Origin of the sequence: Bacteroides nordii (assembly GCF_019930665.1) — a bacterium.
Taxonomy (GTDB): Bacteria; Bacteroidota; Bacteroidia; order Bacteroidales; family Bacteroidaceae; genus Bacteroides; species Bacteroides nordii.
Genome location: NZ_CP082886.1, coordinates 692,058 through 1,153,430, shown reverse-complemented (window position 1 = coordinate 1,153,430; position 461,373 = coordinate 692,058). Strand labels below are relative to the sequence as shown.

The 461,373-nt window shown below is 40.0% G+C and carries 331 protein-coding genes, 4 tRNA genes and 7 pseudogenes (1 of these 342 cut by a window edge); 154 read left to right on the top strand and 188 right to left on the bottom strand.

All coding sequences use genetic code 11. The annotated features are described in order from the left end of the window. A protein-coding gene (locus tag K8P02_RS04345; protein WP_025868129.1) for a T9SS type A sorting domain-containing protein crosses the window boundary here: on the top strand, window positions 1-82 show its 3' end. It extends 1,241 nt beyond the left edge of the window; only the last 82 of its 1,323 coding nucleotides appear in the window; its start codon lies beyond the left edge, outside the window; its stop codon occupies window positions 80-82. Window positions 83-170: 88 nt separating this feature from the next. Next, window positions 171-2,297 (top strand): S8 family peptidase, encoded by a 2,127-nt coding sequence (locus K8P02_RS04340; RefSeq protein WP_025868128.1) that lies wholly within the window; start codon window positions 171-173, stop codon window positions 2,295-2,297. 118 nt (window positions 2,298-2,415) lie between these two features. Here K8P02_RS04340 and K8P02_RS04335 read toward each other — a convergent pair whose 3' ends face one another. The 23 genes from K8P02_RS04335 to K8P02_RS04225 form a co-directional block, all read right to left on the bottom strand. After that, window positions 2,416-4,170 (bottom strand): DUF4886 domain-containing protein, encoded by a 1,755-nt coding sequence (locus tag K8P02_RS04335; protein WP_025868127.1) that lies wholly within the window; start codon window positions 4,168-4,170, stop codon window positions 2,416-2,418. 43 nt (window positions 4,171-4,213) lie between these two features. Next, window positions 4,214-6,037, bottom strand: coding sequence for an FAD-dependent oxidoreductase (locus tag K8P02_RS04330; protein ID WP_223382055.1), 1,824 nt, complete (start codon window positions 6,035-6,037; stop codon window positions 4,214-4,216). Further along, window positions 6,024-7,223 carry an alginate lyase family protein gene (locus K8P02_RS04325; RefSeq protein ID WP_025868126.1) on the bottom strand — a complete coding sequence of 400 codons (1,200 nt, stop codon included), beginning with the start codon at window positions 7,221-7,223 and terminating at the stop codon, window positions 6,024-6,026. Before K8P02_RS04325 ends, K8P02_RS04330 begins: the two co-directional genes overlap by 14 nt. A gap of 31 nt (window positions 7,224-7,254) precedes the next feature. Continuing rightward, window positions 7,255-8,442 carry a glycoside hydrolase family 88 protein gene (locus K8P02_RS04320; protein WP_025868125.1) on the bottom strand — a complete coding sequence of 396 codons (1,188 nt, stop codon included), beginning with the start codon at window positions 8,440-8,442 and terminating at the stop codon, window positions 7,255-7,257. A 3-nt stretch (window positions 8,443-8,445) separates the two neighbouring features. Beyond that, window positions 8,446-10,602, bottom strand: a complete 2,157-nt coding sequence (locus tag K8P02_RS04315; RefSeq protein WP_025868124.1) for a cellulase family glycosylhydrolase — start codon at window positions 10,600-10,602, stop codon at window positions 8,446-8,448. Between the two features lie 110 nt (window positions 10,603-10,712). Next, window positions 10,713-11,894 carry a leucine-rich repeat domain-containing protein gene (locus K8P02_RS04310; protein ID WP_223382053.1) on the bottom strand — a complete coding sequence of 394 codons (1,182 nt, stop codon included), beginning with the start codon at window positions 11,892-11,894 and terminating at the stop codon, window positions 10,713-10,715. 449 nt (window positions 11,895-12,343) lie between these two features. Continuing rightward, complete coding sequence (locus K8P02_RS04305) at window positions 12,344-13,519, bottom strand: glycoside hydrolase family 5 protein (protein WP_223382051.1); 1,176 nt, start codon at window positions 13,517-13,519, stop codon at window positions 12,344-12,346. A 31-nt stretch (window positions 13,520-13,550) separates the two neighbouring features. Next, window positions 13,551-16,358: a glycosyl hydrolase 115 family protein gene (locus K8P02_RS04300; RefSeq protein WP_223382049.1), complete on the bottom strand. Its 2,808-nt coding sequence runs from the start codon at window positions 16,356-16,358 to the stop codon at window positions 13,551-13,553. 30 nt (window positions 16,359-16,388) lie between these two features. Beyond that, window positions 16,389-17,078 carry a polysaccharide lyase family 7 protein gene (locus tag K8P02_RS04295; protein WP_002561802.1) on the bottom strand — a complete coding sequence of 230 codons (690 nt, stop codon included), beginning with the start codon at window positions 17,076-17,078 and terminating at the stop codon, window positions 16,389-16,391. A gap of 69 nt (window positions 17,079-17,147) precedes the next feature. After that, on the bottom strand, window positions 17,148-18,260 hold the full coding sequence (locus tag K8P02_RS04290) for a glycoside hydrolase family 88/105 protein (protein ID WP_025867989.1): 1,113 nt from the start codon (window positions 18,258-18,260) through the stop codon (window positions 17,148-17,150). Between the two features lie 22 nt (window positions 18,261-18,282). Then, a complete protein-coding gene (locus tag K8P02_RS04285) occupies window positions 18,283-20,577 on the bottom strand; it encodes a glycoside hydrolase family 3 N-terminal domain-containing protein (protein WP_025867990.1) in 2,295 nt (764 codons plus the stop codon). 92 nt (window positions 20,578-20,669) lie between these two features. Continuing rightward, a complete protein-coding gene (locus K8P02_RS04280) occupies window positions 20,670-21,998 on the bottom strand; it encodes a trehalase family glycosidase (protein WP_223382048.1) in 1,329 nt (442 codons plus the stop codon). Continuing rightward, window positions 21,995-24,202, bottom strand: a complete 2,208-nt coding sequence (locus K8P02_RS04275) for a glycoside hydrolase family 3 C-terminal domain-containing protein (RefSeq protein ID WP_002561806.1) — start codon at window positions 24,200-24,202, stop codon at window positions 21,995-21,997. The genes K8P02_RS04280 and K8P02_RS04275 overlap by 4 nt, the downstream gene beginning before the upstream one ends. A gap of 5 nt (window positions 24,203-24,207) precedes the next feature. After that, on the bottom strand, window positions 24,208-25,029 hold the full coding sequence (locus tag K8P02_RS04270; protein WP_002561807.1) for a LamG-like jellyroll fold domain-containing protein: 822 nt from the start codon (window positions 25,027-25,029) through the stop codon (window positions 24,208-24,210). Window positions 25,030-25,037: 8 nt separating this feature from the next. Further along, complete coding sequence (locus K8P02_RS04265) at window positions 25,038-27,050, bottom strand: glycoside hydrolase family 97 protein (RefSeq protein ID WP_122201921.1); 2,013 nt, start codon at window positions 27,048-27,050, stop codon at window positions 25,038-25,040. A 20-nt stretch (window positions 27,051-27,070) separates the two neighbouring features. Further along, complete coding sequence (locus tag K8P02_RS04260) at window positions 27,071-30,169, bottom strand: FAD-dependent oxidoreductase (protein ID WP_122201920.1); 3,099 nt, start codon at window positions 30,167-30,169, stop codon at window positions 27,071-27,073. Window positions 30,170-30,229: 60 nt separating this feature from the next. Next, a complete protein-coding gene (locus K8P02_RS04255; RefSeq protein WP_122201919.1) occupies window positions 30,230-31,492 on the bottom strand; it encodes a polysaccharide pyruvyl transferase family protein in 1,263 nt (420 codons plus the stop codon). 109 nt (window positions 31,493-31,601) lie between these two features. After that, window positions 31,602-33,608, bottom strand: coding sequence for a RagB/SusD family nutrient uptake outer membrane protein (locus K8P02_RS04250; protein WP_025867993.1), 2,007 nt, complete (start codon window positions 33,606-33,608; stop codon window positions 31,602-31,604). 28 nt (window positions 33,609-33,636) lie between these two features. After that, a complete protein-coding gene (locus tag K8P02_RS04245; RefSeq protein ID WP_025867994.1) occupies window positions 33,637-37,149 on the bottom strand; it encodes a SusC/RagA family TonB-linked outer membrane protein in 3,513 nt (1,170 codons plus the stop codon). A 132-nt stretch (window positions 37,150-37,281) separates the two neighbouring features. Further along, a complete protein-coding gene (locus K8P02_RS04240) occupies window positions 37,282-38,454 on the bottom strand; it encodes a FecR family protein (RefSeq protein ID WP_002561813.1) in 1,173 nt (390 codons plus the stop codon). A 189-nt stretch (window positions 38,455-38,643) separates the two neighbouring features. Continuing rightward, complete coding sequence (locus tag K8P02_RS04235; RefSeq protein WP_122201918.1) at window positions 38,644-39,246, bottom strand: RNA polymerase sigma factor; 603 nt, start codon at window positions 39,244-39,246, stop codon at window positions 38,644-38,646. A gap of 294 nt (window positions 39,247-39,540) precedes the next feature. Further along, window positions 39,541-41,553 carry a protein-disulfide reductase DsbD family protein gene (locus K8P02_RS04230; protein WP_025867996.1) on the bottom strand — a complete coding sequence of 671 codons (2,013 nt, stop codon included), beginning with the start codon at window positions 41,551-41,553 and terminating at the stop codon, window positions 39,541-39,543. A 55-nt stretch (window positions 41,554-41,608) separates the two neighbouring features. Continuing rightward, a complete protein-coding gene (locus K8P02_RS04225; RefSeq protein ID WP_002561816.1) occupies window positions 41,609-41,905 on the bottom strand; it encodes a Dabb family protein in 297 nt (98 codons plus the stop codon). A gap of 104 nt (window positions 41,906-42,009) precedes the next feature. Between K8P02_RS04225 and udk the strand changes: the two genes are divergently transcribed. After that, window positions 42,010-42,618, top strand: a complete 609-nt coding sequence (gene udk, locus K8P02_RS04220; protein WP_007484842.1) for a uridine kinase — start codon at window positions 42,010-42,012, stop codon at window positions 42,616-42,618. 2 nt (window positions 42,619-42,620) lie between these two features. Continuing rightward, a complete protein-coding gene (locus K8P02_RS04215) occupies window positions 42,621-44,012 on the top strand; it encodes an MltF family protein (RefSeq protein WP_025867997.1) in 1,392 nt (463 codons plus the stop codon). A gap of 11 nt (window positions 44,013-44,023) precedes the next feature. Here K8P02_RS04215 and K8P02_RS04210 read toward each other — a convergent pair whose 3' ends face one another. From K8P02_RS04210 to K8P02_RS04165, 10 genes are all read right to left on the bottom strand, one after another. Next, complete coding sequence (locus K8P02_RS04210) at window positions 44,024-44,890, bottom strand: helix-turn-helix domain-containing protein (protein ID WP_025867998.1); 867 nt, start codon at window positions 44,888-44,890, stop codon at window positions 44,024-44,026. 34 nt (window positions 44,891-44,924) lie between these two features. Further along, entirely contained in the window at window positions 44,925-46,565 is a 1,641-nt protein-coding gene (locus K8P02_RS04205) for an efflux MFS transporter permease (protein WP_025867999.1), read from the bottom strand. Between the two features lie 4 nt (window positions 46,566-46,569). Further along, window positions 46,570-47,661: an HlyD family secretion protein gene (locus K8P02_RS04200; RefSeq protein WP_223382046.1), complete on the bottom strand. Its 1,092-nt coding sequence runs from the start codon at window positions 47,659-47,661 to the stop codon at window positions 46,570-46,572. Window positions 47,662-47,693: 32 nt separating this feature from the next. Next, window positions 47,694-49,022 (bottom strand): TolC family protein, encoded by a 1,329-nt coding sequence (locus K8P02_RS04195; protein WP_044166203.1) that lies wholly within the window; start codon window positions 49,020-49,022, stop codon window positions 47,694-47,696. 262 nt (window positions 49,023-49,284) lie between these two features. After that, window positions 49,285-49,884 carry a nitroreductase family protein gene (locus tag K8P02_RS04190; RefSeq protein WP_025868000.1) on the bottom strand — a complete coding sequence of 200 codons (600 nt, stop codon included), beginning with the start codon at window positions 49,882-49,884 and terminating at the stop codon, window positions 49,285-49,287. Between the two features lie 5 nt (window positions 49,885-49,889). Then, window positions 49,890-52,649 carry a methionine synthase gene (metH, locus tag K8P02_RS04185; RefSeq protein WP_025868001.1) on the bottom strand — a complete coding sequence of 920 codons (2,760 nt, stop codon included), beginning with the start codon at window positions 52,647-52,649 and terminating at the stop codon, window positions 49,890-49,892. A gap of 65 nt (window positions 52,650-52,714) precedes the next feature. Then, window positions 52,715-53,167, bottom strand: coding sequence for an SsrA-binding protein (gene smpB, locus K8P02_RS04180; protein WP_002561821.1), 453 nt, complete (start codon window positions 53,165-53,167; stop codon window positions 52,715-52,717). A gap of 7 nt (window positions 53,168-53,174) precedes the next feature. After that, window positions 53,175-53,720, bottom strand: coding sequence for a Yip1 family protein (locus K8P02_RS04175; RefSeq protein ID WP_002561822.1), 546 nt, complete (start codon window positions 53,718-53,720; stop codon window positions 53,175-53,177). Window positions 53,721-53,752: 32 nt separating this feature from the next. Beyond that, window positions 53,753-54,565 carry a hypothetical protein gene (locus K8P02_RS04170; protein ID WP_025868002.1) on the bottom strand — a complete coding sequence of 271 codons (813 nt, stop codon included), beginning with the start codon at window positions 54,563-54,565 and terminating at the stop codon, window positions 53,753-53,755. 81 nt (window positions 54,566-54,646) lie between these two features. Then, window positions 54,647-55,147: a DMP19 family protein gene (locus K8P02_RS04165; protein WP_025868003.1), complete on the bottom strand. Its 501-nt coding sequence runs from the start codon at window positions 55,145-55,147 to the stop codon at window positions 54,647-54,649. A gap of 336 nt (window positions 55,148-55,483) precedes the next feature. Between K8P02_RS04165 and K8P02_RS04160 the strand changes: the two genes are divergently transcribed. Continuing rightward, complete coding sequence (locus K8P02_RS04160; protein ID WP_025868357.1) at window positions 55,484-56,704, top strand: IS4 family transposase; 1,221 nt, start codon at window positions 55,484-55,486, stop codon at window positions 56,702-56,704. A 273-nt stretch (window positions 56,705-56,977) separates the two neighbouring features. Beyond that, the gene (locus K8P02_RS04155; protein ID WP_025866877.1) at window positions 56,978-58,708 is read left to right on the top strand and encodes a pectate lyase; all 1,731 of its coding nucleotides are present in this window, start codon (window positions 56,978-56,980) and stop codon (window positions 58,706-58,708) included. 396 nt (window positions 58,709-59,104) lie between these two features. Here the strand turns inward: K8P02_RS04155 and K8P02_RS04150 are convergent, their stop codons facing one another. Further along, on the bottom strand, window positions 59,105-59,509 hold the full coding sequence (locus tag K8P02_RS04150) for an HsmA family protein (RefSeq protein WP_007484827.1): 405 nt from the start codon (window positions 59,507-59,509) through the stop codon (window positions 59,105-59,107). 223 nt (window positions 59,510-59,732) lie between these two features. Here K8P02_RS04150 and K8P02_RS04145 point away from each other — a divergent pair, with 223 nt between their 5' ends. From K8P02_RS04145 to K8P02_RS04085, 12 genes and pseudogenes are all read left to right on the top strand, one after another. Then, a complete protein-coding gene (locus K8P02_RS04145; RefSeq protein ID WP_002561828.1) occupies window positions 59,733-60,434 on the top strand; it encodes an iron-sulfur cluster assembly scaffold protein in 702 nt (233 codons plus the stop codon). 20 nt (window positions 60,435-60,454) lie between these two features. Further along, window positions 60,455-61,465 carry a GGGtGRT protein gene (locus K8P02_RS04140; RefSeq protein WP_002561829.1) on the top strand — a complete coding sequence of 337 codons (1,011 nt, stop codon included), beginning with the start codon at window positions 60,455-60,457 and terminating at the stop codon, window positions 61,463-61,465. Between the two features lie 273 nt (window positions 61,466-61,738). Then, window positions 61,739-62,256: pseudogene (locus tag K8P02_RS04135) on the top strand (putative polyvalent protein kinase domain-containing protein); the annotation flags it as partial. 274 nt (window positions 62,257-62,530) lie between these two features. Then, window positions 62,531-62,830: a nucleotidyltransferase family protein gene (locus K8P02_RS04130; RefSeq protein WP_007484824.1), complete on the top strand. Its 300-nt coding sequence runs from the start codon at window positions 62,531-62,533 to the stop codon at window positions 62,828-62,830. Continuing rightward, window positions 62,823-63,161: pseudogene (locus K8P02_RS21875) on the top strand (HepT-like ribonuclease domain-containing protein). The gene K8P02_RS04130 and the pseudogene K8P02_RS21875 overlap by 8 nt, the downstream one beginning before the upstream one ends. Before the next feature lie 139 nt (window positions 63,162-63,300). Then, window positions 63,301-63,477, top strand: a pseudogene (locus K8P02_RS04115) (GGGtGRT protein); the annotation flags it as partial. Between the two features lie 165 nt (window positions 63,478-63,642). Continuing rightward, on the top strand, window positions 63,643-64,338 hold the full coding sequence (locus K8P02_RS04110) for a class I SAM-dependent methyltransferase (protein WP_007484823.1): 696 nt from the start codon (window positions 63,643-63,645) through the stop codon (window positions 64,336-64,338). A 425-nt stretch (window positions 64,339-64,763) separates the two neighbouring features. Further along, window positions 64,764-66,512, top strand: a complete 1,749-nt coding sequence (locus tag K8P02_RS04105; protein ID WP_025866879.1) for a glycosyltransferase family 39 protein — start codon at window positions 64,764-64,766, stop codon at window positions 66,510-66,512. Between the two features lie 210 nt (window positions 66,513-66,722). Then, window positions 66,723-72,329 (top strand): alpha-2-macroglobulin family protein, encoded by a 5,607-nt coding sequence (locus tag K8P02_RS04100; protein ID WP_025866880.1) that lies wholly within the window; start codon window positions 66,723-66,725, stop codon window positions 72,327-72,329. 59 nt (window positions 72,330-72,388) lie between these two features. Further along, window positions 72,389-74,671, top strand: coding sequence for a penicillin-binding protein 1C (pbpC, locus tag K8P02_RS04095; RefSeq protein WP_223382383.1), 2,283 nt, complete (start codon window positions 72,389-72,391; stop codon window positions 74,669-74,671). Between the two features lie 24 nt (window positions 74,672-74,695). Beyond that, window positions 74,696-75,871 carry an MFS transporter gene (locus K8P02_RS04090; RefSeq protein ID WP_002561856.1) on the top strand — a complete coding sequence of 392 codons (1,176 nt, stop codon included), beginning with the start codon at window positions 74,696-74,698 and terminating at the stop codon, window positions 75,869-75,871. Between the two features lie 54 nt (window positions 75,872-75,925). Continuing rightward, a complete protein-coding gene (locus tag K8P02_RS04085; RefSeq protein WP_002561857.1) occupies window positions 75,926-76,360 on the top strand; it encodes a hypothetical protein in 435 nt (144 codons plus the stop codon). Here the strand turns inward: K8P02_RS04085 and K8P02_RS04080 are convergent. Then, window positions 76,357-77,397 (bottom strand): sugar kinase, encoded by a 1,041-nt coding sequence (locus K8P02_RS04080; RefSeq protein WP_044158061.1) that lies wholly within the window; start codon window positions 77,395-77,397, stop codon window positions 76,357-76,359. The two genes, K8P02_RS04085 and K8P02_RS04080, sit on opposite strands and share 4 nt — an antisense overlap. Before the next feature lie 157 nt (window positions 77,398-77,554). Here K8P02_RS04080 and K8P02_RS04075 point away from each other — a divergent pair, with 157 nt between their 5' ends. The 4 genes from K8P02_RS04075 (at window position 77,555) to K8P02_RS04060 (ending at window position 81,841) form a co-directional block, all read left to right on the top strand. Continuing rightward, window positions 77,555-78,427 (top strand): VIT1/CCC1 transporter family protein, encoded by an 873-nt coding sequence (locus tag K8P02_RS04075; protein WP_002561859.1) that lies wholly within the window; start codon window positions 77,555-77,557, stop codon window positions 78,425-78,427. Window positions 78,428-78,617: 190 nt separating this feature from the next. Beyond that, on the top strand, window positions 78,618-79,208 hold the full coding sequence (locus K8P02_RS04070; RefSeq protein WP_002561860.1) for a DUF4251 domain-containing protein: 591 nt from the start codon (window positions 78,618-78,620) through the stop codon (window positions 79,206-79,208). Between the two features lie 394 nt (window positions 79,209-79,602). After that, window positions 79,603-81,162 (top strand): ATP-binding protein, encoded by a 1,560-nt coding sequence (locus K8P02_RS04065; RefSeq protein WP_025866882.1) that lies wholly within the window; start codon window positions 79,603-79,605, stop codon window positions 81,160-81,162. 13 nt (window positions 81,163-81,175) lie between these two features. Next, window positions 81,176-81,841: a response regulator transcription factor gene (locus K8P02_RS04060; RefSeq protein ID WP_025866883.1), complete on the top strand. Its 666-nt coding sequence runs from the start codon at window positions 81,176-81,178 to the stop codon at window positions 81,839-81,841. A 63-nt stretch (window positions 81,842-81,904) separates the two neighbouring features. Here the strand turns inward: K8P02_RS04060 and mnmA are convergent, their stop codons facing one another. Then, window positions 81,905-82,972, bottom strand: a complete 1,068-nt coding sequence (gene mnmA, locus K8P02_RS04055; protein WP_025866884.1) for a tRNA 2-thiouridine(34) synthase MnmA — start codon at window positions 82,970-82,972, stop codon at window positions 81,905-81,907. A gap of 123 nt (window positions 82,973-83,095) precedes the next feature. Here mnmA and K8P02_RS04050 point away from each other — a divergent pair, with 123 nt between their 5' ends. Both K8P02_RS04050 and K8P02_RS04045 read left to right on the top strand, forming a co-directional pair. After that, window positions 83,096-84,511 (top strand): S41 family peptidase, encoded by a 1,416-nt coding sequence (locus tag K8P02_RS04050; RefSeq protein WP_025866885.1) that lies wholly within the window; start codon window positions 83,096-83,098, stop codon window positions 84,509-84,511. Window positions 84,512-84,530: 19 nt separating this feature from the next. After that, a complete protein-coding gene (locus tag K8P02_RS04045) occupies window positions 84,531-85,364 on the top strand; it encodes a DUF4595 domain-containing protein (protein ID WP_025866886.1) in 834 nt (277 codons plus the stop codon). 339 nt (window positions 85,365-85,703) lie between these two features. Here the strand turns inward: K8P02_RS04045 and K8P02_RS04040 are convergent, their stop codons facing one another. After that, window positions 85,704-86,540 carry an alpha/beta hydrolase gene (locus tag K8P02_RS04040; protein WP_025866888.1) on the bottom strand — a complete coding sequence of 279 codons (837 nt, stop codon included), beginning with the start codon at window positions 86,538-86,540 and terminating at the stop codon, window positions 85,704-85,706. A 30-nt stretch (window positions 86,541-86,570) separates the two neighbouring features. Then, window positions 86,571-87,002 (bottom strand): putative signal transducing protein, encoded by a 432-nt coding sequence (locus K8P02_RS04035; RefSeq protein ID WP_025866889.1) that lies wholly within the window; start codon window positions 87,000-87,002, stop codon window positions 86,571-86,573. Between the two features lie 109 nt (window positions 87,003-87,111). Here K8P02_RS04035 and K8P02_RS04030 point away from each other — a divergent pair, with 109 nt between their 5' ends. From K8P02_RS04030 to K8P02_RS03990, 9 genes are all read left to right on the top strand, one after another. Then, window positions 87,112-89,487, top strand: a complete 2,376-nt coding sequence (locus K8P02_RS04030; RefSeq protein WP_223382042.1) for a TonB-dependent receptor — start codon at window positions 87,112-87,114, stop codon at window positions 89,485-89,487. A 43-nt stretch (window positions 89,488-89,530) separates the two neighbouring features. Continuing rightward, a complete protein-coding gene (locus K8P02_RS04025) occupies window positions 89,531-90,325 on the top strand; it encodes a M48 family metallopeptidase (RefSeq protein ID WP_025866890.1) in 795 nt (264 codons plus the stop codon). A 323-nt stretch (window positions 90,326-90,648) separates the two neighbouring features. Then, window positions 90,649-91,935: a hemolysin family protein gene (locus tag K8P02_RS04020; RefSeq protein WP_025866891.1), complete on the top strand. Its 1,287-nt coding sequence runs from the start codon at window positions 90,649-90,651 to the stop codon at window positions 91,933-91,935. A gap of 41 nt (window positions 91,936-91,976) precedes the next feature. Beyond that, window positions 91,977-92,453: a copper resistance protein NlpE N-terminal domain-containing protein gene (locus K8P02_RS04015; protein ID WP_025866892.1), complete on the top strand. Its 477-nt coding sequence runs from the start codon at window positions 91,977-91,979 to the stop codon at window positions 92,451-92,453. Between the two features lie 166 nt (window positions 92,454-92,619). Next, the gene (locus K8P02_RS04010; protein WP_025866893.1) at window positions 92,620-93,306 is read left to right on the top strand and encodes a response regulator transcription factor; all 687 of its coding nucleotides are present in this window, start codon (window positions 92,620-92,622) and stop codon (window positions 93,304-93,306) included. After that, entirely contained in the window at window positions 93,303-94,670 is a 1,368-nt protein-coding gene (locus tag K8P02_RS04005) for a sensor histidine kinase (protein WP_223382040.1), read from the top strand. Before K8P02_RS04010 ends, K8P02_RS04005 begins: the two co-directional genes overlap by 4 nt. A 124-nt stretch (window positions 94,671-94,794) precedes the next feature. Then, window positions 94,795-97,449 carry a magnesium-translocating P-type ATPase gene (mgtA, locus tag K8P02_RS04000; protein ID WP_223382037.1) on the top strand — a complete coding sequence of 885 codons (2,655 nt, stop codon included), beginning with the start codon at window positions 94,795-94,797 and terminating at the stop codon, window positions 97,447-97,449. 15 nt (window positions 97,450-97,464) lie between these two features. After that, the gene (locus tag K8P02_RS03995; RefSeq protein ID WP_007484789.1) at window positions 97,465-97,653 is read left to right on the top strand and encodes a hypothetical protein; all 189 of its coding nucleotides are present in this window, start codon (window positions 97,465-97,467) and stop codon (window positions 97,651-97,653) included. Window positions 97,654-98,047: 394 nt separating this feature from the next. Next, on the top strand, window positions 98,048-98,371 hold the full coding sequence (locus K8P02_RS03990; protein WP_007484787.1) for a thioredoxin family protein: 324 nt from the start codon (window positions 98,048-98,050) through the stop codon (window positions 98,369-98,371). An 812-nt stretch (window positions 98,372-99,183) separates the two neighbouring features. Here K8P02_RS03990 and K8P02_RS03985 read toward each other — a convergent pair. From K8P02_RS03985 to K8P02_RS03965, 5 genes are all read right to left on the bottom strand, one after another. Next, window positions 99,184-100,509 (bottom strand): sulfatase, encoded by a 1,326-nt coding sequence (locus K8P02_RS03985; protein ID WP_007484786.1) that lies wholly within the window; start codon window positions 100,507-100,509, stop codon window positions 99,184-99,186. Between the two features lie 10 nt (window positions 100,510-100,519). Further along, entirely contained in the window at window positions 100,520-100,816 is a 297-nt protein-coding gene (locus K8P02_RS03980) for a hypothetical protein (protein WP_007484785.1), read from the bottom strand. Between the two features lie 3 nt (window positions 100,817-100,819). Next, entirely contained in the window at window positions 100,820-101,158 is a 339-nt protein-coding gene (locus tag K8P02_RS03975) for a hypothetical protein (protein ID WP_007484784.1), read from the bottom strand. A 449-nt stretch (window positions 101,159-101,607) separates the two neighbouring features. Further along, window positions 101,608-101,790, bottom strand: coding sequence for a serine dehydratase beta chain (locus K8P02_RS03970; RefSeq protein WP_025866895.1), 183 nt, complete (start codon window positions 101,788-101,790; stop codon window positions 101,608-101,610). Window positions 101,791-101,938: 148 nt separating this feature from the next. Next, a complete protein-coding gene (locus K8P02_RS03965) occupies window positions 101,939-103,258 on the bottom strand; it encodes a T9SS type A sorting domain-containing protein (RefSeq protein WP_007484782.1) in 1,320 nt (439 codons plus the stop codon). A gap of 497 nt (window positions 103,259-103,755) precedes the next feature. On the opposite strand from K8P02_RS03965, the gene K8P02_RS03955 reads away from it, so the two are divergent. Continuing rightward, a complete protein-coding gene (locus tag K8P02_RS03955; RefSeq protein WP_223382035.1) occupies window positions 103,756-103,899 on the top strand; it encodes a hypothetical protein in 144 nt (47 codons plus the stop codon). Window positions 103,900-103,954: 55 nt separating this feature from the next. Here the strand turns inward: K8P02_RS03955 and K8P02_RS03950 are convergent, their stop codons facing one another. From K8P02_RS03950 to K8P02_RS03920, 7 genes are all read right to left on the bottom strand, one after another. Then, window positions 103,955-106,126 (bottom strand): GDSL-type esterase/lipase family protein, encoded by a 2,172-nt coding sequence (locus K8P02_RS03950; protein WP_025866898.1) that lies wholly within the window; start codon window positions 106,124-106,126, stop codon window positions 103,955-103,957. Between the two features lie 24 nt (window positions 106,127-106,150). Continuing rightward, window positions 106,151-109,021 carry a glycoside hydrolase family 2 protein gene (locus K8P02_RS03945; protein ID WP_007484779.1) on the bottom strand — a complete coding sequence of 957 codons (2,871 nt, stop codon included), beginning with the start codon at window positions 109,019-109,021 and terminating at the stop codon, window positions 106,151-106,153. A gap of 12 nt (window positions 109,022-109,033) precedes the next feature. Continuing rightward, window positions 109,034-110,188, bottom strand: coding sequence for a glycoside hydrolase family 130 protein (locus tag K8P02_RS03940; RefSeq protein ID WP_007484778.1), 1,155 nt, complete (start codon window positions 110,186-110,188; stop codon window positions 109,034-109,036). A 59-nt stretch (window positions 110,189-110,247) separates the two neighbouring features. Beyond that, complete coding sequence (locus K8P02_RS03935) at window positions 110,248-111,855, bottom strand: RagB/SusD family nutrient uptake outer membrane protein (protein ID WP_223382033.1); 1,608 nt, start codon at window positions 111,853-111,855, stop codon at window positions 110,248-110,250. An 18-nt stretch (window positions 111,856-111,873) separates the two neighbouring features. Then, complete coding sequence (locus tag K8P02_RS03930) at window positions 111,874-114,999, bottom strand: SusC/RagA family TonB-linked outer membrane protein (protein ID WP_007484776.1); 3,126 nt, start codon at window positions 114,997-114,999, stop codon at window positions 111,874-111,876. 80 nt (window positions 115,000-115,079) lie between these two features. Continuing rightward, window positions 115,080-116,468, bottom strand: coding sequence for a DUF6383 domain-containing protein (locus tag K8P02_RS03925; RefSeq protein ID WP_007484775.1), 1,389 nt, complete (start codon window positions 116,466-116,468; stop codon window positions 115,080-115,082). Between the two features lie 59 nt (window positions 116,469-116,527). Then, window positions 116,528-119,254, bottom strand: a complete 2,727-nt coding sequence (locus tag K8P02_RS03920) for a DUF6383 domain-containing protein (RefSeq protein ID WP_157457822.1) — start codon at window positions 119,252-119,254, stop codon at window positions 116,528-116,530. A 199-nt stretch (window positions 119,255-119,453) separates the two neighbouring features. Here K8P02_RS03920 and K8P02_RS03915 point away from each other — a divergent pair, with 199 nt between their 5' ends. Both K8P02_RS03915 and K8P02_RS03910 read left to right on the top strand, forming a co-directional pair. Continuing rightward, window positions 119,454-123,587 (top strand): hybrid sensor histidine kinase/response regulator transcription factor, encoded by a 4,134-nt coding sequence (locus K8P02_RS03915; protein ID WP_223382031.1) that lies wholly within the window; start codon window positions 119,454-119,456, stop codon window positions 123,585-123,587. 77 nt (window positions 123,588-123,664) lie between these two features. After that, window positions 123,665-125,608 (top strand): glycoside hydrolase, encoded by a 1,944-nt coding sequence (locus tag K8P02_RS03910; protein ID WP_007484772.1) that lies wholly within the window; start codon window positions 123,665-123,667, stop codon window positions 125,606-125,608. Window positions 125,609-125,766: 158 nt separating this feature from the next. Here the strand turns inward: K8P02_RS03910 and K8P02_RS03905 are convergent. After that, a tRNA-Ser gene (locus K8P02_RS03905) sits at window positions 125,767-125,851 on the bottom strand. A 288-nt stretch (window positions 125,852-126,139) separates the two neighbouring features. On the opposite strand from K8P02_RS03905, the gene pflB reads away from it, so the two are divergent. Genes pflB through pflA form a run of 3 tightly spaced genes read left to right on the top strand, consistent with a single transcriptional unit; the run spans window position 126,140 to window position 129,519 of the window. After that, the gene (pflB, locus tag K8P02_RS03900; protein WP_025866904.1) at window positions 126,140-128,368 is read left to right on the top strand and encodes a formate C-acetyltransferase; all 2,229 of its coding nucleotides are present in this window, start codon (window positions 126,140-126,142) and stop codon (window positions 128,366-128,368) included. A gap of 30 nt (window positions 128,369-128,398) precedes the next feature. Further along, window positions 128,399-128,758 carry a four helix bundle protein gene (locus K8P02_RS03895; RefSeq protein WP_025866905.1) on the top strand — a complete coding sequence of 120 codons (360 nt, stop codon included), beginning with the start codon at window positions 128,399-128,401 and terminating at the stop codon, window positions 128,756-128,758. Between the two features lie 2 nt (window positions 128,759-128,760). After that, the gene (pflA, locus tag K8P02_RS03890; RefSeq protein WP_044158064.1) at window positions 128,761-129,519 is read left to right on the top strand and encodes a pyruvate formate-lyase-activating protein; all 759 of its coding nucleotides are present in this window, start codon (window positions 128,761-128,763) and stop codon (window positions 129,517-129,519) included. Window positions 129,520-129,615: 96 nt separating this feature from the next. On the opposite strand, the gene K8P02_RS03885 is transcribed toward pflA, so the two are convergent. Next, window positions 129,616-130,863 carry a porin family protein gene (locus tag K8P02_RS03885; protein WP_223382381.1) on the bottom strand — a complete coding sequence of 416 codons (1,248 nt, stop codon included), beginning with the start codon at window positions 130,861-130,863 and terminating at the stop codon, window positions 129,616-129,618. Window positions 130,864-130,874: 11 nt separating this feature from the next. Continuing rightward, window positions 130,875-131,426, bottom strand: coding sequence for an RNA polymerase sigma factor (locus K8P02_RS03880; RefSeq protein ID WP_002561884.1), 552 nt, complete (start codon window positions 131,424-131,426; stop codon window positions 130,875-130,877). Between the two features lie 218 nt (window positions 131,427-131,644). Here K8P02_RS03880 and K8P02_RS03875 point away from each other — a divergent pair, with 218 nt between their 5' ends. After that, window positions 131,645-132,400 (top strand): NigD1/NigD2 family lipoprotein, encoded by a 756-nt coding sequence (locus tag K8P02_RS03875; RefSeq protein WP_025866907.1) that lies wholly within the window; start codon window positions 131,645-131,647, stop codon window positions 132,398-132,400. Between the two features lie 419 nt (window positions 132,401-132,819). Here the strand turns inward: K8P02_RS03875 and K8P02_RS03870 are convergent, their stop codons facing one another. Further along, window positions 132,820-133,746 (bottom strand): hydrogen peroxide-inducible genes activator, encoded by a 927-nt coding sequence (locus tag K8P02_RS03870; RefSeq protein ID WP_223382029.1) that lies wholly within the window; start codon window positions 133,744-133,746, stop codon window positions 132,820-132,822. Window positions 133,747-133,880: 134 nt separating this feature from the next. Here K8P02_RS03870 and K8P02_RS03865 point away from each other — a divergent pair, with 134 nt between their 5' ends. Then, entirely contained in the window at window positions 133,881-134,357 is a 477-nt protein-coding gene (locus K8P02_RS03865) for a Dps family protein (protein WP_025866908.1), read from the top strand. 159 nt (window positions 134,358-134,516) lie between these two features. Here the strand turns inward: K8P02_RS03865 and K8P02_RS03860 are convergent, their stop codons facing one another. The 5 genes from K8P02_RS03860 to galB all read right to left on the bottom strand — a co-directional run bounded on the left by K8P02_RS03860 (window position 134,517) and on the right by galB (window position 144,368). Then, entirely contained in the window at window positions 134,517-136,583 is a 2,067-nt protein-coding gene (locus K8P02_RS03860; protein ID WP_223382027.1) for a glycoside hydrolase family 20 protein, read from the bottom strand. Between the two features lie 315 nt (window positions 136,584-136,898). Next, window positions 136,899-139,148, bottom strand: coding sequence for a GH92 family glycosyl hydrolase (locus tag K8P02_RS03855; protein WP_002561889.1), 2,250 nt, complete (start codon window positions 139,146-139,148; stop codon window positions 136,899-136,901). A 135-nt stretch (window positions 139,149-139,283) separates the two neighbouring features. Then, window positions 139,284-140,255 carry a glycoside hydrolase family 130 protein gene (locus K8P02_RS03850; RefSeq protein ID WP_025866909.1) on the bottom strand — a complete coding sequence of 324 codons (972 nt, stop codon included), beginning with the start codon at window positions 140,253-140,255 and terminating at the stop codon, window positions 139,284-139,286. Window positions 140,256-140,456: 201 nt separating this feature from the next. Continuing rightward, a complete protein-coding gene (locus K8P02_RS03845) occupies window positions 140,457-141,761 on the bottom strand; it encodes an MFS transporter (RefSeq protein ID WP_025866910.1) in 1,305 nt (434 codons plus the stop codon). Window positions 141,762-141,869: 108 nt separating this feature from the next. After that, window positions 141,870-144,368, bottom strand: a complete 2,499-nt coding sequence (galB, locus tag K8P02_RS03840; protein WP_044158072.1) for a beta-galactosidase GalB — start codon at window positions 144,366-144,368, stop codon at window positions 141,870-141,872. Window positions 144,369-144,607: 239 nt separating this feature from the next. Between galB and K8P02_RS03835 the strand changes: the two genes are divergently transcribed. Next, entirely contained in the window at window positions 144,608-146,983 is a 2,376-nt protein-coding gene (locus K8P02_RS03835) for a beta-N-acetylhexosaminidase (RefSeq protein WP_025866912.1), read from the top strand. Between the two features lie 215 nt (window positions 146,984-147,198). On the opposite strand, the gene K8P02_RS03830 is transcribed toward K8P02_RS03835, so the two are convergent. The 5 genes from K8P02_RS03830 to K8P02_RS03810 all read right to left on the bottom strand — a co-directional run bounded on the left by K8P02_RS03830 (window position 147,199) and on the right by K8P02_RS03810 (window position 158,319). Continuing rightward, on the bottom strand, window positions 147,199-148,380 hold the full coding sequence (locus tag K8P02_RS03830; RefSeq protein WP_195448982.1) for a sialidase family protein: 1,182 nt from the start codon (window positions 148,378-148,380) through the stop codon (window positions 147,199-147,201). Between the two features lie 131 nt (window positions 148,381-148,511). Continuing rightward, window positions 148,512-151,577, bottom strand: a complete 3,066-nt coding sequence (locus tag K8P02_RS03825) for a T9SS type A sorting domain-containing protein (protein ID WP_007484749.1) — start codon at window positions 151,575-151,577, stop codon at window positions 148,512-148,514. 82 nt (window positions 151,578-151,659) lie between these two features. After that, complete coding sequence (locus K8P02_RS03820) at window positions 151,660-153,426, bottom strand: SusD/RagB family nutrient-binding outer membrane lipoprotein (protein WP_195660737.1); 1,767 nt, start codon at window positions 153,424-153,426, stop codon at window positions 151,660-151,662. A gap of 28 nt (window positions 153,427-153,454) precedes the next feature. Beyond that, the gene (locus tag K8P02_RS03815) at window positions 153,455-156,961 is read right to left on the bottom strand and encodes a SusC/RagA family TonB-linked outer membrane protein (RefSeq protein WP_025866913.1); all 3,507 of its coding nucleotides are present in this window, start codon (window positions 156,959-156,961) and stop codon (window positions 153,455-153,457) included. A gap of 368 nt (window positions 156,962-157,329) precedes the next feature. Then, entirely contained in the window at window positions 157,330-158,319 is a 990-nt protein-coding gene (locus tag K8P02_RS03810) for a FecR family protein (protein WP_025866914.1), read from the bottom strand. A 158-nt stretch (window positions 158,320-158,477) separates the two neighbouring features. On the opposite strand from K8P02_RS03810, the gene K8P02_RS03805 reads away from it, so the two are divergent. Then, entirely contained in the window at window positions 158,478-159,074 is a 597-nt protein-coding gene (locus tag K8P02_RS03805) for an RNA polymerase sigma-70 factor (RefSeq protein WP_025866915.1), read from the top strand. Between the two features lie 20 nt (window positions 159,075-159,094). Here the strand turns inward: K8P02_RS03805 and K8P02_RS03800 are convergent, their stop codons facing one another. From K8P02_RS03800 to K8P02_RS03735, 14 genes are all read right to left on the bottom strand, one after another. Continuing rightward, window positions 159,095-160,186, bottom strand: coding sequence for an AMP-binding protein (locus K8P02_RS03800; protein WP_025866916.1), 1,092 nt, complete (start codon window positions 160,184-160,186; stop codon window positions 159,095-159,097). Window positions 160,187-160,199: 13 nt separating this feature from the next. Further along, a complete protein-coding gene (locus tag K8P02_RS03795; protein WP_025866917.1) occupies window positions 160,200-161,225 on the bottom strand; it encodes an o-succinylbenzoate synthase in 1,026 nt (341 codons plus the stop codon). 34 nt (window positions 161,226-161,259) lie between these two features. Then, on the bottom strand, window positions 161,260-162,081 hold the full coding sequence (gene menB / locus K8P02_RS03790; protein WP_025866918.1) for a 1,4-dihydroxy-2-naphthoyl-CoA synthase: 822 nt from the start codon (window positions 162,079-162,081) through the stop codon (window positions 161,260-161,262). Between the two features lie 190 nt (window positions 162,082-162,271). Beyond that, window positions 162,272-163,966: a 2-succinyl-5-enolpyruvyl-6-hydroxy-3-cyclohexene-1-carboxylic-acid synthase gene (gene menD, locus K8P02_RS03785; protein ID WP_223382024.1), complete on the bottom strand. Its 1,695-nt coding sequence runs from the start codon at window positions 163,964-163,966 to the stop codon at window positions 162,272-162,274. A gap of 89 nt (window positions 163,967-164,055) precedes the next feature. Beyond that, window positions 164,056-165,177 (bottom strand): isochorismate synthase, encoded by a 1,122-nt coding sequence (locus K8P02_RS03780; RefSeq protein ID WP_044158066.1) that lies wholly within the window; start codon window positions 165,175-165,177, stop codon window positions 164,056-164,058. Further along, a complete protein-coding gene (locus K8P02_RS03775) occupies window positions 165,174-166,406 on the bottom strand; it encodes a Cof-type HAD-IIB family hydrolase (RefSeq protein WP_223382023.1) in 1,233 nt (410 codons plus the stop codon). The genes K8P02_RS03780 and K8P02_RS03775 overlap by 4 nt, the downstream gene beginning before the upstream one ends. A gap of 169 nt (window positions 166,407-166,575) precedes the next feature. Beyond that, window positions 166,576-168,837, bottom strand: coding sequence for a GH92 family glycosyl hydrolase (locus K8P02_RS03770; protein ID WP_025866920.1), 2,262 nt, complete (start codon window positions 168,835-168,837; stop codon window positions 166,576-166,578). A 148-nt stretch (window positions 168,838-168,985) separates the two neighbouring features. Next, a complete protein-coding gene (locus tag K8P02_RS03765; protein ID WP_223382021.1) occupies window positions 168,986-169,345 on the bottom strand; it encodes a DUF488 domain-containing protein in 360 nt (119 codons plus the stop codon). Between the two features lie 277 nt (window positions 169,346-169,622). Next, the gene (locus K8P02_RS03760) at window positions 169,623-170,168 is read right to left on the bottom strand and encodes a hypothetical protein (RefSeq protein WP_223382019.1); all 546 of its coding nucleotides are present in this window, start codon (window positions 170,166-170,168) and stop codon (window positions 169,623-169,625) included. Between the two features lie 26 nt (window positions 170,169-170,194). Further along, complete coding sequence (locus K8P02_RS03755; protein ID WP_025866921.1) at window positions 170,195-170,560, bottom strand: hypothetical protein; 366 nt, start codon at window positions 170,558-170,560, stop codon at window positions 170,195-170,197. 4 nt (window positions 170,561-170,564) lie between these two features. Beyond that, window positions 170,565-171,101, bottom strand: coding sequence for an RNA polymerase sigma factor (locus K8P02_RS03750; RefSeq protein WP_025866922.1), 537 nt, complete (start codon window positions 171,099-171,101; stop codon window positions 170,565-170,567). A gap of 241 nt (window positions 171,102-171,342) precedes the next feature. Beyond that, a complete protein-coding gene (locus tag K8P02_RS03745; RefSeq protein WP_223382016.1) occupies window positions 171,343-173,640 on the bottom strand; it encodes a family 20 glycosylhydrolase in 2,298 nt (765 codons plus the stop codon). Between the two features lie 256 nt (window positions 173,641-173,896). After that, window positions 173,897-173,984: transfer RNA gene (locus K8P02_RS03740), tRNA-Ser, on the bottom strand. A 602-nt stretch (window positions 173,985-174,586) separates the two neighbouring features. Then, complete coding sequence (locus tag K8P02_RS03735; RefSeq protein WP_007484733.1) at window positions 174,587-175,057, bottom strand: hypothetical protein; 471 nt, start codon at window positions 175,055-175,057, stop codon at window positions 174,587-174,589. A gap of 1,237 nt (window positions 175,058-176,294) precedes the next feature. On the opposite strand from K8P02_RS03735, the gene K8P02_RS03730 reads away from it, so the two are divergent. The 17 genes from K8P02_RS03730 to K8P02_RS03650 all read left to right on the top strand — a co-directional run bounded on the left by K8P02_RS03730 (window position 176,295) and on the right by K8P02_RS03650 (window position 195,026). Then, window positions 176,295-180,293 (top strand): hybrid sensor histidine kinase/response regulator transcription factor, encoded by a 3,999-nt coding sequence (locus tag K8P02_RS03730; RefSeq protein ID WP_025866923.1) that lies wholly within the window; start codon window positions 176,295-176,297, stop codon window positions 180,291-180,293. A 535-nt stretch (window positions 180,294-180,828) separates the two neighbouring features. Next, window positions 180,829-181,155, top strand: a complete 327-nt coding sequence (locus K8P02_RS03725) for an ArsR/SmtB family transcription factor (RefSeq protein ID WP_002561918.1) — start codon at window positions 180,829-180,831, stop codon at window positions 181,153-181,155. A gap of 76 nt (window positions 181,156-181,231) precedes the next feature. Beyond that, window positions 181,232-181,465, top strand: coding sequence for a thioredoxin family protein (locus K8P02_RS03720; protein WP_002561919.1), 234 nt, complete (start codon window positions 181,232-181,234; stop codon window positions 181,463-181,465). 11 nt (window positions 181,466-181,476) lie between these two features. Next, window positions 181,477-181,920 (top strand): nitrophenyl compound nitroreductase subunit ArsF family protein, encoded by a 444-nt coding sequence (locus K8P02_RS03715; protein ID WP_002561920.1) that lies wholly within the window; start codon window positions 181,477-181,479, stop codon window positions 181,918-181,920. A 1-nt stretch (window position 181,921) separates the two neighbouring features. Continuing rightward, complete coding sequence (locus K8P02_RS03710) at window positions 181,922-182,629, top strand: aromatic aminobenezylarsenical efflux permease ArsG family transporter (protein ID WP_025866924.1); 708 nt, start codon at window positions 181,922-181,924, stop codon at window positions 182,627-182,629. 35 nt (window positions 182,630-182,664) lie between these two features. Continuing rightward, a complete protein-coding gene (gene arsD, locus K8P02_RS03705; RefSeq protein ID WP_002561922.1) occupies window positions 182,665-182,991 on the top strand; it encodes an arsenite efflux transporter metallochaperone ArsD in 327 nt (108 codons plus the stop codon). Between the two features lie 25 nt (window positions 182,992-183,016). Then, window positions 183,017-184,729 (top strand): arsenical pump-driving ATPase, encoded by a 1,713-nt coding sequence (arsA, locus tag K8P02_RS03700; RefSeq protein ID WP_002561923.1) that lies wholly within the window; start codon window positions 183,017-183,019, stop codon window positions 184,727-184,729. Between the two features lie 4 nt (window positions 184,730-184,733). Next, window positions 184,734-185,162 carry an arsenate reductase ArsC gene (locus K8P02_RS03695; RefSeq protein ID WP_002561924.1) on the top strand — a complete coding sequence of 143 codons (429 nt, stop codon included), beginning with the start codon at window positions 184,734-184,736 and terminating at the stop codon, window positions 185,160-185,162. Window positions 185,163-185,174: 12 nt separating this feature from the next. Beyond that, entirely contained in the window at window positions 185,175-186,221 is a 1,047-nt protein-coding gene (gene arsB / locus K8P02_RS03690) for an ACR3 family arsenite efflux transporter (RefSeq protein ID WP_025866925.1), read from the top strand. Between the two features lie 279 nt (window positions 186,222-186,500). Then, complete coding sequence (locus K8P02_RS03685; protein WP_005795594.1) at window positions 186,501-187,781, top strand: site-specific integrase; 1,281 nt, start codon at window positions 186,501-186,503, stop codon at window positions 187,779-187,781. A 66-nt stretch (window positions 187,782-187,847) separates the two neighbouring features. After that, entirely contained in the window at window positions 187,848-189,140 is a 1,293-nt protein-coding gene (locus tag K8P02_RS03680; RefSeq protein WP_005795596.1) for a PDDEXK nuclease domain-containing protein, read from the top strand. A gap of 10 nt (window positions 189,141-189,150) precedes the next feature. Beyond that, window positions 189,151-190,170 carry a hypothetical protein gene (locus K8P02_RS03675; RefSeq protein ID WP_005795598.1) on the top strand — a complete coding sequence of 340 codons (1,020 nt, stop codon included), beginning with the start codon at window positions 189,151-189,153 and terminating at the stop codon, window positions 190,168-190,170. A 223-nt stretch (window positions 190,171-190,393) separates the two neighbouring features. Further along, window positions 190,394-190,702, top strand: a complete 309-nt coding sequence (locus tag K8P02_RS03670) for a DUF3853 family protein (RefSeq protein ID WP_007842330.1) — start codon at window positions 190,394-190,396, stop codon at window positions 190,700-190,702. Between the two features lie 14 nt (window positions 190,703-190,716). Next, the gene (locus K8P02_RS03665; RefSeq protein ID WP_009319341.1) at window positions 190,717-191,793 is read left to right on the top strand and encodes an AAA family ATPase; all 1,077 of its coding nucleotides are present in this window, start codon (window positions 190,717-190,719) and stop codon (window positions 191,791-191,793) included. Window positions 191,794-192,009: 216 nt separating this feature from the next. Further along, on the top strand, window positions 192,010-192,969 hold the full coding sequence (locus K8P02_RS03660) for a toprim domain-containing protein (RefSeq protein WP_005795604.1): 960 nt from the start codon (window positions 192,010-192,012) through the stop codon (window positions 192,967-192,969). Window positions 192,970-193,180: 211 nt separating this feature from the next. Beyond that, entirely contained in the window at window positions 193,181-194,584 is a 1,404-nt protein-coding gene (locus K8P02_RS03655) for a hypothetical protein (RefSeq protein ID WP_004308779.1), read from the top strand. Window positions 194,585-194,672: 88 nt separating this feature from the next. After that, window positions 194,673-195,026, top strand: a complete 354-nt coding sequence (locus K8P02_RS03650) for a nuclear transport factor 2 family protein (RefSeq protein ID WP_004308780.1) — start codon at window positions 194,673-194,675, stop codon at window positions 195,024-195,026. A gap of 292 nt (window positions 195,027-195,318) precedes the next feature. Here the strand turns inward: K8P02_RS03650 and K8P02_RS03645 are convergent, their stop codons facing one another. From K8P02_RS03645 to K8P02_RS03630, 4 genes are all read right to left on the bottom strand, one after another. Continuing rightward, window positions 195,319-195,462 (bottom strand): hypothetical protein, encoded by a 144-nt coding sequence (locus K8P02_RS03645; RefSeq protein ID WP_004308782.1) that lies wholly within the window; start codon window positions 195,460-195,462, stop codon window positions 195,319-195,321. Window positions 195,463-195,472: 10 nt separating this feature from the next. After that, a complete protein-coding gene (gene lnu(AN2) / locus K8P02_RS03640; protein ID WP_004308783.1) occupies window positions 195,473-195,985 on the bottom strand; it encodes a lincosamide nucleotidyltransferase Lnu(AN2) in 513 nt (170 codons plus the stop codon). A gap of 24 nt (window positions 195,986-196,009) precedes the next feature. Continuing rightward, complete coding sequence (mef(En2), locus tag K8P02_RS03635; RefSeq protein ID WP_005786079.1) at window positions 196,010-197,215, bottom strand: macrolide efflux MFS transporter Mef(En2); 1,206 nt, start codon at window positions 197,213-197,215, stop codon at window positions 196,010-196,012. A 327-nt stretch (window positions 197,216-197,542) separates the two neighbouring features. Next, a tRNA-Ser gene (locus K8P02_RS03630) sits at window positions 197,543-197,627 on the bottom strand. A 176-nt stretch (window positions 197,628-197,803) separates the two neighbouring features. Between K8P02_RS03630 and K8P02_RS03625 the strand changes: the two genes are divergently transcribed. The 3 genes from K8P02_RS03625 to K8P02_RS03615 all read left to right on the top strand — a co-directional run bounded on the left by K8P02_RS03625 (window position 197,804) and on the right by K8P02_RS03615 (window position 202,684). Then, window positions 197,804-200,305, top strand: coding sequence for an endonuclease MutS2 (locus K8P02_RS03625; RefSeq protein WP_025866926.1), 2,502 nt, complete (start codon window positions 197,804-197,806; stop codon window positions 200,303-200,305). Window positions 200,306-200,392: 87 nt separating this feature from the next. Continuing rightward, window positions 200,393-201,445 (top strand): magnesium/cobalt transporter CorA, encoded by a 1,053-nt coding sequence (gene corA, locus K8P02_RS03620; protein WP_025866927.1) that lies wholly within the window; start codon window positions 200,393-200,395, stop codon window positions 201,443-201,445. A gap of 30 nt (window positions 201,446-201,475) precedes the next feature. Then, a complete protein-coding gene (locus K8P02_RS03615) occupies window positions 201,476-202,684 on the top strand; it encodes an L-serine ammonia-lyase (RefSeq protein WP_025866928.1) in 1,209 nt (402 codons plus the stop codon). 108 nt (window positions 202,685-202,792) lie between these two features. Here the strand turns inward: K8P02_RS03615 and K8P02_RS03610 are convergent, their stop codons facing one another. The 6 genes from K8P02_RS03610 to K8P02_RS03585 all read right to left on the bottom strand — a co-directional run bounded on the left by K8P02_RS03610 (window position 202,793) and on the right by K8P02_RS03585 (window position 208,372). Further along, a complete protein-coding gene (locus tag K8P02_RS03610; protein ID WP_025866929.1) occupies window positions 202,793-203,290 on the bottom strand; it encodes a PepSY-like domain-containing protein in 498 nt (165 codons plus the stop codon). Between the two features lie 36 nt (window positions 203,291-203,326). After that, window positions 203,327-203,767: a PepSY-like domain-containing protein gene (locus tag K8P02_RS03605; protein ID WP_025866930.1), complete on the bottom strand. Its 441-nt coding sequence runs from the start codon at window positions 203,765-203,767 to the stop codon at window positions 203,327-203,329. Window positions 203,768-204,035: 268 nt separating this feature from the next. Continuing rightward, window positions 204,036-205,205 carry a heparin lyase I family protein gene (locus K8P02_RS03600; protein WP_025866931.1) on the bottom strand — a complete coding sequence of 390 codons (1,170 nt, stop codon included), beginning with the start codon at window positions 205,203-205,205 and terminating at the stop codon, window positions 204,036-204,038. A gap of 33 nt (window positions 205,206-205,238) precedes the next feature. Next, window positions 205,239-207,203, bottom strand: a complete 1,965-nt coding sequence (locus K8P02_RS03595; protein WP_122202173.1) for a sulfatase family protein — start codon at window positions 207,201-207,203, stop codon at window positions 205,239-205,241. A 116-nt stretch (window positions 207,204-207,319) separates the two neighbouring features. Further along, window positions 207,320-207,868, bottom strand: coding sequence for a DUF4738 domain-containing protein (locus K8P02_RS03590; protein ID WP_025866932.1), 549 nt, complete (start codon window positions 207,866-207,868; stop codon window positions 207,320-207,322). 81 nt (window positions 207,869-207,949) lie between these two features. Beyond that, window positions 207,950-208,372: a DUF4890 domain-containing protein gene (locus K8P02_RS03585; RefSeq protein WP_002561935.1), complete on the bottom strand. Its 423-nt coding sequence runs from the start codon at window positions 208,370-208,372 to the stop codon at window positions 207,950-207,952. 243 nt (window positions 208,373-208,615) lie between these two features. On the opposite strand from K8P02_RS03585, the gene K8P02_RS03580 reads away from it, so the two are divergent. Then, entirely contained in the window at window positions 208,616-210,082 is a 1,467-nt protein-coding gene (locus K8P02_RS03580) for a catalase (RefSeq protein WP_025866933.1), read from the top strand. A gap of 160 nt (window positions 210,083-210,242) precedes the next feature. Here the strand turns inward: K8P02_RS03580 and K8P02_RS03575 are convergent, their stop codons facing one another. Further along, window positions 210,243-210,929 carry a potassium channel family protein gene (locus K8P02_RS03575; protein ID WP_002561937.1) on the bottom strand — a complete coding sequence of 229 codons (687 nt, stop codon included), beginning with the start codon at window positions 210,927-210,929 and terminating at the stop codon, window positions 210,243-210,245. Window positions 210,930-210,981: 52 nt separating this feature from the next. Further along, complete coding sequence (locus tag K8P02_RS03570; RefSeq protein ID WP_025866934.1) at window positions 210,982-212,817, bottom strand: TrkH family potassium uptake protein; 1,836 nt, start codon at window positions 212,815-212,817, stop codon at window positions 210,982-210,984. A 137-nt stretch (window positions 212,818-212,954) separates the two neighbouring features. Here K8P02_RS03570 and K8P02_RS03565 point away from each other — a divergent pair, with 137 nt between their 5' ends. The 15 genes and pseudogenes from K8P02_RS03565 to nfo all read left to right on the top strand — a co-directional run bounded on the left by K8P02_RS03565 (window position 212,955) and on the right by nfo (window position 245,450). Continuing rightward, window positions 212,955-214,322: a TrpB-like pyridoxal phosphate-dependent enzyme gene (locus K8P02_RS03565; protein WP_002561939.1), complete on the top strand. Its 1,368-nt coding sequence runs from the start codon at window positions 212,955-212,957 to the stop codon at window positions 214,320-214,322. Between the two features lie 768 nt (window positions 214,323-215,090). Then, complete coding sequence (locus tag K8P02_RS03560) at window positions 215,091-218,339, top strand: SusC/RagA family TonB-linked outer membrane protein (protein ID WP_025866935.1); 3,249 nt, start codon at window positions 215,091-215,093, stop codon at window positions 218,337-218,339. Window positions 218,340-218,359: 20 nt separating this feature from the next. Beyond that, the gene (locus tag K8P02_RS03555) at window positions 218,360-220,045 is read left to right on the top strand and encodes a RagB/SusD family nutrient uptake outer membrane protein (RefSeq protein ID WP_002561941.1); all 1,686 of its coding nucleotides are present in this window, start codon (window positions 218,360-218,362) and stop codon (window positions 220,043-220,045) included. A 316-nt stretch (window positions 220,046-220,361) separates the two neighbouring features. Beyond that, window positions 220,362-224,330 (top strand): annotated as a pseudogene (locus K8P02_RS03550) (hybrid sensor histidine kinase/response regulator transcription factor); the annotation flags it as partial. A 389-nt stretch (window positions 224,331-224,719) separates the two neighbouring features. Then, complete coding sequence (locus K8P02_RS03545; RefSeq protein ID WP_025866936.1) at window positions 224,720-226,855, top strand: surface glycan-binding family protein; 2,136 nt, start codon at window positions 224,720-224,722, stop codon at window positions 226,853-226,855. A gap of 34 nt (window positions 226,856-226,889) precedes the next feature. Continuing rightward, the gene (locus K8P02_RS03540) at window positions 226,890-230,027 is read left to right on the top strand and encodes a SusC/RagA family TonB-linked outer membrane protein (protein WP_370787990.1); all 3,138 of its coding nucleotides are present in this window, start codon (window positions 226,890-226,892) and stop codon (window positions 230,025-230,027) included. A 13-nt stretch (window positions 230,028-230,040) separates the two neighbouring features. Next, a complete protein-coding gene (locus K8P02_RS03535; protein WP_025866937.1) occupies window positions 230,041-231,693 on the top strand; it encodes a RagB/SusD family nutrient uptake outer membrane protein in 1,653 nt (550 codons plus the stop codon). Window positions 231,694-231,890: 197 nt separating this feature from the next. Beyond that, a complete protein-coding gene (locus K8P02_RS03530; RefSeq protein WP_025866938.1) occupies window positions 231,891-233,180 on the top strand; it encodes a DUF4995 domain-containing protein in 1,290 nt (429 codons plus the stop codon). 176 nt (window positions 233,181-233,356) lie between these two features. Beyond that, window positions 233,357-235,366 (top strand): heparin-sulfate lyase HepC, encoded by a 2,010-nt coding sequence (gene hepC / locus K8P02_RS03525; RefSeq protein ID WP_044158070.1) that lies wholly within the window; start codon window positions 233,357-233,359, stop codon window positions 235,364-235,366. Window positions 235,367-235,486: 120 nt separating this feature from the next. Beyond that, window positions 235,487-237,094, top strand: a complete 1,608-nt coding sequence (locus tag K8P02_RS03520) for a sulfatase family protein (protein WP_025866940.1) — start codon at window positions 235,487-235,489, stop codon at window positions 237,092-237,094. A gap of 164 nt (window positions 237,095-237,258) precedes the next feature. Beyond that, entirely contained in the window at window positions 237,259-238,887 is a 1,629-nt protein-coding gene (locus K8P02_RS03515) for a Tat pathway signal sequence (RefSeq protein ID WP_195349860.1), read from the top strand. Window positions 238,888-239,429: 542 nt separating this feature from the next. Next, on the top strand, window positions 239,430-240,380 hold the full coding sequence (locus K8P02_RS03510) for an ROK family protein (RefSeq protein WP_195349861.1): 951 nt from the start codon (window positions 239,430-239,432) through the stop codon (window positions 240,378-240,380). 28 nt (window positions 240,381-240,408) lie between these two features. Beyond that, entirely contained in the window at window positions 240,409-241,671 is a 1,263-nt protein-coding gene (locus K8P02_RS03505) for a sugar MFS transporter (protein WP_182416618.1), read from the top strand. An 86-nt stretch (window positions 241,672-241,757) separates the two neighbouring features. Continuing rightward, on the top strand, window positions 241,758-244,400 hold the full coding sequence (locus tag K8P02_RS03500; RefSeq protein WP_025867732.1) for a DUF4962 domain-containing protein: 2,643 nt from the start codon (window positions 241,758-241,760) through the stop codon (window positions 244,398-244,400). A gap of 207 nt (window positions 244,401-244,607) precedes the next feature. Further along, window positions 244,608-245,450 (top strand): deoxyribonuclease IV, encoded by an 843-nt coding sequence (nfo, locus tag K8P02_RS03495; protein WP_025867731.1) that lies wholly within the window; start codon window positions 244,608-244,610, stop codon window positions 245,448-245,450. 421 nt (window positions 245,451-245,871) lie between these two features. Here the strand turns inward: nfo and K8P02_RS03490 are convergent, their stop codons facing one another. Continuing rightward, window positions 245,872-246,555, bottom strand: a complete 684-nt coding sequence (locus K8P02_RS03490) for a hypothetical protein (RefSeq protein ID WP_025867730.1) — start codon at window positions 246,553-246,555, stop codon at window positions 245,872-245,874. A gap of 125 nt (window positions 246,556-246,680) precedes the next feature. Then, entirely contained in the window at window positions 246,681-248,252 is a 1,572-nt protein-coding gene (locus K8P02_RS03485) for a ClC family H(+)/Cl(-) exchange transporter (protein WP_025867729.1), read from the bottom strand. Window positions 248,253-248,525: 273 nt separating this feature from the next. On the opposite strand from K8P02_RS03485, the gene K8P02_RS03480 reads away from it, so the two are divergent. Beyond that, window positions 248,526-249,557: an aldo/keto reductase gene (locus K8P02_RS03480; RefSeq protein ID WP_025867728.1), complete on the top strand. Its 1,032-nt coding sequence runs from the start codon at window positions 248,526-248,528 to the stop codon at window positions 249,555-249,557. Window positions 249,558-249,687: 130 nt separating this feature from the next. Here the strand turns inward: K8P02_RS03480 and K8P02_RS03475 are convergent, their stop codons facing one another. The 6 genes from K8P02_RS03475 to K8P02_RS03450 all read right to left on the bottom strand — a co-directional run bounded on the left by K8P02_RS03475 (window position 249,688) and on the right by K8P02_RS03450 (window position 254,732). Next, entirely contained in the window at window positions 249,688-249,864 is a 177-nt protein-coding gene (locus K8P02_RS03475; protein WP_002561958.1) for a DUF4250 domain-containing protein, read from the bottom strand. A 118-nt stretch (window positions 249,865-249,982) separates the two neighbouring features. Continuing rightward, on the bottom strand, window positions 249,983-250,378 hold the full coding sequence (locus K8P02_RS03470) for a hypothetical protein (protein ID WP_007484679.1): 396 nt from the start codon (window positions 250,376-250,378) through the stop codon (window positions 249,983-249,985). Between the two features lie 64 nt (window positions 250,379-250,442). Beyond that, window positions 250,443-251,999 carry a carboxypeptidase-like regulatory domain-containing protein gene (locus K8P02_RS03465; protein WP_195349097.1) on the bottom strand — a complete coding sequence of 519 codons (1,557 nt, stop codon included), beginning with the start codon at window positions 251,997-251,999 and terminating at the stop codon, window positions 250,443-250,445. A gap of 18 nt (window positions 252,000-252,017) precedes the next feature. Next, complete coding sequence (locus tag K8P02_RS03460; RefSeq protein ID WP_025867727.1) at window positions 252,018-252,875, bottom strand: FecR family protein; 858 nt, start codon at window positions 252,873-252,875, stop codon at window positions 252,018-252,020. Beyond that, window positions 252,872-253,423 (bottom strand): RNA polymerase sigma-70 factor, encoded by a 552-nt coding sequence (locus tag K8P02_RS03455; protein WP_002561962.1) that lies wholly within the window; start codon window positions 253,421-253,423, stop codon window positions 252,872-252,874. The genes K8P02_RS03460 and K8P02_RS03455 overlap by 4 nt, the downstream gene beginning before the upstream one ends. A 46-nt stretch (window positions 253,424-253,469) precedes the next feature. Continuing rightward, entirely contained in the window at window positions 253,470-254,732 is a 1,263-nt protein-coding gene (locus K8P02_RS03450) for a carboxypeptidase-like regulatory domain-containing protein (RefSeq protein WP_025867726.1), read from the bottom strand. Between the two features lie 731 nt (window positions 254,733-255,463). Here K8P02_RS03450 and K8P02_RS03445 point away from each other — a divergent pair. Further along, entirely contained in the window at window positions 255,464-260,338 is a 4,875-nt protein-coding gene (locus K8P02_RS03445) for a RecQ family ATP-dependent DNA helicase (protein WP_223382012.1), read from the top strand. Window positions 260,339-260,416: 78 nt separating this feature from the next. Next, window positions 260,417-262,006: an RNA-binding domain-containing protein gene (locus tag K8P02_RS03440; protein WP_223382010.1), complete on the top strand. Its 1,590-nt coding sequence runs from the start codon at window positions 260,417-260,419 to the stop codon at window positions 262,004-262,006. A 27-nt stretch (window positions 262,007-262,033) separates the two neighbouring features. Here the strand turns inward: K8P02_RS03440 and K8P02_RS03435 are convergent. From K8P02_RS03435 to dnaK, 3 genes and pseudogenes are all read right to left on the bottom strand, one after another. Further along, a pseudogene (locus tag K8P02_RS03435) lies at window positions 262,034-262,222 on the bottom strand (site-specific integrase); the annotation flags it as partial. Beyond that, window positions 262,219-262,782: a helix-turn-helix domain-containing protein gene (locus K8P02_RS03430; RefSeq protein WP_025867725.1), complete on the bottom strand. Its 564-nt coding sequence runs from the start codon at window positions 262,780-262,782 to the stop codon at window positions 262,219-262,221. The pseudogene K8P02_RS03435 and the gene K8P02_RS03430, both read right to left, overlap by 4 nt. A 214-nt stretch (window positions 262,783-262,996) precedes the next feature. Beyond that, entirely contained in the window at window positions 262,997-264,916 is a 1,920-nt protein-coding gene (dnaK, locus tag K8P02_RS03425) for a molecular chaperone DnaK (protein ID WP_007484672.1), read from the bottom strand. Between the two features lie 399 nt (window positions 264,917-265,315). On the opposite strand from dnaK, the gene K8P02_RS03420 reads away from it, so the two are divergent. Together K8P02_RS03420 and K8P02_RS03415 are read left to right on the top strand one after the other, a co-directional pair. Beyond that, a complete protein-coding gene (locus tag K8P02_RS03420; protein WP_007484670.1) occupies window positions 265,316-266,440 on the top strand; it encodes an ABC transporter substrate-binding protein in 1,125 nt (374 codons plus the stop codon). After that, complete coding sequence (locus K8P02_RS03415; RefSeq protein WP_002561978.1) at window positions 266,440-267,435, top strand: FecCD family ABC transporter permease; 996 nt, start codon at window positions 266,440-266,442, stop codon at window positions 267,433-267,435. The genes K8P02_RS03420 and K8P02_RS03415 overlap by 1 nt, the downstream gene beginning before the upstream one ends. A 304-nt stretch (window positions 267,436-267,739) precedes the next feature. Here the strand turns inward: K8P02_RS03415 and K8P02_RS03410 are convergent, their stop codons facing one another. Further along, window positions 267,740-268,531, bottom strand: a complete 792-nt coding sequence (locus K8P02_RS03410; RefSeq protein ID WP_025867723.1) for an META domain-containing protein — start codon at window positions 268,529-268,531, stop codon at window positions 267,740-267,742. A 124-nt stretch (window positions 268,532-268,655) separates the two neighbouring features. Between K8P02_RS03410 and K8P02_RS03405 the strand changes: the two genes are divergently transcribed. From K8P02_RS03405 to recA, 4 genes are all read left to right on the top strand, one after another. Beyond that, window positions 268,656-269,939, top strand: a complete 1,284-nt coding sequence (locus K8P02_RS03405; protein ID WP_025867722.1) for a hypothetical protein — start codon at window positions 268,656-268,658, stop codon at window positions 269,937-269,939. A 97-nt stretch (window positions 269,940-270,036) separates the two neighbouring features. Beyond that, the gene (locus K8P02_RS03400; protein WP_025867721.1) at window positions 270,037-271,230 is read left to right on the top strand and encodes a saccharopine dehydrogenase family protein; all 1,194 of its coding nucleotides are present in this window, start codon (window positions 270,037-270,039) and stop codon (window positions 271,228-271,230) included. Between the two features lie 6 nt (window positions 271,231-271,236). Then, complete coding sequence (gene bcp / locus K8P02_RS03395; RefSeq protein WP_007484663.1) at window positions 271,237-271,701, top strand: thioredoxin-dependent thiol peroxidase; 465 nt, start codon at window positions 271,237-271,239, stop codon at window positions 271,699-271,701. A gap of 50 nt (window positions 271,702-271,751) precedes the next feature. Then, a complete protein-coding gene (gene recA, locus K8P02_RS03390) occupies window positions 271,752-272,789 on the top strand; it encodes a recombinase RecA (protein ID WP_002561983.1) in 1,038 nt (345 codons plus the stop codon). A gap of 101 nt (window positions 272,790-272,890) precedes the next feature. On the opposite strand, the gene K8P02_RS03385 is transcribed toward recA, so the two are convergent. The 17 genes from K8P02_RS03385 to K8P02_RS03305 all read right to left on the bottom strand — a co-directional run bounded on the left by K8P02_RS03385 (window position 272,891) and on the right by K8P02_RS03305 (window position 306,799). Beyond that, window positions 272,891-273,883, bottom strand: coding sequence for a YeiH family protein (locus K8P02_RS03385; RefSeq protein WP_002561984.1), 993 nt, complete (start codon window positions 273,881-273,883; stop codon window positions 272,891-272,893). Window positions 273,884-274,077: 194 nt separating this feature from the next. Next, window positions 274,078-275,238, bottom strand: coding sequence for an alpha/beta hydrolase family protein (locus K8P02_RS03380; protein ID WP_223382008.1), 1,161 nt, complete (start codon window positions 275,236-275,238; stop codon window positions 274,078-274,080). A gap of 63 nt (window positions 275,239-275,301) precedes the next feature. Then, on the bottom strand, window positions 275,302-278,091 hold the full coding sequence (locus K8P02_RS03375) for a glycosyl hydrolase (protein WP_223382006.1): 2,790 nt from the start codon (window positions 278,089-278,091) through the stop codon (window positions 275,302-275,304). A gap of 95 nt (window positions 278,092-278,186) precedes the next feature. Next, the gene (locus K8P02_RS03370; RefSeq protein ID WP_025867719.1) at window positions 278,187-279,518 is read right to left on the bottom strand and encodes a DUF5013 domain-containing protein; all 1,332 of its coding nucleotides are present in this window, start codon (window positions 279,516-279,518) and stop codon (window positions 278,187-278,189) included. Window positions 279,519-279,547: 29 nt separating this feature from the next. Then, complete coding sequence (locus K8P02_RS03365; RefSeq protein WP_025867718.1) at window positions 279,548-281,287, bottom strand: RagB/SusD family nutrient uptake outer membrane protein; 1,740 nt, start codon at window positions 281,285-281,287, stop codon at window positions 279,548-279,550. 15 nt (window positions 281,288-281,302) lie between these two features. Then, on the bottom strand, window positions 281,303-284,113 hold the full coding sequence (locus K8P02_RS03360) for a SusC/RagA family TonB-linked outer membrane protein (RefSeq protein WP_223382004.1): 2,811 nt from the start codon (window positions 284,111-284,113) through the stop codon (window positions 281,303-281,305). 44 nt (window positions 284,114-284,157) lie between these two features. Continuing rightward, on the bottom strand, window positions 284,158-285,894 hold the full coding sequence (locus K8P02_RS03355; RefSeq protein ID WP_025867716.1) for a RagB/SusD family nutrient uptake outer membrane protein: 1,737 nt from the start codon (window positions 285,892-285,894) through the stop codon (window positions 284,158-284,160). A gap of 12 nt (window positions 285,895-285,906) precedes the next feature. Next, on the bottom strand, window positions 285,907-289,113 hold the full coding sequence (locus tag K8P02_RS03350; RefSeq protein ID WP_025867715.1) for a SusC/RagA family TonB-linked outer membrane protein: 3,207 nt from the start codon (window positions 289,111-289,113) through the stop codon (window positions 285,907-285,909). A gap of 4 nt (window positions 289,114-289,117) precedes the next feature. Beyond that, window positions 289,118-290,659, bottom strand: coding sequence for a glycoside hydrolase family 28 protein (locus tag K8P02_RS03345; RefSeq protein WP_025867714.1), 1,542 nt, complete (start codon window positions 290,657-290,659; stop codon window positions 289,118-289,120). A gap of 20 nt (window positions 290,660-290,679) precedes the next feature. Beyond that, complete coding sequence (locus tag K8P02_RS03340) at window positions 290,680-292,632, bottom strand: sialate O-acetylesterase (protein WP_223382002.1); 1,953 nt, start codon at window positions 292,630-292,632, stop codon at window positions 290,680-290,682. A gap of 20 nt (window positions 292,633-292,652) precedes the next feature. Then, complete coding sequence (locus K8P02_RS03335; protein WP_025867713.1) at window positions 292,653-294,860, bottom strand: alpha-galactosidase; 2,208 nt, start codon at window positions 294,858-294,860, stop codon at window positions 292,653-292,655. 24 nt (window positions 294,861-294,884) lie between these two features. After that, entirely contained in the window at window positions 294,885-296,408 is a 1,524-nt protein-coding gene (locus tag K8P02_RS03330) for a sialate O-acetylesterase (protein ID WP_025867712.1), read from the bottom strand. 56 nt (window positions 296,409-296,464) lie between these two features. Next, window positions 296,465-298,438 carry a T9SS type A sorting domain-containing protein gene (locus K8P02_RS03325; protein ID WP_223381998.1) on the bottom strand — a complete coding sequence of 658 codons (1,974 nt, stop codon included), beginning with the start codon at window positions 298,436-298,438 and terminating at the stop codon, window positions 296,465-296,467. A 40-nt stretch (window positions 298,439-298,478) separates the two neighbouring features. Then, window positions 298,479-299,840: an MGH1-like glycoside hydrolase domain-containing protein gene (locus K8P02_RS03320; RefSeq protein WP_025867711.1), complete on the bottom strand. Its 1,362-nt coding sequence runs from the start codon at window positions 299,838-299,840 to the stop codon at window positions 298,479-298,481. Between the two features lie 89 nt (window positions 299,841-299,929). Further along, entirely contained in the window at window positions 299,930-301,795 is a 1,866-nt protein-coding gene (locus K8P02_RS03315; RefSeq protein ID WP_223381984.1) for a T9SS type A sorting domain-containing protein, read from the bottom strand. A gap of 80 nt (window positions 301,796-301,875) precedes the next feature. Further along, a complete protein-coding gene (locus K8P02_RS03310) occupies window positions 301,876-304,053 on the bottom strand; it encodes a GH92 family glycosyl hydrolase (RefSeq protein WP_002561999.1) in 2,178 nt (725 codons plus the stop codon). 325 nt (window positions 304,054-304,378) lie between these two features. Further along, window positions 304,379-306,799 (bottom strand): hypothetical protein, encoded by a 2,421-nt coding sequence (locus tag K8P02_RS03305; protein ID WP_223381982.1) that lies wholly within the window; start codon window positions 306,797-306,799, stop codon window positions 304,379-304,381. 970 nt (window positions 306,800-307,769) lie between these two features. Between K8P02_RS03305 and K8P02_RS03300 the strand changes: the two genes are divergently transcribed. Then, on the top strand, window positions 307,770-308,405 hold the full coding sequence (locus K8P02_RS03300) for an HU family DNA-binding protein (RefSeq protein WP_007484630.1): 636 nt from the start codon (window positions 307,770-307,772) through the stop codon (window positions 308,403-308,405). On the opposite strand, the gene K8P02_RS03295 is transcribed toward K8P02_RS03300, so the two are convergent. Beyond that, window positions 308,406-309,302 (bottom strand): LysR family transcriptional regulator, encoded by an 897-nt coding sequence (locus K8P02_RS03295; RefSeq protein ID WP_002562002.1) that lies wholly within the window; start codon window positions 309,300-309,302, stop codon window positions 308,406-308,408. A 45-nt stretch (window positions 309,303-309,347) separates the two neighbouring features. Continuing rightward, window positions 309,348-309,926, bottom strand: a complete 579-nt coding sequence (locus tag K8P02_RS03290; RefSeq protein WP_002562003.1) for a DUF6621 family protein — start codon at window positions 309,924-309,926, stop codon at window positions 309,348-309,350. A 372-nt stretch (window positions 309,927-310,298) separates the two neighbouring features. On the opposite strand from K8P02_RS03290, the gene clpB reads away from it, so the two are divergent. Further along, window positions 310,299-312,887, top strand: a complete 2,589-nt coding sequence (gene clpB / locus K8P02_RS03285; protein ID WP_007484628.1) for an ATP-dependent chaperone ClpB — start codon at window positions 310,299-310,301, stop codon at window positions 312,885-312,887. 92 nt (window positions 312,888-312,979) lie between these two features. Here clpB and K8P02_RS03280 read toward each other — a convergent pair whose 3' ends face one another. The 7 genes from K8P02_RS03280 to nusB all read right to left on the bottom strand — a co-directional run bounded on the left by K8P02_RS03280 (window position 312,980) and on the right by nusB (window position 318,969). Beyond that, window positions 312,980-314,635, bottom strand: coding sequence for an IS1182 family transposase (locus tag K8P02_RS03280; RefSeq protein WP_004312012.1), 1,656 nt, complete (start codon window positions 314,633-314,635; stop codon window positions 312,980-312,982). A gap of 133 nt (window positions 314,636-314,768) precedes the next feature. Continuing rightward, complete coding sequence (locus K8P02_RS03275; RefSeq protein ID WP_002562005.1) at window positions 314,769-315,008, bottom strand: hypothetical protein; 240 nt, start codon at window positions 315,006-315,008, stop codon at window positions 314,769-314,771. Window positions 315,009-315,503: 495 nt separating this feature from the next. Next, on the bottom strand, window positions 315,504-315,938 hold the full coding sequence (locus K8P02_RS03270) for a DUF5606 family protein (RefSeq protein ID WP_025868212.1): 435 nt from the start codon (window positions 315,936-315,938) through the stop codon (window positions 315,504-315,506). A 104-nt stretch (window positions 315,939-316,042) separates the two neighbouring features. Next, on the bottom strand, window positions 316,043-316,651 hold the full coding sequence (gene coaE, locus K8P02_RS03265) for a dephospho-CoA kinase (RefSeq protein ID WP_002562007.1): 609 nt from the start codon (window positions 316,649-316,651) through the stop codon (window positions 316,043-316,045). Further along, on the bottom strand, window positions 316,641-317,654 hold the full coding sequence (locus K8P02_RS03260) for a CdaR family protein (RefSeq protein WP_002562008.1): 1,014 nt from the start codon (window positions 317,652-317,654) through the stop codon (window positions 316,641-316,643). Before K8P02_RS03260 ends, coaE begins: the two co-directional genes overlap by 11 nt. Before the next feature lie 22 nt (window positions 317,655-317,676). Then, window positions 317,677-318,000: a preprotein translocase subunit YajC gene (yajC, locus tag K8P02_RS03255; RefSeq protein WP_002562009.1), complete on the bottom strand. Its 324-nt coding sequence runs from the start codon at window positions 317,998-318,000 to the stop codon at window positions 317,677-317,679. A 42-nt stretch (window positions 318,001-318,042) separates the two neighbouring features. After that, window positions 318,043-318,969 carry a transcription antitermination factor NusB gene (gene nusB / locus K8P02_RS03250; RefSeq protein WP_044095482.1) on the bottom strand — a complete coding sequence of 309 codons (927 nt, stop codon included), beginning with the start codon at window positions 318,967-318,969 and terminating at the stop codon, window positions 318,043-318,045. A gap of 168 nt (window positions 318,970-319,137) precedes the next feature. On the opposite strand from nusB, the gene K8P02_RS03245 reads away from it, so the two are divergent. From K8P02_RS03245 to K8P02_RS03230, 4 genes are all read left to right on the top strand, one after another. Continuing rightward, window positions 319,138-319,500 (top strand): DUF3276 family protein, encoded by a 363-nt coding sequence (locus tag K8P02_RS03245; RefSeq protein WP_002562011.1) that lies wholly within the window; start codon window positions 319,138-319,140, stop codon window positions 319,498-319,500. A 136-nt stretch (window positions 319,501-319,636) separates the two neighbouring features. Beyond that, window positions 319,637-320,227 carry a 50S ribosomal protein L25/general stress protein Ctc gene (locus tag K8P02_RS03240; protein WP_002562012.1) on the top strand — a complete coding sequence of 197 codons (591 nt, stop codon included), beginning with the start codon at window positions 319,637-319,639 and terminating at the stop codon, window positions 320,225-320,227. A 101-nt stretch (window positions 320,228-320,328) separates the two neighbouring features. Further along, window positions 320,329-320,892 (top strand): aminoacyl-tRNA hydrolase, encoded by a 564-nt coding sequence (gene pth, locus K8P02_RS03235; protein ID WP_007484626.1) that lies wholly within the window; start codon window positions 320,329-320,331, stop codon window positions 320,890-320,892. A 102-nt stretch (window positions 320,893-320,994) separates the two neighbouring features. Then, entirely contained in the window at window positions 320,995-321,423 is a 429-nt protein-coding gene (locus tag K8P02_RS03230) for an RNA-binding S4 domain-containing protein (RefSeq protein WP_002562014.1), read from the top strand. An 82-nt stretch (window positions 321,424-321,505) separates the two neighbouring features. On the opposite strand, the gene K8P02_RS03225 is transcribed toward K8P02_RS03230, so the two are convergent. The 7 genes from K8P02_RS03225 to K8P02_RS03195 all read right to left on the bottom strand — a co-directional run bounded on the left by K8P02_RS03225 (window position 321,506) and on the right by K8P02_RS03195 (window position 332,454). Then, window positions 321,506-321,931 carry an HIT family protein gene (locus K8P02_RS03225; protein ID WP_002562015.1) on the bottom strand — a complete coding sequence of 142 codons (426 nt, stop codon included), beginning with the start codon at window positions 321,929-321,931 and terminating at the stop codon, window positions 321,506-321,508. A 152-nt stretch (window positions 321,932-322,083) separates the two neighbouring features. Continuing rightward, window positions 322,084-324,336 (bottom strand): cation:proton antiporter, encoded by a 2,253-nt coding sequence (locus tag K8P02_RS03220; protein ID WP_007484623.1) that lies wholly within the window; start codon window positions 324,334-324,336, stop codon window positions 322,084-322,086. A gap of 138 nt (window positions 324,337-324,474) precedes the next feature. Further along, complete coding sequence (gene gcvT / locus K8P02_RS03215; protein ID WP_002562017.1) at window positions 324,475-325,560, bottom strand: glycine cleavage system aminomethyltransferase GcvT; 1,086 nt, start codon at window positions 325,558-325,560, stop codon at window positions 324,475-324,477. Window positions 325,561-325,609: 49 nt separating this feature from the next. Next, window positions 325,610-326,836 carry a peptidase T gene (gene pepT, locus K8P02_RS03210; RefSeq protein WP_025868211.1) on the bottom strand — a complete coding sequence of 409 codons (1,227 nt, stop codon included), beginning with the start codon at window positions 326,834-326,836 and terminating at the stop codon, window positions 325,610-325,612. A 136-nt stretch (window positions 326,837-326,972) separates the two neighbouring features. Then, window positions 326,973-328,379, bottom strand: a complete 1,407-nt coding sequence (locus tag K8P02_RS03205) for an amidophosphoribosyltransferase (protein WP_025868210.1) — start codon at window positions 328,377-328,379, stop codon at window positions 326,973-326,975. A gap of 185 nt (window positions 328,380-328,564) precedes the next feature. Further along, a complete protein-coding gene (locus tag K8P02_RS03200) occupies window positions 328,565-330,721 on the bottom strand; it encodes a glycoside hydrolase family 97 protein (protein WP_223381980.1) in 2,157 nt (718 codons plus the stop codon). A 167-nt stretch (window positions 330,722-330,888) separates the two neighbouring features. Beyond that, window positions 330,889-332,454, bottom strand: a complete 1,566-nt coding sequence (locus K8P02_RS03195) for a DUF6377 domain-containing protein (protein ID WP_025868209.1) — start codon at window positions 332,452-332,454, stop codon at window positions 330,889-330,891. A 159-nt stretch (window positions 332,455-332,613) separates the two neighbouring features. On the opposite strand from K8P02_RS03195, the gene crcB reads away from it, so the two are divergent. Continuing rightward, window positions 332,614-332,997 (top strand): fluoride efflux transporter CrcB, encoded by a 384-nt coding sequence (gene crcB / locus K8P02_RS03190; RefSeq protein WP_025868208.1) that lies wholly within the window; start codon window positions 332,614-332,616, stop codon window positions 332,995-332,997. Between the two features lie 51 nt (window positions 332,998-333,048). Then, entirely contained in the window at window positions 333,049-333,717 is a 669-nt protein-coding gene (locus tag K8P02_RS03185) for a pentapeptide repeat-containing protein (protein WP_025868207.1), read from the top strand. A gap of 344 nt (window positions 333,718-334,061) precedes the next feature. Here K8P02_RS03185 and K8P02_RS03180 read toward each other — a convergent pair whose 3' ends face one another. After that, a complete protein-coding gene (locus tag K8P02_RS03180; RefSeq protein WP_025868361.1) occupies window positions 334,062-335,213 on the bottom strand; it encodes an ISAs1 family transposase in 1,152 nt (383 codons plus the stop codon). Window positions 335,214-335,840: 627 nt separating this feature from the next. Between K8P02_RS03180 and eno the strand changes: the two genes are divergently transcribed. Next, on the top strand, window positions 335,841-337,121 hold the full coding sequence (gene eno, locus K8P02_RS03175) for a phosphopyruvate hydratase (protein ID WP_195571125.1): 1,281 nt from the start codon (window positions 335,841-335,843) through the stop codon (window positions 337,119-337,121). Window positions 337,122-337,205: 84 nt separating this feature from the next. Here the strand turns inward: eno and K8P02_RS03170 are convergent, their stop codons facing one another. The 7 genes from K8P02_RS03170 to K8P02_RS03140 form a co-directional block, all read right to left on the bottom strand. Continuing rightward, window positions 337,206-339,455, bottom strand: a complete 2,250-nt coding sequence (locus K8P02_RS03170; RefSeq protein WP_025867775.1) for a glycoside hydrolase family 3 N-terminal domain-containing protein — start codon at window positions 339,453-339,455, stop codon at window positions 337,206-337,208. 2 nt (window positions 339,456-339,457) lie between these two features. Beyond that, window positions 339,458-340,744, bottom strand: a complete 1,287-nt coding sequence (locus K8P02_RS03165) for a glycoside hydrolase family 5 protein (RefSeq protein WP_025867776.1) — start codon at window positions 340,742-340,744, stop codon at window positions 339,458-339,460. An 82-nt stretch (window positions 340,745-340,826) separates the two neighbouring features. After that, on the bottom strand, window positions 340,827-341,669 hold the full coding sequence (locus tag K8P02_RS03160; RefSeq protein WP_025867777.1) for a glycoside hydrolase family 16 protein: 843 nt from the start codon (window positions 341,667-341,669) through the stop codon (window positions 340,827-340,829). 3 nt (window positions 341,670-341,672) lie between these two features. Further along, window positions 341,673-343,349 (bottom strand): RagB/SusD family nutrient uptake outer membrane protein, encoded by a 1,677-nt coding sequence (locus K8P02_RS03155; protein WP_025867778.1) that lies wholly within the window; start codon window positions 343,347-343,349, stop codon window positions 341,673-341,675. 20 nt (window positions 343,350-343,369) lie between these two features. Beyond that, window positions 343,370-346,501 (bottom strand): SusC/RagA family TonB-linked outer membrane protein, encoded by a 3,132-nt coding sequence (locus K8P02_RS03150; RefSeq protein WP_025867779.1) that lies wholly within the window; start codon window positions 346,499-346,501, stop codon window positions 343,370-343,372. Window positions 346,502-346,718: 217 nt separating this feature from the next. Then, window positions 346,719-349,610, bottom strand: a complete 2,892-nt coding sequence (locus tag K8P02_RS03145; protein WP_223381976.1) for a triple tyrosine motif-containing protein — start codon at window positions 349,608-349,610, stop codon at window positions 346,719-346,721. 127 nt (window positions 349,611-349,737) lie between these two features. Continuing rightward, window positions 349,738-349,811, bottom strand: a tRNA-Thr gene (locus tag K8P02_RS03140). A 316-nt stretch (window positions 349,812-350,127) separates the two neighbouring features. Here K8P02_RS03140 and K8P02_RS03135 point away from each other — a divergent pair. Genes K8P02_RS03135 through K8P02_RS03110 form a run of 6 tightly spaced genes read left to right on the top strand, consistent with a single transcriptional unit; the run spans window position 350,128 to window position 354,554 of the window. After that, window positions 350,128-350,688, top strand: coding sequence for a DUF4199 domain-containing protein (locus K8P02_RS03135; RefSeq protein WP_002562032.1), 561 nt, complete (start codon window positions 350,128-350,130; stop codon window positions 350,686-350,688). A gap of 28 nt (window positions 350,689-350,716) precedes the next feature. Then, window positions 350,717-351,670 (top strand): glycosyltransferase family 2 protein, encoded by a 954-nt coding sequence (locus tag K8P02_RS03130; RefSeq protein WP_002562033.1) that lies wholly within the window; start codon window positions 350,717-350,719, stop codon window positions 351,668-351,670. 34 nt (window positions 351,671-351,704) lie between these two features. Then, complete coding sequence (locus K8P02_RS03125; protein WP_002562034.1) at window positions 351,705-352,211, top strand: DUF6452 family protein; 507 nt, start codon at window positions 351,705-351,707, stop codon at window positions 352,209-352,211. Further along, window positions 352,168-352,947, top strand: coding sequence for a DUF6048 family protein (locus K8P02_RS03120; protein WP_002562035.1), 780 nt, complete (start codon window positions 352,168-352,170; stop codon window positions 352,945-352,947). The genes K8P02_RS03125 and K8P02_RS03120 overlap by 44 nt, the downstream gene beginning before the upstream one ends. Before the next feature lie 5 nt (window positions 352,948-352,952). After that, on the top strand, window positions 352,953-353,534 hold the full coding sequence (locus K8P02_RS03115; RefSeq protein WP_025867780.1) for a manganese efflux pump MntP: 582 nt from the start codon (window positions 352,953-352,955) through the stop codon (window positions 353,532-353,534). Window positions 353,535-353,546: 12 nt separating this feature from the next. Next, window positions 353,547-354,554 (top strand): FAD:protein FMN transferase, encoded by a 1,008-nt coding sequence (locus K8P02_RS03110; protein WP_002562037.1) that lies wholly within the window; start codon window positions 353,547-353,549, stop codon window positions 354,552-354,554. 247 nt (window positions 354,555-354,801) lie between these two features. Here K8P02_RS03110 and K8P02_RS03105 read toward each other — a convergent pair whose 3' ends face one another. Both K8P02_RS03105 and K8P02_RS03100 read right to left on the bottom strand, forming a co-directional pair. Continuing rightward, window positions 354,802-355,173 carry a DMT family protein gene (locus tag K8P02_RS03105; RefSeq protein WP_002562057.1) on the bottom strand — a complete coding sequence of 124 codons (372 nt, stop codon included), beginning with the start codon at window positions 355,171-355,173 and terminating at the stop codon, window positions 354,802-354,804. 21 nt (window positions 355,174-355,194) lie between these two features. Then, on the bottom strand, window positions 355,195-355,941 hold the full coding sequence (locus K8P02_RS03100) for an ATP-binding protein (protein WP_007484592.1): 747 nt from the start codon (window positions 355,939-355,941) through the stop codon (window positions 355,195-355,197). Window positions 355,942-356,077: 136 nt separating this feature from the next. Between K8P02_RS03100 and K8P02_RS03095 the strand changes: the two genes are divergently transcribed. The 5 genes from K8P02_RS03095 (at window position 356,078) to K8P02_RS03075 (ending at window position 360,531) form a co-directional block, all read left to right on the top strand. Further along, complete coding sequence (locus tag K8P02_RS03095) at window positions 356,078-357,508, top strand: tetratricopeptide repeat protein (protein WP_025867781.1); 1,431 nt, start codon at window positions 356,078-356,080, stop codon at window positions 357,506-357,508. A gap of 7 nt (window positions 357,509-357,515) precedes the next feature. Continuing rightward, complete coding sequence (locus tag K8P02_RS03090; protein WP_002562060.1) at window positions 357,516-357,986, top strand: NfeD family protein; 471 nt, start codon at window positions 357,516-357,518, stop codon at window positions 357,984-357,986. Between the two features lie 24 nt (window positions 357,987-358,010). Beyond that, window positions 358,011-359,012 carry a flotillin-like protein FloA gene (gene floA, locus K8P02_RS03085; RefSeq protein WP_002562061.1) on the top strand — a complete coding sequence of 334 codons (1,002 nt, stop codon included), beginning with the start codon at window positions 358,011-358,013 and terminating at the stop codon, window positions 359,010-359,012. 113 nt (window positions 359,013-359,125) lie between these two features. Further along, window positions 359,126-360,004 (top strand): nucleoside phosphorylase, encoded by an 879-nt coding sequence (locus K8P02_RS03080; RefSeq protein ID WP_002562062.1) that lies wholly within the window; start codon window positions 359,126-359,128, stop codon window positions 360,002-360,004. Further along, a complete protein-coding gene (locus K8P02_RS03075; protein ID WP_002562063.1) occupies window positions 360,004-360,531 on the top strand; it encodes a 3'-5' exonuclease in 528 nt (175 codons plus the stop codon). The genes K8P02_RS03080 and K8P02_RS03075 overlap by 1 nt, the downstream gene beginning before the upstream one ends. On the opposite strand, the gene K8P02_RS03070 is transcribed toward K8P02_RS03075, so the two are convergent. Both K8P02_RS03070 and K8P02_RS03065 read right to left on the bottom strand, forming a co-directional pair. Continuing rightward, entirely contained in the window at window positions 360,515-361,165 is a 651-nt protein-coding gene (locus K8P02_RS03070) for an NAD(P)-dependent oxidoreductase (protein WP_195660905.1), read from the bottom strand. The two genes, K8P02_RS03075 and K8P02_RS03070, sit on opposite strands and share 17 nt — an antisense overlap. An 86-nt stretch (window positions 361,166-361,251) precedes the next feature. After that, window positions 361,252-363,135, bottom strand: coding sequence for a PAS domain-containing hybrid sensor histidine kinase/response regulator (locus tag K8P02_RS03065; protein WP_025867782.1), 1,884 nt, complete (start codon window positions 363,133-363,135; stop codon window positions 361,252-361,254). Window positions 363,136-363,258: 123 nt separating this feature from the next. On the opposite strand from K8P02_RS03065, the gene mnmE reads away from it, so the two are divergent. The 9 genes and pseudogenes from mnmE (at window position 363,259) to K8P02_RS03020 (ending at window position 372,000) form a co-directional block, all read left to right on the top strand. Further along, entirely contained in the window at window positions 363,259-364,656 is a 1,398-nt protein-coding gene (gene mnmE / locus K8P02_RS03060; protein ID WP_007484588.1) for a tRNA uridine-5-carboxymethylaminomethyl(34) synthesis GTPase MnmE, read from the top strand. Between the two features lie 271 nt (window positions 364,657-364,927). Further along, window positions 364,928-365,806 carry a helix-turn-helix domain-containing protein gene (locus K8P02_RS03055; protein WP_025867783.1) on the top strand — a complete coding sequence of 293 codons (879 nt, stop codon included), beginning with the start codon at window positions 364,928-364,930 and terminating at the stop codon, window positions 365,804-365,806. Between the two features lie 117 nt (window positions 365,807-365,923). Then, a pseudogene (locus tag K8P02_RS03050) lies at window positions 365,924-367,039 on the top strand (tyrosine-type recombinase/integrase). Window positions 367,040-367,205: 166 nt separating this feature from the next. Then, window positions 367,206-367,979: a hypothetical protein gene (locus K8P02_RS03045; protein ID WP_025867784.1), complete on the top strand. Its 774-nt coding sequence runs from the start codon at window positions 367,206-367,208 to the stop codon at window positions 367,977-367,979. A gap of 99 nt (window positions 367,980-368,078) precedes the next feature. Further along, window positions 368,079-368,453: a helix-turn-helix domain-containing protein gene (locus K8P02_RS03040; protein ID WP_025867785.1), complete on the top strand. Its 375-nt coding sequence runs from the start codon at window positions 368,079-368,081 to the stop codon at window positions 368,451-368,453. Between the two features lie 2 nt (window positions 368,454-368,455). Further along, the gene (locus K8P02_RS03035; protein ID WP_025867786.1) at window positions 368,456-369,526 is read left to right on the top strand and encodes an AAA family ATPase; all 1,071 of its coding nucleotides are present in this window, start codon (window positions 368,456-368,458) and stop codon (window positions 369,524-369,526) included. 314 nt (window positions 369,527-369,840) lie between these two features. Continuing rightward, window positions 369,841-370,260, top strand: a complete 420-nt coding sequence (locus K8P02_RS03030; protein WP_025867787.1) for a plasmid mobilization protein — start codon at window positions 369,841-369,843, stop codon at window positions 370,258-370,260. Then, entirely contained in the window at window positions 370,257-371,468 is a 1,212-nt protein-coding gene (locus K8P02_RS03025) for a relaxase/mobilization nuclease domain-containing protein (protein WP_025867788.1), read from the top strand. The genes K8P02_RS03030 and K8P02_RS03025 overlap by 4 nt, the downstream gene beginning before the upstream one ends. A 4-nt stretch (window positions 371,469-371,472) precedes the next feature. After that, window positions 371,473-372,000 (top strand): membrane protein, encoded by a 528-nt coding sequence (locus K8P02_RS03020; protein ID WP_025867789.1) that lies wholly within the window; start codon window positions 371,473-371,475, stop codon window positions 371,998-372,000. Window positions 372,001-372,097: 97 nt separating this feature from the next. On the opposite strand, the gene K8P02_RS03015 is transcribed toward K8P02_RS03020, so the two are convergent. Next, window positions 372,098-373,339, bottom strand: coding sequence for a hypothetical protein (locus K8P02_RS03015; protein WP_025867790.1), 1,242 nt, complete (start codon window positions 373,337-373,339; stop codon window positions 372,098-372,100). 193 nt (window positions 373,340-373,532) lie between these two features. Here K8P02_RS03015 and K8P02_RS03010 point away from each other — a divergent pair, with 193 nt between their 5' ends. From K8P02_RS03010 to K8P02_RS02970, 9 genes are all read left to right on the top strand, one after another. Further along, complete coding sequence (locus K8P02_RS03010) at window positions 373,533-373,775, top strand: helix-turn-helix transcriptional regulator (protein WP_025867791.1); 243 nt, start codon at window positions 373,533-373,535, stop codon at window positions 373,773-373,775. 27 nt (window positions 373,776-373,802) lie between these two features. After that, window positions 373,803-375,671, top strand: coding sequence for a site-specific DNA-methyltransferase (locus K8P02_RS03005; RefSeq protein ID WP_025867792.1), 1,869 nt, complete (start codon window positions 373,803-373,805; stop codon window positions 375,669-375,671). Beyond that, window positions 375,671-376,753 carry a virulence RhuM family protein gene (locus K8P02_RS03000; RefSeq protein WP_025867793.1) on the top strand — a complete coding sequence of 361 codons (1,083 nt, stop codon included), beginning with the start codon at window positions 375,671-375,673 and terminating at the stop codon, window positions 376,751-376,753. The genes K8P02_RS03005 and K8P02_RS03000 overlap by 1 nt, the downstream gene beginning before the upstream one ends. Next, window positions 376,750-379,113 carry a DEAD/DEAH box helicase gene (locus K8P02_RS02995; RefSeq protein ID WP_025867794.1) on the top strand — a complete coding sequence of 788 codons (2,364 nt, stop codon included), beginning with the start codon at window positions 376,750-376,752 and terminating at the stop codon, window positions 379,111-379,113. Before K8P02_RS03000 ends, K8P02_RS02995 begins: the two co-directional genes overlap by 4 nt. Before the next feature lie 5 nt (window positions 379,114-379,118). After that, window positions 379,119-379,337 carry a DNA modification system-associated small protein gene (locus tag K8P02_RS02990; RefSeq protein ID WP_025867795.1) on the top strand — a complete coding sequence of 73 codons (219 nt, stop codon included), beginning with the start codon at window positions 379,119-379,121 and terminating at the stop codon, window positions 379,335-379,337. Window positions 379,338-379,350: 13 nt separating this feature from the next. After that, window positions 379,351-381,351 (top strand): AAA family ATPase, encoded by a 2,001-nt coding sequence (locus tag K8P02_RS02985; protein ID WP_223381974.1) that lies wholly within the window; start codon window positions 379,351-379,353, stop codon window positions 381,349-381,351. 6 nt (window positions 381,352-381,357) lie between these two features. Then, window positions 381,358-382,944: an ATP-binding protein gene (locus tag K8P02_RS02980; protein ID WP_025867796.1), complete on the top strand. Its 1,587-nt coding sequence runs from the start codon at window positions 381,358-381,360 to the stop codon at window positions 382,942-382,944. A 14-nt stretch (window positions 382,945-382,958) separates the two neighbouring features. Continuing rightward, complete coding sequence (locus tag K8P02_RS02975; RefSeq protein WP_223381972.1) at window positions 382,959-386,207, top strand: DEAD/DEAH box helicase; 3,249 nt, start codon at window positions 382,959-382,961, stop codon at window positions 386,205-386,207. Window positions 386,208-386,411: 204 nt separating this feature from the next. After that, on the top strand, window positions 386,412-387,143 hold the full coding sequence (locus K8P02_RS02970) for a hypothetical protein (RefSeq protein WP_025867797.1): 732 nt from the start codon (window positions 386,412-386,414) through the stop codon (window positions 387,141-387,143). 193 nt (window positions 387,144-387,336) lie between these two features. On the opposite strand, the gene K8P02_RS02965 is transcribed toward K8P02_RS02970, so the two are convergent. The 7 genes from K8P02_RS02965 to K8P02_RS02935 form a co-directional block, all read right to left on the bottom strand. After that, a complete protein-coding gene (locus K8P02_RS02965; protein WP_025867798.1) occupies window positions 387,337-387,936 on the bottom strand; it encodes a hypothetical protein in 600 nt (199 codons plus the stop codon). Between the two features lie 22 nt (window positions 387,937-387,958). Continuing rightward, window positions 387,959-389,221 carry a type II toxin-antitoxin system HipA family toxin gene (locus K8P02_RS02960; protein WP_025867799.1) on the bottom strand — a complete coding sequence of 421 codons (1,263 nt, stop codon included), beginning with the start codon at window positions 389,219-389,221 and terminating at the stop codon, window positions 387,959-387,961. 3 nt (window positions 389,222-389,224) lie between these two features. Then, entirely contained in the window at window positions 389,225-389,545 is a 321-nt protein-coding gene (locus K8P02_RS02955; RefSeq protein ID WP_025867800.1) for a helix-turn-helix domain-containing protein, read from the bottom strand. A gap of 145 nt (window positions 389,546-389,690) precedes the next feature. Continuing rightward, complete coding sequence (locus K8P02_RS02950) at window positions 389,691-389,966, bottom strand: hypothetical protein (protein WP_081768148.1); 276 nt, start codon at window positions 389,964-389,966, stop codon at window positions 389,691-389,693. Window positions 389,967-390,053: 87 nt separating this feature from the next. Further along, window positions 390,054-390,944, bottom strand: coding sequence for a HipA domain-containing protein (locus tag K8P02_RS02945; protein WP_044158396.1), 891 nt, complete (start codon window positions 390,942-390,944; stop codon window positions 390,054-390,056). Window positions 390,945-390,990: 46 nt separating this feature from the next. Then, window positions 390,991-391,329, bottom strand: a complete 339-nt coding sequence (locus tag K8P02_RS02940) for a HipA N-terminal domain-containing protein (protein WP_127074735.1) — start codon at window positions 391,327-391,329, stop codon at window positions 390,991-390,993. An 87-nt stretch (window positions 391,330-391,416) separates the two neighbouring features. Then, a complete protein-coding gene (locus K8P02_RS02935) occupies window positions 391,417-391,620 on the bottom strand; it encodes a helix-turn-helix transcriptional regulator (RefSeq protein WP_025867804.1) in 204 nt (67 codons plus the stop codon). Window positions 391,621-392,468: 848 nt separating this feature from the next. On the opposite strand from K8P02_RS02935, the gene K8P02_RS02930 reads away from it, so the two are divergent. Continuing rightward, window positions 392,469-393,038, top strand: a complete 570-nt coding sequence (locus K8P02_RS02930) for a YdeI/OmpD-associated family protein (protein WP_223381964.1) — start codon at window positions 392,469-392,471, stop codon at window positions 393,036-393,038. Window positions 393,039-393,327: 289 nt separating this feature from the next. On the opposite strand, the gene K8P02_RS02925 is transcribed toward K8P02_RS02930, so the two are convergent. Together K8P02_RS02925 and K8P02_RS02920 are read right to left on the bottom strand one after the other, a co-directional pair. Further along, window positions 393,328-394,134: a TrmH family RNA methyltransferase gene (locus tag K8P02_RS02925; protein WP_002562108.1), complete on the bottom strand. Its 807-nt coding sequence runs from the start codon at window positions 394,132-394,134 to the stop codon at window positions 393,328-393,330. Between the two features lie 54 nt (window positions 394,135-394,188). Next, complete coding sequence (locus K8P02_RS02920; protein ID WP_025867806.1) at window positions 394,189-395,223, bottom strand: alcohol dehydrogenase; 1,035 nt, start codon at window positions 395,221-395,223, stop codon at window positions 394,189-394,191. 440 nt (window positions 395,224-395,663) lie between these two features. Here K8P02_RS02920 and K8P02_RS02915 point away from each other — a divergent pair, with 440 nt between their 5' ends. Beyond that, entirely contained in the window at window positions 395,664-396,668 is a 1,005-nt protein-coding gene (locus K8P02_RS02915; protein ID WP_002562111.1) for a beta-ketoacyl-ACP synthase III, read from the top strand. Between the two features lie 233 nt (window positions 396,669-396,901). On the opposite strand, the gene K8P02_RS02910 is transcribed toward K8P02_RS02915, so the two are convergent. Together K8P02_RS02910 and K8P02_RS02905 are read right to left on the bottom strand one after the other, a co-directional pair. Then, window positions 396,902-398,941 (bottom strand): toxin-antitoxin system YwqK family antitoxin, encoded by a 2,040-nt coding sequence (locus tag K8P02_RS02910; protein WP_025867807.1) that lies wholly within the window; start codon window positions 398,939-398,941, stop codon window positions 396,902-396,904. A gap of 182 nt (window positions 398,942-399,123) precedes the next feature. Further along, window positions 399,124-399,360, bottom strand: a complete 237-nt coding sequence (locus K8P02_RS02905) for a YecH family metal-binding protein (RefSeq protein WP_002562113.1) — start codon at window positions 399,358-399,360, stop codon at window positions 399,124-399,126. Between the two features lie 232 nt (window positions 399,361-399,592). On the opposite strand from K8P02_RS02905, the gene K8P02_RS02900 reads away from it, so the two are divergent. Next, window positions 399,593-400,543, top strand: a complete 951-nt coding sequence (locus tag K8P02_RS02900; protein WP_002562114.1) for a Dyp-type peroxidase — start codon at window positions 399,593-399,595, stop codon at window positions 400,541-400,543. A gap of 192 nt (window positions 400,544-400,735) precedes the next feature. Then, window positions 400,736-401,173, top strand: a complete 438-nt coding sequence (locus K8P02_RS02895; RefSeq protein WP_002562115.1) for a DUF6078 family protein — start codon at window positions 400,736-400,738, stop codon at window positions 401,171-401,173. A gap of 450 nt (window positions 401,174-401,623) precedes the next feature. Here K8P02_RS02895 and K8P02_RS02890 read toward each other — a convergent pair. After that, window positions 401,624-404,771: pseudogene (locus tag K8P02_RS02890) on the bottom strand (ATP-binding protein). Between the two features lie 136 nt (window positions 404,772-404,907). Beyond that, window positions 404,908-405,777 carry a transposase gene (locus tag K8P02_RS02885; RefSeq protein WP_007484362.1) on the bottom strand — a complete coding sequence of 290 codons (870 nt, stop codon included), beginning with the start codon at window positions 405,775-405,777 and terminating at the stop codon, window positions 404,908-404,910. A gap of 308 nt (window positions 405,778-406,085) precedes the next feature. On the opposite strand from K8P02_RS02885, the gene K8P02_RS02880 reads away from it, so the two are divergent. From K8P02_RS02880 to K8P02_RS02865, 4 genes are all read left to right on the top strand, one after another. Next, complete coding sequence (locus tag K8P02_RS02880; protein WP_002562118.1) at window positions 406,086-407,705, top strand: RluA family pseudouridine synthase; 1,620 nt, start codon at window positions 406,086-406,088, stop codon at window positions 407,703-407,705. A 62-nt stretch (window positions 407,706-407,767) separates the two neighbouring features. Beyond that, a complete protein-coding gene (locus K8P02_RS02875) occupies window positions 407,768-408,667 on the top strand; it encodes a GNAT family N-acetyltransferase (protein ID WP_007484560.1) in 900 nt (299 codons plus the stop codon). A gap of 325 nt (window positions 408,668-408,992) precedes the next feature. After that, complete coding sequence (locus K8P02_RS02870; protein ID WP_223381960.1) at window positions 408,993-411,851, top strand: hypothetical protein; 2,859 nt, start codon at window positions 408,993-408,995, stop codon at window positions 411,849-411,851. Window positions 411,852-411,961: 110 nt separating this feature from the next. Next, complete coding sequence (locus tag K8P02_RS02865; RefSeq protein WP_025867890.1) at window positions 411,962-412,168, top strand: hypothetical protein; 207 nt, start codon at window positions 411,962-411,964, stop codon at window positions 412,166-412,168. On the opposite strand, the gene K8P02_RS02860 is transcribed toward K8P02_RS02865, so the two are convergent. Next, window positions 412,169-413,323: an HD domain-containing protein gene (locus K8P02_RS02860; RefSeq protein WP_223381958.1), complete on the bottom strand. Its 1,155-nt coding sequence runs from the start codon at window positions 413,321-413,323 to the stop codon at window positions 412,169-412,171. A gap of 600 nt (window positions 413,324-413,923) precedes the next feature. Between K8P02_RS02860 and K8P02_RS02855 the strand changes: the two genes are divergently transcribed. From K8P02_RS02855 to K8P02_RS02845, 3 genes are all read left to right on the top strand, one after another. Continuing rightward, entirely contained in the window at window positions 413,924-416,503 is a 2,580-nt protein-coding gene (locus tag K8P02_RS02855) for an McrB family protein (protein ID WP_025867889.1), read from the top strand. Window positions 416,504-416,506: 3 nt separating this feature from the next. Then, on the top strand, window positions 416,507-417,790 hold the full coding sequence (locus K8P02_RS02850; protein WP_025867888.1) for an McrC family protein: 1,284 nt from the start codon (window positions 416,507-416,509) through the stop codon (window positions 417,788-417,790). A gap of 137 nt (window positions 417,791-417,927) precedes the next feature. After that, window positions 417,928-419,673, top strand: coding sequence for an SWIM zinc finger family protein (locus K8P02_RS02845; RefSeq protein WP_007484552.1), 1,746 nt, complete (start codon window positions 417,928-417,930; stop codon window positions 419,671-419,673). Window positions 419,674-419,707: 34 nt separating this feature from the next. On the opposite strand, the gene K8P02_RS02840 is transcribed toward K8P02_RS02845, so the two are convergent. After that, complete coding sequence (locus K8P02_RS02840) at window positions 419,708-420,490, bottom strand: GNAT family N-acetyltransferase (protein ID WP_007484551.1); 783 nt, start codon at window positions 420,488-420,490, stop codon at window positions 419,708-419,710. Between the two features lie 124 nt (window positions 420,491-420,614). Here K8P02_RS02840 and rlmF point away from each other — a divergent pair, with 124 nt between their 5' ends. Next, window positions 420,615-421,505, top strand: a complete 891-nt coding sequence (gene rlmF, locus K8P02_RS02835; RefSeq protein WP_025867887.1) for a 23S rRNA (adenine(1618)-N(6))-methyltransferase RlmF — start codon at window positions 420,615-420,617, stop codon at window positions 421,503-421,505. A gap of 313 nt (window positions 421,506-421,818) precedes the next feature. Here rlmF and K8P02_RS02830 read toward each other — a convergent pair whose 3' ends face one another. Beyond that, window positions 421,819-422,742 (bottom strand): DMT family transporter, encoded by a 924-nt coding sequence (locus K8P02_RS02830; protein ID WP_044158450.1) that lies wholly within the window; start codon window positions 422,740-422,742, stop codon window positions 421,819-421,821. Window positions 422,743-422,872: 130 nt separating this feature from the next. Here K8P02_RS02830 and K8P02_RS02825 point away from each other — a divergent pair, with 130 nt between their 5' ends. From K8P02_RS02825 to K8P02_RS02795, 7 genes are all read left to right on the top strand, one after another. Next, complete coding sequence (locus K8P02_RS02825; protein ID WP_394373210.1) at window positions 422,873-423,124, top strand: nitrous oxide-stimulated promoter family protein; 252 nt, start codon at window positions 422,873-422,875, stop codon at window positions 423,122-423,124. A gap of 65 nt (window positions 423,125-423,189) precedes the next feature. After that, window positions 423,190-424,320: an AAA family ATPase gene (locus tag K8P02_RS02820; RefSeq protein WP_007484548.1), complete on the top strand. Its 1,131-nt coding sequence runs from the start codon at window positions 423,190-423,192 to the stop codon at window positions 424,318-424,320. A 40-nt stretch (window positions 424,321-424,360) separates the two neighbouring features. Continuing rightward, a complete protein-coding gene (locus tag K8P02_RS02815; protein WP_007484547.1) occupies window positions 424,361-424,765 on the top strand; it encodes an FKBP-type peptidyl-prolyl cis-trans isomerase in 405 nt (134 codons plus the stop codon). A gap of 417 nt (window positions 424,766-425,182) precedes the next feature. Beyond that, the gene (locus K8P02_RS02810; protein ID WP_007484546.1) at window positions 425,183-425,914 is read left to right on the top strand and encodes an SDR family NAD(P)-dependent oxidoreductase; all 732 of its coding nucleotides are present in this window, start codon (window positions 425,183-425,185) and stop codon (window positions 425,912-425,914) included. A 20-nt stretch (window positions 425,915-425,934) separates the two neighbouring features. Beyond that, window positions 425,935-426,213, top strand: a complete 279-nt coding sequence (locus K8P02_RS02805) for a zinc ribbon domain-containing protein (protein WP_002562135.1) — start codon at window positions 425,935-425,937, stop codon at window positions 426,211-426,213. Between the two features lie 43 nt (window positions 426,214-426,256). Beyond that, window positions 426,257-426,586, top strand: a complete 330-nt coding sequence (locus K8P02_RS02800; RefSeq protein ID WP_007484543.1) for a hypothetical protein — start codon at window positions 426,257-426,259, stop codon at window positions 426,584-426,586. After that, entirely contained in the window at window positions 426,583-427,068 is a 486-nt protein-coding gene (locus K8P02_RS02795) for a hypothetical protein (protein WP_007484541.1), read from the top strand. The genes K8P02_RS02800 and K8P02_RS02795 overlap by 4 nt, the downstream gene beginning before the upstream one ends. Before the next feature lie 191 nt (window positions 427,069-427,259). Here K8P02_RS02795 and K8P02_RS02790 read toward each other — a convergent pair whose 3' ends face one another. Together K8P02_RS02790 and K8P02_RS02785 are read right to left on the bottom strand one after the other, a co-directional pair. Further along, entirely contained in the window at window positions 427,260-427,535 is a 276-nt protein-coding gene (locus K8P02_RS02790; RefSeq protein WP_007484540.1) for a GNAT family N-acetyltransferase, read from the bottom strand. A 3-nt stretch (window positions 427,536-427,538) separates the two neighbouring features. Beyond that, window positions 427,539-428,864 carry a TIGR01777 family oxidoreductase gene (locus tag K8P02_RS02785; protein WP_007484539.1) on the bottom strand — a complete coding sequence of 442 codons (1,326 nt, stop codon included), beginning with the start codon at window positions 428,862-428,864 and terminating at the stop codon, window positions 427,539-427,541. Between the two features lie 120 nt (window positions 428,865-428,984). Between K8P02_RS02785 and K8P02_RS02780 the strand changes: the two genes are divergently transcribed. The 3 genes from K8P02_RS02780 to K8P02_RS02770 all read left to right on the top strand — a co-directional run bounded on the left by K8P02_RS02780 (window position 428,985) and on the right by K8P02_RS02770 (window position 431,882). Then, window positions 428,985-429,830: a formamidopyrimidine-DNA glycosylase gene (locus K8P02_RS02780; protein ID WP_007484538.1), complete on the top strand. Its 846-nt coding sequence runs from the start codon at window positions 428,985-428,987 to the stop codon at window positions 429,828-429,830. A 121-nt stretch (window positions 429,831-429,951) separates the two neighbouring features. Then, window positions 429,952-430,929 (top strand): lytic transglycosylase domain-containing protein, encoded by a 978-nt coding sequence (locus K8P02_RS02775; protein WP_007484537.1) that lies wholly within the window; start codon window positions 429,952-429,954, stop codon window positions 430,927-430,929. Window positions 430,930-430,988: 59 nt separating this feature from the next. After that, complete coding sequence (locus K8P02_RS02770; RefSeq protein ID WP_007484536.1) at window positions 430,989-431,882, top strand: ion transporter; 894 nt, start codon at window positions 430,989-430,991, stop codon at window positions 431,880-431,882. On the opposite strand, the gene K8P02_RS02765 is transcribed toward K8P02_RS02770, so the two are convergent. After that, the gene (locus K8P02_RS02765) at window positions 431,845-432,276 is read right to left on the bottom strand and encodes a ribosomal maturation YjgA family protein (protein WP_007484535.1); all 432 of its coding nucleotides are present in this window, start codon (window positions 432,274-432,276) and stop codon (window positions 431,845-431,847) included. The genes K8P02_RS02770 and K8P02_RS02765 overlap by 38 nt on opposite strands. A 44-nt stretch (window positions 432,277-432,320) precedes the next feature. Beyond that, window positions 432,321-433,133: a DUF4261 domain-containing protein gene (locus K8P02_RS02760; protein ID WP_007484532.1), complete on the bottom strand. Its 813-nt coding sequence runs from the start codon at window positions 433,131-433,133 to the stop codon at window positions 432,321-432,323. Window positions 433,134-433,410: 277 nt separating this feature from the next. Here K8P02_RS02760 and K8P02_RS02755 point away from each other — a divergent pair, with 277 nt between their 5' ends. Next, window positions 433,411-434,079: an MgtC/SapB family protein gene (locus K8P02_RS02755; RefSeq protein ID WP_007484531.1), complete on the top strand. Its 669-nt coding sequence runs from the start codon at window positions 433,411-433,413 to the stop codon at window positions 434,077-434,079. A gap of 2 nt (window positions 434,080-434,081) precedes the next feature. Here the strand turns inward: K8P02_RS02755 and K8P02_RS02750 are convergent, their stop codons facing one another. Genes K8P02_RS02750 through K8P02_RS02740 form a run of 3 tightly spaced genes read right to left on the bottom strand, consistent with a single transcriptional unit; the run spans window position 434,082 to window position 437,034 of the window. Next, a complete protein-coding gene (locus K8P02_RS02750) occupies window positions 434,082-434,855 on the bottom strand; it encodes a TIGR03915 family putative DNA repair protein (protein WP_007484529.1) in 774 nt (257 codons plus the stop codon). A gap of 20 nt (window positions 434,856-434,875) precedes the next feature. Further along, window positions 434,876-436,138 (bottom strand): putative DNA modification/repair radical SAM protein, encoded by a 1,263-nt coding sequence (locus K8P02_RS02745; protein WP_007484528.1) that lies wholly within the window; start codon window positions 436,136-436,138, stop codon window positions 434,876-434,878. Window positions 436,139-436,140: 2 nt separating this feature from the next. Then, on the bottom strand, window positions 436,141-437,034 hold the full coding sequence (locus tag K8P02_RS02740; RefSeq protein WP_007484527.1) for a helix-turn-helix transcriptional regulator: 894 nt from the start codon (window positions 437,032-437,034) through the stop codon (window positions 436,141-436,143). A 149-nt stretch (window positions 437,035-437,183) separates the two neighbouring features. Between K8P02_RS02740 and msrB the strand changes: the two genes are divergently transcribed. Further along, window positions 437,184-438,287, top strand: coding sequence for a peptide-methionine (R)-S-oxide reductase MsrB (msrB, locus tag K8P02_RS02735; protein ID WP_025867885.1), 1,104 nt, complete (start codon window positions 437,184-437,186; stop codon window positions 438,285-438,287). 211 nt (window positions 438,288-438,498) lie between these two features. On the opposite strand, the gene K8P02_RS02730 is transcribed toward msrB, so the two are convergent. Continuing rightward, window positions 438,499-438,675: a histone H1 gene (locus tag K8P02_RS02730; protein ID WP_002562150.1), complete on the bottom strand. Its 177-nt coding sequence runs from the start codon at window positions 438,673-438,675 to the stop codon at window positions 438,499-438,501. Between the two features lie 150 nt (window positions 438,676-438,825). Here K8P02_RS02730 and K8P02_RS02725 point away from each other — a divergent pair, with 150 nt between their 5' ends. From K8P02_RS02725 to K8P02_RS02710, 4 genes are all read left to right on the top strand, one after another. Next, on the top strand, window positions 438,826-439,467 hold the full coding sequence (locus tag K8P02_RS02725) for an AlbA family DNA-binding domain-containing protein (protein ID WP_007484525.1): 642 nt from the start codon (window positions 438,826-438,828) through the stop codon (window positions 439,465-439,467). 25 nt (window positions 439,468-439,492) lie between these two features. Beyond that, window positions 439,493-440,872 carry an alanine/glycine:cation symporter family protein gene (locus tag K8P02_RS02720; RefSeq protein WP_025867884.1) on the top strand — a complete coding sequence of 460 codons (1,380 nt, stop codon included), beginning with the start codon at window positions 439,493-439,495 and terminating at the stop codon, window positions 440,870-440,872. Between the two features lie 118 nt (window positions 440,873-440,990). Continuing rightward, window positions 440,991-441,626, top strand: coding sequence for a hypothetical protein (locus K8P02_RS02715; RefSeq protein ID WP_002562153.1), 636 nt, complete (start codon window positions 440,991-440,993; stop codon window positions 441,624-441,626). Between the two features lie 210 nt (window positions 441,627-441,836). Next, entirely contained in the window at window positions 441,837-443,936 is a 2,100-nt protein-coding gene (locus tag K8P02_RS02710; protein ID WP_223381956.1) for a KamA family radical SAM protein, read from the top strand. Window positions 443,937-444,023: 87 nt separating this feature from the next. Here the strand turns inward: K8P02_RS02710 and K8P02_RS02705 are convergent, their stop codons facing one another. From K8P02_RS02705 to K8P02_RS02630, 16 genes are all read right to left on the bottom strand, one after another. Next, a complete protein-coding gene (locus K8P02_RS02705) occupies window positions 444,024-445,571 on the bottom strand; it encodes an ATP-binding protein (protein ID WP_025867883.1) in 1,548 nt (515 codons plus the stop codon). A gap of 364 nt (window positions 445,572-445,935) precedes the next feature. After that, window positions 445,936-446,847 carry an NAD(P)-dependent oxidoreductase gene (locus tag K8P02_RS02700; protein ID WP_025867882.1) on the bottom strand — a complete coding sequence of 304 codons (912 nt, stop codon included), beginning with the start codon at window positions 446,845-446,847 and terminating at the stop codon, window positions 445,936-445,938. Between the two features lie 80 nt (window positions 446,848-446,927). Continuing rightward, the gene (locus K8P02_RS02695) at window positions 446,928-447,797 is read right to left on the bottom strand and encodes an acyltransferase family protein (protein ID WP_025867881.1); all 870 of its coding nucleotides are present in this window, start codon (window positions 447,795-447,797) and stop codon (window positions 446,928-446,930) included. A 3-nt stretch (window positions 447,798-447,800) separates the two neighbouring features. Beyond that, window positions 447,801-448,610 carry an aldolase/citrate lyase family protein gene (locus K8P02_RS02690; RefSeq protein WP_025867880.1) on the bottom strand — a complete coding sequence of 270 codons (810 nt, stop codon included), beginning with the start codon at window positions 448,608-448,610 and terminating at the stop codon, window positions 447,801-447,803. A 52-nt stretch (window positions 448,611-448,662) separates the two neighbouring features. Further along, window positions 448,663-449,778 carry a glycosyltransferase family 4 protein gene (locus K8P02_RS02685; protein WP_025867879.1) on the bottom strand — a complete coding sequence of 372 codons (1,116 nt, stop codon included), beginning with the start codon at window positions 449,776-449,778 and terminating at the stop codon, window positions 448,663-448,665. An 18-nt stretch (window positions 449,779-449,796) separates the two neighbouring features. Then, the gene (locus K8P02_RS02680) at window positions 449,797-450,366 is read right to left on the bottom strand and encodes a sugar transferase (RefSeq protein ID WP_262903080.1); all 570 of its coding nucleotides are present in this window, start codon (window positions 450,364-450,366) and stop codon (window positions 449,797-449,799) included. Window positions 450,367-450,398: 32 nt separating this feature from the next. Beyond that, window positions 450,399-451,664 (bottom strand): nucleotide sugar dehydrogenase, encoded by a 1,266-nt coding sequence (locus K8P02_RS02675; RefSeq protein ID WP_025867877.1) that lies wholly within the window; start codon window positions 451,662-451,664, stop codon window positions 450,399-450,401. A gap of 49 nt (window positions 451,665-451,713) precedes the next feature. Then, the gene (locus K8P02_RS02670) at window positions 451,714-452,682 is read right to left on the bottom strand and encodes an SDR family oxidoreductase (protein ID WP_025867876.1); all 969 of its coding nucleotides are present in this window, start codon (window positions 452,680-452,682) and stop codon (window positions 451,714-451,716) included. A 3-nt stretch (window positions 452,683-452,685) separates the two neighbouring features. Next, complete coding sequence (asnB, locus tag K8P02_RS02665) at window positions 452,686-454,563, bottom strand: asparagine synthase (glutamine-hydrolyzing) (protein WP_223381954.1); 1,878 nt, start codon at window positions 454,561-454,563, stop codon at window positions 452,686-452,688. Further along, on the bottom strand, window positions 454,563-455,657 hold the full coding sequence (locus K8P02_RS02660) for a glycosyltransferase (RefSeq protein ID WP_025867875.1): 1,095 nt from the start codon (window positions 455,655-455,657) through the stop codon (window positions 454,563-454,565). Before K8P02_RS02660 ends, asnB begins: the two co-directional genes overlap by 1 nt. 138 nt (window positions 455,658-455,795) lie before the next feature. Continuing rightward, the gene (locus K8P02_RS02655; RefSeq protein WP_223381952.1) at window positions 455,796-456,677 is read right to left on the bottom strand and encodes a glycosyltransferase family 2 protein; all 882 of its coding nucleotides are present in this window, start codon (window positions 456,675-456,677) and stop codon (window positions 455,796-455,798) included. A gap of 2 nt (window positions 456,678-456,679) precedes the next feature. Beyond that, window positions 456,680-457,747, bottom strand: coding sequence for an EpsG family protein (locus tag K8P02_RS02650; RefSeq protein ID WP_223381950.1), 1,068 nt, complete (start codon window positions 457,745-457,747; stop codon window positions 456,680-456,682). Window positions 457,748-457,775: 28 nt separating this feature from the next. After that, entirely contained in the window at window positions 457,776-458,747 is a 972-nt protein-coding gene (locus K8P02_RS02645) for a glycosyltransferase family 2 protein (RefSeq protein WP_025867872.1), read from the bottom strand. Window positions 458,748-458,790: 43 nt separating this feature from the next. Further along, window positions 458,791-459,324 (bottom strand): glycosyltransferase family 10 domain-containing protein, encoded by a 534-nt coding sequence (locus K8P02_RS02640; protein ID WP_223381948.1) that lies wholly within the window; start codon window positions 459,322-459,324, stop codon window positions 458,791-458,793. Beyond that, window positions 459,284-459,766: a hypothetical protein gene (locus tag K8P02_RS02635; RefSeq protein ID WP_223381946.1), complete on the bottom strand. Its 483-nt coding sequence runs from the start codon at window positions 459,764-459,766 to the stop codon at window positions 459,284-459,286. The genes K8P02_RS02640 and K8P02_RS02635 overlap by 41 nt, the downstream gene beginning before the upstream one ends. After that, entirely contained in the window at window positions 459,763-461,280 is a 1,518-nt protein-coding gene (locus K8P02_RS02630) for a lipid II flippase MurJ (RefSeq protein ID WP_025867871.1), read from the bottom strand. The genes K8P02_RS02635 and K8P02_RS02630 overlap by 4 nt, the downstream gene beginning before the upstream one ends. Between the last annotated feature and the right edge of the window lie 93 nt (window positions 461,281-461,373).

The following is a 461,373-nucleotide window of genomic DNA, read 5'->3' as shown; positions in this document are numbered from 1 at the left end:
CAATATAACTGACAGTGGTATTTATATTGTAACCGTTAATATTAACAGTCAACAATATACATCCAAAGTGGTTATTAAATAATTAACTTTACAGAATGAGGATGAGGCTGTCTCAAAATATTTTTTTGATTTCAGCCTCATCCTGTATTCTATTAAAATCTTCTGTCTTCATGAAATTTATAATCACCGGAATTATTTTCTCTTTTTTATTTTCAGTACATTGCTTTTCCCAAACAATATGTACTGACTATTCACCTAAACTATCAGCTATAACAGTAAGTCAACTTCAACAATACGAATCGATAACGACACGTGGAGTTAACAAGAATGAATTTCTATTTGCGTATGTCCGCCTTATCCCCCAAACAGATACGAATGTCCTAAATGAAAAATACGGAGTGCGACTTAATACCGGAGCTGGTGGAATCTATACGGCTATTATCCCAATGGAACAGCTCAGAACTTTCGCTCGGGACAGTACAGTAATGAATATCGATGCGAGCACAGAAGTCAGAATGATGATGGATTCTGTGAGAATATATACAAATATAGACCCGGCATTTGTCGGAAACGGACTTTCCCACTCTTATCAAGGGGAAGGAACTATTATAGGAATAATAGATAGCGGATTTGATTTCACACATCCTAATTTTAAAGATGCTGACGGAAAAAATCGCATTACTTGTGTATGGGATCAAAACAATCTGTTTACCATCTCTAACTCTCCGTATGGCTATGGAGTTATTTATTCTACTCCAGAACAGATTGCAACTGTAAAACACGATATGTCCGGCGATACACATGGTACACATGTAGCAGGAATAGCAGCCGGAAGTTATAACAATATATACAGAGGTGTAGCACCAAAAGCAGAAATAGTTCTTGTCTCTGTTAACAAAACGGAACAAGGAATATTGGATGGAATTGATTTTCTATTACAGTATTCCGACAAAGCCAATCGCCCCCTTGCCATCAATTTAAGCATGGGAACAATCTTGGGATTTAAAGACGGCACTGATAACTTCTCTATATTGGCAGATCACCTTATGAAAGATAGAAAAGGGAAAATATTAGCTATTGCTGCCGGAAATGAAGGACATCGCAAATCTACCCTTACAGGTAAATTCAATTCGACAATGCACAATGTAAAAAGCCTACTTATCCCTCCCTCTTATGGCAGAGACAACCTTTTCATACAAGGTACGGCAGATCACATTTACCATCTAACCATATCTTTAAAAGATACACTAACAAATACATACCGATTTTCTGAAACTTTCACATCTGGCGAACAATGGAGTAAAAGTTTTCAAAATTTTGGCTTAAATAAGTCCGACAATTCCAAATTAAATATTTCTGCTTCTTTAAATCCCATTAATCAAAATCCTTACTTTAACATCAACCTTATATACACCAAACCGGAAAGTGAAGTTTGGGAAATATCATTCTCATCAGACGGAGGTAAATATATGATTAGCAGTGATTACGGAAGTTTTACATCTGCCGGTAGAAATGACTATGCCAATGGTTCCACAGATTATACAATAGCATGTACAGCTACAGGACATGAAGCTATATCTGTAGGAGCATATGTTTCTAAAAAGACTTATAAAGACATCTCAGGTACACTTCACCAATCGGATTGGGAAAAAGAAATCCTCTATCCTCTTTCAGGAAAAGGTCCGACTTATGACGAACGCATCAAACCGGATATCGTAGCTCCCGGTGCAACTGTGATATCCTCCTTCAACTCATACGCTGCATCTTACAGCGTAGGGCCTTCCGATAAAACTTTAGAAGTAACAGATTCTTTTTCTAATAGAAAATACTCATGGGGGATAGCAAACGGAACTTCTATGGCTACTCCCGTAGTTACAGGTACACTCGCTCTATGGCTGGAAGCATGTCCGGAACTGACTTTAAAAGAAGTAAAAAAGATTATCGAAAAAACTGCATATCATGATTCAAATACAGGCAATACTATTAATGCAAAGTATGGTATGGGAAAACTTGATGCCATTGCCGGACTTTATGATATCTTACAAATGACCTCACTCCAACAAGAAACACATCCGGCATTCAACTATATTTATGATAGAAATAGTGGAGAAATAGAAATCACCTCTCCTGATCCTGTAGAGAAAGTACACATATATTCTATATCAGGAAATATCCTATCAGTAATCAATCACCCCATTAATAATAAATTCCATATAGAATTAAATACAAAAGGAGTTTATTTTATGCAGGTACAAAGTTCGAAGTATTCAAAAACAATCAAACTGGTGTTTCATTAAAACTGTACATTAAAAGAGGTATGCCAATTAGCCATACTATAAATTCGTTGACTAATTGGCACATTCTTTTAATCAAGTCTAAGGCGATGTTCATCTCCTTCCAATAGTATCTGAACAATTATCTTCCCCATAGTTTCAAGTCATCCCAATATATTAGTAAAGATTTATTCTTCGACTTCATATAATTGGCGATCTCTTTTGAAGTATAAAGTTTTAATGGATTAAAATCCGTAATTCCGTCAGGTGATGGATCCTGACTATTATGTGTATAATTGGTTATATCAAAAACAGTTTGTTTATCTCCCCCTTTTGTCTCAATAGTCATGTAAAAACGTCCATTCTCTCTATCTCCTTCTTTACAATAATACTCCAAAGTAAACCATTCGCCAATAGGTACTTTTACTTCAGTATTCTTCTCTAACCAAAGGGTTTTAAATCGCTTATCAGCAGGTAATCTACGATCAATATCCTGTGCATCCACTTTAAAATAAAGTTCCCCTTTACCCACAACAGGTTTAGTTATTCCCAAAGTAACACGCCCGCCAAAAGGAACCGTTGGCCGCCAGGCAACATTATTCCATAATTCAACAATTGTAAACCAATTGATAACATCCGGATAATTGCAAAGCTCTCTTAGATCCTCATGCAAATAAACTCTCATTGATTGCGTAAACTCCCTCAATCCTTTTTTAATTCCATAAAAATCACATTGTATTCTTGCTTTCTCCGTCGTATCGGTCATCCAGGGTTCTTTTATAAGAAATTGTAAAACCCTGTTATGTGAGTTAACCGGGTCAGATACTATACTCGCCAGACGTTGAGTGGAATCACCTTTCGTATAAGTGACAGAAACCCGATCCATAATTGATTCGATATCTATTTCCCAATCGCTTTTTATCAACATATTTTCCTTCCCTACGATATGATGGTTATATTGTCCGGCAGGTATTATGGTTACATTATCTTCAAAACCGGACTGAAATAACAGAAGTTCACTTCGCTTTAAATGTTGATTAGGTGCATCCGGACATTTAAAAGCTAACATGGGAGATATTTGTTTAGGATTTTGTAATGCCAGATGTGCTGCATTTTGAGCAATAGTTATCTGACAGGTATTAAAATAACCCGGTATAAAACGATTTCCAACCGGAGAGGCACCAGTAAGAGCTTCATACCAAGTACAAGCCGCTGTATATTTTCCAATCTTATTCAAATGAGAACCATCCCTATTAAAAGTATCTCCCAAAACACTTGTACGTGCATTCTGAATAGCCGTTCCCGAAGGAATTATCATGTCAATCCCAACAGAATCCGCAGCTGACCATACAGATTTGACAATAGCCCCATACATATCTATCTGTTTTCTATTATAGGTATCAAAAGCCGGTTTTGAGGAACTTTGAGAATATGCCCAGGTTTGATGCATGGCAAATCGGACCTGCGGATTAGTAGCATGTTGTTTAACGTAATCTACAAGATATGTCAGATATGGAAAATAGCTGGATAACACTCCCGATAGAGTGCTTACCTGTTGGAACGTAATATAATCCCACTTTTCATCCTGAATACATTGTAATAATGTTCTCTTAGAAATAGTCTTTTTACTTCCTGCTATTTTTCGATAAGAATACACCGGCAGATCTTTTTCTATATTTTCCCAATGTTTTTCTAAAGAACAGCCACCGATAAAAGCATTTGCAACTGTTATTTCAGTACCTCCTTCCGTACTCAAACCATCCAGGAATTCCTCAACAGCATCCGCTGAAAAACTATTTCCGATAGCAAGAACTTTCACCGACTGTTGGGCAAAAAGTGAAAAGCTGACAGCAGAAAATAATAAATATAAGTTCAGTAGTATAATTTTATTTTTCATTCTAACACCTTTTAAAATTAAACATCTTATCTGTAAGGCTCAATCATAATACACTATCAAGCAATTCTTTCAGATGATTTATATATAACTGACGGGGAGAACAATGATTCTTTGAGCACAAAAAGGCTGCCAATCCTATTACTTCCCCCATCATTCCGGTAGTACGTTGTACACGTACTGTACCCAATGCAATATGAGTGACACTAATGTTACGTCCCGCCATAAACAAGTTTTCTATATTACGTGAATACAAACAACGATAAGGGAAAGTATACACATCCTTCCGCTTATCCGGATGGACTGCATATGCTATAAATTCTTCTCCGGGAAAATACTTCGAATTTCGTTTGTCCGGATAATGTAAATCAATTCCCCAGGTAGCAGTAACAATCGCATCCGGATAATCCACTTTATTCTTAACATCTATACCTGTCAATAAAACATCCCCAATTAAACGGTATGATTCGCGTTTACCTGCATTATAAGATAAATACGCTAGTTTGTACTTCCCATATTTATCCTTCATATAAGTTTTGAGGTATGCCCAATTGCCATAAATAGCTCTGAAATTATGATCCCGAATCCGTTCGGCATCTTCTACCGTATGAAAATTCCCGAATCCGGTTTCCCAGTTCCAGACCGACTTTGTCAGTTCAAAATGATAATCTGAAGTAAATTTCAACATCCATTCTTCTATCGGAAATTCAGAAGCCTCATCTGTTAACGTAGCATACCACTGATTGGAGGTTCCCATAGTCAGTCCATCCGGCTGTTCCGGAGCCTCCGGTTCACCTGTCTGCGCTCTACTTTCACGGCCGTAAAGATGATCAGCACCGGCTAATAAACCTAAAGAAGCATCTCCTGTACAATCTGCAAACAATTGACCTCTAAAATGGTGTATCTCCAATGTATTTGTATTTATAGCCTTTACTCCGCTTATTACAGCCCCATCCATATCGGCCGCATATACATGCATATTTTCAAATAAGGAAATATTCTTTTCATTTTTAACAATCTTCCACCTCCAGTCATCTCTATATGTAGAAGCATCTTTATTACCTACCCCGGCAAAGCCATTATCTATCTCTCTCATAATAGCACCAATCTTTGAATATCGGTTTTTAAAGAGATCTCCATCTGTAGGAACTCTTATCTCCGAGCTGCTGTTGCCACCTAATACGGGACGGTTATTAATCAATGCTACTTTTAATCCTAATCTCGCAGCCTGTACAGCAGCACATATCCCGGCAACTCCCCCTCCAACGACAATAAAATCATATTCACCCTCATCATACGGAGTCGGTAACCGAAGCATTTCCTGTCTGAATAGTCGCAATCTTTCCGGATCATCGGGCAATTCAATATCTTTGGATTTTGAGAAAAACAGAGCATCACACCTTCCGTCAAAACCTGTCAAATCTTTCAAACGAACTTCCGTTAGTTGTTTATTTATACACACAGTTCCACAGTGATACCATTTCCATTCAGCGTCTCCTGACGCTCCAAGTGTTTGTTCCAACTCTTCTCCATCAATTGTTATCCTGAATTTACCAGGTCCTTTCGGATAGGGTGCCCAATCTTTTGTCCGTACCCAAACATAGTAAATGCCTGTTTGTTGAAAAAACACCTCGGTTACAGCATCCTCTACCGCCTCCCCCAAACCATGGGCCAACAAATAAGGTGAGCCCATCTGATCGATAAACTGAGTATCTACCGACCAGCCCCCTTTATTCTTAAAAAGTTCGGCCTCTACCAAAACAGATTGGCAATGGGCTGTCATTATCATCCCCCACAAAAGAGATATGCATACAAACATAAACCTTTTAATACGGATACCCGTTTCAAGATATTTTTTAGATCCAATCATACTTCAAACTTTTTCCATACAAAGTCTGTAAATGCCTGACGGCTTGCATCAGAACAGTTGAGTCATATTTTTTTGCCGCCCTTTTCATCATTGGCAAAGCGATCTGTTCCGTTTGCTCATTTTCACGCACACTTCCCCACTCCCACTCTTTCTGCCCGGAAAGATAAGGAGCCAAAAACAAATAAGCAGATTGCAAATTGTGTCCATCAGGCGTTTTATAATTCCAAAGATCTTCCCCAATACGTTCTCCGCATTCTGCCAATACAGTAAAAGCTCTCAAGCCGTATACCGAATAAGAAAAAGCCCAATCACGTTTCATTTCATGTGGCAGACTACCATTAAGCGCAATCTGTTCCCGTATCTGCTGCTTTCCAAATTCAACCATTTCTCTTACATACTCCAGCTCGCCCGTATACAGAGAATAAGCGGCTATTTGTGCAGAGTACCAAGTGCCATGGTTATTTTGCGCTTTCTTTTCCTGTATCCCGAATTTACTGGTACGCAACCACTGTACATAGTCAGAGAACCATTGTTTCAAAGCTGTATCATCTTTACCAGTCCAGCTTTCAGACAATGAAAGTAACTTCACACAATCTGTCATTTCAACCAATGTCACTCCAAAAATAATACCGATTGCCATTCCTTTATAAACTCCGGGAAGAGCAGATGCACACTCAAAATGTGGATTCATCCGGGTATCTTCATTAATAAACCACACCCGCAGCAACTGAGTTGCTTTCTTCGCATACCTTTCATCCTGAGAGTAAAACCAGGCAAGACTCAGTAACTTAATTCTATCAACCGTATTATTATACCTGGCAAGATCAAATTTCGGACCGTTCGCTTCCGGATTAATACTACAGTCCTTTCGAATATAAGGCATACCGTCGACACTTTTCGGATTAGGCCATGCATATTTTCCAATCGCATAAAAATCGTGTTTATCTCCCGAAGGGGGAAGCATACCATCCGTCACTGTCTCCGGTTTCAATGTAAGACAGGCATCCGCTTCTTTTATCAAATCATTGTAGGACTTAATAAGTGAACTTTCTCCTTTTTTTATACCATCCCTCGTCTCTGTAAGTTCTGAGAGGTCAAAACCTATCATAGGCGAAGGCTGTTGGGCAAATACACACTTAACTCCGAAAAAACAAGCAAATAAAAAAGAATAAAATATATATTTCATACGTAAATTCATTTATCTCGGTTTTATAAATCTATTCGGACTTTACTTTCCGGTAGCGCAATAAGGCCTCAACATAATAATAATCAGCATAAGTGAGAGGAACATCGACTTCAGAGTGTTCCATCAAACTCCCGACCGAGTGTTTTAAGATAAAGTTGCCGTTCGTACCCGGCTCTGCCAGGTATTCGGGAGAAGTAAGTGTTTTCAATTGTGTCTCAGCCATCATAAGACATTTCCGGGACAGTTCACCCTGAATCATCGTGCTTAACTCAATGAAAGCAGAAGCCATTATAGCTCCGGCAGAAGCATCACGATAAGTATCCGGTATATCAGGAGCATCATAATCCCAATATGGAATACCATCTTCGGGCATACGCGGATGAGTTAAAATGTAATTTGCAACTTTCTTCGCATGCGCCAAATAATGCTTTTGTTGCGTTTCTCTATACATCATAACATAACCATATAAAGCCCAGGCTTCTCCCCTCGACCAGGAAGATTCGTGAGAATAACCTTGCCGGGTATGCTTCTTTTCCGGTTGTCCGGTGATAGTATCATAAGATACCACATGCCAGCAACTATAATCCGGCCGAAAATGATTTTTCAAAGTCACATCCGCATGAGAACGGGCTATTGCGGCAAAACGCGAATTATCTGATTTTTTTGAAGCCCACTCAAGCAATTCCAGATTCATCATATTATCGATAATAACCGGATACTGCCATACCGCCCTATTAAAATCCCACGAACGAATGACTCCGATATGATCCTTATAACGGGTAGACAAAGATTCCGCACCTTTTAATAACACCTGTTTGTATTTTTCATTACCAGTCAGACGATATCCATTACCAAAACTACAATACAGCATAAACCCTACATCATGATTTCCCTTATTATACTTCTCCTTTTCCACCCGGGAAGTATAATCACAAGCATACTCTTTCAAAAGAGTATCACCCGTTGCCTCATACAGATACCAAAGTACTCCCGGAAAAAAGCCACTGGTCCACCACTTCGAGTCCGATGTGATGAGTTTTCCTTCTTTATCAAGTGTTCTCGGCAATAAAGTCTTTTGTTCCCATATGGATTTTGCCATTAATTTAGATTGTTCTACAGAAACAGACAGCCCTTTCTCAATAACTGCATCCATTTCATCTTTCCCAGTGCAACCCATCAAAATCGCAATGAACAACAGTGCCAAAATTTCTTTTCTCATATATCAGTCCAGTTTACTTAACTTATAACTGTATTTTCCGTCAACAATCAGAATATAAAATCCTTTGGCAAAATGAGAGGTGTTGATATCAATATCGGAACAAGTTTCTTTTTCCAGAATTTTTATACCAGATAAAGTATACATCTTAACATTATTCTGAACCCCTTTTATCGAAACAAACTCGGAAAATATAACGGGGGATACTCTAATCTCCTCCGGATATTTTACATTAGAAAGTGAAGTCTCACTACCACCATCCGGAATAATCAAAGTCGTGTTACCTGACACTGCACCATCCAAACCTACGGCAAACTGTAATGCTCCATTAGCTTCACCCGTATCATATTGATAAATACTTTCATTAATTGACTTCCCGGTAGAATAAGCACAAGGAGTCCATGAATAACATCCGGTGCGTGCTTCTATTTCTGCGGACCAAATCCACGCTGTATCATTTTTTTCGATGACATGCCCTGTAGAAGGAAATAAATTGAATTTAGTACCTCGTCCACGGGTCGTTTCATCAATCACCCGTTGATCCCGGATATTCCCACTATTATCCAATATACCAAAATTAGCTTTCCACCCCCAAATAGAAAATGCAATGTCATTCTCCCGAAAAATTTCTGCCACATCATGTATCCACCTTTGTTTAACTTCTTTATTCGTATTGCTGATACAACCATATTCAGAACAATACAGCTTCAACCCTAATTCAGTTGCACGATTTATGGCAACTTGCATCTGTTGCTTCAAAATAGATTTATTATAAAAACCATTATAATAATTCACCACACTCTTATGTTTCTCATTTTTAATAGCATCCACATCCTTTTTAATAACAAGTTGCCCCGGATAATGTAAAGGAATAACCAAATCTTTCAAACCATCCATCCAACTGGCCTGATAATGAGTAAGCAGGTGCGGTGAATAAAAATGAAAAGCAAGGATTAACTTCTTATCGTTTTCAGGAAGAGTTAATGTAGACAATGCACTGGCCGAATTGTGACTGATGCCTCCTACTATTAAATAACGATCCGGTTCGCGTTCACGTATCTTGGCAATAATTCGCGCCGACAAATTATTCCACACATCAGCATTCGGTGCGTTGGCTTCATTCAGAAGTTCGTACGCTAACAAACCAATCGGATAATGTCCGAATTCCTGTGACAGTTTATCCCAAATATTAACCAGTTTATCCTGTTCCGCCTGTTCTTTCCATAATATAATAGAGTTCTTATCATCATTGAAATAGTGCGAGCGGGTAATATGCATATCTAATATAATACGCATATTATATTCCTTGCACCATGCTATAGCATCGTGAATAAGCTGCTGGGTTTCCGGATTAAAGTTCAAATCTGTATCAAAAACTTCTTTTTCATCAACAGGCAATCGTATATGATCATATCCCATATCTGCCAATTTTTTTAGATCTGTTTTCTTAAAGTAATTAATTGCACTTCCTCCCCGGTTACTCGTCTGCGAGAGCCACACTCCGATATTCACTCCGGAACTAAAATCAAATTTATCATCCGAAAAATTGGGTATTGCGTTATGAAGCACAAATTCATTTTGCAGGTTTGTACGTGCATTAGCCGGCTCATTAGGCTTTCCTCCTACTAAATAAATATTCTCTTCACTGAAAGCACCAGCATTCGTCCTTTTCCCTTTGCTCTTATCAATAACTTTCAATACTACAGGATATTTTTCATCCCGAATCGTTATTTCAGTTGTCCCGGTCACTTTCCCCGAAGCATCTACATTAAAAGTCAGCTCATCTTTCTCTCCGTAGTAAGCAACCACTTTGTTCAAACTATTATAACCTGCCGACTTCATACATGGCCGCCAGGAATGTTCACCTACAGGAGCCTGAATCGTAGCCTGCCAAATCCAGGCAGTATCATTCTTCACCACTTCTCCTGTAGTTCCCGGCATTTTAAACAGAGGATAATACCATTTTCCTCCTCCTTGTCCCTGAAACTTCAGTTCCTCACTCAAACCGGCAACTATATTCTTCTCATCCAGACTGATATCATTACTTGTTCGTACTCCGAATGTCTTATCAACTACCCTAAGCGTAACCGGATAGTTTTGTGCAAGTAAAGTGGCCGAAACAGAGAAGATAAAAAACAGAGAGATTATTTTTTTTATTTTCATACTTTGTATAATAAAAAGAGATAAAATTAAAAGCAAAAAGATAGTAGCTAACGGCTTCACTTTTATTATGAAGCCGTTAGTATGAATCTGTTTACCCCCAAAAAACTAATTTATTTCTTTATAAACTTAACTGTAGTATCATCGTTTAATTGCAGAAAATACATACCATTTACCAAATCGGAAACATCAAAAGTAAGTGTTCCCTCAGGATGCAAGTTTTTCACCACAGTTCCTGCCAAGTCTATTATTTTTATACTTTTTATCATAGCAGCATCCTGAATAGAAATAGAAATTGTGTTCACCACAGGATTCGGATATATACCAATAGCAGTAATTTCTGTATTTTCAATTCCCGTAGGTGGTTCCAAAACATCATAAATATCCATTTGATTCCACGGTGCCACAGCTTCATAAGCAGCTCTGGAACCTTTAGGGATATATAAAATCACTTTTCCCAATTCTATACCAGTAAAGGCATCTGCTGTTGTCTCCGGAGGAGTCATGCGATTTAACTCAATATCATTCAGCATTTTCTGATTCTTAAATGCATTGGAACCTATTTTTGCTAACTTCTCATACATCGTTAATGAAGTTAATGAAACAGGCCGGGTATTAGCATTAAAAGCAGAACTTCCAATCTCTGTAATACCCTCCGGAATATAAGAGATTGCCACAGAGGTCTGAGCAAAAGACAGAGCTCCAAGCACTCCCTCCAATCCTGCCGGTAGCTCCTCCAATGATTTCATAGCATAAGCCTGATAAAAAGTATATCCTTCAATCGTCTTCAGACCTTCAGGTAATTTTTCCAGATCGAGACTACCACAACCTGTAAAACATCCCTCTCCCAATTTAACCAAAGTATTAGGCAAATTAATTTTCTTCATCTTACTAAATTTCCGGAAAGTACGTGGACCAATAACCTTTAAACCAGCCGGTAATACCACTTCTTCTACCTGCATTCCGTTACCTTTTATATCAAATGCTCCTACACTTGCTCCTTCTTTATTACCAGGAGTACTGTCATTTTCAAATTTAGCAGTACTTAAATCCAACTTTTTAAGAGAAATAGTAGGAAACTTTGCTGCAATTGCCGAACAATCTTCATAAGTTACATTGGCATCTCCATTAATGATCAAAGTCTGAATCTCTTCTGCTCCGGTAGTTCCTAAAGCCGCATTTATTTCAGCTTCCATGGCCCCTGCCGTGGTATGAGTTACTGTTAATTCCTGCTGTGCGTTAATCCCCGTCGCTACAAACATTGAAATAGCCAAAAGTGTAATTTCTTTTTTCATAATAAATTTAATGATTAAATAAAAGAACAATTTTTAAATATAATAGAGGTTGCAACACTATATCGTTATTTTAAGAAGGTGCGTGTTCTAATAGTAGACAGGCCTTTTATATCTATATTACAAACAAAGGATATAAATGTAATCACTATCTAACAGTTATTTTTCAGATATTCGAAAAAATAGCTTAATAGTTCGAATCTAACAAGTATATACTTTAATCAATTATAATCCTATATATGTAGTAATCGATTATACATAATCTTACTATACAAAAGTATACTTCTTTACCCTCACAACATCCGGATGTTTTGCACAACAACATCCGGGTGTTGTTATATAAAACATCCGGGTGTTGTCTGGCTAATACCTAGAGACGAATATCGGCAGAGTATTATTCAATTGTAGTGAGAAAGTATATAAATCTACTATCTTCGTTTACTCTTCCTTATTTATTGGGTTAATACATCTATCACACGTTGGTCTTTAGCCGTACCGTTATCATTCATTATACCAAATCCGGCTTTATATCCCCATACGGAAAATGCAACATTATGTTCTTTACAGATGGCTGCCACATCACTCATCCAGTTCAGTCTTACCGTAGGATCTGTATTCTCTATACAGCCCACTTCGCCAATATGTATCTGTAATCCGGTTTCTTTCGATTTATCCAATGCGATTTGTATCTTTTCCGTCAAAACAGCCTTGTCATAATATTCATTATAATAATTTACGACCCGAAGATTTTCAGAGTCCCGGATGGTATCCACATCTTGACGGGATACCAATTGTCCCGGATAATGTAATTTGATAGTCAATCGTTTTAATGCCGGCCACCATCCTGCCTGATAGTGCGTTAATAAATGAGGAGTATAAAAATGTACTGAAAGTATAATATTCGGATCACTCCGGGGAATTTCAAGTGTACTCAATGCCCCTATCGAACTATGGCTACTTGCATCAAGCACAATCATCCGATCCGGTTCCAATACGCGCAATTCATTAATCAACCGGGAAGACAGTTTATTCCATTGTCCGGGAGTATCCGGAACCGATTCATTCAGAAGTTCATATGCCAAAAGGCTGTTGGGGTATTGATTAAACTCAGCAGACAGTTTTTTCCACATATCGGATAGTTTATCCTGCTCAGCTTTACTACTCCACAAAGTCATATTTTCCGTATCATTAAAATAATGAGAACGAAGAATATGAAGGTCAAGAATAACACGCATATTCAAATCTTTACACCACTCAATAGCTTTATGAATCAGTCTACGTTCTTTTTCTTTCCATTCCCCCTTTTCCGTGAAGATCTCAACCTCGTCTACCGGTAAACGGATATGGTCGAATCCCCAGCCTGCCAACTTCTGCGCATCTTTTTTAGTAAAGAAAGCATCTACTCCCACTTTCCGCGTAGAAGTTTGTGACAACCAACCACTAATATTTACTCCTTTAAGTATTTTAAAAGAATCGTGTTCCCAATCAACTTCGGGCAATACAGAGTCCTCCAGGCCTGTTTCGTCCAAAGTATTATCATCATTCCCACAAGAAATAATCCCCAACAAAAGCACACATCCCATCAAAATACAACCAATCAGATGAGTACGGTAAGTTCTTCTTTTCATCGTTCATTATTTTAAATTTGTATTTAGCACTCTATCTGACAGGAAACTGATAAAATTTTCGTTCCACATCAAAATCTAACATTAATTGATCAATAACTACATCATTATCCAATGCCTTGATACGAATGATGTGTCTTCCGGGAGTATCAAGCTGAAAGAAGGTTTCTTTCAAGGTTTGCTCTCTCAGAACATTTGTTTTCCACTCTTCGGTCCCTATTACAGCATCATAGGTTACAATCCGGGAAGGTAGTTCATCCACAGAAACCGAATATCGGAGATGACCTCCATTTACAGCATGTCCGGGCAATAAAGCAGTACGCAATACTGCGTTACCAGAAGATGCAGTATACACTTCGTAAGTCAATGTTCTACCTTTTGGAAGCAGTACGGCCGACTGGCTGTGTCCAAGTCCTTTTATTATTTGAGCATCCGGTTCTCCGTTGTAATCCGACGCATTCCATGCAATCATTCCCCGTGTCTCAGCTTTTACTCCGTCAGGTAACCGAGCAAACGATATGTTAAAATCATAAGTTTGCCCGTCCACCTGTAAACGGAATTTCTGCTTTGTGTTTTTCAATAGTTGTACTTTCTCCTCTTTCACCTTCAATGCCAGAGTCTTTTCATATAGTAAATCCCGCTCTTTCTCTATAATATCCAGCCATACCGGTTGTTCAATGACTTTCCAGTCAATCTTCCGGTTTCCCCGGCTGAATAAGGAAAAAAGTAACTCTGTATCCCGTCCCAAACTCCATAGAGGAAGTTCTGTTACCCTATCCGGCACCAAAGGTCCTATGTACCCATCCATCCAGATTTCTGCCGGAAGCAAATGATTCCTCTTTACTTCATCCGGTAAGAGCGGCGCTTCAAAAACAGGTAGTTTACGAGGAGCCATGTCCATCATTCCATCCCATTTCCCATTCTGAATATCTTTATTATATGTCCTTGTCAAAGCTGCTATTTCATTGTATGCTTCACGGCTTTTACGGGTATATTCATTGGCCGCCGGATAGTAATATGTTGCAAATAAACGGGCTTTTTGAGCATACAAATGTTTACGATTCATTGCCGATGCAGCAAGAACCGGATATTGTACCAGTTCAAAGTAAGCATCTTTACGGGATAAAGGGACCTGTTCGGCACATGCAAGTACGGATTGCACCATAGTTTCATAACAGTCCACTCTACTTTGAAGCTCGTCTCCAAACATAAAAGGATTAAATTCGCTATCCTGCACTTCGGTCATTCCCCCTTTACGTTTAGCTTTTTGATACTCCTGTACTTTGCTCCAGCCCATAAATTCCGGTTTACGAATACCTGCCAAATGAAAATACTCTTCAAAGACTTTTGTCAATGGCCCGGCCAGTGACTTTCCGAACTCACGATTCAACCATTGAGTCATATGTTCCGAAATTGTATTTGGACAGATACTATTAATATTCCATGCCATATCAAGAAAAAATTCGATACCATATTCGGCTGGTTTTATATCACCGACATTTAATATCCACAACTTACGTACTCCATAATCCCAGGCTTGTCGCATTTCTTTATATATTAATGCCGGTTGCGTACTGTATAACCACAAATAATCATGGGGTTTTCCAAAATAAGAAATGTGATAATAGATGCCGGCCCCTCCCTTTCTTTTTTGTTCTTCTTTATCATTCAGCCGGGTTATATAACCATAATTATCATCACACCACACAATCGTTACATCTTCCGGTACTTTAAGACCGTTATTATATATATCAAGCACCTCTTTATAGGGCATGAAAGCCTGAGGAATCCGGGTAATATCGGTTTCCAAAGATTGAGTAAGCAAAGTTCTCTGGTCAGCTATCACCTGGGACAATACCTGTGTCTGTTCGTCCAAGCTCCCGGTACCCTGCATTTTACCATCATGAACTCCACGCATCCCGATAGTATATATATTTTCCGAATGCTTCAACTCATTCAGACGTTCCATCCAAAAGGTTTGTACTTCTTCCTTGTTAGTCACATAATTATATGCTTCTCTCCGGGTTTTATCCCATTCACCATTTGTGTTTCGCATCAATGGCTCACAATGGGAAGTCCCCATTACGATGCCATATTTATCAGCCATCTCTCTGGCACCGTCGATAAAGTAAAAAGGAGTGGAACAACCATGCATTGCCGGCCATAAAGTGTTTGCCCGCAAACGAAGCAATAATTCAAAAACTTTTTCATACGTTTTTGTCCCAAGTGTAGTATGAGGTTGAGGATCAAAATTTTTCGTACTCCAGGGAACTAATCCCCAATCTTCGTCATTAATAAAGAAACCTCGAAACTGAACCGAAGGAGACTGTACATTTTCATATCCGGCAGGAAGTACACACGATTTACGCTTCTCAATAGATACATCAGCCCACCAATACCAGGGAGAAACACCCATAATACGTGATAGCTCTAAAACTCCATAGGCTGTCCCACGAGCATCACTTCCTAATACAAGTAAATATTGTACGTCTTTTCGTTCCACTACTTTTATTTTAAAAGCTTCCCATTTACCTGCAATATCATCTGTGGGAATATTCCAGTCGGACAAATAGCAGTCAAAAGAAGATTCTTGCCCCAAAGTCCCAATCAGAAGCCGGGCATTCCTCAACAAATCAGTCTTTACCGGTAGTTGTCCGGACACGGCTTCCATATCATCAATAAATAAATTTACAGCAGTATGAACTACATCGGCCTCATTCTGTGAATGATATACCGTCAGCGGAGTAGATGTACTCACTAACTCAAATCCCCACATATTATTCGGTACGATTACACATCCCAGCACAAGCAACAAAAATCTCACAACAATCATTTTCATCATCTTCTTATTTATACAGTTTAATTACCTCTATTATGGTTTGAAATAATATTTGATATTCTTTATTTTTACCTCGCTTACTTCACTTACCGTTGAATAAACCCCACATTTAAAATAATAAGAAGGAGCATCTTCCTTCACTCTAAAAGAACGGATTAATTTACCATCCACATAAACATAAATCTGACGTTCTGTAAACATATGCACTACATTCAGATGTACCCACTTATTGTAGACAGGAGAAACAATATCATGAGAATCATGCCACTTCAATGTTCCTCCATTCTCTTCATAAGCTTTAATATTAATAGCAACAGGATAACCAAATATTTGCATCACTGCGGTACGATGTGTTCCTTCCACTACATAATAATCGGCTTCAAATTGATGATTGCCTTCTGTATAATCATTTCGCATACGGAGTTCACAACGGGGAGAAGTATGATCACCTTGCTTAAAAGGTTCATCCCCCTTGATTATTTTAAATGTATGTTCGTCATTCTCTTTATCATACGTGTATCTCTCTTCCAGATTTAAATTCCAGGGCTTTTGAATATAATAATCATACGTATGTTCCACCCACCCCGTACCATGCTTAGGTCCATAAAGTTCCGGTATAGGAACATCATTCTTGATCGGTTCATCTTCATCTCCTCCGCAAGCAGACAGTCCTGTAGTAAAACAAAAAAGCATCAACAAACACTCTACCTTTAATAATTTCATAATCAACGAATTAAATTGTAATTAGAAAGATATTACTTAGAATAGCAGATAAAAAAGTAAAATAAATTCTTATCTGTTTACTTCAGTCAAAGAGTATGCACACCATAGCATAGGTGCCTGACCATGAAAATCACCAACAATACGAGGACGATCGTAATAATACTGTTCATCATTCTTCTTACCTGTACCTTTACATACTTCAGTTACATCCCCGTCGGCATTGATGTAAGGAACCAGCCCGGTCCAACCTTTACGAGCCACACTCCCATACACGTTTACATCCAACCAACCATTTCTTACACCTTGGATCATAGCATATACGAACATGGCTGAACCCGATGTTTCAACCCAGATATCCGGCTTATCAATCAGCTGATACCATGTACCCTGGGGATTCTGATAATTCTTTAGCGTTTCCATCATCTTCAGGTATCCTTTCAGAATCCGGGGCCTATCAGGATGTTTTTCAGGTAAATAAGACAACATCTCAGCCAGGCCTACAGCAAACCAACCATTACCACGTGCCCAATAAAACGGAACATCCGGAGCATGATAAAACAGACCATTAGGCTGCTGAATGCTATCTAAATAGGCTACCATCTCTTTGGCAGCACGATCCATGTATTTAGAATCACCCGTCACCTGATAAGCTTTTGACTGTAAAATGGTAATCATATACATATCATCAATCCACATACGTGTCTGCCAGGAAAGCCCCCTCGCGGCATAAGCTCTTTGTTCAGGAGTAGCATCTTCCGGAAGTTCCCATTGTGCATCGGCGTAAGATATACCTAAATCGTAGTATTTCACATTTTTCGTCAAATTATACAATTCAAGAGGGAGACTACCAAACATATTAAAATCAACATGATTCTTCTTTGGAAATAAATGTTTTTCTGTCGTATAAAGTGGTTGAAAACGTGCTTCCAAACGATCTTGTAATTCCTTATTATTCGTCACATCAGCAAATCTCAAAGCTCCATACCAGGTACAGACTTCCGGATAGGATATTAATCTCGGACTCATATGCCCACTCGCCAAAAAACGTTCGGCAAGTTTTAAACCAATCCGTTCCGGATTACATTCTTCGGGAAACTTTGTAAGACACTCCTGAGCATGACATACCGGAAGGAATATCCCCCAAATGATCCATACCCATATAGATTTTGCATATTTCTTCATATAATAATTGTTTAAGTTATTATCATTTGACCATTAATGAAACAGTTTTTAAGTCTTGCTCCCGCGAAGAGGCTCCCACCATTATTTTAAAACTACCAGGTTCAACCTCATATTTCTTTCTCGACGTAAAAAAAGCTAACTTATCAGGAGTGATTAAGAAACTCACCCGTTTCTTTTCTCCCGGGTTTAAAGTTATTCGCTGAAACCCTTTCAACTCCTTCACCGGACGAGTAACCGTTCCATACTCATCCTGTATATACAGTTGAGCAATCTCCGTACCCTGACAAAGACCTGTATTGGCTAATTCAAAAGATACGGTAACTGCTTCATTGGTATGTATGGTATCTTTTGACAAAACCGGATTTCCATATTCAAATGTTGTGTAACTAAGCCCATATCCGAAATGATATAATGGGCCGGTAGTAGTCAATGCGAATTTACGGGAATATTGAGATGCTTTATGGTTGTATACAGTCTGAATCTGCCCGACGCTGCGGGGAAAAGTGATGGGTAACTTTCCGCTTGGATTAACCTTTCCGAACAATATTTCGGCTATAGCCTGTCCACCCATTCCTCCGGGTTCCCAAGCCTCGACAATGGCCGGTATATGTTGCTGTGCCCATGTAACACTCAATGGTCGCCCATTAAGAAGAACCAAAATAACAGGTTTACCCGAAGCATATACAGCTTCCAATAATTCCTGTTGATGAGTAGGTAATTCCAGATTATCACGGTCACAATTTTCTCCACAAGTACGATCACTGTTATACCGTTCAGAATTCTCTCCTACCACGACAATATTAATATCCGCTTCAACAGCTTTCTGTGCAGCAGTCTTAATCAATGAACGATCCATTTTCCTTATTTTATTGGAAAAACAAACCGTATCAATTACAGCATCCGGTACCTGTTGTTGTATTCCTGCCAACACAGTTATCACATTTTCTTCCGGCTGTCGCGTAGTCCAATCTCCCATTATCGTCGGACTATTGGCATTGGGTCCTGTAACAAGAATCTTTTTATACCGCTCTTGTTTCAACGGAAGTAAACAATCATCATTCTTCAACAAAACAATTGATTGTCTTGCTGCTTCTAATGCAGTAGCCTGATGATCCTCTGTATAGATAAGAGAACGGGAAGCCGGAATATCAACCAACGGATTCTCAAACAATCCCAACCGGAATTTAGCCTCTAAGATTTTATAAACTGCTAAATCTATTCTTGTTTCCGGAATATATTTATTCCTGACTGCCTCTATAATCGCTTCCAAGAAGCCATCTCCCTGCATGTGCATATCAACTCCTGCTTTCACGGCCATACGAAACGCTTCTTCTTGGGAAGGAGCATAATGATGCATCTCATGCAAACGTTCGATATCCATCCAGTCACTTATCACAAATCCTTGAAAGCCTAATTCATTTCGCAGAATTTCTTGTAACAGATAATGATTGGCATGACAAGGAACGCCATTCAATTCATTGTGAGCCGGCATAACCGTAGCCACATAAGCTTTATTGATAGCCTCGGCAAAAGGGGACAAATACAAATCGCGTAATTTCTGTTCAGACATATCCATAGGTGCAGCATTGATTCCACCGGCAGGTTCTCCTCCACCTACAAAATGCTTGGCACAAGCCAATACTCCGGAACCATCAAAACCATTCTCTCCCTGTAATCCGAGAATCAGTGCCGTCCCCATCTGTGTCACCAGATAAGTATCCTCTCCAAAGGTCTCTCCTACACGCCCCCAACGGGCATCACGAGCCAATTCAATATTAGGGTTAAAAGTCCAGTGTACTCCTGAAGAGCGCATTTCAACAGCAGTTTGCCGACCTATTTCTTTCAGCAAAACCGGGTTAAAAGAAGAAGCCATTCCAATGGAAGTAGGGTAAACCGTACAACCTCTATGCATACAATTTCCATGAATGGCATCGATAGCTATCAATAAAGGAATTCTCAGACGGCTCTTTCGGGCTATCATCTGCAGGATATTCGCTTCTTCAACACTATATACATGTAAACATGCCCCTACTTTACCCAAAGATATATTTCGGGCTATCCCATTGGATTCCAACAAACTCCGAATAAGAGTATCCGGATCGGTGCTTTCAAATGCAATCGGTTTGTCTTTGCGTCCGTATTGTAATCCTACGTACTGGCACAATTGAGCAACCTTCTCTTCCAACGTCATTTGCCGCATCAGAATACGTACTCGTTTATCTATCGGAAGTGACGGGTCCAGATACCTTTCATCAATCGTCCCCTGACAAAAAGAAGAAAATAGTAACCCAACCAAAAATAATAAAGCGTGTTTCATTTTGGATAAATCTTTAAAGTGTTTTTCCCTTTATATATGTATTACAAACAATAAAGGCTTTTGTAATCAATCCGGGCAAATCATCCCGATCATCATTTGTCTGAAGCTAAATATTGGGAAACCCAGACAAATGTTCCGGCTGTCCAACCAAGCATTGCAGGCAGCTTATACTCGTTTGTAACATTCACATTACCTTCATTCACATTATATTTCTCCCATAGATTACCCGTTGCCTTATAAATATTCACAACAGCCATTTGATATTTTCGGGCAATACGGAATGCTTCTTCCTTATAACCATATCGATCGAGCCCATTTACTGCCAGATAATTCAGTGGTGCCCACCCATTAGGATACGACCATTGATAAACAATCCCATACTCTTTATTCTCACATGCAGATATACCATACCTGAACTCCAATAGACATAATATCGCAGGAATCAGCCGACGCGCCTCTTCATCGGACAAAACTCCATTAAATAAAAGGCTGAATACAGCTGCCGAAAGAACATCGGAACGCTTCTCATTGAAAAAATCATAATCATAATAGAGTCCGCTATTCTCATCCCTACAATATTTCCGTATCAATGCCTTACGTTGCTCCGCTTTCTGGTGCCATTGCCGTGCTTCTTCTCCAAAACCTAATTCTTTTGCAAAAAATTCAAAGTTCTTTTCATATCCATAAAGGTTGGCATTCAAGTCTATCGGACAAAAATGTTCACAACGTGTCTGAAAGCGGGGACTGAAATCCCATCCGGATTCACACTCAGCAATATAGTGAGAGGCCACTTCCATACGTTCTCCATCACTCATTCGTTCTATTTTATCACGAAAGCCATCACCCAAACGCCTTTGTAAAACAGAAAGGATTCTCTTTTTATCAGAAGTGGTTGCTTCATTTGAATATCGGTTCAATCCAATAGGAGTGAGACGTCGTGTCATCCAAAAGAAATATTCTTTTTTCAAACCTGGAAGTACTTTTTTCAACCATTCTTTATCATGAGTCTTCAGATAAATATGTTCTATCATCTTGCTCAGATATGGGGGTTGAGAACGGTTTTCAAAAAAAGTCCGGTTTCCGTTCAACATCTTCCCATAGCGCTCAACCATATAAAGCATATTCTCTACATTCGACTGAGCCAAATCACCATAACCATCTGCTATCAATCCTTCCCCCGTAAAAAAAGTATCCCAATAGTACATTTCCTGAAAAGAGTCATTCATGCTCGGAACGGTATAACGATATGGTAATCCAATCAGGGTTCCCGTATCTTCAGGGCTGAAACGGACCGTTTTATTCCATGAAGCCGCAATGAAATCATGCACTTTTTTTATATCTGCCATAGAAGCACATTGCTGCGCATCGGCTTTATTTCCTAACCCAAGCAACAGCCCGATAAAACATACAAGAAATTTCATTGCCTTACTTTTATCTTTATTATACTCTTTATATCCCTTGAAGAAGCACCACAATATAAAGTATAGTAATCTGGTTCTACAACCCAGGCCTTTCTAACATCATCGAAATAGGCAAATTCTTTCACTGGTATTGCAAGAGATACTTCCTTACTTTCTCCGGGAAGAAGCCTTATTTTATCAAACGCTTTCAATTCCTTCACCGGACGTAAAACAGAAGGCTTATTCTGTCCTACATATAACTGAACAACTTCTGATCCTTCCGATTTACCCGTATTAGTCAAAGTAAAACAGATTCGGACTGTATCACCCGAAAAATATTCCTTCTTATCGGTTGTTACTTTTCCATATTCAAAAGTGGTATAAGACAAGCCATAACCGAATGGAAATAATGCCGGAATTCTTTTAGTATCATGCCAACGATATCCAACCAAGATATCTTCCTGATAAACCACATTCAGTGTATCACCGGGATAAGACTTCTGCCCATAATAATGAGCGCCGTTATCTACCAATTTCTCAGGTATACTGAAAGGTAACTTGCCTGTTGGAATTACGTTTCCTGCTATCACATCAGCAATGGCATGACCGGCTTCCGAACCAAGATACCACGATTGAATCAATGCCGGAACTTTATTAATCCAGGGCATGGCTACTGCATTGCCACTGATTATTATTACACCGACATTCTTATTGACATTCAAGAGTGCTGTTAGCAACTCATCCTGTCTATAAGGTAGATTATAATCCAAACGATCTACCTCTTCACAATCCTGATACAGATTTTTATTCAATCCACCAAAGTACAATACAATATCCGCATCTTTCGCTACATTGACTGCTGCCTGAATTAACGAATCAGCCTTCTGTTGAGGTAACAGATGCGGATGGAACTTACTGGGTCCGGAAGTATACCCGACAGAATAAATAATTTTATCCTCTCCATAAAGTGCCTTCAATCCTTCTAAAGGAGATATTTCTTTTTTTACTTTTAATTCGGAAGAACCGCCTCCTAAAGTCAAAGAACGCACTGCATTATCCCCAATCACTGCTATCTTCTGATACTTCCCGACCGGTATCGGAAAGAAATCCGCTTGATTCTTTAATAAAACAATCCCTTCCTCGGCAATACGACGTGCTACGTTACGATGTTCAGGAGTACTAAAACTACCATAACCACGATTACGATTCATATTGGTACGGAAATTTAATCTTAAAACACGCCGTACTTTATCATTAAGATCCTTCATGGATAACTCTCCGTTCCGTAACTTTGCCAGATATGGTTTTGCCAGATAATAATTATCATATGCCATTTTCTCTGTATAATTCAACCCATCGGTACGGGTTCCCATTTCAATGTCCAATCCATTGGATGCTGCCTCATCCGTATCATGAGTACTTCCCCAGTCGGATACAAACACTCCATCGAATCCCCACTCTCCTTTCAATACCTTATTAACCAGCCAGTCGTTGTGTGTACAATATTGATTCTCATATTTATTATAAGACCCCATTACAGACCATACATGTCCCTTTTCGACTCCTGCTTTAAAAGCGGGAAAATAAATTTCACGCAAAGCTCTTTCACTGACTATAACATTGATACGTTTACGCCAAAGTTCCTGATTATTAGCAGCAAAATGTTTCAGACAAGCTGATACCCCATTCTGTTGCACTCCATGAATATAAGGAACCACCATTTGAGAAGCCAGATATGGATCTTCACCCATATATTCAAAATTTCGTCCATTCAATGGAGTTCGGTAAATATTCACACCTGGTCCCAGTAATACTTCTTTTTTCCGAAACCGTGCTTCTTCTCCTATAGCTTTTCCATATTCTAATGATAATGCAGGGTTAAAGGTTGCCGCCAGACAAGTTAACGCCGGAAATGCCGTACAAGAATCATTTGTCCAACCGGCATGCCCCCAACTGTCCCAACTGATTTCTGCTCTTATTCCGTGAGGACCATCACTCATCCAAAGTTCCGGGATACCCAAACGCGGACAACCAGGTGTACTGAATTTAGACTGCGCATGAATCATAGCCACTTTTTCTTCCAAAGTCATCCGGGACAAAGCATCTTCTACCCGTTGTTCTATACTCTTTGAATCATCCAGATAAACCGGAAGTTTCTCTTGACTCCATACATTAACCCCATAAAAAAAAGAGATAACCAACAATAATTGAATTTTCCGTATCATAATAATTATTTATTTATATTTGAAGATAAATAGCGCATTTCTTCCTTCGTCAAAGCACGGTCATATACAGCCAGTCCACCGATTTGTCCCACAAAAAAATTTCCCATTTCCCCGGAACGGTTGACCGCACCAACCGTAAAATCACTTCCCTGATAACCTCCGTCAAATAATCCCAAATCATACTGATAAGGATTACGCTCTTTTCGTACATCCAGATATCCGTTTACATAAACGCTGACTTTTTTCGTATCATAAGTAAATCCGATACATTCCCATTCGGAATACGGAATCTTACTTTTACCAATCGCAGCGTCCATACAATATTTATATCCTTCGGTAGCACCTCCCGTTCCGGACACATGTCCTCCTGCTTGCTGACTACTGCCCCATATCCGTAAATCCAGAAACAAACAATATTGTCTCTTTTTCCGGGTTTCATCCCACATCCCGGCAACCGCTTCACATTGGCTGTATTGTTTCACATCACGCTTAATCCATGCAACAACAGTCACCTCTCCATCCTTTCCATGAATGTTCAATGCAGGACATTGAGCACGAGGTATATAAAACCATTCTCCCTCTTTTATCCGGGCAGAATATTCACCAAAAACACCCTCTTTTACTCTTTCTATAAAAGGAGTTCCTTCTCGTAAGGCATATTGACAACGTCCGGAAGAGATTCTTTCGGTCCCACTCTCTTCCATAAAACTCCAGAAGCATATCAGATTATCGATACTTTCCGGTTTTACTTGTGTTTGTGCCAATATGGGAAATATGTTAAATCCCCAAAAACCAATTAACATAGAAATAATATTAATTCCTCTCATCCGGCTTTCTAATCTTTAAATATTTTCATTATATATCCGCCACCCGGAGCCATTGTAAACGACAACTTTCGTTCAGAAGGTATATCTACTACTTCCCGTTTATAGTCTCGCGCTACTTTATCGGCATTTAATCCGTCCCGAAATATCTCAGCCTTAAAGTTGCCTTCACCTAAAAAGCTCAAATCCAGTTCTATGCTACGTATATCCCAGTTATTAATCGACGCGACATACCAAACATTCTCTTTTTTACGGGCCAAAGTCAAAAACTTCGTTATTTCTCCATTCAAAGCGAGGGTAGTATCCCATACAACAGGAATTCCGGCAATAAAATCGGTACATTCCGTTTCCTTCATATAAGCAGAAGGTGAATCACAAAGCATACTGAAAGGAGATTCAAAAATAACATACTCAGCTAACTGCCGACATCTTGTTCCCTGACTCATAGGTTCACTGTTCACCGGACGATAATTTTGCTTGCTCGCATTACGCATTGTGCCCTGAGTATAATCCAAAGGACCTGCAACCATACGTATATACGGCATAGTCATATCATAAGTGACCTGATCGACATTAGGAGCCGCCCATTTCATGTGTTCAAGCCCCTGAACAGCTTCAAAAGTCAATACATTCGGACAGGTCCGGTTCAATCCGGTTGGTTTATAAGTCCCATGAAAATCAATGATAAGGTTATATTTTGCGGCAGTCTTTGCTGCACTATAATGAAAATTAACCATAGACTGATCATCCCGATCCATAAAATCAATTTTAAAACCCTTTATTCCAATCGCAGAATAGTGCTTACAGACTTTTTCAATATCCTGCATAAACGGGTAAGAACCCGTCCAAAGGACGATACCGACATTACGCTCTCTTCCATATTCGACCAGCTCTTTCAAATTCAGTTCATCTACCACATCCAGGATATCAGTACCTTTATACCATCCGGCATCTATGACGATATACTCTAAATTGTTATCGGCTGCAAACTGAATATAATACTTATAAGTTTCATTATTGATACCAGCAATAAAATCTACTCCATAAAGACTACAACTATTCCACCACTCCCATGCAGCCTTACCAGGCTTTATCCAAGAAAGATCTCCCAACTGATTAGGTGTTGAAAGACGATATACCATATCACTATTTGCCAACTCAGCATCTTTTACGGAAACAATCAGAGTACGCCATGGAAAATTCGTACGTCCTTCACACTTGGCTATATAGTTTTCACGTGTCAATACAACTTCCTGCATATTCTCAACTCCCCCTTGTTTCACAGTACGGGGATAAGGAGCAAAAACACCTTCCAAAGTATCAGAATCTCCTGAATTATTTAGATACATACCCGGATAGTTCAATAAGTCAGCTTCAGTCAGGCAAACCTTCTTTCCATGCCCCAGTTCTACCAATAAAGGCATAAAAGCAAGACGTTTCGGATTCCAGTCTGATAAATTCATGTAAGAGTACGTATTCACGAATGACTTAAAAAACTGCTCCTCAAAAGTTCCTTTATTCCCTCTGTTATCAGCATGGTATCCATTCTCTCTGACATAAGCCACATACGCCTTGGATTGTTTCGGAAAATTGAAAACAGCCTGTTCATTTTGTACACAAAAAGACACTTTCTTTTCAGAAATGAACCGATAAGCTACCCCATCATCATATACCCGGAATTCCAGAGCATAATCTCCCCTGAATTTAAGGAGCAATCCATTGTAAATATCCGCAACGACCTTCTTTTTATAAATTGGAGCGTCTATGTATTCTTTGACCGTCTTGATCTCGGCTTTCCTGAGAACAGGATTCACCCCAAAACCAGTTCCGTCCGTCAATGACATAGACACCGGTGATTTCTCCAAAACGGTATCCTCACCATGAGAAACTGTATATTCCACCTTATCAGTAATATGCACTTTCAGAGAGAGCATCTTATCCGGTGATTCTATATGATAGAATTTCTTTGCCGAAAGCTGAAAAGCCACCAAGGTGAAAAAAAACACCCATATAATTCGTTTCATGTTTTTTATTAGTTTGTCTATTATACTTCAATTGATTTCTTTAGGGGTGATACTTTGAGCGACTTTTTATCCTTGACCAACTTACGCCATGCAGCCCTATCATACCCACCGTCTTTTCCGTAAACACTACACAGTTCATTTCTTGAAAAATACCGGAAGTTTGAGTGGATATCTTCCAAATAGCTAATTAGACACTCGGTTCCTTTCATTGAACCGCAACGGATAGCAGCAACAGCTAATAAAAGTTCCAAATTGGCTCCGTATATTCGCCAGCGCGTCTGATTGTATTCGCTTGTTTTATATCCTTTGATATTAGGATCATCCATCAGCTTCTCGAGATTCTCTATAAACTTGACATCCGGATTACGTTCCAGATAGAAACACAGATTCACAATCCGGTTATAATATGGGATTAATTGCAAATCAATACGCCCCTTGGTATAAGCATCATCGGATACAACCATTTCTCCTCCTGACTTAGTTTCTTCCAGTATATAGTTTATCATCTCATTGCCATCCTCTGTGGCAGGCATCATTCCCAACAAAGCTATGTCTTTATTAATTTGCCAATAAAGTAACTTATCATCATATTTTTCAAAATAACTCGAAGCATGTCCTTCTTGCTGTTCCTGTCTATAGAGTGTCTTCAATTCATCAATAATATAGTTACTTCCCGACGTGTCACCAAACCATGCTAATGCCTTTGCCAGAAATATTTCCGGTCTCTTTTCGAAAGCGGCTTGCAAAAGAGGAAGAATCTGTTTTTTTTCCTGCATGCAACATTTAAATAAAACCGTTTCGTCTCCCGTACTCAGTTTATCCACTATATCCTGTAAATCTACTTTTCTGGCAACTGTTGCATCTGCTGGTAAATAAGAGCTTGCTATTAACTCTTTTTGTACAGGAGTTACATCAAGTTCACGCACATTACATTTCTTTTTTAAAATCTGAGCAGCAAGCATGCCAGTCACATATCCCAATACAGTTATATCAGCAGACATACGCGTAAATTGTAAAGCCTTATATGACTGTCCGATTGATTTTCCGGAAAGCAATAAACCATCAATTTTCCGTGGTACAATCGATCTATAAGGAATATTCACCATGGACATATTATCAAAATGAGGCAACATAAAACCACAACGTGATGACTCTGAACTTGAAAAATAATGAGGGTCATAATCACTCCTTGCCTGTGCAATCGTATCTTCATAACATGTATCGGAAATAATATCTCTGGTACTAAGATTGTACACGGCATTTATTCTACGCGACTCACGGATAGCCAACATAGGATAAAAATCATAAAAATGAGATTCATAATGAGATAAATACAAACCACGTTGAGTCTCCAGTATCTCACAGTTATTAATAATATCATAATCACGGTTATAATCCTTTATTTTAGGTTTAAAAGGAATGTCCCAATGACTATAATTCTGGGTAATTCCCATCCGCGAATCTCCTACACTATAATTTTCTCCTGCAAAATAAGCAACATCTCCATCGCCTGTTGCATCAATAGTCAACTCGGCCAAAATCTTATATAGCCTGCCATTCTGGCAAACCGTTACACTTTTAAGTTTAGTCTTATCAACTTCTGCCGCACATAATATGGCACCATTGATGATTTTGCATTTATGTTCCAAAAGCGATTGCAAATAGTAGTAACTCCGCGGTAAAGTTGTCACTAAATTCGTTTCAGCAGCTACAGTCTTAATTTTTTGCTCTAACTCTTTTATAAACTTATGTTCCTGATATCCTCGATAATAGCCATTTACTCCTGCTACTGTTTTGGTTCCCCCAAGTTCATTAAAATATTCAACTACAACTGTCTGAATCTGTTTTTGAGAAGCTGAAAGAGCAGCCATTGCACCTGCCGTTCCGGCTCCTGCCACCAATAATACAGTTTTGTGTTTATCCAACTTCAGAATATCTACCGGAAAGGGAGATAACGGAGTCATAAACCCATTTTCTTTATAACATTCGGGTACTACATTGCACTCGGCTTTCCCTCCAATATAATAAACCTGAGAGACAGAATTCATATCAGGTGATTTTTCGATTTTTTCTACTAAAGATTTCGCCTGTTCTTTTATACCACAAACTGTCTTACAAGTATAAAATTCCGATGAATTTTCCATATAGTAGTAGTTCTTTATCCCTATCTTTCGAGAATCTATTTCCCCTTCAATATTTAAAGAACATTCTAATGCGGCATATCGTGTCCGTGCTTTAGAAAAAGCCGGGTCCGCTTCCCGGATTTGCTTACTTACCATTGCTGAGAGTAGGCGGGCCCGTTGTTCAATATGACTTAAATCATTATCTTCCGTAGCAAACCGATATTCTACGAAATATTGATCTTTGTCCTTTTTACCTGCATGTACACTTACAGTATCATTTAACAGATTAAGCCCTGATAAATGTAGTTTACCAAGTGAGTTTTTGTGAACAGAATCCATTTCGAGAACAAATCCGGCCTCACGTATCTGGTATTTCTGAGCAAATAATTCCCGGGTAAATAAAACTCCATCAGTAGCATCAACAAAACTCCTGCATGGAATAGAAAAAACTCCATGTTTGGAAGCAACCAACACTCCGGAAGTCTCACTTCTGTCATTCGTTAATATACCACAGACATCATTCATTAACAACACATCCACCTGGTTAACTAATAAAGAGCGAAGCATACCCTTCTTTATACTACCGGCAAACAAAAGAAGTTCGTTTCCGGAACGACTCTTGCGCGGAGATTCCAAAGTATTGTTCAAACTCTCTTCCTGTTCATCTGTCGGAAAAAAAAGATCAAGCAGACTCTTATCCCACTCTTCAAGCCCTTCTGCTGATAACCAAAGTTTTCTTTTGGCTGCAATATCAAATCCCGGAGAAGTACGTTTATCTACAATTAATACTTTCAACCCTTTTTTTACAGCTTCCAAAGCAATAAAAAAACCACATAAACCGGCTCCATTTATGATCATATCATATGATGACACAGGATCGGCTCTCCGAAACACTTCCTGAGTTTCAGTAAGTGCATCGGCAAAAGCAAAATTCCTTCCAACCAATACACCACCCAAAGTCAACAAACCAATATTTAAGAATTCCCGTCTTTTCATTCTCCTTATTTTTTATTCTTCAAATTACCAATTATATATAGATGTGTTTTGTGTTATTATTCACTGATACAATAGATTTCTAATCGACATACATGCTTTCTTATATATATCCGAGATCTCTTGCTGGTTGGTTATAACTTTTCTTTTTGCATCGGGATAATGGATTTCTATTTCAGTCAATCGATTGGCTATTTGAGTTCCAGTTGTCTCTTCTATTTCAAATATCCAATCCGAATATCCTAAATCATAATACATTTGTCCTTTAATGGTATCATCCGGTTGCCTTAAATAAAAGAAGGGTATCCCATTAGCAGCCGCTATTATAGGAGAATGACATTCAAAACTTAATACCGCAAAAGATGCAGCATAGACAGAAGCAGCCTCATCCGGCAACCAATATCCTCTTTTCACAACATATGGTTTTACATCAGCAGGTAGAGAATCAATCAGTAATTCATCCATAAAATCAACCTGATAAGTCATTTCAGGGCAAACCAGCACTTTATTTTTCGTCTCACGTACCCAACTGATAATGGCTTCTCTCAATTTTGAATGATCTTCTTCTTTATATTTATTATTATATGCTTCCACTTCGCATATTTTGGCTTCACTCCACAGATGCCTGTTTTTTATCCGGTAATAAGGTGTACGGCGTAAACGTGGTACGGCACAGATAAATTTGCCCTTTTCCAGACCATTTGCTTTCAAAAAAGCATTTCCTTTTTTCTTATCATGCAGATTAAAGAAAAATGTAGCATCCGGTACAAAGCGGATATGAGTACCTGTGATACCCGCCTGCTTTAATACATCTATGGAAGCCGTCTCACGGGTATAAATAAAATCAGCCTGTTCCAAAAGATTCTTTAAACGGTTATCTACCTTGGGAATAGTTGTTCCGAAAATGCCAAAAGGCTTTCCATTCGTATATTTCACCCAGGCTTCCAAATGATACTGCCCCACAACATAAGGTCCCGAACTATGTATCATTAAGTCTGCCGTTTGGAATGCTTTAAGAACTTCCTGAGCATCCACTTGTGCATTCTTATCAACAGTCCCATGCACAATTCTTATTCTTGGAAAGTTTTTATATAAGAATTCTTCCACCTCTTTACCAACATTCTTTTCCCAAACAATGATATTTGCGTCCGGGAGATAGGTTTCCAATATATGTAGTAGCCCCGGAGTGTGAGCAATATCACCTATATTCACATCCTGCCACCCCGAGACAACCAATATCGTCTTAGGATCACTTTTTTTTGCATTCAGGGTTATACAACTCAATCCAACAAATAGAAATATTAATATTCGTTCTAAGTAATTCATCTTCAAATATGGATATATTGGGGGATACCAATAACAGGTATCCTCCCGTTTGGCAAATAAAATCAGATAAGATAGGGCCCTGATGCCCTATCTTGTTTTAAAAAAGAGATTACAGATCTAATGGCCCTTCTCCGGCCTCTAAAGACCATCCCGGATTTTGATAAATAACCGAGTTTTCTGCCGTTTGAGAATCCGGTGATGTCAACAAGAAGTGCTTTCTTGCAATCGGGTCCAGATAATGAGCACTACAATAACGTAAACCATCAAAGAATAAATTATTGGTTTTAGTAACAGACAATGGTATTAAGTAATCACTCAAACTTGGAGACGACATAATATTCTTACTATCAGCAGCCTGATCATGCAATAATTGTTTTGATGTATATAGCGATTGCATCGGTCCCCATACCTTACAGCCTTTCAGAAGACAAGGGTTCTGATTTAATTGGTCTAATGCTCTCCAACGGATTAAATCTTCATAACGACGTCCTTCTCCTATAAATTCACAACGCCTCTCCCGACGAATATTATACAATGTCTTATCCACAAGAACTCCATGGGAATAAGCTCCCCAATCATTCTGAGCTTCAATATCCATATTAGTATGGTCAATGGTATTCTGATAATTCACATCAACTCCCGCACGTCTACGAATATCTTTCCAATATTTCTCCGCTTTAGCATCAATTCTTCCAGTCTTCTCATAGCAGGCTTCCATATAGTTCAAATAAGCTTCAACAGCACGGAATACAACGAAAGCTGTTATATCACTGGACACCATATTGAAATCATGAGATTGTCCTTTACCCAACAGATAACCGGTCGTTGTAGATTTCGTATAATCTTTACTATAAATCTCAGCAGGACTTGGAAACTCATCATGTGTAACCAACATATTCTCCAATACACGCACCTCTCCCGGAGCCTTCATAAACAAACGCCAACGCCAGTCACGGTTCACTTTAGTATCAGCTATGTAGTCGTCGCCTTTATAATTACTGCCAGTAGCATAATATGGAAGGCCATTCTCCATTAAAAAGACATCGGCAAACTGCTGGGTATATCCTACAGAATAACCATAATAAACTCCACCATTGTATCCATGTTTCACCGGAGTTGCCAAATCAATGGAATAAGTCCGGTACATCACAGCTTCCGGATATGCTGCGGGATCTTTACTTGCAAATAAATCATAGTAAGGATTAACAGCTTGAGAAGCAGACTCTCTGATTGTCTTATTGTTGGCAGTCAATGTTACTTTATCAGCTACTTGTTGAGCTGCATCCATCGCTGCGTCCAGAAAAAAATCTATTTCCGCATCAATACTGCCACTTGGATATTGATAATCCTTCAGATACTCTTTTTGGTTACCGGGCCAATTAGGTCCCAGAGGCACATGTGCCGTTCCTTTATGATGTTTCAGCCAGGTACCTTCAAATAGTGCTACTCTGGATTTCATTATCAGAGCCGCATTTTTATTCAAACGTGTACGACCTCCTTGCGGAGCTGTATTTTTCATCATATCAATCGCCTTATCCAAATCGCTCAGAATAAACCTGGCTACTTCATTACGTGGTCTACGTTTGGAAACTTCTGTCAATGTTTCCAAATCATCCGGCAAAGTAGTCGTTATTATAGGAAAATCTCCTAAAGCTTTCAACTTTTTAAAATATTCATAGGCTCTTAAAAAATATCCCTCACCTATATAATGTTTAACATTGGCCGGATCTCCTTTCAACTCCCCTTTCTCATAACGAGGAACAACCGTCTCCAAATAAAAATTCAAAGGTCTGATATCTGTAAAACTCCATGAACCTCCTGTTGAACCAACTTTAATCTGTCCTGGCATAAATTTGTTATCCCCATTACGTCCTACAGCATTGTCCGTACATATATCACTCCAATAAGGAGAATCAGCAGGATTACCTGTATAGCTATCCAGCTTTGTATAGTAATTAATCGTATATGCAGCAAGATGCGATTCTTCCCATAAATATTTCTCAGGAGATATAGTAGATGGAGGAGTTACATCCAGGAAATCATCACATCCAACCATAGCAAACAATAAAGTATTGACTGCTATTATCTTCGCAATAGAACTATATATATTTTTCATATTCGTAAATTTTCTGATTTATATTCTATTAAAAGGTCACGCTTAAGCCAAATGAATAGGTCTTTGACAACGGATATACCATACCACCCTTAAGACCGATGCCGGCAGTTTCAGGATCCATAGTCTTAGACAGTTTAGTAAATGTAAGCAGATTCTCACCAGAGACAAATAAACGCAGGTTTTGAATATATGCCCGCCTCATCCATTTTGCAGGGAAAGTATACGATAGTTGCAAGTTTTTCAAACGCATATACGAAGCATTCTGCAAATAGCGTGTCTGAGTGGATTTATTCTTATTAGCCCACAAAGGCCGTGGATAATACGCATCATAATTAGCCCCTAAACGACTATCTTCATCACGGAAATAATTCATATGTTCATCAAAAACGACAGACCAGGATTTTCCACCTGATGTTGCTCCCCAAAATACAAAATTCAAATCAGTAGATGCAGAACCGACCTTTGCGTCCGGATAGTAATCCCGCTTTAATACTCCTTGCCAGAACATTGAAATTGCAAAACCTCGCCAGGAAGCATCCAAACTAATGCCTGTACGGAAACGCGGAGTACTATTCCCTATTTTCCTCAAATCACCCATATCATAGATTGTATTTGAGCCATTACTTACCTTTCCGTCACCGTTAGTATCGGCATACATAATATCACCGGCAGCCCACTTACTGCCTAACGCATTTTGTCCACCATTGGGTAATGAAGCTAAATGTGCTTCCATCTCCTCATCGGTTTTTGCTATTCCAATCGTTTCATATCCAAAAATATCTCCCAGAATTTGTCCTTCATAATAAGTACTCAATGAACCTGTCAGATTCGGATATTTCAATATTTTCGTTCTACTGTCTGATAAATTGAATGATACTCCATATTGAAACTCATTAATGCGATCTTTCCAGCCAATCTGCAATTCCCAACCTTTAGTTACTAAATCTGTATTATTGGTTGCAGGGGCACTTGTTCCCAATGTTCCGGGTAGGTCTACTCCAGGTCCCATCATATCTTTTGTAGTACGGCTGTAGATATCAAAAGAACCTGTCAAACGATTATTTAGTACTCCCCAATCAAGACCAAAGTTCAACGTTTTAATCTTTTCCCAAGTTAAAGAAGTAGATATTAATCCTGGAGCAGCCGCTGTATTAGGACGTAAACCGTCAATTAACCAATCTCCCTTTCCTGCGGCGGTTGTCATTGTGAGGTAAGTAGGGTAATAACTTTTAGCATTCTGATTGGCCAAAACACCATAAGAAGCTCTCAACTTCAACAGTTGAATATAATCAGCCGTACCCTTCATAAACTCTTCTCGCGCTATATTCCAACCTAAAGAAGCAGAAGGAGAAGTTATCCAGCGTTTATCACGACGATAACGCGAACTACCATCTCTACGCACATTTACTTCCAGTAGATAACGCTCTTTATAATCATAATTAACACGGCCAAAGAAACCTACTGTACACCATTCATTATAGTTACCTTTCAGCGTAGCATTCTCAACATCAGTAGTTTGATCTAAAACCGGAATATCATCGGATATTAAATCATTGCGCTGTCCGCTAAGCATGCGATTTTTATAAGACTCTAACTGGAATCCTACCATTGCTGCCAGATTATGCTCTCCTAACGCAATATTATAATTAGAATAAAAATTAGGGGTCAAGTGAGTAGCGCGATATGCATACTCATATACACGACTCTTCTTCTGACTCAGATTGGATACATAAGTCTTCAAAGGCTCTGTCGCATAATGCCCGTATACCAGATTCCAAACTTCATGTTGCCAGTCATTGGTAATGCGCGCATTCATTTCCGCCATTATATTCCAATTCTTAACCGGAGTAATTGTCAGTTTCAATTGCTGATATAAATCATCATTCTGCTCCTGTCTTCTACCTCCATTCTCTAAATGCTCTGTATATGTCACATCTGCCAATCGATATCCATTCGGATCAGTTACCGGAATCAACGGAACCGAACGACGAAGTACTTCATTATAGAAATTACTGGACATCTGACTCGGACGCCCATAATCAGTACGTGAAAAACGGGTTGTATAATCCATCTTAATAAAATCTGTTACCTGTGATGAAATCTTACCTGTTGTTGCAAATCGTTTCTGATTATCAGTGCCATAACGCAAAAATCCATCTTGAGTCTGATAATTAACCGACACATAATATGTCAGCTTATCTGTTCCACCACTTACACTCAGATTATGCTCCTGAGATGGTGACCAATTCTTATAATACTCTCTCAACCAATCCACATTGGCATAAGCTGTACCAGTATCCCACTTTCCATTACTATTCGGTTGAATGCCTCCATCATTCAATGTACCGTGCATATAATCCCAAACATTTTGTACCTGAGTATCATCATAAAGATAAGCACCGGCATTATTAAAATTGGCATCATTGAAATAATTTATATAATCCCATGAACTAGCCATCTTTGGCAACATTACAGGAGTTTTAAAACGGAAGTTATTGCTATAATTCACAGTAGACTTACCTTTCTTCCCGGATTTAGTAGTTACCAAAATTACACCAAATGGTGCTCTGGAACCATAAATTGATGAAGCGGCCGCATCCTTCAACACTGAAATATTATCAATGTCCTGCGGATTGATATTCGAAAGACTCCCCTCCATACCATCAATAAGCACCAATGGACTACCACTCGATGTCGAACCAATAGTTGCCGTTCCACGTATATTAATAGAAGGCGTAGCATTTAATTCGGCACCATTATTCGAAGTAGTAATATTAAGTCCCGGAAGTAACCCCTGCAAAGCCTGTACTGCATTTCCTACCGGACGAGCCTCCAAAGATTTAGATTCTATCACTCCTACGGCACCTGTTAGATTTACCTTTTTCTGAGTTCCGAAACCAACAACTACAACCTCATCCATCAAATTGGTTTCCTCATCCATTACTATATCAATAACCTGTTTTTTACCGTTAAAAGTTACTTCCTGTTTTTTCATGCCGACAAATGAAAATACAAGTATATCACCCGGCTGGGCTTCAATTCTATATTTACCATCCGCATCAGTTACTGTACCGGTTTGAGCGCCCTGTACAGCAATGGTCACCCCAATCATAGCTTCACCGGCAATATCAACAACCGTACCACTAACCCATGATTTCTTAGCATTACTTTGCCTGGATTGCTGCTTAGTCTTATCTACCGTTACGATAATCTGCTTTCCGTTCAAATAATATTTAATACCACGGGGAGTTAAAACTTCATTCAAAATACTTTCTACACTTTTATTCTCAGCAAATACAGATACTCTTTCTTTCACAGGGACATCTTCCTCATACAGAATTACATAATTTGTATGTTTTTCTATGGTAGAAAATAATTCTTTAATAGTAATATCACGTACTTGTAGTGAAATATTAGTTTGGGAAAGAGTGTTTTGCGCATTCAATGTGTTTCCTATAATACTAATTACGAAACAGAGCAATTGAAATCCAATATATTTTTTAATGGAATTACATTTATAAATACTTACTTGTGTCCTCATAGTTATCTATGCTTTTATTTTATAAATTCAAATCACAGCTCTAAAAGAAGCTTCAAAAGAAGCATACGATCCCCTATACTAAGGTGGTAGACGATAGTTTCTCATAATAATAAAAAATTAATTAGATGTTATTTATTTGCTATAGCGTTTCTTTTTCTGATACACCTTCACAACATTTGTTTCTTTATTGTATTCAAATGTAAAGGGCGTTGAATGTGACAAATTATGTAATACTTCACTAATAGAATCGTAAAGATTAAGATTTCCAATATATTTCTTTTTCGATACGGAACTATCAAATATAATTTTCACTCCATAGTATTTCTCTAAACGGGTAAAGATATGCTCCAACGGTTCATTCTGAATTTGCATAATACCATCTTTCCAACAGGTATAAGCGTAGGTATCAACCTTTTTTACAACCGAAGAATTCTTTGCATAAAAGAAGCCCTCCTTAGGAATCAATTTATACTTGTTATTATCCGATCCTACTTCAACACTACCTTCTACTAATACCACAGACTTTTGAAGATCTTCTTTATACGCACTCACATTAAACTTCGTTCCTAAAACAGAAACATCAAAATCTTTTGTATGTACAAAAAATGGACGGGATTGATCTTTTTCTACTTCCAGATATGTCTCTCCTTCTATATATATATCACGTCTGTCTTCTAAAAAGGTCTTCGGATACAACAACTTACTACCGGCATTAAGCCAGGCAACCGTACCATCATTAAATCTGATAGCAGTACGTTTGCCCACCGGTACAACCAACTGAATCATCTCTCCCTGCAAATCAGAAAATTTCATTTTCTTCTCTGTGCCTACAACAAAATCTCCTTGTGCCGTCTGATTAATGACTTCATTATTTGGAATAGTAGTTCTTAAACCACCCGAAATAATAAGAATTTCATTGGATGTACTTTGTATTGAGTCAAGCAAAGCTAATACCTCTTCTTTATTACCAACATAATCTCTTCCTATTAATAATAATGACGATACTACCAATATAACGGATATACAAGCAGCACATGCCGTTGAAATCCAATATAGCCTTCTTCTGTTTTTTCTACGATCAACCCGATCCCAGAAACCTTTAAGACTACGTTCAACTTGCAAATCAGAAACAACAGCTTCTTCAACCTTCATATTCTGCAATAAAAGAAATGCATTTTCAATGACTTCACGTTGCTCAGGATGAAGGTGCATCATCTGCTTCAAGGCTTCTTGATCATTTTCCTTAGCAATATTGATAAGTTTCTCATCAAAAATCCAAAACTCTATGTTGTTTCTATTTTCCATTCTATCTTTATTTCTATTAGTAGTACAATTCTATCTTTATTTTGTAATCACTATACAAGACATTTTTTATAGCTATACTACAAAAATATCTTCCACAGGCACAAATATATCATTTAATCACCTTATTATCAGCAAATAAACTTAATACAATAAAAATAAAATTGTTTTTTAAAAGAGATTATTTTCTCATTAGAAATGATAGTCCGAAAACAAAGCGATCATGAATAGTAATACGAAGAAATCATTATTTTCTTTCCTGATCTTTTCCATAGCTCTATATGTCAGATTGCGCGCGGCCTGTTCAGACATATCCATAATCTGGGCTATTTCTTCATATTCTTTTTGATGTAAAAATCGTAAATAAATGATTTCTTTTTGTCGAGGAGTCAAGCTATTAATTATTCTATGTATCTTTTCCTTTAAAGCCTTTAATTCTTCTTCATCTTCAATTTGGGTGTTTTCAACAAAATAAGGTAGTTCAAAGTTTTCAAATTCATCCAGATACAAATACTTTTTCCTTTGTTTTTCATGATTAACAAAGGCATTTCTCACAGCTGCATAAAGAAATGCCTGAATGGTAGAAAAATCTTTTATTAATTGAGGACGAGTATAAAGTTTAACAAATAATTCTTGTATAATGTCATCAATTAATTCACTGTCCATACCTAAACTTATACCATAAGAATAGAGTTTTCTATAATTGTGACGATAGAAGACAGAAAAGGCTTCCTTATCCCCTTCAAGAAACAATTTCCATAAGTCCAGTTCATTATAAGATTCAAAGGTTGACATTCTTTATATTGTTAATGCTAATCAGTAATCGTAAATCATTTGCTGATTTAATAAGTTAAAACATTATTATTCAGCTATCTCATTCATCTCTTTTTGGTGAATTGAAAGTCAGTATATTAGAATAACAAATTTACTCACTATTCTAATTTATGACTTTCAAAAAGAGCTAAAATTTAGATGGGAAAAATTGCCATCGTATTCATTTATCTGATCTTACCTAATAGTGGAATCAGAGGAAATTACTGATTCCACTATTAATAAATTATTCAATCGGCATATCGAATAATCAGCATATTATTTTTCCTTCCGATAGTTTTCAAGCCCTGTTCTCAGGAATTCGATGTATTTAGGAATATCTTCATTATAAGCATAAGACTTATTCAAAGGTTTTCCTTCATTATCTATCAACACATAGAATGGTTGGGCATTGGCACCAAACTTCACACGTTGCAGATAGCTCCATTTATCCCCTACGGTACGCAAAGTACGTTCCGTTCCGTTCTCCATAATCTTCACCGGTTCAGAAAGCGGAGTCTTGTTGTCTACATATAAAGTGATCAATACATAGTCATCATTGATGATTTTACTTACTGTCGGATCAGTCCACACAGCAAGCTCCATTTTACGGCAATTAACACAACCATAACCTGTAAAGTCAAGCATGACCGGCTTATTGTGCAATCTGGCATACTCCATCCCCAAATCATAATCATCAAATTTAGCATGTACCTCATTTGTATACAGATTGAAATCCTGCGTTTTCATAGGTGGAGCAAATGCACTAACGGCTTTCAATGGTGCTCCCCATAAACCGGGTACCATATATACTGCAAAAGCAAGTGATACGAGCGCCATAAAGAAACGGGATACGCCTATTTTGGTATCATCATCATCGTGAGGAAATTTAATCTTACCCAACAAGTAGAAACCAAGCAACGCAAAGATCACAATCCACAAAGCCAGGAATGTTTCGCGATCAAGAATTCTCCATCCGTAAGCCAGATCGGCGACAGATAAAAACTTCAAAGCAAAAGCCAATTCGATGAAACCAAGTGTTACTTTTATCACATTCATCCAGCCACCAGACTTCGGCATAGACTTCAACCAGGATGGGAAAAGAGCAAACAGTGTAAACGGAAGTGCCAAAGCAATGGCAAAACCAAGCATGCCGATAGCAGGAGCTATCACACTACCTGTGGTAGATACCTGTACTAATAAAAATCCAATAATAGGACCTGTACAAGAGAAAGATACCAGTGACAGAGTGAATGCCATCAAAAAGATACTAATCAGACCTCCTGTAGCTTCTGCCTTACTATCCACTGCATTACTCCATTTTGAAGGAAGCGTAATCTCAAATGCACCAAAGAAAGAAGCTGCAAATACAATCAGCATCAAACAGAAAAGAATATTAAAGACAGCATTGGTAGACAAAGCGTTCAATGCACTCGCACCAAAGATAGCCGTAATAGCAAGTCCCAATGTAACGTAAATCACAACGATAGAAGCACCATATGTCCAAGCATCACGGACGCCTTTCTTTCTATCTTTACTACGTTTCAGGAAGAAACTTACGGTCATCGGGATAATAGGCCATACACAAGGAGTGAACAGTGCAAGCAACCCTCCCAAGAATCCGGTAATAAAGATATAAATCCATGACATATCTTCCTGAGAATGTTCTTCGCCATAAGCTTGTAAATCGTCAATTACCGGCTTCCAAAGGATATCAGCAGAAACGACCGGTTTTACAACTGCAGCAGTGTCTGCAGATGTAGCAACAGTTTCAGGTTCAACCTCTGCCTCTTTTTGAAGCTCAACTTTAGACTCTGCTACCGGTTCTGTAGCCTTTAAGGTAGTTTTGCCTGATAAATTAAACGGAACCTGTGTCGGTGGTAAGCAACTTTCGTCATCACATGCCCCATATTCCAGATATCCTTCAATAGTATATGTACCGGCAATAAACTTTATCTTCTGAACAAACTGTGCAGTACTCTCAAAATAACGCACTTTCATTTGGAAAAGTTTATCAAATGTTGAGATCTCATTTCCTACCGGCTTCAGCTTGCCAACCAATTCCAAACCATTCTTTTTATCGACATTGAATGTTGCCGAGATAGGCCCGCCATCACCTAAGTTAGTAGAATATACATGCCATCCCGGATCAATGGCAGCAGTAAATATTATTTCACCTTCAGTGTCAGACAGTGCTTTCAACTCTGTCTTAAACTTTACAGGATCTTGAATCTGTGCATGAGCCGCCAGGACAACAAACATCAGCAACAAAAAAGAACATAATTTTCTCATTCTCTATTCAGTATTTTAAATTATAACAGTTATGCAAACGCTCTGGTTCACTTACTTATTCATAGTCCACACACGCACGGCTTTCTTTTACTTCAGCTATAATTTTGCCGGCAGCTACATGGAGAGGATGAGTAGCATAGAACTTCACATCATCCAAGTTATCAAACTCACTATATAATGCAATATGCCACGTCTCACCCGGATTGGTATTTAATCCCACTTCGATTTTACGAATAACAGGAATTACAGCAGGAAGAGCTTCTATCGCCTCCTTAAATTTATTCATCACAACCAGCTTCTCGGCTTCCGGCACTTCATCCTTTAACTTAAATAATACAATGTGTTTCACCATAACGTTGCTATTTTAATTTATTGTTTATATATTTGTCAGCCGAAGCTGCATTATCTTTTCAATGCAAAATTACTCTATTTGTTTTAAATATACACTATGAACAGATGTTAATAATAGGAATAGCAGGCGGAACAGGTTCGGGAAAGACCACCGTCGTACGGAAAATTATTGAAAGTCTCCCAGCCGGTGAAGTTGTATTGCTTCCACAGGATTCATATTACAAAGACAGTAGCCATGTCCCTGTTGAGGAACGACAGAATATCAACTTTGACCATCCGGATGCATTTGAATGGAGCCTGCTCTCAAAACATGTTTCTATGTTGAAGGAAGGTAAAAGCATAGAACAACCTACTTATTCCTATCTTACTTGTACCCGCCAATCTGAAACCATCCATATTGAACCGCGTGAAGTGGTTATTATTGAAGGGATTCTTGCCCTTTGCGATAAAAAACTGCGCAATATGATGGATCTTAAAATTTTTGTAGATGCCGATCCGGATGAACGTCTGATACGTGTAATACAACGGGATGTAGTGGAACGCGGACGTACAGCTGAAGCTGTTATGGAACGTTATACGCGTATATTAAAACCAATGCATCAGCAGTTTATCGAACCTTGTAAGAGATATGCCGATCTTATTGTACCCGAAGGAGGCAACAATAATGTGGCAATTAATATCCTGACAATGTATATTAAGAAACATTTGAAATAAGAATGACAGTCCGGCGCTCCATACTGCCTGTCTTCCTCATCATCCTCTTTTCTGTATTGGCCTGTAGACACAGACACCACCCGACAGAAGAAGTGGGAGCATATGATTTGGCACAGATTAAAGACAGCGGTGAACTGGTCGTACTGACATTATACAGCTCAACAACCTATTTTATTTACCGCGGACAGGAAATGGGGTTCCAATATGAGTTGAGCGAACAATTTGCCAAAAGCCTGGGTGTAAAGTTACGCATTGAAGTAGCACGAAATGTATCTGAACTAATTGAAAAGCTTCTGGCTGGTGAGGGTGATCTTATCGCATACAATCTTCCTATCACCAAAGAATTGAAAGATAGCCTGATCTATTGTGGAGAGGAAGTTATTACACATCAGGTAATTGTACAGCGAAACAATGGTAAAACAAAACCAATAACCGATGTAACGGAACTTATCGGTAAAGATGTATATGTAAAACCCGGTAAATATTACGACAGGCTCGTCAATCTGAACAGCGAACTGGGAGGCGGCATACAGATTCACAAGATAACAGGTGACAGTATCACAACCGAAGATCTTATCACGCAAGTAGCACAAGGAAAAATCCCCTACACAGTGGCAGATAACGATTTGGCAAAGTTAAACACCACTTATTATCCGAATCTGAATATCAAACTCTCTATCAGTTTTGATCAGCGAGCATCATGGGCTGTACGGAAAGACTGCCCTCAACTGGCTGCTGCCGCAGACAAATGGCACGAAGATAATATGACTTCACCGGCTTATAGTGCCAGTATGAAGCGATATTTTGAAATCAGTAAGGCAGTTCCTCACTCCCCTATTCTCTCATTACGTGAAGGAAAAATTTCTCATTACGATAAACTATTTAAAAAGTATGCAAAAGAGATAGATTGGGACTGGCGTTTACTGGCATCACTGGCCTACACGGAATCTAACTTTGATACAACAGCTGTATCATGGGCAGGAGCCAAAGGCTTGATGCAGCTTATGCCCCAAACAGCACGTGCTATGGGAATACCTCCCGGCAAAGAACAAAATCCGGAAGAAAGCATTAAAGCAGCTGTGAAGTATATAGCAAGCACTGACAGGAGTCTTAGAATGATTCCCGATAAACAAGAACGCATTAAGTTCATTCTTGCTTCCTACAATGCCGGATTAGGACATGTATACGATGCCATTGCACTGGCTGATAAGTATGGAAAAAATAAAAATATATGGGACAACAATGTAGAAAACTATATCCTGCTGAAAAGTAATGAAGAATACTTTACCGATCCCGTTTGTAAAAACGGTTACTTCCGTGGAATAGAAACATATAACTTCGTGAAAGATATTATGTCAAGGTATGAGTCATATAAGAAAAAAATAAAAGAATAATCATTTAAGACCTATCCTTTACGGTATTGTTGTGGCGACTGTCCTGTTTGTTTTTTAAAAAATGTACCAAAATAAGAAGCATTCGGAAAATTGAAGTAATCGGAAATCTCTTGAATACTTTTTTGAGTATTTTTAAGCAGTGAAATACTTTTTCGGGTAATAGACCTGAATATTAATTCCTGTACCGTATAGCCACAGATGGACTTAGATAATACAGAAATGTATTTAGGGGATAAACAGAGCTTACCTGCATAAAACTCTACACCACGCTGTTCTGTATAATACTCATCTATCAACTGAATCAATTTAATAAAAATTTCATACTTACGTCCTACTGAAGATTTCAAATTAATGGGTTTACGATTATAAATGGAACATATCCGGTATGTCAATCCTAAGAGCAGAAGCTTCTGTTCGTACCGGCTGAAGGTATTGTCTTCCATTTCCAAAGTACTATCCAATAAGGACATGTATTTCAATACTTCCTCTTCATCTCCAGTATTCCAGACATAACACGGCTCTGTCCTGAGCTGTGAGTACAAATACATGGAAGCTACAGAATTACCTATAATATCCCGTATCGGCTCTATCTGATAAACGAGAATAAACAGTTCTACATTCTCAGATTCCTGAAGCACCTGAAAAAGAGAATCTTCCGGTATAAAAAGAGTTTCTCCAGCTTTTGCTGAATAAATTTTCTGATTGAGGGAAAACATAAAACTCCCCCGACGGCAAATTACCAACCCTACACCATTAATAAGAAATGGCTCTTTTAAAGAAGCAGGAAAGGTATGGAGCATACCTTTCGAGCTGCAAATATTCTCCTTGTTCAGTAGTGCATAATTAAGACGGGATAAGCGTTCTTGCAAAATATTCATCATATAAAAATTACCGATTCACATTAAAACTGTGCTAAGTTAGTAATTTTCGCTTAGGATAAGGTATCACAACCGCAAATATCATACAAATAAGGCAGGCATATAATGTCCAGCCAGCCATCTCTTTTACGGCCGAGAGCGTGGCTTGTACTTGAATACGCCCTTTAGTGGATATGGCAGCCATGTTTATAGATTCAGTCCTGCTTTTTCCTTGATATTGCATTCCTTTCATGGTCTGAATAAAAGAGGAGGATGCTTCGGGATGTAACATATCCACATTCTGTGCATAACGTGTGATGTAGTATTGCTGTCTTTCCTGCAATATATTAGTATAGAGAGCCGTACCGATGGATGGGGCCAGTACCATACGTACGGTAAGCATAGTACAAATCCAAGAAGACAGAAACTTATAAGGCATGCGCTGGGTTGCAAATGTAGGTATCAACGAATAAAGTAGCATCATACCTGTGGAACGGATTATAACCGGATACTTCATACGTTCATACAATCCGGCACCTTGGACTTCAAAATACATAAACATAGCAGACAGTCCCAATAAAAGAAAACCAGCGGCAAATAAATATTTGAAATGCACTCCTTTTACACTAAGCCAGATAGTTACAATACCACCAATAAAGTACCCCAACATACTCCAATTGCCCAATGTAGCATTTTGGAAGTTATCCAGTTTCATGCTTATCCCTGTAAATACATTGACAAACATAGCACTGGAATTCAACACCATCAACAGAAAATATAGCAGAAAACCAATACGAATAGTGCGTAATTTGAATACATCCAGTTGATAGTAAGGATTGCGCTGAGTGGCTTCTATGTAAATGAATATGCCCCCTGTAATGATAGCACCGACCGTAGCCCATTGTATGGCAGGATTATCATACCAATCAAGTACCTTACCGTAAGTCAGTATATAAGTGATACAGAGCAACATAATACTAAATATAGAAGCATTACCGAACTGTTTGAAATTAATAGGAAACCGCCGTGTAACATATTTATGATAAGGCATCGTAATAAATGTAATGAGAATACAAAGTAACAACAGCCCCATCATGAAATAGTAAACATATTGCCATTCATATTCAAAAGCAAGCCATGCAGTAAGCGAGGTCCCTATTTGTCCCAATATCATAAAGAACAGGTAAATGGCCGGCTGTGCAGCACTTCGTTCGATATCCAGTTTATCCCATCCTTCTCCGGTTGCCGGTTCATTACCAGGAGTGATTTTCTCATAAGCTTCAATATGCCCTGCATACTTGATAAGTGTAAAAAGATTAACCATCATCAATACCATCCGGAGAAATCCCGTAAACAGACTACAAAGCGCCAACAGAAATACACTGTCTGTCTTAGCGCAGATATAGCTGAATATGTACATCAACGAGAAACCGGCAATGCACATCATTTTCTCTCTGCGAATAAGTACTAATCTATATAAAAAAGGACAGAAAGCTGCCATACCTATAGAAGTGGCGAAATTAGTGAACTGGATATGTTCGGAAATAATCCCCAATCCGTTCATCATCTCAGTACTGTTTACCGAATAAGTCCCTCCTACCGTAAGTATCGGAAGGAAAAACAATATTAGGATAATGATGCCTACCGGTTTCGGCACCCAATTGTAGAAAGGATAATTTTTAGGGTACGATGGCATAGCTTCAGAGTTTTACTTTTACAACTACCATCATACCTGCCGCCAACCTCTCATTGTCTTCTTTAGATAAATTAGTAAAATCAATACGTACCGGTATACGTTGTTGTATTTTTACGAAGTTTCCGGCAGAATTATCCGTGGGAACCAAAGAATATTTGGATCCTGTAGCACCGGAAATCGCCGTTATTTTTCCGGTAAATTTTTTATCACTGATGGCATCCACTGTAACAATAACCTCCTGTCCCAGATGCAGGTTCTCTATCTGAGTCTCTTTATAGTTGGCAATAATCCATTTTTGAGTATCAGGAAGAATATAAGTAATCGTTTGTCCCGCTGTAATAAACTGTCCTTCTTCTAAAGTACGACGCCCCAACTTACCGTCACAAGGAGCTGTTACTACCGTATACGAGAGATTAAGTTTTGCCATTTCGAGGGCTGCCGTTGCTCGTTGAATAGCAGCCTCTGTATTCTCACGACGGTGTGAAACTTCATTTACTCCTGATAGAGCCGCCTTTTGTTGCCGCTTTACTGCTTCAAGTTTTTTATGAGTTGCTTCATATTCCGTTTCTATCTGCTCCAATTGTATGGGAGTAGCTGCATTTCTTTTAACCAGGTTCTGATACCGTTGACGGTCTTTCTCCAATTTGACAAGACGTATTTCTATCTCTGCAATGGAAGCGTCATAAACAGAGGCTGTGGTTTGGGTAGTTTGCAAAGTTACTCCAATAACAGTAGCACCTGCCAATGCGTCTTTCAGTGCTGCTTCGGCCTCCATTACCCGTATTTTGTATTCACGGTCGTCAAGTACCAATAATGTATCCCCTTTATGTATTTCCTGATGTTCGGTGAAACAAATCTTTTTAATATACCCCGATGCACGCAAATTGATAGGGGATATATATTGTTCTATTTGAGCATCGTTACTGGTCTCACAACTTTTGTAATTCAGAAAAAGGCACACCACCTGAATTATCCCCCACGCAATGATCACGATTCCCAACATACTGACTACTATTTGCCAACGGCGTAGTTTTTTCAGTTTATTTGCTTTCTCCTGATGTATACTTGCTACACTGTCGTTTTCTTTTGTTCTCATATCTTTTGTATTGTTTTAATATTCTTGTTTGATTAATCATTTACCAAGGAATCTATCCGTCCGGTAAGCTTAAGTAACATTAAAGTAGTGATACGGTAATTATAATGTGCACTTATATAGTTATTTTGCGCTTCACTCATGCGCATCTCATCCTGCAATACTTCGGTCATCGAAGTAATCCCTTCCCGGTAACGATTCATAGTGACTGCATAAACATCCTCAGCCAATAGATAATTGTCCTTTTGTTTTTTGAAATTACGCTGATTGTTCATCAAATCATTTGTGGCATTCAAATATTGGACTTGCAGATTCTTTCGGGTATTTTCTTGTGCTATCTTCATATTTTCAATATCAATAGCTGCTTTACGACTTTTATAGCGTTTATCAAATCCGTCGAATATTGGTACACGCAAAGACAAACCCAAACCATACGAACGAAACCAATGATTGGAAGGTCCGGAATGGAACCAGTGATAAGCTTTGTCTGTGTAAGCCGAAAACATCCAACTGCCTGTAAGGTTCAGTGAGGGCATATAACCATAGCCGATCATCTTTTTCTGTTGCTCAGCCAGTTGCTTTTGAGATTGTAGCAACTGCAGTTCATAGAGGTTTTCTGACAAACCGGTCAGAGCAACCGGAATGATGTTGTCGGTATTGACAGGTGTCAATGCAATATTTTTCTCAGCCGGATAATCAATGATATATTTCAAAAGATTCAGTTGTTGTTCTAACATTGCCTGGGCGTTGTCATACTGTACTTTCAAGTTTTCTAAATTGATATTCACCCGTTTCACATCTACTTCCATAGCCATCCCGTTATCGTAAAATGCCTGTGTAATATCCTTTAACTCTTCAAGACGGATGATATTGGCTTTTACCAGTACAATTTGCTCTGCAGTAACTTGTCCCAAATAATACATTTTACAGATTTGCAAGATAAGGTCTTCCCTCGCCTTTTCGTAAGAAAGGCGATTCATCTCATCCATTGTCCTGGCAATAGATAAAGTAGTATAAAGAGTTTGATTATAGAGTGGCATTTGTAACTGCAATCCAGCATTGGCATTATACCGCAAAGTATGAGTTACATTGTAAGGGGTACCATATACAGAACCATCGGTTACAGATACAGGCGGATCAATGTTATCATTATAATTGGCGAAACCATTAATTTGTGGAAGTAGCTTAGCGCGGTTTTCAGAAATACCATATCTACCTTTCTGTATTTCATTGCGCTTACTCTGTAAAGACAGATTATTTTCTATACCCATTTCAAGACAGTTTTCAAGTGTCAGAGTATCTTGTGCACTTCCACTCGTAACCGATAGGTAGAAAAAAGAAAAAATGAATAGTAATCTTTTCATAATGCTCATACGATAAATAAGCACAAATTTAGTAGCTTATATCGTATAAATACTATCCATAAATCAAGTGTTTCTATTCATATTTTCCTTTTTTTATAGAAAAACAAAGCTAAATGGTCTTCATATTTACCCTTAATATTTATTTTCATCAGTCTGTTTTTCAAAATTAGTCCATACAACAAATAGTCTTACCTTTTTTTAAGACAGAAAACAATACAAAAAAACAGCTAACAACGAGAAATTACAACATTTTTTACAATATTTACTGATAATGTATTTTCTTTGCGTCATACTTTTGCTTCGGTTGCTGTTGAATAGCAGGATATCCGAAAGGTATGACACATAGTGGTAAAATGTTTTTGGGAAGAGCAGTATACTTGCGTACTACTTCCATACGATCCTCATAAGGATAAGCAGCAGTCCATACAGCACCTAATCCCAAACTTTCGGCAGCTAAAAGAATATTTTGCGCAGCAGCCGAACAATCCAAATACCAATAAGAAGATCGGGTAGAGTCACCACAGACAACAATAGCATAACGAGCTTCGGTAAGCATCTTAGCATAAGGCAAAGCTGCAGCCATAGAATCAAGGGAAGCACGTTTGGTTACAACAATAAACTCCCAAGGACGCAAATCTTTACCCGAAGGAGCAGCCATACCGGCACGAAGCATCAAGTCTATCTTTTCCTCTTCAACTCCTTTGTTCAAGTAAGTTCGCACACTCTTACGCGCAAAGATATTATCCAAAGCAGCGTTAGCAGAAACAGACTCTGTTTTTTGCGAAACAGAAGAGCAAGAAAAAACAGTAGTCAGTAGGACAACTGTCGATAACAACAAAAAACAAATCTTTCTTACGTCCATATCAATTAAAACAGATTCAGTTTATTCTTTTGTGCTTCTTCAAGCGATACTGTCTCACGACGCTTCATACCGCTTTTATCACGCAAATCCTTGTATTCTTTTGCCAATTCTGCCACCAGTTCCTCTTTTGCCTTTGGATTAAGCAACCGTGCTGCTACACCGGCATTTTGAGATGCATCCTTCAAATGCACTACCGGAGCATGATAAACAGGAGCTATTTTCAAAGCCGTATGCATCTTCGAAGTCGTAGCGCCACCAATCAACAAAGGAATATCCAAACCTGCTTTTTCCAATTCCATAGCTACATGAACCATCTCCTCCAAAGAAGGAGTAATCAGTCCGCTCAGACCGATCATATCCACTTTCTCTTCAATAGCATACTGTACAATGGTTTCGGCAGGTACCATTACCCCTAAATCTACAATATCATAACCGTTACAAGCCATCACTACAGATACAATATTCTTACCGATATCATGCACATCTCCTTTGACAGTAGCGAGCAGCACCTTACCGGCTGTAGAAGCACCTTCCTGTTTCTCCGATTCAATAATCGGTTGTAAAATAGCCACTGCCTTTTTCATGGTACGTGCAGTTTTCACAACTTGGGGTAAAAACATTTTCCCCGCTCCAAACAGTTCGCCTACATGATTCATACCCTCCATCAATGGTCCCTCAATCACATCCACCGCCTTATCATACAGTGGCAATGCTTCCGCCAGATCTTCTTCCAGAAAGTCACCAATACCCTTCACTAATGCGTACTGCAAACGTTCCTGCACAGTACCCTCTCTCCAGGCTAAATGAGTTGAAACCTGAGAATTGGGAGTTGGAAGTTCGCCATTCTTTTCGGCTTTCAACGCTTCGGCAAGTTCGATCAGACGTTCGGCAGCATCAGGACGACGATTCAGAACAACATCCTCTATCTTTTCGAGCACATCGGCCGGAATATCCGTATAGAGCACGGAAGTAGCCGGATTGACAATTCCCATATCCATCCCTTGCTGAATAGCATGATAAAGAAAGACAGCATGCATTGCTTCCCGGATGTAGTTGTTTCCGCGGAAAGAGAATGAAAGATTACTAATACCACCACTCACATGTGCACCGGGAAGATTTTTACGAATCCAGCCGGTTGCATTGATAAAGTCGACAGCGTAATTATTGTGCTCTTCGATACCCGTAGCTACAGCAAGAACATTCGGGTCAAAAATAATATCATGCGGATTGAATCCTATCTTATCAACCAACAAACGGTAAGCCCGCTCACAGACTTCTATTTTACGGGCAGCAGTATCTGCCTGTCCTTTTTCGTCGAAAGCCATTACCACAGTAGCAGCACCATATTGTTTAATAATGCGGGCATGCTCTAAGAACTTCTCTTCTCCTTCTTTTAAAGAGATAGAATTCACTACCGATTTACCTTGCAGGCATTTCAGTCCGGCTTCAATGACCTCCCACTTAGAAGAGTCAATCATTACAGGCACACGAGCTATATCAGGCTCCGAAGCTATCAGATTGAGGAAAGTTGTCATCTCCTGACGTGCATCCAACAACCCATCATCCATATTTACGTCAATGATCAACGCACCATCTTCTACTTGCTGACGGGCTATGGAAAGTGCTTCATCATATTTCTTCTCATTAATAAGCCGCAAGAACTTACGCGAACCGGCTACATTGCAACGCTCACCGATATTTACGAAATTGATTTCGGGTTTCACCTCCAGCAATTCCAACCCCGAAAGCCAGAGACAATCAGGCTCAGGAACAGGTACATGGGGCTTTGCTCCTTCTATCAGGGCCGGATATTCTGCAATATAAGCGTCAGTAGTACCACAACAGCCACCAATGATATTTATTAATCCTTCATGGATGTATTCTTTTACTTCATGAGCCATATCGGCCGGGGTCTGATCATATTTACCCAGACTATTAGGAAGTCCGGCATTCGGATAAGCACTGATGTAATAAGGTGCACGGTTGGCAAGCTGCTCAAGAAATGGCTTTAATTGTTTGGCACCAAACGAGCAATTCAATCCCACCGAAAGTATATTAGCATGTTGCACAGAAGCCAGGAAAGCATCCAATGTCTGCCCCGAAAGTGTACGTCCACCCGTATCAGAAACAGTAACAGATAGCATAATGGGGACTTCAATACCTGTCTTTTTCATTGCCTGTTCTGCTGCATAGATAGCTGCCTTGGCATTCAGCGTATCAAAGATAGTTTCAATCAGAATGGCATCCACTCCTCCTTCGAGCATAGCTTCCATTTGCTGCTGATAAGCGGTAGCCAATCCATCATAGCTTAATGCACGAAAGGCCGGATTATTCACATCAGGACTCATAGAGCAGGTCTTATTGGTAGGCCCTACCGAACCTGCCACAAAACGAGGCTTTTGCGGATTCTTTGCTGTATATTCATCCGCCACTTCACGTGCCAGTTTCACAGCAGCAAGGTTGATCTCACGTACATACTCTTCTACGTGATAATCGGCCATAGAAACCGTAGTCGAACTAAAGGTATTGGTTTCGATGATATCGGCACCTGCTTCCAGGTATTTACGGTGAATATCCTGAATTACATCCGGACGGGTCAGACACAACAAATCATTGTTCCCTTTCAGTTGTCCGGGAATGTGTGCAAAACGTTCGCCACGGAAATCTTCTTCCTTTAAGTTGTATTGCTGAATCATAGTTCCCATCGCCCCATCCAATATAAGGATGCGTTGGGATATTAATTGTGGAATAGTTGCTTTCGCCATCTCTTTTTATACCTCTATAACCTTTATAGCCCTATTATAACCCTATAATTTTATAACCTTATACCCTATCTCTTAAACATCCGGTCCATATCACGACGATCATCTTTTTCCTTCAAAGACTCGCGCTTGTCATATTGCTTTTTACCTTTAGCCAAAGCCACAACAACTTTAGCTAATCCTTTTTCGTTGACAAACATACGAACGGGCACAATGGTAAATCCTGTTTCCTTCGTTCCCCGTTCCAGTTTCTTCAACTCCTTCTTATTGAGTAACAGCTTCCTGTCTCTACGGGCTGCATGATTATTGTACGAGCCATAAAAATATTCGGCAATGTGCATATTCTTCACCCACAACTCACCTTTTGCAAAGTAACAAAACGTATCTACCAGACTTGCCTTTCCCAGGCGAATAGACTTTATCTCCGTTCCGGTGAGCACAATACCCGCAGTATAAGTATCCAGTAACTCATAGTCAAATGTAGCACGTTTATTCTTTATATTTACAGGAGCCAGTTTCATTATTTTCTTAATTTAATATTGCTGTTAGTTTATTGAACACAAATTGAATCACTGCCGGACATAGTATTAACAACAAAGACGACAAAATGGTGAATCGTAATCGGTTCTTTTCTTCAACCTGCATCACAATCGGCGCACCTTCCCATACCACATAAACGATATAGAACTGCAACAACCAGCCGATGATGCTAAAATCAGGCAACAGCCCGGTAATTATTTTCAGCAGGAAACTGACAACCAGTGCGTATCCTGCAAACTGCTGAGTCAGAGGGATATCATCTGACATTCCAAACATCTGTACCCTCAGTTGGTTGATGGCATAAGCCGCCAAAAAGTAGCCACCGAACAAAGCTACAGCCACAGCGCAGCATTGCGTCATGGCTATCTGAAAACTTTGCGGGCCTCCCCATCCATTGGCCAATAAAGAACCAATAAAGACAGCAAGACCGCATAAACCAATCATAGGATAGACAAAAGCCACAAAGACTTTTCGCCTATCCTCTTCCAAACGAATTTCCTCCCAGGCCTTGGCCGGAGAGGAAATTAATGACATTGCTATTTTAAATAACTCTTTGTAATCCAAATTTATTCTTTAGCCTTAATTTGTACTTCGTATGTTTTAGATGACGTATTATTTTTATCTTCCAGGTCTATATTAGTATTATTCACCTGTGTTTCAATAATAATTTTTGTATCTGTATTAATAGGCACATTAAGTTTTCTCAGATTGAATGCCTTATAGAATACAAATGGATATTGCCCTGATAAATTTACGCTTGTATAATTGGTAGAAGTATCCTTTCCGTTATTATGACGTAAATACAATTTTATGGTATTCTCTTCAGCAGGTTCATTAGGATAATAAACAAGCGTAAAATAATGAGATAATATACCATCTATTCCCATAAAATAATCAATCTGAAGCAGTAACGTACTTTCGTCAAACATCACAGGTTCGTATTTATAAGAAGAACCAATTGTTCCATCCAAACTTCTGATAGGAGCCTTTGCTATCGAATCATTAGAAGCCCCTTTTTCTGATACAGATTCTACAGTGGCATCCAATCCAAATGCATACACCAACTGCAAATTCTGCAAAGACTCTGTATTTTCTGTAACCGTCTGTGTAGCGGAATCATACTGGTATATAATATAAGCCATGTCGCCCGAACTCGGATCAAAGCCATAGGTACTTTTCATTGTAGCCAGAGAAGTTGCTGACGCATAATACTTAAATCCATTAGCATCTTCAAAATAAATACTTCCAAGCCCCCCAGTCTTTACTTTAACAAAAGCATCCCGTCTCACTGTAGTATCATTCTCTCCATTCATACATGAAGTAAAACCAACGCCCATCAATACAACCAGGGCTAACATCAAAATTTTCACTTGTTTCATAAATCTATTATTAGAGTTTGCAAAGATATAAATTCCAATTCACAATAGGTAAATGCAGATACTTAAAAAATACTGCACCAACTACTTTATTATTTTTGCAAATAACTCCAAATGATCATCCAAATACCCTGCTACTGTCGCAGTTACCTGTTCTTCCATTTCAAAATATTCTTCTTCAAGTTCGTCAAAAGCTTCATACTGCTCATACATTGCCATGAATTCATCCTCGGTTCGCTCTTTTTCAAGATCAGCACGGTGAGCATCATATACCTTTTTCGCCCGGTAAATCAATTTGGAAAATTCTTCAGCCCCCCACAGACGCATCACTTTGGCAAAAGGATTATCAAAAATATATCCCCCATAACCATTCTGTATCAATTGACAAAAACCTCCCGTCATAATCTCATCACGAAAAATCTGATAGGCCAACAGCGAATGTTGTTCACCTGTAAGCAAAGCCATCGTTTCGGCAGTCAGCTCACCCCCTATCACTTCTTTATATTTATCAGTAAATACCTGGATAAACTCATCCATCCCTTCACCCGCAGCTTTTTGCAGAGCAGCATCTGTTACTTCTATCATAAATGTGTTCCTGTTTATATAATGTTGCAAAGTTACGAACTTTATCAATGAAATACCTTTTTTTGTCCATAAATTTTATATTCACATTATTATAAACGCGCGCAGGCGTATTTTCTTCTTTTTTTAAAAGAAAAATCCCCGTGTAATTAATAGAGGGTAGGGTACCCTACCAGGAGTGGTCGGAAGATTTTTCTTTCGACCCTTTTCGTATTTTAATGTGTACATATTTTGATATCTGCATCTGCATTTTTTTGGTTATTATTTTGATATTCAGGTGATTGTATTTGTTTTTGTTATTTATTTTGCTTATCTTTAATCATTGATAATCAAAATATTATGGCAATTTTTAAAGATCACAAAGTAAGGGTTAACGACCTATTGGGAGTGATTCCCGAAAGCCTGATTTCACACCTGTCAACCACAACACCCATCGATTACTACACCAAAGTTCTCCACGGTAAAAAGGTGTTCTATCTGCTATTGTACGGTATTCTGGAAAATGATCGCCTTAGTCAGCGAACGCTTGAAGATACTTTTAACGATTCTGTATTCAAGATTTTGTTCGGGTTGGACGAAGATGAAAAAGTACGCCGGAGTTCTCTCTCTGAGAGGTTGTCGAAGATATCACCGGATTACTTCCGTCAGATTTACGATTGTGTCTATGACCAGTTCTCGGAGTGCTATTCCGATACAGAGATAGCACAATACAACCTTATCCGGGTTGACAGTTCCATTGTTTCAGACACATCCGGCAGGATGGCAGAGGGGTTGGGCAACTGTGGCGGAAAGGCTGTAAAGTATAGTATAGCTTTCGATGGTATGTTACCTTGTGAAGTAAACCTGTTTACAGATCCAGTATTTTCGAGCGAGGATATTTCCCTGCCCCAAATAGTAACCAGTCACGTTAAGCAGCAGTCCGGACATCGCAACGTATATGTATTGGATAGAGGTTTTCAGTCAACCAGAACGATGAAAGAGTTTTGCGATCAGAGAACTACTTTTATTGCTCGAAGTAAAGAAAACCGTAAGTATGTAGAACTGGAGCCGATACCGTTTTCTAACAGCGACTTAGCCACTTTGGAACTTATTCGCGACAGTAAGGTGTATCTGTACACAGGCCAGCCTGTTATCAATAAGCGCGGTAATAAACATTACCGGCAGGTATTGGTCAAAGAACCTTTAAGACTTATTGTTGCCCGAAGCAAAACTGATCCAGCGATGGAGTATTGGTTTATTACCAATGACTTTGAACTCACGGCAAAGGAAATTACCGATGCCTACCGTAAACGATGGGATATTGAAGTCTTTTTTCGCTTCATCAAGCAGGAATTAAACGCAAGCCATCTTATATCACTGAATAAGAATGGAATAGAGGTGATGCTTTACATGACTTTGATTGTAGCCATGCTCGTGTTGATATACAAAAAAGCCAACAAGATAGGTTATAAAACCGCTAAACGGCGATTTGCTATGGAAGTTCGCGATCTGGCAATAGCCATGATTGTCCTGCAATGCGGGGGAGACCCAAACTTATTTTTCAAGATAAAGAAAGAGTGACCGGAATTTCTTCCGACCACTCCTGGGTACCCTACCCTCTATTAATTACACGGGGATTTTATTATAAGAATATTCAAGTTATCGGTAATAGGATGCAGATGTAATGGCGCACATCAATATATGTAATGCTCTGCCACATATATTGTTACGGAGCATTACATATATTGGCTTTTTGCTTACAAAAGCCAAAACTTACACATAGAAGAATAATATATCCACATACAAAAAAGAAATAATGCCGATTTTTGCAGAAAACAAAAGTATTAATCAGTTATGAAACGAATCATTACTCTATTTTCCATATTAGTTATGGCAGTGGTAGCCAGCTGTGGACTCCATGCACAAAACACACCTGCTTTCCCAGGAGCAGAAGGATTTGCCCGGTATACCACCACAGGTGGACGAGGAGGAACAGTTTATCGCGTTACCAACCTGAACGATAGCGGAGCAGGATCACTCCGGGAAGGACTTAAAAGTAGCAACCGTATTATTGTTTTTGATGTATCAGGAACTATCGCTCTGGAAAGTACGCTCGAAATAAAAAATAACAATATAACCATTGCCGGACAAACAGCTCCAGGAGATGGTATTTGTATCAAGAACTATTCCGTAGTAATAAAAGCCAGCAATGTAATCATCCGCTTCATTCGTTGCCGGATGGGCGATGAGAAAAAAACAGAAGATGATGCGATGTGGGGACGCAATCAGAGTAATGTAATCATAGACCATTGTACTATGAGCTGGAGCACCGACGAATGTTCTTCTTTCTACGGAAACAAAAATTTCACCATGCAATGGTGTATTTTAAGCGAGAGCCTCACTAATTCGGTACACGGTAAGGGTTCACATGGATACGGTGGCATTTGGGGTGGTGAAGGTGCTACCTTCCATCACAACCTGCTGGCGCACCATAAGAGTCGCACACCCCGGCTTTGCGGTAGCCGCTATACAGGAAGACCGGATGATGAAATAGTAGATTTGCGTAATAACGTGTTCTATAACTGGGGACCGACCAATGGTGGATATGCCGGAGAAGGAGGTAACTATAATTTCATCAATAACTACTATAAGCCGGGGCCTTCAACAGCAACTAAAGACAATATTACTTACCGCATCTTTTCACCGAATGCCGACGACGGGACACAAACCAATGCGCCCGGTGTATGGGGAGTATTCTATGTATCAGGAAACTATTTCGATGATAGCTGTTCTAAGCTAAGCAGTAAATCAAAAACAAATATTGCCAAGACAAATGCAGACAATTGGGTAGGCATTCACCCGAACACCAATAATGGTGCATTGCCCGAAGGAAACATCGAAAATATCAAAAGTCCCGTAGAGTTTAAAACAGCTTCTACTACTACCCATACTGCAATCGCAGCCTATGAAAAAGTACTGGACTACGTAGGGGCAAGCCTGAAACGTGATGTAATAGATGCTCGTGTTATCTCTGATGTCAGAAATGGAAATTATACTTTCGAAGGTTCTAATGGGAGCAGTAACGGACTCATTGATTCACAAACTAATAGTGAAGGTTACATCACATATCATTCGACAGCTAAGCCTGCAGACAGTAACAATGACGGAATTCCCGATGATTGGGCAGCGAAATATCTTCCACAAGGAAAGACCTACAAAGATATTGATCCTGAAACCGGATACTGTTATCTGGAACTATATATCAACAGCTTGGTAGACGAACTCATGAAAGCCGGATATGAAAATGCCGAATCGTCGCCAAGCAAAGATGACTTCGGGTTAAAAGGAACACCAACAGGGATAGAAAAAACGACAGGCCTCCCCGGCCTGTCTCTCCATAAAGAAGGCAATAAGATTGTAATTTCAGGATTAGAAGGAAAAAGTATCATCGAGATTTATGATCTGATGGGACGGTTTCAAAGTTCACAGACAAGTAACAGCACACTACAAGAGTTCACTCTCCTTCAGCCTGCTATTATCAGAGTAACTGATAGCAGGCAAACAAAAAGTTTTAAAGTCCTTTAATGAGGGACTAAGGGATTTACGATTGGACGATTTACTATTTACGATTGAAATTACTTTATTTGTAATTAAGAGTAACTCTTCAATCGTAAATAGTAAATCGTCCAATCGTAAATCCTTTAACACTATTAACACAAGAATCCCACATTCCTATCTTTATCAGACAAGAATACGTGCTTTTATATCCTAAAAATACGATAGTTTATATACATAAAGTACGCATTTAACATCCTATTAAATACGTACTTTTACACTCAAAGAATAGTATAGTTTGTAAACTAAGAATCAATGTGTTACACAGAAACGAACGATAGTCCATCGTTCTTCTTTATTCCGTTCGACAGCAGATAATTACTTTTTTGACAACTATCCGTCATCCGAAAAAGAATACATTTTAGCTTAATGATGTAGCGACATACCTAAGTACATTCCAATAAAGTAAGGAATCAACCAGATACACCATACAAAAATGCTGAACCTGTTGAAATGAGCCTTCGCCGCAGCAGATCCCTTCGTATAAGTCCAGATAGCCCACATAGCGTGTACCAGCATCAATAGAATGGCAATAATACCTGTCACGGTATGTATCTCATCATGCAAATGAGTCATATGAGCAATACTCTTCATCAATCCCGTTCCTACGGTATCTGCTACCAGTCCGAAAAGAAAAAATAGTATGTGCCAGAATTTAAGTTTCCCCTGCACATGTTCTCCCCACACTCCTATCGTGTAGAAAACCAAAGCAGCTGTTATAACAGAAATGGCTGCTATTAAATAGTGTGTATCTATCTGATTAAGTTCCATAATTACATTTTTCAAAAAACAACAAACTCTTGGAGGAATAGTTCAGATATTAAAATGTAATCTCCACATTACAATATACGAACCCCGTCTCTTCTATTTCATTCTTTTCATAAAAAAGTAATAAAAGCCGATTTGCAAAAACCAATAAAACGAGTACCTTTGCGTGCGATTTGAGAATCGTGACTACGTATTTTTAATTATATCACTTAAAAAAGAGCTAATTATGACTTATTCACACGAAGTGGAACACATGTGTGTTGTAAAGAAGGGTCCTAACCACGGACCGGCTCCCATACCCGAAGAAGGAAAATGGGTAAAATCAAAAGAAATTGTTGATATTTCAGGTCTGACACACGGTGTAGGTTGGTGTGCTCCTCAGCAGGGTGCTTGTAAACTTACTCTGAACGTAAAAGAAGGTGTAATCCAGGAAGCTCTGGTTGAAACTATCGGATGTTCGGGTATGACTCACTCAGCTGCTATGGCTGCTGAAATTCTTCCGGGAAAAACGATCCTCGAAGCATTGAATACCGACCTTGTTTGCGACGCAATCAATACTGCTATGCGCGAACTTTTCTTACAGATTGTTTACGGACGTACTCAGTCAGCTTTCTCAGAAGGTGGTCTGATCATCGGTGCCGGTCTGGAAGATTTAGGTAAAGGTCTTCGTAGCCAGGTAGGTACTTTGTATGGTACATTGGCTAAAGGTCCTCGTTACCTTGAAATGGCTGAAGGTTATATCAAGAATATTTTCTTGGATAAGAACGATGAAATCTGCGGATATGAATTCGTACACATGGGTAAGTTCATGGACGAAATCAAAAAAGGAACCGATGCTAACGAAGCTTTGAAAAAAGTAACCGGTACATACGGACGCGTAACAGCAGAACAGGGAGCAGTTAAACACATTGATCCACGTCACGAATAATATAAGGAGGAAAAGAAACTATGATTAGAGAAGTAAAATTTGAAAGTCAAGACCGTCGTATCAAAGGTATCATTGAAGCCTTGAACGCTAACGGCATCAAAGACATCGAGGAAGCTAACGCAATCTGCGAAGCTGCCGGACTTGATCCTTATAAAACGTGTGAAGAAACTCAGCCGATCTGTTTTGAGAATGCAAAGTGGGCTTACGTAGTAGGTGTTGCTATCGCTCTCAAAAAAGGTTGCAAAAATGCTGCTGATGCTGCCGAAGCTATCGGTATCGGTTTGCAGGCATTCTGTATCCCGGGTTCAGTAGCCGACGATCGTAAGGTTGGTATCGGTCATGGTAACCTGGCTGCTATGTTGTTGCGCGAAGAAACTAAATGTTTCGCATTCCTGGCAGGTCACGAATCATTCGCTGCTGCCGAAGGTGCAATCAAAATTGCTGCAAAAGCTGACAAAGTACGTAAAGAACCATTGCGCTGTATCCTGAACGGTCTTGGAAAAGACGCTGCTCAGATCATCTCTCGTATCAATGGCTTTACTTATGTTCAGACTCAGTTTGATTACTATACAAGCGAATTGAAAGTAGTTCGCGAAATCGCTTACTCTGATGGCGAACGTGCAAAAGTAAAATGCTACGGTGCTGATGATGTTCGCGAAGGTGTAGCTATCATGTGGAAAGAAGGCGTAGACGTATCTATCACAGGTAACTCTACTAACCCTACTCGTTTCCAACACCCAGTTGCAGGTACATACAAAAAAGAACGCACACTGGCAGGTAAGCCTTACTTCTCAGTAGCTTCAGGTGGTGGTACAGGTCGTACACTTCACCCGGATAATATGGCTGCCGGTCCTGCTTCTTATGGTATGACAGATACGATGGGTCGTATGCACTCTGACGCTCAGTTCGCTGGTTCTTCATCAGTTCCTGCTCACGTAGAAATGATGGGATTCCTGGGAATTGGTAACAACCCGATGGTAGGTTGTACAGTGGCTTGTGCGGTTGATGTAGCTCAGGCTTTGAGCAAGTAATTTTAGTTACTTTATATAGATAATCTCCTGTAATCATGATGATTGCAGGAGATTTTTATTTATGGTAAATTGAAGTGGATCGCAGTTAAAGACTGGACTACATAAAATTCTACATTCCTATAAGATTAACCACTTATAAGTCCATATGTAGAAATGCTGCAATCCCGTTCAACTTATCACTTGCAAAGTTGTTCAATAAGCATAAATTGATTACATTTGCATAAACTCATAATCATAACAAATTATGGAATACATTAATGAATTTCACAAGCAATGGATAGAGCGTACTCGCCAATCAATAGCATCTTGGAGCAAGCAGCCAGCATCATTAGAAGAAGCAAAGAAGCAGCAGGAACGCTTAAACCAACAGAGAGCTATAAGAAAGGGCAAATCGAAGAGCTAATTTCATTCGCCAATTCAAATGATTTATGGATAGACTTCAATCACATTCCTACCATCTATTTAGATAAAGGAGGTGAGAATGAAGTTTTTTACGATGGTGCAGCAACCATATATAAGCTAAATAACTTTGAATATGCAGGCGATGATTTAAATAATTTCTTTATTCGCATCTCTGCACATAACAAGTTCTTTAGCAATGTCTTTATCAGATGACAGGCTTTGCCTATAACAGCCAGCAAGAGTTTTGTGCTGTTCTAATCCAACCTCATATACAAGCAGAGCGTGAAGCTACAGAAGATGAAATCGTAGAATATATGACCGCACTTGGCTTTGAAATGGATTACATAGACGAATTCCATAACGAAGAATACGAAGTGTTTGATGCCTTAAAACGATAAAGCAAAAGAAACAGAATATTGACAGGTACAATTCCGCATAAAAATAGCTTTATATACCCACTGTGAACTTTAGCACCGCTATAAGATATCAGAATAGAAATACTGTTTATGTTTGAATATTGAACCATCAGAAAACTAGACTATACCAGTATATACAATATCATTAAATAGATAAAAAAGTGATTGAAACAAGTTCAACTTATCTTCAATTATTATTGTTAATACAAACAGAAACACTATCTTTGCTATATTAAGAACAGAACTTATGAAACTGATAGAGAATAATATTCAGAAGATTATAGACCTATGCAAAAAGCATAAGGTTCATAAACTATTTGTGTTTGGTTCTATCCTTACCAACCACTTTAATGATAAAAGTGATGTTGATTTAGTTGTGGATTTCAATAAAAAAGAAGTAGAAGATTACTTTGATAACTACTTTGACTTTAAATATTCTCTGGAAGAATTATTGGGCAGAGAAATTGACTTATTGGAAGAACAGACCATCAAGAATCCATATCTGAAAAAGAATGTGGATGCCACTAAAACTTTAATATATGGATGATTTAACCAAGAAACACCTACAAGATATTTTGACTGCTATTGAAGAAGTAGAAAGTTTCTTTGGCAATACTCCTAAAATTTATGATGACTTCTATAGTAACCTATATCTTAGGCGAGCCATCGAAAAGAAACATAGAGATTATTGGCGAAGCTATGAATAAATACTAAAAGTTGATAAAGAGATAGCCATAACTAATTCGCACCAAATTGTTGATGCCAGAAACTATATCATACATGGTTATGACAGCCTATCAGTAGATATATTTTGGAGTATGGTTATTAATCATTTACCAAAACTAAGAAATGAAGTAATAGCATTACTAAATATATAAGGTTTGTGACTTATTCACGACCATTTATTCAAAACAGAGAGATTTATAATCTGGAGCGTTCTTTAAAATATTTCAATATTTATCTGTAAAACAATTATTTACGATTGATTTGATTAAATTACAGGGATGCTGTGTCGCTGCTTCTTATGGTATGACAGATACAATGGGGCATACGTACTCAGACGCTCAGTTCGCTAGTTCATCCTCAGTTCCTGCTCACGTAGAAATGATGGAATTCTTGGGTATTGATAACAATCCGATGGTAGGTTATACTATGGCTTGTGCGGTTGACATAGCTCAGGCTTTGAACAAGTAATTATCTGATATACAGATCATATATGATATTCTTCTATTTTGAACATCATAGTTAGTGTATAACTTCGTCCGTTATAACTTTTATTATTTGAATTGATAAAATTACACTATAATATCAATAATTAGTTATCTTTGCCTATCTATTAATATATCCTCGGACACAATCATGATAAAAAGAATTTTAAAAGAAAGTATTAAGACCATCACCACCCCATTGCAGATGTTACGTTGTCATATAGCAGCCAAAAGGTATCTCAAACATCATTCCATTCATTGTCTGAACCTTGGATGTGGAGAAAATATAAATAGAGAATGGTTCAATACAGATATAACTTTTGCAATATATGGAAAGCATTATTATATGAATGCAACCAAACGATATCCCTTCCCTGACAAAAGCATAGATTATATTTTCTCAGAACATATGTTTGAGCATTTAAAATTAACTGAAGCAGTGAAAATGTTAAAAGAATGCAGAAGGGTATTAAAAAAAAATGGAGTATTACGGATTACTCTTCCATGTTTTGAATTTCTACAAGACCTCTACCAACATCCGGAAGAATATACCGATTATATTCACAAAGCGACCGATAGTTCTATTCCCGAAGTGAACGAAATTTTACCAGGAGTATACCCTCCGATATTGGTTATTAATAATTTCTACCGTGACTGGGGACATCAGGTGATTTATGATTATAAAACACTTGAAATGTTATTACATAAATACGGTTTTACTAACATAAAGCGTTGTCAACTTTACGAAAGCGAACATCGTTTCTTGACCAATATGGAGAAACACGACCAAGCGACCTATAAAAATCTTTCAAAAATAGAATCGACTGTCATTGAAGCTTCCTGTTAATCAGACCAATCAATTTACTGATGTAGACTGCATAAAAAAACAAAAACAACAAATACTTTTTTATGTGAAGGTTATTAAAGCTAGTTTTATAATCAGCATTCAAAGAAGCATTTCTTACCAAAGGAACTAAAAATAAATAAGGATATTCTCAAAATAAAAAAATATAAGGTATAATGATACGTTCACCTTTCTGATTGTGTTTAAAAGATTTTTCAAACTTTAGTTCACGTATATCATGCTCGTTATTTCTCTTTCCTAACAATACATAGCCACATTAACAATACAATGATAATCTACCCTCCATAGTGTTGCTATGTTAACAACAATGACTATATTTGCATATAATTCTTATTAAAGAAGTATAATATTTAATCTGATTTCTCATTTATCAGGGATATACAAGATATACAATAAACTTCTCTCTAATGAAAACACTTTCTCAACTATATCATCTTATTGAGAACAATCCGGGAAAAGCTTTCGGAATTACTTGTCTTTTTCTTATCGCCTATCAATTGATATCTGTCTTTTTGGGGTTCGAATTATGCGATTCAGGATTCTATATGACTTTCTACGATCATATTTTCAAAGCCCCCGAAAGTGTGGAATACAACTTTATGTATTATCTAAGCGGAGTTGTGGGAGGTACTTTCATTACTTTATTTCCCGATGCAGGAATATTCGATATACGTTTGTTGGGAGTAGTAAACAATATGATTACCGTTTATCTGGTATATAGACTGCTCCGCAGACATATCCATGTATTGGCTATAATCATTGGAGTTTTACTGGTTATTATTTCTTATGTAGGTCTACCTATGGCTTTCTACAATGATCTGATGACATGCCTTCTATATGTACTTGCTGTGTTTTATTTATTCAAAGGGTTAAGAAGCAATAATAATCTATGGTTCATTATCAGTGGAATTATAGTTGCATTAAACACTTTTACCCGTATTCCGAATGTACTCGATTATGGCATTATTCTACTTATAATTCTACATAAACTTTATTATAAAGAGAGCGCTCGTCGTTGTGCCGGCAGATGCCTGATCTTTACACTTTCGTTCATCACAGGAATTATAGGTGTTATTTTACTAATGAAAATTTTAGGGCATTATGAATATTTCATTCATAATTTGCACGAACTGACCTCTGCTGCAGGAGACGATAGCGGAACAAGTTCCCATACCCTGACCAATATGATATTCGCTCAGGTAAGAATCTACTACCTGATTTTCAAGTTCGGAGCGAAAATACTTTTACTTTATGCTGTTCTGCTATTATCTCTTAAATATGTAAGAAATGTTCTGTTACAATTACCCATCCGAATCATTGCTTTTACAGTACTGGGTATTCTTTTCTATAAAGAAAATGCCGTAATTATCCTCTGTGCTTTCAGCCTGATAGGGTTAGCAGGAAATATTTTTTTGAATAATGACAAAGCAATCAAGATGTTATCATGGGCAGGACTTTCTATGATCCTGATCATACCACTTGGCAGTGATGGGGGCATGTACAATAACGGTAGTATTATCTATTGGTTAGGATTACCTATGGCCATCTCGTTTTACTTTTCCATAAAAAACAAAATTCTTCCGCCCGCTTTATCTGTACAAACGGTAAGAAAAATGTTATTGCTAACCTTGGGTATATACATTCTAATATGTGGAGTCAAAACGATAACAGAAGGAGTATACTTTGACGGAGGACTACTTTTCGAGAAGCGGTTCTCTATCCGGAACGAAAGAACGAAACATGTTTATACTTCTCATGAAAGAGCCGGGATAATAAATGACTTGTTAGCAGGAATAAAGCCATATATTAAAGAAGATGACTGCCTGTTTGCTTACGGCAGTATACCCGCCATTAATTATATGACACGAACCAAGCCCTTCATCGGATGTTCCTGGCCGGAATTACTAAGTGCACCGCTACTAAAACAGAAATTAAACAATTACAAAGGTCCACTTCCAGCTATATTAAGACAAAAATTTGATAGCATAGGAAAAGAGTTCGGAGCACCGGATGAGAACTATCTGATTGATTGCGGAGTGGAAGCAGGTACTTTTAAAAGTAATAAAAAGAGCCAGGTGGTAAATGAATTTATAGAAAAGAATAATTATAAGATAGTTTTTGAAAATCAATATTTTATTTTATTCTTGCCGCAATAAAGAAAAATCCTTCAGTTATTTATCAGTTTTGAGTGCTTCCCGCACGGGGAGGTACGCCAAGCGATGGTCAATTGAACCTAAAATTGGTGCGATTGCCCTGATAAAAGATATCCCCCCCAATCAAAGACTGTTTTATTTTTTTAGATGAATCAATATAGTAAAAAGCATATTTTCATTATCTTTGGTCACTAAACTTTTAATACCTTTACCATGAAACGAACAACAATGATTCCAGCCGCGTATTCTGTTCTTCTGTTCATCATCATAAGCCTGAGCTCATGTGCAGGCAGTCAGAAAGAACTTGTTCCTTCTTCGGAATTTACACCTTATGTAAATGCCTATACAGGTGGGGTAATATCGCAATCCTCACCCATACGAATAGAACTGACCCAAGATCAGCCCGTAGTAGATTTAAATAACGAACTCAAAGAGAATCCATTCCGCTTTTCGCCTTCACTGAAAGGAAAAACATATTGGATAAGTAATAATACAATAGAATTCCTGCCCGAAGAAGGAGCGCTTAAACCAGGAACAATGTATGAGGCTTCGTTTCAACTGGGAGACTTTGTAAAAGTAGACAAACGTCTGAAAGAATTTAATTTCTCATTCCGGGTACAGGAAAAGGATTTCTCATTGGCAATGGAACCACTCGACATAACTGCCGCTACCCCCGAGTACGCTTCTGTTAAAGGAGAAATACGTTTCAGCGACAAGATTGACAACGTACAAGTAGAGAAAATGATCTCAGTTAATGGAAATGGTTCTTCAGATTATGCCATTTCTGTAGGAGGCACAGGAAATCCGATGCGATACAATTTCAACATCAACCGTATACCGAGGGCACAGGAAGATTACGATCTGAAAATAACATTGAACGGAAAAGTGGCAGGTATAGACCGGAAGATTGTTGAGAAGGTGACTATTCCGGCAAAAAATATCTTCCGCTTCATGTCTGCACAACGCATAGAGCAACCAGAGAACGGGATACAAATTTCGTTCTCCGATCCCGTATCTACCACACAGGACCTAAAGGGACTCATTGAAATCGCGGAACTCTCTTCGTATACATTTCAGGTAATCAATGACAAAGTAAACGTATACTTCGAGCCCAATCGTTCCAATAAACTCACACTGAGAATCTATGAAGGTATAAAAAATAGGAAAGGCAAAAAACTCGGCACCTCCCATTCTATCTCCTTCAGTCAACCCAGCCTGAAACCACAAGTGGAACTACGTACAGATGCTGCCATTTTGCCCGACTCCAAAAATCTGATTATCCCTTTCCGGGCTGTCAGCCTGCATGCTGTTGACTTGAATGTGATCCGTATATTTGAAAGCAATGTACTGATGTTTATGCAGACAAACACTCTTTCATCTTCCAACGAATTGAGACGGTCCGGACGGTTGGTCTATAAAAAGACACTACATCTGGATAAAGACCCGTCCAAAGACATCCGCAAATGGGAAGATTATTCTATTGACCTCTCCGGACTGATCAATCAGGAACCGGGAGCTATCTACCGGATCACCCTTTCATTCAAACAAGCCTATTCGGCCTATCCATGCGGAGAAGATGACAAAGAATTACAATTCTCCGAAAGTTCGGACCAGTTAACTAAACTATCCTCCGAACAACTGTCAGAAGAAGATGAAGCTGTGTGGGATACTCCGCAGACCTACTATTATTACAACGGTTCCGAAGGAATGGACTGGCGACAATATCGTTGGGAAGAGCGCGACAACCCCTGCCACATATCTTACTATATGGGAGCAGACCGAACAGCTGCATGTAATGTTCTGGCATCCAATCTTGGTATGATTGTAAAGCGAAACTCGGTCAACAAATTGTGGATTACTGTAAATAACATATTAGATACTACTCCGGTAGAGAAAGCTATAGTAACAGCTTACAATTTTCAGCTACAGCCAGTGGGTAAAGCCGAAACCGATAAAAACGGATTCACTGTCATTGAGACTAAAGGTGTTCCTTTCATCGTTGTAGCAGAAGCCGGAAAGCAAAAAGCATACGTACGGGTGGCAGACGGAGAAGAACAGTCAGTCAGTCGTTTTGACGTAGGCGGTAAAGATATACAGAAAGGATTAAAAGGATTTGTATATGGCGAAAGAGGCGTATGGCGTCCCGGCGATACACTACACATTTCGTTCATGCTTGAAGACCGTAACAACCGGATACCAGATAAACATCCCGTAGCATTGGAAATTTATAATCCGCGGGGACAATTCTACAATAAGTTAATCTCCACTAACGGAGTAAACGGGCTGTATACTTTCGCCGTACCAACAAGAGCAGAAGATCCTACCGGATTATGGAATGCTTACGTGAAAGTTGGAGGAACGGCCTTTCACAAGTCACTACGAATAGAAACGGTAAAGCCCAACCGACTGAAAATCAATCTACAGCTTCCGGGAGAGATACTCAAAGCCTCGGATGGAGAGATACGTACTACTTTGTCGTCAGCATGGCTAACAGGTGCCCAGGCTTCAAGACTGAAAACAAAAGTCGAAATGTCACTCTCCAAAGTCAATACGCAATTCAAGAATTACGGACAATATATATTCAATAATCCGGCAACAGAGTTCACCTCTTCACGCATGGACGTATTCAGCGGCATGCTGGATGCAAACGGCAATGCATCGTTCACTCTCAAACTACCCGAATCGGGAAATGCACCGGGTATGTTACAAGCCAATATTACTACCCGGGTATTCGAACCGGGCGGAGATGCCAGTATCAATACAACAAGTGTTCCGTTTTCTCCTTTCAATTCGTACGTAGGCATCAACCTCAATCAGCCTAAAGGTAAATATATCGAGACAGATAAGGATCATGTATTTGACATCGTCACCGTAAATCCGGAAGGAAAACCTGTAAATCGTTCGGGACTTGAATATAAGATTTACCGCATCAGTTGGAGTTGGTGGTGGGAAAGTTCCAGAGAATCGTTTGAGACTTATGTCAACAGTAGTTCTTATACCCCTGTGGCCAGCGGAAAGCTGAATACCATAAACGGAAAGAGCAGTTTCAGATTCCGCATCAACTATCCCGATTGGGGACGTTATCTGGTGTATGTAAAAGACACAGAAAGCGGACATGCTACCGGAGGTACAGTCTACGTAGACTGGCCCGAATGGCGCGGACGTTCCAGTAAGACTGATCCGAGCGGCGTCAAAATGTTGGCTTTCTCTCTCGATAAAGAATCTTACGAACCAGGTGAAACGGTAACTGCCATTATCCCTGCCTCAGCAGGAGGCAGAGCACTTATCGCTCTGGAAAACGGTTCAGAGGTATTACAACGTGAATGGTTGGATGTATCTGGTAAAGAAGACACCAAATATCAGTTCAAAGTGACCCCGGAAATGGCACCTAATGTCTATCTGCACATCAGCCTGCTGCAACCACATGCACAAACTGTAAATGATTTACCCATCCGTATGTACGGAGTAATGCCGGTATTTGTGACTAATAAAGAAACTGTACTCCAACCCCAAATTCAGATGCCCGACGTACTTCGTCCCGAAACGGAATTCAATGTGACAGTAAGCGAAAAGACAGGTAAACCAATGACGTATACACTGGCTATCGTAGACGATGGATTACTTGACCTTACCAAGTTCAAAACACCTGATCCGTGGAACGAATTTTATGCACGAGAAGCATTAGGCATTCGTACATGGGACATGTATGACGATGTGTTGGGAGCCTATACAGGTAGTTACAGTTCACTGTTCAGTACCGGAGGTGATGAAACATTAAAACCGGCGGATACCAAAGCAAACCGTTTCAAACCGGTAGTACGTTTTATCGGTCCGTTCAGCATTGGCAAGGGTAAAAGCCAGACACACCGAATCACGCTTCCAATGTACGTAGGTTCAGTACGTACCATGGTGGTGGCAGGAGAAAACGGAGCATACGGACGGGCAGAAAAGACAACTCCGGTACGTACCCCACTCATGATTCTTTCAACATTACCCCGCGTGCTCAGTACACAAGAGGAGATATCACTCCCGGTCAATGTATTTGCCATGGAGAAAGAAGTGAAGAATGTAAAAGTATCCGTTTCAGCATCGGGTGGTGCACAAATCAGCGGTGCCTCCCAACAATCGGTTTCATTCGTAAAACCGGGTGACCAGTTAGTTTTCTTCAAACTAAAGACTGGTAGCAAATCCGGTAAAGCAACCCTTCGCATAACAGCCGAAGGAGCCGGGAAGAAAGTCTCGGAAACAATTGAGATAGAGGTGCGTAACCCTAATCCGGCGGTAACACTGCGTGAAAGTAAATGGATAGAAAACGGGCAAAGTTGTGAACTATCTTATAGGCTAGGCAGTCGTTCACCGGAAAACAGTGTCAAGCTGGAAATATCCCGTATCCCATCGGTAGATATCAGCCGTAGATTCGACTTCTTGTACAACTACCAGCACTACTGTACAGAACAGCTAACTTCCAAGGCTCTCCCACTCCTGTTTATCAGTCAGTTCAAAGCAGTAGACGAAACCGAATCTCAAAAAACAAAGGCAAATGTACAGGAAGCAATCAAACAACTGTATGCCCGTCAGTTACCCAACGGAGGATTTATTTACTGGCCGGGGAGTGCTTCTGCCAACGAATGGATAACCTCCTACGCCGGAATGTTCCTGGTAATGGCACAGGAAAAAGGATATGCCGTAAATGCCAATGTACTCAATAAGTGGAAGCGCTTCCAACGTTCGGCTGCACAAAACTGGCGTACACCTCAACAGGATACCGGATATTACTGGCAATCAGATTTGCAACAAGCGTTCAGACTATACACACTGGCATTGGCAGGAGCACCGGAACACGGGGCCATGAACCGCCTGAAGGAGATGGAGCAAACTCTCTCTTTACAAGCTAAATGGAGACTGGCGGCAGCATACGCCTTAAACGGAAAAATGAAAGCTGCTAATGAGTTGGTATTTAATGCCAAGACTACAGTAGAGCCTTATTCCTCTTCTGCAGGAAGCTATGTATACGGATCTTATGACCGCGATGAATCTATGATACTGGAAACGTTGCTATTAATGGGACGTGAACGGGAAGCGTTTGCACAGGCACAACGAGTATCACAAAGTTTATCCCGTGAAGAGTGGTTCAGTACCCAATCCACTGCATTTGCTCTAATGGCAATGGGCAGACTGGCCGAAAAACTATCAGGCACACTTGACTTTTCGTGGACACTGCATGGCAAACAACAACCCGCTGTAAAATCTGCCAAAGCCGTGTTTGAGAAAACACTTGCCACTGCTCCTGGTGGAGGTGAAGTTACAGTGAAAAATAATGGAAAAGGAGCATTAAATGTAGATCTTATCACCCGGACACAATTACTGAATGATACTTTACCTGCAATAGCAAATAATTTACGTCTGGATGTGAGATATACTGATATGAACGGTACGGCTATCTCCATTAATCCGATCAAACAAGGTACAGACTTTATGGCAGTAGTTACGGTAGCCAACATCAGTGGAACTTCCGACTACAACGACCTGGCACTGACACATATCATACCATCGGGTTGGGAGATATATAATGAACGTATGATAGACCATCCGGAACAAGCCACAAGTACTGATACGAACAACAGTTATACCTATCGGGATATCCGCGATGACCGTGTACTTACCTATTTCAATCTGAAACGGGGACAGTCTAAAACCTTCACCATACGATTGCAGGCAACCTATGCAGGAACCTTCATATTACCTGCTATCCAGTGTGAAGCAATGTACGATTCCGGAGCACAGACAAGGACTCAGGCCGGAAAAGTAGTAGTTGAATAAAGAGGGGAAGAGAAGGGAGAATGGAGAGGGAAGAAGGAAAGAGAAGGAAGAAGGGTAAAATGATAGGGGGAGGGATCATTACCCTCCTGTTAATAGGGTATATCTTTTGCCTTCCCCGGCAACTATTCCATGTCCCCTACTCTACCGTTGTGACCGACCGGAATAATGAGCTTCTCGGGGCACGTATTGCCCCGGACGGCCAATGGCGTTTTCCTCCCCGTACTACGACTCCGGCAAAGATACAAGCCTGCTTCATTGAATTTGAAGATAACCATTTTTTTCACCATTGGGGAGTTAACCCAGTGTCAATAGGAAGAGCAGCTTATCAGAATCTAAAAGCCGGACGAGTTATCAGTGGAGGTAGTACAATTACGATGCAGACCATCCGTCTGGCTCGCAACAATCCTCGTACCTTCAGCGAGAAATTTATCGAAATGATATGGGCTACCCGGTTAGAGTTCCGTTATTCAAAAGAGAAGATACTCTCTTTATATGTTTCCCACGCTCCGTTTGGAGGAAATGTAGTAGGATTGGATGCCGCTGCGTGGCGTTATTTTGGCCATTCGGCAGACGATCTGTCATGGGCAGAAGCAGCTATGCTCGCCGTACTTCCCAATTCTCCTGCCATGATTCATCTTTCCAAAAGCCGGCAGGCATTGCTCGATAAACGTAACCGCCTCCTCACACGGTTACACACAAAAGGAGTGCTGGATGATTCAAGCTACGAACTTGCCCTCAGCGAGCCATTGCCCCAAGAGCCCAAACCACTACCACAGATTGCTCCGCATCTCACTGACTACTTCTACCAAACGAGAAACGGCAACTATTCTGTAAGTACCATCGACCGGGGAATACAGCTGCAGATAGAAGAACTGATAGAACGTTGGAATGGTGAGTTCTCCCGTAGTGATATCCGCAACATAGCCATACTGGTCATTGATGTTCAGAAGAATCAGCCCATAGCTTATTGCGGTAATGTACATTTCAATAAAACAAACAGCGGCAATCAGGTAGACATCATCCGTTCCCCCCGCAGTACGGGAAGCATTCTCAAACCTTTTCTTTATTACGCTATGTTACAGGAAGGCAGTATACTCCCACATACTTTATTGCCTGATATCCCGATTAACATCAATGGTTTCGCTCCACAGAATTTCAGCCAGCAGTTCGAAGGAGCCGTCCCTGCCTCCGAAGCACTGGCACGTTCACTCAACATCCCTACCGTAACAATGTTGCAACGTTACGGCGTCCCTAAATTTTACAACTTCCTGAAACAAACGGGAATCAGTACTCTCACCCGTCCTGCTTCCCATTATGGGCTTTCCCTTATTTTAGGAGGTGCCGAGGGCACTTTGTGGGATATCACCTGTGCCTATACAGACATGGCACGCTGCCTGAAAGGATTAGATAAAACAGACTGCTCTTTATTACTTTCCGACTCCGCCCACAATGCCTTGTCTGTTGTCCCAACCTCATCCTTTTCTCCCTGTACCGTATGGCAGACTTTTGACGCCATAAAAGAAGTAAACCGACCGGAAGAGATTGATTGGCGTACTATTCCTTCCATGCAGACTATCGCCTGGAAAACGGGAACCAGCTATGGTTTTCGCGATGCATGGGCAGTAGGAGTCACCCCTCGCTATGCCGTAGGTGTATGGGTGGGTAATGCTACCGGAGAAGGTAAACCGGGACTTGTCGGGGCACGCACTGCAGGGCCGGTCATGTTCGACGTATTTAATCTGTTACCATCGTCCCCCTGGTTCGTCAGACCTTCTGAAGGATTTGTAGACGCAGAGGTTTGTCACCTGTCCGGACATCTGAAAGGACGCTTCTGTGAAGAAACAGACACCATACTGATACTTCCTGCCGGACTCAAAACCGAAGCATGTCCCTATCACCACCGAATCAACCTATCGGCAGACGGAACGCAACGTATCTACGAAAGCTGTATCAATACAGAGGCTGCCATTCAAAAGAATTGGTTCACCCTACCTCCTGTCTGGGAATGGTATTACAAACAACGCCACCCGGAATACAAAACTCTGCCTCCCTTCAAGCCCGGATGCGGGGAAGATATTCTCCGTCCGATGCAGTTTGTCTATCCTACCATGAATGCCCGCATATTTCTACCCAGACAAATGGACGGGAGCAAAAGCCAGCTGACTTTTGAACTGGTGCATAGCGTTCCCAAAGCTACCGTATATTGGCATTTAGACAATAACTACCTGGCCGAGACACAGGATTTTCACAAGATATCCCTACTCCCCTCGTCAGGAAAACACACAATGACGGCAGTAGACAATGAAGGAAATACAGTTTCGGTGACTTTCTTTGTAGAGTAGGTTCAATTCTCTATCTTTGCGCCCATGAAACAGACTTTAAAAGAAAACGGAGGATTACCGGCATCCATACTTTGGACGTTGGCAATTGTTGCCGGTATATCAGTAGCCAATCTTTACTACAACCAGCCTTTACTGAACATGATACGCCACGACATGGGTGTATCAGAGTTTAAGACAAACCTGATCTCTATGATTACACAGATCGGATATGCACTGGGGCTTTTATTTATCATCCCGTTAGGCGACCTGTATCAACGAAAGAAAATCATCATTATTAACTTTGCGATACTGATTGTTTCGCTATTGACTATTGCGCTGGCACCGAACATACATGTTATATTAATAGCCTCCCTTTTTACGGGTATTTGTTCAGTAATACCACAGATATTCATCCCGATAGCTTCGCAATTCTCCAGACCAGAGAATAAAGGGCGAAACGTAGGTCTTGTTGTTTCAGGCTTGCTGACCGGTATTCTCGCTTCCCGGGTAATCAGTGGGTTCATCGGCGAGATCTTCGGGTGGAGGGAAATGTACCACATAGCCGCTGCCCTGATGCTGATATGTGGAATTGTAGTTGTTAAAGTACTGCCAGATATAAAACCCACATTCAAAGGGAAATACAGTGAATTAATGAAATCACTGTTTCTGTTACTGAAAGAATACCCACAGCTACGAATCTACTCCATACGGGCAGCATTGGCATTTGGCTCTTTTCTGGCCATGTGGTCATGCCTGGCATTCAAAATGGGGCAAGCTCCCTTCCACGCCGGAAGCAATGTTATCGGTATGTTAGGACTCTGTGGAATAGCCGGAGCATTATCAGCATCACTGGTAGGTAAATACGTAAAAAGAGTGGGCGTCCGCCGATTCAACTTTATCGGTTGTGGATTGATACTTTTTGCATGGTTTCTGCTCTTTGCAGGAGAAAACACCTATCTGGGCATCGTAGCAGGTATTATTATTATCGATATTGGTATGCAGTGCATTCAATTGAGCAACCAGACCAGTATCTTTGAGCTTTGTCCTAATGCTTCCAATCGCATCAATACTATTTTCATGACTACTTACTTTGTTGGCGGTTCAATGGGGACTTTTCTGGCAGGTACTTTTTGGCAGGCATTTGGTTGGTATGGAGTTATAGGTACGGGTGTTTTGTTGACCAGTTGTTCATTATTTATCACTTTTTTCTCACGTAAGTGAACCTAAATGGTAGTTCTATTTGTTGTTTAATGCATCAATCTATAAATTTAATGTATGAAATACGGAGTCAACAGACAAGTTTTACTGATTACTGCCGGTATCGTATGGATAGTGGCAGGGGCAAATATACTGCGAATAGGAATCGTGACATGGCTTAATGATTCTCAATACTGGCTGTTCAAAATGGGTGAAGCCACAGTAGTGTTCCTTCTATTCTTCATTCTTATATTCAGAAGACTATACTATAAACATACCGAACGCATCACCCAAAAGAAACAGGAAAAGAATTGTCCCTTCTCTTTTTTCGATGTAAAGAGCTGGATTGTCATGATTTTCATGATTTCATTAGGCATCAGCATACGAAGTCTGCACCTGTTACCCACCAGTTTCATATCCGTATTTTATACCGGATTGTCATTGGCTCTGATCGCAACCGGAGCACTCTTTATCCGTTACTGGTGGCAAAGGCGCCATCTACTCCGAAGTTAACGCTGTACCCTGCCGGAAGAGTCACCATTCATCAGTGCTTCTACTTCGGCAACTGTTGCCAAGTTGAAGTCTCCATAGAAAGTATTTTTCAGACAGGAAGCTGCCAACGCAAAATCCAATGCTTTCTGATCGTCATCGGGATAAGTGAGCAGACCATAGATGAGTCCGCCAACAAAAGCATCTCCCGTACCTACACGATCTACTTCGTGAGTAATATCATAAATCCCCGTATGCTTTAACGATCCATCGGAATAAAGCACAGCGGCAAGCAGGTTGTGATTGGCAGATAAAGAATTGCGTAGCTCAAGAAACATCTTCCTGCAACGGGGAACCAGTTTTGCTACTTGCTTTCCGACCTCTTCAAAACCTTCAAGATTGAGTCGATAATCTGTGTTTACAGCCTTAAAACCTACGGGAGCAATACCTAATATCTCTTTATATTCAGGTTCCGCACCAAATATCACATCACTATACTGTACCAGCGGTTTCATCACATCAGCTGCCGTACGTCCATATTTCCACAGGTTCTTCCGGTAATTCAAGTCACAGGAGATCGTTAGTCCCATCCGGTCTGCCATCTGAAGAGCTTCCAGGCAAGTATCGGCACCGTCCTGTGACAAAGCAGCGGCTACTCCCGACCAATGAAACCATCCGGCATCAGCAAAAATAGTCTCCCAGTCTATCATACCCGGGCGAAGGGTAGAGAAAGAAGAACCCGACCGATCATATACTACTTTTGAGTTACGAAAAGAAGCCCCGTTTTCAAGAAAATAAATTCCCATACGATCGCCGCCATAAATAATACCATCCGTACGGAGTCCATGTGAACGAAGATCACTGATACAGGCACGGGCTATATCATTATCGGGCAAACGGGTTACAAATTCGGTCGGTATCCCAAAGTTGGCAAGAGAAACCGCTACATTCGTTTCACTGCCACCAAAGGTAGCTACATAGTCACGGGATTGTGAGAAACGCAGATTGCCGGGAGTGGTAAGACGCAAAAGTACCTCTCCAAAAGTTACTATCTTCTTCATGATATCAATAATTTCAATTAATGATCAAATGTACTATCAAAAATCCAACAGAGCGCAAATTTTTAATAAATTTTATTGCTATACTAACAGATAGAGAATACATTTAGTCTATTTGTAGTACCTTTGCCCGAAAGCTAAAATATAGAAATAAAATAACATGAATTTAACCTCAAAAGATCTCGAGAAGTTTATTCGTTTCCAGCGAAATGAGTATACTGAAAGTATTGTGTACGACCGACTGGCTTCTATTGAAAAAAACACATCCAACAGCAAGGTACTACGCTTGATCTCCGCCGAAGAGAAAGCCCATTACTATACACTCAAAAAGTATACGAATACCGAAGTGAAGCCCAACCGCTGGCGTATTGCCAAATACTACTGGTTAGCGCGCATCCTGGGTATCACATTTGCCATTAAACTTATGGAATCCAGCGAAAACAGTGCCCATCAGGACTATGCCCGGTATACGGAATGTGAGGATTTGCAGCGTTTGTCATGCGAAGAAGAGATACACGAAGAAAAGCTCATCGGGTTGATAAACGAAGAACGGTTGGAGTATATGGGTTCTGTGGTACTGGGACTAAATGATGCTTTGGTAGAGTTTACCGGAGCATTAGCAGGTTTCACTCTGGCACTGAGTGACCATAAACTGATAGCACTGACAGGAAGTATTACCGGTATTGCTGCTGCACTGTCTATGGCATCATCGGAATACCTGTCTACCAAATCGGAAGGTGATAAGAGCAAACATCCGGCAAAGGCAGCCATTTACACAGGTATTGCCTATATCATTACGGTAGTTGCACTGGTAGCTCCTTTCATTTTAATCAGCAATGTACTGATAGCATTGGGAGTAATGTTGGCTATGGCACTTATTATTATAGCATTGTTCAATTATTACTACTCGGTGGCACGTGGTGAAAGTTTCCGAAAACGTTTTATGGAAATGGCCGTACTCAGTTTCAGTGTGGCCGGAATAAGCTTTCTTATAGGGTATGCCCTGAAAACATTCACAGGTATTGATGTGTGAATTAATCAGGAGTCAAGTGGCAAGGTTATCCACTTCTTAACTACTAATGAAGTGATAACCACTAAACTACTTGCCCCTGATAGACAAACTTAACTACTTCATAAAATTGTGAAACGTTCATGAACAATCTTTGCTATATGTTGTTTTTGCAATAACGAACAACGTTATTAAACCTAAACAAAAAAAAGTTATGAAAAAGTTTATTGCATTATTAGCATTAGTATTGGTAAGTGCATCTACCATGATGTATGCACAGGAATCAGAAAGAGCCGTACGTCGCGCCGATCGTAAAGCACAAAGAGACGCAGAAAGAGCAAGACTGAAAGCAGAAGAACAAGTAGCCGACGCAGTAGCTTATCAGCAGGCTGTACAAGCACTGAAAAACAAACAGTTCGTGCTCGAAGCCGATCAGGTGATCTTCCGTAACGGACAGAGTGCTTTTGTATCAACGACTACAAACTTTGTGATGATGAATGGTCAGAAATCTACTGTACAGGTTGCTTTCAATACTCCATACCCCGGTCCTAACGGAATTGGTGGTGTAACAGTAGACGGTAACGCATCGGATATGAAAATTACAACGGACAAAAAGGGTAATGTTAACTGTTCATTTAGTGTACAGGGTATCGGAATTTCAGCTCAGATATTCATTTCACTGACCAATGGAGGTAATAATGCCACTGTTACTGTAAACCCGAACTTCAACAACAATACAATTACACTGAGCGGTAATATTGTACCATTGGATCAGTCAGACGTATTCAAAGGACGTTCCTGGTAAAAAGATGATGTAACATAAAGTTATAGAGTCATAATATTATAGGGTGATAATGGATCGTTTCTATTTATCACCCTATTCTGTTTTATTAAAATCTGTGTAATTTAAGCTATCTGTATTCATTAAATGAAGAGAGATTGCAAAAGTGTACAATCATATTATGCATAAGTGTACAACCTTGCACTACAAGAATGTACACTTTAGTTATACAAGAGCGTACACTTTTATAAGCATTGATTATCAACACATTACCTTAATCCATTTACTATTTACAAACACAGATTATCAATAAACCAATTTTGTATGCTTACTATTGTATTTTAAATTTAGCCCAAGCAGGAAATGGTTTATGGAAATAATGAGTATCTTTGAATGGTCAATAAATAAAAAAATAACTATGAACAGTGCATTGCGTAAACTCCCTATCGGGATACAGACTTTTGAAGATATTCGTAGAGATGATTACCTATATGTAGATAAGACTGCTTTTGTGTGGAGAATAGCAAATACAGGAAAGCCCTATTTTCTGAGCCGCCCCCGCCGCTTTGGTAAAAGCTTGTTGCTTTCTACCTTTGAGTCTTACTTCAAAGGGAAAAAGGAATTGTTTGAAGGGCTTGCTATTGAACAAATAGAGACAGAATGGAAACAATACCCGGTACTTCATCTGGACTTAAATGCCAAGAAATATGAAACGCCCGACGATTTAGTTGCTATACTCAACCAACATTTGGAGAAATGGGAATGTATGTATGGCAATGAGAAAAAAGATCGTAGCCCCGAAGAACGATTTGGCTATGTCATTAGCCGTGCCAGTGAGCAAGCGGGATGCGGTGTAGTGGTACTCGTAGACGAATATGACAAGCCTTTGCTACAAGCACTGAACAATATGTCTTTGCTGGATAATTACCGCCAGACGCTAAAAGCCTTTTATGGTGTACTTAAAAGTTACGACCGCTATTTGCGTTTTGTTTTCCTCACCGGAGTGACGAAGTTTGCACAAGTAAGTGTATTCAGTGACCTGAACCAACTAAATGATATTAGCATGAAGCCTCAGTATGCTACAGTATGTGGCATTACTAAGCAAGAACTGATCGATACTTTTACTCCGGAACTCCAGAAACTGGCAGAAACGAATCAACTAACTCCGGAAGAGACGCTTCATAAGATGAAAGCTTTGTATGACGGCTATCATTTCTGCGAGTTTACAGAAGGAGTATTCAACCCTTTTAGTGTTCTCAACGTTTTTGACGGATATAAATTCAGTAATTACTGGTTTCAGACAGGTACTCCTACCTTCCTTGTGGAACTGCTACAGAAGAGCGAGTACGATCTGCGTACATTGATTGACGGAGTAGAAGCCTCTGCCTCTTCATTTACGGAATACAGAGTAGATGCCAATAACCCTATTCCATTGATATACCAAAGCGGCTATCTGACGATAAAAGACTATGATAATCGTTTTAGTAACTACCTGTTGGAATTTCCAAATGATGAAGTACGATATAGTTTTTTAGATTTTCTAATACCTTATTATACATCAGTGGTAGATGATGAACGCGGTTTTTACGTAGGTAAGTTTGTTCGGGAATTGGAAACTGGTGATTATAACTCCTTCCTCACCCGACTGCAAGCCTTCTTTGCTGATTTCCCTTATGAATTGAACGATAAAACCGAACGTCATTACCAAGTAGTGTTCTATCTTGTCTTTAAACTAATGGGACAGTTTACTGACGTTGAAGTACGCAGTGCACGCGGACGGGCAGACGCTGTAGTAAAAACTCCCAAATACATCTATGTTTTTGAATTCAAACTCAATGGCACAGCCGAAGAAGCCTTACAGCAAATAGAGGATAGAGGATATCTGATTCCATACCAGACAGATGGACGTGAACTGATAAAAATAGGTGTAGAGTTTAGTGCTACTGAAAGAAATATCAGCCGATGGTTACCCTTATAAAAAGGAATATAGTATGAGAGAGTATATCATTGCAGACAATCAGGACATTACCAAAGCAGGAATGATGTTTCTGCTCAGCAAGCAGAAAGATATATCTCTGCTGCTGACAGCAGATAATAAAGCAGAATTAATCAGAGAATTACGCCTGCATCCGCAGGCCGTAGTGATTTTGGATTATACCTTGTTTGATTTTGCCGGAGCAGATGAATTGATTGTACTGCGCGAGCGCTTCAAAGAAGTAGATTGGCTATTGCTCTCTGATGAATTAAGTATCGATTTCCTTCGTCAGATACTATTTAGCAGCATGGCATTCGGTGTGGTAATGAAGGATAATTCCAAAGAAGAAATACTAACCGCCCTGCAATGTGCTTCGCGCAAAGAACGTTTCATTTGCAATCATGTCAGCAACCTGTTGCTTTCGGGGAATAGCCAATATACCTCTTCCGGTACTCACACGCAGGAAGATCATCTGCTGACAACTACAGAAAAAAACATCCTTAAAGAAATAGCGTCAGGTAAAACGACCAAAGAGATTGCAACCGAAAAGAATCTGAGTTTTCATACTATCAATAGTCACCGTAAAAATATATTCCGGAAGCTCGGCGTAAACAATGTACACGAAGCTACCAAATATGCGATGCGGGCGGGAATTGTGGACTTGGCGGAATACTATATTTAATTAGTTGAAAATTGAAAGTTAACTGCGCCGCTATCACGCTGCATAGTAACTTTCAATTTTCAATTAAATAATCTCTCCACTCCCAATACATATACCGGCCGATTCATCATACACAACTCCAAATTGTCCGGGAGCAATACCTTGTAGCTTTTCGGAGGAGAGGATACGATAACGATCCTCTTCCCTGAAAATCTTTCCTTTGATAAACTCCGGAGTATGGCGTATTTTGAAAGTAATATCCACTCCTTGGGCATCTCTCTCCCACCATGGATTATCGGTTATAAAATGAAAATCACCTAAAGAAAACTCTTCACCAAATTGTGTCTCCACTCCATAGCCATGAGACACATAAACAATGTTATCCTGTATATCTTTCTTTATCACAAACCAAGGACCTCCGCTCAAGCCCAGCCCCTTGCGTTGCCCGATGGTATGAAACCAATACCCCCGGTGAGTACCAATCTTTTTACCTGTTTCCAATTCTATAACAGCCCCCTCCTTCTCTCCGAGAAAGCGACGCACAAAATCATTGTAATCTATCTTTCCCAAAAAGCAAATACCCTGACTGTCTTTTCGGCGGGCACTGGGAAGCCCGGCTTTCAGAGCTATCTCCCGAACTTCATTTTTCATCAGATGCCCAATGGGAAACATCAGCTTAGACACTTGCAGATAGTCTATTTGTGCAAGAAAGTCGGTCTGGTCTTTTACCGGATCTTTGGCTGTACCAAGCCAGGTTTTGCCATCCTTTTGCAAGGTAGTGGCGTAATGCCCGGTAGCGGTAAAATCAAAATCTTTGCCTACGCGCTGCTCAAAGCACCCAAACTTAATCAGTTTATTGCACATCACATCCGGATTCGGGGTCTGTCCTTTCTTTATTTTATCAATGGCATAGGCTGCCACATTATCCCAATACTCTCGATGCAGGTCTACTATTTCGAAGGGCAAACCATACTTACGGGCAGTGGCAGTGGCAAGTTCAATATCTTCCTCGGCAGAACAATCCATATATTCTGCACCGTCCATGCCTATCTTAATATAAAAAAGAGCCGGTTTGTAACCTTGCTCACAAAGAAGGTGTACAACGACCGAACTGTCTACACCGCCGGATAATAAAGCTGCTATATTATTCATATGTGCAAAGATAGGGATGAAAACATTTACAGGCTATCACACATTAAAGGCATTTTTATACCACAAATGTGGTAGATAAGCGAAGTATTTCCTACATTTGCAACTCTTAAAGATGATAAAGATATGAAGATAAGAAACATACTGCTCACTCCTACCCTGTTCATAGTAATGGCTTCTGCCCTGTTCTCGTGCGGAGAAGACCGCTGGCCGGAATATGCGGCAGAAACAGAACTGGATACCTGGATAGACAGCGTGATGCGCCAGGAGTATCTTTGGTACGAAGAAATGCCAACAGTGACTCCCAACAAATACTTCCTTGCCCCTGCGCAATTCTTAAAGGAATTAATTTATACCACTCTCGATAAGAATTATTCCTACATAGATACATTGTACAAAGTGGAATTACCCAATTATGGATTTGACTATACATTGATAAAGGATTCAAAAGTAGATACGCTCTACAACGCATTAGTTACAAATGTGCTTCCTGGATCTCCGGCTGCAGATGCCAAACTGCAACGTGGTGAATGGATTATAAAAGTAGACGATAAACGCATCACCAAAAAGAATGAGACCCAGCTCCTGCAATCGGGTAATGCCTTAAAACTTACTCTGGGCAAGTATGAATTGCAAAAAGACAGCGAGACTAAAAAAGATAAAGGAGTAGTGGTAGAAACCGAAGCCATAAACATGGGAGCCGAACGAATGGTAGAAGACGATCCGATTCCTGTCTACAGAATAATGACCAGCGCTACAGGGGTAACAGTAGGCTATATGGCGTACAATCACTTCACAGCAGGCACTGCTACTGAGAAAGAGAAATACAATGATAAACTTCGCGAGATATCTCACGTATTTGCCAGTGCAGGGGTAACCAAAGTAGTGCTCGACCTGCGTTATAATACCGGAGGTTCATTGGAATGTGCCCAGCTACTGGCTTCTTTACTGGCTCCCAAGAAGGCAATAGGCCACATCTTTGCCGAATTAAAGCATAACGACAAACAATCCTACAAAGACTTTAGCCTGCTTTTCGACCCGGACTTAATAGGCAGTGGCGTAAATATGAATATCGAAGGAGGATACATACTGACCAGTAGCACTACTACCGGAGTTGCTGGAACATTCTATGACTGTTTGTATCCGGTTGCCGATTGGGAGATTCTCGGCACAGCCTTACCTTCTACGGGAGTAGCAACAGAAAGTTTTATTAATCCGAAGCATGGTTGGTCATTGAATCCGGTAGTATGTGATGTTTATAATATTGCCGGAGAATCTCATGGTGGAGTTAGTTTCCCGGCTAAGTATACTGTGGATGAAACTTCCCTAACGAATCTGGTCACTTTTTTGCCTTTAGGAGATAAAGAAGAGACATTATTCAGTATGGCCCTTGGCATTATTGACGGCACATATCCACCCAAAGAAGAAGAGAAACCGAAACCGGACGAAGGAACAACGGAAGAAAAACCCGAAACCCGTACGCTTAAACATGTATATCACTCACAAGGCTACAGAGTAAAAGGAGGAATAAAACTAAAATAAAATCAGAACCCAATAATCCATGAAACAAACACGACTCTACTTGTCTATATTGCTTCTCCTATCTTTAGTAGCTGCCTGCAATAAAGACGAAGAAGAGACTGAAAACAGAACAAAACTTCTCACTGTAACGGAAACCACTGGCAGTGGTTCAGAAGAAGTAACCACGAAACAAGAATTTGCCTTTAGCAACGAACTCTTGCAGAAACACATTACCACACAAACCTATACAGACTTGTGGTTGGAAGCAAAATACACACATACTGTAACTACACAACTCAGTTATGAATCAGGAAAAGTAATAATTACGGATGAAGCAGGAAACGAATCAACCTATATTATGGATGATAAAGGACGTGCAACGAGCTGTACCCGTAACGAACCGGGGGGAAATATCCGTACCTATACCTTTAGCTATTCTACCTCAGAATACGGGATTCTCACTGGAATTAAAGAGAACATCAACGGAAAACCCTATTCTGAGATTGCAATTACTTTCCTACAGGAGGGAACAATGAGTATCTTAGAAAGTGCAAACAATTATCAGAATACATTTACCGCCAGTACTAATAGTGCTTATCCCGGTATATCCAATACAATGAGCCGACTTCCCTGGTTGTTTCTGGCAGAACGTTATCCGCTATCTCTTCACACAGAAGCTTTATATGCCAATATTCTCGGAGCACCTCTTCCTATACTTCCGGGACGTTTGGACATAGAGGGTAGTGACGAAATCACAACGTACAGCTATAGTGCAGATAAGAATGGATACATTATTGACTGTACAGCAAGAACAAGCGTATCATCTGGTCGTAGTTGGAGCCGCTACGTTCAATACGCATATACGTCTTATTAGAATTCTTGCCAAGAGCAGATTTATTGATTATTAACTAAAAAGCAGCTATTTCTCAACAAAACACCTGTTGCGTTGCAACACAATAGCATTTGCATCATAACATAGTATGAAATGCATCGTAACATACCGGGAAATGGAGCGTTTCATGCCGAGAAAACTCACCAAAACACCGAGGAAACTTCCGTTAACTACCCTGTTTACAGGGCTTCTATAGCCTATATAAAAAAATAAAGGAGAAAACGGCTGCTTCCTCCTTTATATGTAATCTAACTGAATCTACTTTATGATTACGCTTACAAAGATAACACATTGCAAAGCAAAAACCAAGCTTTTCAGCCATTATTTCTTCCCTGCCGGTAGTTGTTTCTTAAAGAATTTACTAAAGAAGAGAATCTGATAATCAATAGAGTTATTCCAGTATTGCCCGTTGTGTCCTCCCGGACGAGTGATAAAATCATGATCAATCTTCAGTTCCAACAGACGCTTGTGCAGATTCTTATTCACATCTAAAAAGAAATCGGCTTCTCCGCAATCTATTATCATTGCCAAATCACCGTTCTGTAGTTTGTCTACCTGATTGATAACCGTATGTTGATCCCACACCTCCTTATTCGTCTCCATTTCACCCAATTGTTCGGGCATCATCCAATTCTTTGGAAAGGGTCGGATGTCTACTCCGCCACTGGTACTTCCGGCAGCACCAAATACATCGGTGTGGCGGATTGCATTCCAAAGCGCACCGTGTCCACCCATACTAAGTCCGGTAATGGCCCGCCCACGAGGTGCGGCTACCGTTTTGTAATGCCCGTCTATATACTTGATCAGTTCTGAGGAGATAAATGTTTCATAACGAACGTCTTTATTCTTCGGACTGTCCCAATACCAAGTGTTCTTACCATCAGGGCAAACGAAAATAATTCCTTTTTCATCGGCAATCTGCGGAAGCTCCGGTTTCGTATCAATCCATGTCTTGGCATTGCCACCAAAACCATGAAGGAGATAAACCACCGGACACGCTGCGGCCTTCTTCCCCAAAGCAACGTCTGGTGTGACTACCACTACTTGTACCTCCTTATTCATAGAAGGACTTTGCACCATCACTGTGTCTACCTGTGCTGCATAAAACGGAAGTGCCAGTAACAACAGACAGGCAAACAATAAACTTTTTCTTTTCATCGTATTAAAATTTCTATATTTAAATGGAAGTTATGATTCCTCATCTTGTTTATACGTAGCCGAAACAGGTCTCTCAAAAAAGGCTTTACACTGCCTGCATTCATACGTCCAATGATTGTCTCCGGGAGGAGTGGCGGCCAGTAAAGACAAAACAACAGCACAAGCCGCTTTCACATATCCATCCTTTCGTAACTTAAATGTAATATCCGCCGAACCGCAAAACGGACAATATTTCAACTCCTCAGGAAGACTCTGATTGTCACGCAACACCTGAAGAGCATGATCATAATCTTCTTCATTGACAAATATATCCACACCGGAGATGTTGCTCACATAGCTCTTCAGTAATGACGAAAAGTTTTCATTATGCAACAACGAATCTATTCCTTCGTTCTCCAGAGCTCCCTGCAAGATATGTGCTTGCATGGCATCATTGCATGTGATTAACCGAACTGTCTTCATAATTATACCCAACTTTAATAAGAGGAAACAAAAATACCGGATAAAAACAAAAAGCGAACTATTTTTTATATAATTTTGCATTTAAATCAGAAAAAACAAACCCGGGCTAATGAAAAAACGATACCTCTTTATCTTGTTCTGTTTCTGCCTTCTCGCTACAGTAACAGCACAGCCGGTTCATCAAATCAAGGGAACGGTCTTTGATAAAACCAGTCGGAAACCGTTGGAGTTTATCAATGTATTAATTACAGGAACAAGTATGGGAGGCACAACAGATTCCATCGGGCATTTCATCATCGAAGATGTCCCTCCCGGTATTTATCGCTTGCAGGCATCCGCCGTAGGATATAAAACCACACTAACTTCCGAATATATCCTTTCTACAAGAAACCTCAACATTGATATAGAGATGGAAGAAAACCCGACCGAGCTGGAGGGCGTTACTATTACCGCCTCTCCCTTCCGGCGTGACATGGAGAGTCCCGTAGGACTACGTATTATCGGGTTGCAGGAAATAGAGAAAAGCCCGGGAGCCAATCGTGACATCTCGCGTGTAGTGCAGTCGTATCCGGGCGTAGCCTTCTCGCCTGCCGGATACCGTAACGATCTCATCGTACGGGGTGGTTCGCCTTCGGAAAACCGTTTCTATCTGGATGGAGTTGAGATACCGAATATCAATCATTTCAGCACACAAGGTGCCTCGGGTGGTCCTGTAGGCATTATCAATGCCGATTTTATCAGAGAAGTAAATTTCTATACGGGAGCTTTCCCTGCCGACCGGGGCAATTCACTCAGTTCGGTGCTCGACTTCAAACTCCGCGACGGAGATATGGAACGGAACTCTCTGAAAGCTACCCTCGGTGCTTCGGAAGTATCGCTTGCCTCCAACGGACATCTGGGTAATAAGACTTCTTATCTGGTTTCCGTTCGTCAGTCCTATCTGCAATTCTTATTCGATATGTTAGGATTGCCTCTCCTCCCAACTTTTACAGATGCACAGTTTAAACTGAAAACCCGCTTTGATGAACACAATGAGCTGACAGTGCTGGGCCTTGCCGGCATTGACAACATGAAACTCAACACCAGTCTGGAGGGTGAGAAAGCAGAATATATACTAAGCTATCTCCCCAAAATACAGCAGGAAACATTTACTTTGGGAGCCGTCTATCGCCACTATGCAGGAGCACACGTACAGTCAGTGGTTATCAGTCACAACTATTTGAACAACCGTAATACCAAATATCTCCACAATGACGAATCCACAGAAGAGAATCTTACCCTTCGGCTCCGTTCTGTAGAGCAGGAAACAAAATTAAGATTGGAAAACAATTCTACTTTCGGAGCATGGAAAGTGAATCTGGGTCTGAATCTGGATTACAGTCAGTACACCAATACCAGTTTTCAACGTGTCTACATTCAGAAAGGAGAAACATTCGACTATCACACGGCACTGGGGCTTCTACGTTGGGGCATATTCGGAACAATGAGTTATGCATCACCGGACGAACGATTCACCGCATCGCTTGGCGTACGCACGGATGCCAATAATTATTCGTCACGGATGAATAAACTTTCCGAGCAGTTTTCCCCCCGCTTGTCTCTCTCCTACCGCCTTATAGACGGGTTGTATGCCAGTGGTAGCGCCGGATTATACTATCAGTTGCCTCCTTACACCGGACTCGGATTCAAAGATAACAGCGGAGAATTGATAAACGAACGGCTCCGCTATATGAGCGTCAGTCAGGGAAGCCTGGGACTTAGCTGGCAGACAAGCAGTAATTTCGAACTATCCGCCGAAGGATTCTATAAAGAATACGACCGCATCCCTTACTCCCTGGCAGACGGCATCCCACTGGCCTGTAAAGGTAATGATTATGGAGTGATAGGCAACGAAGAACTCACCTCTACCGCACAGGGCCGCTCATATGGTGTAGAAGTATTATTGAGGTGGCTTATTGCCAAAAAGTTAAATTTAGCATCCTCCTTCACACTTTTCAAGAGCGAGTATCGGAACAATAAAGAAAGTGAATACATTGCCTCAGCATGGGACAACCGCTACATTTTCAATCTGAGCGGAACGTACAACTTCCCACACCACTGGAGCGTTGGAATGAAAGCAAGCTGCATCGGAGGTGCCCCCTATACCCCCTATGATACAGATAAATCTTCTTTAGTCACTGCATGGAATGTACAAGGCAGGCCCTACTATGATTACAGTAAATATAACACAGGTCGTTTGCCCGCCTTCGGACAGATAGATGTACGGGTAGATAAAACGTTCTACCTCAAACGCTGTATGCTGGGTTTCTACATTGATCTGCAAAATGTAACAAAAAGTACTTTCAAACAACCGGATATATATATGAGTACCGGAGTCGTTGAAAACCCGTCGGCACCCATAGCCGAACAACGTTACAAAATGAAATATATCGAGCAAAAAAGTGGTACACTGATGCCTACACTTGGCATTACATTTGAATATTAACACGAAAATCAACTATATTATTAATCAAAAACCAGAAAGTTATATGAGAAAAAGATTTGTATTAATGGCTGCACTGATCTGTGGAGTAAGTTTTAGTGCTTCGGCTCAGTTTAAGATCGGAGGAAAGAAAATCAATGTAGGCAAAGTTGTACAGGCAGGAGCCGATGCAGCAAAAGCCATCACCCTGTCTGATGCTGACGTAGCTGCTATGAGCAAAGAATATATGCAATGGATGGATACCCACAATCCACTGACTGCACCGGAGAGTGAATACGGCAAAAGACTGGAAAAACTGGTAGGCAATATAAAAGAGGTAGACGGACTGAAAGTAAATTTCGGTGTTTATGAAGTAATAGATGTAAATGCATTTGCCTGTGGTGACGGTAGCGTACGTATCTGTGCCGGATTGATGGACCTGATGACAGATGATGAAGTAATGTCTGTAATTGGCCATGAAATAGGACACGTCATCCACACTGACTCAAAAGATGCTATGAAAAACGCCTATTTACGTTCGGCAGCTAAGAATGCTGCGGGTGCCGCCAGTGAAACGGTAGCCAAAATGACAGATTCTGATTTGGGTGCACTCGCCGAATCATTGGCAGGAGCACAATTCTCACAAAAACAGGAGAATGAAGCTGATGATTATGGTTTTGAGTTCTGCATCAAAAACAACATTGATCCGTATGCCATGCACAATGCTTTGAGCAAGTTACTCAAACTGTCGGAAGATGCGCCTAAGTCGTCTAAATTCCGCCAGTTATTCTCTTCACATCCCGAAACAGAGAAACGAGTGGCACGTATGAAGGCTAAAGCTGATGAATATACAAAGAAATAAAAGTAAGTAATCGTTCTAAATTATATGATATTATTATTGAAACGCAGATTATCGCAGATTCACGCAAAGAATATCATCGCTCAAGTATAGCGCAGCCATTTAATCTGCGAAAATTTGCGATCATTTGCGTTTCAATAAAACGCTGTCATAGTATGAACTAAATTTGAAATACTACTTAAAAAGAGTAGTCGTAAAGGCTACTCTTTCTGTTTAATTAGACGGATCTCTCCGTAAAAGTTAAATATTCATTAATATACATTCCATATCTAAACTTATTCAATAGATTCTTGTAATTTTCGGGACGGAAATCATTCATATATTATATGGAATTTATAATTATTATTCTTTTACTTCTCTTAAATGGCGTCTTCGCCATGTACGAAATCGCCTTAGTATCTTCAAGTAAAGCACGTCTCGAAACCCTTGCCGGAAAAGGAAACAAATCTGCACGCGGAGTTTTGAAACAATTGGAAGAACCTGAAAAGTTCCTTTCTACTATTCAGATCGGCATTACATTAATCGGTATTATATCCGGTGCCTTCGGCGGTGTAGCCATCGCCGATGACGTAACCCCGCTCTTCGCTATGATCCCGGGAGCAGAACTCTATGCCAAAAACCTGGCAATGATTGCTACCGTAGCCGTCATCACTTATCTTTCATTAATTGTCGGTGAGCTGGTACCCAAATCTATCGCTTTGAGTAATCCGGAACGATATGCAACGATGCTAAGCCCCATCATGATTTTACTCACCAAAGTCTCTTACCCCTTTGTGTGGCTACTGAGTATTTCAACCCGCCTTCTCAATAAGCTCATCGGACTGAAAAGCGAAGAACGCATGATGACACAAGAAGAACTTAAAATGATTCTTCACCAAAGCTCCGAACAGGGTGTGATTGATAAAGATGAAACGGAAATGTTGAAAGATGTGTTCCGCTTCTCAGACAAACGGGCCAATGAACTAATGACGCATCGCCGTGACATCGTTGTATTGTCCGCCAACGAAGCAAAAGAAGAGGTATTGCGCATTATTGACAATGAGCATTTCAGCAAATACCTGCTGGTCAATGAAAATAAGGATGACATCATAGGCGTTGTTTCAGTAAAAGACATCATACTGATGATAGGAAGTCATCAGGAGTTCGACCTGTGTAAAATAGCCCGTCCGGCCCTGTTCATTCCCGAAAGTTTGTATGCCAAAAAAGTTTTAGAGCTATTCAAGAAGAACAAAAACAAGTTTGCAGTTGTTGTTAACGAGTATGGCAGCACAGAGGGTATTATAACCCTGCACGACCTCACCGAAAGTATCTTTGGAGACATTCTCGAAGAAGATGATACCGAAGAAGAAGAGATTGTGTGGCGACAGGATGGTTCTATGCTGGTAGAAGCCTCGATGAATATTGGTGATTTCATGGAAGAAATGAGTATCCTCTCTTATGACGATATAGATTCGGAAGACTTCACCACATTGGGTGGACTGGCAATGTTTCTCATTGGCCGCATCCCGAAAGCGGGAGATACCTTTACTTACAAAAATCTGTTGTTTGAAGTAGTAGATATGGACCGCGGACGAGTTGATAAGTTGCTTGTCATACAAAAAGAAGAAGAGTAATTAAGCAACTCACTTTTTATATTAACTTAAAGCACTTAACAATGAAAAAAGTAATTATGTTGGCAGCCGTCGTAGCTGCTCTGGCATCATGCCAATCAAAAGCAAACAAAGCCGCAGAGGCTGAAGCAGACAGTCTTGCCATTGAGACAATGTCACCCACAGTAGAAGCAACCCAAGTTTATGAAGGTACCCTTCCTGCTGCTGACGGTCCGGGTATTCGCTACGTATTAACTCTGAATATGCTTGCCGATGCAAATGATACTACCTACACACTGGATATGACTTATCTGGATGCAGAAGGCCAGGGCAAAGACAAAACATTCAGTTCAAAAGGTAAGCCACAGATGATTCAGAAAACGGTTAAAAACAAAAAGAAAGCCGCTCTGAAACTAACCCCAAATGACGGTAGCGAACCTGTGTACTTCGTCATAGCCAATGATACGACTCTGACATTATCAAACGATAGCTTGCAAGAAGCTGTCAGCGACTTGAACTATGACATCGTAAGAGTGAAATAAAAGAAAGAAACCAATGAAAGAAAGGCTCTATGGGTATATACTCATGGAGCCTTATTTTTACCTAAAGAAGGCAATCGGCTCCCGATCGTTAAATTATGAATAAGTTGTATTAAAGTCAAGAAAGTATGAATTAACTTTGTATACTCTAAATAATATCCATGAAGTTATGTATCAGATATTGGTTATTGAAGATGAACAGAGAGTTGCCGAACTCTTAAAAAGAGGACTTGAAGAATCAGGTTATCAGGTTGTTGTAGCATTTGATGGGATGATGGGGTTGCGTATATTCAAGTCAAACCTATTTCATCTGGTCATTTCGGATGTAATCTTACCTAAGCTGGACGGTTTTGAACTATCCAAAGAAATAAGAAAGATCAATCCGGAAATTCCCATTCTCATGCTTACTGCTCTGGGTTCTACCGACGACAAGCTGGAAGGATTTGATGCCGGAGCAGATGATTATATGGTGAAACCTTTCGATTTCAGAGAGTTGAACGCACGTATCAATGTGCTGCTAAAACGTTCTGCAGAAAACATCCGCCAGGCGCCGGAAGAGTTGGATTATGCCGATTTAAAGATTAACCTGAAAAGTAAAACTGTATACAGAAACGGGCTTGAAATAAAGCTCTCTCCTAAAGAATATAACTTACTGGTCTATATGGTAGAAAATGCAGAACGCGTATTAAGCCGTGTAGAAATAGCAGACAAAGTATGGAACACTCATTTTGATACCGGCACCAACTTTATAGACGTGTACATCAACTATTTGCGCAAAAAGATAGACCGTGATTTTAAAACAAAGTTAATTCAAACTAAAGCAGGAATGGGCTTTATATTCACTGATAAGATATGAAAATCAGAACCAAATTAACCTTGCGATACACCAGCGTGACAGCAGCAATCTTTTTGTTGTCAATGTTGGCTATTTATTTTTTTAGCGAGCATAGCCGTAGTAAAACCTTTTTTCGTGATTTAAGACAGGAAGGTATAACCAAAGCACACCTGTTTCTAAGAAATCAGGTGGATGCCAGAACGATGCAATCTATTTATATTAATAACACGGCATTTATCAATGAAGTGGAAGTAGCTGTTTATAGCCCTTCTTTCGAGATGATATATCATGATGCCTACCAAAACGACATCGTAAAAGAAACACCCGAAATGATCAAGCAAATTCTGGAAAAGAAATCAATAGAGTTTTATCAGGGTGAATTCCAGGCTATAGGGATGGTATATGTTTTTCAGAATCAAACTTACATTATTACAGCGGCTGCCTATGACGGTTATGGATACGAAAATCAGAAAGCACTAAAAGATATTCTGATTATCCTTTCGGTAATGAGCCTCAGCATACTCATAATAGCAGGCTACCTGCTGGCACGCAGTGCGTTGACTCCCGTATCTAACATCCTAAATGAAGTTGAAAGTATAACAGCACAACAGATCAACAAAAGATTGCCGGTTGAAAAGAAAAGAGATGAATTGGGAGAGCTAAGCCTCACATTCAATCAAATGCTCGACAGACTGGAAAAGGCTTTTCGCTCTCAGAAAATGTTTGTCAGCAATGTCTCTCATGAACTCCGGACACCCATGGCAGCGCTGATAACCGAACTGGAACTTGCTCTATTGAAAGAACGTACACCAAAAGAATATGAAGCGGCTATAAACAATGCCATAAACGACTCTCATCGTGTAGTGAAGCTCATAGAAGGATTATTAAATCTGGCTAAAGCAGACTATCTGCCCGAACAGATAAAAATGGAGAATAGCCGTCTTGATGAATTATTGCTGGATGCACGGGAGTTGGTTATGAAAGCTAATCCTAACTATAAAGTAGAACTAATCTTTGAACAAGAAGCCGAAGATGATTCAGTGATTACCATTCTTGGAAATAGTTATCTGCTAACGACCGCTTTTGTTAACCTGATAGAGAACAATTGTAAGTTCTCCAAGAATCAGACTTCTTTCATCCAGATTTCATTCTGGCAAACAAGTTCGATTATCCGCTTTTCAGACAATGGTATAGGTATATCAGATGAAGATAAAGCCCACCTGTTCACTCCATTCTATAGAGGAGAAAACCGAAGTTATACTGACGGATACGGTATTGGTATGTCGCTGACTCAGAAAATAATAACACTACATCATGGTAAGATTGAGGTAAACTCCCAGTTGGGAGAGGGAACTACTTATATGGTAGAACTACCGCACATCTGAGAAAAACTCTAATCGTTTTTTAATTCCACTCTAATAATACTCTAACGGCTCCTTTACGGAGTCGTTTCTACTTTTGTACCGTCAAAACTTTAATATGAACCGTTTTTAAAACAGAGCAGGTATTATGATCGGGAGAAAGAAAAAAAACAATCAGAATTTGCAGTTTAATGCCGAGAGGGTATTTCTCGCTGCTACCCAACCGTTAAAGTTGGCATATTCATACTTTCAGACCACAAAGTATGGTTTAACGGATGATGAAGTAAAAGAACGCCAACAACTGTATGGTAAAAATGAAGTGATTCATGAACAAAAAAAGCGTCCTGTTATTGTATTCTGCAAAGCGTTCATTAATCCATTTATCGGAGTATTGACGGCCTTAGTAGTTATCTCACTGGTCATTGACGTATGGATGGCAGAACCGGGAGAACAAGAATGGACCGGAATTATCATCATCTTCTCCATGGTAATATGCAGTGCAGTGCTACGTTTCTGGCAAGAATGGAAAGCCGGGGAAGCAACCAGTGCCCTGATGAAAATGGTGAAAAACTCCTGTAGTGTAAAACGAATCGGCATAGCGGACAAAGAAGAAATAGATATCACACAACTGGTGCCCGGAGATATTGTATACCTCGCAGCCGGAGATATGATTCCGGCAGATATACGCATCATCGCATCCAAAGATCTTTTCATCAGCCAATCTTCTCTGACGGGAGAATCGGAACCAATAGAAAAATATCCCGAAGCAAAAGACAACAAATTCCGCAAAGGAAGTGTGGTGGAGTTGGATAATATCTGCTACATGGGATCTACTGTAATAAGCGGATCGGCTAAGGGAATTGTTTTCCAGACGGGAATAAATACCTATCTGGGCACTATCGCCAAAAGTATTACAGGAGTACGGGCACAAACCGCTTTTGATAAAGGAGTCAGTAAAGTGAGTATCCTGCTGATTCGTTTTATGCTGGTCATGGTTCCTTTCGTTTTTCTGATAAACGGAGTGACAAAAGGAGACTGGTTTAGTGCATTCATTTTTGCCGTGTCAGTAGCAGTAGGGCTAACACCGGAAATGCTTCCTATGATTATCTCTGCGAACCTGTCTAAGGGTGCAGTTGCTATGTCCAAAAAGAAAACGATTGTAAAGAACCTAAATGCCATTCAGAATTTCGGAGCAATGAATATCCTTTGCACAGACAAAACCGGAACGCTCACTTGTGATAATATCGTATTAGAGAAATACATTAATGCAGACGGTAGTAGTGATGAAAAAAAACGCATTCTGAGGCATGCCTACTTCAACAGTTACTTCCAAACAGGGTTGAAGAACCTGATGGACAAAGCCATATTGTCACACGTAAAAGAGTTACAAATGGAGCATCTGAAGGATTCCTACAAGAAAGTAGATGAAATACCTTTCGACTTCATCCGCCGCCGTATGTCTGTAGTAATTGAAGATAATCAGCAGAAACGACAGATCATAACCAAAGGAGCCATGGAAGAAGTACTGACCATCTGCTCATACGCCGAATTTGACGGCACCGTACACCGGATGACGGACGAAATCAAGCAAAAGGCAATCACTATCAGTGAGCAGATGAATAAAGAAGGAATGCGGGTGCTGGCAGTGGCTCAAAAGAGTTTTATCGAAAAAGAACATGACTTTGCGGTCGGGGACGAGACAGAAATGGTTCTTATCGGATACCTGGCTTTTCTGGACCCGCCCAAAACATCTGCAGCCAATGCTATCAGGCAACTGCACGAACATGGAGTAGAGGTTAAAGTACTGTCGGGTGACAATGAAGCTATTGTAAAAACCATAGGAAGGCAAGTAGGAATCAATACCTCTCATTCACTGACAGGAATGGATATTGAGAAAATGACGGACGATGAGCTGAAAGAGCATCTACCGGATACAACTTTGTTTTCTAAGCTAACGCCACTACAAAAAACAAGAATCATCCTGCTATTACAGGAACAAGACAATACAGTGGGATTTCTGGGAGACGGGATTAATGATGCCGCAGCATTAAGACAATCGGATGTCGGTATATCAGTAGATACGGCTGTAGATATAGCAAAAGAAAGTGCTGATATCATCCTGCTTGAAAAGGATCTGATGGTACTGGAAGATGGAGTAATCGAAGGACGGAAAACCTTTGGCAATATTACCAAATATATTAAAATGACAGCAAGTTCTAACTTCGGAAATATGTTTAGTGTATTGGCAGCAAGCGCTTTCTTGCCTTTTCTACCCATGCTACCCATTCATTTACTGATACAGAATTTACTGTACGATATATCACAAACAACGATCCCGTTTGATCGTATGGACCCGGAATACCTGCGTAAGCCACGCAAATGGGATGCTTCCGACCTAAGTCGTTTTATGATATGTATCGGACCTATCAGTTCCATATTTGATATTATCACCTATCTGGTTATGTGGTATGCCTTTGGATGTAATAGCCCTGAGCACCAAACCTTATTCCAGTCCGGCTGGTTCATTGAAGGGTTGCTCTCACAGACCCTCATTGTACACATGATACGAACAAGAAAAATTCCTTTTATCCAAAGCCGGGCAACATGGCCGGTGATGGGGCTCACATTCTTTATCATGGCTGTGGGCATCGTGATACCCTTCACCAGATTTGGTGCTTCGATAGGACTTATGCCACTGCCATTGAGCTACTTTCCCTGGCTGATAGGTATTCTGCTTAGTTATTGTGCATTGACACAAGTTGTAAAAGTGTGGTATATCAAACGATTTGTACGTTGGCTCTAAAATTGATCCCCAAGTATGAAAAAATTCATTCTGTTATTTACCGGATATACATCTGAACGCGAAGTTACTTGTAAGTTAATCCGGAAGATTTGTATGACAAAGAATTTTAATCGGCAACCGGCTTTTCATTTAAGCCATAACAGAAAAGGAACTTTCTCTATTGGAATGTTACGAGCTTCATATGTATTCAATCTGCCACTCTAACCACACCAATGTGATATACCTAACTGATAAAGGAGGAATCCATAAATCAGTTAGGTATTTATTTTCTTTAAAAGGACGAATAAGAAAAAGCAACAGCAGGATTGTCACTATCTCTGCATCAGACATTCTACTTTTGCAATTACGGTATTTTCTTCTATCCGGAGATTTAAAACTGTGCCTTTTTATATCTCAGCGATGCCGAAGTAGGGTTTGCCGTTATGTTTATAGTAAATCTCTTGGGATGCCTGTCCAATAGATAATGATCAAATTTGAGTAAATGAATTATTCAGTAAACCCTGATTAACCCCTAATCTATGTTTATTCTCACCCCTCACGCAAACATTTTTTCTTTTTTTATTGTTGGATAGCAATTAATATTTAAAACATTATCGATATGAAAGAAAAGAAAGAAGCCCGTGAAGAACGGAACAAAGAAAAGTTAACTCACGGCAATTGGATAATGGCTGAATTTTATGCCCACCGACAACCTGAAAACAAGAGAATGCATCCCATTATAGAGGAGTTTAAAAAATTAATGGCAGGAACTCTTGAAGTAGTACAAATTGACATCGATCAGGAACGTGCTCTTGCAGAATTGTATACCATTGAAAATACTCCTACCTATATTTTAATGAGAAAGGGCGAACAATTGTGGAGACAATCCGGAGAATTAAGTCTGGAAAGACTGGAAAGAGCTGTGAAAGAATTTAAACCTTGACACTGGTATTGCTGATATATACCACAATCAAAAGCAATTCGAGCAATAGAGTATATAAATAAGAAGTAAGCTTAGCGGATTATAGTAAAAAATCATCAATAAATCTGTTCTTTGTATTCCGACTGTCTGCGACTAAAAAGAATAAGTTCCGTAAAATTAAGGTTTTACGGAACTTGCCTGCTGCTACCTTATTATATCTTTGGGTCTTAACGAAGAGACAAGGCTATAAACCTATTCTCATCAAATTTCTTATTATCAAGGTTGTAAATAAGTAATTTCACTCTTTGTTACATAAAACATCTTTTACTGACTATAAGTACATATCGCTTGAAGACCCCGATATGAGATTGTTTGCAACCGATGATCCGAGAGGATTTCTTTCAACTTATCCAAAAGCAAGCAAGAGTTTACTTCATTTCACATTGAGAGCTAGTAACCGCTTGCGTATAATTTGTCTTAACTATGAGGTTTCAGTAATGATTAAGGACTATTGTGAAATTAGAGGATGGGCATAAAAAAAGCCTTGAAGTAATTCAAGACTTTTACATAATAATAGGAGAAACGAAATCCTCTGTTCGTCTGATAAAGTTGTCAAAGTCAACCATTATAGGATCTTCTCCCCCCGTGAGCCGCATTTTTGACAACCATCAATTCTCTTGGTACATTCTGAGGAATTAAGCTCAGCACTTTTTCGCTCATCCACACAGGGGTACAATTAGCTCATTCTTTGCTTTATTTCGCACTTTCATTACCAATGGAATAAAATCATCGAAAGATAATGGCTAACTGAGACTGAAAAATATTTTCATTAATTATTGAGTGGACAATAATTCTTTAGGCGTTGCTTCTTTTTGCCAGTGTTCCAATCGCAGCAACATTCTTTCAGCTATCTTGGGATAGGTCTTAGCCAAATTAGTAGTTTCTCCAATATCATTTTTAATATTATAAAGTTGCAATTTACCACTACGATATTTAATTAATTTCCAGCTACCATCAATAATCGCGGCGTTTTGGTCCTCATAACTGCGATGCAAAAACAAGTCTCGTTTTTTTAGTTTTCTTCCCTTCAATGCAGGAATTAAACTTATCCCGTTTATTTGTTTATCATTACATTGTTTCGCTGAAGCTAATTCAACTATGGTAGGGTAAAGATCGATAGTTTGTACAGGATCGTCATAAGTCTGCCCCATTGCTTTCATGCCTGGTGCATAGACGACTAAAGGTACGCGTGAACCTCCTTCACCCAAAGTGTCTCCGCCTATTTTTCCTCCTCTTAACGGGGCATTAGTAAAATCTCCTCCCTGATCGGACGCAAATATAAAAACTGTATTCTCCGCCACTCCCTTTTTTTGAATGGCATCACGTATACGTCCTACCGAATTATCCACCGTTTCTACCATTGCGGCATATTCAGCTCTTTTTCTTTCCATTCCTTTTGCCAGATATTTGTTCACTAAATCTTTATGTCCGATATGAGGATCATGTACCGCATAATACCAAACATTTAAAAGAAAAGGTTGCTTAGTAGCACTGCGTTCAATAAAATCGACAGCACCCTCTGTTAACTTATCGGTCAGATATTCGCTATTTCCAGCTTCGGGAAATGGATTTTCTGTCTTAAAAAAAGGCTGATAGTAACTATTTGGATGTCCATGTTCACACGTACCGTACATAGCATCAAATCCCTGATAAATGGGATAATATGGTTCATGTCCAAGATGCCATTTCCCAACAAAATAGTTATAATACCCAAATTCCTTCAAACGCTCAGCATACGTAATTTCATCCAAAGGTAACCATCCACGTGATTTCATGTGACCGGGATCAGTCGCTAATGTTTGGAACTCTTTTCTATCAGGATTGTCATAAATATGGCGGACGAAACCACAACGTAGGGCTTCTTTTCCCGTAAGCAACGAAGCACGACTCGGGCTTGATGTTGCAGTGGAAACATAAGCACGTGAAAAATATAATCCTTCCTGTTTTAATTTATCAATATTCGGAGTTTCGAATTCAGGGTTTTGATATCCCAAATCAGACCACCCCAGATCATCTACAAAAAGCACTACTATATTGGGGTGTTGAGCAGTTGCAAGACTACTGCTTAATAGAAGTAATGGTACTAATTTTCTTTTCATACGTAAATATTTAATTTTTATCAAGTTCGCTATCAATGCCGATAGCGCCATGCACTACTCGTTTTGTATCTTTCTCAAAAGGGAGTGTACTTCCCAGGCAAGTATAATTAAATCTATCGACACCAGGGAATTTGATTTGTCCCTTCTCCAGCTTCCAAGAGAGCCCATCCTTAAAGAGCTTAATTTCTCTCCATCCTTCTTTTGAATTAACACTAACGACTTCTCCCAGAAAGGTAAACGGAATATCCCAATTTATTGTGAGCCCTTTCACACTTACCGATTGACAATTCTCAAAAAGGAAAGTCATTATTTAACCGTGGAATAGCAAAGTAGCTCCATTACCAACGATTTCTATTGTCTCATAATTTTCTAAATAAAACAGTATTTTCTTTGTTCCGTTTTCATGATGGGATATTGCACAATATTTCTCTGTTGCATAAGTCGGCAAACAATAATAAATACCTTTTTCAAATACATTTTTTATCCAGTCCGATTGGGACTTCATAACAGGCTCCCTGATTTTGGATATGGTATTTTTTCCATCACAAAGGGGGATATATACTATTTCGTGCGCTTTTAGCATTAAAATATTACATAGAAAAAGTGTTATGTATAGAGGTGCTCTTTTAGTTTTCACAAATTCCAGCATAATCAATAATGTTATTTTATAATAATTTGATTGACAAGGTACGAGAAATAAAAATAAAAAACGCAGATTGAAGCAGATAATTTTTACTAATCTCTATAAATCCGCGTTTAGAATTTTATTTGTATGATGCGGATGCTAACATAGTTTCTAATTAAATGTTGGATTTTTTATAGACATAGATGCATCAATATCTATACACCATTGATCAAATTCCTGTTTTAACTTTTGGGCTAGTTCCCCACAAAATGTTATTTTGGTAACTATTGGCGCGATGAATTGTCGGATACAACTTTCGTCCTTTTCTGCTTATTGCAGTTGCGTCATGATAAGTTCTTGCTCTAACCTCCAAAAAGGTAAGGTAGAGTATCATGATAAAACGTCATTGATTGGTTTATTTTCCACTCAATATTAAATGCCTTACGTTTTAGCTTATGGTTGAACCGCTCAGACTATCGTTCAATCAATCCAGACTTTATCCTCATATTCATCGTTTCATATTGCCATTCAGTTACTTTGAATGACTTAGCCTGGGGGGGGTGGGCCAGAAATCTTTCTGCCACAATTTTGGGCCCTATCGTATGGCTACTGGAAGGCCCCACGCCGATCCGGTCAATTTCTTTAATGGTTTTCATGTGCCGAAATTGACTATCGTATTAATTGACCGTTCGCAAAGGTAGTATTTTGTTTCTTCCGGTATATAAATATAAATGTCTTAAAAGCAACTGGTCGTTGCTTTTAAGACATTTTACAAAATAAAACAGCACTCAAAGAGTCAAAGCTCTATCTTTTGACGAATTTAGCCGTTTCACGCTGTCCGTCGCCGGTTGTTACTTTGATGATATAAAGTCCGGAAGGAAATGCGCCAATCGATACCTCGCCATGATTGTTTTCAACCTTCCCCTTCGAAATCAAGGTACCGGTTACGGAGTAGATAGCGTAGCCATTCATACCTTCTTTCTCAAATCTTACCTGGTTATCCGAAACCATGATATTCAAACTACCGTTTTTTGTCTGTGTATAATCGACTCCGGAAGCGAAGAATACGAAGTCGGAAGCTACGATTTTCTCCATATTCATATATACTGCAGCTTCGTAATCATACATCTGATTGATCGTTTCGGTGATTTCACCGTTCGAGCCGTATGTATAAAGCATTTTAAGACCATTTGTTTTTTCGATAACTCCATCGTTCACCTCAAAATTTTCTTCGGCTATCGGGTTTTTATGATCATCATAAGTTGCAATCGTATATTGATCGTAAATTTCCATCTCACCGTCCCCGTTTTCGTCGAACCTTTCTATAATCTCCTCCTTATAACTACCGTTCCCGTCAAGTTCAGTCAATGTATGATGGATTTCGTCCACACCATTGATCGATTTTATCAGGCAATCGAAATCGGTCTTTCCGTCGACATAGGTACATTCGAATGTGGCTGTCTTTTTGCCTTCGTCATAAATGTCTGCCTTCTTAATGCGGTTATTGCCAATCATGAATGCTTCGTTGCTATTAAGAATCTGGCCGTCCGAATGATCCCAGTTGATCTTATCATACCTCACCATTTCAACCAATTGAAAACTCTCATTGGCCTGAAGGAATTTCCAGCTTGTGGCAGGCAAATCACCGCCGTTATAGGTAATTTCGGTACGTTCAAGCTCATCAAACTGATTTTTTGCATTCATCAACATGATGGATACTTGCGTTACAAATCCTTTGGCATTCCGGGTTATTACCTTTTTATGAGCATAGTTCAGAATCCATTTTCCCGTTGCCGGATCCCATGTGTAAGCTTTGCGCTCGGTTTGGTAATCCGTCACGACCGGATCGTATGCATACTCTGTTTTCTCCGTATTTACCCATTCTCCCGCCTCCATATTCTGTTTAATAACTTCGATTTTATTGTTTATAGCATCAAACTTAGAGAGCGTCCGGTTCTGGTCATCTCCATTATCTTCAATCATGGAAATGTTGTTACTGTTATTATCATACTCATTGGTAATCTGACCGTATTCGAGCCATTCGTCGGTCTCTCCTTCCATATCGGGCTCATAGATAACCTCTTTCCGGGGTTTCCAGGTTCCGGCTTCAGAAGTTGCTTTCATAATAAAGCGGGATGTATTGCCTGCGTTCTCCGTCTTTGATTTCAGACTTGTACGGAACCCCTTCGATTGTGCAAAAGTGTAACTACCAGTCACCAGAAAAGCAATAGTCAGGAATAATGTAAAATGTTTTATACTCGTAATAGTTTAATTTAACATTGGTTATATCTCGGTTGCAAATTAAACATAATATTTTAATATTCACAATAAATACAAAAGATTTTATCATTTTAATCTAACATTTCTATAAATCTTGGTAAATAAAAATGGAATTTCTATTTTGCTGAACGGTTTTCGGCGATTGAGCCGGATATACAAAATAGGCTCCCGGTAATTGATCCATTGAATAGGTCATTGGTTTCCTCGAAAGTCTTTCTTTCAATATAAGAAAAAAGGCTGTACTGGTTTTTGATAATACCGTGTACATAAATCCCGCAACATAAGGCAAAGAATACCTTTCTTCCTCCATACTCGCCACATTTGAATATTGCGGAAACGGTATGGAGAAAACTCAAGAAGGAGTGGTTCGACCCACAAGACTACCTGGAAAAGACAAACTCTTCTATGCAGCTAACAGATGGCTGGCAGCACTCGGTAAGCAAACGGGGATTAAATTTAGCCATTTTAATAAAAACTTATTTTGATGAGGTACTTATAATTCCAATTGTTGCTTTCCTTGTTTTTTGAATCAGTCACACACTATCTGATCAGCAGTTTTTTACGATAATCATCAACTATGACAATGTATAAATCACTATCCAGAGGATAGTGATAATTATCATCACCGATATAAGCAGATAAAACTTTCAGACCGGTTAATGTATAGGCATTCAGCCTACGTCCGAATGCGTTTTTCACACAGAGATAATTCCGAACGGCATAAATGACCGGTTCGCCGGATAGCATAACTTCAGGATTAGACGTTTCATTCGCACTCAATAACCGGAACAGTTCCGTCTCTGTGACATTCGTAGCGGTAGCCTGCAGGCCATCAGCTATCGAGAGATAGTCTCCATTCAATACGGAACGAAAAGCGCACCCGTCACCTTTGTCTACAAACAGAAACTTTGTAGCATCGGTGTCGGGAGTATCAGATAGAATTAACTTCCCGGAAAAGGGATCTATCCCTAAATACTTAATACCCATTTTAAACGTCAGATATCCGTCTTCCGTGTTCAGCACAGTGACCGGCTCTCCCTGGTCTCCAAGTACCAACTCATTCTCTTCCAATACAATTCCGTTTTGATTCTTCAGGGACTGGATTATCTTTTTATCCGAACCAAACTCCCTATCGCCCGACACAGCAATGCAAGTAACCTCAAACGGTTTGCTATCAAGAAGTTTTACATGAAGTTTATGTCTACCTTTTCCTATACCGGATAGTACAATCTGGTCGATGTGATCGCCATTTGAACCGTCGGCCACAACCGGAGGATTATTATCTACCCAGATCTGAGCCCTGCCATAGGACTCATTAGCAGGCCTTTTCCAGTAAGTGACAGCAGCTACGTCACCCAGGATATCAAACGTCAGTTCGCTGCCCTTCACAACAGACCTCCATCCTTTTCCTGTTTTGAAATCCCAGATCGCTCCTCCGTCTATCCATGTTCCTGTTTTCTGCGGTGTTATATCTGCTGCGGATAAGAAAAAGGAATCTTCAAAATCCTTGCTGTACAAAGGTTTGGGTAACATCCGATTCGCCTCATGATCGGCAATATCAGGTATATTCCCAAACAGGGAAGCAAGCAAGTCGGCCGTCTTCTGATGGGCAATAGTGTTAGGATGTACTCCGTCGCCCGATGGCATGGCAGAAGTCTTGTAAAAGTCGAGCCAACTTCCCTTCCCGGAAACGATCTCATCTTTTACATAATCATTATAACTCACTACCGGTATGCCATAGTGCTGTGCAATGGGTATTTGCTGGCCCTGTTTTGTTATCCCCGCCTGTGTGCACATCATCAAGGAAATCACTGCCAGCTCTCCCGGAGCTTTCAGCAGCTTACGCAATAAGCCTTCATAGAAATGCTTGTAAATTTCATCTTCATGATCGTTTACTGCATACTCGACAATAATCAGATCCGGATTATATTTCAGCAAATGCTCTTCTGCCCTGATAGCTCCAAAATACGAGTTTGTGGAACCAATACCTGCATTGACCAATGTCACCTTACTGTTGAATTGAGTTCGAAACCATTCTTTTATCCGGGCCCCATAGCAATTGGAAGCCATTGGTTCGGCATTCGCCCCTGCGGTAATGGACCCGCCAAGGACACCTATCGTCAACTCTTTCCCGGCCTTCGCCTTTGCCAAAAGATTGTTTATCCGGGAGTAATCCGCCAGCCTGTTATATTCCGGAGCCTGATATCCGCCTCCATATTCAACAATAACGCGCATGACTTCCACATCCGTATATGCATCCAGATAGACCACAGCTTCGCATGCATCAGCAGGTATAAGCGTACTTTCCAAAACGAACCGGCTAATATTTGTACCCAGAGATATTTCTTCAGGATAACCATTAGACCACCCTACTACATATTTCGTCTCTTTACCTTCTGTATTCTTGACGGCAAGAGTAGGTTTTTGCCCAACTATGGAATAGAAATCGACCGTAACCGATTTCACCTTCTTCCCAGTCGGCATTGCATAAACCAGATAACTGTAATTCTCGGTATTATCTAATTTATAGCGATATACATCACCCATCCTGGCAACCCATTCCGTATTGCTACCAGAAACAACCTTGTTGTTTCCACACCAGGTAACCGCAGCCAGATCGTGACATTCATCGTAAACACGCCCATCCTGCCCGAATATACCGGGCGCAAAGAACAGGGATCCAAAGAATAAGAGGATCAATTTATTTTTCATCACCTTTATAGAGTTACTTATTAATTAAAAGACATCATACACGGTGCTCTCTCCGTTCAACTGCTCGACAGCGAGTTTCAACTTATCCGAAGAAGTGCTTTCCGGTAAATCTATGTCCACTATTTTACTTTCTCCGGGCAACAGGTTGAAATATCCCTCCGACGTGTAAGCCGGCAAAACCGGTTCTCCCGTAATAGCATCCACTACATTAAGTTTAACAAAGGCAGCGATTCGACCGGAAGTGTTTTTCATGTTCACTATACAACGGTTATCTTTAGCATTCATTTTCCTTTTGACCGATGCTTGTAAGTGAACAGGTCCAACACTTCCCAATGAAACGGGAGCGCACGACAGCCCCTTCTCATACCAATAATCATTTACTGACAAAAGCTGACCTTTACTGTCTTTCAGTTGTAAACGTACCAAAACCAGCTTATCAATATCCTGAGGTATGATAACTTCTTCAGCCGTAGAAAGCGCATTGGCTGCCGGGCTGATCTTCATCTTGCGATCATAGAGCAATTTGCCATTCAAGTCATAGACAGAAAAAGAGGCTACGGCATTCCTATATGCAGTCAGTCCGATGTTAGCTACTGCAATTTTGCGATCGTTCATATTCCATTGTATATGAACAGGTTCACAAGCTTTTTTGCAACCATAGAATGAACCGTGTGTTTCATAATCGTAGGAATAAGTCTGCCAGATCATACTAGGCCAGGCTGGATGAGACATCCACAGCAGGAGCCCACTGGTATTGTTCCACATCTTATGATTCCAGGCTTCGAACATGAAACGATGACTGTTGTAATTGATGACCTGTGCACGGCGGCAGAACTCCTGCGCATCACGGCAAGATGCATTTCCCATCCGGTTTACATCCTCAATATAATCTTTCCACTCAAAGCTACCGATATGAAGATCGTGATAGTACCATACGTCTCCGATCGGCCATAAGTCTTTCTCAGGAATGAACTTTTTCACTGTCGAATAAGCCGGAACAGAAGGAGTGCCCAACTCCGAATTGAAGCCTTCGGCATATTCGGTGTAGTACCTCAGTGGCTCTTTGATGTAACTCCACGGGCCACTAGCCATCAGGTTCAGCGAACGAGAATTGCCATGGTAATGGCGTGTGCCGTCTTCTCTGGCAATCATCTTTTGGAACTGTTCTTCCAAACCTTCAGGAGCATACCCTTCATTACGCGGACACCAGATTGCTATGGAAGGATGGTTCCGGTAGCGTTTCACAATATCAGTTGCGTTAGCAAGAAAGAGAGCCTCATCCAGAGGGTCCAGGTTATAAAATTCAGTTGATATGGAGAAGTCATTCCATACAAGCATTCCGTATTCATCACATAATTCGTAGAAAGCCTCTTCCGTGCTTTCTCCTGTCCAGTTGCGGATCATGTTGAAGTTTTCTTCTTTATGTAAGCGAATATAAGGCTCAAGCCTCTCGCGTGAAACACGCTTCATACCGTCATCCATGCCCCAGTTACCACCCCTGCAAAAGACAGGCTGTCCATTCACCTTTATAACCAGGAAAGGATTGCCAGAATCATCTATTTTCTTGAAATCAGCAGCATCCACTTCATCGCGTAACCGGCCTATAGTTGTCCATTTATGCTTTCCTTTAAGTTCACGGCGGGAAACATAATCAAACAACGGACACCCCTTTTGTTGCACATCTGTCGGAGAATATTCCACACGTAAATCCTGACGATCAGAGGTATCTACGGTTAATTGGTATGATAATTCACGAATACCAAACCGCACTGTCCTGCTTTCCGTAACCTTGCCCTCATCCATTAATTCCAGGTCCAGGTTATACAACGGTTGCGAACCATAACCGTTAGGCCACCACAATTTGGGGTTCTTCAACCTCAATGCAGCAAATTCTTTGGGAGACAGGGTTGCAAGCACTTGTCCATGCGCAGGAACTTCGAATAGTTTCTTTACCAAAATATTCCCAATGCGAGCATTCAACTGTATATTCTTTGTCAGATTTCCTTCATTATGCAATTCCGTCTTTACGGTTATATCCGCCACCGTCGTGTCCGGAAGCATCAGATCGGTTATCACCTGGTGGTTATCCATTGTCACCTCTCCACCAACCTGTATCAACACATCTTGCCAGATACCAATGTTACGGTCTCTGATGCCCGGGATCCAATCCCAGCCTTCAGATGAGATAAAAGTAGGTCCATCCAGGCATAAGGCCCCTCCATTAGGGCCAAACCATTTCTCATTCTCCTCATGAGGTATTCCCGGATTATTAGGTGGAAAGATATGAACAGCCAGTACATTGCCGATGGGCTTCACCACATCCGAGACAGCAAAGCGTCCCCGTTTGAAAGCTCCTGCCATATCCCCAACCGGTTTACCGTTCAACCAAATATCTGCCTTGTAGTTGATGCCATTCAAAAGCAAGCGGGTCACTTTACCGTCTATATCCACAGGCATATCAAAATTGATCCGGTACCACCAGTCTTTCCGGCATAAGGAATCAGGGATATGCAGGTTATTCAGGCCAAAATAAGGATCCGGATAGACTCCCTGCTCTACTAAAGTGGTAAGTACCGTTCCGGGCACTGTCGCATGATACCAGTCAGCCCGATTGCCAGCCATATCAAAGACCGATTTCCCGGAAGATATGACACTCTTCCCATCCAGCATTTCCCAACCGTCACTCAAACGGTATTGCTGCTCTCCGGCAGGTGTGACAACCCCTTTCATATCTGTTTTACTTTTCCTTATTGCCGGGATCAGCGGAGCCTTACCCTTTGGAAGTTCCGAGGCAGGTTGTTGTTGTCTCAACCCGAAATTAAGTTTATATTGAGCCATCATTACAACCGGAAGAAGCATGAAAACTAAAAAATAAATAAATCTGTTTTTCATCATATCTGCTACAAATTAATGTATTAACTTATCACATTGGGCTACACCGATCTTCGAATCGGCAGTTCCATAATATAAAAACCATTTTCCTTTATAAAAAGATAAGCCTTCCGCAAAACAAACATTGCCTACCTGCCCGTTGATCTCACTCTGCTGATCCGGCTTCAGAAACGGTTCATGGGCACGCTCAAGAACCACAGTCGGATCGTCCTTATCGAGCAGAATCTGGGCCGAAGTATATTCTCCCGGTTGGTAGGCAGAATCCGGTGTCATTCTGGGGTTATCACTATTCCGGGAATTATAAATAAACAAGATACCTTTGGGAGTAATGATAGCCGGTGGACCGGGCTCCACCAATCCACTGTCGAACATCCCCTGCCGTGGGGTAAAAAGCGTTTTAAACATCCGGTGGTTACGGATGAAGTCATAAACTGTTTTGGTGGTATCCGTTTCTTCTATCGGACTCCAGTCAATCAAGTTTTCCGAGGTAGCCATGTAAATGTTAGATTCACCCCAGAACATCCAGTACTTACCGTTTATCTTTGTTGCAATCAGGCGTTCCCCCTCTTTCCGGCAAACAACCGAACCGGCTTTCGACCAAATATTGACCAACTCTCCGTTATTGTATTTTTTAAATATAGACCCGTACTTTGTCCATGATCTCAGGTCAGTGGATGTCGCAACAAACAAACGTGCTTTGTCACCATTATATGCTGTGTAGGTGAGGTAATAAACCCCATCCTCACTTTCAACTATCCGGGGATCTTCAACACCTCCTTCCCACTCATAATTCTTGTATTCATCATTATTGGGGTAGACCACCGGTTCGGCATGCCGGATAAAATTAGATCCGTCCGTACTGAATGCCAGTCCAAGCCTTGAAGTCCCGGCATACTTACCTATTTCATCTTCCGCACGATAAATCATAAAAAGGGTATCATTTCTTACTACTGTTGCAGGATTAAATACATCTTTTGCCTCCCAATATACGAATGTTTGCCGGATCGGACAAAAGAATTTCGTATCAGGGATAGGAACCAGACAGATATTCTTACCCTGATTCTTGGTGAAAGGAATCAACTGCCAGTCCGTTAGCTGAGTTTTATCTGATGCACAGCCCACCAACAAAAGTAAAAGAAGTAAATTACTACCAATATATTTTAATTTCATAAAGTTTCATCATTCTAAACGGATACGGAAAAACAAGTCATTCCCACTCCGTTATTCAGTTAATAATTATTCTGGGTTAACGCTCCATTTGCTTTATCAATCTCTCCTTGCGGAATTGGCAACAGTTCATGTTTACCTTCTATGAAATAACGGCCTTTGTCTTCCTCATATTTAGTAATCGCATGATTGTTGTAATAGGCAGTCATAACCTTGCCCAACCTTTGCTGCTGAACAAGATCGTCACGCCGGAAACCTTCCAAAGCCAATTCCACACGGCGTTCGTGCCAGATTGCTTTCTTAAGTTCCTCTTTGTCCCTGGTAGTAACCGCAGGTAATGTTGCTGCTGATACCACAGGCTTATCCACTTGTTTGATCTTCCGTTTCGGATCTGTCACACTGGATATCCTGGCTCGGTCACGTACCTCATTCAAATAGATCAGGGCTTTATCCGGCTTATTGTTCTCATTTAGCGCTTCGGCATACATCAATAAGATATCGGCATAGCGTAGGAAATGATGAGTTATCTTGCCGTCGGCTACTGAGATAAACACCTCAGCGCCCTGATATTCGGAGCGAGGGGCATAGTGTTTCCTGTCCCACATACCGGCAGGATAGCGACTATTTTTCACAGGGTTTCCAGCATCAAACTCGTCTCCCGTACGGACAAAGGTCCAGACGATACGCGGATCATTCTTTTCAAACTCAGCATACAGATCGGCTGTAGGCATATGAAAGCTATAGCCGTCATCCGTCGAATTAAGATACCATTGCAGTGCACACCCTGTCGCTTTCGTCCAATCGCCTCCTGTTTGTTTGTATTGCACCTCAAAGATAGATTCAACACTATTGCTGTTGTAGTTTAGCCACATCTCGGCAAAGTCGGGACAAAGCTTGTATTCATCCTTTTGTTCTCCGGTAACCAATACACCTAAAGCTTTTTCCGAGTCTTCGAAATCACGCATGAACCAGTAAACTTTCCCTAATAAAGCCCAAGCGGCTCCACTCGTAATCCTTCCGGTTTCAGCAATATCCAGCTCACTGCGTTTGGGCAGTTGAGTCGCATCTTTCAGGTCAGAGATAATCTGTGCATACACTTCTGCTTTAGGAGAACGTGACTTATAAATATCGGAAACTGATTCTGCATGGACAAACAAAGGCACATCTCCATACACAGTAATCAACTGATAATAACACCATGCCCTTAACCATTTGGCTTCATTCTCATAACGAGTTAGTAGGGCCAGATCCGTTTCACTCAATTGGTTATTGTTTCTGAAAATCTCTCCGTTATCAAGTAAAAGGTTTACCTGATAGATTAATCGATAATGGTGCTTCCAAAAAGAAGCAACTTCCGAATTTGTCGTATTGATGTTACATGTTGACAGTTCGTACCATTCGGCCCTGTCTGAAACACCACTGCCTCCCTTTTCGCAATCATCGGTTCCGATACTCTTCACGCACATATAATGCCAGGTAAATTCTTCCCATCTGACCTTAGTAAAGTAATAACACATATTCAGTGCCTGACTGAACTGGTCCAGATTCTTATAAAAATCTTTATCCTCCTGTTGTCCGTATATGGTCACATCCAGGTCGCTTTCATTACAGGAAGAAGTGCTTACAAGCAATGCCAGCAAAAGGACCAAGGCTGATAATTTATGTCTCATAATATATTTTGTATTAATTTAAAACTGAACACTTACCCCCAATGTATACTTACGAGTATTCGGATAATTCAACGAAGCTATCCCCAGATCAAGAGGAGCAGAATTTGATGTTTCAGGATCCATAAACTCATATCCCGAAATAGTAAACAGGTTTTCACCACTCAGGTAGATCCTTACTGATGAAAGTACGTTGGTTTTCACTAACCACTTCGATGGTAATGTATACCCGACCTGCATTGTCTTCACCTTCAGGAAGCTACCATTTGTGACCCACCAGGAAGAAAAACGGTAATTCTCATTTGTATTATTCATTGAAATGCGTGGCATATCTGTCTTATCTCCCGGGTTTCTCCATGCTTCTTCATAAGCTTTTACAGGGAGGTTCACCGTATTCATAGTTTGATACAACTCCCGGGGGCCAGCAACAATATCACACCCTCCTATCCCTTGCAGGAATAGGGAGAAGTCAAAACCTTTGAAGGACATATTGATATTACCGCCATAAATGATTTTAGGGTTCGGATTACCGATATAAGTCCTGTCTTCAGCATCCAATTTATCGTTACCATCGACATTCTTAAACCGGATATCACCAGGTTTGGCATTCGGTTGCAAAACAGTTCCGTTGCTTCCTACATGGGACTGTACCTCCTCAGAAGTCTGGAAGATACCATCATAAACATATCCATAGAATTGCCCGAACGGTTTCCCGATCTCATTCTTAGACTTCGAACCCCAGATAGGATTTCCATCCGAAGTACCCACAGCAGTCAGTTTGTTCTTATTGAAAGTCATATTGGCACCAACCGAGAAGAAGAAATCCTCCATTGAGTGCTTATAGATAGCTTGCAACTCAAAACCCCGGTTTTCAACACTTCCTGCGTTCGACCATGGAGTAGACACATATCCGCCCATATCCGGTAAAGGAACTTGCATTAACATGTCTTTCGTCTTCCGGATATAATAATCCGCACTCAAGGTTAAGCTTTGTTGGAATAATCCAAAATCAAAACCAATATTAGTCTGCTCACTTGTTTCCCATTTTAAATCTTTATTCCCATTCGAAAGGACACCATATCCCTGTGCCCAGGTATCATTAAACGAATACTTCCATTCCAGATATGTACCTACAAGATTCGCATAGGCATTGGCCGGGATACGCTGGTTGCCATTCTGCCCCCATCCCACACGTAGCTTACCAGAGGACAAAACATTCTCAATGCCCAGATTCCGGAAAAACTTTTCATTCGTAAACTTCCATCCCACTGAGAAAGAAGGGAATGTCCCCCATCGATTCCCCCGTGCAAATTTAGAGGACCCATCTATACGGCCATTTATAGTAAGCAGATACCGGTCGTCATAGTTGTAATTGATTCTTCCCAGGTATGAGATCAGGTATTCTTCCCAGCGGGTGCCTCCAACATTCTTGTTTTCGGTTGTTGCATCCAGCACATGAAAGTTAAGAATGTTATCAGGAACATTATATCCTTCCCCCATCATGCTTCGCCCTTCTCTTGATTCGTAGGTCATACCCACCGTTACGGCCAGATCATGTTTTCCAAAAGTATTGGCATAGCGCAAGGTGTTCTGGATACTGTAATTAAAGTTCCAGTTACTTTCGTTCGTTACTTTATTAGATGCACGGAAATCACTTTCTTTGTTGCCCGTACGCAGGTCAAAGTCAGAAGGAGTCATCCGGTAAGTCGGATTAAAATCGTCCAGATTGTAAGAAAGTCGTTCAAAACCGATCAATGACTTAAAATACAAACCTTTTAAACCCAGGTTGATATCCGCATAGAATGTACCGTCTACATTAAAATTACAGTGTTCTTTAAAGTTCTCATTCAAACGCTGAACCGGGTTGTTATAATAGCTATACTGGGTAGGCATATATTTATTGAACTCATAGTTAGGGCTTGACGGATCGACACGGGGGTCTATAACCGGCGTGAACGGATCGGGCAACAAGATCTCCTGAACACCAAGATTCAAGTCTTTTGTCTTTGTTTTTGCCATTCCCAGAGTATTCCCGATCGTAATATAATTGTTTATCTTATATTCATTATTGGAGCGTAAAGTCAACCGGTTATGACTTGTTGAGTTAATGACTCCGGTCTCATCATAGTAACCTATACTAAGGTAAGATTTCAATTTTTCGGAACCTCCTCTCACAGATACATTGTGGTTTTGGTAAAAACCGGTGCGGGTACATTCGTCCCACCAATTGGTATCATATACATTTTCTTTGGAATCCGGGTTTAGCAGGTCAAGCTCATACAGGAATTTATAATCCCGCGGCAGCTTCTTACCGTCATTCGCATAGAGTTGTCCGAGAAAATCATACAACTGGTCACTGTTCATCATATCAATGGTTTTCCCCATCTGAGACCAACCTACCGAGCTGTCTAATGTCACAATTGTCTTCCCCGTTTCTCCTTTTTTAGTGGTAATAAGCACCACTCCGTTTGCCCCTCTTGAACCATAAATAGCACAAGCAGAAGCATCCTTCAATATCTCGATATTCTCAATATCCCCCGTTGGGATATTATTTACCTGGGATTCTTCTATAGGCTGTCCGTCAACCACATACAAGGGTGTGTTATCAGTGGAAATAGAACCATATCCCCTCACACGGATCGTTGCTCCCGCCCCTGGCTGTCCGGATGGAGAAGTAATATATACACCAGCCGACTTTCCCTGAAGAGCCTGTGTCACATTAACGGCCGCCGATTTAGCAAGATCGGAACCTGATACCGAGGATAAAGAACCTGTCAGGTCACTTTTCCGCTGTACTCCATATCCTACGACTACAACTTCGTCAAACACCTGAATATCCGTCTCCATCAACACAGTCATAAACCCTTGTCCCTTAAAAACAATTTCAGTTTTCTTGTAGCCGATATAACTAAAGACCAATACATTTCCCGGAACGGCATTGAGTGAGAATTTCCCACCAAGATCTGTTATCGCACCTGTCTTTGAGTTTTTCACCTGAACGGTAACCCCTATCAGAGGCTCTTTATTTTCATCTGTCACCAAACCAGATACAAGAGTTTGTCCTTGTGCTATAACCGGAATATTCGCAAACAGAAGAAAGATAACAAATAATAGATTAATACTACTTTTTACGCATTTACTCTTCATTATTGTAGGATGTTATATTAAAAAAAAACAGGTAATAAAGCGGCAGCCAGCAGACCACCGCTTGTATAAAAGGGCTAATTTTAATAATTTACGAGAACTTTCTGTGATAAATCGCCCACTTTAACAATAAAAATTCCCCTGTTTACAGGAACTTCCGCGATATCGCCGAATTGTTCAAACGAATAGATGCATTTTCCATCTGTCGAGAATACTTGCAGCAGTTTACCTGCAACACCGGACACAATCATATTTCCACCGTTTACAGTAATATGGAACGATGCTTTATCTTTAGTAACATACTCGATCGATGTTTCAGTTTCACCCTTATTTATTTCGGGCGTAGCACTTGCACTCATACGGATATTATCAATATAAGTCACTTCAGCCACCGTCGTTCCCAAGGTTTCAAACTGACGGTTTGGAGAAAAATAAAGTTTTTCCGCAATCTTCCCGATATCACCTGTCAAGTCAAAGACCATATCAACCCATTCTCCGGCAGTTTCCAACGTAGCTTCCTGGTCTGTCACCCCTTCTATTTTCACTACAGATGGCCCGACTGCTTCACGGTAAACCATCACATGCAGATAAGGCATCTCAGCACTAATCTTTAATTGATCCGAAGGCAAAGCAACGTAAGTACCGAACCAATCGCCATTTCCCCAGCCCCATTCGTCTTCCGGGTTGGAAGAATCCAATGGTGCATGAGTTATTTTAAGTACATTTTCACTCTTATTCATCCCGTATTTATGTGCATTAGCTACGACAACAGATGAAGAGTTAAGATTTTCACCTCCTAAAGATATGACTTCTTTAGCACTTTCAAAATCAAAATTGAAATCCGATACAGAGATAGGCTCTACATAAGCTCCTTCGGGTTTCTGATAAGAATAAGCCGTTCCGCCAGTGTAGAAGATCTCAACCCGGCGAATAGATATTACCCAATTTGTTTCACCTCCGAGTAATGTCAACTTCACATCACCAACATTAGCAGGAAGGGCACCCTGGATATACAGGTCTTTCCAATAACCATTCTCACCTTTGTCCGAATCATAGATAAAGTCAAGATTAAAATCTTCCAGCTTTGTCCAGCTCTTACCTTCATTTGTAGAATACTCCAAACGGAACATCTTAGCCAAAGATTCTTTAGTAGGCATATCTTTCCAGAGAAGGTTTATACGTAAACCCGTAAAAGTCTTTCCATCCAAAATAGCAGGACCGTCATAATTACTGTACCAGATACTTACATCTTCATTATCTGTTGCCCGATAGGCATAAGTAGCATCGCCGAAACGATCTTTGTCAACATCCCCTTCAGGAGCCTTTAGGTGAAAATCTTCGAATTGGATACTCCCATTGATCATCGCGTCAACACTTGTTGTCGCTTCCGTCATTTCATCCACATACGTCTGGGCCGATAAGCTCATTGTTAATGCCATAAAGGCCGCAATCATGTAAAATTTCATTTTCATACTAATTATAATTTAAAGATTTAAAAATTAACGAACAAAACAGGTATATTGAAATACACTCATAGTCTTATTTTCACCCGCAATTCTTCACAAGCCACAATATAAAATCCCTCCGAAAGAGAAATAGAAGCTATCCTACCGGCTATTCTTCCGGCATATACGCTCATACCGTCAAGGGTATAAACAACCGCATTTTTACCTTCGGCACCCTCAATAATAATCTTACCGACAGAGGCATATATTTTTACATTGCTTCTACCAAAAGTACGAACAGAGGTAGCACCTTGATCTTTCTCGCTTAACCTGAAGTTATCATAATAGCTGTACTCAAACGCACCCGGGATATTTTCAAAAGTGGGATTCGGCTTGATCCGGATAGATTTTATTGCCTTCCCCGCATGAGCCGTCAGGTCGACCGAATGGTTTTCCCAGACTCTACGCTCAGCCATATTCAAATTCTCTTTTTCAATTGTTCCGTCACTAAAGACCACCTCCAGTTCAAAAGCAACGGCATCCGTAGGACGCATTACCTGAAAATTCAGAAAGGGACGACCTGCTATTATTTTAAAGTAGCGGAAAGGAGTCACAGATGCAGTCATATCTTTTCCTTCGTTTCCTGTAAAAGCACCGTATGCCTGTGCAACCACACAACATCTACTACTCATATTCTCATCGTTTTTCCGTGGATTGTCTACAGTCCTAACCTCACAATTATCATTTCCCATTTCGAGTGCATAACTATAATTTTCCTTGTCGGTTTCAAAAGTGATGTAAGTGTCCAGCGTCTCTTCCGAATCATCATATGAAGGGATCACCTCACTCGGAGCAAGGACATTTGTGGCATCGGCCGACAGTTTAAAATCATCGAAATAGGTATACTCGGCTGAACCGGCATTTTCACTGGTAAATCTACGGTTCGGATAAAAAAGGATATTCTTAATCTTCCGTCCGGTAAAGCCACTCAGATCGAGGTTTCCGCCCAACCAACTCCTCGCCCGCTCTATTTCGACGTAATAGCATATTTGCTCATCAGTATCCAGGGTAAAGACAATCCCCACCTGTGTAGCATAATCGGTACGTAAAACATGGTAACTGAAATAAGGAGCTGCGGAAGTAATATTGATTTCATTGTCCGGGGTAAAGCAGGCAGCAAACAAATTATTATCCAAACTACCGGTATTGTCGGCCACATGTTTGATTTCCAACACCCTTTCACTGGTATTTGGCTCCCGCTTGCGTGGATTATCTGCACATACTGCCTTCGAATCACGACTCCCGCTTACCGGAACAACTGAATAATTTATCTCCCGATCATTTTCAAAGTCAACATTAAGCAGGTCTGTATCCGGCTTTGAAACTTCGTTTAAGGGCGAAAGAGTGGAAAGGATGACAGCTCCGTCAGCAGGTATTTTCACCGAAAATCCGCCGGCAGGATTATCAACAGTAACTTTCTGATAGGGTAAAGATAAATCCCGGCCATTACCCTGAGTTGTTTCACTATACGTATAAATATAGAATTGAGTGGTTGTGTTTACTTCCGGCATTTTCAGTATAACCCTATTCGAATAAATATCTCTGTTTACAAGCGCAAACGACCAGTCTGTTGCTTCTCCCTCCTTTATCATCGCACCTGAGACTTTTACTTTTCGGTTCTCAGGTTGAGACATTTCAAGTATAGTTGCTTCACGCGGAAAACTCCGGCATAGTAAAGACCAGGTGTAGTACCAGGGACGAAGCTTTATTCCTCCGTTCTTCCCTGAAATATTCCACATACCGGGATCCTTGCCCTGATCAAACCCGTCGAGCCCCCATGCCAAAACAGAAGACACTCCCGAACGAAGGCTTTGAATGGCATAATCCACCATCAGTGTCCCGTAATGATAATCATAAACGGTAAGTAGAGCTCCTGCCTGATTCGGGTAATCGATCCACGAAACATTGGTTGCTGCCCCCTCTGTAACCAGGACAGGCTTCCCGCTATCATCCTGTTTTTTGATTAGCCCCAGCATATTAACAAAGTGGTTGTAAATACCGTTTTCCAGAAAAGCGGGTAATTCACCACTCGTATATGCATGGAAGTCGTAGGTCCCTAATTGGTCCTTATTATCACGGGCTGTGTATTCCACCCACTCATCCCAAGAATCCGAACCGCACAAGATCGTATCCGGCAAGCCCATCTGCTGGCATTTAGCATATAGTTTTTTGATGCAAGTGCTCCAGGACTGCCAGGTATAGTTGACTCCCTTCGGTTCGTTACACGGAGTGAAAGCCCGCATATTAGTATATCCTTTAGTCACATAAAAATGATAAATGACATCGGCCAGCATCTGCACACAATCATCGGAAGCAAGGTATTCGGATGAAGTCTGATTGGAATTTTGGGAAACTCCCCACAGCCCACCAAGTACAAATACATCCATTTCTTTATATAAATCATAGCTTTTATAGACATCCTGCATCTCAGGAGAATCCCAATCATACACTCCGGTGACCCCGGAAGGATTAAACCACCTGCGATAAAGAGGTGCTCTCACAAATCCGGGACGTATAGCCCGGATACGTTCTTCTGTGACCTGCCAGTGTCCACCATCCCAGGGAGTAAGATCACTACCATCCGGTTTACGATCTAATAAATATTGGTTATATCCAAATCCCCACCATGGATTATCTTTAGATGCTACGACTTCAGTAACCATCTGGGCATTCAGATTCCCTCCCATCGAAAAAAAGAAGGAAAAAAGAACTAAATAAAAGGCTTTAAGTTTTTCTAATTGTGAGTTTCTCATATACAACATATTTTGAAAGCAAAATTACAGCATGGGATTTCTATCGGAGTCTATTCTCATCCCAGATAGGTATTAATCTATAGCAGATATACCTCAACGTGCCTAATGAAACCTTTTTGATACAAAATAATACCGGCCTGACAGATAGGGAAAATCTTATTTAATTTTATCTTTGTCCTGGCATAAATATCTTATTATCATGAAAAGACACATTGTACTACTTACCCTCTTCATAACAGTATCAAATCTTTTTCTTTCAAAGGGAAATACAATCAGATTTAAACAGAATGCCGACGGCCTGTCTAATAGTTCCGTGACATATATCTTCCAGGATTCAAAAGAGAGAATGTGGTTTGGCACGTATGATGGCCTGAACATGTATAACGGACAAAATTTCACCATCTGGCGTCCCATCTTCAACGATTCCACAAGCATAAGCCACCACATCATCCGAAACATTGCCGAAGACAGGTCGGGGCAGATATGGATCAGTACAGACCAGGGAGTAAACAGGCTTGATGTAGACAAGAATGAATATAAACGTTTCTTTCAGGACTCACATAAACAGACACAGTATCCGTTTATAGCTATCGATAAGGATGGCAGAATCTTTTTTAGCTTCTTTGAGGGAGGTCTTTTTTATTATGATATCCAGACAAAAGAGTTCAAGCCTCTGATAATACCCGACGTTAATACCAGCTATATCCATAACCTATTTGCTGACGTGTACGGAAATCTTTGGATACATACCTCCGAAGGCTGTTTGTACAGGTTAAAATTTAGTGCTGAAGAAGAAACCAGGTACGTTCCGGCGGAAGTGGTTCAGGTATTCAACGGCATACAGCCCTCAACTCTTTTCAATCAGACTTTCTATTATTATAAAGACAACTTTATCTGGTATTTCGATAACACAAACAGCCTGATCCGTTATGATATAGCTTTGAACAAATCTGTCAGTATCTATAATATCAATAGCCTGATTAAAAGTCATGGCAATGTCTCTTGCATGTCAGTCAAAGACAATAAGGTGGATATTGCCTTTTCCGGTTCCGGCATTCTCCACCTGACCTTAGCAGTCACCAACGTGGTCGACTCCGAATGGATGTTTACCGAGTTCCTGGCAAATTACCTCTTCCATGGCACGCAAAATATCTACTGGATAGGGACTGACAGCAGCGGACTGATTATGCTCTATACACAGGGACATAAATTCACAAACATATTGAATTCGTCCATCCCTCACTTTACAAATAAAGCTATCCGTACTATTTGTACCGACCAAAACGGGAATTTATTGGTCGGTACAAAGGGCGACGGACTTTATGTATTCCGCAATTTCAATAAAGACAAAACCCCTGCCTATACTTCCATAGAAAAGATAGGTGCTGCCCAAGGGTTCCCGGAAACCAAGATATATTCTTTATTTAAGCACTCGGACGGTTCCATCTTGGTAGGTACGGAAGGAAGCGGATTGTATGTTTTAACGCCGGATCTGAAAAGGACCCAGCATCTTATTCCAAATCACTATACGCATAATGAAACAGATAGGATGGAAGCGATCTACTGCATCGCCCCTTCTGAAGACGGGTCATTCTGGTTGGGCACTTCTTATTTTGGACTTATCAACCTGAACATCCGAAAGAAAAATGACCTGTGGGAGATATGTGACTTTAAACAATACCTGAAAGGAAAAAACAACTCCATAAGCCACAACACGGTATATGCCATAGCCGAAGAAAACGACTCGATCCTCTGGGTAGGAACAAGGGGCGGAGGGCTAAACCGTTTCAATAAGAAGACCGGGGAATTTCAGGCTTTCAAAGAAGATCCGCGCAATAAGGCGTCATTAAGCAGTAACGATATCCTCAGTCTTTACATGACTTCCCAGAAAACCTTGTGGATCGGAACAAGTGTGGGACTGAACAAGCTAAAAAGTTATGCTAACCACAAAGCTCAGTTTTCCATTTATACCCAACAAAATGGTTTACCAAATAATACGATACATGGTATCCTATGCGATAAAAACGAGAACTTATGGCTGAGCACCGGTGCCGGACTGTGCCGGTTCGATTCCCAGCAGGAAACTTTCAGTATCTTCAACAGGGGTAGCGGTTTGCTGAACGAAGAATTCTCCGACAATGCTTTTTTCAATGACACACAGGATAACCTACTCTATTTCGGAGGGATTGATGGTTTCATTTCTTTCAATCCGGAAGATATCAAAAGTAAGAACTATACCCCCAAAGTTATTCTCAGCCGGTTGAAGATCAACAACAAACCCACCCCTTTTACAGAAGTCTATGATCGTGAAGCCTCAACTCCGACCATTGTCTTAAACCACAATCAAAATTTCTTTGATATATCTTTCGTTGCTATTGACTACATTAATAGTTCGAACATAAACTACAAATACTTCCTTGAGAATTTCAGCAACGAATGGGTAGATAACAAGAAAAACAGTACGGCTATCTTCACGAATGTACCGCCGGGAAAATATATGCTAAATGTAAAATGTAGCAACGACAACTCGATCTACAGTGATGATGTGCTCACGCTTACGATTATTATTAAGTCTCCCTGGTGGCAGACTACCCCTGCATACCTGTTATATGCCATACTAAGCCTGGCTATTTGTTTCGTTATTTTCAAAATTATCAGAAACCGGATGAGATTGAAAAATGAAGTCTGGAAAGAAAAGCTCAATAGGGAAAAAGAAGAAGAAATACATCAATCGAAATTAAGGTTCTTCACTAACATCGCTCATGAGTTCAGCAACTCACTGGCGTTAATATACGGTCCGTGTGAGCGCCTGTTGGAGGTATGCGGCAACAATCTTTATGAAAAGAAATACCTGAATACCATTATTTCAAATGCTGAACGGATGAACAACCTCATTAAGGAGCTCGTTGAGTTTCGCAAGACCGAAACCGGTTACTTCTCCATCAACAGGCAGTATATAGATATTGAGGAACTTGTGCAACTGACGGATAACTTTTCGGAAATGGCCGAACACAAGGGCTGCACGTTTACCGTATCTACCTCGCTGGAAGCAGAAACTTGTTTCACCGACAAAAATTGCATCGAGAAGGTCATGTTCAACCTCATCTCGAACGCATTCAAATATACCCCGGACGGAGGTAGAATAGAGGTACAGATAAACACAACTTCCAGTGAACTTGTCATCCGCGTATCCAATGAGGGCAAAGGGATTAAACAGGAAGAAATACCTTTTATATTCGACCGTTTCAGAATCCTGGATAACTATGAAAAGAGGGCATCGGAAGGTAACGTTTCCCGACATGGAATCGGACTGGCAATCTGTTACAACGTCGTACAATTGCTCAATGGGCAGATTGCTGTCGAAAGCAATGAAAACGAATGGACTACTTTCGCGGTTTCTTTTCCACTGACAGAAAACGAACCGACTGCGGAAACCGAATTACCTTTAAAGGTAGAACTGCGACCGGATAAAGATAGCGAGACAAAGGTCGTAAGAAAACCCATACGGATAGAAGCCCTTACTGTAGATGCCAATAAACAAACCATCCTGATCCTGGATGATGAAACAGGAATTATTGAGTTATTAACCGATACGCTTCATGCTCATTATAACATTCTTTCTGCGCAGAATGGTGTCGAAGGCCTCGAAATCATAAAACAAAAACTACCGGATGCCATCATCTGCGATGTGAAGATGCCTGAGATGGATGGCTACACCTTTATTCATAAGGTGCGGCAAAACAGTATCATCTGCCACATCCCTATTATCCTATTATCATCAAAGATCACAACTGAAGAACAGATACAGGGCCTGGAATATGGTGCGGACATGTATATAACCAAGCCGTTCAGTACCCGACATATCCTTACTTCCGTGCAAAGGTTACTTGAAAACCGGGATAAGTACAAAGAATATCTTAACTCCCCCATTCAGATGACCACCTATTATGAGGGAAAAGCAATAAGCACAGACGACAAAGAATTCCTCGAAAAGCTGAAAGTAGTCATAGAAGCAAACTTAAGTAATGAAGCATTGAGCCCTGAATTTATATATACCCAACTGGGGCTTTCACGCATGCAGCTTTACAGAAAAACGAAAGAAATCCTACAGGTGGCCCCCAGTGATTACATCCGTTCGATACGAATTAGCCATGCAGCCAAGCTACTCACTACGACAACGATGTCCGCCCAGGAGATCATGTTTGACTCAGGCTTTAGCAACAAGGCAACTTTTTACCGGGAGTTCGGACGCATCTATCATTGCACTCCGATTGAATTCAGAAACCGGACAGCTCTCAAATCAGGACATAATAACCAGGAAAGTACAGAATGAAACCTTTTTGATACGCTACACAACCTCAGACACAAGCCGGAAACATAGTTTTGTACAAAAAACTAAAATCGAAGATTATGTTTCAGTTTAACTCTACCTTTAAAAAGATATTAACATCTACTGTTTTATCGTTGTGTGCTTTCACCCTTTATGCCCAAAAAGAGCAAGAAGTGAAGATTACGGTAGACACCGACTTTGTAATTGAAGACAATTATTTTGGCGGTGCGGTACAATGGGAGCCCAACGACCGGGACACCTTACCCGAATGGAAGTGGCAACGCCTGCTTAACCGGGTAAGGGAGTTGAAATTGGGTTACATCCGTTGCTGTATCCGTTCCGAGTGGTATTGCCTGGATGAGAAAGGTGACACTCCTACCTACATTTGGGATCAAGATGCCCCCGCAAAAGCGAATTATTCTTTTGCCCTGTCGCGAATGAACGACCTTTACCGTATTCTCGATTTCTGCCAGGCTGAAAAAATTGATGTCATGCTGGGCGAATGGCAGTTCAAACAATACAACCTCGAATCCAGTGTCAGAAATATAGGAGCCAGTCTTAAGCATCTTTATTACGACAAAAAATATACCTGCATAAAGAACTATAACTGGGGAAATGAAGTGAACCTTAACAATATTCCCTTTCAGACATGGAGCCATGGAATCAAAGCTCTCAAAGATGAAATCAGGGAAATAGGGCTGAATGGCAAAATAACAATTGTCGGTCCGGATGCCGGTTATTGGAGCGACCTGTGGTTCAGCCAGACACTGGAACACAACCTCGGCGACATAAATACACTCGACTATCACTGGTATATCGACAACGCCTGGCTCCTTAAAAATACGGTAGAAGATGAAATGCGTTTAATGGAATTTTTCACTTCCCTGAAGAGAAAAGAAATGCCTTTGGTTTTCGGAGAAGTAGGGATAAGAGACGGACATGACGAACGGTTCGACCAGCAAACCCGTTGCCATGAATATTGGTATGGAGTCAGCATGGCAAATGTCGTGATAGAATCCATGCGTGCCGGATGGTCAGCCATCACCGCCTGGGATATGGATGATGCAATGCACTTTTCAAATCCGGAAAAAAAGGTCCTTAAGATATGGGGATTCTGGAATTCCCTGGGTACTGAAATGGGAGATCCGCAACAAGAAAAGATCCGCCCGTGGTTTTATGCCTGGGCCATCCTCTCAAGGAACTTCCCGAAAGGCTCCAAAATACTCTACACCTCACCTACTCTTAAAATCGGCTTGAATTCGGTTGCTGCTATAACGAAAGAGGGAGATCTATCAATGGCTATCGTAAATACCTCAGATGACAGCAAAAATGTAATAATAGAAATTCCGAACATACAGGAAGAAATAACGCTGAACCAATACATCTATACTGAAAACAATATCCCGGTAGAGAGGAATAATGCTCCGCGTTTATTCAAAGCCCTGAAAAATAAGCAGCCTAAAAACGGCATTGAAGTGGAAGCCCCGGCAAACAGTCTGATCATGCTGACAACGATCGGAACAGAGAAAGAATTCGTCTTTAGCCCCGACACTGTTCTTTTCACAGACCCGATGACAGGCATACAACGCATGTTCCATCACTCCAGTAACTTAGGATTCAACGGATTCTGCACGCATCCAAACGAAAGGTTCGAAGACCGTTCATTCAATTTTCACAATTTCGATGGAAATCATTGTACATTGCACCGCTCGACAGACAAGGAAAAAGCTGAGATTGTTTATAAATGGGATAACTGGAGCGATTTCAGTGTAACAGGATATGGACGGAAAGGCGTAGAAGGAAAGTTCGCTTTCTACGGCTCATCCGACAATGTGGTATGGAACAAATTAGATGTATGCAATACACCTGAAATATCGACAACCGGCATGTTCTTCAAAGCGGTTTTCTCTCCCGTCATCGGAAATAAAAGCTATAATTACCTGAAGATTGAATTCATGCCGGTCATGACGGCTATTGATTCCCGCATCACCGAAGTCAAAATCAGTAAGCAGCCACTTAAGTAATTATCGGGCTATCTGCTTAGCCATGAGATAAGCAATTTTACTCCGGCGGTAAAAGCATACAAAAACTTACAGATTCTTTATTGGATTGTATGAGATTTTGTATATAATAAATAATCCTTTGTAAACACCTGATTTACAAAGGATTATTTTTAATTTTGCGGAGAGACAGGGATTCGAACCCCGGGTACCTCGCAGTACAACGGTTTTCAAGACCGCCGCAATCGACCACTCTGCCACCTCTCCAAAATATCCTTTTTATTCCGCTACTATGGCTTACATTATCAGCCTACCAAGACTCGTATAAAGGTGCTTGTTGTTAAAAGCGGTGCAAAGATACAAAGAGATTTTAAACCTCCAAACGATTTTATAAAAAAAAGAATAAGTCTTTTTATTTTCTCTCCTTATTTATAGGTATTTTATGCTATTAAACACAAAATAGAGGATATTTATACTTATAATATGAAAAAATGCTTGTAACTTTGCGTGCTCTAAAGAAGAATGGATAACCCAACCACTAACTAATATTTAAGTATGGAATTGAATAAAACCTTTAATGACGGACTTTGGAGCAAAGAAATCAACGTAAGAGATTTCGTCAGTAATAACATTACTCCTTATTATGGAGATGCATCCTTCCTGCAAGGACCTACAGAACGTACAAAGGCAGTGTGGAACTGTTGCCTCAAAGCACTTGAAGAAGAAAGAGCCAACAATGGTGTGCGCTCTCTTGACTACCAGACCGTTTCAACCATCTCCTCTCATAAAGCCGGATACATTGATAAAGAAAACGAGCTTATCGTCGGATTACAGACAGATGAACTGTTGAGACGCGCCATCAAGCCGTTCGGTGGTATCAATGTAGTAGCAAAAGCCTGCCATGAGAATGGTGTAGAGGTAGACGAACGCGTAAAAGATATATTTACCCATTATCGCAAGACTCACAACGACGGAGTATTTGATGTATATACCGAAGAGATCCGTTCATTCCGTTCATTGGGATTCCTTACCGGACTTCCCGATAATTATGCCCGTGGACGTATCATTGGTGACTATCGTCGTCTGGCTCTTTACGGCATCGACCGTCTGATTAAAGCCAAGCTTGAAGATCTGGAAGGATTGACCGGTCCCATGACCGAAGCACGTATCCGGCTTCGCGAAGAGGTGGCAGAACAGATCAAGGCATTGAAGGAAATGAAAACGATGGGTGAATACTACGGACTGGACCTCAGCCGCCCGGCATACAACGCACAGGAAGCTGTTCAGTGGGTATATATGGCTTATTTAGCTGCTGTAAAAGAGCAAGATGGAGCTGCGATGTCACTGGGTAACGTATCGTCTTTCCTTGATATTTATATTGAATACGATCTGGCTCATGGCAATATCAACGAGACATTTGCACAGGAACTGATTGACCAGTTTGTTATCAAACTGCGTATGGTACGCCACTTGCGCATGCAATCTTATAACGATATCTTTGCCGGAGACCCAACCTGGGTGACCGAGTCTATCGGTGGACGTTTCAACGACGGACGTACAAAGGTGACTAAGACTTCTTTCCGTTTCTTGCAAACACTATACAACCTGGGAGCATCTCCGGAACCTAATATGACTGTATTGTGGAGCCCCGATCTACCGGAAGGTTTCAAGGAGTTCTGTGCTAAAGTTTCTATCGACACCTCTTCTGTACAGTATGAAAATGATGACCTGATGCGTGAAGTACGCCAGTCGGATGACTATGGTATTGCCTGCTGTGTATCTTATCAGGAGATAGGAAAGCAGATACAATTCTTCGGTGCACGCGCCAACCTGGCAAAGGCTCTGTTGCTTGCTATTAATGGCGGACGTTGCGAAAACACAGGTACTGTTATGGTGAAAGACATCCCGGTGCTGACAAGTGATGTACTGAAGTTCGAAGAAGTAATGGCCAACTACAAAAAGGTACTGACTGAAATAGCCCGCGTGTACAATGATGCAATGAATATCATTCACTACATGCACGATAAGTATTACTACGAGAAGGCACAGATGGCACTTATTGATACCAATCCCCGTATCAATCTGGCATATGGCGTAGCCGGACTTTCTATTGCAATCGACTCTCTGTCTGCCATTAAACATGCAACGGTAAAAGCCCGCCGAAATGACATCGGCCTGACAGAAGGTTTTGATATCAACGGCGAATTCCCTTGCTTCGGTAATGACAACGATAAAGTAGACCACTTGGGTGTAGACCTCGTTTACTACTTTAGCGAAGAGCTGAAAAAGCTGCCGGTTTACAAGAATGCCCGTCCTACCCTTTCATTGCTGACAATCACTTCCAATGTGATGTATGGTAAAAAGACAGGTGCCACTCCGGACGGACGTGCCAAAGGTATTGCTTTTGCCCCAGGAGCCAACCCGATGCACGGACGCGACAAGAATGGTGCTATCGCCTCCCTCAGTTCTGTTGCAAAGTTACGCTACCGTGACTCGCAGGATGGTATCAGTAATACATTCTCCATCGTACCAAAATCACTCGGAGCTTCTGCCGAAGATCGTATAGAGAACCTGATAACAATGATGGATGGCTACTTCACCAAAGGTGCACACCACCTGAATGTCAATGTGTTGAACCGCGAAATGCTTGAAGATGCCATGGAACATCCGGAGAAATATCCGCAACTGACTATTCGTGTATCAGGTTATGCCGTGAACTTCATCAAGCTGAGCCGCGAACATCAACTGGAGGTTTTGAGCCGTTCGTTCCACGAACGTTTTTAACTGACAGTGGACAATTGACAATTGACAGTTATGGGACAAGGTATTATTGGGGACAGGTCTTACAGTTTTGCACTTCGAATCATTAAATTATATAAGTATTTATATAATGATAAAAAGGAATATACATTATCTAAACAAATATTGCGAAGTGGTACGGCGATAGGAGCACTATGTCGTGAAACAGAACATGCTCAAAGCAAAGCTGATTTTTTAAATAAGATGAATATAGCTCTGAAAGAAGCCAATGAAACAGAATATTGGCTTATGCTTTTAAGAGACAGCGAATTCATCACTAATTGCTCCTTTACTTCGATCCATGAAGATTGTAGTGAAATCATAAAATTATTAATCAGTATTGTAAGAACCACTAAAACATCACTCAATAAATAACTATGAATTTTCAATTTTCAACTTTCAATTTTCAATTAATCAAAGTTCATTCTTATGAAAGTATGGGAACATTCGACGGGCCGGGTCTACGGCTCGTTGTTTTTCTTCAAGGCTGTAATTTCCGTTGTCTTTATTGTGCCAATCCGGATACAATTACTGTAAAAGGCGGAACAGCCACCGATCCGGAAGAAATTGTCCGCATGGCTATCAATCAGAAACCTTTTTTCGGAAAACGTGGAGGGATTACTTTTTCCGGAGGTGAACCAACGCTACAAGCAGAAGCGCTGTTACCCCTGTTTCGCCGATTGAAAGAAGAAGGTATCCATATCTGTCTTGACAGCAACGGTGGATTATGGAACGAACATGTAGAGAAACTTTTGAAACTGACAGACCTCGTTTTGCTGGATATTAAAGAATTCAATCTGCCACATCACCAAAAGCTTACCGGACGGAGTAACGAACAAACGCTACACACAGCTGCCTGGCTGGAAGAGCGTAAACGTCCCTTCTGGCTACGCTATGTATTGGTGCCGGGATACAGCGATTTTGAAGAAGATATCCGTGCAATGGGACAACAACTGGGTAGTTACCAGATGATCCAAAAAGTAGAAATACTCCCCTATCACACATTAGGCGTACACAAATATGAGGCAATGAAACAAGAGTATCTGCTAAAAGGAATAAAAGAAAATACACCGGAACAAATCGAACAGGCTGCCAACCTGTTCAAAGAATACTTCAAAACAGTACAAATAAATTAAGTGCTTCCCGCACAGGGAGGTGCGCCAAGCGGTGTAATTCACAAAAAACGGAGACTTCTAAAAAGCCTCCGTTTTATTTTATATTTAATGCATTTTTTAATAGGTGAAGCGAATACCTGCCTGTATATTGAAGTTACACGGTGTTTCTTTACGAATGGTTTGCACATTGGAACCATCATCGAAGAAATATGCCACTCCGGGTTCCACGTAAATACCCACATGCTTTGTCGCATTGAATTGTGCGCCCACTGCACCGGCTACCGAAAGCTGCACCGGCTTCACTGTTTGCTTTTCACTCCCTAATTTCCCATATACACACTTCTCTATCATACCGCCGGCAGCCACATACAATGTGAAACGGTCCTTATCGAAGAAGTTCCAGTTAGCCCGGACAGGAATACCTATATAATGTAGTTTCTGATCGATCATGGCATTACCGCCACTCATCTCGACATCCGAAGAAAGTAGTGTATACGTCAATCCGGTTTCCACCGAAAAACCTTTTGCCAACCCCTTACGTACCGACAAGCCAAAAGAGATAGGCTGATGATGTTTGATGTCCACAATTTCATCCATACGTTTCAGGTAAGGTACCCCTTCTTTGAATACCACCATTTGATTGTCGGGGATGCGAATAATCTCTCCCTCGGCGGCATTGGATACCAGGTTGAGCCGTTGTTCATTAGGTATACCACCACCCGCCAGATCATTGCCTGTAAGGGAAACTCCTCCTGCGTTGCCTACCGCTGCACCAAGTGACCAACGTCCTTTTTTAGATTCCGGTTTTTCCACCGGAATATGCAGTTTATCCTGCCCGGATCTTTTATGTGATCTCACCACAGGTGATTCTTCTTTCGCTACTACCGGTTCTTTTTCAATTTCCTCTTTCTCGTTGGCTATCTGCTGCACAGTCTCCTTTCCACCGGCTATTTCACGAACAGCCTCAACAGGTACCGAGGGTTCAGTTCCCTGTCTCTCCGTTATTTTCTTCGCTTGTGCAACTATCGGACGGATAGTACGTGCCGGCTCTACTTTCGCCACTTGTACATGGGGCGCATCTGTTTGAGGCAATATATCCGGATCAGCAGCCAACATCGGGGCAGCTGTACGACGAATCTCTTCAGCGGTAGGAGTATTCAGGAAGTAGATGCCCAAGGATGTAACAGCCACCAGCAATACTGCCGCTGCTGTTGCCACCCATTTGCGATAAGGATACAGTATCCGCTTTTCAACAGGCGGCACCAATTCCTTCTCCAGTTGTTCCCAACCGGAAGCGGGCATAGGCTCGGAGTAGTCCTGCAACTTCTCCTTCAGCTTGTCCATCCACATTTCTTTATCTTTCATCTTCTCATTTTTCATCTGTCATTCACCATTAACCATTCTTTCACTCTCCTGGCCAATACACTCTTTGCACGAAACAACTGCGAAGCCGAGGACTTTTCATTTATACCCAGTAACCGGGCAATCTCTTTATGCGACTTATCTTCAAACGTGTATAAGTTGAACACGGTACGATAACCTGCGGGTAACTCTTCAATAAACTGCATCAGTACTTTTTGCGGTATAGCCTCCACTGCCGCAATATCCGGCTCTTCATAAGTTTCGGGGGCTTCATCAAGCGCCATTGCCTGATTCATCACATCATTTTTACGCAAATACTGTAATGCCACATTTACCATCACACGCTCCATCCATGCTCTGAGAGAACCTTCGCCCCGCCAGGTGAACTTATCAAAAGAAGCAAAGATTTTCAGGAAACCGTCATGTACCAGGTCTTGTGCTGTGTCCCTGTCTCCGGCATACCGGAGACAGATGCCAAGCATCCTCCCTGAATACTGCTCATAAAGTTCTTTGCGGGCACGGTTGTTTCCCTGCCTGCATAGCTCTGTCAGCTCCTGTTCTTCCATTCTCTTTAACACGTGTTTATCTTATAAATGCAGCAAAGATAGAAATACTGCATAGAGAGAACAAGTCTTTTATTGCTTTTATTTCTTTAACAGTCTGTCGTGCAATATTCTTTTATATCCTGCATTTTTCATACAGTATGCTTCCCACACGAGGAAGTATGTCGGGCGATGATAGCCATTAATTAAGTGTAACTGTAAAAAGAAAACCAAACAAACTTATGAAGAAATTAAATTTTATTGCAGCAACAATGATTCTGGTCCTTATTCCTTTCCTCCAGTCATGTCTGGACGATGACGGACCAAGCTATTCTGATTTGACCATTGCCACCCTCAAAGCCACTGATGACGACAATTATTATTTTGGTCTGGATAGTGGCAAAAAGATGTATCCGGGTGATGACTCTGCAGTTCGTAACTATCCGATTGTAGATGGGAAGCGTGTATTTGTATGGTTTCATCAGCTCGAAGAGCAAATTCCGGGATATGATTATAACATTCAAGTAGTACAAATGGACTCTATCCTGACCAAAGGTATCATCCCGCTTACAGAGGCTACAGCAGATAGCATCGGTGATAATAAGATAAACGTCACTTACCATTGGATTGCACAAGGATATCTTACGATGGAATTCCAGTATTACGGTACACGGAACCCTAACAAGAAACACATGCTCAATCTGGTTCACAACGAAGATACGGAACTTGTGGACGAAGAAGGTTACATCAATTTAGAATTCCGCCACAACGCATTTGATGATAACGGCGGTAGCTTGGGTGAAGGTATCGTCTCCTTCAACCTCGATAAAGTGGCCGAAGAAATGAAGATAGCCAAAGGACTGAAAGTCCGTGTAAAAACGATATACGACAATATACAATTTATAAAGATGGATTTCAAAGAATCCAAAAGCAGCAGTCAAATACCTACTGCACAACAACTAAATATATCTGCATACACGGCTAAAACGAACTACTAATTCTGATATAATAAAATGTGATGAACGATGACAAACTTCCCATGATTGTCATCGTTCTTTTTTTATCTTATCATTTGGACTAAAGCTATTCAGTTTTGTACTAAGTGCTGTCTGCCATTACCATCTATCTCTTTCTCCGGTATCGATAAAGCTCTATCTCGTAGAGTAACGTATGAAGCCTCGGTGTGTAACGCTGTTTTAGATGTACATGTAAAGCAGTACGACATGTGCATGTAGGACAGTACGACATGTACATCTTATGCAGCTTTACATGTACATGTAAAACAAGACTGTGCACCGGGGAAAAGAGCGTTCCTTTCTGAGAAGGACAAAATACAACACCGGATAAGGGTAATGATGCCGTTTATATAGGTACTTCCGTTTAGTTACACCGCCCACGGTCAATTGTCCACTGTCCATTAAACCAAGCACTGCACAGCCTGTAAACTAAGCATCTCCTTGGGTACAGCTGCACGTATCTCATCTTTCAGTACAGAAAGTAAACTACCACGGATAAAGTCTTTATTGGTGGTCAGCACAATGGGTCTTGTAGGGCGGGGAATGGCAAACGGACGTACCAACTCTTTTTGTTCATTAGAGAGTTGAGACACTGCCAGCTCCGGAACGAATGTAATTCCTTTCCCGCTCTCTACCATACGCATAAATGTCTCCATACTTCCCAGGTGATATGCCATCTGATGGAGTTTCACAGCTTCCATCTGGCAGAAACGCACCAACTGATCGCGGAAGCAGTGCCCTTCATCAAGCAACCATAACCGTTCTCCCGTAATATCGGATGTACGAATCACATCATGCTTAAACAACGGCTCCTTACGAGATACATATCCATAGAACTGTTCATAGAAAAGAATCTCTTCTGACAACGCAGCATCTTCGAGCAGACTTGCTAAAATAGCAGCATCAATTTCTCCGTCGCGTAATGCCTGGCGGATATCTTTTGTTTTCATCTCTGTCACCCGTACATCCAGTTCCGGATACTTTTCCATCAGCTGCGGAAAAAAGCGTGGCAACAGATAAGGGGCGATCGTAGGTAATACCGCCAAACGGAAAGTACCGGACAGCGAACGTTTCTCTTCACTGATAATCTCTTTTACCTGTGAAGCCTGGGCAAGTACGGCACGGGCCTGAGCAATTACCTTCTCTCCCACCCGCGTGGGGCATACCGGCTGCATTGCACGGTCGAAGAGCTTAACTCCTAACTCATCCTCGAGTTTCTGAATCATGGCACTCAAAGTAGGTTGCGTCACCCGGCAATATTCTGCCGCCTTGGCAAAATGCCGGAACTGATCTACAGCAAGTATATACTCTAACTGTTGTATTGTCATCTATCAAAGTTTTATAGGTTATAGATTCTGTCTATGCAAAGATAGAAATTATCAGTTTGACACGTATACATTTTCGCCCTATCTTTGCAATACGAAAAAGAAAAATAGTATAAACAAATTAAATAAAACAAGTTATGAAAACATTAGATTACATCAAGTTAAACGAATCGGGAGTGAACAATGTAGTAGCATCTTTGCAACAATTATTAGCAGATTTCCAGGTATATTACACCAACCTTCGCGGCTTCCACTGGAACATTAAAGGACATGATTTCTTTGTACTCCACAGCAAGTTCGAAGATCTCTATAACGATGCAGCCGAGAAAGTTGACGAAATAGCCGAACGTATCCTGATGCTGGGTGGAACTCCCGCCAATAAATTCAGTGATTACCTCAAGATGTCCAACATCAACGAAGTAGACCGGGTGAGTAATGGTGAGAAAGCTTTAGAGAATATTCTGGAGACTTACAGCCATCTGATCGGCGAAGAACGCAAACTGTTGTCCATCGCTTCACAAGCCGGTGACGAAGTAACAGTAGCTTTGATGAGCGATTACCTGAAAGAACAAGAGAAAATGGTTTGGATGCTGACAGCTTATAACAACAAGTAAGTCCCCCACAGCAAGTTTTGATTCCTTTTTTTAAAACAAAACTGTTTCTAAATCGAGAGAGCCACAATTTACGGTTATTGTGGCTCTTTTTATTGTATGACAACAAGGTAATGCATCAAATTATCCTATTGTTTGTCAAATACATACATTCAGTCATCCCTATTTAATCACAATCTCATCTGTGAAAAGCCATCCTCCTTCTATCCCATTGGATAAAGCCTGGTAGCGAACGTAACGGGCTGATGCTTTTCCTTCCCATCGGTAAGTCCGGAAAACCAATCGGTCTTCAGTAGTAGGAACATCGGTAAATAAACGCTGCACTTCTGTAAACGTCTTTCCGTCTTCTGATGTAGAAATTATCACCTCACGCGGCAACCATACATAAGGGCCGGACAGTTGCATAAACTCGGCAGCTACCGAAGTAATTTCCGTCACCTTCTCCAGATCAATCGTAACATCCATATCTGTATTCAGGAATCCCTGCCAGCGCTTATCTCCATACGTCCATCCGCCGCGAACCCCGTCTACCAATGCCGAGTCACCTCCGGCTGTATATTGAGGTGCATACGGAGTTGTGTAATGAATCGGTTTCATCAGCCCTAAGTGTTCAATGCGTATGGCTGCCTGCGGACGCTCTCCTACTTCTTTACTCAGATCGAAAGGATGATATCCGTGAGCCTGCAACCAGTTAACCTCTTTCAGGGCAGACTGCCGGAAGTGTTCCCAATTTTTCTGTTCCGGCTGTGTCCATGCTACTTCTGCCAATGCCAACAAGCGGGGATAAATCATATATTCCATATGTTCGGGAGTAGATATATATTCTGCCCATACGTTTGCCTGTACCCCCTTTATGTAAGCGGCCTCCTGCTTGGTCAGTGCTTTAGGTACAGGATTGTAAGAGTATACCTTCTCCAAAGTCAGGTAACCCCCGATAGCTTCGGGCTGACTGGTAGGGTCATCCTGATAAGCGTCCAGATAGCAAAACTCTCCCGGAGTCATTATCACATCGTGCGCTGCCCGGGCAGCAGTAATTCCTCCCCCTTCTCCGCGCCATGACATCACAGTGGCACGGGGAGCCAGTCCACCTTCCAGGATTTCATCCCATCCCAATAACTGACGGTTGTGGTCATTGAGGAATTTCTCCATTCGATGAATGAGATAGCTTTGCAGTTCTTTCACATCAGACAATCCCTCCGCCTTCATTCTCTTCTGGCACAAAGGACACTTTTTCCAGCTTTCCATGTTCGCCTCATCACCGCCCACATGAATATATTCAGAAGGGAAGATATCCATCACCTCCGACAATACATTTTTCAGAAAAGTAAAGGTATCTTCATTGCCGATACAGAATTCCGAATTTACATAGGGCTTGCCGGAACAAGACAACTGAGGAAAAACGGCTAACACTTCTTCCGAGTGCCCCGGCATTTCTATCTCGGGAATAACGGTGATATGACGTTGCCGCGCATATTCCACAATCTCCCGTGCATCATCCTGTGTATAATATCCTCCGTCTGCGCCCGGAGTGTCTTTTGTACAATACTTACGGCCCCCCTTCCACCATGCTTTCCAGTTAGGATAAGGACGATAAGCTGCCTGCTCCGTCAGTTCCGGATAACGTTTTATTTCCAGACGCCAGCCAGCACCATCTGTCAGATGCCAATGAAAGGTGTTCAGCTTATAGCGTGCCATGGCATCCAACTGTTTCTTTATAAATTCTTTGGTTCGGAAATGGCGGGATACATCCTGGTGCAAACCTCTGTAAGCAAAACGAGGAGCATCTTTGATATCAACCAATGGCAAGGTATAGGTACCGTCTGTATCAGCATCTGCCAATTGCAGCAATGTTTGAAAACCATAAAACAGCCCGGCACCGGAAGGAGCAGACACCACAATACCTTTTGAAGTTATTTCTAACTGATAGCTCTCTGCCGAATCATGTTCGTTGCCGGGAGCAATTATCACAAACTGAACAGCTGCCTTTTCGCGCTCTTCTGTACCCAATTGTAAACCCAAAGGAGAAGCCTGCACATATTCTGCAAACTCTTTTCCCTCTGTCTCCGGCAGATTAGAAGTAAACGTAGCTTGTTTTTGTAACCGGTAAGTTCCGGAAGAAGTTTCAACCGATTGTGGTTGCGGTATGATCCGTATCTCAACATCCTTCTGCTGACATCCTGCCATCCCAAGACACATAAACAATAAACATGAAACAAATCCTTTTTTCATACTATCAAATATAATAAATAAATACTCGTACTAATCATGTGAATGTATTTCACCACAGAGTACACAGGGCACCGAGTTTCGCAAAGAAAAATTAATCTAAAATAAAGAACTACAGCTTTTAATCTACGATCATCCGCGTTTCATCAGAAATTTAAAACTCAGTGTTCTCTGTGTCCTCTGTGGTGCCCCTCGGTTCGTACTAATAATACAATTGAGAAAGCAAAAGTGCTAATAAAAACAAGACTGCCCTAACAAACAATGTCTGGACAGTCTCTCCTTTTTACCTTCATTACTAAACTAATTGGGGAAAAACATTTACCTGATAGAAAACTCTAACAACCCGCCGTGTACCAACTCCTCATGAGTGATACGGAAGCGGTTTATCTTTTTACCACCTATTTTTACATTATGAATATACAAAGCATCGGGTTTCTGACGGGTAGACTCTATCACAAGCTCACGTTCTTTGTACCATTTCGGATCAAGCCGGATGGTCACTTTATCAAAAACAGGAGTGGTAAGAGTATATTCCGGCAATCCCGGACAATCCGGGTAGAAACCTATCATATTAAAGATGGCCCAGGCAGACATCGTTCCCGTATCATCATTTCCGGGAATACCGTCCGGCTGAGTAGTGAAATACTTAGCCAATAAACGTTGTGTCTCCTTCTGCGTGCGCCATTCTTCTCCTTTAAAATAAGAGAATAAATAAGGATAGGCAATATCGGGTTCATTGGCAGGATCATAAAGACCTTCATCAAATATCATCTGCAGTTTGTTGATGAAAGACTTCTTCCCTCCCATCAACCGCGCCAGTCCATATACATCATGGGGCACATAGAATGTATAATTCCAGGAATTACCTTCATGAAAGCCGGGACTGGGTTCAAAGTTTTCACCTTCTTTCGGATTGAAGGGAGAATAAAAAGTTCCGTCAGGAAGTATGGGACGAAGCGTGCCAAACTCTTTACTGTAATAATGTTTATATCCTAATGAGCGATTGTAGAACAGTTTGGCATCCTCTTTCTTTCCCAAAGCACCGGCAAGCCGGGAAAGAGCGAAGTCTGCTATGTAATACTCCAATGCATGAGAAACCGAATTATCATACTGTTCGCGCAGAGGCACATAACCTTTAGACATATAATCGTCATTGTCCGGACGCATCAGATTCTCAGCACCGGGCAGAGTGGCCGATTTGTACATGGCTTCATAAGCCAGATTAATGTCAAAATCGCGTAAACCTTTCATCCAGGTATCTACAATCACGGGAATACTGGGATCTCCCTCCATTGTCAGCGTCTCACGACCATACAACTCCCATTTCGGAAGCCAGCCGTGTTCACGATACATATCAAGCATGGTACGTACCATGTCTATCTGCCGCTCCGGATAAACCAGCGTAAGCAACTGATGCACATTCCGATACGTATCCCACAAAGAGAATACCGTGTAACGATTGCCACTGGCAGTCATTATTTTATCGCTTTCCATAGCCGGATATTCTCCGTTGACATCCTGCAAAACATTGGGATGAATCAGCAAATGATACATGGCTGTATAGAAAACGGTTTTCTGATCTTCTGTCCCTCCCTCTACAAGAATACGGGATAAATCATCATTCCAGCGAGCACGGGCTTCTGCATGTACTTTCTCAAAATCCCGGCCTTCCTGCTCCTTGTTCAGATTGAGACGGGCGTTTTCTATACTTACAAAGGAAACACCCATTTCTACTTCTACCTGTTCACCGTCTTCGGTGTCGAATGAAAAAAAGGCACCGATATCATCTCCGGCGATCTCTTTTCCATATTTGGTATAAAGTTTATATTTACCATTATCCGGATCCCACTCGGCTTCAACACCGGTCATCGGACGCTGTTTCTTCCAATACCCTGTTTGCGAAGGGAGTTTGTTGACACGCATCACAAAATAGATAGGAAATACCGCCTGAGGATTATAACAGAAAGTGCCTAAGAGTTTAACTCCTTCTATCTCCTGGGCGTTCACCCGGCGAAGCATGGCACCCGATTCGTTGGTAAGCCCTTCACCCAAATTGAGTAATATATGACTCTTTCCTTCCGGAAATGTAAAACGGGTAACGCCCGTACGGGGGGTGGCAGTTACTTCAGTCTTCACATTGTATTTAGTCAGATAATTTGTGTAGTAACCCGGCGAAGCCTGCTCGTCTTTATAACGGCTTCCATATTCCTTGTAATCCACATTCAACTCTCCTGTGGTAGGCATTAACAAAAGAGAGCCCAACTCCGGACAACCCACTCCACTCAAATTTACATGGGAGTATCCGGTAAAAAAACAGTTATGATACTCATAAGGAGTAGACCACCAACGGGCGTCTTTATCATACTTGTTATCGGCGGAACCCATCACATTGAAAGGTACAACAGACATCATCCCATTCGGACAAACCGCTCCGGGATTTGTTGTACCAAAGTTGGTGGTACCAATAAAAGGATTCACATAATCAACAGGGGAAAGCTTCTCTCCACCTCCGGCAAAAGCCGGAAGCAGAAAGACAGCCAATGTGTAAGTCAATAAAAGTCGTTTCATTTATTTAATTGAAAGTTGAAAGGATCAAGAAAGATTGACGATTAGACAATTTACGATTTACGATTGAAGGAACTCTCTCTATTATATTCTCTCTAACTCTAACTTCTACTCTAACATCAATCGTAAAATCGTAAATCATCCAATGTTTGTTCTTTTTATAAATTCAATGATTTCGGAAATATAGCCAAAAGCAAGTCCCGTTACAGTATCGGCTGCTCCGTAGTATACGGCAACTCTCTCGCCATCCTGCAATGCTGCACAAGGGAATACAACATTAGGTACATCTCCCTGTAGCTCATAAGGTGCAGCAGGTGCAAGCAGATAATCACGGGTACGGTATAGCACTTTATCCGGATTATCTTTATCCAAGATAGCCGCTCCCATGGAATAACGGAAACCATTGCAGGTGGTAATTACTCCATGATAAAACATCAGCCAGCCTTCATCAACCAGGAAAGGAACCGAACCTGCACCGATCTTTGTACACTGCCATGCACTTTCAGGAAATGGAGTCACTTTCATCACATTGCGATGTTCTCCCCAATATTTCATATCCGGGCTATAGCTGATATAGATATCACCGAACGGAGTATGTCCATTATCGCTGGGACGACTCAACATGGCGTATTTTCCATTTATCTTCTGCGGGAAAAGTACCCCGTTGCGATTGAATGGAAGGAAAGCATTCTCGCACTGGAAAAACTCTTTGAAGTCAAACGTATATGCAATGCCGATAGTAGGACCATGATAGCCGTTGCACCAGGTAATCCAGTAACGATCCTCAATCCAGGTTACACGCGGATCATATTTATACTCCGACTCAATCATATCCGTATTGCCTGCCTTGAACTTTATAGGTTCGTGATTGATATCCCAATTGATGCCGTCCTTACTGAAACCGGCAAAGATATTCATTTGCACTGCCTTGTTGTCACAACGGAATACTCCGGCAAATCCATCCTCAAACGGCACTACGGCACTATTAAAAATACTGTTTGATGACGGAATGTGATAACGTCCGATAACAGGATTTTTTGAATAACGCCACATGGCATCTGTGCAACCAGCGGGACGTTCTTCCCAGGGCATATTAATTTTCTCGTTCATACTTTTCTTTATATTAATATATTAATGTTTAAGTAGCATTTCAAATTTAGTTCATACTATGACAGCGTTTTATTGAAACGCAGATGATCGCAGATTTTCGCAGATTAAATGACTGCGCTATACTTGAGCGATGATATACTTTGCGTGAATCTATGAGTTTCTGCGTTTCAATAATAATATCATATAATTTAGAACATTTACTTATTTCTTGGCGTCCGGATATGTAAACGGCACAAAATAGGTAATCAGGAAAGCCGGAATAGTAGCAAACAGGATAAAAATAAAGAAATCACGGTAACCCAACCAGTCACTGACAAACCCGCTGACCATTCCCGGAAGCATCACTCCCAGATTCATAATGCCGGAAGCAAAAGCATAGTGGGCCATTTGATGTTTTCCGGGAGCCACTTGTTGCATCATAAACAAGGTGAGCCCCACAAATCCAAACCCATATCCAAAATATTCTAATACAATAGCACCACCTATCAGCATTCCATTGGTAGGTTGATAAATAGCCAGCAACGTATAAGCCATAAAAGGCAGGTTGAAGATGCAACAAAGAGAAAACAGTGTTCTCTTCAAACCACGGTGCGAAATATAGTAACCGGCCAGTAAAGAACCTAATACAAAAGCTGCTGCTCCATATGTGCCATAATAAATGCCAATCTCCTGTTCGCTTAATCCTAATCCACCTATCTCTCTACCTGCTTTCAGAAACAACGGTACAATCTTCATCACAAATCCCTCGGCAAAACGATAGAGAATAATAAAAGCGATGTAATACCAGATATGCTTCTTCTTAAAGAAATCAAGGATGACTTCTACCAGTTTATTAAACGTTTCAGCAAATGAGGTCGCTTCGGTAGCAGCAGCTCCACCGGAAGGAAGCATCCGGGTATGATAGAGTCCCAACAATATCATCACAGCCGCCATAATGAACATGACAATCATCCAGGCATGTACGTTGGCTTCATACATCACTTCTCTGGAAGCTCCTTCCACCCCTCCAAAGTGTTTCACTAACCATCCGGCCAGGTAAACCAATCCACCGGAAGCTACAATCTTGGCTATATTATAAAAAGCACCCTGCCAACCGATATATTTAGCCTGATCCGGCTTACTGAGCTCAGTCATATAAACACCATCAGTAGCAATATCATGTGTAGCACCACTGAAAGCCACTACAGCCAACAGGGCTATGGAACAAGCAAAGAAATGAGGAAGCTGTAACGATAAGGCAACAAGCCCAAAACCTATTCCGGAAACAATCTGGGTGAGGACAACAAAGTACTTTTTCGTCTTAAACATTTCAAGAAAAGGACTCCAGAGAAACTTTAAAGTCCATGGTAACATAATCAACGAAGTCCAAAGGGCTATTTGTGCGTCGGAGATTTCCAGTCCTTTAAACATCAGAACGGATACCATATTCAATACGACAAAAGGCAACCCCATGGCAAAGTACACAGTAGGAACCCATGAAACAGGGTTAAAGGCTTTTTTATTCATCAATAAGTATTTTATCGGTTAACGATTATAATGCATTTGTATATAATACAACCGAAACCGATAAAATACTAACTTGTATATACTACTTTTTTTTAATTCCAACGCAAATTATTTACTTTCAACCGTAAGAGTTGCTTTCTTAAGTCCACTTCCTGTAGCTTCAAGAACAATGGCTCCGGCTTTATCGGTAGTTTGAATAATCGCTGTCATCATTCCACTAAATACTTTCATCCGGGGGATTTGGAAAGACTCCAAAGAAGCCGGATTTCCATTGGCACCGGCACAATACACGCCAGATCCTTTCACTTTGAAACGAATTTCATCAGTAGCTTCCGGGCATAGATTTCCATCTTTATCCACCACTTTTACCGTTACAAAGCAAAGGTCTTTTCCATCTGCCTGCAACATCCGGCGATCCGGGACCAGCTCTATGTGATGTGGCTTACCGGCTGTGTGTATTTCTTTCTCAGCCACAGCCTTCCCATTCTCATCGTAGGCAACTACTTTTACTGTGCCCGGTTCATATTTAGTGTCCATCCACATCAGACGGTAACGCTGCTGGCGTTTCAAACTCATCATCGAAACAGAATCGGCACTGTTGTATACTGTAACCGATAAATCTTTTGTGCGTTTACCCTGACTTTTGCCATTAATAAACAGTTCGGCCGAAGGATAATTGGTATAAACAAAAACCGGAGTCACCTCTCCCTCACGTCCTTTCCAGTTCCAATGGGGAAGGATATGCAATGTTTCTTTCTCTTTATTCCAATGGCTACGATACAGATAATAGCGATCTTTGGGCAATCCTGCCAGGTCAATTATACCAAACAAAGAAGAATGACTGGGCCAATCCGTATAATAAGGAGTGGGTTCACCTAAATAATCGAAACCGGTCCACACAAATTCGCCAATACAATAGGGTAAATCTTCGTGTTGTATAAAATCATCTTCCGGCAAATTAGACCATCCGCAATGTTCCACATCATAGGATGAAGATTGATGATCATCGTATTTCTTCATCCAGGTACGAGTAACCGGAAATTTATAAATTCCCCTTGAACTTACAGTAGAAGCCGTTTCGCTTCCTAAAATGATCTGCTGAGGTAATTTCTTGTAAGCCTCCTGATATTTATGGGGACGATAGTTAAATCCCGCCACATCCATTACTGCTGCCATATTATTATTTATCACAGCATCCGGAGCATCCATTCCCTGCGTCACAGGGCGAGTAGGATCTTCACGATGGCAAATATCCTGTAAATAACGGGAGAGCTTCGGACCACGATCCCCATTCCACTGGTCGGGTACTTCATTACCAACACACCACATCACTACACTGGGATTGTTGCGATAGTGACGCAGCACATTCACAAGATCTTTCTCTACCCACTGATCAAACTCCTTATGATAACCATTTTCACATTTAGCAGCCTTCCATTCATCAAAAGTTTCTACCATGAGCATCATTCCCATTTCGTCACAAGCTTTCACCAGTTCAGGAGCCGGCATGTTATGGGAAGTACGAATAGCATTACACCCCATATCTTTCAGAATACGTATCTGACGACGGATAGCAGCGTCATTCACAGCAGCACCCAACGGACCTAAATCATGGTGGTTACAGACACCTTTAAACACTGTTTTCTTTCCGTTCAGGAAAAAACCTTTATCGGGAATCACTTCAATAGAACGAATACCAAACGGAGTAACAGATTCATCTTTCAATGTATTACCCTCATATACCTTTGATTCGGCAATATACAAATAGGGAGTATCCGGGGTCCAAAGCATCGGTTTTTCAACCACAAACTCCTGACTGAATATCTGATTATCGAAATCAGTAAGCTGTTTACTCTCTTTACTGACCACCTTTCCATCTGCATCTTTTATTTCAGTAACAATACGGTAGGATGAAGGAGATTTGCCTTCCGGCATTACCCATGATGTATTCAAATGTACCCGTGCAAAGTTATCTTCTACCACCGGAGTAGTCAACTGCGTACCCCACATAGGGATATGTGCCTCTTCATTTACTATCAAATGTACATTTCTATAGAGCCCGGCACCCGGATACCAACGGGATGACTCCACTTCATTCTCCAGACGAACAGCCAGAGTGTTTTTACCTTCAGCATTCAGATAAGGAGTAACATCTAAATAAAATGTATTATAACCATATGGCCAATAACCTGCTTCTTTTCCATTCACATAAACACGTGCATGGCTCATAGCACCGTCAAAGACCAATGTAGCCTTTTTACCCTTCGCAAACGCAGGTGCTTCAAAATCCAACCGATACCAACCCACACCGACAAAAGGTAGTCCTCCCGTACGGCCGGCGTGCTCCATAGCTTCTTTCTGTCCATCTTGTGCTATTGCTACCTTCTGGCGATCATTCTGAATACTAAAAGGGCCATAAATAGCCCAGTCATGCGGAACCGTCACTTCTTGCCAACTACTATCATCATAATCATAGAGACTAAAATTCGCATCATCCGAACGAATAAACTTCCACCCTCTTTCAAAGGTATAACGGGTATGTACTGATGCTGTTTTATCAACCGCCCATATCATTTGGCCGTGTGTTAAAAAAAATAGTGCCAGCATAGCAGTAAATAAAGATTTTTTCATGGTATTTTAATTAAATGTAAAAAATAAAAGCTGTTTTAGGGTAGACAAATATATAGAAAACTAACTCAACAATCCTAATTTAAAACTCATAAAATAGTAGAAATCAATTATTTTAAAGCCAACAAAGAAATTAATGACTTTTAGGTTAGCACTACCCGCTTTATAATTGTATTATATAATAAAGGAATTATCAATAACCCATTAAATTACTACTTATGAGTTTATCGAAACACTTTTGCGGAATACTGTCCGCATCGTTATGTACCCTCATGCTAAGCATGACCTCTTGTCAGGAAAAAGGAAACAAAGAGCAATGTTCTCTCATTCCCCAACCTAATGAATTAAAAACAAATACAGGACATTTCGCATTCAACAATTCAACTGTTTTCTATGTATCTCCGGAATTAGATAAAAACAGCACTCCCATTATCGAATCCTTCAGTGAAAACCTGAACACAGTATCCGGATTTCAAACAGCAGTTCAACCTCTCAATGAGACCGAAACACTTTCCAAACAAAGCATTGTTTTCAAAACCAATGAAAAAATAGCTCCCGAAGGTTATGAACTCAATATACAACCCGACGAAATAATGATACAAGCGTCTGACCGCAGCGGAGTATTCTATGCCCTTCAGACATTAAAGCAATTATTACCAGTAGCCATTTACGGAAACGAGCCTGTTGCTGATACTCAGTGGACATTGCCTTGTGTAGAAATAAAAGATGCTCCACGCTTCGGCTATAGAGGTTTGCACATTGACGTAGCCCGTCATTTCTTTCCTAAAGAAGAGATGAAAAAGATACTCGACCTTATGGCTCTTCACAAACAAAACCAATTGCACTGGCACCTTACGGACGACCAGGGATGGCGCATTGAAATAAAGAAATATCCCCTTCTGACAGAGATAGGCAGTATCCGTAATAAAACGATGATACGCAAAGAATGGGAAAACTATGACACTACTCCATATGGCGGATTTTATACACAGGAAGATATAAAAGAGGTTGTAGAATATGCCAATGAACGTTGCATCAATGTTATTCCGGAAATAGACCTACCCGGCCATATGATGGCAGCATTGGCAGCTTACCCCAATTTAGGATGTACAGGTGGACCGTATGAAGTATCCGGCCAATGGGGTGTACGCGATGATGTATTATGTCCGGGCAAAGAAGAGACCTTTACTTTCATTGAAAATGTCTTAACAGAAGTCATGGAACTATTCCCTTCGGAATACATACACATCGGCGGGGATGAATGTCCCAAAGCACGTTGGGAGAAATGTCCCAGATGTCAAGCACGCATCAAAGCTGAAGGATTGAAAGCCAATGAAAAACATAAAGCCGAGTTCTTCCTGCAAAGTTATGTTACTGCCCGTGTTGAGAAGTTTTTGAATGATCATGGACGGAAAATTATCGGTTGGGATGAAATCTTAGAAGGTGAACTGGCACCTAACGCCACTGTTATGTCATGGCGTGGAATGGATGGTGGTATCGAAGCAGCCCGTTTGAAACACCCTGTCATCATGACTCCTAACAACTATGTATACCTGGATTACTATCCGACCATGAATACACAGGATGAGCCTTTAGCCATCGGCGGATACAACCCTGTCGAAAAGGTATATTCATTGGAACCGGTTCCTGCCGTACTCAACGAACAGGAGCGTGCTTACATTATCGGAGCACAAGGTAATCTGTGGACAGAATATATATTGAGCAATGAACAGTTGGAATACATGTTACTCCCCCGCCTGGCTGCGTTAAGTGAAGTACAATGGACACAACCTGCAAATAAAAGCTGGGAACGTTTTCAAAACAGCCTCAGCCACATTATATCTATTTATAATGTAATGGGTGTGAATTATGGAAAGCATATTTATGAAATAGCAGCAAAATATGATGTACCTACTGCTTCTGAAGGCAAAGTAGTAGTAACTCTATCGACACTGGGAGACTCACCTATGTATTATACACTGGACGGAAGTCAGCCTACAGAAGAAAGTACCCGTTATACCCGACCAATAGCAATTTCCAAAAGCTGTGTGTTACAGGCAATCGTAGTAAGAGACAATGTGAAAACCCGTACATTCAAGAAAGAATTCAATTTCAACAAAGCAACCGGTAAACTGGCAACTCTGGCAACTACTCCAACAGAGAAATATACATTTGCCGGAGCTTCCATCCTTACAGACGGCCTACGTGGAGATTTCAACTACAGCACAGGTTATTGGATGGGATTCATGGATGAACCAATGGATATTACCATTGATTTGGGAAAAGCAACTCCTGTATCTTCTGTCAAAGTGGGAGCTATGATACAATTTGGTGAATATATCTTCCCGCCCACAAAGATTACCGTATGGACAGCTACCGGAAAAAATGGTGAATTTATCAAGCAGGGAGAGACAGATATTCCCGTTGCTACAACTGATGTTAAAGATGGACTGGCAGAGTATAGTTGTCAGTTTAAGGAAGTAGAAGCTGACCGTATACGGATATTGGTAAATACAACTTCCTCTATCCCTGATTGGCATGGTGCACACACGGAGAAGGCACACATGTTTATAGATGAAGTTATAGTAGAATAAATGTTCTTTTATGATTATAGAACGATCATAAAGTAATGATAATCAAGCAACACAAAAGTACGTACTTTTGTGTTGCTAAAATACGTATTTAACGCACTGTTAATATGCATTTTAAGTCACTGTTAAAATACTAATTTTACAATCAAAGAAATCCATAAGATAATCTCACCTTAAAGTATATCCTGTTTTTATATCCAGGTTTGTAACGATTTAAATCAGTTTTCACTCATAAGCCAACTCAATGTAAAACGAACAAACCAAAGTTTAAAGCCATCAGCGCCCGGCAATGAATCATCCCATTTACCTTCTTCCACTACAATGCCAATAGTTCCGTCCGGCAACACCGTCATTGATGAATAAGCTGATAATCCGGATAATATTGTTTTCTTTACCGGCCAGGTTCTTCCTTCATCATAACTTAAAAGAACAGAAACATTTTGTCGGATGCGGTTATCATCGGGGATAGAATGAAGAATTATATTTTTAAGGGCACCTTCTTTTGTGGTAGAGTATCGCATAATATCGCCATTACAAGCCGGATCCTGAATATCTGACTGCAAGTATGATTTTCCCCATGTCATTCCTCTATCCTGAGATATACAAAATTTACGGACTCCTTTTTCCCTATTACGAATACTCATTAAAATATCACCATTATTCAGTTCTATTAGTTTGGCTTCATCACCATTATTATCGGCTGCATTCTCTGAAACCTTCCAGGTACTTCCACCATCATCAGAATAACAGACATAATTACTTAATGGCCCCCCCCAATCAGATGTAGTTCTTACAGCTATACAAAACATAATCCGGCCATCCTGTAACTGTAAAGCTCTTCCGGAAGAGGCAAAAGCCCCATACCAGTATCTTCTAATTTTATCAGGGCAGTCTTTTCCATAAATTTGCGAAGTGATATCCACAGGAGCATTCCACGTTTTACCATTATCAACACTTTTAGAAATATTAATTCTCATCAGATTATTCTCCCCCGATTGCCATAATCCATTACCGGAAGCAAAAATACAAAGTAAATGTCCGGTCCTCTTATCCAATACAATAGCCGGATCTCCGCAACCAACAGTCGTTCCTTCACCTGCTATTGTCACAGTTTCTGACCATGTTTTACCATTATCCTCACTCCGGCGGGACACTACATCTATATGTGCCGGAAGGTCATTTATTTTATCCCAACGCCTGTCTGCCACTACTACCAAAGAACCATCAGCTGCCGTTACAATTCCCGGAATGCGATAAAAGCGGGAGCCGCCATCTCCCATATCAAATAAAAGAACACGTTCCTCCAAGGGGATAGAAGGGTTGAAAGTAAAACCGTTACAAGGAAGAACAACCAGAAAGAGAAATAGCCCAATTATAAATATGTTTTTTACTTTTCTCATAATTAGTATATTCATAAAATAAAAAAAAGATTGCCCGAAGTGGAATATTCCACACAGCGAACTTTTACGTTCACTGTATTTTCGGGCAATCTATCAATTATAGATTCTTATATTTAATATAAAAAAGACCTTTACTGTTTAAGTAACTTCTGACTGCGAATTACATTGTTATATTCCATTTTTACAATATAAACACCAGATGTCAGTTCTGCCACATTCAAACTCTCCGGATTACCAATCACATATTTAACCAATTGTCCTGTAGTTGTATAAATCCAAGCTCTTTCTACATCCTGGAAGAATATTACATTCTCTGCAGGATCCATCCAGCATTTTGAGAAACCAGCATATCCTTCTTTTATATTCTCAACACCTGAAGGAGGAGTAGTCGGATCTTCATCTCTTACACGATCCGGTTCGTCAGCTTCTCCCTGATCATGCAAATCAGGAGCAACAGGACGTTGAGGATTATCACCTGTAATTTCTACACCGAAGTCAATAGAAAATCCTTTAGCAGTTTGTCCGCAAGGACCAGGGTGTGCAAACCATGCATCAGAGAATACAACACGAAGACGACTCTTTCCAACAGCAGCATCAGCAGGAATCGTAAATTCTTTTGTGTATCCAACAGTTTCGAATTCGGGCGTACCCTTCCTTACAGTACCTAAGTCAAACAATAATTCATCACCATCCGGTTCAAATGAATCACTCTTATCCAAATCCATATAACCTTTTGCAAAACAGAAGCGTAACCCGTCAACTTTAGACAATGTACTTGTATCGTAAGCTTTGAAAGACAATGTAATGGTTTGTCCTTGTTTTACTTTTAACACATGATCAGTAGCATTCACATATTGAGTTCCGTCCGGTTGAGGAGCACTTGCATGGTAATCTAAATTCTGGTCAGCACCAGTTGTAGTAAATGATTCAACATAACGTTGTTCACGGGCAATATCAACTCCTTCGGCCGCAGGATTTACAACAGATTCACAATATGTATTATCTTTTGGTGCAGGCAAATTAGGAGATGTAGAGCGTTCTACTTTCACCCACTGTATTGGAGAATAGGTCTTGAAGTCAACAGATGCTGAGCGTACTCCAACATAAGGTTCATCACTATCTCCTTCAAAAACAATATTACCAGCAAATCCAGACCATCCGGTTGTACGTGCTATCTCTGAGATCTTACCGTTTTCGCCATTTTTATACATGATCTCAAAATGATCTATATTAGCTTCATCATTATAAAGTAATCCCCAGTTTGCACGGCTGAAATTAAGACCTGTAGGATCTACCGCCCAATTCAATTTCAATGAAAGAGACTTGGTCGTTTCTTCTTTTACCTCAACAACTAAACTGTTAGATTTTATATTAGCAGGAGTAGCAATACGACTATCACTCAATTCTAACTTACCAACCAACATGTTATAATTACCAGCATATGCACCTTTCACACGGAATCCTATGTATTCTATAACATCATTAGAAGAAAAACCTGCTAAAGCGATCTGTTTCTCTTCCCATGTTGGGCCATTAGTTTCACCAACTGCATACTCAAACCATTGGTCATTATTTTCTTTCTTTAATATCACATATAAACGTGAAGGTTCTGTACCTGTTGCACCTGATTTCAAAGCAACTTTGACTACAGGATCTGTACCTGACACTTTTAACTTAGAACGATAGAGAACAATATCCGTACCGTTGTCCGTTGAAGAACCTTCCAAACGTAAGGCAGACCCACCAATATAAGCATCTTCATGAGTAAATGAAGGTTGAATTTTTGTAGAAACAGTTGTAGTACCCGCATCATACACCAACCAACGATAAGTAGGAACTACGTCCTGTGCCCCTATATTATACCAACTGGCAAAAGTTTTCTTTCCTTTATAGTTATAACGTTCTCCATTACCTAAAGAGAAGAATGTATTGAAAGGAAGATCTCCCTGAATAGCCGTACGTTCAGGAATAAAAGTTGCTAATCCACAAAAACTTTCTAAGGGCTCTTTGTCTCCATCCTGTTCCCAATTATTTCCTGTATTGGAAACTGGCAATAAATTGGCCGGATTTCTGTTACCTCCGGAAAAAGTTCTTTCTAATAATTTCTGATAATTAGACTGAAATTCCATAGATGTAGCACCCACATTATAACTCATAAAACGACTCTGACCGTGTTCGCCCCATAAGCATACTCCAGCTTTTTTGGCTGATTCATTTTCGTTCAAAGCGCTCCAGCGTCTATCCATGCTAACAATCCAAACTCCAGTATATACTCCATCGGCATTCCCATAATTTGCTTCGGCAATATCAACCGAGGACCCAATTCCATAAGAAAAGTCACCACCAGCATAATTAAGCATCAAATCAGCGGTTTTGCCTGTCTCTTTTGTTCCATACAATGCGTCAACATAGCGTTGGCTAAGTGTAGAATTAGATGTATAAATACCAATATGGAAATTTTTAAATCCTTCCCGCTCAGCTATTTTATACAATTCTTTATGGAAAGCCATTACATCAGCATCAGCATAACCGGTATCTTCCCAGTTATAATTGATACCATCTGTTCCAAAAAACATTAAACAGTTAATAAATGCTTCGGCATATTTAAAAGATCCGTCTGGATTTTTCGCGGTTATCATTTCTCTGTACTTCGCAGACTCACTTCCGGGTGTCCAACTTTCAAAGAACTTAATTCCACTAAAAATATCCGTACCGTTCTTATGAGCAGCATCTACCCACGAACCTGGTGCCTGAAATAAACCATGGTTCCATGATCCGAATAAATTTGTATAATTCCACATAGAATATGTATCATCACTGAATGTAGAACTTGGATACCCACCAATTGCTTTACCAACTCCCATTGGAATATTCATCCACAAATTACGGTTTTCGTATATATTCGGATATAAGTTTTTACTTTTATCTTTCAAAATAGCTCGTGGACGTACATGAGAACGTGCAAACTCTAAATCAATCAAATTGAATCCTGCTGCTTCAAATTCCGCCTCGGTTGGATATTTACGTCCATTTTCCTGAGCAGTCAAAAACAGCTCCAACATTTCCCTATCATTGAAAGGGGTAAAATCAAATAATTCCGTTGAAGCAGAAGGTGGTATATCTCCTTCAGCCATTACCGGCGTTCCCCACGATAAACAGCACACAGCTGCCATACATGCCAATGTAATTCTTTTCATAATAAAAAAATTTAAATTATACAATCGGTATCCGGATGGTACTTTTCATAGTACCATCCTTTTACTTTAAAATCACTCCATATTAAAAATTGGGTTTATCAATATCCCACCATAAACGCGTAGCCTGTACATCACTACCTCCCAAAGCTTTCAATCCGGTATCATTTATATCCTGTTTAATAGCGTCCGTATCTCCCGGATAAGGCATTCTGCGAAGTAAATCTCCTTGTTTTAAGCTTCTATCACCATCTTCAACATTCAACACAGGAAATAACTTAGGATACCCTGTACGACGTAATTCACTCCATGCTTCATATGAATATGGGAAAAGAGAAATATATTTTTGAGTTATAATTTTTTCCAACTTCGTTTCAAGGTCATCGCCTTCATTCCACTTCACACCTATTTTTGTGACACTAACCATATTATTAGCATCATCCATCGGATCTTCATACACATAAGCAACCGGTGTATCTAAAGATTTATATTCAGGTAGTTTTGTAGCGTACCGACTCCCCAATGCCCTGTTTTCTACATCGGCATTATCAATACCACGTTCATAAAGTACTTGTGCACTTTCTCCCATATTCCAGCCACGTATCGCTCCTTCAGCTCTTAAAAAATCAACTTCTGAAAGTTTCATAAAATAAAGTGGAGCCATAGCTATGTAAGAACTGCCAATACGAGAATATGCAATACGAGGATTATTATCATAAGATTGTCCGGGTATCATACGCACACCCGCACGTAAACCTACAACGCGCGTATTTGCTGCAAGTATTTTATTATTATCATCACGATTGACTAACGGATTAGAGTTCTTCTCAAACAAATAAGTTGTATATGGGTGTTTCAGGCTCATCAACAGGCTCTCAAAAGAAGCGTTCAGACGAGTATCCCCCCATGTCTGAGAAATCTCAAGCAAAGGATTCGAAAATCCGACAAACATAGGATCCAAAGCTATTTCTTGTGACAACTTTTCAACAACACCAGCTTCTATGGCTTCTTCTGCCCATTTTCTTGATCTTTCAGGATTAACTTTTACTGTACGCATAGCCATTCTCAGCTTTAATGAATTGGCAAAACGATCCCATGTATCAATTTTCCAATCGGTTGTTATTGCATCATAACTCATCAATAACTTATCCACCTTTTTCTTATACCATTCCGGACGCTGTGGATAGTGCTTAAAGCAAGCAGATATGGTGTCAATATTATCAACGATTGTTGCGTAAATTTCAGATAATGTATTATAAGTAAACGGATGCTCCTCCTTGTTCTCTTTATAATTTATATATGGAAAAGGTCCGTATATATCAGCCATTTCTTGGGAAGCATAATCGTATAATAAAAGTGCAATTGCTTTTATCTCAGGAATAGAATCAATATCCGGATGATTCAGCATAGGTGTCAGATTATTTTTGGTAATTGTAAACGAACCATTAGGACCGGAATTAAAATCTCTGTTTACGTAATAAGTAGACGCTATGCGACCATCGAAATTATGTGGAAGACATAAATATCCTGCGTAATTATCAACTCCCAGACTGAATTGATATTGATACGCATGGCCACCGGGCATATTCCCCTCTTTTCCTCCACGCATACTATATTGAGCAGTCAATAATTGTCCAAATGTTCTACTTAATGCAGTTTCAGCTTTTGCAAATCCTTCCTCACTGATTTCTTTATGATAATCAATCAAATCTGCCTGACCATGATATACGACATCATCTTTAAGTTCATCATTTCCGGTAAATTCATCTCCCGGAATATCAAAATCCAAACAAGATTGTAGTCCAAACGTGGCAAATACTGCACACGCAACTGATAATATATATTTTTTCATAATTGTCATTTTTAACGATATATACTAATTAAAAATTAGCTTTCAGTGAAATACCAAACGAACGGGCAGAAGGCATATTAAATATTTCAAAAGCTCCTAAACCATTTTGAGTAGAAAGAGAGATATCCGGATCTACAGGTGCATCTTTATAGATAAAGAACAGATTGCGCGCTATCAAAGACAATGACACATTCTTGGAGGCACCCAACAAATTACGGAATGTATATCCCAAAGACAATTCTCTCAAACGGAAGTTTGTAGCATCATAAACATATTGTGTTGCATTTACATCACCGCCAATTCCTTGGTAATAAGCATTTATCGGTGCGAGATTTCCATCTGGCATATACATAGCAGGTTTTCCATTCCATATTAAATCATTATTGTTTTCAGCAGCCAGGCGTGCATCGGCAGTACGTTGAGAAACTCCTAACTTATCCAATTCCGCTTCAGTGAAGGAAATCACTTTACCGCCAATTTTACCATTAATCAAGAAATAAAGAGAGAAATCCTTATACGTGAAAGTATTACTCCATCCCAATTGAAATTTTGAGTTCATATTTCCAATATAAACACCAAATTGCTCACCAGATAGTTGTGGTTTACCTTCATCTGTTAACAAAATGTTTCCATCTTCGTCACGTAAAAAGTCGGTAGCATACATATCTCCATAAGATCCGCCTTCAACATATTTAACTTGAACTTTTCCACCTGCTATCTTTTGCTCAATCAAGACTTCACCACCATTTTCATTATGATAGGTTTTTACTATTTTATTATTGTTGTAAGAGAAATTCACAGTTGTTCTCCACAATAAATTTTTAGCCAAATTTAAAGAGTAACCTACAGTAGTTTCAATACCTGAATTTCGAATTAATCCGGTATTAACAGGAATGGCTTTTCCACTACCACTTGCATTCAACAAATAACCATTATGCAGAGCTGTATTATAATAGGTAAAATCCATATCTAAAGAATTGCCAAATAATGAAAGATCAAAACCTGCTTCAAATGATTTCGTTTTTTCAGGTATAGGATTAGCAAAATATCCATAATTAGAGGTTGTCACTGATCCTGTCAGTTTATTTTCTGTACTCTTAGAAAATATTATATTAGGAATAGAATTACCCACTTCACTATACGAGGTTCTCAACTTTAAGTTAGTTATAACTTCTGGTAAGGAGAAAATTTTACTCAACAAAGCATTTGCACCCACAGCAAAATAACCATAATTAGTAGGAGTACCACGACCTTCAAATTGTTTGAAAGCACGATACCAGTCTCTACGATAACTACCGTCAATATAAACTTTCTCTTTATATCCTAACTGTGCAGTAAATAACGCAGCTTTATCCCAATCTGAAGATTTTGAAAAACTTCTACTACCCAAAGATCCGTCTGAAGCTGTAGGCTCAAAAAAGTTAACCTGGGTTGGCAATATCCTTTTTTGAGGATCTGCAACAGTAGCTTGAGTCCATATTTTCTGAATCTCTCCTTTAATAGTATGTCCTACCCATCCGGCTGTAGCAGATACAGAAAAATCTTTAATATCTTTATTATAACTCAACAAGTAATCTACATAAATCTCGTTACTGCGGTTGATATCTTGTCCAAATATACCATAATCTTCCATTGCAGCAGGAGTCCATGTTGTAGCTGAACGCTTGGATGTTCCTTTAGTACGGGTACGATCCATACTCAAACGTCCTTGTACATTCAACCCTGCAAGTAATTCATATTTAGCAGTTACGTATCCATATAATCGCTCTTCTTCCGTTTTTCCCGTACATTCATTTACCAACCAATAAGGATTATTATGACCTTTAGAGGTATAAGCCCATTGTTGTTGCTTGCCTTCCAAGGGTACCTGAACGTCAGAAATCCACTCATAAGAGTTACCGTTTTTCTTATAGTATCCCTGCGGATTAGATAACCATTGCCCCTTTTCTATCATATAGTTGTCTTTATAATACTGCATATCGATATTACGAGGAGTTGTATAAAGGTCATACAACGGATTTAATGCCGTACCACCACCAGGTCGATTACGCAGAACAGTATGTACATAATTCACAGATACATCAATATTCAATTTCTTATTAAATAGCGCATAACTCTGTCTAAAAGAAAGCGTATTTCTATTGTAATTATTCCTGGGAACCATACCATCCGAATGAGAATTAGCAAATGAAAAATAAGAACGTATCTTTTCCGATCCTCCACTCAATGATATTGAGTTATTCACAGTAACACCTGTTTGAAAAAAATCATCAACATCATCATTTGCATAATTGCGTAAATGAGCTCCTTCATAAGCAAGCTCTTCTGATGTCATATCCGTCAACTTTTTGCCCCAACTATCAAGAGCTAATGTGTTCGCAGACAGATTAAGAGACGCACCATAGATATTTTGTATTTCAGGAGTTAATAATGGTTTTTCAAATGTAACATTAGAAGAAATATTGACATCGATACGTCCCTCTTTACCTTTCTTAGTAGTGATCATAATGACACCATTCGCAGCTGCACTACCATAAAGAGCAGCTGCATTAGCGCCTTTTAGAATGTTAAGACTCTCAATATCATCAGGATTAATGGTTGAAAGAGGATCAGAACCTTCAGATGTACCTGAGTAATTAATACCAGAACCATCCCCCCAGCCTTTTTGTCCACTAATATTGTTGGTCATAGGAATACCATCTACCACTACTAAAGGGCTATTGTTTCCTAAAACTGACTTGTTTCCTCTTAATAAAATCTTTGATGCACCACCGGCGCCACCGGCACTTGGAGTAATTGTAATACCAGACGCCTTTCCCTGCAGTGAGTTAACAAAATTGGCATCTTGCACTTTCATTAGCTCCTCACCGCTCACTTTTTGAGTTGCATACGTCAAGGACTTTTCTTTGCGTTCGATACCCATAGCAGTAACTACCACTTCATTTAATTGTAGTGCATCTTCTTTCATTGTTACATTGAAAGAGGTACGCCCTGCAATCGATAATGATATTTTTTGATAACCAATATAGGAAAATTCCAATACACCATCTTCAGGCACTTCAAGGGAATAAATTCCGTCCATATCAGTAATAGTTCCTGTAGTAGTTCCCTTAACCAGTACGCTTACTCCAATCAAAGGCTCACCGTTTTCATCCGTTACTACTCCTTTTATTATACGTTTGTTCTGCTGTGTCACGTTTCTCACTTCATCCACTTCTTTTGTAAAGAGCACCAAATACTTATCCCGTACTGAAAAAGAGGCACTAGTATTTTTAAGTAAGCGATTCATAACAGTCCCTAATTTCTCACGATTAGCTTTAATCGTCACTACTCTATCAGGATTAATATCTTTAGTATTATATACAACTGACAGAGAAGTTTGCCGACCAATTTCGTTCAGCACCTTACTCAAAGGGACATTAGTAAAATCCAGATTTAACAGTACATTTTGTGCAGATGCACTTAAAAAGGCTGGAATAAAAAGGAAAAGGAACCCCAACAAGAATTTAATCTTGTACTTTGTAATTTTTTTCATTTCGTATTCTTTTAACATTAACAGATTAAGAAACCATCTCAATATAAAATCCAATACAGGAAATCTTTTTTATGGAATATCTTTCATTATCTATAATTATTTTAGGTTATTATATTGGTTGTTATTTCGCTTTTACTAAAATAATACAGTTAACAGAGCATAGTTACTAAAAGAAAAGAGAAAAATTTAAAAGAAAAGAGAAAAAAAGGACGTTAAAAACCCCAATAGTCTAAAAAAGATATGAATAAAAGATAGATAAAAAGACAAAGAGAGTATATCAAAGAGAGACACGTAGATCACATGCAAACTCTTCTTTGATATACTCTCTCTAATTTATTAGTTGATGAGTACTTAGAATTTATCTATTTTTATTTCCCGGCAGATAAATAGATCTTATTTCCGTCTATTTTATACTGGAAACGTTTGGTTAATGATAATACAGAGAGAATATCTTCTATATTATCATCCGTACGGAACTCACAAGTAAAACGTTCTTTTTTTAATTGTTCATCTTTAAAATAAAAATGAACGTCAAAGTGCTGTTCAAGACATCGCGTCATTTCTAAACACGTAGCTTGCTCAAAAGCAAGTTTTCCTTGTATCCATAAAAGTACATCCCGGGGTGAAGAAGATTCTGTAAGTTCTGCCTGCAGAGTTGAAGTATTCACATTAAGAATCTGTCCTGGTTTTAAAATGAAACCCTCATTATTTTCCCGAGGTAAATCAACACGAATAGAACCTTTCAGCAAAGTAGCAACAACTTTCTCTTCTGCAGCACGAGCACGTACATTAAACTTCGTACCCAACACCTGCGTTTTTATGTTTTTGCTGTTTACAATAAAAGGAGCATGTTCATCACGTGCCACCTCAAAATAAGCTTCACCCGTAAGATTTACCTGACGTTCCCGACTCCATAAAGAAGATTTATAAGCTAACTGAGTAGAGGCATTCAACCATACCTTAGAACCATCCGGCAACACAAACTGCGCACGCTGTCCAGCTGTTGTTGCTACAATATAATTCGACGTTTTATTTAATGCTAAATAAGATAAGCCGATAGTAAAAACAATTCCGGTAAGAAAAGCAGCCAACGGAATAGCATAACGCTTCCACCCAATAGAGCGATGCTTCCTTACTACACTCTCTTTGGGCTTCATTGCGACTTTCAACTTCTTCAGAGAACCTTCTACATCAACTGAATTCATCACAGCAACGCGATCCCCGACAAATGCTGTATAATATATTTGTTCAAGTAGCTTCCGGTTTTCTTCAGAAGCTCTATACCAAGTCTCTACTTGTAAAGCTTCCTCTTCACTAAGCTCTCCATTGAAGTAGCTCAGTAATTTCATTTCATCCATCATGTTCAATCTTTATACCTAATATATACTATTGTCGTAGGTAATACAATTGTGGCAGCAAAGATACTAAATGAAATAGAAAAAAAAATATTATTTAATGATTCATTTTGAGAATGGAGAAATTATAAGTATGTTTGTTGTATATTTAATTAAAAAGAATGGGGAACTTTACTAAACCTTTAGATATAAATGATAATAGTACCGTAATCGCCGCATTAAGGGACAGCGATGTACAGGCCTTCGAAGAAGTATACCGTTATTATTTCCGAGGATTATGTGCGTTTTGTTCTCAATATGTTTCCCAAATTGAATCAGAGGAAATCGTACAAGATACCATGATGTGGTTATGGGAAAACCGTTCAAGTCTGATCGCAGAACTTACGCTAAAAACTCTGCTTTTTACCATAGTGAAAAACAAGGCATTAAACCGTATAACCCATCACGAAATAAAACGAAAAGTCCACCAAGAAATAGCCGATAAATACGAGAAAGAGTTCATTAGTCCTGACTTTTATTTAGAGAATGAACTATTCAAACTTTATGACAAAGCATTAGCAAAACTACCTATCGAATTTCGGGAGGCTTATGAATTAAACAGGAAGTATCACCTCACCCATAAAGAAATTGCCCTCAAATTAAAAGTTTCTCCACAGACTGTTAATTACCGAATCGGTCAGGCTCTTAAAATTTTACGTGTAGAATTAAAGGACTATCTCCCATTTTTAATTTTCATATATTATATTCGATCCTTATAAAGTAATAAATAAAAAAAGGATCATATTTGTACCATTTTTTCAGCAAACAATCTACAGTTGGCCCGATCTATTTTTCCACTACCGGTAATTGGGAGATGAGAAATTGTGAGTATCTGTTTAGGATATTGATATTTAGGTAATACAGAATGAATTTTCTCTTTTAACATATTGATATCCATTCCTTCTTCCAACAGAAGTACAACCGCCTGCCCTAATTTTAAATCTGATATAGATGTTATGGCAAAAGGAACTGTAATAAAAGGTTTCAATAATTCCTCTACCTCTTCTGCCTGTATCTTAATGCCTCCACTGTTAATGATATTATCCCTTCTTCCAACAATTATAAAACTACCATCCGGATAGAGCTTCGCAACATCATTTGTAACCAACACTTCATCACATACCAAAGGTGCTTTTATTATTAATGTATTTTCCAAAGAAAGTGATAGTTCAACTGAAGGAAACGGCCGATAATATAAAGAGGCAGAAACACCATTCAACCTGCGTAAAGCGATATGTGAAAGTGTTTCTGTCATACCATAAGTAGAATAAATTTCTCCGGGTAATGAACGTATCTCTGCCTCAAGAGCTGCATCAATAGCCCCCCCACCTATAATAAGTATATCTGTGTGACTAAGACGCTCTTTCTCTTGTGGTACCTGCAAAGTATTAAAGACCTGTAAAGGTACCATTGCCGCAAAACGAAGTGGCATATCCACATCGGCAAGCGGATGCCCGGAGGGAGTACGTAATATAAGATTTAAACCAGCCACCAATGCGCGAACCACTACCATTTTACCAGCAATATACTGTAAAGGCATGCAGAGTAGAACAGTATCATTTATACGAAGATTCAAAAACTCACAAGTCAAACGGGCACTTTGCATCATCTGCTCTTTACGAACCATCAACACTTTGGGTGTCCCGGTAGACCCGGAAGTATGGACTTCCATAAAGGGGGAGTCATTAAACCAATCAGCAAGAAAATGACATAAATCAAGCAAAAAAGGAGAAGCCATTTCTGAAACATTACTAATCAGATGCACTATTTCTTCCCGGGAGTACTTTTTGCCTTCTAATGTCAAACTCTGCTCACATCTATTCAGTTGCATGACAATTCAAGAATTAACGTGTTACAGAATACCACAGGCAATCTTTCCTTACTTCAAGAGGCATCTCTATATTATTAGTGAACAAGGCACCGGTACCAAGTCCCTGTGGCAAAGGATTATTAAATGTAGCACACCAATGAGCAATAGCATTCAATCCAATATTAGATTCGAGAGCAGAAGTAATCCACCAGCCGATTGTCAGCTCCTCAGCCAAACGAATCCATTCGTCACCACCGGCAATACCTCCATGAAGAGATGGTTTCAAGATAATATACTGAGGCCGGATCTGTTCAAGCAAACGCCGCTTATTTTCTGAGATATTGATTCCGATTAACTCTTCATCTAATGCAATAGGTAAAGGGCTTACCTCAGTAAGACGCGCCATTTCCTCCCATTGTCCGGCACGAATAGGTTGTTCTATGGAATGCAGGTCAAGCTCCGCCAAACGGCTTAACTTATCCATTGCATCAACCGGAGAAAAAGCACCGTTAGCATCCACACGAAGCTCTATTTCCTTTGCAGAGAAATGAGAACGAATAAAACGTAATAAAGTCAGTTCTTCCTCAAAATTGATAGCACCTATTTTTAATTTGATACAACGGAATCCTGTTTGCATCTTCATTTCAATCTGTTCAAGCATTTTTTTGTAATCGCCCATCCAGATAAGACCATTAATAGGAATTCCAACTTCCCCACGTGAAAAAGGCGTATTCCAAAGTGCAAAACTCCCTGCCTCCAGATGACGGAAAGCTGTTTCAAGTCCAAAGAGAATAGAAGGATACTCCCGAAGTTCTTCTACCGAAAAAGTTCCTTCGGCAGCTACACGGTTACAGATTCGGGATAAGACTGATTCATAATCAGGAATATCATCGCAACTCAGTTTAGGAAGCGGAGCACACTCACCAATACCTACCCTATCGGGATACATATCAGAAGTAAGATGTAGATACCATACATCACGAGTGACGTAAGTACCCCGTGATGTACCCGCCGGCTGCTTAAAATAAAGCTTATGAGGATGAATCTTTATATCGTACATAGCATTTACTCTTAAAGAAAACCAATCTTCTTTATTATGGCAATTTGGGATATTGTTTAAAATCAGGTTTACGCTTTTCAAGAAAAGCATTTTTTCCTTCCTGAGCCTCATCAGTCATATAATACAGCATTGTTGCATCACCCGCCAACTCCTGAATACCTGCCTGTCCGTCGAGCTCGGCATTCAATCCGGCTTTAATCATACGAAGAGCAAGCGGACTGAGTTGCATCATCTCTTCTGCCCACTGAACATATTCATCTTCGAGCTGCTCTAAAGGTACCACTTTGTTCACCAATCCCATATCAAGTGCTTCCTGTGCATTATACTTACGGCAAAGGAACCAGATTTCACGTGCCTTTTTCTGTCCTACCACGCGGGCAAGATATGAGGACCCAAAACCTGCATCGAAGCTACCTACACGAGGTCCCGTCTGTCCGAAAATGGCATTTTCTGACGCAATACTAAGATCACACACCACATGGAGCACATGTCCGCCACCAATAGCAAAACCATTTACAGCAGCAATAACAGGTTTAGGAATACTCCTAATTTGTTTCTGTACATCCAATACACTCAAACGAGGTACTCCATCTTTTCCAATATAACCTCCGCGGCCTTTTACATTCTGATCACCGCCGCTACAAAAAGCCTTATCGCCTGCCCCGGTAATCACAACTACACTGATACAGGACTCTTCACGGCAAATACGCATAGCATCACTCATTTCACCCGTAGTAGTAGGCGTGAATGCGTTACGATAACGTTCACGATTGATAGTAATACGGGCAATGCCGTTATAGTAATCAAAAAGAATATCTTCGTATTCTTTGATTGTTTCCCATTTTCTTTCTGACATATTCTTCTTTTTTATAAATTTAAGTACTATATCCTAATTAAATGATCGTATCATTGAAACGCAGATTATCGCAAATTCACACAAAGAACATCGTCCCTCAAATACAGTAAGTCATCTAATCTGCGAAATCTACGATCATTTGCGTTTCAATAAAACGCTGCCATAGTATGAATGAAATTTGAAGTACTATTTATTTGTTTTCTTTTCTCGGTGCACTTTCGCGTCCGGCAGCCTGGTGATAGAAGTCTTTCAGAATTCTTGCATCTTTATTCTTATTGGTAAAGACCTCTACCAATATCGGTTGCGTCATAGGCTCCGGTTGTGTAAACAATTGCATTGCTTCTTCTAATTGCACCTCATCTTCCACTTTCTGATAAAGGAAACCGCGATCTTCCGCCCATCCTTTGGCAGATGTTTTATGAACGGAAGTAATAAATTTGTGCGATGTACCCGACATTTCCAATCCCGGTAGCGTATGGAAAATTTCCCCTCCTCCATTATTCAACAGCAAAATACGCAGATTCGCACCAAAATTTCCATTCCACAAAGCATTCATATCATAGAAAAAACTAAGATCGCCAATGACCACAAAGTTCAGTTTATCCGAAGCTGCAGCATAGCCAACAGCGGTGGATAAAGAGCCTTCAATGCCACTCGTCCCCCGATTGCAACAAACTTCTACCGTTGCAGGAACAGTGAACAACTGGGCATAACGCACAGTCGAACTGTTAGCTAAATGAAGCGCACACTGTTCGGGTAATGCTTTTATCAATGCTCCGATTGCAGACATTTCCGAATAGGGCAACTCGGGTTGTGGCAATGCTTTACAGAAGTTTTCCCACAGCAAAGGATACTGAGGCGTTTTGTTCTCAAGTAAAAATGCAATTTTTTCAAGAAATTCAAAGGGGTCCATTTCTATCACTGTTGTCAATGAACCATAAAGGTCCACTATCTCTCCATCGGGAGATACATGCCAATGTTCCTTTGGAGGATTATTCCGCAAGAACTTCTTCAAACGCTTGGATACAACGTGTCCGCCATAAGTAATCAACAGTTCCGGCACCATTTTTTCTTGCATCTCTCCGTCCATAGCATAAAGTGCCACATCGAAGTTCTTCACAGGAATACCGGGAATGGTCTGGTTTCCAATATGCTCTGTCAACCAGGCAAAATGCTTGTAAAGCAGCTTCGAATATTTCTTTTCGAACAAATAAATCAGATTCATCTGTCCGACAATAATCATACGCTTTTGATATTGATTGAGCCGTTGGATAAGATCGTTATAATCCCGGTCATAAATATTCAAACCTTGATAACGGGTGATAACACGTACTTCAGGAAGTGTCTCAGTAGTAAAACGGAATATCGGTTCAGTGACAGGAACATTAATATGCACCGGTCCTTTGCCATGATGATGTGTCTCCAGCAATGCTTCGTTAACCAGACGATTACAATACCATTCGTCTTCATCCGTATAGATTTCCGGAAGGTTAACTGACTTCTTCACCAGCGTACCAAAAACTCCCGGTTGTGGTAAAGTCTGTCCATCCATCTGCCCTATCCAGGCAGCAGGTCTGTCGGCAGAGATGACAACCAAAGGAACATTCTGATAAAAAGCTTCGGCTACAGCCGGATGCAGATTGAGCAAAGCTGTACCGGAAGTACAACATACGGCAGCAGGTGCTCCACCATTCAGAGCTAACCCAATAGCGAAAAACCCGGCACTACGCTCGTCCGTTACAGAATAACACTTAAAGGAAGGATGGGTAGACAGGGTATGAACAAGGGGAATATTACGACTCCCCGGACACAATACGATCTTCGTCACTCCATGTGCTTCGAGCAACGCCACCAATTGGAGAATATTCTTCTTATCTGTATACACTTTATTTAGTTGAAAATTGAAAATTGAAAGTTGAAAATTGAAAGTTGCTATGTAGCGTGATAGTGCAGCCAACTTTCAATTTTCAATTTTCAACTTTCAATTAGATTAAGCATTGTTTGCATTTTCTTTTCCGTCTCCAGCCATTCGTCTTCCAATTCGGAAGAAGCGAGTAATCCGCCACCGGCATAGAGAATCAATTGTTCTGAGCTTATATTCATACAACGTAAATTAACATACAAATCAGTCTTTCCACCGGGATTCAATGTACCAATGAAACCAGAGTAATACCGGCGGTCGTACTTCTCATTATCCTGAATAAACTGATATGCCTTTTCTTTGGGAAGTCCACAAACGGCTGGTGTGGGATGCAACAGTTTCAGCAAATCTCCCAGTCTATTGCTATCCGGCAATGAGAAATGGAAATCAGTCTTTAAATGAGACAGTGCCCCGGCAAATGCCGGATAAGGACCGGATTCTTCGGGTTGGATATTAAAAGAAAGAAGCTGACTCCGAATATAAGAAGCAACATACTCTTGTTCTTCCCGATTCTTATCATCCCATTCCTGCGGTAATTTTCCATGCTGAAGAGATTGTGTACCAGCCAACGCTACCGTGCCCCATTCATTTTTTTCTCCTGCAAGAATAATCTCCGGAGTACTGCCCAGCCACGCCCCGGTCTGCGGAGTATAGCATAAATAGACATATGAATACAGATACCTCCTACAAGCTTCATGGAAAGCTGCTGCCGGTGAGAATTTCGATGGAACGTCCAGTTTCTGATTGCGGGAAAGTACCAACTTATCGAACTGCTTTTGACGCAATGCCTTGATGAAGGTGTCAAAACAACCGGCATATTTGTCCGTACATGGCGCATAATGAACAGACTTTGGCGCCCGTTCCGCTACCGGACTATAATAATCCGGCTTTATGTCATCCGAACATTCTTTCGTTGAGTCAAACTCTATTTCACATACTTCATCCGGCCTCAGCAACACAATCGGTGTATCCTTCCCTATCCGAAAAGGGGCTATCACAAAGCCACTTTGTCCATTCAACTCTTCTATATCACTAAACAGACTTACTTCACTTTTTAGTTGTACCATCAAATGGATAACCTTCTCTCCCGGTATACGATACATGGCAAAAGGCATTCCAGTCTCAATAAAACGATCCACGAGGATATAGGCTTCCTGTTCTCCTGTATTAATCATCCTTTTTTCAAGACACTATTTACTACCCGTATTGAAGACACCAGCTTGGCTGTAGACGTAAATACATCCACATTCCAGACATGCGAAGAACGTCCTTTATGAACAATCGTTCCCACAGCTCTCACCGTATCTCCTTCGTGAGCAGAGGATATATGATTTCCACTGACTTGCATACCTACTACTATTTCGTCGGGTTTACAGAGTATCATCGAACCGAGTCCTGCCACTGTTTCGGCCAGCGCCAGCGTTGCCCCTCCATGAAGGATACCGAATGGCTGACGGGTACGTTCGTCTACCGGCATAGTAGCCTCTACCCTATCCTCAGAAGCATAGGTATATTGAATACCCAGGTTTCCCATCAAAGCATGACGAGCCCGTTGATTCAGTTCGTCCAGAGGAACTTCTGCCGGACGTATTTCTGAAAGAATAGCTTTCTCTACAGCTATCGCTACTCCATCCTCATCATTAGAAGTGGTGATTCTGTCAGCACATACCTTTACTGAATCCTGCGCATTACCCATAGCAATGCCCAGCCCGGCAGACTGTATCATGGAAACATCACAAACTCCATCACCAATAGCGATAACTTCTTCTGAGCTGATACCCAGTGTTTCGAGCAAAGCTCCCAATGTATTCGCTTTATCAATAGAGCAAGGAACCACTTCGAGGAAGTAGGGTTCGGAACGGAATACGTCCAACGCACCGTTCAGTCGTTTGCGCCAGTGCTCTTCAAGTCCCACAAGGGCTTCTTCATCATCACTGACAAGCATACATTTGCAGGGAGCAAAGTCTACTGCAATTGAAAATTCCGTTTCCGGGATTATCTTCAGACCATTCAGCTCAGCTTCCTGGCGTATATGTTCATTTTCGGGTGAATCGGTAATAATAGTGTCGTCATGATAGGTAAAGATAGCGAAACCGTTTTTACGGGCTTTCTTTTCCAGATAAGGCAACATCTCAGGGTTTATCCTACGCTCAAACAGGAGTTCACCATTTTGCGCATTGATAATCTGCCCACCATTATAAGACAGAATAAAGCCTCCATAGTTTCCAAGTTCCAGCTTCATGGCAAGGGGCATAAGGCCATATGTAGGTCTGCCGGAAGCCAATACGATACGTACTCCCATCTGCTGCACTTTCAATAAAGCGGCAAGGGTACGTTTACTGATTTCCTTTTCACTATTGAGCAACGTTCCGTCTACATCAAGAACTAATAATTTATACTTCATAACTTATTGGTTTTGGGGTTCCGACAGCAAAGGTAGGATTATTTAATTGAAAATTGAAAGTTGAAAGTTTAAAATTAAATATAAATGAGAAAGAGAGGGGAGGGAAAAAAGGCTGCACTGTAGTTGTTCTCTCAACCTACAGTGCAGCCTCTCTTTTATTTCTTAATTTTTATTTTTTAATTACCTTCCCCATTGTTAATTCCAATGTACCACCATCTACAATGTCCTGATGTGTAAAGAAAGGTTCATCCAGCGGTTTTCCATTCAACACGATAGACTGGATGTACTTATTCTCACGACTATTATTTTTAGCTATAACCGTGAATTTCTTACCATCTTTCAGATTCACCGTAGCTTTGTTGAAAAGAGGGCGACCGATAGAATACACTGGTTTTCCGGGACATACCTGATAGAATCCCATCGTATTGAGTATATACCATGCAGACATCTGTCCACAGTCTTCATTGCCCGAAAGGCCATCCGGGTCATTGAAATACAACGTTTGCAATACGCTGTCTACAAGTTCCTGTGTTCTGTAAGGTTGGCCTACGTAGTTATACATATGAATAATGTGGTGACTGGGCTCATTGCCATGAGCATATTGTCCGATCAGACCGGAGATATCAGCTGAAGTATTTTCACCTTCCAAAACAGAACTTACAGTAAACAATGAATCGAGTTTGCTGATGAAACCTTCGCGCCCCCCCATCAGTTCAACCAATCCGTCAATCTGGTGAGGTACGAACCAAGTCCATTGCCAGGCTGTTCCTTCACAATAATCATCGTTACGATGTGTAGAAGAGCGGGGATTAAACGGTGTACGCCAATTGCCCTTACTGTCAAGTCCGCGCATAAAACGTGTGGACGGATCAAAATAAGTTTTGTACCCTTCGGCAAATTTGGCATATTTCTCATGATTGGCAGCATCTCCAAGGCTCTCGGCAAATGCAGAGATACACCAGTCGTTGTAGGCGTATTCCAACGCCTTGGCTACAGCTTCATTGTCTTTATCGCAAGGTACATAGCCAATTTTATTCTTCCAGTATTTGGCCTGCGGCATCAGGTGAGGCAATACCAACGGAGGACATTTAATCCCTGTCGTATCATACTCAGCCACACGTAAACAGGCTTTATAAGCCTCATTCACATCAAAGTTATGATACCCTTTCATATACGCATCTACAATGACAGGCACTGCATGGTAACCAATCATTGTACCGGTATAGTTACCGGCCAGCTCCCACATAGGGAATACACCACCTTCACGTTGCTTTTGGATAAGAGAGCGGATGAATGCTTCGTTCAAATCGGGATCAATAATGGTCATCAACGGATGATAAGCACGGAACGTATCCCACAAAGAGAATATAGTATACATCGGTTCATTCACACTGCCCTGATGAGCTTTCAGATCCATACCTAAATAACGACCGTCTACGTCAGTGAAGAGATTGGGCTGCATACCGGTATGATAAAGAGCGGTATAGAACATCGTTTTCTGATCCTTGTTATCAGTATCAATATCTATCTTTGCCAGATAGTCATTCCAGGAAGCACGGGCCGCCTTACGAACGCCATTAAAATCCCATTCGGGAATCTCAGCTTCTACATTTTTGCGTGCTCCATCTATATCAACAGCCGAAATACCCACTTTCACATACACTTCTTCACCGGCTTTGGTATTAAAGTGCAGCAAAACTTTAGCAGTAGGCAACAAAGGGCCACCTTCGTCGAGCGCCATAGAATCAGTCACCATTGTATAGGTAAATGGTTTAGAGAATTTTGCATAGAAATTGATATACTGATCAAAAGCCCAGTAAACCGTTTTCTTACGTCCGCATATTTCTGTATCGCTGATTACCTCCAATTCCATTTCTTCATTCTTCTGACGTTGCAGGCTATAGTCTAAATCGAGAATAAAACCCGATTCATCAGATTGTGGAAAAGTATAACGATGAATGGCTGCGCGTTTAGTTGCCGTAAGTTCGGCTTTCACATTGTATCGGTCCAGCACTACAGAATAATACCCCGGTTGAGCCGTTTCATTCTGATGTGAGAAAGCGGATGCATAGGCCATCTGCTGGCTTTCCGAACCCATAGCGTGATAATCCTGTTTGCCAACAGTAGGCATCAGCAGTACATCACCATAATCGCCACAACCCGTACCGCTAAGATGAGTGTGCGAAAATCCATTGATGGTAGAATCATTGTAGTAATAACCCGAACAGGCATCCCACTGATAAATACGTGTATCCGGACTCGGCTGAATCATACCATTGGGAACCACCGCTCCCGGATAAGTGTGTCCGTGTCCTCCGGTACCGATGAAAGGATTTACAAAATCCGTGTAGTCTTGCGATGTAGATGTCTGAGTACAAGCGGCCATTCCCAGTAACAAAGAGCATCCGATTAGTGCAGAAATAAGTCTCATATCTATTCGTTTTTTTGAAATGTTTCAATGCATATTAGTTTTAAGAAGACAAAAGCGTGGCCTCTTACAGTATATAATACAACTGAAAAGCAAAAAACACTAACGTCCCGAAGGGCAAAAGTAGCAAAAAAACGATAATAAGTAACTATTACTTAAGGTGTGTCTCTAAATATTGTTGTAAAATACGAGCATGATTATATACAGGTTCTTTAGAAGCATACAGTAAAGTAACAACTTTATAAGATGCTATTTTTGTAAGAAACTCCTTTACGGCAGCAGAGCCCTCCAGTTCCTTTTCATACATTGCTGCAAACTCTTTCCAATGTCCGGTAATATCTCCGTGAAACCATTTACGCAGATCCGGAGAAGGAGTGATGTCTTTTTCCCAGACATCGTATTTCAAATACTCTTTTTTCATCCCCCGAGGCCAAAGACGATCTACCAAAACGCGATATCCATCTGTATCGGCAGGTTCTTCATATACCCGCTTAATTTTTATCTGAGTCATAAATTGATACTTTATATTATGCTGAATGAACCAATAAATAAAGAAATGGTTCATCCTGCCTGGAGACTACGCCTTGCCTGCATGGAGACCACGCCTTGCCTGCATGCAATAAAAGCAAAGCTATATGCGTCTCAAAACCAGAGTTATAACATACTGATAATCAACAGATAAAAGGATGTACACTTTTGTCATACAAGAGTGTACACTTATATATAACAAGAATGTACACTCTTGACAGGCAAAAGTGTACATTCTTGTTATTCATCACAAATAGAGCTTATTTCTGCGACTTCACATTGTTGTTGCCACGATGCATATTACCCTTCTTTGCTTCCGGCCGTTGTCCCTGTTTTTGTCCCTGGCGTTTTTTCCATTCTTTCTGAAATTTATGTGCATTCCCTTTCTCTAATTGATAAATCTTCATTATCTGTTTAGGAGAAAGTATCTTACGAAATTCATTATAATACTTCTCACGTATATCCAGCAACTTACGGCTCTGTGCAAAACGATCTTTAATCGCTTTTTCTACTTCCGCATCCGTAGGGATAGCCTTCGGAGCCGGCTGTGTAGTAGCCGCATCCCTCACTTTAGGTTTGCGGGCATTCTCCATACGTACCTCACTCAACTCCTTCAGATATTTCTGATACACAGGAACGAATTTAGCAGCAGTAGCATCATCGAGCATCAACGCTTTCACTACCTGATTACATTGCATGGCCTGAATCTGTTCTCTATCCGGACGTTTTTTCTCTTGTGCAAAAGCAGACTGGCTACACATAGCAACCACAGTCAAAAGCATAAAAATAATTCTTGTTTTCATCATTTGTTCTCCTTCTTTTTAATTATCTATTAAAATAAAAACATATCAGTTTCCGAAAGTTCGGCAAGTTCCTGTAGTTCTTCATCCGACAGACTCTCTATAAAATGATCCATCGCGTCCGAGTTAGCAGACTCCGTTTCAGCCATCAGCACAAGAGTCGGGACTGTAGCAGGTACTTCATTTCCCTCCGGATTCAGTGGCATGAATAACAATCCGGCCAATAGCGCAGCGGCAGCCAATGCAGTTGGAATGATAATGTGTAACCTATTCTTCACACGACGTTCCTCTCCACACGTATGCTTTAGTATCTTGCGCCGGTTGTCTTCAAAGAAAGATTCAGGCGTTTTATAAGGCATTCGCTTCCCAATGTCATCAAAATCAAATTCTCTGTTCATAACTCTAACTATTTACAATGTATTCCTTTATTCTTTCTTTCGCATAGTGATAATTCACTTTGAGAGTTTCCGCACGGTCACCCGTTATCTGGCTGATGGCCTCGTAGTCCAGTTCGTCATAATAACGGAGGTTAAACACCACCCGCTGCTTTTCCGGCAATTTCAGGATAGCCGTCTGAAACTTCACAGCCAACTCATTTTCATAGTCTACGTAATCGGAAGTTTTCAACTTATCGAGCAATTCCTCCTGTATTTCTTCGGCAGAAATAACTTCTGCTTTACGGGTTTTCAAGAAGCGAAGGCTCTCGTTAGTGGCTATCTTATAAATCCAGGTAATAAGCGAACTCTCTTCACGAAACTGTTCCAAATGCCGGAAAATACGGATAAAGACTTCCTGAATAATATCTTCCGCATCCTCATGAGACACAACAAGACGTCGTATGTGCCAGTATATCGGTTCCTGAAAACTGTCTACCAGCATTCTGAATCCTTTTTCAGGATTGGAAGCACAAGTCTCCCTGATTTTATTTTCGTTTATCATCTGTTCTTCTGGGCTTTATAGGTTAGAACTCAGATTAAGAGGAAAGTTAAACCGGAAGTATTCTTTTTCATATTCATTAACTCAAAAGAGAGAAGTCTCGCTATATTTTTAAATATAACAGGACTTCTCCCTTTTGAGTTGAACTCACCACAGAGTGGAGCAGAGTTTTATTGTTAGAAATCAGAGAAATAGCACTTTCTGAAACGCTATGCTATTCTGTGATAATATATATAATACTTTCTCAATGCTTCAACCAATTTTTACCAAGTTTTTGTTTTTCTCCTTTTTCATTGATTAAAGACATCTCCAACGTACCACCATTATTGTCGAAGTAACGAATTTCAATCGGATGAAGTCCCTCCTTCAAAGCCACCTGAGCTATCACTTCACGTGGTGAATGAGGTCCGTCATTATCAATGAGCAGTTTTCCGTCAATCAACAGCGTACTGCCATCATCCGAAAGCAAAGCCAGTGTATATATTCCATCGACCGGAACCTGCAAGTACCCTTTCAATACCAGTCCGATATCTCCTTTCACTCCCTCAGGGATAGACACTGTTTCAACCATATATGTACCCTTCACCGGGGCAGCATCAATATCAGCACATTTCTCTCCCTTAAAATCATGCCATACAACATTCAACCCGTCTCCTGAAACAGCTGCCGTACCATCTGCCTCTGCATAAGGAGCTTTCACAAACTTGGTTTTCACCATATCGCAAGCCGAACCATCAGGACGAAATGTGCGCAATGTAAACTCTGTGGTTTCTGTCACCTTCAGCGGCCCTTCATACAGTTGAGATGCCTTTGTCGGGAATTTACCATCCGTAGTATAACGTACTTCAGCATCAGGAAGCGGACATTTGATATTCAGAGTGGCCTCATCCACAAAAGCATTCGTATTATAAAAGCCTTCCAAATCGGGGATACGATAATTAATATTCATAGCATCCAGCCGTTTAAACTGAGGAATAAGGGCTTTGTAAAAGTCATCTATATTAGGCTTGGCAGAAGGTTCTACCCAAGCTATTTCACTCAGTGCAAGCAAGCGCGGCATCATCATATATTCCAGACGCTTCATAGAAGGAATCCATTCGCACCAGAAATTGGCCTGTACACCTAACACCCGTTTTTGCTGTTCGGGAGTAAGTTCTGCAGGTATGGGTTCATAAGCCAATAACTTAGGCAGTGTCGTTTTATCCTGTAGATAATCGAAATAGAAATAATTATTCTCCGTATTAATCACCTGCTTGCCTTCGGAAGTAGCAGTGGGAATAGCTTTAGGTGCCCAGCTTCTCCACCACATAATAGTAGCATTGTCAGAAAGACCATCTGCAATAACTTCGTCCCAACCAATAAACTTCTTTCCGTTCTCCATAAAGAACGTCTCCATTTGGCGCACAAACCATGCCTGCAATCCATTTTCTGATTGTATCCCCTCCCGCTTCATGCGGCGCTGACAATCAGCACATTTTTTCCAGTTGGCCATATCCACCTCATCACCTCCCATATGTACATACATATAAGGAAAGAGCTGAAACACCTCTTTATAAACATTCTTACAGAACTCCAAAGTAGAATCCTTTCCCGGACAAATGGGAGATGAGAACACACTTCCCCAGCCGATCAGCCCCGTACAGGCAATCTCCGGATATTGATTAATAGCTGCCAGGAAGTGTCCCGGCATATCAATCTCCGGTATTACATCAATGCCACGCTGAGCGGCATAAGCCACAATCTCTTTAATGTCATCCTGTGTATAATATCCGCCATACAACGTATCTCCCTCTACTATTTCCATCTTATCTTCAGGGATCCGGAAATCCAGATTATCTTCTTCTACCATACGATGCATACACTCTCTGTCGTGGGAATTGAATTTACGCCACGCTCCTTTTGCGGTAAGTAGCGGATATTGTTTGATTTCAATACGCCATCCCTGATCATCGGTCAGATGCCAGTGAAATTTATTCAATTTGTAAAGAGCCATCATATCGAGCACGTGCTTCACCTCCTCTTTGTTCCAGAAGTGACGTGAAGCATCGAGCATCATCCCGCGCCATGCCAAACGCGGTGCATCTTCTATACTTACGGCGGGGATAGAATGAGAAGCATCCTGGGAAGATTGTTCAATAGCTGCCGGTAATAACTGTCGGAGAGTAGAAATAGCAGAAATGATACCGGAATAATCAGCAGCTTCCGCTACTATATTACCGGAAGTGACATTCAACTTATACGCTCCCTCTTTCCCTTTGGTATCGGTCAATTTCAAAAAGATATCAGCAGGCTGTCCGCCTACTTCCGCAGTAGAAATTACTGCATTTTGCAATATAGTTTGTAAATACTGCGCAGCTGGTAACAACGACTCATCGGAGACACCAATCTTAAGTCCGTTCTTTAATACAAACATACCGGACTGTGTTGTTAACTGAACGGGCGTGGGAAGCACAGCAACCTCTTGTCTGGCAGATGGGCCCGAACAAGAAGAAAGGATGTATGCTGACATAGCCAGCAAAGAGAAGCAAAGTTTCTTCAACATAAAGACTATTTATTTTAATGAGTAATGTGCAAAATTATTTTGTATCATGCTGATTTATTGTTTAGGACTGAAACATTGATGAGCGCAGACTTTTGCTAATAAAATGGCTGCGCTGTAATAAAATTAATCAATCTGAGTAAATCTGCGTTTTAACTAATACAACTGAGAAGGGCCAAATGCTAATCCGGATAACAAATATTACAAAAAATGCAGAAAGCCCTGCAATACAATCATGTATGCAGGGCTTCATTTGTTGCGGAGAGAACGAGATTCGAACTCGTGATACACTTTTGGCGTATACACGCTTTCCAGGCGTGCCTCTTCAACCACTCGAGCACCTCTCCTTAGGGTTTCGGGCAGCAAAAGTAATGGTTATTTCTGAACTTTGCAACAAAAACTCCTTATTTTAATTTCAATAGCCAGAGAGTTTTTATTCTCTCCGGCAAATGAAACTAAAAATAAATAAGTTCACCACAAAGGACACCGAGTTATTATCTGACTGATTCTAAAATAATAGAAGCCTGTGTTTATTGCATTCTATGGTGAACTATATTCAAAACTGATAGCAATAAATATACAATAGCGTAAAACAGCCCTTTCTATTGTAAATATTCGATACCCTAAAACACACATAAAAAAGACAAAACAAGAGTGTTTAACATTGAAATATAAAGACAAATATCAAAGATTACAAATAACTCAGTATCAATACATTAAAAATTCCATATTTTCCTCGTAGAGGAACGAGGTGAAACTCTACGGAGATCAGTGTGAAACTCTACGAGAATCGCCCCTATTCTCTACGACTAACAAAGAAAAAGTTTATAAGATATTACAAAGAAAAAAAAGGGAGTATTCCGAATTGTAACAATATATCAATCGTTAATATAGAGTTGATAAGGTTTATTTTACTTTTACAAAACATACAAACGTTACCGACTTTCCATTATGAATCAGTTTTAGAATTATTATTAAGTATCAGTCTTTTAATGTATTTAGCAGTTTTCCGCTTTAGTTTATAACCAATAAATATGATTCGGATTCTATTATATGTATTCAAAAAGAACTCAAAAATACAATTATGTTCTTCCTTTATAATGTAGATAGTATGAATTTTCAGATTAATATTGAATGAATGGAGATGTCTGCTCTTCTTAAATAATATAAATAGTATATCATCCTCTTCTTCATATTCAACACAGGCTATTGTACTTAATGGTATTGCAAACAAATCAGTATCTTTTTCTAATCTCAAACAGAATTCATCACAATATAAATTCAACCTTTCGAAGAAGGGTTTTATTAGTTCATATTTTTCCTGATTGGTTTGATTTGCCAATCCCATCAAACAAATCAATTCTATAACTTCCGAATCAGCCTGTTTAACTTCTATTCCCAATTCACTAATTTCGTACATGTTGGTTTAGTTTTTTGTTGATCAAGAGGTTTAATTCCATTCTTAATTTTGACCCGGAAGGTTTGGGTTTCAAAAAAGTATCACGTCCTTTCTCATAAAGTACGTAAAAGAGATAGTTATTGAAATAAAATATATCTTCTATTTCTATTGGCCCCCAAATATTATTTAATGGTGTCCGATAACAACAAAAAATTTCAGAAAATTCGATTTCTTCAAAATCTAAGAAGATGCTATGATACTTCGTAAAAGAAAATAGGGTTAAATACTCCGAGTTGTTGTTTTGCTTTGGGATTTGTTTAAGACTACCATCTATAAACTCCCTTGTGTAAATATCCATACTGATAGTTTTTTAAATTTCCTCCTTTTAAAATAAAAGAGGTACGGAACTTTAACTTACCTGAATTCAGAAGGATGTGGTGCAGCCCTAAGCTAAACAGAATAAGCAAAGCCCGTACCATATCAGCACAGGCGTTGCAGATTCTTCTTTTTAGCTTATTCGTTAAACACCACATTTTCTGAATAATAAGAAGTCCGAACGCTGTAATAAATTACATTTCATGAAAATGGATTTCTCCCCATCTTCATTTGCAAAGATATACATTTTTCAATTAAATATCTTTTTCTTTTTGTTTTTTATTCGAAATGTTAGGTTCAGGTTATTCTTTAACAGTTTCTTCCTTAGCTTGTTCAGCTACTTCAAAACTGATAACTATTCTTTTTCTTCATTAATTACTTAACAGCCGACTCCTTTTGGATAGCACACTGATTATCAGAATAACAAACATTTAATTATGAGTATTTTTAACTCAACTATTGAGTATAAATTAACCACTTCCAACACTTATTGTCAGTGCCCAATTACAATACCCCAAGTAACAATTAATTATATAGCTATCAGAATATCCCCAAAATTAAGAAATAAAAAAATGATAAATTGAGAAAAATTTTCATCATATAGAAAAAGGACAAAAGTAAAGTTAGTTATTATCAAAGAACATATCAACCATATCTTATATAAAGATTGAATTAAATCTGGGATAATTTATGTTCATCAATGGTTAAAGAGTTGTAGATTGATAACTTTTCCATACTTTTGAAACCGTTTTTTTACACCCTTCAGCGAAGAGACAACGTAAAATTATTAGCTACTAATGAAACAAAATTCATTTATTTTGGTTGATATTTAACGAATATTTTATAATTTTGTAGATGTGTTTTTGAATCTTTTGCGAGAAATATGAAAATATCTTTAAACATTAGACGGATTTTTCTTTTTACTATTTTTTTCATCAGTAGTTCCGTAAGCAGGTGCCAGATTTATAAGTACATAGGACTGGAAGACGGTCTGAGCAACCAGAAAATATATCATATCCAAAAAGACCGAAGAGGATATATGTGGTTTCTAACCCAGGAAGGGGTAGACCGTTATGATGGAAAACATATCAAGCATTACAACTTTTCAGACGGCAGCATGAAGCTGGATTCGCGGGTTGCTTTGAGTTGGCTCTATATGGACAACGAGAATGTATTATGGGTAATCGGTCAGAAGGGTCGTATTTTCAAATATGATTCGCAGCATGATAAATTCGAACTGGTTTACGTACATCCGGAGCTAATCAAAAATAAGTCGCAGGCATTTATGAATTACGGTTATTTGGACAAAAGCGATCGTATGTGGCTATGTTATAAAGACAGCATTACCTGGTATGATATCCATGCCGGAACGACTTTACATATGCCTACACCGGTCAACGGTGAAATAACTGCCATTGCACAGATGGATACTAACCATTTCTTTATCGGTACAGGAAGTGGTCTGTTTCGTGCCAGGATAGAAAGGGGGAAGCTGAATATAGTACATGACGAAGCAGTAGAAAGTATCAATACACCAGTGCATGAACTCTATTACCACGCCATTTCCAAACAACTGTTTGTGGGAAATTATAAAGAGGGAATACTTATATACGACATGGGGAAAACAGGAAAAATCATCCCTTGTCAATCGCTCAATAATGTAGAGATAAACCGGATCGTTACTTTGAACGCTCATGAACTTCTAATAGCCACAGGCGGGAAAGGTGTATATAAACTGGATATGAATACATGTATAAGTGAACCCTATATAACGGCCGATTATAGTAGTTATAACGGAATGAACGGAAACAATATTAATGATATTTATGTGGATGAGGATGAACGCATCTGGCTTGCCAATTATCCTACCGGTATTACCATCCGTAACAACCGTTATGGAAGTTATGACCTAATAAAACATTCCATTGGCAACAACCTTTCACTGGTGAACGACCAGGTCCATGATGTGATGGAGGACAGTGACGGTGACCTCTGGTTTGCAACCAGTAACGGCATCAGTCTTTATCAGACCGATACAAAAGAATGGCGTTCATTCCTCAGTTCTTTTGATCCGGTACCGGATAACGAGAATCACATTTTTTTAGCACTGTGTGAGGTCTCTCCCGGCGTAATATGGGCTGGCGGTTTTATGCCAGGCATTTGCAAGATAGAAAAAAAGAAAGGGTTTAAGCTCAGCCACCTCTCTCCTGCTACTATTGCGGGAGTACGTCCCGACCAATACATATTTGACATTAAGAAAGATTCGGACGGTGATGTCTGGTCCGGTGGATATTATCACCTGAAACGCATTAATCTTGAGACTAAAAGAGTGCGTCTATATCCGGGAGTAAACTCCATCACCACTATTCAAGAGAAAGACACCCGGCATATGTGGATCGGTACAAGAATGGGGCTCTATCAGCTTGACAAGGAATCCGGGATTTACCAATATGTTGACCTGCCCGTTGAATCTCCCTATATATGTGCATTATACCAGAGGAATGACGGTATCCTATATATCGGCACTCGTGGAGCTGGACTGCTTATATATGACATCGATAAAAAGAAGTTCATCCATCAATATCATACAGACAACTGTGCACTGATTTCCGATAATATCTATACAATTCTCCCACGTCAGGACAAGAGTCTCCTCATGGGTACAGAAAACGGAATTACCATTTACTCGCCTAAAGAACACTCCTTCCGCAATTGGACACGGGAACAAGGATTGATGAGTGTCAATTTTAATACCGGCTCTGCTACAGCCTATAGCAAAAACACACTTGTTTTTGGTAGCAATAACGGGGCTGTCAGGTTCCCAACAGACATACAGATACCGGAACCGCATTACTCCCGTTTGTTATTGCGCGATTTTATGATAGCCTATCATCCCGTTTATCCTGGTGATGACGGCTCTCCTCTGGAAAAGGATATTGACGAGACTGACCGATTAAAATTGACTTACGGACAAAACTCCTTTTCTCTTGATGTAACTTCCATTAATTATGATTATCCTTCTAACATTCTTTATTCATGGAAAATTGACGGTTTTCATAAAGAATGGAGCCGTCCGAGCCAAGACAACCGGATTATTGTAAGAAACCTGCCGCCCGGCGATTATACTTTGCAGATTCGTGCCGTATCCAATGAGGAAAAATATAAGACCTATGAGACCAGAAACATTCAGATTATCATAACGCCTCCAGCATGGGCCAGTGTATGGGCCATGGCGGTATATGCGATCCTGCTGGTGCTGATTATGGGTATCATATTCCGTATCATCATGCTACACAAACAGAAGAAGATTTCGGATGAGAAGACACGGTTCTTCATTAATACGGCCCATGACATACGTACCCCGCTCACATTGATAAAGGCTCCACTGGAGGAAGTCGTAGAAAATTGTATGGTAAAGGAACAAGCATTACCGCACATGAATATGGCCCTTAGAAATGTAAATACATTGCTCCAGTTAACGACCAACCTGATAAATTTCGAACGGGTAGGTGTCTACTCTTCCCACCTTTATGTTTCCGAATACGAATTGAACTCCTATATGGATAATGTTTGTGCCACTTTCCGTAAATATGCTGAAATGAGACATGTCAGGTTTGTTTACGAAAGCAATTTTAACTATCTGAATGTGTGGTTTGACAGTGACAAGATGGGATCTATTCTGAAGAATATCCTGTCCAATGCACTGAAGTACACACCTGAAGGTGGCAGCGTACATATTTATGCCTGCGAGGAAGCGAACTCCTGGAGCATCGAAGTGAAAGATACCGGAATCGGTATTCCCGCATGTGAACAGAAGAAACTGTTCAGGAATTATTTCCGGGGGAGCAACGTTATCAACCTCAAAGTGACAGGCGCCGGAATCGGGTTGATGCTGGTATACAAGCTGGTCAGATTACATAAAGGCAAGATTCAAATTCAGAGTACTGAACATCAAGGGACCTGTGTACAAGTTACCTTCCCGAAAGGAAACAGCCATCTCCATAAGGCAAAATTCATATCTCCCAAGACACCGGATGAATGTCCGGAGATTATCATACCTGATAGTGCTTCAAATCAACCGTCCATAGAAATATCCCAGGCAAACGGTTCTTTACAACGTATCCTGATAGTAGAGGACAATGATGACTTACGTAATTATCTTGTTGATATGTTCAGAACGAGTTATAATATCCAGTCCTGTCCAAATGGAAAGGATGCGCTTGTCATAATACGGGAATTTAATCCGAATCTCATTATATCCGATATAATGATGCCCGAGATGGGTGGTGATGAACTCTGCTCAGTTATAAAAGGCGACCTTGAAATGTCACATATTCCAGTCATCTTGCTGACTGCGCTGGGAGATGAAAAAAACATGCTCGAAGGACTGGAAATTGGAGCAGATGCCTACATCACAAAACCTTTCAGCGTAGGGATACTCAAGGCAACGGTCAAAAACATACTTGCAAATCGCACGATGCTCCGTCAGGTTTATAACAGTATCGAAGATGAAAAACAGAATCTTCCGTCCAACTGCACCAATACTTTGGACTGGAAATTCATAGTCTCTGTCAAGGAGTGCATAGAAAACAACATGGGAAATCCGGATTTCAATGTGGACATACTCAGTAGTCAGCATCACATGAGCCGTACAAGTTTCTTCAACAAATTAAAAGCATTGACCGGCTATGCTCCGGCTGATTATATCCGGATGATACGTCTGCAACATGCCGCACAATTGCTGAAACAGGGTGAATATACAATAACGGAGATTGCCGACATAGTCGGATTCTCGGATACAAAATATTTCCGCGAAGTATTTAAAAAATATTATAATGTAAGTCCAAGCAAATTTAATAAAAGTCAGAATATTGATGGCTAATAAAAAGCCCCACTAATCTGAGCCTCAGTGTCTCAAGCATATCATTCCTCCTCAGTTCTAATCTTCTTGGTTTTCCTGACCGGAACGATGTGCAAGACATACTGGGATTTTTTAATTATCATCAGTTCCCTACTCTTTCCTTTGTTTTTCTGCCACCGTAAGCACCAACTTTTATAATTGCACATAAAACCGATTCAATAACTTGGCCCAAGATATCCAAATGATAAAAATTCATTTAAAGCCTCGTTACTTTCAAATATATAATTGTCTTTGAAGTTATTAGTGATTTCGGAGTACATTTCTCTCGCCACCAGTGAGAGAAATGCGGATTCTCTATATGTTTCATAAAACTGCTTCATTCTCCAAAAGTTTTTATCTAAAAAACTTTTAAGGTTAGGTCAGTACTATTGAGAAATTCTACCAGTTCCTTAACAAAAGGGTACCCTCTATCCGAAAAAAATATGCCGCATAATTTGGCTATTAAAAACATTGTTCGTAGTTTTGCGAACAACAAATTAAAAAAAGGAGAATTGAAGTGAAAGAGAAACAGTACACAACAGAGCAGGAACAGATTGCTCGTTTTGCCAAGGCAATGGGGCACCCGGCACGAATGGCTATTCTTGCTTTTTTGGCAAAACAAGAAAGTTGTTTCTTTGGTGATATTCACGAAGAACTTCCTATCGCTAAAGCAACCGTTTCGCAACATTTGAAAGAACTGAAAGAAGCTGGCTTAATTCAGGGTGAAATAGAAACGCCCAAAGTCCGGTATTGTATAAACCGGGAAAACTGGGAACTTGCCCGAAAGTTATTTGCTACTTTCTTAGGGGACTGCCAATGTAAAGATACATCGTGCTGTAAATAACAGCACCTTTTTTTGGAATAATTGTTCGTAGTTCTACGAATTACGATTATCATATTAACTTTAAAGTAGAATGGCAATGGAAATTAAAGTATTAGGCACAGGATGTTCAAGCTGTAAAGCATTGTATGAGACCACTAAGCAAGCAATTTCAGAATTAGGTTGCAATGCAACACTTATCAAAGAGGAAGATTTATTGAAAATCATGGAATATAACATTTTAGGACTTCCGGCTTTGGTAATTAACGAGAAAGTTGTATCAGCCGGAAAAAAGTTATCCCTTGCAGAAGTAAAAGAATTGATAACCAAATAAAAAAATCGACTATGAGAAAGTTATTTTATCTACTGATTGCCACGCTGGTCTTAGTCTCCTGTGAAAATGGTTCAAAGAAAAAGACCGGAGAAAACCAAGAGGAAGAAATACAGTCTAACCGCATAGAGGTTCTTTATTTTCATGGAGCACAACGATGTATCACTTGCCGGGCGATAGAAACAAATACAGTAGCCCTTTTGGATAACCTTTATGCCAAAGAAAAAGCAGAGGGTAAAATTATCTACAAAGTAATAGATATTTCAAAGAAAGAAAATGAAGCGATTGCAGACAAGTACGAAGTTACATGGTCGTCTTTGTTTGTGAACGGCTGGAAAGACGGTAAAGAGAATGTAAACAATATGACCGAGTTTAGTTTTTCCAATGCCAAAAATACACCAGACAAGTTTAAAGAGGGAATTAAAAGCAAGATTGACGAATTGTTAAAACAGTTGTAAGATGGATTTTCTTCAATCGCTATTAGATAACAGTTCTATTCCTGCTATTACAGCTTTTATCTTGGGGATTTTAACAGCGGTCAGCCCGTGTCCGTTAGCAACCAACATAACGGCAATAGGATTTATTAGTAAGGACATAGAACACCATCACCGGATATTTATAAACGGATTGCTTTATACTTTCGGCAGAATAGTAAGCTATACGGTTCTTGGCTTTATCCTTATCCCTATTCTCCGTGAGGGGGCAAGTATGTTTATGGTTCAAAAAGCCGTAAGCAAGTACGGGGAAATGCTGATTGCTCCGGCGTTAATCATCATTGGAATATTTATGCTCGATATAATAAAACTTAATCTGCCCAAAATCAATATCGGCGGTGAAAATTTGAAAAAGAGGACTAAAGGCGGTTGGGGGGCTATGCTATTGGGTGTTTTATTCGCCCTCGCTTTTTGCCCTACCAGTGGAGTATTTTATTTCGGTATACTTATACCCCTGTCAGCAGCAGAAACAGGCGGGTATCTCTTGCCTGTAATTTACGCTATTGCTACAGGATTACCCGTAATCCTTGTTGCATGGATTTTAGCGTACAGTGTTGCCGGACTGGGTAAATTTTACAACCGGATGCAAATATTCGAGAAATGGTTTCGTAAAATAGTTGCTATCCTCTTTATTGCGGTAGGAATTTATTATACAGTAGTCTTTTATCTATAAATAAACATAGAGTATCATTTAAAATAAAATAGAGTATGAAAAAGATAGAAATTTTCGACCCGGCAATGTGTTGCCCTACGGGTCTTTGTGGAACAAATATCAACCCTGAATTAATGCGTATTGCGGTTGTTATTGAAACATTGAAAAAACAGGGTATCATCGTAACCCGTCACAATTTACGTGACGAACCACAAGTGTATGTAAGTAATAGAACGGTAAACGAGTATCTGCAAAAACATGGGGCAGATGCGCTGCCTATTACTTTAGTGGACGGCAAAATCGCTGTTTCACAGACCTATCCTACCACCAAACAAATGAGTGAATGGACAGGTATCAATTTGGATTTTATGCCAGTAAAATAAACATTCAACAGCTAATTACATAAAAATGAAAACATTTAATTTAGCAGATATAACTTTGACGAAATACCTTTTCTTCACCGGAAAAGGCGGCGTAGGGAAAACTTCGATTGCCTGTGCTACTGCGGTAGGTTTGGCAGATAATGGAAAGAAAATACTTCTTATCAGTACAGACCCGGCTTCAAACCTGCAAGATGTGTTTAATCAAACACTGAACGGACACGACACGGATATTCAAGAAGTACCCGGCTTAACGGTCGTTAATCTCGACCCGGAACAAGCCGCAGCCGAATACAGGGAAAGCGTTATTGCTCCTTTCCGGGGACAACTGCCCGAAAGTGTAATTCAGAATATGGAAGAACAACTTTCAGGCTCTTGTACGGTAGAAATTGCGGCTTTCAACCAGTTTTCCGATTTTATCACGGATGCCAATAAAGCAAAAGAATACGACCATATTATCTTTGATACAGCCCCCACGGGACACACGTTGCGAATGCTACAACTTCCATCAGCATGGAGTACATTTATTAGTGAGAGTACACACGGTGCATCTTGCTTAGGTCAATTATCCGGTTTAGAAGAACGAAAAGGTATCTATAAGCAGGCAGTTGAAACACTTTCGGATGCAAAAGCAACTCGCTTAGTGTTGGTTAGCCGTCCTGAAATTGCACCACTAAAAGAAGCCGCCCGTTCTTCACATGAATTGCAATTACTGGGAATTAAAAACCAGCTATTGATAATCAACGGGCTTTTGCTGCAATTAGATGAAGCCGACAGCGTATCGAAACAGATATATGACAGGCAGCAAAACGCCCTGAAACAGACCCCTGCGGAACTGCTGGAATATTCGTCTTACTATGTTCCTTTACGGTCATACAATTTATCTGATATTGCGAATATCCGCCGGATGCTTTACAATGATAATTTAACAAATAATACAAACTACCAACAGATTACTGATGCCAAAGGGATGGATGAACTGGTAAACGACCTCTATCAATCAGGAAAAAGGGTTGTTTTTACTATGGGAAAAGGCGGAGTGGGAAAAACCACTTTAGCTACTGAAATAGCCCTAAAATTAACAAAACTGGGTGCGAAGGTACATCTTACCACCACTGACCCGGCAAACCATCTGAATTATAACCTTGCTGTTCAGGCGGGTATTACAGTAAGCCGTATTGATGAAACGGAAGTATTAGAAGCTTATAAAAACGAGGTTCGCAGTAAAGCAGCAGAAACAATGACTGCCGAAGATATGGAATATATAGAGGAAGATTTACGTTCACCGTGTACGCAGGAAATCGCAGTATTCCGGGCTTTTGCTGAAATTGTCGATAAAGCGGAAAATGAAGTCGTAGTAATTGATACCGCACCCACCGGACACACTTTGTTATTGCTGGATGCAACAGAAAGTTACCATAAAGAGGTGCAACGTACACATGGCGATACCCCCGCTTCGGTAAGAAAACTGTTGCCACGTTTAAGAAACCAGCAGGAAACAGAAGTCGTTATTGTGACCCTGCCCGAGGCAACACCCGTATTTGAAGCCGAACGCTTACAAATGGATTTACTACGTGCCGGGATTAATAATAAATGGTGGGTCGTGAATGCTTGCTTGTCATTAACTGATACTGAAAATTCTTTCTTGCGGGCAAAGGCGCAAAATGAATTGGTTTGGATTAAGAAAGTAGAAGAATTGTCAAAGGGAAATGCTGCCCTGATAGCTTGGAAAAATAAGTAAAAACATGAAGATTTTAATTCTTTGTACAGGGAATAGCTGCCGCAGCCAAATGGTACATGGCTTTTTAGAATCATTTGACAATAAACTGGATGTCTTTTCAGCAGGAACAAAACCTGCTGAAAAGGTTAATCCGATGGCGGTAAAGGTTATGGATGAAATGGGTATAGATTTAACCCGCCATACCCCTAAAAATGTAAACCTATATATAGGGCAGAAATGGGACTATGTTATTACGGTCTGCGGTGGGGCAAATGAAAGCTGCCCGATATTTACGGGTGAAGTAAGAAACAGGTTGCATATAGGATTTGACGACCCCTCGGAAGCAACCGGAACGCCGGAGTTTATAAACAGTGAATTTCATCGGGTACGGGATGAGATAAAAGCCCGTTTCTATGACTTCTACCTGAACGAATTAAAACCACAATTAAGCTAAATAGTTGTTGCTATGGAAAAGAAACAAGGAATTGGATTTTTTGAAAAATACCTGACTATCTGGGTTGCCTTGTGCATCATTATTGGAATTGCCGTGGGACAATGGCTTCCGGCAATTCCGCAAACATTAAGCAAATTTGAATATGCCAACGTGTCTATACCCGTGGCAATCCTGATTTGGTTAATGATTTATCCGATGATGCTAAAAGTGGATTTTCAAAGTGTTAAGAATGTAGGCAAGCGTCCGAAAGGAATAATAGTCACTTGCGTTACAAATTGGCTGATAAAGCCGTTTACCATGTTCGGAATAGCTTATTTATTCTTCTACATGGTTTTCAAAGCCTTTATACCTGCCGGATTAGCCGAAGAATATTTAGCCGGAGCGGTATTATTGGGGGCTGCACCTTGTACTGCTATGGTGTTTGTGTGGAGTTATCTTACCAAAGGGGATGCCGCTTATACGCTGGTACAAGTGGCAGTGAATGATTTAATCATATTAGTAGCATTCGCCCCTACCGTTGCTTTCCTGCTGGGAGTTGGCGGCGTATCTATCCCGTGGGACACCCTGTTGCTATCCGTAGGGCTGTTTGTTGTGATACCACTTGCTGCCGGGGTCATTACCCGAATAATGGTTATCCGCCGCAAAGGTATGGAATATTTCAATAACGTATTTATTAAGAAATTTAATAATTATACGGTAGGTGGGTTGCTATTAACGCTTATTATCCTGTTTTCATTTCAGGGAGAAACAATACTGAACAATCCTCTGCATATCTTATTGATTGCAGTTCCGCTTGTGTTGCAAACGGTTCTGATATTCTTCGTTGCTTATGGTTGGGCGAAATGGTGGAAATTACCCCATGATGTTGCCGCACCTGCCGGAATGATTGGGGCAAGTAATTTCTTTGAATTGGCGGTTGCTGTGGCTATTTCACTTTTCGGTTTACAATCAGGTGCAGCACTGGCCACAGTTGTCGGTGTATTAGTAGAAGTTCCGATAATGCTAATGTTAGTGAGGATTGCTAACCATACACAAGATTGGTTCCTGACTACCAAATAACGATACAACAAGAATTCAATTTTAGCTTTATAGTAAGAGAACCAAATGTTAGAAAATGATAAGAGCCTGCAAAACATTGTTTTTGCAGGCTCTTATTAATATATCCAGCGGAGAGAGAGGCTCTCGAACCTACATATTCAAGAAATATCATAAAATTGCAAATCATTAATAATCAAGCACTATTTGGAGTACATAGTAAATCTAAATCTTTCTGAATATCTTTTGCTATTCCAAATATTGGGTGTATATTTGGGTGTAGAATTTCAAACACACCCAATTATGAATATCAAACGAAACATCATTTTTGCATTGGAAAGCCGGAAGAAGAACGGTGTGCCAATCGTGGAGAACGTGCCTATCCGTATGCGTGTCATATACGCAAGTCAGCGCATTGAGTTTACAACGGGTTACCGCATTGATGTAGCCAAGTGGGATGCTGACAAGCAGCGAGTGAAGAACGGGTGTACCAACAAACTAAAGCAAAGTGCATCTGAAATCAATGCCGATCTGCTGAAATACTATACCGAAATTCAAAACGTGTTCAAGGAATTTGAGGTACAGGAAGCCATGCCCACTACCCAACAGCTAAAGGACGCATTCAACCTGCGGATGAAAGATACAAGTGAAGACCAGGAAGACGTAAAGATAAGTTTTTGGGAGGTATTCGATGAATTTGTAAAAGAATGCGGCAACCAGAATAACTGGACTGAATCCACATACGAAAAGTTTGCAGCCGTTAAAAATCACCTCAAGGAGTTCAAGGAAGATTTAACCTTTGAATATTTCAATGAATTCGGACTGAACGAATATGTCAATTTCCTGCGCGACAAAAAGGATATGAGGAACAGTACCATCGGTAAACAAATGGGATTCCTCAAATGGTTCCTGCGGTGGAGCTTCAAGAAAGACTATCACCAGAATATAGCATACGATACGTTCAAACCGAAATTGAAAACCACCCCCAAGAAGGTAATCTTCCTGACATGGGAAGAACTGAACAGACTTAAAGACTATCAGATACCCAAAGACAAACAGTATCTGGAACGTGTCCGGGATGTTTTCCTGTTCTGTTGCTTTACCAGTCTGCGTTATTCAGATGTTCGCAACCTAAAGAGAAGTGATGTCAAGTCCGACCATATAGAAGTCACCACCGTTAAAACGGCAGATAGTCTGAGTATTGAACTGAACAAGTACAGTAAAGCCATACTTGAAAAATACAAGGACATCCATTTTGAAAACCACATGGTATTGCCTGTTATCAGCAATCAGAAAATGAATGATTATCTGAAAGAACTGGGAGAACTGGCAGAAATTAACGAACCTATACGTGAAACCTACTATAAAGGGAATGAGCGCATAGATGAAGTTACCCCGAAATACGCATTGCTCAGTACTCATGCAGGAAGAAGAACATTCATCTGTAATGCGCTGGCTCTAGGTATTCCGGCACAGGTTGTAATGAAATGGACAGGACACAGTGATTATAAAGCCATGAAGCCCTACATTGACATAGCCGATGATATTAAGGCTAATGCAATGAACAAGTTTAACCAACTATAAAAGTATCAGTCTGTTTCACAGATTATCCATTATTAGAGTTATCTTTGTTAAGTAATAGTTAGTAATATGGAAAATAACAACGAACATAATATAAAGAAAGGTCATTTTGATGCCTTTGTCCATGCTGTCGGTTCGGAAATAGAACAGGCACAAGTCCGGCTCATTACCGCAGCCAATGCCCAGATGTTGTTCCATTACTGGAAAATGGGCAATTATATACTGTACCACCAAAACCTGCATGGCTGGGGTGGTAAAATTATCAAGAAGTTGGCACAGGCAATCAGATTCAATTATCCTGAAAAGAAGGGATATTCGGAGCGTAATCTTACTTATATGTGCCAGTTTGCCCGTTTATATCCGTTAAATGTACTTCGTAGTTTTATTGAAACAGATTCAATACTGTCAGTCCCTAATATTCAAAACATTACTAATGAAGTCCTTAAACTCAACAGCGGGCAATTTACGCAGGAGCTTACTGCGCAAATACAATCAGCTGATAATCAATCTTTAGAAATTACGCAGGAGGTTCCTGCGCAATTTCAGAATGTAGAAAAAACAGTAGCAACCATCTATAAAATAAAAATAGAGGATATAGAAGATTTATTCTTGGCGTCACCGATTGCAAGAATAAATTGGGCAAGCCATATGGTCATACTCAATAATCCGCTACCATTAGGTGTAAGGTATTGGTATATGAAACAATCTGTAGAAATGGGTTGGAGCAGTAATGTGCTGAAAATGCAGATTGAAAGTAATCTGTATGACAGACAAATCAAGAGTAACAAGGTAAACAACTTCACTGCCACACTTCCGGCACCTCAAAGCGATCTTGCCAATTATCTGTTAAAAGACCCGTATATCTTTGACTTGGCAGGAGCAAAGGAAAAGGCTGACGAAAGGGATATAGAAGAACAGTTGGTAAAGCATGTAACCCATTACTTGCTGGAAATGGGTAACGGCTTTGCTTTTGTTGCCAGACAAAAACATTTCCAGATTGGGGACAGTGACTTTTTCGCCGACCTGATTCTATATAATATCAAGCTCCACGCCTATGTCGTCGTGGAATTGAAAGCAACGCCATTCAAACCGGAATATGCAGGGCAGTTAAATTTCTATATCAATGTTGTAGATGATAAACTGAGGGGAGAAAATGATAACAAGACCATCGGTCTTTTGCTGTGCAGGGGTAAGGATGAGGTCGTGGCACAATATGCCTTGGCTGGATATGACCAGCCGATAGGTATCAGCGACTATCAATTGAGCAAGGCAGTACCCGAAAATCTGAAATCTGCCCTACCGAGTATAGAAGAAGTGGAAGAAGAACTGACCTTATTCCTTGACAAGGACAAGAACCCATAATATAAAGTATATGGCAGGAAAGATACAGACGATGATTCCCCAATATGGAGAACTTAACAGAATATACAGAGACTATATAGATAATTACGCTTTTTCTTTTGACAGGCAGAAATTCATATCGGATTTCTATCAGGAGTATAATGACATGAAATCCTTTGAAGCCGCTATCCTTGAACTGGTGCTTGACAAGCAAAAAGAGCAATACACCTTGATACTCAACAGTCTGAAAACTGAAATAGAAAAGAGCATACAGGCTTATGAGATACGCCCGTTAAGTGACAGAGCCATAGAACGTGCTTGCTATCAGCACATGGAAAGGTATTCTCAGGAAATTGAAGCCCAGCTGGATGTTACAAGAAGTCTGAGCAAGCCGCTGAATGAAGCCAACAACAGGTATGATTCCATTGGTTACAGGGAGCATACAGCCGAAGAGGAAAAACAGGCAGAGAAAGAATATGAACGCTGCAAGGCTGAATATGACAGGGAAAAAGCCAAACTGAACAAACTCTATGACCAGCAAAAGGCTACAAGAACAGAGGCATTCCAATATATGAAGAACTGTTGTGCGGACATATACCGTCAAAGCTGCCTTTTTCTGGATATATTGAAGAAATACATTCCTGACGGAAAGCAAGAGAATAAATCAAGCGAGCCAATCAGTCAGCAGGAAACGACAGAAGAACAACAGGAATATTTCAGCATGAAATTACTTTCGCTCATTCATGAGGTGTGCAAAGGAGAACAGTTCGAAGAAATTTCCGCACCAGATTTCTATGCCAATATGAATCTTCACCCCTGCAACTGTAAGCTGAAAATAAAACCGAGAGAGAAAATACGTGTATGCTATCTGATATTCCTGATGAGCGAGAAACTCTCCAAACAGGACAGGGACAAATGGAAAGACAGAATACTGAAACTGCTGGATATTGACGACAGCTACTACAAATCCAAGTACAAGGAGCCTGTTTCAGATTTCCCCAGTGACAGCAACCAAAATTTCGCCAAGGAAATGGAACATATATTCAGATAATCCGTGATATATCCTGATACTTTACGAAAGTTCCACTTTTACCACTCAAAATAATTTTTGAGTGGTATTTTTGTTTTCTGATATTCAATAAGATACAATGATATTCAGTTTGTACCGTCCCCATCCTTACCACTCATAACCCTACCTAATTTTGCATCGTTCGAGAACAGAAATAACAGCCAGTGCGCAGGGCTGATTGTTTAACGACTAAATAGATTGGACGATGACAAATATCCAAGAATTATTATCAAAACCCGTCTGGCAAATGACAGGCGAAGAATTCATATTCCTGAGTAAGCACGCTTCAGGTCAGGCCGAAGCATTGCCGCAACCCGTTACAGACACGGAAAAGAAGTATGTGTACGGAATACTCGGTATAGCCAAACTGTTCGGGTGCAGTCTGCCCACTGCCAACCGCATAAAGAAAAGCGGTAAGATAGACAAGGCGATTACCCAGATAGGGCGCAAGATTATAGTTGATGCAGAACTGGCTCTTGAACTTGCCGGAAAGAAAACAGGAGGACGGAAATAATGGGAGGTATGCTTATGGACTATATGAGAGAAATAAAGGAAATATCTGCAGAACAGGCGATAATCCTTTGGCAAGCCTCACGTCTGAGCCTATCGAAAATCTATGAGAAAGCACCTGAGATTTTAAAAGTGCAAGGTTCGGTCATTGGCACACTGGGCAATTTCAGTGCATCCATAGGCAAAGCCAAAAGTAAAAAGACTTTCAATGTGTCGGCTATTGTAGCCGCCTCATTGAAAAACGGTACGGTACTACGGTATGTGGCAGAACTTCCGGAGAACAAAAGGAAAGTCCTTTATGTGGACACGGAACAAAGCCATTATCACTGCCTGAAAGTCATGAAACGTATTTTACGGCTGGCCGGTCTTCCTGATGACAGGGACAATGAACATCTGGAGTTTCTCGCTTTGAGGAAATACACGCCCGAACAGCGCATCAGGATTGTCGAACAGGCTATCTATAATACACCGGACATAGGGCTTGTAATCATAGACGGCATCCGTGATATGGTATATGACATCAACAGTCCGGGAGAATCGACACGCATCATATCCAAGTTGATGCAGTGGACGGATGACAGGCAAATACACATCCATACGATACTCCACCAGAACAAAGGCGATGAAAACGCAAGAGGGCATATCGGTACGGAGCTGAACAACAAGGCGGAAACCGTTCTTCTCGTGGAAAAGGACAAGAGCAACGGGGATATAAGCAATGTTTCGGCCATGCACATACGTGCAATGGATTTCGAGCCTTTCGCTTTCCGTATCAACGACAATGCATTGCCTGAACTCATAGAGGGGTACAGACCCGAAGCGAAGAAACCCGGAAGACCGGAAGAGGAAAAGTTCGACCCTTACAGGCATATTACCGAACAACAGCACCGCATAGCACTAGAAGCGGCTTTCGGACTGAAAGAGGAATACGGCTACAAGGATCTGGAAACCGCCTTAATCAAGTCTTATATGTCAGTAGGTGTAAAACTGAACCATCAAAAGGCGGTATCACTTATCACCATGCTCCGGAACAAACGGATGATAGTACAGGAGAACGGCAGGAAATACACGTTCAAGCCAGACTTTCACTATTAGACCGTCTAACCTGTAATCACTTCACTTTATTCGGCAGGTCTATATATTAAGGATAAAGCGAAGCGATTGCAGAGAATGTAAAACCGCTTCACTTTATTACCGTATCCTATATATACGAAAATAAAGTGAAGTGATTATACAGACCGTACTTCATAAAAAGGTACGGGCGAAAAGAGAAATAAATATTCCAACCATTATTCAAACACTCATCTTATTATGGATATACAAACAGCAAAACAAATCAGGATAGCGGATTTTCTGTACAGTTTGGGACATTCTCCCGTCAAGCAGCAAGGTATCAACCTGTGGTATAAATCCCCGTTACGGGAAGAGACAGAGCCCTCGTTCAAAATAAATACCGAACGCAACCAATGGTATGATTTTGCAATTGGTAAAGGTGGAAATATCATTGCACTGGCACAGGAACTCTACTATTCCGACTATGTACCTTATCTTCTACAGAAAATCGAGGAACAGACTCCGCACATCCGTCCCGTATCTTTCTCTTTTGGCAAGCAGTCATTTTCCGAACCGAGTTTTCAGGAGTTGGACATTGTACAGCTGACTTCTCCTGCCCTGCTTGCCTATCTACAGGAAAGAGGGATAAACACGGCACTGGCGAAAAGAGAATGTAAGGAAGCCCGTTTCACCCACAACGGCAAACGTTATTTCGCCATTGCTTTTCCGAACATATCGGGTGGATATGAAATCCGCAACCGATATTTCAAGGGATGTATCGCACCAAAAGAAATATCCCATATCAGACAGTCAGGAAAGCCAAGGAGTGCATGTTACGTTTTTGAGGGATTTATGGATTACCTTTCCTTTCTGACCTTAAGACTGGAAAGCTGTCCGCAATCACCCGACTTCGACAGACAGGATTACATAGTTCTTAATTCCGTAGCCAATGTTCCCAAGGCACTCTATCCGTTGGGAAGCTATGAGCGCATCCACTGTTTCTTTGACAATGACCGTGCAGGAATGGAAGCAATACAGCAAATCAGAAAGGAGTATGATGCTACCCGGTATATACGTGACGCCTCGCAAATCTACAGTGGATGTAAAGATCTGAACGAATATTTACAGAAACGAATAGCCGATAGGAAAGAGCAAGCGCAATCTGTCAAAAAGAGGAATGATACACTATCCAAGAAACCGAAAGGCTTCCGGTTATAGCCCACTATAACTACACGCTTCGCTTTCGTAGTTGTGGGCTCTCCCGAGGGGATTAGGGCTTTGCCCTAATGACCCACTCAGGGCGTTTCACCCCTGAGAACCCCGAGCAAAGAGTGACCCTCTCTTTGCAATCTCCGCTTATGGGTTACCCCTAAGAACCCCTCTGCGAAAGCGAGCAAAGTAAATCAATTGTAAACAAAGGAAAGAAGCTATGGCAACAAAATCAAGCATACATATCAAGCCTTGCAACATCGCATCGAGCGAGGCACACAACCGAAGGACTGCCGAGTATATGCGTAATATCGGGGAGTCCAGAATCTATGTCGTTCCCGAACTTTCCACCGATAACGAACAGTGGATAAATCCCGACTTCGGCACTCCCGAACTGCGAACTCATTATGACAATATCAAGCAAATGGTCAAGGAAAAGACCGGACGTGCCATGCAGGAAAAGGAAAGGGAACGCAAGGGAAAGAATGGAAAGATTATCAAGGTGGCGGGATGCTCACCCATCCGTGAAGGAGTATTGCTTATCAGACCGGACACCACACTGGCTGATGTACGCAAATTCGGTGAAGAGTGCCAAAGACGCTGGGGCATCACTCCGCTACAGATTTTCCTGCATAAAGACGAAGGGCATTGGCTGAACGGTCAGCCGGAAGCAGAAGACAAGGAGAGCTTCCAAGTCGGTAACAGATGGTTCAAACCAAATTATCATGCTCATGTCGTATTCGACTGGATGAACCATGAAACTGGAAAGAGCCGAAAGCTCAATGACGAGGATATGGCAACCATGCAGACCCTTGCTTCCGATATTCTCCTGATGGAACGTGGACAGGCAAAAGCTGTCACAGGTAAAGAGCATCTGGAACGAAATGATTTCATCATTGAGAAGCAGAAAGCCGAACTGCAACGTATAGAGGAAACCAAGCGACACAAGGAACAACAAGTAAGCCTTGCCGAACAGGAACTCAAACAGGTAAAAGCAGAGATACGCACGGACAAACTAAAGAAAACAGCCACCAATGCTGCTACCGCCATAGCAAGCGGTGTAGGTTCTCTTTTCGGAAGCGGTAAGCTGAAAGAACTGGAACATCACATCGAGCAGCTACATCAGGAAATTACCAAACGGGACAAAGCTACTGATGAATTAAAAATTCAGATACAACAAATACAGGAACAGCATAGCAGACAAATTCGTAATCTTCAAAGAATACATAATCAAGAACTTGAAGCCAAAGACAAGGAAATATCACGATTGAGCACCTTGCTTGAAAAAGCCCACAAATGGTTTCCCATGTTCAAAGAGATGTTGAGAATGGAAAAATTATGCGCTGTTATCGGGTTTACCAAAGACATGATAGAAAACCTCTTGACAAAGAAAGAATCCATACAATGTAGTGGCAAAATTTATTCCGAAGAACACAGGTGGAAATTTGACATCAAGAATGATATTTTTAGGGTTGAGAAACATCCGATGGATAGTGGTAAGCTTATGCTGACCATAAACCGACAACCCATAGTACAATGGTTTAAGGAACAATGGGAAAAGTTACAGCAGAATCTACGTAACTCGGTGCAGAGAGAGCAAAAATCCAGAGGATTTAGAATATAGAATAGCCTATTATTAATAAAATCAAGTATCTATGCATCCAAACAGATTGTTTTTATTACAGAATCAAAATCCTAAGAATTTATAAAAAATGAAGCCTAAAGAAGTTTTGGAAAAATGGATAGATTGCTTTAACAAAGCAGATGCTTATCATATAGCAGAGCTGTATGCTACTAATGCAGTAAATCATCAAGTCGCAAACGAACCAATAATTGGTAAAGAATCAATCTACAAAATGTTTGTGAATGAATTTGCCACTGCTAAAATGGTTTGTATGGTGGAAAATATTTTTGAAGATGGCGAATGGGCTATCATGGAATGGAAAGACTCTCTTGGACTTCGTGGATGCGGATTTTTTCATGTAAAAGATAACAAAATCGTCTTTCAAAGAGGGTATTGGGATAAACTTTCATTCTTGAAGCAACACAATCTTCCAATTGAATAAGTACTATCAGAATACGGACTGGGAAATTGAAATACCCAGTCCGAGTTATATAATGAATTTTACTTGTTAAACTATTTAAAGTCAGTTGGATAACAAACCATACCTTTCACATTCTCAGTAGCTCCAGGTATTAATTCAGCCACCATGCAATATTCATGAGAGACTTCGAAAGGAAATTCAATTCCTAAATCGATAGCCTTGCGATAGCCAAATCGAGGATAATACTCTTTATGCCCCAATACGACTGCTGTGCCGTAACCCAAAAGTGCTGCCCTCTGATGGGCTTACTGAATCAACATCCCCCCCCAATTCCCTTACGCTGGAATTCCGGCAAGACTGCCAATGGAGCTACACTCAGGGATGTGACAGACTGGGTGTCACTATCTATCTTTACTTCTGTAAGTAAGATATACCAGACAATTTGTTTTTCTGTCATTTTCTTGTTCTTATCTAATTGTTAGGCTCATTGTTGTTATACATTGTTTAATTATAGATAAATCGTGAATATCCTTCTCTCTTAAATCGTAGCCCGAATGGAATACTTGTTGCCCTTTTGCAGAAATGCAAGGGATGCTTCTGCCTTCAAAGACTGCTGTTCCAAAATAGTCCGGTTGAAATTCATACCAGCCTCCATCCAAGTCGGCTTGTTTGGAAGTGCCGTCCGCATTCAAGACAAAAGGATGGATATCAATATAGCCTAATTCTTTGCTATACAGTTCCACACGGGTGGGCAACCAATTTGTTTCAATTTGATATCCTCTCTCCTGCAAAAGATCAAGGAGTTGGTCTGTATAATTGGCATCAAAATCAATGTCAATATCTCTATGCAAGCGGGTTTGCTGTCCGTACAAGACATCCACTCCCCAGCCTCCATCCAACCAAAACTGCATGTCCAGGCTTTCCAACAAGTCCAAAACTTGAAATAACTCTGTAATCGTAGTGTGTTCTTTCTTTGTCATATAATAATTCTTTAATAAATAATACTATGCGTAATTATCCAACTGCTTGATTGAAGAAATAAAATTTGCACCCACTCCAATCAGAAAGATAACCCATCCGCTGATCATAAAGACGGATGTGATACCCCATGCTTCCACCCAATATCCTGAAGCTACGATACCCAGCATTGATGGAAAGGTACTCAAACTAAAGATGAGAGAAAAAGTCCGTCCAAGCATGTCCGAAGCCAAGTTCTGCTGAATAATAGCGATGAAAAGCGCATGGTAAATGGAATAGGCTATGCCTCCTGTAAATGTTAGGCAAACAAAACCTATAAATGCGCTTGATGGTAAATAACTGGCGCTAATCAGATACAATCCCAATATCACATAAGCCGTATGCATCACTAATGTTTGCTTGCTTTTCAAAGCCTTACAGGCAAGTACTAAACCGCCCAACAATGCCCCTGAGCCCCAACCCATTTCCACAACTCCCATTTGCAAAATGTTTCCGTTGAAATGCAGAAGCGTCATAAAAGGAAATAACGTAAAAACAGGCATAAGGACAAAAGTCACCAGCGTAAAGCATACGAATAAAGGCAAAATGCCCATTGTACGCCGCAAGGTATGCCAACATTCCGTCAGTTCTTTTTTGAAATCTGGAAGAACTTTCGTTTTTTGAAGAGAAGGAATCTGGACACAAAGTAAGGTCAGACAAGCAGCAACAGCTCCGATCACATCTATGAGCAGAATATACTGTATGGGAAGCCAAACAACGAGGCTTGCCCCTACAACGGGAGCTATCACCTCACTGAAGGATTGAATGGAATGGTACAAACCTGATACCCTGACAAGATGGTGCTTGGGAACCAGTAGAGGGATGCTTGCCTGTAAAGCAGGTGCATGAAACGTACTGCCTATTGAACGACAAGCAGTCAATAGATAAAAAAAAGAAAGGTCTTTATAACCCTTGGTTATCACAATAAAAAGACATAGGGTACAGAACGCGATGAACAAGTCCGAATAAAACATCGTTTTCTTTCGATTCCATCTGTCAACATAGACCCCGGCAAACAAGCCTAATACAAATTGTGGTAAAAATCCAGCTAAAATAGCCAGAGATAAAGCTGTCGGGGATTTAAATTCGTTGCTAATCCAAAAAATAATGGAGAAGCCAACAATCGTACTTGTTAAAATAGATATGAGTTGGCCTATTCCTATCACGGCCAAAGTTGATTTCCAATGATTCATTGTGCTAATATTTCATGCGTTTATAGATAAGTACTTTCGTACATTAAGCAAAACGAAATTCTATCCACACAAAAAACTTGTATTATAATCCACTCCTGACGTTGGAATACAATAACAAATACTTTCAGGACGATGTAAAGTCCTGAAAAATCAAAGTGAATGGATAGATAAATATTAGTCTTTTCTCATCGGATTCTTTTAATATCGCTACTCTTTTATTATGTAGTGGTTGTATTATCTTAAATAAAACAAAAACACCCGACTTTACATTCTTGGGTGCAAAACTGGGTGTTTGTTTTGCAATCTGCTGATTTTCAGCGTTTGTTGCGGAGAGACAGGGATTCGAACCCCGGGTACCTCGCAGTACAACGGTTTTCAAGACCGCCGCAATCGACCACTCTGCCACCTCTCCAAAACTTCTTTATCAGAAGCACTTTCCTTTGAAAGCGGTGCAAAGGTACGTATCTTTTTTAAATCTGCAAACATTCTAATGACTTTTTCATGAAATAATCGTATTTTTGCCTCGTAATTCAAATTACAGAGAGTAATCTCAATCGTAAATTGTAAATAGCTAAATCGTAAATATCAATGATATATCCTCAAAATTTTGAGCAAAAGATAGGATTTGACCAAATCAGACAACTATTGAAAGAAAAATGTCTCAGCACATTGGGCGAGGAACGTGTAATAGATATGAGTTTCTCCGATCAACATGAGAAGGTGGAGGAACTGCTAAATCAAGTCACAGAGTTTGTCCGCATCATACAGGAAGAAGACAGTTTCCCCGACCAGTTCTTTTTTGACGTACGCCCGTCACTGAAACGCGTGCGAATAGAAGGAATGTACCTGGACGAACAGGAATTGTTTGATTTAAGACGTTCGTTAGAAACGATTCGCGACATCGTACGATTCCTTCAACGCAATGAAGAGGATGAAGAAAGTGATTGCCCCTACCCCAGTCTGAAACGATTGGCGGGAGATATTGCTGTATTTCCCCAGCTAATAGGAAAGATTGACGGTATACTAAACAAATACGGAAAGATAAAGGACAATGCTTCAACGGAACTGGCACGTATTCGTCGTGAACTTGCAAGTACGATGGGAAGCATCTCACGCTCACTAAACAGCATTTTACGCAGTGCTCAATCCGAAGGATATGTAGATAAAGATGTGGCACCCACCATGCGTGATGGTCGCCTCGTAATCCCTGTTGCACCCGGATTGAAGAGAAAAATAAAAGGTATTGTACACGATGAATCTGCCAGTGGAAAAACGGTCTTTATAGAACCGGCGGAAGTGGTAGAAGCCAACAATCGCATTCGTGAACTGGAGGGAGATGAACGACGGGAAATTATCCGTATTCTGACAGAATTTTCCAATATGCTGCGTCCTTCTATCCCGGAAATTCTACAATCTTATGAGTTTCTGGCAGAGATTGACTTTATACGGGCAAAAAGTTATTTCGCCATACAGACCCATGCGCTGAAACCTTCTCTTGAGAATGAGCAGTTACTGGACTGGACTATGGCTATACACCCATTGTTACAACTATCCCTCGCCAAGCATGGCAAAAAGGTAGTGCCCCTCGACATCGAATTGGATCAGCAACAGCGTATTCTCATCATCTCCGGTCCTAATGCCGGTGGAAAGTCTGTCTGTCTCAAAACAGTAGGATTACTGCAATACATGTTGCAATGCGGAATGCTCATCCCCATGCATGAACGTAGCCATGCAGGAATATTCAGCAGCATATTCATTGATATCGGTGACGAACAATCTATTGAAGACGACCTGAGTACCTACTCATCTCATCTGACCAACATGAAAATGATGATGAAGAATTGTAATGAACGCAGCCTTATCCTTATCGACGAATTCGGAGGTGGAACAGAACCACAGATAGGTGGAGCTATTGCCGAAGCAGTTTTGAAGCGTTTCAATCAGAAAAAGACATTCGGAGTTATCACTACACATTATCAGAATCTAAAACACTTTGCAGAAGATAATGAAGGAGTAGTGAACGGTGCCATGCTTTATGACCGCCATCTCATGCAGGCTCTTTTCCAGCTGCAAATAGGTAACCCGGGAAGTTCATTTGCTGTAGAAATAGCAAGAAAAATCGGACTGCCTGAGGATGTCATTGCCGATGCTTCAGAAATTGTAGGCAGCGAATATATTAATGCGGATAAATATCTCCAGGATATTGTTCGTGACAAACGTTATTGGGAAGGTAAACGTCAGACTATCCGCCAGCGTGAAAAACATATGGAGGAAACAATCGCCCGGTATCAGACCGAGATGGAGGAATTACAGAAATCCCGTAAGGAAATTATCCGCCAGGCAAAAGAAGAAGCCGAACGATTGCTACAAGAATCGAATGCGAAAATAGAGAATACCATACGTACTATCAAGGAGGCACAGGCAGAAAAAGAAAAAACCCGCCTTGTGCGCCAGGAATTAAATGACTTCCGCGCTTCTGTGAACGAACTTGCTTCCAAAGAACAGGAAGATAAGATTGCCCGGAAAATGGAGAAGCTAAAAGAAAGGCAGAATCGAAAAAAAGACAAGCAAAAAGCAACTTCGGAAGAAAAAACACAATCCCAGCAAGTTCCTAAAGTGATACCTATCACTATAGGTGATAATGTCAAACTAAAAGGCCAAACCAGCGTTGGAGAGGTATTGGAAATAAATGGCAAAAATGCAGTGGTAGGCTTTGGCAGTATCAAAACAACCGTTAAACTGGAGAGGCTGGAACGTACTAATGCCACAACACAGAAGCAGGAACCGGCAAAGAGTACTTTTGTCAGTAGCCAGACACACGATCAGATGTATGAGAAAAAACTAAATTTCAAACAAGACATTGACGTACGTGGAATGCGTGGAGACGAGGCTTTGCAGGCTGTCACTTACTTTGTAGATGATGCCATATTGGTAGGTATGAGCCGCATACGTATTCTTCATGGTACTGGTACAGGTATACTTCGTTCTCTTATCCGCCAGTATTTAGATACCGTGCCAGGTGTACGCCACTTTGCCGATGAACATGTACAATTTGGAGGTGCCGGGATTACAGTTGTAGATTTGGCATAAAAGCGAACAAATGTATTAAACAACTTGTTCTCATATAGAAAATCATTACTTTTGTTGGAATGGTTTTCTAAAACTAAAAAATAAAGCATGAAGAACAACCTGTTAAGCGAGAAATTAATTTATACGGGTGAGAGCCAGACGCCTACCCATCTGCACCTTTGTACATACAATGCTAATGAAATGCAGGAGGTTTCAGGAGCAAACTTTCATGAAATCAGCAGTTCTCTGAATAGTGAACGTATCAACTGGCTCCAGGTACATGGTATGAAGAATACTGAAACTGTTCGTGAAATATGCGAACATTTCGAAATAAACTTTCTCGTATTACAAGATATCCTGAATGCCAATCACCCTACTAAAATAGAAGAACACGATAACTACATCGTACTGATTTTAAAACTCTTCTATCCTGCACCTAAAAAAAACGAGGAAGATCTGGATGAACTGGAGCAACAACAAGTATGTATTATTCTGGGTACCAATTACGTACTTACTTTCCTTGAAAAAGAAACTGATTTTTTTGATGATGTAAGTACTGCCCTACGCAATGATGTACTCAAAATACGAGGCAGACAAAGCGATTATCTGCTCAGTGTACTTTTAAATAGTGTTATAGGCAATTATACCTCAATGGTATCCGACATAGATGATGCCCTTGAAGATCTTGAAGAAGAATTGCTGACCATCAGCGACGGAAATGACATTGGTGTACAAATTCAGTCCCTGCGTCGCCAGTATATGCTGATGAAAAAATCAATACTCCCCTTAAAAGAGCAATACATAAAACTACTGCGCGGAGAGAGCACTCTGATGCACAAGATGAACCGTGCCTTCTTCAATGATGTAAACGACCATTTACAATTTGTACTGCAAACCATTGAAATATGCAGAGAAACACTCTCATCTCTGGTAGACCTCTATATTTCCAACAATGATTTGAGAATGAATGACATCATGAAACGGCTAACAATCGTTTCTACCATCTTTATACCATTAACGTTTCTGGTAGGCGTATGGGGTATGAACTTCAAAGTGATGCCCGAACTGGATTGGCGATACGGATACTGTTTTGCCTGGGGATTAATGGCAATCATAGGTATCATCGTATATGCTTTCTTCCGGAAAAAGAGATGGTACTGAAAGAGTTGAAAATAAGCACATTTATTATATATGAAATCTATTAAAGAGTTATACCGTATCGGTACAGGTCCTTCCAGCAGCCACACAATGGGGCCACGCAAAGCTGCCGAAATGTTTGTGGTACGCCATCCGGACGCTGCCAAGTTTAAAGTAACCCTCTACGGAAGTCTTGCCGCCACAGGAAAAGGACACATGACAGACGTTGCCATCATTGATACGCTGGAACCTACAGCTCCCGTAGAAATTATATGGCAACCTAAAGTATTCCTCCCTTTCCACCCCAATGGGATGACTTTTGCTGCATTCGATGTCAATGATAAATTAATAGAAAACTGGACCGTATATAGTGTTGGTGGCGGAGCTTTGGCAGAGAACAACGATACTTCTTCTATCGAAAGTCCGGATGTATACGGCATGAACAGCATGACAGAGATTCTGGAATGGTGTGAACGCAATGGTAGAAGCTATTGGGAATATGTCAAAGAATGCGAAGACTCTGATATCTGGGATTACCTGAACGAAGTCTGGAAGACGATGATAGATTCCATTCACCGTGGATTGGAAGAGGAAGGTGTATTACCCGGTCCGCTGAATCTGAGAAGAAAAGCCTCAACCTATTATATCCGTGCTACGGGATACAAACAATCCTTGCAATCACGAGGATTGGTATTTGCATACGCATTGGCTGTCAGCGAAGAGAATGCTTCCGGAGGGAAAATAGTCACGGCTCCTACTTGTGGTTCTTGTGGAGTAGTACCTGCCGTACTTTATCATCTGTACAAAAGCCGCGATTTCAGTGACATTCGCATCCTGCGTGCATTGGCAACAGCCGGATTAGTGGGAAATATTGTCAAATTCAACGCTTCTATCTCAGGAGCGGAAGTAGGTTGTCAAGGGGAAGTAGGTGTAGCATGTGCAATGGCCTCAGCTGCATCCAATCAGTTATTCGGAGGAAGCCCGGCACAAATAGAGTACGCAGCTGAAATGGGATTAGAACATCATCTGGGTATGACTTGTGATCCTGTTTGCGGATTGGTACAAATTCCCTGTATTGAACGTAATGCATATGCTGCGGCACGTGCGTTGGATGCAAATCTATATTCTTCATTCACAGACGGAATGCATCGTGTCTCCTTCGATAAAGTTGTACAAGTGATGAAACAAACAGGACATGACCTGCCTTCTCTGTATAAAGAAACAAGCGAAGGAGGGCTGGCAAAAGATTACAAGCAAATGTAGTTATTTAGTTGACAATTGACAGTGGACAATTGACAGTGGCTATGCAGCATATAGCACAGCTAACTGTCAACGATCAATTGTCAATTGTCAACTGTCAATTGTCAACTGTCAACTAATGTCCGGCCAGTGGGTATTATCTGTATCAGAGATGTCTTTTTCACGAAGAAGGCCTCCATATTCTGAATAATACAAAGCTCGTTCCTGCCCTCCCTGTTGTACTTCAAAGACAAATTCTTCCGGCTTTTGCGGGAAAGTCAGCTTCGTCAAATCATCAATTACCCAATTGGCGTAATTTCCTTCCTGATACGCAGTACTGACAGCAACTGGCAGATTCTCGAAAAAGATATCCATTTCTGTCATAATCCAATTGGCATTGGCATCAAACCACACATCGAGTTCGTCATTTCCTACCCAACAATCCGCCACATAATAAACACCTTTCTGCTCCCATTCTATGTTTTTCACACCGGGATAAAGCTGGTTCAATGCATTTATGATAGCCTGATTGGGAGGTAAATAAGTATCATCATCGTCACTACAAGAGCTAAAGGAGAATAAGGCTGTCATCAACATGACAGCCAAAATACTAAATTTTATTTTTATCATAGTTAAAGTCCTTTGAGGTTAGATTATTAACAGTGATTAATGATCTGCTTTACGAAATTTACCTTGCTTATCGAACTTAAAAGATATATCAGTATTCAACTCTACCTCATACCCTTTACGGTCACGCTCTATTTTGGTAACGAACTCATTGGTGAAATTATTCATCTTCAGATAATCATTCACAAAAGAGGGAATAATTGTTGCAGGTAACTTCTTTTTTCCGGCATCTACTTCAGTCCAATTACCTTTAGAATCAAAATCTATTTCTGTACCATCTGTCAGTTGTACCTCATACTTCTTCGACATTATTTCACTATCAATCTTAATGTGCGAAACCTGAGGACTGGTAAAGTGCTGATTAATGAAATTACGTGCCGCAAGTGGCAACTGGTTAATATCTTTAGTAATAACATCACCTGCAAAAGCAAATTGAACAGCTACAATCGCCATCACAAGAAGAGACCAAATCTTTTTCATAATCGTTATTTTTTTAATGTTAGTAATATAGTTTTCTATCACTTGATAATGCAAATAACGATAGAGATTCTGGAAAGATTTGGGAATAATGGAATACAACTATTGTTTTTGAATTCTTTAACGTATGATTCCTGAAAACAAAAATGAAGATATAGTAAAAGTTAATTGTCCTATCACTAAAATGCAGATTAACACAGGGATCACAAAATTTAAATTAAATCTGCGACCCTCTGTGTTAATCTGCACTCTAAAAATTATAATGCTTGTATCAATTCTCTGAATAACCGGCAAGATTATAGCACACGGGTATAGTACTATTTCCTACACGATAAATTCCAAATTTAAAGTAATACCCATCCTCATCATTACGGCCAATAAGAATTTCTTCATTATCCACAATATGACGATTTATCTGTTTGCCTTTTTCCGTATAACTCATCTGTACATCCAGCATACCGGGTTTTACAATCGTTTCGGTTTCTTTACCATAAACAGTCCAGTCAATATGTATGCGGAATGTAATCCAGCAGTCTTTAGGAAACTCTGCAAACGGCATTTTATAGGCAATAGTAGATGCTTTGTATTTGGAAGTGACGGGCTTCATTATCTGAGATTTCTCAGCGCTGGCATTACAACGATCCGTTTTATCAGTAAGCCATTTACGATCAGAGTTCGCTTTTATATAAAAGTATCCTCCGGAAAATCCGAAAGCAAGTGGAGGATAGCCACCTTGTTCTACTAACCAACCATTGGCCTTGCCTGCTTTATAAACAACGTTACCATCTTTATCCTTTTTCGGATTACCTTGTTTGTCAAGTACCGGCACCTTATCATGTGCTACATTTTTCTTAAAGATCATCCGGTCATACAGCTCCAAAAACTCCTCTGTAGTAAGCTTCTTCACTTCGCCATCAGGAGTAGAAACCAAAGTACGGTCCGGCATTCCGTGCCATTGAGCAAAGATAGTAGATACATCTCTGTTCAATGCGGAGGGAATATAAACTGAAAACTCATAATCACGTGAAGCACCTTGCGGACATATACCTTTTCCATGATGATAAACGGTTTTGGTCTTCTGCGCATTTTCATAAACACTTGCAGGTTGTCCTTTAAAATCAGCAGATGTAGCATAACAATAAGAAAACTCCGCACGGCCCTTAGTCTCACCTTTAGCATATCCTTCCAAAGTATTGTCCTCCGTTTTAAGCTCAAAACGATAAGAGGGCTTTCCATTAAAAGGAATGGTATAATCCCGTTGAATGGAATGTGGTTTGTCTGTACCAACAGCTACCCAACAACCATCAATAACCTGATTGATACGTGCTGAATCAGCCTGTACATTCACACGTTCCGTCAAAGGAATCAGCTTTGCATTTTGAGCAGTAAGCATCGCTGTACTTACAACCAGCAGAGAAAAAGAAAAAACAATTTTGTTCATATATTATTTACTTATTGAAAATTTACATTCTTATCAATTAGGAAGTGGCACCATTGGTCTGCGACCATGATTCAGTTGTAATCCCATTTCGTATGTTTCCGGACCATGCAAATCTTTTATATCCATCTCTCCCAGATTTACAAGAATACCACGTGCCATCAATCCGGCATCTTCATTTGCCTTACGAGGAAGTTTTTCAGCTTTCTCTTTCAAATCGGCCAAATGTACCCGTACCGCAGGTTGCATCGCCTTATCCAAAGACAGGCACTCCAACAATGAATATCCTATCTTTCTATCCGCTTCATTCTGCGGATAATTCAGACGTTTTACCCCTTTTTCTGTCTCACCCAGATAAGAAACAGCATAGGCAGCCTCACAAGCTATATAAGCATCTTTATCATCCAATAGTGCAAGTAACGCAGCCGGACAAGTTTTCAACTCTCCTTTTATACCTAACTGAGCCAAGCCTACGGCAGCCCAATAACGCATTTCGGGATATGCACTGGCCAGTGCTTTTTCAAATACCGGCACATCAGCAGCAGTTGCTACACCTGCCAATTCCACCAAAGCATATAAGTCATTCAACGGATATTTCTCCTTACGTACCTTATCATATAAGACTACATTCTCACGGGAAGTAGGAATAAAGAATCCCAGATCCTTTGTCTCACGAATATGATCGGACATTCCCTTACGAAAACGAAGCAGTACCTCCCGATATTCCGGTTTGGCAGCCAGATCATTCAATTCAAACGGATCATTATCCAAATCGAATAACATCTCTGCCGGATGATGTTCAAACGTCTGCTTCCAGTCAGGATTCGTATTATGGCCACCCATTACCCATTTATCCCAAGCTTTATTGGAAGGCATACCCCACTGATAATAATTACGTAATGCAAACTGGCGGTAAGGTATATAACTGCGGATATACTTATAACGTCCGTCCATAGCTGCACGTACCGGCATAAAATGATGCAACTGATTGGCAGCCAACGCAAATTGCATCGTAGTCTTCTCCTTAGAAGCATATTTTCCCATCAGTGCCTTTCCCTGCATATATTTAGGAGGCTTCACACCTGCCAAACTCAGAACAGTAGGCCCTAAGTCCACAAAACTAATCAGCGTACTATCTTTTGTTCCCGCTGTTACCGGAGCCAGATGTTTCCATTTCTCGGGGAAATAAGCAACCAATGGCACCCGTAAACCTGTCTCATATAAATATCCTTTGCCACGAGGCAGACAACCTCCATGATCACTGAATACAAAGATGATGGTATTATCTTCCAAACCGTGTTCCTTCAGATCCTTGAGGAAAAAGCCGACCCATGTATCCACATCCTGAGCAGCCTCCAAATGTCCGGCATAGTCAGAACGTACTTCCGGAAGATCGGGCACATGAGGCGGGAGGATCAGTTTATCAGGATAAATACCTTCCTTTGTATAATCACGACGCCCATCCATATGAAAGGTACGTACACGCCCCATATGAGAGGTAACCGTATTGTATACTGCAAAGAAAGGTTGGTCTTTTTCACGTTTAGGACTGTTATAAGAAGCCGTTTTTGTGCATTCATCCCAACAGATCTTATTATCTGTAGTCGAGTTATAGTGTGTCTTGCTATTATTCGTACAATAATAACCGGCATCCCTCAACCATTGTGGGAAAAAGATATTCTCCGGAGTATCATAGGGTACCGGGTGAACATCCATACCATATGTACTGGAATAACATCCGGTAATAAGCGAAGAACGCGCAGCAGAACTTTGTGGTGCCACCGACCATGCATTCATAAACTGTATCCCTTTAGAAGCCAGTCCGTCTACATTGGGCGTATGTACTTGCGCATTTCCATAACAACCAAACTCATAAGAGCTCGTGTCTTCAAAAGTAAGCCAAAGAATATTTGGCCGTTCTTTTTGCTTATCGGCTGCTTTGGTCTGAGCAGCAGTCAGCAGCAAAGCTGCGGAGCATAAATAAAGTTGTGTGTTCATCATATTTATAAAATTTATTGACTCCGCTAAAGTACAAAAGGTAGCCACAGGGCTACCTTTCAATTGTTTTAAAAATTATCATATTTGTGTAAATATGCTGTCAAAACATATCAGAGAGTTTAAATACTGTCTTCTTCATATATTTCCTCCAGCAACTCCTCCTTTTCCATTGTCATCTTACCATCGGCAGTAATCGTTATAGAGATAGGAACATACAAGTCTGTCTGCGGATAACACACACTGGCCGCATAGACAATACCTTGAGGTGTAGTCTTATTATACACCATCCCCTCAAGAATAGATTTCGACAAGAAATCATCACTTACAATAGAAGAAAAGTTCTTCTTTGTAAAAGTCATATTAAAGACCTGCTCATTGCCACGGGTCAAACGGAGCTGAATCTTGTTGTCAACAAAAGTATTCCCCATCTCATTCTTCACAAGCGGCAGGTTCTCATCAGGAGTACGAGAAATAAAAGAGCGGTAATTCTTCCCCTTAAATTTAATATCCACTTCGGCTTTCGATACCTGCATACGCTGCAATCCCCGGCTATCTACACTATCCTGCATGAGGATCAATGAACCTTCATCCGTTTTTTTACTTCCACCGCCACAAGCAGTTAACCCTGCTAACAGTGACAGAATAAACAAATATATGAATCTCTTCATCTTTAATCCGTTCTTTAATTTATGACGACAAAGGAACAAAAAGAGCCGGATATACACAAGAATTCAAGGTTGAAAGTTAAGCTACTTTTTCTGTCTGCGTCCATCCTTCATCCGCTGTTCACGTTCAGCCTGCTTCTTGGTATAAGAAGCATATTGATCTTTAGTCATTATCTTTTGCAGCTGCGCATTGTAAGCCTCACTGTTAGCTTTCATCTCTGCACGCATCTTTTCACGTTCTTCTTTCGTCATTTCAGGTGCTTTCTTTCCATCTCTCTGCGGACGCATCGAAGCACGATCTCCCATCTTCTCACACTGTGCAAGATTTACTTCAAACAATTGTTTCTTCTGCGTATCGTTCAAAGAGTATTCCTTAACCATACGTTCTGTCATTTGTTCCGCACGTTCTTTCGGAGTCATTTTCTTATGTTCGCCCCGTTGTCCCTGTGCCATCACTACACTACCCATCAGAAAGAGGGTAACCATTAAAAATACTATTCTTTTCATACTGACTTTTGCTTTTAAGTTGATTAATTATCAGTTTTTTTGTTGCAACTGAATATACGACTCACTGAAACCCAATAAGTTTAGTCTGTTCTCACTTTTTTAACAATTAATAAACGATTCCTCTGCATCTTTACAAACCTTATCGTTTTTTTCTATTTTCTCATAGAAAATATCTGTTTGACAAGTGAGCAAATCTCCCCTATCTTTGTTATATATTTATAAACTCTCACAAACTACACATTTATGGAAGAAAAGAAACTTACAGCTACCAACGGCCGCCCTGTTGCCGACAATCAGAATTCACAGACAGTAGGTCCTCGTGGCCCTATCACCTTGCAAGATCCATGGTTAATTGAAAAACTCGCTCATTTTGACCGGGAAGTAATCCCTGAAAGACGTATGCATGCCAAAGGTTCCGGAGCTTACGGAACATTTACTGTAACGCATGACATTACAAAGTATACCCGTGCGGCCATATTCAGCGAAATAGGAAAGAAAACAGAGTGTTTTGTCCGCTTCTCTACCGTAGCCGGTGAACGCGGAGCTGCCGATGCAGAACGTGATATTCGTGGTTTTGCCATGAAATTTTATACGGAAGAAGGTAACTGGGACCTGGTAGGAAACAATACCCCGGTATTCTTTTTACGTGATCCTCTGAAGTTTCCTGACCTCAATCATGCCATCAAACGAGATCCAAAAACAAACATGCGTAGCCCTAACAGTAATTGGGATTTCTGGACACTGCTACCCGAAGCATTACACCAGGTAACCATCACTATGAGCCCGCGTGGCATTCCTTATTCCTACCGTCATATGCATGGATTCGGCAGCCATACCTATAGTTTCTATAACGCCGCAAACGAGCGTATCTGGGTAAAATTCCATCTGCGTACCCTGCAAGGTATCAAGAATCTGACTGACCAGGAAGCTGAAGCCATTGTTGCCAAAGACCGTGAATCACACCAACGCGATTTATTCGAAAGTATTGAAAAAGGTGATTATCCAAAATGGCTGTTCCAGATTCAAGTGATGACGGAAGAAGAAGCAGACAATTACCGCATCAACCCATTTGACCTGACTAAAGTATGGCCACACAAAGACTTTCCGCTACAAGACGTAGGCATTCTTGAACTGAACCGTAATCCTGAGAACTATTTTGCAGAAGTAGAGCAAGCTGCCTTCAATCCGATAAACATTGTAGAAGGTATTGGATTCTCTCCCGACAAAATGCTACAAGGCCGTTTGTTCTCCTACGGAGATGCACAGCGTTATCGCCTGGGCGTTAATTCGGAACAGATACCGGTTAACAAACCTCGCTGTCCGTTCCATTCCTACCATCGCGATGGCTCTATGCGTGTAGACGGTAATTATGGTGCTACCAAAGGATATGAACCCAACAGTTATGGCGAATGGAAAGACTCGCCTGAAAAGAAAGAACCACCTTTGAAGGTTCATGGTGATATTTATAATTATAATGAACGGGAGTATGATGACGATTATTACAGCCAACCAGGCGATCTCTTCCGACTAATGCCGGCAGATGAGCAACAGCTACTGTTTGAAAACACAGCGCGTGCCATGGGAGATTCCGAACTCTTCATTAAACAACGTCACGTACGTAATTGCTATAAAGCAGACCCGGCATATGGAGCAGGCGTTGCCAAAGCACTGGGTATCGATCTGGAAGAAGCTCTGAAAGCTAACAGATAAATAATAACTCACTTAAAATATACATTCCTTGCTATTTTCTGAAAACGAAAATAACAAGGAATATTTTTTAGAGTATAATAAAACCTAAGTCTGAACTTTATAACGTTTTATACACAGAAGAAAGCTACGTGGCAGACAATGCCCATTATTAACTTTAATGTTATAATGCCTTCCAGAACTTCTGGAAGTCTCTGTATTTACCATAACACACCAATTCATCTCCTTCCTGTATCTTATCATTTTCAGGAAGCTCATTTACTATGCTGTGTTCCGTCAGTGAAATCCCTAAGCAATTCTCTATCCGATTTGCTCGTTTCAACCCTATCAACTTTAGATGAAACTCCTCATCCAGATTAAGTTCATTGACAAAATATCCGATAAATTTCTCCGGCACAGAGAACTTCACCACATAATATTCTGAATCTACCCGGAATGCTTCCATATTAGTTCCAAAATCCAGCAATTGTACCAGACTACGCGCTGCATCTTCTTCCGGAGTCAGTATTTTTTCCAGATTAAAAGCTTCCAATACCGAACGGTGTACCGCATCAATAGCACGCGCATAGATATGTTGCACCTTCTTTTGCTTTAGCAACGCTACTACACGAATGGAAGCACCGAAATTCTCTCCGATTGCCACTATCACAATATCCACACTATTGAGCGGAAGTACTGCTAACGATAACTCATCTGTTGCATCAATTACAAAAGCAGTAGCTACCTTATCTTTAATACTATCTACCCTGCTTTCACTGATATCCGCACCTATCACTTCATGCCCTAATACAGAAAGCTCTTCTGCCAACACATGCCCATAATTTCCCAGACCAATAATAATGTATTTCATATCAATATTTTTTTAATGTACCGATTGAATAATGTGCCAATTGACATATTATTCAATTTATTATTATGTTATCATTCGGATAACGATATTTCGTATTTTTCTTTTGTCTCACAATGCCCAGCATTAGTGTTATTAATCCTACGCGACCTACAAACATCAACAAAGCCACCAATAACTTACTCTCATCCCGAAGTAAGGGCGTGGCATTCAGACTCGATCCTACTGTGCTCAATGCCGATACACACTCAAACGTTAGTGTCATAATCGACATTTTAGGTTCCATTATGCTCAATATAAATACAAACAGAAACAACACCCCAAGAGACATAACTACCGTTGCATTAGAACGACGGATCGAATCATGTGAAAGCTGACGCCCAAAAACTTCTACACGATCTGTACCACGCAGCACTGCCATAAGATTCATCACTACAACGGCAAAAGCATTGACTTTGACTCCACCTGCCGTAGATTGTGCTGCACCACCTATCCACATCAGCAAAATATAAATCAATATGCTCTGTATACTCAGGCTTGTCAGATCCACACTGCTGAACCCTGCCGTTCGCGGACAGGTAGCATTGAAAAATGCCTGTGTCCACTTATCCGCTACAGACATACCGGCAAAAGAGCCATTCCATTCAAAGGCGGCAATGGCGAGTGTACCCAATACGAGAAGCAGGAAAGTCATAATCAATACAATTTTCGTATTCAGATTATAAAGATGCTGTACTCTATGTTTATCCAGTTTAAGTGTACGCACAAACTTCCAGAAACGGTGCAAATGGTAAAGCACAATATCTTTAAAATTCACCAGGATAGGAAACCCAATACCACCCAAAATAATCAATAAAGAAACAGAAATATACAGAGAGTTATGCCCGGTCATCACCATCGGATTACCCAGATTACCCGGAAGGGTAGAGAATCCGGCATTACAAAATGCCGAGATGGAATGAAAAGCAGAGAAAGCCAACTCTTCCTGCAGGTCCATCCCCAATGTACCATGAATGCCCAGCCAGATAGACAGCATTCCCATACCCTCTATCACTAACGTAAAACCCAATATATACAACAGTGTGGATAGTAATGAACCCAATGAATTAGAACTCACCATATCACGTACCACCAATTGATTATACAACGAAGTATTTCCCATGAAAAACATAGCAAAGAAACTGGTCAATGTCATTACTCCCAACCCACCGACCTGTATCAACAGAATAATCACCGTAAGTCCCAAGGGGGTAAAAGTAGCAGATACATCCACCGGCACAAGACCTGTCACACACACTGCACTTGTTGAAGTAAACAATGCATCCACCCACGAAATAGATATTCCCTCTACCGTACAACGTGGCAGTAATAACAATCCCGTACCTATCAGTATAATCACCAGAAAACTCACCGCCAGAATTAATGAAGGATTCGTCCTGCGTCCTAACAGCCGTACCAGACCATTAGACAAATTAAGAAAAGAAAAAAGTAATAAAAGGGTTACATGATAAAACTTACTGTTCAGGAATTCCCAAAAATGAAGAATCGCCCCACTCTCCTCAGGTTGATGGAAAATAACGGGAATGAGTGTCAGATAAAGTAAGCCACTCAACACCCATGCCAGTTTACGATAATTCTTTTTTGTATCTCTGTATTCCAACAGGAAGTGCAAGGTCACATCTATCAAAAAGATAATCCAGACAGCCTTATATAATATTTTAAGATGCTCCACATCCACACTTGAAAGTGGAAACCCATGTTCATAAACTACTCCTACTATCAATAGTAATGAGGCTACATAAGTAAAAGCAGCTATTAGCCTGAGCAAAACACGAACATAAGGCTGTAGTAACTTATTCTGATACAACAATATTTTATGATAAATTTTCATGATAAATAATGTGTCAATGTGTGAAGGTGCAAACTTAATTAAAATAACAACAAATTCGATTCTTTGTTGACTATTTAATCGTTGTATTAAAAATTATACCTATTTTTGGCAATCAAAATATTAAAATTTACAATATCATGAGTAACAAGACAAAGAGGTACCTACTACCCGAAGAAGAAATTCCACACTATTGGTACAATATTCAGGCTGACATGGCAAACAAGCCGATGCCTCCTTTACACCCCGGTACAAAGCAACCTTTAAAAGCAGAAGACCTTTTTCCCATATTTGCAGAAGAACTCTCACGTCAGGAGTTGAACCAGACTGATGCCTGGATCGAGATCCCCGAAGAGGTACGCGAAATGTATAAATACTACCGTAGTACTCCGCTGGTACGTGCTTATGGACTGGAAAAAGCTCTGGGAACTCCGGCACATATCTATTTTAAGAATGAAAGTGTCAGCCCAATGGGTTCACACAAATTAAACTCTGCTATCCCGCAAGCTTACTATTGCAAACAGGAAGGAGTAACCAATGTAACCACGGAAACAGGTGCAGGACAATGGGGAGCTTCTCTTGCTTATGCTGCCCGGCTTTTCGGGCTGGAAGCTGCCGTTTATCAGGTGAAAATCAGTTATGAACAGAAGCCCTATCGTCGTAGTATCATGCAAACCTTCGGAGCACAGGTCACTCCCTCTCCTTCTATGTCTACCCGTGCCGGAAAAGATATACTGACCGCCCATCCCAATTATCAGGGTTCATTGGGTACAGCCATTTCCGAAGCTATCGAGCTTGCCCGTACCACTCCGAACTGTAAATATACCCTCGGCTCTGTACTTAGCCATGTTACACTTCATCAAACAATCATCGGACTGGAAGCCGAAAAACAGATGGAGATGGCAGGAGAATATCCCGATATGGTGATTGCTTGCTTTGGAGGCGGTTCAAACTTTGGAGGTATCGCTTTCCCTTTCATGCGTCACAACATTCTAGACGGTAAAAAAACCCGTTTTATTGCAGCCGAGCCAGCTTCCTGTCCCAAACTGACACGTGGTAAATTTCAGTATGATTTTGGAGACGAAGCCGGATATACCCCGTTGCTTCCCATGTTTACATTAGGACACAACTTCGCTCCAGCCAACATTCATGCCGGTGGTCTTCGTTATCATGGTGCAGGCGTTATTGTTTCTCAATTGTTGAAAGACGGACTGATGGAAGCAGTAGACATCAAGCAGCTAGAATCTTTTGAAGCCGGTTGCTTATTTGCACAAGTCGAAGGTATTATTCCTGCCCCGGAATCTTGTCACGCTATCGCTGCTGCTATCCGTGAAGCAAACAAATGTAAAGAGACAGGTGAAGAGAAAGTTATTCTGTTCAACCTTTCCGGTCACGGACTTATCGATATGCCCTCATACGATAAGTTCCTGGCAGGAGACTTGGTGAATTACTCACTCAGTGATGAAGACATCCAAAAGAATCTGGATGAAATAGGAAGTCTGGCATAAGTTTTTTTGTACTTGGCAATCATTGCTTGAATATTTGGTTGCGAAAAGAACAATTACAGACATTCACACAAAGTGAAATTCAGTATAGAGCACAGTACGTTTACGAATCATAAATCAATGATAATCAAAGACTAGCAAGCTCTATTTTTAAGAAATATAAGATTGTACACTTTAATACCTCAATATTGTACACTTTTGCATGGCAAGATTGTACAATATTGAGGTATTAAAGTGTACAATCTGCATATAAACCTCATCTTGTTAAAAAAGCGACGTTAACAATGTTAATGCAACAAAAAAACAATGTGTGGAACGTATCAAATCAGTAGCTTTGTGATAAAGTAAGATTTTCCTCTGTATACTACAATTTGGCACACGTTCTCCTCACATAAAACTCAATCAGCCTGTTCATAAAATGTAGAGAGAGGAAGAGGTATTTTTACTCACCAACCAAGCTAATCCCTCTATACACGAAAAAACGATGGATATCTGAATCAATCTCATATCGAACACGTTAAAAAACATACCACAAAAAGAGAAAAAAAACGGTGATTATCTACAGAATATCTATCACCAAATCTATATAAAAATAGAATAGTTTAAGCTCTTAGCACATTTTTTAGACATAAATGAAAGAGTTATGAACAAAAGTGAAAGACATAAAGCGATTTTTAAATAAACTAAAGACAATAGGAATTAATCGTTTTAGAGATTTGCAATATTTTTGGACAGAATAAAAATTCAAAGTACAACCTTTATTTAATTGTTATGGAAAATTTTCAAAAATTCCTTTTCACGGCAATTTTTCTATTTGTCGGCCTTAACATACAGGCACAGAGCCTTACTGTTACAGGTAAAGTAATAGACAGTGACGGATTTGAAGTAATTGGTGCCAATGTAGTTATAAAAGGTGCCACCGGCACAGGTACCATCACTGATATCGATGGGAAATACTCATTAAAGGTAAATAACGCAGCAAAAGACGTACTGGTATTTACCTATATAGGTATGGATACACAAGAAATTCCGGTCAACGGTCGTAGCCAGATCAATGTGACTCTAGTCCCCAACTCTATTCAACTGGACGAAGTTGTAGCAATTGGTTATGCTACCACTAAGCGTCGCGATTTAACTGGTTCCGTTTCTTCCGTTCAGGGAGGTGAATTAAGTAAAATACCGGTTTCCAGTGTAACACAGGCATTAGCTGGTAAAATAGCCGGTGTGCAGGTAATTCAATCTCAAGGTTCCCCCGATGCAGAAATTTCAGTACGTGTACGTGGTGGAATGTCAATCACACAGAGTAATGAACCTCTATATATTATAGATGGTTTCCAAAGTGAGAATGGCATGAACGGACTCGATCCGAGTGATATTGAATCTATTGATGTATTGAAAGATGCATCATCAACAGCCATTTATGGTTCTGCAGGAGCAAACGGTGTAATCCTTATTACAACAAAATCCGGTAAAGAAGGCAAAGCGACCGTTAGCTATGACATGTATGTAGGTTTCAAGAAACTGACAAAGAGAATTGACCTTCTCAGCACAGAACAATTCGCAAAATTGGAATATGAACGTGCAATGATCGGTGCAGACTCCGACAAACAAACTTATCTGAAATATTATGCAGACCCTTATGATGAAAACGGGGGTACCATTTTGGATCAGATGTATGCAGCTTATCAAAATATTCCAAGTGTTTATGGCAATCGTGCAGGTATAGACTGGCAGGATGAAGTATTCGGCAGTAACAGCCCTATTTCTCAAAACCACAAAGTAAGTATCAGTGGAGGAACCAAGACTTCCAGTTACAACATTTCAATAGCACGTACCAGTGATGATGGAATTATGAAGGGAAGTGGTTTTGCCCGTACCAATATCCGTGCTAAATTTACACAGGATGTCAACAAGCGGTTAAAAGTCACCTTCAATGCTAACTACAGCAACGAAACTTCTGAAGGATTGGGTTCTCTGAACGAATCCGGATATTTCAGCCGTATGCAGCATATCCTCCAATATCGTCCTGTTATTGGTAAATATGGTAACGACTCTGATTTGTTAACCCTCCAACGTGACCCGATTACTGATGAAGACAGTGGTAACCAGATGCAAAACCCATTGATCTCCATTCAGGCAGAAGAACGTACTAAAGAAAATAAGAGTCTACAAATCAACGGAGAAGTACAGTTTAAAATATTAGACAATCTCATCTATCGCGGTTCTGTAGGTCTTCGTGAACGTCGCCTGAATAATGATGTATTCTATCAGGCACAGAGTCGCCAGGCTATTAATAGTGGAGCTCCTTACGGAACAAAGAACATCAATGACTATAACGGCTGGCAATATAACAACACCGTGACTTATACCCCGAAACTTAAGAACGGACATTCATTTGATGTATTGGTAGGTCAGGAAGACTATATGCTCGAAACAAAAACATTGTCAGTGACAAATACCAATTTCCCTGATGTAAACTTTGGTTTTGACGATTTCTCATTGGGAACGAACCCTAATGTACCTTCTACTACCCATTATAAATACCGTAAAATATCTTTCTTCGGACGTGCCAACTATAACTACAAAAGTAAATATCTTGCTACTGTAACCGTTCGTGCCGATGGTTCCAATCGTTTCGGTAAGAACAATAAATGGGGAGTATTCCCTGCCGGTTCTGTCGCATGGCGTGCTTCTGAAGAAGATTTCATCAAAAATCTGAATGTATTCTCAAATCTGAAAGTTAGATTCGGATATGGTATGGCAGGTAATGACAATATCGGTAGTTACCGTTCATTAGCCATCATGGGCTCCGGCAACACCAGTTATGAAGATCAATTAGTACCGACTTATGCAAGTTCACAGCTTCCCAATCCGAACCTCAAATGGGAAACTAACATTACAGCCAACTTAGGTCTTGAAATGGGCTTCCTTGATCAACGTATTCAGGCTACGATCGATATCTATAATAACCAGACCAAAGATCTGTTGTTGAATTCAAAACTTCCCGGATTATCAGGATATACAACCGTTATGAAGAATGTAGGTGAAACGCGCAATCGTGGTATTGAAGTTTCTATTAATACCATTAATATCAGAAACAAAAACTTCACTTGGGAAAGTAACCTGAACTTTGCTCACAACAAGAATAAGATTGTAGCTCTGGCCGATGCAGATTATTTCACTGAACGTTCCGGATGGTCAACTGTATCTGAATTTAACGATGACGATTACATCATCGCTGTAGGACAATCCATGGGACAGATGTACGGCTATCAGCTGGACGGAAAAGGAATCTATATGGTGGAAGATTTCCACTGGGACAATGCTGCAAACAGCGGTAACGGCGGATATGTACTGAACGGAGAAGGCAATTCTTATGATGCCAGCATACAACCCGGATACTGGAAATTTAAAGATACAGACGGTGTGAAAGGTATCACTTCGGATGATAAAACCGTGATCGGAAATGCAACTCCGGATATTATCGGTGGATTTATCAACAACTTCACTTTCAAAGGTTTCGATCTTTCTATCGGTCTGAATTTCCAGATTGGTGGTGATGTGTACAACGCTAATAAGATGTATTTTACCAAAATGAATAACAAGAACCGTAATTCATTAGCGAATGCAGCCGAACGTTTCACGTATATTGACGGTACAGGTGCCAATGTTTTCAAAGATCCTGAAAAACTCGCCATCCTCAACCGTAATGCAAACTATGCATCCATTGAAGGATCCAGCAATTTAGCTTTCCATTCCGGATATGTAGAAGACGCTTCATTCTTACGCCTGAACAATGTCACTTTCGGTTATACGTTCCCGAAAACATGGCTGAAAAAAGCATATATCAGCAACCTTCGTGTGTATGCTTCTGCATACAATCTGTTTACCATTACTGGTTACTCTGGTTATGATCCGGAAGTTAATACCAAACCGAACGGAGGTCTGACTCCAGGCGTTGACTGGGGTGCTTATCCAAGAAGCTTGTCATTCGTATTCGGATTAAATCTTTCATTTTAACCTGATAATAATTTGAAATTATGAAAACAAATAGAATAGTAAATATAATAAAAGTAAGTGCATTCGCTCTCTTCACAGGAGTTATTTCTACCTCTTGTCTTGATCAGCTAGAAGAAGAAACTTACGGAAAATACAGCGCAGATACCTACTTCGATACTACTGGCAAAATGGAAATGGCTGTCAACGGTATATACGAAACTTTCAGCAGTATCACTACCTACGGACAATACTGGCAGGTATACGGAGATTGTGACACAGACATCGCTCACGTAAAGGGAGCTGGTACAGGTCATGTTGCCCGCGACTTAGGCCACTATAATGCCTATGCAGAACACTCTTGGTTACAAAGCTCCTGGGAGTTGTATTATCAGGGAATAGATCGCGCCAATACAATTCTAGACCAAAAAGACAATGTGGTAATTAATGGAGAAAGTGACCAGTTGGTATTCAATCGGTTGGTAGCTCAGACCAAATGTATGCGTGCTATGTGTTACCTCGACCTGGTGCGCCTTTGGGGAGATGTACCTTTGAAGCTTGATCCATCAAAAGACGGGGATAACTTTAAACTCCCAAAAACAGACCGGGATGAAGTGTATGCACAAATTATAACTGATTTAAAAGAAGCAATACCGGGCCTGTTGTGGTGTGATGACAGTAACCAGAAAGGAGAAAGACTCTCAAAAGGAGCAGCCATGGGATTACTGGCACGGGCTTATTTATTCCGCGGAGGATATTCACTTTATCAGGATAAATCAATCAAACGTCCCGGTAATTATAAAGAATACTACCAGGCAGCACAAACAGTTTTAAACGAATTGATATCTTCTGGCAAACATGGGCTGATCGACGCAGACGGTACATACTCCAGTGGATATGAAAAGAACTTCCGCAACATGTGTGAACTAAAATACGATCCGTTTGAAAATATCTGCGAAATATCATTCTACAATCCAACCGGACAGAACGCTGGCGCCAGCAATATGGGAACATACAACGGTCCTGAAATTAATGTAAATTCCATTTATGGACGAGCCAATTCATTCATCAAAACACATAAATTCTTTTATGAGACTTTTGATGAGAAAGATTTACGCCGGGATGTAGCAGTAGCCACATTCAGTATCAATGCCAATAGTAAAATTGTAGAAATAGCCGAAAAGAACAGTCAGAACTGGTCACCAGGCAAGTGGCGCCGTAACTGGCAAACAGCTGCTATCAAAGACAATAACAACACCGATGTAAACTTCCCATTACTTCGATATGCCGACGTTCTGTTGATGAGTGCAGAAGTTGAAAACGAACTGAATGACGGTCCGAATGATTTAGCCATTGAACGTGTTAACCAAGTACGCCGCCGCGCTTTTGGAAAACCCTATTTAACAGTAAACGCAGATGTAGACCTGAAAACAAGTGACTTCGCCGGAAAAGATGACTTCTTTAACTTCATTGTAGCCGAACGCGGACGTGAACTCTGCTTCGAAGGTAACCGTCGGCTCGATCTTATCCGTTGGAATCTCCTGAAAGAAACAATAGCAACCACTTCTCAGAATTTCCTAAGCTACTACAATGGCCAGGAAGGATTAGGAAGTAACTACACTTACGCAGCCGGTTCACGGTTTGTCAGCGGAAAGCATGAGTTATATCCTATCCCAGCCCGTGAAGTGCGCGAAACATTAGGTTCTGTTTCTCAGAATCCGGGATATTAATTCCAAAGAAGTTCCTTTCGCCAATACGAAACACTTCATCAGTTTTTAATAGAATCAAATAGGGAGAAGACGACTTCGTTTTCTTCCTATTTTTGTTTTCTACCCCCCCTTAACAACATAGAAATGTTATTTGTTATCAAAGAAATAGTATAATACCATCCGTTATTATTATCTTTGTGAATGAATAGTTTTAAAATAATTAATGTAATTAATTGTATTTGAATATATCAGGATGAGTTTTATCAAACGTATTTATCTATTTATATTATTCTCTGCAATAGGAATAATGACACTTTCTGCTAATGATAACGGAAGCATCAAGTTTTCTCATATATCACTTAACAATGGATTGTCGCAAAGCACCGTCTTCTCTATTGCACAAGATAAAAGAGGAAATATGTGGTTTGCCACTTATGATGGAGTAAACAAATTCGATGGATATGATTTTACTATTTATCAGCATGACGCTTCTGATCCACACAGTATAGCCAATGATATAGCCCGTACTGTTATGACCGATAGTCAGGGACGCATATGGATAGGTACGCGAGACGGACTTTCATGGTACAATGAAGAAAAAGATTTATTCAGAAATTTCTTCTATAAGAAAAACGGAAAGAATACACAAGTAAACGGCATTGCGGAAATCAATCCGGAACAACTCCTCATCAGTTCGCAGGAAGGACTATTGCTATTTAACGTTAAAGACACCTGCTTCATAGATAATAAGCTGAGCACAGAGATGCATCAGCTGAAAGCCTCCACCATCAGCAGGCAAGGAGAAAATATATATATTGGTACAAACAATGGATTATTTGAGTATTCCATTGGTACAGGACGCTTAAGTACGGTAACCAATGCACTGGATAATAAGCAAATACAAGCTGTCTTGTTACAATCCCCTACCCGTTTATGGGTGGCAACCGAAGGCGCCGGGCTCTATTTGTTGAATCCCAAAACAGGAGAAGTAAAAAACTACCGCCATTCACCCGGAACGCCACAATGCATCAGTTCCAATTTTATCCGTTCACTTGCACTGGATTCACAAAACAGATTATGGATCGGTACATTCAATGACCTGAACATCTATCATGAAGGGCATGATTCTTTTGTGTCTTTCAGCAGTAACCCGGTAGAAGACGGTAGTTTGTCACAAAGTTCCGTACGTAGCATTTTTATGGACTCGCAAGGAGGTATGTGGCTAGGTACCTACTTCGGAGGACTCAATTATTATCACCCCCTAAAGAATCGCTTCCGTAACATCACACGAATTCCTTATCAGAATTCGCTGAACGATAATGTAGTAAGCTGCATAATTGAAGACAACGAACGCAATCTATGGATAGGAACCAATGACGGAGGACTTAACCTATACAACCCTAAAACAAAGCGTTTCTCTTACTACACTCTGCAAGAAGGTAATAAAGAAGGCATTGGTTCTAATAACGTAAAAGCAGTATATGTAGACGAGAAACAAGGGCGTGTATACATTGGTACACATGCCGGAGGACTAAGTGTGCTCCAACGTAATACAGGGCGCATCGAGCATTTCAATATGCAAAACAGCGAGTTGCTGGATGACAACGTATACGCTATATTACCGGATGGAGAACAGAATCTCTGGTTAGGGACCCTCCAGGCACTCATACGATTTAATCCGGAAAAACGTTCGTTTACCGTCATTGATAAAGAAAAAAACGGAAACGAAATTCCCAACCGCCGCATTACTACTCTTTTCCGCGACTCCCGACAACGTATTTGGGTAGGAGGTGAAGAAGGACTATGCATTTATAAAGTAGAAAACGGAGAAGTAGAATCCCTTCACCTCATTGAACCAACCTCTTCGTTGGCAGGAGCATTTATCAACTGCGTGTATGAAACACAAAATGATGTGTTCTGGATAGGAACACGTGAAGGAGTATACAGCTATAATGAAAAGAAAAATACAATAAAGCATTATACAACAGCCAACGGACTCCCCAATAATGTGCTCTATGGGATATTGGAGGACTCCTTCGGACGTCTGTGGATGAGCACTAACCGAGGATTGACTTGTTTCAATCCAGAAACAGAAAAATTCCGCAATTTCACGCAGACAGACGGAATACAAAGTAATCAGTTTAACTCGTCTTCTTATTGCCGTACTTCGACCGGACAGATGTACTTTGGAGGGATTGCCGGAATCACGACTTTCCGGCCGGAATTGCTGATAGACAATCCATATACTCCTCCGGTGGTTATTACAGGACTTCGCTTGTTCAATAAAATAGTGCGCCCGGATGATGAAACGGAAATACTGACACGCAACATCGCAGATACAGAAAGCATAACATTGAGTTCTCACCAGTCGGCTTTTTCACTGGATTTTGTAGTATCCAATTATATTTCGGGGCAACACAATACATTTGCCTACAAATTGGAAGGATATGATAAAGAATGGTATTACCTGACCGACAAACAACCTGTGTCCTATTCCAATCTGCCTCAAGGAACATACAACTTTCTCGTAAAGGCGGCTAATAGTGATGGAAAATGGAACGAAACGCCAACTCAGCTTGAAATCGTGGTACTTCCTATATGGTATAAAACGTGGTGGGCTATTCTTTTATTTGTTGCTACATTCACCGGATTCATTACGTTTGTATTCCGCTTCTTCCTGATGCGCAAAAGTATGGAAGCCAAATTGGTCATGGAACGAATGGACAAAGAGCATCAGGAGGAAATTAATCAGATGAAGATGCGCTTCTTTATCAATATATCTCATGAATTGCGTACTCCACTAACGTTAATAATGGCACCACTGCAAGAAATCATCAGTCGCATTAGTGACCGATGGACGCGTAACCAGTTAGATTATATACAGCGTAATGCCAACCGCCTGCTCTATCTGGTAAATCAATTAATGGATTACCGTAGAGCAGAATTGGGAGTGTTTGAGCTGAAAGCAAGAATGGGAAATGCACACCAACTAATAGAAGATAACTTCTTATTCTACGATAAGCTGGCTAAACAGAAAAAGATTCATTATACTTTGCATTCGGAAGTAGAAGAAAAAGAAATGCTCTTCGATACAAACTATCTTGAACTGATTGTAAATAATCTGCTTTCAAACGCCTTCAAATACACGCAGGAAGGACAAAGTATTACAGTAACACTGAAAAAGGAAAACGACTTTCTGTTATTGCAGGTTAGCGATACGGGAATAGGTATTCCTATCAATAAACAAGCTAAAATATTTGAGCGCTTCTATCAAATAGAAAGCGAACATATGGGGAGTGGTATCGGTCTTTCACTGGTACAAAGGCTGGTAGAACTACATCATGGGCATATAGAGCTGGAAAGTGAAGAAGGTAAAGGAAGTACATTCTCTGTTTACCTGCCACAGGATCCGGCAATATACAATCCGGCAGAATTAGCTTCAGATATGGAGGAAGAAGTCAAAGTGCACACTACCAATCCGAAAGATATGTACTTCATTGATACGGCAACCGTAGAAAAAGAAGTGGTGGAAACGGGTGACAAGAAACGAGGAACAATCTTAATTGTAGAAGATAATAAAGAAATCCTTCACTATCTGAATCAAGGGTTATCCGAACTGTTCAATACAATTGGAGCATATAATGGCGAAGAAGCTTTGGAAATACTGAAAGAAAAAGATGTAGACGTAGTAGTGACAGATGTTATGATGCCGGTAATGGATGGTATTAAACTGTGCAAAAGCATCAAACAAAATATACGAACCTGCCACATACCTGTAATCATACTATCAGCAAAAAGTGAAGTAAAAGATCAAATGGAAGGATTGCAGGTAGGTGCAGATGACTATATTCCGAAACCATTCTCACTGAGCATTGTGATGACAAAAATTCAGAATATGTTACGTACGCGACATAGAATGCTGGAACGTTATTCCAAATCATTGGAAGTAGAACCGGAAAAAATAACATTCAATGCTATGGATGAAGCATTGCTAAAACGTGCTGTGGCTATTGTAGAGAAGAATATGGATAACATTGAATTCTCTACCGATGAGTTTGCACGCGAAATGAATATGAGCCGTTCTAATTTACATCTGAAATTAAAAGCAATTACCGGAGAATCTACTATCGACTTCATACGGAAAATCCGTTTCAATGAAGCATGTAAACTATTAAAGGACGGAAGATATACAGTATCTGAAGTAAGCAGCATGGTAGGCTTTAATACCCCCTCCTATTTTGCTACAAGCTTCAAGAAATATTTCGGATGTTTGCCTACAGAATACATAAAGAAAAGAAAAGGATAATATTTATACTTCGTACCATATACTACATAATGACACTTCTTACCCCCTTCCAAAGGGGGTAATTCGACAAGACTAATATTTCACTGCACAAAACTAAAAGAAAAAAAGTCGTTTTTAAATAAAGCTGCTACAACCTGAATTATTCGGGAGTATGCGTTAATATACCTTTGCTACATAATAAAATTACATGTAGAATCTTTATTAACAAATTACCTGAATGAAACATCTTTTTCTTTTATCTAATGAACAATCTTCCGACATGAAAATGTTGGAAGCAACCTATCTTTCAGCTATTACTAACACGTTCAGCAGTCAAACACCAATACCTGTGGAACACATGTTAGACCTTAACTATCATTTTTAAACTAACTAAAAACGATCTAAAAACAATGAACTTTAAAAAGCTAACCTCAGGTTTCTTAGCAATCCTGACTGTTACGTCACTGATTCTGACCGGGACTTCTTGCTCGGACACAGAAACTACAGATTCGACTCCTTTTGCAATTTATTATTCGGGAATGACTGATATCGGCCCTTCAATGAATGCAAAAATAAGCGCCCCGACCTATATTGGTGCGACTCCGGCAGACTTTACAATTACTAAAATTATTCTTGAAAATGAAAGTGTAAACTCCGAAAGCTTCGTTATTGATGCTACAACCGGAGAAATAGAAATCAAGAATAGCGATAATCTGGCTGTCGGACTGTATCATCTTTCTATCTCCTGTGTATCCAACGGAAAGACATATCACTTTACAGATGCCGTATCTATCAATATGATGCGTCCTGTCCCGGAAGGTATCACAGTAGAGCCCAACCTGTTGACAATTGACTATGCTGACGTGAAGACTTCAGATGCCAAAGCACAAGTAAAAACGGAAGGTGAACATGTATCTATCAGCAAATACTCCATTGCAGAAAGTGGTTTCAAAGACTACTTCACTATTAACGCAAATGGTGAAGTCAGCATTAATAAGAACTATGAAGGCGATATTCTACCGGGCATCTATAAAGTAGCGTTAAAGCTACAGACAGAAGCCGGAGAAGGTATTTTTGCAGATGCTGTGACCTTTAACATCACTTCTAAACCATTAGCTCTGACCTATACTCCCAATAAAGGTAAAATGGAAGAAGCTACCGAAGGCCCTACTTCATACACCACCAATGTACCTACACTAAAAGGTTCATTGGAAGGCGTTGTTTATCGCATTGCCAATATAACTCCTGCCACTGATAAGATTAAAATTGATGCTTCAACAGGTGTCATTTCTGTAGCAGAAGGACATGGTTTCAAAGCAGACGAAACCTATGTTATAGATGTAAATGTAAAAAACATCTATAATACAACAGAAGAAGCAGATAAAGTATTCGAAGGTGTATTCACATTGGAAGTAGTTGGTTTTATTGCTCCGATTGAAAACTTTACCTATGAGAATGTAACAAAAACACAGGCAACCCCATTCACCATTGCACATACAGACGCATTCAAAGGTGACGAAGTAACCTTTGAATTAGGTGAACTGGCTGCTGAACTTCAGGGACAACTGAATATCGATGCGACAACAGGTACCATCACTGCAAAGAAAGGTAATACGATTCCTGTAGGTACCCATACAGTAGCTGTAAAAGCCAAAAACGTAAAAGGGGAACAGACCACTACCTTTACACTCGTTATTGAAAAGAATAAGAACTTCTTTACTACCATTACCTATGGTAATAATCTGGGATTACCCGAAGGCAATGCTTTCCAATACAGGTTCAACTCTGCCGAAGAGTTGGCTAAAACTGTCATCCCCGCACCGAAAACAGATATTCCGGAAGGTGTTACAGTAACTTGGAAAGTACAGAACAAACTCAACATGAGTAATGGTAAAGTAGGTAAAGACGGTGCATTGAATCTGGCAAATATTACATGGAAAGATGCAACGTGTGGCATGATTATGGTGACAGCTACAGCCGGTGAAGGTGACGAAGCCGTATCAGTAAGTGTACCTGTATTCTTCCATTTTGCAGCACCAGTAAAAGATGTAACTATCAATTATACTCCATTCGTACTTCAGGTAAACCCCAAAACAGGAGGACGCTCTGCAGCTCCGACTGTTACAGGAGCAGATAAAAGTAAAGTATTGATGGATTATCGACGTGACTTTAGTTATTACAACATCAACGGAAGCGAAAGTCACATCAGCGGAATGATGAAAAATGACGGTAAAACGGATGACTTCTTCATGAATCAGGTATGGCGTAACTTCTACACCGCAATCGGAGTAAAACCAAACTACGGTGCACGCAAACCAATGTCATATTATGATAACGCAGGTTCGGAAACGACCACACTTGCATATATAGACCCTGCAGACAAATCAGTAGTTATCAATCCGGGTAAATGGATGGGCGAAGATAAAGTGTATGCCAATGGTGTCATGAGCGGACAAATTACATTTGTAACCGATGGAGCCAGTGCAGGCTTAGGTAACGGTAATAAGATTTTTCCGATTCTTGTTTGGTTTGATGAGAAATTTTAATCTATATCTTATATTATAAATAATGAGTAATTCAATGATAAATAAAGCTATGAGCCAAAGAGGGTGGATGACCCTCTTAGCTCTGATTATGTCAATCAGCTTATATGCCCAGAATACAATTAAGGGAGTAATAGTTGACGAAACAGATTTCCCACTGATCGGAGCAACCGTAATGGTGAAAGGAACTTCCAATGGAGGAGTAACCGATCTGGATGGAAAATTTACAATTACCGCCAAAAAGGGAGATGTATTGTCAGTTTCTTATATTGGTTATAAGCCACAGGAAATAAAAATACAGGATCAGAAAACACTGAATATCAAAATGGTTCCAGACAATGCAATGCTGGATGAAGTGGTTGTAGTAGGTTATGGTTCAATGAAGCGTTCGGACCTGACCGGATCAGTATCATCGGTATCTGCCAAAAATGTTGAAGGTTTCAAGACCGGTTCGGTAATGGAAGCTTTAGGAGGACAGGTAGCCGGTGTACAAATCACACAAACAGACGGTACTCCCGGTTCTGGTTTTGATATCAAAGTACGCGGTATCGGCACAATGACAGGAGATGCTTCTCCACTGTACATTGTAGATGGTTTCCAGGTAGACAATATTAATTATCTCGCTAACTCGGATATTGAATCAATTGAAGTATTGAAAGATGCTTCCTCAGCTGCCATCTATGGAGCACGCGCAGCCAATGGTGTTGTAATGGTAACTACAAAATCAGGAAAAACCGGCCGTCCTGTAGTAAGTTATAACGGTTCTACAAGTTACCGTAAGATCTCCAAGATGCTGGATTTGCTGGATCCGTACGAATTTGTAAAATTACAGATGGAAGTTAATCCCAGTAAATATGCAAATACGTATTATAGAACCGGTGAAGATGACAATGGTGTTCCTTACAGATATCAGTCTATGAATGATTATATCGGTGTACAAGGTGTAGACTGGCAAAGTGAGACATTCCGCCCGACCTGGTCACAAGATCATAACCTGTCTGTAATGGGTGGTAATGACAATACGAAGTATACACTTTCATTCTCCCGTTACAATGAAAATGGTATATTCAACAATAGTGGATTTGATAAAACATCCGGTAAATTCCGTGTGAATCAGAAAGTAACTAAAAACGTATCTTTTGATGCTACCATCAACTATTCAAATACAAACAAGAAGGGTGCAGGCACATCCGGAGATTCCGGTCGTTTCAATATGTTAGCTCAAATTCTGAGTGCCCGTCCAACCGGTGGTCTTGCATTAACGAATGAAGAACTGTTGGCAGCTGCTATCGACCCATTGGAGTTGGAAAGTAGTGAAAGCCTCGCACAGGTAAATCCTATTATGCAGACCCAATCTGTTACGAATACAAAACGTTCTGAAATGTGGTCGGGTAACCTGTCTGTAACCTGGGAAATTATAAAAGGGTTAACATTCAAAACAGCCGGAACTTACAATACGACCAATACCCGTACGAACATTTTCTATAAGAATGGTTCGAAAGAAGCCTACCGTAACGGACAGAAACCTTATGGTCAGACTCAAATGGGACGTGACCTCCGTTGGACGAACTATAACAACCTTACCTGGAAACAGAAAATCAAAAAGCATTCTTATGACGTGATGTTAGGACAGGAAATCTCATTCAAAAGCTCTGAATACCTATTAGGACAGGCAAAAGACTTCCCTTTTGACAACATGGGTAATGACAACTTAGGTATCGGTGCAACGCCAAGTAAAGTAGCTACTTCATACAGCGACAAAACATTAGTATCATTTTTTGCCCGTGGTAACTATAGTTACAACAATCGTTATTTGTTGACTGCCACTGTACGTGCTGACGGTTCTACAGTATTCTCTAAAAAGCATAAATGGGGATATTTTCCCTCATTCTCTGCTGCATGGAGGGTGTCTGAAGAAAACTTCATGAAGAATCTGGAATTCATTTCAAATGCTAAAGTACGTTTTGGTTGGGGAACAGTAGGTAATGACCGCATATCCAACTACTTATCTATGGACTTATACGAACAGAGCAAATATGGTGTAGGCGGAAGTACAGTTACTGTATTAACTCCGAAACAACTGAAAAATGAAAATCTGAAATGGGAAGGTTCTACCACCATTAACTTAGGTTTTGACCTGGGCTTCTTTGACAATAGGCTGAACCTGACAGCTGATTTCTTTATCAAAAACACGAAAGATTTATTGCTGGCACAGAGTCTGGCACATGTCACCGGATTCTCTTCTCAATACCAAAACATTGGTAAGATTCAGAATCGTGGTATCGAACTTAGCCTGAACAGTACAAACATCCAGAATCGTAACTTTACCTGGCAAACAGATTTCAACATTTCATTCATTCGCAACGAATTGAAATCACTCCAGTCAGGAGTACAGTCTATGTATTCCCGTTCAGGGTTCAGCTCTGACTTTACAGACTATGATTACGTAGCTACCGTAGGTTCTTCTCTGGGATTAATTTATGGATATGAATTTGATGGTGTATATCAAAGCTCCGACTTTATTACTACTCCGAACGGTTCGCAGCAACTAAAACCGGGTGTAACACGTAATGATCGCTATACTACCGGTCCTTTGGCTCCGGGGGTTGTGAAATATAAAGATCAGGATGGTGACGGTGTAATCACCACTAACGACCGTACGGTAATTGGTAATGCTATTCCCAAATGGTATGGTGGTTTCACTAATACATTTAACTATAAGGGCATCGATCTGAGTGTCATGTTCCAATTCAATTATGGTAACGATGTATACAATGCAACCCGCCTTTATGCCACCCAGACTCAGAACGAACGTACCAATCAGCTGGCAGAGGTTGCAGACCGCTGGACTCCGACCAATGCATCCAACAGAGTACCTTCGGCCAAAGGATACGTAAAAAATGAACTATATTCACGTTTCATTGAAGACGGTTCATTCCTGCGTTTGAAGAACGTGACACTGGGTTACACACTTCCTGTCAACTGGACAAAGAAAGCATATATTTCTAAATTACGCGTATATGCTTCAGGCCAGAACCTCTTCTGTATTTCGGGTTATAGCGGCTATGACCCTGAGGTAAGTACAGCAAGCAGCAGCCCGATGACTCCCGGACTTGACTGGGGTGCATATCCAAAGAGTAGAGTAATTACATTCGGACTTGATATTCAATTCTAATCAAATGACAACAATGAAAAAGATATCCTATTATATATTCGCGGCATTAATGTGTGCCACTTCCCTCTCCTCTTGCTCAGACATGCTTGAGGAAGAGTCAGCTGTAGAAGTTGATAAATCGAAGTACATGAACAATGCTTCAGAAGCAGAAACCGTGTTATTAGGTGTTTATCGTAATATGGTGACTGATGCACTGTACAGCTATAATCTATCTATACTGTTCAATATCACCAATGACATTGCACAATGTGAAGGTAACTCGACAAATGCATTCCGTGAAATCCCGGCCAATGCCTTCACCACAAGTAACTCCAGTGTTCAGTCTACCTGGTCTACATTGTACAACTCCATCTACAATGCCAATGATTTTATTGAAACACTGGAGAGTAAAGTAGGTAACTACACAGAAGGTGACAAGAAGCTGGCAAACATCTATATGGCAGAAGCAAGAGCTTTGCGTGGTTTATATTACTTCGAATTAGTTCGCTGGTATGGTAATATCGCACTCATGAAAAACACCCAGATGTCCAATCAGCATCCGTCTACTTTTGTACAGGCAGATCCGGCTGAGGTATACCGTTTTATTGAAGATGATCTGAAATTTGCAGCAGATAACCTGCCATATTCAACCGAGGACGATGTACGCAAAGAGAGCAGCTTCCGCATGTCAAAAGGTGCTGCCTTAGGATTGTTGGCTAAAGTATATGCTACATGGGCAGGATACCCTGTACATGACACCTCTAAATGGGAACAGGCTGCACTGACTGCCCAGACACTTATTGAATCGAAAAAGCACAGCTTACTACAGAATTATGAACAACTATGGAAAAACACCTGCAACGGTGTGTGGGCCCCTGAAGAGAGCTTAATTGAAGTAAGTTTCTATGCCCCTACCGTAACAGGAACAAACAGCGAGGACCCTGTAGGACGTATCGGTAAGTGGAACGGCGTGATTGCAAACGAAATCCCAGGTGTACGCGGACGTAATGCTGGTAATGTGAAAGTTCTCTATACTTTCTACCGTGACTGGGAAAATAAAGAAAACGATTTGCGTTGTAATCTCTCTATCGCCGATTATAAATATGTAGGTACTGTAAAAACTCCATATTCAACCAAAGGACCGGACGAAGACCAAAAGAACTGGCAACTTCTTACTCCGGCTAAGTGGGATACAGAAAAGTATGTAAGCAAAAGTAATGTACTGATCAATGGTGAACGTTCCAACATAAATTGGTACATTCTGCGCTACTCAGATGTATTATTATTGTATGCAGAAGCCTTGAACGAATGGAAAGAATCCCCCAATGACGATGCTTATAATGCGGTAAATATGGTACGCCGCCGCGGATTCGGACTTCCGGTAGACGCAGCAAATGAAATTGCAGACCTGCCTGCCGGACTCGATTATCAAGGTTTCCAGAAAGCCATCCGCAAAGAACGTGCATACGAGCTTGCTTTTGAAGGACATCGCCGCCAAGATCTTGTACGCTGGGGAATCTATGCAGAAGCAATTGATGAAACAGATACAAAACTGAGAAGATGGTTCCCGAATGCAAATTACATAGCATACGATTTTACAAAGAAGGGTAAACACGAACTGTTTCCCATCCCGCAAAGAGACAAAGATCTTATGATACAGTTCAAACAAAACCCGGGTTGGAATTAATTCTGGATTTCTATAAAAACAAAGCAAGAGGGTGCTACAGAGTACCCTCTTACATAATATTAATAGCAAATTCAACAAAAGTAATACTATAGTGGACTTATTCCAATTCCTTTTCAACATTCGTACAATAAAAATACATCTTGATTGAGTACATTTGCAATATAACAAAATCACATTTAACAACTGCTTATTAAAAAATGAATAACATGAAAAAGAACCTTGTGCTCTTTGCTTCGCTTGCGGTCGTTGCTCTGTCATCGTGCAACACTACTCCAAAGGAAGACTACAGCTGGATTAAAAAAGGCATTGATGTAGCTTCTGCACAGCTCAAACTTACAGCTGAAGAAATTGCCGACTCAACAAAAATGCCACGTTCCATCTGGACCGGCTATGACATGAATTTCCTTTGTCAGCAATTAGAACGAGATTCACTTACTTTTAAGGATTCACTTCGCACCCATCCTCAGGCATATAAGTTAGGGAAACGCCGTCTTTGCGGACTACTTGACTGGACAAGCGGATTCTTTCCCGGAACGTTATGGTATACTTACGAGCTGACAGGTGATAATGCATTAAAAACACAAGCTGTTAAATATACAAATATGCTGAATCCGGTACGCTACTATACGGGTACACACGATCTTGGTTTTATGATAAATTGTAGCTATGGCAACGCAAAACGTTTATCACCCAATGATACCATCTCCGCTGTAATGGTAGAAACAGCAGAAAATCTTTGTTCACGTTTTAATGAGCCAATTGGTGCAATCCGTTCATGGGACTTCGGAACATGGAACTTCCCGGTTATCATTGACAACATGATGAATCTCGACCTGTTATTTACAGCCAGCAAAATGACAGGTAATCCCAAATACAAAGACATTGCTATCAAACACGCACAAACTACCATGAAGCACCACTTCCGTCCGGACTATACCTGCTGGCACGTAATCAGCTACAACAATGATGGTACAGTGGAACGCAGACAGACTCATCAAGGCAAAAACGATGACTCTTCATGGGCACGCGGACAAGCATGGGCGGTATACGGATACGTATCCTGCTATCGTGAAACAGGCGACAAAGAATACTTGGATTTTGCTACTAAAATTGCCGATATGATCATGGCACGGGTAAAAACAGATGATGCTATACCTTTGTGGGATTATGATGCACCCGAGGGTGAAGGAACTCCGCGAGATGCTTCAGCAGCTTCTGTTACAGCTTCCGCCCTCATTGAAATGAGTACAATGGTTCCGGATGGAAAGAAATACCTGGATTATGCAGAAAAAATTCTGAAGAGCCTCTCAAGCGATGCTTATCTGGCCAAAGCAGGTGATAACCAGGGATTCATTCTGATGCACTCTACCGGTTCACTACCCAATGGCTCGGAAATCGATACTCCACTGAATTACGCAGACTATTACTACATGGAAGCTTTAAAACGCTTTATGGACTTGAAGGGAATAGAATATAAGAAGCTGTAATAAGGTTATAGAGCTATAAAGTTATAGGGTTATAAAGTTATATTTTGTGAGCTTGATAACCAAATCCTATAACATCATAACCCGATAACTTTATAACATTACAACTCCAATAACATCATAACTCTATGACCCGATAACTTTATAACATTATAACCCTATAACATTAAAAAACTATCATGTTAAACAAAACATTTAAATTAATCACTCTGCTTGTTATTGCATGTTTTGCAAGCCAAGCAGGTGCTCAGGAATTGAAAAGCGAAGTATTCTCGCTCCTCAACCTGGATTATCCGGGACTTGAGAAAGTGAAAGCTCTCCACGAAGAGGGTAAGGATGAGGATGCCGCCAAAGCATTACTCGACTACTATCGGGCACGGACTAATGTGAAGAGTCCGGATATCGATCTGCAAAACCTTAAAATCAGCAAGCAGGAACAGAAATGGGCCGACGATGGTTTAGAGCACACTTTCTTTGTACATAAAGGTTATCAGCCTTCTTACAACTACGGTAAAGACATTAACTGGCAATACTGGCCGGTGAAAGACAATGAATTGCGTTGGCAGTTACACCGTCACAAATGGTTCACTCCGATGGGAAAGGCTTACCGCATCTCCGGTGACGAAAAGTATGCAAAGGAATGGGCTTTTCAGTATATCGACTGGATCAAGAAGAATCCTCTGACAAAAATGGAAAAAGAGCACTACGAACTTGTCAGTGCAGGCGAAGTGAAAGGAAATGCAGAAAACGTACGCTTTGCATGGCGTCCACTGGAAGTTAGTAACCGTCTGCAAGACCAGACAAGCCAGTTCCTGTTATTCCTCCCCTCTTCATCCTTTACTCCGGATTTCCTGACAGAATTCCTTGTAAATTACCACAAACATGCTGTACACATCCTAAACAACTATTCGGACCAGGGCAACCACTTATTGTTCGAGGCACAACGTATGATCTATGCAGGAGCTTTCTTTCCCGAATTCAAAGAAGCGGCAGCATGGAGAAAGAGCGGCATCGATATCCTGAATCGCGAAATTCATGTACAGGTATACGAAGACGGCGGACAGTTTGAACTCGACCCGCATTATCACCTGGCAGCTATTAATATCTTCTGTAAGGCATTGCGCATGGCAGATGTTAATGGGTTCCGTAATGAATTCCCACAAGGTTATCTGGATACCATCGAATCAATGATTACTTTCTATAGTAATATCTGTTTCCCTGATTACTCTAATCCTTGCTTCAGCGACGCTAAATTAGGTGACAAACCAGCTGAAATCAACAACTACAAAGACTGGGTAAAAATCTTCCCGAAAAATGAGCAGATACTTTGGTTTGCTACAGAAGGTAAAAAAGGAAAGAAACCGGAGAACTTATCTAAAGGTTTTCTGAAATCAGGCTTCTTTACTTTCCGCAATTCATGGAATACAGACGCTACAGTAATGGTAGTGAAAGCCGGCCCCAAAGCATTCTGGCATTGCCAACCGGATAATGGCACATTTGAACTTTGGTTTAATGGCAAAAACCTCTTCCCAGACAGTGGTGCATACGTATACGCCGGCGAAGGTGAAGTGATGAAATTACGTAACTGGTTCCGCCAAACGATGGTTCACAATACGTTGACACTTGATAACAAAACATTAGAGACCACAGAGTCTGTAACCAAACTTTGGCAACCGGAAGGTGACGTACAAATATTAGTAACTGAAAACTCCAGCTACAAAGATTTGAAACACCGTCGTTCTGTATTCTTCGTTGAAAATAAATATTTTGTGATTGTAGACGAAGCTGTAGGTGCTGCCAAAGGTAAAGTAAATCTGCACTACCAACTGTGTGAAGGTAAAGTGAACATTGATCCGAAAACAATGACAATTACTTCTGACTTTGGAGGTAACAGTAATGTGAAACTACAATGCTTTGCTCCGAAAGGTACAACATTGGAAACAGAAGAAGGATGGCGCTCTACTGCCTATCGCAAACGCGTTGAACGTACTGCCGTAGCCTTCAATGTAGGCAAAGATAAAGAAGAGGCCGTACGTTATATCACGATTATCTACCCGACTGAGGACAGTGCCAAAGCCCCCAAATTGTCGGCAAGTTTCAAAAATAAGAAGTTTGACGAAAATGCACTGGAAGTAGAAGTGAAAATCGATGGTAAGAAACAGTCATTGAAATATAAAATCAGCGATTAGTGATAAGTAGTTAGTGATAAGTGATTAACCGGCTGCACTATATACCGCATGGTGTTAATCACTTATCACTAATCACTCATCACTGATCACCCATCACTAACCACTAAATAACTGGTCATTATGAAAAGCAAATCCTCTCAACTCATCCTTCCACTTGCCGCACTGAGTCTTGCCTCATGCGCAGAAAAAAAGGAAGAACCCAAGCGCCCTAACATCATTTTCATGATGACGGACGACCATACCACACAAGCCATGTCATGCTATGGTGGTAATCTTATTCAAACTCCGAATATGGACCGCATTGCCAATGAAGGTATCCGCTTCGATAACTGCTATGCAGTCAATGCACTCTCCGGTCCGTCCCGTGCCTGTATCCTGACAGGTAAATTCAGCCATGAGAACGGCTTTACTGACAATGCAAGTACTTTTAACGGCGATCAGCAGACTTTCCCCAAACTACTGCAACAAGCCGGATATCAAACTGCCATGATCGGCAAATGGCATCTTATCACCGAACCACAAGGCTTCGACTTCTGGAGCATTCTGAGCGGACAACATGAACAGGGTGATTATTACGACCCAGATTTTCTTGAAATGGGTAAACCTGTTGTCGAGAAAGGATATGCCACAGATATTATCACAGACAAAGCAATCAACTTTCTTGAACACCGCGATAAATCAAAACCTTTCTGCATGATGTATCATCAGAAAGCACCTCATCGCAACTGGATGCCTGCTCCCCGGCATCTGGGTATATTCAATAATACAATATTCCCTGAACCCGCCAACCTTTTCGATGATTACGAAGGACGTGGGCGTGCAGCACGTGAACAGGATATGTCTATCGAACATACATTAACGAACGATTGGGACTTGAAGTTACTCACACGTGCCGAAATGCTAAAAGATACTACCAATCGCCTGTACAGCGTCTACAAACGCATGCCGGCAGAAGTGCAGGACAAATGGGATTCAGTCTATGCACAACGTATTGCCGAGTATCATAAAGGAAACTTAAAAGGAAAGGCACTTATCAGCTGGAAATATCAGCAATACATGCGCGATTATCTGGCAACAGTACTTGCAGTAGATGAGAATATCGGACGCTTGATGAACTATCTGGAAGAGATTGGAGAACTGGATAACACAATCATCGTCTATACGTCGGATCAGGGTTTCTTCCTGGGTGAACATGGTTGGTTTGACAAACGCTTTATGTATGAAGAGTGTCAACGTATGCCACTGATAATCCGTTTCCCAAAAGGTATCAAGGCAGGAAGCACAAGTAGTGCAATCAGCATGAATGTAGACTTTGCTCCTACTTTCCTTGATTATGCAGGCGCAGATATCCCTTCGGATATACAAGGTAAATCTCTGAAGCCGATCATGGATAATGCAGGCAAAGCTCCGCTAGACTGGCGTCAGGCTGCTTATTATCACTATTATGAATATCCGGCAGAGCACTCTGTGAAGCGTCACTATGGTATTCGCACGCAGGATTTCAAACTCATTCATTTCTACAATGACATCAACGAATGGGAAATGTACGATATGAAAGCAGACCCGCGTGAAATGAATAACGTATTTAATAAACCGGAGTATGCAGAGAAGCAAAAAGAACTCATGCAGCTGTTGGAAGATACACAGAAACAATATAATGATACTGATCCGGAAGAGAAGGTAAAAGAACTATTCAAAGGAGACAGACGAATGATGCACAACAGGTGAAAAGATTAGACGATTGGACAATTGACGATTTACGATTGATATTTCCTCTTTCAGAAGAATAATCCTAATTGTAAATTGTCTAATCGTAAATCTCTCCACTGCCTTATATATAAACAAAGTAATTTCAATCGTAATTTGTAAATCGTCTAATCGTAAATATTATTATGGACAGAAGAAGTTTTCTTAAAAACACAGGTTGGTCCTTCCTGGGACTGGCCGCATCCGGTAGCCTGCTCGGTGCTTGTGCAGCGGGTAGCAAAGATGCTAAAAAAATCATGCCATCAGCAAGTGACCTTAAAATGTACTGGGGTGACTTACATAATCACTGTAACATCACTTACGGACATGGTGATATGCGCGATGCTTTTGAAGCAGCAAGAGAACAACTGGACTTTGTATCAGTGACTCCACATGCCATGTGGCCGGACATTCCCGGAGCTGATGATCCTCGTCTGAAATGGGTGATAGACTACCACACAGGTGCTTTCAAACGTCTGCGTGAAGGCAACTATGACAAATACATCGCTATGACGAAAGAGTATAATAAGGAAGGAGAATTCCTTACTTTTACGGGATACGAATGCCATAGCATGGCACACGGTGACCACGTGGCACTGTGGCATGACATTGATGTACCACTCGTAGAATGTACCTCTGTACAGGAATGGAAAGAGAAGCTAAAAAACGAGAAGGTATTTATCACCCCACACCATATGGGTTATCAGGGTGGATACCGCGGATACAACTGGGATTGTTTCACAGAAGGAGATCAGACTCCATTCGTTGAAATGTATTCTCGTCACGGACTGGCAGAAAGTGATCAGGGAGATTATAACTATCTGCATGATATGGGACCACGCCAGTGGGAAGGAACCGTGCAATACGGATTGGATCGTGGCAATAAGTTTGGTATCATGTGCTCAACAGACCAACATTCGGGTTATCCGGGTAGCTATGGCGACGGACGTATCGGTGTACTGGCTCCTTCACTGACTCGGGATGCCATTTGGGATGCTCTGAAAAACCGTCATGTATGTGGTGCGACTGGTGACAAAATTAAGATTGACTTCCGTCTGAATGACGCATTCATGGGAGACGTGGTACGTGGCAACAGCCGTCGCATCTATGTTAACGTAGAAGGTGAAAGCTGCATCGACTATGTAGATATCGTGAAAAACGGACAATGCATTGCCCGCTTGAATGGCCCATTGACTCCGATAATGCCCGAAGGTGACACTGTACACTGTAAAGTGAAAGTAGACTTTGGCTGGAATCGTGAAGAGAAATACGTGCACTGGTTAGGTAAACTCGCAGTAGATAAAGGACGTATCGTGAGCGTAACCCCCTGTTTCCGTGGCGCTGCATTTACTTCTCCGCAAGAGGGTGAAACAGAATTCCATACACATGTAAATCGTATCCTTTCTACCAATGAGAAGGAAACGGAACTCGATATGTACTCCAGTAAAAATCCGAACGTAACTACTCCCGCAATGCAGGCTGTCATCCTTGAACTGGAAATGCCTAAAGACGGAGTTCTGACAGCAGAGTTTAACGGCAAGAAGTTTGAGCATACTTTAGGCGAATTGCTCGAAGGTTCACGCTCTCACTTTATGATAGGCTGGTTGAGTGAAGCCATTCTTTTCAATCGCGCAATGCCCGAAAGCTGCTATACAGTAGAGCACTTTATGGAAGATAAAGAACCGCAAAAGGATACGGATTATTACTATGTCCGGGTTCGTCAACGCGATCAGCAGTGGGCATGGAGTTCACCGATCTGGGCGGAGAGAGTTTAAATTGTATAATGTACTTTTCTTTCGCCTTGATGCGAAAGAAAAGATACCAAAAGAAAGAATCAAGGCTGCATTTTTTCTCCTACTCACTTCCTTCGTTCCGCTAAAGGGGCTCGAACTCGCTTCGCTCAGACAATCGCCCCTTTTTGACGCTTCACTGCGGGCGTTCGCTTGACGGAGAAAAAATGAGGCCGGAGGCCGTTCATCAACCGATACAACGGTTAAGGCAGGGATAGAGATACGTGATATAAAAGGAAACATATTACAATATAATTAATGTAATATAGCATACTTCTTTTGTTACAACAAGCATTGTATGCTATCATCCGAATGGTTCCCCCGGCCTCATTTCCGCAGCGTCAAACGGAACGGAGGTGAAAAGCGTCAGAAGGGGCGATTGTCTGAGCGAAGCGAGTTCGAGCCCCTTTAGCTTTTCGCCGCAGTGCAGTAGCGGAGGAGATGCAGCCTTGATCTTTTCTTTTGGTATCTTTTCTATTGCATCAAGGCAAAAGAAAAGTACATCACAATCCAAAAAATAACATATTATGAATAACAACCTATATGCTATCGGCATTGATTTGGGCGGCACCTCCATCAAATACGCCCTCATCAGTAATGAAGGAGAATTCCTGTTTCAGGGAAAACTACCCTCTTTGGCTGATATCTCGGCAGAAGCCGTAATAGAACAATTGATAAAAGCGATCAATGAAGTAAAAGCTTTCGCCACTGAACAAAGATACAATATCGAAGGTATCGGTATCGGTACACCAGGAATTGTAGACGAAACCAACCGCATAGTTCTCGGAGGAGCCGAAAACATCAAGGGATGGGAAAAGCTCCACTTAGCGGATATAATTGAAAAAGCTACCGGACTCCCTACTTTACTTGGCAATGACGCTAATCTGATGGGATTGGGAGAAACGATGTACGGAGCAGGACAAGGAGCAACACATGTTGTGTTTCTGACTGTCGGTACAGGAATCGGAGGAGCTGTTGTGATTGACGGCAAACTATTCAACGGCTTTGCCAACCGGGGGACGGAACTGGGACATGTACCCCTCATTGCCAATGGAGAGGCTTGTGCTTGTGGTTCGGTAGGCTGTCTGGAACATTACGCTTCCACATCGGCACTGGTACGCCGTTTCACACAACGCAGTGCAGAAGCAGGCATACAATATCCGGGAAAGGAGATCAATGGTGAGCTTATTGTCCACCTCTACAAAGAGGGAAATAAACTTGCTACGGAATGTTTAGAAGAACATTGTGACTACTTAGGACATGGTATTGCCGGATTTATTAATATCTTTAGCCCGCAACGCATTGTTATTGGAGGCGGACTGTCCGAAGCTGGAAACTTCTATATAGAGAAGATCAGCCGGCAAGCACATCGTTATGCTATCCCCGATTGTGCGGTCAACACTGAAATCATTGCAGCTCGCTTAGGTAATAAAGCCGGAAGTATAGGAGCAGCAGGCTTAATATTTAATCGACGATAGTACAAAAGAAATCTGAAACACTATTATTATGAAAAGAAACTTTGGAATGCTGGCGCTCATTATGGCGTTTTGGTTCACTATATCTTTTATTACCAATATTCTGGGGCCGCTGATACCGGATATCATCCACAACTTCAATCTGAGCGACCTGGCAATGGCGGGATTCATTCCGACTTCTTTTTTCCTGGCATATGCCATCATGTCTATCCCTGCCGGATTGCTGATTGACCGTTACGGAGAGAAACCGGTACTTTTCTGTGGTTTTTTAATGCCGTTTATTGGTACCATTCTTTTCGCTTGTCTTCATACCTATCCCATGTTATTAGCCTCATCCTTTATTATCGGGTTAGGTATGGCGATGTTACAAACAGTACTGAATCCATTGCAACGTACTGTAGGAGGTGAAGAGAACTATGCTTTTGTTGCCGAACTGGCACAATTCATGTTTGGTATTGCTTCATTCCTCAGTCCATTGGTTTATACCTATCTGATACGGGAACTGAACGCTGACACCTACGTTGCCGGACATAATTTCCTACTCGATCTGCTGGCAGATGTTACTCCGAGAGAAATGCCCTGGGTATCTCTCTATTGGGTCTTTTCCGCACTATTGCTGATTATGCTGATTGCAGTCGGCATCTCACGCTTCCCGAAAATCACTCTACAGGAAGAGGAAAAAAGCGGTACCACCAGTTCCTATTTAGAGTTATTCAAACAGAAGTATGTATGGTTGTTCTTCCTGGGCATCTTCTGCTATGTAAGTACCGAGCAGGGAACTTCCATCTTCATGAGCACCTTCCTTGAGCAATACCATGATGTCAATCCACAGACAGAAGGTGCACAGGCCGTCAGTTATTTCTGGGGACTGATGACGGCAGGTTGCATCGTCGGTATGTTCCTGCTGAAACTGATGGATAGTAAACGGTTGTTGCAAATCTCAGGATTCCTGACTATGATATTGTTACTGACCGCTCTATTTGGCACGCGTGAAATGTCGCTGATTGCTTTCCCGGCTATCGGATTCAGTATATCGATGATGTTTAGTATCATCTTCTCTTTAGCTTTAAACTCAGCACGGAAACATCACGGTTCGTTTGCCGGGATTCTTTGTTCGGCGATTGCAGGTGGTGCAGGTGGTCCAATGATTGTCAGTACACTGGCAGATGCCACTTCACTGCGCACAGGTATGCTGAGTATTCTGATATTCGTGGGATATATAACCTTTATAGGCTTCTGGGCACACCCGCTTATCAACAATAAAACGGTGAAATTAAAAGAACTTTTTAAATAATGTGATAATATGCCAATGTGCCAATTGGCTGCGCGACGTTTACTCACCGCATGGTAATTGGCATATTATTATTAATTAGTCTTTAAATCATGAAACGAATCACTTACTATTTCCTCTTTGCCGCCCTCCTGTCTTCTACTTCAGTAGGAGCGCAGAACAGCATCATGCATCTGACACAATCTACACTTATGCATGAAGTACGCGAAACTCCCTCCCCACTCGACGGACAACACATTACAATGAACCCGCCACGCTTCATGTGGCCGGATAAATTCCCTCACCTCGGCGCTGTACTCGATGGCGTGGAAGGTGAAGAGCAGAAACCACACGTAACTTATCGCATACGTATCGCCCGCGACAAAGACTTCCGGCAAGGAGTCATTACCGCTGAACGTGACTGGGCTTTCTTCAATCCGTTCCAACTCTTTGAGAAAGGTACTTATTACTGGCAACATGCTTATGTAGACAAGAACGGTAAAGAAGAGTGGTCGCCTGTTTATCATTTCTATATAGATGAGAATACGCGTACTTTCAATCCACCTTCATTGCAAGAGTTACTCACCAAACTTCCTGCAGAACACCCTCGTATTCTTCTCGACTTTAAAGAATGGAACGACATTATCGCCCGAAATCAGAATAATCCGGAAGCGCAGTCTTACATCACCAAAGCCGACAAATGTATCATGCACCCACTGAAACACCTGGCAGAAGAAATTGATACCAGCGCAGTGGTGAAACTAACGAACATCGTACAGTACAAATCCGCCCTTATCCGCGAAAGCCGAAAGATTGTAGATCGCGAAGAGAAAAATATAGAAGGCATGATACGTGCTTATCTACTGACTAAAAACGAGGTATATTATCGTGAAGCAATGAAGCGTCTTACCGAAATCCTCTCCTGGAAAGACAGTAAATATTTTGCCGGTGACTTTAACCTCGGTACAATTCTCTCCATGAGCACTTCGACTTACGACGCCTTCTACCACCTGCTTACCCCTACTGAGAAAACTCTTTTACTGGGTAGTATCCGGGAGAATGGAAGCAAGTTTTTCGAAGAATACGTCAACCATCTTGAGAACCGTATTGCCGATAATCACGTTTGGCAAATGACTTTCCGTATCCTTACAATGGCTGCATTCGCTACTTACGGCGAACTCCCCGAAGCCTCTACCTGGGTAGATTATTGCTATAACGAATGGGTATCACGCCTGCCGGGACTTAATGCAGACGGAGGATGGCATAACGGAGACTCCTATTTTCACGTGAACATCCGTACACTGATTGAAGTACCCGCTTTCTTCTCACGTGTCACCGGATTCGATTTCTTTGCTGATCCATGGTACAACAAGAATGCATTGTACGTTATCTATCAGCAACCTCCTTTCTCTAAAGCTGCCGGACAGGGAAATTCTCACGAAAATCAAAAGACTCCCAGCGGAGCACGTGTAGGTTATGCCGATGCATTGGCACGTCAATGCAATAATCCGTGGGCGGCTGCTTACGTACGATCTATAAAAGAACGCCAACCGGACATCTTCCAAAGTTCTTTTGAAGCAAAACCTGCTGACCTTACCTGGTATCGTTGTATCACTAAAAAGCCTTTCCCGGCTGAAGATGCTTTCCCCATTGGTAAACGTACCCTCGATGATATGCCACAGACACACGTTTTCAATGAAACAGGATTAGGGAATATGAATACTTCTCTGGGAGAACCGGAGAAGAATGCCATGCTCTCCTTCCGCAGTAGTTCTTACGGAAGTACCTCACATGCACTTGCCAATCAAAATGCATTCAATACATTCTACGGTGGTAAAGAGATTTTCTATAGCAGCGGTCACCGTACAGGTTTCACTGACGATCATTGCATGTATTCTTACCGTAACACCCGTGCCCACAATTCTATCCTCGTGAATGGTATGGGACAGAAAATTGGTACAGAGGGGTATGGTTGGATACCGCGTTGGTATGAAGGAGAAAAACTCTCTTATTTTGTAGGCGACGCTTCAAATGCTTATGGCAAAGTAACCTCCCCTCTCTGGCTCGAACGTGCGCGCCTCAGTGGAACAAAGTTTACTCCGGAGAATGGTTGGGATGAGAATAAATTGAATATGTTCCGCCGCCACGTTATCCAACTGGGTAAAACAGGGGTCTACGTCATTTATGATGAGCTGGAAGGAAAAGAACCTGTAACCTGGAGTTATCTGTTGCATACCACCTCATTCCCAATGGACGTAAAACGTCAGTCACCTGATGCTATTACCGTTACAGGACGCAATGCGGTTGACGGTGTATCGGTTGCTCATCTGTTCTGTTCTGCTCCTGTACAAGAGGCTTTGACAGATACTTTCTTCTGCCCGCCTACCAACTGGAAAAATGTGACGGACAAAAATGGAAAAACCGTGAAGTATCCCAATCACTGGCACTTCTCGGCTACAACACCACAAACAACTACCGCTCGCTTTTTGACTATCATCGATACACATGGTAAAGACCGGACAGATATCAAAGTAGTCCGTAAAGGCGACACCTGGCAGGTAGGTGACTGGATTATCCGATGTAACCTTACCCCGACAGGTAAGGCCGCTATCAGCATAAGCAACAAGACAGAGAAAGCATCTCTGATTTATGACGCTGCCAAAAACGAAGGTGCCACACTCATAAATGAACAAACAGACGGAAAGAAAATCGAAAAGAAACTGGTAGACTATCTGCCCGATTTCGAAATATAATACTTCCCGGTGCTTCCCGCACAGGGAAGTGCAACAAGTGATTATGAGGCTGAAACGCATATTAACGCAAATTTCCGCAAAGAAGAACAAGTATAAGACTAAAATAACGGTCTTTATAATCTGCAGAAATTTGCGTTAATATGCGTTTCATCAGATGTAATAATTGTTATCTTTGCATGTAAATGTAATAAACTAAAAAGGAACAGTATGAAATATATCGGAGCACATGTCAGTGCCTCGGGTGGCGTAGAAAACGCCCCTGTCAATGCACACGAAATAGGAGCTAATGCCTTTGCACTTTTCACCAAGAATCAACGCCAGTGGGTGAGCAAACCTCTGACCGAAGAAAACATCCGCCTTTTTAAGGAGAACTGCGAAAAGTATAACTTCAAACCGGAGTATATCCTTCCCCATGATAGTTATCTTATCAACCTGGGACATCCCGAACCAGATGCACTGGAGAAAAGCCGTGCCGCCTTTTTAGACGAAATGCAACGTTGCGAACAGTTGGGATTGAAACTGCTAAACTTTCATCCGGGCAGTCATTTGAATAAAATTTCAGTAGAAGACAGCCTTGACCTCATTGCAGAAAGCATCAATATCACGCTGGAAAAGACGAAAGGAGTAACGGCGGTTATTGAAAATACTGCGGGACAAGGCAGCAACTTAGGAAATGAGTTCTGGCATCTGAAATATATCATCGATCGTGTAGAGGACAAAAGCCGGGTTGGCGTCTGTCTGGATACCTGCCACACGTTCACGGCAGGGTACGATTTCCTTGGAGATTATGATGCCGTGTTTAACGAATTTGAAGAAGTAGTAGGATTCCGCTATCTCCGTGGAATGCACCTCAATGATTCTAAGAAAGAATTGGGCAGCCATGTAGACCGCCACGACAGCATCGGAAAAGGACTGATCGGTTTCGCTTTTTTTGAAAAGCTAATGCGCGATCCACGCTTTGACAATATGCCGTTGATACTCGAAACAATAGACGAAACGTTGTGGCCCGAAGAGATAGCCTGGCTGCGGGAACAATCGGAAAACAAGTAAACAAATAGTTTTCTTAAAATAAAAGGGAAAAAGCTTGACTTTGATAAAGTAAAGTAGTATCTTTGTAAGAGTAATGATAAAGTATATTCAGATTAAACTGAGGCAAAAGAGGGAAGTTGTAACTTTCCTCTTTTTTTTCGTCCTCCTCGTTCAAAGCACTCCTGAGCAAGGTTGTTAAGTAAGGTTTCCTCGGTACTTACATGAATTTCCTCGGTATGAAACGGTTTATTACTTGGTATGTTATGATTCATTTCATACTATGTTGCGATGCAAATGCTACTGTGTTGCAATGCAACAGATGCTTTACAACGAAAAGTGCCCTTTTTAGTTAAGAATCAATAAATCGACTCTTGACAAAAAAAAGCTGCCGGAAACCGATTTGTAAACAAAAACAATCTCCGGTATAAAAGTAAACGATCTGTTACTTGCGTGCTGCTATTGCCAGAAATATACCAAGTACCACTCCCAATAAAGCCGCAAACAAGACACGTGCATCGCCCGGCAAAAGGAAAGTTATGGTATGGGCGGGAAACCAAAAGAACGGAATAGTCTTCTTAAAAACAAAGCCCCATTGTACTTTCCAATTAAGATTCTGCAAAATCTGTCCCATAGGAATGGGAGTAAAGAAGCCCTTCATCGTACCTCCGGTAGCAAGAATGTGAGTATCAGTAACCTTATGTAAGGTCATAAATACTGGTCCGAAAATGGTATTCATCGTTACAGAAATAGCCAACGCCAACAATACCTTATCAATAGAAAGAGGGCCGGACATTATACTACCGGCATCCACTACTCCCAGATAAGAAGCAAAGGCTGGAACTCCGTTAGAGAAAACAACAAAAGCCATGTTGATCCCCAATCCGAGCAATCCCCAAACAAATGCACGGGGCAAAATACCAAAACCATGGCGATGATAAGAACCGGTACTGATACGAAGCCCAATCACCTCGCCCAAAGTGGAAAGAATGGCAAACTTAATAAAGCTCATTACCATACCGTGAGAAGCATTAAATTGCTTATAGGCATCATACACCGCATCACTCAAAAAGAAAGGGAGGAAGCAGACAAGCACGCAAAGGAAAAAAAGGAAATCGTGTTTTTTCATTTCTATAAGTTGTATTTCAGTATGGCTACAAATATAGATAAAAGAAATGAAATTCAAAGAATTATCAGTCAAAAGTGCCGGTATATTCCATAAATCAGCATACAAATGCTCTATACGATCCGTTATTAATAGATATTTGCCATGCTTACCAATGGTTCGTATAACTTTTCGATGTCTTGTGCATCCATCTCTATTTGTACCTGATCTCCCGGAATAAGCCGGGTACCGGCCGGGGTCAAGTCTTTCCGGTCACGGTGTACATTGATAATGATACAATGTTCGGGTAATCTTAGCTCATTCACCTCTTTACCATCCAGATAAGACCCGGTCATGATCTCTACCGAAAGTGTATAACGCTTTTGCTGCTGAAAATCGGGGGTATTTATCATATCATTGTATAAAGTGACATTGAAAGGCTTTATTTGCAATAACTCCGTGAAATAATACGTCAGTCCGCCTACCACCACAGAGGGATAGAAAACTTCAAAGTGTCCTGTTATCTCTGTTATCAGAACAATAGCCGTCAGTGGAGTCCGAATAACAGCAACAAGAAAAGCAGACATACTGATCAGCATAATATAACTCACATTCTCCTGGGCAATAAACCCTCTTTGTACCAATATCAGAGCTACAATCTGCCCGAATAACCCACCAGTCACCAACGTAGGGATAAAGTTTCCTCCCGGCAATCCGGAAGAGATGGAAAGCGCCGTAAATACAAAATGAACCATCATCATTGCCAACACCCACATAACCTGCCTACTCCCATCGGTGACCTGTTCTAATAGGAATTGTTCGCCTCCTCCCGTCAGATTTACTTGCAACAGTGAAATAGCATAAGCAATCACTAACAGATAGAGCATCTTCATATACACAGGATGTTTCACCTGCGAATAGACTTGTTTGAAATACAACGTCAATTCCGAATAGAATTTTCCAAAGAGAGAGATAACCACTGCAAGTAACAGGAATAGTTTTACCTGAGATAAAAAAGGAAGCAATGGTTCGATGGCATCTATAAGACGATAAGGACTGATGGGAAATATCCAGCTTGCCACACCCCCGGCTACCACACCGGCGAGTAACGTAGTAATAGCTGTTTTCGGTGCATCAAAGCGTTCGATTGATTCAATTACTAACAATGAGGAAGCAAGAGGGGCCGAAAATGCAGCTGCCAATCCGGCACCTGCTCCGGCAGCCAAAAGTTGTTTACGCTCTCCGGCAAGTACCCGTGTCCATTTAGAAACAAGGCAACCAACGTAAGAGCCAATCTGTACAGAGGGACCTTCACGCCCTAAAGATAACCCCGCAGTCAATGCAAGAACTCCTCCCGCAAACTTAGATACCATTTCTATAAAAGGATGCTTATAGGAGATGCGCCCATTGATAACCCCTCTCGTTTGCGGAATACCACCACCGGTGATGAGTGGCATCTTACGAACTAACCAGGAAACAAAGATAAGTATTCCCCATAATGCCAGGAACAACACAATATGCCAATACCAACGGGGATGAGCGTCAAAGAATGTGCGCCGGATATCGAAAAAGAATTGTAACAGATAATGATAAGGCACGGCAATAAGCCCTGTCAGCAATCCCACAAAGATGCTGACAAAGTACAATCTGGCATCAATCAGCTTTAATTTCCAGACATGCCATCCCCTTACTCCTTTCAAGCTTTTCCAGTATTCGAACATACCCCAATAAGATATTTGCCGGGTATAACAATGAAACAACAAGAGATGTTTGTGAACGAAAGATTATTTATTTATCTATATCTTGCGTTTACCTGACATACTTGTTTAATAAGAACCTGTTTAAATTTACAAAAGGAAAATTTAAACAGATTCTTATGTCTGAAGATGGTTTTACTCTGTTTCTTTCAATTTTTGTTGCAAAAGATGCAACTTTATCACAACAATAATCGTTATATATACATTTACTATTATTCAAAAAAATCAGAAACATTTATGGAATACAGACAATTAAACGGCTCAGGACTTTTTGTTCCGGCATTGAGCTTAGGAACAGCAACCTTTGGAGGTACTCACGGTTTTGAAGGTTGGGGAAATACAGGTGTTGCCGAAGCTACCCGCATGGTAGATATGTGCCTGGAAGCCGGACTAAATCTCTTTGACACAGCCGATATTTATTCTCGTGGTTTGTCGGAAGAAATACTTGGCAAAGCTATTTCCGGAAAGCGAAACCGCCTTCTCATCTCCACCAAAGCCACTTTCCCAATGGGAGAAGATCGGAACGAAATGGGAGCTTCCCGCTTTCACATTATCAATGCCTGTGAAGCCAGTCTGCGACGTTTGGGAACAGACTATATTGACATCTATTATATGCACGGCTTTGATGGCGCTACTCCGTTGGAAGAGACACTTAGCGCACTGGACAATCTTGTCCAAAGCGGAAAGGTACGCTATATCGGATGCTCCAACTTCTCCGGCTGGCAGTTAATGAAGTCACTGGCTGTTTCCGACAAATACGGTTGGACACGTTATGTAGCCCACCAGGTGTATTACTCTTTGCTCAACCGTGAGTTTGAATGGGAGCTGATGCCACTTGGCGTCGATCAGCAAGTTGGTACATTTGTCTGGAGTCCGTTAGCAGCAGGACGTTTGGGAGGACGTTATCGTCGTAACAATCCGATTCCGGAAGATGGAAGAGTAGCCCGTGGTGGCGCTCCGGTAGGTGATGAAATCATGTCATACGATCTTCTTTACAATATTATTGATATTCTGGAAGATATTGCGGGAGAGACAAGAAAAACTGTAGCACAGGTAGCACTAAACTGGCTATTGCAACGCCCCACTATCTGCAGTCTTGTGATTGGCGCACGAACAGAAGAACATTTGAAACTAAACCTCGGAGCCATTGGCTGGAGTCTGACAGCAGAACAAATAAAGCGATTGGATGAGGCAAGTAAAACGCCCAAAATATATCCGTATTGGCATCAGAATCAGTTCCCTGAATTAAAATCACAACTGATATTTTAATATGCCCTACCACACATACTGTAAGTAGACAAATAAAGATCAATGAATTGTTTCACCGATTATTAAGTAGTTAATTCTAAAATGATTGGTGAAACAATTTAGATTTAAACAGCTCCGTTATAACAACAGATTACCAGAACTTATTATGTTCCGGGCTATATTCAAAGCCTGCATTTTTGAGCTGATCAATAATGTCCTCTTTCTCTACATTCAGATCATCACACAATTCATCCAACGAAGAATAGTTATCACGAAGCTTCATGTTGATGACACTAAACAGCATCATCGGGTCTTTAGGTAATTCCATATTAAACACGATTTTGTAACTGGGCCACAAAGATATAGTTTTTCAAGATTAACAGACGCAAATGCAACAAAGTTTTATGCATAACACTTGCTTCCACTCCTGCATACCGTTTTTTTATTCACCCGTTTATTTCCAAAAGTTTTATCAGGCTTGTCCGTTGAATAGAGAATGTATTCCCTTCTTCCTGAACATACTTGAGCAACCAGAGACCGTCCTGCCGGAGTTTGGATTTTTGCAGGACATGATCTGAAGACATATCTTCTGATAATTTCAGCATACTCATAGCAGCAAGTTCTATTTTTCCCATTTCGTCAGGATCGCCTTTATACCGTCCGATCAACTCCTGCATATCCATACCAATCAACTGCTCGGCAGGAAAGCCTAAAATTTGTCTGGTCAGGCAATCATACTCTACCCACTCTTGCTTGCGAAGTTTCTTCTTATTCAGAATAGCATTTGCAATCAAAGAGATTATTTCCTGAATCATCCGTACCAGATAGTCTTGTTTAATCATATCTTTTCGTATTCATTGAATATATTTCATTCAAACTGCAAAATAACAAATATCCTGCTTATCTTCACTCCTCTTGATGAACTGTTTTTTCTATCTTTAACGTTACCTTCTCTATTATCTTACTCAACTCTTCCTCTAACGGGATCGTATTAAACTCTTCCCAGAAACTTTCATCATATTTAAAATCAATATCTGCAAGTACTGTATGTATTGGTACCCTTTCAGTACGGGAAAAACGGGCCACATTATCCCTATCCACCTTGCATGTTACCATTTCGAACCATGTATGCAAAGTGGGATTACTGAACAGTGCCCGTTTTTTCTTCATCCTAAAAAACAAATCGCCACGGATATGGTGAATATAGTAAGTGCCTCTCCACGGTTTATACGAAATAGTATATACCACCTTTTGTGCTGTCAGATTTACACTGGGAGCTTGCCGGACAACAAAAATCCTTGTAGCTTTTTTTATGTACCGGGGTTGCATTTCAATCCGTGCCTGCAGTAAAGCCCCATTTTCCGAATCAATATATAACTCCCCGCAATAAAGCGGTTCTTTAACCCCTTGCTTCTGCTCAAAAGAAACCACATTTACACAACGGTCATCTATAGAGGTGATGCCACCAGAAGTATATGTATACGGATTATCATCTGCATCAACAGATAGAAAATCCGGCAGATCTTTCATTATATCCAATTGCAGGCAAGCCTGAATACCCGCCCTAATCTTAGCTATCAGGCTATCTGTACTTTCACGATTGTCCATCCTGCTCATCTTCAGCAACTTCACCTGATCCAATACCCCGGATTCATCCAGAGGAGATTTATAAACTTTGAATACAGCTTCCGTCAGGTTCTGGAACTTGTTCTTTAACTGAACTCCTTCCCTGTAAAATGTTGTCAGATGAACTGGGACCAATGAATAATTTTCCTCTCGCCGCTTTAGCATTTCCCTCAACAACTTTTTGGGTTCTACCAACCGGATCAGAACCTCCTGCAAGGGAACGATTTTAGGCTCCAGACTCAGTATATTGTCGCGCCCCGTAAGCATAGCCGCTTCAACATTTTGCGCCACATAACCCAAATGAGAAAAAGAGAGAAACCCATCTCTCAGAGAGTCGGGTAAATGAAGTCTGAACTCACCGTCTTTATTTGTAATATTACCTATCGAAGTACCTTGAATTGTCACTGATGCATTGACCACAGGCTCCCCGGTTTCTTTATCCAACAAAGTACCGGTAATTGTGGAAAAGGTTGGCAAGGGCAATTGGCTCTCTTTTTTTATATTCTTATTCTTTTCTACAGGAGGCAGGATTAATATATGTCCTCCAATCACCTTTAAAACCAATCTCCTGTTACCGGTTATTTCATAAATAGCCTGCCGAATTGTACAGTCTTTCTCTCTCGTCTTTGTCACAATATCATTGTTCACAACCTTACTATCATAAACAAAAAGATATCCGGAACGTTCTGAGACTTTACCTAACAAGAAATACACCGTACCTTTCATCTTAGGCAGACTGATAACACGATCCAGAACATCATCTCCATCTGCTCTTATTGTACCAGCAGCAATAAGAAGCAGTCCGAAGAAAAGCAGACAGAGAGGATGTAATTTCATATTTTTAAACTTTAAGAATCATCGTTCGGACAAAATCAGTTTATCTCCTTCACGAGTACATTTCAAATTTAACGCCCAACAGATCAGTTCGGCAACCGTATCGGGTGAGTTGTCCAGAAACTCAATAGTCAGCTTGCGTTTACCCAAATCCAATGAACCAGTTTGTATCTGTAACGCAGAATTTTCAGCATTCACTACCCGCAGGATATCTTCCAAGCTTTCATCCTTAAAACGTATATTCTTTGTATAGACACCAGACTCATCACCTCTTGAAGTCTCACTTAACTGTAATTGCTGTGATTGTAATGTAACCGTTTCGCCCGCATTCACAAAAACACTGTGACCTCCCTGTTTCAGTGATACCTTCACCTTACCACGCCACACAGACAAACTAAAAGGAACTTCTTCATTACTACGGACATTAAAAGCTGTCCCCAATACTTCTATCTGTACCTTCTCGGTTTCAATCAAGAAAGTTTGTTCATGTTTCTTCGCCACATCAAAAAAGGCTTCTCCATGCAAATTAACCTCTCTCTTATCCGTAGCAAAATGTTCAGGATACTGCAAGACACTCTCCTGCCCCAGATAAACAATAGAGCCGTCTTCAAGAGTAGTGACCAACGTTGACTTCTCTCTGTTTTCCTGAATTACCAGATTAAGATTTTTAGTATCATTTCCCGGCATTAACCACCAAACGGACATCAGACAAACCACTCCTGTCAGCATAGCAGCAACTACAGTTCCCCATTTTAAGAAAAGCCTGCGACGGATCACCTCCTCTCCCACCTCTACAAGCAGGCTGTCTTTATCCAAACGAGTATACAAGTGCCTCCATGCCTCATCTGTCCTCACTTTATTTTTATTTACTTCAGTCATTTCGTAAGAATATAATTATCTATTTCATTTCGTAAAGTCCGGAGTGCTTTTGTCATCTCTGCTTCCACTGTTTTGACAGACAATGAAAGAAACGAAGCAATCTCTACATATTTCTTTCCTTCCATACGATGCATTTCAAATATCCTGAGTCTGCGCCCCGGCAGTTTATCAAGTGTATGGCGGATAACCTCCTGCAACTCCTCATACTCCAACTGCCGGTGAGGATCAGACACCTGTTCTGAAACATTATCTGCCAGCACATACTCCCTATACCGTTCTCTGACTTCTCTATGCTGGCAGTATTGAAGCGCTTCATTGCGTGTTGCCCTGTACAGATAACTTTTAATGGATTGAAATATCTGCAAATGTTCCCGGTCTTTCCAAAATACGTAGAAAAGTTCTTCTACTATCTCTTCGGCAGCTTCCACTTCGCCTGTTATACCTGCAGCATACCAGCAAAGGGGCGAATAATAGCAACGGAAAATTTCCTCGAATGCCTTTATATCACCCTCTTTTATTTTAGCAAGTATGAACAGTTCATTTAGCATACCCGAATCATTATTGGTACCAAATATATAAAAAACTATCTGAACTCTAACGAGATTGCTTTTTCAATTTGTTCACAGCGTGTTCCAAAGACTCAGTAGGTTCAATGATATTGTATTCTTTCCAGAAGTCTTCGTTCCAGTATTCATCTACTAAATCATAAAACACTTGCTTTTCTTTGAAAGCCGTCTTATTAGAAATAGCTGTAAAGTTATCCTCCTGCCTGTCTGTTACCACCATCTCAGAATAAACTGTATATCCCGAAGAGAAGAGGCGTTTCTTCCAATCACATTTGAAACGGATGGTATTCCAAATATAGTTTAAATACGTCTTCCCATTCTGCTCTTTATACGTCACCAGATAGGATACTTCCTGTGGCTTAAACTGTAAACCCAAAGGTTTCTTATGTAAAATAGCTTCCACGGCTTTCGTTTTATTTTTCATATCCAGCGAGAACTCTGCCCGGGTAAATGCCAGTTTCTCAAAATCAATATACAGTTTCCCATAAAACAATGCATACATCAGGCTAACTTTAGGCCGAAAACTGATTACATATTGCATACGGTTATCAAAATTCACAGGCTCTTCGATGTGAAACTCATAATAATCCAAATCTCCCATATTCAGTAATGCATCCTGATTCTTCACGACATCCAGATAAATAGCCAAACTGGGACCTCCCACTACCTTCACAGCCAATGTGTCACTGTTTTTCTGACTCAGCAAACGACGCCCTTTCTGGAGTTGCACCTTATCTTTCACAGGTACACGGTCATTATAAGCTGTCTTATATACATCTATAACAGCCTCCGACACATTGATATAACGACGCCTCTTTTGTACTGTTTCTCTGTAAAATGTTGTCAGCATATTCTCATTAGGAGAATAGTTTACCGGGATTTTTCTAATTGCTTCTTCTACAATGCCACGGGCATTATTACCAAAAATCACAATCTCACTCAGTAAATTAGGTGCTGGTATCATCCACACAGTCAATGTGGATAAGTCCTTATTTTCTTTCAAAGAGATCTGAGTATTGAGGTACCCGATATGAGATACTTCCAGCCCCCGGACTATTTCAGCATCTTTGATCTTAAGAGAGAATAGACCATCTGAATTTGTTACCGTCCCAATATTTGTACCGGGCACAGAAACATTCACATTCTCCAGCTTTTTCCTATCATCCTTGTTTCTTACAACCCCTGTAACCGTGAAATAGCCATCCACTTCTTCCCGTGCCTGCAAAGGGGCAATATCCAATAGTAAGAAAAACATCAACCAGCCCATTATAACTCCAACTAACTTTTTCATCTTCGTATGATTTTAAAGGTGAATAATTCTTGCTTTCTACTTATAAGATCGCTTAGAAGTAGAAAACCCTATTAAAATTCGATGAATAATTTTTCTTCTTTTGCGTTATATCTGGAATTAGCCAACATTCCCATATTAAACCACTGATAATCAAGCAATATAAGAATGTACACTTTTATACCTCAATAATGTACACTCTTGCTATGGATCATTGTACACTTTTGCAATAGATGATTGTACACTTTTGCAATAGATGATTGTACACTTTTGCAAAGTTGAAAAATATTAATTAAAATAGTAGTCAATAGAAGTACAACTTTTTATTAGTTAGTATACTTCCTCCTAAAAAATTCTCTAAAAAAAGGAGCCGTAAGTCAATGACCTACGGCTCTCTCTTTTAATATATTAATCGTTTACTGATCGAATTTACTTGACTTCCTCGAAGTCTGCATGATATATTTATCAACGACTTCCGTACATGTGTTGTAAATATAATGCCCCCAAATAAGCATCCATAAGCAACAACAACTCTTGCTTATAAAAATACGATATTCTTAAACAACGGGATGTAAACGCATAAAAATCAAAAGAGAACGGTAATTTTTACTGATTTTTCGGTTTTATCCTTACCTTTGTAAATGATATTGGGGTGTTATACCCGAACAACAATAAGAAAACGATGCAGATACATAACTAATTCAAATTATAAAACTATTTATTATATTGAATATATGTCAATATGGAGCAAGCTCATAGGAATCAAGAAAACCGAGGATAGAAACAATATCATTGGTAATAAAACGATCTCTGTACCATGTAGTGCCACAAATTATGCTATAGTAGATGTTGAAGTCGGCTTGAAAGATCATAAAATTCATGATATAGGAGCACTCAAACATGATGACACTACATTCCATAAAACTTCAAAAGAAAAACTGTTTATTTTCTTAAACAACATAGATTACATCTGTGGCCATAATATCATTCATCATGATGCCAAATATCTGTTCACGAACAAAACATGCCGCTGGATTTTAGTTGATACACTTTATGTCTCGCCTTTATTATTCCCGGAACGCCCTTACCATAGGCTTGTGAAAGATGACAAACTGATTAGTGAACAGATGAATAATCCGGTGAACGATTGCAAAAAAGCAAAAGACTTATTACTGGACGAAATAGCACGCTGGAATTCATTGCCGGAGAAAAAGCGTATACTATTCGCATCGTTACTGAAGGACAAGAAAGAATTTGAGGGATTTCTTAGCATGGTAAGTGCAAAGTATATCCATGAAGGAATACCTGAACTTATAAAAGAACTTTATACTGGAAAGATTTGCCATCATGCCGACCTCGACATGCTCATCGAACAATATCCATGCGGATTGGCATACGCACTGGCTCTGATTGAGACCACCGACTATCGTTCTATCACTCCCGGATGGGTACTTTACAATTATCCGGAAGTAGAATTTATTGTAAAACTCCTGCGCCACACTAATTGCCAGGAAGGTTGCGGCTACTGCCATACGCAATTGGATGTACTCTATAATCTAAAAGCATTTTTCGGATATGAACGTTTCCGAACATACGAAGGCGAGCCACTGCAAGAACGAGCAGCCCAAGCAGCGGTGAAAGGCAAATCGTTGCTGGCGATATTTCCTACCGGTGGCGGCAAATCACTCACCTTCCAATTGCCGGCACTCATGGCAGGACACTCCGTGCACGGGCTTACGGTTATCATCTCCCCTTTGCAGTCTCTCATGAAAGACCAGGTAGATAACCTTGCCGACAGAGGTATCACGGATGCCGTAACCATAAATGGAATGTTAGACCCCATAACAAGAGCACTATCCATACAAAGAGTACAAGACGGAGAAGCCTCACTGTTGTATATATCCCCGGAAATGCTTCGCTCAAAAACAATCGAGAAAATATTGGTGGCACGCCACGTTGTAAGATTTGTAATAGATGAAGCGCATTGCTTTTCTTCATGGGGGCAGGATTTTAGAGTTGACTATCTCTACATTGGTAAATTCATCCGAAAGTACCAGCAAAAGAAAAAATGCAAAAACCCGATCCCCGTATCCTGCTTTACGGCTACTGCAAAACAGAAAGTAATACAAGACATCTGCGACTATTTCAAGCAAACCTTGGACTTGAACTTAGAGTTATTCGCATCAACAGCCTCAAGAACAAATCTGCACTATTCCGTCATACATGTAGAAAGTGACAATGACAAATATTTAAAGCTGAGAGAACTTGTAGCGGAATCCGATTGCCCGACAATTGTTTACGTATCACGTACCAAACGAACAAAAGAACTAGCAGTTAAATTGACGCGTGACGGTTACAAGGCGCTACCTTTCAATGGTAAAATGGAAGCTGATGAAAAAATTGCCAACCAGGATGCCTTCATGAACGATCAGGTGCACATCATTGTGGCTACGTCTGCATTTGGCATGGGGGTCGATAAGAAAGATGTCGGTCTTGTGGTACATTATGATATTTCCGATTCGCTAGAGAACTACGTTCAAGAAGCAGGCAGAGCCGGTCGTGATCCCGGCCTCAGTGCACGTTGCTATGTGCTTTATAGTGACAATGATTTGGACAAACATTTTATATTACTAAACCAAACGAAACTAAGTATCAGTGAAATACAACAAATATGGAAAGCTGTCAAAAACCTTACCAGACAGCGCATGAAAGTCAACTGTTCTGCATTGGAAATTGCCCGGCAAGCAGGATGGGACGATTCGGTATCTGACATTGAAACCCGTGTACGAACAGCACTAGCGGCTTTGGAGCAAAGCGGATACTTGGTAAGAGGAAACAATGTGCCTCATGTATATGCCACAGGAATCACGGTGAAAAACATGGACGAAGCAAGAGAACGCATTTCAGCGTCAGTACTCTTTGAGAGCGATGAAATAGAAAAGGCAATCCGCATCATCAAATCATTGATATCCCAAAAACACATCGCTAAGGCCCAGGATTCAGAGGCAGAATCACGGATCGACTATCTGGCAGATATCTTGGGACTAAGCAAAAGAGAAGTTATATCCGTAGTGGAACGCATGCGACAGGAAGGCATATTGGCAGACAGCAAAGATATATCTGCCTATTTGCAGGATATAGGTGATTCGGAACGAAAGTCGCAAATACTCCTCGAACGCTTTGCAAAACTTGAACAATATATCTTTAACCATATTCCCGACGGCTCTTTGCGAATTTCATGTAAGCAACTGAATGAGAACGCCGTAAACGACGGAATCAATACATCCAAAGAAAAAGACATCCGAACTCTGCTCTATTTCCTTACCGTAAAAGGATATACATGTAAGAAAGAGGATGCGGTCCGTAATATGGAGATAAGCCGTCAAGCAGACTTGGAATCTACCATCAGACGCTTCGAAAAACGATTGGAAATAAGTCGTTTTACCGTGGAATGGTTATACAAGTTGGCCTCAGATGCAGAAAAGGAAAACACACCCGGCAAAGCTATCCAGTTCTCTGTAGTAGAACTTCTAAACCGAATAAAATCAAATCCTCAATCCCTTTTCGGCGGACTTGACGACATTCAGTTAGAAGACGTGGAAGAAGCACTTCTATACTTGTCGAAAATCGGTGCGCTAAAACTTGAAGGCGGCTTCTTGGTACTTTATAATGCCATGAATATCCAAAGAATAAAGGATAACAAGTCGAGATACAAGCAAGACGACTACCGGATGCTAAATGAATTCTACAAACTGAAAATCCAACAAGTGCATATTGTGGGCGAATATGCCAATTTGATGGTGAAAGATTATCATGCAGCACTGCAATATGTTCAAGACTATTTCCAAATGGATTACAGGAAGTTTGTCACAAAATATTTCAAAGGCGACAGAATTAGCGAGATACAACGTAACTTGACGCCACAGAAATACAAGCAGTTATTTGGGCAATTGTCCAAACGGCAAATGGAAATTATCTCCGATAAGGATTCACGTTGCATTGTGGTCGGAGCTGGTCCAGGTAGTGGAAAAACACGAGTATTGGTTCACAAACTGGCCTCACTTCTGCTACTTGAAGACGTAAAACACGAACAGCTCCTGATGCTGACGTTTTCAAGAGTAGCCGCAACAGAATTCAAACAAAGACTCATGGAATTGATAGGTAACGCTGCCCATTTTGTCGAAATAAAAACATTCCACTCCTATTGCTTCGATCTTCTGGGACGGATAGGAAATCTTGAGGATGCAAAAAATGTCGTTACAAAGGCAGCTGAGATGATCAACCAAGGAGAAGTAGAACCAAATAAAATCGGCAAAACGGTGCTGGTCATAGATGAGGCTCAGGATATGGGAGCCGAAGAGCATGCGCTTGTAAAGGCTTTAATGACTGATAATGAGGAAATGCGTGTGATAGCAGTGGGAGACGATGACCAGAACATCTATGAATTCCGCGGTTCCGATTCCGGTTATATGTACCGACTGGCACAAGAAAGCGGAAGCACGTTTGTCGAAATGACCGAAAATTACCGCAGTGCGCGCCAGCCGGTGGATTTTGCCAACGGATTCTTGAAAAACATACATAAAAGGATAAAAAGTACACCAATTATCTCCATGAGAAAAGAAAAGGGTTGGGTTGAAGTGATACGCTATCAATCGGAATATATGTATCAGCCGCTCGTCGAAAACTTGCTTCAACATAGGGATAAAGGAACTTCTTGTGTACTGACCCAAACAAATGAAGAGGCCGTTATCCTGATGGCTCTTTTGCGGAAACATGGCATAAACAGTAAACTGATACAATCAATGGACGGCCTACGTTTTTGGAATATGGCCGAAATGAGATATTTCCTGAGGTATATAAACAAGCGGATAAAAACACCGTTAATCACGGAAGAGCTGTGGGAAGAAGCCAAGCATAACACCTTCTCTACTTATGACAGGAGTCTAAGCTTGATGTATGTGAAACGTTGTGTGGAACAGTTTGAACAAACCAACAAGACTAAATATTTCAGTGACTTCAAAGAATTTGTATTTGAGTCGTCGGTGGAAGACTTCTGCGACGTATCAGGAGCCGACGTTGTGGTATCAACTATTCACAAGGCCAAAGGCAGAGAGTTTGACGATGTATATATGCTCATATCCGACAATCATATAAAGGATGCCCATCTGATGCGTCGATATTACGTAGGAATAACCCGTGCGAAAAACAGGCTGTTCATACATACAAACGGTGATTGTTTCAATCATTTGAGTGCAGACCGATATCTTATGGATCAGCGACAATATGACATGCCTGAAGAAATTGTACTGCAACTCTCTCACAAAGATGTCAATTTGGGATTCTTCAAAGAACGAAAACAAGAAATCTTGGCATTGAGAGGAGGAGACTCCTTGACTCACAGTAATTTCTTTTTGTATAGTTCATTGACTGATAAACCCATAGCTAAGTTGTCATCAAAAATGCAGGATACATTATCCGAATGGGAACAAAGAGGTTACAAGGTGAAATCCGCATCTGTACGGTTCGTGGTGGCATGGAAACCTAAAGATGCACAAAAGAATGAACCGGAAACAGCTGTTCTTTTGGCTGACTTGATGCTTTCTTTGTAAGCTAAAACGTTTGAAATTATCACAATATCATTACCTTTGTGATAAGAATTAAAATATTATACGAATAATAAGAGAATAATGCAAATACATAACAATACATTGATGGCGGAATGTTCAACTTATGATTTCAAGGAAATGTTGGAACGTAAAAAAGTAAAGTCATGGCTTAAATCCATATCGGCTTTTGCCAATACGGATGGTGGCAGTTTGTTCTATGGAGTGAACGACGACGGAGTGATTGTAGGTTTAAATAATCCACAAACCGATGCCGACTTTATCAGCGAAACCATCAAGGCAAGACTTGACCCTGTGCCGGAAATACAACTTATTCCGATTGAACACGAAGGACATACCCTGCTTGAAGTAAAAGTAAAGGCAGGAACGCTGACACCTTATTATTACTATCAAGACGGGACACGTACCGCATATGTACGAGTGGGCAATGAAAGCGTAGAGTGTAATTCGCAACAACTTCTTTCATTGGTGTTGAAAGGCACGCACATGACGTGGGATTCTCTTCCTACCCAAGTGGATGCCAGCAAGCACTCTTTCATCATCCTGGCCAATACATTCCGCGAGCAAACCCATCAAGAATGGAATGACAAGTATCTGGAATCATTCGGTCTGGTTACTCCTGAAGGTAAACTGACCAATGCCGGATTACTGTTTGTGGATAACTGCACGGTATTTCAATCGCGTATTTTCTGTACCCGTTGGACTGGACTCTATAAGGATGATGCTATCAGTTCCGTAGAGCATCGGGCTAACCTTGTATTGCTATTGAAATATGGCATGGACTTCATCAAGAACTACACTATGAGCGGATGGGTAAAGATGCCCAATTATCGCCTAAATCTTCCCGACTATTCCGACCGTGCCATCTTTGAAGGACTGGTAAACCACCTTATCCATAGAGATTATACCGTGATGGGTGGTGAAGTACATATCGACATTTATGATGACCGCGTAGAACTGGTATCACCCGGTGCTATGCTTGACGGTACACAAATTCAAGACCGTGACATATTCAAAGTGCCTTCCATGCGCCGTAATCCCGTCATTGCGGACGTGTTCACACAGTTGGACTATATGGAGAAACGTGGTTCCGGCTTACGCAAAATGCGGGAACTTACGGAGAAGCTGCCTAATTTCCTGCAAGGAAAAGAACCGCAATATCAAACGGAAGCGACCTTTTTCTACACCACATTCTATAATCTGAACTGGAACGAAAACGGAAGAATACCTGTTGAAGAAGTAGCCAACAGGGTAAATAGTACCCTCGAAAAGTACCCTGTAAACGAAGAAAGTTCGGTCGAAAGGTTCGGTGTAAACAGCAAAAGTTCTGTGAAAACCTTCGGTGATACGCAAGAAAGTTCGGAGAAAGGTTCGGAGAAAGGTTCGGAGATAATGCAAAAAGGTTCGGAGAAAAAGTTCGGAGATTCGAAAAACAAATCTAAAAACATTGGGAAAACCGCACAAAAGATTATTGATTTCGTCATTTCCGACCCATCAATGTCTGCAGAAACAATGGCCTATAAAATAGGAATAAGCTCCCGAGCCGTAGAAAAACATATTTCAAAGCTTCGTTCTATGGGAATCTTGTCTCGTGAAGGAGCAGACCATGGTGGCTATTGGCGCATTGTAATTAATCCTCAAACCGAGCAATAAACTTATGGGAACATCTTTCATTCCACTTTGTGCAATGGACAATTTGTCCCAAACAGGCGTGGATATAGTCCGGTTAATGGATTCCACCACACGGCTTGCCCGTTTAGAACCTCGCTTATAAACTGGGTATGATTCTATAATCAGATACCACTCTTCTTTATAATTCGACCTTCTGAGTTTGACGGTCACTTTGGTATTAGGTAATGCTTTCTTCATTCTACTTCTGACTTATATAGATTATCAATTTCTTGCTTGGGTACATACACATAGTCTCCTATTTGTCTTGAGGGAATAGAGTATTTTCTAACATGTGCCCATACTGAACTGTCATTAATATGGTACTTCTCACAAATCTCAGTAATGGTATAGCAATCCTCCGGCTCTAAGCTGTATATTTTAGGAGCAGGCTTTTCTTTCTCCGCAATACTTTCCGGTCTGTTTAGAAAAAGCCGTTCCATTTCAGAGCGTTTGATACGTGTGAGCCTTGTACCCATATTGATAGTTGGAATACGTCCCAATTTAATCAGGCGATACAGAGTGCTACGTTCCACCCCGAACATAGCGACGGCTTCCTTTACAGAAATGTACTCTCTGATGTCTGATACTTGTTTGGCAATGGCTTCTAACTTCGCGTTTCTATCCTTTGCATCCTTTTTGCGTTTCCAAGCCACTTTACCACATTTAGGGGAACAATAGTGACTGTCAAGTGTTTTTGCGACAAACACTTTGCCGCAGACCTTACACTTCCGTTTGATTTCAAATCCGATTGTTGGCATGTTATCTACTTTTAAGTATGTATTAGTATGTATAAGTGTGATTAAGTACCACATTATCTACTTTTTTGTCTTGTCGCAAACATGTCGCAAATAAGAGATAAAAAAAGCCCATAGAAAACGAATAGCAACCATGAACCCCATAAACGCAAAAAGCGTGCAACTCATTGAGCTGCACGCTTTTGCTTATTGTTTATTATCTGTTTCCTTATCGGAATCATTTGACTTCCTCAAAGTCTGCATCCTGAATATGTTCATCCTGTCCACCATTAGACTGTCCACCAGCTTGTTGTCCACCGTTCATATCCGGACCAGCCTGAGCACCACCTTGTGCACCGCTCTGTGCATACATCTCAGCACTTGCAGCCTGGAATGCAGTATTCAGTTCAGCCATAGCACTGTCAATAGTTGCAAGATCCTGCGCTTTGTGAGCATCTTTCAGTTTCTGCAAAGCTGCTTCAATCGGAGCTTTCTTGTCAGCAGGCAACTTATCACCCAGTTCTTTCAATTGATTTTCAGTAGAGAAAATCATACTGTCAGCCTGATTCAGTTTATCAATCTTCTCACGTTCTTTCTTATCTGCCTCAGCATTAGCTTCTGCTTCTGCTTTCATCTTATCAATTTCTTCTTTGCTCAAACCACTGGAAGCTTCAATACGGATCGCTTGTTCCTTACCGGTAGCTTTATCTTTAGCAGATACCTTCAAGATACCGTTAGCATCGATATCGAATGTTACTTCAATCTGGGGTACACCACGACGAGCCGGAGCGATACCTGTCAGGTTGAACTGACCGATTGATTTATTCTGTGCAGCCATCGGACGTTCACCTTGCAACACATGAATAGTTACTTCTGTCTGATTATCAGCAGCAGTAGAGAATGTTTCACTCTTACGTGCGGGAATAGTTGTGTTAGCATCGATCAACTTAGTCATCACACCACCCAGTGTTTCAATACCCATTGACAACGGAGTAACATCCAACAATACCACGCCTTTGATTTCGTCTGTTAACACAGCACCCTGTACAGCAGCACCGACAGCTACTACTTCATCGGGGTTAACACCCTTAGAAGGAGTTTTACCAAAGAAATCTTCAACCAGTTTCTGTACGGCAGGAATACGTGAAGAACCACCTACAAGGATTACTTCATCAATATCAGAGTTACCCAGACCTGCATCCTGCATTGCTTTTTTACATGGTTCAAGACAAGCCTGAATCAAATTATGGGCCAGAGATTCAAATTTAGCACGTGTCAATGTCTTGACCAAGTGCTTAGGTACACCACCTACCGGCATAATATACGGTAAGTTGATTTCTGTACTTGTAGAAGAAGATAATTCAATCTTAGCTTTTTCAGCAGCTTCTTTCAAGCGTTGCAAAGCCATCGGGTCCTGTGTAAGATCAGCACCTTCATCTTTCTTGAATTCTTCAACTAACCAATTGATAATTACCTGATCAAAGTCATCACCACCAAGGTGAGTATCACCATTAGTAGAAAGTACCTCAAACACACCACCACCGAACTCAAGGATAGAGATATCAAATGTACCACCACCAAGGTCGAATACGGCAATCTTCATGTCTTTGTGTGCCTTATCAAGACCGTAAGCAAGTGCAGCAGCAGTCGGTTCATTTACGATACGTTTTACTTCCAGTCCGGCAATCTGTCCGGCTTCTTTAGTAGCCTGACGTTGTGAATCAGAGAAGTATGCAGGTACAGTGATAACTGCTTCTGTTACTTCTTGTCCAAGATAGTCTTCAGCAGTTTTTTTCATTTTCTGCAAAATCATTGCAGAAATTTCCTGCGGAGTGTAAAGACGACCATCAATATCAACACGCGGAGTGTTATTATCACCTTTTACTACTTTATATGGAACGCGAGTTACTTCTTTTTGCACCTGGTCCCAATTTTCACCCATGAAGCGTTTAATAGAGAAAATTGTTCTTGTCGGATTTGTGATAGCCTGACGTTTTGCAGGATCACCTACTTTACGTTCGCCACCATCAACAAATGCAACAATAGAAGGAGTTGTACGTTTACCTTCGCTGTTTGCAATTACTACCGGTTCGTTTCCTTCGAATACAGAAACACATGAATTTGTTGTTCCTAAGTCAATACCAATAATTTTTCCCATGATCTTTATACTTTTATATTATTTATTATTCTAATTTCCTTTTGTCCGGTTGTCGTTCAGCGCCTTTTTTCAAGGATATCTTTCAAACGGACGACAACTAAAAAACAAACCGTGTGCCAAAAGGAAATTACATTAGTTAGTGACATATTTTCTGCCAAAACGACAGTTTTTAACGATAGAAGCTGCCGCAGCAGGCACAGGGCTGCAAGCATGATTGCTTCATACAACAAATGTAACCGGCTCTGGTTCGATGGAAAAAATAAATTCTTATCTTTGTAGTTGGAAGTTAGAAGTTGGTAGTTAGTAGTTAGAATCCTTTCGGCATATCAATACTATTACGCCGCAAGGATTCTAACTACTAACTACCAACTACTAATTTCTAATTTATACAACCCTGATATGACAAACCGTATTTTATACATCTGCCTTTTTGTTTTGTTGACAGCCTGTGGCGGAAAAACAAAAAAGGAAACAGTGCTACAGGAGGGTACTCCCGTTTCTCTGTCACAAGCCCAAGGTTTCGGTATAGCACACACCGACACTTATACTATTGTTACTGTATATAACCCCTGGAAACCAGGAGAAATATATGATAAATATTATCTCGTTAAAGATGAGACAATTGCAGTGCCCGAAGACGGACATAAGATTACTATTCCGTTAAAGAGCCTGATGACAAATTCAGCTACCCACCTCGGCTTCCTCGAACTGTTAGGAGAACTTGACAAAGTGACGGGAGTATGCAATTCTGATTATATTTATAATCCGGCTATTCTAAAGGGAGTAGAAAAAGGACAAATTAAAGATTTGGGAGATGCTTTCAATCTCGATATAGAGAACCTGCTCCTACTCCATCCACAAGCTGTCATGACTACTGCTTATAATACCGAAGATGAAAATAGCAAACGAATGCGGCAAACAGGACTTAATATTATATATAATATAGAGTGGCAAGAACCAACTTTGCTGGGACGTGCCGAATGGATTAAATTTATCGGAGCCTTTTTTGATAAAGAAGCACTGGCTGACAGTATATATACGGGAATAGAACAACGCTATAACGATTCAAAAATGAAAGCACTGGTACTCTCATATGCTCCATCTATCTTCTCCGGACAGGATTATCGCGGTACCTGGTCATTACCAGGTGGTAAAAGTTATACAGCCCAATTGTTTCGTGATGCCGGAGCCTCGTACAAATACTCACAAGATTCAACCAGCACCAGCATCCCCAGCAATATAGAAGAGGTATTAGTGAACTTCAACCAAGCGGATATATGGATAGGTGTACAGACTTCTTCACTTGAAGAATTAGGAAAAACAGATAGCAAATACAAACTTTTCAAAGCCTACAAAGAAGGCAACGTGTACAACACAAACAAACGAATAAATGCTACCGGGGGAAATGACTACTGGGAAAGCGGAGTTGCACGTCCTGATTTACTACTGAATGACATGATTAAAATCTGCCATCCCAGCCTCTTATCTGAATACGAACTAACCTATTACGAACGACTGAAATAATGAAAAATTATCCTCTGTTTTTTTTGTTAGGCGGATTGCTGATTTGTGCTTTTTTGGCCGATATCGCTATTGGCAGTGTCAACCTGTCATTATCTGATGTGTGGGCAACCTTAACAGGAAACAGCGATAATCTTATTTATCATGAAATCATATTAAATCACCGGCTACCTAAAGCTATTACTGCCATACTGGCGGGAGGAGCCCTCTCCGTAGCCGGCGTACTGATGCAAACACTGTTTCATAATCCATTGGCAGGCCCCGACGTATTGGGAGTTACTTCCGGTGCCAGCCTGGGAGTTGCCTTACTTACATTAGGAACTTCTACCCTTCCCCTTTGGCTCATTACCGGATGGGGACAGGTTATGGCTGCTATTATTGGAGCAGTATGTGTACTATTGTTGGTTATAATCGTGTCCATTCGCATACCGCAGACTGTCTCTTTGTTAATAATAGGCATGATGTTCGGTTATTTTGCCGGAGCAATAGTAAGTATTCTGCAAAGCATGAGCAATCCGGACACACTGAAACTATTCATTACCTGGACATTCGGTAGCCTGTCTTCTGTCGGTTGGGGACAAATGGCAGTAATGGCTCCCATCATTATCAGTGGAATCTTTCTGGCGCTACTTTTGCAAAAACAGTTGAATGTATTGCTCTTAGGTAGAAACTACGCCAGCGGACTGGGTATTTCTGTCACCCAACTACGTTTATGGATTATTCTCGCTACAGCACTATTAGCAGGCACTTCAACGGCTTTCACCGGACCAATTGCTTTTATTGGGATTACAATGCCTCATATTGCCCGCGGATTGTTCCAGACTCCTAATCACCGGATTATTCTTCCGGCTTCTATGCTGTGCGGAGCCATCATCCTATTAATATGTGACCTTATTTCACAAATGCCTGGTTTTCAAGGTACACTCCCCGTCAATGCCGTGACAGCCCTCTTTGGTGCTCCAGTCATTATCTGGATCATACTAAAAAATAAAGGATAAAGCAATACTTCAGTAAGACCTTCATAGCGTATGATAGGACTCAACCTGTACAAGGTTGGTAAGGAACGATGTACGACATGCACATGTCGTACTGTACCAGATGCACATGTCGTACTGCACGAGATGCACATGTCGCGCTGTACGAGATGCACATGTCGTACAGCGCTTCTCACCGAAGAAAAGAGTACTTCTCTAAGGCAAAAGCCATCTACCTTCCTTATATTCAGACATAAACACATAGCCCCGGATGTACAACATTTGTTCATCCGAGGCTACACTATACTTATTTAATATATACTTTTCTCTATTTCTTGGTAAGCACTAATACTAAAGTATTATTCGCATCATACAAGCCAATGCCACCACCAGCAAGTTTACCAAACGATTTCACTTCATTCAGGGCACTCATAATTTTGCCTTCAGTTTCCATATCAGGACATGCCATCATAGTAGATGCTACAGCAGGGAAAGAAATTGAAAGAGCATTCCCCTCCTCCGTTTTGAAACCACCATTGATCAGGTTGCATCCGGCATTGCCATGAATTCTCTGTTCTTTCACATCAAAAGCAATGAAAGGCTGTTTCTCCATACCTGTAGGAACTGCTTCTCCATTCACTTCCGTAATGTTCCATTCACCCTTCAAATCAGTCACTTTCACATCGGCAGCTTTCTTTTGAAGTATAACAACAGGACGATCGGAAGCATTACAGAGAGCCATTGTTGCTTTCCCCATTTTTTTATATCCCTTCACCTGTCCCAAAGTACTCAATACATTCTGTTCAAGGGTCATGTCCGGACAAGCCATACGAGTACTGCCCGATGCTCCCAGATCAATTGTACCTGCTTTCGCATTCACATCAATTGATCCAATTAAACGATTACATCCGGTGTAACCATATACTTTTCCGGTGGTAGTATCAAAGCCTATAAAAGGGATCTGCTGACCTTGACCCGGTACAACAGCTGTACCATTTATCTCAATAATGTTCCATTCACCATTCATAGAAGATAAAGAAGTCGCCTCTTTGGAAGAGCGGCAAGATGACATTGCAAGTGCTGCACCTGCAATGAAAATAGAAACTAATACTTTTTTCATTATTCAATAACGTTTAAGTTAAATATGGGCGCAAATATATCAAAAATAACATAAAGTTCATACATTTGTCTAATTTAATATTAACAGAACAGACAATTCAATGGTTCATGAAATACAAATGAAGATGAAAAGAATTACATTTATTCTCCTCTGCCTTATTCTGAGAATTGTAACCATTACAGCTCAGAATGATTATCTTGTGACGACGCCTCAGCAAAAAAGTAATAGCATGAGCGAAGAAGAACAATTCATTGAAAACAACTTTCCGTTGCAACTCCTATGTAAATGGACACCCGGATTAAAATTCATGTTTATTCCTGATGGCAATGAGCTTTTTATTCCAATCTTCAACTCTTACGAAACAGAAAAAGAAGTGGACAGCAATAAGCTTAGACACAAAATTTTCGAGTTTCAGGGTACAGAAGAGAAAGAAAAGGAGACCTACGTGGGTATCAATTACTCTACCCGCTTCATCTTTAACTGCGAAGGAAAGAAGTATTATTCCGAATTCAAAAACCTACGGCTTAATGATATTTGTGAGCAAAACCCACGTGCCAACATTAGCGGCCTGGTATATTTACCCGATGTAGACAAGGCACGAGAATTACTTATCGGTAAAGTTGTTTACACTCACATCACCAGTGCACGGATAGACGACAGTAATAGCTATTCAGGTTATAAGACAGTACAAATTGCCGAAAATGAAAAAGTTACAATCACAAATATAGGAGTAGGCAGTAAAGCCTATCCGGTAAAAATTGTTTTTGAAGACACAAAAGGTAATTCATATTATGTTGAGGTAGCTTTATCCAGGACAAATTCCGGCATGGATAAGGCAGATTTTCAGGCAGATAAGAAAACTAAATATTTTCCAAACACATTCTCATTCAATAATCAAAATGCATTAACACTTGAAAACTTAAAAAGCAAATACGTCGGTATGTCCGTCTATCCCAAACAAACAATGAGTACAAAATGCAACATGAAAGTAGAAGGAAATACCACAGCATTAGAAGTACGCCTGCTACGTTACACTCCGTTGCAGATAAAGGATATTTCCGTAGAACTTCCAAAAACAGTGGCTATGCTAACTCTGGAAGATGCAAACGGAAGTATTTATGAGACTGAAGTAGATCTGAAATATGATATAATTACCAAAAACGAGAATTACATAGAAGATATCTTCGCGTTTGGAAATATCCGGAAACAGTACCCTTACATCACAGAAGAGAATTGGAAACTAATTGCCCAAGGTAAAATAAAGGAGGGTATGACTACAGATGAATGTCGTCTGGCATTGGGCAATCCTATCCAAATAGAATTTAAACAGGACACACGTTTTGAAAGCTGGTTGTACGCCCGTAAAATTCTTGAATTTGAAAGTGGCACGTTGCTTCGTTATAAATAAATAAGGAAAGAGGGAATGATTTTATAAAAATAATACCGTATATTTGTTCCTTAAACAAGTCTTAAATTCTTAATTTTTAATTCTCATATTAAAGAAAATGGGTAGAGTTCTTATTATCGGTGCGGGCGGTGTAGGTACCGTCGTTGCGCACAAAGTGGCACAAAATGCCGATGTATTTACTGACATTATGATTGCCAGCCGCACTAAATCCAAATGTGATGACATCGTGAAAGCCATTGGTAACCCTAATATAAAAACAGCCAAAGTAGATGCTGATAACGTAGACGAGCTGGTAGCTTTATTCAATGACTTCAAACCGGAAATGGTTATCAATGTTGCCCTCCCCTATCAAGACCTGACCATTATGGAAGCTTGTCTGAAAGCTGGAGTGAACTATCTGGATACTGCGAACTATGAGCCCAAAGATGAAGCTCATTTTGAATATAGCTGGCAATGGGCTTACCACGATCGTTTCAAAGAAGCCGGGTTGACAGCTATCTTGGGTTGTGGTTTTGATCCGGGTGTAAGTGGAATCTATACGGCATATGCAGCTAAACATTATTTCGACGAAATTCAGTATCTGGACATCGTAGACTGTAATGCAGGTAATCATCATAAAGCGTTTGCCACTAATTTCAATCCGGAAATTAATATCCGTGAAATCACCCAAAACGGACGTTATTATCAAGATGGTAAATGGGTAACTACCGGGCCACTTGAGATTCACAAAGATATTACCTATCCCAATATCGGTCCGCGCGATTCATATCTGCTCTATCATGAAGAGTTGGAGTCATTGGTAAAACATTTCCCTACGATCAAGCGTGCACGCTTCTGGATGACTTTCGGTCAGGAATATCTGACTCACCTGCGCGTAATTCAAAATATTGGTATGGCCCGTATTGATCCAATCAATTACAATGGCGTAGAAATCATCCCGTTACAATTCCTCAAATCCGTATTACCTAATCCACAGGAACTGGGCGAAAACTACGAGGGCGAAACTTCTATTGGTTGTCGTATCCGGGGATTGAAGGATGGCAAAGAACGCACATACTATGTATACAACAATTGTAGCCATCAGGAAGCTTACAAGGAAACTGGTATGCAGGGAGTCAGTTACACTACCGGTGTACCGGCAATGATCGGCGCCATGATGTTCTTCAAAGGAGAGTGGAAACGTCCGGGTGTGAATAATGTAGAAGAGTTTGATCCGGATCCGTTCATGGATCAACTGAATAAACAGGGATTGCCCTGGCATGAAGTATTTGATGGTGATTTAGAGTTATAAAATAGTATGGGATTAAACATTGGAGATAAAGCTCCCGAAATATTAGGAGTAAACGAAAAAGGAGAGGAAATCCGTCTCAGCAATTATAGAGGAAAGAAAATCGTAATCTACTTTTATCCAAAAGATAATACTTCCGGATGTACAGCGCAGGCTTGTAGCTTGCGTGACAATTATTCAGAACTGCGTAAAGCCGGTTACGAAGTGATCGGTGTAAGTGTAGATGATGAGAAATCACACCAGAAGTTTATAGCTAAAAACGAATTACCCTTCACTCTCATAGCCGATACAGACAAAAGATTGGTAGAAGAATTCGGTGTATGGGGAGAAAAAAAACTGTATGGGCGTGCATACATGGGAACCTTCCGTACTACTTTCCTTATTAACGAAGAAGGAATTATAGAACGGATCATTGGACCTAAAGAGGTGAAAACCAAAGAACACGCCGCTCAAATTTTAGTAAATAAAGACTAATCAGTCAGTATACTGACTACTAAATTCTAACTACTAACTACTAAAATAGTATGGCAAAGAAAGACGAACTTAATTTTGAAACAGGAAATAATATGGCATCAAGCGAAAAACTAAAAGCCTTACAGGCTGCCATGGACAAGATAGAAAAGAGCTTCGGCAAAGGTTCTATCATGAAAATGGGTGACGAAGTTGTAGAAGAAATGGAGGTTATCCCTACCGGATCAATCGCATTAAACGCAGCTCTTGGCGTAGGTGGTTATCCACGTGGTAGAATAATTGAAATCTATGGTCCGGAATCTTCCGGTAAAACAACTCTGGCCATCCACGCCATTGCTGAGGCACAAAAGGCAGGAGGTATTGCAGCATTTATTGATGCTGAACATGCATTCGACCGCTTCTACGCAGAAAAGTTGGGAGTAGATGTAGACAATCTCTTTATCTCTCAACCGGATAACGGAGAACAGGCATTGGAAATTGCAGAGCAGCTAATCCGTTCTTCTGCCATTGACATTATTGTTGTAGACTCTGTGGCAGCGTTAACCCCGAAAGCCGAAATTGAAGGCGATATGGGGGATAACAAAGTTGGCTTACAGGCACGCTTGATGTCTCAAGCACTACGTAAACTAACTTCTGCAGTAAGCAAAACCCGCACTACTTGTATTTTCATCAATCAGTTGCGTGAGAAAATCGGTGTAATGTTTGGTAACCCGGAAACAACTACCGGTGGTAACGCATTAAAATTCTATGCCTCTGTACGTTTGGACATCCGTGGTTCTCAACAAATAAAAGATGGCGAAGAAGTTATCGGTAAACAGACTAAGGTGAAAGTAGTGAAGAATAAAGTGGCACCTCCTTTCCGTAAAGCAGAGTTCGATATCATGTTCGGCGAAGGTATTTCCCGTTCCGGTGAAGTGATCGATCTGGGAGCTGATATGGGAATCATTAAGAAAAGTGGTTCATGGTATAGTTACAATGATACTAAACTGGGACAAGGACGTGACGCTGCTAAACAGTGTATCGCCGACAATCCGGAATTGGCAGAAGAACTTGAAGCATTAATATTTGAAAAGCTGAAAGAACATAAGTAAAATTAAAGATTGAAAATTAAAGGCTGCGCAATTGGATTAGTAATCCCTGCACAGCCTTTTGTTTTTATCCTTTTTTATCAATCAATAGCTGATCAACCTTCTTAAAACCAATAAATATATGCCAGTGTACTACAGCTAATAACAACCCACAGCAATATACCTTGAATCAATGGCTTTAACCCTACCGACCTTACTACATCCATAGAAAGAGAAGCACCTATGAAAAACATGGTTATAGTCAAAGTTTTACGAGCCAAGCCATTAATAGCAGACCCTAACTCCGGAACACTACCTAAGAGATAAGTATTTACTATCATAGCCAGTACAAAGAAGAAAATAAACCAGGGAATACTTATTTTTTGTCCCTTGCTTTTGAATATAAACGAAGTTGCAAATGCCATCGGAATAATCCAAAGAGCACGAGTCAATTTTATAGTAGTAGCTACCTTCAAAGCTTCTTCACCGTACGCTGCTCCTGCTCCAACAACAGAACTCGTATCATGAATAGCAATGGCAGCCCATGTTCCGAATTCATGTTGGCTCATACCCAAAGCGTGACCAATAACCGGAAAGATAAACAATGCAATTGCGTTTAGAATGAAAATGGTAGCTAATGCCACAGACATTTCACTATCATTTGCTTTCACCACCGGTCCAACAGCAGCAATAGCACTCCCTCCACAAATAGCAGTACCGGAACTGATCAAATAGGAGGTATTACGATCCAGCTTCAATACCTTGCGGCCAATAAACCACCCGATCAGTAAGGTACCAATAACAGAAATAATTGTGAACTCCATACCTTCTTTACCGGAAGCTAAAGCAGAATCAAGATTCATACCAAACCCCAAACCGACTACTGAATATTGCAATAAATATTTTGAGGTTTTCTTATTAAACTTTGGATGTGCCTGCCCACAGATCAATGCAAATGCTAATCCTAAAAAGAGAGCTAAAGGAGGGGTTACCCATGCGGAAAGGGCATGCATTCCTGGAATGTAGTCTAACAACAAGAAAAAAGTTAAAATAGAAAGTAAAGACACATAAACAGTTTTATTATTTGCCTTTAATGTTCTTGTAATCGCTAAAGCCATATCTTTATTATTTAATTATTTTTTCGGCTGCAAAGATATGCTTAGTTTATGGGCTATGCCAATCGTTTCTATTTATGTGCTATAACTTTTTATTATCACCTCCAAATAGAAATTACTTATAGTATAAATTTTCTACTACTATTTTAAGATTGATTTATACTATAAGTAATTCAACTATCTTTTATAAACATTTGTTATTTCAATAAATGTTTATTTATAAAATTCCATGCACCTTCTTTGTAATAGCGATGCCCTCCATTGCCAATGTAAAGTTCGCAATTATCCGGAACACCGGCAGCCGTATATATTTTCTTCAGATTTATAAAAGCTTTCTGAGTTTCCTTGAGAGGAAACATTGTATCGTCTTTTCCATTCAAAGTACAAAAAAAGCGAGGGGCTATCAACCCTGCGATATCAGACATTTCACCATACTCCAATATTCCCGGAACATAATTACAGTCACAATGATACATTGTTCCAATACTCCCTGTAAAAGTACAAAAATAGGAAGATGGAATCGACATCGAAATACGAGTATCGCATGCTCCGGCAAAAAGAGTCGTCGTCCCACCTCCCGAATTACCAGAAACAATAATATTAGACTTATCAACGGGCAGCTCTGCCAATGCCCAATCTATCAACTTAGAAATATCCCACACTCTATCACCTATAGGAGTTCGCCCAACCAATAAGTCTTGCATTAATAGCGTACGACAAGAATATGGTACATCCTTTGCCTTATCTTCCGAAGTACGTGTCTTTCCGAATCCTCTTGAAGTAGGAGCTATGGCAATAAAACCGTTCTGCACTGCTTGTACAGCAACATTTCTTTCGCCAATCTCGCCCTCAATACGCTCCTGCTCAGAGAGATATATTCCGGCGTAGGTTTCCGTATTTTTCCCATGTCCGTGCGGTGTTATCATTAAAGGCAGGTTTCCTTCTTTATTTTTAGGTAATAAAAGCACAAACGGCAGGGGAACAGTCGGTTCAGTCCATATTTCCCATCTCTCTCTAATAGCATATCCGATATCTTCAGAATTGATTTTCCTGGCTTTAATTTTAAATGAAGCCAACTGCTTTTCTAACTGACTGATCCCTAATCTTTCTTTTAATTTATCTCTAAATTCTGTCTGCCAAACATCGACTTCCTCAGATGTCGTACCTTTAAATGCATACTTCATTTCAGTACTGTTATAGAGGTCTTCATAATAAGCAGATGCGGAAAAACTGTCTTTATAAGCAAGGTCTCGCTCTCTCAAAATATCATCTTTTTGAGTTGTTTTTTGGTAATTTGTACATTGGGGAACAATTAATGTACTTGACAACAATGCAGACCAGTAAATTATTGACTTCATAAGCATATAACATTTTTTATCTTAATGTGAACTATACGAATGATTATAACTTTATACTTGCCACTATTTGATACAAGAAAGCGGCCTTAATATAACTTTACCCGAGATTCCTGATGGTCGGGGTTTCCAGTTTCCTGCGTCAAATTTCCCATCCTTTCCAATGTTCATTCGTCCTTTTGAATCGATGTTCGCATTATAAAAAATCTTCCATTCCAATCCTCTTTTATCCATATAAGAAATACGATTTGCCATAAGGTTGGATACTTTAATTTTCAGTTCATCATTTCCTTTCAATACAGAAGCTGGTATCTCTATTGTATATGGAGCATTAAAAAGAGTTCCCAGATATTTATTATTCACGTATATCGCAGCACTCTCATACAGATGCTCTATATGAAGTAACCAAGCATCTGCTTTTCCCGGTAATGCTGGTATAGGAGTTGTATATTCAGCTGTCCCAGAAAAAGCTGCGTAGTCTTCTCCATATTCTGTCCATGACTCCAATTCTGTAACATTTCTCGCTTCCGGTAATACAGGACCACCTTTCACAAAAGAAATCGTCCAATTATTATTCAAAATAACCTCTTCGCCTATCGGTGTATAATAAGGATACAAATCACCCGTATACTTTTGACTGAATGTTTCGACTATCATCGATTCATTGGGTTTCAAACTAAGCCATAGTTCTGTCTGCCCACTCTTCTCACGCGTCCGCGCATAACCGTCTTTTCCTGTCATTGGATTATATAATGCACACGATTTATAATCCGCATTCAAAGTTATCCAATCTGAAAATTCTTTATCTTTAGGATTCAAAATAAAATAATAGAAATTCCCGTCTTCTTTTAGTCGCCTGACACACTGTAATCCCTGTTTACAAATACTTTCGGAAATAATCCCCGATTCACTCATCAAATCCGAGATGGTCCCTGAGGTTATAAATTTGCCTTTTCCATATTGAGCAATACACACTTTCCCCTTTTCTACAAATCTAAGTCTATCTTTCAAAGAGAACAATTTATTTCTGTCGTGTTCTAAATCAATCAACCCCGGAACATCGGAAGGAAGCGTACCATAAAAAGCAACGGTAGCACCGGCCTTCACCAACTCCATCAATCGTTCAAATGTCTTTAAAGGCATATGTTTTATTTTAGGAACCACAATCATCTTATATGTATTCCCTCCGGCAGAAACACCATCTTTCCCGACTTTCACCTCTTGTAATAGTTGGTCAGACACAGCATCCCATGAATATCCGTTTAGCCAGAGATAACGTCCGCATTCATCCATTGTTACCGTTTTAAAAGAATGGAAGTAATGAAACATTTCTTTTCCGGGAGTAGACCAAAGGTCAGAAATTCCATAATAAAGCAATAAATCGTTAGATGGTTTTCCTGCCTGCAAAAAGCTTTGTGAACAGGCAACATAGTTATTGAGTGCTCCGAAATCATCCCAAAAACTATTGGATGGAGTAAAATGTACCGCTGCATAATACAGCCATCCCGGCCAAGAAGCATTTTGAGGAGAATAAGCCGTACCATGATAAAAAATATGATTTACACCTCCCAATAAAAATTTATCATTGGCAATCTTGACATCAGCCAATTTGGTTTGAAAATGTTCATTTAACAAAGTTGCTGATTCTGCTGACGTTAGCTTCTTTCCCATCAGATGAGCAGCCGAAGAAGCACTTTTTATATCCGTAATCGTACTCCCTTCTGTTTCCGGAATATCGCTGGCCGCATACAAATCCAGAGCATTAGCCGGAGAACCGTGTGCCTGATTCCGAATACCTTTTCCTTGATGTTCAGCCCACAACTGCCATTTTCGGGTGAATCGTTCTAATAACAAATCAGAGATAACCATACGATAATCGTGTAAAACCCTACTATTAGTATCATCATCTGCCAAGCCTAAAAGAGCCGGAAGATATTGTTTTAAATCATATCCACAAACTCGTTTAAACTCTTTCAGAAAATCCGGAGTCCAATTTGCACATCCAACTGCATCATCCACTTCATAAGAGTCATTAAAATAACATCTTAAATAACTCAAATCATATCCGGCAAATGCTTCGTCGAACTTTTTCAAATATTCACTGATTGCATGCTCCGAAAAATGATCGATTACATTCCCTTCACCACCAGGGCTCGCACGTTCCACCATTTTACCATGATTGCCTTGAAACAAAGCACAAATCAACCAATCTCCCTTAGGAGCAGTCCAGTCTAAAAAACCGTTTTTCACCCTATCCGTAAGATCTATAGTTTCTGTAAACCCAACTTGCCCTGCCTGCTTCTTATTAGCTGTGACAGTAATCAACGGCAAACTTTTTTTATACCAAATCTGTGCATAACAATTCTCTTGCAAATTCCGGTTCGCAGTGACAGGTTCTTTCACATCGTCAATATTCACTTTCAAACCGTTTTGAGTATAAACCAGCGGTTGACGGACATATTCTATTCTCTCAGCCAGTCTCTCCCCCTCTTGTAATTCAAACGTTTTTGACAACATACTTTTACAGGCCATATCCTCATCGACCCAAGGCCCACCAAACGGCCATCCGGATGTATTCGCCATATCTACCCCCATGCCAAGGCGTTTAGCCTCAGCAAGGGTGTACACTAATTTATCCATCCATTCTGGAGATAGAAAATCAATAAATTTACTTTCTTCCCCCCTGACTCCATATACAGGAGTAATTTCAACCCCTCCTATTCCTGCTTTCCGATACGATTCCAAGGCAGCTGTAATATCTTTCTCAGTCAAGACATTCCCAAACCACCACCAACGAGTCCATGGTCTCATCTCCTGCGTAATTTCCGGCCATTTTACAGCTCCGGTTTCTTGCATTTTCGAACTATTAGAAAGAGAACAAGAAGTAAAAAATACTACAACAGTATATAATAAAAAATATTTTCTTAACATAATATCCATCATTTACTTAATTATTTAGCTAAAGAAACTGATTTTATTTTGACACGTCCTCCCTCATCATTAGATACAACAAAACCGATTGTCACAGGTCCGCTTGCCAATACTTCAAATTCCATACCCTGTTTTGTTATCTCTATTGTTTCATCCCAATGAAGATAAGCAATAACATTAGGATTACTTTCCACATCGTCAATATCAGGAAGTTCCACTCCCTTAGCTACTACAAAATAACAATTATTTTTTCCAACAAAACTAAACGGAACAAAAGCAGCATAATAAGCCCCTTCCGGTAAATCCGTGGTTTGATAAATTTTAGCATTTTCCAATGCACCCGTCGTTGCTTTATTTGCATAAAAATCCATCACTCCACCATTATCTCCCTGATAACCGCCTACATATATCTTCTTAGACGAATTATAAGTCGACAATACATTTTCAGTACAGGTCCAATCTTTCAGGCAGTCAACACGTCCGGAAACCAATCCTGCTTTCTGGAAAGGATTTCCACCATTTTTAATGTAGATATCTGTAATATCCTCCCAAATATGAACCACTTTTTCTTTTGTAACCAGATTTCCACGCGTACCCTTCGAAGTCAGTTTTACATTATAAATTCCAACCCCGGGAAACACATGCTTCTGAGGCTCTTTCTCGTTAACCGTTGACGACCCGTCATCAAAATCCCATTCATAATCCAGGCAGAAAACAGATTTATTGGAGAAAGAGACCTCAAATGGTTTCTTTTCGTCCATTTCGAAAGTGAAGTCCGGTTGAGGCTCTATAAACCCCGCTGTAATGTCGACAACAATAAGACTCATTTTTTCATTGATCTCTGCGTTCGAATTTAGTATCCTTATGCCTAATACATATCTTTTATCCAGATTATCCAATAAAAAAGGAATATCCACAGTTAAATTCAATTGTCCCAAATCTTCTCCCTTTGCAATATGTATTTCCGTATCCAACCGATATTTATCTGCAGGCAGAATTTCGGGAATAGTACCATCTTCACCCACTAATTCCTCCGAATCGATAAGAGCAGGTATCGTATCATTATCAATACCCAATTCAACACTCACATCATTATTACTCCATACCGATGACCGGTATATACCCAAAGGTATCAAAACCTTATTATTCTCTACATCGATTTTATAACGAAACGGAGCATTTTCTGTTTCTACAATCTGATCAACCTTATAAATAATACTTTCATAAGTCCCCGCTATGTATACTTTATCAACCGGATATTCAGATCCTGCATCATAAATATCTTTATATTCACATGCATGTAACAAGATAACCAGCAACAATGACAATGCTCTATATATCATCTTTTTCATATACTTTATATTTTTATTCGTTAAGAAATTTACCATAATGGATTTTGCGGCCAACCAGCAGCCATTACTTGCTCATTCAAAATGACCGATCCCGGTATAGGATAGAAATACATTTTAGGTGAAAAGACTCTCTTTTCAACATTGATTTTTTTATAAGTAAATGTTTCATTTTCATTCTTACGTATCTCAACACCTGTCAAATCAGCATTAAGCACATCCGTCGCAATCATCCATCTCCGGGCGTCCCATAAACGATGATCCTCAAAAGCTAATTCAATCCGTCTCTCATTTCTTATTCTTTTACGTAACACATCCTGATCCGTATCTCCAATCGGAATCATCTTAACATCAGAACGGCCTCTTGTTTTATTCACATAAGTCAGAATATCCGGATGTCCGGGATTACTCTCATTCAAAGCCTCAGCATAGTTCAAGTAAATCTCGGAAATACGAAAGATCACCCAGGGATGATTACTTGTACCATTCACCATCAAATCGATATTAGAATCTACAAACTTTCTCAAATAATATCCGGTCATTGTCCCGTTCTTAATCCTTTTGTGTGCCCCTCCCTCAAATGTTTCTATAGTTGTATTTTTAAATGAAGAGCCATTGGTATATATCGACAAGGCCAAACGGGGATCACGATTACTATAGGGAGAGAGTGCATGTTCCGGATTATTCCAATCAAACTTACTGCCATCAATCATTTCATAATCATCCACCAAATTCTGTGAAGGAGTAACTCGTCCTTCCCCATTAGGAAATCCGGCCGGAAAATTCAATTTTTCAAACGTATTGGTATTTCCGCTTATACGTCGTACCAATATCAATTCTGGGCTTTGAGTTACTTTTCCCAAATCCGAATAACGTTCCATTAGTCCATAACCGGCTTCGGCAGACAAATCAATTACTGCTTTAGCTGCTGCGGCGGCCTCCGCCCATCTGCCCCTACGGTCTTTCTGTTCTAAGGTCACCAGTTCGGGATGTGAATATCCTTGTGCCCATGAATCCGTATTCCACAAATCACTGGCCGCATATAGCAATAACCGACTTTTTAAAGCCAAAGCAGCCCCTCTTGTCACTCTTCCTAAATTATCATTATTATAAGTTATTGGTAAAGCATCTTCATCACCATTTTCGCCTTCTCCACCCAAAATAGAACATTCATTAACTATAAAATCAACGCATTCTTGCAACGTATTTCGATGAATATTTTTAAAATCTGCATCCAACGGTAAAGCTGTTTTCATAATCGGAATGCCGCCATAACGTTTTACCAATTCAAAATGATAATAAGCTCTTAAAAAACGGGCTTCTTTTTTCCAATTGGCAATATCCTTCAATCGCGTTTTATAAATCTCTTGTGCGTTTTCACTCGGATCAAATTTATATGCGTCCAGATTCACTTCAAACTTTTCCGAAGATTCCAAATAGGTATTTATACGACGTATATAAGAATAATAATGTGCCCACAAATCATCCGGATTAACATACTGATTCCAAGAACCGGAATTAAAGACTTGCGCATTACCCTGCAAGGTATATTCGGCCTCATCACTTAACGAAGCCATCATCGCATTATCAATCAAATAATGTCCGTCACGCATACCTGCATACAGATGAGTAACCTGTTTCTGCAAATTGCCATATTCCACGGCAATCGCCTCTTCATTCATAGTGGTCGAATATTCTCTGTCCAGATCAGAACATGCTCCAAACAAGAACAACATAAAAATAAGATTATATTTATTTATCGTACTTCTCATTTTTTCTCGTATTTATCAAAACTGAATATTTGCTCCTAAACTCACCGTTCTTACTGCAGGATAACCTCCAATCCTTTCTGAATCATATCCGTCAACATTATCCACAGCAAAAAGATTGGTTCCATTCACAAAAACCCTTAAATCGGCTTTTGTTGCGGGAATAATATTTTTAAAAGTATATCCGACTTCTACATCTCTCAATTTCAAAAAATTACCATTACGCATCCAAAAAGTAGATGTTCTATAATTATTTTGTTCATTAGTAAGAGAAAGCCGGGGATAGGTTGCGGTATGTGCTGTCTCGTCCGAAGTCCACCGGTTCAATGCAAATTCCGAAACAGAACCATTGTTTTGAAAAGCCTTGTAATAACTAGCATCCAAATACACATTCCTATTCAACGCTGCATGGAAAAATGCCGAGAAATCTATGTTCCTATATGAAAATCCGAGATTCATCCCAAGCGTTATTTCCGGAATATTCGTATAACCGAAAGGAGCACTGTCATTATTATCGATAATCCCATCTCCATTCCAATCTTTATACTTCAAATCTCCAGGAACAACCTCTTTCCATGTTGGTTTTGCAACGTCCGGATTATCAATATCCTCTTGTGTATAATACCCCAATGATTCCAAATAAAAAGGTTGGTTGATACGATGCCCCGTCTTATACAAATGTCCATTATTCTCGGCCCTAATATCTTCAGACATATATAATATCTCATTCTTGGCCATCCACATATCTGTCTTTATATAATATTCAAAATCTTTACCGATACGGTCATGATAAGTAATAGATGCTTCAAAACCGGTATTTTTAGTTTTTCCAATATTCAGATACGGTAATTCTGCTCCCATATAAGAAGGAATACTCCGATTCGGTAAACATAAGATGCTCGACCTACGATTATGAAAATAATCGAACGAAAGATCCAATTTTCCTCCTAAATTCGCCTCAAATCCTATATTCATCTTTTTATCTTTCTCCCATGAAATATCCGGATTGGCCAATCTAAGCTGTCTGAAACCGGAAAAATTACTATTACTAATTCCAAAATTATACCCGTCTGCTCCTCCATATTCCTGATCATACATAAAGCGTCTGTCACCATTAATCTTATCATTTCCGGTCAAACCATATGATGCCCTGAGTTTCAAAAGTCTTATCAAATTATTTTCTTTCAAAAAATCTTCCTCTGAAATAACCCAAGCGATAGACCCTGCCGGGAAAAATCCGGCGCGATTTCCATTTTTAAACGTTTCAGCAGCTTGTAATCCCATAGAAAACTCACCTATATATTTTCGGGCATATGCATAAGTCATACGTGCTCCCATACCGACATGTATAAAAGGTTGTTGTTGTCCGTATGTCTCATTCTCATACGAATATAAAAGTAAAGCATCTATATCGTTTCTGCCAAAAGAACCTTTATAATTCAATGATCCCTCTACCGTCGTATTCCTCCATTGATCGGACATTGAATCATCAATCGTTAACTGTTCTTTTTTACCAAAAGGTTCAGAATACAAATATTTTCCTTCAACATCTTTACCCGTTAACGCATAATACTCATAATTAGCATATCTATTAGAATATCCCAAATAATAACTATTAAAAGATATAGCACCGGAAACACTAAGTCCGGGAAGCAGCATATCCAAATTCTCCGTCAACCTTAAAGCAGAATTAATATTTCTCGAATTTTGTTTCCAATAACCACGTTCTGTAATATTAGCCAACGGATTAGACCAATTACTGCTTCCCCCCCATGAATTATTAGGATTCATTACAGGAAATGAATTAGGGGGAAGCTGTTGTATACGGCTAAAAAGATCATTCGTATTCTTACCGGCACCTGTCCCTCCCGGAGTTATTTTGTCTTCGATAGCAATTCCCAATGTAATATGAGCAGATAAGTTTTTTGTAATATTCACATCCATATTAGAACGGATATTGTATCGATTATAATGCTGGTTCTTGGTTTTATCAGACATATCAGCCGTACGTCTGAGTAATCCGGAATTTCCCAAATAATTTAATAACACAAAATATTTTACAATATTATTTCCTCCTTGAAAATTCAAACCGACTTTATACATCTCGGCTGTTTTCCGTAAGGTCTCGTCGTACCAATCCACATTCGGATACAGATACTTATCCGTACCATTTTTATAAGCATTCAAAGCATCCTCATCATAAAACTGAGCACCATTATTCGCATAACCATAAGCCTCATTGTAAAGACGTGCATAATCATACGAATCTAAAAAATTCGGCATCCGGGTTGGCTGTTGGAATCCAATCTGTGCAGTAAAATTTATTTTTAACGGAGAATTTAAACCTCTCTTAGTATTTATCAGTAAAACCCCATTAGCTCCTCTCAATCCATAAATTGCCGTTGCGGACGCGTCTTTCAATAAAGTTACCGATTCTATTTCCTCCGGCATCAGTTGAGACAAAAGTGTTCTCAGATATCCATCTCCATCAATATATTGGGTTACAAAGCCATCAATAACAATCAAAGGTTCAGTCAATCCCTGAAAAGTACCAAGTCCTCGTATAAACAATTTATTATCAATAACTCCAGCCTCATCCGAACCTTGACTAATCGTTAGTCCCGGTAAACGGCCGGCCAACGAATTAAGCAAATTAGGAGTAAAAGATTTCGAAAGCTCATTTCCACGGACAGAAGAAATAGCACTGCTCGTTTTATATCTTTCCTGTACATCGTATCCAATGGAAGTTTCGGCACATATACTGTCATTTACAGCAAAAGTGGAAACAGATATGGAAAGAAAAGCAAAACACATTATATATTTAAACATCGAATTCATAATATCTATTTAAAAGTTCAAGAAATATAACCATATCAATATCCCGGATTTTGAATTAGATAACCTTTATCCATTTCACCGGTAGAAAACGGATGCCTATACATCTTACGGTTGAAAGTCCTCACTTCAAAAACATAAGGTTCATATCGACATTCTTTCGTACCATCTATCTTATAGATTTTAATTCCGTACATATCGCCTTTCATAATCCCTTCCTGTTCACATATTTCCCAACGTCTGACATCAAACAAACGATGTCCTTCCATACACAACTCTATAGCTCTTTCATTCCGCACTTTTTCTCTGAATTCTTCCTGAGTCAGATTCCGAGATAAAGAAGGCATACCCGCCCGCTTACGAATTTCGTCTACAGCATCATAAGCCTCTGTAGGCGGAGTATCATAATATTCATTCAAAGCTTCTGCGTAACTTAAATAGAATTCTGCCAATCTGAAAATACATCCTTTAGGTTCAACCTGCACATTATCTCTCCGGCTAACTGAAAGTGGTACCGGTTTATGCATATATTGCCCTGTAATACATTTATCATTGCCAGTCTGAGACATGTCCATAGAAAGATTATCCGTAGAATTCCAAGGTTGACCATGATAAGTTGCCGTCTGTCTGAAACGAGGATCCAATTCTTCATATTTTTGCATCAGATCATCTCCTCCATTCATATTCCATGTCTGCTGAGTTCCATCTTTCTTCTCATATTTCATAACAAAATTAAATGTCATACAAAGTCCTCCACCCGAACCTCCGACAACACTCGGTATTTGTCCATTCCATGGAAAGTGTCCTGTACCGACTTTTCCTCTACACTGATCAGCAAGAATTACCTCTTCATTATCCGGATTATCCCATACGTATAAATAGGATATATCCTTACCGCTTTCATCCTTCCTTCCTTTTACAAGAGCCACACCTGTCTTGGTAGCCTCATCAAGAACATCTTTAGCAGCATCTGCAGCCGCTTTCCAGCGCTCTTTATCATAATTTCCTAAAACTATCAGATCATTATTTGCACCAAAATTCAGATAAGGTTTATCTGTATTAAAAGTGGGACTCGCAGCATAGAGTAAAGTCCTGGCTTTCAAACACATTGCAGCCAAATTAGTGAGTCTCCCTCTTTCGGAAGTATTTAACTCATTTGGTTTCGGTAAAAGTCTTATAGCTTCTTTGCAATCATCCAAAATAAATTGAACGACCTCTTGAACCGTATTCCGTGGAATTTTAAGATCCCCTCCTAAAGCAACACGTTCACGAAGAATCGGGACACCTCCATATTTACGAAACAGCTCAAAATAATTAAGTGCTCGGATACAATACCCTTCTCCTTTGACACGACGTTTGAAAGCATCATCTTGAAAAGGAGCATCATCTATGCGTTCCAATATCGTATTAGCTCTTCGTATAGCTTTCCAGTGAGTCGCAAACCTAAGATCCCCTGTATTACTAGGATTCATTCCTCCAGCGTTCCACGGAGCTTGACACCAGTACCACCCCTGGGTTATCTCGGCTTCATCTGTTGCAGCTCCCGAACCGATATCACTCATATCATGTTGGTTCCAGTATGGAAAATCACTTTTTACTCCCATAAAATAAGTTCCGGCAACGAAATAATCGATTTGTATCGGTGACGAAAAAATCGTATCTTCAGTAACATCCACTCCGGGAGGTTTCTCCAAATATCCATCACATGATAAACATATTGTATTCAAGAATATACTTAAAAATAGAACAGCGGTTTTTATATATTTTTTTTCCATTTTTATTGTGTATTAGAAATTAATGTTAAGTCCCATATTAACCGTTCTTACTATAGGATACGGTTCATAATTATTATCGTTATAAGAAGGAACTTCCGGATCTTCACCTTTCCACAGTCCGCTCCAAGTAAGCAGATTCGTTCCATTCACATATATACGCGCCGACTCAATATGTACTTTTTTCAATATCGAATTGGTAAATGTATATCCCAATTCCACATTTTTCAAACGCAGATATTTTGAATCACGTATCCATAAAGTCGAATTCTGATAATTATGTTCCTGTGACCTGTTAGCCGAAACATGTGGAAATGTTATATTCTCGCCTCTTTCATATTTTTCTTGAGTCCAACTCCAATCTTTCAAGAAATCCAAGGCCGATCCATCTTGTTGCCAGCCTTGATAGAATTTCTTTGAAGCCTTTTTCGATGAGTTTGCCGCTCCTTGAAATAAAACGGAAAAATCAAAGTTCTTATAACTTCCTCCCAATGAAAATCCGTATGAGATCTCAGGGAAAGGGCTATAGCCAATAGGAACCATATCATTATTATTAATGATACCATCCCCATTCACATCCTTATATTTGACATCACCCGGTTGCAACTTATTGTTATTCCAGATAGATACCGGACGATTCGGATCATTTACCTCCTCCCAAGTATTATAAAATCCTTCAGCAATAAGTCCGAAATACTGTTCAAACGGTTTCCCTGTCCGCTGCATATACGGATAAGCCCTGTCAACCTCATCCATTTTCAATATCTCATTACGGGCAAAAGTAAACAGCCCTTTTATCCAATAATTAAAATCACCGATACGGTCATTATAAGATATTTCACCGTCAAAACCATAATTCTTCATTTTACCCAAATTATAAGCAGGTAAATCAGCTCCGACAATGACAGGTACACTACCTCTATTCGCCAGGATATTATCTCTCAATTCTCTAAAATAATCTCCCGTAAATTTAATTCTCCCTTCCCAAAAATAAAGGTCTACTCCGATATTCATTTTCTTCGCACGTTCCCATGTTAAATCAGGATTCCCTAATTTTCCTTCCGATGCTGTCAGATCCCATTTTTTATAATCGAGACCGATTGTTCCAAAATGATAAGCATTATTGCTTGCCGTAGCATTCGAATTATTATCCGAACTGTTATAAGTGTAAGCAGTAGGCAAATAGAGGAAGCGTTGGCCTCCAATCTTATCATTTCCAACTTCACCATAGGAACCTCTGATTTTAACATAAGTCACAATCTTATTTTCCGGGAAGAAACTTTCTTCGCTCAATACCCATCCTAAAGAATATGCAGGAAAGAACCCGAACCGATGTCCTTTTGCAAAATTCTCAGTACCATTATACCCGGCATTAAATTCAGCAAGATACCTGTTTTTATAAGAATAAGTAATACGACCTACCAAACCGGTATAAGCACTCGGAATCTTATATAATAAATTGGGATTATTATCTTTTGTTTGATTATACAACATCAAAGCACTTACCTTATGATCACCAAATTCTCCCGAATAATTCACTCCGGCTTCAAAATAAGTTCTTCCTCTTTGACTAAGAGATTCAGTAAGCCCATAAGGCGACGGAGTCCCTTGAGGAAGGAAACTCGGTGAACCGTCCGGTTTTTTCACAGCTTTATAAGTTTGAACCTCTTTGTAATAGCGGGTACTGTGCCAATTCCATTGTTGATATGAAATCATAGCGTGAACACTCAGACCTTTAAGTAAAAAACCAAGATCGTAAGTTGGTTTCACCGAAACATTCAACTGATTGGAATAGTTCTTTAATGCCCCGCTATTGATCATTATTCGCGTTACAGGATTTCTGGAATAATTATACCGACCATCCAAGTTTTCAATCACTTTACCATCCACTACTCCCGGCCCCGATGTAGGCGGATGTGCAAAAGCATACGAAAGAACAACTCCGGTATCCTCATTAGGGCGATTGACAAATTCCAGCTGATCAGATACATTCAGCGTTACATCGAGTCGTTTTGTTACCTTAAAATCAAAATTCGTACGAAAATTATATCTTTTATAACGTACTTGCGCATCATAATCAGGTACCAAATCTGTATTATTATACATACCACCTTGTGTAAAAACACCTAATGAAGCAAAATACTTCACTCTTTCCGTACCTCCTCTTAAGTTAATATTATGCTGAGTTTGAAGACTTGTTTCCTTAAACAGCATATCCACCCAATTCGTATTCGGATAAAATACAGGATCGGAATTATCTTTAAACTTCCGAATCTCCTCATCCGTAAATACCGGATCGTAGTTTCCAGTCAAATAACCATCATATTTCCGTGTTTCATTTAGTTGAACAGCCCAATTATATGCATCCATCGGCTCGCGTAAATTCGTAAATGAATTTATGGCATAACTGGTCGATACACTCAATTTAGGTTTCTCTACCATTCCTCGTTTGGTGGTTATCAATATCACTCCATTAGCACCGCGTACCCCATATACCGCCGTAGCCGAAGCATCCTTCAAAATAGCGACATTTTCAATTTCATTCGGATCGATATTATTATAGTTTGCCACTTCTATTCCATCCACCATCACCAAAGGATTCTGTAAATCACTATCATAGGAACCTGCAAAAGAACCAATCCCCCGGATTCGGATAATAGATTGGTCATTACCTGGCTCACCCGATTTCTGAACAGCTGTCAAACCAGGTAAACGCCCGACAAGAGCATTACTGATATTAGCCTGAGACGACTGTACCAATACCTTCGTATTCACAGAAGATATTGCTCCCGTAACAGTCTCTTTCTTCTGTACTCCATAACCTACTACTACGACCTCTTCTACCATATGGACATCTTCAGTCATAGTAATAAAAATATCACCCAAGGTTTTTACTTTATAAATTACCGTACTATAACCTAAATATGAAAATTCAAGAGTAGCACCTACCGAAGCCTGAACAGAGAATTTTCCTTCTACATCCGTAATCGTTCCCAATGTTGTACCTTGAACCAATACAGTAGCTCCGATAAGAGGCTCTCCCTTTGAGTCTACTACTGTACCTTTCAATGTCTTTACGTTTGCAAAAGTAGTCTCAATCGTATTCCCAGCCCATACAGATGTCATTGAGACGAGCAGAAATACCAAACATAGATATAGGAATCTCTGTTGAAAGAATCCTAAATTCCAACATTTAATACCGTTTTTCGTGTGTTTTTCCATTTTATTATAATATAGAATTTAACCTGTAAATTGTTCCTTCTTTTACTGTTTCCCCACATTCTGTCTCTTTCCGGACTCTATCAAAATTGACGGATCTAACATCGATACGTCTACTTTTTTCACCATCGATCTTTAAAAATAAAGGAGCTTCTTCCGATGTACGAAACCCGGAAAACACAACATCCGAAGACTCATTCAAATATACTATAGGGGCCTCTCCCTGAGGAAGATCGACCTGAAAATTATTCAGACTTACATTATGCACATCATCGAAAATAAATGCGGGTCTATAATCCGGTTTCCGTAAACGACATTGTATGTTTTCCATCGTCAGATTCTTTACATGCCGAATATACAGACCGTAAGCCGGCAGTACCGGACCGAACATTCTATTTTCGGGATACTCATTTATCTTTTCCGGAACAACAATAGAAGCATCGTTTTCATCCGCCCCTCCTGTATAGCTAAACATAATATCTCTGAGAGTAACATTTTCAACATAACTACCGGGGATTCCCGTTATCGATGAAGTTATTAAACTTTGATTCTCAGCCACGATATTTGAAACGATAATATTCTTTAGTACTCCTTTTCCCCTACGGTTTCCCAAACGGATAAACAGGGGAGTCTGTACATCCTGCATCGAAATATTATTGATAACCACCCGGTCCATTGTCCCACCGTCAACAACCTCAAGTGCTATACCGGAAATAACTGTTGTATCTGCAGAAATACCCCTTAACATCTTTCGCCAGTTACGAACATTGTTTTCAGAGGCTTTCTTTATAACACAGTTACTGATACTTATATTCCGAAAAGTACCAAAAGATCCGGTACCGAATTTAATACCATTGCAATTGGAAGCTATAACACAATTAGACACTGTCACATGTTCCACATCAAATCCGGGAATATCCGTTTTAAAACAAATGCCATCATCATCACAGTCTACGATACAATCAGATATGACGACATTCCTACTGTTAATATCAATTCCGTCACAATTATGATTACCATGAGAATAGATCCTTATATTGTTCACAATTACCCCATCGTTATTGGCACAACGTAATGTCCACGATGCAGAATTATAAAGAAATACATCCTTTACCTTGACATTGGAACAATTCTCGAACAATACAACATGAGGGCGACGACCTTTATCATCACCAAACTGGAAGTTTTTATGATTACCTTGTCCATCAATACATCCTTCTCCCTGAATAGAAGTATTTTTGATATTTTCTCCGACAACAATAGCGCGTCCTTTGTAAGCTTTAGGATCAGTTACTCCCTGTAATACAGCTCCATTATGCAGGAATAAATGAACATTACTCTTAAGGAATATCGTTGTGGTTAGATAAGTTCCCGCAGGAACATACACCGTTCCTCCTCCACTCAATGCGCATTTATCTATAGCAGCCTGTATAGCTGCCGAATTATCCCGGGAATTCTGTTTTGCGCCAAAATCCAAGATGGACATATCGGCAGCGTTCACTTGCATTCCCCATATTAAACATAGCAGACTTAATATAACCTTTTTCATTGATCTTGTTTTTAAGATTACTATTTATTTTTTGTACATTCCTCCCATGAATCAGTGCGGAAAGGCACTGTCAACAATCCTTCTTTATTATATAAATTGGCTCCCGGATTATTAGACCAAGCATAACGGACAGCAACAGGATCTTTTACCTTATCTGAAAACACCACTACCTTATCTCCTTGGATATAAGCTTTCGCCCACTCAAATTTCCGGTCTTTACCGGCAATAGAAAAACCTGTGACATATCCGTATTTATTGTTTTTAGTACACAATCCTTTTTCCGCGTTATCAAAAGATACAATAATTGTATCCTTTTCCTTCCGAAACGATTGATATACAGGTCCCTCACATACCGTGTCTGTTTGACCGTATGTTTTATTCATTGCCACCAACGCAAGCCGTCTGCCCACTTCCTGTTTATTCACCGGATGTATATTATATGCTTCACCGATATCATAAATAACAGCCTGTCCTGTTTGCGGCAAAGTTAGCGTCATTGTTTGCGCTTCGCGTAATTCAGCCCATGGGCTATCCTTAGGTAAGATATCTTCCGAATTTATATTCGCTAACGATACCCAATAAAACGGAAACACGTATCCCCATTGCCGACGCCAGTCATTTATCAGATTCGGAAACATGGTTCTGTATGCATAAGCCCGAACCGTATCGTGTTCGCCCTGATACCAGATCACCCCCTTTATACGAAACTTTATCAACGGATGAATCATCGCATTATACAATAGCGAAGGCGCAATATTCGGCCCTATTTCCACATAACCATAATCCATGCTGACAGCAGACTTTTTATATTTCCACTTTTCCGATAAAGGAAAATGAAATTTATTCTTCCCCTTTGTTTCAAGATAATAGTTCTCCGGTTCGGAGATAAAGCCTCCCGTATAAGAGGAATTATTAACCCGAACCGTTACCGTATTCTCCCCTGCTTTCAAAAGCCCTTCGGGTATATCATAAATACGCCGTTTATCATAACCGTATCCTTCTCCAATTTTCACACCGTTTATCCAGACAATATCACCGTCGTCAATAACTCCCAACGATATGGTACCCGACTCTCCAACCACCTTTTCCGAAAGGTTTATTTTCTTACAATACCACACATTTCCTAACGAAGTTCCCAGCTCTGTTCCCATCCACGCTCTGGGAAGATTTACCTCTTTCCACAAGGATATGTCCGTCTCCGGCTCATACCATTTCTCGGCCATACCGATATCATTAGCCAGTGCTTTTTCAAATCGTTTCTTATTATCGGAATTCTCTCTTTGGAATTTTCCGAAATCATTTAATGCCAATTGATTATAATCGGCCGACATTGCCGGTGGAAGCATATCAAATGCTTTTCTGCTTGTCCATGTCCTTACTCCGGTAGCTCCCCAAGACGAATGTATAATTCCAATCGGAATATTCAATTGTCTGTAAAGTTCACGCGCATAATAGTATCCTACAGCCGTAAAATTGCCAACAGTAGAAGGAGAACAGATTTCCCACTCACCTGCCATATCTTCTTGAGGCGATGCGTTCACAGTCCGTGAAACATTCAGAGAGCGAATCATCGGATAATTGGCCGCTTCAATCTCTTTTGGAGCATTTGCGGACAACTTTACCTGGAATTCCATATTCGACTGTCCACTACAAACCCACACGTCTCCTATCAGAATATTTTTGATTTTAATCTCATTGCTTTTACCTGAAACAATCATCTCGTAAGGTCCGCCAAAAGGCATTTCTTTCAGTTGAAGTTCCCAATAACCGTCATTATTTGTACGGGTTCTCAGGTTTTGCCCATTAAATATCACAGTTACCAGTTCTCCTTTGTCTCCCCATCCCCATACTTTGACAGGAGCATCCCTCTGAATAACCATATTATCGGCAAAAACACCGGATACCTTAATCATCGCGGATAAATCAGCAATGCCCAATAATCCAAGAATAATCACTACAAATTTTCTTATCATAATCCGATTCTTTAACATTATCAATTAACTTCTGTAATCATAAAAACAAAGCTATCAAACATGGCACTATCATTTACATTTATCCCCATCTTCATCAATTCTTCGCCTGTAAAGATCTTGTCATTTCCCCAAAAGGAACTTTTCTTGCCCATTCTGTTCAGTTCTGTCAGTTTATACTTCTTTTTTTCGTCCAAGCCATCCAATTTAAATTCCAAGAAACAATCTCTACCGTGAAATTCGAAACTATAAGCAAACACAACTGCATTTTTTTTATCTTTATCAACATACATGGATGCCGCCCATCCGCCCTCATCATAAGGCGAAACAAGCCGGTATAAGTCACCGAACTGCACTATCGGACGAATCTGTTTATAGGTTTCTATCGCGTTTTTAGCAAAAACACGTTCATCGCCCTGCAAATCTTCAGGTTGTAGTTCCATGCCCAGACGTCCGGCCATAGCCACATCAAACCGATACTTCAGCGATGCATGCATTTTTGTTTGATGATTAGGACTGATCGAAACATGAGCACCCGTAGCGATAGCCGGAAAAAACATATTAGTACCGTATTGAATAAATATCCGGCTCAGCGGATTCGTATTATCACTGGCCCAAACTTCATCATGATACTTTAAGGCACCAAAATCCAAGCGTCCTCCACCCGATGAACAGAGTTGAATAGTGATATGCGGATATTTTTTACGTACTCTGTCATAAACAGAATATAAACCATTAATGTAATCCACCCAAAAATGAGACTGCTTGTCAGCCGGAAGATATTCCGAACCGGCACGATTGATAAAACGGTTCGAATCCCATTTGATGTATGAAATATTAGACGAACTACTTACTATATCATCAAATGTTTCGACGATAAAATCCTGTACCTCCGGATTCGTCAAATCCAATACACATTGGCTTCTGACTAATAAAAGCTCCCGATTACCGCTTCTAACGATCCATTCCGGATGTTTTTCGGCTAATTCACTTTTAGGATTCACCATTTCCAACTCTACCCAAATCCCGAACTTTACACCTTTCTTATGTGCATAATCCGCTAAATGACCGATCCCTCCGGGAAGTTTTTTCTTATTCACCTGCCAATCCCCCAACCCGCACCGATCATCATCGCGAGGATATTTATTACCGAACCAACCATCATCAAGAACAAACATTTCAATACCGAAATCAGCAGCAGCATCAATCATCCTTTTCACCTTTTTCTCATCAAACTTAAAATAAGTGCCTTCCCAACTGTTCAAGACAACAGGACGTATCTCATTCCCATGCGCCAATGCGTACTTACGACACCAGTCATGATAATTTCTTGAAATCTGCCCACGACCGCAAGAGCTATAAGTCCAAATCATTTCCGGCATTTTAATTTTCTTTCCCGGTTCTATCAGGAGCATCGAAGCATATGGATTAATCCCCCCTACCATATGCAATATACCATATTTATCAAGTTCGAAAGTCATTTTATAATTCCCCGACCAGGCTAATGATCCGGCATATATCTCACCTGTTCCCTCTTGTGCCGGAGCATCTGCCGAAAGCATAAAGGAAGAATTCACCGACTCCGTTGTCAAAATCCCGGTCCGTGCTTCTATGCTCTTTGTTCCCGGTGTCAACTGCTCTTCTTTCATTTTCATTTCAGCTCCCCATCCTCCATAAAAATGAGTGAGATAATAAGACTTACGATGTAAAGGAAGATAAGCCGAAGCTATTTTTTCAATCTTGATGGCATCTTGTTCTCCATTTTCCAATTCTATGTATTGAGCGATAATATTCTCCTTTTTATATGCCTTAAATACAATATTGACAAAAAGAGGATATAATTTATCTTTAAGTCGAATGGTCGTCTCAGATACATTATCATCCATGTTTATCGTATTATGCTCTACATAATATAGATCGGTAGTAAATACTCCATCAGCGTGTGTCAACTGCAAAGCGGGATCCAAAAAGTCTCCGGAAGTAGGAAAAATCTCCGGTATAAGCGAACGACCATCACGCCTGAGCTTGTATTCCTTATTTAAAACAGTAGTCCGGCTATCGGAAACCAATCTATCTCCAAAATACAGAAAAGAGACCTTCTTATTTTCCGAAATAGTAAAAAACATATTCAATCCGGCCGTTTCTATAGTTATAAAATCCATTGATTTCGCACAAACTTCCACTCCGCACAGAATAAACGATAAAAAAGTAATCAATACACACTTTCTCATATCATCATAATATTAGTTTTCCATTTATTTTTCAGACATTCTCACCGGCAGGGTAAAAGGAAATGCCGGTAAGCCATTTTTATTATATAGATTTGCGTTCACGTTATTTTCTACAGCATAACTCACCTTTACCGGATTCTGAATATTTTCACAACCTATTATTAATTTATTTCTTTTAGTAAAAGCTTTCACTTTTCGCTTTTCTCCGGTAGCATCAGTCACCCAAATATCATTTAGTTCCCCTCCTTTTATGCGCAATTCTTTCACAAGATTAAAGCTCACTACTATTTTATCTCCTTTAGCCACTGCTTTCTCCGCCACCGGATAATCTGCAATTTTTTTTCTCCCATATATCTTACTCAATGCCATATCAGCAAATCGTTGTCCGAAAGGCAATTTATCATCCGGATGTACATCATCCGCATTTCCAATATCAATCGTACAGATGACATAAGTATCTTTTTTCTCACGTGCCTTTAACTGTGCATCTCTCAAAATCGCTGCCCGTTCGGCAGACGGATAGTTAAAATTGGTCAGTTGCCCGACAAGAACAGGAAAATCCAAATGGAAACCGGCTCTCCAACTATCAATCATACTCTGCAATTGATATTCATATTCATCGGCCCATTCCACACTATTTTCTCCTTGATACCAGATCAGCCCGGATATGGTATAGGGCATGCAAGGATGAACCATTCCGTTATAAAGGGAACCGGGCTTACAATGCGGTCGTTCCAGCATATGAACACTTTTCGGTTTTTTAACAATCTCCCGGGCAGTACCTTTTGCCAAATTTTCTTCCTGCAAAGCCAATTTCTCTGCGTATGCAATGCTATCATGCGGAAAATCCTTCTTCCATTTCCACCATCTGTCTGTCGCTTTTCTCAAATTATCGTCAGAGGCCTGTAAATCATAAGAAAGCCATGATTCAATACCTGTTCCGGCCCAAGAGGCAGAAATAATTCCAATCGGAACATTTAACTGTTCTTGTAAGAAAACGGCAAAATGGTAACTCATAGCCGAGAAATGTCGAACAGTTTCAGCATTACATTCTTTCCAAACAGCATTCTTACCAAAAACAGATTCCTTCCGGTCTGAGACATGACGCGGAACATGAAACAAACGAATATTGGCATGGTCGGCATTTTTCAATATGTTTTCAGCATTCTTTTCTTCTATGATTGACCATCCCATATTAGATTGCCCACTGGTAAACCAAACTTCACCTATTAAAACATTATTCAGTTCTATCCGGTCCGTTCCATTGATCAATATATGATAGGGTCCTCCAGCTTCAGGGGTAGAAATATACATATTCCATTTACCATCCAATCCGGTTTTTGCCACATACTTCCTATTATTCCAACTTGTCTCTACGGATATATCCGTCCCTGGCTCGTCCCAACCCCAAAATGCAACTTTTGATTTCTGTTTCAAGACCATATCATTACCTATAAGTCCAGGCAAAATAGTCTTTGCATACAAAGTACCGAATGAAGTGATAGAAAGAAGAAAAATCACCAGAAGATTTACAAAAAACTTTTTCATAATATTAAATATTTTCAAAACACAGGAATTACTGCATAAAAGTATCCTCTGTAATATCAGAAAACAGAGTACTTTTTAGAAAAACTCTCATCATTACAAATAAGATTAATAATATAAATCCCCTGTTTAAGCCGATGTAAAGTAACCGAAGAATATCCAGAAAAAGAATCTTCAAGAATTAACTGTCCATAAGCATCAAAAACTCTCATTTTCACCTGTTTTTCTTGATATCCATTTAAGCTTACATATCCATTATTGTCTACACGAATCAATTTCTCCCCATCGTGTTTTATTTGACTCAACCCTGTCCCCACAGGATCTTTATCCGTAACAATATTTTTCACATACTTCGTTACATACTCCATATCATTCCGAATTAAAAAATTCTGTCCATGATCTCGTACCCAAGTAGCAGGTTCAATCGTATTCTTATAAAAATAGCCACCATCTATCGCATTGAGAAACACACACGGTTTTGGACAATTCTTTATCGTATTACGATGAATAATGATATTCTTAAAACCACCTGCAGGTGCCAAATCACCATTCGACGCTTCCAATACTACGGAAATAGCAGCTGCCTGAGAACGCTTCAAATTTTGGCGGAACATACACGTTTCTATGTGATTACCACTTATTTCCAGATTTCTCGATAGTCCTGCCTCCATCCAATTAAATTCAGGAGCAATAATTATTGCACCGGCACCAGTATATGTTATTTCATTATTTTGTATTTTTCCATCTGATGATTTTATCAATATTCCTCTTCCCGGAACATGGCCAATTTTATTATTGATAACCCGGAACCCCGCCCCGATTCTGTCAGTTGAATAAATCACATCACCCGGAGTGACATTACTAACTTTATCCCAATCTTCCGCTGAAAAACGAACCATTACAGTTCTTATATACCGGGTATCTTTAATATCTTTAAAATAAGACAAACATTTCTTTATATCCTCTGCGGTAGGATCGGCTGACAACGTCACTCGTGTGGGCTTAGCCTCTCCACGATAGACCCCATCATTCGAAACAACAACAACATTTTCATCTTTCTTGATAGTTACATCTGCAAGATTATAATCCCTTGCCAAAATATACAATTGTTTATATTCTTTATCTACCCTATATACCGGATAAAAATTCCCGTTAATTGCTATCGGGTCGTCATTTGTATACTGAATAACACATTCCTCTATAGTAGGTCCTATTGTCGCATGCTTACTATGAATTCCATCAGCAATACCAGGTCGTAACCTATCTTGAGGATATTTGGGATCATCTACTTTCCGATCGATAATACAACGATAATAATGTGTATTTTCACAATAATGTTCGGCAAAATGAAAAGCAGGAGAATCATAAATGGTTATACCGGACATTGTCAGATTCTTACAATGATTCATAATGATACAATGACCAACATAAGTAGTAGGAATATTATTGAATACAACAAAATCACCGACTTCATAAGTTCCGACCTTAGGCATTGTCAAATTTACCTGTACTTTACGATCCTCTAAATAAACAATCGGATCTTTTATTTCATTGGTATAAAGATTCCAAATCAACTCCCGGGTATTTTTATCAAAGAAATGTACTCTATTCTGCACTGTTTCCGGATTCAGCATCGGATACCCTTCATGTATCTCCACTTGAAGTGTCTTTGCATCGGCCGACATTTGAGTAATCGTACCTTGTGTAGAGCAAGGCGGATCATACTCTATTGTCAAATCAGAAAAGACCATATCTTCACAATACTCAAAACTAAAAGCCTGTTTCTGATAATTACAAATAATTGTCGAACCATTTCCCTTGACCTGAACATTTTTTTTATAACTAAATAAGTAAGGTTGTTTTCCATCTTTCAAATCAAGGATGTAGGTTCCTTTGGGAATATCAATCACAGAATTATTGATTTGAGCATCAAGAACAGTCCGTAGATCCCCATTTACTTCTCCCGCATTGCTCGTACAAGAGATCATTCCCAAAAAGAATAGTAAACCGAAAGATTTCATTTTATGTTTCATAAGTATTTTATTGATTCTTTATTTACTCGATTTTTACTTTTTAAAATTCATCAACCAATGGCCTATTCTCCAGCCATGCCAACATATTCATAACCAGATAATTCCAATTCTGAAATCCAGGATTTAGTATAGGCTCCCCATTTTCAGGCTGATAATACTCGTGTAAAGCCCCGAAACGTTTAAAATCACGTCCAAATAACTTTATAGTTTTCTCGGCCAATTCGTACGCCTCCTCTTCATACCTATATTTCACCAACCCTTTCCAAACCATATAATTCGAAATCCCCCACACGGGCCCTAACCAAGATGACGGATTACCGGTAGCTTTCAAATTATACATCTTCTCCATTTTAGAAAGAGTTCTGATGCCATACGGAGCATTAAAGGTTTCTGCATTTTTTAAATGTTCCCGAACGATTCTTTCCGATTGTTCCGGCGTTGCAATATCTGCCCACATGGCCAAAAAGCCTGACCAAACACCAATTCTCATGATCAGACAATCCCAATCACGAGGCATGCCACTATGTCTCTCAAATGCCTCCGACCCCCTTACAGGCAATAAATTCAAATCTACACTATAGAAGAAACCGTCTCTTTCATCCCAACAATGCTTTTGAATAGCTTCTCGCAAATCTGATGCATTCTTTTGATATTGAGGTGCGATCTCAAACAGACCCAACCTTTCGCACAAATAAGCTACAGCTTTCAATTCCTTATACATCAAACAATTTAAAAAAATAGATCCGGAGCTTCTTGCCGGACGATAATAGGTACACGGATCATTATCTACTCCGATAGCTACATCATTTTGCCAATAATATAATCCGGTAGCCCGATCTCGATGATGGTTAATATAATTATTCACAAAAGTCTGAAGATAATAAAATTTAACTCTAAGCCATTCGGCATCACCACCATTGAGTTTTGTTAAAAATGCAGCATGTTGAGCCAAACATGGCTTATGCATATTCGTTTTATAAATTTCTTTAGGTTGTATTTCGGCTCTCACAGATTCCCGCTTTATATTTATAGGTATCCAACCATCCATTCCTCCAAATTCCAAAAAATTCAAGATACAACCTTGCTCATATTCTATGGCTTCTTTCGAAGCTTTATCATTACCTATATCCAACAATATCTGACGTAGTGCTATATTAGTCAGCCAAGAATCCCAATCCCATAAAACATCGGAGTATTGATTGCTTCCCGGAGTAATAAAAGGATATTTCAAAGCCATCCCCTCTTCTCTGAACATTCCTCTGTAATCATTGTAAATACATTTTTTTATGATAGAACTATAATCTCTCCATGTTTCTTCTTGTTGAGAATAAACAGAAAATATTGCTATCGAAAATACAATAAATAAAGAAAAAGCTCTTTTCTTTTCCAAGAATTTATCCATAGTTACAGGATTTAATCTTCAATAATTATTTTATATAATTCACAGAAAGGTGCATAAACCTTTTCAAAGCACCTTTCTGTGTTTTATTTTTATTTCAAGATCTTTTCAGAATATACCTTTCCATTTTTATCTACTATCCGCACGATGTAAATACCTTTTTCCAGATTCTGTATGTTAACAGATGTAACGTTCACAGCACTAGGAATGCACGGCATACCAAAAGATGTATACATTTGAACCGATGCAACTTCTTCAGAAAAATACAAAATACCTGTAAGATGATTCAAATAAACATGAACCTGAGAATCCACTTTAAATTCATTGACAGAAGAAACAACTCCATTATACTCGAAAGCACCTAAATCTCTGGAATTACCAGTTTTAGCAACACCTCTTATATCAGTTTGCGGAATCAATTCTTCTCCTTTATATATCAACGAAGAAACTCCATTATCAATAGCATATCCTTCAGGATCATTGATCTCGATATAAGGAATACCTTCTGTCGGTTCGGTTAACTTACGATTAATTCCCACTTGTTTCAGTTTCTGGTCAGTAGACTTGCCGCGAACACTTTTGTTGTTATTTGCCGTAGCAATATCTTCATTATTAAAATGATACAAAAATCCGGCACCCCAAGTCGCATCATACGCTCCACCTACACCATCAATCAAATTATTCTTAATAATATATTCACCTGTCGATCTGGCATCTTTTTCCCGGATTGACCATCCCCAACCTAACTGGTCAACCATTGTTCCGTCACCTTTATCAATAGGTTCTATCATACAATCCAACATAATATTATTTACAAAAACCAAATCGAAATCACCACCAAAGTCACTGAAATTTATGGCATTCTGGTCTGTCTGAACTAATCCGTCAACACCAGTATTGTTCATCATGGACGTATTGTTTACAAAAACAAAACTTCCCGACATCCCTACAGTAGGCGCTGGTTTCTGAGAAGTAATAAGATTCGCTTGTGGGCCTTCCGTACGATTTTTGTAAAATACATTATTAACAAACTTCAAGTTTACATTTCCTTGTTCGCATCTTGCCCAGTGCATGAATCCACTGGCACCCACAGACTTATTGTTTGATACCGTACAATTCATAAATGTTACATTCGCATCACATTCCTCATTAAGGAATAAACGTATGCCACCTCCTGTAGCATTTCTGGCTGTATTAGTAGCCACGTTAGAATCAAAATAACACTTATCAAAAGTAATATCCATCTCCATACCTTCTATGTATAAAGCACCTCCGGCAGCTCCACTACCATTTTCAGCCACACCGTCTCCCGTTTCATTATTTCTGAATATACAATCTTCAAATCGGGCATAAATAGGATTCTCAGATTCTCTCAGACAAACGGCACCGCCTTGATAAGCTTTACATCCTTCAAAAATTGAATTTTTTACAACCAGTTTACCTTCACTGCAAATGGCGCCTCCACGGCAGTTTACTCCAGTAGTAACCACTCCGTTTCTCACAACAACATTATTAAGATTCAACTCCGAATATGGATCTACGTATATCATACCACCAGATCCGGTTCCCCCATCCCGATGCAAATTTTTCAGCGTAATATCTTCCAAGTTCAACTTCACTCTTTTCAAATCAAAGAAACTTGAAACATTCATTTCTCCATCATTAAACTCATCGTCATTCACCCCCATTATTGCAGCTTCAGGAGTACCCCCTTTTATTGTAACTTCTTTGATAGTAGCCTCCTTACTTACGTCAATTACCGGGTCCAAATAGATTTCATCCAATACAATAATTGTACATCCATCAGTCCAATTATCAGCATTTAGTGAATACCAAGGTTGCTCTTTAGTTCCAGGATTATCATCACTTCCACTCGAACTTACATAAAAAGTTTCTTGGGCTGATAAATTAGACTGCCAGCACAATGCCAATACCATAGAGTAAAATAAGTTTTTCATAAATTTCAAATTTTAATGTTTAACATAAGCTCTATTACTACATTTATATCAAAGTACTTTAATGTTCAGATTATAACCGATCAACGTTCGTTGGTCATTAAAAACTCCAACGTTCCACCCTGCATAATATCATCATATGAGATTTTATAATCTCTGATTTGTCTTCCATTCAACTGAACTGATTTCACATATTTATTCTCTTTAGACAAATCATGTGCTATCATTGTGAATACTTTTCCATTCTTCAATTTTATTTGTGCCCGAGGAATCTGAGGGGCCCCCATTACATATTCAAGACTGACCGGATTCACAGGATAAAATCCTAATGCACTGAATATATACCAGGCTGACATCTGACCACAATCATCATTCCCACATAGCCCATCAGGTTTTGGTAAATAGAAGCGATCGAATACTTCACGGACTAATTCAGCTGTACGATCATTTTTCCCAAGCAAAGTATACATATATATTACATGATGACTCGGTTCGTTTCCATGAGCATATTGACCTATCAGGCCTGTTACATCTCCAACAAATCCAGTCTGATCAGTAGATTGTTCAATAACAAAAAGTGAATCCAGCTTCATTATCATCTTATCTGTTCCCCCCATTAACTCTGTCAACCCTGCTATGTCTTGTTGTACATGCCATGTATATTGCCAAGCATTCCCTTCAGTATAATCACCACCGGCAGTCCCGGCATGAGATAAATGAAAAGCACTGAATGGTGTACGCCATTTGCCGTTGGAATCTTTTCCACGCATCAGTCCCGTTTCATTATCAAATAGCTTTTTATAACTCGCCGAACGTTTCATAAAAAAATCATAATCATCACCTTTACCCAATTTCTTGGCCAACTGTGCTGCACAATAATCATCATAAGCTCCCTCCAACGTACGAGAGACAGATTCTTCTTCCACAATGTCAAAAGGAAAATATCCATATCGATCATAGGCCTCTACATCATATTTAAAATGAGAAACTGTCAAAGATTTCTTGATCAAATGATAAGCCTGTTCCACATCAATTCCCGGAAAGTTTTTCAAACAGGCTTCTACAATAACCGGAACTGCATGATTACCAATCATACAATGCGTCTCTTTTCCCCATAACGTCCAAATCGGTAAATACCCTTGGCATTCGGCGTGCAGTAACATAGAATTTACCATATCGGGAAGTAACTCCGGAGTAAGAATGGTATATAGAGGATGAGCCGCCCGATAAGTATCCCACAAGGAAAAAGTAGAATAATATATTCCAAAAGGAGAAAGCGAAACCGAATCTTTCGCATTTTTATATTGTCCGTTTACATCGGCTACGTTATTAGGTTGTATCAGTAAATGATACAAAGCCGTATAAAAATTTATTTTCTGTTCATCAGTACCTTCAATTTCAATCCGTGACAAATAATTCTCCCATTTATTTTCAGCCTCTTTTCGAACTGTATCAAAATCCCAATGTTCCAATTCCAAATTCAGATTCTTTTTAGCTCCCTCAATGCTAACCATTGAAAAAGCAACTTTTATCTGTACCTCTCTTTCATCAGCTAAACGAATTATCTTACGAGGAGCCTTATCTTCACGTCCATCCTCAGCATCTTCAAATGCTACAATTGGTTTATCTAACTTTATTACATAAAAGAGATCACGTTCAACCCAGGCCTTCACTCGCTGATAACCAGTTATAGTATACATATCCTCTTTTTGTATGTCGGCATCAAGTACTCTGTTATCATAACTATTTTCACTCCCAACCATTCCATTCTGAAAGTTAATGTATATTGCAGGATTCTCTTTTTCAAACTGATACCGATGCATAGCAACATGCGAAGTAGCCGTTAACTCTACTTTCACCGAATTATCAACTAGCTCCACAGAATAGTAACCAGGATTAGCCACTTCTGAATCCTTCCGATACGTACTTTGAAAATTCTTTGTATCCTTCCCTGAAAATGGCATAATCAGTATATCACCCATATCCGGTACTCCTGTACCATTCAACCGATTTTGAGAGAATCCTGATATCATGGTATCCTCATAACGATATCCGGCACAATAATCCCAACCAATACACCCGGTCTGAGGACCAGGTTGTACCATCCCCAAAGGATAAGTCGCCCCCGGAAAGGTATGCCCTGTATAAGTAGTACCTATAAAAGGGTCTACATATCGATTTAACTCAGAAGATATTTGTTTGTTACCAGAACATGAAACAAATAATAATGCAACATATAGAAAAGGAATAAGGCTTTTCATGGGTTCAATATTTAAGATAATTCTTTAATTAATAATTTGCTTTCCTTTGTCTTCAACAGAGTACCAAAATCTATAGAACACAGATCAAGTACTAAAAACTTAAGCAAATGTATGTGTATGAACCTAATAAAAGATTAATCAGACCTTAACTGAAGTAATTTATTAAAAACAAAAATATAACCCACTGATAACATGAGCATTAAGATCAAAAAAAAATTAAGATTCAATCAGGTTTACACACCTTAATTGAATCTTAATTTATCATTAATGAACTAAAACACTTTAAAATATAGTCTTAAAAATAGAATGATAATGTAACTATCTACTATGATACAACTTCGTCGTAACTAATTTCAGGATAAGTATTAAGCAAACGTAAATGTTCTTGCGCGAATTTATCAAAACATTGTTTAGAAGCACCTTTCTGCCCAAGCAAAAACAATGCACGGCATTTTATTCTCACAGCTTCCTCATCTATATTATCATGAAGCAATATCACATTGGCAATTTTCACCTGCAAATTCAAATCTGATTCTACCTCCGGCAACAATACTGATTTTAAAAGAACTTCTATCAAAAGAGTCGAATACTCCGATTTGTATCCATCTGCCCATTCCGCATTCAAATTAGGAAGAAGAGTTCCATTCTGAGCAATATCTAAAATGGCAGTCAATATATTCGCACTAACTCTCTTTTCCTCCTTAGTCTTTTTCAGTAAGAGCATGATGTTTTTATAATCACAGACAACTTTATCCCCCATCTCTACAAACCAATAAGATGTCTTATTGACAATACTAATATCACCAACTTTCTCTAACAATAATCTAAGCTTTCGCACATTGACGCTTCTGTTATTCGATGCACTGGCTTTATCCATTTCAAACCAGAATGTTTCATCCAATTTCTCCGAAGTAACCTTCTTTCCGTCTTTTACAGTACTTAATAAAAGATATAAGAGAATCTGTTTAACGATAGGAGTGAAATTATCAGTAATATCTACTCCTTCTTTATCAAAAACCTGAAATCCTCCCAAAAGCTTTACAGTAGAAACCGGAGTTTTTAATTCAACAGTAGGCGATTTTGTTACACTCCCGGAAAATGAAGAGATACTTTTTGCAGGAGGAGTTTCCCTTCGTTTTCTTCTTACGCAAAAGAAAACAACAAAAGATAAACAAATAAGGAATAAAAGGCATATTACAAAAATCAATTGATTACTTTTTTTCTCTGCCAATCCACTCTTCTGAATAACATCCGATACCTTTAATGGAGGATATGACAAAGAATAAATATCCACATTAAAATTATCCGATTGATTTTTCTGCATTAAGACTGCATATAAGATAGATTTCTCCTTGTCCAATATAAGATCACAGAACGATTCCATATCTAAAAAATTATATGGAATAGAATCGGCAATAATAGAAACAGAACCATCTGTAAGGCTCACTTCACATAGACTTAATAAAGTATGAAAACGATTATTATCATAAGCCAGTGCATATGCTTTATCTTTATCAATTATCATTGAGTTTGAAAAAGTTACCGGTACTCTCGGAACGGTCAAATCAAACAACTTTTTGCAAGTTTGATTTCGAGAATCCATTTCATACAAATCATAAAAATTCTTGGGAGATTCTTCCTGTTTTCCGGATATACTGCCATATCCTCCCAAAAGTAAAAATTTGCCCTTCCCCAAATAACCTAAAGCACTCAAATAACGCGGAGAGATATCCTTTGACATATTCTTTATATCCCAAACACCACTGTCTAATGGATGTGTAGACAACCACGCTTTATAAGACTGATAGCCATATCCTCCAAACGTAACCAACTGCCTTTTTTCCATATCAATAAAACGATTATGGTGGTGTGCCGGTGCAAACCTCTGATCTAACTTATCTCCTGACCACTCATTCTTTGCAAAATCATAAAGAATAAAGTCAGGATATAGCAAACTGTAAGAAACCAACCGATCGTTTATACAATCATAGATCATCTGGCTACTCCCCCCTGCACCAAAAGGAGAACCTTTTTGAGTTTTAATTCTTTTGATACGAAAATCATCCATATTAAAGAAAATCATAGAATCAGAAGTAGCAATAAAAAGTCGATTCTGAATAGAATCAAAAGCTATCTGAGCATATCTCTCCGACACAGGAATAGATGTTTCTTTTTGCCATTTTATATATTTATCAATATCCCAACTTCCGTTCTCTACTATCGCTTCTTTACTACAGATATCATCATATACCTTTGTACCTGCATATTTATCTAATTTCCAGAAATAGAGTAGATCCCCTTTATCATTCCGAACAGCAACATCTTTTATTGAAATCGGAGGTACATCTGAACTGTAAAACACTTTAGTCCAATTTCTACCAAAATTAATTCTGATATCGTCTAATTTATTAAAAGAATAAGGTATCGTCTGGATATTATCATTAATAGAACAAATAATTTTGTCTTGCTTGAAATTAATCTTCATCTTACTCCAGTCCTCCCGACTCTTGGGTAACGATATTTTAAAATCAACATTAGCTAAAGCTTTATCATCATCAATCAATACGAAATTTAGCTTAGAAGCATTTATATTCGATATTATATCAAAACTATTAGTACCAGAGGTAACCCTACATATATAACCATAAGTCTGTATTCCCGGATTAAATTTAATATCAAGCTCTAATGAAAAACCACCCTGAAACGAAAAAGGATCATCCGGAGTTAAATTCAAAGACGTTCTCACATCTTGGTTTACAGTATGAGAATAAAAGGTCAAGCCATAATGAATGTTACTTCCATTCACATAAAAAAACGAGAAACAAAAAAACAATAATAGATATATTCTACGCATAACAACAAACCCTCATCAACGGAATAAAAATGTTAAAATAGTATTTTACAAAAGGTTTAATTATCAATTTTAGTATAACAAGGTAAATTACTCATATAGCAATATCCTCTGCAAATATTCACTAAAATTCCAAGAATAAGCAAACAAATAGCCATAAATCTTATATATAAAAAGGGGACTAACAATCTTTTCAAGTTTTTATAGTACCAAAAGCGTGGAACTGCGTGCTATCATTTGCTTCTGAAAGTCCTGAGAAACCCGAAACTACAAATGAATAGACAGCAGACCCACGCTGATACAGCGCGGGAACCGACTATGTCATTCTTGTAGTTTCTTAAAATTTCTCAGGTTTTCAGAAACAAGAATGAAGCATGACGCTTCTTACAATTCTTTCCTAATAAATATTTTGAGCCTATCGCTATAATCTCATTGCAAAAATATAAAAACTTATTAAATAAAAAATTATATATACCACTTTTCTTGTAGATTTAATATTCATCCGGGATTTATCTCAAATACCAGAAGAAGTATACATTCAATCTTTATTCTTTGATGAAAAAAGTTCACCATGAGTACCTATATTCTCTTCCCCCACAAACATGAAACAATAATTCTCTTTTCTTCCCTAAATAACTTCTTTTTCTCAAAGAAAAAAGTTATCTTTGTTTATTATAAATCTATAACCTCAAGTTCTGATTATAGAACCAAAAGTTCTATTCTTACAACTAAAACTTATATTTATAAAACCAAAACTTTCAGTTGTAGATTATTCAAAGAGAAAGAGAACTTTTTTCAGGAAGGAAAGCAAGTTTTTATCCTGTGTTCTACAAGTATTAAAAAGATATTATATAAGGAAAAAGATATGGCACAGTATATAATGGAAGAAATGCCCGATATACACAAGACGGGCGAACGAGTACTCTACCCCCGGTTTGCGATGATAGATCAAATAGACTTCAACGGTCTGGTACGCAGAATAACGGATACCAGTGGATTCAAACCGGGAGAAATCGAAGGAATACTGAAGCAAGCAGCCCTGGAAATGGCCAAACTAATGGCAAACGGATGCTCGGTGAAACTGGATGGAATAGGAACATTTACCCCGGCACTGACTTTGCGCGAAGGGAAAGAAAGGGAAGAAATCGGTGAGACGGGCAAGCACCGCAATGCACAAAGTATCATTGTGGGAGGGGTAAACTTCCGGGTAGACAGGAGTATGATAAGGAATATCAACGAAAGATGCTACTTGGAAAGGGCAAACTGGAAGTCCAGGCGTTCTTCTGAAAAGTATACACCGGAGCAACGGCTGGAACGGGCTATAAAATACCTCGACGAACATCCGTATTTAACAGTCCGTGAGTACCAAAAACTAACGGGACTGCTCCGCACAACGGCAACCAATGAACTGAAACAATGGGCCAAACTACCAGATTCAGGTATAGATACTTCCGGCCGGGGAGCACACCGGGTGTATATAAAACAAAGTACAAAGGAGTGATTACAAATTCTTGCTGTGATGCATCGCAAACTGCATAAATACTTGCGATAAGCCTCCCTCCTGCCCTTGCTGATGTACGAAACAAAACTCACGCAACATCTGCATTCCTCTTATCTCTATGACACGGAAGGTACCGGCAGCCAGTTCCTTATAAATTGAGCGAACAGACACAATACCCATGCAATCCGTATTCTCCAGAAATAACTTAATGCTCTCGGTACTGCCTAAATACATCAAGACATTAAGAGAAGACAGCTTGATATTATGCTGTAACAAAGTACGTTCAAAGACATCAAGCGTACCCGAACCACGTTCGCGAAGTACAAGAGGAATACCTGGTAAATCTTCTGGAGTTATTTCATCCGGTAGCGAAAGTTTACTTTGGTTATGTACCACAGCCACCAGTTCATCTTCTAAAAAAGTTGTATATTTCAGATTAGGTAAACGAAAGATGCCCTCAACCAGGCCTAAGTCAATCCGATGTTCTTGCAACGCAGCTTCTATTCCACGAGAGTTTCCATTCAGCAAAGACAGATTTACCTGTGGAAATTTACGAATAAAATTTCCAAGTAAAGGTGGAAGTACATATTGGGCAATGGTAGTACTGGCTCCAAGTTTTAATTCACCTATATAATCACCATGCAGAAGATGCATTTCATATTCCAACCGCTTATAGGCATCAAGGATGCGTTCGCTATGTTCCAGAAGCAATTTCCCGGCTTCTGTGAGAGAAATTTTATTCCCCTGCCGATCGAAAAGCCGCGTCTGATAACAAGTTTCCAATTCCTGGATATGTTTTGTTATGGCAGGTTGACTTACAAAAAGCTCCTGAGAGGCTTTAGTGAAACTGAGATTCTTCGCTACACTCTGAAATACTTTCAAACGAAAATCGGACATATTAAGTAGTGATTAACGATTAGTGACAGGTGAAAAAAGAGACTTCTATAATTCGTCTCCTTTTATTCCCAATGCTTGCATCAGTGGATATGCCAGCATCTCCCACTGATACTCTATAGTCTCTTCCGATTCATCCACCCGGAACTGAATAATCTCTTTTTCTTTTACTTTATTCAAAACAGCAGTCACTTTATTACCATACTCTTCATTGAAAGAAAGCACAATCAGCTTTTTCACATCTGCCGAGTCAAGGACTATCTGCAATAAATCAAGAAACAGCTCTTCACGAGTTACCATCCCTTCGCAGGGTACTCCTGCGAAAGAAAACTCTCCAAACTGATCTGAAAAGGCAACCCCATCAAGCTCTTTTTTCAAATCTGACGGATTACAGAAAGCCAGATTAGAAGAGTCCTGATCGTACACAAATAACAGTTGCACTTTATTATCTCCCTCTTCAATACCGGCATCCAATGCCAAATAAGTAGTCAACAACGATAAATCAATTTCCTGTAACGGACGATTTAACACATTCTCGAAATATCTCTTCAAATCTGACACTATAAAATTCAGAAATGCGGCATCAACGAGCATCACTATCTCAGGAAGTTTTATCTTTTCATCCATAAAAATCTATTCTTGTCTATTTATTAGCGGATAAAGATACAATAAAGCTTTTATACAGACGGCATTAATCTTCTAAAATTTTACCACAAACAGGAATGGACTAGGGAAAACATTGAAACAACACTCTCAATGTATTGAGAAAAGACTCTCAACAGGTTGAAACACTTTTCTCAATACGTTGAAACAAAATGAAACATTAAAAAGGATGAAAACTTCCTCGCAAACAACGTTGTACATAGATATAAAGGCAGGACATTTTGTCAATCTATTATCTAAAATTACTGAAAAAATGGCATAATATGTGCATTGGCAAATCTTTTGCGCCCTTTCAGTGTTATTAGAAACGTGAAAATAAGAAAGGAGACATAAGATATGAACTTTAACAACTTTACCATTAAGTCACAAGAAGCGGTGCAGGAGGCCGTCAATCTGGTCAAAGCCCGAGGGCAACAGGCCATCGAACCGGTCCATCTACTTACGGGAGTAATGAAGGTAGGCGAAAACGTTACCAACTTCATTTTTCAGAAGTTAGGAGTAAACGGACAACAGATTGCACTGGTTGTTGATAAACAAATTGACTCATTACCTAAGGTTTCCGGTGGAGAACCCTATCTGAGCAGAGAGTCAAATGAAGTACTTCAGAAAGCAACCCAGTATTCCAAAGAAATGGGTGACGAGTTTGTTTCACTGGAACATCTGTTATTGGCTTTATTGACTGTAAAAAGTACTGCCTCTACCATTCTCAAGGATGCAGGTATGGCGGAAAAAGAATTACGCAGCGCTATCAGCGAACTGCGCAAAGGAGAGAAAGTAACTTCACAATCAAGCGAAGATACTTATCAGTCACTCGAGAAATATGCTATCAACTTAAACGAAGCAGCACGTAGCGGTAAACTCGATCCGGTAATCGGACGGGATGAAGAGATACGGCGTGTACTACAGATATTGAGTCGCCGTACAAAAAACAATCCTATCCTGATCGGTGAACCAGGTACCGGTAAAACAGCTATTGTAGAAGGTTTGGCACATCGTATATTGAGAGGTGACGTACCCGAAAACCTGAGAGACAAACAAGTATATTCTCTGGATATGGGTGCATTGGTAGCAGGCGCCAAATATAAAGGCGAATTTGAAGAACGATTGAAATCGGTGGTCAATGAAGTAATGAAATCCGAAGGGAACATTATTCTGTTCATTGACGAAATACATACACTGGTGGGTGCCGGAAAAGGTGAAGGTGCCATGGACGCTGCCAATATTCTAAAACCGGCATTGGCTCGTGGAGAACTGCGCGCTATCGGTGCTACCACCCTTGATGAATATCAAAAATATTTTGAAAAGGATAAGGCATTGGAACGTCGTTTCCAGATTGTACAAGTGGACGAACCGGATACCCTAAGTACTATTTCTATCCTCCGTGGATTGAAAGAGCGTTACGAAAATCACCATCACGTACGTATTAAAGATGATGCTATCATCGCTGCAGTAGAATTGAGTAGCCGCTATATCACCGATCGTTTTTTACCGGATAAGGCTATCGACCTGATGGATGAAGCAGCAGCCAAACTACGCATGGAAGTAGACTCTGTTCCGGAAGATCTGGATGAGATTTCACGTAAAATCAAACAATTGGAGATTGAACGTGAAGCCATCAAGCGTGAAAAGGATCAACCCAAATTGGATACAATAGGCAAAGAGATAGCCGAATTGAAGGAACAGGAGAAATCATTCAAAGCGAAATGGCAAAGTGAGAAATCACTGATGGATAAGATTCAGCAAAACAAAGTGGATATTGAAAATCTGAAATTTGAAGCTGAAAAAGCTGAACGTGAGGGTGATTACGGAAAAGTAGCCGAAATACGTTATGGTAAGTTACAAGCTTTAGATCAGGAGATAAAAGATACACAAGAAGAACTGAAACAAATGCAGGGAGGTTCTGCAATGATTAAAGAGGAGGTAGACGCTGAGGACATTGCTGATGTAGTATCCCGCTGGACAGGAATCCCCGTCAGCAAAATGTTACAAAGTGAGAAAGACAAACTGCTCCATCTTGAGGAAGAACTTCATGAGCGGGTTATCGGCCAGGACGAAGCAATTGCTGCCGTAGCCGATGCAGTACGCCGTAGTCGTGCCGGACTGCAAGACCCGAAACGTCCGATTGGATCATTTATCTTCCTGGGAACTACTGGTGTAGGTAAAACAGAATTGGCAAAAGCACTTGCTGAATTTCTGTTCGATGACGAAACAATGATGACACGTATTGACATGAGTGAATACCAAGAGAAACACAGTGTTTCCCGCTTGGTCGGAGCTCCTCCGGGATACGTAGGATATGATGAAGGCGGACAATTGACAGAAGCCATCCGGCGTAAACCATATTCAGTAGTATTGTTTGATGAAATAGAAAAGGCGCATCCGGATGTATTCAATATCCTGTTGCAGGTATTGGATGACGGGCGATTGACAGACAACAAAGGACGTGTGGTCAATTTCAAAAACACAATCATCATCATGACTTCAAACATGGGAAGCTCCTATATACAGAGTCAAATGGAAAAACTCAACAGCTCCAACAAAGAAGAAGTAGTTGAAGAGACCAAAAAAGAAGTGATGAACATGTTGAAGAAAACAATTCGTCCGGAATTCCTGAACCGTATTGATGAAACAATCATGTTCTTACCGCTAACGGAGAAAGAGATCAGGGAAATTGTTTTATTACAGATTAAAGGCGTTCAAAAGATGCTTGCGGGAAATGGTGTAGAATTGAAATTGACAGATGCTGCCATAAACTTTATAGCGCAAGCCGGTTATGATCCGGAGTTTGGTGCACGCCCCGTAAAAAGAGCTATCCAGCGTTATTTGCTCAATGACCTGTCGAAAAAGTTACTCGCACAAGAAGTAGATCGCAGTAAAGCAATCATTGTTGATGTTGCGGGGGATGGATTATCATTCCGTAACTAAAATAAAACAGATCCTTATATACAAGGAGGTGTGTCGTAATGCACGATGCACCTCTTTTTTTGTTCATCACTATACAAATCTGTTCACTTTCTTTAAGCTGCGATCTTTTGAAGATTTCTTTGATTTATGTGTTCCCAGCATCTAAAAACAGCAGTTGTAAGCTCATAAAACAGTCTAATCAGCCAGTTCATACCCTTTTTTGTCAGTTTTGCACACATCTTTTTTATATTGAAGGCAATGGCTAGGAAGGCAAAGTCCATGAAGACCTTGTCCTTTCCAAAATGTCGGAAACGTTTGTAGTTCATATTGTTTTTAATTTGTCCGAACACGGCTTCCGGTTCTATGCATCTCTGCCCTCTGTGTTTCAGTCCTTTCTCAGAGCAGAGCAGTTCTTTGGCTCTCCGCTTGTATTGTCTAAGCCTATGATTCAGTTCTATCGTCCTGTTTCCTTTTGCTTTAAAACAGCGGCATCGCAGGGGACAGCCTTCACACCTGACAGCTCTGTACCGTGCATTTTCGTTGACATATCCGGATGCGGTTTTCACATTCCTGGTGCCTATCCTCCGCATCCTTTGCCCCATAGGGCAGATGCAGAAGTCATGTTCTTCATTGTAGTAGAAGTTTTCGGCCTTGAACGGGTCCGGTTTGAATCTCGGCCGCTGCTCCATGTGGAAATAGTTGTACTTTACGTAGGCTTCCATGCCGTTTTCGGACATGAAGCGGTAATTCTCTTCGGAGCCATAGCCGGAATCAGCAACCACCGTATGGGCCATCCGGTCATACCTGTTTGAAAAAGATTGCAGGAAAGGAATCAGGGTCAGTGTATCCGTAGGGTTCGGGAAGAGTGCAAAATCGGTGATGAACTGATTTTCGGTGCCGATTTGAAGGTTGTAACCGGGCTTCGTCTGTCCGTTGCGCATGGCATCCTCCTTCATTCTCATAAAAGTAGCGTCCTTGTCCGTCTTGGAATAGGAATTCCTCTCTTGCAGCGTTTCCAGATGGCAGTCGTATTCCTGCAGTTTGTCCCTGTGTTCTTCCAGTTCCTTCAACTGTTTGCGTTTCTTTTTCAGTTCAGTCTTTTCCTCTTTCGCGGATGGCTCGGAAACCTGTTCCAGTGCATGACGCAATTCTCCTGCCATTTCAGTCAGCATGGCCGGAGTGAACCCAACCTCCTCATTGTTCTCTGATGACTTCTCCCGGGCAATGACATCGTCTATCTGCCCTAACAGGACATGTATCTTCTTCATCAGGCGTTCACGGTTCCGCTCAACCGTTTTTCGCCAGACGAAAGTGTACTTGTTGGCTTTGGATTCGATCTTTGTCCCGTCAATGTATTCCACATTCAGGCTGATGAAGCCTTTGGAAGAGAGAAGAACTACGGTTTGCGTAAACACCTCGTTGATTTCCTTCTTCACCCGGTTGCGGAAACGGTTGATGGTAATGAAATCCGGTTTCTCATATCCGGCCAGCCAGATATAATGGATGTCACGGTGAAGGAGCTTTTCAATTTTCCGGCAGGAGTAGATGTTGTTCATATAGGCATACAGAATGACCTTGAGCATCATCCTGGGGTGGTAAGGGCTGCGCCCGCATTCCTTATACAGCTTTCTGAAACTTTCAAGATTCAAGCCCTCAACCAGGGCGTCAACCATGCGTACCGGATCGTTTTCTGCAATATCCTCATCAATTCTTTGAGGAAAAAGAACGGTTTGGTTGGGATTGTAAGGACGAAAATGTATCTTTGTCATAGTGAAATTCTTATGCCTAAAGATACAAAATCTTTAGGTAATAACAAAGCCCCAGCTTGTGAAAGTCGGGGCTTTGTGCGTAAAAAACAGAAGGTGTGCATTTTGACACACCTTCTTTTTTATATCGAAAAACTTAATAAATAATTCTACGTACTACCACCTCGCTGGCAGGATGCAGTATAACAAGTACGTAGGTTCCACGCTTCGGAAGTTCTAATGTCAATGAGGAGGAAATACATAATTCTTTTACCTGCAAATATCCGTTATCATTATACAAATAAACCATTGTATTTATAAGCAGATCACTCAGACACAATACTCCCTTTTCTGTGTCTAGCTGAAACTCGAATGTTTTGTTTGACCTTTTATCCATACCCCATTTACATCCATCTTCCAGTCCCCCAAGAAGATATTTATATATAAAAGCGTGGGAACTGTTGCCATTATCGCACTTGAGGCTCTGGACTGCCACTATTCAAATAATGTACAACAACACCCCACGCCCAATACCATATATTTGCATATACAGCGGAGCATGAGCGCTTGTTTCCATTATTCCTGAATAGTGAAATTGTCCAGATTTCAAGTACAGAATAATATAATAAACGCCTTTGTTCTAAGTAATTACTAAGCAATCCTCCCTCCTGACTTTTCAGAAATCGGTGGATTGCAACAAAGATAAGTAAAAAGCTCTGAATCTTATAAAGGAAAGCTCAAAAATATTCCTGCAAATATATAGTATAAGCAGAACAGAACGAATTCCTTTTTGTTTAAAGCATTCCAATAAAAAAAGAAAAAGCGTGATAAACATCCTCAAAAGATATTTATCACACTTCTTTTATAACTGAAAAAGATATCAGATTACATCTTATTCCGCTATTTCTACAGCCTCCTCTTGTTGTTCTGCGTCATCTTTAAACTCAGTAATTCCATTTGTAACAAGAATATTATACCATGAAATTAATTTTTTAATATCAGTCATATATACCCTCTCACGATCAAAATCAGGAAGTACTTCTGTCAAATAAGCACGCAATTCCTCCGCAGTAGCCTTCTTAGGGTCAATAGAAGCAGTTCCCGCATTCTCTTTTTCCTTGATCGATTCAAGAACGTCACGCAAAGGAACTTCAGCATCATTTGTATACATTGCTATATCTGCCAGAGAAATAATTTTTTCATTTCCGTAAGCAGGGAAACGCTTTTTTTCTGCGCTAACAGATTCAACAATCAGCATATTCTTTCCCTGCGAAATAAGTTTATACAATCCCGGTTTTCCGGAGATAGACAAAATAGTCTTCAACATAGTATATTCTTTTTATTTATTAGTTATTTTTTCGGTGGGCAAAGATAGTGTAAGCCAAAGACAATACAAAATAAGCAAGCCTATTTTTATTGTTAAGACGAGACCTATTTTCCCGAAAGAGAAGCAATCTTTTCAGATAGCAAAGAAATTAACTCCAGAACCTGTGGAATTAATGGCACTTTACCGTCATTAACGATTACAAATTCAGCCTGTTTACGCTTTTCCTCATCACTCATCTGGCTTCGTATACGCTTCATTATAAGTTCACGCGAGGAACAATCACGTTTGATGGCACGCTGTACACGTAATTCCAATGGGGCATACACCATCACCACGACATCTACTTCAGCAGCAAAACCCGACTCTATTAATATAGCAGATTCCATACCTACTATAGAAGAAAACGATTGCCCCTCTACCCAGCGTCGAAAATCATCCTTCACCTGCGGATGAATAATTTCATTGATTCGCCTTGCATGATCCGGATGTCCAAAAAGATAAGAAGCCAGAAATGCTTTATTCAGCTCACCTCCTTCAAAAACTTTTTCACCAAGCAAAGCACAAAGTTCTTGCCGAATGAAGGGATCTGTATTTGTCAATCTTTTAGATTCAATATCGGCTATATACACAGGAATGCCCATCACCTCCAACAATCGCGAAACAACGCTCTTGCCACTACCTATACCTCCGGTTATGCCTATTTTAATCGCCATTAGAAGATACTTGTTCTATAAGAAAATCAACCTTTTTAGGTGCTATACGAATATGACTCACCCCATCAGGAATAGATTTGAGTTTTACCGTATACTTATCTGAACCTAACTTCAGTAACTCCTCATAAGATATATTTATAATAAAGGAATTTGCTTCAATTTTATAAAAGTTATGATACCCAACCTGAAAAGTAATCTGTACCTTTGAAGGAAAAGTACGCAAAACCTTATCTGCCGGAAAATTAACTCCATGCAAAGGCACTTCAACCGTTTTTTCCGTATACATATCTACCGGAAAAGTTAAATCTACAGCATTAGGAATGAACTTGGCTCCCTTTACCTCTGCCAGAGCAACATGATGTGTCAATGTATCTGCAATATTGCTCAAGTCAACCTTACGCGTGTAGGCAGTAGTTATTGTATCCAAAATAGCAACAGGAGCATAAACTAAAACAGAATCCGGCGAATAGATTGTATCAGAGAGATAGTATTGCCGGGCAGCAGTCACTTTACCCTGCATTTTCACCGGAACACGTTTTGATTTACCGGTAGAGTATATGTATTCCAATGTATCAGGTTTTACAGAAATCAACCGAGTAGATACATTCAGTTGGCTCATGATTTTTTTCTCAAACTCTGACGAATAAATCCGCACATGATTATTACGGGCACTATAGTCATTGAAATTAAGATTCACCGGAAAAAAGCTTTTTCCTAACATATAGTTTAACAAAACAGTTCCCCTGTCTTTTACCTTAATACGAAGTTCAGAAGAAGGTTCCGAGGTGATTACTACATCATTGGGAACTTCTTTCAAACGAACAGGAATAGAAAATTCCGCTTCATAATCATTGTTTAAAGTTTGGAGAAGCCAAAAACCACTGGCTATAAGAAAGAAAAATAAAAAGATCAGGAATTCCCTACTCTTTTCACTGAGTAAAAAGTTCCTAATCTTTTTAGAAAATTTCAAATAAATATACTTTATGTCCCTACGTTCGAACATAGGCTTTATTTATGTTTATAGCTTATTTAGCTGGCTGCTGATTAGCAGCAGAAGCGTCAGCAAAAATAGAATTCTTATCTATCTTAATTTTTACATTAGTTGCAATTTCAAGTACAATGTGGTCATCATTAATCTCTTTAATAATGCCATGTATACCTCCGGCAGTGATAACCTTTTGATTCACCTGAAGAGATTTACGGAAATTAGCAATCTCTTTTTGTTTTTTGTTCTGAGGACGAATCATAAAGAAATACATGATAACAAACATTGCTATCAGCATAATCCACATCAGACTTCCGTCGGGACCAGCAGCAGGAGCTTGCAGTAATACAGTCAATAAATTCATAAATAATCTGTTTTAGTTTTTTAATCTATAATAGCAAAGGTATCAGTTTTTCGCCAACTTACCTTCTTTTTTTAATTGATTAACAATTCCATCCAAAGTTCCATTGATAAAACTACCACTCTTAGCTGTACTATAAAGTTTGGCAATCTCTACATATTCATTTAACGAAACACTAACCGGAATGTTCGGAAAACTTAGAATTTCTGCTAAAGCAGTCTGCATTACAATTACATCCATAAAGGCAACACGATCCAAATCCCAGTTCTTGGTGTTTTCACTAATGAGATGGCGATAGTAATCTGCATTCAAAATGGTACGACGGAAAAGACGACGTGCGAACTCCTGATCTTCATCATCCTTAAATTCCGGAAGCAAAGCCTGATTAGCACCGTTCTTTTCTTCAAAACGTTTAATAGTTTTCAAAACAAATGTATCTACAATCTCTTTGTCATCATTCCAATACAAACTCTGATCTTCCAATACCTGATCCAAAGAATCATTATTAAAAACAAATGCTTTATAGAGCTTTCTCCATAGTTCACGGTCTGCTTCATAAGAATTATCAGCAGAAGCCATATATTCTTTATATATATCTGACTCCACTATTTTATCATAAAGTTCTTTGATAAAATCCTGGTCGTTAGCCCATGTTCTTTTTTGATTGGCTATAAACTCTGTCAATTGTTTATTTACTTCAAGTTGCGATACGAATTTGTTTTCAACAAATTTCATGTTAGGATACAACTCTTCTTTAGTAGGTTTCAGTTTGGCTTTTGCTGTGTCAATACGTTTTTGTGCGTAGTCCGTCAATGCAATCATAAGCATCAACAAATAGTTGTAGAGGTCATAAGCCTTTGAGAGGCTAAAAAACAACTCTTTCTCCGCTGAGTCTAAATTTTTGCTGCCGTTCTGATAGTAAGCATACACTATCTGTATGATTTTTAGACGAATAAGAACTCTGTTAATCATAATCTTTAATAATACTGTTATTAACGAATTGCAAAAGTAGATATTTTTAATGAGTTTCCACAAATAAATCACATTTTTTAATGTTGTATTTCATTCTCTGCCCTTTTTCTTTTGACAGTTGAAAAAAAAGTTCCAATTTTGAAGCCGATTATAAACAGACCTAATGATATGGAAGATTTAAAAAAGAAAATGAGCATAGATATGAATGATAAAGAGATTGTATTCTCAAAGTCCATTAAGGCTGGTAAGCGTATTTATTATCTTGACGTAAAGAAAAACCGTAAAGACGAAATGTTCCTCGCCATCACCGAAAGTAAAAAAGTGATCATGGGCGAAGGTGACGACTCGCAGGTAAGTTTTGAAAAACATAAGATTTTCTTGTATAAAGAAGATTTTGATAAATTCATGACCGGACTGACTCAAGCTATAGAGTACATCAACGACCAACAGGGACACATTGTGAAAGAAGAAGAACTAACAGAAGAGGTACAGCCAACCGATGAAATTAAAATAGATATTGATTTTGAATAACAATTTCTTTGATATTTCAGAAAGAAAGCGTACTTTTGCACCGCTTTTTTGCAACATTGTGTGGATATCACACCGTGTGATGGTGAATTAAGCACTCAAATCACTTAATTTAGAGTAACACAAAAAAATTAAAAAAATGAAATCAATTGAAGTAAAAGGAACTGCAAGAACAATTGCAGAACGCTCTTCTGATCAAGCCAGAGCATTGAAAGCTATTCGTAAAGACAACGGTGTACCTTGTGTACTTTACGGAGGTGGTGAAAACATCCACTTTACTGTACCTGCAGAAGGTCTGCGTAATTTGGTTTATACTCCGCACATCTATGTAGTAGATCTGATTATCGATGGCAAAAAAGTAAATGCTATCCTTAAAGATATTCAGTTTCACCCGGTAAAAGACAACATTCTGCATGTTGACTTCTATCAGATTGATGAAGCCAAACCTATCGTAATGGAAGTGCCTGTACAGTTGGAAGGTCTTGCAGAAGGTGTTAAAGCCGGTGGTAAGTTGGTTTTGCAGATGCGTAAACTGAAAGTAAAAGCTCTTTATAACATCATTCCGGAGAAATTGATAGTAAATGTTTCTCACTTAGGTCTTGGTAAGACTGTTAAAGTGGGTGAACTGAGCTATGAAGGTCTTGAATTATTGAATGCCAAAGAAGCTGTTGTATGCGCAGTTAAACTGACTCGTGCAGCAAGAGGTGCAGCTGCTACTGCAGGAAAATAATCACAGAAATACTTCTATCAGAATATTTCGGAACGCAGATTATCACAGATTTTGGTCTGTGTTAGTCTGCGTTTCTTTTTCATTTCAATACATCTTTATTTATGAAATATCTCATTGTAGGATTGGGTAATATTGGCCCCGAATATCATGAAACACGCCATAATATAGGTTTTATGGTAGTAGATGCTCTGGCAAAATTAAATAATACTCCATTCGTCAGTGGACGTTATGGTTCTACTGCTTCTTTTTCGATAAAAGGACAACAATTACTGTTGCTTAAACCTTCTACATTTATGAATTTAAGTGGATTAGCTGTTCGTTACTGGATGCAGGAAGAGAAAATTCCACTGGAAAATGTACTGATCGTGGTAGATGACCTGTCATTGCCCTTCGGTACCCTTCGCCTAAAAGGAAAGGGAAGTGACGCCGGCCACAATGGCCTGAAACATATCGCGGCCACACTGGGAACACAAGACTATGCACGTCTACGCTTTGGAATAGGAAACGAATTCCCACGTGGGGGGCAAGTTGATTTTGTACTCGGACATTTCACAAATGAAGATTGGAAGACAATGGATGAGCGTTTGGAAACCGCCGGAGAGATTATTAAAAGCTTTTGTTTAGCAGGAATCAATATAACAATGAATCAGTTCAATAAAAAATAAGAACAAGTATAATTTACCATGTACAATGTACAAATTTGTAGTATGGTAAAATGACAAATCTAAAAATTGTAAATTGCAAATCGTAAAATTGTAAATATCTCTATGCCTGAAGCAAGAATAGATAAATGGATGTGGGCTGTACGTATTTTCAAAACACGTACAATTGCCGCAGAAGCCTGTAAAAAGGGACGAATCAGTATGAATGGCTCATTTGTAAAAGCAGCCCGAATGATTAAGCCGGGAGATGTTATTCAGGTGAAGAAACCTCCTATCACATATTCATTCAAAGTATTGCAAGCCATCGAAAAACGTGTCGGCGCCAAATTGGTTCCCGAAGTGATGGAAAATGTAACAACGCCCGATCAATACGAATTATTAGAAATGAGCAAAATCAGTGGGTTCATAGATCGTGCCCGTGGTACAGGTCGTCCGACAAAGAAAGACCGAAGAAGCATAGAAGAGTTTACCACTCCGGAGTTTATGGATGACTTTGACTTTGATTTCGATTTTGAAGAAGAGGGAGTTGAGTGATAAGCGGATTAGTGATTAGTGATTAGTACCATGCGGAATATGGCGCAGCAACTAATCACTTATCACTACTCACTCACCACTATTATAAGTTTTCTTTTACCGCATCTATCAGTTCCTGATATTCGGCATCCGTCAGATAGACTTTCCCCGGATTCATCTGAAATGTAGCACCATAATCCGGTCCGCCTACATATTTAGGGGCTAAATGAAAGTGCAGATGAGAGAGTTTATCAGAATAAGCACCATAATTTATTTTTTCCGGATGGAAAGCTTTATCCATCGCACGGGTCACACGAACCACATCTGCCATAAATGCATTACGGTCTTCATCACTCAATTCATTCAAATCATTCACATGATCTTTGTATGCCACAAGGCAACGTCCACGATAGGTTTGCTCTTTAAAAAGAAACACACGTGATACACTTAGCTGTGCAATCTCAATCATCAGATTGTGCAGCGTTTCATTGTTCTGACAGTACAGACATTCTTTAGGATCGCTTTTCATGATATAAAATTCTGTTTTTAATTTATACGAAGACAAAGATAACATAAACCGAGAACAGAATAAAATGAGCTTGTTCATTTCTTATGCCAAGGCGTAACTTATCTCGCTTTTTGGCAAAGATAAACATATGATATTTATCTAATGTCGATTTTTTAATTCTTTTGCCCGACTAATTGGTAAACATCCTCTTTTTCGCCAACTACCCACAACACATCCCCCTCCTCAAACGGAGCATTGACATCCGGAGTCATCAGCATCTCTTCACCACGTTCCACTCCGGCTATCAGACAATGATACTTATCACGAATACCCGATTCACGCAAAGTCTTACCTAAAAAAGCACAATCAGAATCAATCATAAACTGTTTTAAAGTCATCTCGCTCTTTTCAAATACATCACTGTCTACATAAGAGCCACGCGACATATCTTCTCCAAATACATTCAACTGTTCATCCGTACCAATCACCTGAATCTTATCCATTGGAAACAAACGTACACTTCCTCCCGGAATATTGATACGCCGTTTCCCTCGAAGAATAGAAACAACATGAACTCCGTATTTCTTCCCCAAATTTAGTTCAAGCAATGTTTTTCCCGCCCAAAGAGACTCGCCCGGAATTTCAAAATCAGCCAGATGCAAGTCACGGGAAAGTAATCGTCCTGCATACTCTGGCTTTTTCTCTCCCATATATTCGGCCCGTACATCCCGGGAACGAAGATTTTGAAAAAACTTCCGTTCAATCAATATAGACCTTTTCTTTAGTTGCCGTGAAAGTACCATCAATACAACAAGCAATATTGCTACACCGATTATCAGTCCTATTGACGATTTAAAGAGCTGGGCAATGATAAACATAACGAATAATACTGCAATCACCATACGAAGTACAATCGTTGAAACCAACGGAGCACGATTGGCCCGATGCGCCTCCCAAAGAGTAGTAAACTCAGTCGAATGATTCTTCTTCACCATTATAGCACGCAGGAAGGGTGATATACATAAAATAGTAAAAGCAGCTCCCAGTAATGAACCCCAAAAACCAGGCAGATTTTCACGGAAGAACGGAACAACAAAACGAAACGACAGAGCTATCACGGAAATACTAACAATAGAGTATACCACTACGATTCGAGCCATCGCAAAAAGAAGTTTACGCCATAGGTTTTCATGATTCAACGTTTGTGAACCAGAGGAATAACGAGTCAGAAAATTTCTCCAGGATTCGGGCAAATGCCTATCAACAAAACTGGATGCCGGTTCTGCCAAACGAATCATATAAGGAGTAAGAAAAGTAGTAATCACCGAAACTGCAACCACAATCGGATAAAGAAAATCACTCGTCACATGGAGTGCCACTCCCAATGAGGCAATGATAAAGGCAAACTCCCCAATCTGTGTCAGACTGAACCCACATTGCATGGCCGTCTTCAAAGGCTGGCCTGCCAAAACAACTCCAAATGTACCAAAGAGTGCTTGTCCTACTATGACAGCAATAGTTATCACCAGAATAGGCAACGCATATTCTCCAATCATGGCAGGATCTACCATCATACCGACAGAAACAAAAAAGATTGCACCAAAAAGGTCTTTAACGGGTTTTACTAACCGATCAATGGATTCCGCTTCAATCGTTTCAGCAAGAATAGACCCCATAATAAAAGCGCCAAAAGCAGCAGAGAATCCGGTATTAGCAGCAATCACCACCATACCAAAACAAAGAGCCAAAGAAACAATCAGCAAAGTTTCTTCACTCATCAGCTTACGGCAACGCTTTAGAAATTCAGGAATAAGGTAAATACCGACAACGAACCAAAGAATCAGGAAGAAAAGAAGCTTACCGATACTTTCAAGCATTTCGGTACCCTCAAAATTATTACTCACAGCCATTGTAGAAAGCATCACCATAAGAACAATAGCAAGAATATCTTCCAATATCAGAATACTCAGTACTAATCCGGTGAATTGCTTCTTGCGTAACCCAAGATCATCAAACGCCTTATAGATAATAGTCGTTGAAGACATTGCAATCATACCGCCCAAAAAAATACAATCCATCCGTTGCCACCCAAAGCTCATCCCGACACCGGCTCCCAGCAAAATCATACAAAATATAATGGTACAAGCCGCAATAACGGCAGTCCCTCCTACTTTCACTATCTTCTTAAAACTGAATTCGAGTCCCAATGCGAACAGAAGAAATATTACACCTATATCGGCCCATGTCTTAATATTAGCGGTATCCATCACCGAAGGAGTATAAGGCATGTGAGGACTGGCAAGAAAACCGGCGACAACATACCCCAACACCAATGGCTGTTTTAGTTTTTTAAACAACAGGGTCATAATACCTGCACAAAGCAGTATCAGTGCCAGATCGGCTATTAATGTGGGTAAGTTTGACATTTTCGTTTACTTCATTTACTTTTATTGCATACAAAAGTAAAGGAAAATCAAACTCAAATTCCGCCTAAGACAAAAAAAATTATGCCTTAACCTAAAATTTATTAAGTTAAGGCATAAATCAAGAAGAAAAGCTCTTATTTATTTCCGGAATGGTGGTCTTACAACCGAGGCTTTCAATTTACGTCCACGCATATCAATGTAAATTTCTGTTCCCAATTTACTATATTCCGGTTTAACATATCCCATACCAATTCCTATTTTACGAACAGGTGACATCGTCCCCGAAGTAACTACTCCTATCTTTTCACCTTCCGCATTCACTAACTCATAACCATGACGGGGAATGCCACGATCTATCATCTCGAATCCTACCAGTTTACGTACTGTACCTTCTGCTTTCTGTTTTTCAAGCATGAAACGACTGATAAAATCCTTCCCGTCTATAAACTTAGTAATCCAACCTAATCCTGCCTCAATGGGTGAAGTGGTATCATCCAGATCATTACCATAAAGACAAAAACCCATTTCAAGACGAAGCGTATCACGTGCTCCCAACCCAATTGGTTTGATACCAAATTCTGCTCCGGCTTCAAAAACAGCATTCCATATCCTGTCGGCAGCATCCGGATAAAAGTAAAGTTCAAAACCTCCCGCACCGGTATAGCCGGTATTGGAAATTATCACATTCTTTTCACCTGCAAATTCTCCTTCCTTAAATGTGTAATAAGGTATCTCAGAAAGATTAATATCCGTCAGTTTCTGCAAAGCAAGAATAGCCTTCGGCCCTTGTATGGCAAGCTGCGCTGTACGGTCGGAAGAATTTTCAAGTTCCGCCCCTTCGGTATTATGCAACACACACCAATTCCAGTCTTTCTCAATATTAGAGGCATTAACTACCAAGAGATACTTCTGAGGATCATATTGATACACCAACAAATCGTCTACGATACCCCCTTCTTCATTAGGGAAGCAAGTATATTGCACTTTACCGGGAGCAAGTGCAGCTACATTATTAGAAGTCACTTTCTGAAGAAAAGCCAATGCATTAGGACCTTTCACCCAGAATTCACCCATATGAGATACATCAAATACACCAACAGCATTGCACACCGTAAGGTGTTCGTCGATGATACCTGTATACTCAATAGGCATATTATATCCAGCAAACTCATGCATCTTAGCACCCAGTGCAATATGCTTGTCGGTAAATGGAGTGGTTTTCATGATTTACGATTTATGAATTATGATTTATACGGTTTACTTCCTGACAGAATCAGGCTTCTTTGGCTACAAGTTCTGCTATCTTTATAATAACTTTCATGGCCTTTTCCATATTCTGGATAGGCACAAACTCAAAACGTCCGTGGAAATTCAGTCCACCTGCAAAGATATTAGGACAAGGCAATCCTTTGAACGAGAGCTGTGCACCATCCGTACCTCCACGAATCGGCTTCACGTTCGGTTTTACACCCACAGCTTCCATAGCCGCAAAAGCAGTATCAATGATATGCATCACAGGTTCTATCTTTTCGCGCATGTTATAATACTGATCGCGGAGTTCAAGTACAGCAGTATCTTCACCGAATTCAGCATTTATTTTTCTCACCAGATGAGCCATTTCACGTTTACGACTTTCAAACCTTGAACGATCGTGGTCACGGATAATGTAAGAAAGCGTAGTCTGTTCCACATCTCCCTGAATACCGACAAGATGATAAAAGCCTTCATATCCTTCTGTATGTTCCGGTGTTTCATGACGTGGCAACATACTGATAAACTGATTGGCAATACGAATCGAATTGATCATTTTATGTTTAGCATAGCCAGGATGCACATTACGTCCTTTAAACACAATCTTGGCGGCGGCGGCATTGAAATTCTCATATTCCAACTCTCCTACTTCACCACCATCCATCGTGTAAGCCCACTCACAACCGAATTTCTCTACATCAAACTTGTGTGCACCTTCACCTATCTCTTCATCGGGATTAAAACCAATACGGATTTTCCCATGTTTAATTTCAGGATGTTCTTTAAGATAAGCCACTGCAGAAACAATCTCGGCAATACCTGCTTTATCATCAGCTCCCAACAAGGTTTTTCCATTGGTTACAATTAAGTCTTCGCCTTTATGAGTAAGCAACTCCGGAAATTGTGCAGGACTAAGTATTACTCTGTCTTCTGCATTGAGTACAATATCTGAGCCGTTATAATTTTCTACAATACGAGGTGTTATATCCTTTCCACTCATATCGGGACTTGTATCCATATGGGCTATAAACCCAATAGTGGGTACTTCCTTTTCCGTATTTGCCGGAAGAGTGGCGAAAAGATAGCCATATTCATCCAGTGTAATCTCTTCCAAGCCTAAAGACTCCAGTTCTGATTTCAGATATTTGGCAAAAACCATCTGTCCCGGAGTACTGGGAGTAAGCCGTGTCTCTTCACTTGATTGAGTATCAAAGCTTACATACTTCAAAAAACGTTCTACTAAAGTCATGATATTTACGATTTTATGATTTACAATTTACGATTGATAATACATTTGCCGTAAAGGTAAAAAAAGAGCCGTGAATTGCCAAGCAAATCACGGCTCTTTTTTTTTGAATATACTTATTATCAGTTACTAATAGTTATTAAAAATGGCTGCTACCATCAAAACAATGGGTACACACCTGACATTTTGATAGACCAATAGCCTCTATTAAAGTTTCCAACGTATTAAACTTCAACGAAGAAAGGCCGAAACGCTTAGCTATAATATCTACCATCTTTTCATATTCCGGAGAACCGGTTGTAGCATATTTCTCCAGGTTCTTATTCTCGTCTCCTTCCAGTTCCTTAATGATGCGGCGGGTTATCAGTTCCAACGCATTCTTTGAAGCGGTGAAACCCACAAACGGACAGGCATAAATCAGCGGCGGACAGGCAATGCGCATGTGAACCTCTTTTGCACCACATTCATAAAGCACTTTTACATTGTCACGCAACTGCGTTCCACGCACAATAGAATCATCGCAAAATAGCAAACGTTTACCATCAAGCATAGCACGGTTAGGAATCAATTTCATTTTCGCTACCAGCGATCGCATCTCCTGGTTGCTCGGAGTAAAGCTACGCGGCCATGTCGGAGTATATTTTGAAATGGCACGATGATAGGGAACTCCTTTTCCTTCAGCGTAACCCAAAGCCATACCTACTCCCGAATCCGGAATACCACACGCACAATCGACTTCCGAAGTATCCTTCTGTCCCATCTTCATCCCACTGGTGAAACGTACTTCCTCTACATTACGCCCTTCATAACAAGATGTAGGGAAACCATAGTACACCCACAGAAACGAACAAATCTGCATACCTTCATCGGGTTTGCGCAACTGTGTCATGCTATCAGCACGCAAGTGTACAATCTCACCAGGACCAAGATATTTTTCTATTTCGTAATCAAGATTAGGAAAACTACTCGACTCACTCGTGGCAGCATATGCCCCCTCTTTCTTACCAATCACAATCGGTGTACGCCCCCATCGGTCACGGGCGGCAATAATGCCATCTTCTGTCAGTAAAAGCATAGAGCAGGACCCTTTGATGTGTTTGTATACATTCTCGATACCTTCAACAAAAGTTTTTCCCTGAATGATGAGTAGTGCGATAAGTTCAGTTTGATTGGTATTGCTGGAACTAAGTTCCGCGAAGTGCATGTGTTGAGAGAGTAGTTCTTCCTCGAGTTCTTTAAGGTTTACGATTTTTGCGACAGTAACAATGGCGAAGCGTCCGAGATGAGAATTAATAACGATAGGTTGTGCGTCTGTGTCGCTGATAATGCCTATTCCGGCATTTCCTTTAAATTTATCCAGATCGGATTCAAACTTGGTACGGAAATATGAACTTTCCAGGTTATGAATGGAACGGATAAAACCTTGCTCTTCACTATAAGTCGCAAGACCGCCCCGTTTTGTCCCCAAATGTGAATTATAATCTGTGCCGTAGAATAAATCGGTCACACAGCCCACTCGTGAGACTGTTCCGAAAAAACCTCCCATATAAGATTCTTTTAATTAGTGTTAGTTTAAAAAAAGACAGTGCAAAAGTACAAAAAAGAATCTGACCGGAAAAGAAATAATGTGCCAATTAAACAATGTGCCAATATGCCAATTGGCTGCGCAACGTTGACACGCTGACACGCCGTATGGCAATTGGCACATTGGCATATTAGCAGATTGGCTAATTATTTAAACTTCTTCATCTTTTTATCTGCCGGAGTAGCCTCAATGATACTCATTGCAAAACCACCACTACGAGCCAATTTGGTAGAAATCTTTGTTTTGTTGGTTACCAAACCTTTTTTAATCTGATAAGATGTCGGATTTGATTCGTAATCTGCATCCTTGCCGTCTGCATAAAGAGTAGCTACATATTGTTTTCTCGGTTCCAGAAAATCAAGAGTGAAAGTAGAGGTACGGGCATTTTCATCAGTAATACCACCTACAAACCAGTTGTTAGTACCTTTTGCCTTACGGGCTACGGTAATATAATCTCCCGGTTCAGCTTCCAGATATTTGCTGTCGTCCCAATCTACAGCCACATCTTTAATAAACTGGAAAGCATCCATATAGCGCTCATAACTTTCGGGAAGATCAGCTGCCATCTGAAGCGGACTGTACATCGTTAAGTAAAGAGCCAACTGTTTTGCCAGAGTAGTATGTACAAAGCTATGTTCTCCTGTCAGGAAAGACAATTGAGTATCAAAGATACCCGGTGTGTAATCCATCGGACCACCAATCTGACGAGTGAAAGGAAGCAATGTAGTATGGAACGGTTTGCTACCGCCAAAAGCTTCGTATTCAGTACCACGGGCAGACTCGTTGCCGATAAGATTGGGATAAGTACGACATAGCCCGGTAGGACGAACAGCTTCATGGGCATTTACACAAATCTTATAGTCGGCGGCTTTCTTCACGGCATAGAGATAGTGATTATTCATCCACTGACCATAATGGTGTTCGCCCCGAGGGATGATATTACCTACATAACCACTCTTCACCGCATTATATCCGTTATCAACCATAAACTGGTAGGCCTTATCCATATGACGCTCGTAGTTGCGTACAGAAGCAGATGTTTCATGATGCATCATCAGTTTCACGCCTTTACTCTTAGCATACTCATTCAGCATTTTCACGTCAAAGTCGGGATATGCAGTAACAAAATCGAATACATAATCTTTTGAGTGACCGAACCAGTCTTCCCATCCTTCATTCCATCCTTCAACCAATACCTGGTCAAATCCATGTTCGGCAGCAAAATCAATGTAACGTTTTACATTCTCATTGTTAGCACCATGCCTGCCGTTTGGCTTCGTTTTTGAATAATCGGTTTCACCAAGTTTCACAGACAAAACATCATCCGTATAAGCCCAGCTACTCTTTCCGGTAATCATTTCCCACCATACACCTACATATTTCACTGGTTTAATCCAGGAAACATCTTCATAAGCACAAGGATCATTCAGATTAAGCGTCAATTTAGAAGCAAGAATGTCACGGGCATCATCACTTACTATCACCGTACGCCACGGAGACTTACAAGGAGTTTGCATATATCCCTTATCTCCCACTGCGTCTGGAGTAAGCCATGACTCAAAAACAAGATTTTTGTCATCCAGATTCAGATTCATACAAGAGTAATCCACCAAAGCAGCTTCATGCAGGTTGATGTATAGTCCGTCAGCTGTCTTCATCTGCAAAGAAGTTTGTACTCCGGTTGGTGAAAAAGAGGCCTGCGATGCATTGTCTGTAATAGCTCCATTCATTAAGCCACGGATTTCAGAAAGTTTAGACTCCGTATAATCATATTCCTGTGTGTCATAATCACCCGGAATCCAGAAAGCAGTATGATCACCAGTCATGGCAAACTGTGAATGTTCTTCCTTAATAACAAAGTAATTCAGATTCTTTTGCAATGGGAATTCATAGCGAAAGCCCAAACCATCGTCATACAAGCGAAAACGGATAACAATGTTACGATCCTGCGCTTTCTGATCCAGTGTTACTGCCAATTCATTGTAATGATTGCGAATAGACTTTACTTCACCCCAAACCGGTTCCCAGGTTTCGTCAAAAGTACTTGTCTTGGCATCAGTCAATGTAAACCCATTCATTAGTCCCGGGTCGTTTTTAAGTTCCAACCCCAACTTCGAAGGTTTGATTACTTCCTTATCTTTATAAGAAAGTTCATACACCGGTTCGCCTTGTGCGTTCACCGAAAAATTGAGTTTCAATAGTCCGTTAGGAGAAGTAATACTTTCGGCCATAGCTGCTGTACTTATTAATAAAACAAGCAAGAAAAAGGCCATCTTGGTGGTTAGTGTTTTCATGTTAATCATGATATGAATTAATAAATAAAAATCGTATGGCAAAGATAAACAGGAAATATTCAGATACACTCCCCATATAAATGGAATATAAAAGAAATATCTGAAAACGTTTGCATAAGTTTCTTATTATTAATGAGATAATCAGAAGATTAAAAACAGAAAATATAAATGGGTATTCACTCTACCGCTCCTATTTTGAGGATTTCTTCTTCAAATTTATCCCGGTTAATGGCTTTATTCTTGACTTTGTTCCGATAGGTATAGATGGTATTGATTGAATAGTGCAGAAAATTAGCAATCTTGGAACTGTCATCAATCCCCAAACGAATAATGGCAAAAATGCGTAACTCGGTATTCAGCAATTCGCCGGTTTTAAGAACGAAACGTTCTTCGGGCTGTAACAGTTCATTAAACTCTGCCACAAAGTTGGGATACAGATGTAGAAAAGCATTGTCAAAATTAGCATAAAACTCTTTCTGCTCTACTCCTGCAAACTGTGAAGACTTGGTTAGCTTTAATAATTCCTCTGCCTGGCCTGCTGTAATCTTCCTGTTCACTGTACTCCGAAAACGATCTAACTTTTCGATATAAATAGAGCAAAGATTAAGAAAATGGCCGATATATTCCTCTTTGATGTGGTTGGCCTGCTTCAGATTTCGTTGAGTGGCAGATAGTTTCTTCATTTGTTTATATATTAAGATTACAGAAACAATCAGGAAAACAGAAAGTATACTGACCACTATCAGAAAAAAGACCAACTGATGGCGCTGGCGTTCTATCTGTTGTTTATAAGCTGCCTCAATCACAGGAAGAATACGCGAGATCTCAACCGTACGCAAACGGGCATTACAGAAAATGGCATCTTCAAGTGAACGCTTTATATAACGATATGCACGGGATACATCTCCCCGTTCATAAAGAACAAAAGCCAGATTGGATAAAGCAGCATTTTCTTTTACCGATGCTTTTATATCCGAAATAGCAGATAATGCCAGATATTTCTCATAGGCATCCGTCTGTTTTTCATCTTTATATAAATGAGCCAGTGAAAAAGCAGCCCGGGCGTAGATATTAGATGTTTCGGGCTGATCGCGCAGCAATCCCACTAACATGTTTTTGGCATGAGTAAACTGTTGATTAGCAATAAAACGTTCGGCTTCATAGAGACGATATTCCGGCAAAGCCGGTGAAAGGACGGTCAACAATGAATCCCGGTATGCATTTTGCCGTTTGGTATAGTTTGCTGCATAAGAGCTATTGTGAGAATAATTAGCAAGAAAAGAATATAACTGACGCCCACAATCATAAAAAACAGGAAGCAAGCTATCCGGCAACGTAGCACGATCGATACCATGCAACGTTTCCCAAGCCTCCTTATACATCCCGGAGATAGACAGCACAGACGTCTGGCAAAGGCGAACTCCATCAGCCAATGAGACACTACATAAAGAATCGGCTATCAGCAAGCTATTATCAAAGTATTTCATGGCAGAGTCTGACACAAAGAGTTCATATTCAGCCCCCAGCGCCTTATTGAGAATAAATTGTTGCCGCAGTGTAAGTGACGAATGATGCAAAAGCTGTTTCAAACTATCTATGCGTTCTTCTTTCTGTTCCATATATATCTCCTGCTGTCCCATTACCCGATCCAACCGGACAAGAACGGAGTCTACTCCCCCACGAGCCAGTGCAACAAGAATACAGGAGAAGAACAATATCATTACTAAAAAGAATCTCTTCATTGATCCGACGTTTTTACTTTAGTGTTCAAAAGTACATAAAATACACTAAAATCCACTACCTTCACTTCGTTAAAACAAGCTATCACCCAACATTACACCAATAAATTTGTTTCTGCTTCTGATTAATACTATTTTTGCCCCGACTATCACGAATAAAGAATGAAAGAGATCGCTTATATATTTATCGGAGGCGGCGTAGGAAGTGTGCTTCGCTATCTGGCGCAAATCAGCATTAACGAACGGATGTCGGGTATAGGTTTTCCTTTCTCATGGGGAACTTTTATCGTAAATATTGCGGGTAGTTTACTGATTGGCTTATTCTACTCAGTATCCGAACGTTGGCACCTGTCTATGGAAATGAGATTGTTTCTTACAACAGGACTGTGTGGAGGATTTACTACTTTTTCTACCTTTTCCAACGACGGATTAAGCCTGTTGAGAGGAGAGTTTTACGGTACATTCCTGCTTTATGCCTTATTGAGCATCGGACTGGGATTAGTAGCGGTACTGGCCGGAGGAGCAATAGGAAAGCTATTGGGGTAGAACCGGCAAAACACATTACAAGTAAAACGATTGCAAATACCATAATATACCATGAAACAACCCCGGAATAATAAACTCCAGATAGTCCGTATTGCCGCTCCCATGATCGAAGAGCAGGAAGAGAGTCTGAAAACTTTAAAAGACTTATTAGAACAGGAAGAGACGGTATCCGGCCTCTCGTTTAATAAAAATAACGAAGAATTCATTCATACTCCTTACCGGACTGTTAAAGAGTGCACATTCAGTGGTCTCACTTTCAGAGATTGTCAACTAAAATCAGCACAATTCACCGATGTCCGTTTTGAGAATTGTGACTTATCCAATATCTCTTTTGCCGAAAGTTCTCTTTACCGGGTAGAATTTATTTCTTGTAAACTGGTAGGGACCAATCTCTCTGAAACCACCCTCAATCATGTCTCATTCCGCGAATGTAACGCAGCTTATATCAATGTTGCCATGAGCAAAATGAACCAGGTTCGTTTTTCCGGTTGTCATTTTAGAAATGGAAGCCTCAACGATTGCCGGTTATCATCTGTTGCTTTTGATCATTGCGACTTGGTGGAGGCAGATTTCTCCCATACCTCTCTACGGGGTATTGATCTCCGGACTTCACGTATCAGTGGAATCGTACTAAACATCAGCGATCTGCGGGGTGTTATCGTTAATTCATTGCAAGCGATGGATTTGCTTCCCATGTTAGGAGTTGTTATTGAAGATTAGGCGTAAGAGATTTATCCTACATCGTATGGAAAAGAAGCAGTTCACCACGGAGGGCACGGAGAGCACAGAGATATTATTTTCTCTGATGAAACGCGGATGATCACATAAACGCAGATCAAAAGACTATAGCTCTTTATCATACATTTGTTTCTCTTTGCGAAAATCTGCGATCATCTGCGTTTCAATAAAGATTTAAACTCTGTGTCCTCTGCTACCTCTGTAGTGAAATACTGTATGGCTTTGAGCTTAATAGCCTCTGCCGCTGTTCTCTATTTCCTTCTCCGGTATTGATAAAGTTCTATCTTATAGAGGAACGTAAGAAGCCTCAGTACAGGGCCGACGCATTAAAATGCGCTGTCCTGTAAAAGTGTTGACAGGTATTTTTCATCCCATCCTGCTTTCAGCCTTTTGAGATTCATGCTTCCTTTTGTGACTTTATCATTCTTCAAAATGGTGAGCGCCATTTTTGTAACTGCCGAGAAATTTCTTGCTGCATTCTGCACTTTCTTGCTGTAGTCTTCCCTGAAGGTAACATCCAGTTGCCAATGCAGATTGTTTTCAATGGACCAATGCTGTCTAATGGCATTGGCTATTTCCTCCGGGTTAGTATTTTCAAGTGAAGTTATATAATACCTCGTTTTTTCAGAACGTTCCCCCGTTGCCAAAATTATCCTTTCGGATTTCATGCCCACTATTGACCTCAATCCCGCAAATTTGTCCTTAAACATCGGCTCCATGACCGGACCATAACTGACTACAGTACAGACTCTTGTTTCAAGCCTGCCATGTCCTGTACTTTCGCTGGTATGCCGGGTAACCCTATTGAGAATCACATTTCTGTTTTCATACCCATCAATTATTTTCTTGGCTAATTCATAACTACTCTTTTGATTTTTCTTTAAAGCTATTATATAGTTTGAATTCCGTTCAATAATGGCTTTTGTTATTTCCAACTGACAGCCCATGGCATCAATAGTGACGATACAATCATCCAGATCCAAGGCATGGATTAGCAGAGGAACAGCTGTGATTTCATTACTTTTATCATCCACTTTTACCTGACCCAGAGAAATACCGTTAGCTGCGGACCATGCTGAAACCATCCAGAGCTTAAAGCCTTCTTTGCCGGTAGTATGTTCATCATTACATTTGCTAGGACCACGCATTAGTTTTCCATCGATGGCTACAACACCTTTAATCTCCTGACACACTTGTTTCACCCAATTGCGGAAAATCAACTCAAAATAGGATGGTTTTATAATGCTGAAGAAACGATTAAAAGTATCATGGCTGGGGATAACTTCTAAATCGGGTATTCTACTTTTAAAAAAATCGAATTTAGCATGGCCAAATTCTTCAATCTCATTCCAAGACTGAGCACCACAGATGACAGCAGCAATGGATACATATATGATCGTTTCCATTTTATGTAACTTTTTACGATCCATCCGAGGGTCCTCTATTTGCTTACAAATGTCAATTATACCTATTTTCATGTCAATTACTGTTTAATATTACCATGTAAATATACGAAATATAAACGAAATAAAACAATGCTAAACAATTAATATTCAATTAAATAACAATAAGAAAAGTACATATACAATAGTAAATTATTTAATGCGTCGGCCCTGAGCCTCAGTATGCAACGTTGTTTTAGATGTACATGTAAAGCAGTACGACATGTGCATGTGGAACAGTACGACATGTACATCTCGTACCGTTTTAGATGTACATGTAAAACAAGACTATACACCGGGAAAAGAAACGTTCCTTTCTAAGAAAAGCAAAATACAACACCGGACAACAGCATGCTTCCCGCACAAGGAGATGCATCAGGCGATGGTAGATGAATGAAAATGCAGATGAACACAGCCTTAAATGAACTTGCGCCATGCTTTTATGATACAAGGTCCTTTCGATCAGTATTGATCTGCATAAAATTAAACTTTTATTCACCTATCCGGATGAAACAAAACCAATTGCTTCTTTGTTAATTAATAAAAGTAAAGTTACTGGCTGATTATGGGGAGCAGTTTTACATAAGAATACCTATTTATAGGGATTCTCTGTTCTCCGTGAAGTGAGTATATTTGCAAGTATCTAAAAAATATAGAGAAACAATGAAAATAGAAAAAATTACAGGACGCGAAATCCTCGATTCCAGAGGTAATCCCACAGTAGAAGTAGACGTAGTATTGGAATCAGGTATCATGGGACGTGCATCCGTTCCATCGGGTGCATCAACCGGTGAACACGAAGCATTGGAACTGCGTGACGGTGACAAAAAACGCTACGGAGGAAAAGGTGTGCTGAAAGCTGTAGAAAACGTGAACAATATTATTGCTCCGCATCTTATTGGCATGTCAGCTCTCGACCAAATGGGTATTGACCACGCAATGCTGGCTCTTGACGGTACGAAAACCAAAGCAAACCTGGGTGCTAACGCCATTCTGGGTGTATCACTTGCCGTAGCCAAAGCAGCCGCTGCATATCTCGATATTCCTCTTTACAGATATATCGGCGGAACTAACACTTATGTACTGCCTGTCCCGATGATGAACATCATCAACGGTGGTTCTCATAGCGATGCCCCGATTGCTTTCCAGGAATTTATGATTCGTCCGGTAGGTGCCAAATCTTTCAAAGAAGGTTTGCGTATGGGTGCCGAAGTATTCCATGCCCTGAAAAAAGTATTGAAAGATCGTGGTCTTAGCACAGCAGTCGGTGATGAAGGTGGTTTTGCTCCTAACCTTGAAGGCACTGAAGATGCTCTGAACTCCATCCTTGAGGCTATCAAAGCTGCCGGATACGAACCGGGTAAAGATGTGATGATCGGCATGGACTGCGCTTCTTCCGAATTCTATCGTGACGGCATTTACGACTATACTAAGTTTGAAGGTGCCAAAGGCAAGAAACGTACCGCTGACGAACAGATAGACTATCTGGAAAAACTAATCAACGAATATCCGATTGACTCTATCGAAGACGGTATGAGTGAAAACGACTGGGAAGGCTGGAAGAAGCTGACCGAACGTATCGGCGACCGTTGTCAGTTGGTAGGTGACGACTTGTTTGTGACCAACGTTGACTTCCTTGCCATGGGTATTGAAAAGGGTTGTGCCAACTCTATCCTGATTAAAGTAAACCAAATTGGCTCGTTGACAGAAACGCTGAATGCTATCGAAATGGCACATCGTCATGGTTATACTACAGTAACTTCTCACCGTTCCGGTGAAACAGAAGATGCTACCATCGCTGACATTGCCGTAGCTACCAACAGCGGACAAATCAAAACCGGTTCACTGAGCCGTTCAGACCGTATGGCAAAATACAACCAGCTTCTTCGTATTGAAGAAGAACTTGGCGATCGTGCCGTATATGGATATAAACTATTGAAATAATTAAAGCTGTTTATAATAGTTAAGAGGGGGATAAGCCGTGATGGCCTGTCCCCCTCTCCCATTTTTAGCCCTCTGATTGAATAATCAGTCCACTACCTTAAATGAAACTTCATTTCCACTCCGGCTATCCGTTGCTACCCAAAGTCCGAAGTCTCCGGGTTCAACCACCTTTTCCATATTTATATTATAGAAAGCCAACTCACTCACCGGCAGTTCAAATGTCACCGTCTTCTTTTCACCCGGCTTTAAAGTGACACGGGTAAAGCGCTTCAACTCCTTCACCGGACGAGTAACAGAACCCACCTTATCCCGTACATATAGCTGGGCTACCTCTGTACCTTCGTAATCACCCGTATTTTCCAGATCGAAGGTAACAGTCAGTACATCATTCTTTTTCAGTTCATCAGCAGAAAGTTTCACATCACCATACTTAAATGTAGTATAAGACAGCCCATATCCAAACGGATAGAGCGGATCAAAGCCGGCATCCATATAAAAAGAGGTGCACCCTAATGAAGTCTGTCCGGCTTCTACCGGAATATCTTTCAACAGGGTTTCGTTGCGCGTAGCCGGACGGCCGGAATTGTTATGTGAATAATAGGCCGGAATCTGTCCCACCATCTTCGGGAAAGTAACCGGAGTTTTGCCACTCGGCACTTCTTTGCCGAACAAAAGATCTGCAATCGCAGGACCTCCCATTGTACCCGGGTGAAACGAATAGAGTACTGCTGCAGAGAGATCCGCCTCTTTGCCAATCGTCAACGGACGGCCTGCCATCACTACCGTCACTACCGGTTTCCCGGTTTTAGCTAAAGCAGCAATCAATTCGGGCTGAGCACCTTGCAGATTCAAATCGGCCAGGCAGTGCGCTTCACCGGAAAGGATAGACTCCTCGCCTACAAACGCTAAAATTACATCGGCACGGGCAGCCGCTGTAACAGCCTTACTGATGCCGGATGTAGTATGATCCCGGCTGTAAGCTAATCCTGGTTCAAAAATCACCTGTACTTTATCACCATACATCTCTTTGATAGCAGCCAACGGTGTTTTCGTATGTGTCTTATCTCCGTCAAAAACCCAGGTTCCCATCTGCTCGTAAGGAGCATCTGCCAAAGGCCCCACAACAGCCACGGTACGTACTGTTTCTTTCAAAGGAAGTACCCGCTTGTCATTCTTCAACAGAATGGCCGACTCCACTGCAGCACGTTTGGCAGCCGCCAAATGAGCATCGGCATACATCACAGAAGGCTGTTTTTCGTCTACATACGGATGGTCAAATAATCCAAGACGATACTTGATACGCAAAATATTACGGACGGCTTCGTTTATGGTTTCTTCTTTCACCTTACCTTCTTTCACCAGTTCGGGCAATTTATTAACAAATGTGTAACTGACCATTTCCATATCCACACCTGCATTCACCGCTTTCAGGGCAGCTTCTTTGTCATCGGCAGCAAAACCGTGAGGAATCATCTCTTTAGCAGAAGCCCAGTCCGTCACTACAATACCGTCAAATCCCCATTCTTTACGAAGTACATCTTTCAGAACAAAGCCATTCCCGGTAGCCGGAATCCCGTCATTATCATTGAACGAAGTCATGAAAGTGGCAGCACCGGCATTGGCAGCAGCTTCAAACGGAGGCAAATATACATTACGCAAACGGCGTTCGGGAATAAACGTAGAGTTATAATCAAGTCCTCCTTCGGCAGCACCGTATCCCACAAAGTGTTTCGGACAAGCAGCAATGGAGGAAGGGCTGTTTAATGAATCACCCTGAAATCCCTTAACCATAGCAGCCCCCATAACAGAAGTCAGATAGGTATCTTCTCCACACCCCTCGGCAATGCGTCCCCAGCGCGGATCACGGGCAACGTCAATCATCGGGGCAAACGTCCAGCGAATCCCCACAGAGGATGCCTCAACAGCTGCCACGCGCGCACCTTCTTCTGCCACAGAAGGATCAAAAGTGGCAGCCTGCCCCAAAGGGATAGGAAAAATAGTCTTAAACCCATGAATAACATCACGGGCTATCAACAGCGGAATTCCCAGGCGGGATTCTTCCACCGCCACGCGCTGCAAAGCATTGACACGGACCGGATCTATCTCATTCAAAATAGAACCGATCTCACCTTTTTTAATCAACACACTCATTTCTTCAATATTGCCGAAAGAGCTGATCTGGTTCATCTGACCGATCTTCTCCTCCAACGTCATCTTAGAAAGCAGTTTTTCTACCTTGTTCTCAACAGCTTTGTCTTTGGTGTCGGATACCTGTGTACACGACATAAAAGAAAGTAATAAGAGACAGGCAGAGAGAAATTTAGTTGTTTTCATACTTATTTATATACTTGAAATGGAACATTCACTGTAGATACGAATCCCGTATTATCCAATACATATACATACAATCGATACTCACCAGGGATTTCAACAATAGTTTCGTAAGTTGCGGTATCCGAAGTATTCACCTCCCCTACTCTTTCCGGACGTGGTTCAAAAGAGCCGCCAAAACCAAGTTCGGTGGCTTCTTTCAATATTTCCCATACATAAGTCAACGGATCGCTTTCTTTATCGGCGACGGCTACATGAGCTTTGAACGCAGTTCCGGCTTTGACACGAACGCTGTTGATGGCATGCATTCCGTTTATAGTCATAGCCTCAACCACAGGAGCCGTTTCCGTCAGTTTTTTTCCGGTCCAGACTCTCTGCATAGCCTCTACCATAGGAGTCTTTTCGCCACACAACGGCAACTGTTCTACACTATCTTCTACAAACATACTGAACCAAGTGGGAGTACGTTCTTCCTTTTGTCCCCACAGAAATACAAAAGAACCCAGACAACGCTCATTTGCAAGGATATAGCGGGTATAACGATCTTCGTACACCTGTCTTTTTTCTTCGCTCGTTTGCTCGATAGGTGCCTTCCAGTCTGTAGAAGCAGTTTCCCACCATCCGGTTGGTCCCCATTCTGTCACCATAAAAGGGCCTTGATAAGCAGATTGGTCTACCATCTCCCTTATTTCACCAATCGGACCATACGTGTTGATACCTACGTAGTCAAGCGTAGGGGCAAATTTAGCAATAGAGTCAAGAGCAGCCGGATTGTGTGCAATAACCGTAGATACCAAATGGCGCATATCTATTGATTTAATGATCTGTGCCAACTCTTCCACAAAACTCCACGCAGCACCTATATTGGCATTACCCAAATCGATCTCATTTCCAATTCCCCAGGCTAACAGGCAAGTATCATTTTTGAAAGTCTCTGCCAAAAGGCGTACTTCCTTACGCAGTTTGTCTTTGTACGCATCGTCATAATAGAGTGACGAATCTTTAGTCATTGCTATCCCCTGCATTACGTACATCTTATTTTCCGCAGCTAAAGCCAGGTCTTTCCTAACTGACTCTACATCTCCGCCCCAGGTTCTGAAAGCATTGGCACCATTCTGACTGGCAACGTCCAGCCGATAGGTTCCACCTACACCTTTAATGTAAGTATCCACTCCATTAATATAGAGTTTAAAACCTTCTCCGGATTTCTTTATCTCAATTCCGGACGGAGCGGAACAAGCACCCAGCAGAAAGCTCCCTAAAACCCAACTACAAATTAAAAGTTTTTTCATTGTCATCTACCTATTACATTGAGAATTAGGGACATCTTTCGGCTTTACAACCAGTGTAAGCCTTCAAATGCCCCTAAATATATTAATTCTTTTGATAAACACGAACGTAATCAATCTGGAATATTGCCGGATAGCAAGTATTATCTACTCCTTTTGTTCCTCCCATTCCTCCACCGACAGCCTGGTTCAGTTTCACGTAAAACGGAACATCAAATGGCCAAGTCTCTTTATCACCGGTTCCGTCATTCTGAAACCGGAAACGAAGCACACCGTCAATATAACCTTTGATCTCCTGTGGTGTCCACTCCAATCCATATACGTGAAAATCATCTTGTGCCCTGTCAATAACCGTAATGGAAGTTTGCTGCGTACCGATACTATGATTGTATCGTTCTGTATGAGCAGATATATGAATAGAATCGGGATGACTCCCTACATGTTCCATTATATCTATCTCACCATCCAGCGGCCAATTCTTAAAATCTTCGGGCAACATCCAGAAAGCAGGCCAGGTGCCAACTCCTTCCGGCAACTTCATCCGGGCTTCAAAATAACCATACTTCCAGCTTTGAGTCGTATTCATCCGTGCAGATAAATAATTGTATCCCTCAACCGGTTTATCAGGCATTAATGCTTTAATATGCAATATCCCTCCATCCAAATAAGCCACCGTATCCGTTTCATAAACAGCAGGAACGTAATATTGCAGTTCGGCATTCCCCCAGCCTCCACCGCCAACTTCATATTTCCACTTTGAAGTATCCGGCAAGGAGCGATCTGTGGAATCGAACTCATCATTCCAAATCAATTTATACTCTTGGGGTACAAATGCGCTATCCACCACAAGTCTCGTAACCGGACGTTCGGTACAAGCAGCACCGACAGTTACTACTATAGTCAGTAATACCAATAATTTCACATTCATATATTAATCTTTCAATAATGGGTTCTTTTCCTGTTCTTTAAGCGGAATAGGCAAGTAATAGTGTGTACCATTGAAAATGCGGTCTTCCACCTTAGACACTTCATATCGCAATGTGACATTGTCATCATATATATTCATACCCATAATCGGTGCGGCCAGTACGTCGCCATCTTTCCAACGACGCAAATCATAGAAGCGATGCTCCTCCAGAAGAAGTTCAATTCTGCGCTCATTCTTAATTCTCTCACGCATCTCTATTTTCGACAATCCCGAAGGCAGATCCGGTTGTCCGGAACGGGAACGGACTTCATTGATTGCCAGATAGACACTTGGATCGGGGGCAGCCAATTCTTCATTCTTTGCTTCGGCATAATTCAGCAAAACCTCTGCATAGCGTATATATGGCCAATTATTACTTTGAGCATATCCTCCGTACAGGTTGGTAGAAGGATCGAGTTCCTCTATAAACTTCTTAGGACCATAGCCACAACGCGCCTTGCCCAACTGAGGCTTGCATGAACCGTTTTTGGAAGGATCAACCGTATTGGTCACCATAGACATCCGGTGAGTTTCCCAGATGGAACCATTATAGATAATGCTCTGATAGAAACGTGCATCCCGGTTTGTATACGGATCCTGCTTATTATACATTGTATTGGTTGGGTCTGTTGTTAACTTTCCATTCACTGTTTCATAAGCATCTACCAAATTTTGTGTAGGATACAATCCATTCCATGAGCCGGCATCCACAGCGTCCAGACTCCACATCATATGAATATTGTGAGGAGCTTCGGGGAAAGTGAAACGACGTTCAAAAATGACCTCCTTATTGGCAGCAGTTTTATCAAATGCCATAGAACGATAAGGGGTATCCGTCAGCTTATACAGCTTGTATATATCCAGGTCCATCACATCCTGAGCTGCCTGAGCTGCATCGGCCCACTTCCGGGAGTCATCGGAACTATTCAGAGGGCTTGCCAGATACAACAAAGCACGCGATTTAAGTGCCAGAAAAGCACCTTTTGTTGCATGTCCGGCCTCATCATCCGAATAACTGAGAGGTAAATTATCAGCATACAAATCACACTCCTCTTTCACAAACTTCACAATATCGGCAAACGAAGAGGGAGCCACTTGCAACTCATCCGTAAGGCTTTGTGCTTTCACAATCAAAGGTGCTTTACCAAAAGTACGTGCCAATTCAAAGTGACAGAAAGCTCTCAGAAAACGAGCTTCTGCTTCTACTCTCTTTTTCTCGGTAGCCGATAAGATTCGTTCTTCAACACCGGGAGCACGCTCGATAATGATATTACACTTGCGTATCACTTTATATTCCTGATTCCAAATTTCTTCTACAAAGGGACAACTCTGTGCCGTGATTGCATCTTTATTGAGTTGTGTATAAATAGGGCCATCGCTAACACTGGCAAAGTCATCAGTAGCAGCATCCAAATTCCCTGCCCACGACATAGACCAATCCTGCTCGTAACCAGCCGTACACCTGTTGAATCCACACAGCATAGAACCGTATGTATTTGCTACAAACTGATTAATCAGATTCTTGTCTTCCCAGATAGCTTCATCAGAGATAAAAGTAGTAGGTTTTATATCCAGCATATCCGAACATCCGGACGCAAGAACCACCAATATCGTTATTAATAAATTTCTATTCTTTTTCATAATCGTATCATTCTTTAAAGTTAAAACTGAAGAGTAAGCCCTACGTTAAACGCCTTCATTTGCGGATATGTCCATCCTTCCTGTTGAGTGTTTTCCGGGTCAATTTGCGGAACATCGGAAATGGTAAACAGGTTCTGCGCGTTCACATAGACACGCAATCCGGTTATTGCCGCAGACCGCAACCACCTGGAAGGAAGCGTATATCCTATTTCAATATTCTTCAAACGAAGATAAGAAGCATCATAGAGGTAGGTCTGAACAGCACTGATATCCGTAGTCGGGAAGTTATGAGTAGATTCTGCCAAACGAGGATATTTCGCATTTACATTCTGTTCGGTCCAACTCTCGTTTACCCAAAGCTGCGGAAGATTACCCTGATTGAAATAAGGTTGTATCACACCACCCTTCAGATAAACCTGTGTACGGGCAGCTCCCTGGAATAAGAAGCTGAAATCAAAATTCTTCCAGTTCAACGAACCATTTATACCATAAATTATCTCAGGAATATTCCCATTTCCCAGGTAAGTCATATCGTTAGAATCTACCACGCCATTGCCGTCAACATCCACATATTTAATATCTCCCGGCTTAGTCACATACCCTGTACCTGCCACTTCCTGCTTAGGATAGGCATCTATTTCTTCCTGAGACTTAAAGATACCATCTGTTTTATATCCATAGTAACCATTGATGGGTCTACCCGTCTTACGCATATACTTGGATGTTCCGGTTGCTTCTGCCATCTCTACAATCTCATTCCGGGCAAAGGTAAAGTTACCTCCCAATGAGAAATCGACCTGCTGTATTCTCTGATGATAATTAAGTGATAAATCAACTCCTTTGTTTTTCACCTCTCCCAAATTCTCAAGCGGTAATATTCCACCGAATGAAGAAGGAACTTCGGCACCACGCTGGGCTAGAATATCTGTTCGTTTCTCCATAAAGAAATCTACTGTCAGGTTAAGACGGTTAAACAAAGTAGCATCTACAGCCACATTCGTCTTGGTCGACTTTTCCCAGGTAGCCAGTGCATTGGCAATAGGACCGGGCAGCATTCCTTTGGTAAGCAATGTTCCGAAAATATAGTCTCCCAGATTATTGGTAAACCCATTGCTTGCATTGTTACCGGAATACAGATCAAAACGGCTGTAAAACGGGAAAGTCACACCTCCTGTATTATCATTACCCAGCGTACCGTAAGAAGCTCTTACCTTCAGGAAATTAACCGTATTCTTCAGATTCTGAAAGAATTTCTCTTCCGAAAGTACCCATCCCAAAGAGGCAGAAGCAAACGTACCCCATCTCTTGTTGGGAGCAAAGTTTTCGGACGCGTCACGACGCAGGTTAAACTCTACCAAATACTTCTGGGCATAATTGTAGTTGATACGCCCCATATAGCTGGCACGGGCTGTTTTACTGTCATAGGCATTCAATGACTGATTGGCTGTATTTCCGGCATTCATCTGATCCAGAATTTCCGAATCAAAAGAAATACGATTCATTCCCGATCTTTCAATAAACCCCTTTCTTGCCAAAGCCATAGCCATTGCAGTGATATTGTGATTGCCGAAAGAACGGTTGTAATTCAACTGCAATTGGTATTCCTGGTATTCATCACCGTTTTGTGTCAATCCCAGGCTGGCACTTGAACGTGGTTTCAAAACATAGGCTCCATCTGCATCCTTAGAGTAAACATAAGGAGATACGTTCCATGATTTGTTTTTATATACATTCTTGCTGAAAGAAGCAGTTCCTTTTACAGACAGACCAGAAGTAATGAAATCAAGTTTCTGGTCCAGTTCTACACGTGCATCCACTACAAATGTATTTCCTTTACTATAACTTCCACCCGGCTGATTAGAAGCCACAATATTGGGGTGAGTTGCATCGGGCACAGCGAATGTACCATCAGGATAACGGCACAACAGCACAGGAGTGTTACGCACCAATTGCTGGAAAATACCCTGGCTTGCACCTACATTCAAGGTGTTCTCTACACGACCGGAAATATCAACTCCCAAACGGGTCGTATTTGTAATAGTAGCATCAATATTGCTACGCAAGTTGTAACGCTTATAATCCAGATCTTCCCAAAGTCCGCCCTGGCTAAGGAAACCGGCACTTACATAATAGCGTACTTTCTCTGTACCTCCGGATACGGATAAGTTGTGCTGGTGCTGAATGGCTCGTTGAGACAACATCTCTTTATACCAGTCTGTATTCGGATACTTTTCCGGGTCGGTACCATCTCTGAACTTCGCCAGTTCGTCACCATTATAGATCTCTTTTCCCGTATAGGTATTGTATAAACGGGCATAGTCATAAGAGTTGGCAAACTCCGGCAGTTTGGTTGGCGACTGTATAGATACATTTCCGGAATATTTAATACTTGTCTTATCCTGTGTTCCGCGTTTAGTAGTGATTACCACTACACCATTGGCACCACGCATACCGAAGATGGCAGCAGAAGCAGCATCCTTCAACACATTGATAGATTCAATGTCATTGGGATCCATACGTGCAAAGTCGGCAGAAGAACGTTCCATACCATCGATAATAAAGGCAGGAGAGGTCTCTCCCTGAAAAGTAGCAATACCACGTACATACAATGAGGCATCATCTGCTCCCGGTTCACCGGTAGCCTGCTTGGATATAAGTCCCGGCATCTGTCCTACCAGAGCATTGGTAGAGTTGGCAGACTTTGCCTTCAATAACTCATCGCTCTTTATAGAAGTAACGGCACCCGTCAGATTGGCTTTCTTTTGAACCCCATATCCCACAACCACTACTTCCTCCAACGCTGCCGCATCCTCTTCCAGCACCACGTGAAGTATCTTATTCCCTTTCACCGGAATATCCTGTGACTTATAGCCGATATAAGAAACAGAAAGAATTGAATTAGAAGGTACAGTGAGAATAAATTTACCGTCTAAATCGGTTATTGTACCATTGGCAGTAGCATCTTTCACCACTACATTCACTCCAGGCAAAGGCTCCCTATCCGACCCGCCTATAACTGTACCCGTGACCTGTATGTTCTGAGAAAATACAGTAAGGTAAGCTCCTAACAGAATTAAAACTGATAATAACTTTTTCATAAGTCTTTGTATAATTAAGATTAACTCGTTGTCCGTTTTGGACAATGCAAACATAGAGAATAAACAGATTAAGAGGTTAAAAAGGCAGACGTCTAAAATACGTCAATAAGAAAAATAGAATACGTTATGAATACGTCAATCAATTATAATATATTAATTTTCAATAAAATAACAACACGCACATACATTTCGTCAAGTATGTTACAGAACATAAATAGAGTGACAACCCTGCTTTCTTTCATTCGGGTCATCACTCTTAACCAAACAGGTGTTAAATCTTCTGGCTCAGATAATCAATCAAACCATCTTCTCTATCCAGCTCAAATTTCTTTCGAAGACGATAACGTATCGTTTCTACTCCCCGGACAGAAATACCCAATAAAGGAGCTATTTCTTTTGAAGAGAGGTTCATCTTAAGATAGGCACACATCATACGTTCATTGAATGATAAGTCGGGATGTTTTTCACCCAACCTCTTCATAAAATTATTATGCACCAAGTCAAACTGTTCCTCGATCCTCTTTAATACTTCATCGCTCTGAATATTCGAATCGATCTTATTACTTACTAAAAGCAGCATTTTTTTGTATTCTTTTGATCCCTCCCCCTTCAAAGCTGTAACAACTTTAAACAAATCCGACTTTATCTCGGTCAGCATCTCATTCTTACGTACAAAATTAATCATCAGATTGGCCATTTCCTGGCTTTTATGTTTTAGCTCATACTCCAGTTTCTCTTTTTCGAGTTCCACTATCTGACGTTCCTTGCGCGCACTTTCCTCTTCATATTCTTTCTCCAATTCCTGTAGTTCTTTATCCTTTTCTACTACCGCTTGCTGTTTTTTGCGTTTCACACGCACATCGTCCCATTTGTAAACATACCACATCAACAACAAAAAGAACATGAAATAGCACAAATAGGCTATTCCCGTACGATACCAGGGAGGAAGAATGCGGAAAGAGAAAGAATCAGTAGCCGTAGTACCATTTCGGAACACCGCCTTTACTTCAAAGATATAATCTCCTTCCGGAAGATTACTATACTCCTTGGTCTGTACATTGGTATATTCAGACCACTTGCGGTCATTCAACCTATATTGATAGCTAAGCTCCTCCCCGTGTGTCAATGAAGATATCCCATATTCAAACCGGATGGCATTCTGATTATACGTAATTTCCGGCGTACCTTTCACTGACAGGAAATTATCGGTATAAATCAGAGAATCCTTAGGATAAGAGAGGTATACATTGCGAATATGCATCAAGTCACTATAATCTTTTTGCTGACTATGAGAAGGGATCTTAAACAGAGCAAAACCATCATAATCCGGAATAATCATTAACGAATCAGAAACAGGGACGATTACTTCGGCACCTTGTACCAATTCAACTGAAGGGAGCTCAATAGGAACAATGCAGGTTTCAGCCCCTTTCTTATAGTTTCTCAGACTGGCAATACAAATTTCTTGCTGACTAAGGCTGATCAGATGGTTATTGTACTGCACCAGACGCGAATACCGATTTACCCCATTAAGAAGTAGGTTCATTTCCTGAAAAGGTTCCATACAATCCACCGATTCATTATACCGGTATACCCCCTTCGGAGTAGCAAAACAAATCCGGCCATCTACCTTACTTACAAATATATCTTTGTCAGAAGGAAACCCGTTATCCGTATTATACGATTTAATTTCTACCACACGAGACAGATCATCACTGAGTTTTACCCGTTTAACCTCGCCGGCAAGACATATCCACAACACAGAAGCAGACTGTTGTTCAAGAAAACGGCAAGAGTCGAACAACCCTTCTACTTTACAAACAACCCTCCATACGGCGTCTTTTTTTTCCATCAGGTAAAGGCCGTCATAAACGCCAACATATATCAGATTCTTTTTTCCCATCACCGATTGACATCCCCAGGCACCAGCCACATCTGCTATTTTTTTCATGCTGTTTCCTTCCACCAGAAAGACACCCCGGTCGTGCAAACAAAAAATATCATCATCTATACGGCATAAGTTCCAAACCTGTCCGCTGGATTGAGCCACAGGATGTATATCAGGCAGATTATCAGTTAACTGTACCGGATAATGAGTATAGTACAATCCACGGTTTGTCCCCAAATAGAGACGATCTTCCGACAATAAAGCCGCATAACCGGTTCCGTAAGAGTAGGGATAAGAATAAAGATTGGTCAGCGATGAATTCAAACAAACATAATCAATGCCACTATCCAACCCCGCCCACAGATTTCCCCAATGGTCAAAAGCAACAGAAAGTACCGTATTATTTTGTAAGTTATTGTATTCATTAAAAAACTTTATCCGTTTTGTTTGAGTATCTATCAACAAAATCCCTTTGTGTATAGTTCCCAATGCAATCTTACCACCCGAAGCAGCAGCACAAAACACTTCATTCTGCCGCATAAAACTCTCTACACCCGTCAGGAACGGAACCGTAGTACGCCCATCACAGTAAAACAAACCATCATAAGCCGTCACAACAAGCACCCCGTCTTTATAAGGAATAATGCTCCGAATTCTTTTTGACTTCAATACCTCCGCTCCCTGCAATGGAAAGAAAGTATTCCCTACCAATACCCATACCCCATGATCAGTACCTATATATAAAACTCCGTTCACCATATCGGAGCAGTCTATCTTACAATTCATTTCAATGGTAGTATACTTTCCATTGAGGAATTTCAATACCCTTCCGTCTCCCTGTAAGTAAAGGATGTTATCATTTTCATGTATTCCCCAGACATTGCCGATAGCCCGTGAAGTCGCATCCAATGAATCAGACATACAAGTATAAATCAACCTGCCATCATCTCCCGGTTCAAAATAACCGAATTCATTAATTCCACCTGCATAAATCCTTTTCTGTGATACGGAAGGCAGAACGGAACGAACATCCGAACCATTTTTCAAAGGAAAGATATTCCAGGAGTTACCATCAAATTGCAGCATACCGTTTTTATTGGCAAAATAGCTCCAATTACTGCTGTAAGAACCTATCTGCCAGGTCTGAGAACCTTTACCATAAAGAGTTTTATTGTAGTTGATAATGAAATTATTCCAATCGGAGGCCGAAGCACATACTGATACCAGGAGAAACGAAACAATCAGAGGTAATAATCGTTTTTTCATATGCGTCATAGTATGATCTCTTTGCTATTAGTAGTACAAACTTACTATATTCCAGTGAAGTTCCCAAGAAAAGAAAGAGAAAAGTTAAAAAAAGAAAAGCACCCCGGCAGATACCGAGATGCTTTCATCAATTTTGAGCCTCTTGTCGGATTCGAACCAACGACCCCGAGATTACAAATCACGTGCTCTGGCCAACTGAGCTAAAGAGGCGGGTGGGTAAGCTTACTATATCGCGCCGCTACAACCAACTACCTTTGCTGCGATCAAGCCCTGGAGGATTCGAAGGGAGCTGGCCGTATAGGACTTACCCGTTTTGCGGTTGCAAAGGTACATCTTTTTCTTTAACTTGCAATAGCTAACGTGTATTTTTTCTATCAAAAAGAAACAAACAACTACTTTTCAGATAGTTATCAAGCAAAAAAAAGTTTATCACTCCCAACTTTCAAGGCTTTATTAACTTTAACAGCCTGATCTCCCCTATCAACCAATATTATTTGTACCTTTGTGCGCTATTTTAAATTTAAAAATGACAGAAAACAGAAATTACTTGCAGAAATATGCCATGCATTTTGGCACATACATGGGAGCATATTGGATATTGAAATTCATTTTATTCCCATTGGGGTTTACTATTCCGTTTCTTTCACTCCTGTTCATGGGCCTTACTATCGGTGTTCCCTTCATAGGATACCACTATGTTAAGATGTATCGGAACAAAATATGCGGCGGTGCAATCAGCTTTGCTCATGCCTGTCTTTTTACTTTGTTTATGTACATGTTTGCTTCACTACTGGTTGCAGTAGCACATTATATTTATTTCCAGTTTATCGATCATGGATTTATTATCACACAATGCATGAATGATATGGAACAGATGTTAGTTACCCTTCCCGGAATGGAGACAGAGAAAGAAGTATTCAAAACCGCAATGGCCAATGCTCAGTCTTTATCATCCATTGATATCACGATGCAACTTTTATCATGGAATGTCTTTGCCGGTAGTTTACTTGCTATTCCTACGGCATTGTTTGTAATGAAGCGAAACAGAAATACTCCTGCAGGAACCTCAGAAGCCCCACAGGAATAATTCATAAATCATAATTCATAAATTAAGAATGGATATATCTGTAGTAATCCCCTTGTTCAACGAAGAAGAATCACTTCCCGAACTGTTTGCCTGGATTGAACGGGTAATGAAAGCCAATGGTTTCTCATACGAAGTTATTTTTGTCAATGATGGTAGTACAGATCGTTCATGGGAAATTATAGAGCAACTCAAAGCTCAGTCACCGATTGTAAAAGGAATTAAATTCCGTCGCAATTACGGTAAATCACCGGCTTTATACTGTGGATTCAAGCAGGCAGAAGGCGATGTGGTCATTACTATGGATGCAGATTTGCAAGACAGTCCGGACGAAATACCGGAACTCTACCGTATGATCACGGAAGAGGGTTATGATCTTGTTTCGGGATGGAAACAAAAGAGATATGATCCGCTTTCCAAAACACTCCCTACTAAATTATTCAATGCTACAGCACGTAAAGTATCGGGTATTAAAAATCTACACGACTTCAATTGTGGCTTGAAAGCCTATCGCCAGGCCGTAGTGAAGAATATCGAAGTATACGGCGAAATGCACCGTTATATCCCTTATCTGGCTAAAAATGCCGGATTTAAGAAAATCGGCGAGAAGGTGGTACAACATCAGGCACGTAAATTCGGTAAAACAAAGTTTGGTGGTCTGAATCGTTTCTTTAACGGATACCTGGATTTGATTTCTCTTTGGTTTCTTTCTACTTTCGGAGTAAAACCAATGCATTTCTTCGGATTGTTAGGCTCGTTAATGTTTATCTTCGGATTTATATCCGTTGTAATAGTAGGAGCTACCAAACTGTATCACATGCATAACGGAATGGCCTATAGATTAGTAACGGACTCTCCGTATTTCTATCTATCCCTTACGGCTATGATTATAGGAACACAGTTATTCCTGGCAGGATTTTTGGGCGAGCTGATCTCCCGCAATGCTCCGGAACGTAATAACTATCAGGTAGAAAAAATGATTTGAGAATGACCCAAACCATATAAATGAGTATATATATATGAAGAATTTAATCCGACTTTTCCTGGTTCTCCTCATTGCAAGTGTTGGTATCGGACTACACACCTCATGTTCTGAAGACAGTGATTGCTCTATTGCCGGACGCGCTATGATCAATTGTACGCTCTATACTAAAGATGTTAAAGATGAAATCGTAAACGATACACTCGACTCTCTGACGGTAACCGCACTCGGAACAGATTCTATCATTATCAACAATCAAAAAAAGGTACATACTCTAACGCTACCGCTGCGATACACCTCAGATTCCACCATATTCATTTTCTACTATGCATATAAAGAAGATCGGACACTGTGTGATACCATCTATATCAAACAACACAATGTGCCCTACTTTGAGTCAATGGAGTGTGGATATAGCATGAAACAAAGTATCGTCGGATTAAAATACAGCCGTTTAGAATTAGATACTATCCAAATACCTAATAAACAAGCCAATACTGATGGGACAGAAAATCTTAAGTTACTCTACCGCAATCGCGATTAGTCTGTTTCTACTCTTTTCATTGGAGATTTCGGCGCAGAACCAGCAACGGCCCTACGTCAATCCCACTCCCAAAAGAGATCAGAAAAAGAACGTAAAAGAGGAACCCAAAGAAGAAGTTCCCCTTTATAACGGCACGTATATTGGCGTAGACCTATACGGTCTGGGTAGCAAACTTTTCGGAAGTGATTTTCTGAGTTCCGAAGTGGATATAGTTGTGAATCTGAAAAATATGTTTCTCCCTACTGCTGAAATTGGTTTCAGTACTACAGATTCATGGAACGATACCGGTATTCATTATAAAAGTTCAGCCCCTTTCTTCCGCATCGGAGTAGATTATAACACGATGTCCAAGAAAAAGGAGAAGAATAGTTTTTTGTATGTAGGTCTTCGCTACGGTTTCAGTCATATGAAATATGATATCAACAGCATGCCGATGAAAGATCCGGCATTTGGAGGTGAATATGAGAACCCAAGTCTCGGAGATATCATCTGGGGAGGCAGTGTTCCCTATGATCACCCCGGACAAAAAGCGACCATGCAGTGGATGGAATTTGTGGCAGGCGTAAAAGTACAGATATACAAGAATTTCTATATGGGCTGGGCGTTACGAATGAAGTATAAGCTCTCCGCCTCGGTTAGCGAATATGGTAACCCGTGGATGGTGCCCGGATTCGGGAAATATGGTTCCAACAACATGGGAGTGACATACACTCTGATATATAAACTACCTTATTAAACACAATGACAGGATTAGAGATTTGGCTACTTGCAATTGGTTTGGCGATGGACTGTTTCGCTGTTTCTATTGCAAGCGGTATTATTTTAAAACGGATTCGGTGGCGTCCCATGCTGGTCATGGCTTTTTTCTTCGGATTCTTCCAAGCATTAATGCCATTTCTGGGCTGGATAGGTGCCAGTACATTCAGCCACCTCATTGAGAGTGTAGACCATTGGATTGCTTTTGCAATCCTTTCATTTTTAGGTGGACGCATGATTCTGGAATCATTCAAAGATGAAGAATGCCGCAAAGAATTTAATCCTGCCAGTCTGAAAGTAGTGTTAACCATGGCAATAGCCACAAGCATCGATGCTTTAGCCATAGGCGTCTCTTTTGCCTTTTTAGGCATCCGGGATTTCTCTGAGATCCTCCCCCCTACCGGTATCATCGGATTCGTCTCATTCGCAGTGTCATTAATAGGATTGTTATTCGGCATTAAATGTGGTTGTGGCATTGCACGAAAGCTACGTGCCGAGTTATGGGGAGGTATAATACTGATAATTATCGGAATCAAAATATTAATTGAACATTTATTTTTCAGCTAAATAAAAACAGATATGAAAGCGAAGAAAAGTTTTATCTGGTTAGGAATTCTCCTATTGGCTACCATCTGGATACTGGTACGTAAAAACAACATACCCTACAACAGTATTAATGGTTTGGTCTTCGGTACAATTTATAATATTACCTATCAATATGATGGTGATCTAAAACCAGAAATAGAAGCTGAGTTAAAGCGTTTTGATGCTTCGTTGTCTCCATTCAATGACACATCAGTGATTTCCCGCGTGAACCGAAACGAAGACATTATAACGGATAGCTTTTTCCAAACCTGCTTCAACCGTTCCATGGAAATTTCCAAAGAGACCGATGGTGCTTTCGACATCACCATAGCCCCACTGGCAAATGCCTGGGGATTTGGTTTCAAACAAGGAGCATTTCCCGATTCCATGATGGTAGACAGCTTGCTGCAAATCACTGACTACAGAAGAGTAAAACTGGTTGATGGCAAGGTAGTAAAAGAAGACCCTCGCATTATGCTCAGTTGCAGTGCAGTAGCCAAGGGATACTCCGTAGACGTGGTGGCACATTTGCTCGATAGCAAAGGCATTCAAAACTACATGATAGATATAGGTGGCGAAATAGTTGCCAAAGGAAAAAACTCACGCAATGGCCTGTGGCGTATCGGCATTAATAAGCCCATAGATGATTCACTGTCCGTCAATCAGGAAATACAGACGATTCTCGAACTGACAGACGTAGGTCTTGCTACATCGGGCAATTATCGCAACTTCTACTATAAAGATGGAAAGAAATATGCACACACCATTGATCCGAGAACAGGATATCCGGTACAGCATAACATTTTATCTGCTACCGTCATTGCCAAAGATTGTATGACAGCCGATGCCCTTGCCACTGCTTTTATGGTTATGGGACTAAAAGAAGCAGAAGCTTTTGCCAATGCAAATCCGGCGATTGATGCTTGTTTTATATACAGCGGTGAGAACGGAGAGTTCAAAACATTCTTCACAGAAGGGATGAAGAAGTATATAAGCAGATAGTTATTAAAAAAGCAATTACAGATACTTCAGGAAATAGGTTACGGAATAAAACAGTGTTATTCAACAGCATATAACGCACTGATTTTAAGCGAATAAAAGAGCCTTACCTTAAGACATAAAAGAGTGTACATTCTTGTTATGCAAAGTTGTACACGTATGTTATACTAATGTGTACAATCTTATACTACAAATATGTACACTCTTGTAACAATGGCTTAAAATGTTAAAACCACATGTTAAAACTGAGTTATTTCATAAAAACAAAATACACTGCTAATATCAGACAAACAAAAGCTGCCAAATGATTCCAATGCAATGACTCACCTTTAAACAAGACTGTAGTAAAAACGGTAAAAATAACCAAAGTTATCACTTCCTGTATAATTTTCAATTGCATCAAACTAAAAGGCCCTCCGTTTCCACTGAATCCCAAACGATTGGCCGGAATTTGAAAAGTATACTCAAAAAAAGCAATTGCCCAGCTAAAAGCAATAACACCAATAAGCGGAAGCGTAGCAAACCAAGAATACTCCTGTTTCATCTTTAAATGCCCATACCAGGCAAATGTCATAAATATATTGGATACTATTAATAGTAACACAGTATATAATCCTTTCATATCTATCTCTGTTTTAATCAGTTATTCATTTTTTTCGGGCAACAAATCTTCCTGTACATTCGTCATACTCCCCCATAAGCTATACCGTGCTTCAGGATTCATAGCTTCAAGCTGATGCAGTATTCCTTTCATATCGCTACGGCTTGACTGAGATTCATAAGGGCAATTTTTCACTTGCTTCTGGTAAGCGTGTAAAGCAGCCAGTTCTATTAAATCAGCCTCATGTACCAGACACATCGGACGTATAATTGTCATATCAAACTTCTTCATCACCAACCGTGGAGGCATCGTACTAAAGGCTCCCTGATAAGTAAGGTTCATCAACAATGTTTCCAGAATATCATCCATGTGATGCCCTAAAGCTATCTTATTGCATCCCTGCTCTTTGGCAACCGTGAAAAGAGCTTTTCGCCTGTTCCAGGAACAAAGGAAACAAGGAGATTTACGGGTATCGGTAGAAGGATCGAACGAAGTTTCATATACCACCAAAGGTACTCCAAATGTTTCGGCATGTGCCCGCAAATATTCCAGATTACTCTGGTAAGGAATATTCTTCATCACGACATGCACCGCTACCACCGAAAAGCGGGGTTTGAAGATACGCGCCCGCCTTCCCAACAGTTCGATCAAGGCCAGCGAATCTTTTCCTCCCGACAGACCGATAAGAATTTTATCGCCCTCCTCTATCAGGTTATATTGCACTACACCTTTATTAAACCGGCGCTCAATGCGACGCAAGATTTGCTCTTCTTCTGTAAACTTTGTCATATCTTCAAAAATTGGCTGCAAAAGTAAGTGAAAAGAATGATTTAAAGAAGAATTAACATAATAGAATAACTTAAAAAAGGAATATTCGCGATTAATTTGTATTTTTGAACTTCTGAATAACAAGCCAAGACCCTATATGAAGAAAAAGCATATTTTATTCTTTCTTTTCTGCCTGATCCTTACAAGTGTATCTGCACAAACACTGGAGCAGGCAAAGACTATGTTTAATAAAGGACAATACGATAAAGCCAAACCTGTCTTTGAAAAATACGTCAAATCCCAACCCGCCAATGGAAATTATAACCTGTGGTACGGTGTCTGTTGTCTGAAAACCGGAGAGCCGGACAAGGCGTTGAAATATCTGGAACTGGCAGTAAAAAAACGCATTCCTACCGGACAGCTTTATCTGGCTGAGAACTACAATGACCTGTATCGTTTTGATGAAGCTATTAAAAACTATGAAGCTTACATAGAAGATCTTACCAAGAAAAAAAAACCTACTGAAGAAGCTGAAAAATTATTGGAAAAAGCAAAATCCAACCTTCGTATGCTGAAAGGGGTAGAAGAAGTATGCGTGATTGACAGCTTTGTTGTAGATAAAGCGAACTTTCTTGATGCATATAAAATCAGCGAAGAATCGGGTAAACTGTTTTCATACAACAGTTTTTTCAAAACAGAGGGAGAACATCCGGGAACTGTTTACGAAACAGAACTCGCAAACAAAATATACTACGGCGAAAAAGATAAAAAAGGACTGCTCAATATTCTGTCAAAGAACAAATTGCTGGATGAATGGAGTAAAGGCATGGAGTTGCCGGGAAGTATTAATGCTTCGGGCAATACAAACTATCCATACGTACTGACAGACGGAGTAACAATCTACTATGCTTCGGACGGAGAAGGATCTTTGGGTGGATATGACATTTTCGTGACGCGCTATAACACAAATACGGATACCTATCTTAGCCCCGAAAATGTAGGCATGCCTTTCAATTCGCCTTATAATGACTATATGTACGTCATCGACGAATACAACAACTTGGGATGGTTTGCCTCAGACCGTTATCAGCCTGATGGTAAGGTGTGTGTGTATGTATTCATCCCGAACGAATCAAAACAGGTGTACAATTATGAAGCAATGGACCCGAAACAAATCATAGCTCTGGCCCAACTTAAATCATTAAAAACAACCTGGAAAGACAAACAAGAGGTAAGTAATGCCAGAAAAAGATTGGAAGCTGCCATTAATCATAAGCCACAAGAACAATTTGTGGCCGACTTTGAATTCATCATTGATGATAACACAACGTATTATCACCTGGACGATTTCAAATCTCCACAGGCAAAAGAACAGTTCAAGAAATACCAACAGAAGGAAAAAGACTATCGCCAGCAGGAAAGTAAACTGGACAGTCAGCGTCAGTGGTATGCACGTGCCAATAAAGAAGAAAAAACAAAAATGGCTCCATCTATCCTTGATCTTGAAAAACGGGTAGAACAGATGATCCGCGAACTGGACAAGGAGGCTATCGACATACGCAATACAGAAAAACAAAATCTAAAATAACAAAACTATGGATGTACTGATAATCGTTGTACTCATTATTGCCGCAGTAATACTTTTTCTGGTAGAACTGTTTGTTATCCCGGGAATTAGCGTGGCAGGCTTCGGAGCACTGGGTTGCATCATTTATGCCAATTATTATGCTTTCGCCTATATGGGTACGGGTGCAGGATTCATCACTTTGGTGGTATCAGGAATCGCATGCATCGGTTCTCTCGTATGGTTTATGCGATCAAAAACGCTGGACAAACTGGCTTTAAAAAAAGACATTACATCCAAAGTAGACCGAAGTGCCGCCAATAAAGTAAAAGTAGGTGACACAGGAATTACCACTACCCGACTGGCACAAATTGGTTATGCAGATATCGACGGTAACATCATAGAAGTAAAATCGATGGACGGGCTGCTGGATGAAAAGACACCGATAGTAGTTAACCGAATTACAGACGGAACTATTTTTGTAGAAAAACAGAAATCATAATATTCACTTAATTCAAAACTCATTATGAACGTCGAACCAATGTATCTGACTATCTTACTGATAGCGGGAGGTATTATTCTCCTGGTTCTTTTCTTTCATTACGTACCATTCTTCCTTTGGCTGTCCGCCAAAGTTTCGGGAGTAAACATCTCGCTGGTACAACTTTTTCTGATGCGCATCCGTAATGTTCCGCCGTATATTATCGTACCGGGCATGATTGAAGCCCACAAAGCCGGTCTGAGTAATATCACCCGTGACGAACTTGAAGCCCATTATCTGGCCGGAGGACATGTAGAAAGAGTAGTTCATGCGTTGGTTTCCGCTTCTAAAGCAAACATAGAACTCACCTTTCAGATGGCTACGGCTATTGACCTTGCCGGACGTGATGTGTTTGAGGCTGTTCAAATGTCCGTTAATCCGAAAGTAATCGATACACCTCCTGTTACAGCTGTAGCCAAAGACGGTATCCAGCTCATAGCCAAAGCACGTGTAACCGTACGTGCCAGTATCAAGCAGCTTGTGGGTGGTGCAGGTGAAGATACAATCCTAGCCCGCGTAGGTGAAGGTATCGTTTCGTCTATCGGTTCTTCCGAAAACCACAAGTCGGTACTCGAAAATCCGGATTCTATCTCCAAATTAGTACTTCGCAAAGGTCTGGATGCAGGAACAGCTTTTGAAATTCTGTCAATTGATATTGCCGATATTGATATAGGTAAAAACATCGGTGCAGCTTTACAGATAGATCAGGCAAATGCAGATAAAAACATTGCGCAGGCAAAAGCAGAAGAGCGCCGTGCGATGGCCGTAGCTACCGAACAGGAAATGAAAGCAAAAGCAGAAGAGGCACGTGCCAATGTGATTCAGGCCGAAGCGGAAGTTCCGAAAGCAATGGCAGAGGCTTTCCGTAGCGGAAACCTCGGTATTATGGATTACTATAAAATGAAAAATATCCAGGCTGATACATCCATGCGGGACAACATAGCAAAACCAATGGGTGGAAACAATAATAAACCATTGAGCGATTAGCCTGCTCACAATAATATACACGGAGTTCCATAGAGTTTCACTTTTAATAAACACTTTGTGGAACTCTGTGTTATTTTATTAAGAACTTGTTTATAACTAAATCTTTGAACAGCATGAAAAAGTATTTTCCTTCCTCAGAGTTGATAATCAACGAAGACGGTTCAGTATTCCATCTTCATGTAAAACCCGAACAACTGGCAGACAAAGTAATACTTGTTGGAGATCCCGGACGAGTAGCACTCGTAGCTTCTCACTTCGACAAGAAAGAATTTGAAGTGGAAAGCCGCGAGTTTAAAACCATCACCGGAACTTATAAAGGTAAACGTATTACCGTTGTTTCCACCGGTATTGGTTGTGACAATATTGATATTGTAATGAATGAACTGGATGCGTTGGCAAACATCGACTTTCAGACCCGTGAAGAAAAAGAACATCTCCGCTCACTGGAACTGGTACGTATCGGCACTTGTGGGGGCTTGCAACCCAATACTCCGGTTGGCACCTTTGTTTGTTCACAAAAATCAATTGGTTTTGATGGGCTGCTCAACTTCTACGACGGAAGAAATGCAGTCTGTGATCTCGCTTTTGAACGCGCCTTCCTGAACCATATGGGATGGTCGGGCAATATGTGTGCACCTGCCCCTTATGTGATTGATGCAAATGCGGAACTGATTGACCGTATTGCTAAAGAAGACATGGTACGTGGCGTTACAATCGCTGCCGGTGGCTTCTTCGGCCCTCAGGGACGTGAGCTGCGGGTTCCTTTGGCTGATCCCAATCAAAATGATAAAATTGAAAAGTTTGAATACAATGGTTTCAAAATAACCAATTTCGAAATGGAAAGCTCTGCGCTTGCCGGATTATCAAAACTAATGGGACACAGAGCGATGACCGTTTGCATGGTAATTGCCAACCGCCTTATTAAAGAAGCGAATACGGGATATAAAAACACCATTGATACACTAATAAAAACCGTTCTTGACAGAATCTAATGAATTTATCATTTGCCGCCATCGACTTTGAGACAGCTACAGGCTATATGGAAAGCGCCTGTTCGGTAGGCATTGTCACCGTTACAGACGGAGTGATTACAGATGAGTATTATAGTCTGATCCAACCGCCCGAAAACGTATATTGGCGATCAAATATCCTTGTACATGGCATCACCCCGGATATGACCGAATCATTACCGGGGTTTCATGCCATTTATCCTGAAGTACGGAAGCGGTTACAAGGCAAAACAGTTGTTGCTCACAACGAACAATTTGACCGCAATGTATTGAAACGTACCATGCGTATGTACCAGCTTGATTATGATGAGTTATTACTGCCCGAACGTTGGGAATGTACCCTGCGTATCTACCGCTCTTTAGGCTATAAACCTGCCAATCTGAGTGCTTGCTGTCAACGGCAAAACATTGATCTCACCCATCATGAAGCCCTCTCTGATGCCCGGGGATGTGCCAAACTCTATCTAAACTTTCTGGAAAGCCATCGTCCGGTCAATACCCTATGGTAAAACGTTCCTGATGATGTGCCGGCTTCTCTAACTCGTCAATCATAGCTGCTGCATAATCCTGCACCGAAATATGACTATTACCCACTACATCTACAACCATATCATCTTTGCCTAAACGATATCTGCCTGTACGTACGCCTGGCGCCATATCAGCAGCCGGTGAGAAGAATACCCAATCTATTTCTTTTTCTTTTTTCAGGAAATTAAGATAAAAATCGCTCAAAGCTTTGACTCCCGGCAATAACTTCTCAGGAACTTCACCAGAATCGACCAGACGGAGCCCCGGAGCAATAAACAACGAACCAGCACCACCTACCATCAGGAAACGATTCACGCCTGATTTTTTTACTCCATCAATTATCGTCAGGTAAACTTTAATTGTTTCATCATATATATTAGGATTATCCCATCCGGGATTAAAGGCACTGATCACAGCATCGGCTCCCTTACAGACTCCATAAACTGCATCGAGAGAAGAAACATCTGCTTTCTTGACTACTAAATGTTCATTCTCGATTTTTATCTTGTCCGGATTACGAACTACGGCCGTCACATGAAAATCACGGTTCAAAGCTTCATTAAGGATAGCCGAACCTACAAAACCACTGGCCCCTATCAATACTACCTTCTTCATATTACAAATTATTTGAGTGTTCAATTTATTATATTAGTAATAGTATAACACGTTACACTTCAAATTGTTGTAATATAAAAAAGTAATCAGAGGTACTTCTCGATCGTACTTTTCAGCTGTTCTATTGAATAAGGTTTGGAAACAACTTCATTACATCCCGCAGCAAGCGCCTGCTTCTGTTCTATATAGAAAGCATTTGCCGTCACGGCTATGATCGGAATATCAGCAGATACCGCACGAATTTTCTCTGTGGCTTTAATACCATTCATCACCGGCATACGAATATCCATCAGTATCAGATCTGGTTTCTCATGTAAGAAACGGTTCACAGCCTCTTCACCATTTGTCACCCACGAAAGAGTATAATCTTTCTTTAGCAAAGCATTGATCTGCATAAAGTTGGTTTCTACATCTTCTGCTACCAATATCCGTTTCCGTCCCTCCTGATAATCAGATTCAGTAATGGTTAAGTCTACCTGCTGGTAAGGTAAATACATAGCAAAGGTACTCCCCTCTCCTACTTCGGATTCCACATTTATTTTCCCGCCAAGACGCTCTACAAGACTCTGACAGATGGATAACCCCAACCCCGTACCTTGTACAAAATCATTCAGTTTCTCAAAACGGGTAAATATCAGGGGAAGTTTCTCTTTGGGAATTCCACATCCGGTATCACTGACAAACAGTTTCAGCCAATCTTTCTCCACACACATTCCGATTGTAATACATCCTTGCCTGGTATTCTTAATGGCATTCGACAGAAAATTAAATAATATCTGAGTAACCCGGTTACGATCGGTTGTAATCCATATTTTCTCTTGCGGACGTGTTACTCTTAACTCAATTTCATCGCTGATTTTTAACCGGTGTACTTTCTCAACTTCATTAATCAGTGAAGTCATCTCCACCAGTTGAAAATGTATCTCTGATTTGCCGGACTCAATACGTGATAAATCGAGGATATCATTGATCAGTTGGAGCAACACATTGCTATTTTTCCGAATGATGCCAATGTATTCTTCTTTTTCCTCCTGAGCTTCTGTCAAAGCTATAATTTCGGCAAAGCCAACAATAGCATTCAGGGGAGTACGGATCTCATGACTCATATTAGCCAAGAAAACAGATTTCATACGATCTGCCTCCTCCGCTTTTCTTTTGGCTTCAATCAGTTCCTGGGCATGTTGTACACGCTCTCCGATGTCATGAATTAAAGCCAAGACTTTATTATCTTCAAATGGGGCGATACGAGCTTGGAAATAATGCCTGCCATCTTCGGCATCCAGCGGATACTCAATCTCTTTTAACCGCCCTTCTTTCAGGCACTCGTGTATGTTACGAATAAATAAGTCGCTTACTTCCGGATTGTAAATGGAACGTCCGTCAGCTCCTTTCAATACTTCTACCGGATGAAGTAACACAGTATCGGATGCCATCAGCACATCAGTGATGAAAAAGTTATCATCAAAAATAAATATAAACTCCGGCAAAGCTTCAATCACTTTCCGGTTTCTTGCTTCCAGACGCCTTATATGCTGCTCTTTTTCACATTGCGAAGTAACATTGATAGTATAGGCTATTATCTTTTCCGGATGTCCATCTTTATCTTTCTGATAAGAAAGGAAGTGGTCTTCCAGCCAAATAACTTGCCCTTTATTACCGATACAACGTATCCGTATCTGGGACGTTTTTGTTTCAGAATCGAGCATACAGGAGAAAGCATTCCGGTAAGGAACAATGTCCTCCGGACAGGCATACCGATAGAAATCATCAATATCTTTAAAAATGATACCTACTTCTTTTAATCCTAATATACGAAAGTAGTCATCTGTAAAGCTACATTCACCCGTTACAATATCATATTCCCACAGTGCAATTTGATGTGCAGACAAAACAGAGGTCATTTTTTGAAATTTGTCTCTTAGTTTTTCAATATATTCTTCTTTGAAAAAGGAATCAGCTTCAGCTATCATATAAGTGCATTTCGTTTTGTTGTATGGATAGCAAAGATAAGAATAATAAAGAATAACTTGCATTAAAAGTTATTCCTTTTTTCTACAGAAAATCCTATCTTTGCCTTTCAAAATGAAAAAAAAATGAATCAAGACACCATTTGTGCTATAGCCACCGCCCAAGGAGGAGCTATCGGAAGTATCCGCGTCTCTGGTCCCGATGCCATAACTATTACTGAACGTATTTTCACTCCAGTTAAAGTAGGGAAGCAACTCTCTGATAAAAAGCCATATACATTAACTTTCGGACATATACACAATGAGAAAGAGATTGTGGATGAAGTACTTGTCAGCTTGTTTCGTGCCCCCCACTCCTACACAGGGGAAGATAGTACTGAAATTACGTGTCATGGTTCTACCTATATTCTTCAGCAGGTGATGCAACTGCTTATTAAAAACGGCTGCCGTATGGCTCAACCCGGAGAATATACACAAAGAGCTTTTTTGAATGGCAAGATGGATCTCAGCCAGGCAGAGGCTGTGGCAGATCTGATTGCTTCAACCTCTGCTGCTACCCATCGTTTAGCCATGAGCCAGATGCGTGGCGGCTTCAGTAAAGAATTAGCTGACCTCCGTGGAAAACTTCTCGACTTCACATCTATGATCGAACTCGAACTGGATTTCAGTGAAGAAGATGTGGAGTTTGCAGACCGTTCCGCATTACGCCATTTAGCAGATGGGATAGAACAGGTTATCACTCGCCTGGTTCATTCGTTCAGTGTAGGAAATGCTATAAAAAATGGTGTTCCGGTAGCCATCATAGGCGAAACCAATGCAGGAAAATCGACCCTATTGAATGTTCTATTGAATGAGGATAAAGCCATCGTCAGTGATATTCACGGCACAACCCGTGATGTCATTGAAGATACTGTAAACATAGGTGGCATCACTTTCCGCTTTATAGATACTGCCGGAATTCGTGAGACTAATGATACCATCGAGAGTTTGGGTATTGAACGTACCTTCCAGAAACTGGATCAGGCCGAAATTGTGCTTTGGATGATTGATGCTACAGATGCGAAGTCACAAATGGAAGAGCTTTCAGGTAAAATTCTCCCACGTTGCCAAAACAAACATCTGATCGTAGTATTTAATAAATCTGACCTGATCAGAGAAGAACAAAAGAAAGATATAATTTCTCTTCTATCAAGTTTCTCCAAAGAAGACATAAGTTCAATCTTTATTTCTGCAAGACAGCGATCAGGTACTGACGAATTACAACAAACACTGATCGAAGCCGCCCACCTCCCAACGATTACACAAAATGATGTAATCGTTACAAATGTCCGCCATTATGAGGCTCTATCCCGTGCACTGGATGCCATACACCGGGTACAAAACGGATTGGATGCGAATATTTCCGGAGATTTTTTAGCACAGGATATACGAGAATGTATCTTCCATCTGTCGGATATAGCAGGAGAGGTAACAAACGATATGGTACTTCAAAATATATTTCAGCATTTTTGCATCGGCAAATGATGGCTTGGAAACAGCCATAACTAACTATAACCATTTAGAATAAAGTCGCTGTATTTCAGCGACTTTTCTATTTTAACACTTTCCAGTCCGTATTTGGAGATAACGGTTTTTATCCATATTTTTCTATCATATTTCTACCGCGACAGAAATTCACGGTTAGCCCGAATGTCACAGTGACGCATTAGTTGACGTGTGTTGACAATGGTTTACATGTGTTGGCAAAATCCGGGAGAAATAAGGAGAAATTATCCCCAATGTAAACAAGGAAAATATGGAAGTAAGAAAGATTTGTCAATGGTGTGGAAAGCCATTTATAGCCCAAAAGACAACGACCTGCTATTGTAGCCATCAGTGTTCCAATCTTGGCTACAAAGAACGCATCCGGGAACGCAAGCGGCAGTTGAAACGCTCGCAAGAGTTGCTACAACCTCGACAAGCCGCCGAGGGACAGGATTTCTTCTCTTTTGCCCAAGCAGCAAAGTTGATGGGCGTAACCAGACAATACATATATAAATTGGTAAAGGAATCCAAACTTCGGGCTTCACGCATCAGTGGCAAAAAGTCGCTCATTCGCCGTGCTGACATCGAACTAATGATGAAAACCAAACCGTATGAACGCATCATGCCTAAAGAGGACTTCGACATCACCGAGTATTATACTGCTGAAGAAATTGCAGAGAAATATAAGGTCAACGCCAAATGGGTGTGGACTTATACACGGCAGCACAAAGTTCCGAAAGTGAGAATCCGCCAGTTCAACTATTACAGCAAGAAACATATTGATGCCGCCTTTGCCAAATACGAAGTAGATTCCGACCTGACCGAATGGTACACACCGGAAGAGATTCAGGAAAAATACGGCATGACACGCGTCGCCATCCGTTCGCAGGTGTATCGGAACAATATCCCATCCAAGAAAGAACACGGACAAATCTATTATTCCAAACTCCATTTCGACCTATCCAAAACATCGGAACAGGAAAGCAAAGCGGAATATTACACAGTCAAGGAGGCTATGGAAAAATTCAAACTCTCCCGCGACTCTGTTTACGGAATTCTGCAATTCCATCAGATCAACCGCGAGAAGAACGGACGGTTCGTCCGATTCCTAAAAGTAGAGTTTGACAGGGTTATGGGTGTTCACAAATAATCTAATTTGTCGCTATCCATTAATTCTTCAAAAATTAATCTCTGCTGTATGTAATCTGCATGATTACACTACAGAGTTTTGCAAGCGAATTAATAATAACCATAAAAATATATTAGTATGCATGAATGTAAAACAGTAACGTTGAGAACACGTCCGTTAAAAGGTAGAATGATGTCTTTCTATTTAGATTATTATCCTGGGTATCGGGACAAAGAGACTATGAAAGTTATCCGTCATGAATCGCTTGGCATCTATGTTTATGCCAATCCGAGAAACAAACGAGAGCAGAATTTCAACGAGGTAATGACCGAGAAAGCCGAAGCCATCCGTTGTCGTAGGTTCGAGTCTGTTGTCAATGAACGGTATGACTTCTTTGACAAGTACAGACTCAAGGCAGACTTCTTGGAGCATTATCGCAAGCAACTCCGTAAGCATGACCAGAAATGAGAGTTTGTCTATCTGCATTTCAACAACTTCGTACATGGTAAATGTACTTTTGAAGAGATTGACATAGACCTTTGCAACAAGTTTCGGGAGTATCTGCTCACGGCTAAGAAACTGAGACGTAACGGACGCATAACACGAAACTCCGCATCGGGATACTGGTCTACCTTCAGGGGATTCCTGAAAATACTCTACCGCAATGGAATGATAAAGACCAATGTCAATGATTTTTTGGATAAGATTGAAACGGAGGATGTTGTTAAAGAGTATCTGTCTGTAGATGAACTGTACAAGTTGGCTGAAACACCGTGCAAGAAGCCCATTCTGAAAATAGCATCGCTGTTTTCATGTATGACCAGTTTACGTATCAGTGATATTCTCGCACTATGCTGGGAAGATATTGTAGACTACTCAGCCGGAGGGAAATGCGTACATATCATCACACAAAAAAACAAAGCGGAAGACATCATTCCTATTAGTGAAGAAGCGTTGGGATTGATAGGCTATAGTTCAGAAAAGAAAGGTTTAGTATTCAAGGGACTTATGCGTAGTTGGACGCAAATTCCGATGAAAGAGTGGATTCGTTCTGCCGGAATCACCAAAAATATAACCTTCCATTCCTATCGTAGAACATTTGCAACGCTACAAGCAGCTGCCGGAACGGACATCCGCACCATACAGAGCATTATGGCTCACAAGAGTATTACCACCACTCAAAGGTATATCAAAGTCGTGGATGCCAACAAACGTGAAGCCAGCAAGAAGATTACCTTGACACGGAAGGACTGACAGCCACTTATCCCTATTTTAAGCGGTTAGAGTATGATTTTTAGTCTGAAATCATACTCTAACCGTTATTTTTTACAAATATTGAGCGATTCGTCGTCACTAATTATATATATCTGGAATATAGCACATAACTTTGCCATATAACCATTTCAAATACTTGCAGTAGATGACAAATAATACTCAAATTCGGACCAAGAGGATAAGTTTTATTCTTGCATTATTGGTAATTGCCTATGTGGCAGTAGACACTTACCTATTCACTTATCATAAAATCAATACCACAACAATAACGACTCCAGTTATAATAGGCCTCGTGGTTACAATTCTATTGTGCGGTCTACTGCAACGATTTTTCTACACTTGGCTGACGAAGAATCCAATCAATTTTTCTTTTGACCGGCAATCTCCTATTATTACTGACTCTGGTTTCGAAATAAAAACCGATTGTGCAGATGAAACTAAAACTATTGAACAGCCCAATAATTCAGTTATAGATAATTATGATACAATACGAGAGAACATCAAAAAGAAAGAAGCAGAAAAACAAGTAGAAGTCATGAATGCTATTCGTGAATATGTAACTATTAAAACCGCACCTTATCTGTCCAAAGAAGCTATTGTAATCCTCATTTCTAATATTGAGTATATGGCCTGTGATAGATCCGATTTATACAAGCCCATTCGCTCCAATATAGATAATCCGCTGAGATCACCGGGACTTCGCCATCTGGCATGGAATGTAGGTGAACGCTTGGGAGTATCATTGGCAAAAAGAGCCGTTTTTATCAAGTCTTCATTTCCTCACGAACTCGAAAATGCGACTCTTGAATATCTCAAACTTAATTTGCGGGATCAAGTTCCTAGTCAGATTCCTATTGACGTGCCCGATAAAGGCGATTATCGCTTCCATTTAGAAACAGATAATAGTAACTCAGACTAAAAAAACGCATGCAGACGAAATAATTAATCCGGTCTGTATTGTTCTGCAAGGTTTCATTGAGTTGATTCGCAGCATATTAAACGATTAAAAGAGTATAATATGGAAAAAGACCAACTGACATTCAACGACCTGCCGACTGTGGTGGGCGAACTATGCGACAGAATCGCAAGTATGGAAAATCTGCTAACGGAGAAACTTTCCAAGCAGTACGAAACCAAAGAGAACACGCACGTCCCCATGACCGTACAGGAGGCTTGTGCCTATCTTAAAATGCCGTTGTCAACCTTTTATTACAAGGTCAAAAAGGACGATATTCCGGTTATAAAACAAGGAAAACATCTCTACATCTATCGTGATGAGCTGGACAGATGGTTGGAATCCTCCCGAAAAAATCCGGCTCCGCAAAGTTTCGAAGAAGAGAATAAGTCCATGCTCGCATCCCATCGTCGTAAACCGAACCTGAAAAACTGGTAACTATGGAGAAGGCGGACAATACGACTCCTTCACGTGAGGAATTAGCGGTTTATGTGGAGGAATCAATCGTGAGCGTAACAAATACCTACGAGCAGTCGCCAGTGGTGCTGATGGTAGACGATGCTGTTATCGGTACATTGGGAAACTTCAGTGCGTCCATCGGAAAAGCCAAAAGCAAGAAAACCTTTAACGTATCTGCCATTGTCGCATCGGCATTGAGAAACAGCACAGTTCTTCATTATCGATCCACTTTCCCCGAGAATAAGCGGAATATTCTGTACATAGACACGGAGCAAGGACGACATCATTGCCAGCAGATATTGAAACGAATCCTACGTTTGGCTGAATTGCCGGAAGACAAGAAGCCGGATAATCTGCTCATGCTGGCTCTGCGTAAGTTCTCACCTAAAATACGGCTATTGATAGTCGAACAGGCCATTGGCACAATACCGGATTTGGGACTGGTGGTAATTGATGGCATCCGTGATTTCCTGTATGACATCAATTCTCCTGGTGAATCTACCGATATTATCTCCAAATTCATGCAGTGGACGGACGACAGACAGATTCACATCCATACCGTACTGCATCAGAACAAGAATGACGAACATGCTCGTGGTCACATCGGCACTGAACTCAACAATAAAGCGGAAACCATTATGCAGATCGAGGTGGATAAAGAGGACAAGACTATAAGCGTGGTCGAAGCCGTGCATATCCGCGACCGTGAGTTTGAACCTTTCGCTTTCCGCATAAACGAGGAAGCCATGCCCGAACCGGTAGAGTCCTATCTGCCAAAAGAGAAGAAGACCGGACGACCAACCAAAGGACCGTTCGATCCGGACAAGGAGATTCCAAAGAATGTACATCGTCCAGCATTGGATGCCGTTTTTGCCAATGGCAACATCAACAATTACGATGATTATATAGTACGCTTGCAAGAGGGTTACGGATTACAGGGTATAAAACTCGGTTATAACAAGGCGGTAAAGGTCGCAACATTGCTCAGTGACAAACAAATGGTTATAAAAGAAGGGAAAGATTATGCCTTCAATCCAGAATACCATTATTGAGTTCAACTTTACTTTATTATTGGGGCGTATATATAAGAATAAAGCAAAGTCGGAGGAAGACATCATGTGAGATATTCATATTCTCCCCTCTTTTAGAGGCTAGTATCATCCTATGTTTCCTATCCGAGTGCCAGTTCACTATACGCAACCGATATGGCTTGCCGTGAAGCATCAACAGGTAACTGTTGCGAGATATGCCAAGGTATAACCTCACTACGTTACGGTTTTACATTGGCGCTCTCGCCTGCTCAGTTCCTTTGCCGGTGCGGTACTCGCAAGCTCGCACCTATTCAACCATTATAAAAACGATTCAAATGAAAGAAGATATTGAAAAAACATTGGATTCCTCGAAAGAAACAAGAGACGTCTTCATCGGGGCGAAAGTAACTCCTACCCAGAAGGAGTATATAAAATCACTAGCTACAAAATGCGGCATGACCGTAAGCGATTACCTATTGTCGTGCGCCTATAACTTCAAGCCCAAAGCGAGGCTTACAAAAGAAGAAGCGGCACTGTTGCAGAATCTGGACGATTGTCGGTCAGACCTCGTAAAATACACCTCCGCACTGCACGGAATGTCCACAAAGCAACGTGTAGCAATGTTCAATCAGATTCCGTTCATGGTCAGCTGGCTCAAGGAACTTGGCAATGTGGCCGAAAGTGTCTGCCAGTTCCTGAATGCAGTAAAAGAGAAGAACAAGATTCCGTCTAACCCCAAAATCGAAGAAGAATGATTGCAAAAGCCAAAGCCATATCGCACGGAATAAACGACATCCGTTACATTACCGGCGAATCACAGCACAAGAAACATCCGGAGAAAATCTATCGGGTATTGGACAATCTGTTGCCTTCAGAACCGGATGCTATGGGGATATGGAACTCCATGCAATTGACCCTATCCCAACACCGGCCGATAAAGAACTCGGTAATCAGAATCGAGTTGAGTCCGTCTCCCGAACATACTCAGTTCTATGACATGGAGGACTGGCAAAAACTTTGGCACGACTTCGCAGAGGAGTTCGACAAACAAGTGATTACCGGCAAGGACGGAAAAGTCCGTTCTTGCCAGACTAATTTGGCTAACAGCAAATACTCGGTCTGGCTGCATACGGAATCCAAAGGCGAAGTTCCCCACCTCCATGCTGCGGTCTGCCGTTTGGATGAAAATGGCAATATCAACAATGACCACAACATTCATCTTCGGGCGCAACGTGCAGCGGAGCGAGTGGCAAAGAAACGTGGCTGGACGACTGCGGCACAAATCCGAAATCGCAACATCCCACAAGTGAATCGGGACTGCATGGAGGTGTTGAGGGCAATGCCATCGTGGTCATGGGATGAGTACAAGAATGCTCTTATACGGAAAGGTTATACCGTCCATGAAAGAGAGGACAAGCAAGGTATTCTCCATGGTTATGCACTCGTGCAAGGGAATACCAAATACAAAGCTTCCGAATTGGGAGTAGGCAGAAATCTGATGGTCTCGAAACTTCCTGCGACATGGGAGAAGCTGCATCATCAGCCGACCACAACCATTAGGAACAATACTACCCAAGTCATCCAGCTGCCAACAGAACATAAGGCTGCTCCTATTGACTATACCCAATATCTCGCAGACCGTTCAGACATGATTCCCTATACCCTTACCCATGAAGGCAAGGAACACAAGGTCTATATTCCGGAAAAAGTTCTCGACTGCTTCAATGACGAGTTCGATTACAGGTTTGTTGCCAACTGTCAGGAACTTACCGATATGGCGGTGGCTATTTTTGTAGGACTGCTTGAAACGCCGAATGTGGCAACTGGAGGTGGTGGCGGAGGTTCACAAAGCGACCTTCCGTGGAGAGACAAGGAAGACGACGATTTGCAATGGGCTCGCAGATGCGCTCGTGCCGCCAGCCGTTCATTAGGAAAGAAAACAAAAACAGGATTAAAACGATAAGCCTATGAAAAAGAAATTTGATTTTTCCGCTGAAATGAATGAAGCGGAATCCATAAAAGCCACTCCCAAGAATGAATATCTGGAGGAAGAAAAACGGCTACTCAATGTGAACATCAAGGAACTTGCCAGCCTGAATGACAATGTGCATTACATGATTACAAATCTGGTAAATCTGCTCGAATTCCTCCGGGAGTACAAAGTGGCTATTGCACAAGGAACACAGGAGCAAGCCGAGAAATTTGGGCAAACTGTCCTTGATAAGTTCCTTCATCAAATTCAAGACAAATGTAATGAAACTGAGCGAAAAATTCGCAAGATAGACAGCCATATTTTCATACCGCACACGATATTCTATATCTTGATTATCATACTGGTTGTACTATTCTCTTTTTTCGCCAGCATCATAGTAGCGAATGTGGAGATTTTGCACTCGGCATTGATTTGGAAAGCTGCTATTGGTTGCATTCTTATGGCTACTTTGGGAATTGGCATTGCGGTAGCAATACAGAAGTTTTTGGATAAGGGTAAATAAACGATAAAACTGAAAAACAACATATGGGGCTATCCTCAAAAAGAGGATACCCGACTTTGGGGACAGCCCCATTTGGAACTACTTATTTTTGTGCTTTTCAAATTCTTTTTTTATGCTCTTCCAACCAATTCTTTAACTCTTTCTCTTGCTTAATATATGATTCTTCAAATATCTTGGCGATATAGTTCAATATGGCTATTTCTGAATCATCAAGAAATGTATTGGTTTCTATGTAAGAGAATTTATCGCAAATTTTAATTCTCGAAATATACGAGCCATCTTTGAATGGAACATTAAAATTGTTATTACCTCTATTCGCGAAGAAATCTTCATAATATGAAGTACCAATAACCGTATCCGAATGTGTCGCCTTAACATCAGAAGTGTAATGGAAGCAACCTTCAATATACACTTGCAGAATTTTTGTAGATGTCATCATAATAACTACTGCTAATCTATCCGTATATGACAGTAAATGCATTTGTTTGGTTATATCTTCGAATTTGCATCTGTCTATTATTTGCCAATGAATAATATTAAAAACTGCTTCATTTTGTTTTTCATGAGACATTATACTTTCTTTAAATTCCTGATAGATATTAGTTTGTTTATATAATTCGATATTTTCCAAGCCGATATATTTATCTACAAATTCTTCTGAATATGGTCTCGTTAGAAAATCTCCGGAACGCATCATCAACTCTTCATCCATTAATATAATGGGTAAAGGGTCTATAGCCAAACGATACATGGCAACGGCACCAATCGCCACATTCAAAATTTCTTCAAAATCTGAAACTATATTAAGATAAACTTTATCTTCACGGTGATCCGACCATGAATATCTTTGTGTGGTATAAAAGGATGAATAGCCTTGTTTATGCACATATTTATTTGTCTTTCTCTGAACAGTACGTATATTGTCAAAGAAAGCAGGGATTTTGGCTCTTATTTCTTTGAAGACCGGTTCATGTTTTCGTAGAAAGTCAGCCATTTTACCAGATTCAAAGCCGGGCTCTAATTTCTTCCACTCTATCATCTTTTCCGGATTCGCTGTTAGATATAGTGTGCCAATTGAAAGCTCAATGGATTGGCGTAGTGAATAAAATGCTGTATCAAAAAATCCTTTCTGAAAAAGGTATATTGAATTAGCTATCATTTGAGAAGCTTCATCAAAAAATCTATTTGCCCCAAAAGCATCAATTAATACTGTTTGAGCCCATGTGATATTCTCTATGTCCCAAAGGTAATCGGATGCATTTGGTAATATAAATTTTCGAACCATCCAACGGCCTGTTTCAAAGTCATCATGAAAATTGTCCAATGTATGCACTTCCATATTTATCAATAAACCAAGTTCTTGTTTGTGATTTGTCAGTTACAAAGATACTGAAAACAATTGTTGTAAACTCCTATTTGTGATTATTCTTGAACTAATTCGCAATTTTAATGGAAAATCATATTATTTGAATGATGCTGGAATGGAGTAAAATCATTACTTTTGCAGTATAAGAGAAATAATATAATCCAAAATGGAAACTATAAAGGATATAAATCGAATTAAGGTGGTTCTTGTGGAGAAGAAACGAACCAACAAGTGGTTGGCTGAACAATTAGGAAAAGATCCTGCAACGGTGTCAAAATGGTGTACCAATACTTCGCAACCGGGACTGGAAACATTATTACAGATTGCCAATGTACTTGAAGTTGATGTCAAGGAGTTGCTGAACTCCTCTTTGGACGAAAGTATTCAAATTGTCAGACTTGTCAAATAACAACATCAATCTTTAATCTTAAAGATAATGAACAAAAAAGAATTATACAACAGGATATTGCAGCTTGATGGTTTGACCAACGAAGAGAAATCTGAGTTGTTAGGACTGTTGCGCAAGCAGAAGAGATACGGATTGGTGTGGGAAGATAAGCCGGAAGATGTGGAGGAACGTCTACGCGAAGAATTGCCCGTATTGGTTGAAGATGCATCAAAAGCCATCATCAGTCCCGATGGCGATGCACCAAACCATATCCTTATCGAAGGCGATAATCTCGAAGCCCTCACCACCCTTGCCTACACGCACGAGGGCAAGATTGATGTCATCTATATCGATCCTCCGTACAATACCGGCAATAACGACTTCGTCTATAACGACCGCTTCGTAGACAAAGAAGATTCTTATCGCCACTCCAAATGGCTGTCATTCATAAACAAGCGTTTGCGTATTGCCAAACAGCTGCTTTCAGATAAAGGAGTGATATTCATCTCGATTGACGATAACGAACAGGCGCAATTGAAGTTATTATGTGATGAAATATTGGGGGTTGAAAATTTTATAGCAATACTTCCAAGAATAACCAAAGCGTCAGGAAAAACCACTGATAAAATAGCTCAAAATCATGATTACTTAATGATATATGCTAAAAGTGAGTCCCAGTGTACTATTGCTGGTATTCCCCATAATGACGAAGGCTTTAAGAATATAGATGAATACTATAAACAACGAGGAAAATACAAGTTGAATCAAACATTGGATTATGACAGTTTGTCTTATAGTTCAAGTCTAGATTATCCCATAACCATCAATGGTGAAACATTCTATCCAGGAGGGAATTACGCTCAATATTTGGAACGTCTGAAAGGTAAGCATAAAAGAGCAGACTGGGCATGGCGATGGAGTGAAGATTTATTCAATTTTGGATATAACAATGGGTTTATTGTTGTTAAAAACGGGAAAAACGGAAAACGAATTTACACAAAAACCTACCAAAGGGTATCTATTGAAAAAGCAGGAAACAATTATGTTGTAATTGAAAAAGAACGAGTTAAACCAGTTCAATCAATTCAATTAGTAAATAATATTTTTTCAAACGACAATGCTAAAAAAGAACTAGGAAGTATATTTGAAGATATTCCGTTTGATTATCCCAAACCAACTTCCATCCTGCGTTATATGTTACAAACTATACCAGATTGTAAAACCATCCTCGACTTCTTTGCCGGCAGCGGCACCACTCTTCACGCTACCATGCAACTGAATGCCGAAGATGGCGGTCATCGTAAATGTATTCTTGTAACCAATAACGAGAATAACATCTGCGAAGAAGTAACCTACGAACGCAACAAACGTGTAATCAATGGCTACACCACTCCGAAAGGGGAAGAAGTTCCGGGCTTGACAGGTAACACATTGCGCTACTATCGCACAAGTTTTGTCGGCAGAGGCCGAAGCATGAAAAATATGCGTCAGCTGATGAGTCTCTCCACCGATATGCTTTGCATCAAAGAAGATCTTTATACCGAGCAGCAGAAATTTGGCGAGCAACAGACCTACAAAAATGTATTCCGCTACTTCGACAACGGCAAAAAGCGTATGATGATTATCTACCGCGAAGAAGCTGTGCAGCAGTTGGTAGACTTGATTCAGAATACAGATTACGAGGACAGGATGCTCGTGTATGTGTTCTCTCCAAGCGAAGACCCATGGGAAGGCGAATTTGAAGAAGTTCAAGACAAGGTGCAACTTTGTGCCCTGCCACAAGCCATATACAATGCCTACCGTCGCATACTACCTAAGAAAAAAGACGAGCTTATTATCTCTGACGATACAAAAACAACCGTTCAGGAGAATATGCCGAATGGAATGTTGAACTTTGATGAAGAGGAGGATTTGTAATGAGCGAGCAGGAGAAGCACAAAAAGAAAAAAGAACAAGTGACGGTACGCAGCAGTGCAGCCGAATACCTGAACTATGTGGCATCTGTCGGTAATGACGAGCAGCAGATAGAGATACGTTATGAAGATGAAAACATCTGGCTCACGCAGAAACTGATGGCGATGCTATACGGTGTGGAAGTACACACCATCAACTATCACATCAAGAAAATATTCTCGGACAGCGAGTTGCAGGAAACGGCAGTTATTCGAAAATTTCGAATAACTGCTCCTGACGGCAAACAATACACTACGAACCACTATTCATTGGAAATGATTATTGCTGTCGGCTTCAAAGTCAATTCCGAGAAAGCCGTACAATTCAGAAAATGGGTAAATGGCATTGCCAAGGAATACACCATCAAAGGCTGGGTAATGGATTCGGAAAGGCTGAAACGCGGAACTTTTCTGACAGATAAGTATTTCGAGGAGCAACTGGAACGCATCCGTGAGATACGCATCAGCGAACGCCTGTTCTATCAAAAGATAACCGATTTATACGCTACCGCCATAGACTACGACAAGACAGCATTGGCCACCCACCGTTTTTATGCTACCGTACAGAACAAGATGCACTTTGCCGTCCATGGTCATACAGCAGCCGAACTCATAGTGCAACGGGCTGATGCAGCCAAAGAACACATGGGACTGACAACTTGGGCAGATGCCCCCTATGGCAAAATCAAGAAAAGCGATGTGACAATAGCAAAGAATTACCTTTCTGATGTCGAAATGGGACAATTGGAACGTATGGTTACGGCTTATCTTGATTTTGCTGAAACAATGACCCTGCGCCACATTCCGTTGACAATGGCAGACTGGGAGCAACGTCTGAATAATTTTATCAATCTCTTTGAATACGGTCTGCTGAAAGATGCCGGGCGTGTAAGTGCAGAAATAGCACGATTGCACGCGGAAACGGAATTTGAAAAATACAGAATCATACAAGACCAACTGTTTTTATCGGACTACGACCGTTTCCTGTTGGAAATGAAAGAGATTGAAAACAAGAGTCATGGGAACAAAAAGGACAAGAAGCAATGAAGAATTTAGTATATCAGCAGAGAGCAGTAGCCGAATTGATTGACAAGACTATCCGTCTACTGAATGCAGGCGGACAACGTAATAAACTGGTGTTTGAAGCAACGACTGGTGCCGGAAAAACTGTAATGGCTTGTCAGATGCTTGCCGGTCTGATGGATGAACTGCACGACCGTGGTGACAGTCGTTATCAAGAAGTCGCATTTATATGGTTTGCCCCACGCAAGTTGCACATACAGAGTTACGAAAAACTGAAAGAGGCTTTTGAGGAGACACGTACACTGCGCCCGGTGATGTTTGACGAGCTTGACCAAAACGAGGGAGTCCGCCCCGGTGAAATACTTTTCGTAAACTGGGAAAGTGTGAACAAAGAGAGTAATGTAATGGTGCGTGAGGGTGATTGTTCGCTCTCGCTCTACGAAATAACCTATAAAACGAAAGAAGACTTCGGCCTGCCCATTGTAGCTATCATTGACGAGGAGCACATGTTCTGGTCGAAGACAGCCGACAAGTCTGCTGCCGTGCTTGACAGAATCAATCCTATGGTGGAAATCCGCATCTCCGCCACACCTAAAACCGCCAACCCAAAGGAAAAAGTAACGGTGTATCGTCAGGATGTGATAGCCGCCGAAATGATTAAGAAAGAGGTGGTACTCAACCCGGAGATAGAACTGAATTTCAGCGATGAGCTGGAACTTAATGCCAACCTTATCAAAGCGGCTTCGGATAAACGTAACCAAATAGCAGAAGCATATAAGTCAGTAGGTTCAAACATCAACCCTTTGCTACTCATTCAGCTGCCTAACGATACAAAAGAAAATATGACGACGGAAGATGCTGCCATAGCCGATCAGGTAAAGAAGTATCTTGAAGTGATGTGTGGTATTACCACCGACAACCACCGTCTGGCGATATGGCTTGCAAATGAGAAAGAGAATCTGACCGATTTAGAAAAGCCTGACAACTTGACTGAGGTACTGCTTTTCAAAGAAGCTATCGCCTTGGGTTGGGACTGTCCTCGCGCTGCCGTGCTACTTATATTCCGCAAGCTGCAAAGCGACCAGTTTACTATTCAGACTGTTGGTCGTATTATGCGTATGCCGGAACAGAAGCATTATCCCAAAGAGATGCTCAATGTGGGTTATGTGTTTACTGATATAGCTAAAGACAAGATACAAATCGTCACAGCCGATGCCGACTATATCCTGAACAACACTGTTACAGCCTACCGCCGTGAGAATTTGAAAAATGTATGGTTACCAGCCTGCTATGCGGAACGTCCCAATATAGAACGTAACTATTTGGGACCTGACTTTCGCAAAGTGCTCTATGATGAAGCGCGACATTTCTGGGACTTTGCAGAAGGCAATTTACTGTTCTCGTTAGAGGAATTGGCCAAGCTGGATAATACTAATGACGAAAGCGGTCCATTACCTGAGACTGATGACCTAAAAATCAATGAAAACAGGAAAAAGGTAACCAACTCTTTGCGCCTTGATGTCAAGAACATCAACATTGAGATACCGCAAGACGTACATTTCCAGAACGAGGAACAGATATTAGAAGTTGATACCGTAAAATACGCAAGAAAAGCTACTGAGATTGACCGCGTGTTTATGGCATACATCGCCACAAAAGGGCATCAATTCGAGAGTAAAGGTCGCGCTGACAAAATTGCAAGTTATCTGCTTGAAATATTGGCCGACTTCTTCGGTATCTTCGACACAGACGCAAAAAAGGTGGTGTTATATCATTTGAACAAGCCTAAGTTTGACCGCATTATAGACTCGGCGCTGGAAAAATATGCCAGACAGCGCGATAGAGCCAAGAAAGCATCTGCAGCCAAGAGAGTATTCAAAAAATACGATTGGGAGGTGCCTGAAGAACGTACTTACGACAATGACACCAATCATATAGAAGAAAGTCGGAATCACGCACTTCTGCCATTTGTACAACTCAATCAAGCATCAAATCCGGAAAAGAACTTCATAGCTTATTTGGAGCAAAATGAACAATATATAGATTGGTGGTACAAGAATGGAGACAATGGCAAACAGCATTACGCCATAGAATACAGCACCGACAATGAAAATGGTAAGTCGTTGTTTTACGTGGACTTTATCATCCGCATGAAAAACGGTCATATTTATCTGTTCGACACCAAAAGTGCAGGCAGTGACGCATTTGCGCACAACAAGCATAACGCATTGTTGCAATACATCAAAGAAAACACATCAGACGAAACACCATTGTCGGGCGGTGTGATCTTACAACAAGGCGAGAACTGGCTGTACTCTCCCCTTCCTATTGAGAATACCACAGATACATTGAACTGGAACTGTTTTTATCCACAAAACGCATAAGTATTATGGCAAAAGGAATAGACCCTAAATTTGTGCATTACGGCATCCGCAAGGATGATCTTGCAATGATAGAAGCTATCTGCGCTACCGAAGATATTGATTTTGATTGGCTGAGTGAGGACATTTTGAAAGCCTACCATGCCAAGAAAGTAGATGTAATAGAGATGAATGATGGCGATACGGAAGAGATAATCCGCAACGCCATACAGAAAATACGTCAATAAATGAATTTACGCCATGCTCATACAAAGAATAAAGATTAGCAACTTCAAGACCTACCTGTCGCTCGACCTCGACTTGACGGTAGATGACGACCGCCCGATTATACTCATCGGTGGTTCAAACGGTGGCGGTAAAACCACCCTGTTCGAAGCTATAAGCGGTGCATTGTATGGATTGAAAATAGAGAACAAGGAACACTTTATGGAATTGCTCAATCAAGGGGCAGTCAATCGGGTGAAGCCAGAAATCAGTCTGCAAATCACCTTTGTTGGCAAAGTGCTTGGTCAGCAACAGAAGTATATCCTAAAACGCATATACCAGCTTAATCCACAAGGTCGTCCGCTTGAAAGTGTATCGCTGAACATGAACGGCAATATGTATGTGTATGGCACAATGACTGCACCCAAAGAGAGGGTGCGGGCTGAACAGGAAATCAGCAAGATAATCAAGGCCAACCTGCCGCAGGAATTGAGCCAGTATTTTCTGTTTGATGCGATGCAGTCAAGCGAGTTACTGAAAAAGAATGTCTTTCAGCAGACCATACGCGACAACTTTGAGAATGTGCTTGGCTTCAAAAAGTATCTGCAACTGAAACGTGCAGCAGAGAAATTACAACAGGAGTGGGCAGAGCAACGATTAGAAGCAGAAAAAGAAGCCAAAGAATACAACTCGTTATGCAATCAGAAAGAGCAGTTGGTAATTGATTTGAACACTTGCCTTGCAGAGCAAGACAGGTTGTATAAATATATGTCATCGGTGGAAGATGAATACCAGCGAGCTAAAGATGGTGCACAACAGGCTGCCAACCTAAGCAAACGTATACAGGACGTTGACGGTAAGATACGAGCCATAACTGAGGAAGCTGCCACTTATGCAGAAAACTTAAAGGCATTTATAGACAACATAGAAATCAATGTGTTCCTTCCCAAATTGGCCTCCAACCTTTCTCAGGAAATCAACAATATATTACGAATAAAGGAACAACTCCAAAAACAGAGCACCGGTGCCTATCCGATTGAGACACTTCGTGATGTAATGTCAAAAATTATAGATTATTTAAAAGAACTGTCGCTATGCAGTCAAGCGGTGGATGAAGAAAACGTGGTTTCACATATTGTAGCCATGCAGAATACAACCAATGCAACAGACCCATACGACTACCTGAACACTACGGAGGTAGATGTACTCCGAGAACTGCCGAAAAAGGGTAATGGAAACCAATTTGTTTCCATCGACCGCAAAAGACAGGATATGGAAATAAAACTTGCCAATCTGGATAATCTCAGAACAGAGAAGCGCACACTTGAACAGACACAGGCAGGTGGCAACAATATGCTAATTGCCAATTATGAAGAATCCAAACGTACTCTGGAAAAGTTGAAAACGCAAGAGGATAATCTCAAAAACGAAATTCAGCGTTTGGAAAAACGAATCCACCAATACGATGTACAAATACAGCAAGAACCGGATGTAAAATTTGACACACTTGTTAAATTGCGTCCATTCTTTGATAAGGTTGCCGACAATCTGTTGAAGAAGAAAAAAGCACAGATAGAAACAGAGATGCAGTCGCAGCTCAACCGTTTGCTTGTATCTTACAAAGGACACGTTGGACGTGTGGAATTGTCGGACAGCATGGAGAATTTCAACATCAAGCTATATCATAGTGCCGGTAATGAAATATCGTTAAACCAACTGAATGCCGCATCCAAACAGATATTCATACAGGTGTTGCTAAAAGTGCTGCGCAACCTTGGCGACTACAATCCGCCTGTTATGATTGATACCGTGATGGGTGTGTTGGATAATGAAAGCCGTGACGCTTTGATGGAAGAATATTTCCCACAGTTGGCTGAACAGACTATTCTGCTCTGTACCACATCTGAAATACGTACGGATAGCGACTACATCAAACTAGAGCCATTCATATCGAAGACATATACTCTGCATCGTAATGTTGAGGAACAAAATACAACCATAGATGAAGGCTATTTTGGAATATCCCTTAATCAGTAGACAGTTATGAGCATAATAAATTTTTCAAATACCCGTCAGATGGAGGGGATTCTTGACGAAATCAGTCAAGTAAAGGAACTTATTGAAAGTAAGATAAACTTGTCGCGCACTGCAGACAGAGAGAAACGTGCTAGTCTAACCACAAACAAAGTAATGCGTATTTGCTTTATAGTCGGTTTGAGTTTGACTACAGAACGCAAGGAGGAAGATTACAAGGATATACAGCTCTCTGCTACATCGGCACGTATCGTTCCGAGTTTCTTTACGATGCACGATTTATCTACCTTGTACTCTGCGTTACTAAAATTGCGCTACGCCAGTCTGAATATAGATTGGTCGCAAAATGCCGTGTTATCTCGCATCATTGCCGCTGAAATGCTGCGTGGTAGAAACTACCTATTGGCTGATAACAATTTGGATTCCATCTTATATGCAGTAAACAATAAGGTGGCAATGGTAAAAGATATTCCTGCGCTGAACTTGATTATCGGCAACTATGGTGATGTTGAGATGGAAGCCACTCTCGACATCAACAGCCGAGACATTACCAACTCACAAATCATTATTGCCGGTGCTACGGGTTCAGGAAAAACGAATCTGCTTGCAGTGTTGATGCAACAGTTCAGAACATTATCGTCAGAATCGCAATATCCGGTAAACTTCCTGCTTTTCGACTACAAAGGAGAGTTCAGCGACATTCAGAACAATCACTGGCTTTCACATTTTGATGTAGATCGCAGCTGTATCATAGACCCGATTGAGCATCCTCTACCATTCACTCCGTTCAAGGACCTCACAGACCGCCCTATCAATGAGATAAACCTATATTCATCCGAGATGGCTTCGGCTCTATGCTCAATCGACCGAGTATCAGCCAGTGCAAATATGAATAACCGATTGAGCGAAGCCATTGTAGAGGCATACAAGAAAACAGAAGGTGCACCCATAACATTCAACATGATGTTGGAAGAATATCAAGCCAAGATGACAGACGCCGGAAAGGATGACAGCATTTCATCTGTACTGAAACAGTTGGTGCGTGCTAATATCTTCGAAGAGGAAGATAAAGCCAGCCTTATCGATGACTGTTACATCATAAAAATGGACGGCTACCCCAAAGACGGCCCGATAGCAAAGGCTATTGTCTATTTCATTATCTCAAAGCTCAACAACATATATGAACAGATTGAAAAACAGGCAACAAACGAGGATGTGGTGCAGATTCGTCATTTCTCTATCATAGATGAAGCCCACTATATGCTAGACTTTGATAACCGCCCGTTGCGAAACCTTATTGCTGTAGGCCGAAATAAGGGATTAAGTATCATTCTCGCCACTCAAAATATGAGTAGCTTCAAAAGTAAAGGGTTTGATTTCTATGCTAATGCCCAATATCCACTTATAATGAAGCAACAGACTATTGACGATAAAGTTATCAAAGACCTATATGGTGTCAGTGGGCAAGAATTGCAAGAAGTACGAACTGCCATAGCTGGACTCCAAAAAGGCGAACTGATTATCAAAGACCAAATGGCATTCGCACTTGGTATGGGCAAGAAGTATAAGAAAATTAATGTGACACATTTAATATAACTACTTGATCGATTATGATAAAGTTACCTATTAAAATAGTTCAACTTTTATGGAGTTGTGGAAATAACAAAGTCGAACATCTGAACGGATATGATAAAGAGCTTAGTAAAGCTACATTTGATATTGTTTCCACATCACCCTTTGTTATACAGACAGATAGCGTCAGCATCCTTCTAACGAGAGATGAGAATGACCCTAATATTGAAAATTATCAATATGCTGTACTAACAAACAAAAAACCTCGTAAAAGTGAATTTCTAAAAGGGAATATTTTGTCAATCAGATGGATAAAACATCCAACGTTCACAACTTTGCATCCAAATGAAATAGCGGCTTCATGGAAAGGAAGATTTCTTTACAAAAAGGAAGATATTCCAAATTCTATCTTTGGGCTTCGAGCTCCGCAACTTGGAGCTATATATGCTTTTATGTCTAAGGCTCAAATTCACCATGGCAGAAATATAATAGTAATGCCAACCGGAACAGGAAAGACAGAAACAATGCTAAGTATTCTCATTGCGAATCAATGTTCCAAAGTACTCATAACTGTTCCATCTGATGCATTGAGAGACCAATTGGCAAATAAATTTATCACATTAGGAATACTTCCAAAGTATGAGATAGTTGCTAGCGATTGCATCTATCCTAATGTGGGAATTGTCAAAGAAGGCATGGATTATAATGGATGGCATTCTTTAATCGAAAAATCTAATGTTATAATTACAACCATGCCACTTATTACAAATAGTGAATCAACGATCATAGATTTATTACGGGCAAATATAAGCCATCTATTCATTGATGAAGCACATCATTCTGAAGCTAAAACATGGAGCGAATTTATTGATTCTTTCGATGACGAGAAAGTCACACTATTTACTGCTACCCCATTCAGAAATGATAGTCGAAGATTAAGAGGAGATTTTATTTACAATTTTTCTTTAAAAGATGCGCAGTCACAAGGATATTATAAGCCAATAAAATTTATTCCGATAAGGGAGTATGATCTGATTCAAGCAGATAGACATATTGCAGAAGTGGCGGTCAATCAACTTCGTTCTGACATAGAGAACGGATACGATCATATTCTTATGGCTCGATGTAGTACAAAACAAAGAGCCAAGGAAGTAATGGAAATTTATCAGCAATACTCTGATTTGAATCCAGTGGTAGTATTTAGTTCAATGCCTAATCAAAAATCAATTCTAAACGGCATAAAAGATAAAAAGCACAAAATTATTGTTTGTGTTAATATGCTGGGAGAAGGATTTGATATGCCAGAATTAAAAATTGCAGCAATTCACGATGCCAAACAGAGTTTGCCAATTACATTACAATTTATAGGTCGATTTACACGTACCTCATATGACTCCAATCTTGGAAATGCAAGTTTTATTACGAATATAGCTTATCCTCCTATATTGGAAGAACTTGAAGAATTATATGCAAAAGATGCAGATTGGAATAGCTTGTTGCCACTTCTAAATGATGGGACTACTGAACAAGAAAAAGATTTTAATCAATTCATTCAATCATTTGGAAATTTAGAATTATCAAAAATTCCATTTCAGGGTATAAATATTCCATTAAGTGCCACAATTTATAGAACTTCTAACACATGGAATCCGAAAGCATGGGAAGATATACTATCTCCTGAAATTTATGACTATCGGTTTGGAAGTAGTACTGCAGAGGGGGACACATTAGTTGTAATTGGTGGAAGCATTGAAAATGTTGATTGGGGTAACGTTGAATGTGTACAGAATTTGCTATGGAATATCCTTGTCATTCACAGATATTGTACGCCCAATTATAACCATGCCTATGTCTACAGCACTTTGAGTGAGACTGACGAGATTGTTAAGGCTATTTTTGGAGAAGATGACACCAGTAAAATTTCAGGACATTGCGTATTTCGTGTCTTTCATGATGTAAGGCGTTTTGCTATTGCTAATTTTGGCGGCAGAAAAGCTCGTATAGGAAACGTTTCTTTTAAGTCCTATTATGGTAAAGATGTTCAAGAAGGCATTTCTATGACCGAACAAAAGCAATTAACGGCAAACAATTTATTCGGGAACGGCTATAGAAATGGTGAACGAACTAGTGTGGGATGTTCTGTAAAAGGAAAAATTTGGAGTCACACAAGAGGTAATCTACTTGAATATACGAAATGGGCTAGAATGATTGGAAAATTAGTCGAAGATGAAAGTATTGATCCAAATTATTTTATAAAAAATACTTTAAGAGTTTGTACAATCTCTGAATTACCTCAAATTGCGCCTATTGCAATTGACTGGGATCCAGAACTATATAGGGATTATCCAGAGCATGGCATTTACTTAACACATAATGCTATTGACTATCAATTATGGTATGCTACTATCGAATTGGCAAGTTGTGAAATAAAAAATACAATCACATTTAATATCCTTATAGAGGATTCTAAATTCACTTACATGATTGAATACTACGAAAGGGATAATCACAAAACATATCATGTTAAGCAAGTAAGTGGAGATAAGCTAAAAATGAGATATGGGACTCGTCTTTATAATGATATTTGCGATTATTTTAATAATAATGATGCAGTTCCTGTAATTTATTTTGCTGATGGTTCGTGCCTTTATGCCAATAATTTAGTGGGTACAAATTCTGATATAGCCCCATTCCCACAAGAAAAATTAATAGGTATTGATTGGGCTGATACTAAAATTGAGAATGAATCACAACATGTAGTACCTTATGAAACAGATTCAATTCAATATTTCTTCTCTAAATATATTTGGGATCAATTTGACTTGATTTACGATGATGACGGTAGTGGAGAAATTGCAGACTTGATTGGATTCAAAAATGAAGATAATGCAATACACATGCATCTATTTCATCTTAAATATGCACATGGCGGGAAAGTAAGTAATATGATATCTAATTTTTATGAAGTTTGTGGACAAGCTCAGAAATGTCTAAAATGGAATGATAGAGATAAAAGTCGCCAATTGTTCAATCGCCTTTTTGCGCGTAAAATAAAAAAATATCAAGGAAGAGAATGTTCAAGAATACTCAAAGGTTCCGAAGAAGAGCTCGAACAATTGAGTTCACAAATTAATTGGAAAAAAGATTTGATTATGCACATCAACATTGTTCAGCCAGGATTAAGCTGTTCAAATCCAAGTTCAGATATACTTAATCTATTAGGTTGTGTCGCCTCATATATTAAAGATGTCTCGAATATTGATTTAAACGTATATTGCAATCAGTAATTCGTGGATCTTATTTAACCCCACAAATATAATACTGCACCAACATTAATGCTCGTGCAGCATTATTAAATCATTTTACATCAATTGGGAGGATGGCAATAGTTGTACAAATTTCAAAAATTGAGGAGAAGTACAAACCAAACAGCGAAACAATAGATATAGTATCAAAATGGTCATAACTGTTACGATAAAAGACATATTATTATGAACGGAGACTTTGCAGATATTCAATACGCACAAATCAGAGAATACAAGTATGCTCAATGGTTTAAAGAGGTACAATACAACGGAAAAACACTTTCGGAATCAGAGCGTAAAGAATTTATTTCTGTCATAGATAGCACCATCGCCCAATACTCCGAGGGACTTCCGTTAATGACAAATATTCTAGAAGATACGAAAGAAAAACACGATGAATACCACAAAATAGACCGAATTGTTGTCTCCGTCTACCTATTTGTCCTTATTACAATGATTGACAGTATGGTAGCCGGGAAATACTTCATTCTTGCTGACCGCGACTATGACCGAAGGTTTATGCGCGGAAAATTGTTTGTAATCCTTAATGAAGGCTTCAAAAAACTTTATGGTTTTAATGAGAAATCCCATAAGAAATCAGAATGGGACACACTTCTGCCCATAATGAAGTACTTTCCGGAAGTAATCAATCGTCAATATCAGGAATTAACATATCTCCTCGAAAACCAATCACATACCTCTTCTTGGTGGAAAGATGAACGTAACTTTGAAACCCATCTTGACTCAGAGAATTTATATAAATCACGACAGGAAGAGATTGTTGAAAGCAAAGTTATGATGGATTCCCTAAAACTTTTTAATACGCTGATGGCTGTAAGCAATTTTCTAGGTAATGTTCACACTTGCCTTTTCAACTTCCTTGTTAGAAAATATCACAAAGGTGAATTGTCTGAATGAAACGTATTGCGGTCTTTTATAACATATTGTCAGCATATCATTTAAAACAAATACAATCCACTGAGTGCTTATGAATCTTTGATTCGCGATGGCTATCACTATGACAGAGTAGCTGCGACACGAATGCATTCCCCCCATCCGGACGAAAAATACTATACCTAAAATAATTATTCGCAGAGAGTTTTTCTATATGTTATTCATCATCTTCATCAAGATATGTCCAGTCTTTAGTAGCATATTCCTTTTCAAACTCCGCCAAATCTCCCTTAATGCGTTCTCGGAAGCTCTCTTCGCTATCATCGCCACTCATCATCCAATCTACGCGAGTTGCATATATTTCTGCTATGCGCATTTGCCGATATGCCTCCTTCATTGCATTTATCGTCTCATCTGACAGTTCCAATACATCAGCATCATCCGGATAACGATCATAACAACAATGATAGATTGAGTATAATACTGGAATTTGTTCACCATCAGGAGTATCAGACATATTATGCGTTGTTGACTGGAATATTATGTCATCTGCGATAAAAAGGTCTGCATATTTTTGTTCTGCCTTGACGATAGTTTTATCTCTCAGGAGAAAAGATTCTGCATCTTCATAACTAGCAAACTTCATATAGCTGTTATAGTTATGGAATGAGCTAAAGCTATCTTTCTCATAAATTACCCAATAATCCATATGCTCTTTCTCTGGCTTTGGCTGTAAAGCTCTCGCAATATCACGCTCCATAGTATCTGCAATTTCACGTATTGCATATGTGCTCCTATCAAAATATCCTCCACTCATAGTTATTTTTCTCCTTATCAAATTAAAGACTATCATATCGTTTATCCAACACTCCGGCAAACATATCCATCTCTCTCTTGGAAATACTCAATCGTGTTGCCAATTCGCACCATCCTTTTACCGCTTCAATCACCTCCGAAATAATCTTTTTTGCCGTTTTTCGATTAAGCATATAATCTTCGCAAGCATCCAGCAAAATACTCAGTTCAGCCTTATTGGAGCCTGATGAGACAAGCAGACTCTGATACTCATTCAAAGTAGGATTCATATCGTATGCAGGAGAAAGCGTCCAACCTTTTGCCGTTAAAAGAAAACCATGATTGCGGAAATGGTCATCGCTATTACCAATGCAGATATTGAAAGCTACACGGCGATAGAGTTCCTGCAGATTCTCTTCCACATTCGTACAGTTCTGGATTATGAAATCGACTATATCCAGATAGCCGTGTCCTGTAGTTGCATTATCGCCGTCATTAAGTCCCAATAAGGTCATGGCAGAAGCAAAGTGAATTCGTTTTCTCTCTTGGGTTCTATCGAAGCGTTGAGAAAGCAAAATGTGATATTTCTCTCCCGCTGCCAGTATTTTGGTTTTCGCAGCATTAATACCGGCTTTTGCAGCAAGAAGATGACTGAAATGCTCCCAAAGCCCTGCATCGTAATCATCTTTGCGAGAAGGAAACTTGGCTATATAAAGCGTTTTATCCGTGTCTATCACACTGGCTTTAGGCCTTGCACCTCCCAATGAAGAACCGGGCTGCACGAGTTGTGCAACCCATTTCCTGTCAGGCAGGACATTCCCCTCTTCGCTTTTCTCAATTTCCGCACTGGCTGCAATCAACTCCCTTATATCCGTCAGAGGTGGGATTTTCAACGACTCACTTACATTTATAAATCCTCCGTCTTTTGATTCCTTAAAACGGAAAGCACCCATTCGGGAAAAGTCATCAATACCGGTCAAAAAGTCGAAAGAAGACAGTCTCCGTACCGGTCGTTTCTCTTCCATCGCAGCAATCTGTTCACGTCGCAACAGCAGCGTTCGTCCCCAACGATCCGGCAAAGCATCCGAGAAACATCCGAATATATCTTTCTCTGGTTGCGTATATTGCTGTCCGGGATAATTATTGAGGTCATCACTCAGGAACAAATCCCCGTGTTTCTTCAACCATTCATCGCTGAAGGTAAAGCAATAGCTGTCCGAGCCACGAAGAGATTCATAACCTAACTCGCCAATGAGTTCTGTCTCCTTGAGCCAATCAAAATCGGCATAAACATATAGCGTCTTCATCGTTTACTCCTTTTTTGAGGCACGTTCCCTTGTCTTCAGACTCAAATCCTGCAAGGCTTTTCCCAATTTATCTTCTTTGGCCAGCCACAGAATATCATCGTCAAGCTGTAAAGCATACAGTACACGCAAGTAGATTCCGATTGCTACCGTCGGTGCGCCTTTCTCTATTCGGGACACAGTCAATGAAGAGCAGGTGGCACGTTCAGCCACCTGAGCCACACTCAGATTCCTGCGCAAGCGAGCCAGTTTAATCTGCTCTCCCACAACTGACATCTTCTGCTCCAATTTTCGGGGCAACTTAGTCCCCATTGTATTCTTTACCATATTAACTCATCATATAATATGCAAAGATATTGCTTTTTATCTATTTAATGATATATTGCGGACAAAAAATCACAAGATTAAAAGACACATAATAAAAACTGAACCTATGCAATTAATGCACAGATTCGGTTCCTTATCATTTAGCTCATTCCATTGATTCCCGAATAATCCGCCGAGTCTCTTTCTTATACTCCTTGCGATCATATTCAAATCCCCTGCACATCCAACAGCTACACGGAGTACCTGTAGTTTTGTAAACTTGCGCCCATCTGTCTTTTGCCAATTCAAACCAACGAGGATGTTCATAATAGCTTCCATCCTCTCGAATGATGCAATGACCATAAGCAGCATAAAGAATCATGCGAGCCTCAAACACACGAGCCATCTGTTGGCGTTTCCAAAATTTGTTTCTTTTGTCCATCGTCTCTTTCTATTAAAGTTAGGATGAACAATGATGTTATTTGGGTGAGATTTAATATATCCATATAGCATTGTGTATTTTACCGTTTTATAGTCTTTGTGCAAGCCTCGCAAGCCGTTCCTTCAACAATTCGTCATACCTTTCCTTTAATTCAGTGCAAAGGAAAGAGTTTTGAATGACGGTCTCAAATTTCGGCAATAGTTTGATATACTTATTTATCAGTCGTTCTACAATCACATTCTCTATCCCCAACGTGGCTGCCGACCTAATAAAATCCTCTCTTTGAAGCTTTTTCTTCCGACCATTCAAAGTTAATGCTAACTCTTCGTCATCCTTGGGATTGATGATAACCGCATTTAGCAAATCATAAGCAGGGGTTAGACGTATCTTATCAGCAGCTTCATACAAAGAGAAGTTTTTCAAGTGCATATCGTTATTCCCTGTCAGCCAAGAGAACAAGACCAACTCGAAGAAATTAGTGACATCCATTTTGGGCAAGGAAGAGTATTTCAATATAGTCTTGCCGATACGTTCATAACTACTTTTGTATTTATGTTCCGTTTGCCTTTCGGTCAGTTGACACATATCTTCCATCGCAATCTTCTCTCCGGTAGAAGTTCTGTCAATCCGGCGGGTAAGATAGCATAGCGTATCATCTGCCATCCGCATCAGCGTATGAGAAACTACCTCAATATGTGCCACCTCTGCAAGGTGCATGGTTAAATCCTCGACTTCAGGCATCATTTCATATTGCGAGGTCTGAGGCTTACAGATATAAGCGCCCCATAGACCGACAATAGTCAATCGTTTGCTGCCCTCATGTTCCTTCAAATGCAAGGATAATTTTGGCTGAACACCGGTTAAAGAGGTTTGGTCTTGAATGATTTGCAGAGCAAGCTGGTCAAGTTGTTCTGTCGTATAATCAAGAATAGGCAATGTTGCTGTCCCGAAAAACTTCTTTATGCAAGCTGTGTGCATATCCTTTTCCCCCTTTAAGAGCGGGCGATAACAATATAAGCAATTATTACACATGGCTTTCCTCCTTTTCTTCCATTGGAATGACGCTTACTGCTCCGATACAATCCTTGCAGCATGTCAGCAACAACGACATCCGGTCAAGAATGCTGATGTCTGTATTCCGCAATGCAACATCCAACAGCCATCCTTCAGGAATCAAACCGTCGAAAAATGGGAATAGCGCAGGACTTGTATATGCTTCCTCCTGTAAAGGCAATGTCAGGCTAACAGCCTTTGCCGTTTCTGAAGAGAGATATTCCGGCAAATAGCGAAACTCATATCCGGCATCGTTTTCTGTCAGAATACCAGCCAATTGGTCTTTGTAAAATATATGGGCTTGTCTCATTGATTATTAGGTTGAAATTTCTCTTCGTTCATTTACAATCACTCTCGCTTCGGCATAGTCAAAACAAGTTTTGCCTCTACTCTCGACTTAACCGTTTATTTTTTGAGTGGCAACCATTTCATAATTGAAAAAGTCAAGAAGCTGATTTACCTTATCAAGGCGTAGCGTTTCCTTTCCTTGCTCAAGGTCTCGCACAAAACGCAATCCCACTCCCGACTTCAACGAAAGTTCTTCTTGCGTCAGATTATATTGCTTTCGCAACATTTTGACCGTAGTAGAAAGATTATTCATAGCATTCAATGTTTAAAATCCAAGATTTTACAATAAAGGCTGCACCTCGGAATAAATCAAACAAGTTTGATTCTTCACTCAGTTTGCATTTTATTTATACCTTTTCGGGTACAAAGATAACATAAATATTCAACATTATATCAGTATGGGTATAATTTATTGTTTTATCTACGTGAATATATCAGATAAGGTATAAGTTACAGAGGTTTTGAGTTGCAAATTATGAAGGCTAAGACAAACATAACACAATGGTTATACACTTTTTCAAGCGAATTACAGCATAAATCACCGAAACCAACTTTACTTTATCCCCGTATTCATATATACGTGCATTAAAGTAAAACTAAAAGAGGGAGAAAAAGAGATGGCTTCTCCAAAACTGAGCCGAACCAGACCCTAACAGACTTTCTCTTTTGGCTGCTAAATAATCCGACACCATAACCCAAAAGTACAGCAAGATTCGTCCCTTGCCAAGCCACAAAAGGCAACCCCAAAATCCGTTGAAGAATCCGTAAATCCATCTCTGATTTTGCAGCCCCAATCGGCGAAATTATCCCCGATATGCCTTATCTTTGTGAAGCGGAGGTTTCGGGGCGAAAGAGAACGATTTTCCCCATTTTCCCTCTGTTTTGAGGTGGGCAACGAAGAAAAGTGTTAAATCTGCGATTTTTGGCGAAAAAACAAGTAATTTTTTGAGCAGTCTATCTTTTAAGCTGTAAACCACTGATAATCAACTGGCATAATATGCTGCATCGGAAAGTAAGAGGTGATTACCAACAATTAGCATAGACTACTATTGATTAATATGACAGCTAAGAAACTAACTACATTATCACATATCCCTTGTTATGACAGCTGAGAATAAAATAAAGTATTTTGAGAATCGAAAAGATTGGCGAAAGTGGCTTATCGAAAACTTCGATACTGCCAATGAAATATGGTTTGTATTTCCCAGTAAATCTTCAGGTAAAAAAAGTGTTACATACAATGATGCTGTTGAAGAAGCCCTTTGTTTCGAATGGATTGACAGTACAATAAAGTCGTTTGACAAAGAACATAAAATTCAGCATTTCACGCCTCGAAATCCTAAAAGCACATACTCACAAGCCAACAAAGAGAGACTCAGGTGGTTGATGGAAAACAGGATGATACATCCCAAATTTGAGGATAAGATACGAAAGGTATTGTCCGAACCATTTATATTTCCCAATGATATAATGGATAAGCTGAGAGAAGATAAAGGATTATGGCAAAATTACCAACGTTGTTCCGATGCATACAAACGTATCCGCATCGCATACATTGAAGCGGCGAGAAAACGACCGGAAGAATTTGAAAGGCGATTACACAACTTCATCGATAAGACGAAAGATAACAAAAGAATTACAGGATTCGGAGGAATTGATAAATACTATTAAATCCAAACAAAATGTCAGCATAGAAATTAGACCAATAGTCACAAAAATGCGATCACTTTATACGTGGTTGCATTTTTGTGATGTAACCTATTAGTATATAGCAATAATCACTACCAATGAGTTATCCAATAGCTATATTCAGGTGACTAATTTCACCGTAAATAATCTATTCCCCTCTTATAAGAAAGGCAATCAGTAAAGTATAGCTATTTGATTACTATCCCATTTACAATAGTAATAATTTGTATCATCAGCAAATAATCAGAGATAACTTTGGAATGTACTAATCTCAAAATTGTGGAGCACGAAGCTGCCAGAAAGCTACAGCAGCCGCAGCGGCTACATTGAGCGAATCAACACCACGCGCCATGGGGATACGAACTACGTAGTCAGCCTCAGCAATCGTTTCACTCGAAAGCCCCTCCCCTTCGTTACCCATCACGATAGCCAATTTGGATTCACTCATCAAAGCAGGGTTATCAATGGAGATAGAGTCATCCGTAAGTGCCATAGCAGCCGTACGGAAGCCCCATTTTCGTAAGTCACTGAGAGGACCATCCATCCAAGTCCATGGCACAAAGAAGACGGCTCCCATAGACACCCTGACCACACGGCGGTTCAACGGGTCGCAGGAATTACGCGTTAGTAATACAGCATCAATTCCAAGAGCAGCTGCCGAACGGAAGATAGCGCCAATGTTAACTGCATCGACAACACTGTCAATTACAACAATACGCCGGGCTTCCCGGCATACTTCTTCCATACTACGTGGAGCAGGGCGACGCATGGCACAGAGAACGCCACGTGTCAGGACATAACCGGTCAGCGTAGCAAGCAATTCTCTGCTACCGGTATAGACAGGCACATTATCACAACGTTCAATAATTTCAGCAGCATCACCGACAATATGTTTGTGTTCACACAAAATGGCTAAAGGTTCATAGCCGGTATCCAAAGCTCTCTTGATAACCTTCGGACTTTCTACTATAAAAATCCCCTTATCAGGCTCGGTTCGATTGCGCAACTGGGTTTCAGTAAGAGTACTGAATACCTCAACTCCCGGATGAGATAAAGATGATATTTCGATAACAGGCATATTATTGCTTATAATTTTGAATTAAACATGCAATCGCTTCATTCACAAAACGATTCATTTATAAATGGCTACCTTAATAACTCCGTCCAACTTATTTTCAAATATACGATAGGCTTCCTCAATCTCCTTCAACGGAAATCTATGCGTAATAAGAGGGGTTGTATCTATCTTACCTTCCTCAATCAGATTAAGAATCTCGGCGCAGTCGCAGCCATCCACTCCACCTGTTTTAATAATCAAGTTCTTGCCATACATATCGGGCAAAGGAAGAAATTGAGGTTTATCATAAAGAGCTACGATAGTAACAATGGCATTGGGACGGGCACACTCCCACGCCAAGCGGAAAGTATCTTCACTACCAGCCACCTCTAATACAACATCAGCCCCACCATGGTCACTGTTTTGAATCACAAAGTCCTTGCAGCTTTCTGATTCCACCACCAATACATCAGGATAATGTTCACGCACGAACCGGATTCTTTCCGGAGACTTTTCACAGACAATAATACGCCGCGGCTTCTTCAACATCACACACAATAAAGTACAGATTCCGGTAGGACCGCCGCCAATGATAAGAACAGTATCGTCCTCGGAAATCTCTGAGATACGGGTTGCCCAAAAACCTGTTGCAAGCACATCGCCAACAAACAAAGCCTGTTCATCACTGACTGTATCAGGAATACGGTTTAGCCCTTGGTCTGCATAAGGAACTCTGACATATTCTGCCTGACCGCCGTCAATGCGACAACCTAAAGCCCAACCGCCATTGGAGTCGATGCAGTTGTTAACATATCCCCGCTTGCAAAAGAAACATTCTCCGCAGAAAGTCTCGACATTCACAGTTACTCTATCTCCGGGCTTGACTGAAGTGACGTCAGCTCCCACCTCTTCTACGACACCCACCATCTCGTGCCCAACTGTTGTTCCGGGAATAGCACGCGGCACACTGCCATGTTTGATATGGAGGTCACTGGTACAAATGCTACCGAGAGTCACTCGTATGATTGCATCCCGTGAATTTATTATTTCCGGTTTTGGCTTCTCCCGCAATTCAAATTTTCCATGTTCAACGTATGTGTAGGCAAGCATAATATCCTTTTCATTAATTAATAGTTCCATTCCATTGCAAAGATAGTGATTTCACAGTAAAACATCGACCTTATATCACAGTCAATAACATCAAATGGATCACTCACTTCCAACTATCATACCACCCCTATTCCAATCAGATGACATTTAGTAAAAGATTACAATCTCACCGAATATGATTCTATATCCATCATCATACAACAAAGAAAGATGAACCGGAAAGAAACTATATCCGGTAATTATAGCGATACAAATAGAATGCTGCCAAACCAAAGTAAGCAGTCTCAGCTATTTAGTTAAAATTTGGTCAAAGTTTCCTTCGCAATGATAAAACAATAGAGCGTTTATTGGGCTACTATTGGAAAGTCTCCTCTTTTCTGTATATTTACGCCCTTATTTTTAGAGCAAACCTATTCAAAACCTACTAAACAATAAAACCGATGCAGAAAATAAACGCAGTAGTCACGGGAGTCGGCGGATATGTGCCTGATTATATCTTAACTAATGATGAAATTTCTAAGATGGTAGATACTACCGACGAATGGATTATGGGACGCATTGGTATAAAAGAAAGGCATATATTAAGAGAAGAAGGACTTGGAACTTCATATATGGCTCGCAAAGCTGTAAAACAATTGATGCGACGTACCCAATCTCACCCGGATGATATTGATCTGGTGATTGTGGCTACTACCACTCCTGATTATCGCTTACCTTCAACTGCCTCCATATTATGTGATAAACTGGAACTGAAGAATGCTTTTGCCTTTGATGTGCAGGCTGTTTGCAGCGGATTCCTTTATGCATTGGAAACCGGAGCGAATTTTATACGTTCGGGAATATACAAAAAGGTTATTATAGTAGGAGCTGATAAAATGTCGTCGATAGTAGATTATACGGATCGTGCAACCTGCCCGATCTTTGCCGACGGTGCAGCCGCCTTTATGCTTGAGCCAACCACTGAGGAGTTGGGTGTTATAGATTCTGTTTTGAGAACAGATGGCAAAGGATTGCCTTTTCTACACATTAAAGCAGGTGGATCCGTATGTGCCTCCTCCTATTATACGTTGGATAGTCATATGCACTATATCTATCAGGAAGGACGTACGGTATTCAAATATGCCGTAGCAAATATGTCGGATGCCTGTGAAGCGATTATTACAAGAAACAACCTGAACAAAGATGACATCGATTGGGTGATCCCACATCAAGCCAATCAGCGCATAATAAGTGCTGTTACACAACGCCTGGATGTGCCGGAAGAGAAAGTTATGGTTAATATAGAGCGCTATGGTAATACAAGTGCCGGAACACTTCCTCTTTGTATCTGGGATTATGAAAATAAACTCAAAAAAGGTGATAATCTGATTTTTACAGCATTCGGAGCAGGCTTTGCCTGGGGAGCCATTTATGTTAAGTGGGGATATGACGGCGAAAAGAGATAATCTAACGTTATTTAAGGCCGTCTCTAACTGATCAAAAATGAACTAAACTCACCACAGAGTTTCATAGAATTCACAAAGTACTATTTATCTGATGAAACGCGGATTAACACAAATGAACGCAGATTAAAAGACTGTAGTTCTTTATCTTTGATTTGTTTCCCTTTGCAAAAATCTGCGTTCATCTGCGTTTCGATAAAAATTTAAAACTCTGTATTACTTTGTAGTGAAATCATTCAATATTTCTCTTTACGTTCAAATTCACCTTCTTCGGTATAATATTTCCATGTACCTTTGGGTTGATTATTTGCATATTTCCCCCGGAATTTCAGCTTACCATTTTCATAATATTCACGGTAACGCCCATGCCGTTTTCCTTCCTTGACTTCCGCTTCACTTTTCAATGCACCGTCGGGATAAAATTCCCGCAAGATATTTCCTTCAAACTTCTCGACATAAAAACGTTTTAGCTCGCTCATCTGTTCTTTCTCAGTATCAGCATCTTCATTCATTTCTTCGTCTTCTTCATCGGTGACAACTGCAACGACCTCTTCGGGTTGATAGGGTTTATAGTCCATCACATATTGCAGAGAGGCCGATTGGCTATTCCCTACAATCTGCATAGACCAGCAAGGAAACGAAAACAAAACATCTTTATTAGCCTGTATCTCATTCCATGTAGCAGCATTCATCATCGGTTTCAACTGAGAATAGAATTTATGTACATCCGTATATAGAAATATGGTAGAATTTGAACTCAAATACGAAAGCGCATTTTTAAATCCCGGATTATTTTTCAGTAAATTCTTTTGTTCGTAATCCTCTACAAAGGAAAGCAAAGATGAAGCCTTGTTACTGAAAACAACATAATCGTCTACATACGTATAATATGGCTTTTCAAATTTATCAAATAATCCTCCAAAAAACAATCGGAAGAAACCTTTCATTTCCACATAGTTAATCTCAAAATCTTTATAATTAACTGTTTTAATCTTAACCGGAGTACGCCGCTTGATCTTCTTTTCAATAAACTCCATGTTCTTACGGGCATCTTTCATGTTTTTAGCTCGGATGGCCAAAATTAATTCCGGTTCGTACCCCAACAACCCTGGCTCGGATTGGGTGATAACAAACTCTCCGGACATCCAACTCAGAAAATTCTCTTCCAAAGAGATACCAAACAATCCTTCTATCTTTTTACGGGAGCTTTCATAGGAACTATACAATTGCTTATCATGGAGAGAAAGGGCGTTTTCCAACTCCTGAACAAAGGTTACAGGGTTGTTGAAACCAATATTAGTATAAAGAGCCGTTCGCCCGGACAGAATTTCATGCGCTTTCATTTTGTGCTTTCCCGAATTCAGCAAAGCAGTAACATAAGGATCGGCCGTGTCTTTTCGAAACGTGTATCCTTTCACTTCCATCCGATCTTTATCCGTATTAAAAAAGAGTCCCGCAAAATTCATCGAGTTACTGAACATATCAACATACTCATTTTTGGCCCCCAGATAAATATTCATAAATTGTGGCAGATGTGCATAGTTTACAAAAACTCGGATAAGCCCTTTACCGGAAACCAGCTTTTCTGCTTCAATAAAAGCATGATCGAGTCCTATTTTAGGTTTACTGCGTGAATCGATGGCCGATTCAACAAGTCCGGACGTATAAGAAGCCACAAAATGATTATCTACAAAAGCACAATAAAAAATATCACGCGTATCCGGATCACGCATTTCGAGAATATTAATGCCACTGTATTGCCGGTTAGTAACCATATTGCCCGCCATTGCCAACACCGTTTCAATCTGATCTTTTAATAAATCCATTTTGGATGCTTTCTGCATATCCAATATGATCAGGAAATCCCAGTCGGTTGCACGAACTTTATGAAGTGAAATAAGCATATCCCGTTTACCCACAAGTGACAACAATACCTTATTGCTTTTAACTATTGAATCAAGCATTTCGACACTCTTTGTGACCTCTTCAAAAGATTTTGCTTTCTTCAGACATTTCCATGTTTCGCTTCCGCTGAATTTTTCCCAGTCGTTTACCGGAGCTGATGATTGAATAATAAACGCAGCATCTTCCGGAACCAGGTAGATTTGCTGAATATTATGATCGGGTGAGACAAACAGATGAACTATAGAATATGCAATATATACTACCAACGCCAATCCTACCGTAACTAAAGTTCTTTTTACGATTTTTTGCGTGTTCTTTTTCTTTTTGGGTTCAGAATATTGTTCTTGCTGCCCGTTGTCCAATTCATTCATTATTAATATATTATTGACTTGATCGGGCAAAACTACTAAAAAAAGATGAAATTATAGATACAGAAATACCGGGAAAACAATGTACATTTCAAAATTTTCCCGATATTTACATTACATGAGTTCAGTGACTCAGAGATTGCGAAAGTATATAAAGTATATTTGGAATATTACTTTAATAAAGACTATTTATGATCGCAGACCTTACTTATATCGACTGTGAAACCATCTTCGGAAGGCATAAATTTGCCTTTTCTTTTAAGAAATTCTATCAATTCGTCTATATTCATATTGTCAGCAGAACAAGCGTAAAAATGTTGGTCTTTGCCAAACTTATTAATAATGGCTTCTTTTAAAGTGATTTCCGAATAACTGTTGCCTTCCATCATATGGAGGACTTCATGAGCATGTAACTGTTCCATAACTAATTTATTTTTGGGCAAAGATAACAGGATACATAGCTTAAAAGTAGTAACCTATGTTACAAAACCCAATATAAGTGAAGCTAAATAGTATTTTTTAAGATTATAAGTACAGTTCTACCGATTTATAAGTTACCCAATAAGTAGAACAAACTTGCAACTATGGAGTTATATTAAATAAAACAGCTGTATCAAAATCAACTACAATAATAATAACTAATTAAAAAGAAGTATGAACACATATCAAAATTCATTTGATGGAAATATCCCGCAGGATGTAACTGCAAGGCCGGGAGAGAACGCTATATTCATTGTCTACAGTCTAAAACACTCGGCAGATACATTCGAAAAAGTAAAAGATGTATGTGCCAACTTTTCTGCAATGATACGCAGCATGCGCAATCGTTTCCCTGATATGCAATTCAGTTGTACGATAGGTTTCGGAGCTGATGCATGGAGCCAATTATTTCCCAAAAAAGCCAAACCAAAAGAATTGAGTACCTTCAAAGAAATAAAAGGGGATAAATATACAGCTGTATCTACTCCCGGAGATATATTACTGCATATCCGGGCCAGACAAATGGGGTTGTGCTTTGAATTTGCCTCTATTATTGATGAAAAACTGAAAGGAGTTGTCGAATCTGTTGACGAAACTCATGGGTTCAGATACATGGACGGAAAAGCAATTATTGGTTTTGTAGATGGTACGGAATCTCCTGCCGTAGATGAAAATCCCTACTATTTTGCAGCTATTGGCAATGAAGATCCTGATTTTGCAGGAGGTAGCTACGTGTTTGTTCAAAAGTACATTCATGATATGGTTGCCTGGAATGCACTCCCGGTAGAAGCACAGGAAAAGGTTATCGGCCGCCACAAGTTCAATGATGTTGAATTGTCGGACGAGGAAAAACCGGAGAATGCCCACAATGCAGTTACTAACATTGGAGACGATTTGAAAATAGTACGAGCCAATATGCCATTTGCCAATACCTCAAAAGGAGAATACGGAACCTACTTTATCGGTTACGCCAGTACGTTCAGTACTACCAGGAAGATGCTGGAAAACATGTTTATAGGCAGTCCTGTTGGCAACACAGACCGCCTGTTGGATTTCAGTACACCGGTAACAGGGACACTCTTTTTTGCTCCCTCATACGATCTACTTTCCGAACTTGGCGAGTAATCATTCCGTCATTATTGATTTTGGAATAAGAACAAAGAGGATATTTAGTAAAAAAATATCCTCTTTGTTCTTTATAATACCGTCCTATTGTTTTATTCACAATGATTCTCTGTCAGTCCTTTGTAGTTATAGAACTTTTGAGTACCTTTGTTAAGAAAGTCACTCAAATAAATTTACCTATCAAGAATATATATGAAAACCAATTTTGATTACAACTCAGTGCCTGACAACTTTACCCATTGCCTCAATAAGCAATGCTCACATGCAGCAGACTGTCTGCGCCATCAAGTAGCGCTCCATATTCCGTCTGAACGGGATACTATCAACATCGTGAATCCGGTATATGCCGCTGCTAACGGTGGAGAAAACTGTTCTTTTTTTAAGGTGGACCAGCTATTACGCTACGCATCAGGTATCATGCATTTACTGGATAAAATTCCGCATAGCGATGCAATTGTCATCAAACAGCAGATGCTTGAACACTTCGGACGAAATGCTTATTACCGCTTCAGACGCAAAGAACAGCTTATCACTCCTTCCGAACAAAAATACATCCGGCAGTTATTCCGCAAAAAAGGGATAACGGATGAACCCATATACGATGAATACGTAGAACGATATGAATGGTAAAACGAAGTTTATTCTCAACCTATATGAAACAAGTGTTTCAACCTATTGAGAAAAGTTTCTCAATAGGTTGAGAATAAATTCTCAATACGTTGAAACTATTTTCTCAACGTATTGAAACAGAATGAAACACTTTAGAAGTCCCTTAATGATATCTATTCATTGACAGTAGGAAAGGTAACCTTGAGAGAGCCCGGAAAATATAGCAAGCCAACGCAAGTACAACCAGACAGAATAAACAGATTCAGCCAATCATGAAACAGAAGAGAAAAGGGGATTCATGACTGGAGAAACCAAAGGAATCGGCCGGACTATTATAATAGCATCCTGTATTACAAAAAGTTACCATACGGGATAAAAAAATAAAGCGACAGGACAAAAAGCTGGAGTGACCTCTTATCAAACTGATATAACATGTTTCTTATGTTTTGAAGTGATCAACAGAACTCTCTGTTACAATAGTACAATTCTTTTCTGCATTATATCTTTTTATCTGTGCGCGTAACTGACGGGCATTTATCGGTTTGGGCATATATCCGTCGAAACCACTTTCCATCACACGTTGTTCATCCGAAGCATATGCAAATGCAGTAATAGCAATGATAGGCACTTTGGCCGAATATTTACGAATCTCCTGTGCAGCTTCATAGCCATCCATCACAGGCATATTGATATCCATCAGTATGATTTGCGGATCTTCTTTTCTAAACAAATCCACCGCCTCTTGTCCGTCCCAAGCATGAATCAACTGATAGTCATTCTTCAGAATCGATTCAAAAAGTTTGTAATTACTATCATTATCTTCGGCAATCAGGATAGACAGTTTATCCTTTTCCACAGATATGGGCTGGTATTCTTTCTTTTCGCTTAGTTCTTCCTGCCCCGCAGGCTTATAGGGCAATGTAAACCAGAAAGTAGACCCATTACCTTCTTCCGATTCAACACCAATACAACCTCCCATATGATTTACCAATGTCTGGCAGATAGACAACCCCAGTCCTGTTCCCTGTGCAAAATTATTCAGCTTCACGAAACGCCCGAAAATACTCTCCTGCTTATCTTTGGGAATACCACATCCTGTATCGGACACATAGAAGTATAACTCTTTCCCCTGCAATTCATAGCCAAAGCGAACGCTCCCTTCCGATGTGAATTTTATCGCATTTGTTATCAGATTGATTAGCAATTGTGAAAGCCTGTTTTTCTCTATATGAACAGGGCATATATCCAATGACGGTACAAACTCCAGACGAACGGCATCCGACTTTAGCTTCAGCTGCAATACACTCTCCTTCATCACACTATTCAGTTCTACATTAGAATAATGAAACTCTAATGTTCCTGCTTCTATCTTCGACAAATCCAGAATATCACTGATAAGCTGTAGCAACAGCTCATTATTATTCTCAATAATGCTGACATACTCTTGCTTTTCCTGTTCTTCTTCCGTAGAAGCCAGTATTCCCGAAAAACCTACAATTGCATTCAGCGGAGTACGGATTTCATGGCTCATATTGGCAAGGAAAGCAGATTTCAGGCGATTGGACTCTTCGGCACGATCTTTCGCAGTAGTCAGTTCCAACTCCATCTTCTTACGATTGGTGATGACTTGTGAAGAACCGATCAGTGTGACCGGATTTCCTTCTTCATCACGTTCCTGCACGGCTGCCTGTGCCTCCACCCAATCTATCTTGTGCACATGGTTTTCTACATTTACCACCCTATACTCCTCTTTCACTTTATCCGATTTACCTTCTATCAGATCGTGATATGCCTGTTCTACCCTCTTACGGTCCTTTTTATATATCTTTGAGAAATATTGTGAGTCGGGTACTGCCAACTGCTCTTCAGCCACATCACCTCCCACTGTACTCAATTCTATCGGCCTGTTGATATCACATAGAATAGTTTTACTTATCAAATCCCACTTCCAGGGAACAATATTCGCCACATCAAGTGCCATCGCCAACTTATTGTTTGTAGTGCTCAACTTCTGCTGTGCTTTATGCAAATCCGTACTATCCATGCAAAACACATCAATTATCCCGGAAGTACGGGTCCCTTTCAGCACCACATCATAAAATGTATCGATCTTCTTAAAATAATAAGGGAATGTAATTGCCCTGTTCTCAGCCAGTGCCTTCTGAGTAAAATGTAAAAACTCGGGGAGCGATTCCGGAAACAGTTCACTTGCCTTCTTACCAACCGCATCTTCCCTGCGAAAGAAGTTATTTTCAAAATGAGAATTTACATTCCGATATATCATATCAACCGGGATACCAGCCTTATTCAACACCAGTTCTTCCTGCATATAGAGTATAGGCATATTATTTACCAAATTCTTATAATCGGCCATTGTATCTATTTCTTTTTGCTGAATCTCCCTGAGCCTTTTTAATGTACGGATACGGAATGTAAAAAACAAAACAAGCATAAGAATACAAAATGAAGCACCCAGAATGAAGTAATGGTATTGCTCCCAAAAAGTAAGTGGTTTATTCAGAAAGCGTGTGTTTTCGGGACACAAAGAAGGCGATATATCCTTTCGCAGTAAGGCTTTGTAATTAATAACCGGCATACCATCTGCAGAACGGTAAAAAGGAATATCACGCGGTTGTCTGCCCTCAAGCACTTCTGACAAAATACGTATAAGCTCTTTATCATAACACTCCCAGTCATGTACATAACCACCAACCATTCCTCCATCAGTAGTAACACCAACAGTATTAAGAACAAACAAAGGAGCAGACACTGTAGTGATCACTTTATAGGCATTTGTAACAAGCGAAGTATTACCTGCAAATGTGCGTTTATAATACCATGAAGAAAACAATATTCCAGTAGTTTTTGCATCAACGCGATACAACGAATCAATTAACAGATTTATAGGCAGTATCTGAGGAGATAAATATTCATACTCAACATGAGGATATTTCTTTCTTATAATCTCTCTGACTTCAGCCTCATTGGTCACATTAATAAAACGTTCATCTCCTATAAAAATAAACTTTTTCATATCAGGAGTCATTTGAGATATCAGCTCCACATTTTTTTTTATATACAAATCCGAATACAAAAGCACTAAATTATACGGATCTGCCAACTCAGTCATGGGGATACGTTCCGCCTGTGGAATTACTTCCTTATGAAGATAATATTCGTCGGGGCCTGTATAATCTTTTTCAGCACAAAGCACCATCGGGATATCTCCCCACACCCTTTTAAAATCCTCTTTCAGCAATAAAGCAGGATCACCCAACAACAGTAGCAGACGCGGAGGATAAGCACCATATCTTTCAAAAAGCGCCGATTTGAATTCTTCCAGATCAGCCGCATCATCGTCTATCAGCATCATATTCATATGCTCGGTATAAACAGCCAATTGAGGATCTTCTGCCACAAAGCGAGTGATTGTCGAAATCATACGACTACTCCAGGAGGTTGCTTCAGCGTATGCATTGATAACAAGAATATAACCTTTCTGGTAAGTTGTATCGTTCTGAGCAACTACTAAATTTACAGATAACAGGCATAAAAAAAGAAAAAAACATCGTTTGATTACGACCACGGGAAAAGATTTAATACAAGAAATGAGACTCATAAGAAATTAATATATCAGTTTGCCAGCTTATGCAACGGTAAAATTATCAAAAAAGAAATGAATGATGCAATATTCTTCCAACAAAAACATCCTACAATATACATTTTATTAATAATACGAATCAGTATTTGATTCCTTAGTTAAAAATTAGAGTAATTAATGCGATGGCAATTTTTCCCATCGTATGTATCAGAAGTCCAGATGTAGATCTGACTTTCATCGCTCTTTGAATATTTGTTTTTTCATTCAACCAGTTGAATAATGATTCAATGGGTTGTCTGACTTTTGAGACTGCCGTTGAAAACAAGTCTCTTGCCGCTTTCTCCCTTTTTGTTATTTCAGGTGATTCTCCTTTGATAGCTTTTACAGGAGTAAATAGCTCGAGTTTTTTGGATTCTTTCGTCTCTTTATAGAATGGCATATCCGAATATATTTTATCGGCATATATTTCTCTATTGTTCAGATTTCCCACACATTCTCTTTTGAATACAGTGGAGTCATTTTCATCAGCAGCGGAAAGTATGAGCATTTCAGGAAAAGGTATAGTTCCTTTTCTACGGAAAGCCACTGCATGGAGTTTTAGTCCGAAATAATACATGTTCTTTGTCGAACAATATCCTTTGGAAGTAATCTCAGTGGCGACCTTTCCTACTTTGTTCTTTCCTGCGCAAGTAATGATAGGCATCGAGTCAACTAATGATTTCATACTGTCACAATCTTGAGGTTTGAATGAATGGATTAACTGCCTGACGAGTTCGCTGATTGCTTCCGGCATCAAATTCAATCTATAATTGAATGTTTGGTAAGAAGGCAAGTCAGGGAACCATGAAAGCAGGTATTCTTTGGTAAAGGTATGTATGTCTTTGATTTTAAAGTATTGCTGATAAGCTCCGCAGAACAGATATACAGTAAGCAGTTCCTGATCGGTAAAGATTGGATGATTGTTATTACTGAACCTCTGGCAGTAGAACTTGAGTGAAGACTCGTAAACATCGCAGATATACATATATATTTTTATAAGTTTTAATTCTTTCTCCTTGGGAATCATAATTAGAACAATGAGTGGTTTTATTCTTCTAATATACTGATTTTCAAGGAGATTAGAAAACTAATTAATGAGATAATTAACTGAATAATAACATTTTAACAAGCGAAAAAGGTAGATGATTATCAACTGCTGATTCGCATTAATAATAAACACCGATCCAAACTAATATGCAAAGTTTACCGTATTTTATTCGCTGATATTTGCAATACTGCTTAAATAGAATTTATTTTGCAAAGCGTTAGAACAACCCGGAAACCCCAAAACATATGCTGCATCCTTTCATTCATAAAGTTACCCACTTGCCCCTGCCGGAACAATTTACATATCCGTTTCATTATACGCCACATCCGCTCTGCCTGATAGCCACAGAAGAAGTACAGTACTATATCAAAACCCAGAAACAATGGGAACAGGAGTTGCAGCAAGGAAAGATGTTCGGGGTATTAGTGGTACAAGCCCCTGATGGTGAGATAGGCTATCTGGCAGCTTTCTCCGGAAACCTTGCCGGCAAAAACCTGCACTCCTACTTCGTACCTCCTGTATATGATTTACTCCAACCTGACGGATTTTTCAGAATAGAAGAAGAAAAAATCTCTGCCATCAACATTCAGATCAGACAGTTGCAGGAAGATAGTTATTATCTGGCACTCAAACAGAAACTGACCGAAGAAAACATTCTGAACCGGCAAGCTATAACTCAGGCTAAGGCAGCTTTGAAAGTAGCCAAAGAAGTACGTGAACTTCGTCGTGTAAACAATCCCGATGAGGCAGAACAAGCAGCTATGATACGCGAAAGCCAGCATCAGAAAGCAGAATTCAAACGACTGGAAAAGTATTGGAAAGATCGCATTACTGCCCTGCAAAAGGAAACAGATGATTATACAGCAAAAATAGAAGCTCTCAAAAACGAGCGCAAAATACGATCGGCAGCCTTGCAGCAAAAGCTTTTTAAACAATTCAAAATGCTAAATGCCAACGGAGAAATAAAGGATCTATGTGCTATCTTCAAGCAGACCGTACAGAAAACGCCTCCCGCCGGTGCCGGCGAATGTGCTGCTCCCAAACTATTACAATATGCCTATCTGCACCAGCTCAAACCCATTGCCATGGCCGAATTCTGGTGGGGCAACTCTCCAAAAGCAGAAATACGCCACCATGGTTACTACTATCCTGCCTGCAAAGGAAAGTGTGAACCTATTCTGAAACACATGTTACAAGGTCTGGATGTAGAGCCCAATCCATTATCGAACGATCTTCACAAGAAGACAACACTCGAAGTTCTTTTTGAAGATGAGCAGTTGCTTGTTGTCAACAAACCCGCCGGCATGCTTTCCGTACCCGGAAAGGGAGAAATAAATTCTGTCTATCAACACCTGAGAACCCAATATCCTGATGCTACAGGCCCAATGATCGTACATCGTCTGGATATGGCTACTTCGGGAGTACTGCTTATTGCCAAAACCAAAGAAACACATCAGAATCTGCAGGCACAGTTCAAGAATCGTACAGTAAAGAAGCGTTATATTGCTTTACTGGACGGAATCATCGCACCGGATGAAGGCGTTCTGAATCTTCCAATCTGTCCGGATCCTCTCGACAGACCCCGGCAGATAGTAAATAAAGAGTATGGTAAAACCGCCATCACTAAATATCAGGTTCTCGAACGTAATGAATCTCAAACACGTATAGCTTTCTATCCACTCACCGGACGGACACATCAATTACGTGTTCATGCCGCCCACCCGCTTGGTCTTAACTGCCCTATTACGGGAGACGAGCTCTATGGAAAGCAAGCAGACCGGCTTTATCTGCATGCCGAATACCTGGAGTTTGTACATCCGGTTTCCGGAGAGATCATTCGTATTGAAAGAAAAGCGGATTTCTAACATTTTCTGATCTGGCAGGAAACCTCTATATTTATACCACATATTTATAAACGAAAACAATCATGATAAATCAAGCTAATACACAAGAATACGATGTCCTCCTCCAAATATGGGAAAGAGCAGTCCGAAGTTCTCACCACTTTCTATCCGAAGAAGATATACGGTTTTATAAGCCCTTAGTACGCCATGAATATTTTCCGGCAGTACAACTTTACACAATCCGTAATCATTCCGGACAGATAACCGCTTTCATGGGATTGAGTGACAACCTCATCGAAATGTTGTTTGTAGATCCTGATGAACAGGGACATGGATATGGCAAACAATTAATAGAATTTGCAATACGCCAAAAACAGATACATAAAGTAGATGTAAACGAGCAGAACGGGCAGGCACTCCGATTCTATCAGAACAGAGGGTTTGAAATCATCAGCCGGGACGATCTGGACAGTATGGGAAAACCATTCCCGATTCTGCATATGCAACTGAAAAACATCCGGTTGAGAAAAGCAGAACCCGAGGACATCCCTACCATGCATGCTACGTTTGAACAAAGTGTTCTCAACACCTGTTCGCAGCACTATACCGCTCCGCAAATCCGTGCATGGATTGAAAGAGCAACCCCGGAGCGCTGGCGGGAACTACTTCAAAGTGATTTACATTTCATACTCGCCGAAGAGACGAAACACTTCCGTACAGTTGGTTTCACTTCTATCAATGCTAACGGCTATCTACACAGCATGTTTGTTCACCCCCAATTCCAGCATCAAGGCATAGCTTCTCTCCTTTTATGCCAGGCAGAAGAGTATGCCCGTCTCCATCAGGCAGTGTCTATCCACTCAGAAGTCAGTATTACCGCTCACCCTTTCTTTGAAAAGCAGGGATATACGACAGAAAAAGAGCAGATAGTATCTATAGGCGATGTTAAAATGACTAATTTTGTGATGTATAAGAGTTTGTGAGTTTGTGGGTTTGTAAGTTTGTGAGTTTGTAAGTTTGTGAGTTTGTAAGTTTGTAAGTTTGTGAGTTTGTAAGTTTGTAAGTTTGTGAGTTTGTAAGTTTGTGAGTTTGTAAGTTTGTGAGTTTGTAAGTTTGTAAGTTTGTGAGTTTGTAAGTTTGTAAGTTTGTGAGTTTGTAAGTTTGTGAGTTTGTAAGTTTGTGAGTTTGTGGGTTTGTGGGTTCATAAGTCACAATATGAGAGTATACAACTAAAAAACTCATAAACTAAAGAACTAAAAAACTTATTTTTTATAGTTTTGTGTCCTGATAATCCAATAAAGACTTTAAATGTCAAAATTAAAATACCTGCCTCTTCTCTTTGTCTGCCTGCTGGCCTCATCCGGTTTGCGTGCCCAATTCATGGACTATGGTTCAGACCCCGCCCGGTTCAAATGGAATATAGTCCGGCTGCCTCATTACAACCTGGTTTATCCACAAGGAACAGACTCCATGGCCTACCGCTATGCCCTCTACCTGGAAAATGCTTATCCGCACATACAAAAAACAATCGGAAAACCCATAAAGGCTAAGTTTCCCGTTATCCTGCACCCTGCCAATATGATATCCAACGGCATGGTATCGTGGGCTCCCCGCCGTATGGAGCTCATCACTACTCCATCTTCTGATTTAGGTATTCAAAGGTGGGATAAACATCTGGTATTACACGAATCCCGGCACGTATTCCAGACAGGAAAAGTAATGCGTGGCATTTTCAAGCCATTCTATTATCTGATAGGCGAACAGGCTGCGGGAGTTGCTGCATTCTTCCTGCCCGTGTGGTTTCTCGAAGGTGATGCCGTAGGTACAGAAACAGCCATGTCCAACGGAGGCAGAGGACGATTGCCCGAATTCAATATGGCTTACCGGGCACAAATGCTGGGAGGAGACAAATTCTACTCTTTTGATAAATGGCTGTTAGGTTCATACAAAAACTATACCGGTACATATTATGCATTGGGATATGATATGACTTCCTATGCCCGTCAGCGTTATGGAAGTGATATTTGGGATAAAAGCACCACCCGGTATACCAGTAATATACTTTTTGAAGGCTCATTCAAACACTATACGGGAAGTAGTTTTAAACGACTCTATCACGACACATTCGACTTTTTGAGGGAGGGATGGGAAAAACAGGATACAGCTGTCATTGTTCCGGCATATCTATCGCCCGACAATAAAACCTACACATCCTACAGGTATCCTTTGGCTATCAATGACTCTGTTGTGATAGCTGTCAAATCGGGACTGAAAGATATTAATTCTTTAGTAGCCATCAGCAATGGAAAAGAAAAACGGTTGAGCTATATAGGCAGTATCAACAGCCGGTTAGATTTCCACAACAATCGTATCTACTGGACAGAAATAGTTCCGGGTATCCGCTGGACCCATGAAAACTATTCCGTACTGAAATACTACGATCTGGATAAAGACCGGATAAAAACGGTTGCTCCCCGCCAACGTTACCTCGCCCCTTCTATTGACAAAAACGGACAGATAGCCGCAGTTTCGCGAAGCACAATTGCCGGAAAGAATCAGCTTGTATTAGTCAATCTGGAAAATGGAAAAGAACTCCGGTCTTTTGACGTTCCGGAGAATGCATTCATCAAAGAACTGACTTTCGGAGCGGATGACAAGATTACTGCAATAGCCGTTACAGATACAGGAATCACTCTGTTTCAATTTGATCCTTCCTCCGGTATGTGGAAAGAACTACTACAAACCACCTCTGTCAATATCACTTCACCAATCTGGAAGGATGGAAAAATCTATTTTGAATCGGGCGCCAACGGCACCAACAATATATATTGCTTTAACCCGGCAGATAATCAGGTATATCGCCTGACTAATGCACGATTCGGGGCATTCGATCCCTCATTTTCCAGATCGGACCATCGCTTATTCTTTGCCGACTATCAGGCAAATGGGTACCGGATTGCTTCACTACCTGCAGACAGCCTGTTGTTTGAAAAGACCGATTTCGGGAAACCCGCTTCTATGCCTTTCACAGAGACACTGGCCGCACAAGAACAATTCAACCTTGACTCTGTACGCCTGGAGGCCGTCGATTTTCAACCGGAGCGTTATCGGAAAGGAGTACATACATTCAAAATCCATAGTTGGGCCCCATTCTATTATGATGTGGCAGAAGCGATGAATACCAGTGCTTCGGATCTCAGCACAATTGTTAAGCCCGGGGCTACAATCATGTCTCAGAATACGCTGAATACTGCCATCATGCAGGCAGGTTGGTACTATCACAAAGGGTATCATCACGGAAAATTATCTTTTACCTATCAAGGATGGTTCCCGGTCATCGACCTTGCTGCCGATTATGGCGACAAGGCTTTTAATATGGCCTGGAAAAAGAATGAAAAAGGACAGGCTGTAACCCAAGGATATTATACCAACCGCAATCTGCTGGAAGCTGAAGCTCGTGTCTATCTCCCCTTTAATCTGACACGAAATCAACGGATCAGAGGTATACAACCAGCATTCACTTACTATTTCACCAATAATAAGTACCAGGAATACAGTACGCAGAAGTTTCGTAACTTTCAATACATCCTGCCGGAAGTCCTGTTCTATAATTACAGGCGAAAGGCCCAGCGGGATATTCTCCCCCGTAACGGTTACCAGCTCCGGTTACAATACCTGATGACGCCCTTCAATACAGAAAATTATGGAAGTCTGTATGCTGCCCGGCTTACTACTTACTGGCCCGGCATTGTACGCAACCAAGGCTTAATGCTCCGCTTCGGCTATCAGTATCAAGACCTGGACAACAAAGCATTGTATCTTCCCAAACACTTATTGGAAAAGCCACGCGGATATAATTTTCAATATCAAACCCAGCAACAATGGGCTTTCAAAGCTGATTATGCTCTTCCTCTCCTGTCACCGGATCTAAGTATCGGGCCATTGATTTATATCCGCCGGTTACGTGCTAACCTCTTCTACGATCTGTCACGCAATCAAGCCAGTCGTAAGAGCGCATGGACTACACAAAGTTCTTACGGAGCCGATTTCATATTCGACTGGAATGTATTGTGCATGAGCTATCCACTCACTACCGGAGTACGATTGATTAAACCGATTGATTATGGAAACTTCCAGGCAGAAATGTTATTTTCAGTTACTTTCTAATGGATATTCTTTGAAAGAGTAAGTTCAGAATCTACTTAAAGAAAATTAATGAAGCAATCCTGCAAAGATTAATCACCTATCTTTGTAGGCGTAAACCATAGGATAGCAGAATGAGAAAATTACTTTGTCCCCAGTGTAAAATCGCTGGTATGTATGTTAAAAATGAACAGGGCGAACGCCTGTTAGTATATATTACCCAAGAAGGAACAGTGGTTCCCAAAGATGCAGAAGCTTCGACAGAAGGATTTGATATGACAGAAATATACTGTCTGGGATGTTCCTGGCACGGTTCTCCCAAGCGTCTGACTAAATTTTAATCACTTTCTCTTAGCTATAACTCTACAAGGTAAACCGGTCATCTCTGCAAAATTCATAGGATATGTATTGGCTATAAATTCAGCAGACTTCTCATCACCAACCAATAACTGTCCCAAATGGCAGAGATTTTCTATGATAAAAACGCCCTTATCAGCACAATACTGATCTTTAGGCGTATGCTCTTTCCCTCTTCTCACACCGGCAAAATCAATTCCTATTATAGAAATATGTCTGTCCAACAGCTTCTCTATCAGTTCATCCGACAATTGCGGATGTTCTGAGAAATAGGCTTTACTACCATAACTTTCCCTTTCAATATATCCGCTATAAAAAGAAACAAACATATCGGGCCTCACTTTAGAAAGATCAATATCCTGCACCTCTATGTCTCTGCCGGATATGGAACTCACATCAAAAACAATAGCTTTTCGTTCTGTATAGTTCAATGGGAATTCTTTATTCATCACATCAAAATGAGTACCTAAATGTCCCGTGAAAGCCTTGTTCTCATTTCCCTGTGCATCTTTTATCATCTTCGGGGTGACTTTCAGTGTCAAATCAACCCATCTGTTATTGCTGCCTCCCCCTTGGCCAGATACACTTTCAATCTTTCGAACCGAATCATTATAGAGCTCCTGTTTCAACCGTCTCAAATAAGGAGAAAACGCTACATTCTCTGCTCCATACTCCAAGTTGGCAGTATATTCCAAAGGAATCCAGGTAGAAATATCAGCTTCATTGTGTTGAATGATAGCTTCCATTTTATCCAAAGCTTTGTATATCTTCGCCTCCAGCGTTGCAAGCTCTCCCATCTCCCGAAATAACGGCAATAGTTTATCCCGATAAAAAGGAGGTAGAGTCTGAAACAACTCCTCAATCTTACGGTCTTCAACCTCTTCATCTTTCTGCGTTTTATAGAAAGCAGGAATGTCTCCTGTGATAGCCTCACCTAAATCATGAAGAATACACATCTGAATCACTTTATTCATATCAGCCTCAGGAAATTCATCCTGTACAAAATATGCCAGTAAAGTGAGTCGCCAACTATGCTCAGCTACGCTCTCATGGCGATAGGTTGATGTCCACGAATGGCGTGTATTACACTTTAGTCTCTCGGCAATAGCCATAAAGTTGATAAGTTCTCTGGGTTCCATACGCATTTCTGTCTTTAGAAGGAGCAAAAGTAACGTTTTTATGAGGTACAACAATAATTACTCCTATAAAATCACTTTTTTTATACTTCCTATTGAACAAAAAAAATCCCTTTGCGTTTATATTATGCAAATCAGCCTGAAGCTCTTTATGCATATGTGAATATCCATATCGCAGCATTCGCATGCCTCCCCGGCATAGACAGGTAAGATTGCATAGTAGTTTTGTCGTGTTTTATTTTGTGTTTGTGTTGTGACGGTGCTGCGATGTGAATCGGGGTACCGTTTTTTTATATGCACTTTCTATGAAAACTTTAAAAACGACTCATTACTTTTGTTCATATTATTAATGTTATCAGCCAAAAGCACTATGTACTTTGAAATATTTATCTCCGGAATATCCACAGATTCTTTGTAAATAACGGCTAAAATAATTAACTTTGTCAGACATTCTGAAAATATAAAATACTTCCATTACAATATGCAAGGAAGAATCAGAAGTTAGTTTAAACTAATTCGAAATTTATAACAACGAACTTCACGAAGCCCGCGACATTCTCTTACCTAAGTTAATGAACGGTCAAATCGAAATATAAGAAAAACATGGATATAGATAAAAAAAATTTCATAGAGAACATTGAAAGACTAAGGGAATACTCTATTCAGATAAAAGAGCTTTCTGACAACAATGACGCATTGGTTGATTACTTAAATAATCTACCTTCAGACGTTAAGCAAAAAAATTTCGAGCAATATCAAAATGGAAATGGTCCTATCCTTACAATCCGCAAGGAGATATCGCAAATTGTAAAAGATAGAACTATCAGTAAAGCAGAAATAGAAGCTATAATCAATGCTGAAAAGGATAAAGCTCCCGACAAATTTAAGATGTATCCCAGTTGGTATAGCATATTATATATATTAATACTCGCGGATGCAGACTATAAGATGAATATTCCCGTCCATAATATAATTAACATTACAATCGATTCACTCGGTGCTAATGGTAAAATCGTTGCAAAAGATTTTGATTTCCGAGGTGCCCGGAATACTGGTAGTACCCGCTGTTGGATAGCTTTCATAAACCAAACACACAAAAGCCAAACAACAGCTAAACAACTATTTCTGGATATATATGATGGTAATGTAGAATTTTGTTTTTATAATCGCCCGTTAGACGAAAAAAAAGACAAAAACATAGTTAAACGTGGTATACCTTTTGACGTAGATACCTACTTCTCCATATTCAACCAATATTTACCGGAGATTTTGAAAGATGAATGGATTGAAAAAGCTTCTTATTGGAGAATTGGTACAAAAGACGGTGATACCAGTTATTGGGAAGAAATGAAATCTGAAAAAAAGATTTGTATTGGCTGGCCGGAAATAGGAGATCTGAAGAGTGCCGGAGTAAAGAGTAAAAATGATATTATAAGCTTACTCGATGAGAATGGATATTATAACTCTGAAAGTCAAGTAAGAAGCAGAAAAGCCGGAGAAATATTTAACTTCTATTCAAAAATCCACATAGGAGATATTGTACTGGTACAAGACGGTTATTCTGTATTAGGTATTGCACAGGTTGAAGATGATTATCAATATAATACGGATGCTGATTTTCCACATCAAAAAACGGTGAAATGGTTGAGTATCCAACCAGAATTGTCTAATAAGATCGGAAAAATGACAGCCGTATACCAAATTACGGACAAAGATAAAATTAAGGAAATAGAAGATGTGATATCACTTGGTAAGAATGGTCCTGAAATTGAGTTAACTCAAAATATAGATACTAACATGAAAATAAACAATCTATCAAATCCTCTTAATCAAATCTTATATGGCCCTCCTGGCACAGGAAAGACATATCATACGATTAACAAAGCCATTTCAATCATAGATGGACTTACAGAGGAGGAACTTGAAAGTAGATTTTCCAAAAGAGATAAATTAAAGGAACGCTTTAACGAACTGCTTATCGATGATTGGACGAATCCACAGGGGCAAATCGCTTTTGTCACTTTCCATCAAAGTATGTGTTATGAAGATTTTATCGAAGGGATAAAGCCGTATACAAACAATGAAAAACAAGTAGCTTATGATGTCGAAGCAGGAATCTTTAAAAAATTAGCAGAAGTAGCACGTAACAATTGGTCAGAAGCCCACACTCCCGTAAATGATACTATCTCTTTTAATGACGCATTTGAGATGTTACAAGAGGAATGGGAAAATAATCATCAATTACTTTTTCCTTTAAAACAAAAAGGAAAGGATTACACCATTTTAAATTTTACTTCAAATTCTATTCACTTTAAAAAAGCAAGTGGAGGCACAAGCCATACTTTAAATATATCTACTCTCAAGGATTATTTTTATGGAACTCGTCCCATTCAATCTGAAGGCTTAGGCAAATATTATCAGTCTTTACTTAATAAACTTAAAAGCTATCAATTAGACGAATCATCGGATCAACCGACAAAGGGTGCAAATAAAAAGGTAAAGCCTTACATTCTTATTATTGACGAGATAAACCGTGGTAATGTATCTCAAATCTTTGGTGAATTGATCACACTCATTGAAGAGGATAAGCGTCTGGGAAAAGAAGAGGTTCTGGAAACCATCTTACCGTATAGTAAAGATAGATTCGGCGTACCACCTAATCTTTATATCATTGGTACAATGAATACTGCCGACCGTAGTGTAGAAGCTCTCGACACAGCACTACGCCGTCGATTTTGCTTTCAGGAAATACCCCCCAAACCGGAATTACTGGAAAATACAATTCAAATAGACGAAGAAGAATTCTCGCTAAAGGATATATTGAAGAAAATAAACGAACGTATTGAACTTCTACTTGACAAAGATCATTTGATAGGCCACAGTTATTTTATGAAAGTAGATAGTCTTGAGAAATTACAAGCTGTATTCCATCAGAATATATTACCTTTATTACAAGAATATTTCTTCGGAGACCATGGAAAAATTGGCCTTATAGTAGGTAAAGGCTTTATAGAATCAATAAAAAGTCCGAGTAACATCAGCAAAATATTCGCCGATTTTGATTACGACAACGACGTTTCAAGTTTTACCAACAGGGCTATTTGCAAAATAAAAGACTGTTCTGCAACAAAGATGGGTAAAGATGAGTTCAAGAAAGCAATCCTGCAACTTCTGAATAAATAAACTATGTTAGGGGCTAACGGACATATCAGTGTATTCGAACACCAAGTCATTCGATTAGGTGAAGAATTTACCTATGGGAATAAGACTATCATTTTTGATAAATATAAGCTACAGTCCTTCCAACAACATTATGGCGACCAAGGAGTCCCTTATTTTTCACTTGTACATAATGGTATCCGGTTTAATGAATATGTAGGAGTAATACAAGTAGGTGATACTGTAGTTGAAGTACTACCTAAGGCTGACCATATAAATTTCGGAAGAGAAGAAAAAAAACAATGGCGTGATATGCTGATCAGCATGTTGTTAACGATAGGTCCTTTTGATGTACAAACTCCTGGAAACAGTCTGCTGCAAATAAAGCCCAATAGCCTACTCAGTCTCTACTTTGAACTCTTTATAAATGAAGTAGAATATCTATTGCGTAATGGATTGGCAAAAAAGTATCATCCGAAAGAAGGGAATGTTACCACATTAAAAGGAAGCCTGAAGTTCAGTCAACACATCCGAGAAAACCTAACTCATCAAGAGCGTTTTTATGTCCGCTACGTATCTTACGATACCGAGCATAAGTTACACTGTATACTTTATAAAACAATTCGTCTACTGAAAATCATTAATACTGATCCGGCTTTACAAAGTCGTATTGGAACTCTACTGCTGAACTTTCCGGAAATGCCCGACATACAGGTTACAGATGAAATATTCGCAAGAATAAATTATGACCGAAAAACTTTTTCTTATAGAAATGCAATTAACATAGCCCGCCTGCTCTTGCTGTGTTATCATCCGGACATCCGAGGAGGACACAATGATGTATTAGCATTGATGTTTGATATGAATCTGCTTTGGGAAGAATTCGTATATATTAGTCTCCGAAAACATTGTCAGCCAGGTGAAACAGTAAAAAAACAAGTACGAAAGAATTTTTGGAAACATGCATTAGGACACATAACTTCCATAAGACCGGATATTGTGGTAAACATCGGAGAAGATTTTTGCGTGGTATTGGATACGAAATGGAAAAATATCAATGGAAATAATCCATCAACCGATGATCTCAGACAAATGTATGTTTACCACGAATATTTCAATGCCCAACACGTGGCTCTTGTATATCCCGGAGATGAAACCGAACCGATAGAAGGTGCTTATATGCATACCAGTAATAATGGTATGGAAACAACTCGTAAATGCCATATATTCACCCTTTCTATAAAAAACGATATACAAGAATGGCAAAAAAGTATATATAACGAAATTAAGAACAAATTCAATCATTTTTAATCTGTAATGGTAAAAGTGTATATTCGGAAATAATATGAATACTGATATTTCACAGTCAATACAGGCTTTCTTCTATCTGATATTCTTGAACATAATAACAGAGCGGTACGCTCTCAACTTAAAAAAACAGAATTATTATGATGACACTATCCAATTTTGAGAACTTTGTACCTCCACATATATGGATGCGAGGAGAGGAATACTTTGAAAGTGGTGCAGTTACCGAACTGGAAGAGACAGAACCGGGTGAATGGATTGCGCAAGTAGAAGGAACGAAGGATTATGAAGTAGAGGTTTCTATAGAAGGCAAAGAAATTGTATATTGGGATTGTGATTGTCCATATGATGGTGATATTTGCAAGCATGTAGTAGCCGTAATATTAGCAATTCGTGAAAACAAATCCAAAGAAAAGCGTTTCCCGTCTGCTAAAGAAGTAAAGATCATGGAGAAACAAAAGAAAATGTCGAAAGACACTAACGTAAAAGACATATTATCTTTCATTTCACCGAAGCAATTATCTAACTTCATATTGGAATATGCTTCCGGACATCCTGAATGCAAACAGGCGTTAATAGAAAAATTTCTCCCTGCACGGAACACAACGAATAAAACAAGTCTGGATTACCGGACAGAAATACAACAATGTTTCAACGTACCTTATAGAGAAACCGAAGACAGATACGGAAGATATCACGGACCAGAGACTGATTGGAACAAAGTGTCCTGTTACCTGGACGGTTATCTGAAAAAAGCAGAATTACTATGTGAACGACATAATTTTGCGGATGCTGCTTCAATTGCTTTGCAAATTTTACAATCTATTGGTGAAAACTATATAGAACAAGAATTACTGTATCATGACGGAATGGCTATTATTAATTTCTGTGACAGTTCAGGAAAAATACTAATGAATATAATCAAACACTCTGATGCATCCGCTACATTAAAAAAAGAAATTCTGAAGGAAGTCAGACTAATAGAAAAATTATCAGCTTACAGGGAGTATGACATTTATGATATAGAACAATTACTGGAACTGATAACATTAGAGACACAGACGAAAGAGGAGGCCTTATCATATGTGAATCAATTAATTGAAGAAAGAAAAGACAGTTGGGAACTTTATAAACTAATTGAGCGTAAAGTCGATATTTTACGTGCACTGCATCGTGAAGAAGAGGCACAAGCCACCATAAAGTTTTATCTCTACCTACCGGAAATCAGGAAACAGGAAGTAGAACGCTACATTGAAAACCAACAATATGATGAAACGATAAAAACACTGAATGAGGGAATACAAATAGCGCAAAAGAAAGGAGAGTTGGGAACGATAAAAGAATGGCTGGAATATAAACTGTCGATTTACGAGCAGACAGAAAATATTCCAGACCTTATAGATGCATGTAAAGAGCTGTTTATATTAGAAAACGGCGATCTTGCCTATTATCGTAAACTGAAAAAGTACGTGGCAAAAGAAAAATGGAAAACATTTTTAAATGCAATGATGAAGCAAACGAAATTCATCAAATATTATTTGGGTGGACAATGTAATGAAGCAGATATCTACGCAGAAGAAGAAGATTATGAAAGTCTGCTAAATTTGTTGTCCGACACATCCCACAGATCAATAGAGGCATTGCTCCATTATGCCCACCATCTGACAGAAATCTACTCCGATGAAATTTTGCTGCTTCTCCATAAAAGTATCTGCAAATATGCAGAAGAGAATGTAGGCAGAAACCATTATGAATACATTGCCCGAATTCTGAAAGAAACGAAAAAACTGAAAGGTGGTAAAGCGCTGGTACAGGAGATTGTTGAAGAATTCAGAGTTACCTATAAACGACGCCCAAGTATGATGGAAGTTTTAAGAAACTTCTGAGAAGGAATTTGTCTATCTCTGAAAAGGGACACAATCATTCAGATTGTGTCTCTATCTTTATTACTTTATCAAACCGCTTATCAATACACGCACTCAGATCGGTCGTGACAAACTTCCCATTATAAAAAAGAGAAAATATAGTGGCGGGTGTAGGGGCTGTCTGTGCTTGTTCCAGAGTTTGCAACTTCACTATTTTCAATGGGATTCCCTTACTTTCAGCTACGCTTACCAAGGAGTTACGAACATGATACTCCGCAAACGGACAACGATTGGTATAATAAACGACTACCCCATCTTTATCCTCACATTCTCCGGTTGACACACACTTTTTAAACGAAGGATTCAATGCATCCGGATTTATCTTCAGGACTAAAAGACTAAATCCGTAAGGAAGTTTATCTACAGTCTCAAACCCTTGTTTCAAGAGCCATTTTGTATCACTCATAAAATGAAATTTAGATGTACCGGCTACGGTAACCAGACCATGTTTTCCCTGTTCTTTTGCATCGTCAATGGCCGATTGCAGCAAAGCCTTGCCATATCCTTTTCCCTTGTATTGTCCTGACACCCAGAAACAGTTTATCATTAAATAACCGGGAGCATCAACAGGTATCCATGCTTTTTCGGCAGGCACATATTCTATAAATACTTTAGCACGCTCATCGAGGCGTCTGAAAACAAATCCATTATCAAACTCTCTTTTCAGCCACTCTTTTTTCAACTCATAACTTTCTTTACATTTCTTATCAGAGAAGGCACAACAAATATGCTCAGTCTCTATGTTTTCCTTTGTTAGAGTAAGATATTTCGTTTCCATATTTATTCTATTTTATTGGTATATGCAAAAATACGCAATTCATAATAACATAGCATCATCCGACTTCTACAATTTAATAAATTATTCCATAATAATAAAACAGATTCTCCGTATCTTTGCCGCCATGACAGAAAGAAACGAATTACATAAAAGAAACAGGCACAACGGGCAGTATGATTTTTCGAAACTGACAGAAAATTATCCACCGCTCAAGAAGTTTGTTTCACCCAATCCATACGGAACATTAAGTATCAACTTTTTCAATCCGCAGGCAGTAAAGGCTCTGAATAAAGCATTACTAATAAGTTATTACGGAATCCGGTACTGGGATATTCCCAAAGGATATTTATGCCCTCCCATTCCCGGCAGAGCAGACTATATCCATTACATTGCCGATTTACTTAATTCCGGGAATTCGTTAGAGGAAACGCCCAAGTACAGATGTCTGGATATTGGCGTAGGCGCCAATTGTATTTATCCGATCATTGGTTGTACTGAATACGGATGGACATTTGTCGGTTCGGATATTGATCCTGTCTCAATAGAGAATGCCAGAAAGATTGTTACCTGTAATCCGGTATTAGTCCATAAGATAGAATTACGATTACAAAAGGACAACCGGAGTATTTTCAAAGGAATAATACAACCGGATGAATACTTCGATGTGACCATATGTAATCCCCCGTTTCACAGTTCTAAAGAAGAAGCGGAAGAAGGAACGCTACGCAAGCTCAGCAGTTTGAAAGGAAAAAAAGTATCCAAAGCCCAACTCAATTTTGGCGGCAATGCAAATGAACTTTGGTGCGAAGGTGGAGAACTTCGCTTTCTTTTGGATATGATTACCGAAAGCCGGAAATACCAGAAGAACTGTGGTTGGTTCACCAGTTTAGTTTCCAAAGAGAAGAACCTGAACAAACTATATACCCGGCTAAAGTTGGAAGATGTAGCTGAATACAAAACGATCCGGATGCAGCAAGGAACAAAAAGCAGCAGGATATTGGCGTGGAGATTTTAACAGGGAAGTAACGATATAAAGAAACTGATTTTCATTAACGTTGTTAACAAGAAAATTAACATACTGTTTTCTATTGACAAGAGTGTACAGTTTGGTAGCATAAGAGTGTACAATATTATATGATAAAAGTGTACAATTAACACATCCTTTATTGTACACTTTTGCGATGGAGATATGTATGCCTCTCTCCTATTGATTCTCAACTATTTACAAAACAATTATTATACAAGGATTTATCCTCCCTCATACATTCTGACAAAACAAACTTCCTGTTTTATCAACTATGAAAGAACGCTCTAAAATCAGCCATTGATTATCGGCGATGCATCAACTGCATAAACAGATGATTTATCTTCTCCATAACAGATTTACCTACAACAATAAAAGTTACGGCAACAAGAATCATCAGAATCCCCAGCATCAGACGAGGTGTGAGTCGCTCACCGAATATCATAACACCGAAAAAAAGAGCAGTTACCGGTTCGAGTGCCCCCATAATAGCTGTAGAGGTAGAACCAATACTATGTATTGATATAGCAGTACAAATCAAGGAGATAACCGTAGGCAAAAAAGCCATTGCAAGAATATTCCCCCAGGCCGGAAGAGAAGGAATAGCCTGTAACTCTGTACAAAAGTTGGAACGAACAATATAGATAGAAAGCCCGAAAAGTAAGGCATAAAAAGTCAGCTTAGCCGTAGACATCAGTTTAAGGGTAGAGTGATTGACTCCTACAATATAAATAGCATATGACAACGAAGAGAGAATAACCAGCAACATACCTATTAAACTAAGAGTTTCGCCACCATCCCCTTTGTAAAGCATACCAATACCCGAAAGTGCCATCAAGATACAAAAGACAGTCAACAGAGATATCTTTTCACGAAAAAACAGAAACATAATAACTGCCACCATCAACGGATAAACAAACAGAATAGTGGAAGCAATGCCTGCATCCATATGCTTGTAACTCATAAACAGAAGCAAAGAAGAGGCGGAAAAGAGTAAACCTCCCACCACCAACGGAAATATTTCGTTTTTCTTCAAAGCAAATGATTGCCCTTGTATCTTCATCAGGATACCAAGAATAAGGACGGCAAAACCATAACGATAAAACAATACCGAGTCTACACTCATCCCTTCTTTATATAACGGGAGAGTAAACAACGGATTCATGCCGTATGTAGCTGCCGCCACGGCTCCACAAACAAATCCTTTCGCTTTGCTGTTAATATTCATAGCAATCCTCTTATTTTCGGGGTGCAAAGATACGTATCTTTTAGATATGTTGGTTACATTTGTAGCCATCTAACAAATAATAAAATTGAGTAAGAACCGTATTGACCGGGAGAAAAGAATCGTAGAGTTAATGATCCGACTCTATTGCCGGAAAAAAGAAAAGAATGAATGCCTTTGCCTTCAGTGCGAAGAGTTGTTACGTTATGCCCATGCAAGACTGGCCCATTGTCCATTCGGAGAGAATAAAAGTTCGTGCAAACAGTGTACCGTACACTGCTATAAGCCTGTTATGCGTGAACGGATGCGGCAAGTGATGCGTTTCTCCGGACCAAGAATGCTCCTTTATGCACCGTGGGAGGCCATAAAACATCTATTTCAATAAGATTATTATTATCTTTGCATTATTACTTTATAATAATTATCTTTGCATAATAAAGAAACAAAGATATGCCAATCATCAGAAATCCTTTTATTACAAGTGGATACATATCCCCTGCTTACTTTTGTGACCGGAAGAAAGAGAGTGAAATCCTCATCCGGGAAGTAACTAACGGAAACAATATAGCTATAATCTCCACCCGTAGAATGGGAAAAACCGGATTAATCCAACATTGCTTTCAAAATAAAGAGATTCAAAAACACTATTATACATTCTTCATAGATATCTACGCCAGCAAATCACTGCGCGACTTTGTATTCGCCCTCAGCAAAGAGATTCTGGAAGGATTAAAACCTGCCGGAAAAAAAGCGTTACAGGCTTTTTGGGAGAGTGTCAAGTCTTTACAGACAAGCCTGACCTTTGATATTAACGGTACTCCTTCTCTAAACCTCGGATTAGGAGATATACAAGCTCCTCCAACTACGCTCGACGAAATATTTCAGTACCTGAATCGTGCCGACAAACCCTGTCTTGTTGCCATTGACGAGTTTCAGCAAATAGCCGGATATGCAGAAGACAATGTAGAAGCAACGCTGCGCACCTATGTGCAACGTTGTAATAATGCACACTTTATCTTTGCCGGAAGCCAACGGCATGTGATGGGTAACATGTTTCTTACTGCTTCGCGACCGTTTTATCAAAGTGTTTCGATAATGCACCTGGAAAGTATCCCTTTGACAGACTACACATTATTCGCCCAACGGCATTTCAATGAAGCTGGAAAGAGTATCACCAATGAAACCATCGAAACCATCTACCATCAGTTTGACGGTATCACCTGGTATATGCAAAAAGTACTTCATACCCTCTATGATATGACTGTCCAAGACACGATCTGTGAAGTACAAATGGTAAGTGAAGCGATACGTCAAATTATAGATTCATTCAAATATACTTATTCCGAGATACTCTTCCGTTTGCCGGAAAAGCAAAAGGAGTTACTCATTGCCATCACTAAAGAAGGAAAAGCCCAGGCAATCACATCGGGAGCATTTATAAAAAAATACAAATTATCTTCGTCAAGCTCCGTACAGTCTGCACTAAAAGGACTATTGGAGAAAGATTTTGTGACACAGGAACAAGGAACCTACCAGATTTATGATCAGTTTTTAGGAATATGGCTAAAAGAGAATTACTAAAGAGTTTTGTTTTTAATGACAGATTAACCAGATATAAATTATGAGTCTTAAACATAAAGAGTACAAAGAAGCAAACGAACGTTTTCTGAAAGAGAATCTCACCGAAGAAGAAGTAATGGAACTTCCCTGCGGAGTGCAGTATAAAATTCTGTTGAGGGGAAATGGCCCCGTGCCAACAGCCAAAAGTACCGTAAAAGTACACTACCGGGGGACCCTCATTGATGGAAAAGTATTTGATGACTCCTTTGCCCGCAAACGCCCTGAAACCTTCCGGGTGAAAGATGTCATTGAGGGTTGGCAGGAAGCACTGAAAGCAATGCCCACCGGTTCGCGCTGGATCATTTATATCCCTTACGAGTTGGGATATGGCACACGGGCCTGTGGAAATATCCCTGCTTATTCTACATTGATTTTTGAAGTAGAACTGCAAGGAGTAAAAGGATAACCTCTTACTCCTTGGAAAGATTGTCTGTTTTTTCCAGAATTCCGGATAGAACAGCAACAGTACATTGACTGCTTTTGTTCTCAATACGTATATTCCCTGATAATACTCTACCATAAACAGATAAACATATCAGTATCAATGATATATTTTCTTCATAATGAAAAACAGTTCATCCACCATCCCGCCAAAATGAAAAAGATGATTCCCAAAATGGGAAAAAGGTTATTCCATTATGGTATTATATTCATTTTATGGAAAGATATTGATAGGTTACATCAAAAATAAATCTCTATATTTGCATTATTCAGCCCAAGGGTGGATTAAAAAAGTCAGACTTTTAATATATCAGACTATTTTTCAAAAGATTTATCTACCTTTGCTTCTGCCAATCAAAAAACTAATCTTACAAACAAAGGAATGAAAAAAGCAATTATCATTGGAGCCACCTCCGGCATCGGACAAGAAGTAGCCAAAGGGTTACTGCTACAAGGATGGAAAGTAGGCGTGGCAGGGAGACGCCAGTCTGCCTTGGAAGCATTTCGAACGATTGCGCCAGATAACATAGAAACCGAAGTACTGGATGTAACCAAAGATGACGCCACCGAAAAGCTGCACAAACTAATTGAGAAATTGGGAGGTATGGATTTATTTTTGCTTAGTTCCGGTATAGGACATCAAAATATGGAGTTAAATCCGGACATCGAGCTACAAACAGTTGGTACTAATGTAGAAGGATTCACGCGAATGGTTACTGCTGCCTTCCAATATTTCCACTTACATAGTGGGGGACATCTGGCAGTTATCAGTTCCATAGCCGGAACAAAAGGATTGGGAGTTGCACCTGCTTACTCTGCTACAAAGCGATTTCAAAACACATACATTGACGCCCTTGAACAGCTTGCACACATGCAAAAGCTAAATATTCGCTTCACGGATATCCGCCCGGGGTTTGTATCCACCGACTTATTAAATGATGGCAAGAGGTATCCACTGCTAATGAATCCCAGAAAAGTAGCAACTCACATTATACGGGCACTGAATCGTAAGCAACGGGTGGTAATCGTTGACTGGCGGTATGCCCTTATCGTATTCTTCTGGCGAATGATACCACGCTGGATATGGAAACGGCTATCGATTAAAACCAAATAACTTAAATACAAAAACTAATTATGGAACAGAAATTTTGCCAAAGCTGTGGCATGCCACTAAATGACATTGCTGTATTGGGAACAGAAGCAGATGGTAGTAAGAATGAAGAATATTGCTGTTATTGCTATGCCAACGGACACTTCACTGCGGATTGCACCATGGATGAGATGATTAATCATTGTGCCCAGTTTGTAGATGAATTCAACAAAGACTCTGAAATAAAGATGACGAAAGAGGAAGCAATTGCAAATATGAAGCAGTTCTTCCCACAACTGAAACGTTGGAAAGCTAATAAATAACCGTCATTTATTTCACAATTATAATTTAACTATTGGCAGAGAAGTGAGAATAGTTAATATTGTAAATGAATTTGGAGGAGGAATATATTCTAAAACAGATAATACAATAGTTATAGCTCCAAGTGTAGGTACTGTAAATGTTACATTAGATCAAATGCAATTTGTAAATGGAGGAATAGGGTTTCCAACACAAAATGTCCTGCAAAATACCACTTCTACCTTGTTTCATGAAATCGGAGAACGGAATACATCTAATATCAATTTTAGGGGAGGTGTAATTGATTATGAAAACTATACAAGAAAGGTAATAGGACTTCCTGTTAGACCTTATGATTTAAATCATAGCAAAACGATAAAAACTAACTATCGATGAAAACCTGTATTTATTTAATAATAATTTGTTTGAGTTTCCCATGTCATTTAAATGCTCAAACAAATATTGCTGGACATGAAAAATATGACTCTTACAACCAGTACATTTATGTAGATAATTTAGACCAAAGATTAATTCCTGAAATCTTTAATACTACATATTATTCCAAACTAAAAGAAACAGATTATAGAGTTGATTCCCAAAAAATAGATACAATCCAACAAAAAAGGGAAATATATGTGTATACCAAATATGCAAAAGAGGGTTATTTATTTGTAAATAATAAAATTATGGATAAAATCAAAGAGTTGGATTATTGTTTGAATGGGGTGAAAGTATCGTACATGTATAATGACAAGATTATATCCACAAAAAGCGATGTAAATAGGATTCTTAAATTGAAGCCAAAAAATATGGAAATCTCCGCTATTTTGTACGATAAAAAAATAAAAACTATATCTGTATATCTTAAATCAAAATAGTTTTAGTAAGATACGGCGTTTTGTAGAAGGAATCTTTTATTTATCCGAACACAAAGGTATATTCCAAGAATAAGACGTCAAGGCTGAAATGAATTTTATCGGAATTGGTTATGTCAAACCGATAAAAATATAAAACAAAAGGTGAAGCCAAAACCTCACCTTATTATTAGAGAGTTAAATAAATGTTATCTTTACACTGCTTCTTTTGTCACCTCCGGATGGCGTTGTAGCCACGCAACAGCATACGAACAGGTAGCCTTTGGCTTCAATCCGTTAGCAACGGCATAATCATATGCAGCCTTCACCAGTGCGGCAGCTATTCCTTGTCCTTCCAGCGGACGTGGAACGATTGTATGAATAATATCCAGACCTCCGTTTAGCAGACGGTATTGTACAAAAGCTGTACGACCTTCTACTTCAGTTTTAAACAGCTTCTGTTCGGGCTGATGTTCAATTTCATATTCCATAATCTAATCTATTTTAAGTGTACTTTGGTTAATCCATACTAATAAGTTTATATCATATCCCCGCTGTAACGCAACGGTCAACAAGCGTTTCTTTACCTCCTCGGGCAGTTGAGGTGTCCGGCTTAATATCCACAAATACTTATCGGAACTGCTACCGATGAGTGCATAGTTATATCCTTCCTTATCCAACTCTAATATATAATAATCAGAATAAAACCACAGAAAGAATGAAACTTTCAGTTTTCCGGGCCGGGTAATATCAGGTATCTTTGCACGGCCTATAGCACGCTTATACCTCCCTCTGCCATGAGCATCTTGTTTGTATCCGGCATTTTCTACCCGGATACTCCCATCGGGAAGCAACGTATAAGTAGCTGTTACCTCAGACAACCCTCGTTCAAAACGATGATCGTAACGGGCTATTTCATACCAACGCCCCATATAACGAGGCAAATCAAGTTCATTGACGGTAGTATGGTCTATCCCCTGAAAAAGTTGTTCCACCACCGCATCATGGAATTTAAATCCAGATTCCAGCAGTTTTCCTGGACGTACATATTGTCCGGTTGTAAGTGAAGTTGCGCCTTCGCCATACATCAGTTGCACACACATACGAGGTACAATGATCGTCCCCCAGGCATGATAGGCTTTGCCCAGTGCACGGGCAAAAGCATATTGTGTAATCTCTTGCGGAGATACAAAATTGAAAGTTCCCCGTAAGGTCCCACTCTCGATAATGAAAGCCATGGCGCGGCAAAGATCATTAATACTAATCCACGGAAAAGGTTGTGTGCCCGGACCTATAGCAGCAGCCAATTTCATCTTTAAAGGACGTAACATTTGCTCCATAGCTCCTCCGTCCGGAGAGAGGACAACTCCAAAACGGGCTATCACAAGCCGCATTTCCGGGGGACAGCGTTTGGCCTCCTTTTCCCAAGCATAACAAAGATCAGCAAGAAATCCACTCCCCCTCGTATTGGTATATTCATCAAAAGTTCCCTCCAACGGATAATACCCTACGGCAGAAGCCGAAATCATAAGCTGAGGCTTCCGTCGCACTGCCCCCAAAGCACGAATGATGCGATGTGTCACGTTGATCCTGCTATCATACAGCTCCCGTTTATACTCTGGTGTCCACCGCCTGCTGATAGGTGCACCGGCCAGGTTAATGACTACGTCACAATGAGACAATGCCTGCACCAGATACCCTAATGTACCCTCCCGGAACATAGGCCGCCCCAAAGGAACCACCCGGTGTCCCTGCTCCGTGAGAAATGCTGTAAGATGCCTGCCAATAAAGCCACTGGCTCCGCTGATTGCTATATTCATGTGACGTAAACTGTTTTTAATGTATAGTACAAAAACGTATTAAAAGCGGGAAAAGTTCTTTGAAGCTCGTAAAATGAGAGTATCTTTGCAGTAATTCATAAATCATAATTCATAAATCCCATGATCGAAGCTCCCGAAGCCCGTTATCTGTCCGAGCAACTGAACCGGACTGTAAGAGGAAAGAAGATTACCGATGTGTTTGCGCAATACACACCCCATAAATTCGCGTGGTTTTATGGCAACCCGGAAGAGTATCCCGAACGTCTTGCCGGAAAAACAATTGATGAAATCAATCCCCGAGGCGGAATGATTGAGATAAAAGCCGGAGAGATGTTACTGATTCTTACGGATGGTGTCAACCTGCGTTACTTCGCCCCCGGAGAAAGGCTTCCCGCCAAACACCAGTTACTCATTGGTTTCGAAGATGAGAGTTGCCTGGTAGCTTCCGTACGAATGTATGGTGGTTTGTGGTGTTTTCCCAACGAAGGATTCGATGCTCCTATATCTGCCTATTACGAAGCGGCGAAAAATAAACCGCAGGTGATGTCAGAAGAGTTCAGCAAAGAATATTTCATGGAGCTGATAAACGCCGAAGATGCACAGAAAAAGACGGCAAAAGCTTTTCTGGCTACCGAACAAACCATACCCGGATTAGGCAACGGAGTATTACAGGACATCCTGTACAATGCCCGTATCCACCCTAAAACTAAGATCAACGCTCTCTCTACGGAGAAAAGAGAAAACCTTTACGATAAGGTAAAGTCTACGCTCCACGAGATTTATGAACAAGGAGGACGCAGTACGGAAACAGATATTTTTGGAAAAAACGGAGGATATATACCACATCTGTCTAAAGACACAGCAGGTACCGCCTGCCCTCGTTGCGGAGAAACGATAAAGAAAGAAAACTATCTGGGTGGCAGTATCTACTACTGTAGCGGCTGCCAAGTGAACAATATTAGTTGAAAATTGAAAGTTGAAAGTTGAAAATTACTATGCAGTGTGACAGCACAATTAATAGGCACAATTAATAGGCACAATTTTCAACTTTCAATTTTCAATTTTTAACTTTCAATTTTTAACTCATATGAAGTCAACTCGTATTACTCAAATATTAAGTATCATGCTGGCACTTTGTGCCGGAGCAACCTTGCCTATTCTCATTGGCAGTACACAACTGACAGAACCACACTCTGTAAAGTCTGAAGTTCCTTATTGTGTCAGCCCTCCCAGTGTTCCTGAACAGGCTACCTTTGACGGTGAAACAATTGACCTTCGCCGCTATGACCGCCGCGAGCGTATGGATCGTGAAATGATGTCTTTCACCTATATGCACTCCACAACCATGTTAATGTTGAAACGTGCCAACCGCTATTTCCCAATCGTCGAGCCTATCTTAAAAGCCAATGGCATCCCCGATGACTTCAAATACCTCATGGTGATTGAAAGCAGCCTCAACCCCATTGCCCGTTCTCCGTCAGGGGCAGCCGGATTATGGCAATTCATGCCTGCCACCGGACGCGAATTCGGACTGGAAGTAAATGATAATATCGACGAACGTTACAACATCGAAAAGGCAACCATTGCCGCCTGCAAGTATTTCAAACAGGCTTATGCCAAATACGGTGACTGGATGGCTGTTTCCGCGGCCTATAATGCAGGGCAGGGACGTATTTCGTCGCAGTTGGACAAGCAACTTGCAGATCATGCCATGGACCTTTGGCTGGTGGAAGAAACTTCCCGGTATATGTTCCGTCGGCTGGCAGCCAAAGAGATATTCAGCAATCCGCAACGCTTTGGTTTCCTGCTAAAACGGGAACATTTGTATCCCCCTATTCCATACAAGAAAGTAACCATCACCAGTGCCATAGACAACCTGGACGAGTATGCCCAAAAGAACGGGCTCACCTATGCACAATTGCGTGATGCAAATCCCTGGTTGCGTGAGCATTCACTGAAAAACAAAACAGGCCGTACATACGTTCTACATCTACCTACGCAAGAGGGAATGAACTACAATCCTAAAAAAACAATTCCACACAATCCCAAATGGGTAATTGATTAACGCTGTGCTTTCCGTACGGGGAAATGCGGTAAACAATAGAAAGTTTATATTGTTAAATTATGACAGTAAAAGAGCGATTTACACGTTTTTTAAACAATAAACCACTGAAACATAAGTTGTATGTTATCATCTTTGAGTCGGATACTCCAGCAGGAAAAATGTTCGATGTGGCGCTTATTGTATGTATTGCACTCAGTATTCTGCTGGCTATTCTCGAAAGTCTGCAAGGAATTCCTTCCTGGCTTTCAACTCCGTTTATTATATTCGAATATCTGTTTACGGCTTTCTTTACTTTCGAATACGTTACGCGTATTTACTGTTCACCACAACCCAAAAAGTACATTTTCAGCTTCTTCGGCATTATCGACCTATTGGCAACCCTACCGCTATATCTTGCCTTTTTCCTGCCGGGAGCACGTTATCTATTGGTTATCCGGGCATTCCGTATTATTCGGGTGTTTCGTATATTCAAGCTTTTCACCTTCTGGATGGAAGGAGAACGATTGCTCACTTCACTCAAAGAGAGCAGTAAGAAAATAGCAGTGTTCTTTCTTTTTGTAGTAATACTTGTGATCTCCATCGGCACACTGATGTATATGATTGAAGGTACGCAACATGATACGCAGTTCAACAATATCCCCAATAGCATCTACTGGGCCATTGTCACTATGACCACAGTAGGATATGGAGATATTACTCCGATAACACCTTTGGGTAAGTTTCTCTCTGCCTGCGTTATGCTGATTGGTTACACCATCATTGCCGTACCAACCGGCATTGTGTCCGTTTCAATGATGAAAGAATATAAGAAGCTGAAAGATATACAATGCCCCAACTGTCATAAGACAGGACATGATGAAAATGCAGAATACTGCAAATATTGTGGATATCCACTTTACAAAGACAAAGTTAAAACTAAAGATACCAGTGAGTCCGGTTCTTATAACCAATGAGTGATTGGGTCTCTCTTCTGTGCCGCACTATCTTACGCTCAATATATTCTATCAGCAAAAGCATCCCACAACCTATTGCATAGCAAAGGATATCTTTCCAGTCGAAAGTTGATCCAAGCACAATTCGAGCCAATCCGTTTTCAGATAGCCCCATCACATCGGCAAGTTGAAAGTACTGAAGTATCTCTATAAAACATGCAAATGCAAAAACATATACTGGCAACCAGCGTAAAGACCGGGGAACAAAGATCCGAATAAAACAATAAATCAGTACGACTACCAAAATATCACCCACATAAGGACGAACAAAGGTATCGTGAACATATACACCAATAATAATTTCTATTATCAGTATCGCAAGAAAACAGAGGGCATAAATAATTCTTTTCTTCATAATCAATCGTATAAACCCAGCTATCCCAATAGCCCGTTTAAATTTTACTCAAGAGCAATTTTCAGACTGAAACCATCTACCGACACTCCTTCCGAACGAGTTATAGCCAGCTTTTGTTCTTCAGACATTCCAATCGTTTCACCATCTCTCAGAGTTACATCACTTTCTAAAATATAATATACTACATCATACAAAAACTCACTTAACTCTTCCGGACTCATTCTACTATCTAATATTTCCAGTTCGTCTTTACCAAAGGCAGTCATCCCATACGTATAAATACCCGGTCCCTGTTTTCCTCTTGTAAAACCGAAATAAATCCAGTTCAGAATGGGCAACGTATCTTCCTTCATTACAGTTGACGCTTCTATATAAAACTTCGGTTCAAACACAGTACCCGAAGCGTAAAAACCAATCGCATTCGCCAGCTTCAAACAAGAAGAGGCTCCCTTAACAAATAGCTCACCTGCTTCAACAATAGACACATTTCGACTCAGTACAGCTACACACAGTTGGGCCACATGTGTTTTCGTTACTTCAACAGCTTCCGGCCACAGATAGTTATTTTCAGCATTATACTCAGCTTCTTTATCGGGAACCGGAGCATCAAAATAGCTGAAACAAAGCATCATATCATCAATCTCAAACACCAATGCAGATCCTTCCTTAGTAACTTTTCTCCAATCTACATCTTTCCAGTCGGCTTTCAGGTTCTTTTTTATTCTTTCAAAATCACACTCTTTGGTATTCAATAAAACAAAACCGACCAAAGTGCCGGTATTTCTACTTTCTTCAGCATCTCCATATCCAACCTTCTGTGTCATGGGTTCTAAGATGTCTTGTTCTTGTTTGTCCATATGCCTTAATTATAGATTTATATGCCTTAAAGCCCGGTTCAGCATAGAATACATATATTCTCTTTGCGAAGATACTGATTTTAAGTATAACAGATAATCAAATACTATAAAATCTACGGTAAATGACCTCTTTATCACAAAAACTCATCCTGAACTCTAAAATAACACTAAAGAAATAACAACGAAAAAGAAAACAGTTGTATCTTTAAGAGTCTGTAAAGATGGTTATACATAAACCTCAGAGAACGTATTTAAAAACAGAAAGGAGAGTAAGAGTATGATATTAAACCTTGATTTTGTATTAAGATTGTTAGTAGCTGGTATATTGGGTGCCATCATCGGACTGGACAGAGAGTATCGCGCCAAAGAGGCCGGCTATCGTACCCATTTTCTTGTATCATTGGGCAGTGCCTTGATAATGATTGTTTCTCAATATGGCTTTCAGGACATTATAAAAGAGAGCAGTGTTACTCTGGACCCAAGCCGTGTAGCAGCACAGGTAGTCAGTGGAATTGGTTTTATCGGTGCCGGTACCATTATTTTTCAGAAGCAAATAGTGCGGGGGCTGACCACTGCTGCCGGATTATGGGCCACAGCAGGAATAGGTCTGGCTGTAGGTGCAGGCATGTATGTGATAGGAATTGCTGCAATGCTGCTAACCCTCGTCGGGCTCGAAGCACTGAGTTATATATTCAAAAGTGTAGGTATGAAAAGCTCCATGATCACTTTCTCTACAGAAAATAAAAACATACTAAAGTTAATTGCAGATAAGTTCAACTCCAAAGACTACCGGATTGTATCCTATCAGATGGATACCATAGGACACGGAGAAGTATCTCTCTACCAAGTGACAATGGTAATAAAATCGAAACGTAACTATGACGAAGGACATCTGTTGTCACTTATACAGGAATTTCCGGAAGTGACAGTAGAAAGAATAGAGTAAAGCTACTTTTGCTTTTCAGTCAGGTACTTCCAGTAGCGTACTGGCATATCTTGTTTGTGCTTCCTCGGATTGAGGCGCTCTTTTATCGTGGTAGATTTAAAGTAAGTTTTCCAAAGCTGCTGAAAAAGCTTTTCGTCCTTATCCATCAAGCTCTCGTCCAGCATGCCGGTAATGAGATGGGAAGCACTGCTATCATCATCAAAAGTAACCTCTTCTACGGTTTTCAGGTCATAGTAAAAACCATAACGTCGCTTCATATCATAGATCAACCACTTCTGATCGGCAAAACGATCTCTGAAGTGCTCTATGGTAAGTGGTAGTGCATTATGCCGAGGTTCAAAAGCAGCAAAAAAAGTACCGTCCGCAGCCTTCTGAAAACGAACGAACTGAAGCATACGTAGCCGTTCCCAATCTACCTTTTTCCATATTTTCGCAAGCTCCAGTACATCCGGATCTCCAAAATTAGTTTCAATAGAGCGGGGGGCATCAATTGCTTTACGAATATAGCGGAAAAGCAGTATGTCTACCTCCGGAAGTTCAGAAAGCCAGCACCAGGTAATAGATGAAAGAGCTGAAACCGAGAGTTTCTTTTGTAATCCGCGCCACACACGTCCGGACTTCTCTTCATCGGTATGTACTGTAAAAGCTTCATCATAAAACAGAGGCAAAACATCTCCCTCAGACAGTAACATATCCGGAAAAGTTTTACGAAAATAAGCATCAAAAACAGCTGTCAGTAAACCTTCAAAAGTTTTATCATATATAAATAAATTCATGGGCCGACTTACAATCAGAGTTAATCAGAAAAAGTAAATGTCAGTTGATTCTCATCTATCTTCTTCTTAGGTTTGGGAAGCAACAGGCTACGCACAGTATGTGGGGTCATTTCATTGACAGTCTTCATCGGAAGCTCACTACAAGTAATAAAATACTGCGCCTTCTTCATCACTACACCTATCTTTTTAAGCTGATAGAATCCTAACTTTGAATAACGCCGCGAAGCAATAATCAACTTTGCAGACTTTACCCCAATACCCGGAACACGAAGTATCACTTCATAATCTGCCCTGTTTATGTCTATCGGAAACTGTTCGGGATGACGCAATGCCCACGAAAGCTTCGGATCTATTTCAAGATCAAGATCTGGATAAGCATCATCTACTATTTCATCGACTTTAAACTGATAGAATCGCATTAGCCAGTCTGCCTGATACAACCGGTTTTCACGGACAAGAGGCGGTTGCTTCAAAGCCGGCAAACGGGTATCATAGGTATTGACGGAAACATAACCGGAATAATAAACCCGTTTCATGGTGGGACGCTGATACAAAGCAGAAGAGAGGAAGAGAATGTCTTTATCTGTTTCGGCAGTAGCTCCAACTATCATCTGCGTACTCTGGCCTGCCGGGGCAAAACGAGGAGCATACCTGAATTTCTTCCGTTCTTCGCTACTCTCCAGTACCCCCTGCTGAATATACAACATAGGAGCAAATACGCTCTTATGGTCTTTCTCCGGAGCGAGCAACTTTAAATTCTCTTCTTTAGGTATCTCAACATTCACACTCAAACGATCGGCATAACGTCCGGCTTCAGTCACCAGTTCACGACTGGCTCCGGGGATGCTCTTCAAATGAATATATCCATTGAATCGATGCACTTCACGCAGGTCTTTGGCTACCCGTACCAGACGTTCCATTGTATAATCGGGATTGCGTACAACCCCCGAACTAAGAAATAAACCCTCTATATAATTACGGCGATAAAACTCAATGGTCAAGTCAACCAACTCAGAAACAGAAAGGGTGGCACGTGGCAAGTCATTACTACGCCGGTTGATGCAATAAGCACAATCATAAATACAATAATTGGTAAGCATTATCTTCAAGAGAGAGATGCATCGCCCATCCTCGGCAAAACTATGACATATCCCCCAGCCTCCTACAGTATTGCCAAGCATTCCCGGTTTGTTGGCACGCACTGTTCCACTGGAAGCACAAGACACATCATATTTGGCGGACTCTGCCAATATCTTTAGTTTTTCAAGAACATTTGCATTCATAATCAGTACAGTTTTTGCATCTTTTCTATTTCAGCTTTCATCAAATCACGCAAACTTTGAGGTTCCAGAACCTCTACCGTCGAACCTTTAGACAACAACTCCTGAATAAAATCATAAGTATGCGATATATACATTTCAAAATCAGTATAAGTATCTGTCGTTACTATCTCTTGCTGACTGGGATGCAAAGGTAGGTTACGCAGATAAGGAGCCTGCTCGGCAACAACCCGCAAAACAGTACGTTGCGGTTGCTGTGCCTCATCACGAATGATGCCGAAACAATTCTGAAAATAATCCTGTGGAGTGAATTTCCGGGGAAAGCGGAACGTATCATTCCCTGTCCTTACCGACTTAATTCTATCTAAAGAATAAGAACGGAAAGCTTCATACTTCCGGTTGACTCCTATCAGATACCAGCGATGACGAAACAGTTTCAGAAAGTAAGGTTCCAGACAAACCTCTTTCGGTTGTTCCCAGTTATAAGCCTGATACTCCATATGAAGCACAGACCCTGTCCTCATAGCATCTATAATGATATCCATATATTGTAGTCCCAAAGGAACCTCCTCAAAAACAATCCGGTTCTTCATATCCACATTTTCCTGCAGAATGTTGTTTAATGAAAAGCTGTTGAGCAACCACATTTTGAGCTTATCTCCCAACATTCCCTCGGCATCAGCTATATAATAAGTATTTGTGCACTTATCACATTCTATATTAATGTCGAACATCTCTTCAATAGCTTGCCGGTGATTATGAAAAGTGCGCAAAGGAATATCCGTACGAGTACTATCTCCTGTCCGCCAGCGACGATTGATCTCAGCAAACGTAATGCGTCCGCTCCGATAGATGGTATCTACCAGCCAGATGAGTTTATTGAATTGTTGCTTAGCCATATCTCTTTTATTTATATCTGCTGCAAAATTGAAGATAGTTTGTGCCAAAAATAAGCATAATAAAGAGAAGATATAGTGAAATAACTAAAAAAGAGTTGAATGATACAAGTGAAACGCACCACTATTTTGTTATATACTATATGAAAAGTATGAAAACAATCGTTATAACTATACTGCTCTTCATGGGCTGTTCGCTGACAGGTTATGCACAGGGTGTGCAGGGTACTAAACTCAAAAAACAGGAGAATAACAATATGAAAGATCAAAAAGAAATATACTTCGCCGGTGGTTGTTTCTGGGGTACAGAACATTTTCTGAAACAAATCAGGGGTGTAGAAAGCACTCAGGCAGGTTATGCAAACGGAAATATTGCCAACCCCACATACCAACAGGTGTGTAGCGGAAATACCAATTTCGCCGAAACGGTAAAGGTTATCTATAATCCACAGGAAGTAGAGCTTCCTTTACTAATAGATTTATACTTTAAAACAATAGATCCCACCAGTGTCAACCGCCAAGGGAATGACCGCGGATCACAGTACCGTACAGGTATTTATTACACAGATAAATCTGATCTGCCAACTATACAAACTGCCGTAGAAGCATTGGCAAAGAACTATTCAAAGCCACTCGCCATTGAAATTAAACCATTGTCCAACTTTTATCAGGCAGAAGATTATCACCAGGATTATCTGGATAAAAATCCGGGAGGGTATTGCCATATCGACCCGGCATTGTTTGGACTGGCCAAAAAAGCGAATGCTCCCAAAACAACAGCAAAACCTGTTTACAAGAAACCGGATGATGCCACACTTCGTGCCAAGCTCACCAACGAGCAATATGCCGTAACACAAAAAAGTGCTACCGAGCCAGCCTTTCATAATGAATATTGGGATGAGAAACGACCCGGTATCTATGTAGATATCACTACCGGAGAACCATTATTTATATCTACTGATAAATTTGATTCAGGATGTGGTTGGCCCAGTTTCACAAAACCAATAGATAAAACATTGGTGAAGGAAAACATGGATACCTCCCATGGCATGAGACGTATAGAGGTACGTAGCAAGACCGGAGATGCACATTTAGGACATGTTTTCACAGACGGTCCTGCAGATAAAGGAGGGCTACGTTATTGTATCAACAGTGCTTCCCTTCGTTTCATCCCCAAAGAAAAGATGAAAGAAGAAGGATATGGCGAATATCTGAACCTGCTTCCCGCAGGGGGAGGTACGGCAGGCGGTGGTTAATTGAAACAGAACTCTGAATATAGTTCACCACAGAGTCTCACAGAGTGACACGGAGTTTTAATTATTTTTTTAAATCAGATAAATAACACTCAGTGAAACTCTGTGCGACTCTGTGGTGAATTTCAGTCATAAACGCCCTCTCTCAACAATTATAAAATAAAAAAGCCAGTCCTCATAAGGTCTGGCTTCGCATTTCTCTTTATTCAAAAAATTACTTTTTTGATTCTTCCAAAGATACTTTACGGAATTCTTTCATTGCTTTTTCAATTTCCAATGAAGCCTTACGTGCACGTGTTCCAGCAGCTTTATTACCGTTTTCGATCTGTGCATTTGCATCCTTGTTGAAATCAGCTACAAGAGCTGCGATTTTTTCTACTAATTCTTTCATGATCCTTTTTATATTTTCTTCGTTAATAATGATTGGCAAAAATACATTCTTTCCCGAAATAAACACATAAAAACAATATTTTTTTTGAAATAATCCGCGAAAAATCATCTAAAAAAGGCGGTTTCGGCTTTTTTCTTTACTTTTGCAGCCATGAAACCACTTACAGATACCGAATACATACATATTTTAATAGCTGAGGGAGAGCACCAGCAACAGGATTTTAAATTTGAAATTTCGGATGCCCGCAAAATAGCCAGAACATTGTCGGCCTTTTCCAATACCGATGGCGGGCGTTTACTCATCGGTGTTAAGGACAATGGAAAAATAGCCGGTGTACGTTCAGACGAAGAGAAATATATGATAGAAGCAGCGGCTCAACTCTATTGTCTGCCCGAAGTTCACTACTCCATGCAAACATTTCATGCCGAAGGACGTTCTATATTAGTGGTACAAATAGATGAAAGTGCCCAAAAGCCGGTATATGCAAAAGATGAAACCGGCAAACCACTGGCTTATATTCGTATAAAAGATGAGAATATCCTGGCTACCCCGGTACACTTGCGTGTATGGGAACAAAGCGATAGCCCGGTAGGAGAATTGATACAATACACCGAACGGGAACAACTGTTGCTTGATTTGCTCGAAGCAAACGCCTCACTTTCATTAAATCGATACTGCCGCCTGGCAAATATCCCGCGTCGTGCTGCCGAACATTTGCTGGCTAAATTTATCCGGTTTGATATAATAGAACCGGTATTTGAGAATCATAAATTTTACTTCAGACTGAAATAGAAGAATGGAATTGATATACAAATGGATGACGTTGGTTAATGATGCGTTGTGGACATATATCCTTATCGCTATGTTGATGGGATGTGCTGTCTGGTTCACGCTGAAAACCCGTTTTGTACAATTCCGTATGATCCGCGAAATGATTCGCCTGTTAGGTGATTCGGCAGGAAGAGGTGACAAGAGCGAGAAACACATCTCCTCATTTCAGGCATTTGCCATATCATTGGCCAGCCGCGTAGGGACAGGCAATCTGGCAGGAGTAGCAACAGCTATTGCCGTGGGAGGTCCCGGAGCCATATTCTGGATGTGGATCATCTCGCTATTGGGTGCTTCGAGTGCTTTTGTAGAGTCCACCCTGGCACAATTATATAAGGTTAAAGGAAAAGACTCCTTTATAGGAGGTCCTGCTTATTACATGAAAAAAGGATTGAAACAGCCCTGGATGGGAATGCTGTTTGCCGTACTTATTACCATTACTTTCGGATTTGCCTTTAACTCAGTACAGAGTAATACTATTTGTGCAGCTATCGAACATGCTTTTGGCTTCAATCATGTACCTATGGGATTTATCATTACCGCACTGACTCTTATTATCATATTCGGTGGTATCCAGCGTATTGCCAAAGTCAGTAGTGTTATTGTGCCTGTCATGGCATTGGGGTATATCGGGTTGGCTCTTGTCATTGTAATACTCAATATTACTCACCTGCCTGCTGTTATCGAAATGATTGTCAGCCATGCTTTCGGATGGCAACAAGCATTAGGAGGAGGTGTAGGCATGGCGCTCATGCAGGGTATCAAGCGGGGATTGTTCAGCAATGAAGCCGGCATGGGTTCAGCACCCAATGTAGCAGCAACTGCATTCGTTTCACATCCGGTAAAGCAAGGGCTTATCCAAACATTAGGAGTGTTTACAGATACATTAATTATATGTACCTGCACTGCATTTATTATTTTGTTTAGTGGTGCTCCACTCGATGGTTCGGCAAATGGGGTGCAACTTACCCAACAGGCACTAACCAACGAGATAGGTGCTTCGGGAGGTATTTTTGTAGCAGTAGCCTTGTTCTTCTTTGCCTTCAGCAGTATCATAGGCAATTATTATTATGGTGAAGCAAACATCCGTTACATCACCCGCCGGAAATGGGTGGTATATACATACAGGTTATTGGTAGGCGGAATGGTATTGTTCGGTTCATTGGCAAGCCTCGACTTTGTGTGGAGTATGGCGGATATCACTATGGGCCTTATGGCAATATGCAACCTTATCGCCATAAGTTTTTTAGGTAAATATGCTTTCAGACTACTAAACGATTACCGGTCACAGAAGAGAAGCGGAATAAAGAACCCCGTATTTACTAAAGATAAGATGAAAGATATAGAAAAGGATATTGAATGTTGGTAGACGGTTTAATTACTAATTTTAAGTGATGAATGATGTAATAGTTGGTGTAAATCAACTTATTTAGTACTTTTGCAATCGCAAACCCGAATTCATAATTCAAAATTTATAATTAATATATATGAGCATATTTGCTAACTTATTCAAGAAAAAAGCCGAAGCCGACGGAAAGGCTGTAGGCAATGTAGAAGATTTCGTGTCATTGACACGCGTATATTTCCAATCGGTAATTGCTGTAAGTCTTGGTATCACCAATATTCGTTTTCTCCCGGATGTAGCGCAATTCAAACGCCTGTTCAAAATACCCACTCAGGGAGGAAAACTGGGATTAGGCGAAAAAGCAGCAGCCCGTAAAATGTTAATGGAAGATTATGGAATCAGCGAATCATTTTTCAAAGAAATCGATTCTTCAATAAAAAAGAACTGCCGTACACAAAACGACATACAGGCCTATTTATTTATGTATCAGGGTTTCTCTAACGACCTGATGATGCTAATGGGCAACCTCATGCAGTGGAAATTCCGTATGCCGTCTGTATTTAAAAAGACGCTTCGCAACATGACAGCAAAAACCGTACACGATGTGTGTACCAAAACGGTGTGGAAAGCAGATGACGTACACAAAACAGCAACTTCCGTACGACAGTACAAAGAACGTCTCGGCTACTCCGAACAATGGATGACAGAATATGTCTATAACATTATCTTACTGGCCAAGAAAGAGCCTAAACGTAAGAACGAAGATGTCAAAGCATAAATGTTACGAAACAAAAAATAATCGTAAAAGAATGCAGCTATAGAAAAGCGGAAGTCACGTACTTCCGCTTTTTTTTGTATATTTATGCCTAATAATGTGCCAATAAATGACTCGTTTCGTTAAATATACCGATTTATCCGGAAATATTTAGCGTAGATGTTTGGTGCATGTACATTGACATATTGACCACCAATAAAAGAAAAATCGCTTATGAAACAAAAGAAAATGCTAACCCTCACTCTTTCACAACTGAAACAACTATACCAACAGGAGTTACCGGAACTCTGCCAACTGGCCGGTCAAAGTATTAACGATAAAGACTTTAGAAACAGCCTCGAAAGATTCCTGTCACTCCATCCGCAAGCTGAAAGCAACCCGGGTAAGCAAATTCGACTCCTTATCAATTACGACGGAACAAATATCCACGAACTCTCCACAGGACAGGACATGCCTGTACAGACTCTTTCAGTACTCCACCAGTTTCTCATCGGGCAACTGGAAAATACAGATCTGGCAACAGACTTATTCATAGACTTATTTTATCTCTTCAAAAGACTGGATGCCCCCGAAATGCCCCTCCCCTCTCCACAACGGATAAAAAGCCGTACCGAACGCTGGGCCACCGGACTGGATGAAGAAGTCATGGAACTCCGTGCACAAAACAAAGAACGAATGCTGCACGTACTGATACAGAAGATTGAAAACCGCAAATCCGGTTCCACCCGTTTCAAATTTGACGAAGGGCTGAGCTATGACGAGAAGTATCAACTCGTCAGCCAATGGTGGAACGACTTCCGCTTTCATCTGTCAATGGCGATAAAAAGCCCTTCCGAATTAAACCGTCTACTGGGAAATTCACTTTCCAGCGAAACGATGTATCTGCTTTCTCGTGCACGTAAAAAAGGAATGCCTTTCTTTGCTACTCCTTATTACCTGTCACTACTTGATATTACCGGAGACGGATACAATGACGAAGCGATCCGCAGTTATATTCTTTATTCCCCCCGTCTGGTAGAGACATATGGCAATATCCGTGCCTGGGAAAAAGAAGACATAGTAGAAGCCGGAAAACCCAATGCAGCCGGATGGTTACTTCCGGACGGGCACAATATTCATCGCCGTTATCCGGAAGTTGCTATCCTGATACCGGATACCATGGGACGGGCTTGCGGCGGATTGTGTGCTTCTTGCCAGCGTATGTACGATTTCCAGAGCGAGCGTCTGAATTTTGAATTCGACAGCCTGCGCCCCAAAGAATCCTGGGATAAAAAGCTACGCCGCCTGATGAGTTATTTCGAAGAAGACACGCAACTGCGTGATATCCTTATCACAGGTGGAGATGCACTAATGAGCCAAAACAAAACATTACGAAACATTCTGGAAGCTGTATACCGGATGGCCGCCCGCAAACGGAAAGCTAATCAGGAACGTCCGGAGGGAGAAAAGTATGCCGAACTACAACGTGTACGTCTCGGTTCGCGCTTGCCAGCCTATCTTCCTATGCGTATCAATGACGAGCTCGTTGAGATTCTTCGCGAGTTTAAAGAAAAGGCTTCAGCTATTGGCGTGAAGCAATTCATCATCCAAACGCACTTCCAGACACCATTGGAGATCACTCCGGAAGCACGGGAAGCCATCAGCAAGATACTTTCTGCCGGGTGGCTTATCACCAACCAGTTAGTTTATACCGTAGCAGCTTCCCGGCGAGGACATACAACAAAGCTGCGTCAGATACTCAACTCCCTTGGAGTCGTTTGTTATTATACCTTCTCAGTGAAAGGCTTCAATGAAAACTACGCTGTATTTACCCCCAACAGCCGCTCCTTGCAGGAACAGCATGAAGAAAAGATATATGGTCAGCTGACACCGGAGCAAGCTACAGAACTCTACACCCTACTCGAAAAAGGAGAAGATACAACAACTCGTATCCGTCGCTTCATGAGGAAACACCACCTGCCTTTCCTGGCTACCGACCGAAGTGTACTCAACCTCCCTGCCATAGGCAAGAGTATGACGTTCAACATGGTAGGTCTTACTGAAGACGGAAAACGTATTCTCCGCTTCGACCATGACCGCACACGCCACCATAGTCCGATCATCGATAAAATGGGAGAAATTTATATTGTAGAAAATAAATCGCTTGCCGCTTATCTGAGACAATTGGGTAAGATGGGAGAAGATCCCGAAGACTACGCCAGCATATGGAGCTACACAGAAGGTGAAACAGAGCCCCGGTTTAGTTTATACGAATATCCGGAGTTTGAGTTTCAAACCACTGACAGAATGAGTAATCTGGAAGTAGAAGGATAAGCTACCCAACTACAAAAACAAAAAACCTCCGGAGCAATGGGCTCCGAAGGCTATATCTATTGATTCAAACGAAATCTTCTTATTATTCTATTCCACTTTCCAACTATCTATATTTCTCGTCTTTGAACTGAAGTTCACACCTATTTTTATTACTTTTCTTGTATCACTGGCAAAAGGAGCAGCATATTCCTTTTCATTAATTTGTCTCAAAGCCTCTTCAGCAGTACCATCAAATTTAAACTCCATGACATAAATATACTTATCAGTTTTCAGCATCATATCAATTCTCCCGTTTGAGGTGTGGTATTCTGCCTGAACATAGAAACCAAGTAGCTTGTAAACGATGAAAAGTACATTCTGATAATGCAATTCCAGATCGCGTACCAGCTCATAGGGAGTATCGGCAAAGAAACTTTGCAGCCGACAGAGGAAAGCTTCGTAATCTCCATGCTCTATTTCAGAAACAAAGCGTGTGATATGAAATGCACTTCGCCCTTCATCTACATTTGCATAGAATGGGAGCAGATATTTTATAAATCCCTCTTCTACTTCCCGGTTAGGAAAGCCCAGGCGATAAACATCAAAACGTTCATCATATCCTTTTATCGTGAGATATCCACTCTGGTAAATCACCGGTAAAGGATTCTTTGAAGTAGAGTCAATGCTATTCAACATGTCAGAGGTAGCTTCATCATAAGTCAGTCGGTGCAAATCATATTTATCACGTTTCAAAAGCTTCACCAAATAAGAAGGGGTACCGGTTTCAAACCAATAACTACCAAACTTCATTTTATCAAAAGTATTGAGCAAACTAAAAGGATTATACAAACCCACCGAATTTTCGGTGAAATGATACCCATCATAACGTTCTTTCAATTCCAGGCAAACCTTCTCATAAGTAATACCCTGCACTTCGGCAAGTTCGTGCAACTCCGGCTCCAGATTCTGTTGAATTTCTTCTTCCGTTATACCACAAATCTCGACATATCTTCTATCCATCGAAATGTCATTCAGATTATTCAGATCACTGAACACACTCACCTTACCAAACTTAGTAACTCCCGTCAGAAGAGCAAAACGAATGTAACCGTCCATTGTTTTCAACACTGAATAGAAAGCTTTCAGTGTATCACGATATTTATCCTGTAAACTCTCATTGCCGATAGTCTGCAACATAGGTTTGTCATATTCGTCCACAAGAATCACCACACGTTGCCCTGTCTTTTCATAAGCTAAACGAATCACTTGAAAGAATCTCTCCTCCGGCTCTCTGTCAGCATACGGACTACCATAAAGATTTTCCCAAATTTCCAAATGTTTATTTAGTTCAAGTGCCAAAGACTTTTCATCATCATACTTTCGGGTATTAAGATCCAGATGGAGTACCGGATATTCCACCCAGTCCTTTTCCAGCTTCTCCATTGCCAACCCTTGGAAAAGCTCTTTCTTTCCCTGGAAATAAGCTTCCAGTGTAGAGATAAGTAAACTTTTCCCAAAACGGCGGGGACGACTCAGAAAGTAATATCTACCCGTTTTAGCGAGTTCATAGATTAATCTCGTTTTATCAATATAGAAGTATTCGTCATTCCGTAAACTCTCAAAGTTCTGTATGCCGATAGGGTAAAGCTTAGCCATAATTCATTCTATTAGCGATTCATAGACAAATATACAGAATAATTCCCGTTTCATCGATGTACCTAATAAAATAAATCTTCTGGCAGGAGTTATCATATAAATAAAACCTGCCGGAAGATTCTTTGATTTCATATATTTATTTCTTCCACATAAAAAAAGGAAGAGTAAAAAATAGAATAAGTCCTTTGAGTACTGATAAGAAAGTTCTCATTCGTTTATGATTTTCTTGATTTAAACTTTAGATTAATATAATTCAATAATTAATTTACATGAACGATCTGTTTCTCTTTATTAAGATAATACAAGAGCTACTTACGAGTGTCTGTTTTGATTGAAGTTAGTAGAACGTTCTCCTCTAATGATCTCACTGCAGAGAAATAAAATGTTCCAGATTTTTATATAATAAATTGAACATTCTCATTTTAACTCCATCCGAAACAAACGAGTTGTGCGGAGAAATTGCGACATTTGGAAAATCCCATAAAGGGCTATTTCTGTCAAGTGGTTCATTTTCAAAAACATCCAAGATTGCATAAGCAATACGCTCATCGTAAAGTGCATTTGTTAATTCTGCTTCATCTATTACTCCGCCACGAGAAATATTTACTAAGATACTGCCTTTTTTTATTTGGGACAGTTTGTCTTTCGATAGAAAGTGCTTAGTTTGAGAAGTTAGTGGCATTGTTACGACAACGATGTCACATTGTGGAAGCCAAACGTCAATATCCTCAATCATATGTAACTCATTCATATAAGGTACATCAAATTCTGCGATATCAAAACCTATTGTATATGCCCCAAATGCCTGGAATCTTTTAGCTACCTGTTGCCCAACATCTCCTACACCTAAAATGGCAACTCTCTTGCCATTTATTTCACGGATATTTCTAATTTTTGTCCAAGAATGGGCAGCTTGTGCCGATCGGAAGTGTACTGCCTGTTTATAGTATTCCAATACACGAAAAAGTACCCATTCGGCCATAGGAATACTATATACCCCTTTAGCATTATATAAGAGAATGTTTCGTTTACTAACTATTTCAATTGGAATTCGGTCAAGGCCGGCACTGGTAAGCTGAATAAATTGTAATCGGGTGAAAGAGTCTATATCATGATGAAGAAACAAGCCGTTGCATACCACTGCATCTATCATTTTAGCCTGTATAGGTAATACTTCGTGTTCATGCTGCATAAAGAACACCTTATATCCTAACCTTTTCAGTTCTTCTATTTGTTGTGCTGAATAGTCAAAAGCACCAGTCAATAGTAAATTCATATATTGATTCGTCTTGTAATCCACACTGACATTTCATGAAGAATATGGGCAGAAAATAGAATAGAAAAAGTTATAAGAAACTAATTTAATGGGAATTTCCCAATGTTAATCTCTGCAATAATGACATATTGCACTAAATAAATTTCAAGAGTTCTATCAGCTAAATAAGTTATAATTTTCTTAGGATATTTTCCTAAAGTAGAAAAATAAAATTCTAATCCAGTAAAACCTCTAAAAAGACAAAAGAGAAGGATTAAAAGAAAAATTTGGTTTATAATCTGCCAGGGAGCCAATTTAGGAATATGGACAAAACTAAGTTTCGAAATAAAATAGATACAAATCAGCCCTGCTATGCCTACCCAATAAAAGAAATGAACCTTATTCAAAGGCTGTCGATTTACCTTTATCCTAAAATAAGCTCCTAGTAACATGGCTTCTAAAAACAAGAACCAAATCATAGGTTCCCTCACGGTATCAATATGATAATAGCTATAATTATAAACTGTGATATAAAGCATTATTTGGAATAAAAAGACTCCACTAATTACTTTTTTTAAATGTTTCTCAGTCTTAGCATACTTACAAATAAAAAAAAAAGGCATATAAAGTAAAACAATGCTTCCTACAAAATGATACTTAGTTGGCCAGAAATAGAAAGAAAAATAATCAACAGGAGTATTTATCTTATATACACCTAGAAACTGATAAATCAATGTAATAATCCAGACAGCTGGAAATATGCGTAAAAGTCGTTTACAATACCATGATCGAAAATCCAATTTAATTTCCTGAAGACAATAACCGGAAACAGCAAAGAAGAGTACATCTCCCACTAGTCCTCCATTAGCTATCAGATCTGTTGGATAAACTCCTTCATAATGTGAATTTGTGATAGCTATTGCAGCTAATGCACGCAATGCAGCTATAAAAAACAAGAGCCGTGTTGCCATATATCAATAATCTGTCAATTCTAAAATTATTCGTTCAACATCCTGCCTATTTTTACTAAAGTACTCTTTATGCATCCTGATTTCACATTCCAGATCTCTGATCTCTTTTACCCCGGACATAAACACTTTTTTTATTTCATCAGGATTCGTAACAACATCTGTATTACAAAAACTTCGTGAAAGAATGGCCCGGGTAGAATCCAGGCGATAATGTTCTTTAATAATCGATTCGGCTGGCAAAGCTCCCATACCGACACGCGCCACTCCTCCAAATCCATAAGGAATATCTTTTGCCAAAATCTTATTACGTAAATTCTCTACTGTTCCATCTGTCAGTAACTCAAACATGAACTTCTTATGATAGGCCAAATGCAGATCATTCAAACCGATATATACTTCGTCTATACCATCCAGAGCAAGAATACCATCTATTTTGTCTACAGCTTCTGCTGTTTCCACCAATAGGCAAGTCTTAGCGCGTCCATCCACATAATCTATAAACCGGACGACTTCATTAGCACTTTTGAAATAGGGGAGCATTACTACATTCGCTCCATTCTTTATTATAGTATCTATCTCCTTTGGAGACTCCGGATGAATTGGATTTGAACGTACCAGCAACTCTGCTGAAGAAATAGCCTGACGTACACTTGCTACATCCTCCAACGTATGATGAGACTGTACAGTGTCCATACCACCTTGCCTTTCTTTTTTCCCTATTGTTTCAAGATCTACAAAAATACGATCTACACCAGCTTCTTCTGCAATCTGTGCTACAACAGGATTATTGGTTATATACATTAATGTTAGCATGCCATTTATCCTTATATCGTTTTGGAAATATGATTAGTCATCGTAAATATTTTCAAAGTTTATCTATTCCCATTATCCTATGCATTTCAATATTCACTTTAGATACTTCAAAGCGCTCTTTACAGTACAAATAACCATTATTACCCATCTTTTCTAATTGAGCAGAATGTTCAATCATCCATATCATTTTCTGAACTAAACTATTAACATTCCGTACTTCTATGAGAAAACCATTTTCTCCATTTTTGACGGTCTCACGACATCCAGGAGCATCACTTGTTATAATAGCACGTCCCATAGACATTGCCTCTAAAACCGTGCGAGGAGTTCCTTCCCGATACGATGGGAGTACAAAGACCGAGCACTGAGTAATATACTCTCGTACATCCGTCGTTTCCTCAAAATATTCAATTATTCCCTTATTAATATAAGGTTGTAACTCATTTGCGGGTAGTGAATCCTGTAGCTTCTCAATAGCTCCAAGTAGCATAAAACGGACATCCGGATACTTAGCTTTAACTATGTATGCAGCCGATAAATACTCACGGATACCCTTACTTACCATCACACGGGACAACATGAAAAATGTGATTTTATCAGGTAAAGGTGTTCTATAAAAATGTTTCATGTTTACACCGGAACCGTTTACCAGGTAACATTTATCTTTTGCGACAAGATGATGTTCTACAAACTCATTGAGATCGTCTTTATTCTGAAAAAGAACATGATCTGTACATCTCAATCCCATCTTATAAAGGATTGATCCAATTCTTTTCAGGATTTTCGCTTTCCCAGATTCGGAAATAAAGAGATAACCGGCACCGGTTATCATTGAATTTATTGATTTAACCCCTGCGATTTTAGCTGCAATAGCACCATAGATCACAGGCTTTATTGTGTATCCTAATGTAACATCTGCTTGTTCTGAAGACAAAACTTTTGTCAAGCGCCATAAGTATTTTAAATCAGCTATCGGATTAATTCCGTTTTTATGCATTGGTATTTCTACAAATTTCACTCCAAGCTTTAATATTTTATCAATATTTTCCCGATTGGGACCAACAACTAATACATCATATCCCCTTTCTATAATTGAGCGTATCAGATCACCTCGAAAATTGTAGACAGTTCGATTTTTAGGAGAGATTAAAACAAAGTTCTTTTTCATAAAGGGAAAAGGCTTATCTTACTTCTTTGTTTTTGAAACATTATTGTTATCAGTTATCAGAAGTACTTTTAAAACAGTCAATGCGATAATCTTCAAATCAAATATTAATGAAATTTTGCGAACATACTCCAGATTTAATTCAATACGACGTGGCCATTCAACAGATTTACGTCCATTCACTTGAGCCCAACCGGTAATACCCGGTCGTACATCAAACATGTGCAATTGTTCCTCTGTATACTTGTCAATAGTCCATGGATGATAAGTTAAAACAGGACGTGGCCCTACTATTGACATATCTCCCTTTATCACATTTATAAACTGAGGAAGTTCGTCAATGCTGGTAGCTCGAATAACCCGACCTACTACTGTTACTCTGGAGTCACCTTTAAAAGAATACACTCCGCTTCCTTCTTTTTCCGCTCCTACACGCATAGAACGGAATTTATAGATTTTGAAAACCTTACCATGTAAGCCTAAGCGTTCTTGTTTGAAAATAACGTCTCCGCGGCTTTCTACTTTTATTAAAACTGAAACAATCAGAAGAATCGGGAATGCTAAAATGAGCCCTAAAACTGCTGTTGTCACATCCAAGATACGTTTTATATATTTATACATTATCAAAGCCTGGCATCTATATTATTTCTATTTAATATTCCTTTTACATCAAAAATTACATATTTGTCATTTACCATAGAATGTAGATTTATATCTCTAAATATTTTGTGAGAGACTGCCATTATTATAGCATCAAAATGTCCTTTTGGTTGGATATTTGTAACTTCAAGATTATATTCTTTATGAACAATAATTGGATTGACCCATGGATCATATATTGAAATATTAAGATTGTACTCTTTCAGAGTATGCACAATATCGATCACCTTTGTATTACGCACATCCGGACAATTTTCTTTGAACGTGAAACCAAGTATTAGGATATTAGAATTCAAAACCTGTATTCCTTTTTTTAACATCCTCTTCACCACTTGACTGGCAACATATTCACCCATACCGTCATTCATCCGTCGACCCGCAAGAATGATCTCAGGATTGTATCCATAACGTTGTGCACATTGAGCCAGATAATAAGGATCCACTCCAATACAATGCCCCCCTACAAGTCCTGGTTTAAAGGGTAAGAAGTTCCACTTCGTACCGGCAGCTTCCAGTACATCCTGCGTATCAATCCCCATGCGCGTGAAAATCTTTGAGAGTTCATTCACAAAAGCAATGTTAATATCACGCTGAGAGTTTTCAATCACTTTGGCTGCTTCAGCCACTTTTATAGTAGGAGCTAAATGAGTGCCGGCAACTATTACAGAGGAATATACTTCATCAATCTTCCGGGCAATCTCTGGTGTAGAGCCGGAAGTAACCTTTTTTATCTTCTCTACCGTGTGAAGTTTATCACCAGGATTAATTCTCTCAGGAGAATAACCGGCAAAGAAATCCACATTATACTTTAAGCCGGAAACTTTCTCTACAACCGGAATACATTCATCTTCCGTCACTCCCGGATAAACAGTGGACTCGTAAACAACAATATCTCCTTTTGAGATTACTTTACCTACTGTAGTACTAGCACCATACAAAGGAGTCAGATCCGGATTATGATTCTCATCCACCGGAGTAGGCACTGCGATCACATAGAAATTACAATCACGGATATCACCTATGTTGGCAGTACATTTAAAGCCATTCCGAATAGCAGATTGCAGTAACTCATCCGAAACTTCAAGCGTAGCATCATGTCCTGCCATTAAAGCATCCACACGGACCCGGTTCATATCAAAACCGACAGTCTTATATTTTGTTGAAAACAAACGAGCCAAAGGAAGTCCTACATAACCGAGACCGATTACGCAAATTTTAGTTTCACACATGTCAATTGATAATTAAAAAAATGAATTGTATAAAATTAGAGAGACAAAATCAGATATTATTCCAATACCATTTCACGGCTTCTTTTAATCCTTCACGCATATTGTATTTCGGAATGTAGCCTAAAAGCGTTTTAGCTTTATTGATACAGGCAAGAGAATGAGGAATATCACCCAGCCGATTAGGACCATGAACGATTTCTACCTTGGCTATTTCCGGGTCAAACTCACTTAAGAATTCTTTCAGATAACCAACCAGTTGGTTTAAAGTAGTACGTTCTCCATAAGCTGTGTTATACACCTGATTCACTGCATCCGGATTGTTCGTAGTCATAGCCAGCATATTCATCCGGATTACATTATCAATGTAAGTGAAGTCACGACTATACTCTCCATCTCCATTGATTACAGGCCTTTCGTGTGCCATCAGTTTTTTCACGAACAGAGGAATCACTGCTGCATAAGCTCCAAAAGGATCCTGCCGACGACCGAATACGTTGAAATAGCGCAAACCAATTGTTTCCATACCATATGTTTTAGCAAATACGTCTGCGTATAACTCGTTTACATACTTTGTAATTGCATAAGGTGATAAGGGTTTACCTATCACATCTTCCACTTTAGGCAAAGATTTACTATCCCCGTAAGTAGAAGAACTGGCAGCATACATGAAACGTTTCACTCCTGCATCTCTTGCTGCAACCAGCATATTCAGGAAGCCTCCAATATTAACTTCATTCGTTGTAACCGGATCCTTTATAGAACGTGGGACAGATCCCAGGGCTGCCTCGTGCAATACAAAGTCAACACCCTTCACAGCCTTTTGGCAATCTAATAAATTACGAATATCACCAACCTGCAATTTAAAAGTTTGAGGATATTGATTCAATAGAGGAAATAAATTTTCAATTTTACCTGTTGAAAAGTTATCCAGGCAAACAACATTGTAGTTTTGAGCAAGTAAATACTCACAAAGGTTAGAGCCGATAAAACCGGCACCACCTGTTACTAATACTCTCATATATTATAAATTTATTTTAGAGATATACCACTTTTGAAAGACAAACAAATTCCACAATTGTCCTTTATTGTTTTCTTTATTATTCAAATGTGCATCCAATAGTTTTGAGACATACTCATAATTAAATAAACCTTGCTGACGAATGAATGTCTCGTTCAGAAGCGTACTCAATTCTTCTTTTAACTCATTACGGAACCAATAATCTATTGGTACACTAAATCCTTTTTTGGAAAAATGTAAAGTATTGGGTGGAAGTAAATCTTTGAATGTTTCTTTTAAAATATATTTTTTATTATTTCCTTGAATTTTGAAATAATCAGGTAAATTCAAAGCTAAATTTACTATTTCCGAGTCAATAAAAGGAGCGCGATTCTCTAAGGAAGCATGCATACAGGCGCGATCTACTTTAGGGAACATATCCCCTTCCAATACATATTTTATATCACAATATTGTTCTTTTTGTAAATAAGACAGTTTGTCCCCCCTTTGGAATTGACTATATATCTCTTGCCTAACATCCTGATAGCCCCCCTCTACTAGCAATTTTTTTCGGGATTCGTCTTCAAATCCAAGGCACATTAAATTATAGTACAAATCGAATTCCGTACACTTGGTATTACGTATAACTTTCTTAGCTTTTCTTAAAAATACATTGATTCGGGAATGTTGCGGAATCACTTCTATTGTCTTTTCAAACAGTACTCTCAAAACAGACGGTGTCCTTCTATATCTTTCTACATAATATTGCCCTAAATACTTTTCATACCCTCCAAATAGTTCGTCGGCACAATCACCAGTCAATACAACTTTCACTTTCTCTCGTGCCAATTTTGCAACATAATAAGAGGGGATAGCAGAAGAATCTCCAAAAGGCTCATCATAATACAATATGATATCATCCAATACATTAAGCACATCTTTATAATCCAATATATACTCTGTATGATTGGCACCTATTGCCTTAGCAACAATCCGGGCACGATAACTCTCATCATAGTCTTTTTCCTTAAAACCGATAGAAAAAGTATTAATAGGAGTATCAGACAATTTACTCATAATACTGCAGATGATACTTGAGTCAATACCACCGCTTAAAAAAGCACCCATAGGTACATCAGCAACCATGCGCTTTTTGACTGATTCTGTGAGCCGACTATACAGTTCCTTTTTAGCGGTTTCAAATGAAAGTTCCGTTTGCTGTGTGAACACCGATGATAGTTGGTAAAATGGTGTAAACTCGATATTCTTATCTCTGGATATAGTGATATAGGTACCCGGACACAATTTACTGATCCCTTCGTATATAGTATAAGGAGCAGGTATATAAGATAATGCCAGAAAATAATTTAATGCTTTTTTATCTATTGCATATTTTGATAGGTTTGGTGCAAAAGCTTTCAGTTCAGACGCGAATATAAAAGAATCACTGTTACGTGCATAATATAATGGCTTCTCCCCAAATCGATCACGAGCTATGTATACTAAATTTTTCTGTTTATCATATAAAGCAAAAGCGAACATACCTTCCAGTAATTGAAGACATTTATCAATCCCATAGGCTTTGTAAGCAACGGCCACAACCTCTGTATCACTCTGCGTCTTAAAAGTAAAGCCCTTTTTCAGTAATTGCGCTTTCAGTTCCCGAAAATTATAGATCTCCCCATTGAAAACAATTATAATAGTGTCATCGCATATTTTCATGGGTTGCTGCCCCGTTTCCAAGTCAATGACAGACAAACGACGATGCGCTAAGCCTATATTATTATCAATAAAGACATTGCTTTCGTCAGGACCACGTAAATACATTCGGTTTGAGATAGCCTGAAGTTCTTCCTTTAAGACTGGCTTGTGGAAGTTTATTATACCGGATATTGCACACATTAGTAATTTCTATTTTTTATCACACTGTAATAGACTTTCTCATATGAATCTACCATATCGTTTATTGTATACAAATTAGCACGTTCTATACATTTTTGAGAAATCTCTTTATAATAATCTTCGTCATTCAGTAATTTTGAGATCGAATTCTTTAATTCATCCACATTTCCTTCTTCAAACAAAAGCCCCGCTCCTTCTACAACTTCGGCCAAGCCGGGTACATCAGAAGCTATCACAGGTTTACCTGCCGCCATACCTTCCACAACGGCTAAACCAAATCCTTCCCAATGTGAAGATAATACAACGATATCAGCACACTTTATAACGGAAGGAACATCATTTCTTAGACCTAAAAAATGGATTCTATTAGCAGCACCGGAATCAATAGCCAATTGTTTTAAAATATCCCGACGTTCACCATCGCCAACCAAGACTAAATGTATGTTTGAATCTAACTTTGCAATAGCTTTAATCAATGTATCCTGATCCTTTTGTTTTCGGAATAAAGCTACCATCATTATTACCTTTACAGGTACAGCCACATTGATGAGCTCAGAGTTCGTATACATTACAGCTTTATTTATTCGATCTATATCTATCCCATTGTTAATAGTAATAAACTGGTTACTTTTATTTTTTAAATAAGAAGAGATACTTTCTTTTGTTTTTTCAGAAACACAAATAATCTTTTTATACTGTTTATATACAATTTGATCGAAAGATTTTAAAACAGAGATATCCCTACGGCTATTTGTTGTACAATGTTCTGTTGTGACTAAACAAGTTTTTCTTGAAAAAAAACTTGCAAAAGCCACCCAGTATTGCATCGGAAATAAATGAACATGTATTATATCGTACATTTTCAAATACTTAATAATCTTCAAAATGCAAATTGGATTATAAAAGTTACTAATATTTAACGAGTAGATGTTTATAGAATATGCAGATAAATAATTTCTGCATTTATCATCTTTTTCATTTACAACCAATACATCTAATTGGTGACCTTTAAGTCTCAACTTTTGAGAAAGTTCAACAACAAGCTTTTCAGCCCCACCAGCTCCTAAAGCATTTATAACCTGAAGAATTTTCATTACTTGTGTATTTTATTGATTACAGAAAAGAATTTTAAACAATAGAATGTTAATGTACCCAATCATTTTTTGAATTCATATATCATTATATCATGATCATATGATACATTATGAAATTCCAGAATTAACAGCAGAGATTTATAAAAAATACCACTTATCCTTTCGATATAATATATATCCTAAAAGAAATGCTACAATACTCAATAATATAGAGACTTTTTCTATTCGTTCTCTTCTTTCCTTTTTTGAAAAAGAAAAACGCCAATAATTGACTAAAGCTTTAAAACGGTATTTAAAAGGTATCTTGCTAACGACCAATTCCGAATAAAGTAATGTCGTTAAAGTTGGGCATTTATGTCTATTGCGTACACTCACTTTAGAAAGCCCATCTTCTCTATACTCACAAACTACATAAACTTCATTTACAAAACGAAGTAGATATCCATCATTGGAAAGTCTATTCCAAACGATACTTTCCGCTACAAAATTCTCACCCTCAACAATAGGAAATGGATATTTTTTTAGGATAGCAGTTTTATAAATATCTACACGGTCATAACTTTTTGAATTAGTTATATGAAAAAAATCTAAAGAAGTAGCATCTATAATACCATTTGCCTGCTTGTTTCCAATTATACTACCATCAGGCCTTTGTCTTCGCCCTGAAATTCCGCAAAAACGGTCATCATATTCTATTGCCTTACACTCTTCCTTTATTTTTTCAATGGCATCATTTGTAACATAATCATCACTATCAACTATAAAAAACCAAGCACTTTTAGCTTCATTAACGCCTAAATTAATGGCAGAATGTTTACCTCCATTCTCTTGCCAGAAATATCGAATAGATATTTTACCTTCTGAAATAAAAGAAGAAACAAGCTCTTTTGTATTATCAGCACTTCCGTCATCTACTATCAGCCATTCAAAATCCTGGCTTGTCTGTCTGCACAAACTATCATATAATTGCTTTATAATATAAGCACGATTGTAAGTAGGGGTAAAAACTGTTATAAGCATTTTTAAAATAAAATTTTAGATGATTTAATCAAAAAGATACCAGCAAGAAACAATGATAAAATCCAAAGGCGTAGCGGTATAATACGTACTTTTATTAAAGGATATACGAGGACAATTGGCATAAGAAATCCCGATAAATAAGAAAAACGTACAGCAAATTGAATATCCATAACCAGAATATAGAATATATTCAAAATGATATACATGTTTAATAATCTAAGATATATCGTATCTTTGTATTTCTTTACATATATGAAAAAACAAGAAAGAAAAACAGGAGAAGCACTATATGTAAAGAAATTCATTAAAGATGCAGATGGATCATCTGATTTAGTCATCAAATAATTTTCTGCAGATTCGTTTATATTAAATATTCCTCCTAAAAAAGAACTAAACCTAATATTGATAAGATAGAGTAATAAAACTCCTCCCCAGATACATAATAAAGCAAAATTTGATTTTATGTATTTAGACAATATGAAAACAAGTAATACTATAAACATAGAATAATGACACAATGAAGCTGCAATCATTAAAGTATACATTTTCTTATTATTTCTGTTCAGCCAATATAATGAAAGTAAAAAAAGGGATGCTGCAAATCCGTTTCGTATTCCGTTTATTCCATACAAAAAGAAAAATGGACTTATAAAAAACAATAATAAACTATATATAGCAGAAGAAGAAAAAAAACGTTTCATGCAAATATAAGCACCACCTATATATACAAATGCACAAAATGTAAAAAAATACTCTACAGGAAAGTAGTGGGCAAACAGTGCCATAAGAAAATAAAAGATTGGCTCGCCATAATTCCAAAAGTCAAACGAAGTAGTCAGATAATTATAATACTCTATATAAACACCGGTGTCTGTATGGGCTATTGCCTCCCGGGTACCCAAGTAAAAAGAAGCATATACTATTAATATAACAGAAAAGAAATTGTTCCATATATGAATTTTTAGATGAAGTGCCGAATGTTGGCAAAATGAAATGATTATTTGGAACAATAATATTACCCACAATACTTCATAGAATACCTTAATAAACAACAGTTCGTCACTTAACATTTTATTGATATTTCATTTTATGTTGATTTTATTTATGCTTTTGTGTCAACTTACACATAAATAAAGCGATAGAGGGTGGAAACAATACTGCGAAATATTTTATTATGTCTTTTAAATTATAAATGCAGATAGAGTATTTTACATTTCTGTTTATAGACGATTTTAATTTTTTTATCAAAGATTTCTTATATCGGGTGGAATGGTTTATTTTGTATAATTCATTCAGAGTAGCCCAGTACAATGTTTTTATTTGGGGATATAACTTCTCCGTAACGCAACCTGTATCAATCAACAGATTACATTGCTCTACTATTTTAAACATGTCTTCAAAATGTTTGCATGATCTTATTTTCATTATAGAATCCGGTCTACGAAAATAAAGATAGGTAATAGCATGGCATATAGACATTTTGCAAGCATAAGCAGCCAACTGAAAGGACCATAATTCATCTTCATGATAGATATTTGGGAAGAAAAACAAATTATGTTTTAATAAAAAACATCTGTTTATCAATTTGTTACAAGCCATCATATTCCAACGATGGCTTGAATATAATCTGGCAATTTGTGCATTAGAATCAACAAAATCTCCGATAACAGAAACTATTACTTCAGTGTCGTGGTCACCATATTCCATTACATGCCCAATGACAAAATCGGGAGTATAATGCTCAGCCAAACTTGCCATTCTTTCAATGCAATCTTCTGTGATAGCATCATCGCTATCTAAAAAGTATACATACTCTCCCGTCGCATGGCGGATACCCGTATTTCTTGCTTCAGATAAACCTTTATTTACCTCATGATGGACTATCTTAATTATTTTCTGTCCCAAATATCCTTTAATTAATCGTTCTGCAATTTCCATTGAATTATCCGGTGTCGAATCATTTATCAAAACACATTCGATATCAGCATATGTCTGGTTTAAGACAGACAAAAGACACCGTTCAATATAGGCAGCGACATTATATATTGGAATAATCAAAGATACTTTCATTATAATTTCTATAGGTGAATAATGCCAATTAATGATTCATTTTTCATTTTCTCAAATTCATTATGTGTGCTTTAAATCTATTGTATTTACCATACATAGCAATTAGATTGAAATAAGAGTCTTTCTTATTGAAAAATATCATTTTCTTCAAATAATTTCTTGAAGCTCCGAAATCTATGATGTATTTAGCTTCACTTATTGGTTTTTCAATTATAGTATTCAAGAAAAGAAACAACCGATTTTCCCAATCTAAATAATTATTATCCGTAAACCATGGTTGATGTAATATTTTAAGATATTCTGTTTCTGAAGAATCAATGTAAATTATATATTCTACTAATTCCTCTAAAGATTTGAAGTTATGTGCATTTATAAATGAGTTTTCATTAAAATCACGTCCAATTAAAGAATTTCCCCAATAAATTGGAACAGAGTTCACACGCATAGGTTCCATTATCTTTTCTGTTGTATATCCCTGCACACTACTATTTTCAAAAGCAATATTAAATTTATATTCTTTTAAAAAAGATATTTTATCAGTAACCGGCCCCCCCAATATTATTCCAGGCTCTACCACCGGAATCTACAGGCTTGTAATTAGAAAGTAACCGAAAAAAACGTTCTCTTATGGGGGTAGCGGTAGAGGCATTAGAAACTACTATATTGCAAAACTTTCTATTCAACACTTCAGTTTCTTGTATCATTTTATTCTTTAATTGAGAAAATCCTTCATAAGTGACATATAAAGGTAGCCGTAAATATCTGTCTCCAAATTCTATAAAATTAAAACCTATGGCATAATCACAAATATTAAAATCAGGAACAATATTCTCACCTATAAAATAGATTTTCACACAGTCGTATTTCAAATGTAATGATCCAAAGCAGGAAAAAAATAAATAATCAGGAGTTTCAGAAAAAACAAGATTGTAGTGCAGATGTATTGATTTGGTAATAAAATTATCATAAATATCAAAGTCTGGCCAAAAATCAACAAATTTAATTTTTATTGTTTTCATAGTTTGTTTTTAGATTTATGTATGGATAAATAATTGAATATATTAATCCCAAATCCTCGTAATATAATAGGAAATAGAAGTAATAGAAGAAGTATATTGAAAAATAGCTGAACGACATTGTTGTCTATTTTTACTATACTATTAAAAGCAAATAAAACAGCAGACAATAAAAAAATAATAACTATATATATGATTATTTTTACGCATAACTTCCATTTATGCTCTAATTTTAGCATAAATAACATAATGACAGCAGAAAGAAGATGAGTTGCTCCTAATGAAAACGGGAATATGTAGATAGAAAATAAGTGATAAAGAGACAAATTTAAAATTAAAATTATTATTTGAGCAATCACTCCCCAGAAAGCATACTGTTTTGCTTTATTGGATGCTAAAAGAGAAAGACCGAAAAGAAGATAGAGGATTACTCCCAAAAAGGATAAAGAGTATAAACTCATAAGCTCTGTTATCTGACTAACAGAATCAGAAGAAATAGTTCCCCGTTCAAAAAAGAAATGTGACAATGGAACCGCTCCGCCCAACATTAATGGTAAAGCTAAACTTGCTATAATAAAGCAAACTTGAACATTTTCATTTAATATGCTTTCAAATATCATTTTTTCTTTCTTTATATAAGCTTTGGACAGCATGGGTATCATTACAGTTGTCAGCACACTACTCAATACTCCCTGAAGCAATGCTGTAAATTGCCTTGCATAATCTAATGATGAAACATTCCCGGCACCCAATTGGCTGGCAATCCATTTTTCAGTTAATATATTACATTGACCTGCTACATAAGGAAAGAAAAAAGGTAAAGAGTATAATAAGAAAGGTTTCATTGAATGCAATTTGACAGGAAAACAATATCTCCAAATATATAAGTTCTTTTTTCTTATATAATACAATACAGCAAATAGCAGTATGATGACACTAACATATTGGGAGATAAGCAGTGAATAAATACCAATAGAAGATGTTAATAATACAATCGATAGTATATTGAAAATACCACTAAAAACTCCAAATATCTCTGGAATATAGTAAACATTATATGCATTTAAGATACTGATGCCTAATGCTGTTAATTGATTAATAAAAAGGGTTGGTAATAGTAATAACAGAAGTGAAATAAATAATGATATACTTTCTTTTGAAGAATTTTTATTAATCATAAAAACTGCAATATCTTTTGAAAAATAGCAGATTAGAATACATACAATTGTAGTTGCTACAATAACAAAACCAACTAAACTGCTTGTTTTAAGAATGGCTTTTTCTTCACCTTCTTCTTCCCGTATAAAAATGAATTTAGTTCTGAATGTTTCATTTATAGGTCCCCAGATAGCAGCGCTTGTTGTCAACAAAAAAGTAGAAGCTAATATCCAGATATCACGATCTAAGTTCACTCCAAAATATTTAGCTGAGACTATTAAGACCACTACGGATAACGACATTTTAAATACCCTTAAAAGAAATAAAAAAGAAGTGATTTTTTTTATATTCTGGGCCATAATTATATCTATATTATTAGAGAATCAATGCGAAACATTATTGTTAGCGTCCAATTAAGGCATCCCCCTACAGAAAGTCACCTACTGGTAGCT

Excerpts from the sequence above, each read along its gene's own strand:
- K8P02_RS04340 (WP_025868128.1), top strand. The coding sequence starts at position 171 with ATGAAATTTATAATCACCGGAATTATTTTCTCTTTTTTATTTTCAGTA.
- K8P02_RS04335 (WP_025868127.1), bottom strand. The coding sequence starts at position 4,170 with ATGAAAAATAAAATTATACTACTGAACTTATATTTATTATTTTCTGCT.
- K8P02_RS04330 (WP_223382055.1), bottom strand. The coding sequence starts at position 6,037 with ATGATTGGATCTAAAAAATATCTTGAAACGGGTATCCGTATTAAAAGG.
- K8P02_RS04325 (WP_025868126.1), bottom strand. The coding sequence starts at position 7,223 with ATGAAATATATATTTTATTCTTTTTTATTTGCTTGTTTTTTCGGAGTT.
- K8P02_RS04320 (WP_025868125.1), bottom strand. The coding sequence starts at position 8,442 with ATGAGAAAAGAAATTTTGGCACTGTTGTTCATTGCGATTTTGATGGGT.
- K8P02_RS04315 (WP_025868124.1), bottom strand. The coding sequence starts at position 10,602 with ATGAAAATAAAAAAAATAATCTCTCTGTTTTTTATCTTCTCTGTTTCG.
- K8P02_RS04310 (WP_223382053.1), bottom strand. The coding sequence starts at position 11,894 with ATGAAAAAAGAAATTACACTTTTGGCTATTTCAATGTTTGTAGCGACG.
- K8P02_RS04305 (WP_223382051.1), bottom strand. The coding sequence starts at position 13,519 with ATGAAAAGAAGAACTTACCGTACTCATCTGATTGGTTGTATTTTGATG.
- K8P02_RS04300 (WP_223382049.1), bottom strand. The coding sequence starts at position 16,358 with ATGATGAAAATGATTGTTGTGAGATTTTTGTTGCTTGTGCTGGGATGT.
- K8P02_RS04295 (WP_002561802.1), bottom strand. The coding sequence starts at position 17,078 with ATGAAATTATTAAAGGTAGAGTGTTTGTTGATGCTTTTTTGTTTTACT.
- K8P02_RS04290 (WP_025867989.1), bottom strand. The coding sequence starts at position 18,260 with ATGAAGAAATATGCAAAATCTATATGGGTATGGATCATTTGGGGGATA.
- K8P02_RS04285 (WP_025867990.1), bottom strand. The coding sequence starts at position 20,577 with ATGAAACACGCTTTATTATTTTTGGTTGGGTTACTATTTTCTTCTTTT.
- K8P02_RS04280 (WP_223382048.1), bottom strand. The coding sequence starts at position 21,998 with ATGAAATTTCTTGTATGTTTTATCGGGCTGTTGCTTGGGTTAGGAAAT.
- K8P02_RS04275 (WP_002561806.1), bottom strand. The coding sequence starts at position 24,202 with ATGATACGGAAAATTCAATTATTGTTGGTTATCTCTTTTTTTTATGGG.
- K8P02_RS04270 (WP_002561807.1), bottom strand. The coding sequence starts at position 25,029 with ATGAGAGGAATTAATATTATTTCTATGTTAATTGGTTTTTGGGGATTT.
- K8P02_RS04265 (WP_122201921.1), bottom strand. The coding sequence starts at position 27,050 with ATGAAACGAATTATATGGGTGTTTTTTTTCACCTTGGTGGCTTTTCAG.
- K8P02_RS04260 (WP_122201920.1), bottom strand. The coding sequence starts at position 30,169 with ATGAAAAGACGGGAATTCTTAAATATTGGTTTGTTGACTTTGGGTGGT.
- K8P02_RS04255 (WP_122201919.1), bottom strand. The coding sequence starts at position 31,492 with ATGAATTACTTAGAACGAATATTAATATTTCTATTTGTTGGATTGAGT.
- K8P02_RS04250 (WP_025867993.1), bottom strand. The coding sequence starts at position 33,608 with ATGAAAAATATATATAGTTCTATTGCGAAGATAATAGCAGTCAATACT.
- K8P02_RS04245 (WP_025867994.1), bottom strand. The coding sequence starts at position 37,149 with ATGAGGACACAAGTAAGTATTTATAAATGTAATTCCATTAAAAAATAT.
- K8P02_RS04240 (WP_002561813.1), bottom strand. The coding sequence starts at position 38,454 with ATGGAAAATAGAAACAACATAGAGTTTTGGATTTTTGATGAGAAACTT.
- K8P02_RS04235 (WP_122201918.1), bottom strand. The coding sequence starts at position 39,246 with ATGTCAACCTTTGAATCTTATAATGAACTGGACTTATGGAAATTGTTT.
- K8P02_RS04230 (WP_025867996.1), bottom strand. The coding sequence starts at position 41,553 with ATGAGAAAATTATGTTCTTTTTTGTTGCTGATGTTTGTTGTCCTGGCG.
- K8P02_RS04225 (WP_002561816.1), bottom strand. The coding sequence starts at position 41,905 with ATGGTGAAACACATTGTATTATTTAAGTTAAAGGATGAAGTGCCGGAA.
- udk (WP_007484842.1), top strand. The coding sequence starts at position 42,010 with ATGTTAATAATAGGAATAGCAGGCGGAACAGGTTCGGGAAAGACCACC.
- K8P02_RS04215 (WP_025867997.1), top strand. The coding sequence starts at position 42,621 with ATGACAGTCCGGCGCTCCATACTGCCTGTCTTCCTCATCATCCTCTTT.
- K8P02_RS04210 (WP_025867998.1), bottom strand. The coding sequence starts at position 44,890 with ATGAATATTTTGCAAGAACGCTTATCCCGTCTTAATTATGCACTACTG.
- K8P02_RS04205 (WP_025867999.1), bottom strand. The coding sequence starts at position 46,565 with ATGCCATCGTACCCTAAAAATTATCCTTTCTACAATTGGGTGCCGAAA.
- K8P02_RS04200 (WP_223382046.1), bottom strand. The coding sequence starts at position 47,661 with ATGAGAACAAAAGAAAACGACAGTGTAGCAAGTATACATCAGGAGAAA.
- K8P02_RS04195 (WP_044166203.1), bottom strand. The coding sequence starts at position 49,022 with ATGAAAAGATTACTATTCATTTTTTCTTTTTTCTACCTATCGGTTACG.
- K8P02_RS04190 (WP_025868000.1), bottom strand. The coding sequence starts at position 49,884 with ATGGACGTAAGAAAGATTTGTTTTTTGTTGTTATCGACAGTTGTCCTA.
- metH (WP_025868001.1), bottom strand. The coding sequence starts at position 52,649 with ATGGCGAAAGCAACTATTCCACAATTAATATCCCAACGCATCCTTATA.
- smpB (WP_002561821.1), bottom strand. The coding sequence starts at position 53,167 with ATGAAACTGGCTCCTGTAAATATAAAGAATAAACGTGCTACATTTGAC.
- K8P02_RS04175 (WP_002561822.1), bottom strand. The coding sequence starts at position 53,720 with ATGTCATTAATTTCCTCTCCGGCCAAGGCCTGGGAGGAAATTCGTTTG.
- K8P02_RS04170 (WP_025868002.1), bottom strand. The coding sequence starts at position 54,565 with ATGAAACAAGTGAAAATTTTGATGTTAGCCCTGGTTGTATTGATGGGC.
- K8P02_RS04165 (WP_025868003.1), bottom strand. The coding sequence starts at position 55,147 with ATGATAGAAGTAACAGATGCTGCTCTGCAAAAAGCTGCGGGTGAAGGG.
- K8P02_RS04160 (WP_025868357.1), top strand. The coding sequence starts at position 55,484 with ATGGCAATTTTTAAAGATCACAAAGTAAGGGTTAACGACCTATTGGGA.
- K8P02_RS04155 (WP_025866877.1), top strand. The coding sequence starts at position 56,978 with ATGAAACGAATCATTACTCTATTTTCCATATTAGTTATGGCAGTGGTA.
- K8P02_RS04150 (WP_007484827.1), bottom strand. The coding sequence starts at position 59,509 with ATGGAACTTAATCAGATAGATACACACTATTTAATAGCAGCCATTTCT.
- K8P02_RS04145 (WP_002561828.1), top strand. The coding sequence starts at position 59,733 with ATGACTTATTCACACGAAGTGGAACACATGTGTGTTGTAAAGAAGGGT.
- K8P02_RS04140 (WP_002561829.1), top strand. The coding sequence starts at position 60,455 with ATGATTAGAGAAGTAAAATTTGAAAGTCAAGACCGTCGTATCAAAGGT.
- K8P02_RS04130 (WP_007484824.1), top strand. The coding sequence starts at position 62,531 with ATGAAACTGATAGAGAATAATATTCAGAAGATTATAGACCTATGCAAA.
- K8P02_RS04110 (WP_007484823.1), top strand. The coding sequence starts at position 63,643 with ATGATAAAAAGAATTTTAAAAGAAAGTATTAAGACCATCACCACCCCA.
- K8P02_RS04105 (WP_025866879.1), top strand. The coding sequence starts at position 64,764 with ATGAAAACACTTTCTCAACTATATCATCTTATTGAGAACAATCCGGGA.
- K8P02_RS04100 (WP_025866880.1), top strand. The coding sequence starts at position 66,723 with ATGAAACGAACAACAATGATTCCAGCCGCGTATTCTGTTCTTCTGTTC.
- pbpC (WP_223382383.1), top strand. The coding sequence starts at position 72,389 with ATGATAGGGGGAGGGATCATTACCCTCCTGTTAATAGGGTATATCTTT.
- K8P02_RS04090 (WP_002561856.1), top strand. The coding sequence starts at position 74,696 with ATGAAACAGACTTTAAAAGAAAACGGAGGATTACCGGCATCCATACTT.
- K8P02_RS04085 (WP_002561857.1), top strand. The coding sequence starts at position 75,926 with ATGAAATACGGAGTCAACAGACAAGTTTTACTGATTACTGCCGGTATC.
- K8P02_RS04080 (WP_044158061.1), bottom strand. The coding sequence starts at position 77,397 with ATGAAGAAGATAGTAACTTTTGGAGAGGTACTTTTGCGTCTTACCACT.
- K8P02_RS04075 (WP_002561859.1), top strand. The coding sequence starts at position 77,555 with ATGAATTTAACCTCAAAAGATCTCGAGAAGTTTATTCGTTTCCAGCGA.
- K8P02_RS04070 (WP_002561860.1), top strand. The coding sequence starts at position 78,618 with ATGAAAAAGTTTATTGCATTATTAGCATTAGTATTGGTAAGTGCATCT.
- K8P02_RS04065 (WP_025866882.1), top strand. The coding sequence starts at position 79,603 with ATGAACAGTGCATTGCGTAAACTCCCTATCGGGATACAGACTTTTGAA.
- K8P02_RS04060 (WP_025866883.1), top strand. The coding sequence starts at position 81,176 with ATGAGAGAGTATATCATTGCAGACAATCAGGACATTACCAAAGCAGGA.
- mnmA (WP_025866884.1), bottom strand. The coding sequence starts at position 82,972 with ATGAATAATATAGCAGCTTTATTATCCGGCGGTGTAGACAGTTCGGTC.
- K8P02_RS04050 (WP_025866885.1), top strand. The coding sequence starts at position 83,096 with ATGAAGATAAGAAACATACTGCTCACTCCTACCCTGTTCATAGTAATG.
- K8P02_RS04045 (WP_025866886.1), top strand. The coding sequence starts at position 84,531 with ATGAAACAAACACGACTCTACTTGTCTATATTGCTTCTCCTATCTTTA.
- K8P02_RS04040 (WP_025866888.1), bottom strand. The coding sequence starts at position 86,540 with ATGAAAAGAAAAAGTTTATTGTTTGCCTGTCTGTTGTTACTGGCACTT.
- K8P02_RS04035 (WP_025866889.1), bottom strand. The coding sequence starts at position 87,002 with ATGAAGACAGTTCGGTTAATCACATGCAATGATGCCATGCAAGCACAT.
- K8P02_RS04030 (WP_223382042.1), top strand. The coding sequence starts at position 87,112 with ATGAAAAAACGATACCTCTTTATCTTGTTCTGTTTCTGCCTTCTCGCT.
- K8P02_RS04025 (WP_025866890.1), top strand. The coding sequence starts at position 89,531 with ATGAGAAAAAGATTTGTATTAATGGCTGCACTGATCTGTGGAGTAAGT.
- K8P02_RS04020 (WP_025866891.1), top strand. The coding sequence starts at position 90,649 with ATGGAATTTATAATTATTATTCTTTTACTTCTCTTAAATGGCGTCTTC.
- K8P02_RS04015 (WP_025866892.1), top strand. The coding sequence starts at position 91,977 with ATGAAAAAAGTAATTATGTTGGCAGCCGTCGTAGCTGCTCTGGCATCA.
- K8P02_RS04010 (WP_025866893.1), top strand. The coding sequence starts at position 92,620 with ATGTATCAGATATTGGTTATTGAAGATGAACAGAGAGTTGCCGAACTC.
- K8P02_RS04005 (WP_223382040.1), top strand. The coding sequence starts at position 93,303 with ATGAAAATCAGAACCAAATTAACCTTGCGATACACCAGCGTGACAGCA.
- mgtA (WP_223382037.1), top strand. The coding sequence starts at position 94,795 with ATGATCGGGAGAAAGAAAAAAAACAATCAGAATTTGCAGTTTAATGCC.
- K8P02_RS03995 (WP_007484789.1), top strand. The coding sequence starts at position 97,465 with ATGAAAAAATTCATTCTGTTATTTACCGGATATACATCTGAACGCGAA.
- K8P02_RS03990 (WP_007484787.1), top strand. The coding sequence starts at position 98,048 with ATGAAAGAAAAGAAAGAAGCCCGTGAAGAACGGAACAAAGAAAAGTTA.
- K8P02_RS03985 (WP_007484786.1), bottom strand. The coding sequence starts at position 100,509 with ATGAAAAGAAAATTAGTACCATTACTTCTATTAAGCAGTAGTCTTGCA.
- K8P02_RS03980 (WP_007484785.1), bottom strand. The coding sequence starts at position 100,816 with ATGACTTTCCTTTTTGAGAATTGTCAATCGGTAAGTGTGAAAGGGCTC.
- K8P02_RS03975 (WP_007484784.1), bottom strand. The coding sequence starts at position 101,158 with ATGCTGGAATTTGTGAAAACTAAAAGAGCACCTCTATACATAACACTT.
- K8P02_RS03970 (WP_025866895.1), bottom strand. The coding sequence starts at position 101,790 with ATGAAAACCATTAAAGAAATTGACCGGATCGGCGTGGGGCCTTCCAGT.
- K8P02_RS03965 (WP_007484782.1), bottom strand. The coding sequence starts at position 103,258 with ATGAAAGCAACTTCTGAAGCCGGAACCTGGAAACCCCGGAAAGAGGTT.
- K8P02_RS03955 (WP_223382035.1), top strand. The coding sequence starts at position 103,756 with ATGGAGAAAACTCAAGAAGGAGTGGTTCGACCCACAAGACTACCTGGA.
- K8P02_RS03950 (WP_025866898.1), bottom strand. The coding sequence starts at position 106,126 with ATGAAAAATAAATTGATCCTCTTATTCTTTGGATCCCTGTTCTTTGCG.
- K8P02_RS03945 (WP_007484779.1), bottom strand. The coding sequence starts at position 109,021 with ATGATGAAAAACAGATTTATTTATTTTTTAGTTTTCATGCTTCTTCCG.
- K8P02_RS03940 (WP_007484778.1), bottom strand. The coding sequence starts at position 110,188 with ATGAAATTAAAATATATTGGTAGTAATTTACTTCTTTTACTTTTGTTG.
- K8P02_RS03935 (WP_223382033.1), bottom strand. The coding sequence starts at position 111,855 with ATGAGACATAAATTATCAGCCTTGGTCCTTTTGCTGGCATTGCTTGTA.
- K8P02_RS03930 (WP_007484776.1), bottom strand. The coding sequence starts at position 114,999 with ATGAAGAGTAAATGCGTAAAAAGTAGTATTAATCTATTATTTGTTATC.
- K8P02_RS03925 (WP_007484775.1), bottom strand. The coding sequence starts at position 116,468 with ATGAAAATGAAATTTTACATGATTGCGGCCTTTATGGCATTAACAATG.
- K8P02_RS03920 (WP_157457822.1), bottom strand. The coding sequence starts at position 119,254 with ATGAGAAACTCACAATTAGAAAAACTTAAAGCCTTTTATTTAGTTCTT.
- K8P02_RS03915 (WP_223382031.1), top strand. The coding sequence starts at position 119,454 with ATGAAAAGACACATTGTACTACTTACCCTCTTCATAACAGTATCAAAT.
- K8P02_RS03910 (WP_007484772.1), top strand. The coding sequence starts at position 123,665 with ATGTTTCAGTTTAACTCTACCTTTAAAAAGATATTAACATCTACTGTT.
- pflB (WP_025866904.1), top strand. The coding sequence starts at position 126,140 with ATGGAATTGAATAAAACCTTTAATGACGGACTTTGGAGCAAAGAAATC.
- K8P02_RS03895 (WP_025866905.1), top strand. The coding sequence starts at position 128,399 with ATGGGACAAGGTATTATTGGGGACAGGTCTTACAGTTTTGCACTTCGA.
- pflA (WP_044158064.1), top strand. The coding sequence starts at position 128,761 with ATGAATTTTCAATTTTCAACTTTCAATTTTCAATTAATCAAAGTTCAT.
- K8P02_RS03885 (WP_223382381.1), bottom strand. The coding sequence starts at position 130,863 with ATGAAAGATAAAGAAATGTGGATGGACAAGCTGAAGGAGAAGTTGCAG.
- K8P02_RS03880 (WP_002561884.1), bottom strand. The coding sequence starts at position 131,426 with ATGGAAGAACAGGAGCTGACAGAGCTATGCAGGCAGGGAAACAACCGT.
- K8P02_RS03875 (WP_025866907.1), top strand. The coding sequence starts at position 131,645 with ATGAAGAAATTAAATTTTATTGCAGCAACAATGATTCTGGTCCTTATT.
- K8P02_RS03870 (WP_223382029.1), bottom strand. The coding sequence starts at position 133,746 with ATGACAATACAACAGTTAGAGTATATACTTGCTGTAGATCAGTTCCGG.
- K8P02_RS03865 (WP_025866908.1), top strand. The coding sequence starts at position 133,881 with ATGAAAACATTAGATTACATCAAGTTAAACGAATCGGGAGTGAACAAT.
- K8P02_RS03860 (WP_223382027.1), bottom strand. The coding sequence starts at position 136,583 with ATGAAAAAAGGATTTGTTTCATGTTTATTGTTTATGTGTCTTGGGATG.
- K8P02_RS03855 (WP_002561889.1), bottom strand. The coding sequence starts at position 139,148 with ATGAAACGACTTTTATTGACTTACACATTGGCTGTCTTTCTGCTTCCG.
- K8P02_RS03850 (WP_025866909.1), bottom strand. The coding sequence starts at position 140,255 with ATGAACGAGAAAATTAATATGCCCTGGGAAGAACGTCCCGCTGGTTGC.
- K8P02_RS03845 (WP_025866910.1), bottom strand. The coding sequence starts at position 141,761 with ATGAATAAAAAAGCCTTTAACCCTGTTTCATGGGTTCCTACTGTGTAC.
- galB (WP_044158072.1), bottom strand. The coding sequence starts at position 144,368 with ATGCTGGCACTATTTTTTTTAACACACGGCCAAATGATATGGGCGGTT.
- K8P02_RS03835 (WP_025866912.1), top strand. The coding sequence starts at position 144,608 with ATGAGTTTATCGAAACACTTTTGCGGAATACTGTCCGCATCGTTATGT.
- K8P02_RS03830 (WP_195448982.1), bottom strand. The coding sequence starts at position 148,380 with ATGAGAAAAGTAAAAAACATATTTATAATTGGGCTATTTCTCTTTCTG.
- K8P02_RS03825 (WP_007484749.1), bottom strand. The coding sequence starts at position 151,577 with ATGAAAAGAATTACATTGGCATGTATGGCAGCTGTGTGCTGTTTATCG.
- K8P02_RS03820 (WP_195660737.1), bottom strand. The coding sequence starts at position 153,426 with ATGAAAAAATATATATTATCAGTTGCGTGTGCAGTATTTGCCACGTTT.
- K8P02_RS03815 (WP_025866913.1), bottom strand. The coding sequence starts at position 156,961 with ATGAAAAAAATTACAAAGTACAAGATTAAATTCTTGTTGGGGTTCCTT.
- K8P02_RS03810 (WP_025866914.1), bottom strand. The coding sequence starts at position 158,319 with ATGGATGAAATGAAATTACTGAGCTACTTCAATGGAGAGCTTAGTGAA.
- K8P02_RS03805 (WP_025866915.1), top strand. The coding sequence starts at position 158,478 with ATGGGGAACTTTACTAAACCTTTAGATATAAATGATAATAGTACCGTA.
- K8P02_RS03800 (WP_025866916.1), bottom strand. The coding sequence starts at position 160,186 with ATGCAACTGAATAGATGTGAGCAGAGTTTGACATTAGAAGGCAAAAAG.
- K8P02_RS03795 (WP_025866917.1), bottom strand. The coding sequence starts at position 161,225 with ATGTACGATATAAAGATTCATCCTCATAAGCTTTATTTTAAGCAGCCG.
- menB (WP_025866918.1), bottom strand. The coding sequence starts at position 162,081 with ATGTCAGAAAGAAAATGGGAAACAATCAAAGAATACGAAGATATTCTT.
- K8P02_RS03780 (WP_044158066.1), bottom strand. The coding sequence starts at position 165,177 with ATGATTAATACAGGAGAACAGGAAGCCTATATCCTCGTGGATCGTTTT.
- K8P02_RS03775 (WP_223382023.1), bottom strand. The coding sequence starts at position 166,406 with ATGAAGTATAAATTATTAGTTCTTGATGTAGACGGAACGTTGCTCAAT.
- K8P02_RS03770 (WP_025866920.1), bottom strand. The coding sequence starts at position 168,837 with ATGAGACTTATTTCTGCACTAATCGGATGCTCTTTGTTACTGGGAATG.
- K8P02_RS03765 (WP_223382021.1), bottom strand. The coding sequence starts at position 169,345 with ATGACTCAGATAAAAATTAAGCGGGTATATGAAGAACCTGCCGATACA.
- K8P02_RS03760 (WP_223382019.1), bottom strand. The coding sequence starts at position 170,168 with ATGATGAAAACAAGAATTATTTTTATGCTTTTGACTGTGGTTGCTATG.
- K8P02_RS03755 (WP_025866921.1), bottom strand. The coding sequence starts at position 170,560 with ATGAACAGAGAATTTGATTTTGATGACATTGGGAAGCGAATGCCTTAT.
- K8P02_RS03750 (WP_025866922.1), bottom strand. The coding sequence starts at position 171,101 with ATGATAAACGAAAATAAAATCAGGGAGACTTGTGCTTCCAATCCTGAA.
- K8P02_RS03745 (WP_223382016.1), bottom strand. The coding sequence starts at position 173,640 with ATGTTGAAGAAACTTTGCTTCTCTTTGCTGGCTATGTCAGCATACATC.
- K8P02_RS03735 (WP_007484733.1), bottom strand. The coding sequence starts at position 175,057 with ATGTACGAAATTAGTGAATTGGGAATAGAAGTTAAACAGGCTGATTCG.
- K8P02_RS03730 (WP_025866923.1), top strand. The coding sequence starts at position 176,295 with ATGAAAATATCTTTAAACATTAGACGGATTTTTCTTTTTACTATTTTT.
- K8P02_RS03720 (WP_002561919.1), top strand. The coding sequence starts at position 181,232 with ATGGAAATTAAAGTATTAGGCACAGGATGTTCAAGCTGTAAAGCATTG.
- K8P02_RS03715 (WP_002561920.1), top strand. The coding sequence starts at position 181,477 with ATGAGAAAGTTATTTTATCTACTGATTGCCACGCTGGTCTTAGTCTCC.
- K8P02_RS03710 (WP_025866924.1), top strand. The coding sequence starts at position 181,922 with ATGGATTTTCTTCAATCGCTATTAGATAACAGTTCTATTCCTGCTATT.
- arsD (WP_002561922.1), top strand. The coding sequence starts at position 182,665 with ATGAAAAAGATAGAAATTTTCGACCCGGCAATGTGTTGCCCTACGGGT.
- arsA (WP_002561923.1), top strand. The coding sequence starts at position 183,017 with ATGAAAACATTTAATTTAGCAGATATAACTTTGACGAAATACCTTTTC.
- K8P02_RS03695 (WP_002561924.1), top strand. The coding sequence starts at position 184,734 with ATGAAGATTTTAATTCTTTGTACAGGGAATAGCTGCCGCAGCCAAATG.
- arsB (WP_025866925.1), top strand. The coding sequence starts at position 185,175 with ATGGAAAAGAAACAAGGAATTGGATTTTTTGAAAAATACCTGACTATC.
- K8P02_RS03685 (WP_005795594.1), top strand. The coding sequence starts at position 186,501 with ATGAATATCAAACGAAACATCATTTTTGCATTGGAAAGCCGGAAGAAG.
- K8P02_RS03680 (WP_005795596.1), top strand. The coding sequence starts at position 187,848 with ATGGAAAATAACAACGAACATAATATAAAGAAAGGTCATTTTGATGCC.
- K8P02_RS03675 (WP_005795598.1), top strand. The coding sequence starts at position 189,151 with ATGGCAGGAAAGATACAGACGATGATTCCCCAATATGGAGAACTTAAC.
- K8P02_RS03670 (WP_007842330.1), top strand. The coding sequence starts at position 190,394 with ATGACAAATATCCAAGAATTATTATCAAAACCCGTCTGGCAAATGACA.
- K8P02_RS03665 (WP_009319341.1), top strand. The coding sequence starts at position 190,717 with ATGGACTATATGAGAGAAATAAAGGAAATATCTGCAGAACAGGCGATA.
- K8P02_RS03660 (WP_005795604.1), top strand. The coding sequence starts at position 192,010 with ATGGATATACAAACAGCAAAACAAATCAGGATAGCGGATTTTCTGTAC.
- K8P02_RS03655 (WP_004308779.1), top strand. The coding sequence starts at position 193,181 with ATGGCAACAAAATCAAGCATACATATCAAGCCTTGCAACATCGCATCG.
- K8P02_RS03650 (WP_004308780.1), top strand. The coding sequence starts at position 194,673 with ATGAAGCCTAAAGAAGTTTTGGAAAAATGGATAGATTGCTTTAACAAA.
- K8P02_RS03645 (WP_004308782.1), bottom strand. The coding sequence starts at position 195,462 with ATGACAGAAAAACAAATTGTCTGGTATATCTTACTTACAGAAGTAAAG.
- K8P02_RS03625 (WP_025866926.1), top strand. The coding sequence starts at position 197,804 with ATGATATATCCTCAAAATTTTGAGCAAAAGATAGGATTTGACCAAATC.
- corA (WP_025866927.1), top strand. The coding sequence starts at position 200,393 with ATGAAGAACAACCTGTTAAGCGAGAAATTAATTTATACGGGTGAGAGC.
- K8P02_RS03615 (WP_025866928.1), top strand. The coding sequence starts at position 201,476 with ATGAAATCTATTAAAGAGTTATACCGTATCGGTACAGGTCCTTCCAGC.
- K8P02_RS03610 (WP_025866929.1), bottom strand. The coding sequence starts at position 203,290 with ATGATAAAAATAAAATTTAGTATTTTGGCTGTCATGTTGATGACAGCC.
- K8P02_RS03605 (WP_025866930.1), bottom strand. The coding sequence starts at position 203,767 with ATGAAAAAGATTTGGTCTCTTCTTGTGATGGCGATTGTAGCTGTTCAA.
- K8P02_RS03600 (WP_025866931.1), bottom strand. The coding sequence starts at position 205,205 with ATGAACAAAATTGTTTTTTCTTTTTCTCTGCTGGTTGTAAGTACAGCG.
- K8P02_RS03595 (WP_122202173.1), bottom strand. The coding sequence starts at position 207,203 with ATGATGAACACACAACTTTATTTATGCTCCGCAGCTTTGCTGCTGACT.
- K8P02_RS03590 (WP_025866932.1), bottom strand. The coding sequence starts at position 207,868 with ATGAAGAGATTCATATATTTGTTTATTCTGTCACTGTTAGCAGGGTTA.
- K8P02_RS03585 (WP_002561935.1), bottom strand. The coding sequence starts at position 208,372 with ATGAAAAGAATAGTATTTTTAATGGTTACCCTCTTTCTGATGGGTAGT.
- K8P02_RS03580 (WP_025866933.1), top strand. The coding sequence starts at position 208,616 with ATGGAAGAAAAGAAACTTACAGCTACCAACGGCCGCCCTGTTGCCGAC.
- K8P02_RS03575 (WP_002561937.1), bottom strand. The coding sequence starts at position 210,929 with ATGAAATACATTATTATTGGTCTGGGAAATTATGGGCATGTGTTGGCA.
- K8P02_RS03570 (WP_025866934.1), bottom strand. The coding sequence starts at position 212,817 with ATGAAAATTTATCATAAAATATTGTTGTATCAGAATAAGTTACTACAG.
- K8P02_RS03565 (WP_002561939.1), top strand. The coding sequence starts at position 212,955 with ATGAGTAACAAGACAAAGAGGTACCTACTACCCGAAGAAGAAATTCCA.
- K8P02_RS03560 (WP_025866935.1), top strand. The coding sequence starts at position 215,091 with ATGGAAAATTTTCAAAAATTCCTTTTCACGGCAATTTTTCTATTTGTC.
- K8P02_RS03555 (WP_002561941.1), top strand. The coding sequence starts at position 218,360 with ATGAAAACAAATAGAATAGTAAATATAATAAAAGTAAGTGCATTCGCT.
- K8P02_RS03545 (WP_025866936.1), top strand. The coding sequence starts at position 224,720 with ATGAACTTTAAAAAGCTAACCTCAGGTTTCTTAGCAATCCTGACTGTT.
- K8P02_RS03540 (WP_370787990.1), top strand. The coding sequence starts at position 226,890 with ATGATAAATAAAGCTATGAGCCAAAGAGGGTGGATGACCCTCTTAGCT.
- K8P02_RS03535 (WP_025866937.1), top strand. The coding sequence starts at position 230,041 with ATGAAAAAGATATCCTATTATATATTCGCGGCATTAATGTGTGCCACT.
- K8P02_RS03530 (WP_025866938.1), top strand. The coding sequence starts at position 231,891 with ATGAATAACATGAAAAAGAACCTTGTGCTCTTTGCTTCGCTTGCGGTC.
- hepC (WP_044158070.1), top strand. The coding sequence starts at position 233,357 with ATGTTAAACAAAACATTTAAATTAATCACTCTGCTTGTTATTGCATGT.
- K8P02_RS03520 (WP_025866940.1), top strand. The coding sequence starts at position 235,487 with ATGAAAAGCAAATCCTCTCAACTCATCCTTCCACTTGCCGCACTGAGT.
- K8P02_RS03515 (WP_195349860.1), top strand. The coding sequence starts at position 237,259 with ATGGACAGAAGAAGTTTTCTTAAAAACACAGGTTGGTCCTTCCTGGGA.
- K8P02_RS03510 (WP_195349861.1), top strand. The coding sequence starts at position 239,430 with ATGAATAACAACCTATATGCTATCGGCATTGATTTGGGCGGCACCTCC.
- K8P02_RS03505 (WP_182416618.1), top strand. The coding sequence starts at position 240,409 with ATGAAAAGAAACTTTGGAATGCTGGCGCTCATTATGGCGTTTTGGTTC.
- nfo (WP_025867731.1), top strand. The coding sequence starts at position 244,608 with ATGAAATATATCGGAGCACATGTCAGTGCCTCGGGTGGCGTAGAAAAC.
- K8P02_RS03490 (WP_025867730.1), bottom strand. The coding sequence starts at position 246,555 with ATGAAAAAACACGATTTCCTTTTTTTCCTTTGCGTGCTTGTCTGCTTC.
- K8P02_RS03485 (WP_025867729.1), bottom strand. The coding sequence starts at position 248,252 with ATGTTCGAATACTGGAAAAGCTTGAAAGGAGTAAGGGGATGGCATGTC.
- K8P02_RS03480 (WP_025867728.1), top strand. The coding sequence starts at position 248,526 with ATGGAATACAGACAATTAAACGGCTCAGGACTTTTTGTTCCGGCATTG.
- K8P02_RS03475 (WP_002561958.1), bottom strand. The coding sequence starts at position 249,864 with ATGGAATTACCTAAAGACCCGATGATGCTGTTTAGTGTCATCAACATG.
- K8P02_RS03470 (WP_007484679.1), bottom strand. The coding sequence starts at position 250,378 with ATGATTAAACAAGACTATCTGGTACGGATGATTCAGGAAATAATCTCT.
- K8P02_RS03465 (WP_195349097.1), bottom strand. The coding sequence starts at position 251,999 with ATGAAATTACATCCTCTCTGTCTGCTTTTCTTCGGACTGCTTCTTATT.
- K8P02_RS03460 (WP_025867727.1), bottom strand. The coding sequence starts at position 252,875 with ATGACTGAAGTAAATAAAAATAAAGTGAGGACAGATGAGGCATGGAGG.
- K8P02_RS03455 (WP_002561962.1), bottom strand. The coding sequence starts at position 253,423 with ATGCTAAATGAACTGTTCATACTTGCTAAAATAAAAGAGGGTGATATA.
- K8P02_RS03450 (WP_025867726.1), bottom strand. The coding sequence starts at position 254,732 with ATGAAAAAGTTAGTTGGAGTTATAATGGGCTGGTTGATGTTTTTCTTA.
- K8P02_RS03445 (WP_223382012.1), top strand. The coding sequence starts at position 255,464 with ATGTCAATATGGAGCAAGCTCATAGGAATCAAGAAAACCGAGGATAGA.
- K8P02_RS03440 (WP_223382010.1), top strand. The coding sequence starts at position 260,417 with ATGCAAATACATAACAATACATTGATGGCGGAATGTTCAACTTATGAT.
- K8P02_RS03430 (WP_025867725.1), bottom strand. The coding sequence starts at position 262,782 with ATGCCAACAATCGGATTTGAAATCAAACGGAAGTGTAAGGTCTGCGGC.
- dnaK (WP_007484672.1), bottom strand. The coding sequence starts at position 264,916 with ATGGGAAAAATTATTGGTATTGACTTAGGAACAACAAATTCATGTGTT.
- K8P02_RS03420 (WP_007484670.1), top strand. The coding sequence starts at position 265,316 with ATGACAAACCGTATTTTATACATCTGCCTTTTTGTTTTGTTGACAGCC.
- K8P02_RS03415 (WP_002561978.1), top strand. The coding sequence starts at position 266,440 with ATGAAAAATTATCCTCTGTTTTTTTTGTTAGGCGGATTGCTGATTTGT.
- K8P02_RS03410 (WP_025867723.1), bottom strand. The coding sequence starts at position 268,531 with ATGAAAAAAGTATTAGTTTCTATTTTCATTGCAGGTGCAGCACTTGCA.
- K8P02_RS03405 (WP_025867722.1), top strand. The coding sequence starts at position 268,656 with ATGAAAAGAATTACATTTATTCTCCTCTGCCTTATTCTGAGAATTGTA.
- K8P02_RS03400 (WP_025867721.1), top strand. The coding sequence starts at position 270,037 with ATGGGTAGAGTTCTTATTATCGGTGCGGGCGGTGTAGGTACCGTCGTT.
- bcp (WP_007484663.1), top strand. The coding sequence starts at position 271,237 with ATGGGATTAAACATTGGAGATAAAGCTCCCGAAATATTAGGAGTAAAC.
- recA (WP_002561983.1), top strand. The coding sequence starts at position 271,752 with ATGGCAAAGAAAGACGAACTTAATTTTGAAACAGGAAATAATATGGCA.
- K8P02_RS03385 (WP_002561984.1), bottom strand. The coding sequence starts at position 273,883 with ATGGCTTTAGCGATTACAAGAACATTAAAGGCAAATAATAAAACTGTT.
- K8P02_RS03380 (WP_223382008.1), bottom strand. The coding sequence starts at position 275,238 with ATGAAGTCAATAATTTACTGGTCTGCATTGTTGTCAAGTACATTAATT.
- K8P02_RS03375 (WP_223382006.1), bottom strand. The coding sequence starts at position 278,091 with ATGCAAGAAACCGGAGCTGTAAAATGGCCGGAAATTACGCAGGAGATG.
- K8P02_RS03370 (WP_025867719.1), bottom strand. The coding sequence starts at position 279,518 with ATGAAAAAGATGATATATAGAGCATTGTCATTGTTGCTGGTTATCTTG.
- K8P02_RS03365 (WP_025867718.1), bottom strand. The coding sequence starts at position 281,287 with ATGAGAAGTACGATAAATAAATATAATCTTATTTTTATGTTGTTCTTG.
- K8P02_RS03360 (WP_223382004.1), bottom strand. The coding sequence starts at position 284,113 with ATGTTTAAATATATAATGTGTTTTGCTTTTCTTTCCATATCTGTTTCC.
- K8P02_RS03355 (WP_025867716.1), bottom strand. The coding sequence starts at position 285,894 with ATGGAAAAAAAATATATAAAAACCGCTGTTCTATTTTTAAGTATATTC.
- K8P02_RS03350 (WP_025867715.1), bottom strand. The coding sequence starts at position 289,113 with ATGGAAAAACACACGAAAAACGGTATTAAATGTTGGAATTTAGGATTC.
- K8P02_RS03345 (WP_025867714.1), bottom strand. The coding sequence starts at position 290,659 with ATGAAAAAGGTTATATTAAGTCTGCTATGTTTAATATGGGGAATGCAA.
- K8P02_RS03340 (WP_223382002.1), bottom strand. The coding sequence starts at position 292,632 with ATGATAAGAAAATTTGTAGTGATTATTCTTGGATTATTGGGCATTGCT.
- K8P02_RS03335 (WP_025867713.1), bottom strand. The coding sequence starts at position 294,860 with ATGAGAAAGTGTGTATTGATTACTTTTTTATCGTTTATTCTGTGCGGA.
- K8P02_RS03330 (WP_025867712.1), bottom strand. The coding sequence starts at position 296,408 with ATGAAAAAGTTTTTTGTAAATCTTCTGGTGATTTTTCTTCTTTCTATC.
- K8P02_RS03325 (WP_223381998.1), bottom strand. The coding sequence starts at position 298,438 with ATGAAACATAAAATGAAATCTTTCGGTTTACTATTCTTTTTGGGAATG.
- K8P02_RS03320 (WP_025867711.1), bottom strand. The coding sequence starts at position 299,840 with ATGGATAAATTCTTGGAAAAGAAAAGAGCTTTTTCTTTATTTATTGTA.
- K8P02_RS03315 (WP_223381984.1), bottom strand. The coding sequence starts at position 301,795 with ATGAAAAACTTATTTTACTCTATGGTATTGGCATTGTGCTGGCAGTCT.
- K8P02_RS03310 (WP_002561999.1), bottom strand. The coding sequence starts at position 304,053 with ATGAAAAGCCTTATTCCTTTTCTATATGTTGCATTATTATTTGTTTCA.
- K8P02_RS03300 (WP_007484630.1), top strand. The coding sequence starts at position 307,770 with ATGGCACAGTATATAATGGAAGAAATGCCCGATATACACAAGACGGGC.
- K8P02_RS03295 (WP_002562002.1), bottom strand. The coding sequence starts at position 309,302 with ATGTCCGATTTTCGTTTGAAAGTATTTCAGAGTGTAGCGAAGAATCTC.
- K8P02_RS03290 (WP_002562003.1), bottom strand. The coding sequence starts at position 309,926 with ATGGATGAAAAGATAAAACTTCCTGAGATAGTGATGCTCGTTGATGCC.
- clpB (WP_007484628.1), top strand. The coding sequence starts at position 310,299 with ATGAACTTTAACAACTTTACCATTAAGTCACAAGAAGCGGTGCAGGAG.
- K8P02_RS03280 (WP_004312012.1), bottom strand. The coding sequence starts at position 314,635 with ATGACAAAGATACATTTTCGTCCTTACAATCCCAACCAAACCGTTCTT.
- K8P02_RS03275 (WP_002562005.1), bottom strand. The coding sequence starts at position 315,008 with ATGGATAAAAGGTCAAACAAAACATTCGAGTTTCAGCTAGACACAGAA.
- K8P02_RS03270 (WP_025868212.1), bottom strand. The coding sequence starts at position 315,938 with ATGTTGAAGACTATTTTGTCTATCTCCGGAAAACCGGGATTGTATAAA.
- coaE (WP_002562007.1), bottom strand. The coding sequence starts at position 316,651 with ATGGCGATTAAAATAGGCATAACCGGAGGTATAGGTAGTGGCAAGAGC.
- K8P02_RS03260 (WP_002562008.1), bottom strand. The coding sequence starts at position 317,654 with ATGTTCGAACGTAGGGACATAAAGTATATTTATTTGAAATTTTCTAAA.
- yajC (WP_002562009.1), bottom strand. The coding sequence starts at position 318,000 with ATGAATTTATTGACTGTATTACTGCAAGCTCCTGCTGCTGGTCCCGAC.
- nusB (WP_044095482.1), bottom strand. The coding sequence starts at position 318,969 with ATGATTAACAGAGTTCTTATTCGTCTAAAAATCATACAGATAGTGTAT.
- K8P02_RS03245 (WP_002562011.1), top strand. The coding sequence starts at position 319,138 with ATGGAAGATTTAAAAAAGAAAATGAGCATAGATATGAATGATAAAGAG.
- K8P02_RS03240 (WP_002562012.1), top strand. The coding sequence starts at position 319,637 with ATGAAATCAATTGAAGTAAAAGGAACTGCAAGAACAATTGCAGAACGC.
- pth (WP_007484626.1), top strand. The coding sequence starts at position 320,329 with ATGAAATATCTCATTGTAGGATTGGGTAATATTGGCCCCGAATATCAT.
- K8P02_RS03230 (WP_002562014.1), top strand. The coding sequence starts at position 320,995 with ATGCCTGAAGCAAGAATAGATAAATGGATGTGGGCTGTACGTATTTTC.
- K8P02_RS03225 (WP_002562015.1), bottom strand. The coding sequence starts at position 321,931 with ATGAAAAGCGATCCTAAAGAATGTCTGTACTGTCAGAACAATGAAACG.
- K8P02_RS03220 (WP_007484623.1), bottom strand. The coding sequence starts at position 324,336 with ATGTCAAACTTACCCACATTAATAGCCGATCTGGCACTGATACTGCTT.
- gcvT (WP_002562017.1), bottom strand. The coding sequence starts at position 325,560 with ATGAAAACCACTCCATTTACCGACAAGCATATTGCACTGGGTGCTAAG.
- pepT (WP_025868211.1), bottom strand. The coding sequence starts at position 326,836 with ATGACTTTAGTAGAACGTTTTTTGAAGTATGTAAGCTTTGATACTCAA.
- K8P02_RS03205 (WP_025868210.1), bottom strand. The coding sequence starts at position 328,379 with ATGGGAGGTTTTTTCGGAACAGTCTCACGAGTGGGCTGTGTGACCGAT.
- K8P02_RS03200 (WP_223381980.1), bottom strand. The coding sequence starts at position 330,721 with ATGATTAACATGAAAACACTAACCACCAAGATGGCCTTTTTCTTGCTT.
- K8P02_RS03195 (WP_025868209.1), bottom strand. The coding sequence starts at position 332,454 with ATGAAGAGATTCTTTTTAGTAATGATATTGTTCTTCTCCTGTATTCTT.
- crcB (WP_025868208.1), top strand. The coding sequence starts at position 332,614 with ATGAAAGAGATCGCTTATATATTTATCGGAGGCGGCGTAGGAAGTGTG.
- K8P02_RS03185 (WP_025868207.1), top strand. The coding sequence starts at position 333,049 with ATGAAACAACCCCGGAATAATAAACTCCAGATAGTCCGTATTGCCGCT.
- K8P02_RS03180 (WP_025868361.1), bottom strand. The coding sequence starts at position 335,213 with ATGAAAATAGGTATAATTGACATTTGTAAGCAAATAGAGGACCCTCGG.
- eno (WP_195571125.1), top strand. The coding sequence starts at position 335,841 with ATGAAAATAGAAAAAATTACAGGACGCGAAATCCTCGATTCCAGAGGT.
- K8P02_RS03170 (WP_025867775.1), bottom strand. The coding sequence starts at position 339,455 with ATGAAAACAACTAAATTTCTCTCTGCCTGTCTCTTATTACTTTCTTTT.
- K8P02_RS03165 (WP_025867776.1), bottom strand. The coding sequence starts at position 340,744 with ATGAAAAAACTTTTAATTTGTAGTTGGGTTTTAGGGAGCTTTCTGCTG.
- K8P02_RS03160 (WP_025867777.1), bottom strand. The coding sequence starts at position 341,669 with ATGAATGTGAAATTATTGGTATTACTGACTATAGTAGTAACTGTCGGT.
- K8P02_RS03155 (WP_025867778.1), bottom strand. The coding sequence starts at position 343,349 with ATGAAAAAGAATAGAAATTTATTAATAACGATATTGGTGGTTCTTGCG.
- K8P02_RS03150 (WP_025867779.1), bottom strand. The coding sequence starts at position 346,501 with ATGTTTGCATTGTCCAAAACGGACAACGAGTTAATCTTAATTATACAA.
- K8P02_RS03145 (WP_223381976.1), bottom strand. The coding sequence starts at position 349,610 with ATGACGCATATGAAAAAACGATTATTACCTCTGATTGTTTCGTTTCTC.
- K8P02_RS03135 (WP_002562032.1), top strand. The coding sequence starts at position 350,128 with ATGACAGAAAACAGAAATTACTTGCAGAAATATGCCATGCATTTTGGC.
- K8P02_RS03130 (WP_002562033.1), top strand. The coding sequence starts at position 350,717 with ATGGATATATCTGTAGTAATCCCCTTGTTCAACGAAGAAGAATCACTT.
- K8P02_RS03125 (WP_002562034.1), top strand. The coding sequence starts at position 351,705 with ATGAAGAATTTAATCCGACTTTTCCTGGTTCTCCTCATTGCAAGTGTT.
- K8P02_RS03120 (WP_002562035.1), top strand. The coding sequence starts at position 352,168 with ATGGGACAGAAAATCTTAAGTTACTCTACCGCAATCGCGATTAGTCTG.
- K8P02_RS03115 (WP_025867780.1), top strand. The coding sequence starts at position 352,953 with ATGACAGGATTAGAGATTTGGCTACTTGCAATTGGTTTGGCGATGGAC.
- K8P02_RS03110 (WP_002562037.1), top strand. The coding sequence starts at position 353,547 with ATGAAAGCGAAGAAAAGTTTTATCTGGTTAGGAATTCTCCTATTGGCT.
- K8P02_RS03105 (WP_002562057.1), bottom strand. The coding sequence starts at position 355,173 with ATGAAAGGATTATATACTGTGTTACTATTAATAGTATCCAATATATTT.
- K8P02_RS03100 (WP_007484592.1), bottom strand. The coding sequence starts at position 355,941 with ATGACAAAGTTTACAGAAGAAGAGCAAATCTTGCGTCGCATTGAGCGC.
- K8P02_RS03095 (WP_025867781.1), top strand. The coding sequence starts at position 356,078 with ATGAAGAAAAAGCATATTTTATTCTTTCTTTTCTGCCTGATCCTTACA.
- K8P02_RS03090 (WP_002562060.1), top strand. The coding sequence starts at position 357,516 with ATGGATGTACTGATAATCGTTGTACTCATTATTGCCGCAGTAATACTT.
- floA (WP_002562061.1), top strand. The coding sequence starts at position 358,011 with ATGAACGTCGAACCAATGTATCTGACTATCTTACTGATAGCGGGAGGT.
- K8P02_RS03080 (WP_002562062.1), top strand. The coding sequence starts at position 359,126 with ATGAAAAAGTATTTTCCTTCCTCAGAGTTGATAATCAACGAAGACGGT.
- K8P02_RS03075 (WP_002562063.1), top strand. The coding sequence starts at position 360,004 with ATGAATTTATCATTTGCCGCCATCGACTTTGAGACAGCTACAGGCTAT.
- K8P02_RS03070 (WP_195660905.1), bottom strand. The coding sequence starts at position 361,165 with ATGAAGAAGGTAGTATTGATAGGGGCCAGTGGTTTTGTAGGTTCGGCT.
- K8P02_RS03065 (WP_025867782.1), bottom strand. The coding sequence starts at position 363,135 with ATGATAGCTGAAGCTGATTCCTTTTTCAAAGAAGAATATATTGAAAAA.
- mnmE (WP_007484588.1), top strand. The coding sequence starts at position 363,259 with ATGAATCAAGACACCATTTGTGCTATAGCCACCGCCCAAGGAGGAGCT.
- K8P02_RS03055 (WP_025867783.1), top strand. The coding sequence starts at position 364,928 with ATGGAAGTAAGAAAGATTTGTCAATGGTGTGGAAAGCCATTTATAGCC.
- K8P02_RS03045 (WP_025867784.1), top strand. The coding sequence starts at position 367,206 with ATGACAAATAATACTCAAATTCGGACCAAGAGGATAAGTTTTATTCTT.
- K8P02_RS03040 (WP_025867785.1), top strand. The coding sequence starts at position 368,079 with ATGGAAAAAGACCAACTGACATTCAACGACCTGCCGACTGTGGTGGGC.
- K8P02_RS03035 (WP_025867786.1), top strand. The coding sequence starts at position 368,456 with ATGGAGAAGGCGGACAATACGACTCCTTCACGTGAGGAATTAGCGGTT.
- K8P02_RS03030 (WP_025867787.1), top strand. The coding sequence starts at position 369,841 with ATGAAAGAAGATATTGAAAAAACATTGGATTCCTCGAAAGAAACAAGA.
- K8P02_RS03025 (WP_025867788.1), top strand. The coding sequence starts at position 370,257 with ATGATTGCAAAAGCCAAAGCCATATCGCACGGAATAAACGACATCCGT.
- K8P02_RS03020 (WP_025867789.1), top strand. The coding sequence starts at position 371,473 with ATGAAAAAGAAATTTGATTTTTCCGCTGAAATGAATGAAGCGGAATCC.
- K8P02_RS03015 (WP_025867790.1), bottom strand. The coding sequence starts at position 373,339 with ATGGAAGTGCATACATTGGACAATTTTCATGATGACTTTGAAACAGGC.
- K8P02_RS03010 (WP_025867791.1), top strand. The coding sequence starts at position 373,533 with ATGGAAACTATAAAGGATATAAATCGAATTAAGGTGGTTCTTGTGGAG.
- K8P02_RS03005 (WP_025867792.1), top strand. The coding sequence starts at position 373,803 with ATGAACAAAAAAGAATTATACAACAGGATATTGCAGCTTGATGGTTTG.
- K8P02_RS03000 (WP_025867793.1), top strand. The coding sequence starts at position 375,671 with ATGAGCGAGCAGGAGAAGCACAAAAAGAAAAAAGAACAAGTGACGGTA.
- K8P02_RS02995 (WP_025867794.1), top strand. The coding sequence starts at position 376,750 with ATGAAGAATTTAGTATATCAGCAGAGAGCAGTAGCCGAATTGATTGAC.
- K8P02_RS02990 (WP_025867795.1), top strand. The coding sequence starts at position 379,119 with ATGGCAAAAGGAATAGACCCTAAATTTGTGCATTACGGCATCCGCAAG.
- K8P02_RS02985 (WP_223381974.1), top strand. The coding sequence starts at position 379,351 with ATGCTCATACAAAGAATAAAGATTAGCAACTTCAAGACCTACCTGTCG.
- K8P02_RS02980 (WP_025867796.1), top strand. The coding sequence starts at position 381,358 with ATGAGCATAATAAATTTTTCAAATACCCGTCAGATGGAGGGGATTCTT.
- K8P02_RS02975 (WP_223381972.1), top strand. The coding sequence starts at position 382,959 with ATGATAAAGTTACCTATTAAAATAGTTCAACTTTTATGGAGTTGTGGA.
- K8P02_RS02970 (WP_025867797.1), top strand. The coding sequence starts at position 386,412 with ATGAACGGAGACTTTGCAGATATTCAATACGCACAAATCAGAGAATAC.
- K8P02_RS02965 (WP_025867798.1), bottom strand. The coding sequence starts at position 387,936 with ATGAGTGGAGGATATTTTGATAGGAGCACATATGCAATACGTGAAATT.
- K8P02_RS02960 (WP_025867799.1), bottom strand. The coding sequence starts at position 389,221 with ATGAAGACGCTATATGTTTATGCCGATTTTGATTGGCTCAAGGAGACA.
- K8P02_RS02955 (WP_025867800.1), bottom strand. The coding sequence starts at position 389,545 with ATGGTAAAGAATACAATGGGGACTAAGTTGCCCCGAAAATTGGAGCAG.
- K8P02_RS02950 (WP_081768148.1), bottom strand. The coding sequence starts at position 389,966 with ATGGACAAAAGAAACAAATTTTGGAAACGCCAACAGATGGCTCGTGTG.
- K8P02_RS02945 (WP_044158396.1), bottom strand. The coding sequence starts at position 390,944 with ATGCACACAGCTTGCATAAAGAAGTTTTTCGGGACAGCAACATTGCCT.
- K8P02_RS02940 (WP_127074735.1), bottom strand. The coding sequence starts at position 391,329 with ATGAGACAAGCCCATATATTTTACAAAGACCAATTGGCTGGTATTCTG.
- K8P02_RS02935 (WP_025867804.1), bottom strand. The coding sequence starts at position 391,620 with ATGAATAATCTTTCTACTACGGTCAAAATGTTGCGAAAGCAATATAAT.
- K8P02_RS02930 (WP_223381964.1), top strand. The coding sequence starts at position 392,469 with ATGACAGCTGAGAATAAAATAAAGTATTTTGAGAATCGAAAAGATTGG.
- K8P02_RS02925 (WP_002562108.1), bottom strand. The coding sequence starts at position 394,134 with ATGCCTGTTATCGAAATATCATCTTTATCTCATCCGGGAGTTGAGGTA.
- K8P02_RS02920 (WP_025867806.1), bottom strand. The coding sequence starts at position 395,223 with ATGCTTGCCTACACATACGTTGAACATGGAAAATTTGAATTGCGGGAG.
- K8P02_RS02915 (WP_002562111.1), top strand. The coding sequence starts at position 395,664 with ATGCAGAAAATAAACGCAGTAGTCACGGGAGTCGGCGGATATGTGCCT.
- K8P02_RS02910 (WP_025867807.1), bottom strand. The coding sequence starts at position 398,941 with ATGAATGAATTGGACAACGGGCAGCAAGAACAATATTCTGAACCCAAA.
- K8P02_RS02905 (WP_002562113.1), bottom strand. The coding sequence starts at position 399,360 with ATGGAACAGTTACATGCTCATGAAGTCCTCCATATGATGGAAGGCAAC.
- K8P02_RS02900 (WP_002562114.1), top strand. The coding sequence starts at position 399,593 with ATGAACACATATCAAAATTCATTTGATGGAAATATCCCGCAGGATGTA.
- K8P02_RS02895 (WP_002562115.1), top strand. The coding sequence starts at position 400,736 with ATGAAAACCAATTTTGATTACAACTCAGTGCCTGACAACTTTACCCAT.
- K8P02_RS02885 (WP_007484362.1), bottom strand. The coding sequence starts at position 405,777 with ATGTATATCTGCGATGTTTACGAGTCTTCACTCAAGTTCTACTGCCAG.
- K8P02_RS02880 (WP_002562118.1), top strand. The coding sequence starts at position 406,086 with ATGCTGCATCCTTTCATTCATAAAGTTACCCACTTGCCCCTGCCGGAA.
- K8P02_RS02875 (WP_007484560.1), top strand. The coding sequence starts at position 407,768 with ATGATAAATCAAGCTAATACACAAGAATACGATGTCCTCCTCCAAATA.
- K8P02_RS02870 (WP_223381960.1), top strand. The coding sequence starts at position 408,993 with ATGTCAAAATTAAAATACCTGCCTCTTCTCTTTGTCTGCCTGCTGGCC.
- K8P02_RS02865 (WP_025867890.1), top strand. The coding sequence starts at position 411,962 with ATGAGAAAATTACTTTGTCCCCAGTGTAAAATCGCTGGTATGTATGTT.
- K8P02_RS02860 (WP_223381958.1), bottom strand. The coding sequence starts at position 413,323 with ATGGAACCCAGAGAACTTATCAACTTTATGGCTATTGCCGAGAGACTA.
- K8P02_RS02855 (WP_025867889.1), top strand. The coding sequence starts at position 413,924 with ATGGATATAGATAAAAAAAATTTCATAGAGAACATTGAAAGACTAAGG.
- K8P02_RS02850 (WP_025867888.1), top strand. The coding sequence starts at position 416,507 with ATGTTAGGGGCTAACGGACATATCAGTGTATTCGAACACCAAGTCATT.
- K8P02_RS02845 (WP_007484552.1), top strand. The coding sequence starts at position 417,928 with ATGATGACACTATCCAATTTTGAGAACTTTGTACCTCCACATATATGG.
- K8P02_RS02840 (WP_007484551.1), bottom strand. The coding sequence starts at position 420,490 with ATGGAAACGAAATATCTTACTCTAACAAAGGAAAACATAGAGACTGAG.
- rlmF (WP_025867887.1), top strand. The coding sequence starts at position 420,615 with ATGACAGAAAGAAACGAATTACATAAAAGAAACAGGCACAACGGGCAG.
- K8P02_RS02830 (WP_044158450.1), bottom strand. The coding sequence starts at position 422,742 with ATGAATATTAACAGCAAAGCGAAAGGATTTGTTTGTGGAGCCGTGGCG.
- K8P02_RS02825 (WP_394373210.1), top strand. The coding sequence starts at position 422,873 with ATGATCCGACTCTATTGCCGGAAAAAAGAAAAGAATGAATGCCTTTGC.
- K8P02_RS02820 (WP_007484548.1), top strand. The coding sequence starts at position 423,190 with ATGCCAATCATCAGAAATCCTTTTATTACAAGTGGATACATATCCCCT.
- K8P02_RS02815 (WP_007484547.1), top strand. The coding sequence starts at position 424,361 with ATGAGTCTTAAACATAAAGAGTACAAAGAAGCAAACGAACGTTTTCTG.
- K8P02_RS02810 (WP_007484546.1), top strand. The coding sequence starts at position 425,183 with ATGAAAAAAGCAATTATCATTGGAGCCACCTCCGGCATCGGACAAGAA.
- K8P02_RS02805 (WP_002562135.1), top strand. The coding sequence starts at position 425,935 with ATGGAACAGAAATTTTGCCAAAGCTGTGGCATGCCACTAAATGACATT.
- K8P02_RS02795 (WP_007484541.1), top strand. The coding sequence starts at position 426,583 with ATGAAAACCTGTATTTATTTAATAATAATTTGTTTGAGTTTCCCATGT.
- K8P02_RS02790 (WP_007484540.1), bottom strand. The coding sequence starts at position 427,535 with ATGGAATATGAAATTGAACATCAGCCCGAACAGAAGCTGTTTAAAACT.
- K8P02_RS02785 (WP_007484539.1), bottom strand. The coding sequence starts at position 428,864 with ATGAATATAGCAATCAGCGGAGCCAGTGGCTTTATTGGCAGGCATCTT.
- K8P02_RS02780 (WP_007484538.1), top strand. The coding sequence starts at position 428,985 with ATGATCGAAGCTCCCGAAGCCCGTTATCTGTCCGAGCAACTGAACCGG.
- K8P02_RS02775 (WP_007484537.1), top strand. The coding sequence starts at position 429,952 with ATGAAGTCAACTCGTATTACTCAAATATTAAGTATCATGCTGGCACTT.
- K8P02_RS02770 (WP_007484536.1), top strand. The coding sequence starts at position 430,989 with ATGACAGTAAAAGAGCGATTTACACGTTTTTTAAACAATAAACCACTG.
- K8P02_RS02765 (WP_007484535.1), bottom strand. The coding sequence starts at position 432,276 with ATGAAGAAAAGAATTATTTATGCCCTCTGTTTTCTTGCGATACTGATA.
- K8P02_RS02760 (WP_007484532.1), bottom strand. The coding sequence starts at position 433,133 with ATGGACAAACAAGAACAAGACATCTTAGAACCCATGACACAGAAGGTT.
- K8P02_RS02755 (WP_007484531.1), top strand. The coding sequence starts at position 433,411 with ATGATATTAAACCTTGATTTTGTATTAAGATTGTTAGTAGCTGGTATA.
- K8P02_RS02750 (WP_007484529.1), bottom strand. The coding sequence starts at position 434,855 with ATGAATTTATTTATATATGATAAAACTTTTGAAGGTTTACTGACAGCT.
- K8P02_RS02745 (WP_007484528.1), bottom strand. The coding sequence starts at position 436,138 with ATGAATGCAAATGTTCTTGAAAAACTAAAGATATTGGCAGAGTCCGCC.
- K8P02_RS02740 (WP_007484527.1), bottom strand. The coding sequence starts at position 437,034 with ATGGCTAAGCAACAATTCAATAAACTCATCTGGCTGGTAGATACCATC.
- msrB (WP_025867885.1), top strand. The coding sequence starts at position 437,184 with ATGAAAACAATCGTTATAACTATACTGCTCTTCATGGGCTGTTCGCTG.
- K8P02_RS02730 (WP_002562150.1), bottom strand. The coding sequence starts at position 438,675 with ATGAAAGAATTAGTAGAAAAAATCGCAGCTCTTGTAGCTGATTTCAAC.
- K8P02_RS02725 (WP_007484525.1), top strand. The coding sequence starts at position 438,826 with ATGAAACCACTTACAGATACCGAATACATACATATTTTAATAGCTGAG.
- K8P02_RS02720 (WP_025867884.1), top strand. The coding sequence starts at position 439,493 with ATGACGTTGGTTAATGATGCGTTGTGGACATATATCCTTATCGCTATG.
- K8P02_RS02715 (WP_002562153.1), top strand. The coding sequence starts at position 440,991 with ATGAGCATATTTGCTAACTTATTCAAGAAAAAAGCCGAAGCCGACGGA.
- K8P02_RS02710 (WP_223381956.1), top strand. The coding sequence starts at position 441,837 with ATGAAACAAAAGAAAATGCTAACCCTCACTCTTTCACAACTGAAACAA.
- K8P02_RS02705 (WP_025867883.1), bottom strand. The coding sequence starts at position 445,571 with ATGGCTAAGCTTTACCCTATCGGCATACAGAACTTTGAGAGTTTACGG.
- K8P02_RS02700 (WP_025867882.1), bottom strand. The coding sequence starts at position 446,847 with ATGAATTTACTATTGACTGGTGCTTTTGACTATTCAGCACAACAAATA.
- K8P02_RS02695 (WP_025867881.1), bottom strand. The coding sequence starts at position 447,797 with ATGGCAACACGGCTCTTGTTTTTTATAGCTGCATTGCGTGCATTAGCT.
- K8P02_RS02690 (WP_025867880.1), bottom strand. The coding sequence starts at position 448,610 with ATGCTAACATTAATGTATATAACCAATAATCCTGTTGTAGCACAGATT.
- K8P02_RS02685 (WP_025867879.1), bottom strand. The coding sequence starts at position 449,778 with ATGAAAAAGAACTTTGTTTTAATCTCTCCTAAAAATCGAACTGTCTAC.
- K8P02_RS02675 (WP_025867877.1), bottom strand. The coding sequence starts at position 451,664 with ATGTGTGAAACTAAAATTTGCGTAATCGGTCTCGGTTATGTAGGACTT.
- K8P02_RS02670 (WP_025867876.1), bottom strand. The coding sequence starts at position 452,682 with ATGAGAGTATTAGTAACAGGTGGTGCCGGTTTTATCGGCTCTAACCTT.
- asnB (WP_223381954.1), bottom strand. The coding sequence starts at position 454,563 with ATGTGTGCAATATCCGGTATAATAAACTTCCACAAGCCAGTCTTAAAG.
- K8P02_RS02660 (WP_025867875.1), bottom strand. The coding sequence starts at position 455,657 with ATGAAAATTCTTCAGGTTATAAATGCTTTAGGAGCTGGTGGGGCTGAA.
- K8P02_RS02655 (WP_223381952.1), bottom strand. The coding sequence starts at position 456,677 with ATGCTTATAACAGTTTTTACCCCTACTTACAATCGTGCTTATATTATA.
- K8P02_RS02650 (WP_223381950.1), bottom strand. The coding sequence starts at position 457,747 with ATGTTAAGTGACGAACTGTTGTTTATTAAGGTATTCTATGAAGTATTG.
- K8P02_RS02645 (WP_025867872.1), bottom strand. The coding sequence starts at position 458,747 with ATGAAAGTATCTTTGATTATTCCAATATATAATGTCGCTGCCTATATT.
- K8P02_RS02635 (WP_223381946.1), bottom strand. The coding sequence starts at position 459,766 with ATGAAAACAATAAAAATTAAATTTGTTGATTTTTGGCCAGACTTTGAT.
- K8P02_RS02630 (WP_025867871.1), bottom strand. The coding sequence starts at position 461,280 with ATGGCCCAGAATATAAAAAAAATCACTTCTTTTTTATTTCTTTTAAGG.